Genomic DNA, 461,373 nt, shown 5'->3' on the forward strand with positions numbered 1-461,373 from the left:
CTGGTAGCTGTAGCCGCGTACCGAACGGTCGCCACCGGCAAAGAAACGCAGTTGCGGCGGCAGAGCGGCGAAATCGTCGGTCCAGGTGTGCCCGGCGCTGCTGCGCACGATGAGCCGGTTGCGGCGTTTGGCGCCGAAGGCGTGGATCCATTTGGCGTCGGCGGTGACGTCGCTGAAGCTGGCGGAAGACAGCGCGTTGCCGGCGGTGCTGCGCGCTGCCAAGGCAAGCGACCAGCCCTCGCGTACGAAGGCGAAATCATCGGCCTGTTTGCGCGTGAGCGAGGCTTCGAAAAACGTGAGCGTGCTGGTGCCGCGCTCGATGCCGGGGGTGGTGTCCGGCTCGTTGCCACGCTTGCCGACGGTGAACGTGCCGGAAAGCACGTGCACGCCGAGGGTGCGCGTCCAGCCACGCCAGCGCCGGGTCTCGTTGCCCACCAGCTCGAACGTGCGCGATTGCGAGGTGGCGGTGTTCGCGTCGCGGTAGTTGGCGCCGATGTTCCAGCTGCGCTGGTGGTCGCCGGGCAGCGGGATGGTGTAGGTGGTCGACAGGGTTTTCAGCCGTTGCGCGGCCACCAGCTCGTTTTTCCACTTGTCGCCGCGGCGGTTCACGTAACGCCGCTCCATGCGGGCGCGAAAGCCGTAGCCGGTATCGGTGCCGATGAACGGGCCGCCGGTGTACACCGTGCGGCGGGCCGGCTTGAGCTCCACCGCAATATCCACCGTGCCCGGCACCTGCGGGTTGATGTTCGGCACCACGTTGGCAACCGCAAAGTAATCGGCGCCATTCAATGCTTGCTGCAATTGCAGCAGTTGATCCTGGTTGAAGTAATCGCCGGGCTTGAACGGCACGTAGCGATCGAGAAAACCCGGATGGAAGGGCGAGTGGTCGAACTCGACCCGGCCGTAGCGAAACCGCGGGCCGACTTGCCAGGCAAGGTGGATCTCGGCGCGATGCGCGGCGCTGTACACCGCGACCCGGCGGGTCACGAGCCTGGCGTCGAGATAGCCGTTGGCGGTGAGTGCGGCGCTCATCGCGTCGCGCGCGGCGTCGTACTGCGCGGCGTCCAGGCGCTGGCCGGCGAGGCGGGTGATGGCACGATGCGCGCGGCGGATCGGCGGCAACGCCAATGCCGCGGGGTCCAGTTGCACTTCGACCGTGGTCACCATCACCGGCGCGCCGGGCACGACGGTCAGCGTCACTTTCCAGTCCTTGCCTGCCGGTTCGACCTGCGCGGTGGCGTGTGCGGCGTAATAGCCGAAGGGTTCCAGCGCTTTTTCGGCCTGCGCCGGCGCGCGTTCGGCCATGCGCTGGACTTGCGCCGCGCTGGCCTCGCGCTGCGTGTACTGGGAAAGCTCCACCGATGCCGTGATGGCTTGTGCCAGCGGTTCGTCCACCCCGCGCACCTGCAGTTGCACGCTCGCCAGTGCCAGCGGAGCGATCGACCAGCAGGTCAGCGCGGCAAGCGGGCGCAGGCGGCGGACACGGCCGGGCATGGGGTGGGGCAAGGCCTTGGCGAGGGTGGTGCGACCAGCTTAACGGTGGCAGCTGGTATTGCGAATGTCAGTGGTCGGTGTGCGCGGCGCTCAGGCCCGCCAGCGCTTGCCACGGCGCGAGGCTCCAGTGGCCGCGTGCGTTGCCCGAGGGCGAGGGCAGCACCCACAGGCGCACGGTGCCGATGCATTCGGCCTGCAGCCCGTAGGGCACGGCGTGGCCCAGCACCGCCTGTGCGCCGCGCTTGCTGGTGAAGGCGAGCCAGCGGGGTGCGCAGCGTGCGATGCGCGCACGCAAACCGGCCACGTCGAACGCGTCGGCGGGCAGTGCCGCGTCGTTGCCGCTGTGGCGCTTGGCGAGGTCGGTCAGCCCCAGGCCGTAGCGCGGCAGGATCGGAAACTCGGCGGGTGCCAGCTGGCGCGGGGTGAACCCCGCGGCATGCAGCGCAAACCAGAACCGGTTGCCGGGGTGCGCGTAATACGCGTGTTCCGCCGCCGAACGGGCGCTTGCCGCGGTACCGCAGAACACCACGGACAGCCCCGGCGTCAGGACATCCGGCAAGACTGGCGCGTCAGGCTTGCCCGGCATCGGCAAGCAGGAAATCGGTGAACTGGAAACGCGCGTCGCGCAGCACGGATTCGCCGCGCGTCAGCGCAAGCGGCGTGGCAAACAGCGGGCCGGCGTAACTCAGGGTGTGGAATTCGCCGCGCTCGCCGCACGGATCGACGTCGGCGGGCAGCTCGGCGAGCAGGGCGGCGTCGTAGTCGCGCCCGCAGAATCGGGCGTCGAGCTGGGTCGTATCCACGCAGCACAGCTTGGCGCGATGGCCGGCGGCGATGAACCGCTGCGCCGTGGCAGTGGTGTCGCTGCCCCACAGCGGAAACACCGCCTGCCAGCCGTCGCGTGCCAGTTGCGTTTCGCGGTAGGCCCGCACGTCTTCCAGGAACAGGTCGCCGAATGCGCAGTGGCGCAGGCCGGGCCAGCGCGCCCGTGCCTCGGCCAGCGCGCGGGCGTGCGCGGCCTCGTAGGCGGCGTTGCTGCCGGGCCAGTCCATGCCCACTTCCACCAGCGGCAGGCCGAGCGCTGCGGCCTGCGCCTGCAGCACCGTCGTGCGCACGCCGTGCATGGCAATCCGGGCGTGGCTGCGGTTGATCGTGGTCAGCAAGGCTACGACCCGCCATTGTGGGTCGGCGCGCAGCGCGGCCAGCGCCAGCAGGCAATCCTTGCCGCCGCTCCAGGCGAGCAGGATGGGTTGTGCGACGGGGTTCACGGTGCAGGTGCTTCCAGCCAAGGAAAGCGCCATTGTCGCCCGTGCAGGCGTGCGCTGCGCATCGACAGTCGGCGCACGCAAACGTTATAAAGGCCGGTCAGAGGCTTGGTGCGTCGTGCGGCCGGGTTTCTTTGCAGGGAGTATGCAGTGAGTGAAGAAATCCTGATCAACGTGACCCCGCGCGAAACGCGGGTGGGCGTGGTCGAAAACGGCATGTTGCAGGAAGTGCATGTCGAGCGTGCCTCGAAGCGCGGCTACGTGGGCAACATCTACAAGGGCCGCGTGCAGCGGGTGATGCCGGGCATGCAGGCCGCGTTTGTCGAGATCGGGCTCGACCGCGCCGCGTTTCTGCATGCTTCCGACATCGTGCGCGCGCCAGTGACGGACGCCGGCGACGCCCCACCGGCGCCGCATCACGCGCCGCCCATCAGCGAGCTGGTGCACGAAGGCCAGGAGATCGTGGTGCAGGTGGTCAAGGACCCGATCAGCACCAAGGGCGCGCGGCTTTCGGCGCATTTGTCGATCCCCTCGCGCTACCTCGTTTTGCTGCCGTATGCGCACACGCTGGGCATCTCCGCCCGCATCGAGGACGAGGCCGAGCGTGGGCGCTTGCGTGAGGTGCTGGGCGGGTTGATCGGCGAGACGCCGCTGGGCTACATCGTGCGCACCAACGCCGAGGGGCAGAGCGCCGAATCGCTGGCGTTCGACGTCACCTACCTCGGCAAGGTGTGGCGCGTGGTGCAGGAAAACATCGCGAAGGCCAAGGTGGGCGAGCGCGTGTACGAGGAGCTCTCGCTGCCGCTGCGCAGCCTGCGCGACATGCTTACCGCCGAAATCGCCACCGTGCGCGTGGATTCGGCGGAAACCTTCGCCAAGGTCGTCAAGTTCGTGCACAAGTTTATGCCCAACCTGGACGACCGGGTGGAGCACTACGACGGCGAGCGGCCGATCTTCGACCTGTACAGCGTGGAGGACGAGATCCAGCACGCGCTGCGAAAAGAGGTGCCGCTGAAATCCGGCGGGTATCTGGTAGTGGACCAGACCGAGGCGATGACCACCATCGACGTCAACACCGGCGCCTATCTCGGTACCCGCAACCTCGAAGAAACCGTTTACCGCACCAACCTCGAAGCCGCGCAAGCGGCGGCGCGCCAACTGCGCCTGCGCAACCTGGGCGGCATCATCATCATCGACTTCATCGACATGATCGACGAGGAGCACAAGCGCCAGGTGCTGCGCATGCTGGGCAAAGGGCTGGCGCGCGACCACGCGAAAACCACGGTGTACCCGATGTCCTCGCTCGGTCTGGTCGAGATGACGCGCAAGCGCACCACCGAAAGCCTCGAACGCCAGCTGTGCGAACCGTGCCCGGCCTGCGGCGGGCGCGGCACACAGAAGACGGCGGAGACGGTGACCTACGAGATCTTCCGCGAAATCACCCGCGCGGTGCGCCAGTTCGATGCCAAGAAACTGCTGGTGATGGCGAGCCCGCAGGTGGTCGACCGCATCCTCGAAGAGGACTCCGCCGCGGTCGCCGAACTGGAGGAGTTCATCTCCAAAAGCATACGCTTTCAGGCCGAGGAACATTATTCGCAGGAACAGTTCGATGTGGTGCTGCTGTAAACCAGCCTGCGACACCGTGTGCGCATGAACATCCCCTGGCACCGCCCCCTGCAGCACGGCGCGCGCGCGCTGGGCTGGGTCGCCGGCGTGGGCGTGATTGCGCTGGCGGTACTGGTGGCGTTGGCGCAGGCCTTGCTGCCGCTGGTGGCGCAGCACCCGCAGTGGGTGGCACGCGAGTTGTCGACGCGGCTGGCGCGCCCGGTGAGCTTTGCCGCGCTGGATGGCCGCTGGACGCCTGCCGGCCCGGTGTTTGCGCTTTCCGGCCTGACGATCGGCGTGCCGCCCGGTGGCAGTGGCCAGCCGGTGCGCGTGCCCAAGGCGGAGTTGCGGCTGGATTTTGGCGGCTGGCTGCTGCCAACCCGGTATTTGCTGAACCTGCGCGCGAGCGGCCTGCAGTTGAACCTGGCACGCGATCGCGACGGCCGCTGGCACGTCAACGGCCTTGGCACCGGCGAAGGTTCGCAGCCGGCGGATTTCGGCCAGCTCTCGATGGCGTTGTGGCTGGATCACCTGCAGCTGGACATCACGGACGCGCGGCACGACCGGCACTATCGGTTGACGGCCGACCAGGTGCGCCTGAGCCGGCAAGGCGATGAACTCCGCGTGGGCCTGCTGATGCAGCGCGACGGTGCGACCGGCGTGCTGCGCGGCGCCGGGCGTTTCCAGGAGGATGGCAGCAGCGGGCGGCTGTGGCTGGCCGGGCAACGCGTGGACTGGCCGGCGCTGCTGGCCGGGGTCGACCTTGGCGGCTACGCGGTACGCAGCGGTCGCGGCGATCTGGCGCTGTGGCTCGACTGGAAAGCCGGGCAGGTGGTGCGCAGCTTTGCGCGCATCGACCTTGCCGCGGTGCAGTTGACCACGCCCGCCGGCGCATCGGTGCGGGTGCCGGCGATTCACGGCGAGGCCGACCTGCGCCGCAACGCCGACGGCTACGTGTTGCGCTGGGCCGGGGCGGACGATGGCGCGCTCGCCGCGTGGGTACACGCGCCCGGCACGCCGCAACTGCGGATCGAAGCGGCGGCGAGAGAACTGCAACTTGCGCCGCTGGTCCCTTGGCTCGGGGCGCTGCCCAAACTGCCGCCGACCCTCGTCGCCTGGGTTGGCAGCGGCCACCCGCGCGGCCGGCTCGACACGGTCAACCTCGCGTGGAGCAAGGGGGCAGGCCTGACCCGGCTCAGCGCCGATTTCAGCGGCCTCGGCATCGATCATTCGGCGGCCATCCCCGGCGTCAGCGGCCTGCGCGGCAGCTTGCGCGGCGACGGCGAGGCGCTGTCGCTGAGCCTGCCGGCGCAGCCGGCCACGGTGGATGCGCGGCCGATGTTTCGCACCCCGTTCGCGCTGGCGAACCTCGCCGGCACCGTGGCTGCGTGGCAGGCGGACGGCGATTGGCATATCGGCCTGGCGCCACTGGATTTCGCCGGCACCGGCTATGGCGGACAACTGCGTGGCGAGATGCGCCTGCACGCCGCCGGCGGCCCGCCGTTTCTCGATCTCTACGCCCGCGTGAACCACGCCGATGTGCAAGCCGCCAAGCTGTTCTGGCCGGTGAGCGTGATGTCGCCCGGTACCGTCGCGTGGCTCGATCACGCGCTGCTCGGCGGGCGCATCGATGGTGCCGACGTCGCTGTGCGCGGCGACCTCAAGGATTGGCCGTTCCACCACCACGAGGGCCGGTTCGAAGCGCGTGCGGAAATCAGCGACCTGAAACTTCATTACGCGCCGGATTGGCCGGATGCGACCGGCGTGCATGCCATCGCCAATTTTATCAACAGCGGCATGCTGGTCGAGGCCGACGGTGGGCAGGCGCTGGGGGTGAAGGTCGACCAGGCGGTGGCGCTGTTTCCCGACTTTGCCGACGCCACGCTCGATTTGAACGTCGACGGCCACGGCAACGCGGCCAACCTGCTGGATTTCGTGCGCAAGAGCCCAATCGCAAACCAGCAGGCGAAAACCCTCGCCAAGCTGAAACTCGGCGGTACCGGCAGTTTCGGCTTCCACCTGTCGCTGCCGCTGGGAATGCCGGAAACCGCCGTGCTTACCGGCCAGGCCAAGCTCGACCACGTCGACGTGAGCGAGCCGGACTGGACGCTGAAGCTCGACCAGCTGAGCGGCCCGGCCACGTTCGATCGAACGGGCTTTCACGCCGGTCCGCTCGAAGGCCGCTTCCACGGCCAGCCGGCGGTGCTCGACCTCGCCATTGCCGGCGCCACCGGCGACGCGGACGTGCCGGTGGCGGTGGATTTGCGCGGCGCTTTCCGGTTCAGCGATCTGACCCTTGGCTACCCCGCGCTCGACTGGCTCAACCCGCTGGGCAGCGGCCGCAGCCTGTACGACATCGGATTCCGGTTGACGCGGCCAACCGATGGTGGCGCGCCGACACAAACGCTCAGCCTCGACTCCACTTTGGTCGGCACCACGCTGGACGCCCCGGCGCCGCTGGCCAAGGCAGCCACCGCCGAGTTGCCGTTGCACGTCAGCCTGAGCCTGCCCATCGACGGGGCTGACCTCAAGGTATCGCTCGGCCAGGTGGCGCGTGGTTTCCTGCGCCTGGCGGCACCCGGCAAGCCGCTGGCCGGCACGCTGGCATTTGGCGCGCAGATGCCGACGACGCTGCCGGCGCAGGGGCTGCGCGTGCGTGGCCACGCCGCCACGCTGGATGTCACCGGTTGGGTGCAACAGGCCGTGGCGTTCACCGCCGGAGGCACGGGTGGTGGTGGCCCGGCGTTGGAGAGCGTGGATGTCGGCACCGCGCAAGCGCAATGGTTTGGCCGCCCGCTCGGCCCGATGACACTGCAGCTGACGCCGCGCAACGACAGCCTGGTGGCGACGGTGGAGGGGGCGGCGATGGCCGGGCAGTTCAGTGTGCCCGAGCACGAGCTGGCCAAGCGCGGCATCACTGCACGCCTCAAGCGCCTGTACTGGCCGGGCAACCCGACCGCCGACAAGGCCGCCGTCAGCCAGCCCGAGCCCGACCCGGCCGATACCGGCGTGAACCCGGCCGCGCTGCCGCCGTTCCACCTGTGGGTGGGCGACCTTACCTTCGGCGACGCCAGGCTCGGCGAAGCGCGGCTGGAAACCTGGCCGACTGAGCGCGGCATGCACATCGACCAGTTGCGTGCGCTGTCGCCGAGCGTGCAGCTCACCGGCAGCGGCGACTGGAACGGCACGGCCACCAACAGCCACACCCGCATGCGCATCGGCTTTGCCGCCGACGACCTGGGCAAGATGCTTGGCGCGTTCGGCTACAACGGTCTGGTTACCGGCGGCAAGACCAGCGACCAGCTCGACGCCAGCTGGCCAGGCGCGCCGTCGTCATTCAGCCTGGCCAACGCCACCGGCACGCTGTCAGTGCATGTCAGCGACGGCCACATCCCCGACGTCGGCCCCGGCATGGGACGCCTGTTCGGCCTGGTGTCGCTGGCCGAGTTGCCGCGTCGGCTCACGCTCGATTTTGGCGACGTGTTCGGCAAGGGGTTGGGCTTTGATTCCATCGATGGCGACTTCCACCTTGCCGATGGCAGCGCCACCACCAGCAACCTCCTCATCAAGGGCCCGGCAGCGCAGATCGGCATCACCGGCCGTACCGGCCTGCGCGCGCGCGACTACGACCAGCAGGTGGTGGTGGTGCCGCACTTCGGCAACAGCTTGCCGGTGCTCGGCGCCGTCGTCGGCGGGCCAGTCGGTGCGGCCGCCGGCTTTGCGGTGCAGGGCCTGCTCGGCAAAGGCCTCAACAAAACCATCAGTGCCCGCTACCACGTCACCGGCAGCTGGGACAAACCGGTGATGACGCTGGTGGAAAAACACAACTTGCCGGCCGCCCGGAGCAGCCAGCGTCCGCCCTTGCTGCCCACTGCGCCGAGTCCGCCGGTGGTCACCACGCCGCTGCGCAGCGACGCACCGGCGGCGAGTTCGTCGGTGCCCTAGCGAAATGCGAGGTGCCATTTCCGACTATAGGGTGTGGCGCCGGGGTGCAATTCAGGGGATGCCCGTTTGCGACCGGGGAATCCATCTTGCAGATTGTGCAAATTGTCCCCGGCACCTTTTTGCCTGCATGCTGCCTGGCGCTTGCGGGCCGGAGGAAAGCATCCGCTCGGTGAAGAAGGGCCTGTACGCCCCCAACTTCGGCAGCGGCCAGGTCGACATCACCAACGGCGAATTTGTGTTCTCCGCGTCCGAGGCCTACCTCATCGGCACTGCGCCAGCCTGCGGCACTTTGCGTCGGTGGCGGGCAGGTGGCTGTTGACGGAAATCAATATACGGGTATCCGTTGGTTCAAGACTGCGTCCGTACCCAGCCACCACGCTGGACGCGTAGGAAGCATGCACATGAACACTCGCTGGAATGGTTTGATTCCGGGTTGGTCTGCTGCCATGCATCGCCCGCCATACTGGATAGCCTTGATCGTGCTCGCGGGGCTGCTGGGGGTGCCCAGCATGGTGCTGGCGGTGCCTTCATATGCACGACAGACGAGGCAGCCGTGTGTGGCCTGTCACGTAGGCGGCTTTGGACCGGAGCTCACCCAGTTCGGGCGCCAGTTCAAGCTGATGGGCTACACCATGAAGGTGGGCGACCAGACCGACGTGCCGCTCTCGGCAATGCTGGTCGAATCGTTCACGCACACGCAAAAGGCGCAGACCGAGGCGCCGGCCAAGGGCTTCGGCACCAACGACAACACCGAGCTGCAGCAGGCGTCGGTGTTCCTCGCCGGCCGACTGAGCGAGCACGTCGGCGTGTTCGCGCAGGCCACCTACTCGGAGAACGGCGGCCTGCTCGGCTGGGACAACATGGACTGGCGCTATGCGCGCATGTTCAGCCACGGCAACCACAGCGGCATCTGGGGCATCTCGCTCAACAACAACCCCACCGTCAGCGACGTGTTCAACACCGCACCGGCGTGGAAGTACCCGTACCTGTCGGCCGATCTGGCCCCCGAAGCACCTGCCCAGCCAATGCTGCTGGGCGGGCTGGCCGCGCAGGTGGTCGGTGTCAGCGCCTACCTGCAGCTGGATGGCGCCTGGTACATGGAGCTGGGCGGCTATCGCTCGTTGTCGCCGGCGTTTCTGCGCCACGTCAACGCCGGCTTCGACGGCCGCTTGAGCGGGGTTACGCCCTATGCACGCATGGCTTATACGTGGAACCTGCCCACCGGCAGCTTCTCGGTCGGCGGCTTCATGCTGAACATGCGTCGCGGACAGGTCGGCACCAACGCGGTCGGTGACGCGGTGGCGTTGCCCGGGCCAACGGATCGGTTCCGCGACTTCGGAGTGGATTCCAACTACACCTACGTCAATGGCGACCATGCGATCACCGTCGACGGGTTGTACGTCCACGAGGGCCAGCGGTTGGACGCCACCTATGGCAGCGGTGGATCGGATCACCTGCACAACAGCCTGCAGTCGCTCAACCTCAAGGGCAGTTACTGGTACCGCCATACCTACGGTGTGACCTTGGCGTCGTTCGTCTACAACGGCAGCAAGGATGTTGCGCTTTACGGCAACGACGGCTCGCCGAATACGCAGGGTGAAAGCATCGAGCTCAACTACAGCCCGTTCGGCCAGTCCACCTCGTGGGGGCAACCGTGGGCCAATCTGCGGCTGGGCCTGCAATACACCCACTTCAACCGCTTCAGCGGGCGGGTACACGACGTCGACGGTGCCGGTCGCAACGCCAAGGACAACGACACGCTCTACTGCTATGTGTGGCTGGCGATCTGAGCACGGCATCCGTATCGAAAAAAATATCAGGATCGATCCCCCGACAGGCGCCGATCTCGTCGAAAGCACGCTCCGACCCCGGCGCCGCATGTCACCATAGCGGCCGGATTGGATCGGCGAGACTCGATGGACAAGCTCATTGCGCAGGTGCAGGACCGGCTGCTGGTGCCGGGGGGATTGACGACGGCTGATCTGGATCGCGTGTTCGCCCAGCTCATGGGGCCGTCGATCGACGCCGCCGACCTGTATTTCCAGCACTCGCGCAGTGAGTCGTGGACGCTGGAGGAGGGCATCGTCAAGGATGGCAGCCACGCGATTGAGCAGGGCGTGGGCGTGCGCGCGATCAGCGGCGAGAAGACCGGTTTTGCATATTCCGACGAGATCGTGTTGCCGCAGCTTCTGGCGGCATCGAAGGCGGCGCGGGCGATTGCGCATGACGGCCACGGCGCCGGCAAGCCGCTGGCGCTGGCGAGCGGGCGCGCGCTGTACCCGGCGATCGACCCGGTGGAAAGCCTGCCGAACGCCGACAAGATCGCGTTGCTGCGCGAGGTCGACGCGCATGCACGCGCCCGCGACCCGCGCATCACGCAAGTCATCGTGAGCCTGGCCGCCACGCTGGATACCGTGCTCATCGCGGCGTCCGACGGCACGCTGGCTGCCGATGTGCGCCCGCTGGTGCGGCTCAACGTGCAGGTGATTGCCGAGGCGCATGGCCGGCGCGAGCAGGGCTATGCGGGGGGCGGTGGGCGGTATGGCTATCGCGAGCTGATCGAAAACGGCCGCGCGTTCGCGTTTGCCGACGAGGCCGTGCGCCAGGCGCTGGTCAATCTGGATGCAGTCGATGCGCCGGCCGGGCAGATGCCGGTGGTGCTCGGCCCCGGCTGGCCCGGCGTGCTGCTGCACGAGGCGATCGGCCACGGGCTCGAAGGCGACTTCAACCGCAAGGGCAGCTCTGCTTTTGCCGGCCGGCTCGGTCAGCGCGTGGCGGCCAAGGGCGTCACCGTGGTGGACGACGGCACGCTGCCGGGGCGGCGCGGCTCGCTCAACATCGACGACGAAGGCACGCCCACGAACTGCACCGTGCTGATCGAGGATGGCATCCTCAAGGGCTACATGCAGGACAAGCTCAACGCGCGTCTGATGGGCATGGCGCCTACCGGTAACGGCCGCCGCGAGTCCTTCACGGCGCTGCCGATGCCGCGCATGACCAACACCTGCATGCTGGCCGGCGAGCGCGAGCCGGAGGAGATCATCCGCTCAGTGAAGAAGGGCCTTTACGCGCCGAACTTCGGTGGCGGCCAGGTCGACATCACCAACGGCAAGTTCGTGTTCTCCGCGTCCGAGGCCTACCTCATCGAGGATGGCCGGATCACCGCGCCGGTGAAGGGCGCCACCCTGATCGGCTCCGGCCCCGACGTCCTTACCCGTGTCTCGATGATCGGCAACGACATGCAGCTCGACGACGGCGTCGGCATCTGCGGCAAGGACGGCCAGAGCGTGCCGGTGGGCGTGGGCCAGCCCACGCTCAGGATCGACGCGATGACGGTGGGCGGCACGGCGGCGTAAGCGGCTCGAAGATTTTCAGCGGTGTGGGCAAGGATGCCCGCAAGCGGCCACCGCCCCAAGCCTGTAAAATGCCGGTTTGCCCGACGCATCGGGCCAAGTCTTTCAGGAATGTCACCATCATGAATATCGTCGAAGGCGATTTCGCCACGCCAAAGGGTCGCTTTGCCATCGTTGCCGGGCGCTTCAACGGCTTCGTCGTCGAGTCCTTGGTGGCCGGTGCGTACGACACCTTGCGCCGGCACGGCGTGGCGGAGGATGCGATCGAGCTGGTGCGCGTGCCGGGCGCGTGGGAGATCGCGCTGGGGGCGAACAAGCTCGCCGCCTCCGGCAAGTACGCGGCGGTGATCGCGCTGGGCGCGGTGATCCGCGGCGCCACGCCGCATTTCGACTACGTGGCCGGCGCCTGCGCGAAAGGCCTGGCGCAGGCGGCGATCGAGTCCGGCGTACCGGTGACCTTTGGCGTGCTCACCACCGATTCGATCGAGCAGGCGATCGAGCGCTCCGGCACCAAGGCCGGCAACAAGGGCGCCGATGCCGCGATGGCGGCGATCGAGATGGTCAACCTGTACGGCAAGCTGTGATGCACGTACGCCCCGAAGGCATCGACTTGGCAGCCCGCTCGCGGGCGCGCCGGCGAGCGCTGCAGGCGCTGTACGCGTGGGAGCTGTCCGGCAGCTCGGTGGAGGCGGTGATCGCGCAGTTCCGTCACGAGCAGGACATGGAAGTGGCCGACCTCGACTACTTCGAGGATCTGCTGCACGGCGTCGGCGCGCATGTGGCCGAGCTGGACGTCGCGCTGCGCCCGCATCTGGATCGCGAGGTCGAAGAGGTGGATCCGATCGAGCGCGCGGTGCTGCGCATGGCGGCCTACGAACTGAAATACCGGCTCGACGTGCCGTACCGCGTGGTCATCAACGAGGCGATCGAGGTGACCAAGCGGTTTGGCGCCGATCACGGCCACACCTACGTGAACGGCGTGCTGGACCAGCTCGCCGGCGAACTGCGCACGGCCGAGAAGCGCGGCTGATGTCCGCGCCTGGCGCGCCGGTGCCGCTGCTGGAAACCGCGCGCCTGCGCCTGCGCGCGCACATCCCGGAGGACCTGCCGGCCGCCGACGCCATGTGGAGTGCGCCCGACACCGTGCGTCACATTGGGGGGCGCGTGTTCAGCCGCGAGGAAAACTGGCGCCGCCTGCTGCAGTACCGCGGCCTGTGGGCGCTGCTGGGCTACGGCTATTGGGCAGTGGAGGAGCGCGCCGGCGGATGCTATGTCGGCGATGTCGGCTTTGGCGATTTTGCGCGGGCGATCGAGCCGTCGCTCAGCGGCATGCTGGAAGCCGGTTGGGTGCTGGCGCCGGCGATGCGGGGCAAGGGCTATGCCACCGAGGCGGTGAACGCTGCCTTGGCCTGGGCGGGCGGCAACCAGCCCGGACGCCGGATCGTCGCCGTCATCTCGCCAGCCAACCAGGCCTCGATCCACGTGGCGGAAAAAACCGGCTTTCGACGGTGGCGCAGCACGACGTATCTCGATGCGCCGGCGCTGGTCTACGCGCGCGGGGAGGGCTGATGGAGTTCGCCTTGATCGATGCGATCCGGCGGCGCACCGCGCTGGCGCGCACCGATGTACTGCTCGGCATTGGTGACGATGCCGCCGTGCTCGAGGTACCGCCGGGGCAGGCACTGGTGGCGGCGATCGACACGTTGGTGGCGGGTGTGCATTTTCCGCTGGACACCGCGGCCGCCGACATTGGCTGGAAGGCGCTGGCAGTGAATCTTTCCGACCTGGCCGCGATGGGCGCCGAGCCGGCGTGGGCGCTGTTGGCGCTGACCCTGCCGCAGCCGGATGCGGCGTTCGTCGACGGCCTGGCCGAGGGCTTCCTGGCCCTCGCCGCGCCACATCGCGTGGCGCTGGTCGGCGGCGATACCACGCGCGGGCCGCTTGCGCTCAGCGTGGCAGTGCATGGCTTCGTGCCGCCCGGCATGGCGCTCACGCGCGCCGGTGCACGGGTCGACGACGTAGTGATGGTTACCGGCACGCTGGGCGATGCGGCGGCGGGCCTGCGCTGCGTGCAAACCAGGGTGGTCGTGGCGCCGCCGCTGCGCGCGGCGTTGGTGGCGCGGCTCAATCGGCCGACGCCGCGGCTGGCTGCGGGGCTGGCATTGCGCGGCTTGGCCAGCGCGTGCCTCGACGTCTCCGATGGCCTGCTGGCCGACTTGGGCCACATCTGCGACCGCAGCCAGGTGGGCGCCGAGATCGAGGCGGCCAGGCTGCCGTTGTCGCCGGCGCTGCGGCAGGCGTTTGCGCTGGACGCCGCACGCGATTTCGCGCTGGCGGGCGGCGATGACTACGAGCTGTGCTTCACGGTGCCGCCGGGCAAGGTCGACGACGCGGTGGCGGCGCTTGCAACAAGCGGCACGCCGGCCACCGTGATCGGTCGCATCGTGAGCGGCAGCAGCGTGCGCGTGCAGATGCCAGATGGTGCATGGATCGCTCCGGCGCACCGCGGCTGGGATCACTTCTCGCCATGAGCGTGGCGTCCGAGCGCAAGACCCTTAGCGCTGCGCAACGCCACGCGCTGCTGGCATCGCCAGCCGGCTGGATCGCGTGCGGGTTCGGTTCCGGCCTGGCGCCGGTGGCGCAGGGCACGTGCGGCTCGCTGGCAGCGATCCTGCCGTGGCTGGCCCTGCGCGAGGCGTCGCTGGCAGTGAATCTCGGGGTCATCGTGCTGGCATTCGCGCTTGGCGTGTGGGCATGCAGCACCGCCAGCAAGGCACTCGGCGTTGATGACCACCGGGCGCTGGTGTGGGACGAGTTCGTCGGGCAGTGGATCGCGTTGTTGCCGGCGCTCGCCGCGTCGTGGTGGTACGTGCCAGTCGGGTTCGTGCTGTTTCGCCTGTTCGACGTGTGGAAACCGTGGCCGATCCGCTGGTTCGACCGCCGGCTGCACGGCGGGCTTGGCGTGATGGCGGACGACGTCGTGGCCGGGGTTTTCGCTGCGTTGGTACTGGTGGCCTGGCGCAGCCTTCAGGGTTGAAGCGCGGGTGCGGCGTCTGGCGGGCCGCCGGGTTGACGCGCAAATGAGAATCGTTACTATCCGTATGGTCGAACCCCTTCGTGGAGTTTTCCATGCCCGCTACCCCGTTTGCCGATGCGATCGCCGCGCATCCCGAAACCGTTGACTGCCCCGCGTGCGGGGTGCCGCTTGTCGCGCGTGCGCTGGTGGCGTCCGCGGTTCACTGCATAAACAGCCGAGTCTTGCTCGACGGCCGCCGCGAACTGGTGATCCGCCACCGCGGCAGCGACTACCACCTGCGGCTGACCCGCAACGACAAATTGATCCTCACCAAATGACGGCAAGTCTGCCGTCGCCGTCAGCCAGCCGCGCCGCTTGCGGCAAGCCATCCATGTTCGATCCGGGAGATTGCCATGATTGCCTGGCTTGCTGCGCGCGCTGCGCGTTCCTGTTTGCCGTTCACCGATACCCGCGCCGACCGCCGTTGGGTACGCGCATCGCCGCGTGCCCTGGCCGAGCGCCTGCCCGCCGCCGGCCCGCTGCTGACGCTGGCCACGCCCGTGCCAACAGCCGCCGCCACGGCGGGTGGATTTTTGGTGGCACGCACCGAGCTGGCGGCGTTGCCGGCCATGCACTGGCTTATCGTGGGCAGTCGCGTGGATGCCGATGGTCCGCACGAATGGATCGAATGCCGCGACCGTGATGGTCGCCTCGGCCTGCAATGCCATCTGTTGCCGGATACCGATTACCTCGGTTGGGAAGCCCTGACCTGCCTGGTCGAAAACACCGCTGCGTGTGAGGCGCCGCCGATGTGCGACCCGCCGCCAAGCTTTCTCGGCGTGCTCGATTTCCGCTGGCACCGGCAGGCTGGCCTGAATCTGGTTGATGCCGTGGACGTGACGGGGGTTTCCCCGTGGGGCAGCGAGGCTGTGCGTGCGGCGGCGCGCGCGACCGGGCTGCCGATCGGGAGCGTAGGCGGGGGCGGCTCGTTTTGAGGCGACGGATGCGGGGTTTGTGGGGCCGGTGGCAGTTCCCCGGGGCCAAAGACCAGCGCAGGATCCGGCGCCACTGGCGTAGCGGCAGCAGCTTGCCGCGCTCTGCTACTCCGCCCACTGTGTCAGCAACGCGCTGACCTCTTCGTGCGTGTCGGCGTGCAGCAACTGCAAACTGTGCGCGCGCAGCGCAGCGGCGTCGAGCGTGGCAAGCCGGTCGCGCACCTGCAGCAGTTGCGCCGGATGCATGCTGAATTCACCCAGCCCCAGCGCGATCAAAAGTGCGGTGAAGTGCACGTCGCCGCCGATTTCGCCGCACAGGCTGACCGGCTTCTTTGCGCGCCGCCCGGCGCTGATGACGTAGGCGATCACGCGCAGCAGCGCCGGCTGCAGCGGCGTGTAGATGTTGTCCAGTGCATCGTTGCCGCGGTCGGCGGCAAGCACGTATTGGGCAAGATCATTGGTGCCGATGGCGAGAAAATCCGCGTGCTTGAGCAGTGCGCGCACGTTGATCGCTGCCGCCGGCACTTCCACCATGGCACCCAGCGGCAGGGTTTCCGGCAGATCCACGTTTTCGCGCTTGAGCTCCTGCCGTGCCAACGCAAACAGCGCGCGCACGGCAATCAACTCGTCCGGCTGGGTGACCATCGGCACCAGCACGCGCACCGGGCCGTAGCAGGCGGCGCGCAGGATGGCGCGTATTTGCGTGGTGAATACCGCCGGGTAACGCAGTGACAGGCGCACGCCGCGCACGCCGAGCGCCGGGTTGTCCTCGCCGCGTAGCACCAGGCCGGCGGCATCCGCCTTGTCGGCACCGAGGTCGAGCGTACGGATGGTGACCGGCAGGCCGCCCATGCCGAGCACCAGCTCGCGGTAGGCGGTGAATTGTTCCTCCTCGGTGGGTAGCCGCTTGTGCCGGAGGAACAGGAACTCGGTGCGGTACAGGCCGACGCCGTCGGCGCCGCGGGCGCGCGCCGAAGCGACATCGCTGGCGGTTTCGGCGTTGGCCAGCAGGCGGATGGCGAGGCCGTCGCGGGTGCGCGTGGGGGCGTTGGCCAGCGTGGCAAGCCGCCGCCCTTCGGCCGCCGCTTCGCGCTGCCAGCCGCGATAGCGGGACAGGTCCTGCGCGGTCGGATGGATGATCGCCTGGGCGTGCTCGGAGTCGAGCAGGATCAGGTCGTCGTCGTGGATCAGTGACAGGGCGTCGCGCGCGCCGACCAGCATCGGCAGGCCGAGGCTGCGGGCAAGGATCGCGCTGTGGGAGTAGGCGCTGCCGCCACTCGCCACCACGCCCAGCAGGCCGTTCCCGGCCAGTTGCGCCATGTCGGCCGGGGCGATGGTATCGGCCACCAGGAGCTCGCCGACGCGCGCGGCCAGCTTGCGCTCCTCCGCGCTGGTCTGCCGCTGCAGCGCCGAGATCACGCGCGCGATCACCTGTTCGATGTCTTCCTTGCGGCCGCGCAAATAGGGGTCGTCCATCGCCTCGAACGCGGCCGCCACCTTGTCGCCCTGTTTCTTCAGCGCCACCCCGGCGCGGTAGCGGCCGACCTTGACCAGCTCGTCCAGCCCGCGCAGCAGCTCGCCGTCGTCCAGCAGCAGGCTGTGCGCGTCGATGAATTCGTTGGCCTCGCGCGCCAGCGCACCGTGCAGCTTGCTGCGCAGCTCGCGCAATTCGCGCCGGGCGGCATCCAGCGCGCGGTGCAGCGCCTCCAGCTCCGCCGCCACCTCGTCATCCGCCAGTGGCCGGCTGTCCACCATGTACCGGCTCGGCTGTACCAGCCGCGCCCGCCCCAGCGCCATGCCGCGCGAGGCCTGGGTGCCCGGCAGCACCAGCCTCATGGGCGGGAGCCCATGAGGCTGGGAATCGAGATTCGAGATTCGGGATTCGGTTTGATGCCGGGATTGGAGATATGGGATTGGGGATTCGAAATGGCAAAAGCCGCAAACTGCTTGCTGCGGCAAGACTTGCCGCAGCCTGCTTTGCCCAATCTCCAATCTCGAATTTCCAATCCCATCGTTCTCACCCCCCCTCGTCAAACTTGCGTTCGAACAGTTCCACGACGGCGTCGACGGCGGCTTGTTCATCGGGGCCGTCGGCGCGGACGGTAAGCGGCGTGCCGGGGCCAGCGGCCAGCATCATGACGCCCATGATGCTTTGCGCGTTGACCTCGCGGCCGGCGCTCAGCAGCCAGACGGTGGAGCGAAAGCCTTGTACCCGTTGCACCAGTTTTGCCGACGCCCGCGCATGCAGGCCGAGTTTGTTGGACACCACCACTTCGCGTTCAAGCATGGTCGATCAAGATCCCTGAACGGCCGCCGCTGGCCGCGATGTCGACGAGTTCGTCGAGGTTTTTCTCCGCGTAATTCAGCACCCGCAGCAGCATCGGCAGGTTGAGCCCCGACACACAGCGCAGGCGCACGCCAAGCGAGGTCAGCGACAAGCCGATGTTGCAGGGCGTGGCGCCGTAGAGGTCGGCGAGCACCAGCACGCCGTCGCCTTGGTCGAGCGCGCGCGCGTGGCGCGCGGTGAGGGTGCGCCATGTGTCCGGATCGCATTGTGCCGGAACTTCCACCGCGTCCACTCTGAGCGGCAGCACCGGCAGCACGTGGCGGGCGGCGCTGATCAGCGCCGGGCCGACCGCTTCATGGGTCATCAGCAGCACGCCGACACTCATGTCAATCCAGCTCGCGGTGGAAAATCAGCACGCCTTCGCGCTGCGTGCGGTAGTGCGCGGCAAGTTGTTCCACCAGGTATACCGAGCGATGACGACCGCCGGTGCAGCCGATGGCGATGGTGACGTAGCTGCGGTCGTCGGCCTCGAAGCGCGGCAGCCAAGTGTCCAGCCAGCGGCGCGTATCGGCGAGGTATTCGGCCACCAGCGGTTGGCCGTCGAGATACTCGCGCACCGGTTCATCCTTGCCCGAGAGCGGGCGCAGCCGCGGTTGCCAGTGCGGGTTGGGCAGGCAGCGTGCGTCGAACACGAAATCCGAATCCAGCGGTAGCCCGCGCTTGAACGCGAACGACTGGAACATCAGCGTCATGCCCTCGGTGGCCTGCGCATAGTCGGTGGCGACGACGCGCCGCAACTGGTGCACGTTGAGGTCACTGGAGTCGATCACGCGCTCGGCAATTGCCATCAGCGGGCGCAGCAGGCGGCGCTCCTTGCCGATGGCCTCGGCCAGCGAAACGCCGCGCTCGGCCAGCGGATGGCGCCGACGGGTTTCCGAGTAACGCTTGATCAGGACCTCGTTGCGGCAATCGACAAAAACCAGGTGCACCTCGATCCCGGTCGCGGCAAGCTCGGAAATCACCTGCGGCATGTGGGCGAAATCGGCGCCGCGGTTGCGCGCATCGATGCCCACGGCGACCAGGCGCCGACGACGGTTGGCGACGGCCTGCACCAGCTGCGGCAGCAGCGCCGGCGGCAGGTTGTCGACGCAGTAGAAATCGAGATCCTCGAACGCACGCAAGGCCACGGTCTTGCCGCCGCCGGACATGCCGGTGAGCACGACGAGGTGGGTGGCGTGCGGGTTGGTGCGTGCGGAAAGCAGGGGCAACGTATCGTTGTTCATGGCCTCACCATGGCGGCAGCCGGCGCATCTGGTGCGCCTGGCGGTCAATGAAGGTTTGCGCCGGGTCGATGCCTTTGCTTTTCAGCGCATGGCTGCGCACCGCGGCCTCGACCAGCACTGCCAGGTTGCGCCCGGAGGCGACCGGCAAGGTGATCATCGGCACTTTCACGTCAAAGATCTCGCGGTGCCCGACGTCACCGGTGAGGCGGGTCAGCGCGTCGATGTCCTCACCGTCGCGCAGCGGCTTCAGGTGGATGACGAGGCGCAGGTACTTGCTCGGCTTGACCGACATGGCGCCAAACATTTCGCGCACGTTGATGATGCCCAGCCCGCGCACTTCGAGCAGATCCTGCAGCAGCTCCGGGCAGGCGCCATCGATCACGTCGGGCGCGATCAGGGTGAACTCGGTGGCGTCGTCGGCCACCAGCCGGTGGCCGCGGCTGATGAGTTCCAGCGCCAGCTCGCTCTTGCCGGAGCCGGAATCGCCGGTGATCAGCACGCCGATCGAGAACACCTCCATGAACACGCCATGCAGCGTGAGCTTCGCCGCCAGCAGGCGCGCCAGGTGGTATTGCAGAAACGTCAGGATTTCGTGGCCGCGCTTGGCGCTGACCCACAGCGGGGTGTCGGTTTCCTCGGCCACGTCGCGCAAGTCGGACGGCACCGACTGGTCGCGCGTGATGACGATTGCCACCGGCTTGCTGGCGGCGATCTTGTGAATCACTTCCCAGCGCTGACGTGAATCCAGGCCGTCGAGATAACCCAACTCTTCCGAGCCGATGATCTGGATCTTGTTCGGGTAGATGACGTTGAGATAGCCGATGAGCGACGGTCGCCGCACGTCGGCGATGCCGGTCTCCAGCACCCGCCCCTCGCCGCGCATGCCCGCCGGCCAGCGCAGCGCCATGCGCTCGCTGACGCCATCGTAGAGTTGTCGAGCGGTAAGCCGATCCAAACCAAAGCCCTTCTGCGTGGCCGCGCAATGCGTGCGGCCATTGTGCCAGCTTGGGGCAACGCCTGGAGTGGCGCGGCGGTGGCGGAAACGATTGGGCACACCGTGATATTGCCGCGGCCATCTCCCACGCCAGCATTTGACGCGTGCCACTGCGATGGCCGGCGGCACCACCTGGGTTGCCTCAAAACGACTTTTCCCGGCCTGCCTGATGGCGGCCGTGCACGCATCTGGGCAGCCTGCGGCGGATCGCGCTCCGGCGCGACCCGCCGCAGCGATGGATCAGCCGAACTGGCGCTCTTCGCGCGCCGCGCGCTGATGCTTGTTGGCCACCTTCTCGCGATAACGGCGCAGCTGGCTGACGAGTTTGTCGAACAACAGGTCGATCGACGCGTACATGTCGCCTTCCATTGCCTGCGCGTGCAGGCTGGTGCCCACGGCGTTCAAGGTGCCGTCGGCGCGATGCTGCAGCTTGTCCACCGACAGCACGATGGTGAGGCTTTTCAGCTTGTCGTCGAGGCGGGTGAGGCGGTCGAGCTTGGCCATGGCGTGGGCACGCAGCGCCGGGGTGACTTCAATCTGCTGACCGCTGAGCTGGAATTGCATGATGCGCCTCCTCTGGTGGTACAGGCCGCTCGTCGCGGCCGGATGGGCGCGCCCCGAATGTCGGGCCGGGGCGCGTCGTGAATCATCCTTCAGTGCAGATGTTGGGAACGTTATGGCCGGTTGCAAGTTCCCCTTCAGCCGGCGCGCTGGCGTTCGCTGGAACTGGGAATGCGCAGGCCTTCACGGTATTTCGCCACGGTACGGCGCGCCACGTTGATGCCCCGGCGCTGCAACTCGGCGGCCAATGCCTGATCGGACAATGGCTTGCGCGGGTTCTCGGTCTCGATCAGCTTGCGCAGCATCGCCTGGATCGCGGTCGCCGATGCGCTGCCGCCGTCCTCGGTGGAAACTCCGCTGGAGAAGAAATACTTGAGCTCGAAAGTGCCGCGCGGCGTGTGCAGGTACTTGCGCGTGGTGACGCGCGAGATGGTGGACTCGTGCATGCCGACTTCCTCGGCCACCTCGCGCAGCACCAGCGGGCGCATCGCCTCGGGGCCGTAGTCGAGGAATGCGCTTTGCCGGCGCACGATCGCGCCAGCCACCTTGAGCAGGGTGTCGGCACGCGATTCGAGGCTCTTGAGCAGCCAGCGCGCTTCCTGCAACTGGCCTTTCATCCAGTTGGCGTCCTCGCCGCGGGTGCGCGCGATGAGGCTGCAGTAATGCTGGTTGAGGCCGAGCCGCGGTTGCGCATCGGCATTCAGGCGCACTTGCCACTGGCTGCCGTGCTTGACCGCATAGACATCCGGCGCCACATACTCGACCGGCGTGTTGTCGAGCGCCGCGCCGGGGCGCGGGTCCAGACTGCGGATGAGGGCGGTGGCGAGAGTGATCGCGTCTTCGTCGGCGTGCAGCTTGCGGGCCAGTTTGGCGACGTCGTTGCGGGCCAGGAGTTCCAGCTCGGTGTCGACGATGGCCATGGCGAGGCTGCGCTGCGGCGTGGCTTCATCCATCTGTTCAAGCTGGCTGCGCAGGCAGTCGCGCAGGTCAAGGCTGGCGACGCCGATCGGGTCGAAACCCTGCAGTCGATGGCGCACGACCTCGATTTCGTCGAGGTCGGCGGCAAGATTGGCCGGCAGCGCTGCCTGCACGGCCGCGATGCCGTCGGCAAGGTACCCGTCGGCATTCAAGGCGTCGATCAGCACCGTGGCGATGGCGGTCTGGCGCGGGTTGAACCCGGCGAGGTTCAGTTGCCAGACCAGGTGTTGCTGCAGGGTTTCCGGCGCCGCGTTCTGCGGCTCGTAATCCTCGTCGCCGCGGCTGTTGGCGCCGTTGCCGACGCTGCTGGAGAAGTCGATCGGGGTTTCGGCGCCGGCGGCACCGTTGTCCGCCCATTCGGTGTTGTCCTCGCTGTCGCCGGCACGCTCGGCAGCCACTTCGACGGCGTCGGCGGGGGTGGCGAAATCGGTCGCGGTGGCGGCCGGTTCGGCTTCGGTGGCGGCCTCGTCTTCCTGCGCTTCGTCGTCGAACTCAAGCAGCGGGTTGCTTTCGGCGAGCTCGCGCAGTTCGGCTTCCAGCTCAAGTTGGGAAAGCTGCAGCAGGCGTATCGCCAATTGCAGCTGTGGCGTCAGGGTGAGCTGCTGGTGGAGGCGAAGTTGCAGTCCAGGTTTCATGCCGACCGTAGCGGGAACGTCGTGATTCCATCGTACCCGCACGCGACGGGAGCATCCACACTGAGACAGCCGCAGCGTGAATCGGCCGTCAAAGCTTGAATTCGCGACCGAGGTAGACCTCGCGCACCTTGTCGTCGGCCAGGATGTGGGCCGGGGTGCCGCGCGCGAGCACGACACCGTCGTTCAGGATGTACGCGCGGTCGCAGATGCCGAGGGTTTCGCGCACGTTGTGGTCGGTGATGAGCACGCCGATGCCGCGCTCGCGCAGGTGGCGCACGATGCGCTGGATCTCGCCGACGGAAATCGGATCAACCCCGGCGAAGGGCTCGTCCAGCAGCATGTAGCGCGGGTTGGCGGCCAGCGCCCGCGCGATTTCCACTCGGCGCCGTTCGCCGCCGGAGAGGCTGATGCCTTTCTGGGCAGCGAGGTGCTCGATCTTCAGCTCGTCCAGCAGGCTTTCCAGCTCGGTGGCGCGTTCCTGGGTCGAGAGCCCCTCGCGCAGCTCGAGCACGGCCATGATGTTGTCGGCCACGCTCAGGCGGCGGAATACCGAGGCCTCCTGCGGCAGGTAGCCGATGCCGAGTCGGGCGCGCTGGTGCATCGGCAGGCCGGTGATGTCCGCCTTGTCCAGCCGGATGGTGCCGGCGTCGGCCTCGATCAGGCCGACCACCATGTAGAAACAGGTGGTTTTGCCGGCGCCGTTGGGGCCAAGCAGCCCGACGACTTCGCCCTCGCGGATGGAAAACCCGAAGTCGCGTACGACCTGACGGGCCTTGAAGCTTTTCTGCAGACCTTCCGCGGACAGCATCACTTGCCGCCCGTCGCCGGTTTCTGCTTCGGCAGGATCACGCCGTGCACCAGGCCGTCGCCGCCGGCATCGCCGGTGATCTGGCTGGTCTGGGTGTTGTAGGTGAGCTTGTCGCCGTGGAATTCGCCACGGTTTTGCTGGGTGACGGCGGCATTGCCGGTGAGCACGGCAATGCCGTGGAGGTTGTCATAGGCAAGGGTGGCGGCGTCGCCGGCCATCAGGTTGCCGGCATCGTCGAGCTGCTGGATGTGGGCCGGCTTGCCGGTCACCACCACCTGCGAAATCTGCTGGTCGCCATCAAGGTGGATCTCGGCCTTGTCGCCGGTCAGCACCATCGTGCCCTGGGTGATTTTCACGTCGCCGGAGAGCGTGGTCACCGTGTTGGGCGCGTTGTAGGCGTCGGTGTGCTTGGCCTGATAGGCCATCGGCTGGTCGCGGTCGGACTTTTTGGCCTGCGCAAGCGGCACCAGCAGCAGCGCGGCGAGCAGGCCGGCGATGAGCCTAAGACTTGTGCTTGCGCGGCGGGAATGTGCCGTGGCTGTCATCGAGCAACTCCAGGTGATTGTCGTTGAGGCTGGCGCGCAGCCCGATGCCGCCCATTTTACGGGCGCCTTGTGTCATCTGCGCAGGGGCGGCGGTGGCCATGCGGTTTTCCTTGGGCCACACCTCCACGTCGCTGGTGGTGAGCTCGGCCGCGGCGTTGTCGGCATACGCCGGGCGCTGCATGGTGACCGGGCCCTGCAGCTTGATGAGGGTGCCGGCGCGGTTGACCCAGCCGTACAGCGATTGACCGTGCCAGTCGGGCACGCCGGCTTTTTTTGCCGCAAGGTCGAATACCGGGTGGTCGATATACAGCGACTCGTCGCCCTCGCGACGCTCGATGCTGGGCGAAGTCATGCGGAATGCGGGCGCGCCCTGCTCGTTGTAGCTCCACACGTGGGCATCATTGAGCACGTAGCCGGAACGCGGCGGGCCGACGAAATCGTTCGGTTTCGGCGTCGGCCCGATCCACCACAGCACGAGCTGGGCAAGCCCGGCCGCCAGACCGACCGCCACGATGGCGCTGGCGAGCTTGCGGTCGCGCAACCACAGGCGCAGGCGACGGATCACCGCCAGCGCTCCCGTTCCGCATCCGCCTTGCCCTGCGCCAGAAGCAACAGATCGCTGACTTCGCGGGCGGCGCCCATGCCACCGGGCAGGTGGGTCCGCCAATGTGCCTCGTTGGCCACCCACGGGTGCGCGTTGGCCACGGCAATGGCCAGCCCGGCAAGACGCATCGCCGGCAGGTCGGGCAGGTCGTCGCCGGTAAAGGCGGCCTGTTCCGGCGTGAGGTTCAGCGCGTCGAGCAGGGCTTCCAGGCAGGCGCGCTTGTCGCCCTGGCCCTGGTACACGTGGCCGATGCCGAGCTCTTCGGCGCGCAGGGCGACCGGGTGGCTGATGCGCGCGGTGACCAGCGCCACGGCGATGCCGTTGGCCTGCAGGCGCTTCAGGCCGAGGCCGTCGTGCGCGTGGAACACCTTGGCTTCGTGGCCGTCTTCGCCGTACCACAGGCGGCCGTCGGTGAGCGTGCCGTCGACGTCGAATGCGGCGACGCGGATTTGTGCGGCGCGCGCGAGCACAGCGGGGGGAATGTCGGCGAGGTAATCGGTAGTCACGGGCAAGTCATCGGCAGGCAATGCGTATCAGACGACACGCGCACGGAGCAGATCATGAATGTTGAGCGCGCCGACGACGTGCTGGGCGGCATCGACCACCAGCAGCGCGTGGATCTGGTACTTCTCCATGAGCTGCGCGGCGGCGCTCGCGAGCTGGTCGGCGCCGATGGTCTTGGGGGCGCGCGTCATCAGGTTGGCCACCGCGGCGCCGCGCAGGTCGATCGTTTCGTCGTCCAGCGCGCGGCGCAGGTCGCCGTCGGTGAACACGCCGAGCAGGCGGTTTTCGGCATCGACCACAGCGGTCATGCCGAGTCGTTTGCGGGTCATTTCCACCAGCGCGGCGGGCAACGTCACGTCCGGGCTGACGCGCGGCACCTCGTCGCCGGTGTGCATCACGTCGCTGATGCGCAGCAGCAGCCGGCGGCCAAGGCTGCCGGCCGGATGCGAACGGGCGAAGTCGTCGGAGGTGAAGCCGCGCGCTTCCAGCAGCGCGATCGCCAGGGCGTCGCCCAGCACCAGCGCCACCGTGGTGCTGGTCGTCGGCGCCAGCCCGAGCGGGCACGCTTCGGTGTCGATGCCGGCGTCGAGCAGTACGTCGGCCTGGCTGGCCAGCGAGGAGGTTGCCCGGCCGGTGATGGCAATCAGCGGGATGCCCTGGCGTTTGATCATCGGCAGGATGAACAGCACTTCGTCCGTCTCTCCCGAGTACGAGATGGCCATGACGACGTCGTCGGGCTGGATCATGCCCAGATCGCCGTGGCTGGCTTCGCCGGGATGCACGAAAAACGCCGGGGTGCCGGTCGAGGCCAGGGTGGCGGCGATCTTGCGCGCCACATGGCCGGATTTGCCCATGCCGGTGACGATCACCCGACCGCGGCAGGCAAGCAGGAGCCGACAGGCGGCGACGAAGGCGTCGTCGACCCGCGGCGCCAAGGCGGCGATGGCCGCAGCTTCGGTGGCAATGGCCACGCGCGCGCTGCGCACGATGGCCGTAGGGTCGATGGCGATGGCGGCGTGCGGGGCGGGACGGGGGTTCATGGCGGCTCGATGCGGGGGAGGGATGCAGGCGGCTGTCGTTTCTGCGCCAGCAAAATTCCATTACCATGGCGCATTCCTATTTTAATGTCATGCGTCGACGCAATGGCCGCCAGCAGCGAGGTGGTCGCGCCGACGCCTCAGCGTGGAACACCGATGGACACCGCAAGCATCCAAGCCCTGATCGAAGCCGGCCTGCCCGGCGCACGCGCCACGGTGCACAGCACCGACGAGGTGCATTTCGATGCCACCGTCATCGCCAGCCAGTTTGCCGGCAAACTCACCATCGCCCGCCACCGCCTCGTCTATGCCACCCTGGGCGACAGGATGGGCGGCGAAATCCATGCGCTTGCGTTGCGCACGGTGACGCCGGAGGAGGCCGGGATTCGGGATTCGTGATGGGAGATTCGTCACCCCCGTTTCCCGCCAGGCTCTCGTATCGCGTCACCCGAATTTCTCATCCCGTATCCCGAATCCCGTAAAAATGGCCAAAATCCTCATCAACGGCGGCGTGCCTCTGCATGGCGAAGTCGCGATTTCCGGGGCGAAGAACGCGGTGCTGCCGATCCTTGCCGCCTGCCTGCTCGCCGACGAGCCGGTGAGCGTGGGCAACGTGCCGCATCTGCACGACGTCACCACGTTCATCGAGCTGCTGGGCCAGATGGGCGTGCAGCTGGTGCTTGACGACCGCATGAAGATCCATGTCGACCCGCGTTCGACCAGCACCTGCATCGCGCCGTACGACCTGGTGCGCACGATGCGCGCCTCGATCCTCGTGCTCGGGCCGCTGGTTGCGCGTTTCGGCGAGGCCGAGGTGTCGCTGCCCGGTGGCTGCGCGATCGGCTCGCGCCCGGTCGACCAGCACATCCGCGGCTTGCGTGCGCTCGGCGCCGACATTTCGGTGGAGAACGGCTACATCAAGGCGCGCGCGACGCGGCTGAAGGGGGCGCGCATCGCGATGGACATGGTCACCGTCACCGGCACCGAAAACATCATGATGGCGGCGACCCTGGCGGAAGGCACCACGGTGATCGAAAACGCCGCGCAGGAGCCGGAGGTGGTCGATCTTGCGCATTGCCTGATGGCAATGGGCGCCCAGATCGAGGGCGAGGGCAGTTCCACGCTGGTGATCCACGGCGTCGACCGCCTGCACGGAGCCGATTACCGCGTGCTGCCGGACCGCATCGAAACCGGCACCTTCCTGGTGGGCGCGGCGATGACCGGCGGCAAGATCCGCGCGCGCCACACGCGGGCGGCCACGCTGGAATCGGTGCTGGCGAAGCTCGAAGAAGCCGGCGCCGAGGTCACTACCGGCGAGGATTGGATCGAGCTGGACATGCATGGCAACCGCCCGCAGGCGGTCAACATCACCACCGCGCCGTATCCCGCTTTTCCGACCGACATGCAGGCGCAGTTCACTGCGCTCAACTGCGTGGCCGAAGGCACCGGCGTCATCACCGAAACCGTGTTCGAGAACCGCTTCATGCACGCCCACGAGCTGCAGCGGCTTGGCGCGGACATCCAGCTCGAAGGCAACACCGCGGTCATCAAGGGCGTCGATCACCTGAGCGGCGCGCCGATCATGGCCACCGACCTGCGCGCCTCCGCCTGCCTCGTGCTCGCCGGCCTCGTTGCCCACGGCGACACCACCGTCGACCGCGTCTACCACATCGACCGCGGCTACGAGAACATCGAGGAAAAACTCGGCGGGCTGGGCGCGCATATCCGGCGCTTGCCCAATTAGCGCAGGGATCGGGGATACGGGAGTGGGGATTCGGCGAAAGCGGGTCCCCGCGGACTGCGAAGACGCGCGGTTACGGCGTGGAGTAGCTCACCAGCTCCAAGGTGAGATTGCCGCCGTCGCTCTGCACGAGCTTGACTGGCAGTGGGTAGCGGGCGGAGGCGTACCAGGCGCTGAAGTCCTTGTCGGCGTCATTGCGTTCGACCCGGGTGGCATTGAAGTGGCCGGCGGGTACCTGCACCGGCCCGGTGCCGGCGACGTGAAAGCTCTGGGTCTCGACTTTTTGCCGCACGGCAACCGGCAGCGTGAGGCGCTGTTGGCCGTTGGCCAGCGCAAGTCCGATCGCGAGCGCCAGGGTGTTGCGCTCGACCATGCCCGGTTGTGCGGCGTAGGTTTCGTGGTGCCGGCCGTCGTCGACGGTGACCGCCTTGTCCGGCCAGTCCACGCGTAGCTGGCGCGTCTTGTTCTTGCCGGCGCTGCGGAAGCGGTAGTCGTAGCTCACCGCCTCCGGCACTGCGCCGCGCCAGCGGAAATGCGAGGTTTCGGTGGTGCTGGCGCCGAGCAGCGCGGCGAGGCCGGCGGTGCCCTGGACGTTCTTGGTATAGGTCGCCGTGCCATCTGCGCCGGTGGTGAGCGTCACCGTGGCATTGCCGATGGTTTGGCCACCCTGCAACACGCGGTAGTGCGCGGTGAAGGCGGTCGGCACGCTGGTGGCGGCAGTGACGCTGCTGACGGCGAGCAGGGCGAGGGCAAGCAGGAGGCGATGGGTCATGCAGCGAGCATGCAAGCCGCCGCCTGAACCATGCGTCACTGCAAGCCGTGCTCGGTCAGGCGCAAGGGAGCCTTGAGCGGCGTGCCATCCAGCGTGACGCCGGCGGCGGTGAGTGCGAGCCGATGTTCGGCCAGCAGCGCGACCACCGCGGGCAGCAGGCGGTGTTCCCATGGCAAGAGGCGCGCGGCCAGCGCGTCTTCGTCGTCGCCCGGCTCGATCGCGATGCGTGCCTGCGCAATCAGCGGGCCGCCGTCGAGCTCGGCGGTGACGAAGTGCACGCTGGCGCCGTGCTCGGCGTCGCCGGCCTCGATCGCGCGCCGATGGGTGTGCAGGCCACGGTATTTCGGCAGCAAGGACGGGTGAATGTTGAGCACGCGACCGGCCCAGGGACCGAGTACGGCACCATCGATCACGCGCATGAAGCCGGCCAGCACGAGAAGATCGGCGCCGCTGGCTTCGATCCGGTTGAACAGTGCGCGGTCGAAAGCGGGGCGGTCGGGAAAATCCTTCGGGCGCAGCGCAAAGGTGGCGATGCCGGCATCCCTGGCCAGTTGCAGTGCCGGTGCGTCGGGGTGATCGGAGCCGACCAGCACGAAACGCGCCGGCAGGGTGCCGGCGTCGCGTGCGGCCAGCAGCGCGGCAAGGTTCGAGCCGCGCCCGGAGGCGAGCACGGCAAGGTTCATGGTGGGTGGGTTCACGCGATCAACCAATATGCACGCGTTCGCTGGCGCTGGTCGCGACGACGTCACCGATGACGCGAGTGGCGAGGCCATGCTTGGCCAGCAGTGCGCCAGCGGCGGCAACGCCCGATGCCGGCAGGATCACGGTGAAGCCGACGCCGCAGTTGAACGTGCGCCACATTTCCTCGCGCGCCACGCCACCTTCGCGCTGCAGCCAGTCGAACACCGGCGGCAGCACGATGGCGTCCGCGTGGAGCGCCAGGCCGAGGCCGTCGGGCACGACGCGGATGATGTTTTCCTTGAGCCCGCCGCCGGTGATGTGGGCCATGCCGTGGATGGCGGTGCCCAGCGTCCGCAGCAATTCCAGCATCGGCTTCACGTAGATGATGGTGGGCGCCATCAGCGCGTCGGCGAGCTTGACGCCGCCGAGATCGAGGTCGAACGGGTTGCCGGCGCGCGCGAGGATCTTGCGGATCAGCGAGAAGCCGTTTGAGTGCGGGCCGCTCGATGCGACGCCCAGCACCACGTCGCCAGCGATGATCGCGTCGCCGGTCAGGAGTTGCGATTTCTCGACCGCGCCGACGGTGAAGCCGGCCAGGTCGTACTCGCCGGCCGGGTACATGTCCGGCATCTCGGCGGTTTCGCCACCGATCAGTGCGCAGCCGGCCAGCTCGCAGCCCTTGGCGACGCCGGCCACGACATCCGCCGCGGTCGCCACGTCGAGCTTGCCGGTGGCGAAGTAGTCGAGAAAGAACAGCGGCTCGGCGCCCTGTACCAGCACGTCGTTGACGCACATGCCCACCAGGTCGATGCCGATGGTGTCGTGGCGGCCCAGCTCCTGCGCCAGTTTCAGCTTGGTGCCGACGCCGTCGGTGCCGGACACCAGCACCGGCTCGCGGTACTTGCCGGACAGGTCGAACAGGCCGCCGAAGCCACCCAGCCCGCCCATCACCTCGGGGCGACGGGTGCGCTTGACCAGCGGTTTGATGCGTTCAACCAGCGCATTGCCGGCGTCGATATCGACCCCGGCGGCGCGGTAGGTGAGGGCGTCGGACATGGCGTGGACCGGCCGTGGAAAGCCGCTAATTCTACTGCACGCAGCGACCCGACTGCGCCCGGCATGGACGCCGGCAGGGCGATTGGGCGAGACTTTCACCCTGCTCCTGCCAATTGGGTGACCCGTTGATGCGCTCGTTTTCGCTGCGTTTGCTGGTACTGCTGGCGTTGAGTTTGGTGGCCGGGTTGGCCGCCTGGTCGACGGCCAGTGCGCAGGCGGCCTCGCCGTACGTGGTCACCGTGCCGGTCAGCGACACCAGCAATGCGCAGCGCAGCGATGCGTTTTCCACTGCCTTGGCGCAGGTACTGGCGCGGGTGGCTGGCGGGCAGGATCTGCGCAGCGAGCCGGGTTATGCCGATGCGCTGAAGGACGCCGCGGCGCTGGTGCGCCACTTTCAGTACGCGCGGGCGGCGACCGGCATGAGCCTCACGGTCGATTTCGAGCCCGGCGCGGTACGGCACCTCGTGCAGCGGCTCGGGGTGACCAACGCGGCCACGGGCAAGCCGCCGCTGCTGGTGCTGGTACAGGGCACCGATGGCGTGCCGCTCAACCAAGGGGCGCTCGCCAGCCTGGCAGGGGCGGCAGCAGCGCGGGGTTACGAAATCGCTTACGCCGCGGCCGCGAACGCACCGGATCTGGACAAGCTGGCCGCGGCCGACCCGGCGACGCTGGCGGCGATCAACCAGCAGTACCACACCGGCCTCGTGCTGGCGGGCAAGCTGCACGCTGGCAGCGCGGACTGGTTGCTGGTGGCGGGCGGCAAGGTGCAGCGCTGGAACGACAAGGGAGCGACCGAGGACGCCATGCTGGCTGCGGCCGGCACTGGCGCGGTGGATCGCATCAGCCGCCAGCTCAATGTCGTTGGCGCCAGCGTGGGCACCTACAAACTGTGGGTCGGTGGACTGGACAGCGCCATGGATTACGCCAATCTCGTGCACACCGTGCGCGCCGATCCCTCGGTGCGCAGCCTGGTCACGCTGGGGGCCGACAACGACGGCATGCTGTTTCAGGTGAAGGCCGCGATGCCGGCCGCGGCATTGGCGGCGAACCTTGCCGCCAGCGGGCGGGTGATCCGCACCGGCAGCCACGCCGGCACCGATGCCAGCTTGCGCTGGCTGCACGGGGAGCACTAGGTGGCAACGTCGCCTGCCAAGCGTTGGCAGTGGTTGGCGATCATCGCGGTCGCCGTACTGGTGGTGTGGCGCCTGTCGCCGATGCTGATGCCGTTTGCGGTGGCCGCGATGTTCGCCTACCTCGGCGATCCGATGGCCGACCGGCTCGAACGCTGGCATCTCGGGCGCACGCTGGCGGTGAGCGTGGTGTTCATTGTGCTGGGGCTGGTCGTGGTCGGCGCGCTGCTGCTGGTGCTGCCGCTGCTATCGCGGCAAATCGCGAACCTGGTGCAAAACGTGCCGCATTACGTGGCCTGGGCCGAAGACACCGCGTGGCCGTGGCTGCAGACCAGGCTGCATCTCGATCCGCACACGTTCGACAGCGACCGGGTGGTGGCGGCGCTCAAGGCGCACATCGGTTCGGTCGGCGGCATTGCCGGGCAAGTGCTGGGCACGGTGTCGCGCTCCGGGCTGGGCGTGGTGCTGTGGCTCACCAATCTGGTGCTGATTCCGGTGGTGACGTTCTACCTGCTGCGCGACTGGGATCGCCTGGTGGCCGCGATTGACCGCCTGCTGCCGCGTGCGGTCGAACCGACGGTGGCGCAGCTGGCGCGCGAATCCGATGCCGTGCTGGGCGCGTTCGTGCGCGGTCAGCTGTTGGTGATGATCGTGCTCGGCGTGTTTTACGGTGCCAGTTTGTCGCTGGTGGCCGGGCTCTCGGTGGGCGCGCTGATCGGCGTTCTCGCCGGCCTGCTGAGCTTTGTGCCGTATCTGGGCTTCATCACCGGCTTTGGCGCCGCGTTGATCGCCGCGCTGGTGCAATACGGCGACTGGAACCACGTGCTGGTGGTGTGCGGCGTGTTCGTGGTCGGGCAGCTGCTCGAAGGCTATGTGCTGGTGCCCAAGCTGGTGGGCGAGAAAATCGGCTTGCATCCGGTGGCCGTGATCTTTGCCGTGCTGGCCGGCGGCGAGCTGTTCGGGTTCCTCGGCGTACTGCTGGCGTTGCCGGTGGCATCGGTGGCGATGGTGCTGCTGCGCCATGCGCTGGAGCGCTATCAGAACAGTGAGTTGTATGCGGAGGGCGGCGAACCCGCAGTCGCGCCGGCAACCACGGAGGTGGCCGCGGCCACCGGCGCTGCGCCGGCGGAGGTCGCTCCCGCGCCGCCCGTGCCGCCATCCGCACCATGATCGCGCAGTTGCCGTTGGCCCTGCGCTGGCCGCGCCGCCAGCGTTTCGAGCATTTCCACGTAGGCGCGAACGCGGCGGCACTGGCTGCCGTGGTGCGCCTGGCGCGCGATGCCGGCGCGCCGTGGCTTTACCTGTGCGGCCCGGCCGGCAGCGGCAAATCCCATCTGCTGATGGCCGCGTGCCAGGCGGCGGGCGACGCCGGGCGCCACGTGCAGTACCTGCCGCTGGCGACGGTACCGGATCGTGCGGCGGCGCTGCGCGGTGTTGCCGGCAGCGACCTGTTGGCGTTGGATGACCTCGCTGCGCTGGCCGGCGAGCGTGAAGCCGAGCACGCGCTGTTCGACCTCTACAACCGCGCCAAGGCCGAAGGCAGTGCGCTGCTGCTGGCGGCGGGTGAGGCGCCCGCGCAGCTCGGCATCGCCTTGCCTGACCTGCGCTCACGCCTCGGCGCGTGCACCCGGTTGGTGCTCAAGCCGCTGGACGACGCCCAGCGCCGCGACGTGCTGCGCGCGCAGGCCGCCTTGCGCGGCATCGAACTCGACGACCACGTGCTCGACTGGCTGTTTGCCCGGCATACCCGCGATCTCGGTGCCTTGCTCGATCTGCTCGACAAGCTCGACCAGGCCTCGCTGGCGGCGCAGCGGCGGGTGACGATTCCGTTCCTGCGCGCGCTGCTGCGCGACGCGAACGGTTGACGGTCAGGCCTTCAGCAGCTCCGGCGGCGCGTTGGCGTTGATCGCGTCCAGCATGGCCTGGGTCACGTTGAGGTTGCCGGCGACGATGTTGCCGCTGGCGGGGATGCCATCGCGGCCGGCAAAGTCGGTGTAGCGGCCACCGGCTTCGTGCACCAGCAGCACGCCGGCGGCAAGATCCCAAGGCTTGAGGCCGATCTCGAAATAGCCGTCGAAGCGCGCGGCGGCGGTGTAGGCGAGGTCGAGCGCCGCGGAACCGGTGCGGCGAATGTCCTCGGCCTGGCCGAGCATGGCGCGCGTCATCGCCAGTTGCGCATCCAGGTGCGCGCGCTGGCGGAACGGGAAACCGGTGGCGAGCATCGCCCCGCCGAGGTTGTCGCGCTTGCCGACGCGAATGCGTTGCGGGCCGGTGCCGCGGTCGAGATACGCGCCGTCGCCCTTGCTGGCGGTGAAGAGTTCTCCGCGCAGCGGATCGAACACCACGCCGTAGACCGGCACGCCGCGGTCGAGCAGCGCGATGGAGACGCAAAAATGCGGGATGCCGCGCAGGTAGTTGTGGGTGCCGTCGAGCGGATCGATCACCCAGGTGAGCGGACTCTTCTTGCCGATCACGCCACTTTCCTCGGCGAGGATGCCGTGGTCGGGGTAGGCCCGGCGCAGCTCCTTGACGATCTCGGCCTCGGCCAATTTGTCGACTTCGGAGGCGAAATCCATGCGATGCTTTTCGATCACCGTGAGGCTGTCGATGCGGTTCATGTAACGCAGGATGACGTTGCCGGCGGCGCGCGCAGCGCGCACCGCGATGGTGATGGCGGGTCGGGTCATGGCTTCGGCTTGGGAAAAGAGCGGATCGCAGCCGGCGATTTTAAGGCCTCGGGGCGCAGAAATCACCCGCGTCGATCCATTCGTCCCGTCAGCTGACGCCCTGGCCCCGAAGCGGCGCGTGGCGCCCAGCCTGCATCAGGCTCGCGGGGACGCACCTTGACGAATCTCCCATCCCGTATCCCGAATCCCCGCTCGTCACGCCGTATGCTGTTCAGCCCCTCTCACTCACCGTGACCATGACCGCTTCCGAACTTGCTCCGCTCTTCCGTTACGTGCTGGTGCGCACCTCGCACCCCGGCAATATCGGCAGTGCCGCGCGCGCGATCCGTACCATGGGGTTTACCCGCATGGAGCTGGTGGCGCCGCACCGGTTTCCCGATCGCGAGGCGAACGCGTTGGCGGCCGGAGCGGACGACGTGCTGGAAGGCGCCGGCGTGCACGCCGGCATGATCGAGGCGTTGGCTGGCTGTCGTTACGCGATCGGGTTGTCCGCCCGCCGCCGCGGGGTGAATCTGCCGGAGCTCAGCCCGCGCGAAGGGGCGCGCCAGGCGCTGGACGCGGCGTTGCGCGGCGACCAGGTGGCGCTGGTGTTCGGCAACGAGCGCACCGGGTTGGAAAACGAGGAGCTGGCGCATTGCCACGCGATGGTGCGCATCCCGAGCGTGGATGATTTCAGCTCGTTGAACCTCGCGCAGGCGGTGCAGGTGATGGCCTACGAGATGCGCCTGATGCTGCTGGGCGACGCGGTGCCCAGCCCGCCGCCGGCACACGACGAGCCGCCGGCCGAGGTGGAACAGATGGAGCAGTTCTACGCGCATCTGGCGCAGACGCTGGACGACATCGACTTCCACAAGGGCCGCGAGCCGACCACGATCATGCTGCGGCTGCGCAAGCTGTTTCAGCGCGCGCAACCCGATCAGCGCGAGCTGCGCGTACTGCACGGCATCCTGGCCGATGCCCAGCGCATGGCGCACCTGGCGGGCGAAAAGCGCTGAGTTTCAGCCGTCGGCCGCGTCCGCGTCCGCGGGAGGCGCCGCGCGGGTGACCAGCAGCTTGTCGATGCGCGCACCGTCCAGGTCGACCACTTCAAAGCGGAACCCCTGTGCGCTGAACACCTCGCCGGTTTGCGGGATGTGGCCGAGCGCCGCCATCACCATGCCGGCAGCGGTGTTGTAGTCGTGCTGGTCCTCGCCGGGCAGGTGGTCGAGGCCGAGCAGTTCGCGCAGGTCGTCGTTCGCCAGGCTGCCGTCCACCAGCCAGCTGCCGTCGGCGCGCTCGACGATCGGCGCCTCGTCGGCGGCGTCGGCGTGTGCGAGCTGCGGGGCGCCGACCACGGCGGCAAACAGGTCGCTGACCGTCACCAGCCCCTCGATGTCGCCGTATTCGTCGACCGCAAGCGCAAGCTGGGTATCGGCGTCGCGGAACTGTTCGAGCAGATCCAGCGCACGCGCGGTGGATGGCACGTACAGCGGCTTGGCGAGGTGGTCGAACAGTTGCGGCCGGCCCTCGGCAAAGCCCTGCAGCAGACGCTTGACCTCGACCACGCCCACGACTTCACTCTCGTCGCCGCGGTATACCGGATAGCGCGAGTAGGGGGTCTGCTTGAGCGTCGCCAGGTTGTCCTTGCGCGGCGCCGCCATGTCCAGCCAGGCGATGCGCACGCGCGGCGTCATCACGCTGTCCACCGTGCGGTCGCCCAGGCGCAGCACGCGGTTCACCATGTTGTGCTCGTCCTCGTCGAGCACGCCCTGCTCGGCGCTTTCCGCCACCAGCAGGCGAATCTCCTCCTCGCTGGCGGCCGAGCGGCCGCGGCCATGGATGCGCAGCGCGCGCAGCAGGAGCCCGCTGGCGGCGTTCAGCGTCCACACGAAGGGCGCGGTGATGCGCGAGAGCACCAGCATCGGCATCGCGACCACGGCGGAGAGCTTTTCCGGACCAGCCAACGCCACGCGCTTGGGCACCAGCTCGCCGACCACGATCTGGATGAACGAGATCAGCGCAAAGCCAAGCACCACGCCGATCACCCGCGCGTAGGGCGCCAACGTTGCCGCGCGACCGCCATGCAGCCATTGCGCAATGTGGCCACCCACCGCATCGCCGGCCACCGCACCGGTGATGAGCATCACCAGGGTGATGCCGACCTGCACGGTGGAGAGGAAGTACTCCGGCCGCTCCGCGTGGCGCAGCGCCAGCGCTGCATGCCGGCTGTGACGTGCCAGCTGCTTGAGCCGGCTCTTGCGCGAGGCGATCAAGGCCATTTCGGACAGCGCAAAGAAGCCGTTGGCCAGCGCAAGCACGAGGACGAGCGCGATTTCGGTCAGCATCGCGGTTGACGCGTTGAGGGGGGCATGCGCGCAGTGTAGCGGCAGGCGTGTGGCACCTTTGGTGGCGCCCCGATGCCGCGGCGTGGGGCCGGCAGCCTGGGCAGCAGGAATCATGCGGGCCTTGGCCAGCACCGCGGGTTTGCAGTGGCTCGCGTCGAAGGTTTCTGCCGCTCGAGCCGTCACCAGCCTGTAATATTGCGCCCATTCGCGTCCGGGACGTACCCCACATGTTTTCCCTGCAGACGATTTTTGGCAAAGGCGACAAGTTCTACGGGCTGCTTGAGCAGAGCGCCGCGGTAGCGCATGAGAGTGCGCAAGCGCTGCACGGCATGACCACCCAGCCGGACCAGGCGCCGCTCATGGCGGCGTTTGCCGCCACCCGCGCGCGTGAAAAGAACCTCGCCTCGCAGATCAGCGAGGAACTCATCAACACCTTCGTCACGGCGCTCGACCGCGAAGACATCGAGGCGCTCAACTCCGCGCTGTACAAGATCCCCAAGACGGTGGAGAAGTTCGCCGAGCGCTACGCGATCGTCGCCGAACGCCTCACCGGAGTGGATTTCACGCAGCGCGCGACGGTGCTGGAGCGTTCGGCCGACGTGGTGGTGCAGATGATCGGCGAGCTGCGCCGCGGCCTGCACATCGACCCGGTGCGCAAGCTGCAGGAACGCCTGCAGACGCTCGAATCCGAAGGCGACCGCATGTTGCTGGCGCCGTATCGCACGCTGTATCTCGAGGGCGCCGACGCGATGAAGGCGATGCTGGCGAAGGACTTGTTCGAGCTGATCGAGAAGGCGATCGACAAGTGCCGCGACGTCGGCAACATCGTGTATTCGATCGTGCTCAAGAACTCCTGAGGCTGCGCGCATGAGTCTCGGCGTGCTTGTGCTGGTGATGGTGATCGCACTCACCTTCACCTACATCAACGGGTTCCACGACACCGCGAATTCGATCGCCACGGTAGTGGCCACCAAGGTGCTGTCGCCTGGCCAGGCGGTGCTGCTGGCGGCGGTGACCAACCTGGTCGGCGCGCTGTGGGGCACGGCGGTGGCAGCCACCATCGCTGCCGGCATCGTCAATACCGGCGTGGTCGACGTGGGGTCGGAGCTGCTGATCTGCGCGTTGCTGGCAGCGATCGTCTGGAACCTCATCACCTGGTGGCTGGGGCTTCCCTCCAGCTCGAGCCATGCGTTGGTCGGTGCGCTGGTCGGTGCCGCGCTGGCGGAAACCGGCGGCAACTTTGACGCGGTGGTATGGGCCACCGACGGCGCGCACTGGTGGCTGGGCAAAGGCGTGATCCCCAAGGTGGTGGTACCGATGGTGGTGTCGCCGATCGCGGGCCTGGTGCTCGGGTTCCTGTTGATGGGCGGGTTGTTCGCCCTGCTGGCGTGGTTTTCGCGGCGCCGCAACTGGTTGTGGCAGCTCGGGCGCACGCCGTTCGTGACGGCGTTCTTTGGCAAGGCGCAGATTTTTTCCGCCAGCGCCATGGGTATTGCGCACGGCATGAACGACGCGCAGAAAAGCATGGGCATCATTGCGCTGGCGCTGGCGAGCGCCACGGCCGCGGGCCAGTTCGACCACGTGCCCGCGTGGCTCGACTTTCTCAAGATCAACGAAAACACCGCGGGCGGTTTCGTGGTGCCGGCCTGGGTCGCCGTGGTGTGCGCGCTGACCATGGCAGGCGGTACCGCTGGCGGTGGCTGGCGCATCATCAAGACGCTGGGCCACAAGATGGTGAAGCTGCATCCGATCAATGGCTTTGCGGCGGAAAGCAGTTCGGCGGCGGTGATCCTGGTGTCCTCGGTGTTCGGCTTGCCGGTGTCGACCACCCATGTGGTGTCCTCCGCGATCATGGGCGTGGGTTCGGCCAAACGCACCAACGCCATCCGCTGGTCGGTGGTGGAGCGTATGGTGTGGGCGTGGATTCTCACCTTGCCGATCACCGCATTGTTCGCCTGGTGCCTGGTCGGGCTTACCCACCTCTGGCGGTGAGCAGCCGGCCTCGCCAGGCATCGCCGGCAGCGCTGCTGGCCACCTTGCCGGAAATCCACGCGCGCATTTACGCCGCCATCGCGGCGATCCCGCGCGGGCGCGTCGCCAGCTACGGCGCGATCGCGAAACGCGCCGGGCTGCCGGGTCGCGCGCGCCTCGTCGGCAAGCTTCTGGGTGCAACCCCGGACGGGCTGGAACTGCCGTGGTTCCGGGTGCTGCGCGCTTCTGGCCACATCGCGTTGCCCAAGGGCTGTGCCGGTTTTCGCGAGCAGGTTCGGCGCCTGCGCGCCGAAGGGGTCGAGGTGCGCAACGGCCGCGTGGCACTGGCCGCGTTCGGGCTGGATGGCGATCTGGATCGGGAGCTGTGGGGCATGTAGTTGCGCGGCCGTTGGTCCGGCAGGTGTGCGAGGATTGAGCTGCCTCACGCAGCCTGTGGCTGTCGGCGGCTCGCGCGTGGCAGGGGGCGGCTCGCCAGGGGAGGCCGTCGGGCGGTAGGGAGCGCGTCGCGTCGCGTCGTTTTGTCCCGCATACGAGATGCACCGATTTGACATGAGGCTGTCCAGCGTCCGCCTTCTTTCGCCTTGCGCCATCCGCCCATGTTGAGCGTTGGCTGGATCATCGCCGCGGCGCTGATGTGGCTGGGGCTGCTGTTCGCGGTGGCGCTGTACGGCGAGCGACACGCCCAGGTACTGCACAAGCGCTGGGCAGTCGTTTACGGTCTGTCGCTGGCGATCCACTGCACGTCATGGACGTTCTACGGCACCGTCACCCAGGCCAGTCGTTCGGGCTGGTGGCTGCCGCCGACTTTCGTGGGTGCCATCCTGATTTACCTGTTTGCAGCCGATTGGCTGCGCCGGCTGGTGCGCATGGCGCACGAGTACAACGCCGGCTCGCTTGCCGACCTGATCGCGGCGCGGCTCGGGCGGCACTCCGGGCTGGCGGCGCTGGTCACGGCAGTGATGCTGGTGGGCATGGTTCCGTACGTCGCGCTGCAGCTCAAGGCGGTGGCCATGAGCTACGCGGTGCTCAGCCGTGGCCACGTGGTGGGCACCCCGGCGTGGCAGGACAGCGCGTTGTACGTCGGGTTGGTGATGGCGGTGTTCACCATGCTGTTTGGTACACGGCGCGCGGCCACGACAGAACACAACCGCGGGTTGATGCTGGCGGTGGCGTTCGAGTCGTTGTTCAAGCTGGCGGCCATGCTGGCGCTGGGCGTGCTGCTGTTCGTGCCGATTCCCGCTGGCGCCGTGGTGGGCAGCATGCCGCCGACCGGCGATGCCAGCGGGTTTCCCGCGTTGATCCTGCTGGGTGCGTTGGCGATGTTCACCATGCCGCACCAGTTCCACGCCGGCGTGGTGGAGTGTCGCGACGATGTCCATGTGCGCACCGCGCGCTGGGTGTTTCCGCTGTATCTGCTGCTGATCTCGCTGCCGATCCTGCCGCTGGCGCGGCTGGGCGACCGCTGGCTGGGGCCGGTGGGTGTCGCCTCCGATTTGTATGTGCTTGCGCTGCCGCTGGCGCATGGCGATCGCGGGTTGGCGCTGGTCGCGTTTCTTGGCGGGCTCAGCGCGGCCACCAGCATGGTGGTGATTGCCACGCTCACGCTGAGCCTCATGGTGAGCAACCATTTTGTCGCCCCGCTGCTGGTGCGTGCGGGCTGGGGGCGTGGCCAGCAAGGCGATTTGCGCGGCGCGGTGTTGATGCAGCGGCGCATCGCGATCCTTGCCATCGTGCTGCTGGCCTGGGCCTACAGCCGCGTGCTGGCGCGCAGCGACGCGCTGGCGGATATCGGCGCGATCTCGTTTTCCGCGCTGGCGGGACTCGCGCCGGCCACCTTGATCGCAATGTACCGCCCGCATGTCGGCGCCCGTGCGGTATGGGCCGGACTGCTGGTCGGCGTGCTGGTGTGGTTCTACGCGCTGCTGCCGGCGTTGTTCGTGCCGCAGCCGGAGTGGGTGCGCAGCGGCCCGCTCGGGGTGACGTGGCTGGCGCCGGCGCATCTGCTCGGGCTCGACGAATGGGGGCGGCTGACGCGGGCGGTGGTGCTGAGCCTGGCGGCCAACGTGGCCACCACCTGGCTGGTGGCGCGTTCGCGGTTTGCGCACCCGGCGCCGAGCGCCGAGGGCGATGTCGGGTTGTCGGAGTTGCACCGTCTGGCGGGCCGCTTTCTGCCGGCGGCACACATCCGCAAATTGTTCGCCGGTGCACCCCAGGAAGGGCTGGCCGAAGCAACGCGGGTAGCGGCGGTGGAACACGAGCTGGCCGCCGTGATTGGTGCCAGCTCGGCGCGCCTGCTGCTCGACGTGATGCGCCATCAGGGGCCGCACGACCTGGCTGCCGTGGCGGAGATCGTCGGCGAGGCCGCGCAGGATCTGCGTTTCAACCAGCGCGTGCTGGCGGCGGCGCTGGCCAGCATGAGCCAGGGCATCTGCGTGATCGACGCGCAGCTGCGGGTGGTGGCGTGGAACCGGCCCTACGAGCGGCTGTTCGACTACCCGCCGGGTCTGCTGGTCATCGGGCGGCCGGTAGCCGATCTGGTGCGCTACAACCTTGGCGCCGGGCTGGCCGGCGGCGGCGAGATCGACAGTGATGTGCGGCGGCGGCTGGCGCACATGCACGCCGGTTCGCCGCATCATTCGGAGCGCACCTTTCCGCACGGGCGGGTGATCGAAATACGCGGCAACGCGATGCCCGGCGGTGGTTATGTGGCGACCTATACCGACGTCACCGCCTCGCGCGAGGTCGAGCGGGCGCTCAAGCGGGCGAACGAAACACTGGAAGAGCGCGTGGCCGACCGTACCCAGGCGCTGGAGCGGGCGACGGCCGCCGCCCAGCACGCCAACGATGCAAAGTCCCACTTTCTCGCCGCGGTCAGCCACGACCTGTTGCAGCCGTTGCATGCCGCACAGTTGTTTGCGCACACCTTGCGTCCGCAGCTCACCGCCGACACCACCGGCGGCGCGACCTTGCGGCATCTTGATGGCGCGCTGGAAGCGACCGAGAACCTGCTCGCCGGCTTGCTCGACATCGCCCGACTCGAAGGTGGCCGGATCGCGGTCGAGCGGCGTGCGTTTGCCCTGGCGGAAGTGCTCGACCCGCTGGCGGCGGAATGCCAGGCATTGGCGCGCGAACGCGGCATGCGCCTGCGGGTGGTGGCGGCGCGGGGTTGGGCACATTCGGATCCCGCCCTGCTGCGACGGATCGTGCAGAACTTTCTTTCCAACGCATTGCGTTACACCGAACGCGGCGAAATCCTGCTTGGTTGCCGGCGTCGTGGCGCGGATTGGCGCATCGAGGTGTGGGACACCGGCCCCGGCATTGCACCGGCAGAACAACAGTTGATCTTCGAGGAGTTTCGCCGCGGCAGTACGGCAAGCGGGCAGGGCCTTGGATTGGGGCTGGCGATCGCCAAGCGCATCGCCGGGCTGCTTGGCCATCGCCTGAGCGTGCGTTCGTGGCCGGGACGCGGCAGCCTGTTTGCGGTGCGGGTGCCACGCGTGGCTGCCGGCAAACCGGTTGAACCATCGGCAAGCATCTCCACGCGGCCGCTGCCGCGCGGGCGCGCGCTAGTATTGGACAACGACCCGGATGCCCTCGCAGCGCTGGCCACGCTGTTGGAACAGTGGGGCTGGACGGTGCATGCAGCGCGCTCCGTGGCGCATGCGCGACAGGTGCCATGGGTGCCCGATTTGCTGCTGCTCGATTACCACCTGGATGGCGGCCACACCGGCCTCGATGCCCTGCAGCAACTGCGCCCGCAGTGCGGCGCGGCCCCGGTCGTGGTGATTACCGCCGATCGCGATCCGGCCTTGCGCGCGCGCTTGCTCGCCGCGGGCGTGCAGGTGCTCTACAAGCCGATGCGCCCGCTCGCGCTGCGGCAGCTGATTCTGCGCCATGTCCGCCCGGGTTCCGATGTTGGCTCGTAGCCCTTCGCCAAAGGCGTCGCCCGGCCGAAGGCCGACCTACAGCATCCCGGCCGGATCGGCGAGATCCAGCGAGCGCAGCAGGATGCCGGCTTGCGTGCGGTTGTGCACGCCGAGTTTTTCGAAAATGGCGGTGACGTGCGCCTTGACGGTGCGCTCCTGAATCGCGAGGCGGTCGGCGATCTGCTTGTTGAGCAGTCCCTCGGCCACCAGTTCCAGCACGCGGTATTGCTGCTCGGTCAGGCGCGCGAGACGGGCGGCGAGCGCGCTGTCCTGCGGGTTGGGGGGCAGTTCCGCCACCTGGCGCGCCAGGCGTGGCGGTACCCATTCGCCGCAATCGAGCACGGTGCGGATCGCGGCGGCGATGTCGTCGTGGCCGGCGCTCTTGGTGATGTAGCCGGCGGCGCCGTAATCGAGTGCGCGGCGTACCACACGCGGCTCGTCGTGGGCGGAAACCACGATCACCGCCACCGCCGGAAATTGCCCGCGCAGCGCCGCCAGCCCGGACAGCCCGCGGCTGCCGGGCATGTGCAGATCCAGCAGCACCAGGTCGATATCCGGATCGGCGGCCATGGCCGCCATCGCGGCCGCCAGGTCGGCGGCTTCGGCAACCACCGCTTCCGCGCCAAGCGCCGCCAGCGCCGCGTGGTGCAGCGCGGTGCGAAACAGCGGATGGTCGTCGGCAATCAGCAGGTGCGGCATGGTCAGTTTCGCAGCGGTGGTTTCGAGCCTAACCATACGCTGCGGCCGGCGCATCGGACTTTCGTCCTATGGCCGCAGTCGCCACGCACGCTATTGTCGTGGCATGACGCCTTTTGCCCTGCGGTTGCTGATGATCGGTGCCTGGGTCGCGACCGGGGCGAGCACGGCGTTGCCTGCTGCAGGAGCCGCTGCGATGACACTTTCCTTTGTGGCCGGCCCGGTGCAAGTCACCGAGCATCGACATGGCGATGACCTGTTGAGCGCCGGGCTCGGCCTCACTGGCTTGCGCGGGTTGCCCTCGGCGTATGCGGATGCGGCGCACCCGACGCCGGCGGAGCTGCGTCGGCGCGCGATCCAGTCGAGCTGGAAGGGCATCGCCGATCTTGGCCCGCTGGGTGGCTACGGCACTGTCTATGGCGCGGTGCCGGAGGTGCCGGGGCGCGAGTACACCGCGTTTGCACGCATCCCCGACGCGCACTATCCGCATCGGGTACTGCTGCAGGCGCCGGATCATTTCGACCGCAAGGCGCGGTGCCTGGTGGTGGCGGCATCGTCCGGCTCGCGCGGCGTGTACGGCGCCATTGCGTTGGCCGGCGCGTGGGGACTGCCCAAGGGTTGCGCCGTGGCCTACACCGACAAGGGCACCGGTGCCGGCTATTTCGATACCGCCGACGGCACCGGGGTGGCGCTGGATGGCACACGGCACGCCGTTGGCGCGGAGCCGCTGGAATTTGCGCCGGAACACTACGCCGCCGATGCCGGCATCGTGGTCAAGCACGCGCATTCGGGCGACAACCCCGAGGCCGACTGGGGGCGGGATGTGCTGCAGGCAGTGCAGTTTGGCCTGGCCATGCTCGATCGCGCGTATCCAGATGCCGCGCCGTTCACGGCACGCAATACGCGGGTGATCGTGACCGGGCTGTCCAATGGCGGCGGTGCCGCGTTGCAGGCGGCAGGGCTCGACGAAACCGGGTTGATCGACGCCGTGGTGGCGCTGGAACCCAACGTGTACGTGCCGGGGCACGGCCGCGCCTTGTTTGACTACGTCACCGAAGCCGCGCTGTTGATGCCGTGTGCGCTGGCCGACGCGCAGTACGCGGGTGCGCCTCTGGCACGCGTGGCCGGTGTGCTGCCGCCGGCGTTTGCGGCCCGTTGCGCGGCGCTGCATGCGGATGGCGAGTTGTCCGGCACCACGTTGGCGGAACAGGCGGCCGCAGCGCGTGCACGGTTGCACGCCAATGGCTGGCGCGATGAGGCCATTGCCACTGCGGCGAGCACCACGGCGTTCGATGCGTGGCGCGCGGTCGCCGCCGCGTATGCCTCGGCGTACCTGCGGCGCGGGGTCGGTGCGATGCCGTGCGGTTATGCCTATCGCACCACGGATGCGGCCGGCAAACCGGGGCTGGCGAGCGAGGCAGTACGCAACTCGTGGTGGGCGGATGCCTCGGGCATTCCGCCGGGCAACCAGGTGGCGCTGACCGGCGGCACCGACGCCTCCGGCGCCCCGACGCTGACTGGCCTGCGCTGCCTGCGCGCGCTGTGGGCCGGCAACGACGCCAACGCGCGCGCCTTGCACGCGGCGGTGGCGGCGCTAGCGGTGCATCTGCCGCGTGCCGGCTTGCCGATCTGGGTAGTGCATGGTGCAACCGACGGCTTGCTGCCGGTGAGCTTCACCTCCGAGCCGTACGTGGCGTGGTTGCGCGCGCAGGGGCGCCAGCCGCTGTATTGGGCGATCCCCGGCGCCCAGCATTTCGACGCTTTTCTCGCGCTGCCCGGCTTTGGCGACCGCCATGTGCCGCTGTTGCCTTACGGCTACGCGGCGCTTGATCGCATGTGGGATCACCTCGTGGACGACAAATCCTTGCCGGTGAACCCACCCACGCCGGCAGCGCGTCCGCGCGGTGCCGGTGCGCTCGACGCCGGCATGCTGGATCTGCCGCACTGACGTGGTGCCTGGGTGACGTTATCCTTGCGCTTTGCCTTCCCACCGCAAGGATCCCCATGGCCATCAACGTCACCCTGACCACCAACCGCGGCGACATCCACCTGCGTCTGCACGACGACAAGGCGTCGCTGACGGTGGCGAACTTTGTCAATCTCGTGCGCCGCGGCTATTACGACGGCCTGTCGTTCCACCGCGTGATCGCCGATTTCATGGTCCAGGGCGGCTGCCCCGAGGGCACCGGCCGTGGCGGCCCGGGCTACCGGTTCGAGGATGAATTCGACGCTACGCTGCGGCATGATAAGCCGGGCGTGCTGTCGATGGCGAACGCCGGCCCGCGCACCAATGGCAGCCAGTTCTTCATCACCCACGTTGCCACGCCGTGGCTGGACGGCAAGCACAGCGTGTTTGGCGAAGTGGTCGGTGCGGGCGATCAGGCGGTGGTCAACGCGATCCAGCAGGGCGATGTCATCACCAAGGCCACCGCCGACGGCGATGTCGATGCCTTGCTGGCCAAACACGCCGAGCGTGTCGGCGAGTGGAACCGGGTGCTCGACCAGCGCGGCTGAGGGCTGGTACCGTCAGAGGTGGGCGTGTGTCCGGTGCCGCGTTCCACGGCCTGCTCGCTGGCCCATCCCTCTGACTGTGCAAGGAGTACGACCATGTCACTGTTGAGTGGATTGCTGGGTGGTGCCGGCCAAGGCGCCGGTGGCGGCTCGCTGATCGAGGTGGCGGGCAAATTGATCCAGGGCGCCGGTGGCGTGCAGGGCCTGGTCTCGACGCTCACTCAGCACGGGCTGGGCGACGCCGTGCAGTCGTGGGTGGGCACCGGCGGCAATCAGGCGGTCACCGGCCAGCAGCTGGGCGACGCGCTGCAGAAGGGTGGTCTGGGCTCGCTGGTGCAGGAAGCCGCCGGCAAGCTTGGCACCGATCCGACCCAGCTGCTCGGTCAGCTTGCCCAAGTGTTGCCGCACGCCGTCGATCACCTGACGCCGGACGGGCAGGTGCCGGCGGGCACCGGTGGTGGTTTCGACCTGGGGTCGCTTGCCGGGCTGGCCGGCAAGTTGTTCCGCTGAGCCGCTGCGCGCTCGCCGCGTGGCTGGCGAGCGGAATGCCATGACAGGGGTTGCGCGGCGCGCACCCCCGTTGGCACGCCCCGGCTGCTGCGGCGCGGCATGCTAAAATCTCCCGGTTTGACGGCTGTGTTCGCCGAACCCGGAAAGCCGCGGCACGCGGTGCGCAACCATCGCCCCATGCGCGGTCGGCGGCTTTCCTCCCCGCTTACCGACCCATGGAGATCCATGATGAAAGCCCCCGTTCGAGTTGCCGTCACCGGTGCCGCCGGTCAGATTGGCTACGCCTTGTTGTTCCGCATTGCCGCCGGCGACATGCTCGGCCCGGATCAGCCGGTCATCCTGCACCTGCTGGAGATCACCCCGGCGCTGCCGGCGCTGCAGGGCGTGGTGATGGAGCTGAACGATTGCGCCTTCCCGACGCTCGCCGGCATCGTTGCCACCGATGACGCGAATGTCGCGTTCAAGGATGTGGATTACGCCCTGCTGGTTGGCGCGCGCCCGCGCGGCCCCGGCATGGAGCGCAAGGACCTGCTGCAGGCCAACGGCAAGATCTTCGGGCCGCAGGGCAAGGCCCTGAACGACCACGCCAAGCGCGACGTGAAGGTGCTGGTGGTGGGCAACCCGGCCAACACCAATGCACTGATCGCCCAGCAGAACGCGCCGTCCCTGGACCCCAAGTGCTTCACCGCGATGGTGCGGCTGGACCACAACCGCGCCAAGAGCCAGCTCGCCGAGAAACTCGGCAAGCACAACAGCGACATCAAGCAGATGATCATCTGGGGCAACCACAGCTCCACCCAGTATCCGGACATCCACCACGCCACCATCGACGGCAAGCCGGTGCTGGCCCAGGTGGGCCAGGAGTGGTACGAAAAGACCTTCATCCCCACTGTGCAGCAGCGCGGCGCGGCCATCATCAAGGCGCGCGGCGCTTCCTCCGCCGCCTCGGCGGCCAATGCCGCGATCGACCACATGCGCACGTGGTCGCTGGGTACCGCGGCCGGCGACTGGGTGTCGATGGGCGTGCCGTCCGATGGCTCCTACGGCATCGAGCCAGGCGTGATCTTTGGCTACCCGGTGACCTGCAAGGATGGCAAGTACACCATCGTGCAGGGGCTGGAAATCGATGCCTTCTCGCGTGCCAAGCTGGATGCCACCAGCAAGGAACTGCGCGAGGAGCGCGCGAGCGTGGAGCAGTTGTTCGCCAAGTAACCGCGAGCGACAGTGACCAACGCGAAGGGCGGCCAACTGGCCGCCCTTCGTCGTCATGGCGTGTGCAGCAGGGTTACGCCTTGCCGTTGAACAACTCGCGCCCGATCAGCATGCGCCGGATCTCGTTGGTGCCGGCGCCGATCTCGTAGAGCTTGGCATCGCGCAGCAGGCGACCGGTGTCGAAGTCGTTGATGTAGCCGTTGCCGCCCAGCGCCTGGATTGCCTCCAGCGTGACGGCGACCGCGTTGCGCGAGGCATTGAGCAGGCACGCAGCCGGATCGACGCGCGAGCGTTCGCCGGCGTCGAAACCGCGCGCCACCGTGTAGGCGAAGGCGCGCGAGGATTGCAGCGCGGTGTACATGTCGGCCACTTTCGCCTGCATGATGCCAAATGTGCCCACCGCCACGCCAAACTGCTTGCGCTCGCGCACGTAGGGCAGGGTGATGTCGAGCGCCGCCTGCATCAGGCCGAGCGGGCCGCCGCTGAGCACCAGGCGCTCGGTGTCCAGCCCGCTCATCAGCACGCATACGCCCTCGTTCACCTCGCCCACCACGTTGGCAGTGGGGATCGCGCAATCGGTGAACACCAGCTCGCAGGTGTTGGAGCCGCGCATGCCCAGTTTGTCGAGCTTTTGCGCAGTGCTGAAGCCGGGCATGCCTTTTTCCACGATGAACGCGGTCATGCCGTGGCTGCCGGCGGTTTTCGGCGCGGTGCGCATGTACACCAGCAGCACGTCGGCATCCGGACCGTTGGTAATCCACATCTTGTTGCCGTTGGCGATCCAGGTGTCGCCGTGCAGCTCGGCATGGCAAGCCATCGAACCGACGACGTCGGAGCCGGCGCCCGGCTCGCTCATCGCCAGCGCGCCGACATGCTCGCCCGAGCACAGTTTGGGCAGGTAGCGCTTGCGTTGCGCCTCGTTGCCGTTCTTGAAAATGTTGTTGACGCACAGGTTGGAATGCGCACCGTACGAGAGGCCGATCGAGCCCGACGCGCGCGAGATTTCCTCCATCGCCACCATGTGCGCGAGATAACCCAGGTCGGTGCCGCCGTATTCGCCGGCGACGGTCATGCCGAGCAGGCCGAGGTCGCCGAACTTGCGCCACAGATCCTTCGGGAAGTGGTTGTCGCGATCGACCTGTGCGGCGCGCGGCGCGATTTCCTTTTGCGCAAACGCGTGCACGGTGTCGCGCAGCAGGTCGATGTCTTCGCCGAGCGGAAACGGACGCATCACCAACTCCTGATCGTGGGGACTTAACCGGTGGATGTTAATGCACCGCGGCAGCTTGGCGCTGACGCGGCGCATCAGGAGCTGGGATTCGAGATGGGGGATTCGGGATTCGGAAAAGCCGCATCGTGCGAGCTGCAAGGCTCCTGTCGGTCAGGCTTCAGTCCGACCCACGCCTACCTCACAAAAACAGCATCCCCACGCGCACCACGCTTTCGATCTGCCGAATCCCGAATCCCCCACTCTCCAATCCCGGCTCTCTGCCCAATCCCGAATCCCGTATCCCCAATCTCGACCGCAAACAAAAGCCGCCTTGCGGCGGCCTTTGTCTGCAGCGCAAAACGAACGCGTTCAGAACTTCACGTTGGCCTGCAGGTAGGTGAAGCGGCTGGGCAGGTCGTAGCTCGATGCATCGTAACCGTTCAGCGAGCACGACACGCACACCGGCGGCTCCTTGTTGAACAGGTTGTTGATGCCGGCGGTGATCGTGAGGTCGAGCGTCACCGGCACCTTCCAGCTGGCGCGGAGGTCGCTGTAGCTCACGTCGGAGAGATCATGCGTGCCGTCCGGACGGTTCGGCGTGATCTCGTTCGGGTGGTTGCAGATCGGGAAGCCGGCTGCCCCCGCGCAGTTCTCCTTGAGGCCGCTGCGGTAGCGCAGGGTGTAATCCACCACCCAGGCGCCGCGGGCCCAGCCGATGTTGAGGTTGGAGTTGAGCCGCGGGATCGAGCTGTCGTTGACCTCGATGCCGACCGTGCGCGGCTCGACCTGGCCGGAGGCGTTGCGGGCGGTGTACTGGTCGACGTAGGTGCTGCTCCAGTTGGCGTGGAACTGCCCGATGTCGGTTTGCGGCCCGCGCCATGCGACGCTGAAGTCGTAGCCGTCGGTGTGGATGGTGCCGAGGTTCTGCAGCTCGTTGGCAAAGCCGTCGATGTTGCCGGTGGCGTTGCGGTGGATGCCGGTGCACGCAGCGGAGGTCAGGCTGCCGCTGTCGACGCAGCGGTTCAACTGGGTTTGCGCATCCGGGGCCTGGATCGCCTGATCCAGGTTGATGCGGTAGTAGCCGAGCGTGAAGTCGAGCTTGGACGACCATGGCACGTTGGCCGCCCAGCTCGGGCTGTACACCGCGCCCAACGTCAGGCTGCGCGAGGTTTCCGGCTTGATCGCGCGGTTGCCGCCGGTGCGCACCGAGATCTGCGGGTTGGACTGCTGGTAGGTCGCCGGTACCCCGAGTGCCGCGCAATTGGCGGCGGTGGCCGGGTCCGCGATCGGACCGCTGCACGGGTCCTGCAGCGTGGCGTCAAAGCGTGCGGGCGTGCCAAACACCTCGCCGATCGACGGCGCACGGAAGCCCTCCGCCCAAGTTCCGCGCAGGGTGAGGTCAGGCACCACTTGCCAGCGCAGGCCGAACTTGTTGTTGGTGGTGTTGCCGAAGGTGGAGTAGTCGGAGTAGCGGGTGGCGGCGGAAAGATCGAGCGCGGTGACGCCCGGCAGATCCTTCAGCAGCGGGGCGTTGAGCTCGAGGTAGTACTCGTTGATCGAGTAGCTGCCGGAGGTGGGCAGTGACGGCACGCCGTTCGACTCGCCGGCAACGACCACCGCGTCGGGCTGGTACGAACCGCTGTAGTTGCGGTGCTCATAGCCGGTGGCGAACGCCAGCGGGCCGGCCGGCAGGTCGACGATGCTGCCGGAGAGGTTGGCCGTCCACAGGTTGATCTTGTTGCGGCTGGTGTCGTGCTCGATGTACTGGATGTACTGCAGCATCTGCGGCGTGAGCGTGCCGGGGCCGCCGAGCAGGTTCAGCGGTACGCAGCTGTCGGTGCAGTTGGCGAGCGGCCCGAGCCCGCGCTGGATGTGCGCGATGTTGTAGGTGCCGCGTACGGTCTGGGTGGCCTTGTTGTTGCCGTTGGCGTAGTTCACGTCCCAGTAGAAATCGCGCTCACCCACACTGAAAGCGCCCTCGAGGCCGGTGCCGAAGTAGGTGGTGTCCACGTCCTGGCGGTACTGGCGCGGGCCGCCTTCAATCGGACGCCGCGCCAGCAGAATGAAGTTGCCGGTGTTGGGGTCGGAGTTGAGCGTGTAGCCCAGCGGGTTCCACGGGTTGGTGGCGTCGATGTTGACGTGGTCGGCAAGGCTGCCGAGACCGGCGCCCGGGCCGAGGAAGATCGGTTCCGGCGCCGCCTGGTTCATCGAGGTGCGGTTGTTGTACAGGCCGCGGGCATACCAGGTGATGTTGTCGGTGAGTTTGTAGCGGCTGCTGGCGAACACGCTCTTGCGCTCGCTCGGCGTCAGCAGCAGGTTGCGCGATGCAAACAGATAGCGGTCGGCGGTGGTGAAGTGGTGGTAGTCGGCGGGGTAGTTCGGCACGCCGCTGACCGGCCCGTTCAGCGTGACGCTTTGCATCGTGCCGGCTGGGTCCACAAACATCAGGCGGCCGGTCGGTGTGGCCGAGCTGCAGTTGGAGAGCCCGGTGCCCGGCACGCACTCGGAGCCGGCCTGTGCCCAGTCCGCGGAGCTGATGGACTTCTGCTTCACGTAGCCGAAGTCGAGGAAATACTCGAAGCGGTCGCCCTTGTTGCCGAAGGAAAGATCGGCATTGGTGGTCTGCCCGCCGCGGCGCTGGTTGTAGGTACCGGCGTAGACCGTGGCCGAGCCGCCTGGCTGCGAGCGCTTGGTGATGATGTTGACCACGCCCGCGATCGCGTCCGAGCCGTACAGCGAGGAGGCGCCGTCCTGCAGGATCTCGATGCGGTCGATGATGCCCACCGGGATGGTGTTGAGGTCGACCGCGGCGGACACGCCCGAGGCCGAGCTTTCGTTCACCCAGCGGATGCCGTCCACCAGCACCAGGACGCGCTTGGCGCCGAGGTTCCGCAGGTCGAGCGTGGACGAGCCCGAACCCACGCCCGAGCCGTCTGGCGGAAACCCGAAGTTGCCGGCGGAGTTGAACTTGGTGTTGAGCCCGGAGCCGGAGGTGGTGAGCTCCTGCAGCACGTCGCCGATGCTGGTCAGGCCGGTGTTCTGGATGTCCTTGGAGGTGATGGTCACGACCGGCACTTGGGTCGCCATGTCGGCGCCCTTGATGCGCGAGCCGGTGACTTCCACCCCCTGCAATTGGGTAACGCTCTTCTGATCGGATGGCTGGGTGCCAGAGGCGTCCTGGGCCAAGGTAGGCAGCGTTGCGGCAGAGCCGAACGCAAGAATGAGTGCGGACGCAAGGACGTGGTGACGAAGTGTGGGTCTCATGACTGCTCCCCTAAGCGTGAAAACGCGTGGTCGTATTTGGTGCGGTACAGCGGCCCCCCTGGGCGGCCGGCAGGGGGCAATATAATCGTTTCGTAAAATAGCTGCCAGTACTTGCGCTTTTCGCGATGGTTTGCGGTGGATTGCGCACAAAAAAAAGCCGCGCATCGGCGCGGCGTCGAGCCCCGTGCGGCAGGCGCCTTGGCCTGCCGCGTGTTGCGGGGGTTACCAGATCTTCACTTGCTTGTCGCCCGAACGCACCATGGCGTCGCCCGGCTTGCACTGGAACGCCGAGGCAAATTGCGGCATGTCGGATGGTGCGGCGATGGCGCGGATCGCGATCGGCGAGTGCGGGTCGACGTTGAGCAGCATTTCTGCACGCTTCTCGCGCGTGCTGCCGCGCCACACCCGTGCCCAGTTGAGGAAGAAGCGCTGGTCTTCGGTGTAGCCGTCGATCTTCTGGTCGGCTTCGGTCGGGTCTTTCGCAAGCGCGGTCTGCAGCGCGTCGTAGGCGATGTTGAGGCCGCCCAGGTCGGCGATGTTCTCGCCCAGGGTCAGCTTGCCGTTGACGTGCAGGTCGGGTTTGCCGGAAATCGGCGCGTAGCCGTCGAACTGCGCCACCAGCTTTTGCGTGCGCGCGTCGAACTGCTTTTTGTCCTGCGGCGTCCACCAGTCCTTCTTGTTGCCGTCGCCGTCGAACTGGCTGCCCTGGTCGTCGAACCCGTGGCTGGATTCGTGGCCGATCACGGCACCGATGCCGCCGTAGTTGATCGCATCGTCGCCGTGCGCATAGAAGAACGGCGGCTGCAGGATCGCGGCCGGGAAGTTGATGGTGTTGGTGCTCGGGTCGTAATACGCGTTGACCGTCTGCGGGGTCATGCCCCATTCCTTGCGGTCGGTCTTCTTGCCGATATGGGAGAGGTCGTACTGGTAGTTGTACTTGCGCGCGGCCTGCAGGTTCGCGTACCAGTTGTCCGGCGAGATCGTCAGCCCGGACCAGTCGCGCCACTCGCCCTCATCCGGGTAACCGATCTTGGGCAGGAACTTGTTCCACTTGTCGATCGCCTTGGCCTTGGTGGCGGCGCTCATCCAATCCAGGTTCTTGATGCGGTCCTTGAGCGCGTCGCGCACGTTGGTGACCAGCACCTCGGCGCGCTGCTTGGCCTCGGGGGTGAACACCTTGGCCACGTACAGCTCGCCCAGGCCCATGCCCATCGCATGGTTCACGCCGCCCAGCACCTGTTTCCAGCGCGGCATCTGCTGGGGCTGGCCGGAGAGAGTCTTGCCGTAGAAATCGAACTTGTTGTCGCGGAACGTCTTGGACAGTGCGCTGGAGGCGCCATCGATGGTGTGGAAGCGCAAATAGGCCTGCCACTGGGCCGTCGGGGCGCTGGCGAGCAGCTGGTCGAAGGCAGCGAAAAACTTGGGCTGCGCCAGCGAGAAGCCCTGGTCGATGGTCACGCCCTGGGCCTTGAAGAACTGCTCCCAGTTGAAGTGCGGGGTGATCTTGCCGGCTTCCTTGACGCTGACGAAGTGGTACTGGTTGTCGAGGTTGCGCATCTCGGTCGGCGCCAGCGACGCCTTCGCCAGCGTGGTCTCGAACGCCATCACCTGGTCGGCCTGCTTCTTCGCGTCGACATCGCTGATGCCGGTCAGCTCCAGCGTCTTGGCGATGTACGCCACGTAGGCGTCGCGAATGGCCTTGAATTCCGGCTTGAAGTAGTAATCCCTGGTGGGCAGGCCAAGGCCGCCCTGCATGGTGAAGGCGATCTGCTTGGTGGCGTCCTTGAAATCCGCGCCGGAGCCGAAGCCGAACACCTGGCCGTCGCCATCGGCGGCGATCTGGTCGAGATAGCTCGCGATCTCGGCGCTGGTCTTCAGGCCATCGATCGCCGTGAGCTGCGGCTTGATCGGCTCGAAGCCGGCCTTTTCGATCGCCGCGTCGTTCATGCCCGACTCGTACAGCCAGCCGATCTTCTGCTCGACCGAGCCGGCCTTGGCGCCGTTGGCGTTCTTGGCCGCGGCTTCGACGATGTCGTGCTGGGTGTTCAGGCTCTTTTCGGCCAGCTCGGCAAATGCGCCCCAACTGGTGTGGTCGGCCGGGATCGGGTTGGCGGCCACCCACTTGGCATTGACGAAGTCGTTGAAGTCCTTGCACGCCTCGTCGCTGGCGCCGAGCTCGCTGACGTTGAACACATCCTTGGGCGCGGCGGCGCTGGCGACGCTGGCGGCTGGTGCCGGCGCCGGCGCGGCGGCCTGTTCCTGCTTGCCGCAGCCGGTCAGGGCAAGCGCGACGGCGGCGGCCAGGGCCAGCGGTTTCAGCAGCGGACGGATCATGGAATTCCCTCTCGTGAATGTTGAGTGCGACTAGGGCGGAGCGGCGTGCGCCGGTTCCGTGCAAAGGTCTACCCACGCTAGGCCGCGCCCGTGGGCGCGCACAGTGTCAAAGGTCAGGGGTGGTTGCGGCTACCAGCGCCAGCCACGCCTGCGCCGCCGGCGAAAGCTGGGCGCCCTTGCGCCAGGCGAGCACCATGCGCCAGCGCAGCTCACGTCCGGCCAGTGGCACCGCCACCACGCCGCGCAGCTTGCGCGAGTCGACCGTCAGCTTGGGCAGCAGCGCAATGCCGCCGCCGGCGGCGACCAGCGCCAGGATGAAATCCACCTGCGAGCTGCGCACGGTTTCGCGCGGCACGATGCCGTTGGCCTCGCACGCGGCGGCGATCAGCCGATTCAGCGCAAAGCCTTCCTCGAACAGGATCAGCGGCGATTCCGTCAGCCACGCAAAGCGAAAGCGCTTGGCCCCGGCGCGCGGGTGCGCCTGCGGCAGCAATGCCAGCATCGGCTCGTCGCGCACGGCTTGATAGGCGAAGCCGGCGCCAACCGGCAGCAGCGTGGCGGCGACGTCCAGCTCGCCATCCAGCACCGCCTGTTCGAGCCGGCGGCTGCCGTGCTCCATCAGATGGATGTCGATCTCCGGGTGCTGCTGGCGGAAATGCGCCAGCAGCGGCGCAAACAGCACGCTCGATCCCATCGGCGGCAGACCGAGGCTGAGCGTGCCGCGCTTGAGCCCCCGCAACGCATCCAGCTCGGCGCGCAGGCGCTCGTTGTCGGCCAGCGCTGCCAGTGCGTGGCGATGCACCAGGTTGCCGGCAGCGGTCAGGCGCACGCCGCGGCGTCCACGTTCGAGCAGGCGCGCGCCGCATTCTTCTTCCAACTGGGCCACCGCCTTGCTCAACGTGGGCTGGCTGGCGTGGGCGCGCGCACTGGCGCGGGCAAAGCCGCCGGCACGTACCACTTCGACGAAATAACGCAGGGCGCGGTAATCCATGACGTATGCCTTTGTGGAATCGTGAGGATGGAAACAATTCATTTCCATCATACGTTGCCACTGCGTAGGCTGCCCAGCCATGAACTCGCTGCACGCCCGCATCCGCCTGTTTTCCATGCGCCAGCCGCGCCTGGCGCTGGTGGCGCAGGTACTCGCGCTCACCGCATTTTGCCTGGGCTGCGATCGCTTCGCGCGCGCCGTCCATTTGCCGCTGCCGGGCAGCGTGCTGGCGCTCGGCGTGCTGCTGCTGTTGCTGGCCACCCGGGTGGTGCCGCTGGCCGACCTGCGCCGCGGCGCGGATTGGCTGCTGGCGGAAATGCTGCTGTTCTTCATCCCCGCGGTGATGGCAGTGTCGCAGCACACGGCACTGTTGCGCAGTGACGGGGTGCGCATCGTTGGCGTGATCCTGCTCAGCACCGTGCTGGTCATGACGGTCACCGCGTTCCTGGTGGATGCCGTGTGGCGGTGGCGCCGGCATGCACGCTGAACTGGTTTCCCTCGCGTGGCTGGCGGCCACGCTCGGCGGCTACTACGCGCTGAAGCCGCTGTACCGGCGCCTGCCGCGCTGGTGGACCTCGCCGCTGCTGACCGTGCCGGTGCTGCTCGCCGTGCTGGCATTCGCGTTCGGCATGAATTACGCCAACTACATGCGCGATACGCATTGGCTGCTGGTCATGCTCGGCCCGGCCACGGTCGCGTTTGCCTTGCCGATCTGGCGCTACCGCGGATTGATCCGCCGCCACTGGCCGGCACTCCTGGCCGGCATCCTCGGCGGCAGCGTGATCGCGATGGGCAGCGCGTGGCTCCTGGCCACGTGGTTTGGCCTGGGTGGCGAGGTGCGCCTGAGCCTGGTGCCGCGCTCCATCACCACGCCGCTGGCCATGCTGGTTTCCGCCGACATCGGTGGCGTACCCGAGCTCACCGCCTTGTTCGTCGTCATCACCGGCGTCGCCGGCGTGGCGCTGGGCGAGGTGCTGATGCGCTTCCTGCCGCTGCGCTCCAGGCTCGCGCGCGGCGCCCTGTTCGGCATGGGCGCCCACGGCGCCGGCACCGCCAAGGCCTACGACCTGGGGTCGGAAGAGGGCACGGTGGCCAGCCTGGCGATGGTGCTGGGCGGCTTGTTCAACGTGCTTGCGGCGCCCGGCGTGGCGTGGCTGGTGCGATAGGTCTTCGGCATGCGGCGGTTCGCGGCTCCCCCTCCCCCGGACGGGACTGCCGCATGCCGGAGTGTTGGCTTTCGCTCCCCCTCCCCTTTGGCGAGAGGGCCGGAGTGAGGGGGCGGGGACGCCATTCGTGCACGACCTGCGAGCGCTGTCCCCAAGGTGATTGCGCCGAGCAACTCGCAACCGACCGCAAGGTTCACGGCAGCGCCCGAAGTCGCGTCGCATCCAGCCGCAGCACGGGGTAGGCGCCGACCTCCTGCACCGCATACCACGGCGAGCGCTGGAAAAAGAAATCGAGTCGCGCCCGCGGATTGGCCGCAAATGCCGGGTCGGTCTGGAGCCGGTGTTCGAACTCACCGCGCAGCGCCGGGTTCTTCGCCAGCATGTCGCGCGCGAGCTGCTCCAGCACGCGCGGCTCGCCGTATTCCTTGGGCTCGAAGATCGCGTCGAGATAACCCCAGTGCAGCAGTGAGTCGGGTGCCTGCGGCTCCAGCAGCTCGATCGCCACGTTGGCTGCCCGCTGGTCGAGCGGCACGATCACCGAGCCGGGTGCAAGCGTGACCGTGCGGGTGACCGGCGCCATGGTGAGATCGCGCAGCATCAAGTGCCCCTCGAACGGGCGCCGTGCCCACTGCGGGTCATCCAGTTGATGGCCCTGCGCCGTGAGCGTGACCGGCTTCGTGGTGCGCCGATAGGCGATGCCGTGCGCATCCAGCCGGTCGATCACGGCCGTCCACTGTGCCGGCACCACATAGGCGGCGGGCGGAACGATGGAGACGTCCGGCAGCAGGCGGTTCCAGTCGGGAATGGTGTAAGTCTTCGGCGTGGTCGGGTCGTAACGGATCCACGGCGCATTGGAGATGTTGCTGTGGCTCAGCGTGTACGCGTAGCCCTTGAGCGTAACCGTGGTCGGTGCCGGATCGAGCTTGAAGGTGAGCGGCACCTGCGCGCCCGGTGTGGTCACGCGGGCGATGGTGTCGGCATCGGCCTTGGCGGTGGCGGCAAGCAGCGCGGCCGGATGCTGATCGATGTGCGCCAGCATCAGTTCGATCAGGTCATACGCCGCCTTCACCCGCACCGCGTACGGCTTCAGCATGTGGGTTTCGATCAGCAGCGCCGGGCGGTTTTGCAGTGCCGCGTAGCCGGTGGAAAAACGCGGGCCGGAGCCGAAATTGGTGATGCCCTTGGTCGGGTCGGCGGCGTCCTTGAATTCGAGATAGGGCGAAGCCAGATGGCCGCGCGCGTCGAACCGCGGCATCACCGCATCGGTGAGATGCTTCTGCCACGCAGTCACTGCCGGATCGAGCTTGTGCGGGTCTTCGGTGTACCAGGTCAGGTCGTACTGGTAATCGGCGCCGTCGGTGGTGTGCACGTCCACCAAGAAATCCGGCAGCCAGCGTTGCCAGAGTTTCAGCCAGGCGCGCATTTCCGGTGCATCGGCTTTCACGTAATCGCGGTTGAGGTTCAGGTACTGCGATTGCCCGCGATAACCCATCGACGCCGGGCCGTTCTGGTTGATGCGGTTGTACGGCGAAGCGTGCTCGTGCCCATCCACGTTGAACACCGGGATGAACACCAGCACCGCGTGGTCGAGCAGGTGAGGGTACTTCCGGGTGATGGCGACATCGCGCAGCAGCATCAGCCCGGCATCCTTGCCCTCGATCTCGCCGGGGTGGATGCCCGCCTGCACCAACACCACCGGCAGCCGCGCCGCGCGCGCCGCCTGCGGCGTGAACACCCCGCTGCCGCTGGCAATCACCACCGTCATCGGCCGCCCCTCCGGCGTGATGCCGAAGGTTTCCAGATGGATCTTGTCCGGCGCCGCCACGGCAAGGCGTTGCAGATATGCCAGCGTGTCCGCATAGCTCGGCGTGCTGCGGAACTTCGCGGCCTCCGCCGGCGTGGTCCAGTCGGTCGCCGGCGTCGCAGCGCCGGCAGCTCCGGCAAGGAACAGCCACGGCAGCGCGAGCAGCCACTTGGTCATGCGGTTTTCCCCCACATCACGAAACCGGACGATTGTCGCGGCAACGAGCCACGTGCGCGAGGCGACTTGTGGCAGGTGTGCGTGCGCAGCGGGTAGCCCCCCCTCCCCCCCCCCCCGCCATTGCCGTGCATATCCGCATATCCGAGGCAATAACCCATAACGGCCTCGTTTCGGGAGATATGCGCGGAAGACTGCTCCCTGTGCGCCGTCGTAAGTGGACGGCAAGTGCTTGATCTGCCTTGAAGTTCCAGCGCTTGACGCCCTCCGGTCAGCGTGGGAGCATCCGTGTTATTCCCCGGATTCGGGGTCTATTTGGCGTTAGCCGCAAGGAGAACCAATGCGTCTTGAGGGCCAACTCAGGTTACCCCGCTGCCCGCATTGCGGCGTCGATAGCCCAATGCTGCCAATGGTTCACCAGTTCGGAACTGCTGATGCGGCTGGAACTAACAAGCGAACTTGGCTCGTTTACTCTTGTCGTAGGTGCGGCGGCGCAATCCTTGCCGGAGGCGCTCAAGTTAATCAGCCCGTTCAAGAGATGTACCCTTCGAGTCGTGATGTCGACGAGTCTGTGCCAGATACACCGAAGCAATATCTGACGCAAGCCATGAACTCACGACACGCCCCAGCTGGCGCTGTGATGCTAGCCGCAAGTGCTGTTGATGCAATGCTCAAAGCAAAAGGCTACAGCGATGGGAGTCTCTACAGCAGAATTGATGGTGCCGCAGCTAATCACTTGATTACCAGCGAAATGGCCCTCTGGGCACATGAAGTCCGTCTTGAGGCCAATGGTCAACGTCATGCCGACGGGCAATTCACTCTGCCCAGTGTCGAGGACGCAAATCGTGTGATTGCATTCGCGGAGGCGCTGGCAGAATTCCTGTTCATACTTCCTGCTCGCGTTTCACGTGGCCGTACGGGCGGCTAACAATTCATTCAAGCCGACGCCGCGTCGCGGCGCGGCTTAATTCAGGCGTTAGGTTCTACATGCACATCGGACGCGCCACGCTATTCCCCCTCATCGCAAGCTGCCTCGCGCTGGTGGGATGCGGCAGCGATCAGGCAATCGTCTGGGCCACAAAAGCTGCTTCACCAAATGGACAACTTGTGGCATCTGCAGAAACCACACAGGTGGCTGGTCCCGGCACAGCTTGGGTGGGTACCTCTGTGTACCTTGAGCAAGCTCGTGTTGCGCATCCACTGCTCGTTCTCAGCTTTGCGAACGAATCGGCTTATCCACCGGGCGTGACAGCAGTTAATTTGCACTGGCTGTCTAATTCGAAGCTGGACGTTACGTATAAGTCCGGGGCCGCAATCGAGTTTCAGGCAATCAAGGCACTCGGCGTAACTATCACAATCAAAAAGCAGGGTGCTTAGGCGCAATGTGGTTCATGCGCAAAGGCAACCTAACTACTCGTTCAAGACGGACGGCTTCGCCGCCGCTTAACTCCAGCGTTAGAGATTAAAGACATGAAGCCACAGGAACTCATGACGCTAGCGCTACGTGTTTTGGCTGTTTTCATTGCCTCGCGAGCTATCGTCTATCTGGCTGATGCTGCCGTATTTGCGGTTGCGCCAGACCAAAATAAGGTCGGCCTGTCGTTTCCAGTCCTTGCGCTAATTTCTTTAGTCGGGCCGGCAATTGCGGCAATCGTCGTCTGGTGGTGCGCACCTTATCTCGCACGGCTGGCGGCGCGCGGTATCACCGACGTCCCGGTGGCTGCGCTGGACCAACAGTCAATCGTTGGTGCTGTGTTTGTCGCAGCAGGCACCCTCATATTCATCCTCGCGCTACCGGGTTTGGTTGGCAGCGTAATTCGTGCGTTTGGCCCGCCTGGGTCGTTCGCTTTGCCGTCGCTCGTTGCCAGCGTCGTACAGTGCATCCTTGGTGTAGTTCTCGTCGTAGGTGCGCGGGTAACTTCTCGGCTTCTGCTCCGTCTGCGTTATGCCGGAACCGGGGCGCATGGCCTCTAACCAGTCGTTCAAGGCGGACGGCTACGCCGCCGCTCAATTCCGGCGTTAGACTGCAATTGGAGATATCTGTGCAACTCAAAGAACTTACCGTTCGTGACATCCAAGATATTGTCAACATGGCAAGCGCCAGGGACGCAATTGATCGGCCTGAGGAGTACACGTTAGGCGAAGCTATCGACCCAACTGCTTGGAGTAGCTGGAGTCTGGCCACTGGGAAGTTAGTCGCCCGCATTGACGAGCTATCTCCAGAGGCGGTCGCGGAGTTGATGGCCGTTGCCTGGCTGGGTCGCGGTGATTCTGGTGACGACTTCAATGCCTTGGTGGCGCACGCTCATTCAAACTTGCGAGACGCCAGCAAGTATTTAGCCGCCAAGTCTCCACTTCACACCTACTTGCGTGATGGTGCAAAGAAAATCGGCGTTGCAGTCTAACCACTCGTCCAAGCGGACGCGCGAAAGGCCGCGCACCGCTTAACTCAAGCGTTAGGCAACAAACGGAGATTCGTATGGCGCCACAGTCGAAGCAACAGCAAATCCTCGGGCTCATCGGATGGCTCGTCGTGAGTTTCGCTGCGTCGGCCATTGGGGCGGTTGCATCAGTCCAGGCCGGCGCCTTTTACGGCCAGCTGGTGCAACCTTCATGGGCACCGCCATCTTCTGTTTTTGGGCCCGTCTGGACCGTTCTGTACGCCCTGATGGCGATCGCCGCCTGGCTGGTATGGCGCCGTGGCGGTGTACGCGCGAATCGCAACGCGCTCTCATTATTCTTGCTCCAACTCGCACTCAACGCACTTTGGAGCTGGCTCTTCTTCGCGTGGCACCGGGGCGGGTTGGCGTTCGCTGAGATTTTGGTGCTCTGGGTTCTAATTCTTGCCACTGTAGTGTCTTTCTGGCGCGTTCGGCCACTGGCGGGAGCCTTGCTCCTCCCGTATCTGTTGTGGGTGACCTTCGCGTCGGTGCTCAACTATTCCGTTTGGCGGCTCAATCCGCAGGTTCTGGGCTAGTCGCAGTGTTGCCTAACAATGCGTTCAAGCCGAAATTGCATCGCTACACCAACTACATGGCCGATAAAGCTTGCCATGTTGTCGGCTACGCGCTGCAATTCGGCTTAACTTGAGCGTTAGAGGGGTTCACTTTGGAGTCTCCGATCGCTGAACGAACTCTGGAAGCTGTGGCCGCCGATGGCACCCGGTTTATTCTCACGTTGCGAGTTGGTGCTGCCTATCAATCGAGCGACGTTTCATGGTCATGTCCCATCGAAGCCATAGGCATAAAAGAGCGTTTGCCCGACATAACGGGCATAGATTCCTGGCAAGCCACACAACTTTCGTTTCGTCTTCTATCGGATATTGCCGGTCACTTCGTTGAGCAAGGTGGCAAGCTTTTCTGGGCTGGCTCGCACGACTTGTTCGATCCGTCACACCTCTGGCGTTCCGGCTAGCCCTCTAACCAGTCATCCAAGCGGACGGCTGCGCCGCCGCTTAACTCCAGCGTTAGGCGTTTTACCAACCATCGTAGGCCATGAGGTAACAGCAATGCCTAGCCAACCGAAGATGACATTCCTGGTGCGGGCGACTAGAACAGACGCTCATGGCAGCGAAGCCACGTGCAAATCAGCAACTGTTGTTCTAGATACCGATCTGGCCGGGCGCGCGGATGCATTCAATCCCGCGGAGCTGCTTTTGGCTGCGTTGGCGGCCTGCATGATTAAGGGCATCGAGCGCGTCATCCCTATTCTCAAGTTCCAGCTGCGGTCGGTGCGGGTCACGATCCACGGTGTCCGCCAAGACGTCCCGCCGCGAATGGAGTCAATCACCTATGAGATCCTCGTTGACACAGATGAAAGTGATGCCCGGCTCAAGCTTTTGCATGAGAACGTCAAGAAGTACGGAACGGTCTTCAATACCGTCTCACCAGGCACTGAACTCACAGGCACTCTCCGGCGTTCATCGGAAAACGCCTAACAATTCCGTAGGAGACTCCCCGTCAACTCGAAGTGCATAACGTCCGTGCCTTGAGCTTTCGGGCTGTTGCTGGTCGTGGTGTTGTTGATCTTGGTGCGGTGTTGCAGTCAGCGTTGAATGTGGAGCAACGTGTGTCAGACGGCATTTCCGCAGACGGTCTTGTTGAGCCGATGGAGCTGGCTCGGACCAGGGTATGAACCGTGCCCGGAGACCTCATTCGTTCAGCGGTGTCGCCGATGGTCGTGGGAAATTTCTAGAACTGGGCCAGGTACATTTCCCGACGGCACATGTGTGAAGCCGATCCCGCCCAGCCGCTGACAGTTCTGCCGTCGACGCGAACGTCAACGGTAAGCTGGTTTATGGGAGCCGCACGTGCGGCGCCGGCAAGCTGTCCGGCGACACCGCGCCGCCGGAGATGATGAAGGCCATGGCCTGGTCCATCGTCCAGTCGGTGGGGGTGAGCTCGTCCATCGGTACCAGTTCGAGATAGCCGCCGGTGGGGTTGGGGGTGGTGGGGACGTACACCGCGGCGATTTCGCGGCCGGTGCCTTCCTCCACCAGCGTGCGGGTGACGAACCCCACGGCCTTGATGCCCGGGCGCGGGAAATCCACCAGTACTACGCGCTGGGTGCCGCCGGGCTTGTGTTGCAGTACGGCCATGAGTTTCTTGGTGCCGCCGTAGATGGTCTGCACCAGCGGGATGCGCTGGAACAGGCGATCGAAGGTTTCCAGCAGGCGCTGTCCGATGATGTGGTGCGCGAGCCAGCCGACGAGGTACAGGCCGCCGAGCGTGAGCAGCAGGGCGAGGATGAAGATCGTCCAGCGTTGGCTCAGGGTGTCGGCGGCGTGCGGCGCCACCAGCGAAATCACTCCCACCAGCCCGGTCACCAGCGGCCCGCCGATGTCGGCCAGCAGGCCCAGCACGAACTTGAAGACCAGCACCGTCACCCACAGCGGCAGGAACGTGAGCAGACCGGTGATGAGATAGCGTTTGATGCGCAGGGAAGGCATGGGACTTTCGCAGGATTGAACCGGCTCAGTGTAGGGGAGACGGTGTGAGTGACGGTTGACGATGAGTGGGATTGGGGATGCGGGAGTCGGGATTCGCAAGAGCTGTCGTAAAACCGGCCGACACCCAATCCGTGCCTGCGCGCGTGACGATCGAGAAAGAATCCGATGCCGCCACAGGCTCGCCGTGCCCCGCTCTGCCGAATCTCGAATCCCGAATCCCCGACCCCGCGTGAGCTCAGTGCGGTTTCGACCCGCGCCCATGCCCGGCACCTTCAAACCATCGGCTGGAGGTGGGGCGCGGTTTGAAGCCGTCGTGGAAATGCAGACGGCGGGAGGATTCGCGCGCTTCGTGCAGGCGCTGCGCGTGGGCGGCTAGCACATCGCCGCGGGTCAGGATGCCGACCAGCTTGTGCGGATCGTCCTTGGCGACGACGACGAGGCGGCCGATTTTTTCCGCCACCATGTGGTCGGCGGCTTCGCGCAGGGTGTGCGCTTCGGTCACCGCCACCGGTTCGCGCGTGGCCAGCTCGCCGAGGGTGAGCGTGTAGTGCCATTGCGGATCGAGCAGGGTGCGGCGGGTGAGCACGCCGCGCACGTGGCCGTGTTCGCCGACGATCGGGAAGCCTTGGTGACGCGTGTCCGGGCCGCCTTCGGCGAGCCACCGGCGCACTTCGGCCAGGGTCTGGCTGGCCTTGAGCGTCACCACGTTGCGCGAGCACACCGCGCCCACCGGCACGCGCTCGAGGTAATCCATCGTGTACCCGGTGGGCACGTGCACGCCGCGGCGCTCGATCTTCTCGGTCATGATCGTGTTGCGCATCAGGAGCGCCGAGATGAGATACGCCGCGGTGCAGCCGCCCAGCAGCGGCAACAGCGTCGCTGGCTGGCGGGTGGTTTCGAAGGCGAACACCACGGCGGTGAGCAGTGCCCGCGAGGAGCCGGCGAAGATCGCCGCCATGCCGACCAGCGCCGCGATGCGCAGGTCCACGTGCGCGCTCGGTACTGCGGCGTTGATGGCGATGCCGATCACGCTGCCGAGCGAGCCGCCGATCATGAACAGCGGCGCCAGCGTGCCGCCCGAGGTGCCGCTGCCCAGCGAGATCACCCACGAGAGAAATTTCAGCGTGCCGAAGGTGAGCAGCATGGTCAGCCCGAACTGGCCCTGCACCAGCGCGTCGATGTTGTCGTAGCCGACGCCCAGCGTGCGCGGCTCGACCCAGCCGACGAAACCGGCAAACACCGCGCCCAGCGCCGGCCACCACATCCAGTGGATCGGCAACTTGGCGAAACTGTCCTCGACGAAATACACCGCCTTGCTGACCCAGATCGACGCATAGCCGACGAGGCTGCCGACGATCACCAGGGCGGCCAGCGCCAGCGCGCCCGGCTCGGGCACGTCGGGCATGCGGAACACCGGGCCGGCGCCGTAGGCGGCATAGCGCACGCCGACCGCGGCCACGGTGGCCAGCGCCACCGGAATCAGCGAGCGCGGGCGCAGCTCGAACAACAGCAGCTCGATCGCCAGCACCAGCGACGACACCGGCGCGCCGAACACCTCGGCCATGCCGGCGGCGGCGCCGGCGGCCAGCAGCACCTTGCGTTCGTTTGCGGTGACGCGCAGCAACTGGCCAAGCAGGGAGCCGAGCGCGCCGCCGGTGGAGATGATCGGGCCTTCGGCGCCGAACGGACCGCCGGTGCCGATGGTGAACGCGGAGGACACCGGTTTCAGCCAGGTCATGCGTGCCGGGATGTTCGATTCATGCGCGAGGATCTGCTCCATCGCCTCCGGGATGCCGTGGCCCTGGATCGCGCGCGAACCCCAGCGCGCCATGATGCCGGCCATCAGCCCGCCGATCACCGGCATCACGATCACCCAGGCGCCGATCGTCGTGCCCGCCGGCGACAGCACCGAGCCGGGCTCGTGCCGCGCGCTGAGCACATCGGAAAAACGGCCGTAGAAACACAGGTCGGTGATGAGGTTGATGAGCAGCATCAGCGCCTGCGCGATCCACGCCGAGACCAGGCCCACGGCCACCGCCAGGATGCTGATCCACACGATGCGGTGCGTGACCAGCGTCGACTTGCGCGGCATGTTGGCCGCGTCGAGCGACAGCCCGAGTTCCGGCGCAACCGGCAAGGCATCCGTGCTGCCGGCCGTGCGCACATCACCCGGGCGATCGGTGGGGGTATCCGAAGGGCTCATGAAGGCATCGCTTGAGGAATCAGCCGCCCATTTTACGAGTTGCGGCGCAGCATCGCAGGTAGCAGGAACTTGCGTTCAGTGGAGCGCCATCCGTTGGCGGTCCGCGGGACTGGCCCGCGGCACGGCCCGCTACACTGCCGGCACGTACTGGCGAACCCATGCAGGCCATGCTCGACACTTCCGAAATAGCCATCCGTCTGGTGCTTGCCGCCGTGCTCGGCGGGGTGATCGGTTTCGATCGCGAACGCCACACCTGGGCGGCCGGGTTGCGTACGCACATGCTGGTGTGCCTGGGCGCTGCGCTGACCATGATCGTCTCCGCGTTCGCGTTTACCGACGTGTTGCAGAAGTGGCCGGCAGTGCAGCTCGATCCCTCGCGCATCGCGGCGCAGGTGATCAGCGGCATCGGCTTCCTCGGCGCCGGCACCATCATGTTCATGCACCGCGCCAACGTGATTCGCGGGCTGACCACCGCGGCCGGGTTGTGGACGGTGGCGGCGATCGGCCTCGCCATTGGCGGCGGCATGTACGTGGCCGGCGTGATGGCCACCGTGATCGCCTGGGTCGTGCTGGCCGTGCTGAAACCGATCGAGCGGCGTTTCGCGATGCGCAAGACGATGCCGAAGCTGCAGCTGCGGTTTTCCGGCGCGGCGCCATTGGCCGCGATCGAGTTGGCGTTGCGCGCGCACAAGATGCCGGTGAGCAACGTGGTGGCGCGCCATGTGCCGGGCGACGGCGACGAAGTGCTGATCGAGTTCGCCTACAACCTCGAACGCGCCGCGCTGGGCGAACTGGGCGACGACCTGCGCACGCTCGCCGGCGTGCAGTCGGTGTCGCTCGACATCGTGCCGCCGGGTGGCTGAAGCCGCTCGGGGACATCACCCGCGATCCGCCCCTTGGCCTTGCGGGTTCGGCGCCGATCAATGCAGCACGTGGCGCCGTGCCGCACGCGTCTTGCGGTACAGCCGGCGCATGCCGAACAACGCCACCAGAAGCCATACGGTGAGGCTCACGTAGACACCGGCGGCCGGGATCGGCAGCAGGAAATCCGCTGGCAGCGCATGCGCCAATTCGAACGTGCCGACCGTGTACATGCCGATCGGGAACACGATGTCCCAATCGTCGGTCTCGTAGCGGAACGGCACGTGCCGCCGCAGGTGGCGCCAGGCTTCCAGCAGCACCAGCAGCGGAATCCACCACGTGGCCGTGGCCCAGAAAAACACTGTGAACCCCTTCACGAACGGCAGCAGCTCGACCACCGGCCCGGCCTCCGGCGCGCGCGTGATTATGAGGCTGCCGGCCAGCGTGGTGATTGCCAGCGCGCCCATGTCGATCCAGTACGGCGGCGTGAACTGGCGCGCGCGCAGCGGGAAAAACACCATGCGGTACACCACCAGCGTGATGATCAGCAGGTACAGCGCCGCGCCCAGCATGTACAGCCCGAGCGCCACGAATTGCAGCCGGTCCGGATCAGCGCGGCTCGCCGCCAAGAGCGTGAGCAGTACCGACAGCGCCTGCGTCGCGACCACCGCCACCAGCCAGCCGCCGTTGATGCTGCGGGTAAACCCCGGCTTGAACCGCGCGGTGATGGTGGCCGCAAAAAAGAGGTAGATCAGCGCCGCCCAGGCGATGGTGCCCGCCACTGCCAGCACGTTCGCAAGCAAGGGCCAATCCACCACCTGCACGCACTGGCTGCCCAGCACGCAGGTACCGGCGGCGAGGGTGAGGAACCCGGCGCCGCGCGATGGGTCGACGAAATCGGCCACCAGCTCGCGCCGAAACCGCGCAAGCCGCCACGCGGTGAGCAGCAGCAACCACACGTAGGCCACCAGGTTGAACGCGAAGAGCGCACGCGCAATGTGCGGCAAACCATGCTGACTGGCGTCGATCGACACGATCCCGGTTGCCATCACCAACGCAAAACACCCCGGATGCAGGTTTCGCACGCGCAACAACAGGTTTTCAGCCAGCGTCATGGCCTGCTCCCCAAGGGCGACGGGCGATTATGGGGTGGGTGTCTGGGAACCCGAAGTGATGGCGTACAGGTGCGCACCGCATTTTGTTCCGGTGGCGTGCGAATCAGGTTTGTCGTGTGCCGGCTTGGCCACTGCCGCTGCCCGGAAAACTACCTGGCCGGAGCGCCATCGTGCAGACCGCGGCGGCACTGGAGGAGGCCGCGCGATTCGAACGCGGGTGGGCTGATGGTGCAGCGCTCAGCGCGCCTTGGGTTTCAGTCGCACGTAGAGCTGCTTGCGCACGCGGGCGACCACTTCGCCCGCCGCCGTGACCACCTCGGTGTCGAACCAGCGCAGCACCTTCCCGCCGTCGGCCGCGGCGGCGCGCAGTTCGTCGAGGGTGGCGTCGTCGAGGCGGAAATGTGCGAAGACGTCCTCGTGGCCGGGAGCCACGAAGTCGATGCTGGCCGCCTTGTCCCACACGTAGTAATCCGGCCCGAGGCGATGCATGGCCAGCAGCATCCAGAACGGATCGGTCATGGCAAACAGGTTGCCGCCGAACTGCGTGCGCACGTAGTTGCGGTTCCACGGCCGCAACCGCAGTGCCACCTGCGCCGTGCTCCAGTCAGCGGCGAGCGCGGTTACCCGGATGCTGTTGAACAGGAAAGGTGGCCACAGGTTGATCAGGCGGCGGAAGGTGGCAGGAGACATGGCGCGACGGGATTCGGGACGGGAAATGCGGCAGCGCCGGACCGACGCGGGAAACGACTCGTTCGGCGAGTGCCGCGCAACGACAACGCCGCCTTGCGCGGCGCTGTCGAACTCCGGCATCCCGGGTGCCAGCCGATCAGAACAACACTTCGGCCATCTTCCGCCGATAGCGCCCGACGAGCTCGGCGTCGCCCAACGTGTTGAACGCGGCGAGCAGGCGTTTCTTGGCGGCGCCGTCGTTCCAGTTCGGGGCGTGTTCGAGGATGGTCATGAACTCGTTGAGGCCGGCGGCAGGGTTGTCGCCCAGGAGCAGGCGCACGCCCAAGAGATCGTGGGCGGCCCAGTCCTGCGCGTTGTCGGCGATGCGCTTTTCAAGCTCGGCTTGGGGCGGCGCCGCCTGCAGCGATTTTGCCAGGTCGAGTTGGCTGCGCAGGCGCACGGCGCGTGCTTCGGTGGCGAGGTTGGCGGGCAGGGCCTCGAGCTCGGTGGCGGCGGCCTCGCTTTGGCCGGCCTGGGCCAGGGCCAGCGCAAGATCGAGTTTCAGCTCGCTGCGTTCGGGTTCGGCGGCAATCGCCTGTTGCAGGCGGTTGATCGTTTCCTCCGGCGTTTCGGCCAGCACTTCGGCGGCTTGCGCAGCGGTATCGGGCGCGGCGTTGGGCTGGACGTGCTTGGCCAGGAACTCGCGCAACTGCGCCAGCGGCAGCGCGCCGGCAAAGCCGTCGGCGATCTCGCCATCCTTCACCAGCATCACCGTCGGCACGCTGCGGATGCCGAACATGCCGGCAAGGTTCTGGTTTTTGTCGACGTCGGCCTTGCCGAGGCGGAAGGCGCCGTTGTATTCGGCGGCGAGCTGGTCGAGCAGCGGGCTGAGCGCCTTGCACGGGCCGCACCAGGTGGCCCAGAAGTCGATCAGCACCGGGGTGGTGCGGGAGGCGTTGATGACGTCGGTTTCGAAGTTTTGTTCGGTGACTTCGAAGACGTTGTCCAAGGTAGTTTCGGTCACGGCGGTTCCGGCCAGTGGGGATGGTTTGCACATCGGGGCGCGCGCAAGCATATCAAGACGGTGCGAGGCTTCAGCCGCGAGGGGAGCGGATTTGCGAGAATGCGCGGATGGACGCCCGACTGCTGCCGCGCGCGCACGACGCTGCGCCGACGCTGCTCATTTGCGAACACTGCGACGCCGTTTACGCGCGCCGACCGCTCGCGCGCGGCGAGGTGGCCGAGTGTGCGCGTTGCGGCGCAGTGCTGGAGCGTGGCCGCGGCATGAGCATCGACACGCTGCTGGCGCTGATCGTCACCGCCCTGCTGGTGTTCGTGCAGGCGACGGTATGGCCCATCGTCACCCTGGGCCTGAATGGGCAGCATGTGGCGGCCACGCTGTGGGATGTGGTGCACATGATGTGGCTGGACCACTCGCAGGTGGTGGCGGTGATCGCCGGCATGACGCTCTATGTGTTTCCGCTGGCGAAGATCCTGATCCTCGGCTGGCTGCTGGTGTTTGCGCGCCAGGGCACGCGTGCGCCGGGGTTTCGGTTCTTGATGGTGACGTTGCGCCGCATCGGGCCGTGGACGATGAGCGAGGTGTTCGTGCTCGGCGCGCTGGTGTCGATCGTCAAGGCGCATCTGTATTTCGACGTGGTGGCCGACCCCGGCATCTATGCCTATGCGGCGCTGATGTTCCTGATCACCATTTTTGCCGGCGTGGATCTGACCCGGCTGTGGGACGAAACCCGCGGCGAGGCGGCGGCGTGAACGCGACGACGCTGCCGCGGGCGCGCGATGCCGGGCTGATCGGCTGCCACGTGTGCGGCATGGTGTGCCGCGCGGTTTCGGGCGATGCGGTCGTGGCGTGTCCGCGTTGCGGCAGCACGCTGCACGCGCGCAAACCGGCGTCGTACGCGCGCACCTGGGCGCTCCTGATCGCGGCGTTGCTGATGTACATCCCGGCCAACGTGCTGCCGATCATGCGCACCGCGAGCCTTGGCGACGTGGACGACAACACCATTCTTTCCGGCATCGTCGAGCTGTGGGTGAAGGGTTCGCCGGGGCTGGCGGTGATCGTGTTCTGCGCCAGCATCATGGTGCCGACGCTGAAGTTTCTCGCGCTGGGCACGCTCCTGATCACCAGCCGCCGCGGCAGCGCCTGGGCCCGGCGCCAGCGCACCCAGCTTTATCGCGCGGTGGAGTTGATCGGGTACTGGTCGATGCTGGACGTGTTCGTGGTCGCACTGCTCACGGCATTGGTACGCTTCGGCCTGTTCAGTCTCGTCGAGCCGTTGCCCGGCGTCGTGTTTTTTGGCCTCACCGTGGTGCTGACGATGCTGGCCTCGATGTGTTTCGACCCGCGGTTGATCTGGGACGGCCAGGAAGATTCCGATGAGTGACGACAAGCCCGGCAGCGTGCCGGAAGCGGGCGACGAGTTGCCCAGCCCGGTGGTGCGCAGGCGTCGCGCCGGTGCCTGGGTGATCTGGCTGGTACCGATTCTTGCCGCGGCGGTCGGTATTTCGCTGGTGGTGTCGAGCTGGCTGCAGGCCGGGCCCGAGGTCACGGTGAGCTTTGAAAGTGCGCAAGGCCTGACGGCCGGCAAGACCGCGGTGAAATTCAAGGACGTGGTGATCGGCAAGGTCAACCACATCCGCCTGAGCGAAGACCGCAGCCACGTGCTGGTGAAGATTGCGCTGGACAAGAGCGCGCGTGCCTTTGCCAGCGCCGGTACCCGTTACTGGGTGGTGCGCCCGCGGATCGGGCTCGGCGGCATTTCCGGCGTGGATACACTGTTTTCCGGTGCCTATATCGGCGCCGACACCAGCGATGCACGCACGCCGGAGGATGAATTCAAGGGCCTGGAAAATCCGCCCGCCGTCACCCACGGCGAGCCCGGCAAGAGCTTCGTGTTGCACGCGGGCGATCTGGGGTCGCTCGACATTGGCTCGCCGGTGTTCTTTCGCCGCATCCAGGTCGGGCGGGTGGTGTCCTACAAGCTCGACGAGGACGGCAAGGGCGTGACCTTTGCGGTGTTCGTCGACGCGCCCAACGACCGCTTCGTCAATGCCGACACGCGGTTCTGGAATGCCAGTGGCGTCGATGTCTCGCTGGGCGCCAACGGCCTCAAGCTCAACACCCAGTCGCTGGCGACCGTGCTGGCCGGCGGCGTTGCGTTTGGCGACCCCGGCGGCCCGCACGACACCACGCCGGTGCCGGATAAATCCAGCTATCAACTATTTGGCGACAAAGCCACCGCGATGGCGCCGCCGGATGGTCCGCCGCATTACATCCGCATGCGCTTCGAGCAATCGTTGCGCGGGCTGGCCGTGGGCGCGCCGGTCGAGTTCCTTGGCATGAACTTCGGCAAGGTGGTGTCGATCCGCATGGACTACGACGCCAAAACGCGTCGGTTCCCGGTGCTCGTCGGCGCCGTGGTCTACCCCCAGCGGCTGGGGCAGGCCTATACCAAGCTGGTGGCGCTGGCCAAACGGCATGGCGATGCCGACCTGTCGTACACGATCGGGCAGCTGGTCGACCACGGCCTGCGTGCGCAAGCCCGCACCGGCAACCTCCTGACCGGGCAGCTCTACATCGCTCTCGACTTCCTGCCGCATCCGGCCAAGGTGGCTTACGACCCCAGCGTGACGCCGGTCGAGATCCCCACCGCGCCGGGCAGTTTCGACAAGCTGCAGCAGCAGATGGCCGACATCGTGGACCGCCTGGACAAGGTGCCGTTCGACCAGATCGGCCAGCACCTCGACCAGAGCCTGGTGGGTCTGAACGCGACGCTGGCGCAGGTGAACGGCAAGACCCTGCCGGGCATCGATGCCACGCTGCAGGATACGCGCAGGACGCTCGGCAGCGCCGATGCCGCGCTGTCCAGCGATTCGCCGCTGCAACAAAACCTCGGCCAGACGCTCGACGAGCTGCAGCGCACGATGCGTTCGCTGCGCGTGCTCACCGACTACCTCGGCGTGCACCCGGAGTCTTTGCTGCGCGGCCGGCAAGCCGATCCCAAAGCTGCGCCGCCACGCCCATCGTCTGAAAGGAGCCGGCCATGACCCGCCGCCTGCATCCGTGGATTCTCGCCGGCGCCCTCGCGCTCGCCGGCTGTGCATCGGCGCCGCTGCACTACTACACGCTGGTGGCACCGCGGGCGCCAACCAGCACGTTGACGCCGGCGCCGTACGCCTTCGAGCTGATGCCGGTCGGCGTGCCGGCGCAGGTGGATGTGCCGCAATTGGTGGTGCGCGCCGGCGGGCAGGGCATGCAGGTGCTCAATGGCCAGCGTTGGATCGCGCCGCTTGGCGACGAGATCCGCAGCGCGGTTTCCGCCGATTTGGCCCACGCCCTCGGCGTGGCCGACCTGAGCGGCCTGCCGGCGGATGGCAAGCCGCGCCTGCGCATCAAACTCGATGTGCGCCGCTTCGAATCGGTACCCGGCCAACGCGCCCTGATCGACGCCGCCTGGAGCCTGCGCCGCGTGGGCGACGGCAATCAGCCCGCACTCGCCTGCACCAGCCGCGTCAGCGAAACCGTGGGCTCCGGCTACGATGCGCTCGTTGCCGGCCATCAGCAGGCACTGGCGGCGCTGGCGCAGCGCATCGCCGTGGCGGCGCGCGGGTATGAGGCAGGCCGTTCGACCGAGTGCCCGGCGGATTGATGGTGGGGTTGGTGGCTCACGGCATTCACAAGCCGCGATTGGCGATGCGTTGAGGCGGTTTCGTAAACCACGTTCTGGTTGACGCACGGTTTCGTCGGTGCTGCCTTCTGATGTGGGTCGGGATTCATCCCGACCGGCTGTTGGTGGGACGGTCGTAGTGCATGCCCCAGACGACGTCTGCGGTGTGATGTCTGTGGTTGATGCTGCACAAGCATCGGAACGGCCAATCCGCCTGCGCCGGCTGCGGGCATCCATCGACGCGCATACCGGTTCGCGCACCGTCGGTGACTGCAGGCGGAAACCGCGCAAACCCGGGATAATGGTGCGATGGCATCCCTGAATTTCGAACTGCTCGCCACCGATGGCGCGGCGCGGCGCGGGCGTCTGGCGTTTCCGCGCGGCGTGGTGGAGACGCCGGCGTTCATGCCGGTGGGCACCTACGGCTCGGTCAAGGCGATGACGCCGCGCGATCTTGGCGAGGTGGGCGCGCAGATCATCCTAGGCAACACTTTTCACTTGTTTTTGCGGCCGGGCCTGGAGGTAGTCGAGCGTTTCGGCGGGCTGCATCGGTTCATCGGCTGGCCACGGCCGATCCTCACCGACTCGGGCGGTTTCCAGGTGTTTTCGCTGGCGCATCGCCGCAAGCTCACCGAGGAGGGCGTGACGTTTGCCTCGCCGGTGGATGGCGCCAAGGTGTTTCTCTCGCCCGAGGTGTCAATGCAGATCCAGCGCACGTTGGATTCAGACATCGCCATGGCGTTTGACGAGTGCACGCCGTATCTGGTTGACGGCGAACCGGCGAGCCGGAAGCTGGCGTCCGATTCGATGGAGCTCAGCATGCGTTGGGCGGAGCGTTCGCGGCGCGCATTTCTCGATCTGGAAAGCTCCAACAACCTTTTCGGCATCGTGCAGGGCGGCGTGTTCGAGGATCTGCGCCGGCGTTCGGCGGAGTGCCTGACGGCGATCGGTTTCGAGGGTTACGCCGTGGGCGGGCTGGCGGTCGGGGAGCCGGAGGCGGAGCGCAACCGCACGCTGGACCACACGGTGCCGCTGCTGCCGACGCACGCGCCGCGTTACCTCATGGGGGTGGGGCGGCCGGAAGACATCGTGGCGGCGGTGTGCCGCGGCATCGACATGTTCGATTGCGTGATGCCGACGCGCAACGCGCGCAACGGTTTCCTGTTCACCACCGAGGGCACGCTGCGCATCCGCAATGCGAAATACGCGACCGACACCCGCGTGATCGAAGAAGGGTGCGACTGCTATGCGTGCGCCAACGGCTTCTCGCGCGCCTACCTGCGGCACCTGGACCGCTGCAACGAGATCCTCGGCAGCCAGCTGGCGACGATGCACAACCTGCGCCATTACCAGCGGTTGATGGCCGATTTGCGCACAGCGATCGCGGCGCGCCGACTCGCGGATTTCGTTGCCGCGTTCCAGGCCCGGCGCGCGGGGTCGCATGCGGCGTGATGCGCGTGCCGGCGCGCCTTCGCATGCCGGGAACCGGGACAGCGGGACAGTCCGAGCGGTTGCAGTTGTGGCGCCGGGGCCGCCTTGCGTGGGTTTTTTGACCCATGGGATTGCATTGCACGTGTTAACCGCTGCGCCAGTTACGCAAAATGGCCTTGCCGTCCCTGCTGCCTGCATGCCCGGATGGCCGTGCGGCTACGTGAAGCCCATGTCATAATCGGAAACCTTTAAGCACGCGTTCGGCCGGAAAATCCGTGCTGGCGCCACAACTTGCGAGACGAAAACGATGAGTCTTCCGATGCCGATGCTGCTTGCGCAGTCCGCCGCGGGCGCCGAAGGTGGCGGCCTGTCCATGCTGATCATGATGGTGGTGCTGTTTGGCGCCATGTACTTCATGATGATTCGCCCGCAGATGAAGCGGCAGAAGGAACACCGCGCGATGGTTTCCGCACTGGCGAAGGGTGACGAGGTGGTCACCAACGGCGGCATCGCCGGTCGCGTCGAGGAAGTGGGCGAGACCTTCATCACGGTGGAAATCGCGCCGAACGTGAAGGTGAAACTGCAGAAGGGCGCGGTGCAGCAGGTGCTGCCCAAGGGCTCGCTGAAATCCGCCTGAGCGGCTGCGCCCGCCGGTTACCCATGGTTACGCGCGACCCGGGGCGGTCGCGTTTCGACGTTCACGATCACGGACGGTCGCAAGGGATCTACAGATGAGCGAGTTTCCACGCTGGAAATACGCGCTGGTGGCGTTGTCGATGATCTTCGGCATCATCTACGCGCTGCCCAACGCCTTCGTGCCGCTGCCGGCCGTGCAGGTGACGGCGAACCGCGCCGGCACCACGATTGACGACGCGTTGCGCCAGAAAGTGCTGGCCGGGCTGACCAAGGATCGCATCCCGACCGATGGCGTCAGCGTGCAGGGCGACCATCTGCTGGCGGAATTTCCCAACGCGGACGTGCAAAAGAACGGCGCCGATTCGATCAAGGCGATCGTGGGCGACAACTACACCGTGGCGTTCAAGCTGCAATCGACGGTGCCGCACTGGCTGACCGCGATTGGTGCCAACGCCATGCCGCTGGGCCTCGATTTGCAGGGTGGCGTGCACTTTCTGATGCAGGTGGATCAGAGCGGCGTGGTCGACAAGCTGGAAAACAGCTACGCCGACGATATCCGTACCCAGTTGCGCGCCAAGGGCATCCGTTACGAGTCGGTCAGCCGCAGCACGGTGGCGTCGCAGGGCATTGTCGTGGTGGTGCGTTCGGCCGACGACCGCAGCAAGGCCAGCGACATCATCAATGGCATCACCACCGGCGACGTGGCCGGGGTTTCCGACCTGGTGGTCACCCAGGGGCCGGCCACCGGCGACCGCTACGTGCTGTACGCCACCATCAAGGACACCAAGCTGCGCGACATCGCGCTCGGCGCGGTCAAGCAGAACCTCGGCACCTTGCGCAACCGCATCAACGCGCTGGGCGTCTCCGAACCGTTGATCCAGCAGCAGGGCGAGGACCACATCGTGGTCGAGCTGGCCGGCGTGCAGGATCCGACCGAGGCCAAGAAGCTGATCGGCGCCACGGCTACGCTCGAATACCGCGCCGGTATCGGCTACCCCGGCGATCCGCGTGCGGTGCAGGCCGCGCAGACCGGCAGCATTCCGCCGGATGCGAACCTCTATTACACGCCCGACAGCCAGGGCCGCCAGCCGGTGCTGGTAGGCAAGCGTCCGATCGTCACCGGCGATGAGCTGGTGGATGCCAACTCCGGCATCGACCAACAGAACGGCACGCCGTCGGTCAATGTCACCCTGAACGCCGCCGGCGCCAAGAAGATGCAGGAGTTCACCAACGCCAACGTCGGCAAGCCGATGGCGGTGGTGCTCATCAATACCGTATACGAAACCAAGACCGTCGACGGCAAGGAAGTGCGCACGCCGAAGACCACCTGGTCGGTCATCAACGATGCCACCATCCAGAGTCCGTTCGGCAAGAACTTCTCCACCAATGGCCTGGGCAGCACCAAGGAAGCCTCCGAGCTGGCGCTGTTGCTCAAGAGCGGCGCGCTGGCGGCGCCCATGGATATTGTCGAGGAATACGTGATCGGCCCGAGCCTCGGCCAGCAGAACATCCAGAAGGGCTTCGACTCGGTGGTGCTCGGTCTCGCGCTGGTGCTGCTGGCGGCCGCGGTCTACTACAAGCTGTTCGGCCTGGTGGCGGATATTGCGCTGTTCTTCAACCTGCTGATCCTGGTGGCGGTGATGTCGATGATCGGCGTCACCCTGACCATGCCCGGCATCGCCGGCATCGTGCTCACGCTCGGCATGTCGATCGACGCCAACGTGCTGATCTGCGAGCGCGTGCGCGAGGAGTTGCGCAACGGCTCGACGCCCCACGCGGCAATCCACGCCGGCTATGACAAGGCGTGGGCAACCATTCTCGACGCGAACGTCACCCACCTGATCGCGGCGTTGGCGCTGACCTCGATCGGTACCGGCGCGATCCGCGGCTTCGGCGTCACGCTGGGCATCGGCATCCTGACCTCGATGTTCACCTCGGTGGTGATGACCCATGCGATCACGATGCTGATCCACGGCCGTCGCAAGCTGAAAACCCTTTCGGTGTAAGCCATGGAAATCTTCAATCACAACGCGAACATCCACTTCCTGCGCCTGCGCTGGGCGAGCATCACCATCGCGATCGTCCTCGCGGTGTCGTCGGTGGTGCTGATCGCCACGCGCGGGCTGAACTACGGCCTGGATTTCACCGGCGGCGTGTCGCTGGTGGTCGATTACAACAGTCCGGTGCAGACCAACGACGTGCGCGACGCGCTGGAAAAGGCTGGCCTCGGCACTGTGGTGGTGCAGAGCGTGGGCGGCTCGCGCGAAGTCAACGTGCGCCTGCAGCCGACCGCGTCGATGAAGGACGCCAAGGGGCAGGTGAACCTCGACAAGGTGTCGCAGATGGTGATGGGCGCGCTCAAGTCGACGCGCAGCGACGCCGTGCTCAAGAGCCGCTCCTCGGTCAGCGCCGAGGTGGGCGCCGAGCTCAAGAGCGACGGCATGGTGGCCGCGGTGTTCGTCATCATTGGCATCATGGCCTACCTGTGGATGCGCTTCGAACGCCGTTTTGCGGTGTCCGCGGTGCTCACCGAAATCCACGACACGCTGGTGACGCTCGGCATCCTCGCGCTGGTGCAACGCGAGTTCGACATGACCGAGCTGGCCTCGGTGCTGGCGGTGATCGGCTACTCGATCAACGACAAGGTGGTGGTGTTCGACCGCATCCGCGAGCTGTTCCGGCTGGCGCGCAAGGCCGAGCCGGAGGAGATCCTCAACCGCTCGATCAACAGCACGCTGTCCAGAACCATCATCACCTCGTTGTTCACCGGCATTGCCATGGGCGCGCTGTATTTCTTCGGCGGCACCGCGGTGCACGGCTTCGCCATCACCATGCTGATCGGCATTGTGGTCGGCACGCTGTCGTCGATCTTCGTCGCCAGCCCGATCCTGCTGTGGCTTGGCGTGTCGAAGAAGGACCTGATGCCGGTGACCCGCGAAAACCCGGAGCTTGCGCGTCGGCCCTGATGGTGCGGCGGCTTCGTCCCGACTGGGCTCGGTGCCGGCAATCGTTGTCGGCTGAGGCCTGACCCGAAAAAGCGCGTGGCTGCAAGCCACGCGCTTTTTTTACCGAATCCCGTGTCCCGATTCCCGGCCCGTCAGCCGAGCGCGGTATCCAGCGCCGCCAGCCGTTGCGGCGTGCCCACGTCTTCCCATCGCCCGCCGTAGCGGTGGCCGGTGAGCTGGCCGGCGGCCATCGCCGCGTCCAGCAATGGCCGCAGCTTGAAGCGTGGTGGGGTGCCGGCGGCGTCGTTCACCACAGTGTGCCAGTGATCGAGAAATTCACGACGAAATACGCCGATGCCGCTGTAGGTGAGTTTGGGTGCGCCATCCGCGTGCAGCGTGCCGGTCGCATCCAGCGCGAAGTCGCCGCACGGGTGCTGCGCCGGGTTGTCCACCAACACCAGGTGGGCGAGGCCCTGAGGCGCCGCCGGCAGCGTCGCGAAGTCGAGGTCGCACCATACGTCGCCGTTGATGACGAGAAACGGCTCCGGCCCGAGCAGCGGCAGCGCGTGCAGCATGCCGCCGCCGGTCTCCAGCGGCATCGGGCCTTCGTAGGCGTAGCGGATGCGCAGCCCCCAGCGACTGCCATCGCCCAGCGTGTCGGGAAACTGCGCGGCCAGGTGCGAGGTGTTGATCACCACGTAGTGCACGTCGAGCGCAGCGAGTTTTTCCAGTTGCCACACGATCAGCGGCTTGCCGCCGACCGTCAGCAGCGGTTTGGGCGTGTGGTCGGTGAGCGGGCGCATGCGCTCGCCCAGGCCGGCGGCAAAGATCAGTGCGTGGCGCATGCGGGCGGCTCGCCGGCTGGTGTGGTACGCGGTTGCGCCAGGTCGATGCCATCCGCATGGCGTTCGATGAGGTCGGCCAATGCGTGCAGCTCGTTGTAGCGGTGCGCCACGTCGAGCACGTAGGCGTACACAGTGGGCACGTCCTTGAGGTAGCCCGGCTTGCCGTCGCGATACCACAGCCGATAGAACTGGCCAAGCACGCGCACGTGGCGGTGCAGGCCGGTGAGGTCGAACCAGCGCTGGAACTGCGCGGGTAAAACGTCGTGACCGATCACCCCCGCGTCGAGCAGTTTTGCCCGGTAGCCAGCCACCCACGCTTCCACCCGCTCGCGCGGCCAGACAATGTAGGCGTCGCGCAGCAGCGAGGCGAGGTCGTAGGTGATCGGCCCATGCAGCGCGCCCTGGAAATCGATGATGCCGGGGCTGTTCACCGCGGTCACCAGCAGATTGCGGCTGTGGAAATCGCGGTGCACGAAGCAGCGCGGCTGCGCCAGCGCGTTGCGGATGATCGCATCGAAGGCGATCTCCAGCACGTCCCATTCCTCGCAGCTTGGCGTGTGGCCAAGGTGGTGTTCGAGGAACCACTTCGGCATCACTTCCAGCCCGTCCACCAGCACCGCGTGATTGAACGGCGGCAGGTCGTCGGCAGCGACGCGGGTCTGCATCACCAGGAGCGCGTCGAGCGCCGCGCCGTACAGGTCGTCGGCGTTCGTCGCGTCGAGCGCATCGAGATACAGCCGCGAGCCCAGGTCCTCGATCAGCAGGAAGCCTTGGCCGAGATCCTGCGCATGCACCACCGGCACATGCAGCCCGGCGGCGGCCAGCCGCGCGCCGATCGCCAGCCATGGACGCGGATCCTCGTGCGCCGGCGGCGAGTCCATCACGATCCAGCTTTGCCCGGCGTGCTGTGTGCGCCAATAGCTGCGAAAGCTGGCGTCGCTGGAGGCGGCAGCGAGCGTCAGCGCGGGGTCGCCAAGCACAGTGCGCGCCCAGGCAAGGCGGGCGGCGGCACGGTCTGGATCGGAAACGGACATGGCGTGCAGAAAACGGGAGACACCGCGCAGCTTAGCGAGGCCGCCACGCCCGCGCGAGCTGGCTGCTCGCGTCGAGACCAGGACGAAGCGTGTGTACGGCGCCCTGCCCGCGACATCACGACAGGTTGTACGCCTGCTCCCCATGCTGGGCGAGATCGAGCCCGGTCAGCTCTTGCTCGGCATCCACGCGCAGGCCGAGGGTGCGGTCGATGACTTTGAGGATGAGCCAGCTGGCGAGCGCGCTCCACGCGATGGTGAAGGCCACGCCCTTGGCCTGGATCCACAGCTGCCACCACGCCGAACCCACGTTGCCGAAGCCGCCCAGCCCATGTGCGGCAAAGGGGCCGGTGAGCAGCGCGCCGAGGATGCCGGCGATGGCGTGCACGCCGAATACGTCCAGCGTGTCGTCGTAGCCCAGGCGATATTTGAGACGGCTGGCGGTGAAGAAACAGACGATGCCGGTGACGAGACCGATCACCAGCGCGCCGCCGGGCCCGCAGGTGCCGGCGGCCGGCGTGACCGCCACCAACCCGGCGACGACGCCGGACGCAGTGCCAAGCACGCTGGCGCGTTTATGCGTAATCCATTCCACCGCCGTCCAGCCGAACGCTGCGGCCGCGGCGGCGATCTGGGTGGTGAGCATCGCCATGCCGGCACTGCCGTCGGCGGCGATCGCCGAGCCGGCGTTGAAGCCGAACCAGCCGAGCCACAGCAGGCTGGTCCCGAGCACGGTGTAGCCCAGGTGGTGCGGCGGCATGTGTGTGCGCGGCCAGCCGCGGCGTTTGCCGATGACCAGGCAGGCCACCAGCCCGGCCACGCCGGCGTTGATGTGCACCACGGTGCCGCCGGCAAAATCGATTACGCCCGAATCCGCCAGCAGCGCGCCGGGCCCGCTCCACACCATGTGTGCCAACGGCGCATACGCCAGCAGCAGCCACAGTCCGGTGAACCACAGCATGGCGCTGAACTTCATGCGTCCGACCCATGCCCCCACGATCAGCGCCGGCGTGATCGCGGCAAAGCCGAGCTGGAACAGCACGAACACGCTGTCCGGCACGTCGCCGTGCACCGAGTTCGGAGTAAGCCCGATCAGCAAGGCGCGATCCCAGCCGCCAACGAACGAGTGCCAGCCGGTGGTTCCCGCCTGCATGCCGAGCGTGCTGAACGCCAGCGAATACCCGCACACCACCCACACCAGCGTCGCCAGCACCATGCAGGCAAGGCACTGCATCATCACCGACAACAGGTTTTTGGCGCGCACCATGCCGCCATAAAACAGCGCGATGCCCGGCAGCGTCATCATCAATACCAGCACGCACGCCGTCAGCATCCACGCCGTATCCCCGCTGTCCACCCGTCCCGCCGGCAACGCCAGCGCCGGCATGGCGAATGCCGCGAGTGCCACGCCGGCAAGCAGCTTGCGCAGCGGCGTCTTGCCTTTGCTCCGCCGGCTCACACGCTCGCGCGCCGCCGCTTTTCCAAATCCCGAATCCCGTATCCCGAATCCCGCCCGTTCACACCGCATCGTCATCCACCTCCAGCGTGCGGATGCGGATGACCTGCGTGAGTGCGGACACGAACAGCTTGCCGTCGCCCACCTTGCCGGTGCGCGCGCTGTGCTCGATGGCTTCCAGCACGCGATCGAGCGCATCGTCGCTGACGGCCACCTCGATCTTCAGCTTGGGCAGAAAATCGACGGTGTATTCGGCGCCGCGGTACAGCTCGGTGTGGCCGTGCTGGCGGCCGAAGCCTTTGACTTCGGTGACCGTCATGCCTTGCACGCCGGCCTCGGCCAGTGCTTCGCGCACGTCGTCGAGCTTGAACGGCTTGATGATTGCGGTAACCCACTGCATGTGTCGGCTCCGAGGTTGGCCTGGTGTGGTTGCAGCACGATGCGTGCCAGCGCACCGGGACCCCACAAATGGCCGCCCAAACCCCCGCTGCGACGTCATCTGTACGGGTTACTGGCGAGGTTGGTGCACGCGGTGCTCTGGGTTGGTGCAATGCAGCGATTTGACCGCTTCCGGGTCAATCAGTACCATTTTGGTCTGGATTGCCCACTTGCCACGCGCAGGTTCCCCCCAATGCTTCGCGTCAGTCGACTCACGGATTACGCCACGGCGGTGATGACTTGCATCGCCGCCCACCCTGGCACTGTGTTGAGCACGGCGCAGATTGCCGACGAGACGCGTCTGGAACTGCCTACCGTCGGCAAGCTCCTGAAGACCCTCGGGCACGCCGGACTGGTGGAGTCGTTCCGCGGCGTCAACGGCGGCTATCGCCTCGCCCGCCCGGCACTGGCCATTTCACTGGCGGAAATTGTCGAGGTCATGGAAGGCCCGATCGGCATGACCGAGTGTGGTGTATCGGGCACCGGCTGCGAGCGTGCTGCGCGCTGCACCGTGCGCGGCAGTTGGCAGCGCATCAGCAGCATCCTCGAGCGCGCGCTGCGCGAGGTGAGTCTGGAAGACATGGTGCACCCGCCACCGCGGCGCTTCGAGGCGAACGTTGCACCCATTCCGCTGAGAGCCGGCATTTCGAAAGGCAGAACCCACGCATGAGCAGCGAAACCAACGACAGCACCGCGACCGTGTTGCGCGACAACGCCGAGGTTGCCGAAGTCCTCGGCCGGCAATACAGCGCCGGTTTCATCACCCAGATCGAGACCACCGGCCTGCCGCCGGGGTTGAACGAGGAAACCATTCGCCAGCTCTCCGCGATCAAGCACGAGCCGGAGTGGATGACCGAGTGGCGGCTATCCGCCTATCGCCACTGGCTGACGATGGAAGAGCCGAAGTGGGCGCACCTGAAGCTCGAACCGCAGGATTATCAGAAGATCAGCTACTACTCGGCGCCGAAGAAAAAGCCGAAGTCGCTGGATGAGGTCGACCCGGCCATTCTCGACACCTACGACAAGCTCGGCGTGCCGTTGCACGAGCGCGCCGCGCTGGCTGGCGTCGCGGTGGACGCGGTGTTCGATTCGGTTTCGGTGGTGACCACCTTCCGCAAGCAGCTGGCCGATGCCGGCGTGCTGTTCTGTTCGATGAGCTCGGCGATCCGCGATTACCCCGAGCTGGTGCAGAAATATCTCGGCAGTGTGGTGCCGCCGGGTGACAACTTCTACGCGGCGCTGAATTCGGCAGTGTTTTCCGATGGCAGCTTCGTGTTCATCCCCAAGGGCGTGCGTTGCCCGATGGAGCTGTCCACCTATTTCCGCATCAACGCGCAGAACACCGGGCAGTTCGAGCGAACGCTGATCGTGGCTGAGGCTGGGTCGCACGTGTCCTATCTCGAAGGCTGCACCGCTCCCAAGCGCGACGAGAACCAGTTGCACGCGGCGGTGGTCGAGCTGGTGGCGCTGGAAAAAGCCGAGATCAAGTACTCGACGGTACAGAACTGGTACCCCGGCGACGAGAACGGCAAGGGCGGCGTGTACAACATCGTCACCAAGCGTGGCGAATGCCGCGGCGATGACAGCAAAATCACCTGGACCCAGGTGGAAACCGGTTCGGCGATCACCTGGAAATACCCCAGCGTCATCTTGCGCGGCGACCGCTCGGTCGGCGAGTTCCATTCCGTGGCAGTCACCCACCACTACCAGCAGGCCGATACCGGCACCAAGATGGTCCACATCGGCAAGGACACCAAGAGCAAGATCATTTCCAAGGGCATCAGCGCCGGCAAGAGCAACAACAGCTACCGCGGCCTGGTGGAAGTCAAGAAAAGTGCCGCCGGCGCACGCAACTACACGTCGTGCGATTCACTCCTGATTGGCAAGAAGTGCGGCGCGCACACCTTCCCGTACATGGAAGTGAAGAACCCCACCGCCGTCGTCGAGCACGAAGCCACCACCTCCAAGATCTCCGATGACCAGATGTTTTATTGCCGCTCGCGCGGCATCCGCGAGGAAGATGCGGTATCGATGATCGTCGACGGCTTCTGCAAACAAGTATTCCGCGAATTGCCGATGGAGTTCGCCGTGGAAGCCAAGAAGCTGATGGAAGTGTCGTTGCAGGGGGCGATCGGGTAGGGCGGTGATTAGGGATTGGGGATGCGGGATTCGGCAAAACTGCCAGCCCGTAGCCTTGATCCCGGTACGCCTTGCCCTCGCTCCTCCCGCGCGCCACCCGAATCCCCAATCCCGTATCCCGAATCCCAATCATGCTAAAAATCGAAAACCTGCACGCCCGCGTTGCTGGCAAGGAAATCCTCAAGGGCCTCACGCTCGCCGTCAATGCGGGTGAGGTACACGCAATCATGGGCCCGAATGGCGCCGGCAAGTCGACGCTGGGCAATGTGCTTGCCGGCCGACCGGGGTATGAGGTCACGGCCGGCAGCGTCGAGTTCAACGGCGTGAATATCCTGGAGCTGCCGCCGGAGGAGCGCGCAGCGGCCGGCGTGTTTCTCGCGCTGCAGTATCCGGTGGAGATTCCCGGCGTCAACAACACCTATTTCCTGCGCACTGCGCTCAACGCACAGCGCAAGGCGCGCGGCGAGAACGAGCTGGACTCGATGGCGTTCCTGAAGACCGTGCGCGAGAAGCTCAAGATCATGCAGATCAGCGATGACCTGCTCAAGCGCGCGGTGAACGAGGGCTTCTCCGGCGGCGAGAAAAAGCGCAACGAGATTTTCCAGATGGCGCTGTTGGAACCCAAGCTTGCAATTCTGGACGAGACCGACTCCGGCCTGGACATCGACGCCCTGAAGCAGGTTTCGCAGGGTGTCAACGCGCTGCGGTCGCCGGAGCGTTCGTTCCTGGTCATTACCCACTACCAGCGCCTGCTCGATTACATCACGCCCGATTTCGTGCATGTGTTGGCCGACGGCAAAATCGTCGAAAGCGGCGACCGTACGCTGGCGTTGAAACTCGAAGAGCACGGCTACGCCTGGGTCAAGGAGCACGAGGCCGGCGTGGTCGGGGAGCCGGCATGAGCAGCGCCGCCACCCGCTCACCGTTTGTCGAGTCGCAACTGGCCGCGCCGGCGAGCCCGCTGCCGGGTGCCGGCGTGCCTTGGCTGGATGCGGCGCGGCGCGAGCACCTTGCCGCGTTTGCCGAGGCTGGCCTGCCGACCAAGCATGTTGAAGCCTGGAAATACACCGCGCTGCGCGCGCTTGCGCAGCGCAAGTTTTCCACCGGCGACGCGCAGGCGGCGGCGCGCGCGATCGACGCCAGTGCGTTTGCGCTGCCCGGTGTCGACGGCCCGGTGCTGGCATTCGTCAATGGCGTCTTTCGCGCCGACCTGTCGCAGCTCGCGCAGTTGCCCGACGGGTTGGAATTGCGCCCGATGTCGCAGGCCTTGCGCGAGGATCCGGAACCGCTGCGCTTCACCCTGTCGCGCTACGAGCCGGAAAAAGGCGATGTATTCGTACGCCTGAATGCGGCGCTTGCCGGCGATGGCGTGCTGCTGAAAGTGGTGGCCGGGGCGAAAGTGGCGGCCCCGGTGCACTTGCTGTTCATCGGTGCTCCGGCCGAGGGCGACGTGGCCTGGCACCTGCGGCATGTGATCGAGCTGGGCGAGGGCAGCGAGCTGTCGCTGGTCGAGCATCATGCCGCCAGCGGCGACCAGCGCCACCTTGGCACTACTTGCACCGACATTGTTCTGCGCGAGGGCGCCGTGCTGCATCACGCGGCGTTTCAGGATGCCGCGCCCGGCGCGGCCTTGATCCGCCGCACCAAGCTGCACCTTGGCGCACGCTCGCATGCCACGGTGCACGTGGTGGAGTTGGGCGCGGCGCTCGCGCGCCACGACCTGCAAGCCGAGCTGGTGGGCAACGAGGCGCGTTTCGATACCCGCGGCGTGTTTTTGCTGCATGCCAAGCAGCATGGCGACACCCAGCTCGCGATTCGCCAGCAGGCGCTGAATACCACCACCGATTCGGTCTGGCGTGGCGTGGCCGACGAGCGTGCGCGCGGCGTGTTCCGCGGCGCGGTGCTGGTCGAGCCGGGTGCCGACGGCAGCGACTGCAATGTGCAGAACAAGAACCTGCTGCTGTCCGAGCAGGCCGAGATCGACACCAAGCCCGAGCTCGTCATTTATGCCGACGAGGTCAAGGCCGTGCACGGCGCCACCGTGGGCCAACTCGACGAGCGTGCGCTGTTCTACCTGCAGTCGCGCGGCATTCCGCAGGCGCAGGCGCGCGGGGTACTGACCGCTGCGTTTTGCCGCACCGTGCTCGACGATCTGCCCAACGCGGAGCTGCGCGCGTACCTGGGCGACCGGCTGGTGGCACAGTTGCCGGCGTGAGCTTTTTCCAGCCGCGCCGAACGGCGCGGCCCTGGTGTTGAACAGGAAGTTTCCTTGACGATGAATGCCCAACCCAATTCGCCGGACACGTTCGACGTGGAACGCGTGCGTGCCGATTTCCCGGTGCTCACACGCACCGTGCATGGCAAGCCGCTGGTGTATTTCGACAACGCCAACACCAGCCAGAAACCGGCCAGCGTGATCGATGCGGTGGATGACTATTACCGCCGGCACAACGCCAACGTGTCGCGCTCGGTGCACCAGCTCGGCGACGAGGCCACGGCGGCGTACGAGGGCGCGCGCGATGCGTTGGCGCGGTTCATCCATGCGCCGTCGCGCGACGAGGTAGTGCTCACCACCGGCACCACACAATCGTCCAACCTGGTGGCTTACAGCTTTCTCCTGCCGCGGTTGAAGCCCGGTGACTCGGTGCTCACCACGCAGATGGAGCACCACGCCAACATCGTGCCGTGGCAGCTCGTCGCCCAGCGCAGCGGCGCCACGGTCAAGGCGGCGCCGATCAACGAGCGCGGCGAGCTGATCGTGGAGAAATACATCGAGCTGCTGACGCCGGAAGTGAAGCTCGCCTGCCTCGGCCACGTTTCCAACGTGCTGGGCACGGTGAACCCGGTGCGCGAGATCGCCCGGGAGTGCAGGAAACGCGGCATTCCGCTGTTCGTCGACGGCTCGCAGTCGGCACCGCACCGGCCGATCGACGTGCAGGCGCTGGGTTGCGATTTCTACGCGGTGACCGGACACAAGATGCTGGCGCCGACCGGTACCGGCCTGTTGTGGGCGAAAAAGCAGTACCTGGAAGAGATGCCGCCGTTCTTCGGCGGCGGCGACATGATCCGCGAAGTGCGCTTCAGCGGCACCACGTTTGCCGATGTACCGCACAAGTTCGAGGCGGGCACGCCGAACATTGCCGGTTTTGCCGGCGTGGCAGCAGCGGTGGATTACTACGACCAGCTTGGCTGGGACGCGATCCGCGCCCACGAGCAGGCCCTGCTCGAACACGCCACGGCGCTGCTGCGCGAGGTTCCCGGCCTGCGCATCTTTGGCGAGGCGGCGGAAAAGGAACCGGTCATCTCGTTCCTGATCGACGGTGCGCAGGCCACCGACTTGGCCACCTTGCTCGATCTCGAAGGCGTGGCGGTGCGCTCCGGCCACCACTGCGCGCATCCGTTGATGCATTTCTTTGGTGTGCCGGCCACGCTGCGGGCTTCGCTCGCGTTCTACAACACGCACGCAGAGGTGGAGGCGTTCGTCGCCGCGTTGTGCAAGGTGCGCAAGCTGCTGCGCTGAACCGTCGCGCGGGTGCCGTGGCGACCGCGCCAACCGTTATGCTGAGCGCCGGTTCGTCACGGGGTTTGCGATGTTTGCCTTTTTGCCCGGCGCGGCACGCGTGCCGCTGGCGCTTGCACTGCTGGTGTCCAACATCGTGTTGCACATCGTGCCGTTGTTTGCGCTCACTTTGGTGAAACTGCTGCTGCCGCTGCGCGGCTGGCGCCGGCTGTGTTCGCGCGTGCTGGTGTGGATCGCCGAAAGCTGGATTGGGGTGAACAACGCCCTGTTTGCCCTGTTCACGCGTATCCGCTGGTGTATCGATGGCCTGGAAGGGTTGCGCCGGGATGCCAATTACCTGGTGCTGTGCAACCACCAGAGCTGGGTGGATATTCCGGTGCTGCAGAAGGTGCTCAACCGGCGCGTGCCGTTTCTGCGGTTTTTCCTGAAGAGCCAACTGATCTGGGTGCCACTTTTGGGGCCGGCGTGGTGGGCGCTGGATTTCCCCTTCATGAAACGCTACTCGAAGGAGACGCTGGCCCGTCACCCGGAGTTGCGCGGCCGCGACATGGAAGCCACCCGGCGCGCCTGCGCGAAGTTTCGCGAGCTGCCGGTGTCGGTGATGAATTTTGTCGAGGGCACGCGCTTCACCCGTGCCAAGCACGATGCCCAGGGCTCGCCGTACCGGCACCTGCTCAAGCCGCGCGCCGGCGGCGTGGCGTTCGTGCTTGATGCGATGGGGGCCGGGCTGCACAACCTGCTCGAAGTCGCCATCGTGTACCCGGGCGGGGCGTGCAGCATGTTCGACCTGATCGCCGGGCGCGTGCACGAGATTCGCGTCAGTCTGCGCCAGCGCCCGCTGGATGCGAGCCTGCGCGGCGATTATGAAGGCGACACCGCTTTTCGTGAGCGTTTTCAGACCTGGGTCAATGCGTTGTGGCGCGAGCAGGACGACCGTGTCGAACGCCTGCAGGCGATATCCGGGTAGGTTGCGACTGAATACCGCGTGAGGCGTGCGAACGCGCAGACGCAGTGGGTGCCGATGCGCGCGGTAAGCTGTCAGGGCCGCGTAGTGCGCATCTGCCGCGCCGCGGCGCTCATCGACGGGCGGCAGATGCAACCGGAGATTCGAGGCATGACGCTAGATCGCGTTTGCGCAAACCGCGTCGGGTTGGAGGCTGTGCATGGCTGAAAAACCGCAATCGTCCGTTGCTGCGGAGGTGGCCGCGGAAACCGGCTTTCTCGCCGCCGTGCAGCGCATGTCGGCGACGCGCTGGAATTATTTTGTCGGCCAGACCAGCGATTTCCTGGTGAGCTTCGTCCTGCTGGGCGCCGCCGTTGCGGTGGATCGCGAGCACCCGCTGCGCGCGCTGGTGGCGATGCTGGTTGGCCTGTTCGTTTTCAGCTTCATCGAGTACGCGTTCCATCGCTGGCTGTTCCACGGCCCGGTCGCGCTGTTCGAGCGCGGGCACACGTTGCACCACCAGCGCCCGCTGGGCTACGACTCGCTGCCGTTCTTCTTCTCACCCATCGTGATCCTGCTGCTGGCCGCATTGCTTGCCACAGCGATGCCGCTGGGCGCCGCGCTGTATCTTGCCGGCGCCATCGCGCTTGGCTACGCGCTGTACGGCTATGCGCACTTCATCGTGCACCGCTACCGCTTCCACAATGCCGCCTGGCGCGCATGGGTGCGTATCCACAACATCCATCACGCGCACCCGGACAAGAACTTCGGCGTCACCACTCCGCTGTGGGATTTCGTGCTGGGCACGTGGTACGTGTCCAAGAGCAAGGTGCGCGCCCGCTGAAGGCGGGTCGCGTGGCGTGCGGTCAGCCTGCCGCCATGTTGCGCAGCGTGCTGCCGGTGGCATCCACGCGCAGCACCGAGCCCTGCTCGTACCAGTCGCCGAGCACGATGCGTCGGGCCGGTTGGCCGTCCAGCGTGAAGTCGTGGATCGCCGGGCGGTGGGTGTGGCCGTGGATCAGCCGCGTCACCCCGGCGTGGCGCATTGCGTCGGCAACGGCGCCGGGGTTCACGTCCATGATGCTTTCCTGCGTGCTGCCGGTATGCGCACGGCTTTCGGCGCGCGACTTGGCGGCAAACGCGCGGCGGGCGGCCAGCGGCATGGCGAGGATCTGCGCTTTCCATTGCGGCGTGCGCACCTGCTTGCGCACCGCCTGGTAGGCGAGGTCGTCGGTGCACAGCAGGTCGCCGTGCATCAGCAGCGTTGGCGTGCCGTGGATGGCGTGTACGGTACCGTCGTCGAGCAGGGTGAAGCCGGCGCGCTGCGCATAGGTTTCACCGAGCAGAAAATCGCGGTTGCCGACCATGAAGTACACCGGCACGCCGGCGTCGCGCACGGCGCGGGTCGCCGCGGCGATGCGGGCGGGCAGCTCCGCGTCGTCGTCGTCGCCGATCCAGGCTTCCACCAGGTCGCCCAGGATATACAGCGCCTGCGCGTGGCGGACCTCATCGCTGGCAAGGTAATGCTCGAACAGCGTGGTGATGGCCGGGCGGCTGGCGTCCAGATGCAGGTCGGCGATGAACAGCGTGGCCACGGTCAGCGGCTGCCGGGCTTGACCCGCCGCGGGGCGGGCTCCGGGCCGGTCGACACCGCCTTGGGCGCGATGCTGGCGGCGGTTGCCGGTGCCGCATCGCCGACGACTTGCGCGCCTTCGATCACCACCAGCGGGTTGGGCACGTCGGCGGCGAACGGGCCGATGCCGCGGGTGGGCAGGGCGGCGATCTTGTCGACCACGTTCATGCCTTTCACCACCTTGCCGAACACTGCATAACCCCAGGTCAGGCTGCTTTCGTTGCCGACGAAATCGAGTCGGCGGTTGTCGACCAGGTTGATGAAAAACTGCGCGGTGCCCGAATTGGGGTCGGCGCCGCGCGCAACCGCGATGGTGCCGCGCAGGTTGGAGAGCCCGTTGTCGGCTTCGCTCGGAATCGCCGGGCGGGTGCGCCGCGGCTGCAGCTCGCGCGTGTACAGGCCGCCCTGGACGAGATAGCCGGGGATCACGCGGTGAAACACGGTGCCGGCATAGAAACCGTCGCGCACGTATTGCAAAAAGTTGGCGACGCTCTTGGGCGACTTGTCGGGGTACAGCTGCAGCGTGATATCGCCCTGCGAGGTGTGCAGCAGCACTTCCGGCCCGTTGCCGGCCGGCGTGGTCGGTGGCGTCGGTGCGGTTTGCGCTGCCAGCGGCGTGGCGAGGGCGGCGGCAAAGAAAAACAGTGCGAGGAGGAGTCGAAGCTTCGGCATGGCACGGGGTCGCGGCGGGTATCCGTTGATGATACGCGGTGGCTCCTGGGAACGGGGGCGGTGGACACGCAAACGGCTGCGGTCGGCTGATTTCGGCCATCTTCCGCGCCCGCTTTTGGCCGGGGGAGCCACCGGGGCCGGCAAACCGTCACGCAAGCTGGCTCAAAACGGTTTCGCCTCGCCTGCTTGGTTGCCACGCACCACGCGCCTAGTCGGTGGTGAGATCAAGCTCGATGCCGAGCTCGTGCAGGGCGGCGTGCTCCTGTTGCAGATCCGCCTCGCTTAGCGGGTGCTTGGCGAGCCAGCTTGCCGGCACGCCAAGGCGCAGGCGCAGGCGGCTGGCGACGAGGTGTATGGCGGGCATTGCTTCGACGCGCCGCGCGCGACGGAACAGCACGGCGAGCCGCAGCAGTGCGGTGGCATGCCGCGCCAGCTCGCGATAGCGGCGCGGCAGCGCGGCGATCAAGGCCTTGTCGGGCTTGCGCCGGTGCAGCTCCACCACGGCCGCGAGCAGTTGCTGTTCCTGGCGCGAAAAGCCGGCGAGGTCGGCATGCCGCAGGATGTAGGCGCCGTGGCGGTGGTGCTGGCTGTGCGCAATCGCGAGGCCGATCTCGTGCACCCGGCTGGCCCACGACAGCCATTCGCGCGCCTCCGGGTCGAGTTTCCACACCGCCGCCACCTGGTCGAACAGGTGCAGCGCCGTGGCTTCCACCCGTCGTGCCTGCGCGCGATCCACCGCGTAGCGGCTGGCCAGGGCGTCGATGCTGCTGGTGCGCGGGTCGCTGCCGGCAGCGCGGCCGATCAGATCCCACATCAGGCCTTCGCGCATTGAGCTTTCGCACACCTGCATGCGTTCGATGCCAAGCGCCTCGAACGCGGCTTCGAAGATCGCCACCGCGCCGGTGATGACCGGTGCGCGGTCGCCCTCAAGGCCGGGGAGCTTCAGCGTCTCGATCGAGCCTTGGGCGAGGATCGCCTCGCGCAGGGCCGCCAGCGCCGCGGGCGTGATGCCGTCGTCGGAAAGCTGCATCGCCTGCACGATGGTGCCGATTGCCTTGGCGCTGCCGGAGGAGCCGTAGGCTTCCTGCCAGCCGGACTGGCGATACTCCGCGGCAAACTGCTGCAGCAATACGCCGAGCTCGCTGTGCGCGCGCTGCCAGCGTTTGCGACTGAGTTTGCCGGCAGGAAAAAAGTGCATGGTCGAGGCGATGCAGCCGGCCTGCACGCTTTCGGTGTGCAGCGGCGCCAGCCCGCGGCCGATGATGAACTCGGTGCTGCCGCCGCCCACGTCCATCACCAGCCGCGGCTTGCGCGAGGCGGGCAGGTCGTGTGCGGCGCCGAGAAAGATCAGGCGGCCTTCCTCGCGCCCGGAAACCACCTCGATCGGATGCCCGAGTGCGGCTTCGGCGGCGGTGAGAAACGCGCGCGGCGCGGCGAGCTGGCGCACGGTGTTGGTGGCCACGGCGCGGATGTGCAGCGCTGGCAACCCGGCGATGCGCTGTCCGAACTGGGCGAGGCAGTTCAACGCGCGCGCGCGGTGATCGGCATCGAGCGAACCGTCCGCGTGCAGGCCGGCCGCAAGCCGCACGGTGTTGCGCAGGCGGTCGATCACGCGCGGCTCGCCGTGTTCCATGCGTGCCACGATCAGATGAAAGCTGTTGGAACCCATGTCTACCGCGGCGAGCAGTTCGCCGTCGAGGATCGGGTTCTGGTCGGCCTGGCTCACGCGTGAAGTCCTCGCCGCGGCGCCTGGGAGGTGCGGCCATGCGGCATCGTCGTGGTCATCGGCACAACTTGTCCAGCAGGTTTTGCTGGGCGGAGTGCGGCGGATGGTCGCCCTGCGTCGCACGCCGATAGCTGCCATCGGCGGCAAGCAGCCATGCCTGGGTGTTGTCGGCCAGTCCGTTCGCCAACGTTTCCTCGAACACGCGCGCAGCGAGCACGGGGTCCAGGATGGGAAAGGCGATCTCGATCCGGCGCATCAGGTTGCGCTCCATCCAGTCCGCGCTGGCGCAATAGAGCTCCGGTGCCCCGGCATTGCCAAACCAGTACACCCGGCTGTGTTCGAGAAAACGGCCGACGATGGAACGCACGCGGATGTGTTCGGAGATGCCCGGCATGCCCGGCCGCAGGGTGCAGGCGCCGCGCACGATGAGGTCGATCTCCACCCCGGCGATCGAGGCGCGGTAGAGCGCCTGGATGACATGCGCCTCGTTCAGCGCGTTGAGTTTGGCGACGATGCGCGCCGGCTTGCCGGCCTGGGCCAGCGCGGTTTCGCGTTCGATGCGTTCGAGCACGCCGCGGTAGAGCGTGAACGGCGAATGCAGCAGGCGCTTGAGCGCGATGCGCGGGCCAAGGCCCGAGAGCTGCTGAAACACCTTGTGCACGTCTTCGCCAATCTCCGGGTTGGCGGTCATCAGCCCGAGGTCGGTGTAGGTGCGGCTGTTGATCTGGTGGTAATTGCCGGTGGCGAGGTGCGCGTAGCGGCGCAGCACGTCGCCTTCGCGGCGCACGATCAGCAGCATCTTGGCGTGCGTCTTGTAACCCACCACGCCATACACCACCTGCACGCCGGCCTCCTGCAGGCGCGTGGCGAGGCGGATGTTGGCTGCCTCGTCAAAGCGGGCGCGCAGCTCGATCACCACCGTGATGTCCTTGCCATGGTGCGCGGCGTCGATCAGGAGATCCACCAGCGGGCTGTCATCGCCGGCGCGGTACAGGGTTTGCTTGATCGCCAGTACTTGTGGATCACGACTGGCCTGGCGCAGCAGCTCGATCACCGCGGTGAAGCTCTGGTACGGGTGGTGCAGCAGCACGTCCTGGCGCGCGATCTGCGCGAACATGTCGCGCGCGGTGTTCAGTCCGGCCGGCAATTGCGGGGTGAACGGCGGGTATTTCAGCTCCGGACGGTCCAGTTGGCTCCAGATGAGGTCGGCGCGGATGATGTTGACCGGGCCGTCGCAGCGGTAGACGTCGGTGGCTTCCAGTTCGAAGTTGCGGGTGAGCAGGGCGGCGATCGCCGGCGGGCAGTCGGCGGAGATTTCCAGCCGTACCGGGCGTGCGTAGCCGCGACCAACCAGCTCTTCGCTGAGTGCTTCGGCAAGGTTGTCCACCTCGGCCTCTTCCACCATCAACTCGCTGTTGCGGGTGACCCGGAACGGGTACGCGCCAGCCACCGTGAAGCCTGGAAACATCAGCTCGGCAAAGGCTTCCAGCAGCTCGGCGAGAAACACGAAGTGGTCGCCTGTGCCGCCCAGCCCGGCCGGCAACCGGATGATGCGCGGCAGCGAGCGCGGCGCGCGCACCAGCGCCATGTGACCTTCATGGCCGAATGCGTCGCGGCCTTCCAGCACCACCGCGACGTTGAGCGATTTGTTGAGGATGCGCGGAAACGGGTGCGCCGGGTCGAGCCCGAGCGGCGACAGCACCGGCAACACCTCGCGCTCGAAGTAGTTGCGCAGCCAGTCGCGCTGAGGCGGCGTCCATTCCCCGTGGGTCGGTACGTGGATGCCCGCTTGCGCCAGTTGCGGGCGCAGATCCTCTCGCCAGGTGGCGAATTGCGCGCCGATCAGCGCCTGCACCCGCGCGCGGATGCGGGCCAGGAGTTCCGGTGGCGCGAGACCGTCCGGCCCCGGTGCCGCCGAGCCGTGGGCATGGTGGTGCTTGAGCATCGCCACCTTCACCTCGAAGAACTCGTCGAGGTTGCTGGCGACGATGCTGAGAAAATGCAGCCGCTCGAGCAGCGGCACCGTGGTGTCGCGCGCCAGCCCCAGCACGCGGAAATTGAACTCCAGTGCGGCCAGTTCGCGGCTCAGGTAAAGCGTGGGGGCAGCAAGGTCGATGGCGGGCGCGGCAGGGGCGGGCATGTCCGCATTGTCGCGCGATGCGCGGCGCACATCAGCCGGCACGGTTGCCGAATTGCCCGGTACGCGTGCTCGGGTTGTCGGGGGTGGCGATCTTGCGCTTGCGCAGTTCGAGCACCAGCGGCGTGAGCTCGGCGATGCGCGCCTGGATGCGCGCGCGGGCGTAGTAGCTGAGGTCGTCGCGCTTGAGCAGCCGCTGCAATTGCTCCATCGCGTCGAACGGGCGACCGGCGTAGTAGCTGGCGTCGGCGAACGCCTCGCCGGCGCGCTCGCTGTCGCCGGCCTTTTCGCTGGCGCGCGCGTAGGCTTCGTACAACTCGGGCTGGTCGCTTGCGTCCAGCAGCGGACGTATCAGGTCGGCAGCGGTCGTCGCCTGGGTTTTGTCGCCGTGCTCGGTGAGCGCGTTGGCGTAGGCCAGCGCCACCGCCTTGTTGCGTGGCGAGCGCAGGCTGAGCTCGTGGTACAGAGCCAGGGCGGCGTCGCGTTGGCCGGCCTGGCGTTTGGCGTCGGCCAACGCCAGTGTGACGATCAGGCTGCCACGATGGGCGGTCAGCAAGGGTTCCAGTTGCGCGATTGCCCCGGCACCGTTGCCGCTGCGGGTCAGCGCCAGCGCGTAGCCGTAGTGATTGGCCGGGGTGTCGAATGCCGGTTGGTTCTTGAGGTTGGTACGGTAGTAGCTGGTCAGCCGCACAGCATCACCGGCAAGCACGCGCGCACGTTCGCGCATCAGGGCATAGGTGGACAATCCATTCGGGTCGGCGGCGGCCTTGCCGAGCGCGATGGGGGCCCGCACGAATGGCGTCGGCGCGGTGATCTGCTCCCATTGGCTCTTGCTCAGCGTGCTGCCGGATGGGCGCAGCTTCTGTGCGGCGATCAGCGCGCCGGCACGGGCCTTGGCATCGGCGATGCGGTCGCTGGTGACCGGGTGATCCTGCAGGAACGATGGCGCCTGGCCGCCGGCACCGGCGCTGAGCACGTCTTCCATATGCTGGAAGAAATCTGCCATCGCATCCGGGTTGAAGCCGGCATTGGCGAGGGTCTGGATGCCGGCGCGGTCGGCCTCGATCTCGTCCTTGCGGGTGAAGTTGATCTGCTTTTGCGCCAACAGGCCCTGGCCACCGGCGAGCACCGCCATGGGCGCATCGCCACTCTTGTTGCCGGCCCCGGCGGCGATGGCGCCAAGCAGCACCAGTGCCATCAGCGGCGCATCCTTTTTGGATGCCTCGAAGGCGCGTTGCAGGTGGCTTTGCGTGATGTGGCCGATCTCGTGCGCGATCACGCCGGCCAGCTCGTCCTCGTCGCGGGTGATGGCGATCAGTCCCGAGTTCACCGCGATATAGCCGCCGGGCGCGGCAAACGCGTTGATCTGGTTGTCCTTGACGACGAAGAACTGGAAATGGTCGCGCGGTTTGGCGCTGGCGGCGGCCAGGTGAAAACCCAGGTCGTTGATGTAGTCATCGAGCAGTGGATCGTCCACCACCATGCCCAGCGCGCGCATCTGGCGCAGCATGGAGGCGCCGTAATCACGCGCTTCCTGCGGCGAGATCAGGGCATTGGCCGAGCTGCCCAGGTCGGGCAGACGCACGTTATCCTGCGCGCCTGCGGCAAACGCAAGGCTGGCGGCCAGGGCGGCGGCGAGGAAGCGGGGCGTGAGGCGTCCGGGTGACATGGGCATACGCTGGCGACGATATCACTGTGACCCTGAGCGGCCGACGACGTTCACCGCCGGCGCGCTTGCAATCGCGCACGGCCGCCGCCACTTTGATCGAACCGTCTGTGGAGTCGTTCCATGCCGAAGATTGAAGTCTATTCCACCGCCGTCTGCCCGTACTGCGTGGCGGCCAAAAACCTGTTGAAAGCCAAGGGCCTGAGCTGGGAAGACGTGTTTGTCGATGCCGACCCGGCACAGCGCGCGGTGATGCTCAAACGCAGCGGCGGTGCGCGCACGGTGCCGCAGATTTTCATCAACGACCGGCACGTGGGCGGCTACGATGAATTGGTGGCGGCCGAGCGCAGCGGCAAGCTTGCCGAACTGCTGGCGAGTGCCGCATGAGCGCCGCTGAAGGGACTGAGCAGGATCGGGTCGCTGAATTCACGGCGTTTCGCCAGCGCATGAACGAGCGCATCCTGGCCGAAGACAACCAGGTCGTGCGCCGCTTCTTTGCGCTCGATACGCAGACCTACAAGCCCGGAGCGCTGGATGCGAAAACCAAGGAGCTGCTCGGCTTGGTCGCCTCCCTGGTGTTGCGCTGCGACGACTGCATCAGCTACCACGTCGCGCAGTGCAAGGATGCCGGCGTCACCCGCGCGGAGTTTTTCGACACCTTCGGCGTCGGTCTCGTCGTCGGCGGCTCGATCGTGATTCCCCACCTGCGTCGCGCGGTGGATTTCCTCGATCAACTGGAAACCGGCGGTGCTGCCGCCGAACACTGCGCCGATCACGTCTGACGCGGGCTCTTTCCCATCCGGATTGCACAAGCGCCGCGATTCTCCCCCTCCCCCCATCGGGGAGAGGGCAGGGATGAGGGGCCGTGCCTGCGACCAGGCTCGCCCAAAGAACACTCTCATCTCCACGCCCCATGCGCGAAACGCGGTCCGCACATGCGAGTTGCCGCAACCCAGCGTTCGAGTATTTTCAACGCTGCGCCTGCCTCCCAGGCGGCCGGCAGGCGCCGCAATCGGCGATAATGGCCGACTTCCTGCAGCACTTGCACCACGCCCTTGTGTGGATTGACGGCTGCATTCCCCAAGGAGTCCTTCCCCATGAACAAGACCATTGCGGTGATTCCCGGCGACGGCATCGGCCCGGAGATCATGACCGCCACGCTGCGCGTGCTCGACGCGCTCGATTGCGGCCTCACCTATGACTACGTCGACGCCGGCATGGTCGCGCTGGAGAAGCACGGCGACCTCCTGCCCAAGGCCACGCTGGACAAGATCGCCAAACACAAGGTGGCGCTGAAGGGCCCGCTCACCACGCCGATCGGCGGCGGCTTCACCTCGATCAACGTCACTCTGCGCCGGCACTTCGACCTGTACGCCAACGTGCGGCCGGCGGTGAGCTTCCCTGGCACCAAGTCGCGCTTCGACAACATCGACATCATCACCGTGCGCGAGAATACCGAAGGCGCGTACCTCGCCGAAGGCCAGACGATTTCCGAGGACGGCCAGACCGCGACCTCGCTGGTGCGCAACACCCGCAAGGGCGGCAGTCGCATCGTGCGCTACGCCTTCGAGCTGGCGGTGAAGAAGGGCCGCAAGAAAGTCACCGCGGTGCACAAGGCCAACATCATCAAGACCGCATCCGGCCTGTTCCTCAACGTGGCACGCGAGATCGCGAAGGAATATCCGCAGATCGAGTTCAACGAGATGATCGTGGACAACACCTGCATGCAGCTGGTGATGCGTCCCGAGCAGTTCGACGTGATCGTCACCACCAACCTGTTCGGCGACATCATCTCCGACCTGTGCGCCGGCCTGGTCGGCGGCCTAGGCCTGGCGCCGGGCGACAACATCGGCGAGAACGCGGCGATCTTCGAAGCCGTGCACGGCTCGGCGCCGGACATCGCCGGCAAGGGCATCGCCAACCCGTGCGCGCTGCTGCTGGCCGCGGCCGACATGCTGGATTACCTCGGCATGGTCGCCAAGGGCGACAAGCTGCGCGCCGCGATCCGCGACACGCTGACCAACGACCGCGCCAGCGTCACTCCGGACCTGGGTGGCCAAGGCACCACCGAGAGCTTCGGCGCCGCCATCGCCAAGCGCGTCGCAGCCTGAGAGGGTTGGCGACCGCCGGAAAGCGTGGCTTTCCGGCGGTCGTCGGCGGTGCCTCAGGCGGTGACGCTCGCCTGCGGCGCGGAGCTGCGGATCAGGTGGTCGAACGCGCCAAGCGCGGCGGTGGAGCCCGCGCCCATCGCGATCACGATCTGCTTGTACGGCACCGTCGTGGCATCGCCCGCGGCGAACACACCGGGCAGCGAGGTCTGCCCGCGTGCGTCGATCACGATTTCGCCGCGCGGGGTGAGTTCCAGCGTGCCCTTGAGCCACTCGGTGTTGGGCAGCAGGCCGATCTGCACGAACACGCCTTCCAGCGACACGCTGTGCATCACGCCGTCGTTGCGGTCCCTGTAGACCAGGCCGTTGACCTTGTCGTCCGCGCCGAGCACTTCGGTGGGTTGCGCGCCGACGACGACCTCGACGTTGGCGAGGCTGCGCAGCTTGCGTTGCAGCACTTCGTCCGCGCGCAGCTGATGATCGAACTCGATCAATGTCACGTGCTCGACCAGGCCAGCCAGGTCGATCGCCGCTTCCACGCCGGAGTTGCCGCCGCCGATCACCGCCACGCGCTTGCCCTTGTACAGCGGGCCGTCGCAGTGCGGGCAGTAGGCCACGCCGCGATTGCGGTAGGTTTCCTCGCCGGGCACGCCGATGTGCCGCCAGCGCGCGCCCGGTGCGAGCACCACGGATTTCGTCTTGAGCGTGGCGCCGTTTTCCAGCTCGATCTCGTTGAGTCCGCTGGCCGATTCCGCGGCCGGCACCAGCCTCATGGCGCGCTGCAGGCTCATCACGTCCACGTCGTATTCGCGCACGTGGCGTTCCAGCGCAGCGGCGAGCTGCGGGCCTTCGGTGTAGGGCACCGAAATGAAGTTCTCGATCGCCATGGTGTCCTGCACCTGGCCGCCGATGCGCTCGGCGGCGAGGCCCGTGCGGATGCCCTTGCGCGCGGCATAGATCGCCGCTGCCGCGCCGGCCGGGCCGCCGCCCACCACCAGCACGTCGAACGGCGGCTTGCCCTTGATCACATCGGCGGCGCGCGCGGTGGCGCCAGTGTCGAGCTTGCCCATGATCTGTTCCAGGCTCATGCGGCCCTGGTCGAACAGCTCGCCGTTCAAGAACACGGTGGGCACTGACATGACCTGCCGCGCGGCCACCTCGTCCTGGAACAGCGCGCCGTCGATCGCGACATGCTCGATGTTCGGGTTCAGCACGCTCATCAGGTTCAGCGCCTGCACCACGTCCGGGCAGTTCTGGCAGGAGAGCGAAAAGAACGTCTCGAAGCGGAACGTGCCTTGCAGCGCCTGCACCTGTGCGATGGTCTCGGCGGCCTCCTTCGACGGATGCCCGCCGACCTGCAGCAGCGCGAGCACCAGCGAGGTGAACTCGTGGCCGAGCGGGATGCCGGCAAAGCGCACCTGGACGTCGGTGCCGACGCGGCGGATGGCGAACGATGGCTTGCGCGGATCCGCCTCGTCGTCACGGCGCAGGCTGATCTTGTCGCTCATGCCGGCGATTTCGTTGAGCAGTTCGTCCAGCTCGCGCGACTTCGCGCCGTCGTCCAGTGACGCGACGAGTTCGATCGGCTGGGTGAGTTTTTCCAGGTAGCCCGTGAGCTGGGCCTTGATGGCTGCATCAAGCATGGTGACCACTCCGGTGGGTGGGAAAGGGGACTTGTGGCAGCGGCCGGCACCATGGGGGAGGGTGGCTGCGGAGGGGGCGAAGCCGGGCGCAGGCCGCTGGCACAAGCATCCTCGGGGGAGCCCGGGCGTAGCGCCCGGGTTCCGTGTGGCAGGTATCGCGGTGGATCAGATCTTGCCGACCAGATCCAGCGAGGGGGCGAGGGTCTTTTCGCCCTCGTGCCACTTCGCCGGGCACACTTCGTTCGGGTGGGCGGCGACGTACTGCGCGGCCTTGACCTTGCGCAGCAGCTCCGACGCGTCACGGCCGATGCTGCCGGCGTGCACTTCGACGATCTGGATCTTGCCCTGCGGGTCGACCACGAACGTGCCGCGGTCGGCAAGGCCGGCGTCTTCGATCAGCACGTCGAAGTTGCGGCAGACCAGGTGGGTTGGGTCGCCGACCATCGTGTACTGGATCTTCGACACCGCATCGGAGGTGTCATGCCACGCCTTGTGCGAGAAGTGGGTGTCGGTGGACACGCTGTAGATCTCCACACCCAACTTCTGGAACTCGGCGTAGTGCTCGGCGAGGTCTTCCAGCTCGGTTGGGCACACGAAGGTGAAGTCGGCGGGGTAGAAGAACACCACCGACCACTTGCCCTTGAGGTCGGCCTCGGTGACTTCGATGAACTTGCCGGCCTTGAACGCCTGTGCCTTGAACGGCTTCACTTCGGTATTGATAAGCGACATCTGTTGCTCCCTTGGTTGGTTGACTCTGCACGCCATGGTAGGGAGCCCGTGCCAATCAATCCAATTGATTGTTGGCATTGTGTCGATCGGTTGCAGCTATGGCGATGCAGGCTTTACGCCGGCTCGGCAAAGCGCTCGCGCAGCTGGTGGTCGACCACCGTGGCGGTGACGATGTCGCTGCCGACGTTGACCGTGGTGCGCACCATGTCGAGGATGCGATCCACGCCGATGATGATGCCGAGGCCTTCCGGCGGCACGCCGAAAGTGGCGAGCAGGCCGGCAATCATCGGCAGCGAGCCGCCGGGGATGCCGGCGACGGCCACGGCGCTCAGCACCGACAGCAGCATCAGGATCACTTGATGCGTGAGGCTCAGCTCCACGCCGAACGCCTGCGCGATGAACAGCACCACGCAGCCCTCGAACAGGGCGGTGCCGCTCATGTTCATCGTGGCACCCAATGGCAGCACGAAACCCGCGGTGCTGGGCGCCAGCTTCAACTCGTCGTGCGCCACCGCCAGCGACGCCGGTAGGCACGCGCTGCTCGAACTGGTGGAAAACGCCGCGATCAGGAGTGAACGGATCTGGCGGAAATACGCCACCGGCGAACGCCCGGCCAGGTAGCGCACCCACAGCGACATGGTGCCGAACAGGTGCAGCGCGAGCGCCAGCGTGCAGCCCACGACGAACACCGACAGCGCCAGCAGCACATCCACGCCCACCTTCACGATCACGCTGTAGATCATCGCCGGCACTGCGTAGGGCGCCAGCTCCAGCGCAAAGCCGACGATCTTGGTCATCAGGTCGCTGACCGTGTCCAGCGCCTGCTGCACGCGCTTGCGTTCCTTTTCGGGCAGTTGCGTGGCGGCGGCGCCAACCAGGATCGCGAACAGGATCAGCGGCAACACGTCGCCGAGCGCGTCGCGGCTGGCGCCGGTCACCGCGCCAAACAGGTTGCGCGGCATGAACATTTCCACCAGCACGGCCAGGCTCATGCCCGGCTGCCTGGCTTCCTTCGCGATCAGCTGATCGGCGGCGCCGCCGTATTCGGTCATCAGCTGGGTGCGCGCCTGCTCGCCAAGATGGTGGCCTGGCTCCACCGTGTTCATCATCACCAGACCGATCACCACCGCGATCGCCATGTTGAGGAAAAACAGGAAAAACGTGCGCCCGGCCAGCGGTCCCAGCCGATCGAGCCGACCGAGCTGCGTCACGCCCGAGGCGAGCGAGGTGAACACCAGCGGGATCACCACGAAGAACAGCATGCGCAGGAAGATCTGCCCGAACGGATCAAACACTGCGGTCGATACCCGTTGCATCCACGCCAGCGTCGCTGGATGAAAACGGCCGATCACCAACGTGGCGATGGCCGCCACGACGCCGATCAAGAGGCCCCAGAGGATGCGCTTGGCAAGCGGCGTCGATCTGCTCATGACCGGACTCTAGCATCCACGCTGGCCGTGTCCCTCGCAGATCGGGAGTCACTCCGACCGGTGCAGTGGTGCGGGTCGGGAATTCGACCCACGACCGGCCAGGTTGTCCCATCGTACGATTCGGCTGCACCTGCCAGTCGGCTAAACTGTGACCTTTGACGGAGCGAACTGATGACGCAATCGACATCTTCCGGCGCACGTTTCCGGGCTGCAGTGGCGGCCGAGCGGCCGTTGCAGGTGGTGGGGGCGATCACGGCCTACGCCGGGCTGATGGCCAAGCGCGTCGGTTACCAGGCGCTGTATCTCTCCGGCGGCGGCGTGGCGGCGAACTCGCTGGGCATGCCGGATCTCGGCATCTCCACCATGGAAGACGTGCTCACCGACGCTCGCCGCGTGGTCGAGGCCACCGGTTTGCCGCTGCTGGTCGACATCGACACCGGCTGGGGCGGCGCGTTCAACATTGCGCGCACCATCCGGAATTTCGAGCGTATCGGCGTCGCTGCGGTGCACATCGAGGATCAGGTCGGCCAGAAGCGCTGCGGCCATCGCCCCGGCAAAGAGGTGGTGCCGAAGGCGGAGATGGTCGACCGCGTGAAAGCCGCGGTGGATGCCAGGACCGATGCCGGTTTCGTGGTGATGGCGCGCACCGATGCCGCCGCGAAGGACGGCATCGACGCCGCCATCGAGCGCGCCGTGGCCTACGTGGAAGCCGGCGCCGACATGATCTTTCCCGAGGCGATGAAAACGCTGGACGACTACCGGAAATTCAAGGCGGCGGTGCAGGTGCCGATCCTCGCCAACCTCACCGAGTTCGGCGCCACCCCGTTTTTCACCACTACCGAGCTGGCCAGCGCCAACGTCGACATCGCGCTGTATTGCTGCGGCGCGTACCGCGCGATGAACAAGGCGGCTCTCAATTTCTACGAAACCGTGCGCCGCGACGGCACGCAAAAAGCCGTGGTGGACACCATGCAGACGCGCGAGGAGCTGTACGACTACCTCGGCTATCACGCCTACGAGGACAAGCTCGACGCGCTGTTCACGCACCAAACTGGAGAACTTCAATGAGCGAACAAGTCCTTCCCAAAGCCAAGAAATCGGTGGCGCTGTCCGGCGTGGCCGCGGGCAACACGGCGCTGTGCACGGTGGGCCGCAGCGGCAACGATCTGCACTATCGCGGCTACGACATCCACGACCTGGCGGGCAAAGGCTGTTTCGAGGAGGTGGCGCACCTGCTGGTGCACGACCACCTGCCGAACTGGACCGAGCTGCAGAACTACAAAGCCAAGCTGAAGCGCCTGCGCGGGCTGCCGGCGCCGGTCAAGGCCGCGCTGGAGCTGCTGCCGGCCGCGACCCATCCGATGGACGTGCTGCGCACCGGCTGCTCGGTGCTGGGCACCGTGCTGCCGGAGAAGGACGACCACAACGTCACCGGCGCGCGCGACATCGCCGACCGCCTGATGGCGAGCTTCGGCTCGATGCTCTTGTACTGGTACCACTTCAGCCACAACGGCAAGCGGGTGGAGACCGAGACCGACGACGAGTCGATCGCCGCGCACTTCCTGCACGTGCTGCACGGCAAGGCGCCGAGCGAGCTGCACGCCAACTCGCTGGACAAGTCGCTGGTGCTCTATGCCGAGCACGAATTCAACGCGAGCACCTTCAGCGCGCGCGTGATCGCCGGCACCGGGTCGGACATGTACTCTTCCATCACCGGTGCGATCGGTGCGCTGCGCGGCCCCAAGCACGGCGGCGCGAACGAGGTAGCGATGGAGATCATCTCGCGCTACCGCAGCGCGAACGATGCCGAAGCGGACATCCGCGCGCGCGTGGAGCGCAAGGAGATCATCATCGGTTTCGGCCACCCGGTGTACACGGTGTCCGACCCGCGCAACGAGATCATCAAGGAGATCTCGCGCAAGCTGTGCACCGATGGCGGCAACCCGGTGCTGTTCGCGGTGTCCGAGCGGATCGAGAAGGTGATGGGCGAGGTCAAGAAGATGTTCCCGAACCTCGACTGGTACTCGGCCAGCACGTACCACATGCTCGGGGTGCCGACCGCGATGTTCACGCCGCTGTTCGTGATCTCGCGCACGGCCGGCTGGAGCGCGCACGTGATCGAGCAGCGCCAGGACGGCAAGATCATCCGCCCGAGCGCCAACTACACCGGCCCGGAAGACCTCGCCTACGTGCCGATCGACAAGCGCTGATTACCGGCGTGATGCAACGAAAAAGGCGCCCAACGGGCGCCTTTTTCATCAGCCTGGCCGATGCGCCAGTGTGCGGCGGCGGTTGGCGAGCCAGCCGCCGCCGCAGATGCCGAGAACCAGCACTGCATCCAGCACGTACAGCAGCGCTTCGCGGCCAGTGAACACGCCGGCCAGCAGGTGATCGTGGGCGAACATGCGGCCGGCGGTGATCGCGATCGCCCCCGCGCCGATGTAGACGATGATCGGGAAGCGCCCGATGAGCTTCAGGATCAGGGTGGAACCCCACACCACCAGCGGCACGCTGATCGCCAGGCCGATCACCATCAGCCCGAAGTGGCCCTTGGATGCGCCGGCGATGGCCAGTACGTTGTCCAGCCCCATCAGCGCGTCGGCCACGATGATCGTGCGCAGCGCTGACCAGAAGCTGGAGGCGGCTGCCACTTCGTGCCCGTGCGCATGTTCATCCTGGCGCAGCAGCTTCCAGGCAATCGGCAGCAACAGCAGGCCACCGGCCAGCATCAGTCCCGGCAGTTTCAGCAGGTAGATCACGATGGCGGTCAGCAGGATGCGCACGCCAACCGCGCCGAACGTGCCCCAGAACACCGCCTTGGTCTGCAGCGATTTCGGCAGGCGACGCGCGGCCAGTGCAATGACGATGGCGTTGTCGCCAGCCAGCACGAGGTCGAGCAGGACAAGGGTAAACAGGCTGGAAAGAAAATCGGCTGGGGACATGGTGCGCTCGGTAGGGAACAGTTGATCGGCGGGCAAGCCCGCCAACCGCAAAAGTCTCGTTCGCAGCACGCGTGCTGCCGCGATGACCGGGGCGGAACGCCCGTGTTGACGGCCAGCGCACCGGCAGCGCAAAAGCACGCCGGGAACTACTCCCTTTCGAGGCAATAGGAAACGAATTGTCCGGGCAGCGGTTATGGCCGTCAAGCGCCGCCATCGTCCCTTTGGAAGGGGCAGCAGGCGGCGCGAGTCGCTAAAATCGGGTTTCTCTTACCGCGAGTACCGTCCATGAGCGCCACCGACATCCGCTCCGCCGTCCGCCCCCAGCCCGACCAGCCGATGGTGGACATCGCCAACTACGTGGCGGATTACCGCATCGACTCGCGCGAGGCCTATGACACCGCGCGTTACGTGCTGCTCGATTCGCTGGCCACCGCCATGATGGCGATGAAATTTCCCGAATGCGTCAAGCATCTGGGTCCGCTGGTGCCGGGGGCGACGTTGCCGGGCGGCGCGCGCGTGCCGGGCACCAGCCACGAGCTCGATCCGGTGCAGGCGGCGTTCGCGATCGGCGCGCAGATCCGTTGGCTGGATTTCAACGACACCTTTCTTGCCGCGGAGTGGGGCCACCCCTCGGACAACCTCGGCGCGATCCTCGCCGTGGGCGATTACCTCGGACGCAAGGCCGAACGCGAAGGCGGCACCGCGCCGACGGTGCGCGACGTGCTGGGGTACGCGATCAAGGCGCACGAGATCCAAGGCTGCTACGCGCTCAAGAACAGCTTCAACCGGGTGGGCCAGGATCATGTGATCCTCGTGCGCCTGGCATCTACCGCGGTGGCCACCCGCATGCTGGGCGGCAGCAAGGAGCAGATCGTCACCGCGGTGTCGCACAGCTGGATCGACAACGGCGCCCTGCGCACCTATCGCCACGCGCCAAACACCGGGCCGCGCAAGAGCTGGGCTGCGGGCGACGCCTGCCGGCGTGCCGTCACCCACGCCATCAATGCGGTGTACCGCGGCGTGGTCGGCTATCCCTCGGCGCTCTCCGCCAAGACCTGGGGTTTCTATGATGTGGCGTTCAAGGGCAAGCCATTCGAGTTCGAGCGCCCGTTTGGCAGCTATGTGATGGAAAACGTGTTGCTGAAGATCAGCTACCCGGCCGAGTTCCATGCGCAGACCGCGGTGGAGTGCGCGATGGCGCTGCATGCCCGGGTGGCCGACAAGATCGACCAGATCGACAAGATCGTGATCGAGACCCAGGAAGCCGGCTGCCGCATCATCGACAAGACCGGCCCGCTGGCCAACTACGCCGACCGCGACCACTGCATCCAGTACATGGTGGCAGTGCCGCTGATTTTCGGGCGGCTCGTCGCCAGCGACTACAGCGACGAAGTCGCGGCCGACCCGCGCATCGACGCGCTGCGCAACAAGATGGTTGTGGTGGAGAATCCGCAGTTCACCAAGGATTACTTCGATCCCGACAAGCGTTACATCGGCAACGCCGTGCAGGTGTTCTTCAAGGACGGCTCGCACACCGAAAAGGTGACGGTGGATTACCCCATCGGCCATCGCAAGCGCCGCGCCGAAGGCATCCCGGTGCTGCTCAAGAAGTTCGAAGCGGCAATGCGCGGTCACCTGCCGGCACACAAAGTGGAAGCGATCCTTGCGGCCACGCGCGATCCGGCGCAGCTGGATGCCATGCCGATTCAGCAATTCCTCGGCTTGTTCACGCTGTAACGACGAGCATCACGCAAAGTGGCGGGGAGCGTGGCCAACGTCGCACGCATCAGAGGCGACACGGGGATCGAACGCAGGGGCATCACGCATGTCTGCGCGTTGGCGGGCGCAGGTCGCGTTTTCGTGAGTGAATCGCGGTGCAGATAAGGGCGGGTCGCTTCCGGCAGGGCACCCGCCGCGATCGAGACAAGGAGACACCGTATGCAACACAAGGCACTTTGTTTCATGCTGGCACTTGCCCTCGGGGGCGTTGGCGTCGTGCAGGCGCAAGACACCGCGGTGGTGGATGGCAGCCACGGCAGCTTTGATGGCCGCTGGTACGTGGCCCCGACCGTCGGCGGCTATTACAACGACAGTGATCGCAACACCAACAGCCGCCAGTTCTACTACGGCATCGGCGTCGGCAAGTTCCTGTCCGCCAACACCTCGCTGGATTTCTTTTTTGACCGCACCAAGCGCGACATCGACCGCGGCGCTGCGAATGGTGGCGGCCATGGTTCGAGCCGCTGGGTGAACAACAATGTCGGCGTCGCGCTGCGCTATTACCTCGGCTCTGCCACGTGGCGGCCGTATCTTCTGGTGGGTGCTTTGGGCAGCCACCACAAGAATCCGAGCGACCGCGGCTGGGCGGCGGCGGCTGAACTCGGTGGTGGCGTCGCGGCGGCCATCAACGATGATTCGGACGTGCGCATCGAGGCCGGTTACCGCTACGACCTGGACGACAAGAGCCAGCGCAGCCGCAACGGCTACGGCGATGCCTTCCTCGGCCTGAGCATCGTGTCGCGCTTTGGCGCCAAGCCGGCGGCCCCGGCTCCGGTCGAAGCAGCCCCGGCGCCGGCCCCGGCTCCGGTGGAAGAGGCTCCGGCTCCGCAGAAGGTGGTGATCGACCTGCGCGGCGTGAACTTCAAGTACGACCGCCCGAAGAAGGGCGAGACGGACATCTCCAAGTCGCTGGCCGAGCCGACCGCCGACTCGATCTCGATCCTGGAGCAGGCCGTCGATACCTTGAAGCGCTACCCGGACGTCAAGGTGACGGTGGCGGGTTACACCGACGCCAAGGGCAAGCCGGCGTACAACCAGGCGCTGTCCGAGCGTCGTGCGCAGCTGGTGTACAACTACTTGACCAGCCACGGCATCGCCGCGAGCCGCTTGACCGGCCCGGTCGGGCATGGCGCAAGCGACGCCATCGGCGACAACGCGACCGACGCTGGCCGCGCGCAGAACCGCCGCGTGGAGTTGCAGGTTCAGCACTGATCGCTGTTGCATGCTTGACGAAAAGCCCGGCGCAAGCCGGGATTCCCTTCACCGTTTTACGGTCGGGTTTCAGCTTCAGTCCGACCATCAAGTGGCAATGCTCGCGGAGGATGCGTGCATGGTCGACATGGCCTTCACATGGCTGGCGGTAAAGGCACCGAACGATTCCGAGGCTGAACGGACACGCACCGAAAGGTGCCGACTGTCGCAGGTTTCGGTGTCCTGATTAACAAATTTGCTACACTTGCGAGGTCGGTAATGCAGATCTGCGTTGCACTGCATTACGGAATGCAGATAACGATCTCGCTGTCGGTCCCCACCGGCAGCGGGCAAACCAACAGGGATTTTGACGAGGAGAGACCTCATGAAGCGCACGAGCCTTTATTTCATGGTTGCGTTGGCTCTTGGCGGTGTCGGTGCCGTGCAGGCGCAGGACAACACCGCTGCAACCAGCAGCGATGCCACGTCGTCGACCTTCGACGGTCGTTGGTATATCGCCCCGACGATCGGCGGTTACTACAACGACACTGACCGCAACACCAACAGCCGCCAGTTCTACTACGGCCTTGGGGTCGGCAAGTTCTTCACCCCGAACCTGTCGTTGGATCTGTTCTTTGACCGCACCAAGCGCGACGTCGACCGTGGTGCCGCCAATGGTGGTGGACACAGCTCCAGCCGTTGGACCAGCAACAACGTCGGCGTTGCCGCGCGTTGGTACTTCACCAATTGGACCGTGCGTCCGTATCTTCTCGGCGCCATTCTGGGCAGCCACCACAAGAACCCGGTCAACAGCGACTGGGCCCCGGCTGCCGAGCTGGGTGCAGGTCTTGCCACGGCGATCAACGAAGATTCCGATTTCCGCGTGGAAGCCGGCTATCGTTATGACTGGGACGACAAGAGCCAGCCGAACCGCAACGGCTACGGCGATGCCTTCCTCGGCCTGAGCATCGTGTCGCGCTTTGGCGCCAAGCCGGCGGCCCCGGCTCCGGTCGAAGCAGCCCCGGCGCCGGCCCCGGCTCCGGTGGAAGAGGCTCCGGCTCCGCAGAAGGTGGTGATCGACCTGCGCGGCGTGAACTTCAAGTACGACCGCCCGAAGAAGGGCGAGACGGACATCTCCAAGTCGCTGGCCGAGCCGACCGCCGACTCGATCTCGATCCTGGAGCAGGCCGTCGATACCTTGAAGCGCTACCCGGACGTCAAGGTGACGGTGGCGGGTTACACCGACGCCAAGGGCAAGCCGGCGTACAACCAGGCGCTGTCCGAGCGTCGTGCGCAGCTGGTGTACAACTACTTGACCAGCCACGGCATCGCCGCGAGCCGCTTGACCGGCCCGGTCGGGCATGGCGCAAGCGACGCCATCGGCGACAACGCGACCGACGCTGGCCGCGCGCAGAACCGCCGCGTGGAGTTGCAGGTTCAGCACTGATCGCTGTTGCATGCTTGACGAAAAGCCCGGCGCAAGCCGGGCTTTTTCTTTGTGCGGTTTGCGTCGATCCTTGGGCTTGTCATGACATCAGTATCCAAACCGGCTTCGTCCCGCCACGGCATTGCCCGCGTGCTGAGCAAGCTTGGCGCGTGTTCGCGCAGTCAGGCCGAAATCGCCGTGCGCGCGGGTCGCGTGCGGGTGGATGGCCGGCTGGTGCGTGATCCGGAGATGCCGACGGACGCGGCGCATCAGCGCATCGAGCTGGACGGAGTGGCCGTGGCCGCACCCACCCGGGTGTACATCGCGCTCAACAAGCCGCGCGGCAGCGTGGTCAGCGCGGCCGACGAGCATGACCGCACCACGGTCTACGACCTGCTGGCAGGGGCCGGCTTGCCCTGGCTGGGTCCGGTCGGGCGGCTGGACCGTGCCAGCGAGGGTTTGCTGCTTCTGACCAACGATAGCGAGTGGGCGGCGGGCATCACGGAGCCTTCGACGCACGTGGCCAAGACCTATCGCGTACAGGTGGCTGGCCAGGTGGACGCTGCGGCGTTGGCCGCCATGCAAGGCGGCGTCGTGGACGCCGGCGAGCGGTTGCGCGCCCAACGCGCCACGCTGCTACGCAGCGGCGAGAAGAATTGTTGGATTGAGATCGTGCTGGATGAAGGTCGCAATCGTCACATCCGGCGCTTGCTCGCGGCGCTCGGTTTTGACGTGCTGCGGCTGATCCGGGTGGCAATCGGTGATTTGCCGCTGGGCAATCTCGGCAAGGGCCAGTGGCGCCACCTCGATGCTGCCGAGGTGGCGCGCTTGGGTGGGCGCCCGACTGCCTAGGCGATGATGCCGAGCTGTTTGCCAATCTTGGTGAACGCGGCGATCGCGCGGTCGAGTTGTGCGCGCGTGTGCGCCGCGCTCATCTGGGTGCGGATGCGGGCCTGGCCCTGCGGCACCACGGGATAGAAGAACCCGGTGACATAGATGCCTTCGTCCAGCAGGGCGTTGGCCATCGCCTGCGCCTTCTTCGCGTCGTAGATCATCACCGGCACGATCGGATGCACGCCGGGCTTGATGTCGAAGCCGGCCCGCGTCATGGCTTCGCGGAAATGCCGGGTATTGGCGTTGAGCGTCTCACGCAGTTCGCCCGCGGATTCCAGGAGGTCGAACACCTTGATCGCGGCGGCTGCCAGATGCGGCGCGAGCGAGTTGGAGAACAGGTACGGGCGCGAGCGCTGGCGCAGCATCTCGATGATTTCCGCGCGGCCGGTGGTGAAGCCACCGAGCGCGCCGCCCAGCGCCTTGCCAAGCGTGCTGGTGAAGATGTCGATCTTGTCCATCACGCCGTTGACCTCGGCCGAGCCGCGGCCGGTGGCGCCGACGAAGCCGGTGCAATGGCTTTCGTCGATGTGCACCAGCGCGTGGTATTTCGCCGCGAGTTTGGTGATTTCATCCAGCTTGGCAATGAAGCCGTCCATCGAGAACACGCCATCGGTGGAGATCAGCTTGGTGCGCGCGCCGGCCGCGTCGGCGGCCTGCAACTGCTTTTCCAGGTCAGCCATGTCGCTGTTGGCGTAGCGGTAGCGCTTGGCCTTGCACAGGCGGATGCCGTCAATGATCGAGGCGTGGTTGAGCGCGTCGGAAATAATCGCGTCCTGTTCGCCCAGGAGCGGCTCGAACAGCCCGCCGTTGGCGTCGAAGCAGGCGGCGTAGAGGATCGCGTCATCGGTGCCGAAGAAGTGCGCGATGCGCGCCTCCAGCGTCTTGTGCAGATCCTGCGTGCCACAGATGAAGCGCACGCTGGCCATGCCGAAGCCGTGGCTGTCGAGTGCTTCTTTCGCCGCCTGGATCACCGCCGGGTGGTCGGCAAGGCCCAGGTAATTGTTGGCACAGAAGTTCAGCACCTTGCGCCCGTCCGCCAGGGTGATTTCGGACGATTGCGGCGACACGATCACGCGTTCGGCCTTGAACAGGCCTTGTTCGCGGATGGCATCGAGTTCACTGGCGAAGCGCGCCTGTGCGGGGTAGCTCATGATCGGATCCTGGGTGGGAGAGGAGTGCATTGTCGGTCTTTCGGTGTGCGCATCCAAAACCCATTGCAGCAGGCGCTACAGGACCGCCTTGCATGGCAGCCATTCGGGGTTTGCCGACGTCGAGGCGGCGGGCGCCCGGAGAATGCCGGCCAGTCAGCGATTCACTGCGTGAGACCGAGATCGACCCGCGTCGGCGTGCCCGCGTCCTTGGACTTGCCGGTGTCCACCACTGGCGCCAGCACGAACACGCGGTCGTCGGCGATCTTGCCGCGCAGCCACGCGCGCACCGCATCGGCGCGCCGTTCGGCAAGGTGGCGCATGGCATCGGTGTCGGTGGGCACGTTGGCTTCGAGCAGCTTGCGCATCACGTCCGGCGGCTGCGACTTGGTCAGGCCGATGGCGTCGCGCGGCTTGGGAAAACTCGCGTGGCGGTAGGCTTTCTTGAGGTATTTGTCGGTTTGCGCCGCGGAGAGTTCGCCGGTGCCGGCCGCGTCGCCGGCCTCCTGGCGGATCAGGTCGTCGACGGTGACCTTGCGCAGGCCAGCCTCGTCGAGCGCCGGCGCCGCGCGCCCGGTGATGTTCAACTTGAGTGCGGGTTTCTGCGCCAGCATCCGCACCACTTTCTGCAGTTGCGTTTGCGTGGCCGGATCCAGCACCGCGCTGCCGGGGGCGAACGCCACCTGGCCGAGATCCTGGTCGCCGCTGCCGCCGAACGCGGCGCCGAGCAGGCGGAACGGTGAGGTCACGGCGCGGCCGATCAGGTGCACGAACGCCTGCCATACCAGTCCGCCGATACTGAAATGGGGGTCGTCGAGCGAGCCGGAAACCGGTACGTGCACGTCGATCTGCCCCTGCGAGTTCTTGAGCAGTGCGACTGCAAGCTTCACCGGCAGGTGGCTGATGCCGGGGCCCTCGATGCGGTCGCCGAAGGTGAGCTGGTCGATGAACAGGTGGTTGTCGGCGGTCAGCTTGCCGTGGTCGAGCTGGTAGTGCACGTCGACGGTGAGGCGACCCTTGGTGATCGGATAGCCGGTGTACTTGCCCGAATACGGCGACATGTGGGTCAGCTCGACCCCGTCGGCCTTGCCCTTGATGTCGAGCGCCGCCACGGGTGCCAACGGATCGATGGTGCCGGTGATGTTCACCGGCGAGTTGTTGTCCAGCTCCCCCTGCAAGCTCACCGCGGCCGGTGGTCCGCCCGCGGTGCCGAAACTGCCGATCGAACCGTCGAGGTTGGTGATGTCGGCGGTGTAGTTCGGCTTGATGAAGTTGTCGGTGTAGTTGAGATGCCCGCGTGCGAGCGTGATCTTGCCAATCTGGATGTCGGCCGCGGGAGTGGCTGCGGGCGCCGCGGCAGCCGGTGCGGTGGGCGCCGCCGGCGCGGGGGCGTTGGCGGTGGTCGGCGCGGCGCGCGTCACCGATACCGGATTCGCCTCCGGGTTGGCGACCACGTCGCGCAGGTTCACGTGGCCGTCGGCGTTGATGATGACGCGGGCGTAGAAGTCGTTCAGCGCGAGGCCGGCGATGGCGACGTGCGGTACCTCGTCGCCCATGCGCACGTTCATGCCATCGGCGGTGAGTGAATTCCAGCGCAGGAAATCATCCCCGGTCAGCTTGTCGCGCACGCGCACGTTGCCGAGCGTCACCCGGCCGCGCCAGTCGATCAGCGGCTGGGTGCTGCGCGCCCGGTAATTCAGGCGGCCATCGGCGCTCACCAGCGCGCTGGAGATGGTGACGTTCAGTGGCACGCTGACCAGCGATTTCAACGCGGCGATGTCGAGCCGGCTGCTGCGTACCCGCAGCGCGGCCGTGAGCGGTTCGGGGCGGACGGTGCCGTCCACGTGCACGCTGCCGCGGCCGACACCGCCCTCGAGCGCAAGCTTGACCGGCTTGCGGAAATCGTCCGACAGGCCGTCGAGCTGCGCGTGGCGCAGAGCCACTTCGGTTGCGTGCCGTGACCTGGCGGGGTTGTCCGCAGCGACGGTCAGCGTACTGGCGTCCACCGTCAGTTGGCCGATCGTCCAGTGCCACGGGGTCCCGGCGGGAGCCCCGTGCGCCGGGGCCTGCGGCTTGATCAGGTTCCCCATCGACAGGGTGCCGTCGGCCTTGCGTCGCGCATCGACCCGCAGGCCGCGCACGGCCACGTGGTCAAGCGTGGCACTCTGCTTCGCGAGGTCGAAGCCGGTGATGCCGGCCTCCAGCGAGGCCAGCGCCAGCGGGGTCTGCTGCCCGTTGCGCAAGGCAAGGTCGTGCACGGCAGCGGTGCCGTTTTCCAGATTGAGCTGGGTCGCGCGGCTCCAGTCGACGCGCCATTGACCGCCGGCGTCCAGCGTGCCCGAGGCGATGTCCGCGGCCAGCAAGGGCGGGGCAAACCCCTGCAGCGGCGCGATGCCGACGCCGGTGGCGGCAAGGCTGCCGACGTACTGGTGGGCGGCAAGATCGAGCTTGCCCTTGGCCGCGAGTGAACCGCCGTTGAGCGTGGCTTGGATATCCACGGCTGCCGGCGGGGCGGACAGCGTGGCCAGGCCCTGCAGGGTGCCGTGCAGGTTGGTCAGTGCGAGCGTTGCCGGCTTGCCGCCGCTGCTGCGGTCGGTGTAGTCGACACTGCCGCCTTGCAGCGTGATCGAGGCGATCCGCAGATCCGTCGCCGGACTTGCCGTCGTTGGCGCGGCCGGGATCTTTGCCGGGGTTGCCGTTGGACTGCCGCCGGTTAGCGCATCGAAGTTGGAAGTGCCGTGGGGACCACGGACGTAATGCACGCTCGGCGCATCCAGCCGCATGGCGCCGAAGTGGTAGTGCGAGCGCAATGGCTCGACGTCGTCCAGCGCGACCGCGGCATGACCGAGTTCGAGGATCGGCGTGCCGGCAGGCGTGGCCAGTGCGAAGCGGTCCAGTTGCAGCTCGCCGCCGAGACGAACCTGCGGCCCCGCAGGCGCCTGCACGAAATGCACCGCCACCTGGCCGGACAGTGTGCCGCGCGGCAGCACAAACGGCAGCGTGGTCGGCAGGTAGCCGAGGTACCGCGGCAGGTCGACGCCATCGAGGCCGAGTTGCACCACCGACTCGCGGGTGGATGCAAACGGCTTGGTGTGGCCGGTGATGCGGATCGGGCTGCCGTCGACGGTCATCGCCAGCAGCGGCTGCACGAACACGTTGGTGTCGCGCGGCAGGTTGGCGAGAAACGGGATACCGAGGTCGAGGTGGTCGACGTGGTGCACGGATTTCGTCACCGCATCGTTGAACGTGATGCTGCCGTCGCTGACCTGGATGTTCGACAGGGCGAAACGCAGTGGCTTCGCATCCGGCGGCGAGGGCTGCTTCGTGAACTTGTCGATCAGGTCGGAGAAGTTGAAGCGTTGCGGCGCCGTGCGCGTCACCTGGATGCGCGGCTTGCGCAGCGCCACCTCGTCCAGTACCGGTGCCAGGCGGAACAGCGACGTCCACGAAGCGTTGACCACCGCGCGGTCGATGTCCACGAACGGCGAATGGCCGTCGCGGTCGGCGATGTGCAGCTGGTCGACCTGCAGCCGCAGCGTGTAGGGATCGAAGTGCACCGCGGCGATGGTGACCGGCCGATCCAGCAGGGCACTCAGCCGGCTCTGCAGTTGGCTGCGCAGGATCGGTGGCAGCGCAAAGAAGCCGAGCAGCCCGAACACGACGACCGCCGCGATGATCCCCACGCTCCAGCGGCGCACCCGGCGCGAACGTCCGAGGCCGCGCAGGCGGGTGGCAAGCACGGCGCGCCACGAGTGGGTCGGTGATGGTGTCGCGTCCGTCATGGAACCACTCCCGGTTGACGGCCGTTCGACAAGGTGCGGCCGGATGCCGCGAGTTTACGTAGGTCGCATGTCGATGCGTTGCGACGGCGACGCCCGGCCGCCGTCGCCGTTCAGCATCAGGTCCAGCTCAGGACCACCTTGCCGCACTGGCCCTCGGCCATCAGGTCGAAACCCTTCTGGAACTCGGCGATCGGCAACTGGTGGGTGAGCACCTTCTGCAGCGGGAAGCCGGTCAGCACCATCTGCGTCATCTTGTACCAGGTCTCGAACATCTTGCGGCCGTAGATGCCCTGGATGGTGAGGCCCTTGAAGATCACCTTGTCCCAATCCACCGTGGCGCCCTTGGGCTGGATGCCGAGCATCGCAATCTTGCCGCCGTGGTACATCACGTCGAGCATGTCGTTGAACGCGCGCGGGTTGCCGCTCATTTCCAGGCCCACGTCGAAGCCCTCCATGTGCAGGTCCTTCACCACGTCCTTGATCGACTGGTGGGCAACGTTGACCACGCGCGTGGCGCCCATGTCGGCGGCCAGCTTCAGCCGATAGTCGTTGACGTCGGTGACCACCACGTTGCGCGCGCCGACGTGCTTGCAGATGCCGGCGGCGATCACGCCGATCGGGCCAGCGCCGGCGATCAGCACGTCCTCGCCGATCAGGTTGAACTCCAGCGCGCAGTGCGCAGCGTTGCCGTAGGGGTCGAAGAACGCGGCCAGCTCCGATGGGATCTGGTCCGGGATCGGCCACAGGTTGGTGGCCGGCATGGCGATGAATTCGGCGAACGCGCCGTCGCGGTTCACGCCGATGCCGAACGCGTGCGGGCACAGGTGCGGACGCCCGGCGCGGCAGTTGCGGCAGTGGCCGCAAGTGATATGGCCTTCGGCGGAGACGCGATCGCCGACGTGGTAGCCGGTGACGCCGGCACCCATGGCCACGATGCGGCCGACGAACTCGTGGCCGATGGTGGTGCCCGGCTTGATCGTGCGCTGGCTCCATTCGTCCCATTTGTAGATGTGCAGGTCGGTGCCGCAGATCGCGGTTTTTTCCACCTTGATCAGCACTTCGTTCGGGCCGATTTCCGGCACCGGCACCTCTTCCATCCAGATGCCCTGTTCGGGTTTGCGTTTGACCAGGGCTTTCATCATTTGCGGCATGGGGGACTTCCAGTGGACATGCCCGCGCGGCGGGCGGAACGCCGCAAATTATAGGGCGCCTGCCGTGGGCAGCCGTCGTGCAGCGCAGCGTCGACGGCGGCGGAAACCGCGCTGCGATGCGGCTTGGGGTGGCGGCCGGGAATCCAAGCGTGACTTGCGGCATATGCCGGCGTGAACGGAGTCAGGCATAAGTCGCAAGTTGTTGCGGCGGCATGTGCACGTCGCGGTTCCCCACCCGGAGGTTTTCGTGCGTCGACTCTTGCTTGCCACGGCCGTGTCGTTCGGCCTCATCTCGTCCGCCCACGCCGTCGAAGGCATGTGGCAGCCGGCCCAGTTGCCCGGCATCGCGGCCACGCTGCAGCAGCATGGCCTGAAGCTGGACCCGAAGACCCTCGCCGACCTCACCGCGTATCCGCTCGGCGCGATCGTGAGCCTGGGCGGCTGCACCGCGTCGTTCGTGTCGCCCGCGGGCCTCATCGTCAGCAACCACCACTGCGTGTACGGCGCGCTGCAGCTCAACTCCACGCCGGAAAACAACCTGATCGAGAAGGGCTTCCTCGCCAGGACGCAGGGCGAGGAGCTGTCCGCCGGTCCGTCCTCGCGCGTGTTCGTCACCGAGGAAATCCGCGACGTCACCCCGGCCATCACCGCCAAGCTCGGCGCGTCGATGGATGGCGCCGCGCGCCACAAGGCGATCGAGCAGGCGATCAAGGCCGAGGTCAAGGCGTGCGAGAGCGACGGCTACCGCTGCGACGTCTACACCTTCCACGGCGGCTACAGCTACCAGCTCATCAAGCAGCTCGAGATCAAGGACGTGCGCCTGGTCTATGCGCCGCCGGAGTCGATCGGCAAATTCGGCGGCGACGTCGACAACTGGATGTGGCCGCGCCACACCGGCGATTTCGGCTACCTGCGCGCCTACGTGTCGAAGGACGGCAAGTCCGCGGCATACGCCAAGGACAACGTGCCGTACCAGCCCAGGCATGTACTGAAGGTCAATGCCAAGGGCGTGGAAGCCGGCGATTACGTGATGGTCACCGGCTATCCCGGTCGCACCAACCGCTACCGCTTGGCGGACGAAGTCCGGAGCGCGATTGATTACACGTATCCGACCCAGATCGGCGTCTACCAGGACACGCTCGACATCATCAACACCGCCGGCAAGGCCGACCCCAAGGTGGCGGTGAAGTACGCCAGCATGGTCGCCGGGCTCAACAACTACCTGAAGAATTTCGGCGGCCAGCTCGAAGGCCTGCGCCGCGCCGACGCGGTGGCGGTCAAGCGCACCCAGGAGGCCGAGCTGGAAGCCTGGTTGCAGAAGCAGGGCGGCGCGCAGAACGCGGCGCTGGCCGCGGACATCGGCAAGCTGCGCACCGCCATCGCCGCCGAGCGTGCCGACCGCGAGCGCGACTTGGCACTGGGGCTGGTCAACCGCGCGGCGCTGTTCAGCACCGGCGTGCGTCTGGTGCATCTGGCCAAGGAGCGCCCCAAGGCTGATCTCGACCGCGATGCCGGTTACCAGCAGCGTGACTGGGTGCGCATCGAAGGCGGCCTGAAGCAGCTCGACCGCCGCTTCGATCCGGGCGTGGACCAGCAATTCATGGTGTATGGCCTGACCCGCTACGTGAAGTTGCCGGCGGCACAGCGCCTGCCCGCGCTCGACGCGTGGCTGGACGGCGCGAGCACGCCAGCGCAGCTCAAGACGAAGGTCGCCGCGCTCTACGCGGGCAGCCAGCTCGACCGCCAGGACGACCGGCTCAAGTGGTTCGCCGCCGACAGCAAGGCGATCGACGCCAGCTCCGACAGCATGCTGGAGCTCGCACGCGCCGTGCAGCCCGAGCTCAAGCGCATCGCCGATGCCGAGGATGCGCGTGCCGGCGACATGAGCAAGCTGCGCCCGCGCTACATGCAGGCGATGATCGCGTGGAAGCAGTCGCAGGGCCTGCCGGTGTACCCGGATGCCAACAGCTCCCTGCGCGTCACCTTCGGCAACGTGCAGGGTGTGGCGCCGCGCGATGGCGTGAGCTACGCGCCGTTCACCACGGTGGCCGGCATCGTCGAGAAGGACACCGGGGTCGAGCCGTTCAACGCGCCGAAGGCGGAAATCGCGGCGATCAAGGCCAAGGCGTTCGACGGTTTCGCCTCGCCGAAACTCGGCACGTTGCCGGTGGATTTCCTCGCCGACCTCGACATCACCGGCGGCAACTCCGGCTCGCCCGCGCTCGATGCGCACGGGCAACTGGTCGGCCTCGCCTTCGACGGCAACTGGGAGTCGGTCAGCGGTGACTGGTTGTTCAACCCGCAGCTCAACCGCTCGATCCAGGTCGACGTGCGCTACATGCTGTGGGTGATGCACCACCTCGACCACGCGGACAACCTGTTGCGCGAGATGGGCGTCGGGTTGCGCTGATCGCCGCGCCCGCGCGCACGCAGCAGAAGGCCGCTGACATGGCGGCCTTCTGCGTTTTGGTCCGTCGGCCCGATGCCCGACTGGCCGCCGTGAGGTGGGCTTCAGCCCGACGGGGAGCACGGTGACGGCAGTTGTCCACCGCCGATGTGGAAAGGCCGGGGACAAGCCTGTGGACAACGGCGATTCGTCCCGGCAACTCAGGCGTTTGGCACGGATTGCTGAAAACTTGTCCAGCTGCCGTGCGCTACGCTTGCGGCCCGCCTGCTTCGATCACGCATGTCCATCGACACCCGACCACCGGCGATTTTCCTGATGGGGCCCACGGCCTCGGGCAAGACCGCCCTGGCGTGCGCGCTGGCCGAGCGCTTTCCCCTGGCGCTCATCAGCGTCGACTCCGCGCTGGTCTATCGCGGCCTGGATATCGGCGCGGCGAAGCCGGATGCGGCGACGCTTGCGCGCCACCCGCACGCCTTGATCGACATTCGTGACCCGGCGCAGCCGTACTCGGCGGCGGAGTTCCGCGCCGATGCCCTGGCGGCGATGACGGCGGCAACGGCACAGGGCCGTGTGCCGTTGCTGGTTGGCGGCACCGGTTTGTACTTTCGTGCCCTGCAGCAAGGGCTGGCGGTTTTGCCCGACGCGAATCCCGCAGTGCGTGCGCAACTGGCGACCGAGGCGGCGCAGCTCGGCTGGCCGGCGCTGCACGCGCGGCTGGCGCGACTCGATCCGCCGACGGCGGCACGCCTGGGGCCGAACGATGCGCAGCGCGTGCAGCGCGCACTCGAGGTCATCGCGTTGACCGGCAAGCCGCTCAGCGTCCTGCACGGCGCAGGGCAGCGCGTCCGCTTTCCGTGGCGGGTGCTGAAACTCGCCCTGGTGCCAAGTGATCGCGACGGCCTGCGCGTGCGCATCGCGCAGCGCTTCGACGCCATGCTCGCCGCCGGTTTCGAGTCGGAATTGCGCGCGCTGCATGCGCGCGGCGATCTGCACGCCGACCTGCCGGCGATCCGCGCCGTCGGCTATCGCCAAGGCTGGGCGTGGCTGGAGGGCGAGGGCAGTCGCGAGGCCTTCCGCGAACGCGCAATCTTTGCCACCCGCCAACTCGCCAAGCGGCAAATGACCTGGCTGCGCGCCGAGCTGGACGCCCGCGTGATCGACTCGGACATGGCGCCGCCGCTGGCACGCGCTGCGGCGGCTGTCGGGCCGTTTCTCGGGAGTTGATGCAGCGCGTCGTACTTGCTGGCCTGAAGCCCGCTCCCAGATGCGTCGCTATTTGCCGAGGCGTGCTTTTCAGCATCCCCAATCCCGAATCCTCAGTCCCGTTTCGATGAAATACCGCTTCCTTCGCGCCGTGGAACACAGGTAACATCGCCCAGGTTGGGCCGGGGCGCCAGCGGCGTCTTTTCCCCGGCCCGGATAGCCGATCAGGGGAGAACAAGAAATGTCCAAGGGACAATCGTTGCAAGACCCGTTCCTCAATGCATTGCGCCGCGAGCGCGTGCCGGTGGCGATCTACCTCGTCAACGGCATCAAGTTGCAGGGCACGGTCGAGTCGTTCGACCAGTTTGTGGTGCTGCTGCGCAACCAGGTCAGCCAGATGGTTTACAAGCACGCCATCTCGACCGTGGTGCCCAGCCGCAACGTGCGCATCGGCAGTGGCCATGAGGGCCATGACGCCCCGGTCGACGGCGAGCCGTCGAGCGAGCCTGCCGAGGCTTGATCCGCGGCGTCGCTGCCCTCATTCAAGCGGTGTCGTTGTGCCACCGATTTTGGACCGAGGTTTCAGCCAACCGTGTTTGATCGTCAAAAGAAAGGCGAGCGCGCCGTGCTCGTGCTGCCGCATGCGCGCGGCGGCAGCGAGCTGGCGCGCCGCACCGCCGAGTTCAGCGAGCTGGCCCGTTCGGCCGGCGCTGAGCTCGTGGGCAAACTGGCCGCGCGGGTCGAGGTGCCGAATCCCGGCTTCTACATCGGCAGCGGCAAGGCCGATGAACTGGCCGAGCTGGTGCGCGCCCAGCAGGCCGACCTGGTGCTGGTCGACCACCAGCTCACGCCGGTGCAGGAGCGCAACCTCGAAAAGCACGTCAGTGCGCGGGTGGTCGACCGCTCCGGCTTGATCCTCGACATCTTCGCGCAGCGGGCGCGTTCGCACGAAGGCCAGCTTGAAGTGGAGCTGGCGCAGCTCAAGCACCTCGCCACCCGGCTGGTGCGTGGGTGGAGCCATCTGGATGCCCAGCGCGGTGGCGCCATCGGCAACCGCGGCCCCGGCGAAACCCAGCTGGAAACCGACCGCCGCCTGCTGGGCGAGCGCGTCAAGCAGCTCACCAAGCGGCTGGATCGGGTGCAGACCCAACGCGGCCAGCAGCGCCGCGCGCGGCTGCGCAATACGGTTCCCCGGGTGGCGCTGGTCGGCTACACCAACGCCGGCAAGTCCACCCTGTTCAACGCGCTGACCGCCGGTGGCGTGTATGCCGCCAACCAGCTGTTTGCCACGCTTGACCCCACGGTACGGCGTCTCGACGACCTCGCGTGCGGCGCCGTGGTGGTGGCCGACACCGTGGGTTTCATTCGCGAGTTGCCGCATGACCTGGTGGCCGCGTTCCGCGGCACGCTGGCCGAAGCGCGCGACGCCGATCTGCTGTTGCACGTCAGCGATGCTGCCGACGACGAGCGCGAGGCCTTGCGGCGGGTGGTCGATCAGGTGCTGGAAGAAATCGGTGCCGGCGATGTGCCGCAATTGCAGGTGTTCAACAAGATCGACCTCCTGCCCGGCCATGGCGAAGCGGCCGCCGCGGTGGCGCCGCGCCTCGACCGCGACGCCACCGGCAAGCCGCAGGCGGTGTGGTTGTCGGCGGCCGCCGGCACGGGCGTTGATCTATTGCGCGATGCGCTCGGGGAGCTGCTCGGCGGCACGCGCATCCAGGCTGGCTGGAACCTGCCGTTGACTGCCGGCCGGCTGCACGCGCAACTGCGTGCGGTGGGCGCCATTGCTGCGGAAAGCGTGGACGAGCAGGGCTGGAACCTCCAGATCGACGCCGCCCTGCGGGTGCTGGCTCCGCTTGGCGTGGGCAATGCACCGGATGCCGTACTCATGCGCGACCTGCTCGGCGCCGTGCGGGATGACCATGGCATCGTCTGCTAGAATCCCAGTGGTTTGCGCGGCCAAAAACCGCTCGGCGCCCCTTTTGACAGGCAGCTTGGTCACGCTTCATGCCATTCACGTCCCAACCGACTCGTTCCGGCGCAAGCTGCCGGCTTCCCCGCTGCCTGACGGAGACTGACCATGGCATGGAATGAACCCGGTGGCGGGCAGCGCGATCCGTGGAACCGGCAGCGCCCCGGAAACAACAAATTTGCGCCCGACCAGATACTCAAGCAGTTCGGCAAGCTGTTTGGCGGTTTCGGTCGTGGCCCCGGCAGCGTGATGACTGCGATCGTGGTGCTGGTTCTCGTCGGTCTGCTGATGAGCAGCTACACCGTCATCGGTGCGCGGCAAGTCGGCGTGGTGCTGCGGTTTGGCGCGTATACACGCACGCTGCCGCCCGGGTTCCACCTGAAGTTGCCGCAGCCGTTCGAGTCGGTGGACAAGGTGGAGGCCACGCGCATCCGCTCGCTCAACGACCGCATGTCGATGCTGACGCGCGACGAGAACATCCTCACCATCGACTTCACCGTGCAGTATCAGGTGGACGACGCGCGCAAATACCTGTTTTCGGTGAGCGACCCGGACGCCAGCGTGGGTGCCGCGGCCGAGGCCGCGGTGCGCTCGGTGATCGGCGGCAGCAACATGGATCAGGTGCTGTCGGCGGCGGGCGCCAATCTCGTCACCGATGCGCAAAAGCACCTGCAGCACACGCTCGACCTGTACCACAGCGGCCTGCGCGTGACCGAGGTGAGCTTCCAGAACGTGGCGCCGCCGGCTGAGGTGAAAGATGCCTTCGACGACGTCAACACCGCGCGCGAAGACAAACAGAGCACCGAGAACAGCGCCTTGGCCTACGCCAACAAGGTGGTTCCGGTGGCGCGCGGCGACGCCGCGCGCATCGTGGCCGAGGCGCAGGGCTTCAAGGCCGAACGCATTGCCCACGCGCAAGGCGACACCGCGCGCTTCGATCTGATGCTGGCGCAGTACAAGGCTGCGCCAGCGGTTACGCGCAAACGCCTGTGGCTGGAGACCATGCAGGAGATCACTGCCGAAAACGCCAAGGTGATCGACGGCTCCGGCGGCCGCAACATCATCAACCTGCCCGTGGGCGTGGCGCCGCGTGACGCCAGCGATGTCGGTACCCGCGCGGCAGCTGCGACGACACCGACGGTGGCGCCCACCGATGCGGCAACGGGCAAGGAGAAGCAGCCATGAAACGGATCGTCGCCATTGCGGTTGCGGTTGCCGTGTTGCTGCTTGGCCTGAACAGCATGTTCATGGTCAACGAAGGGCAGAGCGCACTGCTGCTGCAGTTTGGCCGCATCGTGCGTGCCGATTACCCGCCGGGCCTGCACTTCAAGCTGCCGGTGGTGCAACAGGTGCTGCATTTCGACAAGCGCATCCTGTCGCTCGACGCACAGCCCGAGCGTTACTTCACCTCGGAGAAGAAAAGCGTCAACGTCGACTTCTACGTGAAGTGGCGGATTGCCGACAACGCCGCGTATTACCGCGCGACCGGCGGCGATGAGCTGCAGGCCGAGCAGCGCCTCTCGCCGATCGTCAAGGATGCGCTGCGCTTCGAATTCAATGCGCGCACGCTGCAGGAGTTGATCGCCGGCGGGCGCAAGGACATCACCGAGCGCGTGCGCCAGCAGACCGATGCCTCGGCGCGCAAGAACCTCGGTATCGCCGTGGTCGATGTGCGCATCAAGCGCATCGACTTGCCCGACGAGGTCAGCGAATCGGTGTACAAGCGCATGCGTGCCGAGCGCTCGCAGCTGGCCAACGAGTTGCGCTTCACCGGTCAGGAAGAGGCCGAAAAGATCAAGGCCGATGCGGATCGCCAGGGCCAGGTGCTGCGCGCCGATGCGCAGCGCGATGCCGAGAAGGTACGTGGCGAAGGCGACGCGCAGGCAGCGGCGATCTACGCGCAGGCCTACAATCAGGATCCGGAGTTCTACGCGTTCTATCGCAGCCTCGCGGCCTACCGCAAGGCGTTCGAAAACGGCAAGAGCGTGCTGATCCTCAAGCCGGATTCGGAGTTCCTGCACTACTTCGAGAAGCCGGACGCCGGCAAGCGCTGACGTCGGCGGCTTTCCTTTCCGTGCCCTGCCATGCGGGGCCGTTCGTTTGTGAGCGAGATCATCATGGGCAAGTCAGTCGTCATCCTCGGGGCCCAGTGGGGGTGAGCCGGGGTTTGACGGAATGCCCGAAGGCATTCCGTCCCGGCGAACGCCGGAGGCAGGATGCCGCAGGCCGGGTGACTTGATGAGCCAAGGATGGCGAATCTGGTCACTGTCATCGCCCCACCGCGGGCGAACCAACTTGAGCGAGATCATCATGGGCAAGTCAGTCGTCATCCTTGGGGCACAGTGGGGCGATGAAGGCAAAGGCAAGATCGTCGACCTGCTGACCGCGCGGGTCAGCGCGGTGGCGCGTTTCCAGGGCGGCCACAACGCCGGGCACACGCTGGTCATCAAGGGCAAGAAGACGGTGCTGCACCTGATCCCCTCGGGCATCCTGCGCGACGACGCGCTGTGCCTGATCGGCAACGGCGTGGTGCTCTCGCCGGAGGCGCTGATCCAGGAGATCGCCGCGCTCGAGGCCAACGGCGTCGAGGTGCGCTCGCGGGTGAAGATCAGCCCGGCGACACCACTCATCATGCCGTACCACATTGCGCTGGACAAAGCGCGTGAAGCCGCCGCCGGCGCCGGCAAGATCGGCACCACCGGGCGCGGCATCGGCCCGGCCTACGAGGACAAGGTGGCGCGCCGCTCGATCCGCGTGGCCGACCTCATGTACCCGCACGAACTGCCGAAGAAGCTCAAGGCCGTCGTGGCGTACCACAACTTCATCCTCATCAACTGGTTCCACGCCGAGCCGGTCGATTACGAAACCGTGCTGAACAGCGCCATGGAATGGGGCGAGTACATCCGGCCCCTGGTGGACGACGTTTCCACCATCCTGCACGACGTGCGCCGTGACGGCGGCAGCATCCTGTACGAAGGCGCGCAGGGCGCGCTGCTCGATATCGACCACGGCACCTATCCTTACGTCACCTCCAGCAACACCACGGTCGGCGGCGCGCTGGCCGGCACCGGCATCGGCGCGCACGACATCGACTACGTGCTGGGCATCTGCAAGGCCTACGCCACCCGCGTCGGCAGCGGCCCGTTCCCCACCGAGCTCAACGACGAGATGGGCGAGCTCCTGCGCAAGAAGGGCAATGAGTTCGGTGCCAGTACCGGGCGTCCGCGCCGCTGCGGCTGGATCGACCTCGTCGCGCTCAAGCGCGCCGTGCAGATCAACGGCATCAATGGCCTGGCGATCACCAAGCTCGACGTGCTTGATGGCCTGAAGACGATCAAGGTCTGCGTGGCCTACGAGTACCGCGGCAAACGTCGCGAACTGGCGCCGCTCGACGCCGATGGCTGGGACGAGTGCAAGCCGGTGTATCTCGAATTCCCCGGCTGGGAAGAATCCACCGCCGGCATCCGCGACTGGAACAAGCTGCCCGCCGCTGCGCGCGCCTACCTGCGCTCGGTGGAAGAACTCTCCGGCTGCAAACTCTCCATCGTCGCCACCGGCGCCGACCGCGACGACACCATGATGCTGGAAGACCCGTTCGCTTGAGGACGGCGGGCGTGCTGCCCGAACGGACACGACCATGCACGATGCGGCTTTTGCGAAAAGGCCGCATCGGGTTTTTTGCGCGCCCTGATGGCGGCGCTTCACGCTCTTGGTAAACCCGCGGCGCCATCCCGGAGCCGACCGCGCCGTTGGCGGCCGAAGCCGGCATGACTGCGCTTCTTCAGCGTGCCTGCAGCAGGCGCAGCGGCGAGGGCAGCGGTATGCCGCCGCGGTCGGCGGTCAGGCCGGCCATCACCATCCGCTTGAACGGAGTGACGCGCACCCCGGCACCCAACGCCAGCTTGCGCACCAGGCGGGTGGCGCGCCGATCGTCGGTGTACAGGCCGGCAAGCAGGTTGGTGGCGAGGTACAGCGGTCGCGTTGCCAGGCGATGCCGGTGTTCGTAGCCGCGCAGCAGCCAGGCGCTGGCAATGTCGCCACCGCGATTGGCCGCGCGATGCAGGGCGCTGGCCAGCGTGTATTGGCCAAGCAGGCCAAAGTTGAAGCCATGCGCGGTGACCGGGTGCATGCCCACGGCGGCATCGCCGATCAAGGCGAAGCGCTGGGCGACGAAACGGTTGGCGTACACCCCCACCAGTGGGTAGGCGCAGCGTGGACCGGCTACTTCCATGGCGCCCAGGCGGTGCTGGAAGCGGGCAGCCATCGCGGCGCCGAGCGCGGCATCGTCCAGCGCCAGCACCTCGCGCATTTCCGCCGGCGGCAGGGTCAGCACTGCCGACGAGGTGTGCGCGTCGTGCAGCGGCAACAGCGCCAGCGTCTGGCCGTGGGCGAACCATTCCCAGGCAACCTGCTCGTGGGCGATGTCGTGGTGCATGCGCAGCACCAGCATGGTCTTGCCGAAATCGCGGGTTTCCGCGCCGATGCCCATGGCACGGCGCGTTTCGGAGAACCGGCTGTCGGCAGCGACCACCAGCTTGGCATGCAGGGTTTCGCCGTTTGCCAGGCTGACTTCGGCGCCAGCGGCAGTGGTCTGCACAGCGGTGACCTGGGTGTCGGCCAACAACGTGACATCCGACGCGGCGCTGGCCTGGGCAAACGCGGCGCGGCGAATGGCGTGGTTGCCCACCAGCCAGCCCAGTTGCGCGGCACCGGCCTCCTCGTGGTGGAACAGCAGGCCACGCTGGTCGTTGCCGTCGAGCACCTTGGCGTCGCGCAGAGTGCCGATTTCTTCCGCGCGCAGCTCGCCCCACAGGCCCAGTTCACGCAGCAGGCGTTGTGAGTAGTGGGTGATGGCGATTTCGCGCCCGTCGTCCGGCGGCGTTGCCAATTGGGCCTCGCTCTGGCGCTCGACCAGTGCCACGCGCAGGCCGCTGCCGGCCAGGGTGCGGGCGAAACACAAGCCGGCCGGGCCGGCGCCGATAACCACGATATCGAAGGACATGTCAGGCTCCCGGAGTCAGTACCCCGAAGCTAGGCGGCGGCGTGTGCACGCGGGTTGATCGTGGTCAGGAAACGGCGTGATCCGACGATTTGCCGCACGCAGGTATAATTGCCGCTTTGCTGGCCGAGTTGGCCACCTCGGAGCGAACTCTTGAAAACCCGTCTGCTGGGGGCCGTCGTTCTCATTGCCCTGCTGGTCATCTTTGTACCGATGTTTTTCCCCAGCAATCCATCACCGGCCACCAGCACCGAGCAGGCGGTGAGCCTGGCGATCCCGCCGGCCCAGGACGGCAACCTGCAGACGCGCACCATGAGCTTGTCGCCGGACGCGCCGGCGGGCAGCGGTACGGTCGCACCGTCGACGCAAGTGCCTGCGGCGAGTGCATCGGCGCCAACCGAGGGGCGGACGGGTGAAGGTGGCCTGGCGAGCGTGAACATTCCCTCGCGCCGGCCAACCGATGTCGGTACCGATGCCGCCGCACCGAAAAAGGCCGCGCCGGCCGGCCCGGTGATGGGTTCGGGCGCCTCGCCGTCGCAACCTGTCATTCCGCTGCAGGGGGCGGCCAGTACCAGCAAGCCGGTGGCGACGACCGTGCCTGCGAAAGCAGCCCCCGCACCGGCTACCGCGCCGGTGACGACCGCCGCGGCACCGGCCGTGGCCGCGACCGGCCACGCCTTGTACGTGCTGAACCTCAGCGCGTATGCCAATGCCAGCAGCGTCGATCACCTCGTGCGCCGCGTGCGCGGGTTTGGCTACCCGGTGCTGACGCGGATGATTACCCAGGCCGGCAAGCAGCTCACGCTGGTGACTGCTGGTCCGTTCGATTCGCGCGCCGCCGCCGAAGCGGCGCGGCTCAAGATCACTCAGTCCATTCCCGGGGTGCCGGCGAAGCTGGTGGAAGGCTTGGGCCATGCGGATTCCAACGTTGCCGCGACGCCGATCAAGCCGATTGCATCCAAACCGGTGCCAGCGCCTGCCGCACAGCCAGCAGCAGGTCATGCGGCGCCTGCGCCTGCACCGCAACCGGCTGCACGTGCGGGTAGCTATGCGGTGCAGCTTGCGGCGTTGGGCAGCGAAGCGGATGCCAACGCGTTGCGCGACAAGTTGCGTGCCGGCGGTTTCGATGGTTTTGTCGACAGCGTGACCGTGGGCGGCAAGCGCCTGTGGCGCGTGCGCGCCGGCCCGCAGACGCAGCGCGCGGATGCGATGCGCGTGCAGGAGCAGATCAAGGCCAAGCTCGGCATCGGCGGCAACGTCGTCAGCGTCCCTTGAGCCAGGTCGCGGCCATCGCATGAACGGCATCGACTACATCATCCTCACCGTGCTGGCGCTGTCGGTGCTGGTCGGTCTGTGGCGCGGGCTGGTGTCCGAGATGCTGTCGCTGGTGACCTTGCTGGCGGCGGTGTGGGTGGCATGGTTGCTGGGGCCGGCGGTAGCCGGCCGAATGGATTTCATCCACCTGCCGGCGGTGCGCGTGGCGGCCGGGTACGCGACGTGCTTCGTGCTGGTGCTGGTGCTCGGTGCGCTGGTGCGTTTTCTCGTGCACCGGCTGCTGGCCACGGCCGGGCTCTCCGGCACCGATCGCACGCTGGGCATGCTGTTTGGCCTGGTGCGCGGCGTGCTGCTGGTGTGCGTGATGGTGTTTCTTGCCCAGTTCACCGTGCTCACGCGCGAGGCGGCGTGGCAGCAATCGGTGCTGCTACCGCCGTTCCAACGCGCGACAATATGGCTTGGCCAGCAGGTGCCTGCCGGGGTGCGTGAGCATTTCGCGCCGGCACAGGTCTCGGCTGCAGTGCGCACCAAGCTTGACCAGGTGAAGGTCGGCGACGCGCTGCGCAAGTTGCCGGCAAGGCTGCCGTTATCCCAGCCGGGCGCGGCTCCCGCGCCGGCCTCCAGTGTTTCTTCTCCGAATCACCCGTAGCAGGTTCACATCATGTGCGGAATCATCGGCATCGTCGGCACGACGGAAGTGGCGTCGGCGCTTTATGACGGACTCACGGTGTTGCAGCACCGTGGCCAGGATGCCGCCGGCATCGCCACCGTCGACGGCTCGCACCTGCGCCTGCACAAGGGCCGCGGGCTGGTGCGCGACGTGTTCAACCAGGGCGCGATGAGCCAGCTCGTCGGCCACATCGGCATCGGCCATTGCCGCTACCCCACCGCGGGTTCGGACCGGGTCGACGAGGCGCAGCCGTTCTACGTCAACTCGCCCTACGGCATCGCCTTTGGCCACAACGGCAACCTCGTCAACACCGAGGCGCTGCGCAAGGAGATGTTCGAGGACGATCGCCGGCACATCAACACCGATTCGGACTCCGAGGTGCTGCTCAATGTGCTGGCGCACGAGCTGCAGATCCAGGAACACATGGCGCTCACTCCGGACAACCTGTTCAAGGCGGTAGCGGCGCTGCATGCGCGCGCGCGCGGCGGCTACGCCTGCATCGCATTGCTGCTCGGCTACGGGTTGCTGGCGTTCCGCGATCCCAACGGCATCCGTCCGCTGGTGCTTGGCGAGCGCGTGGTCGGCAGCCGTCATGAGTACGCGGTGGCCTCCGAGTCGGTGGCGTTCGACGTGCTTGGCTTCAAGCTGATGCGCGACGTGGCGCCCGGCGAGGCGGTGTTCATCACGGACGATGGCCAGCTCTTTACGCGGCACTGCGCCGACGGTGCAATGCACGCACCGTGCATTTTCGAGTACGTCTACCTCGCGCGCCCGGATTCGATGATCGAGAACGTCTCGGTCTACAAGGCGCGCCTGCGCATGGGCCAGCGCCTGGCCGAAAAGATCAAGCGCGAGCGGCCGGATCACGGCATCGACGCGGTCATCCCCATTCCCGACACCGCACGCACCGCCGCCAGCGCCCTGGCCGAAGCGCTGGGCGTGCCGTTTCGCGAGGGCTTCGTCAAGAATCGTTATGTCGGCCGCACCTTCATCATGCCGGGGCAGGGCGACCGGGTGAAATCGGTGCGCCGCAAGCTCAATGCCATCCCGCTCGAATTCCGCAAGAAGAACGTGCTCTTGGTGGACGACTCCATCGTGCGCGGCACCACCTCGCGGCAGATCATCCAGATGGCACGCGACGCTGGCGCCAGGCAGGTGTATTTCGCCTCCGCCGCGCCGCCGGTGCGCTACCCCAACGTGTACGGCATCGACATGCCCTCCGCCCACGAGCTGATCGCCGCCGGCAAGACCGACGCCGAAGTGCAGCAGCAGCTCGGCGCCGACTGGCTGGTGTATCAGGATCTCGCCGACCTCGTCTGGGCGGTGCAGGACGGCAACGAAGACCTGCAGCACTTCGATGCTTCGTGCTTCGACGGCCGCTATGTCACCGGGCTGGACCAGCACTACCTGGAACAGATCGAACTCCTGCGCTCGGACGACGCCAAAGCCGCGCGTCACTGTGCCTGATCGGGCGAAGCTTTTCTCCCGGTTCCCTTGCGGGATGGACCGAAGTTTTTCCCGCTCTCCCTTCTGGAGAGTGGGTTGGGGCAAGGGGTCGTGCTCGCGGAGCTCCCCATGATCGACCTCCACGCTGCCGCCAAAACCTGCCTCGACGCTGCGGACCCCGCCGAAAAATGCCGGTTGACGCACGCAACGTGGGCCGCCGTTGCGACCGGCACGTTGTTCCCCGATCCCGCCTCGCCGCCGCCATTGCCCATTGGTGCACCGGGCCGCCCGCCCACACCGCGCCTCGTCAGCGCGCGCGGCGTGCCGCATCGCGGGTTGGGCAGCGACGAGGGCCGCGCGGCGCTGGTGCACGCCATTGCCCACATCGAGTTCAACGCCATCAACCTCGCGTGGGATGCCGTCTACCGCTTTCGCGGCATGCCCGCCGCCTATTACCGCGACTGGGCCAGTTGCGCCAACGACGAGGCGCGGCATTACGCCCTGCTCGCCGCGCGCCTCGCCGAGCTCGGCCACGCCTACGGCGATTTCGATGCCCACAACGGCCTGTGGGAAATGGCCGAGAAAACCGCCGGTTCCGACCTCGCGCGCATGGCGCTGGTGCCGCGCGTGCTCGAAGCGCGCGGGCTGGACGTCACCCCCGGCATGATCGAGCGCCTGCGCCAGGCCGGCGATACCCGCACCATCGCCGCCTTCGAGGTGATCCTGGCCGAGGAGGTCGCCCACGTCGCCGCCGGCACCCGCTGGTTTCGCTGGTGCTGCGAGCGCGACGGTCGCGACCCGTTCGAAACCTTCTTCCAACTGCTCCGCGACTACGCCGGCGCCCGCATGCGCGGCCCGTTCAACCGCCCCGCGCGCTTGGAAGCCGGTTTCCTCGACACCGAGTTGGATCGGTTGGCGGCGATGGCGGAAATCCCCTGATCGTGCACACGAAAAAGCCGGCGCAAGGCCGGCTTTTTCGATGAACCATTGGTCGGGGAGACAGGATTTGAACCTGCGACTTCTACGTCCCGAACGTAGCGCTCTACCAGGCTGAGCTACACCCCGCGGGAGCCGCGTATGTTAGCGACGCGCGTTGCGCCGCGCAATACACGCGGTGCGCGACGGCGGTGGTGGGCGGCGGCCGGCGGGGGCGTTCTGTTAATCTTGGCGGCCGCGGTCGTGGCGTCCGGCGCACGGCCTTCCTTCCCATCCTGAGGTCTCCATGGCGCTTACCCAGGCTCGCACGATGCCCGGCGTGCTCGAACTCCTGCCGCTCGACCAGATCGCGTTCCAGCGCATGCTCGACACGATCCGCCGCAACTACGAGCGTTTCGGCTTCGTGCCGGTGGAAACACCGGTGATCGAGTACTCCAGCGTGCTCTTGACCAAAACCGGCGGCGAGACCGAGCGCCAGGTGTACTTCGTGGAATCCACCGGCGCGTTGGGGAAGCACGCCGAGAGCGTGCCCGAGCTGGCGCTGCGCTTCGACCTCACGGTGCCGCTGGCGCGCTACGTGGCCGAGCACGAGCGCGAGCTGAGCTTCCCGTTCCGCCGCTACCAGATGCAGCGCGTGTATCGTGGCGAGCGCGCGCAGCGCGGGCGCTTCCGCGAGTTCTACCAGTGCGACATCGACGTGATCGGCAAGGACGCCTTGTCGATCCGCTACGACGCCGAGTTGCCGGCAGTGATCTACAGCGTGTTCCGCGAGCTGGCGATCGGGCCGTTCACCATCCAGCTCAACAACCGCAGGCTGCTGCGCGGCTATTTCGAGAGTCTCGGCATCGCCGACGGCGAGCAGCAGATGCTGGTGCTGCGCGAGGTGGACAAGCTCGACAAGCGCGGCGCCGAGTACGTGCGCGAAACCCTTACCGGCGATGCGTTCGGGCTGTCCGCCGAAGTGGCCGACAGGATCCTTGCCTTCGTGCAGGTGCGCTCCACCTCGCTGGCCGACGCGCTCGCCAAGCTCGACGCGCTGGGCGCGGGCCCCGAGGCGCTGGAGCAGGGGCGCGACGAACTCAAGGAAGTGCTGCGCCTGATCCATGATTTCGGCGTGCCGGAGACGCATTTCGCGTTGAACTTTTCGATCGCGCGCGGCCTCGACTACTACACCGGCACGGTGTACGAGACCACGCTCAACGAGCACCCGCAGATCGGCTCGGTGTGCTCCGGCGGGCGCTACGAGAACCTGGCCGGGCAGTACACCAAGTCGCACCTGCCGGGCGTCGGCATTTCCATCGGCCTCACCCGCCTCTATTGGCAGCTGCGCGAAGCCGGCCTCATCGGCACTGCGCGCAGCACGGTCGACGTGCTGGTCACCCAGATGGATGCGACGAAGCTGCCGGCGTACCTCGCGCTGGCCGGCGAACTGCGCGCGGCCGGCATTGCCACCGAGGTGGTGCTGGAAGAGGGCAAACTCGGCAAGCAGTTCAAGTATGCCGACCGCGCCGGCATCCGCTTTGCCGTGGTCGTGGGCGACGATGAGTTGGCAAAACACGTGGTCACGGTGAAGGACCTGCGCCGTGGCGACCAGTTCGAAGTGCCGCGTGCCGAACTGGTCAAGACCCTGCGGGTGGAGATCGAGCAGGCGGCGGTCATGGGCTGATGCGGCGCGCAGACGCCGTGCAGCGGTTTCGTTTTCGGGGGCAACAGTGAGCACAACGATCGTTCTGGATGGCAGCAGCCTGACCCGGCTGCAGTTGGTGGCGGTGGCACGCGAGGGCGCACAGGTGGCGCTCGATCAGGCGCAACTGGTGCACGTGCGGCGGGCGGCGGATTTCCTCGCCGAGAAGGTCAACTGCGGTGAGCCGACCTATGGCGTCACCACGGGTTTCGGCAGCAATGCGGACAAGCTCCTGGGCGCGCACCGCGTGCGCGACGAGTTGCCCGGCGGCAACCCGCACGCGGCGGAAGGCACCCTGCTGGAAGAGCTGCAGCACAACCTGATCACCACCCACGCGGTGTGCGTGGGCAAGCCGTTTGCGCCGGACGTGGTGCGCGCGATGCTGTGCATCCGCATCAACACGCTGATGCGCGGGCACTCCGGCATCCGCGTCGAGACGCTCGAGGCGCTGGTCGCGATGCTCAATGCCGGCATCGTGCCGGTGGTGCCGGAAAAAGGCTCGGTGGGCGCCAGCGGCGACCTCGCGCCGCTGTCGCATCTGGCGATCGTGCTGCTCGGCGGCGGCGAGGCGTTCTGGCAGGGCGAGCGCCTGCCGGGCGCGGAGGCATTGAAGCGCGCCGGTCTCACGCCGATCCGCCTGTCGTTCAAGGAAGGTTTGGCGCTGAACAACGGCACGGCGCAGATGCTGGCGACCGGCTCGCTCGCGCTGCACGACCTGGGCAAGCTGCTGGACACCGCCGACCTCGCGGCGGCGATGACGCTCGAAGCGTTTGCCGGCCGCAGCGGCGCCCTGCGCGAGGAAGTGCACGCGCTGCGTCCGCACCCGGGGCAGGTTGCCGTGGCAGCGCACCTGCGCGCGCTGGTGGCCGGCTCGACGCTGGTGGACATCCCGTATCACCTGGTGCCGCACTTCAAGCCTTGGACGGCGGATGCGTGGACCGAGCCGGACGACCAGGCGCTCAGCTTCGACATCGGCTGGGACTGGGTGCCGGCCAACCAGCGCCACGGGCGCGAGGCGTTCTACCAACGCTTTCTGCCGTTCAAGGGCGGCAAGAAGCACCAGCCGCAGGATGCGTATTGCCTGCGTTGCATGCCGCAGGTGCACGGCGCGGTACGAGATGCTTGGCTGCAGGCCTGCCGCGTCTACGACATCGAACTCAATGCGGTCACCGACAACCCGCTGGTGTTCCCCGAGAACGCCGACGAGCCGCACATCGAGGATCAGGTGATTTCCGCCGGCCACTTCCACGGCATGCCGCTGGCGCTGGCGATGAGCTACGTGAAGGCGGCGATCCCGGTACTGGCGTCGATTTCCGAGCGTCGGCTCAACAAGCTCGTCGACCCGGCCAACAACGACGGCCTGCCGGCGTTCCTCACCGGCAACGAGGACGGCACCGATTCGGGTTTCATGATCGTGCAGTACACCGCCGCCGCGCTGGTCAACGACCTGGCCACACGCGCGCACCCGGCCAGCGTGTATTCGATCCCGACCAGCGCCAACGCCGAGGATCACGTCTCCATGGGCGCCAACGAAGCGCGCCACGTGCTGGAGATGATCGACGACCTCGGGCATGTGCTGGCGCTGGAGCTGTACGCCGCTGCTCAAGCGCTGGATTACCGCCAGAAGATGCTCAACGCCGCGCGGCGGCTGGCGCAGCGCGGCGGCTGGCAGGCGCTGGCGGCCAAGGTCAACTATGCCCCGCGCGAAGGCCAGCCGCACTATGCGCAGTTCGTGACCGAGGTGCAGCAGTTGACCGCGGCACTGGCTGCGGCACGGGATTTCCACGCCGGCGCCGATGTGCGCCGCGCGCATGACCTCCTGCGCGGACAAATCGCGTTCCTGCACCGCGACCGCGCGCTCGACGGCGACGTGCGCGCCGCCTGCAAACTGGTGCAGGATGGCGCCTTCTTTCCCTCCCACGCGGCGTGATCCCGATGAACCAGATCCAGACCCCGATCTCCTACGGCGAGCTGATCGACAAGATCACCATCCTCGAAATCAAGGCGCGTCGCATTGCCGACCCGGCCAAGCTCGCCAACGTCAGGATCGAGCTCGACCTGCTCAACGCGACGTGGGCGGCGCATCCGGCCTCGCATACCGACATTGCCGACGCCCGCGCACGCCTGCTCGCCGTGAATGAGGTGCTGTGGGACATCGAGGATCGCATCCGCCTGAAAGAGCGCGCGCAGGTGTTCGACGCCAGCTTCATCGAACTGGCCCGCTCGGTGTACTACCGCAACGACGAGCGCGCGGTGATCAAGCGCGAGATCAACCTCAAGCTGGGCTCGCCGCTGGTCGAGGAGAAGTCCTACCAAGATTACCGCGCGTAGCACAGTTCGTTTGCGGTGCTCGGTAGACGCCCGCTCGCGGGCGATGCCCTTGCCTTGATGCTTGCCGGGCCGGATTGATCGTCCGCAATCGGCCTTCTACCGCGGCAGTTGCAGCGCGCTGGCGGCGGCTTCGAAACGTTCGATGACGTCGTCCACGGTGATGAGGTCCATCACGCCGGGCTTTTCGATCTTGGTGCCCCACGGTAGCTCGCTGGCGGGCTTGCCGAGGAAGTGGCGCGCGGCATCGTCGTATTTGTCCACGCACCAGCGGCGGTCGGAGTAGGGGCCGGAGCGGTTTGGATTGCTCGCCGCGTGCAGGCCCAGCACCTTGGTGCCGACTGCGTTGGCCATGTGCATGGGCCCGGAATCCGGCGTCAGCAGCAACTGCGCGCGGGCGAGCAGGGCGAGCAGTTTTTTCAGCGTGTCCCTGCCGGTCAGGTCGAGTGGCGCATGCTGGCATGCGGCAAGCACGGTGTCGGCCAGCGTGCGCTCGGGTGCCGAAGGCCCGCCCACGAGCACCACGCGCCAGCCGCGTGCGGCGGCGTGATCCATGACGGCGGCGCAACGCTCCGGTCGCCAGTTGCGCAGTACGTGGCTGGAACCGGGGTTCACCACCAACGTTGGGGTCTCCCCCGGCAGCTGTTGCGCGGCCCAGGCATGCGCGTCGTCCGGAATCGGAATATCCCAGCGCACCTGCGTCTGCTTGATGCCGAGCGGCTCCACGAAGCTGCCGAGCGCATCCAGCACGTGCTCGCCACTGCGCGCCGGGATGCGCTCGCGCACCACCAGGCCGTGCAGGTCTTTGGCGCGCGCCGGGTCGTAACCGACGCGCCGATCCGCGTGGATGCCCAGGCTCAGCACGTTCGAGCGCAGCGCCACCTGCATCTGCAGCAGGGCGTCGAAACGGCGCCCGGCCAGCGCACGCCACACCTCGCGCATGCCGGCCAGGCCACGACGCTTGTCGAACGTGACGAACTCGACACCGGCGAGGTCGCCGACCAGCTTGCGTTCCAGCTTGCCAACGATCCACGTCAGGCGGCAGGCCGGCCAAACGGTTTGCAGCGTGCGCACCAACGGCACGACATGGGTGACGTCGCCGATGGCGGAGGTGCGCAGCAGGCAAAGCGAGGCAGGAGCTGACATGTAGAATCGCAAGATAACCGGAATGGGACGACGACAGCGATGCGCGAACAGCTGAGCGCACAGGCCGATGGCGCGATTCTGTTTGACGCAGAGGCTTCGTCACAAGTCGGTGCCCGCTGGTTCGACGCCGACTGGTGGCGTGGGCGGGGCGCCTTGCGCGAACAATCGGGCGGACGCGGCGGCGTGCAGGTCGTCACCACGCCGGTCGGTGCCTGCGTGTTGCGCCATTACCGCCGCGGCGGCCTGGTCGCCCGCGTACTCGGCGATCGTTATCTGTGGTGTGGCGCCGATGCCACGCGCTGTTTTGCGGAGTTGCGCCTGCTCGGTGTCATCGCACAGCTTGAGCTGCCAGGCCCGGTGCCGGTCGCGGCGCGCTACGTGCGCAGCGGACTGTATTACCGCGCGGATCTCCTGACGCGGCAGATTCCCGATGCGCAAACGCTTGCACAATGCCTTGCTGCTGGCCGGCTCGACGCCGCGCGGGCGCGCGCCGTGGGCGCCGTGGTGGCGCGTTTCCACCGTGCCGGCATCTGGCATGCGGATCTCAATGCGCACAATGTGCTCGTAACGCCGCAGGGTGTGCATTTGATCGACTTCGACCGCAGTCGCCAGCGCGCGCAGGGTGACGGCTGGCGGCAAGCGAATCTGCAACGGTTGCGGCGTTCGCTGGTGAAGCTCGGGGCCGCGGCCACGGGGGAAGCGGCCTTCGTTGCAGCCATCTGGCAACCGCTGGTTGCGGCCTACGAGGCGGGCTACCGCGCATGAGCTGGCAACTGCATTTTCTTGGCGTCGGTGCCGCGCAGGCGGCGGGCGACCTTGGCTCGTCTTCGGCCGTGCTCGAACGCGATGGGGCGCCGGTGCTGATGATCGACTGCGGCATCGACGCGCTCGACCGCTACCTTGCCGTCTACGGCGAACCGCCGCGGGCGCTGTACCTCACGCACACCCACATGGATCACGTGGCCGGGCTGGAGAATCTGTTCTTCAAGCTGTGGTTCGATGAGCAACGACGCGGCCGGACGCAGGTGTTCGTACAGGCCGCGCTGGTGCCGTGGCTGCAGATGCGCGTGGCCGATTACCCCGGCGTGCTGGCCGAAGGCGGCGCGAATTTCTGGGAGGCGTTTCGCTTGGTGCCGTGCACCCGCGGCTTCTGGCTGGAGGGGCTGTGGTTCGACCTGTTTGCCACCCGCCACCATCGCCCCGGTACTTCGTTTGGCCTCGCCTTGCCGGGCAGTCTGGCCTTCACCGGCGACACCCGGCCGATTCCCGAGGCGCTGGCCGGACATGCTGCGCACGGCGAACTGGTGGCCCACGACTGCGGCCTCGTCGGCAACCCGTCGCACACCGGCGCCGACGATCTCGAACGCGAGTACCCGCCCGACCTGCGGACGCGTCTTGTGCTGTACCACTACGGCAGCACGGCCGACGGTGCCGCACTGGCTGCGCGCGGTTACCGCGTTGCCGTGCCGGGCGGGCGTATTGCGTTGCCGATTCCCGCTGCACCGGACGGAAATGCCGGTTGATCGCACTGGCTGACGCGGTTCGCTACCAGTGTCGATGTTGCAATCGACTAAGCTCGCACACGCGATGACTGCAGGCAGGCGACGGGCAACTTCATGAAAATTCGCGACAGCGGCATGCCCGATGCGCGCCGGTGGGAAGGCTTTTTCGACGCGCCGCGCATCCTCGACCAGCTTGGCTGCACGGGCACGCACGCCGACATCGTCGAGTTTGGTTGCGGCTACGGTACTTTCACCGTGGCGGCGGCAGCACGCACGGGCGGTACCGTCTTCGCGTTCGACATCGAGCCGGCGATGGTGGCGGCCACACGTGATCGCGCGCAGGTTGCGGGCCTGGCGAACGTGGTCGTTTCCGAGCGCGACTTCGTCGCCACCGGTACCGGCTTGGGCGACGGCGTGGTCGACGCCGCGCTGCTGTTCAACATCCTGCACGCCGCCGAGCCGGTGCCGCTGCTGCGCGAAGCGTGGCGGGTGCTGAAGCCCGGCGGCAGTGTGCACGTGATCCACTGGGTGAGCGAGCGTCCGACCCCGCGTGGCCCCGCGCTTGCGATCCGACCGCGTCCGGCACAGTGCCGCGCGTGGCTGGTTGAAGCGGGCTTTCGCGAGTGCGGCGCCGACATCGACCTGCCGCCGTGGCACTACGGCATCAGCGCCGTGCGCTGAACCACCTCGCCCGGCGTGCGCTGCGCTTGTCAGCCAGCGCGCGCGCCATTATCCTTCCGCCTCTTCATTGCCCGCTAACGGGGGCAACGCGGACGCCGCAGAGTGGGGTGTTCGCAATGGGTTTTGCTGCGTGCGGAGAGGTGTCCGAGTGGTTGAAGGAGCACGCCTGGAAAGTGTGTAAGTGGGTCAAACCGCTTCGCGGGTTCGACAAATTCGCCGGGAGCGAATTTGGACAGCCGCAGGCTGGCCCCGAGCGCAAGCGAGGGGTGAAGCTCAGGACGAGCCGAACCATCCCGCCCGGTGCGGGGTGATGCGACAAGGTGTGATGCGTGCGGAGAGGTGTCCGAGTGGTTGAAGGAGCACGCCTGGAAAGTGTGTAAGTGGGTTAAACCGCTTCGCGGGTTCGAATCCCGCCCTCTCCGCCAATTTTGATGTAGCGCGACGGCTTCGGCTGGCGCGACGGGCTCAGGCCCAGCGTTCACGGTGGCCCTGTCGGTCCCCCCGCGACGATAGTCCGCAAATTCCGCCAGGTCCGGAAGGAAGCAACGGTAGTGGATGACTCGGGTGCCGGGGTGTGGCTGGCGGGGCCGCCACCATTTGGGGCGGTGCGAGGCGCGCCTACCGGAACGGCCCCCGACTTGGCACAATCAACGTCTGCCCCAAGGTAGGTGTGCATGTCTTATCAGGTACTCGCGCGCAAGTGGCGGCCCCGCAGGTTTTCCGAGCTGGTGGGGCAGGAGCACGTGGTGCGTGCGCTTACCAACGCGCTCAACACCGGGCGCATGCATCATGCCTACCTGTTCACCGGCACCCGCGGCGTGGGCAAGACCACGATCGCGCGCATCTTTGCCAAGTCGCTGAACTGCGAGCGTGGCGAGTCGGCCGACCCGTGCGGCGAGTGCGAGATCTGCCGGGCGGTGGATGAAGGCCGCTTTGTCGACCTGTTGGAGATCGACGCCGCCAGCAATACCGGTGTGGACGACGTGCGCGAGGTGATCGAGAACGCGCAGTACGCGCCGACCCGCGGGCGTTTCAAGGTGTACCTGGTGGACGAGGTGCACATGCTCTCCAAGCCGGCGTTCAACGCGCTCCTGAAGACGCTGGAAGAGCCCCCGCCGCACGTGAAGTTCCTGCTGGCGACGACCGACCCGCAGAAGTTGCCGGTGACGGTGCTGTCGCGCTGCCTCAAGTTCAACCTGAAGCGCCTGCTGCCCGATCAGATCGCCGGCCAGATGCGGCACATCCTCGGCGCCGAGAACATCCGCTATGAAGAACCCGCCATCGACGAGCTGGCGCGCGGCGCGGATGGTTCCTTGCGCGATGGCCTGTCGCTGCTCGACCAGGCGATTGCCTACGGCGGTGGCGAGGTCAAGGCGGACGATGTGCGTACCATGCTCGGCAGCGTCGCGCGCGGACAGGTACTGGGCGTGCTTGGCGCGTTGGCGGATGGCGACGGCGCCCGGTTGCTGGCCGAGGCGGCACAGATCGCCTCGTATTCGCCGGATTTCGGCGGCGTGCTCGACGACCTTGCGGAAACCCTGCACCACCTGCAGTTGATCCAGCTGGTGCCCGGCTACGAGCCGGATTCGGAATCCGGCAGCGCCGATCTGTGCGCGCTCGCCGAACGCATTGCGCCGGAAGACGTGCAGCTCTACTACCAGATTGCCACCACCGGTCGCCGCGACCTGCCGTATGCGCCTGATGCCCGGACCGGTTTCGAAATGTCGCTGTTGCGCATGCTGGCGTTTCGGCCGGGTGATGCCACGCGTTCGGCCGGCACGCCATCGCCGGCAGCGCGTGTGCCTGCCGCAGCGCCAGCGCCACGACCGACGGCAGTAGCGAGCGCACCGCGTGCTGCCGCCCCGACACCGCAGGCGGTACCAAGGGCGTCGGCTCCGGCAGCGCCGCCGCAAGCGCCGTCGAGCTCCGCCCGCGCAACGCCGGTTGCCGGCGGCCTGCCGAATTGGGAATCCCTGATCGAGCAGGCCGATTTGCACGGTCCATTTGGCGTGCTGGCGCAAAACGCGGTGTTGCGCGAACGCGATGGCCACACCCTGGTGCTGGCGGTGCAGCCGGCGCATCTGGGCATGGCGGTCGAGCCGATGGTCGGCCAGATGGCGGAGCGTATCGGCAAGGTGCTCGGCGAACCCATCCGCCTGCGCTTTGTCAGCATCGCGGCGGATACTGCTGCGGCCACGCCGGCGGCGCGCGCGCAGCAGGCGCACGATGCGGCGCAAGCCGCGGCCGAGCAGTCGATCGAAGACGACCCGTTCGTGCAGACCATGAAACGCGATTTCGGCGCCCGCGTGGTGCCGAAGTCGGTGAAACCCCTTGGCAGTTGAAGACGGAGCAGAGCGATGAGAGGTCAGATTGGCCAGCTGATGCAGCAGGCCCAGCGCATGCAGGAAGACATGCAGCGCGCGCAGCAGGAGATCGCAAAGCTTGAGGTGACCGGCAGCGCCGGCGGCGGCTTGGTGAGCGTGGTCATGACCGGCGCCCACGAAGTGCGCAAGATCACGATCGACCGCCAGACCTTTGCCGACGACCCGGAAATGGCCGAAGACCTCGTGGCCGCCGCGGTGAACGACGCCGTCAACAAGGTCGCGCAAGCCAGCAAGGACCGACTCGGCAGCGTCACCGCCGGCATGAGCTTGCCGCCGGGGTTGAAGCTGCCGTTTTGAAAGGCCGGGATACCGGATTCGTGAGAGCCGGCATCTCGCGTGAATCTGCCCCTTAAACTGCCAAGTGGAGTAGGGGCCACAGACACCTGAGCCATCACGGATGCCGCCAGGTTCAATGCCCGTATGCGGCGGTTCTGTCCCTGCGCGGATCGCTGTGGTGCACGCGCGGAGCGCTCCCGCATCCCGGATGCAACGTGCGCGCGGATGGCGGCTAAGCGACACGCGACACCAGCCGCATGTGGCTGGGAAGTCGAGGGCAAGGTAGCCGTCGTACGCCGTCTGGGCGCCGCCGCTGAATCCGCCGCCAGCCGGCATTCTGCTAACCTGATGCGTTCCTTTTACAGCGGTGCGCGCGGTTGCATTCTGCGCACCAATCCACGGCCACGGACACCATGCAAGACAGCGCAACCAACCCCGAACAGGATTACCAGCCGCAAGCGGTCGAAGCCGCGGCGCAGGCGTATTGGCGTGCGCAGCACGCCTACGAGGTGAAGGAGGATCCTGCGCGGGCCAAGTTCTACTGCCTTGCCATGCTGCCGTACCCGTCGGGCAAGTTGCACATGGGGCATGTGCGCAACTACACCATTGGCGATGTCATCAGCCGCTACCAGCGGATGACCGGCAAGAACGTGTTGCAGCCGATGGGCTGGGACGCGTTCGGACTGCCGGCCGAGAATGCGGCCATCAAGCACCAGACCGCACCGGCAAAGTGGACCTACGCCAACATCGAGCACATGCGCGGCCAGTTGCAGTCGCTGGGTTACGCGATCGACTGGAGCCGCGAGTTCGCCACCTGCCGCCCGGAGTACTACCGCTGGGAACAGTTGATGTTCACCCGGCTGTTGAAGAAAGGTCTCGCCTACCGCAAGAACAGCGTCGTCAACTGGGATCCGGTCGACCAGACCGTGCTGGCGAACGAGCAGGTGGTGGACGGTCGCGGCTGGCGCTCCGGCGCGGTGGTGGAGAAGCGCGAGATTCCGCAGTGGTTCCTGCGCATCACCGACTACGCGCAGGAGTTGCTCGACGGTCTGGACACGCTGCCGGGTTGGCCGGATGCGGTCAAGACCATGCAGCGCAACTGGCTGGGGCGCAGCGAGGGGCTGGAAATCCGCTTTACGGTGGCAGGCGAGGCCGAGCCGCTGACCGTGTTCACCACGCGCCCCGACACGTTGATGGGCGTCACCTTTGTGTCCATTGCCGGCGAGCACCCGCTGGCGCAGAAGGCTGCCAAGTCGAACCCGCAACTGGCGGCGTTCCTGGCCGAGCTCAAGCACGGCGGCGTCTCCGAGGCGGAGCTGGAAACCCAGGAAAAGCGCGGCATGGCGACGGGCCTGTTTGCCACCCACCCGATCAGTGGCGAACGGGTGCCGGTGTGGGTGGCCAACTTCGTGCTGATGGGCTACGGCACCGGTGCGGTGATGGCGGTGCCGGCGCACGACGAGCGCGATTTCGCGTTTGCGACGAAATACGGCTTGCCGAAGCGGCAAGTGATCGCGTGCGGCGACGAAGCTTGGAACGCCGACGCATGGCAGGAGTGGTACGGCGACAAGACCCGCGCCGATCTGCGCGTGGTGAACTCGGGTGACCTCGACGGCAAGAACTATCACGACGCCTTCGAATTCATTGCCGCCAAGCTCGAAGCCGCCGGCAAGGGTCAGCGCCGCGTCAACTGGCGCCTGCGCGACTGGGGCGTGTCGCGTCAGCGCTACTGGGGTTGTCCGATTCCGGTCATCTACTGCCCCAAGTGCGGCGCGGTGCCGGTGCCGGAGGATCAATTGCCGGTGTTGCTGCCCGAGGATGTCGCCTTCAGCGGCGTGCAGTCGCCGATCAAGGCCGACCCCGCGTGGCGCCAGTGCACCTGCCCGCAATGCGGCGGTCCGGCCGAGCGCGAAACCGACACCTTCGACACCTTCATGGAGTCCAGCTGGTACTACGCGCGCTACACCTCGCCGGGTGCCAACGCGCAGGTGGATGCACGCGCCAATTACTGGTTGCCGGTGGACCAGTACATCGGCGGCATCGAGCACGCCATCCTGCATCTGCTGTATTTCCGCTTCTATCACAAGCTCATGCGCGACGCCGGGCTGGTGAATTCGGACGAACCTGCCAGCAACCTGCTGTGCCAGGGTATGGTGATTGCCGACACGTTCTATCGCGACGGCGCCGACGGCGCGAAGGAATGGATCAACCCGGCCGATGTCGATGTGCAGCGCGACGACAAGGGCCACGTGGTCGGCGCGGTGCTCAAGGCCGACGGCAAGCCGGTGACGATCGGCGGCACCGAAAAGATGTCCAAGTCGAAAAACAACGGCGTGGACCCGCAGGCAATGGTGGACAAGTACGGCGCCGACACCGTGCGCCTGTTTTCGATGTTCGCCGCCCCGCCGGAGCAGTCGCTGGAGTGGAACGAGGCCGGCGTGGAAGGCATGGCGCGTTTCCTCAAGCGCTTTTGGCGCGAGGTGACCACGCACGCGGCGCAACCGGATCACCCGGTGGTCGATCCCGCGCAGCTCGACCCGGCGCAAAAGACCTTGCGCCGCCAGCTGCACGAAACCATCCAGAAGGTCACCACCGACTACGGCCAACGCCACGCGTTCAACACCGCGATCGCGGCACTGATGGAGCTCCTGAACGCGGTCGGCAAGTTTGGCGACCAGAGCGATCAGGGCCGTGCGGTGCGCCACGAAACGCTGGAAACCATGGTGCTGCTGCTCAACCCGGTGGTGCCGCACGTTTGCCACCGCCTGTGGCAAGTGCTGGGCCACGCGCAAACCGTGCTTGAAGACCAGCCATGGCCGCAGGTGGACACGGCCGCGCTGGTGCGTGACAGCTTGACGCTGGCGGTGCAGGTCAACGGCAAGCTGCGCGGCACCATCGAAGTAGCTGCCAATGCATCGAAGGCAGACGCCGAGGCGCTTGCACGCGCGCAGCCACAGGTGGCGGCTTTGCTGGCGGGCAAGACCGTGCGCAAAGTGATCGTGGTACCGGGCAAGATCGTCAACATCGTCGCAGGGTGAACCGATGAACCGCATGCTTCGTATTGCGTTGTTGCTGCTGGCCGTGTCTGCACTTTCCGCATGCGGCTTCCATCTGCGCAAAAGCGTCGCGCTGCCGCCAACGATGGCGCACATGCATATCGACGGCGACGGCAACCTGCAGCGCGCGCTGACCCGCGCACTCGAACACGCCGGGGTGGATGTGGTCGACCAGGGCGGTACCGGCGTGGCCGAGCTCACGCTGCCGGTCAATGCGTTCAACACCGAATCGCTCACCCAGGGCGGCTACGCGCGCATCACCGAATTCGCCGTTCATTATCAGGTTGCCTTCGACGTGACCCAGGGCGGCAAGACACTGGTGCCGCGGCAGGACATTGCCATGCAGCGCGAATACAGCTACGACGCCACCGACAGTGTCGGCAACGCCTCGCAGGTGCAGCAGATCCAGCAAAGCCTCGTCACCGACATGGTGCAGGCGATCATGTTTCGGCTGGAAGCAGCCGGCCGCCAGCCGGCGCCCGTCGCCAAGCCCTGATGCCGGCCAGTCCCGCCCAGTTCCGCAAGTCGCTCGGCGCCGATCAGCTGGCGCCGGTGTACCTGCTGGCTGGCGCGGAACTGCTGGTGCTGGAAGCCGCCGACGCGCTGCGTGCGCGGGCGCGCGAGCTGGGTTACGCCGAGCGCGAGGTGCTCGAAGCCGGCGCGCATTTCGACTGGGACAACCTTGCGCGCGCCGCCGCCGGGATGTCGCTGTTCGCCACCCGCCGGCTGATCGATCTGCGCCTGCCCACCGGGCGCCCGGGCGTCGATGGCGCCAAGGCCATCACCGCCTACTGCGCCGACCCGCCGCCGGACGTCACGCTGCTGATCACCGCGATGGAGTGGAGCAACAAGCACGACGGCGCCTGGAGCAAAAAGCTCGATGCCGCCGGCATGCAGGTGGTACTCAATGCGCCGCGGCCAAACGAGTGGCAGGCGTGGGTGGGCGCGCGGCTCGCTTCGCGCGGCTTGTCGGCCACATCGGATGCCGTGGCGCTGCTCGCCGAGCGGGTCGAAGGCAATCTTCTTGCCGCCGCGCAGGAGGTGGACAAGCTTGCCGTGCTGCGTGCCGACGATGACGCGCGCATCGACGCCGACACGATGGAAAGCCTGGTCGCCGACAGCGCCCGCTTCGACGTGTTCAAACTCGCCGATGCCGCGTTTGCCGGCGATGCCGCGCGCGCGCTGCGCATCCTTGCCGGCCTGCGCAGCGAAGGCGACGAGGTGATTGCGCTGATGGGCTGGCTGGTCAACCAGTTGCAGCTGGCGCTGCGGCTGGCCAGCGCCCGCGACTTTGCCGCGCAAGCCAAGGCGGAGCGTTTGTGGGGGGATCGCGAAAAGGCGTTTCGCCAGGCCCTGCGCCGCGGTCCGCGCGAGCACTGGCTGGCGTGCCTGGCCCGTGCCGCGCGCATCGACCGCCTCGCCAAAGGCCGCGAAACCGGCGACGCCTGGCGCGAAGCCGAACGCCTCGTCACCGCCATCGCCGAGCCGCGCACCGCGCGGGTGCTGGCGTGAACCTCCGCTCCGCCAGCTTCGCTCCCTCTCCCCACCAGGGAGAGGGCTGGGGTGAGGGGCCGGGCCTCGCTGAGAGGCACACCACTCGCCATGCTTGACCCCATACGCCCGCTAGCCCTCTTCGGCGGCACCTTCGACCCGGTGCACACCGGCCACCTCTCGGTGGCGTGGGAAGCCGCGGAGTTGCTCGACGCCGAGGTGCACCTGCTGCCGGCGAACGTACCGCCGCATCGCCTGGCACCGATCGCCAGCGCGGCCGAGCGGGTCGCCATGCTGCGCGCTGCGCTGGCCGGGCAGTCGCGCCTTGTGCTGGATACCCGCGAGCTGGCGCGCAGTGGTCCGTCGTATACCGTGGACACCTTGCGTGAGCTGCGCGCGGAGCAAGGCGACCGCCCGCTGGTGCTGCTGCTCGGTGCCGACGCCTTTGCCGGGCTGTCGAGCTGGCACGAGTGGCGTGCGCTGTTCGACCTGGCCCATGTCGGTGTGCTCAGCCGCCCGGGCGTCGCCGGCACGCCGGGTGCCGCGCTGCAGGCGGAGATCGCTGCGCGCCGGGTGGACGATCCGGCGATGCTGTGCGCCAGCCCCGCTGGCCGCATCGTCGAGCTGGCCGTCACTCCGCTGGAAATCTCCGCCACGCGCATCCGCGAACTCCTCGCTGCCGGGCGCGATCCACGTTACCTGCTGCCGGCCGGGCTGTTCGACGACCCTGCGTTGCTGCAGCCGTATCGACACTGACTTCGTTGCCACCACCCGAGGAGAACCGCCATGCGTCTGCTGATAGCACTGATCCTGCCGTGGCTGTTGTTCTTCACCATTGGCCGCCCGATCGCGGGCATCGTTTGCCTGCTTCTGCAGTTGACGGTAATCGGCTGGGTACCGGCCGCGATCTGGGCGGTGTACTCGCTCAGCCAGTACAAGACCGACGAGAAAATCGCTGCCGCGATGAAGCGTTGAGCCTCAGCCAAACGTGAACGCATACGCGTGCACGCCGGGGTCGTCGAAGGTGATGGTGAAGGTGCGCGGGTGGGTGGCATCGCCGGCCTGGCGCACGAGCTGGTAGAGGCGTTGGGTGGTGACGGTGCCGTTGCCTTGCGCGTCGGTGTCCATGCCGTGGTCGGCACCGGGCGGTGCGCCATCCAGGGAGATGTGGAAGCGCACCGGCTTGCCGTCTGAGCCCGGACCAAGCACCAGATGCAGGTCGCGGCCGCGGAAGCGGTAGGTGATGCTGCCACCCGGCGCATCGAGTACGGCGGCCTGTGCGTGCAGCGTCCAGCGTCCGGCAAGGCCCCATTGGTTGGCGGCGAGGCGCGCCGGGGTGCGGTAGTCGAACGCCTCGTCGTGGGCGATCTGGCCGCTGGCGAAATGTGCGCTGCGCGCGTAGCCCACGTAGGTTTCCGGCGAGCGCGCCGGGTCGCCGGAATCCGGCGCTTCGGCGCCGCGCGCGTTCGGGTCGACGTAGCCTGTCGGCAGGCTGGTTTGGCCGGCCTGTGCGAGCAGGGTGCGGATCGCGTCCTCGCCCTCGCGGTAACCGCCTTCGCCGTAGGTGTGGTGACGGATGCGCCCATGCGCGTCGATGAAGTAGTCCGCCGGCCAGTACTGGTTGTCGAAGCCTTGCCAGATCGCGTAGTTGGAGTCGATCGCGACCGGAAACGCGATGCCGAGGCGCTTGACCGCGGCCGCCACGTTCGCCGGGTCTTTCTCGAACGCGAACTCCGGCGAGTGCACGCCGATCACCACCAGCCCGTGGTCGCGGTATTTCGCAGCCCACGCCTTCACGTAGGGCAGCGCGCGCAGGCAGTTGATGCAGGAATACGTCCAGAAATCGACCAGCACCACCTTGCCGCGCAACGCGGCGCGGGTCAGCGGCGCGGTGTTGATCCAGCCGGTGGCGCCGGCGAGCGATGGCATCCCGCCCTCATCGTCCAGCGCGCCACTGGCGGGTGCAGCGCGCGCCGCAGGAATCGGCTGCAGGTGGTCCATCAACGCCTGTTCGGCATGCGTGGTCGACGGCAACGACCAGCGGGTCAGCACGCCCGTGTCAAGTCCGGATGCGATCGCGACGACGCCGGCCAGTACCGCCACGCCGGCGAGCCGGCGCAGCATTTCTCCCATGCCGGGCAGGCGCCGCAACAGCACGGCAAGCTGGCCGCCGGCGAGCAGGGCGATGGCCAGCGCGGCGCCAGCGCCGAGCGCGTAGGTGAGCAGCAGCAAGGTGGTGGTGACGTTTGCACCCCGCAGCGCCGCGGTGGTCAGCACGATACCGAGGATCGGCCCGGCGCACGGCGCCCACACCAGACCGATGCCGGCGCCGAGGCCGAAGGCGCGCGGGATCGAATCGGGCCTCGCCGCCGGCAGCATGCGCTGCCCGAGCCGCGTCAGCGGGCGCGCGAACCATGCGGCCAGGCGCGGTGACAGGAGGCTGACGCCGAACAGCGCCAGCACCACCAGCGCGGCAAGGCGTCCGTACTGGTTCGCGCGCACCACCCAACCGCCGCCCACCGCCGCCAGCGTCGCCACCACGGTGAAGCTCGCCGCCAGGCCCAGCAGCATTGGCACCGTGCTGCGTGCAAACGACCGCCCGGCGCGCGCAAACACGAACGGCAGCACCGGCAGGATGCACGGGCTGAACAGCGTGAACACGCCACCGAGAAATGCGAGCAGCAACACGATCATGGGGGCCGGCCGGATTGCGCGAGGCAGTGGTCAGCTTACGCTGTGGAGAGCCGGGATTTGGGATTCGGGATTCGCCAAAGCGCGTTCCGGCGGGCCGTGATGAACACGGCGGACCCCACGCTCTGCCCAATCCCGAATCCCGAATCCCATTCCGTTCAACCGATAATGCGCAGGTCGTCTCGCGGGAGCCGTCCATGTCTACCTTTGCGCAACGTTTTGACCTCGATCTGCCGCTGGTGCAGGCGCCGATGGCGGGTTCGACCACGCCGGCGCTGGTGGCGACGGTGTCCAATGCGGGCGCGTTGGGTTCGTTCGGTGCGGGTTACACGGCGCCGGAAGGTATCGTCGAGCGTGCGGCTGAAATCCGCGCGCTCACCTCGCGTCCGTTTGCGCTGAACCTGATGGTATTGCCGGACGAGTTCATGCCGGATACGGCGGCCATTGCACGTGCACGCACCTTGCTCGATGCCCTGATGGAACGCGAAGGGCTGGCGGTGCGCACGCGCTTGCCCGAGCGCTGGGCACCGCGTTTTTCCGATCAGTTTGCGGCGCTGTGCGAAGCGCGTCCGGCGGCGGCGAGTTTCGCCTTTGGCCTGCTGGAAACCGCCCAAGTGCGGCAACTCAAGCAGCACGACATCGGCGTGATCGGCACCGCCACCACGCCCACCGAAGCGGTGGCGTGGGCGCAGCGCGGTGCCGATGCCGTGTGTGTGCAGGGCGCGGAGGCTGGTGGCCATCGTGGCGGCATCGACGGCAGCGCAAGCGCACCGATGATCGGTTTGTTTGCGTTGATTCCGTGTGCGCGGCGGGCGTTGGACCAGGCTGGTTTTCGCATCCCCCTGATTGCGGCAGGCGGCATCATGGATGGCGCCGGCATGCACGCAGCCGAAGCCTTGGGCGCGGAAGCGAGCCAGCTCGGCACCGCGTTTCTCACCTGCCCGGAATCGGCTGCGGCGGACGCCTGGAAGCGCGATCTCGTCGTCGCCACCAGTACGCATGTGGTGACTATCCGCAGCGTGTCCGGCCGTGCGGCACGCGGCTTGCGCAACCGCTACGTGGAGGCGATGGAAAGCGGCGTCGATGAGCTGCCTGGTTATCCCTTCCTGAACGCGCTCACCGCGCCGCTGCGCCGTGCCGCGGCGGCGACCGGGCGGGGTGATTTGATGTCGGAATGGTGCGGGCAGGGTGTGCCGCTGACGCGCACCTTGCCGGCGGCCGCGCTGGTGCGTGCGTTGTCGGATGAGTACCGGCGTGGCGCGTGAGTTGTCGCGAACGTTGAGACGCCGGGAGCCAATACTGCCTTTGCTGTGTCGACAGCTAAGGAGGGGGATCATGTTGAGCGAACGTTTTACGGCGGCCGTGGATTACGCGCGCATCGCGCACGGCGCGCAGCAGCGCAAGGGCAGCGGCGTGCCCTACCTGAGTCACCTGCTCGGCGTGTCCGGGCTGGTGCTGGCGTTTGGGGGCGACGAGGAGCAGGCCATTGCCGGCCTGCTGCACGACGTCATCGAGGATTGCGGTGAGGCGCATGCCGAGCCGATCCGCACGCAGTTCGGCGCACGCGTGCTGACGATCGTGCGCGGGTGCACCGACGGCAGCGCCGAGGCCAAGGCCACGCACACCAATGCCGAAGCAAGGCGGCGCGATTGGTTGGCGCGCAAGCAGACTTATCTTGCGCATCTGGCGGATGCTGCCGACGACGTGCTGCTGGTCTCCGGTTGCGACAAGCTGCACAACGCGCGGGCGATCGTGGCCGATCTTGTCGACCCGGCGGTGGGCACCACCGTGTTTCGACGCTTTACCGGCCGACGGGATGGCACGCTGGTCTACTACCGCCTGCTTGCCGACTTGTTCGATCAGCGCTGCGTGGCGATGGCGCCGGTGCTGGAGCAAACCGTGCAGCGCATGTACGCGTTGGCCGGTGAACCCGGGCTGGCCAGCGGCAGTGGTACGGACGCGCTGGCACAGGCGATGATCTGAGGCCACGCAGAACGGTCCCCCCATGCTGGTGACATCACGGGCCTGCAGCCGTGCTCCGTGCAGAACACGGGCGCTGGATTCGCCAACCGCCTCGGTTCTCGCCGCCCACACCACAGCGATGCCCTTGTTTCGGCGTCGGCGTTTTCTACCACTTCGGAGCATTGCCAGCGTGTTGACGTATCCGATGCCGCGCGCAGTTATACTTTTGCCGCGCTGACGTGCGCGCATTCCACACCGAGGCAAGCCCCGCTTGAGCACTAGCCGCAAGACCAAGACCGACCCGGTGGCCACCCTGCGCAAGGCCGTCATGGCTGCGCTGGAAGAGCTGAAAGCCAAGGACATCCGCGAGATCGACGTGCGCGGCCGCACCTCGATCGCCGACCTGCTGGTGTTCGCCTCCGGGACTTCTGCGCGGCACGTCAAATCCATTGCCGACGAAGTGGTGAAGTACGCCAAGCGCGCCGGCATGCCGCCGCTCGGGGTCGAAGGCGAGGAATCGGCCGACTGGGTGCTGGTGGATCTCGGCGACGTGATCGTGCATGTCATGCTGCCGCGGGTGCGCGAGTTCTACGGGCTCGAACGCTTCTGGTCGCTGCGCGGTGACCATGAGCCAGCCGCCGATGACGAACCCGATGCGGATGCCGCGCAAGCTGGCTGAGCGCGCGGAACCGCCATGCATGCGCGCCTGATTGCCGTTGGCGAACGCATGCCGGCCTGGGTTGCCGAAGGGTTTGCTGAATACCGCAAGCGGCTGTCGCACGACTTGCCGCTGGAACTGGTGGAGCTCAAGCCCGGCGCACGCGGCAAGGGGCGCGACGATGCGCGCGCAATCCACGATGAAGGGGTGGAAATGCTTGCCGCCTTGCCGCGCGACGCGCACGTGGTGGCGCTCGATGGCCACGGCAAGACGTGGTCGAGCGAGGAGCTTGCCGCGCAACTCGGTGGCTGGCGCATGGCCGGACGCGATCTGGCGTTTCTCATCGGCGGACCGGACGGACACGCCCCCGACGTGTTGGCGCGCGCCGACCAGCGCTGGTCGCTTGGCCCGCTGACGCTGCCACACATGCTGGTACGCCTGGTGCTGGCCGAGCAGCTCTACCGCGCCGTCACCATTCTTGCCGGGCACCCTTACCACCGCGGCTAGGGGCAAAACCGAGCCCGTGAGGCAAAACCGTTTTGCGGCGAGTTGTGTGACGGCTCGCCGGTGCGTCGTGGTTCCAGGGGCCAAAAGCCGTCATGCCGCGCTGACAAAGCAGGGCGACCGCAGCCGTGTGGGCTGCGGTCGCCTTGCGCGCGGCCGCGCCTGCCCGCATCTTGCACGCTGTCGTCATCGTCGCGCAGGACGCCTGCATGCTTTATCTCGCTTCCCAGTCGCCGCGCCGCCGCGAGCTCTTGACCCAGCTCGGCGTGCCGTTCGAGATCGTCACCGTGGCGGTGCCCGAGGTGCCGCAGGTGAGGGAGTCGCCGCGCGAGTACGTGAGCCGTGTGGCGCGCGACAAGGCACGCGCCGGGCTGGCCGCGTGCAAGGGCATGGCCGATGCGGTGGTGCTCGGCGCAGATACCGAGGTGGTGCTGGATGACGAGGTGTTCGGCAAGCCGCGCGATGCGCACGCGGCGGCAGCGATGCTGCATCGGCTTTCCGGTCGCGCGCACGAGGTGGTTTCCACCGTGTGGTTGCTCAAGGGGCGCCGCGAACGCACGGCTACCTGTGTGTCACAAGTGCGTTTTGCCGAGCTCGACCAAGCCACGATCGCAGCTTACGTCGCCACTGGCGAGTCGATGGGCAAGGCGGGCGCATACGCGATCCAGGGTCGCGGCGCGGCGCTGATCGAACACCTGGATGGCAGTTATTCCGGCGTCATGGGCCTGCCGCTGTTCGAGACGGCGGCATTGCTGCACGAGGCGCGCGTCATCGTCTGAGCGACACGTGGCCGCGCTGTCGAAATCCCGTTTGGACGACTACATACGGAGCGCTCCGTCGGGATGCATCCCGATCCATGGGGTGCGAGGGTTTTGTGGGTGGAGCTTCTGTTCGACTGGCCGACCGCGAGCAGCGTTGTGGGATGAATACTGGCCGGCGGGTCGCGTTGTCCGCCGCGGTGGAAGTTTCCGACGAACCAACCACGCCGTCATTGCCAGCGGGTTGCTCCCGGCGTGGCGATGGTGTGGCCACGGCGAGCGCATGCGCCGCTGCTTGCGTTCCTGCCACCCGCGCCCGCAGGATTGCGCCATGCATCCGTCACGCGTCGTGCGCGAGAACGTTCGTCGTTTCACCGACCTGCCCAACATCGGCCCATCGCTGGCGCGCGATTTCGCGTTGCTTGGTTATCGCGAGCCCGGCGAACTGACCGGGGCCGATCCGCTCGCGCTGTACCGTGCCTTGTGCGCGGCCACCGGCGTGCGCCAGGATCCGTGCGTGCTCGATGTGTTCATGGCGGTCTCGCATTTCCTTGATGGCGGTGCGGCGCTGCCGTGGTGGCACTTCACGGCCGAGCGCAAGCGCCGGCACGGGCAGTTGTTCGGCGCATAGGCAATACGCCTGACAAACCGGGAGTCGGGACACGGCAAAGCACGCTGCCGTTCAACCTGCAGCGAGCGTTCTTGGAGGTCAGTTGCCGGCAAACAGCGTTGCCATCACCAAGAGGTTGTTGCAGGCGTGGGCGATGATGGCCGGCCACAGCGAGCCCGAACGCAGGCGCAGCCAGGCGAACGCAATGCCGAGCAGAACCAGGTTTGGCACTCCGTACCACAACCAGTGCAGGTCGGGCAGGTGGGCCAGCGCAAATGCCAGCGCACTGACCAGCACCGCGGCAAACGGGCGCTGGTGGCGCAGCAGTGCCGAGAGCAGCGCGCCGCGGAACAGCAACTCCTCGGTGAGCGGCCCAAGCGTCACCACCACCACTGCCAGCGCCGTACGCCAGGCGGTATCGGCGGCAGCGCCAAGCTGCTTCACGTCCTGCGGCACCGCGTGGCCGTGGGCCAGCAGTTCGGTCAGGCGCCCGGCGGCGAGTGGCAGCACGAAGCCGAGCGCCACGGCCAGCGCAAGCCAGGCGACGCGGGTTGGGCGCGCGAAACCCAACCCCGGCGGCTTGGCGTGCCGCCACCAGGTGGGCCACAAACGGTGGGCGAGCCACAAGGTTGGCAGCGCCGCGCCAACCAGTACGACGATGGTCAGCGCGCTGCGCAGGGCCGTGTTGTCTGCCAAGAGGTTCGGGTTGCCGTGGCTGAGCGCGATGCCCACCCCGACCGCAATGTTGGCCGCAAAGCCCACGGCCAACTGCAGCGCGAAATAGAACACGATCAGGCCGACCGCACCGCGCAGGTCGGGAAGCCGCGACGAGACGGCAGACACAGTCGGGTTGGGAAAATCCATCGCAGTGGTGACGGTGTGGCAGGCGGCGCCAGCTCGGCACCCATGCCGCAACTTAGCGGCCATCCGTTGCGTGACGCAATCCGACGTTCGGCACAGGTGGAAAGTACTGGCCAGCTGGCCGAACCATGCGGGTGCTGCCGGGCTATGCCTTGGCAGGCGCGTTGTTTGCCCTCGTTCCAAGGATGGTTGGCGGCGATGCCGACCAACCCGACATCTGCCACATGTCTGGACCGGGGCGCCATGTGCAAGCGGGTTTTCGACAATTCGCCATCCCGCGGCGGGTCCATTGGGACAGCAAACTGGCGCCGCATGGCGGGGTTTACAGTCCGGACGGTTTCGCCGCCCACGCTTCCCGATTGCCCTCCGCAGGTGGCGCAGGCGAATCCGGGGGCCAGGCCGATCCGGCGCGGGTCTGCCTGTATAGTGATCAGCCCTTTACCGAGAATCGTGGCGCCGCGCGCTCCCCATGTTCGTTTTCGACTGGCTGGCTGACCCTTCCGCGTGGGCAGGTCTCCTCACCCTGGTGGTGCTGGAGATCGTGCTCGGCATCGACAACCTGGTATTCATTGCGATCCTCGCCGACAGGCTGCCGCCCGGCGAGCGCGACCGGGCGCGGTTGTCCGGGCTGGGCCTGGCGCTGGTCATGCGCCTGCTGCTGCTGGCAGCGGTGGCGTGGCTGGCGCGGCTCACCGCGCCGGTCGTCACCTGGCACGGCGTGAGCCTGTCGTGGCGCGACATCATCCTGCTCGCCGGCGGTGCGTTTTTGCTGTTCAAGGCCACGCTGGAGCTGCACGAGCGGCTCGAAGCGAGCGAAGAGCACGCCGGCAGGAGCGGCGCCGGTGCGCGCTTCTGGCTGGTGGTGGCGCAGATCGTGGCGCTGGATGCGGTGTTTTCGCTCGATTCGGTGATCACCGCGGTCGGCATGGTCAGCCAGCTTTCGATCATGATGCTGGCGGTGGTGATCGCGATGGCGTTGATGATCAGCGCCAGCAAGCCGCTCACCGCATTCGTCAATGCGCGGCCGACGGTCGTGATCCTGTGCCTGTCGTTCCTGCTGATGATCGGCTTCAGCCTGATCGCGGAAGGTTTCGGGTTCCACATCCCCAAGGGTTACCTGTACGCCGCGATCGGCTTCTCGATCATGATCGAGGCGTTCAACCAGACCATGCGCCGCAACCGCCGGCGCAGCCTGTTCGGCGGCGCGCGCAATCTGCGCGACCGCACCGCGCAGGCCGTGCTGCGGCTGCTTGGCGCCGGCGGCGCGGAGGAAGACGAGGCGCCGCCGGCCGACGCGGCGGCACCGGTGCCGACGACCGGTGCGGTGTTCGGCAAGGACGAGCTGGCGATGGTGCAGGGCGTGCTCGACCTCGCGCACCGGCCGGTGCGTTCGATCATGACGCCACGCCCGGAAATCAGCTGGATCGATCCGCGGGAAGAAGCCGGCAAGCTGCGCGAGGAGGTGACGGCTTCCAGTCACCACTGGCTGCCGGTCGCCGGCGAGGATCTCGACCAGCTCGTCGGGGTCGCCACTTCGCGCGACCTGCTCGCGAGCCTGCTCGAACACGGCTACATCGACGTCGAGCGCGTGGTGCGCAAGCCGATGACGGTGCTGGAATCGCTCAGCGTGCTGCGCTTGATCGAGGAATTCCGTCGCGCGTCGCTGCAGGTGGCGCTGGTGGTGGACGAGTATGGCAGCGTGCTCGGCATGGTCACCCCCGCCGACGTGCTCGGCGTGATCGCGGGCGAGTTTCCGGACGAGGAAGGCGGCGACCCGGCGGCGGTGCAGGAGGTCGACGGCGCTTGGCTGCTCGACGCCAGCCTCGATCTGCGTCGGGTGGAGCACCTGCTCGGCCAGCGGTTGCCCAGCGAGGACGGGTTCTCCACCCTCGCCGGTTACGTGCTCGAACACCTGGGCCGCCTGCCGGCGGTGGGCGACCGGCTGGAGCGAGATGGCCTCGGGTTCGAGGTGACCGCGATGGACGGCGCGCGCATCGACCGCCTGCGCGTGCGTCCCGCCACCTGATTCAGGCGCCGAACACGGCGCGCCCGGTGCCGACGAAGGCCAGCACCAGGGTGGCCAGCCACGCGAGCGTGCCGAGCATGAAGCCCCCCTCGCGTTTGGCCGGGTCGCGCATGTAGGCCGACGCATACCACACGCGTGCCACGATCCACGCGATCCCGGCGATGCCGGCCCAGCGGTCCATGCCGAAGTGCGCCGCCAGCCACAGCGTCGGCAGGAACAGCACGCTGGCCTCCAGCGTGTTCATCTGCACCCGGAACGCGCGGTCGAACGCGGGGTGGCCGCTGGTGGCCGGCGCCTGGATGCCGTAGCGCATGCGGGCGCGGCCCACCATCATGGCGGTGGCGGCCAGCAGCAGGATCGCCAGCAGGGTGACCACGGCGGGAAGTTGTTCAAGCATGACGGATCTCGGTGGATGAAAGCTGCACTGTAGCGGCCGCGCCACGTGCGGCGTTATCGTCGCTGGCACGGCACCCCCGGGCGGAGACGCGGATGGACTGGAACAAGGGCGAAACCAGCAACAACGTCGAGGTGAACCCCGGCGGCGGCGGCCCGCGCTTTGGCGGCGGCGGGCGCATGGGCATTGGCGGCCTGATCGTGTTGGCCATCATCGGCTGGGTGTTCTTCAAGAATCCGCTGGCGTTGCTCGACCAGAGCGGGCAATACGGCGCGCAACCGGCCGGCAACGCCACCACGCAGGTCGACCCGCAGCAAAAGCTGTTCGTGGAGAAGATTCTCGGTTCCACCGAGAAAACCTGGGGCGATATCTTTGCCGCCAACGGCGGCACCTACGTCGACCCGAAGCTCGATCTCTTCAGCGGCAGCGTTGCCACCGCCTGCGGCAACGCCTCCGCCGCCGTCGGGCCGTTCTATTGCCCCGGCGACCAGCGCATCTATCTCGATCTGGATTTCTTCCACGAGCTTGGCGACCGTTTCCACGCCAGCGGCGATTTCGCGCGCGCCTACGTGATCGCCCACGAGGTCGGCCACCACGTGCAGAACGAGCTGGGAGTGTTCGCCAAGGTGAAGCAGCTGCAGGCGAAGGGCGTGCCGATGGAGGGCGCCGATGGCCTCTCCGTGCGCCAGGAACTGCAGGCCGATTGCCTGGCCGGGGTGTGGGCCAACCGCAGCGAGCAGCGCCTGCAATGGCTGCAGCCCGGCGACGTCGAGGCCGCACTCAATGCGGCCAGCCAGATCGGCGACGACACCCTGCAGCGCGAGGCACGCGGCACCGTGGTGCCGGACTCCTTCACCCATGGCACCTCGGCGCAGCGCGTGAAGTGGTTCAAGACCGGCATGCAGGGCGGCGACGTCGGCAGTTGCAACACGTTTGCCGGGCCGGTGTAGGGGCGCAGCCAGGCTGGACCGGGGCAGGCGCCGGCCCCGCGGCTATTTCGAGCTCGCCGGTTTGCCGCCGTGGGCGTGCGGCTTGCGCGGGCCGGGTTTGAAGCCGCCGGTCTTGCGGAAACCGCCGGGGCGCCGCGCGGGGTGCACGTCGTGGGCGGTGTCGGCCAGGGTATCGGCCTCCTTGCCGTCCCACGGTTCGATGTGCAGTTGCTGGCGCACTACCCACACCTTTTTCAGGTGCTCGAAGATTTCCTTCGGCATGCCTTCGGGCAGGTCGATCAGGCTGTAGTTGCCGCGGATCGACAGGCGGCCGATGTACTGGCTGTCCAGCCCGGCCTCGTTGGCAATGGCGCCGATGATGTTGCCCGGCTTCACGCCGTGCTCGTGGCCGACGGCAATGCGATAGGTGGTCTTGCCCGCTTCCGTCGCGTGCGGACGCAGCGGGCCGGTGGACGCACGCGGCGCGCGCTCGGGCTTTTCGCGTCGTTCGGTGTGTTCGTGTGCCGTGTGCTCGCGCGGTGCCGGTTCGCGCTTGGGTGGCGGCGCCAGCAGCAGCGGACGGTCGCCCTGTGCGATGCGCGCGAGCGCGGCGGCGATCTCGCTCGCCGGCACGTCGTGTTCGGCCTCGTATTGCTCCACCAGTTGCTGGAACAGGTCCAGCTCGCCCTTGGCCAGCGTATCGCTGATGCGCTGCTTGAACTTGGCGATGCGCACGTCGTTCACCGCGTCGACGCTCGGCAGCTTCATCTCGTCGATCTTCTGCCGGGTGGCGCGCTCGATCGCGCGCAGCATGCCTTTTTCGCGCGGGGTGACGAACAGGATCGCCTCGCCGCTGCGCCCGGCGCGGCCGGTGCGACCGATGCGGTGCACGTAGCTCTCGGTGTCGTACGGGATGTCGTAGTTCAGCACGTGGCTGATGCGCTCCACGTCCAGCCCGCGCGCGGCGACGTCGGTGGCGACGAGGATGTCGAGCTTGCCGTCGCGCAACTGCTGGATCACGCGCTCGCGCTGCGCCTGGGCAATGTCGCCGTTGATTGCCGCCGCCGCAAAGCCGCGTGCAGCGAGTTTCTCTGCCAGCTCCTCGGTCGCCAGCTTGGTGCGCGCAAACACGATCATCGCGTCGAACGGCTCGGCCTCGAGGATGCGGGTCATCGCATCCAGCTTGTGCATCCCGCTGACAAACCAGTAGCGCTGATGGATGTTGGCGGCGGTGGCAGTGGCGGATTTGATGATGACTTCCACCGGCTCGCGCAGGTGCTTTTGCGCGATCTTGCGGATCTGGGTCGGCATGGTGGCCGAGAACAGCGCCACCTGGCGCGTGGGCGGCGTCACCTCGAACACTTTTTCCACGTCGTCGATGAAACCCATGCGCAGCATTTCGTCGGCTTCGTCGAGCACCAGGTATTTCAGTTCGGAAAGATCCAGCGTGCCCTTGTCCAGATGGTCAAGCACGCGACCCGGCGTGCCGACGATGATGTGCACGCCGCGGCGCAGCGCGTGCAGTTGCGGGCCGTAGCTCTGGCCGCCGTAGATCGGCAGGATCTGCAGCCCCGGCAAGTGCGCGGCGTAGCTCTGGAATGCCTCGGCCACCTGGATCGCCAGCTCGCGCGTGGGCGCCAGCACCAGCGCCTGCGGCTTGCCCGGCTTCAATTCGATGCGCGAGAGGATCGGCAGTGCAAAGGCAGCCGTCTTGCCAGTGCCGGTCTGCGCCTGACCCAGCACGTCGCGGCCTTCCAGCAGCGGCGGAATGGTGGCGGCCTGGATCGGCGTCGGCGCCTCGTAGCCGAGATCGACCAGGGCCTGGCGAATCTCGGGCGACAGCGCAAGCGCGCCAAAGCCGGTCGCGACCGGGGCGGAATCATTGGGGGCAGACATGGACAGACCTCGGCGTGGCACGCGCGGGCGCGTGCGAGAACAGGCGGCATTGTAGCGAGCGCCGGCGTGAAGCCGGCGGCTCGGACGAGTGGTTCGCAGCCGACGGGGAGCGCGAACACCGCGACTCACGCGGTGTTCGTGGTCAACCGGCGACTACGACGATGAATCAGGCTTTGGCCGCGGGGCGGTGCGGGTTGCGGCGCTTGCGGTGAGCGGCGGCATGCTCGCCGTTGCCGGCCTGCATCGGGCGGCCGTGCGGACGTGCCGCGGTCTTGTTCTGCTGGCGCTGCGGCGAGCGCGGCTGGCGCTGGCCCTGCTTCGGGCGCGGCGCGCCGGCGTCGGTGCGCAGCGGGGTCGAGGGCTCGAAGCCGGCCACTTCGGTCACCGTGATCTCGTCCTTCAGCAGCTTGCGGATGTCGCGCAACAAGCCGGCCTCCTCGTGGCTCACCAGCGACACCGCCACGCCGTCGCTGCCGGCGCGGCCGGTGCGGCCGATGCGGTGGATGTAGTCCTCGGCCACCATCGGCAGGTCGTAGTTGATGACCATCGGCAACTGCTCGATGTCGATGCCGCGCGCGGCAATGTCGGTCGCCACCAGCACGGTGACACGGCCGCTCTTGAAATCGCCCAGCGCACGCGTGCGGGCGTTCTGGCTCTTGTTGCCGTGGATCGCCGCGGCGCGCACGCCATATTGTTCGAGGTACTTCACCAGCTTGTCGGCACCATGCTTGGTGCGCGAGAACACCAGCGTCTGCCGGCGCGAATCCTCGGCCAGCACGTGCAGCAAGAGGTCGCGCTTTTTCTCCGCATCCACCGGATGCACGCGGTGGCTGACGGTGGCGGCCACGGTGTTCGGCGGTGTTACCGACACCTCGCGCGGGTTGCGCATGAAGTGCAGTGCGAGCTGCTTGATCTCCGGCGCGAAGGTGGCCGAGAACAGCAGCGTCTGACGCTGCTTGGGCAGCGCCGCCAGGATGCGCTTGAGCGCCGGCAAAAAGCCCATGTCGAGCATGCGGTCGGCTTCGTCCAGCACCAGCGTGCGGACGCCGGAAAGATCGACGTTGCGCTGCTGCATGTGGTCGATCAGCCGCCCCGGCGTGGCCACGACGATGTCGACGCCGCGGCGCAGCGCGGTGATCTGCGGGTTCATGCCGACACCGCCAAAGATCGTGGTGGCGCTGACCTTGAGGTACTTGCCGTAGGCCTGGACGTTGTCGAGGATCTGCGCCGCCAGCTCGCGCGTGGGAGTGAGCACCAGCGCATGCGGGCGGCGCGACGGCGCGTGCGGGCCGTCGGCCAGCTGCTGTAGCAACGGCAGCGCGAAGGCGGCGGTCTTGCCGGTGCCGGTCTGCGCGGCGGCCAACAGGTCGTGGCCTTCCAGCACCAGCGGAATGGAACCGGCCTGTACCGGCGTGGGTTCGGCGTAGCCGTGATCGGCAAGCGCGCGCAACAACGCGGGCACGAGGCCCAGCGATTCGAATGACATGAATAAGCTCCTGTGCAACCCGGAGCATTCATGCGAAAGCCGTGTTGCGGATAAGTAACGAAGGGGCGGCGATGCCGCCGACGGCGGGGAAACCGTGCGCGGATTGTAGCCGAAGTGTCACCCGGCGTGGGGACGCCGGCGTGGTGCGTTCAGCTGGCAACCGTTTGCGCTGGACAACATCCCTAGGCCGGACCTCAGTCCGCCGGGCTTTGCGTGGGGGGATTTCGCCGAATCCCCAATCCCAGCTTCATGGCGCATCACTCCGGCCGCCGCGCCGCGCGCACAAGGCCGGACGGGATGCTCGCAAGGCGACGCTCGCAGCCGCTTGCGTTCCTGCCGCCCCCGCTCCTAGCCTGCAATCTCGATTTGGGGAGGCCGGCATGTCGTTGTGGTCATCGCTGCGCGAACTGAACATTGACCAGCGCCATACGGTGCTGGCGAGTTTTCTCGGCTGGATGCTGGATGCGTTCGATTACTTCCTGCTCACTGTCGTCATCGTGGCGATTGCGCGCGAGTTTTCGGCCAGCACCACCGAAGTCACGGTGGCGCTCACGCTGACGCTCGCGGCCCGGCCGCTTGGCGCGCTGATCTTCGGTCGCCTCGCCGACCGCTACGGCCGGCGTCCGATCCTGATGCTCGACGTGGTGCTGTTCTCGGTGTTCGAGCTGGCCACCGCGTTTTCCACCTCGCTGCCGATGCTGCTGGTGCTGCGCTTTTTGTTCGGCATCGCGATGGGCGGCGAGTGGGGCATCGGCGCGTCGCTGGCGATGGAGGCAATCCCGCCCAGGTCGCGCGGCATCGTGTCCGGGCTGCTGCAAAGCGGCTACCCCTGCGGGTTTTTCCTCGCCGCGCTGGTCAACTGGTTGCTGATCGACGCGATCGGCTGGCGTGGACTGTTCATCGTCGGTGCGTTGCCGGCGCTGCTGGTGCTGTACGTGCGCGCCAAGGTGCCGGAGTCGCCGGTGTGGCAGGCAAACCGCCACGCGCATGGCCGTGTCGGCGTGCGCGTGGCGATGCGCGGGCACTGGAAACTGTTCGGCTACATGATCGTGCTGATGTGCGCATTCAACGCCTTCAGCCACGGCTCGCAGGACATGTACCACACTTTCGAGGAGCTCAACCTGCACCTGCCGACCGGCTCGGGTACGGCGTTCCTGCTGGTGGCGCTGCTGAATCTCGGCGCGCTCGTCGGCGGCGTGTTCTTCGGCGCGTGGTCGGAAAAGATCGGCCGGCGGCGGGCGATGATGGTGGCCGCACTGCTTGCCATTCCGGTGATTCCGCTGTGGACGCACGGCGGCTCGCTGCTGCTGCTCGGCCTCGGCGCGTTTCTCATCCAGGTGATGGTGCAGGGGGCGTGGGGCGTGGTGCCGACCCATCTGAACGAGCTCTCGCCCGATGCCGTGCGCGGCACCTTGCCCGGGTTTGCCTACCAGCTCGGCAATCTCCTGGCGGCCGGCACCGCCACCGCGCAGGCGTGGGTCGCGCATCAGCATGGCGGCGACTTCGGCTATGCGATGGGGGTATGGCTCGCCGTCGTTGCCGTGGTGCTGACGCTGCTGGTGTGGCTCGGGCCGGAGGCGCGCGGCGTGCGCTTTGGCGACACACCGGCGCCCTGATCGGAGAGTGGTGGCCGTTGCGGGCCACTGGTTGTGGTGTTGTCACTCGGGAAAAAGCGGGTCGGCCTCCCGGTCGACCCGCTTGCCGTTCATTGCAACTTACTGGCAGGTGACGCCGACGGCCTTGAATGCCGCGGTGACATCGGCGGCCGGATAGCCGTAGTCGCCGGCAGCGCTGACCACGCCGCACGCACCCGAGTTGAAGGTCGACGTGGCAGTCCAATACAACGCGTTGGCGCGCTCGAACACCTCGAACGCCTTTTTCGTGTTCCAGGTCGAGGTTGTGGCCAGCGTGCAGTAGGCCTTGTTGTACACGCCACTGGAGTAGTGCACGTCCAGTCCGCTGGTGTAGTTGGCAGCGTTGTCGATTGAACTGCCGTCCTTGGTAGGGGTGCACATCCAGCGCAGGGCGGTACCGCTCTTGATGATGTCCGCACCCACCAGCCAGTCGTTGCTGCCGCGATCGAAATACTCGGCGGCCTCGCCGGCCATGTCCGAGAACGCCTCGTTCATGCCGCCGGATTGGCCCGAGTACTGCAGTCCGGAATGCTGCTCGGTGAAGCCGTGGCTGATCTCGTGGCTGGTCACGTCCAGCGCGGTCAGCGGGTAGAAGTAGCTGGCGCCGTCGCCGAAGTTCATCGAGGTGCCATTCCAGAAGGCGTTTTCGTAGTTGCGGCCGTAGTGCACGTTCATCACCAGCGCGAAGCTCAGCGGCGGGGCGCCGAACCAGTTGTGGTACATGTCGTGCACGACGCCGCCGAAGTGGTGGGCGTCGTTGATCGGCGAGTATGCGCCATTGACGCCGTCGCCGCTGCTGGTCGGGCAGATGAAGCTCCACAGCGTGCTTTTGCGCGTGCTGCCGGCCATGTTGTTGGTCGTCACGTCCGGGTTGTTCATGTAGCAGGTGGAGCCCGACTGGGTGACGGCGAGCGAGGGGAATTGCACCCCGTAGGTGTACCGCCCGGTCTTCAGGTTTCCGCCGTCGCCGGTGGCGAGCGCCGCGGTGCCGGTACCGCCGCCACCGCTGCCCGGCTTGCGGGTGGTCAGGCCTTCCCAGCTTTGCAGCACTTCGCCGGTGACGGCATCGACGATCGCGGTCGGGCGCGACGGCGCATCGTTGCGGTCGACAAAGAAAGACGTGAGATAGGCCAGGCGCGCGCGCGGGCCCTCGGCATACACGTACAGGTCGCTTTGCGCATGGTGGATGTCGCTGTCCTGCACACCGTTCACGCCGATGCCGAGCGGCAGTATCCCGGCATGGCCGCGCAGGATGGCGACGGCCTGGGCGGCGCCGATGGCCGGGGCGACCGAGGCAACGTCTGCGGCAATACCGCGTGAAACTTCGCCATCGACGCCAAGCACATTGCCGCTGGCGTCGCGCTCCACCACCACGCTGCGCCCATACACCGGGATGCCGCGGAACATCTGTTGCTCGCGGGTTTTCGACGTGCCCCGATTGGTATGTGCCTGCAGACGCGGTGACAACGACGCGGCGTTGTCGAGCCCGATCCGGTTGGCGAGTGCCGCCGCACCGATCGGCCCCATGGCTTGGGTGTGCACCCGAGCATGGGTGGCAGCGTCGGTCGTGGATACGGCAGCGAAGCCGATGGCACCAAGCAGTGCCACGGCAAGTGGTTTGTACACCATGGATACTCCCCTCATCAGAAATGATTGGGCGGCTCCAACGGCTCCCCTTAGCCGCTGGACTGCGCCCGACGTGCCCGGCGCCCGCAAGTGTTTACGGGTCTGTTTCGGGCTGAAAGAAGTTACGCCACGACTACCGACCCTGTCACCACGCATCGCAGCAACCTGCGGCACCCGGCGCGTGCGGTTCGTCCGCTGTTACACTTGCAGGCTTGTTTAAACCTGACGGGACTGGCAATGAAGGCTGGCAAGGACAAAGTCGTCGCACTGCACTACACGCTGAGCGTCGATGGCGCACAGGTCGAAAGCTCGCACGATCGCAACGAACCGTTGTGGATCCTGCTTGGTCACGGCCAGCTGATTCCGGGTCTGGAAAAAGCGCTCGAAGACCACGAGGCTGGCGATGCCGTCAAGGCGACGATTGCGCCGGAGGACGGCTACGGCGAGCGCCGCGAGGGTCAGATCCAGCGGGTGCCGAAAAAATATTTCCAGGATGCCAAACACCTTAAGCCCGGCATGGCTACCGTGCTTGCGCTGAAGGAAGGTGGCCACCGCGCAGTGACCGTGCACAAGGTCGGCATGAGCACGGTCGACGTCGACTTGAACCACCCGATGGCCGGCAAGACGCTGGATTTCGACGTCACGTTGCAGGAAGTGCGTGAGGCGACGAAGGAAGAACTCGAACACGGCCACGCACACCCGGATGGCGTCGCCGAGCATTGATTTGATCGATTCCGCAGGGATGGAACAAGACGGCGCCGTTGGGCGCCGTCTTGTTTTTGCCCTACGGCAATCAGGCGGCATGTTCTCGCCGCGCTTGACAATTTCGCATGGTGGGAACGCCTGCAACAGGGTGCGCGCGTATTTCGGCAGCGTGTTGGCACTACACCCAGTGGGTCGGGCTTCGGCCCGACAGGTTGTGGGCTGCGGGTGCGCGGGTGAGCTGCGGGGTTTTCCGTCGGCACCTCCGTGTACCGGTGGAAAGCTGGCCCGCCTTCGTGCGTGCCATCCTTGCGGACGATCGGCATCCCACCCGCCGCCCCATAGGGGCCCCACCACAGCAGGCGCGCGTCCGCGCGCCCGAAGCAGAGCAGCTACGCCCCACCGGCTGCAGGACGGGCGATGCTTTTGCTCTTGGCGCGCACGATGCGCGCCGCTTTTCCCGGGGCCCCGCCTCACGGACTTTTGGCCCATGGATGGGCAAAAAGCGCCGCTGCAGGATGCCGTTTCTCTTTGGCTGCTTTCTCTCGCGCAAACGAGAGAAAGTAGCTCGCGCGCCCGCAGGGCGCACGAAACCGCTCTGATGCCGCATCAACCACGGACGTCGCACCGCAGGCGGCCGTCTGGTAAGCACTGCAGCTATCCAGCCAACGGCCCGCCAGGATAATCCCGGTTTGCAAGCTGTGGTGTGAGACGCACGTTTGACGGATGCACGAAACGTCTCGATGCAGCGCGCGTCGTGAAAAAGCGGAGCGACGCGTATCGCCCAATCGCCAGCGCGTCGAGCCGAGGCGCGCGCCTGCCTCAGTTCAGCACCCTTCGCCCGTATGCGAAATGTTCGCCCCAGTAGGCACCATCGAGATCGTCCAGGCGCACGGTGCCACCGGTGTTGGGCGCATGCACGAAGCGGCCTTTGCCGACGTAGACGCCGACGTGGCTGATGTGGCCGCCGATGTCGAAGAACACCAGATCACCGCTGACGAGGTGGGTCATGCGCTTGACCTTCTTGGCATCCATGTCGGCCATGGCGCTTGAGGTGCGCGGCAGTTCCAGCCCGGTCGAAGTGCGGTAGATGTAGTCGACGAGGCCGCTGCAGTCGAAACCGCCGGCGGGGCTGTTGCCGCCGTAGCGATAGGGCGTGCCGACCAGGGCCATGGCGCGGAATAGCACGTCGTTTGCCGTGGCGGCGTCGCCCGTGGGCGCGCGCGCCGGTTCGTTTGCCAATGCCGATGGCGTTGGCCGGCGCGGGGCGCTGCTGCAGGCCGCGAGCAATGCGAGCGCCAACGCCAGCGCGGCCTGCTGTGCCATACGGCGGGAGGGGAGGAATCGGGGAGGAGACGGAGCGTTCACGTGACAACCTCGGCAAACGTTGTGCCGAGGTTATCAAGCTTGCAAACCTTCTTCAAATCAAATGATTGCTTACGACTTTGAACCTGGTTTCTTGTCTTCGAGCGGCGAGATGCTGAATTGCACCGGTACGCGCGCGACGCCTTCGACCACCTTGCCGTTCTCAAGCTTGGGTTGGAAATGCCATTGCCGTGCGGCATCGGTGGCGGCGGCGATCAGGTCGGCCGAGTTGGTTGTGCTGTGCTGTGGATCGAAGTTGACGGTGCCCACGGAACCATCCGGGTGCACTTGCACCAGCAGCATCACGGTGCCTTGTTCGGCGCCCTTGATCGCCGCTGCCGGGTAGCGCGGCTGGATCGTCTGGTTGTAATCGAGATTGCTGGCGGCGGGGTGGTTTTGGCCGGTTGCCTGCGCGGCGAACACACTGCCGACTAGGAGCGCGGCCAGCAGGGCATGGCCGGCGAGACGGCGCCGGGCACCGACATGATGACGCTGGATCATGGTGAGTCGTTCCTTGAGTTGCGCCCCGGTCGACCAGGGGATCAGCGCCGAAACCGGGGCGATGCCAGCGCTGTGCAGCAGGGTGCGGGCGTAGCCGGCAGCGTCGTGCGGCGTGCTGCGCAGTACGCGCTCGTCGCAGGCGAGTTCCATGTCCAGCCGGAATCGGACGCGGGCGATCCATGCCAGGGGATGAAACCAGAGCAAGGCGAACGTGGCCTCGGCGAGCAACATCCACAGCGCGTCGCCATGGTGCAGGTGCGACAACTCGTGATGCAGCACGAAACGCCGTTGGTCCGCATCGAAACGCTGCGCGAAATCGGTCGGCAGCAGGATTACGCTGCGTGGCGCCCACAGCACGGCTGGGCCGGCAGGGTGTGTGTGCGCACGCGGTGCAGCACGGCGGCGCCAAGATCGCGGCGCAAGCTGGCGGCGAACGATGCGGGAAGCGCTCGACTCGCGCGATGCACGCGGAGGTAATGCACCAGCAGGCGCATCAGCATGGTCGCGACGCCGGCCATCCACACGATGCACCACCATGGGAGGCCGGCTTGGTCGCTGGCGGTGGTGATCGTCGACAGCACTGGGCCCGGCAGGGAGGTGACCAACGGCAAGTGCAGTCGGGGGATCGGTAGCGCCGGCAGCCACGGCATCCCCATGGCGAGCGGAAGCAGCCACCACAGGCCCAATGCGGGGCCGGCGCCAGCCAGTCGTCGCATGACGCGACGGCCGGTCAACACCACCACCAGCGCAACGCTGACGGCGTACAGCGCGAGCAACAGTTGGGCGGTCATGTCAGCGGCCCTTCGCGTCGATGCGTGCGAGCAGCTTGCGCAGCTCAGCCACGTCCTTGGCCGAGAGCTTTTCATGTTCGCTGAAATGCGCGAGCAGCGGGCTGAGCTTGCCGCCGAATACGCGATCGAGCAGGTTGCGACTTTCCTGCGATTGCCACGCGTCGCGCGTGATGCGTGGGGTGTAGAGGTAACGCCGGCCGTCTTTGCTTGCCGCGATGGCGCCTTTCGCCAGCAGGCGGCCGATCAGGGTGCGGATGGTCTTTTCCTGCCAGTCGCTGGTGGCGAGCAGTGCGGCGACGATTTCCTCCGAGCTTTGCGGCGCGTGCTGCCAGAGCAGCGTCATGACATGGCTTTCGGCTTCGCTGATGGAAATGTCTGCGGACATGCAGCACCTTTGCCTACGAATGTAATCTGTCATTGAAACTACGCTCGTAATTGTCTGGATGCAAGGGGCGGGCGGAAAGATTTCTGCCGTGCAGCGGCTGGTGCGGTGGCGTGACTCGCCAGAAAACTGGCGAGAGGTATTCCCGGTGCGGGATCAGGACGCGACTCTCCAGAGGGTGTCGTGATCCCACGCCCACAAAAGGGCGAACTCCGCCACTGGGGTTACTTCACGTTGATCGACCACGTGCCCAGTGTTCGGCCGGCGGCATCGCTGGCGCGCAGTTGGTAACCGCCTGGGTGCAGGTAGAGCCGGCTGTTGGCCGGGGCCTGGAAGAAGGCGTAGCGGTCGGCGGCGACCGCATCAGCGGATTCGTCGGCGTGACGCGCCTCGACGAGGCACGGTAGGTGGTTGGCGCACAGTGCGGTGGTGATCGGATAGGCGTGCCGCGTGCCGCCCAGCGTGAGCCAGTCCGGCCGCTTGCGCCCGTATGCGGGCGGCAGGATCACGCTGATGTCGTGGCGTTTCGGGTCGGCGCTCCACAAGGCATCTTCGCCTTGCACCTGCAGCACGACCGGCGTGTGCGATGGCCAGGCGGCCGCCACCCAGCGGTAGATGCTGTGCGGCGGTTCCGGGCGGATTTCGCGAAACATCGTCTGGTCGATCGACAGCGGCTCGATGCCGGTCAGCGCCTTGAGCCGCATCGCCATCGGCGTTACCGGCCCCAGCTCGCCGGGCGCCTTGTCGAGGTGGGCGTAGCCGACCAGCGCGAACAGGCGCGCCGACGGGTTGTGGGCAAACACGCGCTGGTAGAGGTTCTCCGCCTGTGCCAGGTCGCGATCCGGCGCCGGGTCGGTGGGGTCGTACGGCACCAGCGTGTAACCCAGCCGGATCGCTTCGCGCACGATCTCGCCATACAGCGGTTCGTGCAGGTATTCCGTGCCGCTGGATACGAGCGGGTAGCCGCGTTGCGCCAAGGTCTTGCCGTCCTCGGTCAAGGCTTCGGCGGCGAAGTGGTCGAAACCCAATGCACGCAGGCGCGGCAGGAGCTGCAGCACCAGCTCGCGGGTGTGCGCATCGTGGTGGGCTTCATTGATCAGCACCAATCGCCGTCCGGTGGCCGCCTGTGCAATGGCTGGCGCTGCCGGTAGCGCGTCGGCCACGCGTCGCGGATCGACGAAATCGCGGTAGTCGATGCGCTCAACCGTGGGCAACGTGCGCGGCATGGGCAGGGCTATGGTGGGTAGTTCGCGCTGGTCGAAGGGAAAATCCTCGAGTGCTTGCCGGTAGCGCCCGAGCTCGGCGTCGGTGCTGGCGAGGAGCTGGCGTGCGAAGACCTGTTCGACCGGTGCCAGGCGCGGCATTTCCGCCAGCAGAAACTGGCGCCGTGCGAGGGCGCCGGGTTGTGCCGCGTAGTGGCGGAAGAACGACAGGCGCGATTGCGCGGGGGCACTGCTTGCCAGCGCCAGGAGAACCAGGCCGAGTACATGGTGCACGTGCCAGCGGGGGAACATGGATGCATCTCCGAGCCGGGTTGCGAGGTTAGCCTGCATGGTGCCGCGCCACGGTTCAAGCGCCACGCGCAGTGTGATGTGCCCCGCCGCGGGCGTGCCATGCGAGCGCGCGTCAAAGGCCTCGTTGCCATCAAGCTGAAGGCGCGATATCCGCTCCGCAAGATTGCGCAAAAAGTCCCGTTCTGTTCAGCCTCCGTATCTGATCGTTGCCGCCTTATAGGCGCCGTCGCGCCACCCGTCGTGCCGGGTTCCGGCCGGGTCCGCGATACAACAATATTTCGAGGTTCACCATCATGATGCGTAAACTTGCGATCGCTACCTTGCTTGCTGCTGGCGTTGCCCTGTCCGGTTCCGTGCTGGCCCAAGAGGCGGCGCCGCAACAGGCTGCACCTGCTGCCGCACAGCAGGCCGCTCCTGCTCCGGAACAGGCCGCCCCGGCTGCCACGGAGAACAAGACTGCCGAGCATCACAAGGCTGCCAAGCACCACCACAAGGCTGCCAAGCACCACAAGAAGGCGGCGAAGAAGGCGGCTGCAGAGGGTGCAGCCGCTCCGGCCGAGACCCCGGCCAGCGCTGGCTGAGCTTCGGGTTCATGCAACAAGAAAGCCGCCGGCCTTGCGCCGGCGGTTTTTTGTTGGGTGATTGCTCACACCCCGGTGGCAAGCCACTGGCCGCGTTCGTAGCGCAGCAGGGTATCGCCGGCGTAGCGCCACAGGAGCATCCAGCCGTTGTCGCACAACTGGCCGAGCACCGCATTGCGCGCCATCGTGCGCTCGATCGACGCGGCGGGAGCGTCGATCACCACCGTCAGCCGCACCGGCTGGTGATACCAGCCTTCGCCGTCGTGCAGGGACTGCTTGGGCAACCCGATGCGCAGGTCGCCGCCGTTGCCTTCGAACACGCCGATGTGCCCGCCGACCACGTTGTGCAGCACCTTGTTGCCGCTGCCGTAGTGCAGCGGATCGCAGGTGGATGCGTGGTACTGCCACGACAACCAGTGGGTGACCAGCATCGGCCCCATCATCAGCTTTTCGAGCACGCTGCCGTCGGGGTCGAAGCGAGCGTCGTAGTCGTGCAGGTAGGTGCGGCTCAGTACCCGGCCGCGGGAACGTTCGCGCGGGCCGATGAGAAACGCGGCATTGCGCGTGAGCCCCCATTCCGGGCGGGTTTGCGCGCCGTCGTTGGCGCGTCGGCGGAAATCGGTGAGCAGTGCGGCCGGCGTGGGCGCAGGTTTCATCCACAGCGCCGGCGCACGCTCTGCGCGGATGCGCGCGCCGGCGGCGGCAAACGCTTGCGCCATTTTCTGCCATTGCGCGAGCGCCGCCGGGTTGAGCAGATCCAGGTCGAAGCCGGTCACCTCGTCGGTGGTGGTGTTGTGCAGGGCGCCGACGAACACCGTTTCCGTCGGGATCGCCATCCCGCGCGCGTGCAGTCCGACGCGCACCGTGGGGTCGTTCAACAGCTGCGCCAGCGCGCGTGCGTTGGCTTCGCCTGGACGGCCGTAGCAGGCGCCGCAATCGAGCGTGGAAGCATGCGCATTGTTGGTGCAGTGGCCGGCGTGGCCGCACAGCACGACGAGCGGCGCAAGGCGGTCGTCCAGCCCCATGGTGTGCAGCACGTTGGCGGCCAGCTCGACTCTTTGCGCCGGGTCGAGGCCGACGATCTGCGGGCGCACCTGCGCCTGCACCGCGGCCGGCAGGCCAAGGCGGTCGGCGCTGACGCGCGGGCCGGCCGGTGGACGAATCCAGTGCGCGATCTTGCCAAGGTAGCCCACGCCGAACGACTCGACGAACGAGAACGTCGCGCTCGGCCAGCGCACGGTGCCCAGCCACTGATCGAAGCGGGCGAGATATTTCCAGCGTGCGCTGCGCGTGTGCGCCAGTCGGGCCTCGTCGGCGGCGCTTTCGCCGGGGGCAGTCACCACTTCCTGCACCGCGATGCTGGGGTAGGCCAGACCCGGCAATTGCGGCCGGCGGATGTCGGTACCCAGGAGGTTGTAGTGGATGGGAATGCCGAAGAACCCGGCAAACGCGCGGGTTTCCACTTGCGGGTAGCTGGTTTCGAGCGCGCGCCGCATCGGTTCGCTGCGGGTGTCGATGCAGAACACGGCCTGCGCCTCAGGCGCGGTGGGCGCAACCGGGGCAACCGGCGTGCGCAATTTGTCGGCCAGCTCGCGCTGGTAGCTGGCCTCGAGCGCCTGCTGCCACAGTTCGTCCACCACCAGCGCGGCATCGGCGGCGGCGACACGGGCGTCGAAGTCGGCCCAGCTCGATGCCAGCGTGGCCAGCGCGGCACGCCGGCAATCCGGCGCAACGCAGCGCGCCAGTACCGCCTCCCACACCAGGCGGGCAATGAGCAGTTCGGGCAGGCGCAGATCGGTTTGCTCGGAGGGCACCTTCTGCCACTGGATGTACGCGCACCACGAGGCCCAGCCGTTGATCGACAGCAGCAGCGCCTTGAAATGTTCTTGCCACGCGGCCGGCGGCAAGCCCAGTTCGGCGATCGCCCAGCGCGCGGCTGCGTCCGCCTGCACGGGCAACTGGTGCAGCTCGCGGGCAAGGCCGGGCAGGCCGAGCATCGAACCCAGACCGTGGTCGCGCACCGCGCTTTCGCGCCAGAACCCGTACAGGCTCGGGTTGCCGGCAGCGCGCCAGTCGGCCTGGTGGCGGTCGAAATAGGTGGCGCACATCTGGCTCAGCTGGAACACGATCGCCGCGCGCCACGGCCAGCGCAGGTTCTGTTGCACCGGGTCGTCGAGCAGATCGACCAGCAGCGGCTCCTGCGCCACGTGCAGCGGCTTGGCCAGCTCGGCGATGCATTGTTCCGCGGTGGTCGCACAGGGCTCGTGGGTGGCGTGAACCTGCAGGGCGACGTCGAGGTCGGCGCGGCGGATACGCCCGGCATTCCACTCGCGCCGAATGTAGTCGCGCGCCGGAAACACGCGGAAATCGCCCAGCACCGCCAGCTGCGCGGCGACTTGGCGGATGGGCCGGCCGACGCGCCGCCAGTGCGGGTTGACGGCCACCGCCTGATCCAGCGGCCACGCCGCCATGATGCTGGCGCAGGCGCCGGTGATGGCGGCTTGCAGGGCGGCGTCGTCGGTAGCAGCGGTGAGAGAGGTGGCCATGGCAGTCTGGTTTGGCATGACGATCAGGCCTCTGAACGGGCACAGGTGCCAGTGGACGCGGGCGTCACCACCGCGCAGCTCTCCACCCCGGCCCAACGGGTGGGCCACAGGCGCAGCACCCAGTGGGTGTAGCCCTCGTCCATGTAGAAACCGGCGTAGACCCAGCGGCGCAAGGTGCGGATCGCGTGCGGCCAGACCTGGAAGGCGACCATTTCCAGATACATCAACGTCATGCCGACCAGCGCCACGATGCCGGCGCCGGCCAGCGGCGCTTCGCTGGCGCCGATCGGCGCCCGGTCGACAAGGCAGGCGGCCACGGTCAGGGCCACCGCGGTACCCAGCGCAGTGGCCAGTCGCACGGCCACCGTGCCGGTGCGCTCGCGCGAGGCCTTGGGCACCCACAGCAGCGGCGCCCAGGCCAGTGCCAGCACGCCGGCCCACCACCACGGCCAGGCATGATTGCCGGCCAGCAGACGGAAGGCCAGCACGATGGCCAGCGCCACCGGCACCGCCAGCAACATGCTTGCGTGCGAGTTCTCGACCTCGCCAGTGATGAGCTTGCGGCTGGTTTCCTTCACCGCACTCGATGCGTTCAGGAAGTTGTGCGCCTTGTACAGCGAGTGTCCCAGGAGATGCAGTGCGGCAAACAGGTACAGGCCCAGTCCGCACTCCAGCAGCATGAAACCCATCTGCGCGATGGTGGACCACGCCAGGTGCACTTTTTGGCTGACGCGCGTGAGCAGCACCAGGCCGGCGACCACGGCGGAGACCAGGCCGAACACCACCAGTAGCCAGCGCGCGGCCAGCGCCACGCCGAGCAGCGGCGCGAACAGCACCAGCACGTAGCCACCGAGGTTGACCACCCCGGCATGCAACAGGGCGGAAACCGGCGTCGGCGCCTCCATTACCTGCACCAGCCAGCCGTGCACCGGCATCAGGGCGGTGCGGGCAATCACCGCCAGCGCGAGGCATACGCCGCTCCACGCCAGTGTCGGCGATGCGTGGCCGGCGGCCAGGTACGCCCACAGGTCGGTCAGCGAGCCGCTGCCCACCTCGCGCCAGGCCAGCAGCGCGGCGATAACCAGCAGCACGTCGGCGCCGCGATCAGTGACCATTTTCTTGTGCGCGGCGAGCAGCGCGAACGGCCGGTCCCGATAGAAGCACAGGAGGTAGTGCATGGCCCACTCGATCGCCGCCCACGCGGCGATCAGCACCACCCAGTGGTTGGCCAGCAGCAACAGGTGCACCGAAGCCAGTACAGCGGCCAGCGCGGCGATGTAGACCCGTTGGCGTGGTTCGCCTTCGAGATGTTTGGAGGAGTAGATGCCGATCGCGGCGCCGAGGAGCTGCACCAGCAGGCTCACCCAGGTGCCAAACTGGTTTATCGCCAGCCAGTTGCCGATGCCGGTGGTGACCGCGTGGCCGCTGTGTGCCGCCAGTAGTTCGAGCACCAGTGCCGCGGCGGCAAACGCCAGCGCCAGCAGCGCCAGCGCGTTGAAGGTACGCCACATGTGCCGTGGCAGGGTGTGGCCGCTGGCGTAGGCCCGCAGCGCTGCCGCCACCATCAGCAGCGCCGGAATCAGGCCTACCGCAAAGTTTGCCGCGTACCACTCGCTCATTGCGCACCTCGTCAAACGCCGGGCGCATTTTTGTTGGTCTTACGGGTTCTGTAAATTATATTTATTGTGCAACATCGTTCTAGAGGAAAGAACAGTGGATATCAACAAGCTGAATTTCAAGCACTTGTTCTACTTCTGGTGGGTAGCCAAAGAGGGCTCGTTGACGCGCACCGCAGAACAAATCCACACCTCGCAGTCGGCGTTGTCCACCCAGATCAGACAATTGGAGCAGCGCCTGGGCAAGCCGCTGTTCGATCGCCGCGGGCGTGGGCTGGAATTGACCGCCACCGGCCAGCGCGTGTTTGCCTATGCTGACAGCATTTTCGAGCTGGGCGAGCAGATGCTCGGCTGGCTGGATGGCCGCAGCGAAGGCAACGTGCGCGTGCGCGTGGGCAGCGTGGCCACCATGTCGCGCAATTTCCAGGTCAACTGGTTGCGGCCCCTGTTTGCCGACCCCAGTGTGGTGCTGTCGGTGGATTCCGGCTCGCTCGAAGGGCTGGTGGCCCGCCTGCTGCGCCATCAGCTCGACGTGGTGCTGGCCAACGAGCCGGTACCGTCCGACCCGACCCGTCCGGTGTCTTCGCGTTTTCTCGGCAGCCAGGTGATTTCGCTGGTGGGGCGCGCCGATCGCTGGGCGGGCACCACGCTTGAGGTGCCGCGTGATCTTGCCGGCGTGGAGGTGGCGCTGCCCAGCGCGCGGCACAGCGTGCGGACCCAGTTCGACGCGCTGTGCTTTGCCGCCGGCGTGGCGCCGAACCTGCGGGCCGAGATCGACGATATGACCATGCTGCGCCTGGTGGCGCGCGACAGCGGCTGGATCACCGTGCTGCCTGAAGTGGTGGTGCAGGACGAACTGCGCTCCGGCGTGCTGGTGAGCGTTGGCCGCTCGCCGCAGTTGACCGAGCACTTCTACGCGATCACCGCCCAGCACGACCACCCGGTTGGGCCGCTGAACCAGTTGCTGCTGCGGGCCACCAGCGGCGACGCGCTGACGTGATTTCAGCCGGCGTAATGCAGACGGATGGCCAGCGCGGCCAGCCAGCAGGCCCATCCGGCCAGCAAACCGAAGCGCCAGATGCGCCGCCAGCGCAGCACCGCGCGGTCGTCCAGCGCCAACAGCGCGGGCGAGCGCAGCACGTACTGCATGCGTACCCACAGTCGGAACCAGCCGAGCTTGCCGTGCGCACTTTCGGCCACGATCTGCCAGTGCTGCGGGTAGCGCTTGCGCATCAGCGCGGCCACCTGGAAGGGCGCCGCAAACGACAGCGTGAACAAGGTGACGCCGGCCAGCAGCAGGGCAAAGTAGAGCAGCAGCATGCTCAGCCGCCCTTGTTGCCGGCGTTCTTGTCGGGCGTGGCGCTGTGGTCGCCGCTCCACGGCAACGGCACCGCACTACGCAACGTATTCAGCACACCGTCGCCTTTTTCATGCTTGCCGCAGATCGAGTCATCCACCGCCTTGGCGTAGGTGTCGTTCATCATGCCGACCCACAACGTTCCGTCCGGGCCATGCTGCACGCTGAACGAACCGGTGTTGTTCATCGCCAGCGTGGCCTTGCTGTTGAACGCGGCCGGGGATTGCTCCCAATAGGTTTTGCCGCTTTGCTGATCGGCCGAGCTGTAGATCAGCATATAGCGCGCGTCCGCACTGTTCACGGTATAGGCGCCAAATGCGCCGGAAGTTTCGTCGCTCCAGCCCATGCGTTCGCACAGCTTGATGTCGTCGCTCGCGCCGGTCGGCTGGAAACCGCTGTCGAGCAGCACCACGGTGGGGGCAAACAGGTAGCTGGTCTTCACCCAGCGCCCGCTGAGCTCGGCCTTGAACGCGATGCGGTACGGAAGTTTCGCGTTCTCGGGCAGTTTGAAGGCAAGGAAATAGGTGTGCGTGCCGCTGATGTTGGCCACGCTGCTGCCCGGGCCCACGGTGAACTTCTGCGGCTGCCACGGCAGCGGATTCTGGTAGGAGAAATCGGCGAAGTTGGTGCAGCACGGCGTGGCGTCGGCAAGCCGCGTTTGGGCGAGCTTCAACGGGTCGTCGGTCGTCGTGTCGGCGGCACGCAGGTTGGGCGGCACCAACACCTTGGCGGCGTGGCACCCTCCCAGCAGCAGTCCGGCACCGAGAGCAAGGCAAAGGGGAACGATGCGGGTGCGGTTCAACATAGGTGCGGATCAGAACTCGGCGGAACCCGCGGCACGCGGGTAGGGGATGGCGTCGCGGATGTTCGCGAGGCCGCACACATACACCAGCAGGCGCTCGAAGCCGAGGCCGAAACCGGCATGCGGTACCGTGCCATAACGGCGCAGGTCGCGGTACCAGCCATAGGTCACGGGGTTCAGGCCGAATTGCGCCATGCGGCGGTCGAGGTAATCCAGCCGCTCCTCGCGCTGGCTGCCGCCGATGATCTCGCCGATGCCGGGCGCCAGCACGTCCATTGCCGCCACGGTTTTTCCGTCGTCGTTCAGGCGCATGTAGAACGCCTTGATCGCCTCGGGGTAGTTCATCACCACCACCGGGCGGCCGATGTGTTTCTCCGCGAGATAACGCTCGTGCTCGGTCTGCAGGTCGATGCCCCAGGCGACCGGGTATTCGAACTTCTCGCCGGAATCCTTGAGGATCTGCACCGCCTCGGTGTAGTCGATGCGCGCGAACGGTTGCGCAATGAAGTTTTCCAGGCGCGTGATCGCCGTCGGTTCGACGCGCTCGGCGAAGAACGCCATGTCGTCGGCGCGTTCGTCCAGCACCGCCTTGAAGATCGCCTTGAGGAACGCCTCGGCGCAATCGGCGTCGGCGGCGAGGTCGGCAAACGCGATCTCCGGCTCGCACATCCAGAACTCGGCGAGGTGGCGCGCGGTGTTGGAGTTTTCGGCGCGGAAGGTGGGGCCGAAGGTGTACACCTTGCTCATCGCCAACGCGTAGGCCTCGACGTTGAGCTGGCCGGAGACGGTGAGAAACGCCTCCTTGCCGAAGAAATCCTGGCGGAAATCGACCTTGCCGTCGGGTGTGTGCGGCAGGTTGGCCAGATCCAGCGTGGACAGCCGGAACATGTCACCGGCGCCCTCGGCGTCGGAAGTGGTGATGATCGGCGTATTGACCCAGAAGAAACCCTGCTCGGTCAGGTGGCGGTGGATCGCCGTCATCATCGTGTGGCGCACGCGCGTCACCGCACCAAACAGGTTGGTGCGCGGGCGCAGGTGGGCGACCTCGCGCAGGAACTCCATCGAATGCTGCTTGGGCTGGATCGGGTAGGTTTCCGGGTCGTCGACCAGGCCGCAGACCTCCACAGATACAGCCTGGATCTCGAACGTCTGGCCCTTGCCTTGCGAAGCCACCAAGGTGCCGCTGACGATGACGCTGGCGCCGGCGGTGAGGTGCTTCACCTCGCTCTCGTAGTTGGCCAGCGTGGCCGGCACCACCGCCTGGATCGGCGCGAAGCACGAGCCGTCGGTGACGCTGACGAACGACAGCCCGGCCTTGGAGTCGCGCCGCGTGCGCACCCAGCCGCGCACGCAGACCGGACTGCCGGCCGCAAGCTTGCCGGAAAGGGCCTGTTTCACGCTGGATACCGTGGGGCGAACCGCCGTCATCGGAAATATTCCTTGGGTTGAGTGCGCCGCCGGCGCACGGTTGACTGGAACGCACGCCGTCAGGCGCGCGTGGACAAACCAGCATGATAACGGACGCGCTTGCTGCACTGCGACGGCGACCCGGGCGTCAGCCGGGAAGCCAGCGGTTGCAGCCGTACAATCAACAACTTGCAACCACCCGCGCGACACCCCTACAATTCCGCTTCTGTCCGGTGCGAAATGGGCCGGACGGACACTTGCCTCACCGCATCCGGCGGGAGGCTGCGAGGCCGCTTGCGGCCGCATCCACAAGGAGTTGATCCACGATGACCCTGCGTCATTACGAAGTCGTGTTTCTGGTCCACCCTGACCAGAGCGAGCAGGTTCCCGCCATGATCGAGCGCTACAAGACGCTGATCGAAGGCGAGGGCGGCAAGATTCACCGCCTGGAAGACTGGGGCCGCCGCCAGCTGGCGTACTCCATCCAGAACCTGGCCAAGGCCCATTACGTGCTGATGAACATCGAAGTCGGCCAGAGCACGCTGAGCGAGCTCGAATCGGGCTTCCGTTTCAACGATGCCGTGCTGCGCCACCTGGTCATCAAGCGCGATGCCGCCGATGTCGAGCCGTCCTTCATCCTGAAGAGCAAGGAAAAGGACGACGCGCGCTCGTCGCGCCGCCGCGATGACGAAGACGCCGGTGAAGGCCACCATGGCCACAACCACGACAGCCACGACAGCGACGAATAAGAGGAAACCAGACCATGTCCAAGTTTTTCCGTCGCCGCAAGTTTTGCCGCTTCACGGCCGAGCACGTCAAGGAGATCGACTACAAGGATCTCAACACGCTGCGCCAGTACATCACCGAAAACGGCAAGATCGTGCCCAGCCGCATCACCGGTACCAAAGCCCGCTACCAGCGCCAGCTGGCCACCGCCGTCAAGCGCGCCCGCTTCCTGTCGCTGCTGCCGTATACCGATAATCACGATGTTTGAGCTGGGAATAGTGAATGGGGAATAGGGAATCGGTATGGCAACTTGCCGCTTTCCGATTCCCTATTGACGATTCCCGATTCCCGGCTCTTCGGACACCCGTCCGTTCACGGCTGCACCGGTATTGCCGGCGCTAACGAAAAGGAACCATGATGGAAATCATTCTGCTGCAGAAAGTCCGCAACCTCGGCAACCTTGGCGACAAGGTGAAGGTGCGCCCGGGGTATGGCCGCAACTTCCTCATCCCGCAGGGCAAGGGGGTGCGCGTCAATGCGGCCAACCTCGCCGAGTTCGAGGCGCGGCGCGCTGAGTACGAAGCCAGCGCCAAGAACATGCTGAGCGAGGCGCTGGAGCGCCAGGCCAAGCTGGCCGAGGTCGCGGTCACGATCGAAGCCCACGCTGGTCCGGAAGGCAAGCTGTTTGGCTCGGTGGGGCCGCGCGATATCGCCCTCGCGCTGCAGGCGCAAGGCCACAAGATCCACAAGGGCGAAGTGGTGATGGGCGAAGGCCCGATCCGCAACGTCGGCGAACACGACGTTGCCATCCACTTGCACGCCGACGTGCAGGCTTCGGTGAAGGTGGTCGTGGTGGCCGAAAAGAAGTAAGGGGGTTTGCCCCGAGCAACAAAGAAGCGCCCGCTGGGCGCTTTTTTGTTGCTCGGGGCCGGCAGGGATTGGGGATTTGACCAAGCGCGCCGCAGCGGGATTGCCGTGCTTTTCCCCAATCCCGAATCCCCAATCCCGACTACAACCACTTATCCCCCGTTTTCCCCAGCTTTTCCACAGGAATCCGTCTCGACCGGTGAGACGCTGCCGCGCATGATGGGAACCTGGCGCGCGCCGCGCGCTGGCTGAACGTATTGTCGAGGTGATGGATGTCCTTTGTTCCCGAACGCAAACCCGCGTCGCCCGCGGTCGAGGCCTTGCGGGTGCCGCCGCATTCGATCGATGCCGAGCAGGCGGTGCTGGGCGGGCTGATGCTGGCGCCGGATGCGCTGGACAAAGTGGCCGACCGCCTGGCCGAGGATGATTTCTACCGCCGCGACCACCGCCTGATCTGGCGCGCCATCAACGAGCTGGCCAACAAGGGCATGCCGTGCGATGCGGTGACGCTAGGCGACTGGTTCGAGGCCAACGGTCTGGCCGAGATGGTCGGCGGCGCGAGTTATCTGATTGAGCTGGCGAACGGCACGCCGAGCGCCGCCAACATCACCGCGTACGCCGAGATCGTGCGCGAGAAATCCGTACTGCGGCAGTTGATCGACGCCGGCACCGCGATCACCGAGGACGGCTATCGCCCGGAAGGCAAGAGCGTGCAGGAGGTGATGGAAAACGCCGAGCAGCGCGTGTTCCACATTGCCGAAACCGGCGCGCGCGGCAAGAAGGATTCGGTGACCATGCGCGACGCGGTGAAAGACGCGTTCCGCCTGCTCACCGAGCGCTATGAAAACCGCGGGCAGCTGACCGGCATCACCAGCGGCTTCACCGATCTGGACAACCTCACCTCGGGCCTGCAGCCCTCCGACCTCATCATCGTCGCGGCGCGCCCGTCGATGGGCAAGACCGCGTTTGCGCTGAACGTCGCCGAGAGCGCCGCGCTGCGCGCGAAAAAGGCAGTGGCGGTGTTTTCGATGGAAATGTCCGCCTCGCAGCTGGCCTTTCGCCTGATTTCCTCGGTGGGGCGCATCCATCAGCAGAGTCTGCGCAACGGCGAGCTGGCCGAAGAGGACTGGCCGCGCGTATCGAACGCCATCGCCATCCTCTCCGAAGCCAAGATTTTCATCGACGACACGCCAGGCCTGTCGCCGGTGGAACTGCGCTCGCGCGCGCGTCGCCTGCACCGCGAATACGGCGGGCTCGGATTGATCGTGGTCGACTACCTGCAGCTCATGCAGGTGCCCGGCAACAAGGAGAACCGCGCCACGGAGATCTCCGAGATCTCGCGCTCGCTCAAGGGCCTGGCGAAGGAACTCAACGTGCCGGTGGTCGCGCTTTCGCAGCTCAACCGCTCGCTCGAACAGCGCGCCGACAAGCGACCGATGATGAGCGATTTGCGCGAATCGGGCGCCATCGAGCAGGACGCCGACGTCATCATGTTCATCTACCGCGACGAGTACTACAACAAGGAATCCGCCGACAAAGGCCTGGCGGAAATCATCGTCGGCAAACAGCGCAACGGTCCGACCGACACCATCAAGCTCACTTTCCTCGGCCAGTACACCAAGTTCGAAAACTACGCACCGGACTCGTTCGTGGGCGGGTTCGAGTAGGGCCGGGATTCGGGATGCGGGATGGGAGATTCGGAAAGAGCAGCGTACGGCGAGGGTGTGGTTGCGCAGGGCGGATTCCGGGAGTGGTGAGGCATGGCGAAGGCCAAGACAGCGTATGTGTGCAACGACTGCGGAGCGGAGTACCCGAAGTGGCAGGGTTCGTGCGGTGAGTGCGGGGCCTGGAACACGTTGTCGGAGATCGTGCTGCAGCCGGCGGTAAAGTCCGTCGCCGCGGCACGCGGCGGTTACGCGGGCAAGGCGGCTGGCGCATCGAAGGTGACGCCGCTCACTGCGGTGGCGGTCACCGTCGAGGCGCGCACGCTGACTGGCATTGGCGAGCTCGATCGCGTGCTCGGCGGCGGGCTGGTCGAAGGCTCGGTGGTGCTGGTGGGCGGGGATCCCGGCATCGGCAAATCCACCTTGCTGCTGCAGATGCTCGGCACGCTCGGCGCGCAGTTGCCCAGCGTCTACGTCACCGGCGAGGAATCGCTCGCCCAGGTGGCCGCGCGCGGCCAGCGCCTGGGCCTGCCGCTCGAACCGCTGGATGCGCTGGCGGAAACCTGCATCGAACGCATCCTCGAACAAGCGGCGGTGGCGCATCCGCGGGTGCTGGTGATCGACTCGATCCAGACCATCTGGACCGAACTCCTGACCGCGGCGCCCGGTTCGGTGTCGCAGGTGCGCGAGTCGGCCGCGCGGCTGACGCGCTACGCGAAGGAAACCGGCACCAGCGTGTTTCTCGTCGGCCACGTCACCAAGGAAGGCGGCATTGCCGGCCCGCGCGTGCTCGAGCACATGGTTGACGCCGTGCTGTATTTCGAGGGCGAGGCCGGCAGCCGCTTCCGCGTGCTGCGCGCGTTCAAGAACCGCTTTGGTGCGGTGAACGAGCTCGGCGTGTTCGCGATGAGCGACAAGGGGCTGCGCGAGGTACCCAACCCGTCGGCGATCTTTCTTTCCGCGCACACCGGCCCCACGCCGGGCAGCGCGGTGATGGTTACCCGCGAGGGCACGCGCCCGCTGCTGGTCGAGGTGCAGGCGCTGGTGGATCAGTCAAGCCTTGGCAACCCGCGCCGTGTCGCGCTGGGGCTGGAGCAAAACCGGCTGGCGATGCTGCTGGCGGTGCTGCACCGGCACGGCGGCGTCGCGGTCTACGACCAGGACGTGTTCATCAACGTGGTCGGCGGCATCCGCGTGCAGGAGACCGCGGTCGACCTGCCGGCGCTGCTCGCCGTGCTGTCCTCGCTGCGTGATCGCCCGCTGCCGGAGAAGACGGTGGCGTTTGGCGAAGTGGGGCTTTCCGGCGAGATCCGCCCGGTGCCGAACGGCGAGGAACGTTTGAAGGAAGCCGCGCACCACGGGTTCCGCCGCGCCATCGTGCCCAAGGCCAACGCGCCGAAATCCGGCCATGTCGGCGAGCTGGAGGTGATCGGCGTCGAACGCCTGGCGCAGGCGATGGACGCTTGTCGCTGATGGGGCGACGGGATTGGGGATTGGGGATTCGGGATTCGGAAGAGCGGGAAGCGACGAGTTTCGCCCGTCACGTGCGGGCAACAAAAAAGCCGGCTTGCGCCGGCTTTTCGTTACCGCTGCAACCCGGGCTCAGCCCAGCGCGTGGATGCGCGCATTCAGTCGGCTCTTGTGGCGGGCGGCATTGTTCTTGTGGATCAAACCACGCGAGGCGTAGCGATCCAGCAGTGGTTGCGCCACGGCGAACGCAGCCGTCGCGGCGGTCTTGTCCTTCGCGTCGATCGCCTTGATGACCTTCTTCAGCGCACTGCGCACCATGGAACGGGCGCTGACGTTGCGCAGGCGACGCTGCTCGGACTGACGCACGCGCTTCTTCGCGGACTTGATGTTGGCCAAGGCAGAACTCCCGAATCGCGGGTTATTGGTTGAAGAAAGGATGAAATTATGCGGGTGTGACGCGCTATCGTCAAGTTGCCCGCGCCCCGCCATCATCGCGCAGTGATCTTGCCCGCGTCCGCTGTCAGACTGTGCGGCCATTGCACCAGCGTCGATCATCAGGGTTACCGGCCGGATGAAGTCCCCCAGCATGTTTCGCGGGCTGCTGTCGTTCAGCAGCATGACGATGGTATCGCGCGTGCTCGGGTTGGTCCGGGACATGGCGCTGAACGCGGTGTTTGGCGCCAACGCCATTACCGATGCGTTCTGGGTGGCGTTCCGCATCCCGAATTTCATGCGTCGGCTGTTTGCCGAGGGCTCGTTTTCCACCGCTTTCGTACCGGTGTTCACCCAGGTGAAGGAGCGCGGCTCGCACGCCGAGCTCAAGGAGTTGATGGCACGCGTGACCGGCACGCTCAGCGCCGTGCTGCTCATCATCACCGCGCTCGGGCTGCTGTTTGCGCCGCAGCTGGCGGCGGTGTTCGAGCCGGGCGCGCTGGACCAGCCGCACAAGTTCGAGCTGACCGTGAGCCTGTTGCGGCTGACGTTTCCGTTCCTGTTGTGCGTGTCGCTGACCGCGCTGGCGGCCGGTGCACTCAACAGCTTCCACCAGTTTGCGCTGCCGGCGCTGGCGCCGGTGATCCTCAACATCTGCATGATCGCCGGCGCGCTGTGGGTGTCGCGCTACCTGGCGGTGCCGATCATGGCGATGGGCTGGGCGGTGCTGGTGGCGGGCATTGCGCAGGTGCTGTTTCTGCTGCCGGCGTTGCGCAAGCTCGATCTTTTGGTGTGGCCGCGCTGGGGCTGGCATCACCCCGAGGTGCGGCGGATCCTGCATCTCATGGTGCCGACGCTGTTCGGCTCTTCCGTCGCGCAGGTGAACCTGCTGCTGGATACGGTGATCGCTTCGCTGCTGGTGACCGGTTCGCAAAGCTGGTTGTCGCTGTCCACCCGGTTTCTCGAACTGCCGCTGGGCGTGTTCGGCGTGGCGCTCGGTACGGTCGTGCTGCCGACCTTGTCACGGCATTACGTCAGTACCGACCGCGCGGGGTTTTCCCGGGCGCTGGATTGGGCCTTGCGGCTGACACTGCTGATTGCGGTGCCGGCGATGTTCGCCTTGTTGCTGCTGGCCGAGCCGCTGGTGGCGACGCTGTTCCAGCACGGGCGCTTCAACGCCTTCGACACGCGCATGTCGACGCTGTCGATCCTGGCACTGGTGTGCGGTTTGCCGGCGTATGCGCTGGTCAAGGTGCTGCTGCCGGCGTTCTATGCGCGCCAGGACACGAAGACGCCGGTGCGCGCCGGCGTGGCGGCACTCGTCGCCAACATGCTGTGCAACGGTATTTTCATCGCGCTGCTGTTCGAGCTGTGGGCGCCGCCGGCGCTGCATCAGGGCAACTGGCTGGATGGCATTGCGCAGGTGCCGGGGTTGCATCTGGGGCTGGGCATCGCCAGTGCGCTGGCGAGTTATCTCAACTTTGCGTTGTTGTGGCATTGGCTCAAGCGGGCCAACGTCTACGACCGCCAGCCGGGCTGGTGGCGGCATTGGGTGCGCCTGGCTGTGGCCTGTGCGGCGATGGTGGCGGTGCTGCTGGTCGGGCGCTGGTGGTGGCCGGATTGGACGCACGTGCCGGTATTAGCGCGTATCTGGCATTTGCTGGTGCTGGTGGTGGCGGGCGCCGGCGTCTACGTGGCGGCGTTGTTTGCGACCGGGATGCGCGTGCGCGATCTGCGCGTAGGGTAGGTCGCACCGTTTTCACCGATATAATCACCCGGCCATGAGACTTTCACGCGACATTGCCGGATCGTGTTTGCTGCCGGGCGGCAGTGTCGTCGCGATTGGCGCGTTCGACGGTTTGCACCGTGGCCATCAGACCTTGCTGGCCGAGACGCGCATGCGCGCGGCGGCCAAGGGCTGCACGCCGGCGGTGGTGAGTTTCGAACCGTTGCCGCGCGCGTACTTTTCGCGTCAGCCGTTGCCGCGTCTCTCCAGCGTGCGGGAAAAACTCGCCGGCTTTGCGGCGGCCGGCATCGGCCACACCCTGCTGCTGCGCTTCAATGCCGGACTGACGGCGGTTTCCGCCGAGACGTTCGTGCGCCGCGTGCTGGTGGATCGCCTGGCGGCGCGCGAAATCTGGGTGGGCGGCGATTTCCGCTTTGGCCACGGCCGCGTCGGCGACGTCAACCTGCTGGAACAGATGGGGCGCGAACTCGGCTTTGCGACGCGGGTGATGCCGCCGGTGCTGATCGACGGCGAGCGGGTCTCGGCCAGCCGGGTGCGCAGCCTGCTGGCGGCCGGCGATTTCGTCGCCGCCAAGTCCTTCCTGGGGCACCCGTTCACCATTGGCGGCAAGGTGGAACACGGCAACCAGCTCGGGCGCACGCTCGGTTTTCCGACCGCCAACATTCACCTGCATCGGCGGGTCAGCCCGCTGGCTGGCATCTATGCGGTGCGCGCCGGTTTGGGCGGTGGGCGCTGTACCCGGCCGGGCGTGGCGAGCCTCGGCGTGCGTCCCACGGTGAACCAGGTGGCCGAGCCGTTGCTTGAAGTGTGCCTGTTCGATTTCGACGGCGATCTTTATGGCCAGCGCATGACCGTGGAGTTTGTGGCCAAGCTGCGCGACGAGCAGAAGTTCGCCGGCTTGGATGCGCTCAAAGCGCAGATGGATCATGATGCGCGTTCGGCCCGGGCCATCCTGGGCGTGAACCCGGTACTGGCCCGCGCATGATCCACCGCGACAATCCCGCCACACCGTTCCCCGTCCGCCGCGCATGCGTGGCGACCGTCGGCAACATTATTATTTGAAGGCACTCGCCCGTAGCGCGTGCGCCAGTCGCCGCGCGCGACGGGCGGGCACATGGCGCTTCGCAGTCCTTCGGGCCTCGGGGCGAAACAACCCGAGGCACCCGAAGCGATGAGCAAGGACTACAAACTCACCATCAACCTGCCGCACACGGCGTTTCCGATGCGCGGCGACCTGCCCAAGCGTGAGCCGGGTTGGTTGGCGGCGTGGGAACAGGCTGGTCGCTACCAGGCGATCCAGCAGCATGTAGCGGGCCGCGACCGGGTTTTCGTGTTGCACGATGGCCCGCCGTATGCCAATGGCGCGATCCACATCGGACACGCGGTCAACAAGATCCTGAAGGACATGGTGGTGCGCTCGAAGCTCCTCGCGGGTTTTCGCGCGCCGTACGTACCGGGCTGGGATTGCCACGGCCTGCCGATCGAAATCGCGGTCGAAAAGAAATTCGGCAAGCCGGGCGAGAAGCTCGACGCGCGCGCGTTCCGTGAAAAATGCCGCGAATACGCCAGTGAACAGGTCGATGCGCAGCGTGCCGGTTTCCGTCGCCTGGGCGTGCTGGGTGACTGGGAACACCCGTACCTCACCAAGGATTTCAAGTACGAGGCGGACATGCTGCGCGCGCTCGCGCGCGTGGTGGCCAACGGCCACGTTGTGCGCGGTGCCAAGCCGGTGTACTGGTGCTTCGATTGCCACTCCGCGCTGGCCGAGGCGGAAATCGAATATGCCGACAAGGGCTCGCCGGCGGTCGACGTGGCGTATGACGCGGTGGACGGTAAAGCGCTGGCCGGCAAGTTCGGGGTCGATCCGGGTAATGCCATCGTCAGCGTACCGATCTGGACCACCACGCCGTGGACGCTACCGGAAAGCCTTGCCGTGGCGCTCGGCCCCGACATCGAATACGCCCTGGTCGAAGGCCCGGCACGTGCGAGTCGACGCGCGCTGCTGGTGGTCGCCAGTGCGCTGGCGGACAAGGCGCTCGCGCGCTACGGCGTGGGCGAGGCCAAGGTGTTGGGCCACGCGCTCGGCGGCACGCTGGACGGCGCGCAGCTCCAGCACCCGTTCTACGACCGCATCGTGCCGGTGATACTCGGCGGCCACGTCAGCGACGAGGACGGCACCGGCGCAGTGCACACCTCGCCCGATCACGGCGTGGACGATTTCATCGTGGCGCGCGAGCACGGCATCGGTCTCTTGAACTACATCGACGCCCACGGCACCTACCGCGAAGGCACGCCGAAGGCCGGCACGCTCGATCTCGTCGGCATGCACGTGTGGAAGGCGAACAAGGCGGTGGTGGAGCTGTTGCGCGAGCGCGGCGTGCTGTTGGCGCACGCCGACATCACCCACAGCTACCCGTGCTGCTGGCGGCACAAGACGCCGGTGATTTTCCGCGCCACGCCGCAGTGGTTCATCGGCATGGAACAGGCCGGTTTGCGCGACACCGCGCTGGCGGCGATCACGCAGGTGCGCTGGGTGCCGAGTTGGGGCGAGGAGCGCATCACCGGCATGGTGGCCGGGCGCCCGGACTGGTGCATCAGCCGCCAGCGCACCTGGGGCGTACCGATTGCGTTGTTCGTGCACAAGGCGACGCAGGAGCCGCATCCCGATTCGGTGGCGCTGCTGGAAAAGGTTGCGCAGATCGTCGAGCAGAAAGGCATCGACGCCTGGTACGACCTCGATCCGGTCACGCTGCTTGGCACCGACGCCAAGGATTACGAGAAAGTCACCGATGTTCTGGATGTCTGGTTCGACTCCGGCGTCAGCCACTTCGCCGTCCTCGGCCAGCGCCCGGAGTTGCAGCAGGGCGACGCGAAGGACTACCGGGTGATGTACCTCGAAGGCTCCGACCAGCATCGCGGCTGGTTCCAGTCGTCCCTGCTCACGTCCTCGGCCATCTTCGGCAAGGCGCCGTACGACACCGTGCTCACCCACGGCTTCACCGTGGATGCCGCCGGCCGCAAGATGTCCAAGTCGCTCGGCAACGTGGTGGCGCCGCAAAAGGTGATGGATACGCTCGGCGCCGACGTGCTGCGCCTGTGGGTGGCTTCGGCCGACTACCGCAACGAGATGAGCGTGTCGGACGAGATCCTCAAGCGCGTCTCCGATGGCTACCGCCGGTTGCGCAACACCGCGCGTTTCCTGCTCGGCAATCTGGACGGCTTTGATCCCGCGCGGCACCTGGTGAAAGTGGAAGACAGCTTGCCGCTGGACCAATGGGCCGTGCAGCAGGCGCATGACGTGCAGCAGGCGGTAATCGCCGCCTACGAGCGTTACGACTACCCCGAGGTGGTGGCGCGCGTGCAGAACTTCTGCACCAACGAGATGGGCGCGCTCTATCTCGACATCACCAAGGATCGGCTCTACACCATGCCGACCGACAGCCACGGCCGGCGCAGCGCGCAAAGCGCGATGTACCGCATCGCCGAGGCGCTGGTGCGCTGGCTGGCGCCGATCCTCGCCTTCACTGCCGAGGAGATCTGGCGCGAGTTGCCGGGCGAGCGCGGCGAAAGCGTGCTGTTCGAAACCTGGTACGACGGGCTGGCGGCAACCCAGGCTACGCCGGAACAGCGCCGCTGGTGGGCCGACCTGCTGGCCATCCGCGAAGGCGCCGCCCGTGTGCTCGAAGGCATGCGCAAAGATGGCGCCATTGGCGCCGCGCTCGATGCAAAGCTGGCGATCCACGCGGACGCTGCCACGGTTGCGCGCTACGCACCGGCGGCGGACGAACTGCGTTTCTTCTTCATCACTTCGGATGTGAGCTTGCACGAGGCAAGCCGGGTACCCGATGGCGGCGAGGAGCTTGCGCTGGACGGCGCCAAGGCCTGGGTGTCGGCCAGCGTCAGCGACGCCGCCAAATGCGTGCGCTGCTGGCACCACCGCGACGATGTCGGCAGCCATGCGGATGACCCGGACCTATGCGGCCGCTGCGTCGAAAACGTCGAGGGCAACGGCGAGGTGCGGCGCTGGTTCTGACGCGCCGCTTTGCTTCCATCGCACCGGTGAGGGATCGCTTCGCCTTTCTTCCTCTCCCCGGCGGGGAGAGGATCGAGGTGAGGGGCCGGGACTTGCCAATGCTCACTCCGCCTTGGCAATGGCTACCGCCTCGATCACCCACCAAACCCAGCACGCCTGGCGCGTACCCCACGACAAGCATCGAAATCGTTGAACCGGAAACCCCGCCACCCATGACCATCAAACCCAATGCCCTGCCGTGGCTTGCGCTCTCCGGCGCGCTCATCGTGCTCGACCAGCTCAGCAAAGCGTGGGCGGCGGCCACGCTGCAGCCCGAAGGCCTGGCACACCCGGTGATTTCCGGTTTCCTCAACTGGACGCTCACCTACAACCGCGGCGCGGCCTTCAGCTTTCTTGCCAACCACGACGGCTGGCAGCGCTGGCTGTTCTCGGCGCTGGCCGTCGTCATTTCCATCGCGCTGGTGGTTTGGCTGGCCCGCACTGCGCGTCGCGACTGGCGCACCGCGCTGCCGCTGGCGCTGGTGATCGGCGGCGCCATCGGCAACCTCATCGACCGCATGCTCGCCGCGCAAGTCACCGACTTCATCGACGTGCAATTCGGCGCTTGGCACTACCCGGTGTTCAACCTGGCCGACTGCGGCATCACCGTTGGTGCCGTGCTGCTGGTCGTCTTCGGCCTGTTCGGCAGCCACGCTGCAGACGCGTCGAACTGACCGCTGTCGTCTCGCCGAGATCGCGACGCTGGGCACCCTGCGAAAAAAAACACAGGTCCGCAGCAATGCGGACCTGTGTTGTAAATGGTGCCGGAAACAGGAGTCGAACCTGCGACCTACGCATTACGAATGCGCCGCTCTACCAACTGAGCTACTCCGGCGAGCGTGAGCCGCGAAGTTTACGGGGCGCTGCAGTGTGACGCAAGCCAAGGGGGCGGTGCGCGGGATACCGCGGGCGGGTACCGCGGTACCCGGCAGCACATGATCCCGACCGTGGTTTCGCGTGCTGGACTGCCCTTCGTCGGCAAGAGCGTGCCGGTTGCGGTCGCAAGCGCTTGCGGGGCTGTGGGCGGCAGGTGACATGTGCCGGACGCGGGCACGGAAGTTGTCATGCATGCACGCGCGGGCCGACCGCGGCAGGTTGCCGGTGAAGGGGGCGTGTGAAGTGACGCGTGGCGCAGCCAAACCATGGTTCGACCGGCTGGGGCGGGTGCGCAAGGGACTTCGTTGCGCCACGTACCGAAGATCGACTTGCCATGCCGTGTTCACCCGCCGGATGGCCCTCTGCGCAATATCGTTTTCAGCGCGCGCAACGTGATGGGCGGCCCGATCACGGCGCGTCGCCTTGCCAGTGCACGACCTAGCTGTCGAAATAGGCGTTGCGGGGCAGGCGTGGCACCCAGCCGCGGGCATCGTGGACATGTTTGTGCGCGGCGAGCCAGTGGTCGATGGTGGCGCTGTCACCCGGCGCGATCGGCATGCGGGAAGGCGTACCGAGGACATATGAAGGCAGCATGCCGAGGCAGGCGCCAAGCGCTAGTCCCCAAGGCCAATGGAAGAACCGGGTCGCGCTGGCGACGACGGCCAGCGTGACGGGAACGAACAGCACCCGGTAGGTATCGCGCAACTGCGTGCGCCAAGGCCATGCGCGGATGGGGTAGTGGTCTGACTCAGGCATGGCGTGTGAAAGTTTTTGAAGGGCAAAAAAGACCGCACTCGCCCGGTTGCTCCGGGCGAGTGCGGTTCGCTGCGATCAGCCTTTCGGTGCCGGCCCCTTCACCGCCGTCACCAAGCCTTCCGGCCGCACGTATTTCTTGAACGCAGCTTGCACCTCGGGCGCGGTCAGCGACAGGTAGTGCCGGCCGGCGATGGTCATGGCATCAAGTGGCTTGCCTTGCTGCGCGAGTTCCAGCAGTTGGCTGCCGATGGCGCCGAAGCTCGATTCGCCGAGCGGCATCCGGCGCAGCAGGATGCCCTTGGCCTGCCTCAGCTCGGTATCGGTCACCGGTGCGTCCTGCATCTGCTTGAGGTTTTGCACCACCAGCGCGCTGGCGGCGCCGACCTTGTCCGGATCGCTGCCGTAGAACACCTTGTAGGTGCCGCGGTGTTTGTCAGTGTCCAAGCTGACGCCCACGGTGTAGACCAGCCCGTGTTTCTCGCGCAGGTCGCGGGTGAGGCGCGAGGCGTAGAAGCCGCCGCCGAGCACCTGGTTGCCGAGGTGGATCGCGTAGCGCGCCGGGTCGTCGTAGGTGACGGCAATGGTTTGCGCCATGTCCACGCTGTCCTGCACCGCGCTGGCGTCGGGCACGTGCAGCTTGCCGGGCTGGTTCGCGGGCACCGCGGCGTAGTCGGTGTCGGGCTTGGGCCCGGTGGACTTCCAATTGCCAAACGCCTGCTCGATCACCTGCTTCGCCTGCGCCGGGTCGACCTTGCCGACGATGACGATAGTGGCGAGGTCCGGACGGAAGGTCGCGCCGTAGTACTGCTTCACCTTGTCCAGCGTCAGCGCCATCACGTTCTGTGGCGTGGCGTGGCGCAACGAGGGGTCGTTCGCCGGCAGCAGTGCCTTGCCCAGCCCGAGCTGGTAGAGGAAATCGGGCGACTGCAGTTGCCCGGCCACCATGCCCGCCGTCTGCTTCTGCACCAGCGAGAACGCCTGCGCCGGCAGTGCCGGATGCAGTTCGTGGTCGGCGAGCAGTTTCACGCCTTCGGCGAAGTGTGCCGCGGGTACCGCCAGCGAAAAGCTGGTGCCGGCGCTTTCGTGCGCGCCGATCGCGTCCAGTGCCTGCTGAAACTGGATGCGGTCCAGATGCTCGGTGCCGAATGGAAACAGCCCGGCAAGCACTTCGCTCACGCCTTCCTCGCCCTTGCCCGCCTGCAGATCCTGGTTGGTCTTGATGCTGCCGTAGAGTTCCACCGTGTCGCTGATGGTCTCTGGCTGCACGATCAGGCGCAGGCCGTTGGGCAGGGTGTAGCTCACCGGATCGAGCGAGGATTTCGGCACCGCCAGTTTGGCGAACGCCGCTTGCGCCCACGTCGGCAGCTCCACCGGCTTGTCCGGTGTGGATGAGAAGCTCTCCGCGCCGCCGAAGCCCTTGCCGGCCACCGGCTTGCCGGAGCTCTCCGGGGTCAGAATGGCGGTGATCGCATGCTTGGGGTCGAAGGTCTGCTTCGCCAGCGCATTCACGGCTGCCGGCGTCACCGCCTCGATCGCGGCCTTGATCGCATCCGGGGAATCCGCGCCCTGGAACGCCAGTGCATGCGACCACGCGTTGGCCAGCCCGTCTACCGAGTTCTTCTTGAATTCGAGATCGGAGACCGCCTTGTGTTTGGCCGCCTCCACCAGCGCCGGGTCGATACCCTTCGCCGCAGCGTCGGCCAGGATGGCTTGCATCTTGGTCAGCACCGGTTGCGGGTTGCCGCCCTTGGGGAAGATGCCCACCGCGAGGCCAAGCCCGGCGTGCGGCATGCTTTGGCCGACGAAGCCGCCGAACAGGGCGGTGCCGTCGAACCGCATGCCGGCCAGCGCCGCGCGCTGTGAACCGAGCGCCTGGCCCAGCACCAGCGCAGTGGCGTAATCCTTCGATTTCAGGCCGGGCAGGCGATAGCCGAGATACACCGAGCCATACGGGCTGTCGGTCGGCAGTTGCACGGTCTTCGCCGCCACCGGCTTGAAGTCGAACGCCGGCCGCGCCGGCAGCGTCTTCTTCGCGATGCCGGCAAATTCCTGTTTCACTTTCGCCAGCGTCGCCGTCGGATCGACGTCGCCGGCAATCACCAGGATCGCGTTGTTCGGCGCGTACCAGGTGTCGTGGAACGCCTTGAGCATCGCCGCGTTGGTCTGGTCGAACGAGTCGCGCGTACCCAGCGGCGTGTGCGCATACGGCGTGCCGGAAAACATCTGCGCCAGCATCTGCGAGTAGAACTTGAAATCCGGGCTGGAGAGATCGCGCGACACCTCCTGCGAAATCGCGCCGCGCTCCTTGTCCCACTCCTTCTGGTCCATGTCCACGCCGCGCATGCGCAGCGCCTGCACCTTCAGCGCCACGTCCAGATCCTGCGCCGGCGCCACGAAGTAATACTGCGTCACGCCCTGCGTGGCATCCGCGTTGAACGCGCCGCCCATGTTCGCCGCGATCGCCGCGAGCTGATCCTTGGACAGCCCCGGGCTGCCGCGAAACATCATGTGTTCCACCGCATGCGCGGTGCCGGGGAACCCGGCCGGCACCTCGTCCGAGCCGGCGAGGTAATTCATCTCCGTGGTGACCACCGGCGCCAACGTGTCGCGCACGATCACCACGCGCAAACCGTTGTCCAGCGTGGCGCGCGTCACCTCCGCATCGCTCGCCGCCCATGCGCTGAACGTACCCAGCGCCAGGCCAATCGCCGCCACCAACCGAAGCGTTCGCTTCTTCATCGATCAATCCTTGTGTCGTTTTGGAAGTTGGACGCGTGACCCGCGCCCGGAGGTGTTGCAGAGGGTAAACCCGCTCGTGTTGCCGCGTGGCACCAACGTTGCCGCGACGAGCAGCAAGGAAGGGGAAAACGCGCGCATCATCCGACTTACTTGGTGCGCGTACGTGCGCCGTTCCCGCAAGCTTGGGCGAAGGTGCAGCTCTTCGACGTCTTCCATGGGAACCGACCTGCATCACGGCGGCTTGTCCGCGCCGGCGCATACTTGCCGCCGATCAATCACCCACGAGGCAAGCCATGACCACCGACGCAACGCCTACCCCGGACGCCGCCGTACCCGCCACCCAGGCTGCACGCATGCAGGCGGCGGTGGACAAGGCGGTGGCGTTTGCACCGCCGTTCCTGCGCGGAGAGGTCCACGCGGACGACATGGCGCACACCATGGTGGGTGCGGTGCGCACCTACGTGGAGCAGGAGAAAGCGCTGGGCAGCAACGGCGAGCCGCACGACCGCGACGCGCAGGCGCTGTACGGCACGCTGGCGGAGCTGATGGCCTGCGGCTCCGGCTACCTGGCCGGCCGCTGCGACGGCGCCTGTGTGGCACGCACCATGACCCAGATGGTGCATGAGTTCGGCGGGCGTTGAGAGCCGTTGCCGGTTGCGCGAGGCGCCGCCAAGGTGCTGCGCGGCACCCCGTGGCTTAGCTGCGGCTGACTGCGGCGAAGTGGTTTTATTGAGCGTGCGGGCGCGGATTGGTTAAGCTCCTGCGGCTCCCCCCGTTTGCCGAGGGGCCTCCACGGGGATTCTTTTGAGCGCCGAGCCTGTCACCCACCGCCGTCCGTCCTGGTTTGTTGCCGTCGTGCTGGCCCTGGTGGTGGCCGCGCTGAACATCGGCCTGTGGTGGTGGAGCAACCGTCCGCACGGCCCGGAAGACTGGCACGGCCCGGTCAGCGGCTATGCGCTGTCGGCGTTCCAGCGCTACCAGAGCCCGCTCAAGGGTGATTTCCCCACCGACGAGCAGCTTGATGGCGACCTCAAGCTGCTGCGCCACTACACGCACAACATCCGCACCTATTCGATGTTGCAGAACCCGCAGATTCCGCGCCTGGCAGAGCGCGACGGACTCAAGGTGCTGTCCGGTGCGTGGATCGACACCCGGTTGGAGAACAACGAGCAGGAGATCGATGCGCTGATCGCGCAGGCGCGGCGTTACCCCGGCACCATCAACCGCGTGCTGGTGGGCAACGAGGTGCTGTTTCGCAACGACGTCTCGCCCGACCAGCTCATGGCCTATCTCGACCGCGTGCGCGCTGCGCTGCGCCAGCCGGTGTCGACCGCCGAGCCGGACTACATCTGGGAGAAATACCCCGAGCTGGCGCAGCACGTGGATTTCATCACCGTGCACCTGTTCCCCTACTGGAACGGCATCCCGCGCAAGGACGCGATCGGCGCGGTGCTGGGCAGCTACAACCACCTGAGGCAACTGTTCCCGAACAAGCCGATCGTGATCGGCGAAATCGGCTGGCCGTCCAACGGCGATCGCCACGAGTATGCCGACCCGTCGGTGTCGAACGAGGCGATCTTCCTGCGCCAGTGGTTCAACGTGGCCAAGCGCGACCACATCGACTACTACGTGATGGAGGCGTTCGACCAGCCGTGGAAGGAGCAGCTTTCAGGCCGCACCGAGGCGTATTGGGGGATGTTCAACGCCGACCGTCAGCTCAAGTTCCCGCTCACCGGCCCGGTCACCGAGGACACCTCGTGGCCGTGGAAGGCGCTGGCGGCGAGCCTGCTCGCGCTGTGGCCGATGATCTGGTTCGCGCTGCGCTTCGAGCGCTTCAAGCTCACCGGGCGGTTGTTCTTCTGCGTGCTTATCCAGTTCTGCGCCGGCATCCTGGTGTGGTCGGCCACGCTGCCGTTCCAGTTCTACCTGAGCTGGGTCGACTGGACGATGTTGCTGCTGCTGTTTCCGGCGCAGATCGCGATCATCGCCATCCTGCTCATCAACGGTTTCGAGTTCACCGAGGTGCTGTGGCGGCGCAAGTGGATGCGCGAGGCGCACATGCTCAGGCCAGACCCGCCGGAGAAGCAGCCGTTCGTGTCGATCCACCTGGCTTGCTACAACGAGCCGCCGGAGATGGTGCAGGTCACGCTCGATTCGCTGGCCGCGCTCGACTACGCCAACTTTGAAGTGCTGGTGATCGACAACAACACCAAGGACCCGGCGGTGTGGGGGCCGGTGAAGGCGTATTGCGAAAAGCTCGGCGAACGTTTCCGCTTTTTCCATCTGGAACCATGGCCGGGTTTCAAGGCCGGCGCGCTCAATTTCGGCCTCAAGGAAACCAACCAGCGTGCGGACGTGATCGCGGTGATCGACGCCGACTACGTGGTGCGCACCGACTGGCTCGCCACCCTCACCGGTTATTTCCACGACCCGAAGGTGGCGGTGGTGCAGTGCCCGCAGGCGCATCGCGACTTCCAGAAGAACCGTTTCCGCCGCATGACCGCGTGGGAGTTCGACGGCTTCTTCCGCATCGGCATGCACCACCGCAACGAGCGCAACGCCATCATCCAGCACGGCACCATGACGATGGTGCGCCGCGCCGCGCTCGAAGGCACCGGCGGCTGGTCGGAATGGACGATCTGCGAGGACGCCGAGCTTGGCCTGCGCCTGATGCACGCCGGCTACGAGCTGGTCTACGTCGATGAATTGATGGGCAAGGGCCTCACCCCGGCCGACTTCAAGGCGTACAAGAGCCAGCGCTACCGCTGGGCGTTCGGTGCCATGCAGATCCTCAAGGGGCGCTGGGACTGGATGGTGAAGAAGGGCCCGCTCACCCCCGGGCAGCGCTTCCACTTTCTCACTGGCTGGTTCAGCTGGTTTGCCGATGCGCTGCTGCTCATCTTCACTCTGATGGCGCTGTACTGGACCGCCGGCATGATCGCGTTCCCGTACCTTTTCAGCCTGCCGATGCAGTTGTTCCTGATCCCGGTGATCGGCTTCTTCTTCGCCAAGATGATCTTCGGCATCGTGCTCTACCGCGCGCGGGTGCCGTGCGGCTGGTACGACACCATCATGGCCTCGGTCGCCAGCATGGGGCTCTCCCATGCCATCGCGCGCGGCATCCTGCATGGCCTGACGCGCAAGAAGACCGCCTTTGTGGTCACCGCCAAGAAGCGCCGCATGGGCGGTTCGAGCTTTGCCGCGTTCGCCCCGGTGCGCGAGGAGATGCTGATGGCCGTCGCGCTGATCCTGTGCATCGTCGGCATGGCCCACGCCTACGGCACCCGCTATATCGAAGGCACACTGTGGATGTTCATCCTCGGCGCGCAATCGGTGCCGTATCTATCCGCCATGGCCGGCGCGTGGATCGCGCACCGGTCGGGGGACGAGTAGCGACGGGATTGGGGATCCAGAGAGCCGGGATTTGGGATACGGGATTGGGGATTTGCAGGAGCCGGTTGCCGCAAGATGCCAGCTTTTGCCAGTCGGGTTTTAACCCGGCGCGAGTCTCCAGTCGGCTGAAGCCGACCCGCGAAGCGTGGAGGCTGGCCGCAGCCCGCCTTTTCGAATCTCCAATCCCAAATCTCGAATCCCGAATCCCGAATCCCGAATCCCGGCTCCAACCCCATTCATCCCCCCGCCGGCTGACACCCCGTATTATCCAAGACCTATGTGCAAACTCATCAGCCAGCGCCTGTGCTGACCCGTATCCGCGCGTTGCTGCACGCGAGCTGGCCGTGGCTGCGGGTGCCGTTCTGGATCGGCTTCGGCCTGTTCGTGGGGTTCGTGCTGCCGTATGCGCTGGTCCTCAACCAGCGCGTGCAACAACGCTTCAGCGACCTCGTGTTTGCGGTGCCGACGCGGGTGTTCGCACGGCCGTTGCCGCTGTCGCCGGGGGATCCGATGACACCGGCGGCGCTGCAGCTCGAGCTGACCTTTGCCGGTTACGTCGAGGATAGCCACGGCAAGGTGCCTGGCACCTGGATGAAGCGCGGCGCGACTTACACCATTTCCTCGCGCGGCTATGCCGGGCCGGATGGCGGCGAGCTGCCCAAACGCATCGAGGTTACTCTGGGGCAAGGCCGCGTGCAGCGCGTGCGGGATCTTTTGACCGGCGCGGCGATGCCGCTTGCGCATCTGGACCCGGCGCGCATCGCCACGGTGTACGGCGCCAAACAGGTGGACCGCCGCATCGTGCGGCTGGCGGATTTGCCGCCGCTGCTGGTCAACGGCCTCATCACTGTCGAGGATCGCGATTTCCGCCACAACATCGGCATCGACTTCAGCGCGATCGCGCGCGCGGCGTTTGCCAACCTGCGCGCGGGGCATACCGTGCAGGGCGCCTCGACGCTCACCCAGCAGTTGGTGCGCAATCTGTTTTTGACCCGTCAGCAAACCTTCACGCGCAAGGCCAACGAGGCGCTGATGGCGCTGTTGCTGGAGTTCCACTACAGCAAGGACCGTATCCTGGAGGCCTACGTCAACGAGGTGTTCCTTGGCCAGCAAGGGGCGCAGGCGGTGCACGGCTTTGCCGCGGCGTCGGAGTTCTACTTCGGCCGCCCGCTGCGCGATCTGCGGGTGCAGGAGATCGCGCTGCTGGTCGGGCTGGTCAAGGGGCCGAGTTTCTACGATCCGCGGCGTTATCCGGATCGCGCGCTGGCGCGGCGCAACCTGGTGCTGCAGGAATTTGTCGACAACGACCTGATTTCCGCCGACCAGGGCAAGGCGGCGCAGGCCACGGCGCTCGGCATCACCACCAGTGGCCAGTTGCCGCATGACCGCTTCCCGGCGTTCATGCAGTTGGTGCGCCAGCAGATCACCAAGGACTTCGACGAGGACACGCTGCGAGCCGGCAACCTTTCGATTTTCACCACGCTCGACCCGGCCGCGCAGATCTACGCCGAACAGGCCATTTCGACCACGGTGAAGGGTCTGGGCAAGCGTGGCGAGGCGGTGCAGGCCGCGGGCGTGGTGACCGATGCGCACGATGGCAGCGTGCTGGCGGTGATCGGCAGCAAGTTCCCCGGCGACCAGGGCTTCAATCGTGCGCTGGATTCGCAACGGCCGATCGGTTCCACCATCAAGCCGTTCGTGTATTTGGTGGCGCTGACCGACCCTGCACGCTGGAATCTCGCCACCGCGCTGGACGACAGCCCGATCAGCATGCGGCAGCCGAACGGCACGCTGTGGGAGCCGCACAACGACGACGACCAGAGCCATGGCATGGTGCCGATGGTGGATGCGCTGGCGAAATCATGGAACCTCGCGAGCATTCATCTCGGGCTGGCGGTGGGCTTGCCGCGCATCCGCGCGTTTCTCGAATCCTTCGGGCTGACCGACGTCAACCCGAGCCCGTCGCTCCTGATTGGCGCGCTGGACATCTCCCCGCTGCAACTGGCGCAGATGTACGAGTACATCGCCTCCGATGGTCACGCGTTGCCACTGCTGGCGGTGCGCGGCGTGGTCGACGGCAACGGCCGCACGATCAAGCGTTACGAGGTACAGGCCGGCAAGGGCGAGTACCAGCCGGCCGTGCGCCTCATCACTTGGGCGATGCAGCAGGTGGCCACGTATGGCACTGCGGCTTCCATCGGCAATTCGCCCCTCGCTTCGTTGCACGCCGCCGGCAAGACCGGCACCAGCAACGGCCTGCGCGACAGCTGGTTTGCCGGCTTCACCGGCGAGCACCTCGCGGTGTTCTGGATGGGCCGCGACGACAACAAGCCGGCGCATCTGTTCGGTGCCACCGGCGCGCTGCGCGTGTGGCGCGACCTGTTTGCGAAGTTGCCGACCAAGCCGCTTTCCGCCGCGCTGGGCGACGGCCTGCAGATGGCGTGGATCAATCCCGCCGATGGCAAGCCGACCGAGCCGCAGTGCGCCGGCGCGCAGCAGGTGCCGGTAGTGGCCGGCTCGCTGCCGAACGAGGTGGAGGGTTGCTTCTGGCAGAGCCTGTTCGGCGGTGGCCCGGCGTCGGCATCGAGCGTGCCTCCGCCCCCGGCGCCGGCCCGTGCGCCGGATCTCCCCCAACCCGTTGCTGGTGGTCATTAACCATGAATCTTCCCCGTCGTCTCCTCGTTCGTGGTGTGCTGCCGCTTGCGGTGGCCGCACTGGCGGCCTGTGCCGCGACGGTGCCGACTGCGCCGCCGGTGTCGCGTCCAACATTGACCCCGGCGACCATCGTCGCCGCCGTCCACGCTGCCGGTGACCAGGAAAAATCGGTGATCGCGGTGAAACCGCTGGCTGATCCCGGTATTGCGGCGTGGCAGGCCACGGCTGAGAAGGATGTGCACACCGGCAAGTACGATGCCGCCGCGGTCCAGCTCGACCAGGCCTTGGGCCGCAGTCCGGATTCGCCCGAGTTGCTGCAAGACCGCGCCGAAGTGGCAATCTGGCAGCATGACTACCCGCTGGCGGAAAAGCTTGCGCAGCGCTCGTGGTCACTGGGCCCGAAGCTCGGCCCGCTGTGCGCGCGCAATTGGGAAACCATTGCGCAGTTGCGCAAGAGCGCCGGCGACGATACCGGTGTCGCCACTGCCGAGAAGTGGGTGGCTAAGTGTCACGTGCAGGGTGTCAACCGGTTCTGATGGTTCACGTTTGACGCTTGCGGTTTGCCTGCGCGCATGGCCGGGCGATACTGCGGCAATGATCGACTCTGACGACACGCAGCCGGACGACGTTGCCGCGCTGCTGGGCCCGGATGGCCCGTTTGCCCGCGAGGTGCCCGACTTTGTACCGCGCGCCGCGCAACGGACGATGGCACATGCCGTGGCCGCCGCCATTGCCGGCCGCGATACGCTCCTGGCGGAGGCCGGCACCGGCACCGGCAAGACCTTTGCCTACCTCGTGCCGGCGCTGCTTTCAGGTGAGCGCGTGATCGTGTCAACCGGTACCAAGGCGCTGCAGGATCAGCTCTATTTCCGCGATTTGCCGCGCGTGCTGTCGGTGCTGGGCGTGCACGTCAAAACCGCCTTGCTCAAGGGGCGCGCCAACTACCTGTGCCTGTACCGACTCGACCAGACCGTGCGCGAGGGCGCGTCGCTCTCTCCCGAGCAGGCGCGCCAGCTCGCGGCGATCCGCGCGTGGTCGGCGCGTACCCGGCGCGGAGACCGTGCGGAACTGGCCGAGGTGCCGGAAGATTCCGCGCTGTGGCCGCTGGTCACTTCCACGGCGGAGAACTGCCTTGGCGTGGAGTGCCCGTTCTATGAGGACTGTTACGTGTTCAAGGCCCGTCGCGAGGCGATGGAAGCCGACCTCGTCGTGGTCAACCATCACCTCCTGTTTGCCGATCTGGCGCTGAAGCAGGGCGGTTTCGGCGAGATCCTGCCGAGCGCCGCCGCCTATATTGTCGACGAGGCCCATCAGGTGCCCGAGCTGGCGGGACAGTTTTTCAGCGAAACGGTCAGCGCGCGCCAACTCGGCGAGCTGGCCCAGGATGCCTTGCGCGAAGGCAACGGTGTTACCGGCGCGACCAGCCTGCTGCTGGAGCCGGTCGAAGCCTTGAACCAAGTCTTGCGCGAACTGCGCCTGGCGATGGAAGGCCTGCCGCCGCGCGGCAGCTTTGGTCAGCTCGACGAGCGTGCGGCGGTGCGTGACGGTTTGCGCGCGCTGGCCGAGTTGCTCTCCACGTTCGCCGACTTGCTTGGCTCGCAGGCCGAGCGGTCGCGCGGTTTGGCCAATACACACGAGCGCGCGCTGGCGCTGGGCGGGCATCTCGACCACCTGCTCGACGCTGGCGGCGCGCACGACGTGCGCTGGTACGAACGCTTCCCGCGCGGCTTCGCGCTGCACGCGACGCCGCTCGATTTGGCGGCGCCGCTGCGCACGCTGCGCGAAAAAAGCGCGGCCGCGTGGATCTACACCTCGGCCACGCTTTCCGTCGCCGGCAGCTTCGATCACTTCTCGCGCCAACTCGGGTTGGACGAACCCCAAACGCTGTTGCTGGAAAGCCCGTTCGACTACGCGAAGCAGGCGCTGTGTTATCTGCCCGATGGCTTGTCCGACCCGGCGGCGCGCGACCACACCGACCGCCTGCTCGATGCGGTCAAGCCGGTGCTTGAAGCCTCGCAGGGCCGCGCGTTTTTGTTGTTCACCTCGCACCGCGCCTTGCGCCATGCCGCGCAACGTTTGGATGGCCAATGGCCGTGGCCGTTGTTCGTGCAGGGCACCGCGCCGCGCCATCAGCTGCTGGAGGAGTTCCGCCGCAGCGGCCACGGCGTGCTGCTCGGCGCCGCGAGTTTCTGGGAAGGCGTGGACGTGGTCGGCGAGGCGCTCAGCGTGGTGGTGATCGACAAACTGCCGTTCGCCGCGCCGGATGACCCGGTGCTGGTCGCGCGCCTCGAAGCACTGGAAGAGCAGGGCATCAACCCGTTCATGGGCTGGCAGGTGCCCGCCGCCGCGATCGCGCTCAAGCAGGGCGCCGGACGCCTGATCCGCAGCGTGACCGACCGCGGCGTGCTGGTGCTCGGCGACCCACGCCTCACCAGCAAAGGCTACGGCAAGCTCTTCCTCGCCAGCCTGCCGCCGATGCCGCGTACGCGGGATCTGAGGGATGTACAGGCGTTTTTTGCCTAGGTCGGGATCCGGTCTGTGGCAGGCGTGGGATCGAAGCTGTTTCGTGCTGCCGCGGGTTTCGCGGGAGGTGCGGCATCAGGGCGGTTTCGTGCGGCACCGGCGCGACGCGCGGCACTGGAGCGGTTTCGAACGCCCTTTGGGCGTCCGGGCTACTTTTCTCTGAATGGCCAGAGAAAAGTAGCCAAAAGAGAGGCCACCCCGATGGCGCGCCCTCCGGGTGCGCGGGTGGGCTGCGGGGTTTTCCGACGGCACCTCCGTGTGCCGGCGGAAAACTGGCCCGCCTCCCTGCGGGCCATCCTGACGGACTATCCGCAGCCCACCCGCCGCGCCATAGGAGCCCCACAACGGCAGGCGCGCGTCCGCGCGCCCGAAGCAGAGCGTCCGCGCACCACCAGCTGCGGGACGGGTGATGCTTTGGCTTCTGGCGCGCACGATGCGCGCCGCTCTTCTGGGGGCCCCTCGGCGGCGGTGAGGCGGGGTTCGAAAAGCCGCGCAGCGGGCGAGGCCAGGGATGGCCTCGCCTTTTCGCGCGGGCACGATGCCCGCTCGAAAGGCCCGGCCCCGCCTCACGGACTTTCCGTCCATGGAAGGACGGAAAGCGCTGCCGCGGGGTGCCGTTTCTCTTTGGCTACTTTCTCTTTGGGCAAGCAAAGAGAAAGTAGCTCGCGCGCCCGCAGGGCGCACGAAACCGCTCGGATGCCACGCCCCCGTACTGCCCCCACACGAAACCGACTCTGATGCCGCGTGTCGCGCCGGTGCCACGCAAAACCACCCTGATGCCGCGCCAACCGAAGAAACCAAGCGCGAGCCCGGAACCGCCGTGCCGTGAGAACGCTGGGTCGAAGGCCGTTTGGCACCAAGCGTACCGCTCGGAACAGGTTGATTCGTGGCCCCGAGTTCGCTCGACTCACGCGCGCAACGCATCCGACAGTTTCGCCGGATCGGTGACGGAGAGCTGGCAGGTGAGCCCGGTGCAAAGCTGCGCGCTGCCGCTGGCGCTTGCCACGGCGCGCGCGCCAAGTACGCCGGGCAGGGCGCCTGCGGGGGCGTCGATCACGAAGACGTCGATGGCGTCGGTGGCGGGCGACAAGTTGTTTTCGGCCAGTGCAGTGCGCACCGTGGCGCGCCAGGCGGCTGCTTGTTCCGGCGCGCAGCGCACCACCAGTTGCCGGCGCGGGTGCGCGGCTTCGGCTTGCGCGCGCAGCAGGGTGGGGCAGGCGGCGGGCAGTTGCGTCAGTGCGGCCGCGCCGGCCTGCAATGCGCGCTCGGCGGCGTCGAGGTAACGCGTTTCGCCGATGAGGTGACCCAGGCGCAGCAGGGCACGGATGGCGACGGCGTTGCCGTTGGGCAGGGCATCGTCGGTGTACTGGCGGCCGCGTGCGAGCGGCGTGGCGTGTTCCGCGGCGGCGAACCAGAATGCGCCGCTGGCCGGGTCGACGAAGCGTTCAAGCAAGGCATCCGCGAGCGCCGTGGCCCAGGCGAGGTGTTGCGGATCGAAGCGCCACTGCAGGGTTTCCAGCAGGGCGTCGAGCAGAAACGCGTGATCGTCGAGGAAGCCGGGGATGCGCGCAGCCGGCGGCGCGATGTTGGCGTACAGCGTGCCATCCAGCCACGCGTCGTGGCGCAAGCCCTCCAGCGCGCGTTGCGCGAGCGCCGCGCGGCGGGCGTCGTCCAGCATGAGTGCGCTGCGTGCGAGACCGGTGATGGCGAGCGCGTTCCACGCGGTGAGTGTCTTGTCGTCGCGGTTTGGCGGAGTGCGACGCATGCGCACGGCAAGCAGGCTTTGGCGCGCTTCCTCCAATGCCCGCGCGGTGTCTTCCGGCGAGCGCCGGGTACTTGTCGCCAACGTGTCCAGCGATTCGTCGCGCACCAGGTGCCACGCACGGGCTTCAAAGTTCGGTGCGCGGTCGAGGCCATAGGCCGCCAGCGCCAGCGCGGCATGTGGCGCATCAAGTGCACCCGCCATGGCCCCGCGCGTCCACAGGTAGAACTTGCCTTCCTCGTGCTCGCTGTCGGCATCCAGGGAGCTGGCGAAGGTGCCGTCGGCGAGCGTCATCTCGCGTTCGATCCAGTCGACGATGCCGCTTGCGGCCCGGTGCGCAAGCGTGCGCGTGCCGGCATCGAGCGCGGCATCGGCGGCGGCACGTGCGTAGGCCGGCAACAGTTGTGCGTTGTCGTACAGCATTTTTTCGAAGTGCGGGATCGTCCAATCGGCATCCACGCAGTAGCGGAAAAAGCCGCCGCCGAGATGGTCCTGCAGGCCGCGTTGCGCCATCTGCCGCAGCGTGAGGTGCGCCATGTTGCGGGTGCCGGCGTCGGGCAGGCCGAGCAGCCATTCGAGTTCCGCCGCACGCGGAAACTTGGGCGCCCCGGCGCTGCCGCCGTGCTGCGGGTCAAAGTTGGCAGTGAACTGTTCCAAGGCCAGCGCTTGCGTGGTGGCGACATCGGGCAGCGCGCTGGCCGGTGCCGGATTGGATTCCACCTGCGCCAGCCACTCGCGCAAGGCGGTGGCCTGTTCGCGCAAGGCATCGCGATGGGCGTCGAAGTAATCACGTACATGCACCAGCAGATCACCAAACGCCGGCAAGCCGTGGCGCGGCGCGGGCGGAAAGTAGGTGCCGGTGAAAAACGGCACCAGATCCTGCGGGTCGATGAAGGCGGTGAGCGGCCAGCCGCCGCCGCGGCCGTGCAGCGCCTGGTGCGCAAGCTGGTAGACGCGGTCGATGTCGGGCCGCTCCTCGCGGTCGAGCTTGATGCAGACGAAATGCGCGTTCATCACCCGCGCGATGGCGGGATTCTCGAAGCTTTCGTGTGCCATCACGTGGCACCAGTGACAGGCGCTGTAGCCGGCGGAAAGCAGGATCGGCGTATCCGTTTCGCGCGCATGCGCCAGCGTGGCCGCGTTCCACGTTTGCCAGTGCACCGGGTTGCCGGCGTGCTGGCGCAGATAGGGGCTGGCGGCGTCAGCCAGCATGTTGCGATGGAAGTCGCTCATGCAGCGATGCTAACGCTGCGGCACACTGCGGGCCCTGTCCGGAGAAAAGCCGTGCGCGTGTTTTCGCATACCTGTTCCAACACCGAGATCGTCTGCGCGCTGGGCTGCGCTGCTCAGCTGGTCGGCGTGGATGCCGACTCGGATTACCCGCCCGAGGTGGTGGCCAGCTTGCCGAAGACCGGCCGCGACCTGAATCTCGACATCGACGCGGTGCGCGCGTTGGCGCCCGACCTGGTGCTGACCTCGCTGACCGTGCCGGGCCACGAAAAGGTGGTGGCCGCGCTCGAAGCAGCCGGCATGGCGGTGCTGGTATGTGATCCGCAATCGCTGGACGACGTCTACGCCGACATCGGCCGCATCGCCGCCGCGCTGGGCGTGCCGGCGCGTGGGGAGCAACTGGTGGCGGAGATGGAAGCGGCCATGCCGGAGGTTGCGCCGCGCGGTGCGCGCCCACGCGTGCTGGTGGAGTGGTGGCCCAAGCCGGTGATCGCGGCGGCGAAGTACTCGTGGGTGAACGAGCTGATCCGTCGCGCCGGTGGCATGAATCCGTGGGAAGTCTTCGATGCGAAGAGCGTGCCGCAGCAGAACGCCGACGCCGCGGCACTGGCGCCGGATATTGTGGTGATGAGCTGGTGCGGGGTGAAGGTGGCGCACTACCGCGCCGACGTGGTCGAGCGACGCGAGGGTTGGATGGCGGTGCCGGCCGTGGTGCATCACCGCGTCGTGCCGATCAGCGAGGCGTTTCTCGGTCGCCCCGGCCCGCGCCTGGTCGAGGGCTATCGGCAATTGCGCGTGGCACTGGCAGCGACGTGACGGGCGGCCCGTGGGCCGGGATTCATCCCGACCGGACGAGCCGCAGGATTTCGGGCTGAAGCTCGACCCATGGGGTCTCATTCGGGACGAACCCGTGAAAACGGCACTCGGTGGATACCGGGTGCCGTTCACTTTCATGCGAGGAAAAGCGCGCTCAATACCCCTCGAACTCCTCGGTGCGGATGTTGTCCTCGTCCACGCCCATGCCCATCAGCGTTTCGCGCGTGGCGCGCACCATGCCGGCCGGGCCGGAGAGGTAGTAGATCGGCGCCATGATGTCCTGCACGTGGCGCTTGATCATCGCCGCATCGACGCGACCGTGTTCGTCGCCGCCAGGAGCCTGGGTGAAGGTCTGCACGAAATGGAAGTTCGGATTGGCCTTGGCGAAGCCCTTGAGGTCGTTGACGTAGGGCGCGCGTGCCGGTGTGTCGTTGGCGTAGATCAGCGCGAGCTGGTGGCCGCTCTGGTCGTGGGTGGACTGCGCAATGATGCTGCGCACCGGCGTGATGCCGACGCCGCCGATGATGAACACCGCCGGTACTTTCGTGTCCTTGTGCAGCGTGAAGCTGCCGAACACCGCGTCGATCTTCACCGGGGTACCGATCGGCAGGTCGCGGATGGTGTTCTTGAACGGCGTGCCGCGCATGCGTGTGGCGGCGACCAGGTTGGGCTCGCACGGCGCGCTGGCGAACGAGAAACCGTGCACGTAGCTGCTCTTCTCGGCGCCCGGCTTCGCCGTGAGGATGATGTCGAAGAACTGCCCTGCTCGGTACTTGAGCGCGGCAGGTTTCTCCAGCAGGAGTTCCATCGTGCCGTCGGCAACTGGGTTCTTGCCGACGATCTTGGTGTCGTAAATGGCCATGACTCTCCTCATGCATTGGCAAACGAAAACTGCGGATTTCCATGCGCGCCACGGCGATGCGTTGCCGGCTGCGGTGATGCTGGAAGTTGTTCGGGATCGTGGCGGGGTGGCACCGTCTGGTGCGTCTCCCATGCCGGTGATCGCCCACGCTCCCAGGCTTCCGCACTTGGCACATGGTGGCAGGCGGCGAGTATAGGCCGCGTCGTCGGCGCACCGGCAGCACTCGCGCGGGGTCGCGGTTGCGGCGTCGCATCGCGCGGTGCAGAGTGCCGCCATCATGATCATTTCCTCCGCAGGTGATTACCGCGCGGCGGCGAAGCGACGCCTGCCGCCATTCCTGTTCCATTACATCGATGGTGGCGCGTATGAAGAGGTGACGATGCGCCGCAACGTCCGCGACCTGCAGGCGCTGGCGTTGCGCCAGCGCGTGTTGGGTGGCGTGGGCGAGGTCGACCTTGCGACCAAACTGTTCGACGAAGACCTGAAGCTGCCGGTGGTGCTGGCGCCGGTCGGGCTGACCGGCATGTACGCGCGGCGTGGCGAGGTGCAGGCGGCGCGCGCGGCGGCCGGCAAGGGCGTGCCGTTCACCTTGTCCTCGGTGTCGGTGTGTCCGATCGAAGAGGTGCAGTCGCAGGTGGCGCGGCCGATTTGGTTCCAGCTGTACGTGCTGAAAGATCGCGGGTTCATGCGAAACGTGCTGGAACGCGCATGGGCGGCCGGCGTGCGGCGGTTGGTGTTTACCGTGGACATGCCGGTGCCGGGCGCGCGCTACCGCGATGCGCACTCGGGCATGTCCGGGCCGTTCGCGGCATCGCGGCGCATGCTGCAAGCCGTTTGTCATCCGCGCTGGGCGTGGGAAGTCGGCCTGTGGGGCAGGCCGCACGACCTGGGCAACATCTCCACCTATCTGGGCCACCGCATCCAGCTCGCGGACTACATCGGTTGGCTGGGGAACAACTTCGATCCGGCCATTGGCTGGGCAGATCTAGACTGGATCCGCGAGGCGTGGAAGGGCACGATGATCCTCAAGGGGATACTCGACCCCGCGGACGCGCGCGAAGCCGTGCGCTTTGGCGCCGACGGCATCGTGGTTTCCAACCATGGCGGGCGCCAGCTGGATGGGGTGCTGTCGTCGGCGCGCGCCTTGCCCGCGGTGGCCGACGCGGTGCAGGGCGACCTGACTGTCCTGGCCGATTCCGGCGTGCGCAGCGGTCTCGACGTGGTGCGGCTCATTGCTGAAGGCGCGCGTGGCGTGCTGCTCGGTCGGCCGTTTGTCTACGCCCTGGCGGCTGCCGGCGAGCGCGGCGTGGCGCATCTGCTCGACCTCATTGCCGGCGAAATGCGGGTGGCGATGACGTTGACCGGCGCCCGGCGGATCGCCGACATCAGCCGCGACAGCTTGGCAGCCGGGATTGGCGATGCGGGATTCGGGATGGGGTAGCGCCACTTCCCGCGAGTGGCGAACGTCTCGTTCCGCAGGGTTGCTCGTACCCAGTGCCACGGCAGGCAAAGTGCAGCCGGCAGTATCATGCCCGGCTATGAACCTGCTCGCGATTGAAACCTCCACCGAATCCTGCTCCGTCGCGTTGATCCATGGCGAGGAGGTGCTTGCGCGCAGCGAGCTCGCGCCGCGCCGGCACGCCGAGCGCGTGTTGCCGATGACCGACGAGCTGCTCGCCGCCGCCGGCATCGACCGGCATGCGCTGGACGCGATCGCCGTCGGCCGTGGCCCTGGCGCCTTCACCGGCGTGCGACTGGCCGTGTCGCTGGCGCAAGGCATGGCATTGGCGCTCGACTTGCCGGTGGTGCCGGTCTCTTCGCTGGCCGCGTTGGCCTGGGAGGCTCCACAGGATGGCGACGCCGCCATCCTCGCCGTGATCGACGCGCGCATGGGGGAGATCTACGCCGCCAGTTATCGCCGCGGTGGCGACGGCGCGTTGCTTGCGCTGGACGAGGAACGCGTATGCACCGCGGAGGCGCTGGTGCTGCCGTCGGCGGCGGCGTGGCAGGTAGTCGGCACCGGCTGGGCCACCTATCGCGACGCGTTGCGCGCCAAGCTGGGCAGCGAGCCACGTTACGAGGATGGCGAGCGTTTCCCGCAGGCCGTGCACGTGGCGGAGATCGGCGCGCGCGAATTTCGCGCCGGGCGTGCGGTGGCGCCCGAAAAAGCGTTGCCGGTGTATCTGCGCGACCACGTTGCGCTGACGCTGGCCGAGCAGGGCAAGCCGCTGCCCCACGCTTGATGGTCGGGATCCGGGATTGGGGTTCGGGATTTGGTAAAGCGGAGAGCGTGCGAGCGCGCCGTTCTCACGGGAATGGGCTCTAGTCCGGCAAGCCGGGATTCGGCAAAGCGCGATGCCGGCCCTTACAAACTCGCCATCGCGTACTGCACGGCCAGGCTGCTGATGGCCACCGCGGCCCACACGCCGAAGCCGAGCAGGAGCGGGCGCGGCCCGCTCGCCAGCATGCGGCGCAGGTCGGCGCTGAGGCCGATTGCGGTCAGTGCCAGCACGATCAGGAACACCGATGCGGCGTGCAATACCGGGAGTAGTGCGGACGGAATCAGCCCCAGCGTGCGCACACCGGAAGCCACCACGAACCAAGCGATGAACCACGGGAAAATCCGGCGCAGGCTGAAATCGCCGGCGCCGCCGCGTTTGGCGCGCGCGGCCACCGCCAAGGCCAGCACCAGGCACACCGGAATGATGAGCGTGGCGCGCGTCAGCTTGACGATGGTGGCGTAGTCGCCCGCAGCGTGACTGAAGCTGTAGCCGGCGGCCACCACCGACGACGTGTCGTTGATCGCAGTGCCAGCCCACAGGCCGAAGCCGAGATCGGACAGGTGCAGCAGGTGACCCAGCAACGGAAACAGCAGCACCGCAATCACGTTGAACAGAAAGATGGTCGCCATCGCGAACGCGGTGTCGTGATCCTCCGGCTGGATGATCGGCGTGACCGCGGCAATCGCCGAGCCGCCGCAGATGGCGGTGCCGACGCCGATCAGCACCGCGAGCTTGCCGTGCACGTTCAACCAGCGCCCGAGCAGCCACGCGCTGGCAAACGCCACGCTGAGGGTAACCAGCGTCACCGCCAGCGATTTGCCGCCCACCGCCACCACTTGGTCGAGGCTGAGGCCGAAGCCCAGGGCGATCACCGACGCCTTGAGCACGTTGCTGCTGGCAAACGCGAGGCCGGGGGCAAAGCGTGGGCTTGGCGGTGCAAAGTTGCGCACGAGCAGTCCGAGCACGATGCCGATCACCGGTGCGCCGATCAGCGGCGCCAGCGTGCCAAACCCGCTGGCGAGCACGGCAATGGCGGCGGCCAGCGCCAGCCCCGGCGCGAGGCGCAGCGGTGACGGACGAGCGGCTGGCGCGACGGTGGCGGTATTCATGAGGGGCCATTGTCCTGGCCCCGGTACATCAGCAAAATTGCAAATGTTTGATGGCAAACATAAGGCAAACTGATGCAAGGCAGCAGTCCGCGGCAACTTGCCGTCTTCGTGCAGGTGGCGCTTGGCGGCGGCGTGCGCGCCGCCGCCGACCAACTGCATCTCACCCAGCCGGCGGCCAGCATGGCGCTGGCCGAGCTGGAACGGCAGCTCGGTGCACCGCTGTTTGCCCGTGAGCGCGGCCGTTTGCGGCTCAACGCACGCGGCCGTGAGCTGTTGCCGCTGGCACAGGAGCTGCTCGAACGCCACGCCGATTTCCTGCATCGCGGCCGCGCAGGTGGCGAGGTACTGGTCGGCGAACTGCGCGTGGGCGCCAGCAATACCGTGGGCAACTACCGCGTGGGTGAATTGCTCGGCGGTTTCGTGCGCAGTCACTCCCAGGTAGCGATCCATTTGCGCGTGGCAAACACCGCCGCGATTGCTGCCGGGGTACTCGATCACAGTCTGGACATTGGCTGCGTCGAAGGTCCGGTCACCCATCCGCAACTGGACATGCGCGCGTGGCGTGACGACTCGCTCGTGGTATGCGCCGCGCCAGATCACCTGCTGGCGCACAAACGCGGTCTGAAACCAGCCGATTTCGCCGGTGCGCACTGGGTGCTGCGCGAGCCTGGCTCCGCCACGCGAGCCACTACCGAACGCGTGCTTTCGCAATTGCCGCCGGGCGATACCGTGCTGGAACTCGACCAGATCGAGGCGATCAAGCAGGCGGTGATTGCCGGGCTGGGCATTGCCTGCCTGCCGCAGGTGGCGGTAACCGACGCGCTGGCGACCGGTCGGATCAGGGCGCTGAAAACACCGTTTCTCGACCTGCGCCGCAAGCTGTCGATGCTGATCCACCGGCAAAAATACCGCGGCGCGCTGCTCGACGCGTTCATCGCGCAGGCTGGCCTGCGGCGCTGACCGCGTATTGTCCGCACGGTGTCCGCGGACACCGGCATGCGGCTGTCGGCCGCATGCAAGTAGCTGATTCGGCGTAACTTCGATATCCCGTGCCGGGCTGGCACGCGGCTTGCTCACAGTCTGGCGATGCCGCGCTGTCCGCGGCGAGCGAGCCGCCGATGATCCGCGACACTTCCGCCCAGGACCGTCTGGTCGAAACCAAGCCCAACCGCAAGCGTCGCCTGCTCTTCATCGGTGGCGGCGTGGCTTTGCTGGTGGTGCTGGCGTTCGCCATGCCCGGCATCCTCCGCCTGTTCTCGGCCGACGCCTCGGTGAGCGCGTCGCGGCTGGCCTTCGCCACCGTGGAACGCGGCCCGTTCGTGCGCGACATCGCCGCCGAGGGCAAGGTGGTGGCGGCGAACAGCCCCACGCTCTACGCCACCTACGGCGGCGCGGCGGTGCTTAAGGTGCGCGCCGGCGACGCGGTGAGGAAGGGCCAGGTGCTGGCGGTGATCGACAGCCCCGAGCTGCGCAACAAGCTGGCGCAGGAACAGTCCAGGGCCGACGCGATGAAGGTGGACTACCTGCAGGCGCAGGTGGACGCGCGGACCAGGCGCGGCGCCTTGCAGAAGGCCTACGACGACGCCCAGATCGATGCCAAGAGCGCCGCCAACAACCTCGACCGCGAGCAGAAGGCGTATGCCGCCGGCGCGTCCACCGGGGTGGCGGTGGACAAGGCCAAGGACGATCTGGAAAAGGCCAGGATCACGCTGGCGCATGCCAAGGCCGATCTCGGCATGAGCAACGACAGCCTGAACTTCAACATCCAGGCCAAGAAGCTGGCGCATGCCAACCAGATGCTGGTGGTGCAGGACCTGCAGCGCCAGGTGGACGATTTGAACGTGAAATCGCCGGTGGACGGCCAGGTCGGCCAGTTGTTCATCGCGCCGGTGGCGACCGTGGCGAAGGACGCGCAGCTGCTCAGCGTGATCGACCTCACCGCGCTGGAAGTGGAAGTGAAGGTGCCCGAGAGCTTCGCCCGCGACCTCGCGATCGGCATGACCGGCGAGATCAGCGGCAACGGCAACACCTGGAAAGGCCTGGTCAGCGCGATCTCGCCCGAGGTGGTGAACGGCGAAGTGGCCGCCCGCGTGCGCTTCGAGGGCACCACGCCGAAGCAGTTGCGCCAGAACCAGCGCCTGTCCGTGCGCATCCTGCTCGACAAGCGCGACAACGTGCTCACCGTGCAGCGCGGTTCCTTCGTCGACGAATCCGGCGGCAGCTACGCCTACGTGGTCAAGGACGGCATTGCCACCAGGACCCCGATTCGCGTGGGCGTCTCCAGCATCGACAAGGTGGAGATCCTGCAGGGCCTCAAGGAAGGCGACCAGATCGTGATTTCCGGTACGGATAGTTTCAAGGGTGCGGCGCGCGTGGCGATCGCGCGGTAGCGGAGCTTTCGGTGCCGTCCCGTGATTGGGGATCCGGGATTGGAGATTCGGAAAAACGGCAGTGCGTGGGCCTTGGCTTTGCCGAATCCCCAATCACGAATCCAGCTTCACCAGAACCACGATGTTTGCATCACCCATTCATCCATAAGCGCGAGGCAACACCCATGCTGAAAATGACCCACCTGTCCAAGGTCTATCGCACCGAAGTGGTGGAGACCTATGCGCTGCGCGATTTCAACATCGACGTGAAGGAAGGCGAGTTCGTCGCCGTCACCGGCCCGTCCGGGTCGGGCAAGACCACCTTCCTCACCATCGCCGGCCTGCTGGAAACCTTCAGCGGCGGCGAGTACCACCTTGACGGCATCGAGGTGAGCCAGTTGAACGACAACGCGCGCTCGAAGATCCGCAACGAGAAGATCGGCTTCATCTTCCAGGCGTTCAACCTCATTCCCGACCTCAACGTGTTCGACAACGTGGAGGTGCCGCTGCGCTACCGCGGCATGAAGGCGCCGGAGCGCAAGCAGCGGATCATGGATGCGCTGGAGCGCGTGGGGTTGTCGTCGCGGCTCAAGCATTATCCGGCGGAGCTTTCCGGCGGCCAGCAGCAGCGCGTGGCGATCGCCCGCGCGCTGGCCGGTTCACCCCGCCTGCTGCTCGCCGATGAACCCACCGGCAACCTGGATACGCAGATGGCGCGCGGCGTGCTGGAGCTGCTGGAGGAAATCCACCAGGGCGGCGCCACCATCGTCATGGTCACCCACGATCCCGAGCTGGCCGCCCGTGCACAGCGCAACGTGCACATCATCGACGGCCAGGTGGTGGATCTCGCCGAGGAACCGCGGTTCCACACCGGCCACGCCGCCGCGCACGGCAGCGCGGACCCGGCGTGAGGTTCCAGAACCACCCCCGCCACCCGGTGCCGTCCATGCGCATGAAGCTGTTGCCCGCCCTGCTGCTTGCCCTTGCGCCGATGCTGGTGCACGGCGAAGACCTGATGGACGCCTACCGCCAGGCGGTCGCCAACGATCCGGTGCTGGCCACCGCCGATGCACAGCGGCTGCTGGTGGCCGAAGGTGTGCCGGTGGCGCGCGCGGCGCTGTTGCCGCAGTTGTCGGCCGGGCTGGCGTTGAACCAGATCCACAGCACCGGCAGCACGCAGACCACCGACGGCAGCGGCAACATCGTCCAGACCGGCGGTGGCGGGCACGTGCGCGGCCGCAGTCTCGTCGGCAACTTCAGCCAGCCGATCGTCGACCTGTCCGCCATTGCCAGCCTGCGCGCGGCGCATGCCGCCGAGGATGCCCAGGAGCAGACCTACCAGGCCGCGCTGCAGAACCTGTACGTGCGCGTGGCCGGTGCGTATTTCAACGTGCTGGTGGCCCAGGACATGCTCGCCATCGACCGTGCCTACGAGGACGCCTACAAGCAGGAGTTCGAGCAGACCTCCTCGCGCTTCAAGAACGGGCTGTCGATGGAGGCCGACGTCAACCAGTCGAAGGCGCTCTACCTGTACATCAAGGCCCAGCGGATCAGTGCGCAGGACGGCGTCAAGGACGCCCGCCGCGCGCTGCAGCAGATCACCGGCAAGCCGGTGGGCGAGCTGAAGAAGCTGCGCGACGACCTGCCGATGCAGCCGCCACAGCCGGACAGCGAGCAGGCGTGGGTGGACGCGGCGCTGAAGACCAACCCCACCGTGCTCGCCGCGCGCTACGCCGTGACCAGCGACGAGCACCGGGTGGGCGCGGCGCGCGCCGGCCACCTGCCGACGCTCGTCGCCGGCGTTGGCTACAACAAGTTCGGCCAGTGGTCGAACACCATGCCGGGCACCGGCGCCTACGGGCCGGCCACCACCACGGTGGGCCTTACCCTCAATGTCCCGTTGTTCAGCGGCGGGCTCACGCATGCACGGGTGAAGCAGGCGCTGTACCAGCGCGACGCCGACCAGGGTGTGCTGGAAACCCGGCGCCGCCAGGCCGCGCGCGACGCGGCCAACTATTTCAACCTGGTGGTGGACGGCATCGAGCAGGTGGCCAGCGCGCGCGACTCGGTCGATGCCGCGCAGAAGACCGTGGCCTCAATGCGCGCGGGCTACACCATCGGCACGCAGTCGCTGACCAACGTGGTGTTCGCCATCCAGTACCTCGCCAGCATGCAGAGCGAATACACCGTGGTGCGCCACCAGTTCGTGCTCAACAAGCTGCTGCTCAAGCAGGCCGCCGGCACCATCGACATGCGCGACCTGCAGGCGGTGAACGGGTTGCTGCAATGAGGCCGGGATTCGGGATTGGGGGTGGGAGATTCGCAAAACCCCAAGCTCGCGGGTCCGTTGCTTTTCCGAATCCCGTATCTCTGATCCCGAATCCCGGATAAGCCATGCTCGCCTACTACTTTCAACTTGGTCTGCGCAGCCTGCGGCGCAATCCGGCGCTCACCGCATTGATGGTGATGGCGATCGGTTTCGGCGTGGCGGCGTCGATGATCACGTATTCGGTGTTTCGCGCGGTGTCGGGCAACCCGATACCGGACAAGTCGGCGCAGTTGTTCATTCCGCAGGTCGATGCCTGGGGGCCGCAGCAAAACATCGATGGCGAGCCGGTGGAGGCGCTGGGCTACATCGACGCGATGGCGCTGATGCGGGCGCACGAGGCAAAGCGCCAGACGTTGCTGTATCAGGTCCAGATGTCGGTGATGCCGGGCGACGACCGCGACCTGCCCTTGAATGCAATCGGTTATGCCGTGGGCAGCGACTTCTTCGCGATGTTCGAAGTGTCGTTCCGCTACGGCGGCGGCTGGAGCGAACAAGACGATGATGCGCGTGCCGCCGACGTGGTCATCAGCGCTGAACTCAACCAGAAGGTATTCGCCGGCGCGAACAGCGTGGGACGCACGATCAACCTTGGTGGTCGCGATTACCGTGTCGTGGGCGTCACCAATCACTGGAACCCTCGTCCGCGCTTCTACGACCTGTTCAGTACCCACGGTTTTGCCGACGAATCGGATATCTACATCCCGTTCACCCGTGCGCTGGATTTGCAGATGCGCCCCAGTGGCCGCAACAGTTGCCGCGGTTCGCTCAGCTTCACCACCTGGCAGGAGTATCTGCAGAGCAACTGCGTGTGGATCACACCCTGGGTGGAACTGGACACCCCGGCCGAGGTCGCGAGCTACCGCAGTTTCCTCACCCATTACGCCGCCGGCCAGCAACGCGCCGGACGCTACGCCTGGGCGCCCAACGTGCGCCTGCGCGACGTGGCGCAGTGGCTGGACTATCGGCATGTGGTACCGCCGGAAACGCGCATCTCGCTGGCGGTGGCGCTGGGCTTCTTTCTGATCTGCCTGGTCAACACCATCGGCCTGCTGCTGGCGAAGTTCATGCGGCGTGCGGGCGAGATCGGCGTGCGCCGCGCCCTGGGCGCCACGCGGCTGGAGATCTACGCGCAGTACCTGACCGAAGCGGGCACGGTAGGTTTGGCCGGCGGCGTGCTTGGTCTGCTGCTCACCGCGCTGGGCGTGGCTGGCGTGGGCGTGCTGTTTCCACCGCAGATCGCGCAGCTGGCGCAGCTTGATGTCTCGCTGGTGGGGCTCACCCTGCTCGCAGCCATCGTCGCGACCGTGCTGGCGGCGTTCTATCCGGCCTGGCGCGCGGCGCACGTGCAGCCGGCCTGGCAGTTGAAGTCGAGTTGAGGAGAGGACGATGAACCTGCATTTCCGCCCCATCCTCACCGCGTTGCGCCGGCACAAGTCTGGCACCCTGTTGATCGCGCTGCAGATCGCGCTGACGCTCGCCATCGTGTGTAACGCGCTGTTCATCATCCACGCGCGGCTGGCCAACCTGTCCAAGGCCAGCGGAGTGGACGAGTCCAGTGTCTTCGTGATCGCCAACCAATGGGCAGCAGACTGGTCGACGCCGCAGGTCGATGCACAGGTGCAGGCCGACCTGCTCGCGCTGCGGCGGCTGCCAGCCGTGCGCGATGCCACACCGGCCACCGGCTATCCGCTGAAGGGCGGCGGCTGGGACAACTTCGTCACACTGACCCCCGAACAGACCCAGCCGACCACCGATGCGGCGGTGTACACCGGCGACGCGAATTTCCTCGACACACTGGGCCTGAAGCTCGTCGCAGGGCGCAACTTCCGTCCCGATGAGGTGATGGTGATGGGCACCCAGCAGGCGACGTTCTCGCCGACGGCGATCGTGAGCAAGGCGCTGGCCGATAAGCTGTTTCCCGCCGGCGACGCACTGGGTAAAAGCTTCTACGCGATGAGCCCCATGCCCAGCACCATCGTCGGCATCGTCGATCCGCTGCACCGGCAGGGCGTGGATCAATACAGCAACGCCCATGCCGGCCAGGCGCTGATCTGGCCGATACGGTCGGACGATTCGCGCGGCCTCTACTACATCGTGCGCGCCAAGCCGGGCCAGCTCGCTGCTGCGATGCGCGAGGCGCCGAAGGCACTGCTCGCCCAGAGCCGACTGCGCATCATCGACCCGAAGGACGGCATCCAGGATTACGCGACCATCCGTCACAAGGTGTACGACAGCGACCGCGGCATGGCGATCCTGATGGGCATCATCTGCGTGGTGCTGTTGGCGATCACCGCTGCCGGCATCGTGGGCCTCACCAGCTTCTGGGTGGGTCAGCGCCGCAGGCAGATCGGCGTGCGCCGCGCACTCGGAGCCAGGCAGCGCGACATCCTCGCCTACTTCCTCACCGAGAACTTCCTGATCAGCGCGGCGGGTGTGGCGTTGGGCGTGGTGCTGGCGTTCGCCTTCAACCTGTGGACGGTGACCCGCTTCGCGCTGGATCGCATGTCGCTGGGCTACGTGGGCGTCGGCGTGATCGTGCTGTTGCTGCTGGGACAAGGCGCGGTGCTGGCGCCGGCGCTGCGCGCCTCGCGCGTGTCGCCGGTGGAAGCCACGCGCAGCGTGTGATGAAAAGTCGAGATTGGGGATTGGGGATTCGGAAAAGCGACGGCGACGCAAGCCCGGTTCTTCTCGAATCCCGAATCCCGCCCTCAACGGAGTGACCGGAATGTTTGCCTATTACCTCGAACTGGCCCTGCGCAGCCTGAAACGCAGCCCCGGACTGACCGCGCTGATGGTGCTGGCGATCGGCTTTGGCGTGGCCGCCTCGATGACCTCGTGGTCGGTGTTCCGCGCGGTGTCGGGCGATCCGATCCCGTGGAAATCCGCGCAACTGTTCGTGCCGCAAATCGACAACTGGGGGCCGAACGGCCGAAATCCGAATGGCGACCCGCCAAGTGCGATGGACTACGCCGACGCGACCACGCTGATGCGCGACCACCGCGCCAAGCGGCAATCGGCGATGTACCAGATCTCGCCCTCGATCGTGCCCGCAGGGGCCGGCAAGCACCCGATCAACGTCAGCGGCCACGCGGTCTACGGCGAATTCTTCCCGATGCTGGATACGCCGTTCCAGTACGGCAGCGGCTGGGGCGCCAGCGACGACGCCAACCGCGCGCAGGTGACGGTGATCAGCAGCAAGCTCAACCAGAAGCTGTTCGGCGGCACCAACAGCGTGGGCCGGAGCGTCAGCATCGAGGGCCGCGACTATCGCGTGGTGGGCGTGCTGAACGACTGGAACCCGCAGCCGCGGTTCTACGACGTGGTCAATTCGGGCGGCTTCAACAGCCAGTCCGACGACGTGTTCCTGCCGTTCCAGACGGCGATCCAGGCGGCCATCCCGAACGACGGCAATACCAACTGCAACGCGGTGCCCAAGGAATCCGGCTTCATCGGCCTGCAGCAATCCGAGTGCGTGTGGATCGCGTATCTGGCCGAGCTGGACGATGCCGCGGCGGTGGCCGCCTACCGCGATTACCTGCAGGGCTATGCGCGCGAGCAGCAGCAGGCCGGCCGTTTCGGCTGGGCGCCGAACAACCGCCTGCGCGACCTGCGCGCGTGGCTGGATGACCAACACGTGGTGCCCCGGGACACCAAGGTCTCGCTGCTGGTGGCGCTGGGCCTGCTGCTGGTGTGCCTGGTCAACACCATCGGCCTGCTGCTTGCGAAGTTCCTGCGCCGCAGCGGTGAGATCGGTGTGCGCCGTGCGCTGGGTGCGACGCGCAAGGCGATCTACCTGCAGTTTCTCACCGAGGCCGGCATGGTCGGCGTGGCCGGCGGCGGGCTCGGCCTCGCGCTTACCTGCGCTGGCGTGGCCGGTGTGGGCTGGGTGCTGCCGAAGGACATCGCCTCGCTGGCGCGGCTGGACGTTTCGCTGCTGGTGCTGACCCTGCTGGTGGCGGTGCTCGCCACCATGCTGGCTGGCCTTTATCCCACCTGGCGTGCCTCGCGGGTGCAGCCCGCGTGGCAACTGAAATCGAACTGATGCCGTGCCCGTCTGCCTCGAACCGTAGGAGCCCGCCCGCGGGCGACGCTCCTGGCGAAAGCGTCATCGCCCGCGAGCGGGCACTTGCAACAAATATTCGGCGCGTCGGATCGCTTGTCTTGCGAAAGGAAATCTCACCATGAAACTGCACCCCATGATCGCGGCATTGCGCAAGCACAAAGCGGGCGTGGTGCTGATCGCGCTGCAGATCGCGCTGACCCTGGCGATCGTCTGCAACGCGATCTTCATCATCGGCCAGCGCGTCGACCGGGTGAACCGTCCCACCGGGCTGGACGAGAGCAACCTGTTCCTGGTCAGCCAGCAATGGGTGGGCGCGCCCAATGCCGACACTCCCGACGGCGTGGCGAAGCTCGACGCCATGCAGAAGGAAGACCTGGCGGCGCTGCGCAGCCTGCCCGGCGTGGCCTCGGTGGCGTCGGTGAACTCGCTGCCGCTGCTCGACTCGTCATGGAACGGCGCGGTGTCGCTCAAGCCGGACGCGAAGTTCAGTGACAAGTCCGCCAATGTGCGCACCACCTACTACTTCACCGACGACCAAGTGATGTCCACGCTGGGTCTGACATTGGTCGCCGGCCGCGCGTTCCATGCCGGCGACGTGCAGCACCAGGGTTTCCGCGACAACCCGCCGCGCCCCATCGTGATGGTCACCAAGGCGCTGGCGGACAAGCTGTTCCCGCAGGGCGGTGCGGTGGGCAAGGCGATCTACAGCGACGGCAGCAGCACACCATCCACCATTATCGGCGTGGTGGCGCGCCTGCAGGCGCCGGCCGTCGGCACCTGGGCCAATGACTTCGCCTGGAACGCCACCCTGATTCCGGCGCGGCTGGACGCGAACTTCTCGCGCTATGCGGTGCGCACCAGGCCGGGCCAGCTCGATGCGGTGATGCGTACGGTGGCGCCCGCCTTGTACCGGGCCAATCCGCTGCGCGTGCTCGACGACAACAGCGTGAAGTCGTTCGGCGACATCCGCGCCAAGGCCTACCGCGCCGACGTGGGCATGGCGATCCTGATGGGCGTGATCTGCCTGATCCTGATCGCCGTCACCGCCGCCGGCATCGTCGGCCTCACCAGCTTCTGGGTCGGCCAGCGGCATCGGCAGATCGGCGTACGCCGGGCGCTGGGCGCGCGCAAGGTGGACATCCTGCACTACTTCCAGTTGGAGAACCTGCTGATCGCCGGCGCTGGCGCGGTCGTCGGCATCGGCATGGCGGTGAGCCTCAACCTGGCGCTGATGCACTACTACGAGATGGATCGCCTGCCGGTGGCCTATGCGCTGGTTGGCGTGGCGGCGGTGCTGGTGCTGGGCCAGTGTGCCGTGTTCGTGCCGGCGCGGCGCGCCTCCAACGTGCCGCCGGTGGTGGCCACGCGGGCGGGGTGACCCATGCGGCGAGCGGACATGGTGCGAGACGACACGGCGAATATCAGGACGAAGACCATGAGAGGCCAGATCAGCCTGTTCACCCTTGGCCCCACACTGCGGCACCTCTTGCGTCATGGTGCGACCGACGCCGAGCGGTTCCTGTGGGGGTACCTGCGCGGCCGCCGGATGGATGGCTGCGAATTCCATCGCCGGCATCCGTTTGCCGATTACATCCTCGATTTCGTGTGCCTGGAACGCCGCGTGGTCGTCGAGCTGGACGCAGGGCAGGCCGCGGCGGATGCCGTGCGCACGCTGTTTCTCGAAGGGGCCGGGTTTCGCGTGCTGCGCTTCGGGCACCACGAGGTGTTCACCGATTCGGCTGCGGTGCGGGAAGTGATCCGGGCGGCGCTGCAGGCATCGAAGCCGACCTCTTCCCTTGCTGGGAAGGGTCGGGAAGGGCAAACGCGCCGCGGTGCGGAGTCCATCGACTTCCCGCCGGCCGACGGGGAAATCGGGGGGAGGCGATAAACCATGTTTGGCTACTACCTAGATCTGGCGCTGCGCAGCCTCAGGCGCAACCGTGTGCTCACCGCGCTGATGGTGCTGGCGATCGCGGTAGGCATCGGTGCGGCGATGACCACGTTGACGGTGATGCACATCCTCTCCGGCAACCCCCTGCCGGGGCGCAGTGCGCAGCTGTTCTATGCGCAGGTGGACGGCGACCCCATGCCGCACGGTGGCAACCATCGCGAGCCGCCGGACATGCTCGATTACCAGTCCGCAACGGACCTGTGGACCGCGCATCGCGCCGACCGCCAGGCGCTGATCGTGGACAGCCAGCTCAAGGCCACTGCGCCGCAGTCGAACAAGCCGGCGCTGATGCTCACCATGCTTGCCACCACCACGGATTTTTTCCCGATGTTTGCGGTGCCGTTTCAATATGGCGGTGCGTGGACGGCGCAGGACGACACGCAGCGAGCGCGCGTGGCGGTGATCTCCGCCAACCTCAACGACAAGCTGTTCGGTGGCGAGAACAGCGTGGGCCGCACCCTGCGCCTCAGGGACAGCGATGTACGTATCGTCGGCGTGCTGAAACCCTGGCGACCGGCGCCGCAGTTCTACACGGTGGCCGGCGGACGTTTCGCCAACGGCGATACCGCGGGCTACTTTGGCAGGCCCGAGGACGTATTCGTGCCGTTCCGGAGCGCGCTGGAGATCAACGACGGTGCGTTCCAGCCGTTCAATTGCTGGGGACAGCCGTCTGCCCCCGGCCACCTGCAAAACGCGCCGTGCAACTGGATCGGGCTGTGGGTGGAACTTGGCAGCCATGCCAAGGTGGCCGCGTACCGGGAATTTCTCGACCACTACGCGCAGCAGCAGAAAGCGCTGGGGCGCTTCCAGCACGCCGAGACGCGCCTGCGCGACCTGATGGGCTGGCTGGATTTCAACCACGCCGTCCCGCGCAACGCGCGGCTGCAGACCTGGCTGGCCTTCGCCTTTCTCGGCATCTGTCTGTTCAACACCGTGGGCCTGCTGCTGGCCAAGTTCCTGCGCCGGGCCGGCGAGTTCGGCGTGCGCCGGGCGCTGGGTGCTTCGCGCCGCGCGGTGTTTGCGCAATGCGTGGCCGAGGCCGCGCTGATCGGCTTCATCGGCGGCGTGGGCGGCTGGTTGCTCAGCCTGCTCGGCCTGTGGCTGGTGCGGCGGCAACCCACGCCGTATGCGGATCTTGCGCACCTCGACGGCGGCATGTTTTTCCTGACGTTTGCGCTGGCGGTGGTGGTGAGCGTGCTCGCAGGGGCCCTGCCTGCGCTGCGTGCCAGCCGCGTGCCGCCGGCACTGCAGCTCAAGGTGCTCTAGGGGTGATTTCGATGCAGATCAAACCAGTCCTCTCGGCGTTGCAGAAGCACCGGCTCGCGGCCTTGCTGATCGTGCTCGAAATCGCGCTGGCCTGCGCAGTGCTGTGCAACGCTGGCTTTTTGATCGCGAGCCGGTTGTCGGCGATGCAGCTCGTCAGCGGCGTGGATGAATCATCGCTGGGCTTCATCCAGCTCGAAGGCTTCGATCCAAAGGTCGCCAACGATCTCAATGCGCGTGTGGTTGCCGGCCTGGGCGCCATGCCCGGGGTGCAATCCGTGCATGTCATCAACTCGGTGCCGTTTGGCCCGCAGGCCGGCGCCTTTGGCGTCACGCTGGACCAGGCCGGCAAGCAGTTTCGCGGCGTTCCCGAGCTTTACCTTGGCGACCCGGGTACGCCGGAAGCTCTTGGGCTGAAGCTGGTCGCCGGCCGCATGCCGGGCGCGCAGGATTATCAAAGCGTGGTGGAAGGCTATCTGCCGGCCAGCTCGAATGTCCTCATCACGCGCACGTTCGCGCAGCGCCTGTGGCCTGGCGAGGACGCGCTCGGCAAGACGTTCTGGACGGGCAAAAACCAGTTTCGCGTGATCGGCGTGGTGGCGAACCTCTCGGTGCAGCAATACGACGAGGAGGGCGAACGCGGTGCGCAATGGACGGTGTTCGTGCCCACGAAGTCGGGGCCGCCGCTGGCCGGAACCTATCTGATCCGCGCCGATCCACAGGCATTGGATCGCGTGATGGTCGAGGCCAGGACGGTGCTGGCCAGGATTGCGCCCGATGCCGTGTTCGACCACCAGCAGAGCGATACGCTGCCCGTACTGCGTGAGCGCTTCTTCGCCACCGATCGCGCCATGGCCGGCCTGCTGGTGGGGGTGATCGTGGCGCTGCTTGGCGTCACCGCGCTGGGCATCGTGGGCCTGACCAGCTTCTGGGTGGCGCAGCGGCGCAAGCAGATCGGCATCCGGCGCGCCATCGGCGCCACCCGCGGCGACATCCTGCGCTACTTCCAGACCGAGAACTTCCTGATCGTCAGCTTCGGCATCGTGCTCGGCGTGGTGGCCGCCATCGCCATCAACCTCCTGCTGATGAAAGTGTTCGAGGTGCCGCGCCTGCCGCTGCACTACCTGCCCATCGGCGCACTCGCGCTGTGGCTGCTCGGCCAGCTTGCCGTGCTCGGTCCTGCATTGCGCGCCGCCGCGGTGCCGCCGGTGGTGGCGACGCGGAATGTGTGATGGGGGCCGGGATTCGGGATGGCGGGATTGGGGATTTGTAGAGGCCGAATTTTGCGAGCTCGTGCGGTTACCGAATCCCCAATTCCGCCATCCCGAATCTCGTCACTGAAGGAAGCATCGACATGTTCGGCTACTACCTCGACCTCGCCTTGCGCAGCCTCAGGCGCAACAAGGCGCTCACCGCGCTGATGGTACTGGCCATCGCGCTGGGCATCGGCGCGTCGATGACCACGCTCACCGTGCTGCACGTGCTGTCCGGCGACCCGCTGCCGGGGCGCAGCGGCACGCTGTACTACCCGCAAGTCGACGCGCGCGACGACAGCGGCATCATGCCGGGCAAGGAGCCGCCGCAGCAGGTCACGGAGATCGACGGCTTCAACCTGCTGCATGCGAAGCGGGCGGATCGGCAGGCGCTGATGACGGGCGGCTCGGTACCGATCCGGCCTGACTCCGCCGCGATCGATCCGTTCTACGTGGAGGCGCGTTACACCACGGCGGATTTCTTCGCGATGTTCGGCGCGCCGTTCCGTTACGGCCACGGCTGGAATGCCGCCGACGACGAGGCGAAGGCACGCGACGTTGTCATCAGCGGCGAGTTGAACGAGCGCCTGTTCGGCGGCGCCAACAGCGTGGGGCGCACCCTGCGCATGGCTGGCAGCCTGTTCCGCATCGTGGGCGTGCTCGGCGACTGGGCGCCCAGCCCGCATTTCTACGATCTCAACACCGGTGCCTACGGCTATGCGGAACAGGTGTTCATGCCGCTGCAGACAGCGCTGGACCTGCACGTGGACCACAACGGATCCTCCGACTGTTGGGGCAACGGCACCGGCGGCGTGGGCCGCATCTATCCCTCGTCGAGCTGCGTCTGGATGCAGTTCTGGGTGCAACTGGACACGCCGGCCAAGGCCGCCGACTACAAGGAATTCCTGGTTCATTACTCCGAGCAGCAGAAAGCGCTGGGCCGCTTCGTGAAGGCGCCGAACGTGCGCCTGCGCGACCTGATGCAATGGCTGGCGCACATGCAGGTGGTGCCCGACGACGTGCGCCTGCAGACCGGGCTGGCGTTCGGCTTCCTACTGGTCTGCCTAGTCAACACGGTGGGCCTGATGCTGGCGAAGTTCCTGCGCCGCAGCGCCGAACTCAGCGTGCGACGTGCACTGGGCGCATCGCGGCGCGCGCTGTTCGCGCAGTTGCTGATCGAGTCGGGCGTAGTCGGCTTGGTGGGTGGCGTGGGTGGCCTGCTGCTCGCCGTGCTCGGCCTGTGGGTGGTGCGGCACCGGCCTTCCGATTACGCCGCGCTGGCGCACCTCGATCCCGCCATGCTGCTGACCACCTTCCTGCTGGCGCTGGGCGCGAGCCTGCTCGCCGGCCTGCTGCCGGCCTGGCGCGCCTGCCAGGTGGCGCCCGCCCTGCAACTCAAGAGCAATTGAGGGCACACCATGGAACTGCGACCGATACTTTCCACGCTGCGGCGGCACAAGACCACCTCGTGGCTGCTGATCCTGGAGATCGCGCTGACCTGCGCGATCGTCTGCAACGCGGTGTTCATGATCGGCCACCGCCTGCAGCACATGGACATGACTACCGGCATTGACGAGCACGCGCTGGTGCAGATCCAACTGGCCGCGATCGCGCCCACGCCCGACATCTACGCGCGGGCGCGGGAAGACCTTGCCGTGTTGCGGCAGGTGCCGGGTGTACAGGCGGTGGCGCTGACCAACCAGTTGCCGCTGGGAGGTACTTCGTCGAACGCCAGCATCAAGCTGGATCCGGCGCAGCGCGAGCCCACGCTCAGTGCCGGCACCTACTTCGGCGAGGACATTCCGCAGACCATGGGTGCGCGGCTGGTGGCGGGGCGTCACCTGCAACCGGACGAGATCGTCAATGCGGATGTGGTGATCAAAGCACTGGCCGGCGGCAATACGAAGGGCCTGCCTGTGGCGGTCACGGTGATCACGCGGGCGCTGGCCGACCGCCTGTGGCCGGGGCAGAACCCGCTGGGCAAGACGATCTACCTCACAGCCCAAGTGGGCGTGCGTGTGGTCGGCGTGCTGGCCGACCTGGTGCGCGCCAACGCCTACAACGACACCACCGCGCATTATTCGGTCGTCCTGCCACTGTTCATGGGCGCGGGCAAGGATCAGAGCTACATCATCCGCACCCGGCCGCAAGTCCGCGAAGCCGTGCTCAACGCGGCCGTGGCCGCGCTGAAGAAGGCCGACCCGGCGCGGGTGGTGACCCAGCAGCGCACCTACGATGAAGTGCGCGGGAAGTTCTTCGCCAACGACCGCGCGATGGCCGGTATCCTGGTCGGCGTGATCGTGGCACTGCTCACCGTGACCGCATTGGGCATTGTCGGCCTGGCCAGCTTCTGGGTGGGGCAGCGCCGCCGCACCATCGGCGTGCGCCGCGCGCTGGGCGCCACCCGCGGTGACATCCTGCGCTACTTTCAGACCGAGAACTTCCTGATCGTCAGCTTCGGCATCATGCTCGGCATGGTGCTGGCCTACGGCATCAACCTGTTCCTGATGATGCACTACGAGCTGCCGCGGTTGCCGGCCATCTATTTCCCGATCGGTGCACTGGTGCTGTGGATCATCGGCCAGCTCGCCGTGCTCGGCCCCGCGCTGCGCGCGGCAGCGGTGCCGCCGGTGGTGGCGACGCGGAGCGTGTGAAGTTTTCCCCTCTCCCGCTTGCGGGAGAGGGGAGTTCAACATGGAGGCATGGAATGTTCGGTTATTACCTCGACCTGGCGCTGCGCAGCCTCAAGCGCAACAAGGCGCTCACCGCGCTGATGGTGCTGACGATCGCGCTGGGCATCGGCACCAGCATGACCACGCTGACGGTGATGCACGTGTTGTCGGGCGACCCCATTCCAGGCAAGAGCGCGCAATTGTTCCGCGTGCGCATGGCCGTGTTCCCCGACGCGCATTACCAAGCCGGAGACAAGGCGCCGGACAACCTTTCCCGGCGCGATGCCGAGGCCCTGCTGCGCGACGCGCGCGGCGACCGGCAGGCCGCGATGTCGGGTGGTTCGATGGTCGTGGTGCCGACGCAGGGCGATCCGTTGAATGTGGAGGCGCGCTACACCGGCGCGGATTTCTTCCCCATGTTCGACGTGCCGCTGCGCTACGGCCACGCGTGGAGCCGCAGCGACGATGCCGAGCGCGCGCACGTCGCGGTGATCTCCGGCGAATTGAACAAGCAGCTCTTCGGCGGCAAGGACAGCGTGGGCCGAACCCTGCAGGTGGGCAAACAATCGCTGCGTATCGTCGGCGTGCTGGGCGACTGGGACATGAATCCACGCTTCTATGACCTCAGCAACGGCCAGTTCGGCGACAGCGAGGACGTGTTCGTGCCTCTGTCCACGGCGGTGGACATGAAACTGTCCACCAGCGGCAGCATGTGGTGCTGGGGCAACGCGAGCGACCCCCTCGCCGCCGACGCGCCGTGCATCTGGCTGCAGTACTGGGTGGAACTGGGCACGCCGGCCAAGGCGGCCTACCGCCAATACCTGGGCAACTACATCGCGCTGCAGCAGCAGGCCGGGCGCTTCACCCATCCTGGCCAGGTCGAATTGCAGGACGTGATGCAGTGGCTGGACTTCAAGGGCGTGGTGCCCTCCGACGTGCGCCTGCAGATGTGGCTGGCGCTGGGTTTCCTGGGCATCTGCCTGCTCAACACGGTGGGCCTGTTGCTGGCGAAGTTTCTGCGTCGCAGCAGCGAACTGGGCGTGCGGCGTGCGTTGGGTGCGTCGCGTCGCGCGATCTTCCTGCAATGCCTGGTCGAGGCCGGCGTGGTGGGCCTGGCCGGCGGCGTGCTCGGCCTGGCGCTGGCCGGCCTCGGACTGCTGCTGGTGCGCCACCAGCCCACCGATTACGCGGCCTTCATCCACATGGATCTGCGGATGTTGCTGGCCACGTTCGCGCTGGCCCTGGCGAGCAGCCTGCTGGCGGGCTTGTTGCCGGCGTGGCGGGCGATGAACGTGGCGCCCGCCGCCGCGATCAAGTCGAACTGAGGGGGAACCGACGATGCATTTCCGCCACATACTCAGCGCGCTGGCCCGTCATCGCATGGCGGTGTGCCTGCTGGTGCTCGAGATCGCCTTCTCCTGCGCAGTGATCTGCAATGCGCTGTTCCTGATCAGCGCGCGCCTGGAGCGCATGCGGCGCCCCACTGGCGTCGACGAGGCGCACCTCGTGCAGGTACGCGTGCGCAGCATCGCGCCCGGCTCGGCCGGGTCGATCATGGCGCAGACGCACACCGACCTCGCCGCGTTGCGCGCCGTCCCCGACGTGACCCATGTGTCGATCGTCAACCAGACCTTGTTCGGCCATTCGTTCAGCGCCAGCGGCGTCAGCCTCAGCGATGCACCCAAGGCACCGTCGATCACGGTGACCCAGTATTACGGCAATGCGCAGCTGCCCGGCACGCTGGGCCTCAAGCTGGTCGACGGGCGCTGGTTCAAGCCGGACGAATTCGTCAGCGACGAACAAATGGAAGGCGCGGGCGGTACCGTGCCGGTCATCATCACTCGCGCCCTGGCCCGGCATTTCTTTCCGAGTCAGCAGGCAGTTGGCAAGGTGATCTATGCCTTCGGCACCAATCGCATCGTGGGCGTGGTGGATCGGCTGGTGCAGCCGCGGGATTCCGGCTCTGCCGAGGCCTACGAATACGCCATGCTGTTCCCGGTGAACCTGTCGTATGCGCAAGGCACCTACCTGCTGCGCGTGAGGGATGCATCGCAACGCGCTGCGGTGATCCACGCTGCCTTGCATGCACTGAAGACCGATGGCCCGCTCCGGCTGGTGTCGCCGAAGGACGCCACCACGCTGGAGGCGGCGCGCGCCAAGTACTACCGCAACGACCGCGCCATGGCGTGGCTGCTGGTGGGCGTGTGCGTGTCGCTGCTGGCCGTCACGGCGGTGGGCATCGTGGGGCTGACCAGTTTCTGGGTGGCGCAGCGGCGAAGGCAGATCGGCATCCGCCGCGCGATAGGAGCGACACGCGGCGACATCCTGCGCTACTTCCAGGTTGAAAACTTCCTGATCGCCACGTTCGGCATTGCGTTGGGCATGGTGCTGGCCTACGGCATCAACCTGTTGCTGATGCGGCATTACGAACTGGGGCGCCTGCCCGGCTATTACCTGCCGATTGGTGCGCTCGCGCTGTGGCTGCTCGGCCAACTCGCCGTGCTCGGCCCCGCGCTGCGCGCGGCGGCGGTGCCGCCGGTGGTGGCGACGCGCAGCGTGTGAGGCGAACGAGCCGCGTGCGCGGAATGCAAAGACCGACATGGGGGGGGGATGGCGACGATGGCGCGAACGGGAAACCGGATGTGGCTGGCGGCGGTGGGCTGCCTTGTCACGGGCTGCACGATATTGAGGCGCGCGGCGCGCTGGTGGCAGGCCGGCTGGAAACGGTCTCGGACCGCATTCAGCTGGATGGCGCCGTCCATGCCGACGGCGGCATCGCCCTGTTGCTGCCCAGCCCCAAGGTGGACGACGCCGGCCAAAAACGCCTGCCGGTGGTGGTGATCGGCCCGGGCGTGGCAGTGGATGGCCCCGTCACGGCGCGCCGCGGCGGCACGCTGTGGGTCAGCCGCCAGGCACGCATCGGCGCGGTCGAAAGCATCGCCGTGCGCTGGCTCGACGGCAGCGCGCCGCCCATTCCACCTTCTGGCAGTTGAATAGTTCATTAGTCATGGCAACCTTTCGGGTGGGAACCGCATCCATGCAGACATGTGCAGGAAATCCATGCGTACCGTATTGATCGTGGACGACAACCCTGCCGTGGGCGAGGCGCTGTCGTTGCTCTTGTCGCTCAACGACATCCGCCCGCTGGTGGCGCTGCATCCCGACGAGGGCATGGCGTGCTTGGCGCGCGAGCAGGTGGACGTGGTGGTCGCGGACATGAACTTTCGCGCCGACACCACTTCGGGCGCGGAGGGCGTGGCGCTGTTCCGTGCGATCCGCGCGCAGCATCCCGACCTGCCGGTGATCCTGCTCACCGCGTGGACGCATCTGGAAACGGCGGTGGAGCTGGTGAAGGCCGGCGCCGCCGATTACCTCGCCAAGCCGTGGGACGACCACAAGCTCCTGACCACGGTGGAGAACCTCCTGGAGCTGGCCGAGTCCACCCGCGAGGCGAGCCGCACGCGGCGCGAGCGCCGGCTTCGCCGCGAAGTGCTCACGAACACCTACGATCTCGATGGCCTGGTTTTCGCTTCAGAGGCGATGGCGCGCACGCTGGAGCTGGCCTGTCAGGTGGCGCGCGCGGCAGTGCCCATCCTCATCACCGGGCCGAACGGCAGCGGCAAAGAGCGCATTGCCGCCATCGTGCACAAGAACTCGCCGATGAAGGCCGGCCCGTTCGTGGCAGTGAACTGCGGCGCGCTGCCCGGCGAGCTGCTGGAGGCGGAGCTGTTCGGTGCCGAGGCCGGGGCGTATACCGGCGCGAACAAGGCGCGCGAAGGGCGCTTCGAGCTGGCCGATGGGGGCACGTTGTTCCTGGATGAGATCGGCAACCTGCCGCTGGCCGGGCAGGTGAAGTTGCTGCGCGTGCTGGAAACCGGGCAGTTCGAGCGGCTTGGCTCCGGGCGCACGCGCAAGGCTCGCGTGCGCGTGGTGTCGGCGACCAACGCGGATCTGCCGGCCATGATCCGAGTTGGCGCGTTTCGCGAAGACCTGTATTACCGCCTGAACGTGATCGAGGTGAGCTTGCCGCCATTGGCCGAACGCAGCGACGACATCCTGCCGTTGGTCGAACACTTCCTTGCCGGCCGGGCCACGCTGACCGATGCCGCGCGCGAGGCACTGGTGGCCTACGCCTGGCCGGGCAACGTGCGCGAGCTGAAAAACACCGTGGAACGCGTCGCACTTCTCGCGTCGGGTCAGGTGGTGACGCCGGAACTGTTGAACCTGCCACAGTCTGCGCCGCCCCCTGCGCGCAATCTCGATGAACCCAGCCGCGAGGCAGTAGAGGCGGCGTTGCAGGCGCACGCAGGCGTGGTGAGCCGCGCGGCGCAGGCGCTGGGTTTGTCGCGGCAGGCGTTGTACCGGCGGATGGAACGCTACGGGCTCTCGGCATGAGGGCGCTGCGCCATGCGTGAGCTTGCCGGCCGTGGGGCAGATATTCGCGTCGGGGGGAAGGGCGATGAAGACTTTCTGGCTTTCGGTGGCGTTGGCATGCTTGCCGGCAACCGCTGCTTTGGCGGCGATGCCGACACAGCCGCACGTACACCTGCGTCTGGCGCTGGAGCGTCCGGCGCTGGTGGCGCCGTTTTCGGCGGCTGGCAACGTAACCCTGCCTGGTGCGGACGATGCCGCCAGCTCGCCGTTCGCGTTTCGCGATGCACGCCGTTACCGCGATCCACCGCCACCGCGTGCAAACGATCGCGACGTGGTGCTCGGCCTGGGGCGGGCATGGGTCGGCGGCAAGCCGCCGGTCGAGTGTGCGAGCACGCCGATGGATGCCGCCTGCCACTGAAAGCCGTGCGCGGCATGCGTGGAGTCGCCTGAATGTGGCGATCGCTGCAAATGCGGCTCACCGTGCTGCTGGCGCTGGCCGGTGTGGGCGGCGCGTTGGCTTTCGTGGCAGTCACCCGCTGGCCGCTGCCGCAGTTGGTTGGCTGGTTGCACGCCGGCCTTGGCTTGGCCTGGGGATCGCCAGAGCGTTTGCACGATGCAGCGGCGCTGGGAGTGGTGGCACTGCTGGGGCTGCCGTTTGCATGGTGGCTGGCGCGCCACGCGCTGGCGCCGGTCACCCGCCTGTTGCGTGCGCTCGAAGGTGCGGTGGCCAGCTATCGCGACGGGGACTTCAGCCTGTCCATTGCGGTGGATCGCGACGATGAGCTGGGGCGTTTGATCCGCATGCACAACGCGCTGGGCCACACTCTGCGCGAGCAGCGCCAGCAACTCGCGCAGCGCGAGCTGCTACTGGAAACCGTGGTGCAGAACACGCCGGTGGCGCTGGTGCTGGTCAGTGCGAGCGGCCGGGTGGCGTATGCCAACCTGGCCTCGCGGCACCTGTTCAACGACGGCAAGAGCCTCAACGGGCTGGACTTCGGTGAGTTGCTGCGGGCTGCGCCCGAAACCCTGCGCGATGCGGTGGCGGCCGGCGAGGACGGCCTGTTTGCGGCGGAGATGGACGGCGGCGAGGAAACCTTCCACCTCTCGCAGCGCGGCTTTCGCCTGCAGGGCCGGCCGCATCGGCTGTATCTGTTCCGGCGCATGACGCGCGAGCTGTCGCGGCAGGAAGTGGCCACCTGGAAACGCGTGATCCGCGTCATCAGCCACGAGCTCAACAACTCGCTGGCGCCGATCTCCTCGCTCGCGCACTCCGGCAACGAGTTGGTGCGGCGCGGCGACTTTGCGCGCCTGCCCGGCGTGTTCGCCACCATTGGCGAGCGCTCGCGTCACCTGCATGGTTTCATTGCCGGCTATGCGCGTTTCGCGAAGCTGCCGGCGCCGCGCTGGCAGACGGTGCCGTGGGCACCGTTTCTCGACGGCCTCGCGCAGCATTGCCGGTTCCGGCTGGAAGGCGCGTTGCCGGAGACGCCCGGCCATTTCGATCCGGCACAGATCGAACAGGTGCTGCTGAACCTGGTCAAGAACGCGCAGGAATCCGGCAGTGCTCCCGACGCGGTGACGCTGTCCATCGGCCTGCGTGGCCAGGAGCTGCGCCTGGACGTGGCCGACCGCGGCCCCGGCATGAGCGATACCGTACTGGCGCAGGCATTGCTGCCGTTCTATTCCACCAAGCGCGCCGGCACCGGGCTGGGCCTGGCGCTGGCGCGCGAGATCGCCGAAGCCCATGGTGGCCGCGTGCAGCTCGCCAACCGCGAAGGTGGCGGTCTGCGCGTGAGTCTGCGGTTGCCGGGGAGCCACCCCGGCGGCGGGTAACTGCGGTCGGGCTGAAGGCTTGCCGCACGCCGCGCTCCCGAATCTCAGCCCCAGCTCATTGCGTTGACACGGCCATCATCAAGCGCGGCTCAGTTTTGCCGATAGCTCTTCGGAAGACCTGCGGCGTGCGGGGTGCCGCAGTCGGCAGTCCGTGGTACGTATGGCGCGGGCTTCGGTACTGCAGGGGGATGCATGCACGGATTGGGTCTGGCAGGCAGGCTGGCGCTGGGATGCTGCACGGCGTTGCTGCCGGCAGCAGGCGTCGTTGCATCTGCTCCCGCGCCGGCAGCTGGTGCGCAGCCCCTGCGCATCCGCGTCGTGGGTGACAACAACTACCCGCCGTACCTGTTTGCCGATGCTGACGGCAAGCTGCAGGGTTACGAGGTGGACATGTGGCGCCTGTTTCAGGCGCGCACCGGTATCCAGGTGGATCTTCAGGGCATGCCGTGGGCCGAGGCGCAGCGTGAGCTGCTGGCGGGCAAGGCGGACGTGATCGACATGATGTTTCGCACGCCGGAACGCGAGCCGCATTACGACTACACCGCGCCGTTTGCGACGGTGCGTGCCGGCATCTACGTGGATCGGCGCATTCACGGCGTGCACGACCTGGCGACGCTGCGCGGTTTCCCCATTGGCGTGGAGCGCGGCGATGCGTGCGCCGACCGGCTTGCCAGTGCTGGGTTAGTGGATTTGCTGCAGTTTCCCAATTACCAGGGCGTGATCAACGCCGCGGTGCGCGGCGACGTGCGCATCTTTTGCATGGATGAGTCGCCCGCCGATTATTTTTTGTACAAGGATGGCGCGCTTGATCGCTTCGATCACGCATTCGTGTTCTACAGCGGCCAGTTCCGGCGCGCGGTGCGCAAGGGCAACTTGGGCATGCTGCGGGTCGTCAACCGCGGCATGGCGCAAATCACCCCGCAGGAACGTGTGCAGCTGGCGGCGCGCTGGCTCGACCACCCGATGATGCTGGCGAAGTATTGGCGTGCGGCCGAAATTGGGTTGGGCAGCGTGCTGCTTTTGCTGGCCTTGATGCTGGCTTGGGTATGGTCGCTGCGGCGCAATGTGGCGGCGCGGACGCGCGAGCTGCATGCGCAGGAGCGCAATGTGCGCGCACTGTTTGACGCCAGCCCGGACGCGATCTGGTTCAAGGATCGACAAGGCGTGCTGCTGGATGCCAACCGCCAGGTGGAGACGTTGTTCCAGGTGCCGCGCGAGCGCCTGATCGGGCGCACCGACAGCCAGCTGTTTGGCGATGCCGCCGCGGCTGACGTACACACCATGGATGCCGAGGTGCTGCGCTCGGGGGTTCAACGCAGCGCGATATGCCCGTTTCCCCTGGCCGATGGCGGCACGCGCGAATACGAGGTCATCACGGCGCCGCTGCTGGAGGCGGACGGCGCCGTCCGCGGTGTGCTCAGCGCGGCGCGTGATGTAACGGCGCGCCGCGAAACCGAGGTAAAGCTGAGGCTGTGGGCCACCGCGTTCGAACACGGTGGGTTTGGCCTTGCGATCTTCGATGCCCGCACGCGTTGCATTGTTGCCGCCAATCCCTGTTTTGCGCGGGAGCGCGGTTACACCAGTGAGGAAATGGTCAATATGTCGGTACACGCGCTCTATCCCGCTGACCTGGTCGAAGAGCGCAAGCGCATGCGGAAAATGATCGACGCCCATCAGCACATGATGGTCGAAACCGAGCAGATTACTCGCGATGGGCGCCGGTTCCCGGTGTTGCTCGATTGCACCACATCGCGCGATGCCAGCGGTGAGCCCGAGTTTGTCATTGTGTATGCGCAGGACATCAGCGGGCGCAAACGCGCCGAGGCCGAGTTGCGACTGGCAGCAGTGGCGTTCGAGACCCAGGAGGCGTAGCTGGTGAGCGACGCGCAGGGGCTGATTCAGCGCGTCAATCAGGCATTCACCCGGTTGACCGGTTTTGCTCCGGCCGAAGTGCTGGGCATGCCTTCCAGCGCGATGGGCATGCACGGCGACGACAGCGCCCGTCGTTCGCAGCTTGCCCACTACGGCTTTTGGCAAGGCGAGCAATGGGTGCGCGTCAAGCAGGGTCAGCCACGCGTAGTACGCACCGCGATTTCCGCCGTGCACGATGCTGCCGGCAAGCTCATCCATTACGTGTATACCATGGTCGATCTGACCAGCGAGCGCGAGGCACATGCCAGCGTCGATCGCATGACCTATTTCGATTCGCTGACTGAGCTGCCCAATCGCCAGTACCTGCTTGGCTACTTGCAGCACATGCTGGGAGAGGCTGGCACCGGCGGTGTGCTGCTGATCGCGGACCTCGACCACTTCAAGCGGATCAATGACCTGCGTGGCCACGCCGCGGGCGACCGCCTGCTGGCGCTGGTTGCACGCCGCTTGCGCGTGCTTGCCGATGGCGATTGCATGGTTGGCCGTTTTGGCGGCGGCACGTTCACCATGGTCGTACCTGGTCGCGACGTGGGGCCGGTGGCGCGCAAGGACCTAGCCGTCGACTATGCCGAGCGCCTTCGCCAGCAATTGCGTGAGCCATTTGCGTTGGTGCCCGGACGCGGTGCGACAGTCACGGCCAGCATCGGCTGGACCGAGTTGGTACCGCGGCAAGACGTTGCCGAAACCGTGTTGCGCGAGGCAGAGCTGGCGATGTACGCCGCCAAGGCGGCTGGGCGCGATCAGGTGCGGCGTTTCGACCCTGACATGCTGGCTGACCTCGCGCAGCGCGAGGAGCTCGTGCAGGAGTTGCGCGCGGCGATCGTCGACGATGAGCTGGAGCTGTACTTGCAGCCGCAGGCCGATCGCGAGGGTCACATCGTCAGCGCTGAGGCGCTGTTGCGCTGGACGCGCCACGACGGCAGCCAGGTGCTGCCGGATGTGTTCATTCCGGTGGCAGAAGACAACGGCCTGATTGTGCCGCTCGGCGCGTGGGTGCTGCAGCGTGCGTGCGAGCAGCTGGTGGCGTGGTCGGTGGAACCGGCTACCAACATGTTGTCGTTGGCCGCCAATGTCAGCGCACACCAGTTTGCGCAGCCCGGCTTTGTGGCCAGCGTGCGTGACGCGCTGAAGGCATCCGGCGCCGACCCGGCGCGGCTCAAGCTGGAGATCACCGAGTCGGCCATCCTCGGCGACCTTGCCGATGCGGCGATGAAGCTCGCGCAGTTGCGCTCGCACGGCATCCGCATCTCGCTCGACGATTTCGGCACCGGCTATTCGTCGCTGGCGTACCTTTCGCGGCTGCCGATCGACCAGCTCAAGATCGACAAGTCGTTCGTGCTGCGTTTGCCGGCAGATGCCAACGACGCAATGGTGGCGCAGACCATCATCGGCATGGGGCGCGGACTCGGACTGGAGGTGATTGCCGAGGGCGTCGAAACCGAAGCGCAACAGCGATTCCTGATGCAGCACGGTTGCGACGCGTTCCAGGGCTACCTGGTTGCCAAGCCGTTGCCGCCTGACGAGTTCAATACGCTACTCAAGGAACAGGTGCCAGTGCTGTAGGGCCGGGATTTGGCCAAGCGCAACCGTGCGAGCACTGGGGATCGGCGCGCAATGTGGTAAGGGCGGCCTTGAGTTGGCAAGCTTGGTGCGAAAAGTCCGTCGGGCCAGTCAGGGTGGGGTGCGGATCGCGCGCGAGAAATCCGCGTCAGGCGGTGTCGCGCGGGCGCGCGCGGTGATCGGTGCACGTGCCGTCCATTGCGCCAGCGTCAGCCGATGGTCGAGCGCGCCGATCTGGTAGAGATAACCGGGAAGGTAACCGGTCAGCAGCAGGCGGACGTCCCACGGCAGGCCCGGATCGAGCTGGCGTGCCATGCGGTATACCATCGTGGTGCAGTTGGAGGTGATGGTGTTGTAGAACGTGGGATGCCGGGCGAGCGCGTCGGCCGCGTGCACGTAGGAGAGAAACAGGGCGCGCAGGGCGGGGCGGCTGATCGCCAGCGGGTAGAGGTAATCCTCCTCACCGCGCACGTTGGTGCGCACGCGCACCACGTCGCGCTCGGTGGCGGCGACCAGGATGGTCTCGAAATCCTTGAAGAAGCCGCCGATGGCGGAGTAGCTCTGCCCGCGGCGCTTGCGGATCTCCACCGAAAACACCAGGTGCTGGCCGTCGGCAAACGCGAACGACAGCATCGCGTGCGCGATCGCCGCGCTGCCCCAGTGCGAGAGGATGGCATCGGCGCCGACCAGCTGGTCGAGATTGTATTGCCGGGTTTCCCAGCGGATGTCGTAGTCGCTGTCGCTGCGCCACGTGAAGTCGCGCACGGCGTGCACGGTGACCAGGTTGCCGTGTACCTCGCCGGTGGCCAGGTGCGCCACGTCGTCGGCCCACGCGTGCTGCCCGCTCGGCACGATCGTTGCCCACCATGCCAGCAGCAGTCCGTAGCACGCCACGTAGCCGACCAGCGGCCATGCGCTGCGGCGCGTGATGACGAGCGCGAAGAGTGCGAGCACCAGCACCACCCAGGCCGCGGTCCCCAGCGCGCGCACGACGGAGCCGCCGGGCAATTGGTACCACAATGCCAGCGCGCCCCAGGCGCCGGAGAGCAGCGCGACCAGCGCGGCGACCGTCAGCGTCGCGATGCGCAGTGCGGTGCGCACGGCTTTCAGCATGTTGGCCACCTGCCGGGCATGTGGCCAGCGTGCCGCGTCGTGCCGACAAAGACAACCGGTGCCGTGGCTAAAATCGCCGGGCGAGGCGGTCAACGGGAGTGGGAATGCACGAAGAACGGCAGGGACATGGCGTGGCGGGCTGGGCGGCACGAGGCCTGCTGGCGGTGGCGCTGGTTTGCCTGAACGCGTGCGCGATGGTGGGCGTGAGCCGGATCAAGCCCGGCGACGTGGTGAGCGAGCGGCGCACCGACATGCTTGGCGCGCGTCAGCTCAGCGACAACACGGTGCAGACGCTGAACGTGCTGGCGTTGACCGCGAAGCGTTGCGAGCAGTCGTTCGACACCTGCACCGGCATGCTGGCGCATGCGGCCGGCATCGATGAGGAGCGCCGATTGTCGGCGCTGTCCGAGGTTTGGCTCGGGCGCGCATTGCAGGGCGACCGCGGCGCGGTGATAAGCGACGCCACGCTCGACGCGTATCTGCAAAGCGCGCGCTACGCGTATGCGTATCTCTTTTTCACCGTGCGCACGCCGGCCGAGCGCGTGTTCGACCAGCGCCAAGCGAAAGTGATCGCGTTCTACGACTACGCCGTGGAGCGCATCGTCGGCCGCTGGTTCCAGGTCTTGCCGTCGCTCGGCCAAGGCTGGCAGACGGCGAGCCTGGCCGGCTGGAACGTGGAGCGGCCGAATACCGACATGCGCATGCGCGCGGCGCCGGTCGAGCTGCTGCCCGCGTCCACGCTTCGTTTCAAGGGTCTGCAAAACGTCTATCGGCGCGACGGTTTCGGTTCCGACTTCGTTGCCGTGGCGCCGCCGCTCGACGCCGCGCAGACGGTGCCGCCGTGGCGCGAGCCGCAATATGTGGCGATGACCGGCGTGCTGACGTTTCCCGGAGCCACGCTGGAAGCGGTGCTGGCGACGCACGACGTGCAGCTTCTGGTACGCGACCCGTATCGCGATGCCAACGTCACGATCGATCAGCAGAGTGTGCCGCTGGGGGCAAATTTCACCGCGCCCTATGGTCTGTGGCTGGCGCGCTCGGGCTTTGCCGCCCAATCCATCCGATCGCTGCTCGGCCGCGGCGGGATCGACCAGCCGCGCGTGTTGCTGATGCAGCCGTACGACCCCACACGGCTCACGGTGGTGATGTTGCACGGGTTGGCGAGCAGCCCGGAGGCCTGGGTCAACGTGGCCAACGAGGTACTCGGCGACGAGATCCTGCGCCGGCACTATCAGGTGTGGCAGGTCTACTACCCGACCAATGCGCCGATCCCGGTGAACCTGGCGCAGATCCGCAAGGCGCTCGACGCCACGCTCAGGCATTTCGATCCGGCCGGCACCGCGCCGGCGAGCCACCACATCATGCTGGTGGGCCACAGCATGGGCGGCGTCATTGCGCGGCTGCTGGTTTCCTCCAGCGGCAATGCGCTGTGGAGCCTGGTGCCCAGCGAGCGGGATCTGTCGGTGGCGCGGCGCAACCGGTTGCATCGTGCGCTGGCGCCGTATCTGCAGTTTTCGCCGATGCTGCAGGTGGACGAGGCGGTGTTCCTTGCCGCGCCACATCGCGGCACGCCGGTGGCGCGGCACCGGCTCGTGCGTTGGCTGGCGGAGCTGATCCGCCTGCCGCTGGGCGTGCTCAAGGACATGACGAACCTGTCCGACCTGCTCAAGGACAACGACGGCAACAGCGCGCCGCTGCACATCTCCAACAGCGTCGGCAATTTGAGCGACAAGGATCCGTTCATCGTCGCCACCGAAAACCTGCCGATTTCACCTGCCGTGCGCTACCACTCGATCATCGGCCTGTACAAGCCGCGCGGCGCGCTGGATACCACCAGCGACGGCGTGGTGCCCTACCTCAGCGCGCACCTGCCGGGGGCGGCGTCCGAAGTGGTGATCCCCTCGTGGCACAGCGTGCAGGAGACGCCGGCGGCGATCCTGGAGTTGCGCCGCATCATGCGCGGTCATCTCGAACGCGTGGAAACTGCGGTTATGCCGACGCCGTAGTGCCTGGAGTGCGGCAACGCGATGGGTTGCCGCCGATGGGCGAGACCGTTGTCGGGCTGAAGCCCGACCCACGGAGAGCTTTTGTGGGTCGGGCTTCAGCCCAACTGCGGTGAGAACGATCAGGCGATGTCGGGGATGCTTGCCACGCCGGCCTCGATCGCCACCTTGTGTGCCAGCGTGCGCGGCAGGAGGCGCGCGAAGTAGAACGTGGCGGTGTCGCGCTTGGCCTGCTTGAACGCGGCCGGATGGTTGCCGGCTTCGGCTGCTGCCACGCTGCGCGCCCAGAAATAGGCCAGCGTCACGTAGCCCGAGTACCACAGGTAATCCACTGCGGCGGCGCCGAGCTCCTCCGGGTTGGCCTGCACGCGGCCGGCGAGTGCGAGCGTGAGTTCGCCCCACTGCTTGACCGCGGCGCCGAGCGGCGCGATGAACGCGGCAAGCTTGGCGTCGCCGGCATGCGCCTTGCAGAACGCGCCGATCTCGCCGGCAAAATGCTTGAAGCCCACGCCCTGCAATTGCAGGATCTTCCGGCCCAGCAGGTCGGCCGCCTGGATGCCGGTGGTGCCCTCGTACAGGGTGATGATGCGGGCGTCGCGCACGAACTGCTCCATGCCGTTCTCGGCGATGTAGCCGTGGCCACCGTAGATCTGCAGCGCTTCCTTGGTGGCTTCCTGTGCGATCTCGGTGACAAAACCCTTGGCGATCGGGATCAGGAACGCCACCAGTTCACTGGCCTTTTGCCGGGCAGCCTCGTCGCTGCCGCGCGCCTCGATGTCGGTCTGCAGTGCGGTGTAGTAGAGCAGCGCGCGCGAGCCCTCGACGAACGCGCGCTGGGTCAGCAGCATGCGCCGCACGTCCGGCTGCACGAGGAGATTGTCGGCGACCTTTTCCGGCAGTTTGGCGCCGGAAAGGGAGCGCCCCTGCAGCCGTTCGCGCGCGTAGTTCAGGCTGTTCTGCCATGCGCGTTCGGCCAGCGCGAGGCCTTGCACGCCCACCGACAGGCGCGCCGCGTTCATCATGGTGAACATCGCGGCGAGGCCCTTGTGCGGCTTGCCGATCAGATACCCGGTGGCACCGTCGAAGTTCATCACGCAGGTCGCCGAGCCGTGGATGCCCATCTTGTGCTCGATCGCACCGGGGTAGGCGTTGTTGCGGGTGCCGAGCGCGCCGTCGGCGCCCACCATGAACTTGGGCACGATGAACATCGAAATGCCGCGGCTGCCGGCCGGGGCGTCAGGCAGGCGCGCCAGCACCAGGTGCACGATGTTCTCGGCCAGGTCGTGGTCACCGGCGCTGATGAAAATCTTGGTGCCGGTAATCGCGTAGCTGCCGTCGGCGTTCGGCTCGGCGCGGGTTTTCAGCAGGCCGAGATCGGAGCCGGCCTGCGGCTCGGTCAGGCACATCGTGCCGGTCCAGCGGCCGGCGACGATCGGCTTCATGTAGGTTTCCTGCTGTGCCGGCGTGCCGTGCAGCTCCAGCGCGTGGCAGGCGCCTTCGGACAGCAGCGGGTACAGGCTCCAGCCGAGGTTGCCGGCCTGGAACAATTCAGTCGTGGCAATGCCCATGACGCCCGGCAACGCCTGTCCGCCGAATTGCTCCTTCGCGGTGAGGCCCGGCCAGCCGCCGTCCACGAACGCCTTGAACGCCTGCTTGAAGCCCTTGGGCGTGGTGACGCTGCGGCTGTCCTTGTCGAAATGGCAACCCTCGGCGTCGCCCGCTTCATTGGTCGGCGCCAGCACTTGCTCGGCAAGTTTGCCGGCTTCCTCGAGCACCGCGTCGAGCAGGTCGCGGGTGTGTTCGCCGCCGCCCTGCAACTGGGTCAGCGTGGCTTCGGCGCCGAGCAGGTCGAACAGGGCGAAGCGCTGGTCGTCGGTGGGTGCGTGGTAAAGGGTCATGAGCGTGTCTCCTGGACGGGCTTGGGTCAGCGGAACGTGTTGGCGACACCCGGTACGGGTGACAGCCAGTCGTGGCCGCTGAAGGGAAATTCGCGGGGCTTCGTTTGCTGCTCCGGCTTGGCGGTGGTGCTGCCGTCGATGCGGTAACCGAGCGCGCCGGCGCTGCCTTTGGCGGCAACTGCTGCCAGCGCCTTGACCATGGGGGGCGTGGGCAGCACGTCGAGCGGCACCACGTCGCTGGCAAATGCCGGAATGTCGCGCTGGAACGTTGCATGCAGTCGCAGCGGGACCAGCTCCGCCACCTGCAACTGGCCGTCGAGCGCAGTGAAATCCATGCCGGCATAACTGTTGTTCTGGATGCGCAACGTGAGGTGCCACATGCCGTTGGGCGCGACCACCAGTTGCTGCACGCTGAGGGTCGGCGGAAACACGCTCTTGCGCGGTTTGCCGCAGGCAACCAGTACCGATGCGAGAAGCACGAGCGCGAGATAGCGAAGCAAGCGGGGCATGGACTCACCTCAAACGATTGTTTGAATATTGGCCGCGCGTGGGCACCTCGTCAATGCCGATGCGTTCCGCGCCGCCGGCGGAGCAGGCATCATGGTGCAACCTTTCCCGCGCCCGCACGCCATGCCCCGCCGCTTTGTTGCCCATCGCTCGCCCATCCACGGCACCGGCGTCTTCGCCTGTGCGTCGCTGCGCAAGGGCGAGGAAATCGTCCAGTACAAGGGCCGGCTGATGACCCACGCCGAAGCTGACGAGGCGTACGGCGACGGCGGCGAAAGCGGTCACACCTTCCTGTTCACCTTGAACGACACCTACCTCGTGGACGCGAACCGTGGCGGCAATACGGCGCGCTGGATCAACCACAGCTGCGCGCCCAATTGCCGCGCGGTGGTGGTCGAAAGTGCCAGCCACGACCCGCGCCGCGACAAGGTGATGATCGAGGCGTTGCGTGCGATCAAGGTGGGCGAAGAACTCACTTACGACTATGGCATCACGCTCGACGTGCCGCACACTGCGCGCCTGCGAAAACTTTGGCAGTGCCGGTGCGGCGCGCCGAACTGCATCGGCAGCATGCTCAAACCCGGGCGTTGAGCGCGGTCGCCGGCGCGTGGCGTGTCATGCATGAGCCCTTGACGCCATCGCATCTTGGGCGATCGGCCCGCAAGTCGCCGTTGGGCATGACGCCATTACACTCGCGCCATGTCGTCGCTGTCTCCCGATCCCGCTGGCGCATCTCGCCCGGACATGCGCCCGGCGCAAGTGTTGTTGAACTCGCCGCTGGCCGCGGCTCCGCGCATGCTCGGCTATCAGGCGTGGCGGCGTCCGCGCCCGCCGATGGCGTGGCAGCGGGTAATTGCCTGGGTCGGCAGCTTGCTGGCGCAACTGGTGTTCCTGTTTGCGTTCGTGCTCGGTCCGGCCTATGAGCCGCCGCCGGCGCAAGCGGTGCCGCCGGCCAAGATGCAGGTGCGGTTTGTTGCAGTGCCCGACGTGACGCCGCCCAAGGGTGAGGTGCCGCGCAAGATTGGCCCGGTGCACCGCGGCAGCGCCGCCGCACCAGGAGCTACCAGTGCGGCGGCGCGCGCGTTGCCGGCAAGGGCTCCGCTGGCGCCGGCCAAGACCGCTGCCGCACCCAAGCCGACGCCAAGCCTGCCTCAGGTGGCGGCGGATCTTTCGCCGGTGCAGGTCAGCGCGCAGACGCCCCCGATTGCGCTGCCAGTACCAACCGTGCAGCCGCCGGTGCCACCCAAATTCCAGCCCAAGCCGTTGCGTGCGCCACAGGCCGAGGGCAACCAGCCGATTCCACCGCCGCCGTCGCTGGCGCTGCCTGATGTGCCGACGCCTTCCGCGCCGAAGATGGCGATACCCACCCCGGCACTGGATCGCATTGCACCGCCCGCACCGCGGCCCATGCTGGCGCCGGCCATGGCGGTCGCATTGCCGCCGGCGGCGCCGGAGGCAACCTTGCAGGCGGTACCGGTCGCTGCGCCCAAGGCGCCCACCGTGAACCTCGACGCCACTGCGCTCAACAAACCCTCGATGCCGGCACCGCAACCGCTCGCCAAGCCGCAGGCGCCGAAACTCGATGCGCCGATCGAGGTGCCACCGGCGGCGATCCCCACCGTGACGCCAACGGCGCCAGCCATCGCCGCCCCGGTGCAAGCCACGGTCAAGCTGGCGCACGACGCCGGACTCGGCCACGTGGAGCAGGCAGTGGCGCCGGTGGCTGCGGTGAGTCGTGCCGAGCCGGCCGCCGGGTCGCCCACCGCCGCCGGCAGTGCCAGCGACGTCAGCAGTGCGCCCAACGCCAACGCGCAGGGCCGCAACGACGCGGTGCCCGGCGTTGCGCAAGGCACTGCGCAAAGCGTCGCTGCTGGCCAGCGTCCCGCTGGTGGCAGCGTACCGAGCGGTGCCGGGCCGGGCTCACCATCGGGCAGCAAATCCGCATTGGCCAGCGGCGTGCCCGATTACGTGCAGCTCAAGCCGACCGGCGATGCCACGATCATGGAGCACAAGATCAAGGGCATTGGCTACAAGCCCACGCAGTTCGACCCGTACTGGACGCCGGAAGGCGAAAGTTCGGTGGATACCGCGTTGCGACGTGCCGCCGAAAAGACCACGATCAAGCACACCTTTCACCTGCCACGTGGCATTCGCATCGAATGCAGCGTGATGCCGTTGGTACCGGTGGCACTGCTCGGTTGCAAGAACCCCGATCCGCCGCCTCCGCCGCAACCGCAAAGACTCTACGACCGCTTGAATCAGCCATCACCCGAAGGCGGTGCGGTGCCGCGCACTGCAACGCCCGCGCCATCGGCCAGCGCAGCCAAGCCAGGTGCGCCGGTGGAACTCGGCAATGCCGCGCTGTGCGCTGCGGCGCGCGTCAGCGGCGGTCCGCTGCCACCCGGCTGCCCACCGCCGGACACGCCGTCGACGATGAAACCGGTGCACCCCGCGAATGCATCGAGTTCATGGGCTCCCGCAAGCGATCAGTTCCACTAAAAAATCGACATCTGCGGTGCGTGCCACCGAATGTCTCTGGCAGCGGCGCCCGTGCGGCGACGTCGACGTTTCTCACCCGCACCGACCTGCGCCGCAACCGCAAGGAACGTTTCGCACCGCGGACAGGTCTCACGTACCGTCCACGGTTGGCATCAGATCATCGGTGCCGTCTTTCAGCTGTTGCGCAGCGTCGCCCGAGTCCCTTGCCCGCGAGGCGCTGCATCGGGAGGGAAGTATGGATGCGATCAGCCGCTTCACCGCGCGTTACGCCCAAGGCCGCGAGGAGGAGATGTCGATCGACGACTATCTCGCCTTGTGCAAGACCGATCCGATGGCCTACGCCACGGCATCCGAGCGCATGCTCACGGCGATCGGCGAACCGGAGATGATGGACACCCGCAACGATCCGCGGTTGTCGCGCATCTTCGCCAACAAGGTCATCCGCCGTTATCCCGCGTTTTCCGAGTTCTACGGCATGGAGGAGGCGATCGAGCAGGTGGTCGCGTTTTTCCGCCATGCGGCGCAGGGCCTGGAGGAGCGCAAGCAGATCCTGTATCTGCTCGGCCCGGTCGGCGGCGGCAAGAGCTCGATTGCCGACCGCCTGAAGTACCTTATGCAAAAGGTGCCGTTCTACGCGCTGAAAGGCTCGCCGGTGAACGAGTCGCCGCTGGGCCTGTTCGACCCGGTCGAGGATGGCCCGGTGCTGGAAGAGCAGTACGGCATCCCGCGCCGGCATCTGCATCGCGTGCTGTCGCCATGGGCGGTGAAGCGGCTGGAGGAGTTCGGCGGCGACATCCGCAAGTTCCGCGTGGTGAAGCGCTACCCGAGCATCCTGAAGCAGATCGCCATCGCCAAGACCGAGCCCGGCGACGAGAACAATCAGGATATTTCGAGCCTAGTCGGCAAGGTCGACATCCGCAAGCTGGAAAACTTTGCGCAGGACGACACCGACGCCTACGGCTATTCCGGCGGTTTGTGCCTGGCCAACCAGGGCCTGCTGGAATTCGTCGAGATGTTCAAGGCGCCGATCAAGGTGCTGCATCCGTTGCTGACCGCCACGCAGGAAGGCAATTACAAAGGCACCGAGGGTTTCGGCGCGATTCCGTTCGACGGCATCGTGCTGGCGCACTCCAACGAAAGCGAATGGACGGCGTTCCGCAACAACCGCAACAACGAGGCGTTTCTCGACCGTATCTATATCGTCAAGGTGCCGTACTGCCTGCGGGTGTCCGAAGAGGTCAAGATCTATGAGAAGCTGATCCGCGAATCGTCGCTCGGCGATGCGGTATGCGCGCCCGGCACGCTCAAGATGATGGCGCGCTTTGCCGTGCTCACGCGCCTCAAGGAGCCGGAGAACTCCAGCCTGTTCAGCAAGATGCAGGTGTACGACGGCAAGAATCTCAAGGACACCGACCCGCGCGCAAAGAGCTATCAGGAGTACCGCGACTACGCCGGCGTCGACGAGGGCATGACCGGCATCTCCACGCGATTTGCGTTCAAGATCCTCTCGCGCGTGTTCAATTTCGACAGCGCCGAGGTGGCGGCCAACCCGGTACACCTCATGTACGTGCTCGAACAACAGGTGCAGCGCGAGCAGTTCCCCGCCGAGCTGGAAACCAAGTACATCGGTTTCATCAAGGAGTACCTCTCGCCGCGCTATGCCGAGTTCATTGGCAAGGAAATCCAGACGGCGTATCTGGAAAGCTATAGCGAGTACGGGCAGAACATCTTCGACCGCTACGTCACTTATGCCGATTACTGGATCCAGGACAACGAATACCGCGACACCGACACCGGCGAGGTGTTCGACCGGGTGGCACTGAACGCCGAGCTGGAGAAGATCGAAAAGCCGGCCGGCATCGCCAACCCCAAAGATTTCCGCAACGAGATCGTCAACTTCGTGCTGCGTGCACGCGCGAACAACCAAGGTCGCAACCCGAGCTGGACCAGCTACGAAAAGATGCGCGTAGTGATCGAGAAGAAGATGTTCTCGAATACCGAGGAGCTGCTGCCCGTCATCAGCTTCAACGCCAAGGCCAGCGCCGAGGACGCGCGCAAGCACGAGGATTTCGTCTCGCGCATGGTGGCCAAGGGCTACACGCCCAAGCAGGTGCGTCTGTTGTGCGAATGGTATTTGCGCGTACGCAAGAGCAGTTGAGCCATTCACCGTGCCAAGGGAGGTAGGGAATGGCTGTACAGATCATTGATCGCAGGCTTTCGGGTCGCAACAAGTCGGTCGGCAACCGTGAGCGCTTCATGCGTCGCTACAAGGCGCAGATCGCGGAAGCCGCGCGTCGGGCAGTGTCCAGTCGTGGCATCCGCGACATCGAGCAATCCGAGTCGGTCAGCATCCCGCGCAAGGACATCAGCGAGCCGACGTTTCACCACGGACGCGGCGGCGTGCGCGACACGGTATACACCGGCAACAAGGATTACGTGCGCGGCGACACCATCGAACGCCCGCAGGGCGGCGCCGGTGGCCGCGGGTCGCAAGCCAGCAACCAGGGCGAAGGCGAGGACGACTTCACCTTTACGCTGAGCAAAGAGGAGTTCATGGAGCTCTTCTTTGACGACTTGGAATTGCCGCGCCTGATGCGCACCCACGTCGGCGACCATCGGCAGTGGAAGACGCGCCGCGCGGGGTTCAGCACCGATGGGACACCGCACAATCTCGCCGTGGTGCGCACGATGCGCCAGGCGCTGGGGCGGCGCATTGCGCTGGCAAAGCGGCCCGGCCGCGAGCTGGCGGAGATGGAGGCGGCGCTAGCCGCGCTGGTGGCCAAGGGTGAAGACGATGGCGATGCGGCGCACGCGCTGCGGCAGCAGATCAAGGTGCTGCGCGAGCGCCTGCAGCATATGCCGTACATCGACCCGATCGACCTGCGGTTTCGCGCGCACACGCGGGTGCCGGTACCGATCACGCGCGCAGCCATGTTCTGCGTCATGGACGTTTCCGGGTCGATGGATGAGGCGCGCAAGGAGCTCGCCAAGCGCTTTTTCATCCTCTTGTACCTGGTCCTGACCCGGCATTACGAAAAGATCGACATCATCTTCATCCGCCACCACACGCAGGCGAGCGAGGTCGACGAGAACACATTTTTCCATGCCACCGAAAGCGGCGGCACCGTGGTCAGCAGCGCGCTGGAATTGCTGGCGCGAATCATCGCAGCGCGCTACCCGGCGGGTGAGTGGAACCTCTACGTGGCACAGGCCAGCGACGGCGACAACTTCCCCGGTGACAGCGACGACTGCAGCCGGCTGCTGGCGGAGACGATCCTGCCGCAGTTGCGTTACTTCGCCTACGTGCAGGTGGCCGAAGAGGAGCAAAACCTGTGGCAGGCGTACACCGCGCTGCAGGCGCAGTTCGACAATTTCGCGATGCGCAAGGTGGGTGCCCCGAACGAGATCTACCCGGTGTTTCGCGAGCTGTTCCGCAAAGAGGGGGTGGAGACATGAACCCCATCCTGTACCCCGCCATCGAACGGCGGGTGGGAGAAGACCCGCGTGTGGTGGCACGCATGGGCGAACGGCGCCGCCAGGAGGTGCCGCGCGAGCCGTTGCCGGCCGGTGAGCGCCCAGCTCAGCCGCTGCCCGACCCCAGCGATTGGACGTTCGACCTGATCGAGCGTTACCACAAGGTCATTGCCGAGACAGCGCGCCGGTTTGGCTTGGACACCTACCCGAACCAGCTCGAAATCATCAGTTCCGAGCAGATGATGGATGCCTACTCCAGCGTCGGCATGCCGGTGAATTACCGCCACTGGAGTTTCGGCAAGGCGTTTCTCGCCACCGAACGCAATTACCGGCGCGGGCACATGGGGCTGGCATACGAGATATGCATCAACTCCAACCCGTGCATCAGTTACCTGATGGAGGAAAACACCACCGCGATGCAGGCGCTGGTGATTGCCCATGCGGCGTATGGGCACAACAGTTTCTTCAAGGGCAATTATCTGTTTCGCATGTGGACCGACGCGTCGTCGATCATTGATTACCTGGTCTATGCGCGCGATTACGTGGCGCGTTGCGAGGAGCGCCACGGCTACGATGCGGTCGAGCAACTGCTTGATTCTTGCCACGCGCTGGCCACCGTGGGAGTGGACCGCTATCGCCGCCCGGCCAAGCGTTCGCTGGCGCGCGAACTGGCCGAGCGCGAAGAGCGGCGGCGGTATGCGCAGCAGCAGGTGAACGACCTGTGGCGCACCTTGCCGACGCGGTCGGACAAGGAAGGGGCGCCGGCGGAAGACGAGCGCTTTCCGCGCGAGCCGCAGGAAAACGTGCTGTATTTCATCGAGAAGAACGCGCCGCTGCTGGAATCCTGGCAACGGGAAGTGGTGCGCATCGTGCGCAAGATTGCACAGTACTTCTACCCGCAGCGCCAAACCCAGGTGATGAACGAGGGCTGGGCCACGTTCTGGCATTACACGTTGATGAATGCGCTGTATGACGAGGGCTATCTGACCGACGGGGTGATGCTCGAATGGCTTTCCTCGCATACCAACGTGGTGTATCAGCCACCGATTGACCACCCGGCGTACAACGGCATCAATCCTTACACGCTGGGATTTTCGATGTACCGCGATATCCGCCGCGTGTGCGAGGCGCCGACGGCCGAGGACAAGCGCTGGCTTCCGGACCTTGCCGGCTCGCCGTGGTTGCCCGCGCTGGATTACGCGATGCGCAACTTCAAGGACGAGAGTTTCATCGACCAGTATCTGAGCCCGAAGCTGATGCGCGACCTGCGTTTGTTCGCGATCCACGACGACGAAAACGAGCCAACGCTCACGGTGGGCGCGATCCACGACGAAGAGGGTTATCTCGAACTGCGCCAGATGCTTTCGCGCCAGTATGACGTGGGTGTGCGCGAGCCGAACATCCAGGTGTGGAACGTCAACCGTCGCAGTGACCGCTGCCTGACCCTGCGCCATGTGCGTTATCGCAACCATCCGCTGGCCGACGACACGCGCGAAGTGCTCAAGCACGTCGCGCGGTTGTGGGGTTTCCCGGTACGGCTGGAGAGCGTCGATGCCGACGGCAACGGCGAAGTGGTGCTGGAGGTGCCGGCCCCGGATGCGGCGTGATCGGCGCCTGGCGGACAGTAACTTCGCGAAGAGCGTTGTCGGTTGGTGCCGTTCAGAACAGCCGCAAAAACTCCTTCATCAACGGCAGCCGGCGCACGCGCACCGCGCTGACCCGGAAGATGGCGTTGGCGAGCGCGGGGGCCGCCGTGGGCATGGCGAGAAAGCTCGCGCCGGTCGGCGGGCGATCGGCGCCGGCAACGATCACCTCCACCGCGTTTGGCAGCTGCGCCATGTTGGCGAGCGGGTAATCCTTCCAGTGGCGCTGCTGGACCTTGCCGTCCTTGCAGGTGATGGCAAGGTTCATGGCGGTGGACAATGCATCGAGTGTGGCGCCGGCCACCTGACCCTGCAGGCCGAGCGGATTCACCACGCGGCCAACGTCGACCGCGCATACGGCACGCTCGATGGTGAGCACTTCGCCCTGGCGCGAGACTTCCAGCGCGTGCGCCACATACGCGCCATCCATGTGCCAGCAGGCGATGCCCAGTCCGTTCACGCTGCGCAGCCAGTCTTTCCAGCCGATGCGGTCGGCCACTTGTTGCAGCACATTGCGCAGGCGGCCGACGTCAAGCGTGGCGCCGTTGCCCAGCGGCACGTTGCGGGGCGCACCCAGCAGGCGCATGCGGGTGACCAGCGGATCTTCGCGCGATGCGTGCGCGATTTCGTCCAGGAAACTTTCCACTGCAAATGCGTTGGCGAGGTGCGGCATGGCGCGATACGGACCGCGCGGCAGCGCGGACTGCAAGGCATACCAGTCGCTGCGGCAGTTGGGCACGAGGCCGGCCGGCAACTGATTGGCGGCGACTTCGCTGGTCCACAGGTGGTCGGCGGGTACGCCGCGCCCGTCGAGTGCGGAAGCGCTGGCCATGCGCTGGGTCCAGCCGACGATGCGCCGCTTGCGATCCAGTGTGGCGCCGAGCTTGTGCACGCAGGCGGAGCGGTAATAGTCGTGGGTGAGGTCCTCGTCGCGCGTCCACAGCAAGCGGATCGGCTTGCCCGCCGCCTTGGCCAGCAGCACCGCCTCGGCGACGTAGTCGTGATCCAACCGGCGCCCGTAGCCGCCGCCGACGCGCGGCACGCGGATCTCGATCTTGTCCGGCGGCAATCCGGTCAAGCGTTGCACCACCGCATAGGCGGCTTGCGGGGCTTGCGTGGGCACTACCAGCCGCGCGTGATCCTGTTCGATCACGGCCAGGCAGTTCATGGTTTCCGGGCAGGCGTGCGCCAGCCAGGGCTGGTAGTACGTGGCTTCAAGCCGACGCGCGGCGCGTTTGCCGGCCTTGACCACGTCGCCGTCGTCGCGCACGCGCGTGGTGGGTGCGGCGTCGCCACCGAGCAGCGCGTTGGCCTGCTGCTCAAACGCAGTGCTGTCGGCGGCCGTGGCCTTGCCGGGGTTCCAGTCGCAGGCGAGCTTGGCGCGGCCTTCCAGTGCTGCCCAGGTGTTTTCCGCCAGCACCGCGATGGCCGGCGCGCCGACAGTTTGCCCCGGCGCCTGACCGGGCTCGGGGCGCAGCTGCATGACCTTGACCACGCCCTTGACGGCCAGCGCCGGCGCAGTGTCGATGCGGGCGAGTGAGCCGTCGGGCCACGGGCAGTGCAGCAGCACGGCGACCAGCTCGTCCGCCTCATAGTGGTCGATGGTGTATTTGGCCTGCCCGGTGACGATGGCATGCGCATCGACATCGCCCACCGGTTTTCCGATCAAGGTGTAACGGTCGGGGGTTTTGACCGGCGGCGCCTGCTGCGGCAGGTCGAGCTTGCTGGCGTCGTCAGCCAGGCTGCCGTAGGTGACGCGACGACCGTCGGGGGCGATCACCGTACCGGCTTCGCAGCGCAGGCGGTCGGCGGCAACGCCGAGCCGGCGCGCGGCAGCCTGGGTGAGCAGCCAGCGGGCGAGGGCGCCGGCCTGACGCAGATCGCCCCATGCGGCGGGGATCGAGTCGCCGGTGCCGCCGCGCTGACGACCATACGTCCACTGCGGCTTGCCGTTGTCGCCAGCGCCGACGCCGAGGCCGAGCTGCACCACGCTGACGCGGTTCCAGTCGGCGTCCAGCTCGTCGGCAACAATCATCGGCAGGGCGGTAGCGACGCCGGTGCCGGTCTCCGGGTCACGCGCGCCGACCAGCACATTGCCTTCCTGGTCGATGCGCACGTAGGCGCCCAGCTCGTGAAAATGGTCGCCCAGCCATTGCGGCGGCAACGGTGGTTCACCGGCGTCCGCCATGCGCACCCCCACCACCAGCGCACCGGCGGTGCCGGCGATGATCTGCAGAAAACGCCGGCGTGAAAGCTGGATACCGTTTGCGGTTGGGTGACTCATGCGTGCGCGGCCATGCTTGCGGCCGCGCGCTTGATCGCGGCGCGCACCCGCGTCTGGCAGCCGCAGCGGCAGGTGTTGGTGAGCTGGTCGATGTCGGTGTCACCCGGGTTGGGCTTGTGGCGCAAGAGATCGACGCCGGCCATCAGCCAGCCGGGTGTGCAGTAGCCGCAACCAATCGCGTCCTCGTCGATAAAGGCCTGCTGCAGGGGGTGCAGCGAGCCATCCCTGCTGGCCAGTCCTTCGACGGTGGTGACGTGCTTGTGCGCAAGCTTGGCCATCGGCACGGTGATGGCCGGGACGAGACGGTCGTTCACCAGCACCAGGTCGGCCCCGTTCTCGCCGTGCGCGCCACCGTATTTGGTGCCGGTCAGGCGCAGGGTGTCGCGCAGATACCACAGCAACGGCTGTTGCGGATCGCCGGTGTGGCGGAAGGCTTCGCCGTTTACCATGAGGTCGATACCGGCGCGCGCGGTGGCGGGCGTGATGCTGCCTTCGGGTGTCGTGGGCACGCCGTGGGCCTGGGCGCTCGCCATGCGGAATCTCCTCGAATTGATCGCGCGCATTGAGGCATCGCCGCGCCCAAGGTGGGGATGCGCGGCGCTGAATGGCGCGCAAAAGGAACGATTGCCCGCAGGTGGGCTGCCCTTGAAGTGCCCATGACGCGAGCTCGGCGGCTACCGGGGAGCAAGTGGCTTGGCCACGCCGACGCAGCCCGATTCCGGGCTGGCAGTGAGCGCGGGGTCGTCAGGGTGGTGACCAGCAAGGTTGGTCGACAGCTTGCGCAGGGTGGTCACGTCGGTGCTCGGGTGGGGGGGGGGACGAGTGCTTGCCCCTTTCGCTGCGCCGCACGCCGTCGGCCTCCCGCTGGTGACTGGCGATGCGTTGCCGGGCAGGCGTGTGTCCGTCGGGCAGGACGTTGATCGTTGCAGACAAAGTGGTGTCTTGTGCGTGGAAGTGCGCAGGGGCGCAGGCTGGGTGCCCCGGCCGACGCGCACGATGGCATAGGGCGGCCCACGCGACCCGGAATGGGCCGCCGGATGATGCATGCCATGCCGGCAAGGCTGTGCGTCGGTGGCCCGCGTTCGTCTGCAACAGACGCCTAAACGTCCATAAATCAAGCGCGTTGCCCATCTTGCAATTGTTTTGCCGCAGCGCAACACTCGCGGGAATCTTTTCCCCGCAACCATGGCCCGATCGACCGTGACCTTGAACGCCCCCGCGCCGCTTGCCGCGGACGCCCCCTGGATCGTGATGAAGTTCGGCGGCACCAGTGTCGCCACCCTGCCGCGTTGGCAGAACATCCTGAAACTGGCTGCCAGCCGCCGTGCCGAAGGGGCGCGCGTGCTGGTGGTGGTTTCCGCGCTGTCCGGCATTACCGATGCGCTGAAACAGCTCAGTGCCGAGGGCGACGAGGGCAAACGCAAGGCGGCGGCCGGCGCGATCGCGCAACGCCACCAGACACTCTTGGCCGACATGCAACTGGACATGCCGGAAACCCTCGGTGCGCGGCTGGCCGACCTGGCAAAGCTTGCAGCCGCAGGCCCGGCGCAGTCGGGCGAGCTGGCATGGTCGGCGGCGGTGCAGGCGCACGGCGAGCTGATGTCCAGCGCACTCGGCGCGGCGTTCCTCACCCATGCCGGGCTGCCGACGCGGTGGGTGGACGCGCGTGAATGCCTCGCCGCCTTTGCGCTGCCCAACCAGAACGAGCGCACGCGCGTGCTGTCGGCGATGGTGGACGCGAAGCCCGATCCAGTATTGGCTGCACGGCTGGCCGGGCAGGGCGAGTTGTTCATCACCCAGGGTTTCATCGCGCGTGATGCGGAGGGCCGCACGGTGCTGCTGGGCCGTGGTGGTTCGGATACCTCGGCGGCGTATTTCGGCGCGATGCTGCGTGCCCTGCGGGTGGAAACCTGGACCGACGTGGCCGGCATGTTCACCGCCAATCCGCGTCAGGTGCCCACCGCACGCCTGCTGCAGAAACTCGACTACGAGGAGGCGCAGGAGATCGCCTCCACCGGCGCCAAGGTGCTGCATCCGCGCTGCCTGTCGCCGCTGCGCGAACCGCGCGTGCCGCTGCTCATCAAGGACACCAACCACCCCGAGCTCGAGGGCACGGTGATCGGCCCGCAGGTGCGCGAGCATGCGCGCAGCGTCAAGGCGATCAGCGCGCGCAAGGGCATCACCCTGGTGTCGATGGAATCGGTCGGCATGTGGCAGCAGGTCGGTTTTCTTGCCGACGTGTTCGCCCAGTTCAAGAAGCACGGGCTGTCGGTGGACCTCATTAGTTCGGCCGAAACCAACATCACGGTATCGCTCGACCCGACCGAGAACCTGCTCGATTCGGACGCGGTCGCGGCGCTCGCCTCGGACCTGGCCAAGGTCTGCCGGGTGAAGGTGATCGCGCCGTGCGCGGCGGTGACCCTGGTCGGGCGCGGCATGCGTTCGATGCTGCACACGCTGTCCACCGTGCTGGCCGAGTTCGACCAGTTGCGCGTGCACCTCATCTCGCAGTCGTCGAACAACTTGAACCTCACCTTCGTCGTCGACGAGGACGTGGTCGACACGCTGGTGCCGCACCTGCATGAGCTCCTGATTTCCGCAGGGGCCCTGCGCGCCGACGACAACGCGCTGTTCGGCCCGAGCTGGCAGGCACTCTACGGTGCCGGCGAACCGGTCAGTGCCACCGTGTGGTGGCGCCACGTCGCCGAGCGCGCACGGCTGCTCAAGCTTGCCGCGCAAGGCACGCCGCGCTACGTCTACCACCTGCCCACGGTGCGTCATCAGGCGCGTGCGCTGAAGGCCATGTCCGCGGTCGACCGCTGGCATTACGCGGTCAAGGCCAACACCCACCCGGCCATCCTGCGCGCGCTGGTGGAGGAGGGCTTCGCCTTCGAGTGCGTATCGCCCGGCGAGCTGGATGCGGTGGCGAAAGTGGTGCCCGAATCGGTGCCGCTGCTGTTCACGCCGAACTTTGCCTCGCGCGGGGATTTCGAGCGCGGCCTGGCGACGCGCGCCACGGTGACGCTCGACGCGCTGCACCCGATGGAGCACTGGGGCGAGCTGTTCCGCGGTCGCGAGATTTCCCTGCGGCTGGATCTCGGCCGTGGCCTCGGCCATCACGAAAAGGTGCGCACCGGTGGCGCGGGCTCAAAGTTCGGCCTGCCGCTGGATCAGCTCGATGAGTTCCTGCGCCTGGCCGATGCGCATGGTGTCACCGTGCGCGGCCTGCACGCGCACTTGGGCTCCGGCATCCTCGGCGCACGCCACTGGGGCGAGGTGCACAGCCAGCTCGCGAGCATCGCCGACCGCATCGGCAGCATCGCGTTTCTCGACATCGGCGGCGGGCTCGGCGTGCCCTCGCACCCCGGCGAGACCCCGCTCGACATGGCCGAGCTGGACGCCGTGCTGCGCCAGGCCAAGGCGGCCTACCCGCATTACCAGTTGTGGATGGAGCCGGGGCGGTTCCTGGTGGCCGATGCCGGCGTGCTGATCACCCACGTCACCCAGACCAAGGGCAAGGGCGCCTGGCGCTACCTCGGCGTGGACACCGGCATGAACAGCCTGATCCGCCCCGCGCTGTACGACGCCTGGCACGAAATCGTCAACCTCACCCGGCTGGACCAGCCCGGCACCGGCCTGTTCCAGGTCGTCGGCCCGATCTGCGAATCGGGCGACATCCTCGGCAGCGACCGCCGCCTGCCCGAGCCGCAGGAGGGCGACGTGGTGCTGATCGCCCAGGCCGGCGCCTACGGCAAGGTCATGTCCTCGCCCTACAACCTGCGCGGGGAGACGGAAGAGGTGGTGCTGGAGGATTGACGTTTTCGCTTGCTCGCCCGCAGGGGCGATGCCCGTGCGGCGTGCTCGCGAAGGTGCAAGAAGGGCGTGTCCATGAAGCGCATGCATGTCGACCGGGCGTGGGGCTTGCGATCCGGTTCGACCGACGCCGAACAAAAGCTCTGGCGCCAGTTGCGCAATCGCCAGTTGCAAGGCTGGAAATTTCGCCGGCAACACCAGCTCGGTTGCTACATCGTCGACTTTGCCTGCCCGGATGCCGGCTCGGTCGTGGAGCTGGACGGCAGTCAGCATGAAGTACAACAGGTTTACGACGACGCGCGCACGCACAAGCTGCAATCCTTTGGCTACCGCGTGCTGCGTTTCTGGGACAATGACGTATTGACGACTATTGAAGGCGTGCTTGAGGTGGTGCTGGGGGCTGTGGCCAGCCCGGCCCCTCACCCCAGCCCTCTCCCCGGAGGGGAGAGGGAACATTCCGCGGAGATCGACCTGTGACCACTACCCAACCGCGACTGACCCAGACGTTCCGCTTCCTCCATGCGCGTTACGCCGATGGCGTGGCCGAGCTGGCATATGCGTTTGACGATGGTGCGCCGCTCATCGAGCGCATCCGCTTTCCGGATGCGCCATCGTTGTCGCCGGAGCGTCGAGCCGCGTTCGATGCGGCGCTGAAGCTGCTGCACCTGGTTGCCGGCGTCAGCTACTACAAGGCTGGCGTGCCGCCGAAGATCGAGCTGCTTGATGGCGCACTCGATGCCGACACGGCGGATTTGCTCGATGCGCTGTACCTGCACGGCTTGGCCGAGTTTGCGTACCGCAACCATCTCGATCTGCGCGGCCGCATCCAGTTCCCGCGCGCGGCTTCCTCGTCCACCCGGAGTGAGGGGGCGCGAGCCCCCGCGCTCGACCTCCCTGCGCGCACTCTCGTTCCGATTGGCGGGGGCAAGGACTCGCTGGTGGCGGTGGAAGCGATCAAGGCCATCGGCGGCGAAGCCACCGCGGCATGGGTCGGCCACTCCGACCTCATTGCCACGTGTGCCGCGGCGACCGGCTTGCCCACGCTCAACATCGGGCGCGAGCTGGCGCCGGAGCTGTTCGAGCTGAACCGTCTTGGCGCGTGGAATGGCCACATTCCGGTGACCGCGGTGAACTCGGCGATCCTTGCCGTGGCCGCCATTCTTTACGGCTACGACTCGATCGCGTTCGCCAACGAGCGTTCGGCCTCGGCGGCCACGCTTGAATACGATGGCCAGCAGGTCAACCACCAGTGGAGCAAGGGCAGTGCCTATGAGCAGCGCTTTGGCGCCTGGCTGCACGCGCATGTGGCGGCCGACCTCGATTATTTCTCGCTGCTGCGACCGTTCTCGGAGCTGGCGATCACCCGTGCGTTTGCGCGCCTCACGCCGTACTTCGACGTGTTCTCCAGCTGCAACCGCAACTTCAAGTTGATCGGCCCCAAACCTGCCGACCGCTGGTGCGGGCAATGCCCAAAATGCCACTTCGTGTTTCTGGCCCTGGCGCCGTTCCTGCCCAAGCCGCGCTTGTTGTCGATCTTTGGCCGCAACCTGCTGGACGATGAGACCTTGGCCGACGGGTTCGATGCATTGCTGGAGTACCACGAGCACAAGCCGTTCGAATGCGTGGGCGAGGGCGCCGAGGCACGCGCTGCGATGTATGCGCTGAGCCAACGGCCGGAGTGGAGCGAGGATGCGCTGGTCGCGCGCTTCCGCGAAACCATCCTGCCGCAGCTCGGCGTGGCTCAGCTCGCGCTCGAACCGTGGCTTGAGCCAGCCGCCGAGCATCATGTGCCCGCACGGTTTCAGGGTGCGCTGAAGGCCATTGGTTGATGCGCATTGCCGAGCTTGCCGGCCGGCGCGTTGCGGTGTGGGGATTTGGCCGCGAAGCGCGCGCGGCAATCCACGCGATTCGCGTGCAATTGCCCGGATTTGCGCTGGCGGTGTACTGCCGCGAAAGCGAAGCCGCTGCGGCACAGGCGTTTGACGCGACGCTCAAGGTCTACGCGCACGAACCCGAAGCCGTCGCGCTTTCCGCCTACGACGTGGTGGTGAAGTCGCCCGGAGTGTCGATCTACAAGCCGGCCATCGTTACCGCGCAGGCGCAGGGCACGGTGTTCACCTCCGGCACCGCGCTGTGGTTTGGCGATCACCCGGATGCGCGCGTGGTGGCCGTCACCGGTACCAAGGGCAAGAGCACCACGACCTCGATGCTGGCGCACCTTGCGCGCAGCCTTGGCGTGCGTACCGCGCTGGCCGGCAACATCGGCATGCCGCTGCTGGAACTGGACGACCAGACTGCCGACCTGTGGGTGATCGAGCTGTCGAGTTTCCAGACAGGTGACGCCGGCCCGGTCGAGCTGGGGGTCGTCACCAGCCTGTATGAGGAGCATCTTGACTGGCACGGCAGCGCCGAGCGTTACGTGGCCGACAAGCTGAAACTGGCCGACGTGTCGCGCACGCTGCTGGTCAACGGTTTGCAGCAGAATCTCCTGGCGCACACCGCGGACCACGTGCAGCGCAAGTTGTTTGGCGTGGCCGAAGGGTGGCACGTCGCAGGCGACGCGATCCGCTGCGGCGCGGAGCGGGTGTTCAAGCTCGCCGACCTGCCGGCGCCCGGCGTGCACAACGCGCTCAATGCGTGCGCCGCGCTGACGGCGCTGGAACTGCTCGGTTTCGACGCCCGTGCGGCGGCACCGGCACTGGCCAGTTTCCACCCGCTGCCGCACCGCCTGCAGGGGCTCGGTACGCGTGACGGGCTGGATTGGGTCAACGATTCGATCAGCACCACGCCCAAGGCCACCCACGCGGCGATCGACAGCCTGGCCGGACGCGAGGTGACCGTGATTGTCGGCGGTTTCGACCGCGGGCTCGATTGGAGCGATTTCGTCGCCGCATTCAAGGATCATGCGCACCTGCGCATCGTTGCGCAGGGCGCGAATGGGCCGCGCATTGCGCAGGCGCTGCGCACGGCGAAAGCTACCGTACCGCTCGGCGAGGCGGAGGACTTTGCCGACGCGGTGGCGATGGCGCGCACGGTCACGCCCGCCGGCGGTGTCGTGCTGCTTTCGCCCGGCGCGCCAAGCTTCGACGAGTTCAAGAACTACGCCGAGCGCGGGCGCGTGTTTGCCGAACTGGCCGGCTTCGACGGCACCGCCATCGGCGGCATCGAAGGCCTCGGCGTGGCGTAACGACGGATGGATGACGGGCGTCCGCGCGCCCCGTGATTGCCGCTGCTTTGCGACCGGATGAGGGAGCGCCGGTCGCGCGGGCCAACGCGCGCGGGCACTCCGCGCGGGTAAGGTGCTCGCCTATACTGCGGTCATTCATTGGGGAATGGAGCGGAAACATGGGACAGCTACTCGCACTCATCATCGTGGTGCTCGTCGTCGTGGTGATCCTGAAAATGGTGCGGATCGTGCCGCAGGGCTACGAATGGACGGTGGAAACCTTCGGCAAGTACACCAGCACGCTTTCGCCCGGCCTGCATTTGCTGATACCGGTGTATCAGGGCGTCGGCCGCAAGATGAACATGATGGAGCTGGTGCTCGACGTGCCTTCGCAGGATGTCATCACCAAGGACAACGCCGTGGTACGCGTGGACGGCGTGGTGTTTTATCAGGTGCTGGATGCGGCAAAGGCGGCCTACGAGGTGGCCAATCTCGAACAGGCCGTGCTGGCCCTGGTCATGACCAACATCCGTACCGTGCTTGGCTCGATGGACCTGGACGAATCGCTCAGCCAGCGCGACGCGATCAACGCCAAGCTGCTGCGCGTGGTGGACGAAGCCACGCATCCGTGGGGGGTCAAGGTCAACCGCATCGAGATCAAGGACATCGCGCCGCCGCGCGACCTGGTCGACGCGATGGCACGGCAGATGAAGGCCGAGCGCGAGAAGCGCGCGAACATCCTCGACGCCGAAGGCTTCCGCCAGGCGGCCATCCTCAAGGCCGAGGGGGAGAAGCAATCGGTGATTCTCGCCGCCGAAGGCGAGAAAGAGGCCGCATTCCGCGCGGCCGAAGCGCGTGAGCGCACCGCGCTGGCCGAGGCCAAGGCCACCAGCATGGTGTCGCAGGCGATTGCCGGCGGCGACGTCAACGCGATCAATTACTTTGTCGCCAACAATTACATTGACGCACTGAAGGCGATGGCGGCTTCACCCAATCAGAAAATGCTGTTGTTGCCGATCGAGGCCACTGGCGTCATCGGCGCCATGGCCGGCATCGCCGAGCTGGCGAAAGAAGCGCTGGGCCAGCAGGCTGCGCCAAAGACGATGGCTGCCCGCCCGGTGCCGCCGCTGCCGTAAGCGTCATCCGATCCGGTATTCCGGCTCACCGTGCCCTTGGCGCCGTGAGCCGATTTAATGGAGTGAGTCCATGCTTGGACAAATCGCAACGCATTACCTGTGGTGGATCCTTGCCCTGCTGCTGATCGTGGGCGAGATCGTGCTGCCTGGGTATTTTCTGTTGTGGATCGGCATCGCGGCCGCCGTGATGGGCGTGTTGCTGTGGTTGGTGCCAAGCCTGGGCATCCTGGCCCAGGCGATCGTGTTTGCCCTGCTGGCGGTCGCCAGTTGCTATGCCTACGCCCATTGGCTGCGGCCGCGCATCGAGCGGCGGGTTCCCGGTGACGAGCGGCTCAATCGGCGCGGCGAGCAAATGATTGGTCAGCGCTACGAGTTGATCGAAGCGATTGCCCATGGTCGCGGAAAGGTGCGCGTGGGTGACGGCCAGTGGCTGGTAAGCGGGCCCGATCTTCCGGTGGGTGCCACGGTCGAGGTGGTTGCGGTGGAAGGCACCACGCTCAAGGTTCGCGCCGCCAGATGAGCACGTTGGCCGCCGATGCGCCGGCTGCCGCCACGGCGGCATTGGGTACGCGCATCGCCTTTTTGCTGGAACTCGCGCGGCGTTTGCAGCAATACGGCACCACCGCGCCGCGGCTGGAAATGGCCATGACGCTGGCGGCCCGGCGCCTCGGCGTGCAGGCTGACGTATGGTCGAGTCCCACCGCGCTCATCATTTCGTTCTCCGACCTTGGCAAAGGCGGTGAAGGCCTCGCGCAAACCACGCAGGTGATGCGCCTGTCGCAAGGCGACATCAATCTGGCGCGGTTGTGCGCCGCCGACGAGATAGCCGACCGCGTGATCGACGGCAAGCTCGGCTTGCGCGAAGGTTTTCGCCTGCTGCGCGCGCTGGGTGCGCCCGATACCTTCAGGGCCAAGGTCAGTACGGTCGCAAGCTACGGATTGTCGGCGGCCAGCATCGCAGCGCTGTTTTTGCACAGCTCGTGGGCGGATTTGGTGGTGGCAGGCGCCATCGGCCTGTTGATCGGCGTGATCACGCTCGCCGCGGCCACCCGGCCGCGGCTGGCGGCGGCGAGCGACGTCATCAGTGCCATCGTCGCCACCAGCGTTGCCATCGTCGTCAGCGCCTTCGTGGTGCCGTTGGCGATCAAATCGGTGGTGCTTGCGGCGCTCATCATCCTGGTGCCCGGGTTCTCGCTCACCACGGCGGTGCGCGAGGTCTCCAGCGGGCATCTGGTTTCCGGCATGGCCCGGTTGGGTGGTGCGACATCGACCATGCTGAAACTGGTGTTTGGTGCGTTGGCGGCGAGCAGCGTCTGTGCGGCATTGGGCATTCACGCGCGTGATTTCGCACTGAAACCCTTGCCGGCGTGGACCGACTGGCCCTCGCTGCTGGTGGCAGCGGTCGCCTTTGCCATGCTGTTTCGCGCTGCCTGGCGGGATTGGCCAGCGGTGACGGTGGCCGTCATTGCGGGTTATCTCGTGACGCGCTGGGGAGGAGAGCTTTCGGGGCCGTTGCCGAGTGCACCGTTTGGCGTGTTTCTCGGTGGTCTCATGGTCAGCGCGCTGGCCAACCTGTATGCGCGTCTTGCGCAGCGGCCGGGGGCCGTGGTGCGCGAGCCCGGCATTTTGTTGCTGGTGCCTGGCAGCGTCGGTTTTCGCAGCGTGTCGTTTCTGCTTGAGCGCGACACTGTCCTGGGAATGGACACGGCGATGCTGCTTTTGACTTTGCTGGTGTCGCTGGTCGGCGGGCTCTTGTTTGGCGAGTTGCTGGTATCGCCGCGGCGCTCACTGTAAATGGCGGAGACGAAAACGCCGGCACTGGGCCGGCGTTTTCAGGTTTGCAGGTGTGGCGGCAGTCAGATCAGCAGATCCTTTTCCTTCTTGCCGGCCTTCAACGCCTCGTTGAACCAGCGCGGACGCTTGCCGCGGCCAGACCAGGTTTGGCTGGCATCGGCCGGATTGCGATACTTCGGCGGCACCACGCCGCCCTTGCGCTTGGCGCGGCCGACACCGAACACGTCGTCGAAGTTCAGGCCTTCGGACTTGAGCAGTTGATGAACCTTCTCGCGAACCTTGACGACCTTTTCCTTGCGCAGTTCTTCCTGACGCGACTGCGCCTTGTTGATCAGCTCGTTGAGCTGGTTCTGATTGAGACCCTTGAGATCGATAGCCATGAAAACTCCGGTAATCGTGTTGATTGGCGGTAGCCCGGACAGATGCACGGCGCGTGACATTCCGGTGCGGAATGCATTCTTGCCCAAATGGGCTTGACATGCAAAGTGTTTTTTGCCGTGCAGATGAATGGCGGCGGTATTGACGGCATATTCACCAGCCGGCCGAGTCTGTGGATCAGGATTCATCCTCGCAAGGCTTTTTGCGAGATCCTTGCCGCAGGCTGAATACCGCCCTATCGGGAAATCAGTCCGATCGTCGGCCTTTCAGACCAATCGGGCAAGCAGTGCCGCGTGGTCGAGCGACTCGCTTTCGCTTTGTGTGCGGGCACGATATTCAAAGGTGCCGGCAGCCAGCCCGCGCTCGCTGATAACCACGCGATGCGGAATGCCGATGAGCTCCATGTCGGCAAACATGGAGCCCGGTCGCAGGCCGCGATCATCCAGCGCCACTTCAATGCCGTTTTGCACGAGTTCGTCATACAGCGATTGGGCCGCCGCATCGATTTCCGGCTTGTGCTTGGGATTGATGACGCAAATGACAACGCGCCATGGTGCCATGGTTTCCGGCCAGACAACGCCGGCTTCATCGTGGCATTGCTCGATGGCGGCGGCGACGATGCGGGTGACGCCAATGCCGTAGCAGCCCATCAGCATCACCTGCGCTTTGCCCTCCGCGTTGAGTACGGTGGCGCCCATGGCTTCGGCGTATTTCTTGCCAAGCTGGAACACGTGCCCGACTTCAATGCCGCGTGCCAGGTGCAACACCCCTTTGCCGTCGGGCGAGGGGTCACCGGCAACCACCTGGCGAATATCCTCCACACGGGTAACGCGCGCGTCGCGCTGCCAATTGGCGCCGGTGTAATGGGCATGATCCCGGTTGCCGCCGCACACGAAGTCGGCCAGTGCCGCCGCGCTGCGGTCGACGATGACCGGAATCGCCGCCGGCAAGCCGACCGGACCGAGCGAGCCGGGGTGGGCGCCAATGGCGGCGACGATCTCGGCCTCGTCGGCAAATACCAGTTCGTCCGGCAATTCCGCGAGCTTCGTGGCTTTCACTTCGTTCAATGCGTGGTCACCGCGCAGGCACAGTGCCACCAGGCCATCCTTGCCGCGCACCAGCAGCGTCTTGATGCATTGTGCCGGTGCGACGCCAAGGAATGCGCTCACCGCCTCAATGGTCTTCTGGTCCGGCGTGTCCACCTGTTGCAGGGGCGCGGTTGCCGCTGGCCGGGTTTTTGCGGGGGCCAGCGCTTCTGCCTTTTCGACATTGGCGGCGTAATCGGAGCCATCCGAAAATGCGATGGCGTCCTCGCCCGAATCGGCCAGTACCTGGAACTCGTGGCTGGCATTGCCGCCAATGGCACCGGTGTCCGCTTGCACCGCACGAAACTTGAGCCCCAGGCGGGTGAAGATGCGCGTGTAGGCGTCATACATCGTGCGATAGGTGGCGGCCAGCGAATCCTGATCCAGGTGGAAGGAATACGCATCCTTCATGATGAATTCGCGCGCGCGCATGACGCCGAAGCGTGGGCGGATTTCATCCCGAAACTTGGTCTGGATCTGGTAGAAGTTGACGGGCAGCTGCTTGTAGCTGGACAGCTCGTTGCGGGCGTAGTCGGTAATGACTTCTTCCGCCGTCGGCGCGTAGCAGAACTCCTGCTCTTTGCGATCCTTGATCTTCAGCAGCTGGCCGCCAAACTTTTGCCAGCGCCCGGTTTCCTCCCACAGCTCGCGCGGCTGGATCGTCGGCATCAGGATCTCGATCGCGCCGGCGCGGTTCATTTCCTCGCGCACCACGGCCTCGACCTTGCGCAGCACACGCAGCCCGAGCGGCCCCCAGGTGTAAAGCCCGGCGGCAAGCTTGCGGATCATGCCGGTGCGCAGCATCAATTGGTGGCTGGCGATCTCGGCGTCGGCGGGGACTTCCTTGACGGTCGCGAGATGGAATTGACTCAGGCGCATGCGACGGACTTCCGGGTTGAAGAAACCCGGATTATAGCGACGTGCTGCGCTGCGCAACCCGCGATGCGGCGGTCGTCTACTTGGTGTTGCAGAACTGCTGGTACTGCGCGGTGGCGTGGGCGATCTGCTGCTGGCGTTGCGTGGCATCCAGCAGCGCCGGCTTGGCGCCCTGCTGCATCACCACGGGCCCGTTGCCCTGCAGGGTGGCAATGTTGGATTTGAGCGTGGCACACAGTTTGGCGCGGTTGTTCGGAGTGTCGGCCATTTGCGCCGCGGTGGGGGCCGGTGGTGCCCGGTTCTCGCCGTCGTTGGCGACGGGCTTGACGGCCGGTGCGGCCGGTGTCTCAACCCCGGACGCCAGCTTCACCTGCTGGTAGTTGCCTTGGGCCGGGGCGGATTGCGAGTAGTGCACCGTGCCGTGCGCATCGGTCCATTTGTAGATTTGCTGTGCGCCGGCCATGGGGGTGATGGCCAGCAGTGCCACGACGATCAGCGAGCGGCGCATGAAACTCTCCGGACGGGAACAGGATGGCCTGCGAGCGTGGTCGACAGAAAACCCGGCGACGGCGGTTACGCTGTTCGAGCCGCCTTTTGCGCTGATTCCTGGCCCATGGGACCGCCATGGATCTGTGAACCATCACGCCGGCAGCCTCAACACGGCTTTGCCTTGCCCGCCTGGTTTCTGTCGTCCGCGCTCCTGACAGAACGAAACCGGCGCCTAGTTAAGCGCTCGCGCGTGCAAGACTCAAGCGCGGGCATGCGGTAATGGCGATCAGGCCCTAAACTGCGTGCATTTCGTCACGGAACGGGTCATGAGCGGGTCTGCGCCGATACCACCGCCGCGGCATCGCGGCATTTATCTTTTGCCGAACCTGTTCACCACCGGGGCGATGTTCGCCGGGTTCTATGCGATTCTCGCCAGCATCGGTGGGCGGTTCGAGGATGCGGCCATCGCGGTGTTCATTGCCGCGCTGCTGGACGGCATGGACGGACGCATTGCGCGCCTGACTGGCACCCAGAGCGAATTCGGCGTGCAATACGATTCGTTGTCCGATCTGGTCAGCTTTGGTCTGGCGCCTGCGCTGGTGATGTACACGTGGTCGCTGGCGACGCTGCGCGAGTTCGGCCCGTTGTGGGGCAAGCTCGGCTGGGCCGCCGCATTCATTTATGCCGCGTGCGCCGCCTTGCGCCTGGCGCGCTTCAACACCCAGGTCGGCGTGGTCGACAAGCGTTATTTCCAGGGGCTGGCGAGCCCGGCTGCGGCCGCGGTGTGCATGTCCTTCGTGTGGAGCATGGAACGCTTCCAGGTGAGCGGCGCGGAACTGTGCTTCATCACGCCGTGGATCGCGGTGGTCACCGGGCTCCTGATGGTCAGCCGGTTTCGTTATTTCAGCTTCAAGTCGCTGCCGCTCGGCAACGGCCAGCGGGTGCCGTTCAGGTGGATCGTGGCGGCGCTGCTGCTTTTGGTGCTGTTGTATCTCGATCCTCCGCGCGTGCTCCTTGCCGGTTTCGTGGTGTACCTCTTGTCGGGCCCGGTGCTGACGCTGTGGGGGCGTGCGGCACATCGCCGACGCGCACGGCACGGGGGAGACGCATGACCTCCGCTGCCGACCATCGCGGTGCCGTATTGCACGCGTTGGATATCGTGCCGTGGCGATTGCGCCAGCCGGCCGCAGCCACCGTGCCCATGGCTGCGGACGCGGCGGTCGGGGTTGCCAACGAGGTCGCCCGCTGCGTGGTGCTGCTGCCGGCGCGCGTTGGCACGCGTGAACTGGATCTGCTGGGCCGTGCGTTGATCGCTGCCGGCCCGGCGCTGGCACGCGCGGCGCGCATTCGCGTACCCGAGGACGCAAACGAGGTGGCTATGCCGCAGGCGGCAGCTTATCTCGCCTGCGGCGACGCGCAGGCGCATGTGCTCGGGCGGAGTCTGCCGGCGCAGGTCACCGCGGCGGCGCAGATCGTGCTGGTCGATCCACTGGACCGGCTGCTGCACGATGGCGCCGCCAAGCGCCGGTTGTGGATGGCGCTGCGTACGTTGCGCCGCGCATTGACGGCGGCGGGCTGACCGATGGTCGCCGTGGCGCGCCCGGTCAGCCACGTGCGCCTGATGCACGCCGATGACCTCGATGAGGTGATCGCCATCGAGCAGGCTTCCTACGAATTCCCGTGGACGCGCGGCATTTTTGCCGATTGCCTGCGCGTCGGGCATCCATGCTGGGTGCTGTGCGTCGACGACCTCATCGCCGGTTACGGCATCCTTTCGGTGGGGGCCGGTGAGGCACACGTGCTCAACATCTGCATTGCCCCGGGGTGGCGCGGCAACGGCCTTGGCCGCCACTTGCTCGGACGCCTGCTCGACGTGGCGCGTTGGAGCGGGGCCGAGCGCGTCTTTCTCGAAGTGCGGCCTTCCAACCCGCATGCGAAAGCGTTGTACGACTCGGTCGGTTTTCGCGAGATTGGCCGTCGCCCGCACTACTACCCGGCGCGCGACGGCCGCGAGGATGCAATCGTGATGGCGTTCGACGCCATGGCGCCCCGGCAAGGCTGACCATCGCGGTGGCCCCCGGCTGCCGGTATCCTTGGTGGCATGCGTGCGTACCTCGACCTGCTTCGCCATGTGCTCGAACACGGCACCCCCAAATCCGACCGCACCGGTACCGGCACGCGCAGCGTGTTCGGCTGGCAGATGCGGTTTGACCTGAATGCGGGTTTTCCGCTGGTCACCACCAAGAAACTGCACCTGAAGTCGATCATCCACGAGCTGATCTGGTTCCTGCATGGCGACACCAACATCGCCTATCTCCGGGAACACGGCGTGCGCATCTGGGACGAGTGGGCCGACGGGCAGGGCGATCTGGGCCCGATCTACGGCAAGCAGTGGCGGGCGTGGCGCACGGCCGATGGCGGCACGGTGGATCAGATCCGCGCCGTGGTGGATGAAATCCGCCGCAACCCCGATTCGCGCCGCCTGATCGTGAGCGCCTGGAACGTCGGCGAGCTGCCGCAAATGGCACTGATGCCGTGCCATACGCTGTTCCAGTTCTACGTGGTCGGCGACAAGCTCAGTTGTCAGCTCTACCAGCGCAGCGGCGACATTTTTCTCGGTGTGCCGTTCAACATCGCGAGCTATGCGCTGTTGACCCACATGGTGGCGCAGGTGTGCGGCCTTGGCGTCGGCGATTTCGTGCACACGCTTGGCGACGCCCACCTGTACGTCAACCATTTCGAGCAGGCTCGCCTGCAGCTTGGCCGCGAACCGCGCCCGCTGCCCAGGTTGGTGCTGAACCCGGGTGTGCGCGCGCTGGAGGATTTTCGCTACGAGGACGTCACGATCGAGGGCTACGACCCGTGGCCCGCGATCAAGGCACCGGTGGCGGTGTAGCGGCGTCGACGCCGGCAGTACATTTGCCGCTGCAGACTTCACATGGCGGGCGCGCCTGACGCGTTGCCCGTGCGGGTCGACAACAAGCTTGAAGGATTGCACATGGCCATTTCGCTGATAGCCGCACTGGACCAGAACTTCGCGATTGGGCGCGAGGGCAAGTTGCCGTGGCACTTGCCGGATGATTTGCGCCGCTTCAAGCAGCTTACCGTCGGGCGTTACGTGCTGATGGGCTACAACACGGCGATGTCGATCGGACGCGCGCTGCCGGAGCGCGAGAATCTCGTGCTGTCGCATCGCCACGAGGCGCCGTTCCCCGGCCAGGTCACGGTGCGCTCGATCGACGAGGCGCGCGAGCATTGCGGGCATACCGGGCTCGTCGTGATCGGCGGCGGCAAGGTGTTTCGCGCCACCTTGCCCTTGGCCAGCCGTATGTATCTCACCTACGTCAATACCACGGTCGAAGGCGCCGACGTGTTCTTTCCCGGCGTGCATTTCAGCGAGTGGACCGAGGTGTCGCGTGTGCATCACCCGAAGGACGCAAAGCACGCGTTCGATTTCGACATGGTCGAATACGTGCGCGCGAGCTGAAGCGATGGCGGCGGGCGTGCTGTACGTGCTGGCGGGTGCACTGTGCGATGCCAGCGGCCGCGTATTGCTGGCCGAGCGCCCGGCCGGCAAGCAGCTTGCCGGCATGTGGGAGTTTCCCGGCGGCAAGCGCGAGCCGGGCGAAACGCCGCTGGCGACACTCACCCGCGAGCTGGACGAGGAGCTTGGGGTGACCGTGGTCGATGCGGCGCCGCTGGTGCGCGTGCCGTGGCATTACGCCGGGCGCGAATTGCTGCTGGATGCGTGGCGGGTGACCCGCTGGCAGCATGTGCCGACACCACGTGAGGGGCAGCGGATTGCGTGGTACCTGCCGGCGCAGGTCGATCCGCAGATACTGGCGCCGGCGGACCGGGCCATCCTGCGCGCGGTGTGCACTGCTTAGCCGTACAGGCGTTTCAATCGGCGGTATCAGTGTCCAGCGTTTTGAGCACCTGGAACAACTCGCGGGTGGCACGCGGCGGTTTGTTCGGCGTGGCCTGCTCCACGCGGGATTGACGCACCAGCGCGCGCAGGTGCTGGCGATCGAGTGCGGGGTGGTCGGCAATCAGTGCGGTGAGTGCGGCATCGCCTTCGGTGCCCAAAAGCTGCGCGCGCAGCGCTTCGAGCCGGTGCAGCGCCGCGGCTTCCTGGCGTTGGCGATCACGGTTTTCACCCAGTGCAGCGCGCACGGCGGCAAATGCGTCGCCCTCGTGGTTGCGCATCAGCTTGGCGAGGTAGGCGAGCTGACGCTTGCGTGCGCCGTGCGAGGTGATGCGGCGCACATTGGCGATCTCGTCGCGCACATCGTCGGGCAGTTCGAGCCGCGCCAGGTTGGTCGGTGCCAGTTCGACCAGTTGGCCGGCCAGTTCCAGCACGGCAAGCGCGTCGCGTCGTTGCTGGCTGCGCGTGGGGCCATAGTCGTGGTCGGGATCGTCAGTGTAGTTGCGGGTCACGGCGTGTCCGGTGGCGGCAGGAGGTGTGCGGCGGGTGGTAGCCTTGCGCACCCGATGCGATACGCGATGCGTGCGCGCATTTTACCGGTTTGCCCAGCGGGAGCGTTTGCGTGACCGAGCTTGTCGAAAACGTTGACCAAAGCGGAGCGGAGCTCGACCGGCTCGCGAACCTGGCCGTGGAGGTGATTCGCCGCGCGCACGCGGCTGGCGCCAGCGCCGCCGAGGTGGCCGCCAGCATCGACACCGGGCTCAATGTGAACGTGCGCATGGGCGAGGTGGAAACCGTCGAGCACACGCGCGATCGCGGCTTCGGGTTGACCGTCTATTTCGGCCATCGCAAAGGTTCGGCCAGCACCGCCGACCTGAATCCGGCTTCGCTGCAGGCGACGATCGACCAGGCGTGCGCGATCGCGAGCTTCACCGAGGAAGATCCGTGCGCCGGGCTGGCCGATGCCGAACGCATGGCGCAGGCGTTTCCCGACCTTGATTTGTGGCACCCGTGGGACATCGACACCGAAGGCGCCGTGGCGCTGGGTCAGGAGATCGAGGCTGCCGGGCGCGCGCAGCCGGGTATCAGCAACTCCGACGGCGCCAGCGTGCAGGCCGGTGAGAGTCTTTCCGTGTATGCGAACTCGCACGGTTTTGTCGGTCGCGAGCGCGGCACCGAACATTCGATTTCGCTGTCGTTGATTGCCGGCGCCGATGACCGCATGCAGCGCGACTATTGGTACGACAGCGCACGCGACGCCGCCGGCTTCATGAGCGCGCACGCGCTGGGCGCCAAGGCTGCCGAGCGCACCTTGGCGCGGCTTGGCGCCCGCGGGCTCACGACCCGCGAATGTGCGGTGCTGTTTGCGCCGGAGGTGGCGCGCGGGCTGATCGGCCATCTCGTTGGCGCGGTCAGTGGCGGCTCCCTGTATCGGCATGCGAGTTTTCTCGTCGATCACGCGGGCAAACCGGTGATGCCGGTCTGGCTTGATCTGGTCGAGCGCCCACACCTGCCGCGCGGCCACGGTTCGGCAAATTTCGATGCGGAAGGCGTGGCCACGGTGGATCGCCCCCTGGTGGAACGCGGCGTGCTGGCGCGCTACGTACTGGGCAGCTATTCCGCCCGCAAGCTCGGCCTGGCATCCACCGCGAATGCCGGCGGCATCCACAACCTGGTGGTGATGCCGGGTGCGGCCGACGGCGAGGCCAGCGATTTTGCCGGCATGCTGCGCCGCCTTGGCACTGGTCTGTTGGTGACCGAGGTGATGGGGCAGGGCGTGAGCCTCATCACCGGCGACTATTCGCGCGGTGCGGCCGGGTTCTGGGTCGAGGGCGGCGCCATCGCCTATCCGGTTGAAGGTGTCACCATCGCCGCGAACCTGCGCGACATGTTTGCCGGCATCGGTGCGGTGGGTGCGGATGTCGACCCGCGTTCCCACCTCCTGTGTGGCTCCATCCTGATGCCGCGCATGACAGTGGCGGGAGACTGAATGCCGGCGCATGCTTGCGCGCAAGCTCTTGTACGTCCACCCGAGGAGTAGCGCCAATGAGTACGCCGCCGGATCAGATGCCAAGCTCGACCGCAAGCAGTCGCGATGATCGCAACATTGCGACCTTGACCCATTTGTCGGGTTTCCTGTTTTCCATCCTGGTGCCGCTGATCGTGTGGCTGGTGCACAAGGACCGCGCCGACAAGACCTATCTCGTGCGCGAGGCCAAGACCGCGCTGAATTTTCAGCTCACCGTGCTGATCGGCTATGTGGTGTGCTGGGTGCTCACCTTCATCGTGATCGGCGTGGTTCTGGGTTGGCTGCTGTGGTTGGCCAACCTGATCATCTGCATCATCGCCGCGGTCAAGGTCAGCGCCGACGGCAGCTACCGCTACCCGTTCACGCTCAGCCTGGTGGATTGAGCCACCCGCTGGCCACTCAGTGCGTGCGTTTTACCGCGTAGTCGGCGAGTTCGGCCAGCAGCGCGGCACGTGCACCGAGCGGTGCAATGGCCTCGTGGGCGCTGGCGACGAGTTCGGCCAGCCGCGCCCGCGAGGCCGGCATGCCAAGGATCGAGGGGAAGGTGGGTTTGTGCGCGGCTGCGTCCTTGCCGGCGGTCTTGCCCAGTTCGGTGGAGGCGCCTTCGACGTCGAGAATGTCGTCGCGCACCTGGAAGGCGAGGCCAACGGCGCTGGCGTAGCGGTCGAGCCGCGCCAGTGTCCCCGCGTCGGCGCCGGCCGCCAGCGCGCCGAGACGTACCGCCGCGCGGATCAGGGCTCCGGTCTTGCAGGCGTGCATGTGTTCGAGTGCGGGCAGCGAGAGCTCGTGGCCGACGGCGGCGAGGTCGAGCGCTTGCCCGCCGGCCATGCCTTCGGCACCGCAGGCGCAGCCCAGCGTGTGCAGCATGCGCATGCCGGTGGCGGGGTCCGGCATCGTGGCAGGGTTGGCCAACAGTTCGAATGCCAGCGCCTGCAGCGCGTCGCCGGCAAGCACGGCCATGGCCTCGCCAAAGGCGACGTGGCAGGTGGGGCGGCCACGGCGCAGCGCGTCGTCGTCCATGGCTGGCAGGTCGTCGTGTACCAGCGAGTAGGCGTGGATGAGCTCCACGGCGCAGGCGGCGGCATCAAGTGCCGGAGAATCATGGTCGAGCGCATGCGCGGTGGCATAGACCAATAGCGGCCGCAGGCGTTTGCCACCACCCAGCACGGCATACCGCATCGCACGGCGCAACTCGACCGGCGGCGCGTCGGTGGCTGGCAGACAAAGGTCGAGCGCGCGTTCAGCGCGCTGAATCGACGCCTCGAATGCGGCGCTGTGGGGCGGGTTGGTACTCACGGCGGCGACGGCGATCAGAATGGCAGGTCGTCATCCGCCACCGGCTTGCCGGCGTCCGGCTCGGACGGGCCAAACGGCTTGGCCGCTTCCGGTGCTTCGGGATCGAGCAACAGGCGCACGCGCAACTCGGCTTTTTCCAGCGCTTGCTGGCAGGTGCGGTACAGGCCAACACCGCGCTCAAACGAGGCGAGCGATTCGTCAAGGCTCAGCTCACCGGCCTCCATCTTGGCGACCAATTGTTCGAGCTCGTCCAGCGAGTGTTCGAAATCGGCGGCCGGTGGGGTTTTGACAGCAGGGGAAGCGGTTTTGGCCATGGCCGGCAACGCTAGCGCAGCGCATGCACGGAATCAATCCGGAGGAAACCGCTGCGAGCGGTCACCAGCCGTGCTTGGTGCGTTTGCGCTCCTCCTTGTAGGCATCCTTGTCTGCGTGCTTGTCCGGGCGATCGTAGCCCTGATCGTTGGCGCCTTCATCACCGCGGCCACGCCAGTCGACGCGGTGACCGCCGTAGTGCTCGACCACATAGCGGTGTTCTACCCAGGGCTGCGCGCTGCCGAGTTCGAGTTGCACGCCGCCGGCGCGCACGTACACCTGCAGTGCCAGCGGCAACACGACACCACTGGCCCAGGTGTCGCCGTCGGGCCAGAACCAGGTGCGGGTATCCGGTGCGTAATACACCTCGCTGTTCGGGTAGTACACGTAGGCGTGTTTGGCACGCCAGCCGTGGGCCGGTGCCCACGGCGGCGGCCCCTGCTGCGCCTCCACCGGCAAGGCCGCAGCCAGTCCGGCAAGCAACGCCAGCAACGTGGAAACCAGGATACGTTTCATGGATTGACTCCGGAAGCGGGCCCGATGTCAGTCGATTCTACGACCACCCCTGCACCCTGGTCAGGCTCGGGCGGGCCGATTCAACGTTCAATCCGGCGGCATCCAGCACGGCACGCCGCCCGCCGTATCGAAGATGGATACGCCCCGCGCGCTGAGCCAGCGGTCCGCGACGCCGACCAGCTCGCCATCTGCCTCGATCAAGGGACAGGTGCGGCGCTGCCACGGCGGCATGCCGGCTTGCTGGAACAGGTCGCGCAGTTCACGCGTGTGTGCATCGCCGGCGGGCTTGATGTGCTCGCCCCCGCGGCGCAGGCGCACGCTGAGCGACGCCGGCAGGCGGGCCGTGGCGGGGGCGAGCGCCAGCGTGCCACCATCCGGCAACGCCAGCGTTTCGCCGTGCCACGCGGCGTGCCAGTGCGGGTCAACCGCCGGTGCGAGGTGGTGCGCCCACAGTCGGCCTTGCCAGACATGCAGCTCGGTGCCGGCCCAACGGACACACGGCACCTGGCCTACGCGTGCCGCGCATTGGCGCACGATTTCACCGCGCTGTGCCGTGGTGGGCGCCTGCAAGCCACGCTGATGCAGCCAGTGGTCGAGCAGCGGCTCACGCAGGGCCGGCGCGAGCGCCAGCCAGCCGGCGGCGTCGAGGCTGCCGGTGGCGGCATCGTGCAACTGGGCGAAGGCGGCGAGCCACTCCGTGCGCAGGGCGTCGGCAGCGGCACGGCACAAGCCGGCACTGTGCATGATCGCGTCGGTGGCGCCGGGCCAGCTGGCCACCAAGCGCGGCAGGATCTCGTGGCGCAGGCGGTTGCGCGCAAACCGCGGGTCGGCGTTGGCGGGGTCGTCGATGCAGGGCAGCTGCAGCGCCGTCACGTAGGCCCGCAACTGTGCGCGGTCGATGGCGTGCAGCAGTGGTCGCCACAGGGTACCGGCGCCGAGCGCGCGCGTTTCGCGCATGCCGCCCAGGCCCTCCGGCCCGGCGCCGCGCAGCAGCTTGAGCAGCACGGTTTCGACCTGGTCGTCGCGGTGGTGGGCGAGCAGCAGCGTTTCGCCCGGGAGCAGCCGGGCGGCAAAGGCGGCGTAGCGTGCGCTGCGTGCCGCAGCTTCGATGCCCTCGCCGTGGCGTGGTCGTGCGTCCACCTTCACCACGGTGCAGGCGAGCGCCAGGCCGGTGCAGAACTGCGTGCAATGTTCGGCCCAGGTCGCACTGTGCGGGTTCAATCCATGATCCACATGCAACGCGTGCAATCCACGCGCACGTGCTTGCGGCAGCTGTGCCAGTGCGTGCAGCAACGCGGTGGAATCCGGGCCGCCGCTGAAGGCGACGCACAATGTGCCGCGGGGGCGTGCGGCGAGCGCGTCGTGCAGCAGGTCGACGAGCGCTTGCGGATCACTCACGGGCGGCAGTTTTCTTCTTGTGGCGCACGTACAGGTGCTTGCCGTTGCCGACCACACGTTCCTCGGTCTGGAACAGACCGATGGCCTTGATCAGGCCGCTGAGCCTGGCGTAGCCCCAGTTGCGCGAATCGAAATCCGGGGCGCGCTTGCTGACCATGCTGCCGACGGCACCCAGCCCGGCCCAGCCTTCCTCGTCCTCGGCATCGTCGATGGCATGCCGCAGCAGGTTCACCAAGCGTGTGTCCTGACGTAGCTCCTGTGCGTTCTTGCGTGGCGTTGGTTCGGCCGGCTTGTCCTCGCCGGTGTCGGGTTTGCCGAGTACATCGGTGTAGAGGAAACGGTCGCAGGCGGCGACGAACGGCGCCGGCGTCTTGCGCTCGCCGAAGCCGTACACGGTGAGCCCGGATTCGCGCAGGCGCGAGGCGAGGCGGGTGAAATCGCTGTCGCTGGACACGATGCAGAAACCGTCGAAGCGCCCGGTGTAGAGCAGGTCCATCGCGTCGATGATCATCGCCGAGTCGGTGGCGTTCTTGCCGACGGTGTAGCGGAACTGCTGGATCGGCTGGATCGAATGGCGCAGCAGCACTTCTTTCCAGCTGCCCAGCTCGGGCTTGGTCCAGTCGCCGTAGATGCGCTTGACGTGGGCCACGCCGAACTTGGCGATTTCGGCCAGCAGGCCCTCAATGATCGCGGCGCGCGCGTTGTCGGCGTCGATCAATACCGCAAGTTTGTCGTGCATGGCGGCTTCCGGCGCGGAGATGCCGCGATGGTAGCGCGCCTATTCCTGATATGCGCCGTAGCTGCGCAGGCGGTGGTAGCGGCGTTCCTGCAGGTCGTCGATGGACAGTGCCTGGAGCTCGTCCAGTTCATTCAGCAGCACGGCCTTCAGGCGGATGGCGACGGAGTGCGGGTTGCGGTGGGCACCGCCGAGCGGTTCGCGAATGACTTTGTCGACCAGGCCCAGCTCGTGCAGGCGCGGCGCGGTCATGCCCAGCGCTTCGGCCGCGTCGCGGGCCTTGTCGGCGCTTTTCCACAGGATCGAGGCGCAGCCTTCGGGCGAAATGACCGAGTAGGTGGAGTACTGCAGCATGTTCACCCGGTCGCCGACGCCAATCGCCAGCGCACCGCCGGAGCCGCCTTCGCCGATCACGGTGCACACGATCGGGGTTTTCAGCGTGGCCATTTCCAAGAGGTTGCGCGCGATGGCCTCGCTCTGGCCGCGCTCTTCGGCGCCGACGCCGGGGTAGGCGCCGGGGGTGTCGATGAAGGTCAGCACCGGCAGGCCGAAGCGTTCGGCCAGCTGCATCAGGCGCAGCGCCTTGCGGTAGCCCTCCGGGCGCGGCATGCCGAAGTTGCGGTGCACTTTGTCCTTGGTGTTGCGCCCTTTCTGGTGACCAATGATGACCACGCTGCGACCATTGATGCGACCCAGCCCGCCGACGATGGCGGCGTCGTCGGCGTACATGCGGTCGCCGGCCAACTCGTGGAATTCCTCGCAGATGACCTGGATGTAATCCAGCGTGTACGGCCGCGCCGGGTGGCGCGAAAGCTGAGTGACCTGCCACGACGACAGGTTCTTGAAGATGTCGTTGGTCTTGAGCTTGAGCTTTTCGCGCAGGCGGCCCACTTCCTCGTCGATGTTGAACGCCTGATCGTTGCTGGCGTGGCGCAGCTCCTCGATTTTCGCTTCGAGTTCAGCGATAGGTTGTTCGAAATCGAGGAAGTTGGGGTTCATTCGCCGTACTTGTTGCTGCGGAAGCTCCGCAGTATAGCGGCCGTGCATGCGCGGGCGGGAACGGGAGCGTATGGCTGCGCGCCTCAGGGACGGGCGGCACATCCATGTGCCGCGGCGTTACCGCTCCCCGCGCACCAACCGTAACCTCGCCGCCGTCACCCCCGGCAACGCGCGCACGGCGCGCAGCAGGTCGGGGATCGGCTGCACGCGCCACTCCTCGCCGAGTTCCAGGTCGGCTTGTGCCTGTGCGTTGTGGTAGCCGTGCAGGCTGACGCTGGTCGGCCCACCGCGGAAGCCGGCGAGGGTGGCCCGCAAGCGCGCCGGGAAATCCTGGCCGATGCCGTTGAGCTTTACCTGCAGCAACCGCGCGTGGCGGCGGCAGGCGTCGGCAAGGGTGGTGGCGTTGCGGGCGCGCAGCTGGAAACCGCCACCGGAAAACTCGTCGATGCGCAAGCCACCCTCGACGATCAGGATTTCGTCGCGCACCAGGAGTGGCGCGGCCTGCTGGTAGAGCTCGCCGAAGAAGCTCACCTCGATCACGCCGGTGCCGTCTTCGAGGCGCACGAAGGCATCGCTGTCGCCGCGCTTGCGCACCGCCACCACCATGCCGGCGGCGACCCACGGCGTATCCGGGCCGCGGCGGAAACGGTTGCCGTCGTCGGTGTCGCTCTTGCGCGGCTTGGGCGGCTGGTAGCGGTCGGCGATCTCGCCGAGCGGGCAGGTGGCGAGCTGGGCCAGTTCCTCGCGCCAGGGGTCGGTGGGGTGGCCGGAAAGGTAATGGCCGAGGGTGTCGCGCTCGCCCTGCAGTTTTTGTTCGAGCGGCCACTCGGGCGCAGTGGGCAACTCGATCTGCAGCACCGGTGTGGCGTTGCCGGTGGCGGCGCCGAACATGTCGTTCTGGCCGGATTGCTGGTCGTGCAGGTATTGGTCGGCGGCCTTGATCGCATCGGGCAATTGCAACATCAGGCTGGCGCGGTTCGGCGCCAGGGCGTCGAGCGCACCGGCGTAGATCAAGGCTTCGAGCACGCGCCGGTTGAGCTTGCTGGAGTCCACCCGCCGGCAGAAATCGGCGAGGTTGGTGTAGGCGCCGGCATGCTCGCGCTCCGCCGCGATGGCTTCACACGCGCCTTGGCCCACGCCCTTGACCGCGCCGAGGCCGTAGCGGATCTCCTTCGGTTCGGTGGCGACGAACATGAAGTTCGAGGCGTTGACATCCGGCGGCAGCACCGCCACGCCGAGGCGCTGCGCCTCATGAATGAAGGTGACGACCTTGTCGGTGTTGTCCATGTCCGAAGAGATCGTCGCGGCGAGGAATTCGGCCGGGTAGTGCGCCTTGAGCCACACCGTCTGGTAGGTGACCAGCGCGTAGGCCGCGGCGTGCGACTTGTTGAAGCCGTAGCCGGCGAATTTCTCCATCAGGTCGAAGATGGCGTCGGCTTTTTCCGCCGACAGCCCGCCCTTGGCCGCACCCTCGCGGAAGATCGCGCGGTGCTTGACCATCTCCTCGACTTTTTTCTTGCCCATCGCGCGGCGCAACAGGTCGGCGCCACCGAGCGTGTAGCCGCCGACGATCTGCGCCATCTGCATCACCTGCTCCTGGTAGACCATGATGCCGTAGGTCTCTTTCAGGATCGGTTCGACGCGCGGGTCGGGGTACTCCACCTCCTCCTTGCCGTGCTTGCGTGCGATGTAGTCGGGGATGAGGTCCATCGGGCCGGGGCGGTACAGCGCCACCAGCGCCACGATGTCGTGGAAACGGTCGGGCCTGGCGTCCTTCAGCATGCGCTGCATGCCGGTGGACTCGAGCTGGAACACAGCGACGGTTTCGGCCTTGCGCAAGAGCCTGTAGCAATCCTCGTCGTCGAGCGGGATGCGCATGATGTCGAGCGGCGCATCGCCAGTTTGCGCGCGGCGCGCGTTGATCGCCTTCATCGCCCAGTCGATGATGGTCAGCGTGCGCAGGCCGAGAAAGTCGAACTTGACCAGTCCGACCTCCTCCACGTCGTGCTTGTCGTACTGGGTGACCATGCCGCCGCCGTCGGGGTCGCAGTACATCGGCGCGAACTCGGTCAGCGGCTTGGGTCCGATCACCACGCCGCCGGCGTGCTTGCCGGTGTTGCGCGTGAGGTTTTCCAGCTTGAGCGCGAGGTCGATCAGCGGCCGCGCCTCGTCCTGGTCCTGCTCGTAGAGCTCGCAGAACTCCTTGACGACGCGCTCCGGCTCCTTCTTGGACTTTTCCGTGCGGCCGAGCGCGTCCGACAGCGTGAGGTCGAGCGGCCGCATCGGGATCAGCTTGGCGATCTTGTCCACCGCGCCGTAGCCCATGCCGAGCACGCGGCCGGAGTCGCGCAGCACCGCCTTGGCGGCCATCGAGCCGTAGGTGATGATCTGGCTGACGTGGTCGCGGCCGTACTTGCGCGCCACGTAGTCGATCACCTCGTCGCGCCGATCCATGCAGAAGTCGACGTCGAAGTCGGGCATCGACACGCGCTCGGGGTTCAGGAACCGCTCGAACAGCAGGTCGAACTGCAGTGGGTCAAGCTCGGTGATGCGCAGTGACCACGCTACCAGCGAGCCGGCGCCGGAGCCGCGCCCGGGCCCCACCGGGATGCCGTGCTGTTTGCTCCAGTTGATGAAGTCGGCCACGATCAGGAAGTAGCCGGGAAACCCCATCTTGACGATCACCCCCAGCTCGCGCTCGAGCCGATCGTGGTAATCCTCCAGCGTGTGACCTTCCGCCAGTGGGTTCACCGCCAGGCGCTCGGCGAGGCCCTTGCGCGCCAGCTCGCAGATGTGGGTGTCGAGGTTGTAGCCATCCGGCACCGGGAAATCGGGCAGGTAATAGGTGCCGAACTTGAGCTCGAGATTGCAGCGCTTGGCGAGCTCGACGGTGTTTTCCAGCGCCTCGGGCAGGTCGGCGAACAGCTCCGCCATTTCCTCCGGGGTTTTCAGGTATTGCTCGGGGCTGTAGTCGTGGGGACGCTTGGGGTCGGCCAGCACGCGGCCCTGGTGGATGCACACGCGCGCCTCGTGCGCCTCGAAGTCGGCGCGGGTGAGGAAGCGCACGTCGTTCGAGGCCACTACCGGCAGGTCGAGCTCGGCGGCCAGCGCCAGCGCCGCCTGGTTCCACGCCTCTTCGTTCTCGCGCCCGCAGCGCGTGAGTTCCAGGTACAGCCGGTCGGGAAAGCGTTGTGCGAGCGGGCGCAACCTCGCCAGCGCGGCGGCATGGCCTTGCACCAGTGCGCTGCGCGCCACTTCGCTTTCGCGCCCGAGCAAGGCAATGAGACCATCGGTGGCCTTGGGCGTAAGCCAGCCGCTGTCGGCCAGCGCCCGCCCGCCTTGCTGGCCGTCCTGCCACACGCGCGATACCAGGCGCATGAGGTTCATGTAGCCATCGTGTTGCATGCACAGCAAGGTCAGCCGCCACGGCCGCGGGTCGTCCGGCGCGGCCACCCACAGATCGGTGCCGCCGATCGGCTTGATGCCCGCGCTCATGCCTGCCTCGTACAGCTTGATCGTGGCGAACATGTTCGACTCGTCGGTCAGCGCCACCGCCGGCATGCCGGCCTTTGCACAGGTGGCAATCAGCGACTTGATGCGGATCGTCGAGTCGACCAGCGAAAACTCGCTGTGCAGGTGGAGATGAACGAAGCGTGCAGGCATGCGGACTCACCGGGTGAGTCTTGGAAGGCTAGCCGCCATCCCCTGCGCCCACAAGCTTGACAGCCGGGTGGACGGAATTGCGGGCGATTGGCCGTGCGGCAGACCGCGGTCGGGTTCAGCGCACGCCGAAGCGCGGGTTGTCGATCGACTGCACGTAGTGGTCGAGCCCATGCACCACGATTGGCCTGCGGTCGTAATCGAGATGCTCGGGTTCGGCAGCGGCATCGGCGGCGCGAACGGTTTCCGGTGACGGCGTGAGGCTTTCGTTTGGCCCCAGCACGAGCGGTTTGCGGCGGCTTGGACGCAGCATGGTGCGAGTCCTCCGGTTCGTGGGCCCGGACGGTCGTGCCGATGCAACGCAACCGGCATGGCCGGTGCTTCCGTGCAGGCGTTGATCCCATGGCAATTTTGCGCGTACGAATACTTATTGGCGCGTGATTTTTTCGTGCGAACGTCGGTCAGCGGCGCAGCGGAAACAACTCGCCTTGGTCGAGCAGCACGCGCACCGGCGCAAAACTGCGACGGTGTTGCGGGCACGGGCCGAGACGCTTGAGCGCGGCCAGGTGCGCCGGCGTCGGGTAACCCTTGTGGATGGCGAAGCCATAACCCGGAAACCGCGCATCCATCGCCACCAGCAGGTGATCGCGGGTGACCTTGGCCAGGATCGACGCCGCGCTGATGGCGGGTTCCAGTGCGTCGCCGCCGACGATCGCACGGCCGGCGCAGGGCAGATCCTTCGGCAGCCGGTTGCCGTCGACCAGTGCCATCGTCGGTGCCACCGACAACCCGCGCAGCGCGCGGCTCATGCCGGTCATCGTTGCCTGAAAGATGTTGAGACGGTCGATTTCGTCCGCCTCGACGGCAACCACGCAATGCGCCAGCGCGCGTGCGCGGATCAGCGGAAACAAGGCTTCGCGGCGTTTCTCGCTGAGTTTCTTGGAATCGTCCAGGCCGTCTATCGGCCGCGCGGGATCGAGGATCACCGCGGCCACCACGACCGGCCCGGCAAGCGGCCCACGTCCGGCTTCGTCGACCCCTGCTTCAATCAAACCCGGATTTGCTGGAGTCAATTCGTTCATGAGAACCACAACGTGTGAGTGCAGACGTGCACAGCCCGCTTATGGCAAGCCCCGCCTCACTTCGGCGCTCCCCCCCAGAGGTGAGCGGGCGGACGGCTGCTCCACCAGCTCGCCGATCGCTTCCGCCGCCGCTTCCGCTGCGCTGCCGGCCAGATTCGCCCGCAGGGCTTGGTGCAGCTGCTCGAAGGCGCCCACGATGGCGCCACGACGTTCGCTGTCGTTGAACAGTGCCAGCAATGCTCCGGCGAGCTTGGTGCCGGTACAGTCCCGTTGCATCAGTTCCGGCACCAGTACCGCCTGCTCGCCCATGCCGCAGGCGCGGGCCAGCACGTTTGGTAGCGAATAGACGTCCGTTCGCAACAGGCGCAGCAGCCTGGCGATGTGATAGCTGAGTGGTGAGACGCGGTAACCGACCACCATCGGGCGCTTTGCCAGCATCGCTTCGAGTGTGGCCGTGCCGGACGCAAGCAGCACCACGTCGGCGGCCTGCATCGCCAGATGCGCACGGCCGTCCAGCCAGTCGGGCGCCGCACCCGCGGGCCAGCCGTCGGCAAACCGCGTGCGCAAATGCTCCAGCAACGTCGGGTTGGCTGCCGGCACCACGATGCGCAGGCCGGGCAGGGCGGCGGCTACGCGGCGTGCGGCGTCGAAAAACGGTTCGCCAAGCCGTGCCAGCTCGCTGCCGCGGCTGCCGGGCAACACTGCCAGCACCGGCGCATCGGGTGGCAGCTGCAGCGTTTCGCGCGCTGCGGCGCGATCGGACACCAGGGGAAAACGGTCGGCCAGCGGGTGGCCGGTGAAACGCGCGTCGATGTGGTGCCGGGCATAGATCGGCGGCTCCATCGGAAACAGGCACAGCACGCGATCCGCGGCACGGCCGATCTTTTCGACCCGCCCCTCGCGCCACGCCCACACCGAGGGGCTGACGTAATGCACCGCGCGCAAGCCAGCCTGCTTTACCCGCCGCTCGACGCCGAGGTTGAAATCCGGCGCATCGATGCCGACGACGACCGCGGGCCGCTCGCGCAACAGCCGTGCCACCAATTCGCGCCGCAGTCTGAGCAGCCGTGGCAAATGCGCCACCACCTCGGCCAGCCCGAACAGCGACAGCTCGGCCACGTCATGCCACGCCTCGAACCCCAACGCTCGCATCCGCCGCCCACCGATGCCGGCAAACCGTGCGGCGGGAAAGCGCTTGCGCAGCGCCTCCAGCAAATCGGCCCCGAGCTGGTCGCCGGATTCCTCGCCGGCGAGGAGGACGATGGTGGGAGGAGGCGTGTCGTTCATGAGAAGAGCCGGAGCAGAGCCCGTACCTGATTGCCCGATAAGCGAGGCGCTTATCGGGCGAGCGACCGCTCGCTGTGGTCGAGGAACTCGACCATGGCGCGCACGTCGGCACTGTCTTTGGCTTGTTCGAGGAGCCTTTCGCGGGCTTCGGTCAGGGGCAGGCCGGCCATGTACAGCGTGCGGTAGGCGCGCTTGATCGAGCTGATGCGCGAGCCGTCGAAGCCACGGCGCTTCAGGCCTTCGCTGTTGATGCCGCGCGGGCGGCCGTGCTGGTCATTGGCCATCATCAGGAATGGCGGCACATCGGTGCCGACCAGGCAGCCCATGGCGATGAAGGCATGCGCACCGACCTTGCAGAACTGGTGCACGCCGGCGTAGCCGGAAATGATCACCCAGTCGCCGATTTCGGCGTGCCCGGCGAGGGCGGAATAGTTGGAAAACACCACGTGGTTGCCGACCTTGCAGTCGTGCGCCACATGCACGTACGCCAAGAGCCAGTTGTCGTCGCCGACACGCGTCTGCCCACCGCCACCGACGGTGCCGCGGTTGATGGTGACAAACTCGCGGATCAGGTTGCGGTCGCCAATCACCAGCTCGGTGCGCTCGCCGTTGTATTTCTTGTCCTGCGGGTCGCCACCGAGCGAGGCGAACTGCAGGATGCGGTTGTCGCGGCCGATGCGCGTGGGACCATCCACCACCACGTGCGGACCGATGACGGTGTGGTCGCCGATTTCCACCTCGGCGCCGATCACGCTGTAGGCGCCGATCGAGACGTTCGCGCCGATCTTTGCCGTGGGGTCGATGAGCGCGGTTGCGTGGATCATTTTTCCGACCTTGCCGCGCACATCAATTCACAGCTCGCGACTTCCTTGCCATCCACCACGGCGCGCGCGGCAAACAGGCCCATGCCGCGCATTACGCGCTTGATCGACACTTCCAGCCGCAATTGGTCGCCCGGTACCACCGGTGCGGAGAACCGTGCGTTGTCCACCTTCACCAGGTAGAACAGCGGATTCTGCAGGTTGCCCTTGCTGCGGTTGCTGAGCTGGGTGAGCAGGCCGGCTGCCTGTGCCATCGCCTCGATCAGCAGCACCCCGGGCATCACCGGCTGGGTCGGAAAATGGCCGGTGAAGAATGGCTCGTTGATGGTGACATTCTTGATCGCCACCGCGCGCTGGTCGGGCACGAACTCGATCACCCGATCCACCAGCAGGAACGGGTAGCGGTGCGGCAGCAGTCGGCGGATTTCTTCCACCGGCACCGGCAAGGTCACCGTCGAGGCGTCGTCACTCATGATGCTTGTCCTTCTCCAGCGCCGCCAGGCGACGCGCGAAATCATCCAGGTGTTTGAATCGGGCCGCGCTCTTGCGCCATCCGCGGTTCTCCTGCAGCGGGGTGCCGGAGGAATACTCGCCGCTGGTGCGGATCGAATGCGTGACCAGACTCTTGGCGGTAATGGTAACCCGGTCGGCTACCTCGAGATGGCCGAGCACGCCGGCATTGCCGCCGATCTGGCAATAGCGGCCGATGACGGCGCTGCCGGCGACCGCAGCGCAACCGGCCATGGCAGTGTGCGCGCCCACGTGCACGTTGTGCGCGATCTGGACCAGGTTGTCCAGCCGCACGTCTTCTTCGAGTACGGTGTCGTCCAGTGCGCCCCGGTCGATGGTGGTGTTGGCGCCGATCTCGCAATCGTCGCCGATGCGCACGCCGCCGAGCTGCGGGATCTTCACCCAGTGGTCGGCCTCGAACGCCAGCCCGAAGCCATCGGAGCCGATCACCGCGCCCGGGTGCACCAGCACCCGCTGACCGAGCGTCACGCGGGTCACCAGGGTCACCCGGGCAACGAGGTGGGCGTCGGCGCCGACGGTGCACTCCGCGCCGATGATGCAATGCGGGCCGAGCACCGCGCGTTCGCCGATCACCGCGCTGGCGGCCACCACGCAGCCAGCGCCGATGCAGGCCCCCGCGCCGATGTGCGCGCCAGCCTCGACCACCGCACTCGGATGAATGCCAGGCGTTGCAGCTGGCGGCGGCACAAACACACCGGCGATCTTGGCATAGGCCACATACGGGTCGGCGGCGATCAACGCATCGACTGGGCACGCCTCAACATGGCTGGGGTGCAGGATGACGGCGCCGGCACGGGTCGTGGCCAGTTGTGCAACGTACTTGCGGTTGGACAAAAACGCCAGCTGGGTGGCGTCCGCATGCGCCAGCGTGGCGATGCCGGTGATGCGCCGGTTGCCGTCGCCGCGCAGTTGCAGGCCGAAACGCCGGGCGAGCTCATCGAGGGTGTGGCTGGTTGGCATGCTCAATGGTGACTCCACAGCGGGGAGTTCATGGTACGTCGGCAGCCATCAGCGAAAAGCGCGGCGAACCGCGCTTCTCGGGGGGGGGCTTGCGTACCGTTTTCGGCCTAGAACATCGAGCCGAAGGTGAACTGGATGCGCTCTTCGTAATGGCCGTCGTCCTTCTGCGTGCGGAATGGCACGGCGAAGTTGATGATCATCGGCCCCATTGGCGACTGCCAATGCAGGGAGATGCCGGTGGAGGCGCGCAGGGTCTTTGCGCTGAAATCCTGCCAGCTTGCATAGGCGTTGCCGGTGTCGACGAACCACGACACACGCGCCGTGTTGATGTCCTTCAGGAACGGCAACGGCAGATAGAGCTCGGCGGTGCCGAGCACTTTGAACGCACCGCCCACCGGCTGCGCGTAGCTGTAATAGCTGCCGTTGCAGATGCCGTTGGATGCGGGCGCACCGGTGCCGGCGCACAGGCGCGGACCGAGCGTGTTGTCCTGGAAGCCGCGCACGTCGCGTACGCCGCCGGAGTAGAAGTTTTGCCAGAATGGGAAGTCGTTGCGCATGTCGGTCAATGTCTGGCCGTTGGCCGCGTAGGCATCCTTCAGTTTCTTGAACTCGGCGTCGCTGATGCCGTTCTGGCCATAGGACTCGCCGTAGCCGACCTGGCCGTCGAGATACAGCACGAAGCCGTGGCCGATCGGCCAGTAATGGTTGGCCTCGCCGGTGATTTTCCAGTACTTCACGGTCGAACCGGGCAGGGCAACCTCGGAGTTGAGCGAAAGTACGCCGCCGCGGGTCGGCGCCCAGAAGCCGTTGCGGGTGTCGAGATTCCAACCCAGCGTGCCGGTGAGCGAGTGCACCGTCATGTTGCCGATCTCGTTCTGGTAGTCGATCAGCGGCTGCGGGGTAAGCCCGGGGATGGAGTTGATCTTGTTGCTGGACAGGCCGAGGCCGGCGCGCACGCTCTGGAAATCGGTGATCGGGAAGCCAAGGTAGGTGGAGAACGCCTTCTGGCTGGTCGAGTAGTTGGCGAACTGGCTGTTGTTGACGTTGCCGAAGTCGGTCTTCGAGTAGGTGGCGTTGTAGCCGATGCCGACGCCGTTGTCGGTGAGATACGGGTTGTAGTAGTTGACGTTGAAGCGGGTGTAATAACTGCTGCGCTCGCCGCTCACCGATACGCTGTCACCGGTGCCGAACAGGTTGCGTTGCGACACCGAGGCGGACAGGATCATGCCCGAGTATTGCGAGTAGCCGATGCCGAACTGCAGGCTGCCGGCGGACTGCTCTTCGACCTTGACGGTCACATCCACCTGGTCGTCCGAGCCGGGCACCTTCTTCTTGTCGATGTCGACCTTCTTGAAGTAGCCAAGCTGCTGCAGACGGATCTTCGAGCGGTCGAGCATGGCCTGCGAGTACCACGAGCCCTCGAGCTGGCGCATTTCGCGCCGCAGCACGTTGTCTTCGGTGAGCGTGTTGCCTTCGAAGATCACCCGGCGCACGTACACGCGCTGGCCCGGTTCGATGTACAGCGTGAGATCGACGGTGCGCTTTTCCTTGTCGAGCTTGGGATAGGGCGTAACCTTGGCGTAGGCATAGCCGATGTTGGCCAGCATCGCCTTGATCGCCTTGGTGCTGTTCTCGATCGCACCGCGGTTGAACACCTCGCCGGGCTTGATGAACACCAGTTGGCGCAGGGTCTTTTCCGGCAGTACCAGCGTACCCAGCAGCTTGACATCTGCGACCTTGTAGATCTCGCCTTCCTTGATGTCGGCAGCGATGTACATCGACTGCTTGTTCGGCGCAATCGTGACCTGGGTCGAATCGACGCCGAAATCGGCGTAGCCGCGGTCCATGTAGTACGACTGCAGTTTTTCCAGATCCCCGGAGAGCTTTTCGCGCGAATACTGGTCGTTCTTGGAGTACCACGACATCCAGTTCGGCGTGCCCAGTTCGAAGGTGTCGCGGATCTGTCGGTCGGTGTAGGCGTGGTTCCCGACGATATTGATCTCCTGGATCTTCGCTACCTTGCCTTCGCGGATCTCGATGTCGATCGCCACCCGGTTGCGGTCCAGGCGAACCACGTGCGGGATCACCGACACGCTGTACTTGCCGCGGTTGTAGTACTGGTGGATCAGCTCCTGCTGCACGTTGTCCAGCGCCAGGCGGTCGAAGGTCTCGCCTTCGTCCAGGCCGATCGATTTCAGGCCCTTCTTCAGATCCTCGGTCTTGATGTCCTTGTTGCCGCGGATGGTGAGCTTGGCGATCGACGGCCGCTCCGTCACCTTGATGACGAGGATGCTGCCGTCGCGCTCGAGCTCCACGTCGCTGAAGAACTTGGTCTGGTACAGCGCACGGATCGCGCGTTGCGCCGTGGCGTCGGTCATCCGGTCGCCGCGGTTGACCGGCAGGTAGTTGAACACCGTGCCGGCCGAGATGCGCGACAGCCCGTCGATGCGGATGTCCGAGATCGTGAACGGGTCGAATGCGAAGGCATTGGCAGAAAGGGAGGCAAGCAAGATGAGGGCGGCGATACGCTTCATCGTCGATTCCGATAAATGAATGCCGGTCAGGCCCAAGGCTTGACCGGAACACGCGACAGAAAGATTCCGCGCCGCGAGGAACGGTTGGCGCCGACAGGCGCCGGGTACAGCAGCCCGTCGCGCATTGGCGCGCCGGACCCGAACGGAGAAGGCATCGATACGCGATGGATGCGGATCATGCCGTCACGACAGCAGCAGGCGGTGGATATCGTTGTAGAACACCAATCCCATCAGGCTGAACAGCAAAACCAGTCCGATGTATTGGCCGATTGCCATGGCCTGATCGCTCAACGGGCTGCCCTTCAAGAGTTCGATAAGGTAATACAGCAGGTGCCCGCCGTCCAAAACCGGAATGGGGAGAAGGTTCAGCACCGCGAGGCTGAGCGACACCATGGCGAGGAACTGCAGGAACCAAGCCAGCCCCATGTGTGCGCTGGCGTTGGCCATCTGCGCGATGCCGATCACGCTGGACAGGTTCTTGGTGGAGGCCTCGCCGCCGACCATTTTGCCGACCATGGCAAAGGTCTGCACGGTGTTGCGCCAGGTGTCGTGCAGCGATGCGGTCAGTGCGCGCGCGGCGCCGTAGCGCAGGGTGGCGGTTTCCAGTGGTGCGGCGCCAACCCCGATCACCCAGTGCGCAGGCTGGCCTTGCAATGCCTCGTGGCGGGCAGTGACCGCCAGCGTCAGCGGCTTGCCATGGCGTTCGATTGCCAGCGTGAGTTTCGGCGAGATCGCTGCCTGCGTCTGCAGCAGTTTGCCCAACGCATCGAAATCGCTTACTGGCTTGCCGTTGATCGCGAGGATGCGGTCGCCACCCTGCATACCGCCCAGGGCCGCCGGCTGCCCGGGCAGCACGGTGGCCACGATGGCCGGGGGCGGGGCCAGTGTCAGGCCCAGCGTGGTGAGGTAACGATCGACCGTCTGGCCCGGTGGCAGCTCGTTCAGCGGCAGGCGCAGCTGGTGCTGGATGCCATCCGGCCGGCGCACGGTGAGTGGCAGCGGGGTGCGGCCGAGCAGGGCATTGGCCAGCGCGTCGAGCGAATCGCTCCAGGTGTCGACCTCACGGCCGCCGATGCGCACGATGCGGTCGCCCGACTGGACCCCGGCCACGGCCGCCATGCTCTGCGGCTGCGCGGTCACGATCGGCGCCACGTCCGGGCGCCCGATCACGAACATCAGCCACAGCGCCGCCACGGTAAAGATCAGGTTGAAACCGGGGCCAGCCAGCACGATCAGGATGCGCTTCCACACCGGCTGCACGGTGAACTCCTGATCGCGCAGCTGCGGCGGCACCACGCCTTCGCGCGCGTCCAGCATTTTCACGTAGCCGCCAAGCGGGATCGCCGCGATCTGGTACTCGACCCCGTCGCGGCTGACGTGTTTCCACACCGCCTTGCCGAACCCCACCGAGAAGCGCAACACCCGCACGCCCAATCGGCGCGCGACCCAGAAATGGCCGAACTCATGAAAGGTCACCAGCACGCCGAGCGTGACCAGCAACCAGAACAACGAGCCAAAGAAGGAATTCATCAAGCCACACAGCCCGAATCAAGAGGGACAGAATATCAGCAAGCCCGGTTGCGCAACGATGCGCGCAACAGCGCGGCACGACGCGCGCTATTGACCACAAACCGCCCAGCCAGTTCCGCGCACCCGCGGCAGTGGGCGCGCCATACCGCGTTGCCCTCAGCACAAGGTAACGGGCTTTCCCGAATCCCGGTGCTTACAGAATCCACCTCAGCCCCAGCGCAAACACCGGCAGTGCGGCGAACACGCTGTCCAGCCGATCGAGCAGACCACCGTGGCCGGGAAAGATGCTGCCGGAATCCTTCACCCCGGCGTGCCGCTTCATCAGGCTTTCAAGCAGGTCGCCGATGATCGAGGCGATCACGGTGACGACGCCGAGCAGGCCCAGGCCAATCAGCGCCGCGCCGTGCACGCCGAGCAGGCTGCCGCCAACCAGGCACACCAGCAGGCCGGCCACCACCGCACCATAGGCCCCGGCGCGGGTCTTGCCGGGGCTGATCTGCGGGGCGAGCTTGCGCTTGCCAAAAGCGCGTCCGCTGAAGTACGCGCCGATGTCGGCGGCCCACACGATGATCAGTGCCAGCAGCGTCCACCAGGGGCCGTGTGGTTCGTGGCCGTGCAGGGCGATCAAGGCTAGCCACGCCGGCAGCGTCACGCACAGGCCAGCAAGAAGTTTCAACCGCCGGTTCTCGGTGGTGGGGGCCGCTGCGAACGCAAAGTGCCGCAGCCAGGCGAAAGCCAGCAGCCACCAGCCGATACCGAGCGTGATCACGGCGGTGCCGACCATGCCGGTGTGTGTGGACCACAGCAGGCCGTACAGTGCGGCGGCAATCCCCAGCCATGCCAGGCGGGACCACCTGCCACGCACCCCGGCGAGGCGCAGCCATTCCTCCAGGGCGGCGACGAACACGGCGGCGCAGATCGCGGCAAACCACGGCGTGGTCGGCAGCAAAATGATCGCAATGGCCAGCGGCGCCAGCAGCAGGGCCGTGAGAACGCGCTGTAGCAGCATGCTTACCCCTGATGGCCGGTGGCGATCTGTTCGCCGGTGCGACCGTAGCGACGTTCACGGTGGCCGAAATCGTCGATGGCGCGCCGCAGGCAGGTCTGGTCGAAATCCGGCCACAGCGTATCGGTGAAATGCAGCTCGGCATAGGCCGCCTGCCACAACAGAAAATTGCTGAGCCGGTACTCGCCGCCGGTGCGGATGAAAAGGTCGAGTGGCGGCAGGTCGCCGAGGCTGATGAAGCGGCCGAGCGTGGCCTCGTCCATATCCTCGGCACGCAGTTCACCACGGGCGATGGCCTGTGCGGCCTGGCGCGCGGCTTGCACAATGTCCCAGCGGCCACCGTAGTTCACGGCAATATTGAGCTGCAGTTTGTGGTTGCCCGCCGTGCGCTGCATGGCGGCCAGCATCCGCTCGCGCAGTGGCGCTTCGAAACGATCGAGGTCGCCGATGAAACGCAGGCGCACGCCCTGTGCATGCAGCTCGTCGGTTTCCTTGTCCAAGGCGCGCAGGAACAGCGTCATCAGCGCGCCAACCTCGGCCTGTGGACGTTGCCAGTTTTCGCTGGAAAACGCGAACAGCGTCAGCGCCTCGACGCCATGGCGCAGGCAGCCTTCGACCACTTCGCGCACGGCCTTGCGCCCGGCGTCGTGGCCGAAGCTGCGGGGTCGATGGCGTGCCTTTGCCCAGCGGCCGTTGCCGTCCATCACGATGGCGATGTGGCGGGGTACGGGCGGCTTTGAGTTCATGCGGCGAGGCGACGGGATGAAGAACGTTGGTGCGGTGGCGCGCGGCGCGCCAGCCCGCCTTGCAGCGGAACAACGCCGACGTTGTCGTGGATTATGTGCAAGATACCCCTCTCCGGTTGCCGACTCTCCCGCGGCGGCGAGGGAGGATGCCTGACGGTGTGCCGTGCCCGGCTCGGCTGCACACGGCGGTGTGACAGCGCGGTCACACGGACATCAATTCGTCTTCCTTGGCCTTGACGACCCCGTCTACATCCTTCACGAAACGGTCGGTAAGCTTTTGGATCTCGTCGCCAGCCTGGCGTTCGTCGTCCTCGCTGATGGCCTTGTCCTTGAGCAGGTCCTTCACCCGCTGGATCGCGTCGCGGCGTACGTTGCGGATGGCGACCTTCGCGTTTTCGCCCTCATGGCCCACATGCTTGGCCAGCTCGCGGCGACGTTCCTCGGTGAGCGGCGGCATGTTGAGGCGGATCACGGTGCCGGCAGTGGTCGGCGTGACGCCGATGTCGGAAGCCATCAAGGCTTTTTCCACCGCCGCGACCAACCCCTTGTCGAACGGGGTGATGATGATTGACCGTGCATCGCCAAGCGCCACCGAAGCCACCTGGTTCAGCGGCATCTCCGTGCCGTAGGCCGGCACCTTGACGTTGTCCACCAGCGCGGTGCTGGCGCGACCGGTGCGCAGGCGGGTCAGCTCCTGGCGGAGGGCATCGATGCTTTTGCCCATGCGCGTCTGGGCATCGGTCTTGATGTCGTGGATCATGGACGGTTCCCGATCAAACTGGCAAGCCGACGAGTATACCAGTGTCGGGCCACGCCCCGAGGCCGGATCAGCCGTGTACGAGGGTGCCGATGGCTTCGCCATGCATGATGCGCATGAGGTTGCCGGGCACCGTCATGTCGTAGATGCGCAACGCCACGTTGTGGTCGCGGCACAGGGCAATGGCCGCGGTGTCCATCACCTTCAGATTGCGGTGGATCACCTCGTCATACGTGAGGTGGTCGTAGCGCGTGGCCTCGGGATGGGTGGCCGGATCGGCGGTGTACACGCCATCAACCTTGGTCGCCTTGAGCAGCAGGTCGGCGCCGATTTCGACCGCGCGCAGCGCCGCGGCCGAATCCGTGGTGAAAAACGGGTTGCCGGTGCCGGCGGCGAACAACGCGATGCGGCCCTTCTCGATGTGGCGGATCGCACGACGGCGGATGTAATCCTCGGCCACGTCGTGGATCTGGATTGCGCTCATCACGCGTGCATAGCCGCCGCGTTTCTCGATCGCGTCGGCCATGGCCAGCGCGTTCATGACCGTGGCGAGCATGCCCATATGGTCGCCGGTGACGCGATCCATGCCGGCCGCAGCCAACCCTTCGCCGCGAAAGATGTTGCCGCCGCCGATCACCACGCCCACTTCGACGCCGGTCCGGCGTACCTCGATGATCTCGTCGGCCAGGCGGCCAATCACCTTCGGGTCAATGCCGTAATCGGCTTCGCCCATCAGCGCTTCACCGGAGAGCTTGAGCAGAATGCGGCGGTACTTGGGCTGGTCGCTCATGAGAACTCCGGATTGTGGGTCACAAAACTGCCGCATTGTAGCCGTGCGCAGCGTGTCGAGGGAGCGTGCGGGCACGAAAAAGGCGGAGCCGCGATGGCTCCGCCCGGGTTTTGCCACAGCGGGAATCAGGCGAGGTTCTTGGCCGCGAACTCCCAGTTCACCAGCGCCCAGAACGCCTCGAGATACTTCGGGCGCGCGTTGCGGTAGTCGATGTAATACGCGTGTTCCCACACGTCGACGGTGAGCAGCGGTTTGTCGCTGCCGGTGATCGGCGTGGCCGCATTCGAGGTGTTGACCACCGCGAGCGTGCCGTTCGGACGCTGCACCAGCCACGTCCAGCCGGAACCGAAGTTGCCGCTGGCCGACTTGGTGAACTCGTCCTTGAACTTGTCGAACGAGCCGAACGACTTGGTGATCGCGTCGGCAACCTTGCCGGTCGGCGCGTGGCCGCCCTTCGGGCTCAGCGAGTTCCAGTAGAACGTGTGGTTCCAGGTTTGTGCGGCGTTGTTGAACAAGCCGCCAGTGGCCTTGCGCACGATGTCTTCGAGTTTGGCGTTGGCAAACTCGGTGCCTTCGATCGCGGCGTTGAGCTTGGTCACGTAGCCCTGATGATGCTTGCCGTAGTGGTACTCCAGCGTTTCCTGCGAAATGTGCGGCGCCAAAGCGCTTTTGTCGTAGGGCAGCGGGGGAAGTTCGATCGCCATGAGTGGCTCCTTGGGTTTGGCTGGAGGAAAGGGAGCGCGGCGTGTGGGCACCGCAGACCGACTGATACAATACCGAACTGCCTGCATTGTAAAGATGAAATCTTTCCCTATGGATGTAACCGAGCGGATCAAGTCGGTGCTCGCCGCGCACCCGATCGTGTTGTTCATGAAGGGCACGCCCGCGTACCCGATGTGCGAGTTTTCCAGCCGTGCGGCGCAGGCGCTGCATGATGCGGGCGCCGTTTTCCACGCGGTCAACGTGCAGGCCGATCCGGAGATCCGCGCGGCGTTGCCGCACTTTGCCAACTGGCCGACGTTCCCGCAGCTTTTCATCCAGGGCGAGTTCGTCGGCGGCTGCGACGTGGTGGTCGATCTCAAGGCCTCCGGCGAGTTGGCGCGCATGGCCAGCGAGGTTTCCGTGGCGCCGCAGGCATGAGTCTCCCCATCATGCGGTTGCCGGCCGGGTTTGCGCCGGCCCCGGCAGCGCTGGCGGATCGCGTGGTGCTGGTTACCGGCGCCTATGGCGGGCTGGGCAGTGCGGTGGCCCGGGCGGCCGCGCGCGCCGGCGCCACCGTGGTCATGACCGGCAAGCGCAAGCGCCTGCTGGAAAAGCTCTACGACGCGATGCGCGCGGAGGGCTTGCCCGAGCCGGTGATCCATCCGCTCGACATGGAGTCGGCGACGCCGCGCGAGTACGCCTCGCTTGCCGATGGCCTGCGCCATGACTTCGGACGACTCGATGGCGTGGTGCATGGCGCGGCCAGCTTCAGTGGTCTGACGCCGTTGGCGTTCCATCGGCCGGACGATTGGCTGCGCGTCATGCACGTCAACGTCAACGCACCCTTCGCGCTCACCCAGGCGTGCATGCCGTTGCTGCAAGCAGCCGCGGACAGTGCCGTGGTGTTCGTGCTGGACGATCCGGAGCGCATGGGGCGTGCGCACTGGGGTGCGTATGGCGCATCCAAGGGCGCGCTCGAACGACTGGCTTCGATCCTGCATGAGGAAACCGACGAGAGTCCGTTGCGCGTGCATGCCGTGTTGCCGGCACCGATGCGTACCGCCCTGCGCCGCGCGGCGTATTACGGCGAAAACACCATGCTGCTGCCGCTGCCGGATGCCACTGCGGACGCCATCGTGTGGCTGCTGAGCGCCGCCGGGGCACCGGTGCGCGGGCATTTGCTCGATCTGCGGGCGGTGCCATGAGCTTGCGCAACCCGCAACGCGTGTTCGGTGAGGGCGCCTGATGGAAGCGCAAATGACGCCGCTGTCCGCGGGAATCATGTTGTTTCTCATCATGGATCCGCTGGGCAACATTCCCCTGTTCCTGAGTCTGCTGAAAGCGGTGCCGCCAAAGCGGCGCACGCGCGTGATGGTGCGTGAGCTGCTGATCGCGCTCGGCGTGCTGCTCGGTTTCCTGATGGGCGGGCAATACCTGCTGCATCTGCTGCAGCTCAAGCAGGAGTCGATCAGCGTTGCCGGCGGCATCGTGCTGTTCCTGATCGGCATCCGCATGGTGTTTCCACCGTCCGATGGCAGTGGCATCTTCGGCAACACCACCACCGGCGAACCGTTCATCGTGCCGATGGCGATCCCCGGCGTGGCCGGACCCTCGGCGATGGCCGCGTTGCTGCTGCTCACCAACACGCAGCCGGGGCGCATGACCGATTGGGCCACGGCGTTGTTGCTGGCGTGGCTGGCGACGTCGATCATCCTGCTCAGCTCCACCTACTTGTTCCGCTGGCTGGGCGAGAGCGTGCTCACCGCGCTGGAACGGGTGATGGGCATGGTACTGATCGCGATGTCCGTGCAAATGTTCATGGGCGGCCTGGCCGCGTTTCTGCACCTGCACGCCTGAGCCGCGCCAAAGCCCGCGGCGACATAATCGCCTTGTCATGATTGCCCGCCACGATGGGGAAAACCCGGCGTGGAGACGGTCATGCTCAGCATCGAACAGAACCTGATGGAGCGCTTGCCCTGGCTGGCGCGGCGCCCGTCCGTGCGCCGTCCGCTGGCGGAACTGCTGGCCGGGCTGGCCGACCAGCGCGGCTTCAACCATGTCCTGGAGCGCCTCGGCGCAACCGCGGGGCTGGATTTTGTCGAACGCGCGCTGGACCTGCTAGGCCTGCGCTGCCAGCTGGATCCGCGTGAGCGCGAGCACATTCCGGTGGACGGCCCGCTGCTGGTGGTGGCGAACCATCCGCTGGGCATGGCCGACGCGCTGGCGCTGCTGCAGCTGGTGGGGTCGGTGCGCCGCGACGTGCGCGTGCTCGGCAACGACTGGCTGGCGGCGGTGCCGCAGCTGAGCAGCCTGTTGTTGCCGGTGGACGTGTTTGGCGGTGGTGCCCGCTCGCACCTGCGCGAGGTGTGTCGCGCACTGGATCGCGGCGAGGCGCTGATCCTGTTTCCGGCCGGCGAGGTGTCGCGGCTGGGGCCGGTGGGCGTGCGTGATGGGCGCTGGTTGGACGGCTTCGCGCGTCTCGCGCTGCGCCATCGTGCGCCGGTGCTGCCGGTGCACATTGCCGCGCGCAATTCGGCGGCGTTCTACGGCATGTCGATGCTGGCGCGTCCGCTGGCGACCGCGATGCTGCCGCGCGAGGCGGTCGCGTCCGGCCGGCGCATCGGCCTGAGCATCGGTGCCCTGGTCGACAGCGAGGAACTGGCGCGGCACGGCAGCGGATCGCCGCAACGGATCGCGAAGCTGATGCGCCGGCATGTCTACCGCGTGGCGCGCCGTCGCGGCCTGATCTTCGGCGGTCAGGCACCGCTGGCACTGCCCGAGCCGGCCGAATTGGTGGCCGCCGACCTGCGGCGGGGTGAGAAGCTATGCGATTTCCGCGACGGCAAGCAGGCCTGGCTGCTCGATGGCCTGGTCGACGGCGCACTGCAACGCGAGCTGGGCCGCCTGCGCGAACTGGCTTTCCGGATGGTGGGCGAGGGCACCGGGCAGCGGCGCGACCTCGACGCCTACGACACGCATTACCAGCACCTGCTGCTGTGGGATCCGCAGGCCTGGCGCATCGTGGGCGGCTACCGGCTGGGACACGGTGGCCAGCTGCTTGCCGCGCATGGCCTGCCGGGCCTGTACAGCGCCAGCCTGTTCCAGTATTCGCCGGCGCTGGAATCGCGGCTCGCGCAGGGGCTGGAACTGGGCCGCAGCTTCATTGCGCCGGCGTACTGGCGCTCGCGCGCGTTGGACCAGTTGTGGCGCGGCATCGGCCAGTACCTGCAGCGGCATGCCGAACTGCGCTACCTGTTCGGCCCGGTGAGCCTGTCCGCACGCCTGCCGCATGAGGCACGCGAGTGGATCGTGGCGGCGCATCGTCACTATTTCGGCGCACCGGGCCTGGCAACGGCGAGGCAGCCGTTCCAGGTATCCGCTGGCATTACCGCAGACGTGTGCGCGGTGCTCGGTGATCTGGCTGCGGACGCGGGCCTGGAACGGCTGGACAGCCGGCTCGACGCGCTGGGGGTGAGCCTGCCGGTGCTGTATCGCCAGTACGTGGGGCTGGTCGGTCCCGCCGGCGTGCATTTCCTGGATTTCGGCGAGGATCCCGGCTTTTCTGGCTGTGTGGACGGTCTGGTGATGCTGGACGTGGCCCAGCTGAAGCCGTCCAAGCGTGCCCGCTACCTCGGCGGTGGTGCGGATTGAGTGACGGATGACGGTGTGAAATTGCGTTCCGCATGAGATTTCGCAAGAGATTTGTGAAGGCGTCGCGGGACTGTCATATAGTATCGTTAAAGTCCTCTTAACAATTGGTTGGCAGGCGGGCTGGTCCCGCCACCGTCGTACCCCGTCCACACGTTTCAGGGGAAACCACGTGCTCGTTGGCCCGGCATGCCGGGAGACGGACTACCGGGTTTCGTCCGCGAGAAATTTCGTTGCGAACTTGAGGGAAACACCCATGAACAATCGAATTCGCGTCGGCGTCCTGCCGTTGGCGATTGCCACCCTGTTGGCCACGGTCGCCGTGCCGGCGCTGGCCCAGGACACCTCGTCCTCGATCAGCGGCCGTGTGCTCGATGCCAGTGGCCAGCCAGTTGCCGGCGCCACCGTACAGATCGTGCATGAGCCGTCGGGCACCACCAAGATTGCCACCACCGGCGCCGATGGCCGCTACGCCGCGCAGGGCCTGCGCGTGGGCGGCCCGTTCGACGTGACGGTGTCCAAGGCGGGCATGCCGCAGGTTGAGCAAAAGAACGTGTACCTGCAATTGGCGCAGGACACCGCGGTGAACCTCACCGTGGGCGGCGCCTCGACCAAGGAGGCGAAGGATCTCGGGGCGGTCACGGTTTCCGCCACCGCCCTGGCGCAGACCTTCACCGCCGACAACAAGGGCATCTCCACCAACATCTCGCAGCGCGAACTGGATGCGGTGCCGGCGCCCGACCGCTCGATCCAGAACATCGTGCGCATGGATCCCCGGGTGGTCATCACCGACCGCGAGCGCGGTGAAATCTCGGCCGTGGGTCAGAACAGCCGCTACAACAACATCACCGTCGACTCGATGAGCGCGAACGATCCGTTCGGCTTGAACGCGAACGGCCTGCCCACGTTGGGTACGCCGATCTCGATGGACACCATCGCCGAGTACAACATTTCCACCGTCAACTACGACGTGGCCATCCGTCGCGGCCTCGGCGCCAACGTCAACGCCGTCACCAAGAGCGGCACCAATCAGTTCCACGGCTCGGTGTACTACTCGTTCCAGAACGACGACATGATTGGCGACAACCTGCAGGGGGCCAGCTACAAGGGCTTCTCGCGCCAGTGGACCGGCGGCGCCACGCTCGGCGGGCCGATCATCAAGGACAAGCTGTTCTTCTTCGCTTCGCTGGAAAAGAGCACCCAGATCGCTGCCGGCAGCCCGTATGGCCCGGAGGATTCCGGCGCCGGTGCACCGGTGATCGGGCTGACCAGCGCCCAGGTCGACCAGATTCGCGACATTGCCGCGCAGAAGTACGGCATGACCAACCTCGGCAGTGTTGGCGGCGGCAACGCCAACCTGCTCGACAAGCGCTATCTCGCCAAGCTCGACTGGAACATCAGCAACAACCACCGCGCCAGCTTTACCTACAGCGAAACCAAGGAAACCAAGCCGATCATCACCGGCAGTCCGACCAATCTGCGGCTGTCCAGTGCCTGGTACACCACCAAGGTCGACAACAAGAGCTACGCGCTGCACTTCTACGACGACTGGTCGGACATGTTTTCGACCGACACCACCGTCTCCTATCGCAACTTCGATCAGCACCGCGGCCCGTACAACGGCGTGTCGATGCCTGACGTGACAGTGTATCCGGTGGCGTATGGCGGCCCGAACGTGGAGTTCGGCACCGAGTATTCGAGCCAGGCCAACGTGCTCAAGGTGAAAACCTGGAACGCCGCGTGGGCTGGCACCTTGTTCGCGGGCGACCACACGATCAAGGGCGGCATCGATTTCGAGCGTGGCGAGTATTACAACCTGTTCCTGCAGAACCTGTTCGGCAGCTACGTGTTCGAGGAAACCCGGGACAAGAGCAACAAGGTTGTTGCTACCGGCCTGGACAACTTCCTCAACGGCCTTTACTACCAATACCGCTACAACCGCCCGGCTGATGGGCTGTCGCTCGCCGATACCGCCGCGGCGTACAACCTGAACCAGTGGGGCGTATTCCTGCAGGATACCTGGCAGGTCAACAACAACCTGTCGGTGCAATACGGCGTGCGCGTCGATATTCCGCTGATGACCGATCGCCCGCTCTACAACGCGAAGTATGCCGGCGTGTTCGGCCGCAGCAACCAGACCACGATCAACGGCAACCGCGTGGTGCAGCCGCGCATGTCGTTCAACTATGCGTTCGACACCGGGCTGATGACGCAGTTGCGCGGTGGTGCCGGCCTGTTCATCTCCAACCCGCCGGGCGTGTGGCTGGGCAACATCTTCTCCAACTCGGGCATGACCCAGACACAGTACAACTGCGGCCCGGGCGGGGCTGCGCCATGCCGGGCCGAGTGGCCGTCGGCAGTATTGCCGCCGTTTAGCCCGGATCCGGGCCATCAGCTCGATGGCGGCGCTGGCGGTCAGATGACCGTCAACACGGTATCGCCGGGTTTCCGCATCCCTAGTGCCTGGAAGTTCAGCCTGGGCTTCGACAAGGAGCTGCCGTGGTGGGGCCTGATCGCCACCGTGGATTACCAGCACATCAAGCAGCGCGACGCCATCTGGTTCCAGAACCTCAACACCGGTGCACCCACCGGCGCACTGCCGGACGGCCGTTTGACGTTCTACAAGGACAAAAACAGCGGACCGCTGTTGCTCGACCAGAGCGCATTGGGGCTGGTTGTCGGCAGCAACGGCAAGGCGCTTTCCAATTCAACGCTTGCAAATTCCAATCGTGCGTTCTCCAGCGCCAACATCAATCTTGCCAACAGCAGCAAGGGCAAGGCGGACAGCCTGACGTTGTCGCTCAAGAAACCGTTTGCTGACGGCTGGACGGCGATGACCGGCCTGACCTGGGGGCGCTCGACCGAGGTCAGCCCCGGCACCTCCAGCGTGGCGTTATCCAACTACCGCTACAACTACCTGACCAACCCGAGCGAGAACGTCGCCAGCACGTCGAACTATTCGATCCCCTGGCGGTTCATCGCGTCGCTGACCTGGCAGCACAACTTCTTTGGCAACTACGCGACGACGGCCAGCGCGTTCTTCGACAGCCATTCGGCCTCGCCATACAGCTGGGTGTTCGGTAACGACGCCAACGGCGACAGCTTCACGAACGACCTGGCATTCATCCCCAGGCCGGGGCAGGTGGAGTTTCGTCCGGGCACCAGTCAGGCGTTGATTGATCAGTTCTACAGCTATATCCAGGGTAACGAATACCTGCGTGACCATGCGGGCGATATTGCCCGGCGCAACGGCGCCCGTGCCGGCTGGATCAATCAGCTGGATCTGAGCTTCAGCCAGGAGATTCCGGGCATCTTCGCCGGCAACAAGGGCGTGGTGCGGCTCGACATCTACAACTTCGGCAACCTGCTCAACAAGCACTGGGGCGTCGAGAAGCGCGTGGGCTTTCCCGGCGGCCGCGCTTTGGCTGATTTCTACGGTGTCGATCAGGCTACCGGCAAATACATTTACAACATCGATTGCGGCGGCGCGAAGAGCTGCAGCAACTACATCCAGAACGGCCACTACAGCCCGCAGGCGATTCCGGTGTACATCAACAACAACGACGACCTCGCCCAGCGCTGGTCGGTGCTGCTGACCCTGCGCTACAAGTTCTGACCTGCCGCAACACGCGTTTTTCGCCGGCGTCCGCAAGGGCGCCGGCGCTTTTTTTCTTGACCGCAACGGCGTGCAGGCCGGAAGCTTCGAGACCGTCGCATCCGCGTCGGCATACGCCTGCGGGACAGTGGCACGGAGATTTTGATGAGAGACGAAAGCGCCGGCTTGGCCAGCCGCAAGACCACCGTCAGCGCGCGCATTTCACCGGCTGGAGGGCTCGACGTGTTGTCGCGCCAGGAAGTGAGCCGGCTGCGCGGCGCGAGTGATTCGGGCATGCATGCGCTGCTGCGCCGCTGCGCGCTGGCGGTGCTCACCTCGGGCACCATCAGCGACGATCCGCGCGCGATCCTCGAAAGCTATCCCGATTTCGACATCCAGGTGCTGCAGCAGGATCGCGGCATCAAGATCGAGCTGACCAACGCGCCGGCGCAGGCGTTCGTCGATGGCCAGATCATCCGTGGCATCAACGAGCTGTTGGTGGCGGTAATCCGTGACATCGTCTACGTGGCGACTCAGATGGCGCTGCTGTGCGCCGACCTCGACCCCTCCGAGGCGATGACCCAGTCGGTGTTCGAGATCCTGCGCAATGCGCGCATCCTGAAACCGCACATCGACCCCAACCTGGTGGTGTGCTGGGGCGGGCACTCGATCTCGCGCGGGGAGTACGACTACACCAAGGCGGTGGGCTACCAGCTCGGCCTGCGCGGACTGGACATCTGCACCGGCTGCGGCCCCGGCGCCATGAAGGGGCCGATGAAAGGCGCCACCATCGCACACGCCAAGCAGCGCCGGCGCAACAACCGCTATATCGGCATCACCGAGCCCGGCATCATTGCCGCCGAGTCGCCGAACCCGATCGTCAACCAGCTCGTCATCATGCCGGACATCGAGAAGCGGCTCGAAGCGTTCGTGCGCATGGGGCACGGGATCATCGTGTTTCCGGGCGGCGTCGGTACGGCGGAGGAAATCCTCTACTTGCTCGGCATCCTGCTGCACCCGGACAACGCGGCGATTCCGTTTCCGCTGATCCTCACCGGGCCGGCCGAGTCGGCGGCGTACTTCGAGCAGATCGACCACTTTCTGCGGCTGGCGCTCGGCGACACGGCGGCGCAGCGCTACCGGGTCATCGTGGACGACCCCTCCGCGGTCGCACGCGCCATGGCCAAGGGCATCGACAAGGTACGCAACAACCGGCTGGATACCAAGGACGCGTTCTTCTTCAACTGGGCACTGCACGTCTCGCCGGAGTTCCAGTTGCCGTTCCACCCGACCCATGAGGCCATGCGCGCGCTGCAATTGCACCATGGCCGCCCGTTGCACGAGCTGGCGGCCGACCTGCGCCGCGCGTTTTCCGGCATCGTCGCCGGCAACGTCAAGGAGGAGGGCGTGCGTGCCATTGAGCAAGACGGCCCGTTCGACATCGACGGCGACCGCGACATCATGCAGGCGCTGGACAAGCTGTTGCAGGGCTTCGTGGTCCAACACCGCATGAAGCTGCCCGGCGGCACCGAATATGTGCCGTGCTATCGTATCGTCACGGCTTGACAGCCCGCCGCGTGGTCGACACACTACGCGGCTCCTGCCCGAATAGCTCAGCTGGTTAGAGCACTTGACTGTTAATCAGGGGGTCGTTGGTTCGAGTCCAACTTCGGGCGCCATACACAAGAAGGCCGGCAGCGATGCCGGTCTTTTTTTGTCCGCCGTCAGTGCTCGGCCGCGCAGCGTGCGGCTTGTTCGGCGGTGGCTGGCGCACCGCGCACGCGCCCGGTGTTGGAGACCACCACGACCAGCGCGCCATCGGGGTGTCCGACGGGGCAGAAGCGCCAGGTGTTGGTCGAGCCGATGGCCATGCCGTCGGGATGGAAACGCGTGAGCTTGCGTCCGGTATCGCCGAGGATGGTGATGCCGGTGTAGCCGGTGCGGACGAGGGTTGGCGCCGGATCCCGCTCGCCGCGACTGCGTGCTGCGTGGCCGATCAGCCAGCCGCTTTCCCAGCGCGGCGCGCCGGCGCATTGCTGCCCGTCGCTGCTGGGGCAGAAGTGGGTGGTGCGTCCGGTGGTCACCGCCATGCCGCGCGCGTGTTGCAGCGCGGCGATGAAATCCCATTGCGCGGTCTGCACCTGGTTGCGGCGCAACAGCGTGCCCAGTGCCGGCATGGCAATGGCGGCAAGCACCGCGACGATGGCAATGACGAGGATCTGCTCAATCAGCGTGATCCCGGCGTGCCGCTGCAGGCGCAGCGACGGCGAATCCCATGACATGGCTGGCTCGTGGCAGGGAGGGATGGCCAGCCTAGGCAAGGCGCGGTCGCCCGCCATGGGGCGCGCGTCGGCGATGGGCGTCGGACTTCTGCCGGCGGGCACGTCGGGGCAGACGATTTAAGATGCCGGTTGTTGCCCGCATATCGTGCGCCATGACCGATCAATTCCAACTCGTTGCGCCGTACCAGCCGGCTGGCGATCAGCCAGGGGCCATCCGCCAGCTTGCGGAGAACTTCGATGCCGGGCTTGCGGCGCAGACGCTGTTGGGCGTCACCGGCTCGGGCAAGACTTTCACCATTGCCAGCGTGATCGAGCGTGTGCAGCGGCCCACCATCGTGCTGGCGCCGAACAAGACACTGGCTGGGCAGCTCTACGGCGAGTTCAAGAGCTTCTTTCCGCACAACGCGGTCGAATACTTCGTCAGCTATTACGACTACTACCAGCCGGAAGCCTACGTGGTGGCGTCCGACACCTACATCGAGAAGGATTCCTCGATCAACGAGCACATTGAGCAGATGCGGCTGGCCGCGACCAAGGCCCTGCTGTCGCGCCCCGACGCGATCATCGTTGCCTCGGTGTCGGCGATCTACGGCCTCGGCAACCCCGAGGATTACCTCAGCCTGCGGCTGATCCTCGCGCGCGGCGAGCACATGGATCAGCGCAAGCTGATCCACCAGTTGACCGAGCTGCAGTACACCCGCAACGACATGGAGCTGCGGCGTGGCACCTATCGCGCGCACGGGGAAATCATCGACGTGTTTCCGGCGGAATCGGAAACCGAGGCGCTGCGCATCGAGCTGTTCGACGGCGACGTGGAAAACCTTTCGTTGTTCGACCCGCTGACCGGCGAAACGCTGCGCCGCGTGCCGCGTTACGTGGTGTACCCCCGCACCCACTACGCCTCCACCCGGCAGAGCGTGCTGAACGCGATCGAGACGATCAAGGTCGAACTCAGCCAGCGGCTCGAACAGCTCTACAAGGACAACCGCCTGCTCGAAGCGCAGCGGCTGGAGCAGCGCACCCGTTTCGACCTCGAGATGATGGCCGAGGTCGGCTACTGCCAGGGCATCGAGAACTACTCGCGCCATCTCACCCGGCGCGCACCGGGCGAGCCGCCACCGACGCTGTTCGATTACCTGCCGGCTGACGGCCTCCTGGTGATCGACGAATCCCACGTGACCGTGCCGCAGCTCGGCGCCATGTACAAAGGCGACCGTTCGCGCAAGGAGACGCTGGTGGAATTCGGCTTCCGCCTGCCGTCGGCGCTGGACAACCGCCCGTTGCGCTTCGAGGAATGGGAGGCGCGCGTGCCACGCACGATCTTCGTCTCTGCCACGCCGCGCGATTACGAGCTGAAAAAATCCGGCAAGGCGGTGGCCGAGCTGGTGGTGCGTCCGACCGGCCTGCTCGATCCCGAGGTGGAAGTGCGCCCGGTGCGCACCCAGGTCGACGACCTGCTCAGCGAGGCGCACAAGCGCACGGCGATGGGCGACCGCGTGCTGGTCACCACGCTGACCAAGCGCATGGCCGAGAACCTCACCGAATACCTCGGCGAGCACGACGTGAAGGTGCGCTACCTGCACTCGGACATCGACACCGTCGAGCGCGCGGAAATCATCCGCGACCTGCGCCTGGGCGAGTTCGACGTGCTGGTGGGCATCAACCTGTTGCGCGAAGGGCTGGACATGCCGGAGGTGTCGCTGGTGGCGGTGCTCGACGCCGACAAGGAAGGCTTCCTGCGTTCCACCGGCTCGCTGATCCAGACTATCGGCCGCGCCGCGCGCAATGTGCGCGGCAAGGCAATCCTGTATGCGGACGAGGTCACGCCGTCGATGAAAGCCGCGATGGACGAAACCGCGCGCCGCCGCGAGAAGCAGCTGGCGTTCAACACCGAGCACGGCATCACTCCGAAGACCGTGCAGCGGCGCATTGCCGACATCATGGAAGGTGCACGCAGCGCCGCGCCGACCCGCGGGCGCGGCACGCGGGGCAAGCAGCACGCGGTGGCCGAGGAAGCCGCGGACTATGCGCCAATGGACCCGGCTAAGGCCGCCGCCGCCATCCGCAAGCTGGAAGCGCAGATGTACAAGCACGCGCAGGATCTCGAATTCGAGCAGGCCGCCCGCCTGCGCGACCAGATCCACGAGCTGCGGGAACATGTTTTGCGCTGAAACCGCTGCGCTTGTCGTGCACCAACACGTCCCTTATACTGCGCGGCTCGCGCCGCCTTCCGGCGCGCAATGCGGGCGGTTAGCTCAGCGGTAGAGCACTTCCTTGACATGGAAGGGGTCACAAGTTCGATCCTTGTACCGCCCACCACACTCGGCGAACGCAAAACGGCCGCGATCATCTCGCGGCCGTTTTGCATTTGCATCATGCCCGCGGATGGGGTGCACGGTGCGCTGTGGTGCTGACCGATTGGCAAACCGCGCCGGCTCTGGCACCAAAGTGTGTCTGGTGCGGTCCCGTTTATCTGGACAGTCCATCCCGATGAACGAGTGGATGGTGGTCAGGGATTGTGATTCCCGGTCGCACCTGCCGCATTGCGGGTGTTTTTGTGCACGTGCCGGCCGGACCGACACGAGGCGCCGCCGCGCTCACGCCGGTACGTCCAGCGATGCATCCAGATGGCGCGTGGTAAGCACCTGACGCAGGCGGACCAGGGTCTTGAACCAGTAGTAGTCGCCGTACATCGTGGTGCCGTCGACGCCCAGGCCGTGTGGCAGGTCGGCGGTGGCATGCAGCAGCAGGCCGGGATCATCACCTTGGTTCTCGCAGCTGTCGTGCAGTGCACGCACCAGACGCAGCGCGGCACCGAGCCAGCGCTGCTCATGGGTCAGCTCGTGCAGGCGGAGCATGCCGTAGGCTGCGATCGCCCCCGCCGATGCGTCCTTGGGGGCGCCGGCCGGCGCCTTGAAATCCCACGGCGGCACGCCGTCGGCGGGCAGGTGCGCGACGAAATAATCGGCCACGCGCGCGCTGGCGGCGCGATACGTGCCATCGCCCAGCATGCCCGCGAGGATCGCCAGCCCGGTGATCGCCCACGCCTGGCCGCGGCTCCACGCGCTGTCTGCGGCGAGTCCCTGGTAGGTCGCGCCGCCCAGCGCGGCACCGGTCGCGGGATCGAACCGATACACGTGATAGACCGAACCGTCGGCGCGCAAGTGGTGTCCCAGCGTGGTTGCCACCTGCGCGCGGACCACCTTCAGCAAGCCGGCGTCACCACCATGGCGCGCGGCCAGCACCAGCAACGGCAGGTTCATCAGGGTGTCGACCAGCACCGAACCGCGCCAGTCCTCGCCACCGAAAAAGCCCCAGCCCGGGATGTAGCCGGCATGGGCGTCGAACTGCGCGGCCAGCGACCTGGCGGCGGTCTTGGCGGCTTCCAGATAGCGCCCGTCATCGGTCGCGCGCCACGCTGCCACCGCGGAGGGATAGAACATGAAGCCGAGGTCGTGGTTGCGCGCGGCGTGCACATGCGGCAGCAGCCGTTCGGTTGCCGCGATGGCCTGCACACGCAACGTTGCCGGGCCACCATGCTGCGCCGCAAGCCACAGGCAGCCCGCCCAGAACCCGCCGGTCCACACGCCATCGGGCGTGAATTGCCACGTCCCGTGGTCGACGATGTGCGGAAAGTCCCGGGCCGCCGCCGCCAGGCGGCTGGTGCCGGCCACGGCGCGCGCGATGGAGGCATCCAGCCAGGTGGAAGACGTCACGGCGCCGTCCCGCGTGGCGGCAAAGGTGCCGGCGCAGCGGCCTGCACCCACGGGCGCCGCTTGCCGATCGCAATGTGCGCCGCCTTGACCTCGGTGTACTCCTCGACGCCCATGAGTCCGCCCTCGCGGCCGATTCCCGATTGCTTCATGCCGCCCTTGGGCAGTTCCGGCCCGCCGCTGATGGTGGTGTTGATCCACATGCGCCCGCCGTTGACCGTGCGCATCAGCCGCAGCGCCTTGTCGATGTCCTTGGTCCAGATGCTGGCAGCCAAGCCATACGGCGAGTCGTTGGCGAGCTCTCGCGCCTCCGCTTCGCCATGGAAGGTCATCTGGCACAGCACCGGCCCGAACACTTCGTTGCGCACCACGTCCATGTGGTTGGTGGTGTGGGTCAGCAGGGTTGGCGCGATGTAGTCGCCCTTGGAAATCCGGATCAGCTCGCCGCCCAGGGCCAGCGTCGCGCCGGCCTTGGTGCCCGCACCGATGTAGCCCATGATCTTGTCGCGGTGCGCGGGCGTGAAGATCGCTCCCAGCTGCACCTCGGGATCGAGGCACTCGCCGGTGCGCACGTGCTGCAACTTGTCGACGAGGCGCGCCTGGAAATCCTCCGCCACACTGGCTTCCACGATCAGGCGACTGCCGGATACGCAGCACTGGCCCGCGTTGTAGCAAAGCCCGAAGGCCACGCCATCGGCCGCGTCGTCCAGGTCGGCATCGGCGAACACGATCTGCGGGTTCTTGCCGCCCATCTCCAGGCTGACCTTCTTGAAGTTGCCGGTCGCGAGCGTCATCACCGACTGGCCCGCGCGCTGCGAGCCGGTGAACGAGATCATGTCGATGTCGGGATGCGCGGACAGCGCTTCGCCCACGCCCGGCCCGAGCCCGGTCACCACGTTGTAGACGCCGCGCGGCAGCCCGGCCTCGGCCAGCAGGTCCGCCATCATCAGCGTGGTGGCCGATGTGAACTCGCTCGGTTTCACCACCACCGAGTTGCCGGAGGCGAGGATGTAGGGCAGCCGTTCGGCCAGCACGATCAGCGGGAAATTCCACGGCGTGACCAACGCGACGACACCGATCGGTTCGCGCAGCACGACGCCGAGCAGGTCGTCGCCGAGGTTGTTGAAGGTGTCGCCGTGCAGCGTGCGCGCGGCAGCCGCACCCTGTTCGAATTCGTTTGCGGCACCGCCCATCTCGGCCAGCGACTGGCTGATCGGCTTGCCGCTTTCCAGGGTTTCCCAATAGGCCAGTTCTTCGCGCCGCTCGCGGATCAACGCCGCCGCGCGGTTCAGTACCGCACTGCGCTCGCGCCCGCTGCGGCGCGACCACTCGCCGCGCACGAAGGCACTACGCGCCGCAATCACCGCGCGGTCGACGTCCTCGGCGGTGCACAGCGTGACGCGCGAAACGACCTGGCCATAGCCCGGCGCCACCCGATCCATGGTTTCGCGATGGCCGGCGGCGGACAGCGCGCCATCGATGTAGAACCCGAGATCACGCCGCGACGGCGGCAGGCCACGGCCGTGGTTGGCGGCATGGACGACAGCGTTCATTTTCGTCTCCATTCATTCCTGCAAAAAAGTGACGGACCCGAGTGTGTTCACGGCGTCCTGGATTCCGAAGCAGACCGCGCGTTTGGCTCCGCACCGCCGACCACCCCGGCCGCATGCATGGCGCCCATCTCTGCGTTCGAATAGCCCAGTTCGCGCAGGACTTCGTCGGTATGCTGGCCGGCCCGGGGTGGTTTCAGCCGCAGCGGCGGGACCTTGCCGTCGTAGCGCACCGGATGCGCCACCAGCCGCACGTGCCCCGTGTGTTCGTCGTCGAACTCCAGGATCGACTGGTTGATCGCGAGCTGCGGATCGGCCAGCACCTCGTCGTAATCGCGCACCTTGGCGCACCACATGCCGCGTGACTCGAGCTGGGCCTGCCATGCGGCGGTGGTCTTTTTCAGCATGTGCGCCGCGACGCGGCGGTTGACGTCTTCGCGGTGGGTGAACTGGTCGGGCTTGGACCAGTTGGCGAATGCCGGATCGTCGAACGCCTTGGCCAGGGTCGGGCCATCGGCCAGCGACAGCGTCAGCCAGCCGTCCGAGGTCTTGAACACGCCGTACGGCGCCTGGTGGAAGCGCGAGGAAATGCCCGAAGCGCTCTTCGCGTAGAGGTGCGATCCGTTCAAGTGGATGCTGAGCGGCTCCAGTTGCAGGTCGAGCGCCGCCGACAACAGATTGCTGTCGACACGCTTGCCTTTTCCGTCGCGCGTGCGGCCCAGGAGGCTTGCGACGATCGCGAGCGCGCCGAGCGCCGCCGCGTGCTCGTCGACGATGGCGGTGCCGAACAGCACCGGCGGGTCGCCGGCCCGCCCGCTGAGGGTGGCCATGCCGCTCAGGGATTGCAGCAGCAGATCCTGACCCGGGCGCGTGCGCGCGGGGCCGTCGCTGCCGTAGCCGCTGAGTGACGCGTAGACGATCCCGGGGTTGCGCGCCTTGACCGCGGCGTAGGAAAACCCGTGCTTGTCGAGCGTGCCAGGGCGGAAGTTCTCGACCAGCACGTCGGCGCGCTCCAGCAGGCGCCACAGCACCTTGGCGCCTTCCGCGCTGCGGTAGTCGAGCTCGATGCTGCGCTGGTTGCGCCCGGCGAGCAGGAAAAACACGCTGGCGTGGTCGTCACCGACGTACGCGTCCGCACCCGACCAGTGCCGCTCGTACGAACCTCCGAGGCGTTCGACCTTGACCACGTCGGCGCCGAGGTCAGCCAGGAACTGCACGCAGGACGGACCCTGCAAATAATGCGTCAGGCTGACGACCTTGATGCCATCCAACGGCAGGCTCATGACTGCTCCCCGTTTTTCGCCGGGCGGCGCACCGCATGGCGCGCAGCCGTGAATTTGGCCGGCCGCTTCTCGAAGAAGGCGCGCACGCCTTCGACCACGTCCGGGCCCTTGAACACCGCATCGCTGTCGGCCAGCGACTGCGCGATGGCTTGCGCGGTCGACTGCTGCCCCGCCTCGCGCACCGCGCGCCGGATCATCGACAGCGCAAGCGCCGGGCCGGCCGCCAGGCGCGCGGCCAGCGCCAGCGCGGTCGGCAGCACCTCGGCCTGCGGTACGACCCGGTTGACCAGACCAATGCGCAGGGCGGCGTCCGCATCGATCAGGTCGCCCGTGTAGAGCAGCTCGAATGCGCGCGCACTGCCGATCAGGCGCGGCAGGCGGAAGGCGCCGCCGCTGCCCGGAAACACGCCGAGCTTGACCTCCGGAAAGCCGATCCGCGCATCCGCCGCCATGATGCGCAGGTCGCAGGCCAGCGCGATCTCGGCGCCACCGCCGAGCGCGGTGCCGTTCAGGGCGGCGATGACCGGCACCGGCAATTCCGCCAGCCCATTGAAGGCCTCGTTTTCCAGGCGCAGCTTCCTGGCGACGACATCGTCCATGACGGCCTGGAATTCGTGGACGTCCGAGCCGGCGCAGAACGCGCGTTCGCCCGTGCCGGTCACCACCACGCAGCGCACGCGCGCATCGTCCGCCATCTGCGCCACATGCTGGCGCAGCAGGCGCAGGGTCGGCAGGGCGTTGAGGTTCAGCGGCGGGTTGTCCAGCACCAGCACGGCGACGCCATCGCCCTGCAGGCGGTAATCCACGTAGTTCGGGTTGCTCAAGATGGCTCCTTGATTCGACTCTGCCGCGCGCCGTCAGACGCCGATGTCGCGCAGCCGCACACCGCGCATCAGCTTGCGTTCGATGTGTTCCAGCATCACGCCCTTGGTCTCGGGCACCAGCGCGAAGGTGAACAGCAGGAACAGCGCATTGAGCGCGGCATACAGCCAGAACGTGTGCGCGCTGCCCAGCGTGTTGAGCAGCGTCAGGAAGCTTGCGCCGACGATGCCGGTGAACACCCAGTTGGTCACCGTACTGACCCCCATGCCAAAGTCGCGGCCCTTCAGCGGCTGCACCTCCGAGCACAGAGTCCACGCCAGCGGTCCGGCCGAGCACGCGAAGCCGACCACGAACAGCAGCAGCATGGCGATCGCCACGACATGCTCGGTCGTTCCCGTCATCCCGGCGTACATCAGCCAGCCGAACACGGCGAGCCCGACCGCCATCGCGGTGAAACCGCCATACAGGATGGGTTTGCGGCCAATGCGGTCGACCCACACCACCGCGATCAGCGTCGCCAACACGTTGATGAGCCCCACCACGGCGGTGAAGGTCATCTGCAGCGTGGTGTCGTAGCCCATGCCCGCAAAGATGCGCGGGGCGTAATACATGACGACGTTGATGCCGGTGAGCTGCTGCACGATCTGCATCGCGATGCCGAAGCCCACCGCGCGCCGGAAGTGGCGGTTGTGCAGGAACAGGTGCCAGCCTTGCTGGGGGCTGGCCATCTGCTGGTCGATCTCCGCCAGCTCATCGCGCACGAGGTCGGGGTCGCCGCGCAGCTTGTGCAGCACCAGGCTCGCGTCAGCGGTACGGTGTTTCAGCATCAGCCAACGTGGACTTTCGGGCAGCACCAGCACACCCACCATGAACAGCGCACCGGGTACCGCGATGATGCCCAGCATCCAGCGCCAGCCCTGGATATAGCTGAAGCCGGTGTCCGACAGGAAGGCGACGAAGATGCCGATGGTGATCATCAACTGGTAGGTCGAGATCATCGCGCCGCGGGTCTGCCGCGGTGCGACCTCGGCAATGTAGACCGGTGCGGTGAACGCGGCGATGCCGACCGCCAGGCCCAGCACGAAGCGCGCGATGATCAGCGAGGCCGGCGACCACGCCGCCGCCGACAGCAGCGCGCCGACCACGAACAGCGCCGCTGAAAACGCCAGCGACCGCTTGCGCCCGAAGCGTCCGGCAAACCACGCCGCCAGTGCCGCGCCCACCGCTGCGCCCCACATCATGCTGCTGACGATGTGCTCGAGCACGCCGTCGGTGATGCCGAATTCGTGCTGGATGAACTGCTCGGCGCCGGCAATCACCCCGACGTCGAGACCGAACATGAGTCCGCCGACGGCGGCCAGCGTCGTGACGAATGCGGCGTACCAATGGACCTGGCGGGGGCTGGCTTGCGCGACGGTGGCATTCATCGGTTGGACGCTCCGGCAAGGATCGAACGGAGAAACGGTTGATGGTGTGTCATGGCGTGGCTCGGACGACGGCCTTCAGCGCAGCACCTGACGCCCGGGATCCACTAGGCGGGCGCGGATGTCGGCCTCGCCCAGCCGGTTGACGTCGCCGGGCACCGAGTGCTTGAGCCACGCCGCCGCGAGGGCGAATTCGAGCGCCGCCGCGGGGTCGGCGGCGTGCTGCAGCGAGTGCAGCAACGCCGCCGCAAACGCGTCCCCGCTGCCGATGCGATCCACCGCGCCAGCGAGGCTGCGCGTGGCGGTCCGCCACACGCCACCGCCGCGTTCGGCGAGCACCCCGGCGAGCGTGGGTGCGGCGGGGTCGCCGCCATGCACCGTTGTCGCCAGCCAGTGGAGGCGCGGCCAGGCCGCAAACGCCGCCGTCGCGGCAGGTGCGAAGCCATCGCCGTTGGCCAAGTCCGCAAACTCTCGGCCCAGCATCAGCGCGATATCGCGCGCATTGCCGAACATGAGGTCGGCCGTTGCCGCCAGTTCCCGCATCAGCGTGGCGGCTTCGATCACGCGCTCGCCCCACAGCCGGCTGCGATAGTTGCAGTCGAAGGACACTTTGACGCCATGCGCCACGGCGGCGCGCGCGGCCATCAGGCAAGCGTCCGCACTGGCTTTACCCAGCGCCAGGTTGATGCCGGACACGTGCAGCCACGCGGCGCCTTCCAGCAGCCGCGGCCAGTCGTAGCCTGTTCCGTCGGTGTGCGCGAACGCCGAACCCGCGCGGTCGTACAGCACTTCGGCGGGGCGCTGCATCGCCGCGGGGGTCAGGAAGTAGAGTCCCATGCGTCCCGCCGCGTGGCCGACCGCCGATGTGTCGACGCCGAACCGGCGCAGCTCTGCCGCCGCGGCCCGTCCGATGACGTTGTCGGGCACGGTGGTCACCATGGCGCTGGCATCGCCGAGCACCGCAAGCGATGCCGCCACGTTGGCCTCGGCGCCGCCAAAGTGCGCCCGCAGGCTGCCGGACTGCAGCAGCAGTTCCTGCCCTGGCGGCGAGAGCCGCAGCAGCATTTCGCCGAAACACACGACGCGCCCGGCCGCGCGTGACGGCGTGGCGGCAGAACCACGGAGACCGTGCGCGGTCACCGCTCCCACCCACGGGCGAAACGCCGCGCGCTACCGCCGGTGGCGTCGATGCAGGCCGCCACGCCACGGCCGGCGACGAGCCGGGAGCGGTGGCAGACGTGCTTGCCGGACGGTTCTTGATTGCACTGGTCGTAGGTCATGACGTCCAACGTATCGATGCGGCACCCGGCCACCGGCAGGTCGAGGTAGCGAGGGTTCGCTCCAGGTTTCACGGTGGATGACAGTTTTGGCCATTTATGTCAGCGCTGTCAATGTACTTCGCAATACGCCACCAAGGCCTCCCAGACGCACCGTGCACATCCACCGCGTTCCGGACAGCCCGTCCGCACGACAACGCTCAGGTACACCTCGCAGCTGGTGCAGCACGGCAGCTTCGATTCGCGCCGGCAAGGCGCGCCGTCGCAGCGGGGCGCCTTAGGCTACGGACTGCGGCTCCACGCCCCCGACTGCGCGGACCGGTGCCGGCCCGACCGCCCGCGTGGGTTCGGGGCCACGCGCACCGGCTCTGCCGTCGGCGCGCGTGACCCAACCAATCCCGGAACACGCCCTTGCGGTGAAAAGGTCTGTCCCGGCCAACATTCAGGCCGCACCGGTCGGTTCCACGACGACAGGTCCGCGCGAAGGTCCGCTCTGCACGATCGCCGGTCGGCCCAAGGGCACTCGGCGATCGCGTCGCCTCAGAAGTTGGCGCGAACGCCGAGCATGTACTGGCGGTCGGAATACCGGTTCGTGATCCGCTGGTCGGGCCACACCAGATAGAACCGCTGCTTCTCGTTCGTCAGGTTCGACCCTTGGGCAAACACTTGGAAGTTCTTGTCGATCTGGTAGCTGACGCTGGCATCGATGTACGTCGTGGGCTCCTGGTACAACTCCATTCCAGTAATGCCACCGTAGTTGGTTTCCACCGCGCGCCGACTGCGGTAGTTGGCGGCAACACGTGCCTGCCAGTGGCTGTCCTGATACCACACGATCAGGTTTCCGGACTTCTCGGAATTGTCCGGGAACGGCACGTCCCGGCCGGCCAAGTCCTTGCGGCCCGTGTTGCTCGGCGAATACGTCGCGTTGACCTCGAGACCGGTGTTGGCGAGCAAGCCCGGCAGGAACGTGAACGCCTGGCGATAATCGGTCTCGATACCTTTCAATTGCTGGCCGCTGCCCTGGATCGGGCCGGTGATGATGATGCACCGCCCGCGAGCGACGCCATCCTGATCCGGCAGGTCGCAGCGTTGCGTACCGCCAGCCGTAATGAACTTGGCCACGCGGATATCGAACAGGTCAACGCTGAACATGCTTGTATTGCTGAAGTAGTACTCCAGGGATGCGTCGTAATTGGTGGAGCGCCACGGCGCCAGGTTGGGATTTCCGTTCGACTGCCCATCCTGCACGGCAAACACGCTCTTGCCGTCGGGCAGCGTGGTGAACGCATAGTCGAGGTTCAGCCCGCCGCCCCATTGGTCGAGCGTCAACGGCATCATGTTCTTGGACGCGGACAGCCTGAGCACGGCCTTCGGCGTCAGGTCCAATGCGAAGTTGATCGCCGGCAACCAATCCGTGTACTCGCGTTTGGTCCGGACGATTCCGCCATCGGATGGATTCACGCCATAGGCGTGCACTTCACCGTTCAAGTGCTGGTCGACCGTGAGGTTGGTGCGCACCACGCGCAAGCCGAAGTTGCCGCTGAACGGCAACCCCGCCAGCACCCCGTTGAAATCCGCCTGCGCGTAACCCGTTCGCTCCTTCAGCATCACGTCCCAGCTCGTCGCGGGATTCATGCTGGGGATCGCCCCGGGATAGAGCTGTGCCTCGAACCCGACCGGGTCCTGCATCACCGCCGGGTCCAGTGCGTATTCCGTGATGCCCTGAACGTTGCCCGGATTCCTGATCAGGCGCCAGTGCGAGCTGATGATGCTGGGCAACTGGCCGGGTCGCTGGGTCGAAAGCGCGCCCGAGCGGAAGAACCCGTATTGGTTCCCGGCCGTGCAGGCCCCGGGCACACCACCGCCGTCCAGCACCACGTCAGCGGCCATCCAGTGCGCGTAGCAGCCCTGCGGGTCGCTGGCGCCGTTCCCGGCGTACACCGGCGCCATCATGTCGAACGAGAACTCGTTCGCCGTCCGGATGCTGTTGCGCAGGCCGAAGTCGAGCTTGAAGTCGTCACTGAATGCGTAGTGCCCATTCGCACGCACGATGTTCATGCCCGAATGGGCGTTGTAGTCGTTCTCGAACGACATGGTCTTGAGCACGTAGGTGTTCGGATCCGTCAGGCGCGCCGCAAACGGCGCGGGAATCGTCATCACCGGGTTCGGTCCGCTCATGTCGTCGATGACGGATACCGCGTACTTGTCGAAGCCACCCGGATTGAACGGGTGGTTGCCGCCCAAGTTGGACGGGTACACGTACACGCCCGGGTCCAGTGAAACACCCGGCATCAGGGTATTCGGCCACTGCGTACCGTTGGACTGTGAAAACTCGGCGTACGCCGAGCGACTGGTCTGGCTGGCGGTGCCATTCACGAAACGCAAGTCACCGGTGAATGCGCCGCCATTGTCGAACTGGAGGGCGACGTTGAAGTTTCTCGCTAGGGAATGGATCCGCATGCCTTGCGAGTACGACAGCCAGTCGCCGAGGTACTTCTGGTACGCCTGGGTGGTGAAAAAGTGCTGGTTCCAATCCCCGTCCTGCTCGCCCGGGTTGTTGGATGGGCTGGTCAGCAGCACGCCGGTATCGCGCGATTTGACCGGGATGTTGGTGGCGGCGAGCCAGCTTACCGGCATCAGCTCCGCACCTTCCCCCAGGTTGAGCTGGGTCTGGCGGGTAAGGAACCCATCCGCCGTCAGGGTGAAGCCGGACCCGAAATCGTATTGCACCGACGCGTTGGCGCCGGTGCGCTTGCGCCGCACCTGCTGGGTAAACGGGTTCAGCGTATCCATCTGGTAGAACGCGCCGTTGGATTTGCCGTCGCCGTTGACGTCGACGCTCCCATCCGGGAACTGCTTGATCTGGCTCGGTACGGCCACCCCGCTCCATCCGGTGAGGTAACCGTCGCCCGGCTCGTTCGCGGCGCTCGCGTTTTCGCCCTGCAGCCGGCCTTCGAACTGGCCAAGCCCGTTCGAGGAGTTGTTGCTGTAGGTGTCCGAGTACGAGATCCCGACCAGCGCTCCCCAGTGTCCGCCGGCGTTGTAGCTGGCGAAGACGTTTCCTTCCGGGCGATTGCTCTCGACCACCGAGCTGCGCACGCCCTCCGCCGTGCCGGCGAACGTCCAGCCATCCTTCATGTCCCACGGACGACGCGTGCGCAGGTTGATTGTGCCCGAGATGCCGCTGTTGAGCGTCTGCCCGGTCGGCGACTTGTAGACGTCCACGCCGGTGAACAGGGACGCGGGCATCGATTGATAATTCGGCTGGATCGAATCGATGTTGTCCGCGCTGATGAACGCCTCGCCGTTCAACAGGGTGGATACTTCCGGCAGGCCGCGCACGTTTACCGTGCTGCCTTCCCCTGCGGATCGATCGATCTGCACCCCGGTAATGCGCTGCAGCGAATCGGTGATCGTGATGTCGGGCAACTGGCCGATGCTTTGCGCCGTGATGCTGTCTTGGATATTCGGCGCGCTGCGTTTTAGCTGGATGTCGTTCATCTGCGACGCCAGGATGCCGACGACGTTGACCGCCTGCAATGTGGTGGCCTTTTGCGGACTGGCCTTGGCCGGTTGAGCTGGCGGCTTGGTTGCCTGCGCCGACGGGTTCGGGGACTGGTCCCCGGTGGTCTGCGGATTCGTCTGTGCTTCGGCCGCCGCCGCAGGGCCGGTACTGGCCATGGCGGTTCCACTCAGGAACAACGCGGAAACAACTCCCGTCCACATCACCGATCTGCGAAGTTTCATGCTTGTCCTTTGCCTCCCAGGAAAGATGAGGTGCCGCGGCACCCCACCCGACGCCGTGCGTCTGCCCGCACGAGTCCCCGCATCTCCGGACACTCGGTCGCAAACGCCGTTGACCAGCCTTGCCGCACGCCATCAGGGAATCGCTGACAAAAGGGTCGGTCGCCGCGCCGCCATGCGCCGCGGCGACTGCCGCGGTCGCGATTTCCGCCGGCTTGCCGTGCGCACTGCGCGAACGCGAATCACGTCCACGCGGACGATGAACACGGTCGCCCGTGATGTGCGTGATTGCGTGACCCGATTTCAGATCTCCCCTAAAACCGTTCGATGTCCACACTTGGACATTTATGTCAGCGATGTCAACTTGCGGTGCACCATTTGGCGGAAAGTCTTGGTGCGATGGGTATCGCCCATGATTCACGGCTGGCGCGCAAAAGGCGCCTTCGCGTCGAGGATGCTGGCCGGCTCCGCAGGGCTGCGGCGCCAACCGCATGCAGCGCGGGCCGGGTGGCGATACATGCCAGCGCTGTCACGGTGTCCGGCTGATAGGCTGCGCGAACCGGGCGGGATGCAGCAGCAAGGTTGCCATCCGGGGTACCTTGGAGCTCGTCCGGCGAAGCAGGCGCGCGATAACCCCGAGCCAGCGCATCACCGGCCACGCGCCGTATCGATCCACCAAAGGAGCATTGCGTGGGAGCCATCACACTGGAAGACGTTGCGGCCAAGGCGGGCGTCTCCGCAAAGACCGTTTCGCGGGTCATCAACGGCGAAACCTCGGTCCGCGGGGAAACCCGCGAGCGCGTCGTGCGCGCGATCGAGCAGCTCGGCTACCGGCCCAATCTCTTCGCCCGCGGCCTGACCGGCGCGCATACCTATGCCGTGGGACTGGTCTACGACAATCCCAACGCCTACTTCATCATCGCGGCCCAGCAAGGTGCGCTGGCAGCGTGCGACGCCCTGGGCTACGGCCTGCAGATCCACGCCTACGACTCGCGGGATCCGGCGCTGGGGGATCACCTGTGCGAATTCGTGGCGCGCACCGGCCTTGCCGGCATCGTGCTGACCCAGCCGGTATCGGAACGCCTTCCGGCGCTGAAAAAGCTCGCCGCGGCCAAGATCCCGATGGTGCGCGTCGTTTCCGCATCGGAGGATCCACGCGAGGGTTCGCCTTGCGTGTACGTGGATGATCGCGACGCGGCCTATGCCATCACGGCACACCTGATCCAGCTCGGTCACGCCCGCATCGGTTTCCTGCAGGGCAGCAAGTCCCACCGCTGCAGCACCGAGCGCTTCAAGGGCTACAAGCAGGCTTTGGCCGACTACGGGTTGCACCTGCACAACGAACTCGTGATCGCAGGCGATTACGCGTTCGACGACGGTTTCCGCGGCGCCCGGCGCCTGCTGGAGCTGCAGAGTCCGCCCACCGCCATTTTCGGCTGCAACGATGAAATCGCGGCCGGCGTGCTGGCTGCGGTGCGCTCGGTCGGCCTGCACGTTCCCTACGACATGTCGATTGCAGGCTTCGAAGACAGCCCGTTCTCGCGGCAGTCGTGGCCACCGCTCACGACGGTGCGCCAGCGCGGCGAGGTGATTGTCGAACGTGCAACGCGTCTCCTGATCGCGCAACTCCACGGGCGCCCGACCCGCAACGAGGGGTTCACGCCCGAACTCGTCATCCGCGGCTCCACCGCGCCGCCGCGGCCGCAGTGATGTGGGCGGTTATCGCCCCTGGAGCGTCTGCACGCGGCCGTTTGTATGCGCTGCATTCGGGGTTGAGTCCGCTCGGGCCACCCGCTCGATCCTCGTGCCTCCCAACAGATACCATGCAACGGCGCGGACCCGCTTCGCGCCGTTTTTGCTGTCTGCCAGACGGAGTCGCGCGATGGTTTACCTGTGGGTCAAAACGTTCCACCTGCTGTTTGTGATGTCGTGGATGGCAGCAGTGTTCTATCTGCCGCGCATCGTGGTGAATCTCGCGGAGGCAGGCGACGATCCGGCGGTGAGGGCGCGGCTGGTGCTGATGGGGCGGCGGCTGTATGGCTTCGGACACAGCATCTTCGGTATCGCGTTTTTGCTCGGCCTGACCCTGTGGCAGGGCTGGCGGCTGTTCCCGGTGGCGTTGCCCAACGTGGTGAACGGGCAGCACTGGATCGACGCCAAACTGCTGCTGGTGGCGCTGTTGCTGGCGCACTTTGTGTGGGCCGGGCGGATGGTGAAGCGCTGCGCGAAGGGCGGGGTATTGCCTTCGGCCAAGGCGCTACGCTGGGCCAACGAAATTCCGGTAGTGCTGTTGCTCGGGGTGATCTGGCTGGTGCTGATCAAGCCGTTTTGACGACTACTTGAAGTAACTGCGATACCACGCCACGAAGCGCGCCACACCGTCCTCGATCGAGGTGTGTGGCGCGTAGCCCACGTCGCGGCGCAGGGCGGAAACGTCGGCCCAGGTGTCGGCCACGTCGCCCGGCTGCATTGGCAGCAGGTTTTTCTCCACGTGGCAGCCGAGGTTTTCTTCCAGCAGCTCGATGAAGCGCAGGAGCTGTACCGGCTGGTCGTTGCCGATGTTGTAGACGCGGTATGGCGCGTTGGAGCTGCCGGGATTGGGTGCTTGCGGGTCGTGGGCCGGATCGGGCGCAGCGACGTGGTCGAGCGTGCGGATCACGCCTTCGACGATGTCGTCGATGTAGGTGAAATCGCGGCTGTGGCGGCCGAAATTGAACACGTCGAGCGCCTCGCCGCGGCGGATGCGATCGGCAAACAGCATCGGCGACATGTCCGGCCGGCCCCATGGCCCGTATACGGTGAAGAATCGCAGGCCGGTGGTGGGCAAGCCGTAGAGATGGCTGTAGCTGTGCGCCATCAGCTCGTTGGCCTTCTTCGTGGCCGCGTACAGGCTGACGGGATGATCGACGGCGTCCGCGACCGCAAACGGCAGCTTGCGGTTGGCGCCGTACACCGAGCTGGACGAAGCATAGACCAGATGTTGCACTTGGCCGTGCCGGCAACCCTCAAGCACGTTGGCAAAGCCGACGAGGTTCGACTGCACGTAGGCCTGCGGGTTCTTCAGCGAGTAGCGCACGCCGGCCTGGGCGGCCAGGTTCACCACGCGCTGAGGTTGAAACTGCGCAAAGGCGGCGGCGACCGCCGCGGCGTCGGCGAGGTCGGCGCGCACGTGGGTGTAACCAGGGTGCTGCGCGAATTGCGCGAGGCGGGCCTCTTTCAGTGCCGGGTCGTAATAGTTGTTGTGGTTGTCGATGCCGAACACCTCGTCGCCGCGCGCCAGGAGGCGCTGGGCGAGGGCGGCGCCGATGAAACCGGCGGTGCCGGTGACGAGGATGCGCATGCGGGGGTGGCCGGCCGAAAACGCCATTCTAGCCTTCGCCGGCGCAGGGCTGAATTGGCGGCGCGTCGTCGGTTAAACTAGTACGCATTGGTCACGACAGAATCAAGGTGGCGCGGGCGCAAGCACCGGCCAAGCGTGCGACATGGCAACTACCGGCTGTCCGCTTTGAGTTTCATCCGCCTTGCGTTCTGCAAAGGCGCGCTGGCGCCTTTTTCGTTTTTCGAGAGTCAACCATGATCGAGATCACGCTGCCCGACGGCAGCAAGAAACCCTTTGAACACCCGGTATCGGTACAAGACGTGGCGGCGGCAATCGGCGCCGGCCTGGCCAAGGCCACGCTGGCCGGCAAGGTCGACGACCAGCTGGTGGACGCCAGCCACGTGATCGACCACAACGCGCGCGTCGAGATCGTCACCGAGAAAAGCCCGGAAGGGCTGGAAATCCTGCGCCACTCCACCGCGCACCTGATGGGGCAGGCGGTGCAGCGGTTGTTCCCCGGCGCCCAGGTGACCATCGGCCCGGTGATCGACAACGGTTTCTATTACGACTTCGCCTACGAGCGGCCGTTCACCCCGGAAGACCTCGAAAAGATCGAGGCCGAGATGCACAAGATCGTGGGCGAGGCGTTGCCGGTGACGCGCAGCGTGAAGTCGCGCGCCGATGCCGTCGCGTTTTTCAGCGGCATCGGCGAGCACTACAAGGCCGAGATCATCGAGGGCATTCCCAGCAACGAGCCGCTCTCGCTCTATACCCAGGGCGAGTTCACCGACCTGTGCCGCGGCCCGCACGTGCCGAACACCGGCAAGCTGCACTCGTTCAAGCTGATGAAGGTGGCCGGCGCGTACTGGCGCGGCGATTCGAGCAAGGCGATGCTCACCCGCATCTACGGCACCGCGTGGCGCACCGACAAGGAGCTCAAGGCCTACCTCACCCAGTTGGAGGAGGCGGAAAAGCGCGACCACCGCAAGCTCGGCAAGCAGCTCGACCTGTTCCACCAGCAGGAAGAAAGCCCCGGCATGGTGTTCTGGCACCCGCGCGGCTGGGCGATCTGGCAGCAGGTGGAGCAGTACATGCGCGGCGTGTACCGCAAGTCGGGCTACCAGGAAGTGCGCTGCCCGCAGGTGCTCGACGTGTCGCTGTGGAAGAAATCCGGCCACTGGGACAACTACAAGGAAAACATGTTCTTCACCGAGTCGGAGAAGCACGTGTTTGCCCTGAAGCCGATGAACTGCCCGGGCCACGTGCAGATCTTCAAGGCCGGGCTGCACAGCTACCGCGATCTGCCGATCCGCTATGGCGAGTTCGGCGGCTGCCACCGCAATGAGCCGTCCGGTGCGCTGCACGGCATCATGCGCGTGCGTGCGTTCACCCAGGACGACGGCCACATCTTCTGCACCCCGGCGCAGATCGAGTCGGAAGTGACCGCGTTCCACGCCCAGGCGATGCGGGTGTATGCCGATTTCGGGTTCCACGACATCGACGTCGCGCTGGCCTTGCGGCCCGACAAGCGCATCGGCTCGGACGAGGTGTGGGACAAGGCCGAGGCCGCGCTGCGCAGTGCGTTGTCCGCCGCCGGTGTGAAGTGGACGGAGCTGCCGGGCGAGGGCGCGTTCTACGGCCCCAAGATCGAATACCACATGCACGACTCGATCGGCCGCGATTGGCAGGTCGGCACCATGCAGGTGGATTTCATGATGCCCGAGCGGCTTGGCGCCGAGTACATCGACGAGCAGTCGCAAAAGCGCCACCCGGTGATGTTGCACCGGGCCATCGTCGGTTCGATGGAGCGTTTCATCGGCATTTTGGTCGAGCACCATGCGGGCAATCTGCCCACTTGGCTTGCGCCGGTACAGGCCGAGGTGTTTTCGATCACCGATGCGCAATCCGATTACGTTCGCACCGTCACGCAAACCCTTGTCGACAAAGGGTTCCGGGTGGAAGCGGATTTGCGCAACGAAAAGGTGGGCTATAAAATCCGCGAGCATACGCTGATGAAAGTACCGTACCTCCTGGTTGTGGGTGACCGCGAGAAGGAGGCGGGTACCGTGTCCGTGCGTACGCGTTCGGGGGAGGATCTGGGCAGCATGCCGCTGGCCGATTTTGCCGCCCGGTTGCAGGCCGAAACGCAGCATTGAGTGTGCGTTGCGGTAGGAACAAGCGGCACAGGGAATGCCGTGTGCGGGGCGCGTTGAGCGGCTCGCCGGAGTCGGCCCGGATTGTTTCCGGGCCGACATGCCGAAAGGCGCAGGGTCGCGCGTTTCGGTTTGCTGACAACTCTTCTGGAGGATCGTGGTATCGCTACCACCGACAACAAGGGCAATCGCCGCAACCATGAAATCCGCGTGCCGCGCGTGCGCGTGATCGGCCCGGATTCCGAGCAGCTCGGCATCCTTTCCCGTGACGACGCACTGCACGCCGCTGAAGAAGCCGGCATGGATCTGGTCGAGATCCAGCCCAACGGCGACCCGCCGGTATGCCGCATCATGGATTACGGCAAGTTCAAGTTCGAAGCCCAGAAGAAGGCGTCCGCCGCCAAGAAGAAGCAAAAGCAGGTCGAGATCAAGGAAGTGAAGTTCCGTCCGGTCACGGACGTGGGCGACTACCAGATCAAGCTGCGCAACATGCTGCGGTTCTTGGAGGAAGGCGACAAGGTCAAGGTCACCATTCGGTTCCGTGGCCGTGAAATGTCGCATCAGGATCTGGGTCAGGGCCTGGCCAAGCGCATTCAGGAGGATGTTGGCGAGGTCGGCCAGGTGGAGTCCTTCCCGCGGCTGGAAGGGCGCCAGATGATCATGATGATCGGCCCGCGCAAGAAGTAACGCATTGCCGGCGGTGTTGCCGGCGATGCAGTGCGTACCGTCAGGAGTGCTGGCACGGCGCTGGCACCTCTGATGCTTTGTTTGTAGAATTGCCAGCTCGGCCCGCCAGGATGGGCCGTGAACCGATCTCGGCAGGATGGAAAGCGCACCCGCAACCGGTGCCGCCGTATCAGTCAGAAACCGGGGTTGTCCCCATCAAGGAGCTCTCATGCCCAAGATCAAGACCAACCGCGCGGCCGCGAAGCGTTTTCGCAAGACCGCGTCGGGCAAGTTCAAGGCCGGTCACGCCTTCAAGTCGCACATCCTGACCAAGAAGGCCACCAAGCGTAAGCGCGGCTTGCGCGCCACCAACATCATCAGTGCACGCGACACCAAGGGTGTGGCGCGCATGGTTCCGTACCTTTAAGGCGAGGAGAACACCATGGCTCGTGTCAAGCGTGGCGTCATTGCCCGTCGCCGCCACAGGAAAATCATCGGTCGCGCCAAGGGCTACTACAACGCCCGGCGCAAAGTCTTCCGGGTAGCCAACCAGGCCGTCATCAAGGCTGGCCAGTACGCCTACATCGGTCGCAAGCAGAAGAAGCGCCAGTTCCGCGCGTTGTGGATCGTGCGCATCAACGCTGCCGCACGCCAGTTTGGGCTGTCCTACAGCCGCCTGATCAATGGCCTGCTGAAGGCCGGCATCACGGTGGATCGCAAGGTGCTGGCCGATATCGCCGTGCACGACATCAAGGCGTTTGGCGCCATCGCGGAAAAGGCGAAGGCCAGCCTGGCCGCTTGATCGTCGCTTGCTGACGATATGATGTGAATCAAGCGGGGAGAAGGCCAACGCCTTCTCCCCGTTTTCATTTGATGCCGCCGCTTTTCGCGTTCGATTCCTCTCCCTTTGGGGCGAGGATCGAAACACGCATCGGCCTTGATGCTGACGCGAGAGTGGCCCCTCACTCCAACCCTCTCCCCGGAAGGGAGAGGGAGCTAGAAGCCAAAGTGGAAATCACACCGATGGATGAGTTGGACAGCCGGGTAAACCAAGCCCTGACCGACATCGACCAGGCCGCCACGCTGGAAGCGCTCGATGCGCTGCGCGTGGGGCTCTTGGGCAAGAGCGGCATCGTCACCGCGGCGTTGAAGTCGCTGGGCGCGCTGGCGCCCGAGGCGCGCAAGGCGCGCGGTGCCGAGGTCAACCAGGTCAAGCAACGCCTGGCCGATGCGCTTGGCACGCGCAAGGCGGTGCTGGAGCGCGCCGAACTGGATCGCCGCCTGGCATCGGAGACAATCGACGTTTCCTTGCCCGGGCGCGACGGCGAGCGGGGTGGCATCCATCCGATCACGCGTGCGCTCGAACGCATCGCCGCGATCTTTGCCCGGCTCGGCTACCAGCGCGCCGACGGTCCGGAGATCGAGGACGACTGGCACAACTTCGAGGCGCTCAATTTTCCGCCGCACCACCCGGCGCGGGCGATGCACGACACGTTCTACTTTTCCGACAAGCGGCTGCTGCGCACGCACACCTCGCCGGTGCAGATCCGCAGCATGGCCGGACGCCAGCCGCCGATCCGCATCATTGCGCCGGGCAAGGTGTACCGCAGCGATTCGGATCAGACCCACTCGCCGATGTTCCACCAGGTCGAAGGGCTGCTGGTGGATGAGACCTCGAGCTTTGCCGATTTGAAAGGCACGCTCACCGAGTTCGTGCGGGCGTTTTTCGAGCGCGATTTCGAAATGCGTTTCCGGCCCAGCTACTTTCCGTTCACCGAGCCGTCGGCCGAGGTCGACATCCGTTGGGAGACGAAGGACGGCGAGGCGCGCTGGCTCGAAGTGCTCGGTTGCGGCATGGTGCACCCCAACGTGCTGAAGAACTGCGGCATCGACCCCGAGCGCTACACCGGCTTCGCCTTCGGCCTTGGCGTCGAACGCTTCGCCATGCTGCGCTACGGCGTCACCGACCTGCGCGCCTTCTTCGACAACGACTTGCGGTTCCTGCGGCAGTTTGCCTGAGGGCCGGGATTCGGGGAGACGGGATTCGCGAGGACCTCATCCCGATGCTTTGCCGAATCTCCAATCCCATATTCCGAATCCCGGATAGAAAACCATGAAACTCTCCGAAAACTGGTTGCGTGAAGTCGTCGAGATCGACGCGGATCACGCGGCGCTGGTGCATGCGTTGACGATGGCGGGGCTGGAGGTGGAGGCGGTGACGCGGTTGGGCGAGGCGCTCGATGGCGTGGTCGTCGCGCAAATCGTTTCCGCCGAGAAACACCCCCAGGCCGATCGCTTGCGCGTGTGTCAGGTCGACGCCGGGCAGGGCACGCCGCTCACCATCGTCTGCGGGGCACCGAATGCGCGTGCCGGCATCCGCGTGCCGCTGGCAACGGTCGGGGCGCGCCTGCCGGGCGGCGTGCACATCAAGGCGGCAAGGCTGCGCGGCATCGAGTCGTTCGGCATGCTGTGCTCGGCCAAGGAACTGGGCGTCGATACCGATGCCTCCGGCCTGCTCGAATTGCCGGCGGATGCGCCGGTGGGCACGGCGCTCGCCGCGTACCTGCACTTGCCCGACGCCAGCATCGAGCTGAGCCTCACGCCGAACCGCGCCGACTGCCTGTGCGTGCACGGCGTGGCCTACGACGTGGCCGCGTTGTTCGACAGCCGGGTCAAGGTGGCGGAACCGCCGACGGTGCCGGTAACCGCCGATGCGCGACGTGGCATCCGGCTGGAGGCCGGCTCGGATGCGCCGCGCTATCTGGGGCGCATCGTGAGCGGCATCGACCCGACGGCGGCAACGCCCGAGTGGATGGTCGAGCGCCTGCGTCGTGGCGGCGTGCGCCCGATCAGCGCGGTCGTCGACATCACCAATTACGTGATGCTGGAACTCGGCCAGCCGATGCATGCGTTCGACAACGCCGCGCTGGCGGGCGACATCGTCGTGCGCCATGCACACGCAGGCGAAACGCTCAAGCTCCTGGACGGTAGCGAGGCCGCGCTCGACGAGGGCTTTGTGGTGGTTGCTGACGAGCACCAGGCACTGGCGGTGGCGGGCATCATGGGTGGCCTGGACAGTCGCGTTACGGATGCCACGCGCGACGTTTTTCTCGAAGCCGCGCACTTTGCGCCAGCGGCGATCATGGGGCGCGCGCGCAAGCTCGGCCTGCACACGGACGCCTCGCACCGCTTCGAGCGCGGTGTCGACCCCGAGCTGCCACGTCGCGCGCTGGAGCGGGCCACGGCGCTGCTGCTGGCGGTGGCCGGCGGCCAGGCAGGGCCGGTGCTGGCGGCGGAAAACCTCGCCGATTTGCCGCGCCCACGGCCAGTCACCCTGCGCCGTGCGCGCCTGCGCCGCGTGCTGGGCGTGGCGGTGGATGACGTCGAGGTCGCACGCATCTTCACCGCACTTGGCATGCAGGTGGAAACCTTGGCCGAAGGTTGGCGCGTGATCGCACCCAGCCGGCGCTTCGACATCGAGCGCGAGGAAGACCTGATTGAAGAAGTGGCGCGCATCCACGGCTACGACCAGCTGCCCACGGCAAGTCCGGGCGGCGCGCTCACCGTGGTGCCTGACCCCGAGGCCAGGATCGGCGAGCATGCGCTGCGCGAGCAGTTGGCTGCGCGCGGCTGGTTCGAGGCGGTGAATCTGTCGTTTGTGGCCGCCGAGAGCCTGGCGCGGTGGGGCTTTTCCGAACGCCTGGTGGCGCTGGCCAATCCGCTCTCAGCCGACCTGGCGGTGATGCGGCCGTCGCTGCTGCCCGGCCTGGTCGAGGCGCTGCGGCGCAACCGCGCACGCCAGCAGGATCGCGTACGGCTGTTCGAGGTGGCGCGGGTGTTCGCGGCGGGCGATCCGCCGGTGGAAACGCCGAGCCTGGCCATGGTGGCCGGTGGCACCGCGCGTGCCGAGCAGTGGGGCGAAGCGACACGTCCCTTGGACTTTTACGACATCAAGGGTGAGCTCGATGCGCTGCTGGCCTGGGGCGGTGAGCCGGCGCGCTGGGCAGTGCACGCCGACAATTTGCCGCCGTGGCTGCATCCGGGGCGCGGCGCGCGGGTGACGCGTGATGGGGCGGCGGTGGGGTATTTCGGCACGCTGCACCCGCAGCTGGCCAAGGCGCTGGATCTGGGCCCCGACGTCCAGGTGCTGGAACTCGCGCTGGAGCCACTGCTGACGCGGCGCCTGCCGAAAGCCGAGCCGGTGGCCCGTTTCCCGTCGGTGCGCCGCGACGTGGCCGTCGAGGTGCCGGAAACCGTGACCTGGTCGCAGGTGGACGACGTTGTGCGGCGTACCTTGGGCAGCGCGTTGAAAGAGTTACGTTTGTTCGACTGCTACCGCGGCAAGGGCGTCGAAGCCGGCCGAAAAAGCCTCGCTATGGGCTTGATTTTGCAGGAGCATTCCCGCACGCTAACCGACACTGACGCGGATGGCTGCGTGCAGCGGGCCATTGCGGCATTGGAGCAGGCATGCAAGGCAAAGTTGCGGGGTTGAGATGGCGCTGACCAAGGCTGACATGGCGGAGCGGTTGTTTGTCGAGGTTGGCCTCAACAAGCGCGAAGCCAAAGAGTTCGTCGACGCCTGTTTCGAGCTGGTGCGCGAAGCGTTGGAGAATGGCGAGCAGGTGAAGCTGTCGGGCTTTGGCAACTTTGACCTGCGCGAGAAAAATCAGCGCCCGGGGCGCAACCCGAAAACCGGCGAGGAAATCCCGATTTCGGCGCGCCGCGTGGTAACGTTCCGGCCGGGGCAGAAACTGAAAGTCAGGGTCGAAGGTTATGCTGGATCAGGGGAATAATACCGAGCTGCCGTCGATCCCGGCCAAGCGCTACTTCACCATTGGTGAAGTGGGCGAGTTGTGCGGCGTGAAGCCCCACGTGCTGCGCTACTGGGAGCAGGAGTTTCCTGCGCTGAACCCGGTCAAGCGGCGCGGCAACCGGCGCTATTACCAGCGCCACGACGTGCTGATGATCCGGCAGATCCGGGCGCTGCTGTACGACGAGGGCTTCACCATCACGGGTGCGCGGGCGCGGCTCGAGGGCTCGCAGGCGCGGGTCGAGGCCAGCATGTCGCATCAGATCGTGCGCCAGGTGCGCATGGAGCTGGAAGAAATATTGAGCCTGCTGCGCCGTTGACGGTGCGGCGCTTTCGCAGATACCGGGCAAGCTGTTAAACTCGCAAGCTCACTGTTTCACGTCGGGGCGTAGCGCAGTCTGGTAGCGCATTTGCCTGGGGGGCAAAGGGTCGTCGGTTCGAATCCGGCCGCCCCGACCAATTGAGCAGGTTTTATCCAAACGCGCCGTCCGCATTGCGGGCGGCGCGTTTTTTCTACAGCGCCTAGGGCAGCGCGGCGTCGCGGCAATACACCGGCCGCTTCCTGCGGGATTTGGATCGTTGATGGCGTAAAAGCGCGGGCGGGCCGGATTGCTCCGGCCCGCCCGCGTTGTTTCGCGCGATGTGGTGGCTCAGTACAGTACGCGGCTGCGCAGCGTGCCGGGAATGGCCGCGAGCTTGTCCTTCAGCGCATTGGCCTGGTCCTCGTCGGCGGTGACGTCCACCACGACGTAGCCGAGCTCGGCATCGGTCTGCAGGTACTGTGCGTTGATGTTCATGTTGCCGGTGGAGAACAGCTCGTTGATGCGCGAGAGCACGCCCGGCACGTTCTTGTGGATGTGCAGCAGGCGGCAGCTCGACGGATGCTCGGGCAGCGACACCTCGGGGAAATTCACCGCCGACAGGGTGGAGCCGTTGTCGCTGTAGCGCACCAGCTTGCTGGCCACTTCGACGCCGATGTTCTCCTGCGCCTCGAGCGTGCTGCCGCCGATGTGTGGGGTGAGCAGCACGTTGTCCAGCCCGACCAGCGGCGACACGAACGGGTCGTCGTTGCTCTTGGGCTCGACCGGAAATACGTCCACCGCGGCACCGGCGAGGTGTCCCGCCTTGATCGCGGCAGCCAGCGCGTCGATGTCCACCACGCTGCCGCGCGAGGCGTTGATCAGCATCGCGCCCTCGCGCATGGCGGCGATCTGCGCGGCGCCAAACATCATCTTGGTCTCCGGCGTGGCCGGCACATGCAGCGTCACCACGTCCGCGCGCGCCAGCAGGTCGGCCAGGCCGGCCGCGGCATGCGCGTTGCCCATGGCCAGCTTGGGCTCGATGTCGTGGTAGATCACATGCATGCCCATGCCTTCGGCCAGCACGCCCACCTGGGTGCCGATGTGGCCGTAGCCGATGATGCCAAGCACCTTGTCGCGCGCCTCGTAGCTGCTCACCGCGGATTTGGCCCAGCCGCTGCGGTGGCACTTGGCGTTTTTCTGCGGGATGCCGCGCAACAGCATGATCGCCTCGGCAATCACCAGCTCGGCCACGCTGCGCGTGTTCGAGTACGGGGCATTGAATACCGGGATGCCGAGCTGTTCGGCCCTGCCGAGCGCCACCTGGTTGGTGCCGATGCAGAAACAACCCACCGCGATCAGCCGCCGCGCATGTTCCAGCACCTCGGCGGTGAGCTGGGTGCGCGAGCGCAGGCCGATGATGTGCGCTTCGGCAATGCGTTCCTTGAGCTCGGCCTCCGGCAGCGACTTCTTGTGGTACTCGATATTGGTGTAGCCGGCCCGCTCGAAGGCCTCCACCGCGGTGCGACTCACGCCCTCCAGCAGCAGAACGCGGATGTCTTGCCGGGGGAATGACGTCTTCATGGTGGCTCCATGTGCGAAAGGAGCCACTACTATGCCAGAATTGCGGCGTTGCAACACATCCCGTTTGGACGTCTGAACGAGATTTTTCGGCATGCATGCCACAGGAGAACCCATGACCACCGCGCTGGATGAGCTTGCCGCCCGTCTGCCGAGCCTGCGTTTGTTGCGTGAGCCGGGCGACCTGGAGCACTACGGCCGCGACTGGACGCGCCGCTGGACGCCGGCGCCGCTGGCGATTGCGCTGCCGGCGAATGCGGCGGAAGTGCAGGGCATCGTGCGCTGGGCCAACGACCACCGCGTGGCGCTGGTGCCCTCCGGCGGGCGCACCGGGTTGTCGGGTGGCGCGGTGGCGGCGCATGGCGAGCTGGTAGTGAGCCTGTCGCGCATGAACCATGTCGTCGGCTTCGATGCCGCCGACCGCACGCTCACGGTCGAGCCGGGCATGCCGCTGGAAGCGGTGCATGCGGCGGCGCGCGAACACGGCCTCATTTACCCGGTGGATTTCGCTTCGCGCGGCTCATGCTCGATTGGCGGCAACATCGCCACCAATGCCGGTGGCATCCGCGTGATCCGCTACGGCACCACGCGCGAGTGGATCGCCGGGCTCAAGGTGGTGGCCGGCAATGGCGAACTGCTGGAGCTGAACCGTTCGCTGGTCAAGAACTCCAGCGGCTACGATTTTCGCCAGCTGGTGGTGGGCTCCGAAGGCACGCTGGGCATCGTGGTCGAGGCCACGCTGAAACTCGCCGAACCGCCACCGCCCGCGCAGACCATGCTGCTGGCCTTGCCCAGCATGGATGCGGTGCTGGTCGTGTTCCGCCTGTTTCGTGCCCGGCTCGCGCTGCAGGCATTCGAGTTTTTCACCGACATCGCGCTCAGGCACGTGCTGGCGCACGGCGCGCAGCGCGCGATCGACGGCGAGTTCCCGTACTACGTGGTCACCGAGTACGACGCGCCGGATGCCGCCACGCAGGAGGCCGCGCTGACGGTGTTTGGCGAGGCGCTGGAAGCGGGCAGCGTGGTGGATGGCGTGATCGCGCAAAGCAGCGCGCAGGCCGCGGCGCTGTGGCGGTTGCGCGAGGGCATCACCGAAAGCCTCGCGCCGCACAAGCCGTACAAGAACGATGTTTCCGTGCGCATCGGCGCGGTGCCGGCGTTTCTGCACGAGATGCAGGCGCTGCTGGCGCGCGAGTACCCGCACATCGAGGTCGTGTGGTTCGGCCACATCGGCGACGGCAATCTGCACATCAACGTGCTCAAGCCGGATGACCTGTCCGACGACGCGTTCATCGCCCAGTGCGAGCACGTCACCAAACTCCTGGCCGGCGTGCTCAAGACCCACGGCGGCAGCATTTCCGCCGAGCACGGCATCGGTCTGGTCAAGCGGCCGTATCTGGACTCCACCCGCAGCGCTGCCGAGATCGCGCTGATGCGCGGCGTGCGCAAGGTGTTCGATCCGAACGGCATTCTCAATCCGGGCAAGTTGTTCGAGGCCTGACGCTGCGGGTGGGGCGCAGCGACCAACAGCTTGCAGCGAAGGGTGTTCCGGCCAGTGCATCGTCGAAGCCGGGGCGCTGAGGCATCCCAGTTCGCGGCTTGCTGCGCTGCCGGTTGCCACGGTCGACGGCAACCGCCTAGCCTTGCGGTTTCCAACCTTTGCCGGAAACCGCCATGTCCACGCCGCGCCGCACGCTGTACCCCGAGATCGAACCGTACGACCAGGGCATGCTCAAGGTGTCGGCGCTGCACACGCTCTATTACGAGCAGTGCGGCAACCCGCAGGGCAAGCCGGTGGTGTTCGTGCACGGCGGCCCCGGCGGCGGCACCAACCCGAAATGCCGGCGCTTTTTCGACCCCGCGCGCTACCGCATCGTGTTGTTCGACCAGCGCGGCTGCGGCAAGTCCACGCCGCATGCGGAGCTGCGCGAGAACACCACCTGGGATCTGGTGGCCGACATGGAACGCGTGCGCGAGCACCTGGGCATCGCCCGCTGGCAGGTATTCGGTGGTTCCTGGGGCTCGACGCTGGCGCTGGCCTACGCGCAGGCGCACCCGGACAAGGTCACCGAGCTGGTGCTGCGCGGCATCTTCATGCTGCGTCGGTCAGAGCTGGAATGGTTCTACCAGGGTGGCTGCGACACGCTTTACCCGGATGCGTGGGAAGCCTATCTCGCAGCGATTCCGGAAGTGGAGCGCGGCGACCTTATCAGCGCCTATCACCGGCGCCTGACCAGCGACGACCCGGCTGTGCGCACCGCGGCCGCACGCGCGTGGTCGGTGTGGGAGGGCTCGACCAGCTACCTCTATCAGGACCCGACTGCCATCGGCGCGCACGACGAGGACGAATTCGCCCTGGCGTTCGCCCGCATCGAATGCCACTACTTCGTCAACGGCGGGTTCTTCCAGCACGAGGACCAGTTGCTGCGCAATGTTGACCGCATCCGCAACATCCCCGCTGTCATCGTGCAGGGTCGCTACGACGTGGTCTGCCCCATCCGCAGTGCCTGGGATTTGCATCGCGCCTGGCCGGAAGCCGACCTGCACATTGTGCCGGATGCCGGACATTCGGCCTTCGAGCCAGGGAATACGCATGAGTTGATCGAGGCGACGGACCGGTTTGCGCGGGGGTGAGCTGGGCGGTTTTGCCGACCGCCCGGGTTGCCATGTGCGGAAGCGACCTTGGCTCCGTTCCAGGGGCTGGCGGTTGGCGTGGTATCAGAGCGGTTTCGTGCCGCTGGCGCGGCCCGAGCTACTTCTCTTTTGCTTGCCCAAAAGAGAAGTAGCCAAGAGAAAACGGCACCCCGCGGCGGCGCTTTTTGCCCATCCGTGGGCAAAAAGTCCGTGAGGCGGGGCCGGGCTTTTCGAGCGGGCATCGTGCCCGCGCGAAAAGGCGAGGCCATCCATGGCCTCGCCCGCTGCGCGGCTCTTCCGACCCCGCCTCACCGCCGCCGAGGGGCCCCGGGAAAAGCGGCGCGCATCGTGCGCGCCAGAAGCAACGGCAACGCGCCGGTCGCGACGAGCCTGCCAGACACTTGAGTTGTGCACGTCCTCAAATGGAGGGCGCCATCCGGGCTTGTCCTTCCGACACCTGCTGCGCCTCGTCGGGAAATGGGCGACAGCCCGGATTGCCGCGCGTATCCGCATTTTTGGGTCAATAACCCACAACGACCTCGTCTGGTGCACTATGCACGGCGGTACGTGCTATCGGAACGCATCTAAAAAGGCCGCGCAAGTGATTGATTTGCAACGAGGTGTACGTTCTTGACGTGCTTCCTCGCAAGGTGCGAACATCGGTGTTATTCCCCGATTACGGGGGCTACTTGGCGTTAGGCGTAATAAGGGGGCTTATGAACGGCGATGAATACATCCGTGGCAAGTCGATCGATGACTTGTTGGCCGCTCTGTACACGGACGCACAAGTAAACAGCAAGGTATGGGAGCAGCAGCGCATGGCAGTAGTCGCACGATCTGCCCAAGAGGTGGCTGGCTCAATCCGCGAGTACACGGAGTCCAACAAGGTGCTTTCGGGTCGCCTACTTTGGCTCAACATTCTTCTAGGCGTCTTTACGATTGTCGGCACAATTCTCGCGGTCTGGTCGCTGGTAACTGCAGGCCGCGCCTAACCACTCGTTCAAGGCGGACGGCTTCGCCGCCGCTTAACTCAGGCGTTAGGCCCCGGAGTGCACAAGGAGGCAACGTGAGCGTCCCAACAACGAAAGGCGTCTCGGTTCAATTGCTTTCCGCGATGGACCTCGGTCCTGAGATCGAGGGGATGGCCGGGCGCCAGCTACGGATGCGCATGGTCACTATCGAGCCGGGTGGTGTATTCGGTCCGGTTCACAACCACAAGGACAGGCCGGGCATCGTCTACGTCTTGCAAGGAACGATCACTGACCATAGGGATGGAATTGCTACGGACTATGGCCCCGGAGTTGGCTGGCCTGAGGACAGGAACACCACACACTGGCTTGAGAACCGAGGAGCGGTTCCAGCAGTCGAGATCTCCATAGATATAGTCAGGAAGGACTAAACTCCGGCGGCAAATGGCCGGAGCCTAACAATTCATTCAAGCCTATGCCGCTTCGCGGCACGGCTTAATTCAGGCGTTAGCACCCACATATGGATCGCGATTTCATCCTTGGGCACCTCGTACCTTACCGTCTGACCGCCGTCAGTACGATGGCCGTAGCGCTCACATATGCCGCGGATTGGGACGCGCCCAGGCGAATGGAAATTTACTTCGACGGGAAACTTTCGGTTGAGGGAAGTTCCAATGCATTTGTCAGCATGGCTGTCGAGTCTGGTTTAATGCACTGTCGTGCTCTTTTGGAGTTCCTTGGCTTATCAGCTAAAAACGGTAAATTGACAAACGTCCAGTCTCGTCGACCCGACGATGTGGGTATTGAATCGTTTTCAAACTCGGCGGGCCCACTAAAGCGGGTTACTCCCGCTGTAGCGATTTCACACTACTCCGGGCCAGCATCAGAAGCGGAGAAAGCGTTGCTTTCTGTTTTCCACGTCTCAAACAAAGGTTTTGCTCACTTCACCGCCGGGTTTAACCCTTCGTCGGTGGGGCACGACGCGTTGGAGATCGCCAGTCGTGGTGTCCCGTCGCTTGTCATCAGCCATCTCTATACGCCGTTGGGGTTGCCGGCCCCTGACTTCCAGATAAAAGGTCGGCCTCGCGGTGGGTGTTAACATCTCGGTCAACCGGGTGCAACCCCGCTGCGCGGGCTGCGCCAGTTACCTCAAGCGTTAGGCTGCAAATGGCCAGTTCAAGGGGAACATTGATGGATTCAACAAAAAGTCCTTCGCCGAGTCTTTTCTATCGATTCGGGACATACCTGTGGCGTTGGCTCCTTTTTGGGGCGCTTGCCGGCCTCGCAATTCCGGTCATTGGAACCGCGCCAAATGGTGTAATGCCAGATGGTTACTTTTGGCATGTCAAGGTACAACAATTAGGCTTCGGCGTGTTCTTCGGTCTCGCCTGTGCGGTCGTTTTCACACTTCTGCAAAACACATTAAATAAGCAGCGACGTCGAGGCGTCAGCTGGGCCATCCTCATAGTTACATGGATGGCCGTAAAGTTGGTATTTTACGGCGTACAAATGGTGGTCGTCGCCTAACCAGTTATCCAAGCGGATGGCAAACAAGTAAGGTTCTATGTTCACTTCCCCAGTATTGAACCGTGAGTGACTGAGGCCTATTCCGCGCTCACCACCACCCTCGTGCCGAAAATCTTGTCCCCCGCATCCCCCAGCCCCGGCAGGATGTAGCCGTGCTCGTTCAAGTGGTCGTCGATGGCGGCGGTGTAGATCTCGATGTCGGGGTGGGTGGCTTCGATATGTTTGAGGCCTTCGGGGGCGGCGACGAGGAACAGGCCTTTGATATGCGTGCAGCCGGCGGCCTTGAGCATGTTGACGGTGGCGACCAGGGTGCCGGCGGTGGCGAGCATGGGGTCGACGATCAGGGCGATGCGTTCGTCCATGCGGCCGGTGAGTTTTTCGTAGTAGGGCACGGGCTTGAGGGTGTGCTCGTCGCGCTGCATGCCGACCACGCTGACCTTGGCGGCGGGGATCAGGTTCAGCACGCCTGGGAGCATGCCGATGCCGGCGCGCAGGATCGGCACGATGGTGATCTTGGCGCCCTTGATGCGGTGGACGGTGACCGGGCCGGCCCAGCCTTCGATGGTTTCGGCGACGGTTTCCAAGTCCTTGGTGGCTTCGTAGGTGAGCAGGGCGGCGACTTCGGCGGCGAGTTCGCGGAACTCCTTGGTGCTGATGCCGGCGCGGCGTATCAGGCCGAGCTTGTGCTGGATGAGCGGGTGGTGGACTTCGACGATTTTCATGGCGGTGCCGGCGTGGTGGTTTGCCAGCGAGCTTAGGTGCAAGCCCGCGCATGAAAAACCCCTGCGCGGCGCAGGCCGGGCAGGGGCTGGTTTGCGGCGTGAAGCCGGTTTACTTCGCGGCGTCGCCCTTGAGGCAGGTGCTCATGAACGCCTTGCGGTCGGCGCCCTTGAGCGCCTTGGTCTTGGCGTCGGCGTTGCAGTTCTTCATGCGCTCCTGCTGGGTGACCTTGGCGGCCGGGGCAGCGGCGTGTTCGCCCTTGAGGCAGCTGCTCATGAACGCCTTGTGCTCGGCGCCCTTCTTGCCGGTGGCTTCCTTGTTGCAGTCGGCCATGCGTTGCTGCTGCGCGGTGAGCGCCTTGTGTGCGGCAGGGGCTTCGGTCTTGGCGGCGGCCTGTGCAGCGGGGCTGGCGGTGGCGCTGAATGCGACGCCGGCAAGCGCGATGGCGGCGCTGGTGGCGAGCACACGGAACGATACGTGCATGACGCATACCTCCCTGGGTGACCGGCAGGTGCCGGCCCGCGCAGTGTGCGGCCAAAAAGGGTGCGGCGAAAAGCGGGAGGAAGGAAACCGTGACGCAGCCGGTGGGGTGGGATTCATCCCGACGTCGCCCGACGGGGGAGGGGATCCCGCCCGGCAAAAAAAAGCCCGCCGCGACCGTGGCCGTGGCGGGCTGAGGGTTTGCGTAAAGGCTTACGCCGCCTTGCGTTCGGCGTCGCGCGGGCCTTCCAGCAGGGCGTGCTTGATGTGCGAGACGATCAGGTCGACTTCCGCGCTGGTGACGTGGAAGTGCGGGGTGAAGCGCAGCGAGTTGGCACCGCCGTGGATCACGCCCACGCCGTGCAAGCGCATGTATTCCTCGATCGAGTTGGCGCCGAAGCATTTGAACTGCGGTGCCAGTTCGCACGAGAACAGCAGGCCGGTGCCCTGCACCTTGGTGATCAGCCCGCCCAGCTCGCGCTTGAGCACTTCGAGCTTTTCCAGGAACTCCTTGCCGCGCTCGCGGATGTTGGCGCGCACGGCATCGTCGAGCAGGCCGAGCGTGGCGGTGGCGATGTCCAGCGCGCGCGGGTTGCCGGTCATGGTGTTGCCGTAGATGCCCTTGCGGTACAGGTCGGCCCAGTGGGCGTTCACCGCCAGCACCGACAGCGGGTACTGGCCGCCGTTGAGCGCCTTGGAATAGGTCTCCATGTCCGGCGCCGGCAGTTTTTCAAACCCCGGATAGTCGACGATGGAGAGCATGCCGGTGGCGCGCAGGCCGGCCTGGATCGAGTCGACCATGAACAGCGAACCGTGCGCGGTCGTGAGCCGGCGTGCCGCAGCGTAGAACTCCGGCGTGGTCGCACGGCCAGGGTCGCCTTCGCCCATCACCGGTTCCAGCAGCATCGCCTCGATGAACCAGCCGTGCTTTTCGGCATCGGCATACACCGCTTCGAGCGCGGCCACGTTGTACGGCTCGACCACGATCATGCTGTCTTCGTGGCGGAAGCTTGCGAGGTTCGCCTCGTAGGCCTTGCGCGAGGAGTTGGAGAACAGCGCCGGCATGCCGGTGCGGCCGTGGAACGCGCCCTTGAGCGTGATGCGTTTGATCTTGCGCCCGGCGTAGCGGCCGCCGGCGTCGGTCATCAGCTTGGCGTTGACGTCGGCCAGCCGGCAGGCAAGCGTGACCGATTCCGAGCCGGAGTTGAGGCACAGGAACCGTGCATACGGGTTGTGGCCGCGTGTGTGCCCCACCTCTTTGTTCAAGGCGTGCGTGAAGCGCAGCTGCGCCACGCTCGGCGTCATCACGTTGGCCATCGCCTGCGGGGCGCTCAGTGCCTTGGCAATGGCCGGGTGGTTGTGGCCGAAGCCGAGCATGCCGTAGCCGCCGTTGTCGTGCAGCACCGCGCCCTTCAGGGTGACGATCCACGGACCTTGTGCCGCGGCCGGCAGGTACGGGTTGACGGCGTCGTCGGGGTAGAAATTGACCAGCCCGGCTTGCGCCTGTCGCATTTGCTCGGTTTCGTCGAGTTTCAGGAAGTCACCCAGTTCTGCGCGCAGTGCGCGGTGGTGGGCAACGGCAGTGGCAACGGCTTCGCCCAGTGCCCGGTCGTCCTTCGCCATGCGTTCGATGGTGGCGTCGTCCAGCCCGATGGCGCGCGGCTTGCCGCCGAATTCGCGAAGCTCGCGCAGTTGTTCGATGAGACCCATGGTTCACACTCCTCCAAATCTACCGGCGCCTCACACCCAGCGCGAAGCAGGCCGGCGAAATTGCTGGTGGCGGCGGCAGCGCCAGTAGACCCAAAAACGCTTGGTCGTGGCGTGCGCACACCCCTATTCAGGTCGAGCATAACGCGCGGTTTTCGGCGCCGTAACCCCCGGGGCGATGCGGCACACCCGGTGCAAATGGTTGATTTGCTTGCGCTGCACTGCGGAAATTGGTGATGGCGGAGCAACCCCGATAGGCGTGTGCGATGCCGTCGTTTCAGGCCTTTCCATGTCGCCCAGGCGCGGCACGGCACTGCTGCAACGCCGCGATTTGACGCCAGTACCCGGGGCGGAACGAGGCGTGTTTTCGCCGTGATGAGCGGGCTACAAGACGTGTCGCCGTGCCGGGTTGCGCTGCTTGTCGGGCCGCGATCGACGCGGTTGCAGGGCACGCACGAAGCCGGCCGGATCGGCCGGGGAAATCACCACCGTTTGGCGACTGGCTCTGATGACCACGGCTCGTTGCCAGTCGGTGACAAACGCGCGAAAGCGCCCCAGCTCGGCGTTGCGAAACCAGCCGCAGAACACGAACAGGCCGCCGTTGCCCAGAAGGCGCAGCGAACGCGCGCCAGCCCCGGCCGCGGTCGCCGCGGATTGCAGCTCTCCGAGGTCCACCCGCGTTACCCACAGCGGACGCTGCACCAGCAAAGTATTGCCGCGCACGGCATAGCCGCGTACCGCAAACAGCGCTGCCGTCAGCACGATCAGGGGCGGCAGTGCCGCCAGCAGTCGGGCTGGGCCGGATGGCAGGGTGGCCAGCAGCAGCACGCTGGCGCCAAGCAGCAGCACGACGACCGTGGCGGAAACGCCCTTGAGAAACGTGCTGGCGGGCGCGGCGGGGTGCATGGCTTCCATCGCGCCATTCTTGTGGCCGCGCGCCGAGGCGGCAACCCGTTGCCGTGCGCCGGGCGCGATAATGCGCGGCTCGGGCGACGCTGCAGGGCGCTTGCGCCGAATCTTTTCCCTTGGTGAAACCCGTCCCCGTGAAAAAATCCGATTTCGATTTCGACCTGCCGCGCGAACTGATTGCGCAGGAACCCCTGGCCGAGCGTTCGGCCAGCCGCCTGCTGGTGCTGGACGTGCCGGCGGGCGCGCATGAAGACCACATCTTCCGCGAGCTACCCGATTTTCTGCAGCCCGGCGACCTGCTGGTGTTCAACGACACCCGCGTGCTGCCGGCGCGCCTGTATGGGCGCAAGGAGAGCGGCGGCGCGGTGGAGATCATGCTCGAGCGGGTCACCGGCACGCACGAGGCGATCGTGCAGCTTGGCGTCAGCCACAAGCCGAAGACCGGGGCGCGGATTGAACTGGCCGATGGCAGCCATGCCGTGCTGCTTGGCCGCGAGGAGGATTTTTTCCGGCTGCACTTCGAGTCGCCCGAGCCGCTGGAAAAACTCCTGATGCGCCTGGGCGAAATGCCGCTGCCGCCGTACATCGAGCGCAAGCCCGACGAGGCCGACAAGGAGCGCTACCAGACGGTGTACGCGCGCGAACCCGGCGCCGTGGCCGCGCCCACTGCCGGGTTGCATTTCGACCAGCCGCTGCTGGCCAGGCTGCGCGAGCGCGGGGTGAACTTTGGTTACATCACCCTGCACGTCGGCGCCGGCACCTTCCAGCCGGTGCGTGAGGACGAGATCAGCAAGCACCACATGCACCGCGAGTGGTTGAACGTGGGCGCCGCGCTGGTCGCACAGATTCACGCCACCCGCGCCGCTGGCCATCGCGTTGTGGCGGTGGGCACGACGGTGGTGCGCGCGCTGGAGGCCGCCAGCGTGGATGGCAAGGTGCAACCGTTTGCCGGCGAAACCCAGATCTTCATCTTCCCCGGCTACAAGATCACCAGCATCGATGCCCTCATCACCAACTTCCACCTGCCGCAATCGACGCTGCTGATGCTGGTCTCCGCGCTGGCCGGCCGCGACTACATGCTGGCCGCCTACCGCTACGCCGTGGAACAGCGCTACCGATTCTTCTCTTACGGCGACGCCATGCTGATTTTGCCGGGCGGAATCAAGCGCTGAGGCGGACGGACTGAAGCCCGACCCGCAAGGGCTCCGTCCTGTCCCCATCACGGCCTGCCGAGCCGGCGCTCGACAGGCCGGAGGCGCTACCAGATCTTCACCTGCTTGTCGGCGCTGCGCACCATCGGCTGGCCGGCTTTGCAGGCGAAGGCCTGGGCGAAGGCGGGCATGTTGGACGGCGCGCCGATGGCGCGGAATTGCGCGGGGGCGTGTGGGTCGGTGTTGAGCAGGGTGAGCTGTGCTTCGGGACGGATGCTGCCGCGCCAGACGCGGGCCCAGTTGAGGAAGAAGCGCTGGTCCTGGGTGTAGCCGTCGATCTTTGCCTTGGCTTCGGCCGGGTGCTTTTTCAGCGCCATCTGCAGGGCGTCGTAGGCGACGTTCAGGCCGGCGAGGTCGCCGATGTTTTCGCCCAGCGTCAACCGGCCGTTGACGTGCTTGCCGGGCAATGGCGAGTAGTGGTCGAACTGGGCGACGAGCTTGTCGGCGCGCGTGCTGAAGGCTTCGCGGTCGGCGGCGGTCCACCAGTTCTGGTGGTTGCCGCGGGCGTCGAACTTGCTGCCCTGGTCGTCGTAGCCGTGGCCCATTTCGTGGCCAATCACGGCGCCGATGCCGCCGTAGTTCAAGGCGTCGTCGGCGCTGGCGGAGAAGAACGGCGCTTGCAGGATGGCCGCCGGGAACACGATCTCGTTTTTCTGCGGGCTGTAGTAGGCGTTGACGGTTTGCGGCGTCATGCCCCACTCATCGCGATCCACCGGCTTGCCGATCTTGGCCACGCGGTAGTCGTAGTTGAATTTGCGCGCGGCCTGCACGTTGGCGTAGTAGTCGTCCGGCACCAGCGTGAGGCCGGACCAGTCGCGCCACTTGTCGGGGTAGCCGATCTTGGGCGTGAAGCTGGCCCATTTTTCCAGCGCCTTCTGCTTGGTTTCCGGGCTCATCCACGCCAGGTTTTCAATGCGTGTCCTGTAGGCCATGCGCAGGTTGTCGACCAGTTGCTGCGCGCGTGCCTTGGACGCGGCCGGGAAGTGGTCGGCCACGTACAGCTCGCCGAGCGCCATGCCCATGGCGCCGTTGACGCTGCCGAGCACGCGTTTCCAACGCGCCTGCATCGCCTGCTGGCCGTTGAGGGTCTTTTCGTTGAACGCGTAGTCTTCCTGCTGGAACGGCGCGGACAGGTACGGCGCGGCCGCGGCAATGGCGTGGTAGCGCAGGTAGGCCTGCCAATCGGCGGCCGGCGTGTTGGCGAGCATGGCGTCGAACGCGGCAAAGAATTTGGGCTGGGAGAGCGAGAAGCCCTTGCCGATGTCGGCGCCCTGCGCGGCAAAGAACTTGCCCCAGTCGAAGTGCGGCGTGACTTTGTCCGCCTCGGCGAGGCTGACGAAGTGGTAGCGGTTTTCCGGCTTGCGCATCTCCGTGGGCACCAGCGAGGCGGCGGCAAGCCTGGTTTCGAAGGCGAGCACCGATTTGGCCTGCGCCTGTGCGGCCGCGGCTGGCGTACCGGTCAGCTCGAAGAGTTTCGCGATGTGGGCGAGGTAGGCGTCGCGAATCCTGGCGAAGTCGGGCTTGCGGTAGTAATCCGGCGTCGGCAGGCCAAGGCCGCCCTGGCTCACGTAGGCAATGTCCTGGTTGGAATCCTTGAAGTCGCCGTTGTCGTAGAAGCGGAACACGGTCGGCTGGCCGCGCGTGTAGTTTTGTGTGATGAAAGCGGCGATGTCGGCCGGGCTTTTCACTGCCGCGATGCGGTCAAGCTCGGGCTGGATCGGTTGGTAGCCCGCGCGTTCGATTGCGGCTTCGTCCATGCCCGAGGCGTACAGCCAGCCGATCTTCTGCTCGATTGAACCGGACTTGGCACTGGCGGCCTGCCTGGCGGCCTGTTCGACGATGGCGCGCTGGGTTTCCAGGCTGTCCTCGCGCAGTGCGTCGAACGAGCCCCAGCGCGTGCGGTCGGCAGGGATCGGATGCGCCGCCACCCATTTCGCATTGACGAACCCGTTGAAATCCACGCACGGGCCAATGGCGGCATCCAGCTCGTGCACGTCGAACGAGGCGTTCGACGTCGCATGCGCGGCTGTGGCCAGGGTGAGGGTGGCGGCAATGGCGAGTGCGAGGGGTTTGGCGCGGCGGTGGTGCATGGCGTGATCCTTGATCGAGTGGCCGCCGAGGCGGCCGGCCAGAAAGAACTTGCGTTTCGGCAGGCTAGACAGGGCGCGCGCAGAACCCCAGTGACGAAGGTCATGGATGCGTCGGCGCACGGCCTTGACAGGCTTTACCATGCGGCCATGACCGAGCCTGAGCCCTTGCGTTTTCGCACCGCCGTCGCGGCGGATATCGCCGCTGTCGTGGCGCTGGTGGAATCCGCGTACCGCGGCAATTCCGGCCGGCGCGGCTGGACCACCGAATCCGACCTGCTCGATGGCCAGCGCACCGACGCTGCCGAGGTGGCCGAGCTCCTGGCCAAGCCCGACAGCGTGCTGCTGCTGGCCGAACGCGCCGGCAACCTGGTGGCCAGTTGCCATGTCGAGCGCGAAGGCGAGGCCGGCTACTTCGGCATGTTTGCGGTCGACCCCGCGCAGCAGGCGCATGGCGTGGGCCGGGCGATGCTGGAACACGCCGAGCAGCTTGCGCTGGCCCGCTGGCACTGCCGCGCCATGGTGATGACGGTGATTGTGCAGCGCGCCGAGCTGGTTGCCTGGTACGGCCGCCGTGGCTATCGGCCCACCGGCGAGTACCGGCCGTTCCCTTACGGGGATGTGCGTTTTGGCGTGCCGCGCCGCGCCGACCTGCGTTTTGCGGTGTTGCGCAAGCCCCTCGTCGCAGTGGCTACAAGTGGTACACGAACGCCAGCGATGCCGTGACCTGGTTGCGCGCGCCATAGCTGCGCACCAGCGGGCTGGCGGCCGCGTTGCCCAGGAGCCGCGCATATTCGAGCGCCAGCGCAAGGCCGGTGTGCTCGCCGGTGGGCAAGAAGGCGTCGTATTCGAGTGCCACCATCTGGCTTCCCGCACCCGGGGCCCAGGTACTGGTCTGCAGCGCTTGCGCGGCGGCTGCCGAAAGCCCGAAAAAACGGCGCATCGCCGGCCCGTTCATGGCCTGCCAGCGCAGTTGCAGCGAGTGCTGCAGCCAGCCGACGTGCGGCGGATCCCATTCGGCGTACAGCATCAGGTACGCGCCGGCGCCGTCGGTGTCGTGGCTGAGCTGCGCGCCGGCGTCGAGTTGTGGCGTGAAAACCCACTCGACATAACCGCCACCGTTCAGTCGCGGCGCCAGCGTGGGTACGTTGCCGCTGAGCGAAGCACCCAGGTCGTCGTGGTCGCGGCCCCACTGAAAGTTGCCGTACGGCCCGCCGTGCAGGTGCGCGCCGCGCACCAGATCCCAGCGCACACCGTCGCTGCTGGACAAGGCAAGCCCCAGGTCCGGCCGCTCGATGTCGAAAAACAGCACCGGTTGGTCGCGGTGTGTGCGGGCACCGAGCCAGCTTGGCATGCGCTGCACCCCGGCGCCGAAGGCGGTGACAGTGCCGTCGTCGGCACGCGCCGCCATGGGGGCGAACGCAAGCAGGAGCGTGAGGGCAACGGGCGCGCCGAGGCGGACGGAGGGAATCATGTGCGCAAGGTTAGCCGCGGATACCCGAACGGCGGTGCAATGCCCGCGAGGGGTACGGGTCCCGCCGCACCCTGGCTTTTGCCCAATCCCGAATCCCCAATCCCAGGTCAACGCGGGAAAGGACGCGGAAAGACAGCCCGCCTACCTTGCAGGCTGTCGTTTTCCAGAGTGTGCCACTGATGTCTGTTTCCGGCTGGACGATCCTGTGCGATTTCGACGGCACGATTTCCGTCGAGGACGTGATCGACTCACTGCTCGACCGCTTCGGCCGGCCGGGTTGGGAAGCGCTGGAAAAATCCTGGCGCGCCGGTCGCATCGGCTCGCGCGAGTGCATGGCCGGGCAGGTGGCGCTGCTGGAAATGACGCGCACCGAGCTGGATGCGCATTTGCGCGAGCTGTGGATCGACCACGCGTTTCCCGCGTTTGTCGCCAAGGCGCGCGAACTCAACGTGCCGATTCGCGTGGTGAGCGACGGGCTGGATTACGCCATCGACCACATCCTCGGGCGCTATGGCCTGGGCGATCTGCCGCTGGCCGCCAATCACCTGATGCCGGCGTTGCAGCCCAAGCACTGGCAGCTCACCTCGCCGCACCGCGCCGTCGGTTGCGCCAGCGGCACGTGCAAGTGCGCGTGCGTGGCCGAGGCGAACCGCGACGGCACCAAGACGCTGCTCATCGGCGATGGCGCCTCGGATTTTTGCGCGGCCGACCGCGTGGATTTCGTGTTTGCCAAGCATCGCCTGATCGAGCATTGCCGCGCTGCCGGCATTCCGTACATGCCGATCACGAGTTTCGACGACGCCATTGCCTACCTGCCGCGCCTGGTCGACGGCTCGCTGTTGCGCGAGCAGCCCGTCCGCGAGGCCGTTGCGGCCTGAGTGTCGGCGGCCATTTCAACCATCGTTGACCTGGCACCCGGTTGCCTGTCTACGCCTGTGCGCGTTGTCGCGCCGGCATTGCGGCGCGTGAACCACGTCAGCAGCCCCTCCCTTCTTTCCTGCACCACGGATCAAAACCATGACCACTGACCAGAATGCCGCCGGCATCATCGACGATGCCCAGTTGCTTGCGGATGAAGCCAAATACAGCTCGTTCGGCGATACCGTCCACTACGTCGACCCGCCGAAGATCTTTCGCCACGGTGAAGGCAGCTACATGTTCGACACCGCGGGCACGCCGTTCCTCGACCTGCAGATGTGGTACTCGGCGGTCAACTTCGGCTACGGCAACCCGCGCCTGAACGATGCGCTCAAGCGCCAGATCGACCTGTTGCCGCAGGTCGCCAGCCAGTACCTGCACCAGACCCGCATCGAGCTGGCGAAGGAGATCGCGCTCGACGCGAAGAAGAAGTTCGGGCTGGACGGCCGCGTGCACTTCAATGTGGGCGGCGCGCAGGCGATCGAGGATTCGCTGAAGCTGGTGCGCAACTACACCAAGGGCAAGAGCCTGATGTTCGCGTTCGAGGGCGGCTACCACGGTCGCACGCTCGGCGCCTCGTCGATCACCTCCAGCTACCGTTATCGCCGCCGCTTCGGCCACTTCGGCGAGCGCGCGATGTTCCTGCCGTTCCCGTATCCGTTCCGCCGGCCGAAGGGCATGAGCGCGGAGGAGTACTCCGACAGCTGCGTGCACCAGTTCGCGCGCTTGTTCGAGACTGAATACAACGGCGTGTGGGATCCGAAGACCAACCAGTGCGAATACGCCGCGTTCTACGTGGAGCCGATCCAGGGTACCGGCGGCTATGTCGTGCCGCCGCGCAATTTCTTCAAGGGCCTGAAGAAGGTGCTGGACCAATACGGCATCCTGCTGGTGGTCGATGAAATCCAGATGGGCTTCTGGCGCACCGGCAAGCTGTGGTCGATCGAGAACTTCGGCGTGACGCCGGATGTGGTCGTGTTCGGCAAGGCGCTCACCAACGGCTTGAATCCGCTCTCCGGGTTGTGGGCGCGCGAGGAAATGATCAACCCGACCATCTTCCCGCCGGGCTCGACCCATTCCACGTTCAACTCCAACCCGTTGGGCACCGCGCTGGGCCTGGAGGTGCTCAAGTACGGCAAGGAGATGAACTATGAGAAGACCGTGCCGGAAAAGGGCGCGCATTTTCTCGAAGGCCTGCGCAGCCTGCAGAAGAAGCACAAGGAGATCGGCGATGTCGACGGCCTCGGCCTCGCGCTGCGCGCCGAGATCTGCACCGAAGACGGCTTCACTCCGAACAAGGCGCTGCTCGACAAGATGGTCGACATCGGCCTTGCCGGCGGCCTCACCCACAAGGGCAAGCCGATCGGCCTCGTGCTCGACGTGGGCGGCTGGTACAAGAACGTCATCACGCTGGCGCCCTCGCTCAACATCACCAATGAAGAGATCGACCTCGCCATCGAGCTGCTGGACCAGCTGCTGACGAAGGCGAAGAAAGGCTGAGATGGATCGGGTGGGCGTACCGGTTGCTGCCGGTACGCCACGACCTGGATCAGCCCACCCCGCACGCACGCGATGTAACGTTCCGCGTTTCCCGCCGCCGGCCTTGCCGCCGCTCGCGGGTCACTTACGCGAAGCGGGGAAGGGTGCGATGAGCGAGCGGGACGATGCGATGTATCAGGTGGTGCGGGCCTACCTCGCGGCCTTGAACCACAGTGATTTCGCCGCGATCGTGCGGTTGTACGCGGCGGACGCCGTGGTCGAGGATCCGGTCGGATCACCGCCGAAAAAGGGCACGCAGGAAATTCGCGGGTTCTACGCGATGGCCACGGCGATGGAGCTGGAGGCCTCGCTGGAAGGCGAGGTACGGGTGGTCGACAACGCCGCCGCGTTCGCGTTCAGCGTCCGCTTCCTCAAGGACGGGCGTTACACCCGCATTCGACCCATCGCCGTCTTCGATTTCAACGCCGAGCTGCTCATCACGCACACGCGCGTGTACTTCGGCGCGCCGAACTACCACTACTGATTGGCGGCGCGTCCGGCCGTGCAACGTTGCGGCGTGCCGGCCGGCGAGACGTCGGCTGCCCAGCTGGTGGCGGTCAGCTCGACTTTGCCTTCGCCCTCGAACGACGTCGCCGAGTGGCCCAGTTGCAACTGATAGTCGCCGGCCGGGCGCAGCCAACGCTGGCCCTTGCCGTCGAAGTTCACCAGCAGACGCGGATCGGCGGTGACCGTGAGCTGCGCGGATTGGCCGGGCGCGAGGCTCACGCGGCACCAGCCGGCGAGCCTTCGCACTTTCGAGCCGGGCAGGGTCACGTAGAGCTGCGGTACGTCCACACCCGTGCGCTTGCCGCGGTTGGTCACGGTGAAGCTGGCGGTGAGCTTGCCGCCTTTCGCGTGCGGTGCAAAGCCGCTGTAGGCGAAATGCGTGTAGGTCAGGCCATAGCCGAACGGGAACAGCGGCTCGAGGTGCTGGCGCTGATACCAGCGGTAGCCGACGTCCGCGCCTTCGATGTTGTAGTCGATTTCCTGCGCCGGCTGGCCCTGCGGTGGCAGGCCGATGGCAGCCAGGCCCGCGCCAGGGATCGTCGGGCGCGGCAACTGCGATTCGTCGCGCGGCCAGGTCACCGGGAGGCGGCCGGCCGGGGCGACCTCGCCGTACAGCAGCCGCGCAATGGCGTCGCCACCGGCCGCGCCGGGGTACCAAGCTTCCAGTACTGCGCCCACCCGGTCCAGCCACGGCATCGCCACCGGACCGTTGTTTTCCAGCACCACGATGGTGTGCGGGTTGGCCTTGGCCACGGCTTCCACCAGCGCATCCTGGTTGCCGGACAGGGCAAGAAGCGGGCGGTCGAAACTTTCCGCCGCCCACTGGTGGACGAACACCACGGCCACCTTGGCTTGTGTGGCTAGCTTCGCGGCGGCGGCGATGTCCTCGCCGCTGGCGTAGCTCACCGTGCCGTGCGCGCGCTGCCGGATCGCGGTCAGCGGAGCGGACGGCTGGTAGATGCGTGGGCCCGGCCACGCCGTGGGCGGCAGGCCTGGTACGGCGTTGCCCTGCGGCGACTGCACCGCCGAGGAGCCGCCGCCGGTCAGCACGCCCTTGTCGGCGTGGCTGCCGATCACCGCCACGGACTGCGCGGCGGTGATCGGCAGCAGCGCGTCATGGTTCCGCAGCAGCACCGCGCCGGCTTCCTCGGCGCGCTGCGCCACCTTGCGGTCGGCGGCGAAGTCGATCGGCGACTGCGTGGCGGGATGGTCCAGCACGCCGGCTGCGAACAGGCTGCGCAGGATGCGCCGCGCCATGTCGTCGAGGCGCGCCTGCGGTACTTCGCCGGAGGCCACCGCGGCACGCAGCGGTCGATCGAAATACACCTCCTTGTCGAAGGTCTCGCCGGCCGATTCCTGGTCCAGCCCGGCCAGCGCGGCTTTCGCGCCGCTGTGCACCGCGCCCCAGTCCGACATCACGAAGCCGGGGTAATGCCAGTCGTGCTTGAGGACATCGTTGAGCAGCCAGCCGTCCTCGCAGGCGTAGACCGTGTTGATGCGGTTGTAGGAGCACATCACCGAGCCGGGCCGGCCGGTGGCGATGGCGATCTCGAAGGCGAGCAGGTCCGACTCGCGTGCGGCGGCGCGGTCGATGTTGGCGCTCACCGTGGTGCGGTCGGTTTCCAGGTCGTTGAGCGCGTAGTGCTTGATGGTGGAGACGACGTGCCGGCTCTGGATACCGGCGATCGCATTGCCGGCGATCACGCCGGCCAGCAGCGGGTCTTCGCCCGCGTATTCGAAATTGCGCCCGTTGCGCGGATCGCGCACCAGGTCCACGCCGCCGGCCAGCATCACGTTGAAGCCGCGGCGATGCGCCTCGCCGCCGATCATCGCGCCGCCGGCATAAGCGATCGCCGGATCGAAACTTGCCGCGGTGGCCAGGCCCGAGGGCAGGGCCGTGGCGCCGAGTTTGTGCGGCTTGGCCACGCCCAGGCCGGCGTCGCTCTCCTGCAGGGCGGGCAGGTCCAGCCGCGCGATGGCCGGGCCGTAACCGGCCGAGCCCAGCGCGCCCGGCGCCATCACGTGACCGTTGTCGGTGTTGCCGAAGTCGACGCGGATCAAGCGGAACTTCTCGCCCTGCGTCATCGCCTTCACCACCAGTTCGGCGCGCTGGTCGGGCGTCAGCGCGGAGTTCATCCATGGGCGTGCCGAGTCGTTCGCGCTCGCGCCGGCGGCGCCGGATGCCAGCATGGCGGTGCCGATCAGCGTGGCGATACAGGTCTTGTGAAGTGCCATGTCGTTCTCTCGATGGTGGTGACGCCGGGGAAACCTGTTCACCACGTTGGTGAGGCGGCGTGCGGTGAGTGTTTTCGGAGGTGGTGCGTCATCGCGGCGTACTCGCCTTTGGTTGGTACGGGTTGCGATCCGTCGCAGCGATCACGGCCCATGCCGTGGCGGCGAGGCAGGGCCGGTGGTGATAGTGGGAATACAGCGCGGCGATGCGCGGTTTGGGGGGCATAGAGGTATCCGCTTGGCGCCGCTTGGCTGGCGATCAAGGCGAGCAGCCGATTTGCTTCGGCCAGGTTACCGCTGCGCCAATAGACGAGCGCAGCTTGCGCGGTGCCTTCCGTCCATATCCCGTCGCGGGCGTCGATGAAGGCGAAGCCACCGGCGACGGCATGCTGGCGTTCAACCCAGGTCAGCGCGCGCTGCCACGCTTTCGGTGCGTCGGGCAGGAGCTGCGCCCACAACTGTACGTCGAAGGCGGATGGCGCGCGGCGCGGCGTCACGCCGTCGCTTCCGGTGGCGATCCAGAATGCCCGCTGCCGGCGTCCCACTGTGATGCCACGAAATCGCGGGCATGTGCCGCCTGGGTTGCCCAGTCGTTGCCGGGGGCGGTGACGTGGGCGAGCCACGTGAACAGCGCAACGAGATCGATGTTGTGTTCGGTCGATTTCCAGGTGGCCCGGCGCGGCACCAGCGGGAACGACTCGACGCCGCCATCGAAGCCGCCGGCGCCGCGGGTGTCCGACGCGTGGATGACTACCCAATCGGCGAGATGTACCGCGGCGGCGAGCCAGCGCGGGTTGCCGGTGGCGCGGTGCAGGGCCAGCAACGCCAGTGCCGCCCCCGCGATGTTGCCGCACGAGCTGCCGTTCTGATAGGCGCCGGCGTATGCCTGCGCGGCATCGACCCAGCGCTGGCGCTTGGCATCCCACCATCCATTGGGCAGTGGCTTGCTGCCGGTGACGGGACCGGCGCGATAGGTATCGCGCAGGCGGGTGTCGTTGCTTGCGGCCAGCCGCAGGGCTTCGCCGATGCGTTCGGCCTGCGGCTGTCGGTGGCAGGCGAGCAGGGCGATCACCGCCAGCGCGTTGTCGTAGGTGAAGGCCGCCGAGTGCAGCGGCGGCAGGGTGGGCGCACCGTGCCCGCGCCGGCTGTCGTAGGTGCGCAGCAGGACTGGAACGTTCCCCGGCGTCGCGTCCACGCGCGCGGCGATGGCATCACAACCGGTGCGCGCGAGGGTTGCGATGGCCGGCTTTGCGGTCAGCTCTGGAAGCGTCCCGGCATGCACCGGCATGGCCACCGACAGCATGAGCAGCATGCCGGCGAACAAGGCCGCCACACCCGCCGTGACGGGCGTGGCGGCAACTGGGGAGGTCGTGCGGTCGTGGTTCCGCCCCGTCGCGGCATCGGTATCGGCAGGTGCCATGACGGAGGCGGTCACGGGCGTCGGGTCAAAAATCCGCGCGCAGGCTGAGGTTGTAGCGGGTGTCGTTGCGGAAGAAGCCCTTGGGCACCGACAAGCCGTCGGTGTTGATGATCTCGCGCGTTTTGAACGTCGAATTCAGGAGATTGGCGACTTGCAGCGCGAGCTTGACGTGCGGGGTGAGCGCATAGATCAGCGAGCCGTCCAGCCGTCCCTGCGACGCGGCCATGACCGGCATGAACGGGTAGTCCGCCTCCTGGCCCGCGATGAGGAACTGCGAGCGCCAGTTCCACGCCAGGCGTGCCGACAGCGGCCCCTTTTCGTAATAGACGGTGAAGTTGAAGGTGTCGCGCGACAGCTCGTTGGGCGGCAGCTTCTTCTGGTTGATGCACTGCGTGGCCGGCAGATAGGTGGCGGGGCAATAGTTCACCGAGCCGAAGCCGAGGCCGTGCGGCTTGATGTAGGTGTAGTTGGTCTGCACGCCGAAACCGGACAGCCATCCCGGCAGGAAATCGAATTTCTGCTGGTAGGCCAGTTCCGCCCCGCCCACGCTGCCCTTCTGGTCGAGGTTGGCCAGGCCAGCCGTGTACTGCTCCGGATAGGTCACGCCATTGTTGGTGACCGAGGTGTTCACCACGTTGGTGATGTACTGGATGGTGTGGTTCAACTGCTTCCAGAACAGCATGCCGGTCAGCGAGCCGGCGTTGCCGAAGTACCACTCCTGGCTCAGGTCGAAATTGTGCGCCGTGATGGGCCGGAGGTAGGGGTTCGTGCCGTTGTAGCCGTTGCCCACCGTGGGTTCGGTACTGCCGTTGGTGCCGTAGGGCAGCAGCCCGCTGATCGACTGGCCCGCCTCCAGTTGGTTGAGCGCTGGCCGGAAGATCGACTCGGAGAATGCGAAGCGGGTGATGAGGTCATCGGTCCAGCCGATCGCCAGATTGAAGCTGGGCAGCCAGTTGCCATACCCGCTGCGGGCGGTTATCGGGCTGTATCCGCCGTTGGCGAAGGTCACGTATTGCTGTTGCTGTGCCGGGGTCAGCGCGCAGAACGTGCCCGGCGAGGCGGGTTGGGTGCCGTTCTTCGTCACGCCCAGGCAGTACTCCGGGACGGTGGCGTTGCCGAGGGCCTGCTTCATGTCCGGCAGCAGCAGGTAACCCGACGCATTGTCCTGGGTATGCACGTAGCGCACGCCGACGTTGCCGCTGATCTGCAGGCCGCTGAGGAAATCCAGGTTGCCGTTGCTGAAGTTCAGGCGCAGATACGTGGCGTTGGTCTTCTCCCCGTTGGAGGAGATTTCCTGCGGCAGATAACGCGTGCCCGGCACGAAGGTATAGCCGTACTGGTCGCGTTCGTAGTTGGTGTAGTAGGGGCTCCACCAGCTCCAGCCGGGGTTCATGGCCAGCGACTGCTGGTTGATCCGCTTCATCGCGGCGACGGATTGCCAGAATTGCGACTGCGGATTCAGGTTGAAGAAGGGCGCGACCACACCGAAATCGCCGTTGCCGAAGGCCGGCAGGTTGAGGTGGAACGGGGACACGTCCCCGGGGGTATCGGCGGCAGTGACCGCCAGCCCCGGCCCGCCGGCGTAAGGCGTGCTGATATCCCAGAAGTAGCTGTACGGCGAGTTGTACAGCGTCTCTTTCTGGTCGCTGTGGCGGAAGCCGAACTGGATGTCGTCCAGCGGGCCCTTGGCCACGTCGAAGCTTCCGTCCAGGCGGAAGGCGCGCTGGTTGCCCCACGACTTCTTCTGGTGATCCTGCGCGGCTGACCAATAGGTGTTGTCGGGATTGGAAAAATACTGCGCGGTCGTCTGATTGGGATCCGGCGACAACGGCCTGAGCGTGGGTACGTTGTCACCGTGGGTGGCGACGTACCAGTTTGCCTGGGTCATCTGGCGAATGTAGTAGTAGCGATCCGAGTAGTCGGAATGGGTGTCCTGCGCGTCCAGGCTGAGGTGCAGCCGATCGTTGACGTTCCACTTCAGGTTGAAGGCGTAGTCGTTGGTCACGTAACGCCGCTTGAAGCCGGCGGTGTCGAGCTGCGTCGGCACGCCGCCATAGGTGAACGGCAGGAAGGTCGACGGCGCCGGATCGCCCGAGATGATGCCGGACTGGAGGATGCCGTTGGCGTCGTACACCGGCGTGGTGCCCGCCAGCGGCACGGCACAACCGGCCAGCGTCTGGCCGCCGCAACCATCCGTCGATGCCTGGAAGGTGTGCTCGAAGGTGGTTTCGGAGTCCGATGCCCGGTTCCAGGTCAGCGCGGCCTGCCAGGTCTTGTCCGGGCTTTCCCATTGCAGGGCGAGCGCATGGCCGAAGCGCGTGCTGGTTTCGTCCTGGTGGCGCAGGTCGCCGCCGACCGGCACGTAGCGGTATTCGCTCGGCGCAAGGCCGGGGAAGGCGTCGGTCCTGCCGCCCGGCAGGTCGCAGCCATTGCAGCGCCGCTGGTAATCGACCACGGAAATCGCATTGTCGGTCTGGTCGATGCGGTCGTAGGCCAGGTTGGCGAGGAAACCGAAGCGGCCGATATCGGTAGTCCAGTTGTGGCTGAACAGGCCGGCGATCTGCGGCGTGCCCCGCTTGGCCAGGTCGCCCCAGTAGGTGCCGAGGGTGACGGAAGCCTGGGTATCCTTGTTGCTGTCGAACGGCTTGCGCGTATGCAGGTCGATCGAGCCGGCGATGCCGCCCTCGATCATGTCCGCGGTCTGGTTCTTGCTCACGATCACCGAGCCGATCAGCTCGGGCGACACCGTGGCGAAGTTCAGCCCCTGCCCACCGCCGGCGGAAAACACCTCGCGGCCGTTGAACAGGGTGCTGGTGTAGGGCAGGCCTTGCAGGCTGATGTCCGAACCCTGGATCGAGAAGTGGTCCGGGTCGGCGGCGACACCGAACGCGCTGACCGCCACGCCGGGCACGCGCTGCAGCGCCTCGGTCACCGACAGGTCGGGCAGCGAGCCGGCATCCTGGGCGGAGATGGCGTCGACCACCGTGTCGGCGTAGCGCTTGATGTCCTGTGCGCGGTTCAGGCTGGACGAGTAGCCGTTGACGGTCATGCCGGTGAGTTGCTTGGCTTCTTTCTCGCTTGCCGCGGTGGAAACCTTCTTCTTGGTCGCCGCCTTCAATTCGGGCGTGGTAGCTGGCGTGGACGGCGTGGCCTGGTCGGTTTCCTGCGGCGCGGCCTGCGCGGCCATGGCCGCTGCCGGCCCGGCCATGAACAGCGTCGTCGCGATCGCGAGGGGCAGCAGCCGCAGATGGACGGCAGTACGCGCACGCGGATGCACGGATGGTTTCTTTTCCACTTCGGTGTCTCCCCAGTGTGTGGCAGTGCGCCCAGCCGGCACGGCTTTTCATCCGCGCACGACGCGCCCTTGCGACGGCGTACGCTAGTCAAATGTACCAGCGCAGTCAATAGAAAATACCAGCGCTGGTATTTTTGGTTGAAACGGACGGAATCCACGTGGCTTGCGGTCAGCCGGCTGGGGTAGGATGGGACGCTGCAAACAATCGGGGGATGGGCCCGCACATGTCCGTGAGAATCGAAGACGTCGCCACGCATGCCGGCGTATCCACCAAGACCGTGTCGCGCGTGCTCAACGGCAATCCGAGCGTGCGGGCGCGACTGCGCACCCGGATCGAAGCGTCGATCCGGGCGCTCAATTACGTGCCCAACGCATCGGCGCGCAGCCTGGCCGGGAATCGCTCGTACCTGGTCGCGCTGCTGTACGACAACCCGATGTCCGGCTCCAGCTACACCATGGAGCTCATCGTGGGTGTGTTGCAGGCATGCGAGGGCACCCCGTACAACGCGGTGCTGCATCCGTTCGATGCGGCGGACGATCTCGCCGCGCGGATCGACGGCTTCGTGGCTACCCATCGACCGGATGCGCTGGTGCTGGTGCCGCCGCACGCGAACAACGCCGCGCTGTTGCAGCGCCTCGACGAGCTGGGCGTGCCGTACTCAACGATCTCGTCGAAGCTGCGCCAATCGCGCATCAACGTCGGTTTCGACGAGCGCAAGGCGGCGGCCGAGATCGTCGCCCACCTGGTGGCACTGGGACACCGCCGGATCGGCCATGTCGCCGGGCTGCAGGGGCATGGCGCGCGCACCTGGCGGCTCAACGGTTATCGCGATGCGCTGCGCAAGGCCGGCATCGCCTACGATGAGTCACTTGTGGTGGACGGGGATTTCGCGTTTGCGTCGGGCATGGCCGGGGCCCGGACGCTGCTCGACCGGCCGCGCCCGCCTACGGCGATCTTCGCGGCAAATGACGACATGGCGTGCGGGGTGATGCGTGAAGCCTACGCGCGCGGGCTGAGCATCCCGGGCGACCTGTCGGTCTGCGGTTTCGACGACACGCCGGCGTCGCGATTGATTTCGCCCGGCCTGACCACGGTGCACCAGCCGTGCCGCGAGTTGGGCCGCGTAGCGGTCGAAAGCGTGCTGCAGTCGATTCGCGATGGTGCCCCGCCGGCGCCGGAACGGGTGCCATACCAAGTGCAGTGGCGCGCTTCCGCAGCGGTGCCCCGGAACCCGTAGTATTCGCCTAACGCCGGTTTCAGCAGGAACCCGGTCGCAGGTGCATGGGGGCGGGCGGTGACCGACGACAAGGCCAAGGCGGCGTTGCAGGGACTTCCCGTGCAGCCCGATGCCGGTGCTGACGGAGCGTCGTCGGGGCGACGCGCGGGCTGGCCGTTCATCGCCGCCTACGGCATGGCCTACCTGGGGTTGTGGGTGGCCCTGTTGCCGCCGATCCTGGTGGAGCTGCCCATGCGTGTGCGCGAGCTGGCCCCGGCGCATGCGGCTGGTGGCCTGTCGCTGGTGGTGGGCATGGGAGCGCTGATTGCGTTGTTTGCCAACCCGTTCTTCGGGCGCCTTTCGGATCGCACCACGTCGCGTTTCGGCATGCGTCGACCGTGGCTGCTGGCCGGCGCCCTGGGCGGGATGCTGGGGCTGGCGGTGGTGGCGACGGCGGTGTCGATTCCGCAGCTCCTGCTGGGCTGGTGCATCGCGCAACTGGCCTTCAACGCGCAGCTGGCCGCACTCGCGGCGATCCTCGCGGATCAGGTCTCGTCATCGCAGCGCGGCATGGTGTCCGGCATCGTGAACCTCAGCCTGCCGCTGGGCATGGTAGGCGGTACCTTCCTGGTGGAAGCGCTGGAGGAATTCCGGCTCGGGGTTTTCCTGGTGCCCGCTGTGATCGCCCTGGCGAGCACCTTGGCACTGGCGTGGGTGCTGCCCGACCAGCGGCTGGCGGCAGGCCATGGAGTGCGCTACGGCTGGCGCGAGTTCTTCGGCAGCTTCTGGATCGACCCGCGGCGCTTCCCCGATTTTTCCTGGGTCTGGGGCAGCCGCTTCCTGCTCTACGCCGGGGTCTCGTTGCTGATGATCTATCAAGAGTTTTACCTGATCGACCAGCTGGGCTGTGCGCCGGCGCGGGTGCCGCACCTGATTTTCCTGTCCACCTTGGTGCAGTCTGGCGCGGTAGCGATTACCGGTGTGCTGGCGGGCGCGTGGTCCGATGCGCTCGGGCGCCGCCGGGTGTTCGTGTGTGGGGCGGCGCTGGCCTATGCGTTGGCCTTGCTGATGATTGCCCTCGTCGCTTCGTATGCCTGGTTTCTCGTGGGCATGGCGCTGGCCGGCGGCGCGCTCGGCGTGTATCTGACGGTCGATTTCGCGCTGGTGACCGACGTACTGCCGGAGCGCGAGACCCACGCGGCGAGGAACCTGGGCATCTTCAATATCGCCAGCGTGCTGCCCCAGGCCCTGATGCCGGCGCTTGCTCCCGCCATTCTGTTCGCGAGTGCCGGCAGCTACGCGGTGCTGTTCGTCGTGGCGGCGGTACTCAGCGCACTGGGTGCCTGGGCCATCCGACCGGTGCGCGGCGTACGCTGAGCAACGCGGCGACCGTCGCTGGTGTCGGCGCAGGTACCACCATGCAGGGCGGCAACGCCGCGGGTTACGGTGCCTTCTTCAACGCCAGCACCGCGTTCAGGCCGCCAAACGCGAACGAGTTGCTGATCGCGGCGTCGACCTTCACTTCGCGGGCCGTGTTCGGCACATAGTCGAGGTCACATTCCGGGTCGGGCTGGTCGTAGTTGGCGGTGGGCGGGATGACGCCTTCGCGCAGTGCGCCGATCACGCCGACCAGTTCGAGCGCGCCGGAGGCACCCAGCGCGTGGCCGTGCATGGATTTGGTCGCCGAGACGGCCAAATGCTTCGGGCGGTCGCCGAACACCGCGTGGATGGCGCGGGTTTCGGTGACGTCGTTGGCCTGGGTGCCGGTGCCGTGCGCGTTGATGTAGTCGATGTCGTCCGGGTTGAGGCCGGCGTCGGCCAGTGCCTGGCGCATGGCGCTGGCGGCGCCGTCGGGGTTCGGCGCAACGATGTCGGTGGCGTCGGCGCTCATGCCGCCGCCGGCAAGTTCGGCAAGGATGGTCGCGCCGCGCGCGCGCGCGTGGTCGAGCGACTCGAGCGTGAAGATCGCGGCACCCTCGCCGAGCACCAGGCCACGGCGGTTCGCGCTGAACGGGCGGCAGGTGTCGGTGGACAGGATGCGCATGGCCTCCCATGCGCGCAGCGAGCCATAGGACAGGCAGGCCTCGGTGCCGCCGGTGACGGCGACGTCGACCAGGCCGAAGTGGATCATGCGCGCGGCCTCGATGATGGCGTGGTTGGCCGAGGCGCAGGCGCTGGCCACGGCAAAGCTTGGCCCGCGCAGGCCGTGGGCGATGCTGATCTGGCTGGCCGGCGCGTTCGCCATCAGGCGCACGATGGTGAGCGGATGCGTGCGGCTGGATTTCTCCGCGTACAGCCGGTACGCCTGCTCGTCGTGGGTCATCTCGCCGCCGACGCCGGTGCCGATGATGGTGGCGGTGCGCGTCGCGAGGTCGCCGTGCGTGAAGTCGAGCCCGGATTGCTCGACAGCCTCGTACGAGGCATACACCGCGAGTTGCGAGGTGATGTCGAGCAGCGGCAGCATGTGCTCGTTGATGCGCGCGGCGGGAGCGAATGTTTCCGGTACCTGTGCCGCGATCTTGACGCGCAGCGCGTCGCTGTCCTTGTGGCGCAACGGGCCGATGGCGCAATGGCCTTCGCGCATGCCGTGCCAGAGTTCGTCGGCGGTGAGGCCAAGCGGGCTCACCGCACCCATGCCGGTGATGACGACTCGGCGGGTTTCGATCGTGGGCATTACTTGGTGCCTTCGCCGCTGGCCTTTTCGGCGAGCGCCTGATCCACTGCGGCAACCAGGCTTTGGGCGGTATCGGTGTCGAAGTTGGCGCCTTGCTGCTCGGGGAAATGGATGTCGAAGTGCTCTTCAATGTCGAAGATGAGCTCGATCGCGTCGAGCGAGGCGATACCGAGATCCTTCAAGGTGGATTGCGGCGTGACCTTGCCTGTTTCGACTTTCGCTTGCTTGGCGATGAGCTCGAACACCTGTTCCTGCGTGGTAGCGGTCATGGGCGGATCCTGATGGAGTGGTGACAGGCCCGCGCAAGGTCATTCACGCAGGCTACGACGTTTAGTCTAGGGAAACCGTCTTACGCATGCCTTTCGTGTCGCCACTGGAACCTGAAGGGCTGATTGCCGCGTTCATGGCCGAGCCGCCGGTCGGGTTTGGCGTGGGGCGCCTGCCTAGCGGCTTGCCGGGCTTCGTCGCGCCGTTCGATCTTTTGACCACCGCGGACGACGCGCTGCGTGCGCGCCTGGGACGCTGGCCACTGGTGCGGCGCGCACTCACCTGGCGCACGCGATTCGTCGGCACCACGGTCAGCGAGTACGCGCCGATCCCGGCTGCCGGCGAGCCAGCTGAACTGGTGCGTGAACTGAAGGCAACCTGGGGGCGCGACACGCAGCTGCTGATCGTGAAGGACATCGCGCAGGCGTCGCCGCTGCTTGATCCGGGCACCAACGCGCGCGCCCAGGCGCTGGCAGATGCCTGCGTGGCACAGGGTTTCGTGCTGCTCGAAGGCCAGGCGTTGGCCTACGTGCCGATCGATTTCGATTCGGAAGACGCCTACCTTGCCCGGCTGTCGCACAGCCGGCGCAAGAACCTCCGGCGCAAGTTGCGCTCACGTGCCGGGCTCGAGGTGGAAGTCGTGCGCACCGGCGACGCGCGGTTTTTCGACGAAGCCACGCTCGCCGCGTACTACGCCTTGTTCGATGCGGTGTACGCGCAGAGCGAGATCCATTTCGACCGCCTGACCGCCGCGTTCTTCCGCCGCATCCTGCAGGATGCCGACAGTGGCGGTGTGGTGTTCGTGTATCGCCACCAGGGCGCGATGATCGGCTGGAACCTGTGCTACGAGTACGCCGGCAAGCTGGTGGACAAGTACATTGGACTGGCTTACCCCGCCGCGCGCGAACACAATCTGTATTTCGTGAGCTGGATGCACAACCTCGCCTACACGCGCGAACGAGGCCTGACGCATTACGTCGCCGGCTGGACCGACCCGGAAGTGAAAGCCGCGCTCGGCGCGCGCTTCACCTTCACCCGGCACGCGGTGTATGCGCGCAATCCGTTGTTGCGCGCGTTGCTGCGCAAGCTCGGCGGGCATTTCGAGAGCGATCGCATGTGGCGGGAGCAACAGGAGCAAGCGGATGACTGAGGGTGCCTTGCCGCCGCTGGTGCTCGATCTGGACGCCTCAGTCGGAGCCTTGCCGGGCCGCATCACGCTGCCGCTGGGGTCGTGGCAGGAGGCCGTGCGTTTTGGCTGCTCGCTGGCGACCATGCGGCGTTTTCGCGCGGTGCTCGAAGCGCAGTTGCCCGCGCGCTACGGCACGGTGTTCACCGGCTCGGGCGATTTCCACCACCTGAGCTGGCCGCTGATCGCCCGGCTCAGGCCCACGGCGCCAATCCAGGTGGTGGTGCTGGACAACCACCCGGACAACATGCGCTACCCGTTCGGCGTGCATTGCGGCTCGTGGGTGCGGCGCGTGGCGCGGCTGCCGTTCGTGGCGCACATGCACGTGCTCGGCATCACCTCGGGCGACATCGGCGCGCGGCACGCGTGGGAGAACTATCTTGCGCCGCTCGTGCGCGGCAAGCTCACCTACTGGAGCATGGGCGTGGATACGGCGTGGGCGCGCCGGCTCGGCATCGCGCGCGCGTTCCGCACATTCGATACGCCGGATGATCTCGTCGCTGCGTTTGCCGATGAACAGCGCACGCAGCCACTGCGCAGTTATCTCTCGATCGACAAGGACGTGTTTGCCGCCGACGTGGCGCAGACCAACTGGGACCAGGGGCGCTTCCAGTTGCGGCATGCGCTGGGCGTGATCGACAGTCTCCGGGGCGAGCTGGTCGGCAGCGACATCAACGGCGAGGTGTCGTATTACCGCTATCGCGCGTGGTGGAAACGCAAGCTCTCCGCGCTCGACGAGCAGCCCGCGATCGATCCGGCCAGGCTCGCCGGCTGGCATGCGCAGCAGCACGCGTTGAATCTCGCGCTGCTGGCGGCGATCGACCGGCATGCGGCGTCATAGTCCGGGCACCGTTTTGCCATTGGTCGGGCCGGCGGCCTCGCGTATGCTTGCGTGCGTTGCCACGCCATCTTGCCCATGCCTGCCATTGCTCCCGGTTCGGCCACCGCCGAAGCCCATCCCAACATCGCCCTGGTCAAATATTGGGGCAAGCGCGACGAGGCGTTGAACCTGCCGTGCGTGGGTTCGCTGTCGATCACGCTGGACCGCATTCGCACCCGCACGCAGGTGACTTTCGTCGCCGGGGCCGGTGCCGACGGGGTGCAACTCAATGGCAAGACTAGCGAGTCGGCGCGGGTTGGCGCGGGGCTGGATTTGCTGCGCGCGCGCGCCGGGGTGGATTGGCGCGCCGAGGTGGTGAGCGACAACAACTTTCCCACCGCCGCCGGGCTGGCCTCGTCGGCGTCGGGGTTTGCGGCACTGATGCTCGCCGGCGCGCAAGCGCTGGGGCTGGCGCTGCCGCCCGGCGAATTGTCGGCGCTGGCGCGGCGCTGCTCGGGTTCGGCGGCGCGCTCGATCTTTGGCGGCTTTGTCGAATGGGCGCGCGGCGAATGCGCAGACGGGCGCGATTCGATCGCGCACCCATTGCTGGATCGTGCGGAGTGGCCATTGGCGGTGGCGATTGCGGTGACCTCGGTGGCGGCGAAAAGCGTCAGTTCCACTGTTGGCATGCGCCGCACCGCGGCGACCTCGCCGTTCCAGGGTGCGTGGGTCGCGACTCAGGAGGCCGACCTTGCTGCCGCCCGCGCGGCGGTGGCGGCGCACGATTTCGCACGGCTGGCCGAGGTGTCCGAACACAGTTGCCTCAAGATGCACGCGCTGGCGCTCGCGGCGCGGCCGGGGCTGATCTACTGGAACGGCGCGACCGTGGCCTGCATGCACCGGGTGCGCGAACTGCGCGGGCAGGGCATGCCGGTGTTTTTCACCGTGGATGCCGGCCCGCAGGTCAAGGCAGTGTGTCTGCCTGAAGCGCTGCCCGCGGTGGCGGCCGCGCTGCGCGAGGTGCCGGGCGTGCTCGAGGTGATCGAGTGCGGGCTGGGCGCTGGCGCACATCTGGTGGCGGGGCCGCACGCGTGACGCGCATCCAAGCCAGCGCGCCGGGCAAGCTGGTGCTGCTCGGCGATTACGCGGTGCTCGATGGTGCGCCGGCGCTGGTGGTGGCGATGAACCGGCGTGCACGGGTGATACTGGACAGCGCCGATGGTGCCGGGGTGGAAGTAGCTGCGCCAGACCTTGGTATCACTTCAGCGTCGGCCAGCGTCGACGCTGCCGGCAAGCTGGAGTGGAACACTGTCGCCGATGCGGCTCGCCTCGGCCTGGTGACGCAGGTGTGGAATGCGCTGGCCGGCATCGGCCTCGCGCCGCGCGGCGGCCTGGACTTCACGCTGGACACTTCGGGTTTCTTTGCGGCCACGCCGACCGGCCGGCGCAAGCTCGGGCTGGGGTCGAGCGCGGCGTTGACGGTGGCGCTGGCTGCTGCGCTGGTGCGCGCGAGCGGGCAGGGTTTCGCCCCCACGCCGGCATGGCTGGCGCGCCTGGTTGCGTGGCATGGCGCCTGGCAAGGCGGGCGCGGCAGCGGCGTCGACATTGCGGCGAGCCTTGCCGGTGGCGCATTGACGTACCGGCGCGGCATGCCTGGTGCCGCACCGGCTTCGTCATCGGCGAGCTGGCCACCGGCCGGCGCGCAGTGCCTGTTCGTGTGGTCGCAGGAGGCGGTATCGACAGCCGGCCAACTGGCGCACTTGGCCGCCTGGCGGCAGACGCACGCGGCGGATTACGCGGCACGCATGGGCGAATTGTGTCAATTGGCGGGATCCGCGCCCACGGCGCTGCACGGCGATGCGGCAGGTTTCGTTGCGCTGGTGGCAGCGTATGCGGCGGCACTGTCGCGGCTGGAACGCGCCAGCGGGCTGGCGATTTTCTCGCCAGCGCAGCGCGAGTTGGCTGCGCTTGCCGCACACGCGGGTGCAGCGTTCAAACCCTGCGGCGCAGGTGGCGATTTCGGCGTGGTGGTGGCCGATGGTGCACCGCAACTGGAACGCGTGCGCCGCGCTATGATGGCGGCCGGCCTGCACGCGGAGGGGTTGGCGGTTGATCCGCAGGGCGTGCAGTGCGACGTCTCCTTCATGCACTCCGGTTCGCCGTCGCATGGCGCGGCCGGGCAGGGCGGTGACTTCCCTTGAACCGGATGGATGCGGCCGCGGCTGCGTGCTTGTGGAGTGATGGCGAATGAGTGTCGATACGTCGAAGACGGCGCGGTTTCCGGCTTTCTACAAACTCTCGGTGGCTGAGCGCGTGCGCATGATCCACGAGCGCGGCTGGCTCAGCGCGGAGGATTACCACGCACTGGCCTCGGGCGAGCACACGCTCAAGGTGAGCCGCGCCGACAAGCTGATCGAGAACGTGGTCGGCGTGATGGGCCTGCCGGTCGGGCTTGGCCTCAACTTTCTCGTCAACGAGCGCGACTACGTGATACCGCTGGTGGTCGAGGAGCCGTCGATCGTTGCCGCGCTGTCGTCGGCGGCGAAGGTGGTGCGCGGCACCGGTGGCTTCCACGTCGAAAGCACCGAGCCGGTGCTGATCGGCCAGGTACAGGTGGTGGATGTGCCGAACCCGGTGCAGGCCAAGGCCGCGTTGCTGCAACACAAGGAAGAATTGCTCAACCTCGCCAACAGCTTGCACCCGCAGATGGTGGCGCGCGGTGGTGGCGCGAAGGACATCGAGGTGCAGCTCCTGGCGCGCGCCGAAGGCGGCGACATGGTGGTGCTGCACCTGCTGGTCGATACCCGCGACGCGATGGGCGCGAACCTGGTCAACACCATGTGCGAAGGCGTGGCGTCGCTGGTGGAAAAACTCACCAGCGGACGTGTGTTTCTGCGCATCCTGTCCAACCTGGCCGACCGCGCGTTGGTGCGCGCGCGCTGCGTGATCCCGGTCGACGCGCTGGCCAGCAAGGCGTTCACCGGCGAGGACGTGCGCGACGGCGTGATTCTCGCCAACGAGTTTGCCAGCCTCGATCCGTACCGCGCCGCCACCCACAACAAAGGCATCATGAATGGCGTGGACGCGGTGGCGCTGGCCACCGGCAACGACTGGCGCTCGATCGAGGCGGCTGCGCACGCGTACGCCGCGCGCGGCGGGCGCTATACCGCGCTGACGCGCTGGTACAAGAGCGCGAGCGGCGAACTGGTCGGCGAGCTGGACATGCCGATGAAGGTCGGCATCGTCGGCGGTTCGCTGCTGTCGAACGCCACCGTCGGCTTGAACCTGCGCCTGCTCGGCGTCAAGAGCGCGACCGAGCTGGCAGAAATCATGGGCGCAGTGGGGCTGGCGCAGAACTTCTCCGCCTTGCGCGCCCTTTCTACCGAGGGCATCCAGCAGGGCCACATGACGCTGCATGCACGCAGCGTGGCGATTGCCGCCGGGGCGGGTGCCGACATTTTCGATGCGGTGGTGGATCAACTGGTCGAAGGCGGCGAGATCAAGGTGCACAAGGCACTGGAGATCATCGAAGGCCTGCGCCACGGTCGCGCCGGCATCATCGTGCCGGCCGACACGCCAGTACCGGCCGATGGCGTGTCCGCGTACGGCAAGGTGATTTTGTTGGGCGAGCACGCGGTGGTGTACGGCAGCCACGCCATTGCCGCGCCGATTCCGTTGGCGATCCACGCCAGCGTGAAGGACATGCCGTCCGGCGGCGTCGAAATGCTGATCGCGCGCTGGGGCGTGAAGTGCCATTTCAGTCGCGATCCCGCGCGCCGCGATTCGATCCAGAAATCGCTCGGGCTGATCTTCGACCGCCTCGGCCTGATCGAGCGGCCGATGCATATCGAAGTGTTTCCCAACGTGCCGCGCGCGATGGGCCTGGGCGGTTCCGCCGCGCTCGCGGTCGCCGTCGTGCGCGCGCTGGATCGGCATTTCAAGCTGGGCCTCACCGATGACGAGGTCAACGCGCTGGCCTACCAGTGCGAGCGCGTGGCGCACGGCTCACCTTCCGGCGTGGACAATACGGTGGCCACGTTCGGCAAGACCGTGCTCTATCAGCGCGATGCCGCCGGTGCCAAGCCGGATATTCGCGAGCTGAAACTCGGCGGCTCGGTGCCGCTGGTGATCGGCATCAGCGGGCGCGAGAGCCTCACCGCGCGCACGGTGGGCAACGTGCGCAGTGCGTGGATGCGCAACCCGGCGCTGTACGAAGGCATCTTTGAGCAGATCGACCGGCTGGCGCTGCAAGGCGCGCAGGCGCTCGAAGGGCATGACCTGCAGCAGCTTGGCGACCTGATGAACGTGTGCCACGGCCTGCTCAACGCACTGCGCGTGTCCAGCCGCGAGCTGGAGGAGCTGGTGCAGCTCGCGCGCGAAAACGGTGCGCTGGGCGCCAAGCTCACCGGTGGTGGTGGTGGCGGGTCGATCGTGGCACTGTGCCCGGAGAACCGCGATCGCGTGATCGCCGCGATGCGCGACGCGGGCTATCAGGCGATGGCCGTGGATCTGGGGTAAGGCAATGAGTGAGCAGCAGCCACGTCGCGACGAAGTGGTTTCCTTCGACGATGAGCCGCTGATCCTGGTCGACGCGAAGGATCGCGAAATCGGGTATCTCGACAAGGCCAGTGCGCACGACGGCCACGGCACCTTGCACCGCGCGTTTTCCCTGTTCGTGTTCAACCCGAACGGCGAGGTGTTGCTGCAACAGCGCGCCGAGGGCAAGCGCCTGTGGCCGGGTTACTGGGCCAATACCTGCTGCAGCCATCCGCGCCGCGGCGAGCGGCTCAAGGATGCGATCCACCGCCGTCTTGCCGAAGAGCTTGGCTTCGATTGCGAGCTCACGCATCTGTTCGAGTTCACCTACCAGGCGAGCTACGGCGATGCCGGCTCCGAACACGAGCTGTGCCACGTGTTTGCCGGGCGCAGCGACGCGGCGCCCGACGTCAACGCCAGCGAAATCGCCGCGCTGCGCTACGTGGCGCCGGACATGCTCGACCAGGAAATTGCCGCCAACCCCGAGCGCTACACGCCGTGGCTCAAGCTCGAATGGCAGCGCCTGCGCGCACAGCACGCGGAATGGTTCGCCACGCCGGCCTGAGCGAGCAACCGTCGGGTTGCGGCAACCGTTGCCGATTCCTCTGGCAGTGGTACGCCGCGCGCCCACGACGATCATCGGTTTCATCCGACGTCTTCGCTTGGGCGTGACGCACCTTGCCGGAAGCGCGCGGAATGGCTATCGCGACGAATTTCGTCGGCGCCGGGCCTGGCGCGTCACGGCGTTTGCAAAGGCCGCGTATCGCCGTGCACTCCGCATGGGTTGCGTCACCGCTACTGCGATGACAAGCGGCGCGCGGCAGTTGTCACACTGGCAGCGGTTTTGGCGGCCCGACGTGGATTTCCGCTTGAAAAGCGTGGCGTGCGACGGCAACTGGTGAGGTGTTGCGGCGCGGAAGCGTCGTACTTGATGTGTGTCACGCCAGCGTTCCGTCGCCGCGTGCATCGTTTTCTTTTCTGTCATCAGGAGGCCCCCATGACACAACGCATGAACTACGCAAAAGCCGCCCCCGAAGCCTTGCAGGCAATGGTGCAATTGCAACAGGTGGTGGACCGCTCCGGCCTGGAACATCCGCTGCTGGAACTGGTGAAAATGCGTGCTTCGCAGATCAACGGTTGTGCCTATTGCCTCGATATGCACAGCAAGGATGCGCGGGCGGCCGGCGAAACCGAGCAACGCTTGTATCTTTTGGATGCCTGGCGCGAGTCGCCGTTCTACAGTGCTCGCGAGCGTGCGGCGCTGGCGTGGACCGAAGAGCTGACCCGCATCGCGGACCGCGAAGTGCCCGACGAGCTGTACGCCGAGGTGCGCAAGGTGTTCAGCGAGGTCGAATTGGCCCACCTCACCTACGCCATCATTGCCATCAACGGCTGGAACCGGTTGGCGATCCCGTTCCGCGCCGAACCAGGCCACTACCAGCCGGGGAACCACGCCAGGCACGATTGATCGGCGCTGCGCACGCCATGGCAACGGCCCGGCCGACGCATGTCGACCGGGCCGTTGCCACTTCGGTACTGCGGCAAGCACCGCATGAAGGTATCGGGTTGCAGCCCGATCCACGGGAGTGCGGTGTTGTCGGTCGGGCTTTACCCGAGCGAGTTTTGGGTGGCTGCGTGCGTAGCGGTTTCGCCGTTTCGCGTTGGCTGACATCGCCCAGGAGTCATGCCGCGACGCCCGGTTATGCGCTTCACTCCCCCAGCACAAACTCCAACGCTTCCTCGCAGGTGGCCTCGATCTTGAGCGTGACGATGGCGTCGGCGCGGGTGTGGCCAAGGCTGATCGTGGCCACCGGTTTGCCCGCGGCGACCGCGGCGCGCACGAAGCGGTAGCCGGAGTACACCATCAGCGAGGAGCCGACGACGAGCATGGCATCCGCGCCGGCAAGTGCCGCGTTGGCGGCGTCCACCCGTCCGCGCGGCACGCCTTCGCCGAAAAACACCACGTCGGGTTTGACGATGCCACCGCAGCGCGGGCAGGGCGGGATGTCGAAGTTCGCGAAATCCATGCCTTCGAGGTCGGCGTCGCCATCCGGCGCGATGTGCGCGACGAGGCCGACCCAATCCGGGTTGCGCGCGGACAGTTCGCGCTGGAAGGCATCGCGCGGACCGCGCCAGTCGCAGGCCATGCAGCGCACAGTGTCGAGCCGGCCGTGCAGGTCGACCACGTGGCGACTGCCGGCGCGCTGGTGCAGGCCGTCGACGTTTTGCGTGACCAGCAGCGTCAGCTTGCCGCGGCGTTCGAGCTCGGCCAATGCGCGATGGGTGGCGTTGGGTTTGGCCGCCCCGAAGCTCGGCCAGCCGACGAGGCTGCGCGCCCAGTAGCGAGCACGCGTGTACGGCTCGCCCATGAACGCCTGCAGCGTGATCGGCGGCTTGCGCTTCCACGCGCCGTTGCGGTCGCGGTAGTCGGGGATGCCGCTGGCAGTGCTGCAGCCGGCGCCAGTCAGCACGAGCAGGTGCGCATGCCTGGCGACAAAGCCCTGCAGCGGCGAGGCAGCGGTCGGTGTGCCGTCACGCACTGGGTCAGGCTGCCTTGGCGGTCTGGTTCAACGTGGCCATGTCGATCACGAAACGGTATTTCACGTCGCGCTTCAGCATGCGCTCGTAGGCGGTGTTGATGTCGGCCATGGCGATTTTCTCGATGTCGCACACGATGTCGCGCTCGGCGCAGAAATCCAGCATCTCCTGGGTTTCGCGGATGCCGCCAATCAGCGAGCCGGCGATCTGCCGGCGGCTGCCAACCAGCAGCGACGAGGACATCGCCGGATGCGGCGTCGGCGGGGCGCCAAGCAGGCACAGCGTGCCGTCGTGGCCGAGCAGATTGAGGTAGGCGTCGAGATCGTGCGCGGCGGCCACGGTGTCCAGGATGAAATCGAAGCTGCGCTTGTGCTGCGTCATCTGCGCAAGGTCTTTCGAGATCACCACCTCGTCGGCACCGAAGCGCTTGCCGTCGGCGATCTTGTCGGGCGAGGTGGTGAACAGCACGGTGTGCGCGCCGAGCGCGTGGGCGATCTTGACGCCCATGTGGCCGAGCCCGCCGAGGCCGACGATGCCGACCTTCTGGCCGGGACCGGCATGCCAGTGGCGCAGCGGCGAATAAGTGGTGATGCCGGCGCACAGCAGCGGCGCAACGGCGGCCAGCAGCTCCGGCTTGTGGTGAATGTGCAGCACGAATTTTTCGCGCACCACGATGTGTTCGGAATAGCCGCCCCAGGTGTTCACCTGGCCGCGCCCGTTGTAGGTGCCGGTGAAGCCGTTCTCGCAGTACTGTTCCTCGCCGGCCGCGCAGGTTGCGCAGTGCTGGCAGCTGTCGACCATGCAGCCGACGCCTACGGTTTCGCCCAGTCTGAAGCGCGTCACCGCGTTGCCCACGGCCACCACTTCACCGACGATTTCGTGCCCCGGTACCGATGGGTAGAGCGTGTTGCGCCACTCGTTGCGCACGGTGTGCAGGTCGGAGTGGCACACGCCGCACCAGCGGATCGCGATCTTGACGTCATGCGCGCCCGGCTCGCGGCGTTCGATGTCGAGCGGGCCGAGTGGCGTGGTGGCGGACGGGGTGCCGTACGCGTGGATGAGGGGCATGTTCCGACTCCTGATACGCAAAAGATGGGGCGCAGCTTACGCGGGTTGGCGCGAAGGAAAAGTCGCGCCGGCAGGATTGAAGCGCGCTGCGGCGACGCCATGTTTCAGCGGTTGCCACAAGGAGTCTTCGCGATGTCCGATTTGTCCGCGTTTCCGATCAACCGCCGCTGGCCGGCGCAGCACCCTGACCGCTTGCAGCTCTACTCGCTGCCTACGCCGAATGGCGTCAAGGTGTCGATCATGCTGGAGGAAACCGGCTTGCCCTACGAGGTGCACCGGGTGGACATCGGCAACGACGAAAGCCATGTGCCGGAGTTTCTGGCGCTGAACCCCAACGGCAAGATCCCGGCGATCATCGACCCGAATGGCCCGGGCGGGAAGCCGCTCGGCGTGTTCGAATCGGGCGCGATCCTGATGTATCTGGCCGAGAAAACCGGCAAGTTCCTGCCGACCGACCCAGCGCGGCGCTGGGAAACCATCCAGTGGCTGTTTTTCCAGATGGCATCGATCGGGCCGATGTTTGGCCAGCTCGGTTTCTTCCACAAATACGCCGGCCGCGAATACGAGGACAAGCGCCCGCTTGCGCGTTACGTCAACGAGGCCAAGCGCCTGCTCGGCGTGCTCGATGACCGGCTTGCCGGGCGGCAATGGGTGATGGGCGACGAATACACCATCGCCGACATTTCGATGCTCGGCTGGGTGAACAACCTCATCACCTGGTACGGCGCGCGCGAAATCGTGGGCTACGACGCGTTCAAGCACGTCGACGCCTGGCTGCAGCGTGGCCTGGCGCGGCCGGCGGTGCAGCGTGGGTTGAGGATTCCCGAGCACTGATGGCTACGTGCACTTGGGAGCGTGGGCGGCCATGACGGAACGAGCCCGTCGGGTGGCGCGGCCCGTTCGATCGTGTTTGGCCGCCGTGATTCAATCCTGGTGCTTGTCGCGTCCGCGGCTGCGGCCATGCCCGGCAGCCGGTGTCTGCTGCGAAGGCGACGCAGCCCGCGGTGCCTCGGCGCGATAGGGCTGCGGCATCGCACGAGGGGCCGAATCCATGCGCGGCCCACGGGCTGGCTGCCGGTAGCCATTGTCGACAGGCTGGTAACGGTTCGGCATGCCGGCGCTTTCGGCCCGATAGCCGTTGCCGCGATAGGCGTTCCGTTCGGTCATCGCGGTGTCGCCGCGCCCGCCGAAATTGCCGCGGCGGGGAGCGTTCTCTGCGTGCGGCGCGGAGCCGGTCGAACGCCATTCACTGGGTTGCCGCATCTCCGCCTGCCCGTATGCGCCGTTGCGGTTTGCGCGTACCCGCGGTGGCGCCGCGTTGCCGCGCTGCGCGTCCGCTCTTCCAACATCACTCATGCGGCCCACGGCCTGGGCGTGTGGCGCAAAGCCGGCCGAGCGCAGGGTGTCGGGCCGGCCGGACGCCGGCGCGGACCGCGTTGCGCGTGCGTCCATGGCAGTGGGGGCGCCGCGTGCGGCGGTGACGCCGTGGCTGTTGAAGGCGCCGGCCCGCGGGGTGGCTGCAATCGAAGGTACACCGCGGTTGGCCGCAGCGCGCAGCGCCGGCGTGCGGCTGGCGAGATCGCGCTGTTGCCGCTGCGCGGCGACCGGCCCGAAGCGGTGGTTGCGCGCCCATGCCCGCTGCTGCGGGGTGGCGCGCGCCGCCACGCCGCCCGGGCCACCATTGAAGCTGGTGCGGTTGATGGTCGTGGTGCGGTTGACGACGGTGCGGTTGTAGACGTTGGTGATGCGCGTGCTGACGCGGTTTACCGAGCGGTTGTAGTAGAAGCCGCCGTCGCGCCAGTAGCCGCCGTCATAGCCGCGGCCGCCATAGCCGTAGCCGTAGTCGATGCCACCGTAGAAGCCGACGCGCGTACCCCAGTAGCCGGGATGGAACACATACACGCCACTGCTCCAGCCCCACCAGCCGGGCGTCCACAGTGCGCCGATGAACGGTGCGAGCACCCAGGTGCCGGGCACCCAGTAGTAGCCGTCGCCACCCCATGCCCAGTAGCCCGGCGTCCAGATGTAGCCCGGGCCGGGGATCACCGGTTGGGCATACACCGGCAGTGGCGGCGGGGCGAAGGTGACCGAGACGAACACTTCCGCCCGTGCGGGCATCGGCACCGCCACGATTGCGGTCAAGGCCAGAATGGAGGCGGCGATGCGCACCAGCAGATGGTGGCGCACGGAAAGCCGTTCGAACCATGACATGGCGACTTCTCCCGCTCGTGGTGTCGTCCATTGATATAACGCGTCGTGCGGCCCGCAGGTCGCAATTTGCCGGTCGCGGGTTGGGCGATGTTCAGCGCCGACGCAGGTGCGGTTCATCCTCGGCCGCACGGACGCAGCGTCCAACCGTTGTCATGTTCTCGCCACCGGGCGGCCACGCGCGCCGCCCGCGGGTTCAGGCACCATGCTCGCCTCGAACACCTTGCCCGAGAGGGAACCTTCATGGATCGACGCAGCTTGCTGAAGACTGCCGTGTGGGGCGTTGCCGCGCTGGTCATTCGTCCGGTCCGCGCGCACCCGGACGCCGAGCCGGCTGCGCAAGCGCAGTTGGCCGAGCTGGAACACCGGCATGGCGGACGCCTGGGCGTCGCCATTCTCGATGTCGCAGGCACGCGCCGCGTCGGTTACCGCGCCGACGAGCGCTTCCTCATGTGCAGCACGCACAAGGTGCTCACCGTAGGCGCCGTGCTGGCGCGCGTGGATGCAGGGCGCGAGCAGCTGGATCGGCGCATGATTTTCGGCCGCGATGCGCTGTTGGCGTGGGCGCCGGTAACCAGCAAGCATGTGGGCGCACCTGGGCTCAGCGTTGGCGAGCTGTGCGCGGCGGCGATCACGGTGAGCGACAACACGGCGGACAACCTGCTGCTGACAAGCCTGGGCGGGCCGCACGCGGTGACCGCGTTTGCGCGCAAGCTGGGCGACCGGCTCACGCGACTCGACCGGTTCGAGCCCGAACTCAACCAGGGCGCACCGGGCGACTTGCGCGACACCACCACGCCGAATGCGATGCTCGGCAGCCTGCACGCGCTATTGCTGGGCGATGCCCTGTCCGCGGCCTCGCGCGCGCAGCTGGCGACCTGGCTGCGCGCCGCCTCCACCGGGCGCGGCCGTTTGCGCGCCGGGGTGCCGCACGACTGGATTGCGGGCGACAAGACGGGCACCGGCCCGCATGGCGAGAGTGGGGACGTGGCGATCCTCTGGCCGCCGCACCGCAAGCCGCTGCTGGTGGCGGCGTACTACGTCAACCCGGACCTTGGCGCGGACTCGCCCGATCCCGTATTTGCCGCCGTGGGGCGCATCGCTGCGGCGTGGTGAATTTCTTCCGTCGGGGCAATAAGTCCCGCGACGTGATTCTGTCACACGCCCGACCGAAGTTACCCATGTGCGGATTACCGCCGGCGCTGCACCCGGCTTCGTCGGCGAAATGCGTGGTTGCCCGGTGGCCGTTTTCGTTACCCGCCGCCCAGCCCGACGCGGCGAGGTAACGAACCTCGATTTGCGGCAAATCATCTTCGGCGCGTGCGGCGCATAACGCGTTTCCCGAAAACAACGACGCGCACATCTTCCAGTGCAGACTGGCGGTGCGACAAGCCGCGTCCGCGGATCACCCTCGGCTTTATGCTCGGCTCGCGAGTCTTAGCAACGACTCGCCATTGCAGTCTAAATCCCTTTTCTGTCCGAGGAGTTTCTCATGTATACCCGATTTGAACGTACTGGCCCGCTCAAGGATTTGCGCAGTTACCCACAGTGGGCGCAAGACATGGTTGCCGCGTGTGAGCCGGTACGGCGGCAAGTGACTGAGCACGAAATCCTGTGGCGAATGACTACGCTTCAGCTGGATGCTGCTGGTAGCCACGATTTCTTTGCAGGCCTGTGGCCGTTTATTGAGCGTTTTCCAAGTTTCATGGCGCTGAGTTTGCTGAAGACGCGCTACGGTCGCAGCGAAGGCGACGACATGGCTCGGCGATGGCTGGTGCGCAATATCCGGGTGGAGCAAAACCACGCCGAGTACTGGCTCAACTGGGCCGAAGGTGCCGGCGTTGCTCGTGACGAGCTGCTGCACCACCCGGCGCCGGCTGGCACTGACGGGCTGTACCGCTGGGGTGAGGAGATTTCAACCGACGGTTCGCTTGCAGCGGGCCTGGCTGCGGCCAACTACGCTATCGAAGGTGCTACCGGCGACTGGGCGCGGACGATTAACGACAGTGCCGTTTATTGCGACAGCTTTGCACCGGAGACCCGTGCAGCCAGCCTGCGCTGGTTGAAGATGCACGCGGCCTATGATGACACCCATCCGTGGGAGGCGTTGGAAATCGTCTGCGCGCTGCTTGGCATGAATCCATCCGTTGCCGAGGTGGCTCATCTCGGTGAATGTATCGAGCGCAGCTATCGTTGCATGGCGCTGTTCGGTGACCGTTGCGTACGTCGGCAACATGTGACGCGGGATGTCCAACGCGGCGCCAGTTTGGCGACCCTCGCGTAGGGTACACGACGCATCCGGCGGGCTGCCCAGCCCGCCGGATGCGGCTATCGTTGACAGAACATTCACTCTTGTAACGCATGGGTGAGGTTGTTGGCTGTGCGTATGTGTGCGAGTAGCTGGATCGGCGGGGTGAGGCGAGGCCTCTTTGCGACGGCTTTAGCCTTGATGGATTCGCGGTGGCGGGTTTCGCCGACCTGCAGACCGCTGTGGCATGCTACCCGAATGGTGCGGTGGCCGACGCTGACGCCGCGGTTGCGATGCGCCTGACTGGCTTATTGGCACGGTTTCTGCTCGACCATCTTTGCCGCGTGCACGGCGTCGGTTTATTCAAGTCCATTGCGCACGGGTCGATACACGAACCAAGGCAACGATGGCGGGCGTGTGGTCGCGCGTAGCGAGGGTGATGTGGGCCTCCGGATCGCTTGCCGACATTGCGACAAGCGCGGACAGGAAAGCGCCAATGGCTAGAAAGAATTCGGTCGTGCATTTTGCCGACAGCCTGCGACAGCCCTTGTGGCGTCGATTGCTGCCGCTCGTTTGGGGTTTTGCGGCCGTGGTGGTACTGGTGCTGGCCTTGGCTGGGGCCGCCTTCCAGGTGCAGCTGACGCTGGCCGGGTTCTTGAACGCCGAGAGCCTGTGGTCGAAGGCGCAAAAGCAGGCTGTGATCGACCTGGACGCCTATGCCGCGCGCGGCAACGCCGCGGATCTGGCGGCATTCCGTCATGAACTTGCCGTGATCGAGGTGGATCGTTGGGCGCGCGAGGCGATCATTGCCGGACAAGCTGACGATGATCGCGTGCGTGCGGCGTTGGCGCGCAGCAGCATGGTGCCAGATGCGGTGTCTGGTATGTCTTTTACGTTGCGGCACCTTTCGCAAGCGCCCTATATCACCGCGGCGATTGAGATGTGGCGTTCGACTGATCCGATGATCGACGAGTTCAAGGACATGTCGACCACGCTGCAACGTGCGTATGCCGTTGGTCAACCGACGGCAGCATTCATTACGGCCCAGCGTGCGCGCATCGCGCAACTCAATCGCGACATCGCTCCGCGCAGCAGCCGGTTTGCGTACGAAGTGGTGAATGGCGCGGTGCTGCTGGCACGACTGCTGTTTGTGGCTGTGCTGCTGGGGTTGCTCGGCGTGGCTGCGCTTTGGTTGGGCATGGCACGGCGCGTGCTGCACCGTATCCGCGGCAGCGAGGCGCGCTATCGGCTGCTGTTCGACAGTGCTGCTGTCGCCATCGCGATGGTGGACGAGGCCAGCGGCAGCATTCTCGAAACCAATCAGCTCATGGCCGCGTGGGTTGGACGCCCGCCGGAGGAGCTGCCGGGCACGCCATTCGATGCATTGCTGCAACCCGAGTCGAGTCAATGCGTGGGGCCGTCGCTGCTGGCGACGCTGGTGGCCAGTGACGGTGGCCAGCGTCCGGTCGAAATGCAGGTCAGCCACGCGGTGTGGGGATATCGCCGCGTGCGCCAGATCATCATGCGCGATATCTCCGAGCGCCTTGCACTGGAACACGAGCGGCGCGTGGCGGCAGAAGCATTGGCGGGTATTGCCGAAGGCGTCGTGATTGCGGACGCCAAGCACCGCGTGGTGTCGGTGAATGCCGCCCATGGCGAAATCACCGGTTTTGCGTCGGCAGACGTGCGGGGCCACTCACTCGATGAGTTGCATCGTCTACCAGACGGAGCCGCCTTGCCCGAGGCGGCGTGGCCAGGCGGCTTCGGGCCGCAGCACTGGAGCGGGCAAGTGGTTGGCCGTCGTGCCGATGGCAGCACGTACCCGGCGCAGCTCAGCATCAGTGCCATCCGCAGCGCGCAACACGAGGTGCTGCATTACGTGGCGGTGTTCAGCGATATCCGGGACGAGCAAACGCGACGGCAACGGCTGGAACACCTGGCCATGCACGATCCGCTGACCGGTCTGTACAACCGCGCCGAGTTCGAGCGGCGTTGCGAGGAGGCGCTGACGGCGGCGGCCCGCAACGGTGGCGCGGTGGCGGTGCTGTTTGTCGATCTCGACGCGTTCAAGATGGTCAATGACAGCTACAGCCACGCGGTTGGCGACCGCCTGTTGCAAAGGGTGGCCGAGCGCATTGGTCGCGAACTTGGGAAAGGCGACCTGGCCGGTCGCATCGGCGGCGACGAATTTACCGTGCTGCTCGATCACCTCGCACTGCGCGAGGATGCCGGCATGGTGGCACAGCGTCTCTTGGCGAGCCTGGCCGAGCCGGTCATGGTGGACGACTGCGAGCTGACGCTCAGCGCCAGCATCGGCATTGCCGGCTACCCGCTCGACGGCGGTGACGTCCCCACGCTGATCGCCAACGCGGACGCCGCGATGTATGTGGCGAAAAACGCCGAGCGCAACACTTTTCGCTATTACACGCCGGTAATGCAGGCGCATGCACGCCAGCGTTTGCTGCTGGTATCGCAGTTGCGGCGGGCGCTGGCCGAGGGCGAGTTTCACCTCGTGTTCCAACCCAGCGTGGACCTGCGCAGCGGGCGGGTGGTTGCAGTCGAGGCGCTGTTGCGTTGGCAGCATCCCGAGCGCGGCGAGCTGCCGCCGACGGAGTTCATCCCGGCCGCGGAAAGCCTCGGCCTCATCCGTTACATCGACGAATGGGTGCTGAATGCGGCGTGCCGCCAGATTTGCGTGTGGCAGGAGGCAGACGTGCCGGCGATCCGGGTGGCGGTCAATTTGTCTGGCCGCGCGTTTGGTCACCCCGGCTTCATTGCCAACCTCAAACAGGTGCTGCAGCAGTACGCCATCGAGCCGGGGCGGCTGGCGCTGGAAATCACCGAAGGCACCATGTTGCGCATGGGCGACGAGACCGAGCGCACGATGAAAGCGCTGCACGCGCTTGGCGTCGAAGTTGCGATCGACGACTTTGGTACCGGTTACGCGTCGATGGCCTATCTCAAGCTGCCCTCGGTGACCACGCTCAAGATCGACCGTTCCTTCGTGACGGGTTTGCCGCAGGAAGACAACGACGTCGCCATCGCGCAAACCATTCTCGCCATGGCGCACAGCCTTGGTTTGCGCACCATCGCCGAAGGCATCGAGACCGAAGAGCAGCACGAGTTCCTGTGCCGCGCTGGGTGTGACGAGGGCCAAGGGTATTTGTACTCGCGCCCGCAACCCGCGGCAGCCATCGAGTGCCTGCTTACCCCGCAAGTACGGCGTGGCACGCCACATCTGCGCCTGGTGCCGCACAAACGGGCATAGCCTGTGGGTTGGGCTTCAGCCCGACTTGGCCTCGCCAAAAAGTTCGCCTGGCCGCAGTCCGACTCGCATCACGTGCTGCGGTGACGTGTGCGCTTTGTCGGTACGCTTGTGCAAGCAGGCAGCCTTCGCGCCGATCGGTGTGGGGTTCTGCCGACGCGGTGCTACCGTGGCGACATGACCGTCCAGATTGATCTGGCCGCGTATTTGCGGCGTATTGGTTACACCGCTGCCCCGCGTGCTGATGTCCCCACGTTGACGGCGCTGGCGACAGCCCATGCCAACGCGATCGCATTCGAGAACCTCGATCCTTTCCTGGGGCACCCGGTGCGGCTCGAGCTGGCCGCCATCGAGGCCAAGCTGGTGGGCGCCGGGCGCGGCGGCTACTGCTTCGAGCACAACCACCTGTTTGCCGCGGCGCTGCGTGCCATCGGCTTTCACGTCGATGGCCTCATCGCGCGCGTCTTGTGGCGGCAACCGGAGGACGCCAGCACGGCGGAGACGCACATGCTGCTGCGCGTTGACGCTGGCGGTGATGCGTGGCTGGCCGACGTCGGCTTTGGCAGCATGACCCTGCTCGGCGCGCTGCGAATGGTGGCGGACGTACCCCAATCCACGGCGCTGGAGGCATTCCGGCTGGTGCGCCACGACGCCGAGTGGCGCATGCAGGCTGACCTGTGCGGCGCCTGGCACACGTTGTATCGCTTCGCGCCCGAACCGCATCCGGAAATCGACTACGTGGTGGCGAACCATTACGTGTCGACCTGGCCGGCGTCGAAGTTCGTGCAGCACGTGATTGCCTCGCGCGTCGATGGCGATCGCCGGCTCACCCTGCGCGACCGCGAATTCCACGTGCGTCATCCGGGCCGGGACCCGGAACGCCACGCGCTGCGCGATGGCGCCGAAGTGTGCGCCGTGTTGGCCGATGCCTTCCGCATTCGCGTGCCGGAGCCGGCAGCGCTGGCGCGCCGCATCGACGCCTTGCCGCCTGAGTGAGCTTCAGGCGCCGCTGACGCGGATCAGCACGTCGCCCACGCGCACGCTCTGGCCCGCGTGGATCTTGCAGGTCTTGCGCAGCTCCACCACACCATCCACACGCACCGCGCCACTGGCCACCAGCTGCTTGCCGGCGCCGCCGCTGTCGGCAACACCGGTCAGCTTGAGCAGGTTGTCGAGTTTGACGAACTCGCGGTCGAGGACGAACGAAACGGTTTCAACGGGCATGCTGGGGTCGGTTTCCGGCAGGGCAAGGAAAGCAAAGCAAGGGTGGTCGCCATCGGCGGCAAAGGTGGCCGCGTCATCCAATACGCCAAGCAACACCTCGAAGCTGGCGCCGTCGTGCTCGCGTAGCTCGGCGGCATGCGCAAACAGCAGCACGTGGCCCCACGCCGGCAGCCACGTAAAGTCGCGCAGGCAATCGGCGAGTGCGTCCCAGTTGTCGCCGAAATCCGCCGGCAACGGCAGCGCGGCCACGATGCGCCGAAACAGCCCGGCCCGGTCGACGCAGCCGGCAAGGTCGATGCGGCACACGGCAAGCTGTTCGTGTCGGGCAGTGGCGGCCAGGCGGTCGAGATCGGCGTCGCCGACGTAATACACGCCGCTCAAGGCGGGGCGCGTGAGGTCGGGGTCGTGGGCTTGCGCGTTCATCGGAGTACGGTCAGCTGCTGAAAGCTGCGGTAGTGGTCGGGCGTGTACCAGTAGTCGGTCGGCGGCGTACCGCCGGTGATGATGCGCCGGGCGCCGCGGTTGTGCGCGCCCGGCGTCGGCACCGTGTACTCGTGGTAGTAGCCGCGCGGTGCCAGCGGCAAGCGGTGCTCGTAGTTGCCAAACACCACGCCATCCTGGCGATACGGGTACGGCCCACCGCGCGCGATCAGCGCCAGCGTCGCCGCGACCTCGGGTGGCAGGCTTGCGCCGGGCGTGGCGGCGACGGCCGGTGGATGGTCTGCAGGGGCCGGTGGCGCATGGTGTTGCCAGAAGAAGGCCAGCGCCAGCGCCGCCACTACCAACCAGGGTTTCACGCTGCGCACGATGGTGCCCTCAGGAAGTGGGTGCGCCGCGCCGCAACTGTTCGGCGAGCGCCATGGCAATCACCAGCCAGCATGCACCGAGCGCGTAGCCGGCCAGCACGTCGGAGAGGTAGTGCACCTGCAGCATCACCCGGCTGAAGCCAATCAGCGTCACCAGCGCCACCGCGACGGCCACTGTGTCGCGGTGGTGGCGGGGCAGGCACTGGCGCAGCAGCAGGTAAGCCAGCAAGCCGAAAAACACCAGCGACCCGGCGGCGTGGCCACTGGGAAAACTGAACCCGGTTTCGGTAATGAACCCATGGCCGTTGAACGGCCGCGCGCGCTGCATGAAACGTTTCACCACGTCGTTGCTGGCGACCATGCCGCCCAGGCCCACGCCCCATGGAATGAACAGCCGCCATTGCCGGCGCAGCGCGAGCAGGAGGGCGACGATCAGCGCCGAGACCGTCACCAGCTGGGGGTCGCCCAGCCAGGTGAAGACGACCACGCCCTGCAACACCTCCGGTGACAGGTTGTGGTGCAGGTCGAGCGCGAGTGCCGCATCGAAGCGGGTCAACGCGCTGTGCGTCCATACCGCCCAGAACAGCAGCCCAAACACGCCGCCAAACACTGCCAGCAACGCGGCGGCAGTGCCTGGTTCCAGCGCGAGGTAATCGCGCTTGCCGGTGGTGGCCAGGCGGTGCCGACGCGCTCGTCGCCAGAGGAAGTCGCCGCACACCAGCGCAACGATCAACACCAGTGCCCACAACGCGATGGCGTAGTTGCTGATCCATAGGGCGAGCGCTTCCATCGGGCCGATCCATTGCGTCCATTGAGAACGTGCAGCTTGCCGCATGCGGGGTGTGACTTCCAGCCGTGGCCGCCGCGACATTTTGCGTTGATAGTGCGGCAACCCATTGCCGTTGGAGCTGATGATGTCGAAGCGCCCGCTTTCCCTGCGCCTGGCGATTTGCTGCGCCTTGCTGGTCAGTACCGCTGCGCTGGCCCAGGTGCCGGCAAGCGCTTCGGCGCCTCCGGCGGCCGCCGCCACGGCAGCTGCGTTGCCGGCGCAGCTGGCGGATTTCGACGCCTATGTGGCCGATGTGCTGAAGACCTTCAAGGTGCCGGGCATTGCGGTTGCCATCGTCAAGGATGGCAAGGTGGTGCTGGCCAAGGGGTATGGCGTGCGCGAGCTGGGAGCGTCGGCCAGGGTGGATGCGGACACGCTGTTCGCGATCGCCTCCAATACCAAGGCGTTCACCGCGGCGGCGCTCGAGATGCTGGCCGACGAGGGCAAGCTCGACATGGACGGGCGGGTGGTCGACTACCTGCCGGGCTTTCGCATGAGCGACCCTTATGTCACCCATGAAATGCGCGTGCGCGACCTGCTTGCACACCGCAGCGGGCTCAGCCTTGGCGCGGGCGATCTGCTGTATTGGCCGCCGACGGACTACACCACGCAGGACGTGGTGAAACGCCTCGCCAAGGTGCCGATCAAGAACAGCTTCCGCGCCCACTACGCCTACGACAACATCCTGTTTGCCGTGGCCACGCGGGTGATCGAGCAAGTGTCCGGCGAGAGCTACGCGGATTTCATCCGCAACCGCATTTTCAAACCGGTGGGCATGACGAGTGCGCTCATCGACATGACCGGCATTCGCCCCGGAATGGACGTGGCCACCGGCCACGCGCCGTACAACTTCAAGGACGTCAAGCCGGTGCCGCCGATGGCCTGGCTCAACGACCCTGGCGCCGGCGGCATCTATGCCAGCGTGGACGACCTGGCGAAATGGATGAACGTGCAGCTCGCCAGCGGCAAGCTGCCGGATGGCAAGCAGCTGTTCTCCGAAAAGGCGCATGCGGCGATGTGGTCGATGCTGACGCCGATTCCGGTGCGCCGTTCGAAGAACCCCGAGCTGGCGTCGCTGACGCCGCAGTTCTCCGGTTACGGCGAGGGCTGGCTCCTGTCCGATTACCACGGCCAAAAGCTCGCCTGGCACACCGGCGGCTGGCCGGGTTTCGTGTCGCGCCTGACCCTGGTGCCGGGCAGTGATCTCGGCGTCGTCGTGCTGACCAACCAGCAATCCGGCGCCGCGTTCAACGCCATCACCTATCGCGTGCTCGACGCCTACCTCGACGCTGCGCACAAGACCGACTGGGTCGCGGCATACGCCAAGGCGGTGGCCAAATCCGACGCCGACGCCGACGCCAGCTGGGCCAGACATGAGGCCGCGCGCGACAAGAACGCGAAACCCTCGCTGCCGCTCGCAGGGTACGCCGGCACCTACCGCGACCCGTGGTACGGCGACCTCGACGTGGCGTTGCAGAACGGCAAGCTGCGCCTGCGCTTTGCGCACACCAAGCAACTGGTGGGCAGCATGACGCCATGGCAGCACGACACGTTCATCGTGCGCTGGGACGACCGTTCGCTCAACGCCGACGCCTTCGTCAACTTTGCGCTCGACGCCGACGGCCATGTGCGCGAGATGCGCATCAAGCCGATCTCGCCGCTTACCGATTTCAGTTTCGACTTCCAGGATCTGCGTCCGGTGCCGGTGAAGGCTGCCGGGAAGCAGGATTGAGACGGATGCCTTGGCGCGAATGACTGGCGTGGGTTGGACTTCAACCCGACCCACGCCAAAACAGCCGGGATGAATCCCGACCCACGGCAGGGCTCTCCCGCAAGCGGGAGGAAAAACGAAACCGCCGACCAAAGAGGAACCACCATGCGTTCGAGTCGTCCCGTTGTCGCCGCACTGATCGGCTGCGGCTTGCTGTTTTCTGCCGGTACATTTGCGCGCGACGTTGCGCCAGTCGCGCCGGCACATCGCTTTTTCCACGTGCAACTGGGCGGTGCCGAGACACAGCCGGTATCCGGCCGCCTGCTTCTGTTTGCCACCGCGGCGCGGGACGCCGAGGCAGCCGCGAGGCAACATGGCAACGGCAAGGTGGAGAAGGTGGATGCCAATCCGTTCTTCCCCAGCCAGACCGCGGTGGCCGCGCGCGAAGTGAGCCGACTCGTGCCGGGGCAGGTGGTCGACATCGACGCCGACCAGACCGCGTTTCCGCAGGGCTGGTCGCAGCTGACACCGGGCGACTATTACGTGCAGGTCGTACTGGACGTGCACCACGACTACAACTACCACGGCCGCCACGGCGGCGACCTGGTGAGCAAGGTCGTGAAGCTGCATCTACCGACGGCCGCCATACCCGGGCTGACGCTCACGGAGACGCTGCCGGAGCGCACGGCGTGGGACATCCCGAAGCGCTACATGAGCGAGACGACGCTCAAGCACCTCGATGAGGCGCGCCAGCATGCGCACGCCATCGACTTTGTCAGCCCGGTGCTGAGCGCGTTCTGGGGCCGCCCCATCCATCTGCGCGGCTGGGTGCTGCTGCCGCCGGGTTACGACGCCAAGGCCGGCATCACCTATCCCACGGTGTACTTCACCCATGGCTATGGCGGCGACTCCGACACGCTGGCCGGCAGCGCCGCGATGGTCTACGGCGCCACGGTGGAGCAGCAGATGCCGCCGATGATCTGGGTGTTCCTCGACCAGTCCAGCCCGACCGGTACCACCGAGTTTGCCGACTCGGTGAACAACGGGCCGTGGGGCACCGCGCTTACCACCGAGCTGATTCCGCAGCTGGAGAAGACCTACCGCATGGACGCCAGGCCGAGCGGCCGCTTCCTGCAGGGCCACTCCTCCGGCGGCTGGGCCACGCTGTGGCTGCAGACGCGTTATCCGAGGATCTTCGGCGGCACCTGGTCCACCTCGCCCGATCCCAGCGATTTCCACGACTTCACCGGCGTGGACCTGTACGCGCCGCACGCCAACGTCTTCCACCAGCCTGACGGCACGCTGTATCCGCTGGTGCGCGACCGCGACAAGGTGCTGGCCACGTTCCAGCAGTTTGCCCAGCTCGAGCGCGTGTTCGGGCCGTATGGCGGGCAGCTGGCCTCGTTCGAGTGGGTGTTCTCGCCCAAGGGCAAGGATGGTCGGCCGCAGCCCATGTTCAACCGAGATACCGGCGAGGTCGATCCGATGGTGGTGGCGTACTGGCGCGAGCATTACGACATCGCGTATCGCCTCAGGCAGCATTGGCCAGCGCTCAAGCCGGATCTCGACGGCAAGATCCACCTCTACGTGGGCACTGCCGACACGTTTTACCTGGATGGCGCCGCGCACCGGCTCAAGGCGGTGCTGGACAGCCTGGGCGCAAAGTCCGACATCCGCTTTCTCCCGGACCGCAGCCACTTCGACCTGTACCGCATCGGCGACGACCGGCAGGGCTTGCTCAAGCAGATCACCTGGCAGATGTATGCGGTGGCACGCCCGCACGCGGCGTTGAAGCCGCCGGTATCGCACTGAGCCGGGCTCGTGGGGGCCGGCTGGCACGGACATGGTTTTGCGCGATCGGCGCGCCGCCGGTACCGCGTGTTCGTACCAGCATCACCCCAACCACCATCGTGCAGGTAGGAGTCTGAAGATAAAGGTATCGCCGGCACGTCGTAGTCGACATGGTGGGTTGCGTGACGGAGGCCGGCGCAAGCCGGCCTTTGTTTATCCTGCCGCCAGTCAGGCGCGGGCGTCGGATCGGATCCGGGCGGCCTTGCCGCGCAGCATGTTGAAGGTGAAACCGGCAACCAGCAGTACCAGGATCGTGAGCTGTGCCGACACCGATTGCCAGGTCGGGAAGATGCCGAGCAATTCGATGCGCGGCACTGGGGCCACCGTGACGCCCAGCCAGCCGGCCTCCTGCAGCGCGGCGATGCCCTTGCCGGTCAGCACAAAGGCGAGGATCGCAATCAGGAACGAGCTGGCGGAGAAGAACGTGCCGATCGGCAATCGCCGGCTGGTGCGCAACAGTATCCACGCGATCAGCGCCAGCACCGCACCGCCGGAAACGATGCCGCCGACGATCCAGATCTCCTGGCCTTCGTTCCACAACGCGGCATAGAACAGAATGGTTTCGAATACCTCGCGGTAGACCGAAATGAACGCCAGCCCGAACAGGAACCACGCCGAGCCGTGTTCGGCGGCGGCGGTCATTTTGGTCTTGAGGTAGGCCTGCCAGCGGCCGCCAATGCTCTTCTGGTGCATCCACAACCCCACCGAGAGCAGCACCAGTGCGGCGAACAGTGACGACAGCCCCTCGGTCAGTTCGCGTCCGGCGCCGCTGATGGTGATGAAGTAGCGCGCGATGGCCCAGGTGATGCCGCCGGAGACCAGCGCCAGTACCCAACCGGTGTGCACGTAGCGGACCGCGCGTGCGCGTCCGGCCTTGCGCAGGAAAGCAAGCATCGCGACGATGACGAGCAGCGCCTCCAGACCTTCGCGCACCAAGATGGTGAACGCGCCGAGGAACGTGGCGGTGGGGTCGTTGTTTCCGCTCAGCACGTCCTGGGCCTGCGCGAGCAGCACGTCGATGGTCTGCGCCTGGGTCACGATTTCCGTTGCCGGTGCCTTGCGCGCAAGCGCGGTGCGGTAGGCGCCCATCGCGGTTTCAATGCGCGAACGCAGCGCCGCATCACGATCGGTCAATTGCGGCTCGACCGGCTCGATGCCATCCAGATACGCGGACAGCGCGAGTGCCGTCGCTTCGGCGTTGTTGCCGGCCCGATAGGCCGCGAGGCTGGCGGCCACGCGGCCGCGCGCCAGCGGCACGCCGCTCAGCGCCTGCTGCACGGCGTCCGGGTGCCCGCGCAGGTAGCCGACGATGGCACGTGCGGTATCGACCCCCAGCGCTGGCGCCAGCTGCGCCACGCGGGCTTGCGACAACTCCTTGAGGTCGGCGATTTCGGCGCGTGCGGTATTGTCGTGCTGCCACGCCTTGGCCCCGGCGGCCTGTTCGTTCGCGTAGGCAAGCGTGCCCACGTAATAGGCGAGATCCCATCGCTCTTCACGCGACAGCGTCTTGACGTAACTCGTCATCGACGTGCCCGCGACGCCTTGGCTGATCACTTCGAACAGCGACAGGGCGCTGCGCTGGTCGGCGCGGGCCTGGTCGGTAAACGCGATCGGTGGCGGGTCGAGCGCCTTGCCGGCAGCGCCGTCGCCGTGGCCGGTGGCGCCATGACAGGCTGCGCAGGTGGATTGGTACAGCGCCGCGCCGTGTGCGAGGTCGGGCGTTTCCTCCGGCGCGGTGGGCACCGGGTAGGCCTTGAGCAGGCTGGCAGCGAGGGCATGGGCCTGGCGGGCGATGGCTTCCGGTGCGGCTTTTGCATCCACGGCGGCAACCAGCGCGGTGGCGTCGTGGTTCAGCGCGGTGGTCTCCGGGCCGGCCGGGAGCGAGGCAATGCGCCGGGCAGCGGTGGCCGAAAACTCACGCATTTCCGCGTATTCGGAAGCGCTGACGACCTGGCCACCCCGCACCGCGCCAGCGTAATCGGTGGCGAGGTAGTCGAGCATCTGCCAGGTTTGCGGCACCGTGGTTGCCACGTCCTGTGCGATGGCGGGAACCCCGGTGAAGCTTGCGGCAAGCAGCAGCAAGGCGAGCAGTCGGGTGGCAGGGGTGTAAATGCGAGTCACTATCATTGTTAGATGATAGCGGTGAATTTGGCGCGCTGCGAGAGGCGCGGCACCCGGGGTTTCCGACCCGCATCACCCCCGACGAGGAGCCGCCGGAAAAGGCGGCGCGCATCGGGTGTGCCGGACGCAACGGCTATCGCGAAAATCGCGGCTCCGTGCGCCAGCCGCAAGCCGAACGGCGTTGGTTTCGCCGCCGCCTCAAGGCGGTGTCGGCAGCTCCGCGGCGGGCTTTGCTGGCGCGCCATCCACCCGGCGGACTACCAGGCTTTGTGACGAGCTGAGCGGCAGGTCAGCGGCGCGCAGGCGGGCGAGGATGTCGAACAGGATGTCGCTTTGCACGCCACTGGTTTCCCGTGGGCTGCGCACGTAGGCAACGGCGAGGAAGCTCATCGCGCTCACTTCCACCTTGTCCAACAGCACTGCCGGCGCCGGGGTATCCAGCGTGGCCGGGTTTGCCGTGAGCGCGTCGAGCATGATCGTGCGCACCCGCTCGGGGTCGGTGTCCAGCGGCAGCGGCAACGAGAAGCGCACGCGGCCGAGCGCGCCGCCGAGCGTCACGTTGCGCACGTTCTGGGTGATGAGCTGGGAGTTGGGCACGATCACGGTAGAGCGGTCCCACAACTGGATCTCCGTTGCGCGCACGTTGATCCGGCGGATGTCGCCTTCGACGTCGCTCGACAGGCTGACCCAGTCGCCCACTTTCACCGGCCGCTCCACCAGCAGGATCAGGCCGGAAATGAAGTTCTGCACGATGGCCTGCAGGCCGAAGCCGATGCCGACCGAGAGCGCGCTGGCGATCCACGCGATGCTCTGCAGGCTGACGTTGAGCGCGGCCAGCGCCAGTGCGAATACCAGCACTCCGCCCAGGTAGCCGAGCAGGGTCACCACCGACTCGCGCATGCCGGCGTCCATGTGGGTGGTGGGCAACAAGCTTTCGCCCAGCCAGCGCTTGAACAGGCGCAGCAGCATGAGGCCGATCACGAACACCGCGATGGCGCTCAGCACAGTGGCCGGCTCGATCGTCAACTGGCCGAGTTTCAGTCCGCTGAAGCGTTGCAGCGTGCGTTGCACCAGCTCGCCGGGGTTGGCGTCGAACGGCGCCAGCACCAGCGCCAGCGCGGCCAATGCCAGCAGCACGCGGGCGATGCCGGTGAGCACCAACGCCGTTCGCGTCAAGGCCTGCGGGTCGAGATCGAAGCCCGCCTGCAGCCGCTGGCCGCTGCGCCCGTGCGGCGACAGCAGCGCATCGAACGCGTCGCGCGCCAACTCGGTCAGCAGGTACAGGCTGGCGGCGATCAGCCCGGTCCACAGCATTTGCACCGCGATGAAAAACGCCAGCGCGATGAAACCGGTAAATACCGCCAGCCAGCAGGTGACGACGCCCAGCGCGGCGGCAGCGCTGGCGGCGCCGACCCACAGCGACCGCCGCACTTCGTTTCCGCCTTGCGCCTCGCGCTGGCGGCGCGCGTGGCGCACGCGCAACAGCACGCTGCCAATCAGCGCGCTGACGAGCAGCGCCAGCAGGGCATGCAGCAGCACCGTGGCCGGCAGGCTGGAGCCGATGCTGCGCACGATGCGCTCGGTGATGCCGACCAGGAACGCTGCGCCGCCGAGATACCACGGGTAGCGGTGCAGCCGGCGGGCGACGTCGTCGGCCAACGGCAGCAGACGCCATGAGGGATGCCTGGCTGCCAGCATGGCGCTGCCGAGTCCGGCCATCAGCGCGGCAAAGCTGATGGCGTGCACCGCGCTGCGGGCCATCGCATCCAGGTCGTCATCGAGCGCATCGCCCCAGTTCACCGCCTGGTGCACGAGCTGCGCGACCAGGCCGAGCACCAGCGTGGTGATCAGCGCCATCGCCAGCACCGTGGCGCTGCGGCGCAAATGGCCATCGGGCAGCACGCGCAACACTACGCGGTGCCATACCTGCGCCAGTGTCCAGCGACCACCGAGCAGCAGCAGTACGGCGGCAACCAGGCACAGGATCAGCGGGCGCCGATTGGGCGGTTGCCATGCGGCCTGCCAGGCATCGCTCCAGCGGCCGCCGAGGCGCTGCAGGCGGGCCAGGTCGTTGGGCAGGGCCTGCCGTTGGTCATGCCAGAACGCGCTCGCGAGCGGGGTGTTGGTGCGTGTGGCGAGCTGTTCCTGGAACTGGTCGTTACGCAGGCCGGTGATCTGCGCCACCACCTGCAGCGCATCGAGGTTCAGCGATTTGGCGCGCACGATCTGCGCGTTCAGATCGGCCTGCTGGTGGTTCAACTGGCGGCGCTGGGCGGCGACCGCGGCGGTCTCCGGTGCACCACCACTGGCCGGCGGCGGACCGAGCACGGCGAGCTGGGCGTCGAGCGCGGCCATCTGCGGGGCGAGATCGGTGGCCAGCTGACGCGCTGCATCCTGTACTTGCAACGCTTGCGTGCGCAGGTCGGCCAGCGCGGCTTTGTCGAGCGGGTGCTTGGGCGCGGCTTGCAGCGCGGCCTTGACGCCATCGAGTTGCGTGTCGAGCTGGCGCAGGGTTTGCGTGGGGGTGGGAGCGGGCGCATTGGCGGCGGCATCAACGCGCGCCAGCGCGGCCGGAGCTGGCAGGCCAAGCAGCAGCATGAGCAACAACGCGGGCAGCGGCGCGGCGCGCGCGCGCAGGCGGGAGACGATGGACATGTTGTGCATGATCGAAGCGCGCTTGCGGAGGGTCAATCGCGCAGATGCCCTCGCGTGCGCTGACGTTCAGCCGCGGCGGCCGGTGTGCGGCGGTGGAGGCTGATGGGAGGCGTGCCGTTGCCAACGCTCCGGCGGGCTGCCGGTCCAACGCTTGAACGCGCGCCAGAACGGACTGGGTTCGGCAAAACCCAGTGCCAGCGCAATGTCGGCCAACGGCTGGTCGCCGGCCGCCACCGCCGCCAGGGCGGCATCGCGCCGAGCCGCGTCGTACAGGGCCGCAAAGCTGGTGTGTTTGGCGTGCAGACGGCGCGCCAACGTGCGTTCGCTGAGCCCCAGGGCGGCGGCGGCATGCGGGCGCGTGGCGGTGTCGCCTTGCAGGTGCACCGTGATCCAGGTTTGCAGCGTGGTCACCAGATCCTCCGGCGCGGCCAGGGCGGCAAGCTGCGCCTGCGCCTCCTGGCGATGCAGCCGCGCCAGCCGGGCGTCGGCCCGCGGCAGTGGCGCATCCAGCACGGCGTTGGCCAACAGCACGCCGCTGAAGGCCTGCTCGAAATCCACCGCACAACCAAACGCCGCGCGATAACCGGCGAGCGCGCCGAGGCGCGCGTGGCTCAACTGCACGCGCAGCGGTCGGAAATCGTTGCCGCTGACCCAGCGCATCAGGCACACACTGGCGGCCAGCACCGCTTCGATCTGCTGCGGGCTGAAAGCAAGCTGCCCTTGGCGCGGGTGGTAGATCATCCAGCCGGCCTGCACGCCGGCAATGAACTGCACGCGGCCGCCGTCGCTGATGAGGCGCTGGAATTTCGGCACCAACGCCAACGCTGCCCGCAGGGTGGGCGCCGATTGCACGAGGCCACTCACCACGTTGAAGTTGGCCGGGCCGACGCTGCTGCCGGCCTTGAGCCCAAAGCCGGCGTCGCCGGTGGCGGCCACCGCCGCGTGCCATAGCCGGGTGATGTGATCCACCGGCCAGCGCGCGCACGCCAGCTCGCCACGGTCGATGCCGGCTTGTGCCAGCAGTTTGGCGCGCGTCACGCCCATGCGCTCGGCCGCGGCGAGCACGGTGTTCGCCCAGCTCATCGACACCGTGGCTGGCGTGGTCAAGATCGTTGGCCTGCAAAGTCAATCGCATGGCGATGATAAGGCGCTATCAATGGCTGGTGGCATGCGGAGGGGACATGGCGACAACCCAGACAGACCTGTTGGTGGCCGGCGGCGGCATCGCCGGCATCGTGGTGGCGCTGGAGGCGCTGCGCGCTGGCAGGCGCGTGCTGATCGTCGACCGCGACACGCCGGAGCGCTTCGGCGGCCTGGCGCGCTGGGCGTTCGGTGGCATGGCGCTGGTCGGCACGCCGCAACAGGCGCGCATGAAGATCCCCGACACGCCGGAGCGCGCCTTGGCGGACTGGCTGCGTTTTGCCGAGCTGGCGCCGGATGACGCCTGGCCGCGTGCGTGGGCTGCACATTACGTGGAGCGCTCGCGGGCCGAGGTGTACGACTGGCTTAGCGGCATGGGCCTGCGCTTTCTGCCGGCGGTCAACTGGGTCGAGCGCGGGCGCGTTGGTGAGGGCAACTCGCTGCCGCGCTACCACGTGCTTTGGGGCACCTCGCTCGCGCTCACGCGGCGCCTGATCGACGCGCTGCGGGCGGCGGATGGCGGGCGGTTGACGACGTTGCATCGGCACCGCGTGGTCGGCATCGAACGCGCCGCGGGGCGGGTGTCCGGCGTGCAGGTGGTGGATGAGGCCAGCGGTGCGGAGTCGCGCGTCGACGCGCCGGTGGTGGTGGTCGCCAGCGGTGGCTTGAACGGCAGCCATGCCGAGGCGCGGCGCAACTGGCCGCATGATCGGCCATGCCCGCGCGAGATGTTGAACGGCGCCAACCCGCTCGCCGACGGCGCGCTCGCGCACCTCGTGGCCGACCGGTTGGGTGGCCAGCTCACCCACGTCGGCGAGATGTGGAACTACGCTGCCGGCATCGCCCACCCGCAGCCGCAGTTCCCGGGCCACGGGCTGTCGCTGATTCCGGCGAAATCCGCGTTGTGGCTCGATCACCAGGGCCGCCGCATCGGCCCCGAACCGCTGGTGACCGGCTTCGACACCCACTGGTTGTGCCAGCGCGTTGCGGCGCAGGCACAGCCGTGGACGTGGCAACTGATGAACCGGCGCATCGCGCTCAGGGAGTTTGCGATCTCCGGTGCCGAGCACAACGCGCGCATCCGCGACCGGCAATTCCTGCGTTTCCTGGCCGAGACGCTGTTCGGCAACCCGCGCCTGCTGCGGCAGATGCAGCGCGAGAGTGCCGATTTCCTCGTCGATGACACGCTCGCCGGGCTGGCGGCAAAGATGAATGCACTGACCGCCACGCGCGATGTCGATGCCGCCGTGCTGACGCAAACCGTCGCCGCGTTCGATGCCAATTTCGCGCGCGGCGCCAGCCTGGAAAACGACGTGCAACTGCGCCAGATCCGGCACGCGCGGCAATGGGGGCCGGATCGCCTGCGCACCTGCAAGCCGGCACCCCTCACCCGACGCGGCACGGGGCCGTTCATCGCCATCCGCACCCGGCTCATCACGCGCAAGAGTCTCGGCGGGCTGCGCACCGATTTGTCCAGCCGGGTGCTGGATGCGGCAGATGCGCCAATCCCCGGCCTGTACGCGGTGGGCGAGGCGGCGGGCTTCGGCGGTGGCGGCGCGAGCGGCAAGCGCTCGCTGGAGGGCACGTTCCTGCCAGGCTGCATACTCACGGCACGCGCAGCGGCGCGCGCGATCAACCAGGGGGGCTGATGGCAATGGACGGGTTCGACTACATCGTGGTGGGCGCCGGTTCGGCCGGCTGCGCGGTGGCCGCGCGGCTGAGCGAAGACGCCGGCGTGAGCGTGGCGCTGGTCGAGGCCGGCGGCGAGGACAAGAGCGTCCTGATCCGCGCGCCGATGGGTTTTGCCTTGGCGGCGAAAATCGGCAAGCACGTGCTGCGCTACCAGACCGTGCCGCAGGCGGGGCTGGATGGCCGCCGCGGTTTCCAGCCGCGCGGCAGGGTGCTGGGCGGCAGCAGTGCGATCAACGCGATGATCTATTGCCGCGGCCATCGCAGCGACTACGACGGCTGGGCCGCAGCCGGCAACCCCGGCTGGGATTACGCCAGCGTGCTGCCGTATTTCAAGCGCACCGAAGACAGCGAATGCTTCGGCGCGAACGCCTGGCACGGCCAGGGCGGCCCGCTCGGCGTGAGCTGGTTGCGCAGCCCGTTTCCGAGTACCGCCGCGTTTGTCGAAGCCTGCGCCGCGGCGGGTTTGCCGCGCACGCCCGACTACAACGGCGAGCAGCAGGAAGGCTCCTCGCCGGCGCAGGTGACGATGCGCGGCGGCGAGCGCTGCAGCGCGGCGCGTGCATACCTCGAGCCGATTCGCAGCCGCCGAAATCTCGCGATCTTCAGCAATACGGCGACTCTGCGGCTGGCCTTCGACGGCCGACGTGTCACCGGGATCCACGTGGTACGCGACGGCCAGCCGGCGGTGCTTGCGGCGCGCCGCGAGGTGATCCTGTGCGCTGGCGCCTATGGTTCACCACAACTCCTCATGTGTTCCGGCATCGGCCCGGCGGCGGCGCTGCGCGAGCATGGCATCGACGTGGTGCAGGACTTGCCCGGCGTCGGCCAGAACCTGCAGGACCACATCACCGCCAGCCTCAACTGGCGTGCGCGGCGGCCGGATGCCGGTTTCGGCATGTCGCCCGGCGGCGCGCTGGCGATCTGGCGCGGCATCCGCCAATGGCGGCGCGAGCGGCGCGGCTGCATCACCAGCAACGTCGCCGAAGCCGTGGGTTTTTTGCGCAGCGATGCGACGCAGGCGATACCCGATATCGAACTGGAGTTCCTCTCCGCCATCGTCGACGACCACAACCGCAAGCTGCACTGGGGCCATGGCGTCGGCCTGCACGTGACCCTGCTGCGCCCGCGCAGCCGTGGCCAGGTGCGGCTGGCCAGCAGCGATGCGCGCGTCGCGCCGCTGATCGACCCGCGCTATTTCAGTCATCCGGGCGACCTGCCGCAACTGGTGCGCGGCGTGCAACGCGCGCTGCCGATCATGGACGCGGCGCCGCTGGCGCCGTGGCGCGGCGCGATGCTGACGCCGATCCGCGCCGACGACCCGGACGGCATCGCGCGCGTGCTGCGCGACTCGGCGGATACCGAATACCACCCGGTCGGCACCTGTCGCATGGGGCCGGCGGGCGATTCCGGCGCGGTGGTGGACGCCGGCCTCAAAGTGCACGGCATCGATGGGCTGCGCGTGGCCGACGCCTCCATCATGCCGACCATCACCGGCGGCAACACCAACGCGCCCACGTTCATGATCGCCGAGAAGTGCGCTGACCTCGTCCGCGGCATCACCCAGGTGGCCCAGCCATGAATCAACCCAGCATGTTTCCCGCGGCGCCGGCGGAGACGATTCCGGCCGAATTCCGCACCGCTTTTCTCGCGCAGCGCGCCGCCGCCGCGCGTGACCGCCAGCCGAGCCTGGCCGCACGCCGCGCCGACCTGCACGCGCTGCACCGCCTGTTGGCGGAAAACCACGACGCGCTGATCGATGCGGTCAACCGCGACTACGGCATACGCAGCCGTTTCGAGACGCGCATGACCGAACTCCTGCAATGCCAGGACGCGGCCAAGGACGCGATCCGCCGCGTCAAGCGCTGGATGCGGCCGCAGCGGCGCCATCTCGACATCACCCAGTACCCGCTGGCCAAGGCGTGGGTGTTCCCGCAGCCGGTCGGCGTGGTGGGCATCGTGGTGCCGTGGAATTTTCCGATCGCGATGGCGTTCCAGCCGCTGATCTGCGCGCTGGCGGCCGGCAACCGCGTGATGATCAAGATGTCGGAAAACTCCAACGCGCTGGCGCTGCTGCTCAAGGACCTCATTCCGCAGTACTTCGCCGCCGACAAGCTGGCGCTGTTCGAGGACGGCGGTGGCCGCGGGCCGCAGTTCACCCAGTTGCCGTTCGACCATCTGTTCTTCACCGGCTCGCCGGCGACCGGGCGCGCGGTGATGGCGAACTGCGCGGCCAACCTCACGCCGGTCACGCTGGAGCTGGGCGGCAAGTCGCCATGCATCGTGGCGCCGGATTACCCGCTGCGCGAGGCCGCGCGGCGCATCGTGTGGACCAAGCTGCTCAACGCCGGGCAGGTGTGCACGTCGGTCGATTACCTGCTGCTGCCGGAGGGCAGCGTCGATGCCTTCGTCGACCATGCGCGCGCGGTGGCGGCCAGCTATTACCCCAACCTCGAAAACGGCGACTACAGCGCGATCATCGACCAGCGCCAGTACGACCGCCTGCAGTTGCTGCTGGAGGACGCCAGGGCGCGCGGTGCGCGCCTGGTGCCGCTGTTGCCGGACCAGCCGGGCAATGCCGCGCGACGCATCCTGTCGCCCATGCTGGTGCTCGACGTCGACGACGACATGCTGATCATGCGCAGCGAAATCTTCGGTCCGCTGCTGCCGGTGCGCACCTACCGCAATCGCGACGAAGTGGTGGCCTACATCGGCGCGCGCTACAGCCCGCTGGCGATGTACCTCTACACCCGCGACCGCGCGCTCGAACGCTGGTACCTGGAGCACACGATTTCCGGCGGCGTCACCGTCAACGACGGCATGCTGCACATCGGCACGCCGGCGCTGCCGTTCGGCGGCGTCGGCCACAGCGGCATGGGCCACTACCACGGCAAGGAAGGTTTCCTCACCTTTTCCAAGCTGCGTCCGGTGTTTCGTCAGGGGCCGTGGCGGGCGCTCAACCTGCTGATGCCGCCGTATCGCGGCCGCGCCGAGAAGCTGCTGGCGTTCCTGCTGAAGCGGGCAGGGTAGTGCCGTGCACGCCCGAACCGCCTGCCGCCGACATGGCATGTGGCGATGGAAAGCCGCAACGTGCGGGGCCAAACCATGACCTGGCTCGGCTATGCGGCAACCACCGACGATTGGCGCGCCTGCGCGCGTCGCCGGTTGCCGCGTTTCCTGTTCGATTATTTCGACGGCGGTGCCGGTGACGAATACACGCTGGCCGCGAACGTGGCGGTGTTTGCCCACGTCGCGTTGCACCAGCGCGTGCTGGTCGATGTCGCCGCCGTCAGCACGCAGGCCACGCTCGGCGGGCAACCCTGCGCGATGCCGCTGGCGCTGGCACCGGTGGGCCTGGCCGGCCTGGCGGCACCGCGCGGCGAGGCGCTGGCGGCGCGCGCCGCTGCCGCCTTCGGCGTGCCATTCACGTTGTCCACCGTCGGCATTTGCCCGCTGGCCGAAGTCAATGCCGCAGCCGGCGTGCCGGCGTGGTTCCAGCTCTACATGCTGCGCGATCGTGGCGCGGTGCGTGCGCTGCTGGATGCGGCATGGGCGGCCGGCACGCGCACGCTGGTGTTCACCGTGGATCTGCCGCGCACCGGCGTGCGCTGGCGTGACGTGCGCCACGGCCTCGATGCGCGCGGCGCGCGTCCGGCGCTGATCAAGGCGTTGCAGCTTGCAGCGCGCCCCGGCTGGGTGTGGCGCGTCGCGCTTGGCGGCAAGCCGCTCGGCTTTGGCAACCTCGCCGGGCAGGTGCCGGGCGCCCGCGATCCGAATGCGTTCAAGGCGTGGGTGGATGCGCAGTTCGATCCCACCGTGACCTGGCGCGACATCGACTGGCTGCGCACGCAATGGCGTGGGCGGCTGCTGCTCAAGGGCATCCTGTCGGTGGAGGACGCACGCCAGGCCGTCGTAGTGGATGCCGATGGCATTGTCGTTTCCAACCACGGCGGACGCCAGCTCGAAGGTGCACCGGCCACGCTGGCCGTGCTGCCGGCGATTGCCGCTGCCGTTGGCAATCGTTTGGAGGTGCTGGTCGACGGTGGTGTGCGCAGCGGCACCGACGTGTTTCGCGCACTCGCTCTCGGCGCGCATGGCGTGCTGGTCGGGCGCCCGTGGGTGTGGGCGCTGGCCGCCCAAGGCGAGGCCGGCGTGCGCCAGTGGCTCACGCATTGGCAGCGCGAGTTCACGCTGGCGATGATGCTGACCGGTGTCACCCGCGTCGCCGACATCGGCCGCGCGCAGCTCGAAGGCGCACCATGAATCCGTTGTCTACCTTGCCTTGGAAGTTGCCATGAACGGTGCCACCGCGTTGATCCACACGCTCGCCGATGCGGGCGTCGAGGTGTGTTTCACCAACCCCGGCACCAGCGAAATGCACTTTGTCGCGGCGCTCGATGCCGAGCCGCGCCTGCGTGCGGTACTGGCGTTGTTCGAGGGCGTGGCGACCGGCGCGGCGGATGGCTATGCGCGCATGGCCGGCAAGCCGGCGGCGACGCTGCTGCATCTGGGCTGCGGCCTGGGCAATGGCCTGGCGAACCTGCACAACGCGCGCAAGGGACACGTGCCGGTGGTGAACATCGTGGGCGACCACGCCACGTTCCACGTCAAGTACGACGCGCAGCTCCAGTCGGATATCGAAACCGTGGCGCGCAACGTCTCGCCCGGTTTTGTGCGCACCGCGCAAAGCACTGCCACCCTGTGCCGCGACGTGGTCGATGAGGTGACGGCGGCGCGCGGTTTGCCGGGGCAGGTGGCCACGCTGATCCTGCCGGCCGACGTGTCGTGGAGCGAAGGTGCGCAGCCGTGCCCGATGCCGGCTGCGCAACTGGCGCCGGTGGCGGAGGACGCCGTGGTGGCGCGCGTCGCTACGCTTCTGCGCGGCGGTGAACCGGTGGCGTTGCTGCTTGGCGGGCAGGCTTTGCGCGAAGCGCCGCTGCGCGATGCGGCCCGGCTGGCGGCGCGTTGCGGCGTGAAGCTGTTTGCCGAGGTGTTTCCCACCCGGCTCGAACGCGGCGCCGGGCTGCCGGCGGTGGAGCGCATTGCGTATCTGGCCGAGATGGCTGGCGTGCAGCTTGCGCCCTACAAGCACCTCGTACTGGTGGATGCGAAATCGCCGGTGGCGTTTTTTGCCTACCCCGGCAAGGCCAGCGACCTGGTGCCCGCGGGCTGCACGGTGCACACGCTGGCGACGCCGGTCGAAGACGCCGCGGCAAGCCTGGCGAAGCTCGTTGCCGAGCTGGATGCGGCAGGCGTCGAGCCGGCCGTGCAGCCACCATCGCGCCCAAGCCGTCCGCGCGGGCGGCTCACTGCGCCCAAGGTGTGCAAGGCAGTGGGGCACCTACTGCCCGAGCGCGCGATTGTCGTGGACGAGGCGATCACCTCGGGCCTGATGCTGGGCGTGATGACCCAAGGCGCGCCGCGCCACGACCTCCTCACGCTTACCGGCGGCGCGATCGGGCAGGGCTTGCCCAATGCAGTGGGTGCCGCGGTGGCGTGTCCGCAGCGCCCGGTGATTGCGCTGGTGGGCGATGGCGCCGCGATGTACACCATCCAGGCGTTGTGGACGATGGCGCGCGAGCACCTGCACGTGATCGCCGTCGTGTTCAACAACGCCGCGTATTCCGTGCTCAACGTGGAGCTGGAGCGCGTCGGCTCGACCGCCCCCGGTCCCAAGGCGCGCCACCAGCTCGAACTGGGCGATGCGCCGCTCGATTTTGCCGCGCTGGCGCAGGGCATGGGCGTGGCGGCCACGCGCGTCGATCGGGCCGAAGCGTTCTGCACCGTGTTCGAACGCGCGCTCGCCACGCCCGGCCCGCACCTGATCGATGCCCGCGTGCCCGAGGCGCTGGGCCGCACCAAGCGGCGGTTGCTGCCATGGCTGCTGCGCTCGCTGCCGAATTTGCCGGCACCGATGGCGCAGGCGCTCAAGCGCAAGATCGCGCCATAGGAACGCGGGCGGCCGAAGTCGGTCGGCTTGCTCTCCCCGCTGGGGTGAGAGGCCAGGCTGGCCTCATCGCCCGACGGACCATCACCGTCGCACCAGCTTCCGGGGCGCATGCCGTTCGGCCCTTGCGTTGCACCGGCGCGCGCCGCAGGCTGATATGCCCTGTCGTTGCCAAGTGATGCCGTGATCTTCCGCTGGTTTGAATCGCTGATCGACGCGTTCAAGGAGCCGGGCGAGGGCATGCCGCCGGCCTCCGTCGGGCGCTTTTATTTTCACTATCTGCGTCAGGTGTGGCCGATCTTTGCCGCCACTGTGTTCGTCGGGTTCTTCGTGGCCGGCATCGAGGTCGCGCTGTTCGGTTTCATCGGCCGCGTGGTCGATCTGGCGAAGGAGATGCCACGGCCGGGGTTTTTCAGCCGCCACGGGCATGAGCTGGCGTTCATGGCCTTCGTCGTCGTCATCGCGCGACCGTTCTTCAATGCGCTGCACGACCTCTTGGTGAACCAGGCGATCGTGCCCAACCTCACCAACCGCATCCGCTGGCAGAACCATCGCTACGTGATTCGCCAGAGCCTGGCATTTTTCCAGAACGACTACGCCGGCCGCATCGCCAACCGCATCATGCAGACCGGCACCGCGCTGCGGCAGTCGGCGGTGCAGATCGTGGACGCGCTGTGGTACGTGACGGTCTACGTCGGCAGTGCGGTGGCGCTGTTCGCGCATGAGGATCTGCGCCTGGCGCTGCCGCTGCTCGGCTGGGTGGTGCTCTACATCGCCTCGCTGGCGATCTTCATCCCGCACCTCAAGCAGCGCTCGTGGCATGCCTCGGCGGCGGGCTCCAAGCTGATGGGGCGCGTGGTGGACGGCTACAGCAACATGCTGACGCTCAAGCTGTTCGCCCACGGCCGGCGCGAGGAGAACTACGTGGCCGACGCGATGGCCGAGCAGACGCGCAAGATCGCGCGCATGACGCGCGTCACCACCGCGCTCGACGCCAGCATCACCGCGATGAACGGCCTCCTGATCGCCGGCACATCCGGGCTGGCGTTGCTGCTGTGGAGCCAGGGCAAGGTCAGCGTGGGCGCGATTGCGCTGTCCACCGGGTTGGCCATCCGCATCAGCAACATGTCCGGCTGGATCATGTGGGTGGTCAACGGCATCTTCGAGGACGTTGGCACCGTGCAGGATGGCATCACCACCATCGCCCAGCCGCGCGCGGTGCAGGATGGCGTGCAGGCCAGGCCACTGGCGGTCAGCCGCGGTGCGGTGAGCTTCGAGCACGTGCGGTTCCATTACGGCCACCACGGTCGCGTCATCGACGATTTGAGCCTCAGCGTGCGCGGCGGCGAAAAGATCGGCGTTGTCGGCCCCTCCGGCGCCGGCAAGACCACGTTGATGAATTTGCTGCTGCGCCTGTACGACCTCGAATCGGGCCGCATCGCGATCGATGGGCAGGATGTTTCCCAGGTGGCGCAGGAAACCCTGCGCGCGCAGATCGGCGTGGTCACCCAGGACACCTCGCTGCTGCATCGTTCCATCCGCGACAACATCCTCTACGGGCGTCCCGACGCCAGCGACGCGCAGATCATGGACGCGGTGCGCAAGGCGCGCGCCGATAGTTTCATCCCGGGCTTGAGCGACAACCAGGGCCACACCGGTTTCGACTCGCTGGTGGGCGAGCGCGGGGTGAAGCTCTCCGGCGGCCAGCGCCAGCGCATTGCCATCGCACGGGTGTTTTTGAAGGACGCGCCGATCCTGGTGCTGGACGAAGCCACCAGCGCACTGGATTCCGAAGTCGAAGCCGCGATCCAGGAAAGCCTCGATGCGCTGATGCACGGCAAGACCGTCATCGCCATCGCGCATCGGCTGTCCACCATCGCGCGCATGGATCGTCTCGTGGTGCTCGACCAGGGGCGCATCGTCGAAGCCGGCACCCACGCCGAACTGGTGGCGCAGGGCGGGCTCTACGCGCGCCTGTGGCAACGCCAGACCGGCGGGTTCGTGGCGGTGGAGGATGGCAGGTGATGGGCAATGGCGTTGGCGGCAACGCCCGTACGTTGTTGCGGCGCCCACCCACGCTGCCGAATCCCCAATTCCGTATTCATCATCCCGGTTCTTGCCCGTTGGCGCCCCTGCGTCGCTTGCTGCGACAATGACGCGTTTGCCGGCGCGTACCGGCGTTTTTCAGAGCGGTCGATTCATGGATCAGGTTTCATCCGGCACCGCGGCGAGTGGCGGCGCCGTGGTTGCCGCGCCCGGCAGGCATCGTTCGCGCGATTTCCGCGTGGTGGCCGGGGTCAGCTCGGCGCACATGCTCAACGACATCATGCAGTCGGTGATCCTGGCGCTGTACCCGCTGCTCAAGGGCGAGTTCGACCTTACGTTTTTCCAGATCGGCGCCATCACGCTGACTTTCCAGCTCACCGCATCGATGTTGCAGCCGGTGGTGGGCACGGTGACCGACAAACACCCGTTTCCGCTGATTTTGCCGATCGGCATGGCGTTCACCATGTGCGGCCTGCTGCTGCTTTCGGTGGCGCCGAGCTACCCGCTGGTGCTGGTGGCGGTGGCGCTGATCGGCTGCGGTTCGTCCACCTTCCACCCGGAATCCTCGCGCGTGGCGCGGCTGGCATCGGGTGGCCAGTATGGCCTGGCGCAGTCGCTGTTCCAGATTGGCGGCAACACCGGGCAGGCGCTGGGGCCACTGCTCGCGGCGTTTCTGGTGTTGCGCCACACCGATGGCGGACGTCCGCATGCGGCGTGGTTTGCGCTGATGGCGCTGCTCGGCATGGTGATCCTGTTGCAGGTAAGCCGCTGGTATCGGCACCACCTCGAACAGCGCCCGGTAAAGGCGCGGGCGGCGGTACTGCCGCGCTACCCGGCACCGCTGGTACGCCGCACCATCGGCATCCTGCTGGTGCTGATGATCTCCAAGTTTTTCTATCTCGCCAGCATCAGCAGCTACTACACGTTTTACGTGATGCACCAGTTCGGCGTGAGTGCGCATGCCGCCGCGAACCTGTTGGCCGTGTTCCTGTTTGCGGTGGCCGCCGGTACCCTGATCGGCGGGCCGCTGGGCGACCGCGTCGGGCGGCGCCGGGTGATCTGGCTGTCGATCCTGGGTTGCGCGCCGTTCACGCTGATGCTGCCGCACGTGGGGCTGCACGCCACGATCGGGCTCAGCATCGTGATCGGGCTGGTGCTGGCTTCGGCGTTCCCGGCCATCATCGTCTATGCGCAGGACATGCTTGCGCACCGCATTGGCATGGTGTCGGGGCTGTTCTACGGTTTCAGCTTTGGCCTTGGCGGCCTTGGTGCCGGCGTGCTCGGGCTGGTGGCCGAGCATTACGGCATCGTGTTCGTGTACCAAGTGTGCGCGTTCCTGCCGCTGCTGGGCATGCTGGCGATATTCCTGCCGGACGTGCGGCCGCCCAAACCCGAGGCCGTAGCACCCGGCGTGGCAACGCCTTGACGTGTACGTACCGCGTGCCGGCGTAGCGTGAACTCTTGGTGTGGCGCGGGGAGATGACGATGCGATGCTTGGGCAAGCTGGTGGCGGTCGTGGTGTTGGCGCTGGCGGTGCTCGCCGGTTGGTGGTGGTCGGGCAGTTACGACATCGGTGCCGACGCACCGCACTGGAAGGTCACCGCACGCTTGATCGGCGTGCTGCGCGAGCGTTCGATCGACACCCGCCTGGCGGGCATCAAGGTGCCGCAACTGGATGACCCGACGCTGGTCACCGAAGGCGCGGCGCATTATTCGGAGATGTGCACCCAGTGCCATCTCGCACCGGGCATGACCGACAGCGAGACGCGTGCCGGCCTGTACCCGCAACCGCCGAAACTGACCAAGTTTGCGCCCGACCCGGCTGAGGCGTTCTGGATCATCAAGCACGGGATCAAGATGAGCGCCATGCCGGCGTGGGGCAAAACCCACGACGACCAGAAGATCTGGGCGATGGTGGCGTACCTGCAACAGCAGCCAAAGATGAGTGCGGAACGCTATCACCAGCTCACCGCTCATGCTGCCGAGGTCGAAGACGGCGACCACCAGGATGCGACCCCAGCCATGCCCGACATGCCGGCACCGGCCGCCAGCACGCACTGATCGAAAACCCTATGTTGCCTGCAAGCACGGTGCTTGACTCTGGACCTTGATCCAGGCTCTAGACTTGCGCCATGAACATGCCAACCGCCAGCTCGCTCACCATCGGTTCCGTCGCCCGTCGCGTCGGCGTGGCCATCGACACCATCCGCTATTACGAGCGCGAAGGGCTGCTGCCCGAGCCGCTGCGGCGGGCGTCCGGCTACCGCAGTTACGGCGAGGCGGCGGTGCTGCAGTTGCGCTTCATCCGCCGCGCCAAGGAGCTGGGTTTCACGCTGGAGGAAATCCGCGAACTCTTGGCGCTGTCGGCTGACCGCCAGCATGGCGTGAAGGCGGTGAAGCAGCGCGCACGCAAGCGGCTGGATGCCATCACCGAGCGCATCGCCGAGCTGACCCGCGTGCGCGATGCGCTGGCCGAACTGGTGGCCTCGTGCCCCGGGCACGGCACGCCCGAGCAATGTCCGATCCTGCGTTCGCTGACTGGCGAGGAGACACGGGCATGAGTACGCGCGACCCCGTTTGCGGCATGCAGGTCGATCCGGCGACTACGAAGCACCGCTCCGAACACGGCGGCGAGACGTTCCATTTCTGCGGTGCCGGCTGCAAGGCGAAATTCGACGCCGCGCCGGATCGCTACGGCACGCCCGCGGTGTCGGCATGTGCGGCGAAAGTGCTGCCGTTGCCCATGGTGGCGCCGCATCGCGACCACGTTCATGAGCACGCGCACGCCGCCGGCGCGACCGACCCGGTATGCGGCATGCAGGTCGATCCTGCCACCACGCCGCATCACGCCCAGCATGCCGGGCAGACGTATCACTTCTGCAGTGCGCATTGCCGTGAAAAATTCAGTGCCGATCCCGCGGCGTATCTCGCGCCGCAGGCATCGGTGCCCGCGGCACCCGTCGGCACGATTTACACCTGCCCGATGCACCCGGAGGTGCAGCAGGTCGGCCCCGGGCTGTGCCCGAAATGCGGCATGGCGCTGGAGCCGATGCTGCCCAGCGCGGACGCCGATGACGGCGGCGAGTTGCGTGCCATGGCGTGGCGGCTGGCGACGCTGGTTGCGCTGACCGTACCGGTGTTCGTGATCGCGATGGGCCCACACCTGTTCGGTTGGCATGGGCCAGCCGCGTGGGCCGGTGCTGCCGGCTGGGTGGAAGCCCTGCTGGCGACGGTGGTGGTGCTGTGGGGCGGAGCGCCGTTCTTTGCGCGCGGCTGGCGCTCGCTCAGGCCATGGTCGCCGAACATGTACACGCTGATCGCGCTGGGCACCGGTGTGGCCTGGACGTACAGCGCAGTGGCGTTCCTGTTTCCCGGCGTGTTTCCGCCCGGCTTCCGCAATGCGCATGGACGGGTGGACGTCTATTTCGAATCGGCGGCGGTGATCGTCACCCTGGTTGCACTCGGCGATTTTCTCGAGCTGCGTGCACGTCGGCGTACCGGCGCCGCGTTGCAGGCATTGCTGGGCCTGGCACCCAAAACCGCGCGGCGCATGGCCGCTGACGGTAGCGAGGCAGATGTGGCGCTGGACGCGGTCGTGGTGGGGGATCTGCTGCGCGTGCGCCCTGGCGAGAAGGTGCCGGTGGATGGCGTGGTGGTCGCGGGTGAGAGCCACGTCGACGAGGCGATGCTCACCGGCGAGCCGATGCCGGTGACCAAGCAGGTTGGCGACAAGCTGGCCGGCGGCACGGTCAACCGCGACGGCAGCCTGGTGATGCGGGCGGAAAAAGTCGGCGCCGCCACCTTGCTGGCGCAGATCGTGGGCCTGGTGGCGCAGGCACAGCGCAGCCGCGCGCCGTTGCAGCGTGTTGCCGACCGGGTGGCGGCATGGTTCGTGCCGGCGGTGGTTACGGTGGCCGTCATCGCGTTTGCGGCATGGGCGCTGGTGGGGCCGGCCCCGCAACTGGCGCACGCGTTGATCGCGGCCGTATCGGTGCTGATCATTGCCTGCCCGTGTGCGCTTGGGCTCGCCACCCCGATCTCGATCATGGTGGCCAGTGGGCGCGGCGCGCAGCACGGGGTGCTGTTCAAGGATGCCGGTGCGATCGAAGCCTTGCGCAACATCGACACCCTGGTAGTGGACAAGACTGGCACCTTGACCCGCGGCAAGCCGGCGCTGACGGAAGTGGTCGTGACCGGTACCTTGGCGCGTGCGCGCGTGCTGGCGCTGGCAGCCGCGATCGAGCGCCCGAGCGAGCACCCGCTGGCGCATGCCATCGTGACGGCGGCCACGAGCGAGAACGTGGCGACGCTGCCGGCCAGCGGTTTCCGCGCATTGACCGGTCGCGGCGTGACCGCCAGCGTCGACGGCGAGGCCGTGGCACTCGGCAATGCGAAGCTGATGGGCGAACAAGGCGTCGCCGTGACGCCGACGGCCGCGGCGCAGGCCGAACGGTTGCGCACGCAGGGCGCAACGGTGATGCACTTGGCGGTGGCTGGGCAGCTGGTGGCGTTGCTGGCGGTGGCCGACCAAGTCAAGTCCGAGGCAGCGCAGACCGTCGCTGCGCTCAAGCGCGCCGGCATTCATCTGGTGATGCTCACCGGCGACAACGCGACCACCGCGCATGCGGTCGCCGCGCAGCTCGGCATCGACGACGTGCGCGCCGAGGTGTCGCCGACCGACAAGGCGGCGGTGGTGCAGGCGCTCAAGGCACAAGGCGCGCACGTGGCGATGGCCGGCGACGGCATCAACGATGCGCCGGCGCTGGCTGCGGCCGAGGTCGGCATTGCCATGGGCAACGGCAGCGACGTGGCGATGGAAAGCGCCCAGGTGACGCTGGTCAAGGGCGACCTTGGCGCGATCCTGCGCGCACGCAAACTGTCGCAGGCCACCGTGGGCAACATCCACCAGAACCTGTTCTTTGCCTTCATCTACAACGGCATCGGCGTGCCGCTCGCGGCCGGCGTGCTGTATCCGGCGTTTGGCATCGTGCTCTCGCCGATGATCGCGGCGCTGGCGATGAGCCTCAGCTCGGTGTCGGTGGTGTCCAACGCGTTGCGCCTGCGCAAGGTGCCACTGTGACATTCACCGGATGCATCACGGGGATCGCGTAAGCTTTGCGTTTTCTGTCTTGCGAGGTCGCCCGGTTCCATGTCACGCACGCTTGCCCAGTGGCTCGACTATCAGCAGCACGTCAACCCGCACACGATCGAGCTGGGGCTGGATCGCGTGCGCAGCGTGTGGCAACGCATGGGGGCGGTGGCGCCCGCCCGCCGGGTCGTCACCGTTGCCGGTACCAACGGCAAGGGCTCGACGGTGGCGTTGATCGCGGCGATGGCGCGCGGCGCCGGCTTGCGGGTGGGCGCGTACACCTCGCCGCATCTGCTGGCCTACAACGAGCGCATCCGCATTGACGGCACCGACGCGGACGACGCCTCGCTCCTGGCGAGCTTCGAGCGCATCGAAACCGCGCGTGGCGACACGTTGCTGACTTTTTTTGAATACGCCACGCTGGCGGCGCTCGATCTGTTTGCCCGCGCCGGGCTCGATCTCGCGGTGCTGGAAGTGGGCCTGGGCGGGCGGCTCGATGCGGTCAACATCGTCGATGCCGACGTGGCGGTCATTACTACCATCGACCTCGACCATATGGAGTGGCTTGGCCCGGATCGCGACAGCATCGGCCGCGAAAAGGCCGGCGTGGCCCGCGCCGGGCGGCCGGCGATCATTGGCGAGGACGACCCGCCGAACGGCTTGCTCGACGCGCTGGCAGGAATTGGCGCCAAGGTGGAGCGTGCCGGCATCGACTTCACCCGTGCGTGGCACGCCGACGGCTGGCAGTGGCAGCATGCGGATGGCACCGCCATGGCACTACCGGCGCCGGCGCTGGCTGCCGAAGTGCAGTACGCCAATGCGGCGGCGGCCATTGCTGCGCTGCATGCGTTGTGGATCGGCGGTGGGCCGCTGGCGCCGCAGGATGCCTATGCCGCGGTATGCCGCGGCCTGCGTCACGTACAGATCGCGGCGCGCCTGCAATCCCTGGGGGGCGACCCCGAGCTGTTTGTCGACGTGGGGCACAACCCGCAGGCGGCGCGCGTGATCGCCGCATGGCTGGACGCACAACCCGCCAAGCGCACGCATGCGGTCTACGGCGCGCTGAAAGACAAGGACGTGGCCGGCGTGCTGGCGGCCATTGGCACACGCGTCAGCTATTGGCATCTGGCCCCGCTGGACGCGGTGAGCCCGCGCGGCATGGCCATCGGCGATCTCACGGCCACGCTGGTCAAGGTGCTCCCCGGCGCAACGCACGACGAGCACGCGGACGTGGCCACAGCGCTGACTGCTGCACGTCATTCGGCCAAGCCGGGCGAGCGCATCATCGCGTTCGGTTCGTTCTTTGTCGCATCTGCCGTGATTGCCGCAGCGCAAGGCTGACGTCGACGCGGCGCCTTACAGTAGCGATGTTTGGTTTACGTCGAGGTGGTCATGTCCCGTCCACGCTGGTTGTCCAATCTGCTTGCCGTGTTTACCGGTGCCGCCGCCGCGGCCACGCCGGCGCAAAAGGCGCTGGAACACCTGCCTGATGCGCGGTTTCCTGCGGTGCACCGAGTGGTTTCCGGCTGCCTGCTCGCACGCGACATACCGCTCTTGACGCGGGGGCAGGTGTGCGAGGTCATCAACCTGCGACAGGCCGGCGAGACGCCCGATTTTGTTGAAGGCGCCGCCGTTGCCGCTGCGGGCATCGCGTACTGCCACCTGCCGATTGGCGGCGCCGCCGACCTCACCCGGGCCAATGTCGAAAAGTTCGATCAGTTGCTGCGCGCCGCCGGCGATCAGCTGACGCTCGTGCATTGCGCCAGCGGCAATCGCGTTGGCGCCATGGTGGCGCTGCGCGCCGCCTGGATCGAAGGCAAAAGCACCAGCGAGGCAATAGCGGAAGGCCAGCGCTGGGGCCTCAAGGGGTTGGCGCCCGAGGTGCGTGCACGGCTCAAGCAGGATGCCGAGGCATAGACGCCGGGTTACTCGTCCATTGCCGGCGGCGAATCATCGGTCATGCGTGCCAGCTCGGCCATCAAGTCGATGGGGCCGTCGTCAGCCGGCGCCGTCAGCGGCCAGCGGCCAATCACCTCGTGGCGCAAGCCGCCGAAGAAGCGGCGGATCAGCACAAACTCGCGCACCGTCCATTCGATCGGGTTGATGATCTCCTCCACGCCCCGCAGGGTGTCGCCTTGCATCAACGCGATGTAGGCGGAAAACCCGGTGACTGCCAGCACCTGCAAGCCCACGGCGGCCTGCGCTGCCGCCAGCGCCTTGCGCAGTTCGAGTGCGGCGGCGGTGCTGGCGGCATTGGCTTTGAGTGTCAGCGGAAATTGCACTGCGTGGGTGTGCAGGCGGGTTGCGGAGTCGAACGTGAGGGTGAACCCGGCCGTGGATACCGCCGCGCCGGCTGCCAGCAAGGCCTGCTCCGCCGGGCGCACCAGGCGTACGACGCGCCCCATCGGGCACAGATCCAGGCGCAGCGCATCGGCGCTGATGCGCGTGCCGCCCACGCGGTGCACGCGCTGCAGGCGCTCGCCAACCACGGCAAATTGCTCGCGCACGCCAGCATCCGGCAATAGCGCAAAGGCGTAGCCGACGCCATCGGCAACACGGCTGGGATTCGACGGGGTGGGCATTCCCGGGCCTCCGCGGCGATACAGTCGGCGCACGCTTGCGCCATTGGCTTGCCAGCTTGCCGCCGCTTGAGGCGGTCGGCAAGTGACCCTGGCGCGGGATATGACGCCGCGCGGCGCAGGCTTCACATCGGGAAATGCCAGAATGCGGCATTCCCAGCATGGAGAGTGCGCCATGAGCCCGTCGCCGTCCGTTCCATCCACCACACCTGCTCCGGCTGGCGGCGAGAGCGTTGCCAAGCAGTTGTTCCTGGGCAATATCCTCGAAGAGGCGTTGTTTCCGTACCCGCAGATTCGTGCACGCGACCGCGAGCTGCTTGGCCCCGTGACCGATGCGATCGACGAGTTCCTGGCGCCCAGGCACGCCGAGCTGGCGCACTACGACCGCATCGCCGAGCAGCCGGCAGATTTCATCCAGGCGCTGCGTGACATGGGGTTGTTCGGGCTGATCATTCCCGAAACCTATGGCGGCATGGATCTCTCCAACGGCGCCTATGCGCGCGTGCTGGCGCAAACCAGCAGCCACGACAGCTCGGTGTCGCTCACCATCGGCGCGCACAGTTCGATCGGCATGAAGGGGTTGCTGCTGTTCGGCACCGACGAGCAGAAACGTCGCTACCTGCCACGCCTCGCTACCGGCGAAATGATCGCGGCGTTCTGCCTGACCGAAGCCGGCGCCGGCTCGGATGCCGCGTCGATCCGCACCCATGCCACGCGCAACGCCGATGGCAGCTGGGTGCTGAGCGGTGAAAAGATCTGGATCACCAACGGCGGCATCGCCGATTTCTACACCGTGTTTGCGCGCACCGACACGCCGGAAGGCAAGATCACCGCGTTCCTGGTGGAAGCCAAATGGCCCGGCGTGAGCCACGGCCAGCACGAGGACAAGATGGGCATCCGCGCATCGAGCACCACCACGGTGGCGTTTGCCGACGTGCGCGTGCCGCCGGAGAACGTGCTCGGCCCGGTGGGCAAGGGCTTCAAGGTGGCGATGAGCATCTTGAACTCCGGTCGCACCGGCCTCGGCGGCGGCGCGGTCGGCGGCATGCGCACCTTGATCCGGCTCGCGTGCGCGCAGGCCAAGGAGCGCAAGCAGTTCGGCAAGTCGATTGCTGAGTTTGGCCTGGTGCGCGCCAAGATCGCGCAGATGACGCTGGAATGCTTTGCCGCCGAGAGCGTGGTGTGGATGGTGGCGCACCTGATCGATTCGGGCGCCACCGATTACTCGGTGGAAGCCGCCATGAGCAAGGTGTTCGCCAGCCGCGCAGTGCAGCGCTGCGCCTACGAGGCGCTGCAGATCGCCGCCGGCAACGGCTTCATGCGCGAGCTGCCGTACGAGCAGATCACCCGCGACACGCGCATCCTTTCCATTTTCGAAGGCACCAACGAAATCCTGCACCTGTACATCGCGCTCTCCGGCCTCAAGGGCGTCGGCGCCGGCCTGACCGAGTTGCGCGCCGCGGTGGGCGACATCTTCAACGACCCGATCAAGGGCTTTGGTGTGCTGGGCGGCTACACCGGCAAGCGCCTGCGCGAGGCCACCGGCTACGGCATCGATCGCATCGCGCGCGAGCTCTCGCCGCGCCTGCGCAAGGCGGCTGGCATCTACGAGAAGTACACGGTGGAGCTGTCCAAGGCGGCCGACCAGCTGCTGCGTCGCTACGGCAAACGCATTGCCGACCAGCAGCACGCGCAGAACCGCTTGGCCGACGTCGCCATCGATCTGTTCGTGGGCCTGTGCGTCCTGTCGCGCGCCGACAGCCTCGAACGCGCGGGGAACCCGGCGGCTGCCGAGGCCGTGGCGCTCGCGGCAACTTTCGCCAGGCAGGCGCGCCGGCGCATGGCACGCAGCCTGCGCGAGCTCGACCGCAACGAGGACGAGGCGATCGAGCAGCTTGCCGGCACCGTGCTCGCCCACGACGGTTACCTGTGGGACGTGATTTGAACCAAACCAAGGAGAACCCGATGAGCATTCCCCGCGTTCACGCCAAGACCGGCGACGCCGCCTATGCGGTGAGCTTCACCGACGACCAGGGCAACGCTTGGCACGCCGACGAGCCGGTCGCCGAAGGCGGCGGCAACACCGGCCCGGCGCCACACCGCCTGTTGCTTTCCGCGCTCGGCGCCTGCACTGCGATCACCCTGCAGATGTATGCCGCCCGCAAGGGCTGGGCGTTGCGCCATGTTGAAGTGGAGTTGGCCTTCAACCCCGAAGGCACGCCGAAGGAGGGCAACGACATCACCCGTGTCATCACGCTCGAAGGCGATCTCGATGCCGAGCAGCGCGACCGCCTGCTGCAGATCGCCAACAAGTGCCCGATCCACCGCGTGCTCACCGGCGAAGTGCGCATCGCCTCCAGTCTTGCGGGTTGACCGCGGCTAGCATGACGCCGCACCCGCCGGGACAAATTTCGGCGGTCTCGTGGCGAGGGCTCCGTGTTGCCACCGATCAGTGCCGGTCCGGCCGGCTGCGGTTTACCCAATCCCCAATCCCCTATCCCCAATTCCGGCCTTAGTCACCTCAACGCGAGAAAATCCGCGCTGACGACGAAGCGCACGCCATCCAGGCGCAGGCGGGATTCGGGCAGGGCGACCAGCAGGGCGTCGCGTTCGGCGACGAGGGTGGCGATTTCGGCGGCGCTGATCGACGGGTTCACTGCGCGCAGGGCGTCGAGGCGCGCGAGCTCGGCATCGAGTGCGTCGCTGGCGGTGCGGGTGGCGGTGTCGATGCTGGTTTGCGCCTGGTCGCGGGCCAGGGCTTCGGCCTTTTCCAGCATCGGCGGCACCAGCCGGCCGAGGATCTTGCGGTAGCGCGCCACTTCGATGTTGCGCTCGGCGGCTTTCTGCCGCGCGAGGTCGCTCGGCTGGAACTGCGCGCGATCGGCAAGCCGCGTATCCACGGTGACGGTGATCGGCAGCGCCGGCAGGAACCGCTCCACGTCGAGCTTGCGGTCGGCCACGCATTCGAGCAGGAACACGGCCTGCAGCAGCGCGCTGCGCGGCGGCAGGGTGTCGTCCACCATGAAGGCGGCGTTGCCGGTTTCGCTGGACAGGGCGAGATCCAGCGCGCCGGCAATCATCGGGTGGTCGAGCCGCAACAGCGGCAGGTCTTCGCGCGCAAGCGCCACCTCGCGGCGAAACGTGGCGGACACCGGCCCGTCGGCAAAACCCGGCAGGCCGTCGGTGGAGAGGTATTGCGGGTCGAGCAGCAACACGTGGTTGCCGAGCTCCTCGCCGTGGATGCCCCAGGCTTCGAGCAGACGCAGCATGAAGGCATCGCGGCCGGGGTCGGCATCCTCGCGTGCAAACGCCTGGGCCAACTCGTCCGCGTGCGGATCGTGGCTGGCGGAAAGCTCCAGCAGACGGTCGCGACCGTTGCGGATCAATGCCGCCATCTCTTCGTGCGCGGCGCGGGTTTCGGCCACCAGCGCATCCAGCTCCTGGTCGCGCGCGTCAATACCGCGCGCGTGCTGATCGGCGAGTTCCGTCAGCCGCTCGCCGAAACGGCGCAACAGTTCGCGGCTGTCCGCCGGACTGTGCTGGAACGCATCCACGCCGTCGGCATACCAGCGCGCAAGCACGTGCTGCGCGCTGTCGGCCACGGCAAGGATGTGGATGACGATGTCGTGGTGCTGGCCAATGCGGTCGAGGCGGCCAATGCGCTGTTCGAGCAGATCGGGGTCGAGCGGCAGATCCCACAGCACCAGGTGATGGGCAAACTGGAAGTTGCGGCCTTCCGAGCCGATCTCCGAGCACAGCAGCAGGCGCGCGCCATCCGGCTGCGCAAAGTACGCCGCATTGCGGTCGCGCTGCACGATGCCGAGGCCTTCGTGGAAGCGCGCCATGCCGGCGCCGGTGCGCGTGCGCAAGGCATCCTCCAGTGCCAGCACCTTGGCCTGGGTGCGGCAGATCAGAAGGAATTTGTCCTGCGGGTGGGCGTCGAGCAGCGCCACCAGCGCCGGGATGCGCGGGTCGTTGGCGTAATCGTGGGTGCCGGCCGGCGGAGGCTGCTGGATATCGGCCTGAAACTCCACCAGCAATGCCTGCCGCGCCGAATCGTCCACGCCCTCGGCGGGAATGAGTTCCCATGCCGGCACGCGCTTGGGGAACCCGCCGATGCCGACACGCCGATTGCGGAACATCACCCGCCCGGTGCCGTGGCGGTCGATCAACGCGGCGAGCAGTGCCTGGGCATGCGTCGGCGTGGACGGATCGGCGATGGCCGGTGCCAACGAGGGGTCGTCGCCGAGCGCCGCATGCAGCGCGTCGGTTTGGGCCGCGTCGAGCGGCTTGCCGTCGATCAGGCAATCGGCAATGCGCGACAGCGGCTGGAAGCGTTCCACCTCGGCGAGATAGGCGTCCAAATCGTGGTAGCGCTGCGGGTCGAGCAGGCGCAGGCGCGCAAAGTGGCCCTTGCGGCCCAGCTGTTCGGGGGTGGCGGTAAGCAGGATGACGCCCGGGGTCTTGGCCGCCAGTTGTTCCACCAGCGCGTAACGCGGGCTGGTTGCTTCCGGCGTCCACGCGAGGTGGTGCGCCTCGTCCACCACCAGAAGGTCCCACGACGCCTCCAGCAATTGGCGCGCGCGCTTCGGGTTGGCTTCGAGCAGACCGAAATCGGCAATCACCAACTGCTCGTCGTCGAACGGATTGCCGGCGGGCTCGCCTTCGGCGGCCATCGCCAACGCCGCGCAACGCTCCTCGTCGTAGATCGCGAAGGGCAGGTTGAACCGGCGCAGCATTTCCACAAACCACTGGTACACCAAGGCCTCGGGCAACAGCAGCAGCACGCGCGATGCGCGCCCGCTGGCCAGTTGGCGCGCCACGATCATGCCGGCCTCGATGGTCTTGCCCAGGCCTACCTCGTCCGCCAGCAGTACGCGCGGCGCGCGCCGGGCCGCGGCAATGCCGGCCACACGCAGCTGGTGCTCGATCAGGCCGATGCGCGACGAGTTCAGGCCCCAGGTCGGTGATCGTCGCGCATCGGCGCGCCGACGCAAGCCTTCCAGCCGCAGCTCGAACTGCGCGACGGTGTCCGTGCGCCCGCCAATCAGGCGGTCATCGGCATGGCTCACGCTCTGTTCGTCGTCGAGTTGGCCTTCGCCCAGTTCGCGGCCCTCGCCGCGATAGGTCAGGAGCTCCTCCTTGATCTCCACCCGTTCCACCAGAAACGCGATGCCTTTGCCGGCCACCCGCTGGCCGGGGCGAAACTCCGCGCGCACCAGCGGTGCCGAGTCGATGGCGTAGGGGCGCAGCACGCCGGCCTTGGCGAACAATACCTGCACGCCGCGGCCCTCCACGCGCAACACGGTGCCGAGGCCGAGCTCGGGCTCGGCGGTGGAGATCCAACGTTGACCGGGAACAAACATTGCATAACCGCTTGGGTTTCAGGGGCGCCAATTATCCGCGCTGGCGGCGACGGTGCACAGTTGTCCGCTGACGTGGTGGCAGCGGCCGACAACTGTGACGTGCGACCGTTTGTTGCCGCGGCACACGCCGCTTGTCGGCTGAATGGTCCCGCTGGTCGGCGCCAATCCACCAGCCGGCGAACGCGCGAGTAGATTTCGGCGCCATACGCAGGGGGAGACATGCGCAGCCTGAAGTCAACGATTTCGCGCGTTCGTCGCCGCGATCACGCCGCTTTTCGGCCGGCCAATCGGCGCGGCTTTACGCTCGTGGAGCTGATGGTGACGGTTGCGGTGGCCGCCATCCTGCTGACGATCGCGGTGCCGAGCTTCAACCGCATCATCAATGCCAACCGGCTGAGCACGGCCGCCAATGAAATGGTGGGCGCGCTCAACGTGGCGCGCATGGAGGCGATCAAGCGCAACGGTTCAGTGCAGTTCTGCAGCAATTCGGCGACCAACAACACGAGCGATACGCTGGGCACCGCTTGCGGCACCCGGGCCGGCGCCGTCTACGTGCAGACCAGCGCTGCCACCGCGACCCAGGTGCGCGCCAGCGTGGCCGGGCTGACGCCGCCGGTCGTCCTGCACGGCAACATTGCCGCCATCCGCTACCACGGCGATGGCTTGGCCTACGCCATTGGCGGTACCGGGCCTTACGACAGCACCACCGCCGGTGCGCCACTGGCGGATCTGTGCGTGGCTGCGCTCAGCAGCAACAACCATATCCAGATCAATATCGCTGCCGGTTCGGTCATTACCACCACTACTTCCACGGGAACCTGCCCATGATGCGTAATTGCTGGCACCGCGGGTGTTGTCCACCGCCCGGCATGGCGGCGCAGCGCGGCGCGGGCATGATCGAGGTGCTGGTGGCGGTGCTGGTGCTGTCCATCGGCTTTGTCGGCATTGCTGCATTGCAGGCCCGTTCACTGTCCACCAACAACAGCGCCATGGCCCGCAGCATGGCCACCGTCGACAGTTATTCCATTCTCGATGCGATGCGTGCGGACCTTGCCAATGAGGTGGCGAATGCCTCCTACGACGGCACGGTTACCGGGGATGCCTGCCCGGCCGCAGGCACGTCGCTGGTGACGGCGCAACTGAACCAGTGGTGCACCCAACTGGCTGCTGGACTGGGCGCAACCAAGACCACGACCGGTACGGTCAAGTGCACCCCGACAACCGACAAAACCACGGCCTATTGCACCGTGTCCATCACCTTTGACGACAGCCGCGCTGGCGTAGGCGGCAGCGCCAACCAAACTGTCACCACGCAGGCCATGCTGTGAGCACACGCATGTCAAATCTCGCGGTCCCAGCGCGCCACCCAGGCGGCTTCACCCTGATCGAGTTGATGGTGGCCATGCTGCTCGGCCTCATCGTGATTGGTGGCGTCACCAGCGTGTTTCTCGCCGGCCAGCAGACCTACCGTGCCAACGAGGCGCTGAGCGACGTGGCTGACGGTTCGCGTACCGCGTTCGAGCTGCTCAGCCGCGATCTTCGGAGCGCGGGGCTCACTGGGTGCGATACCACCAACGGACGTGTGGCGAACGTGATCAACAAAGTCGCGGGCAGCACGCCATGGTATGCCGACTGGAACAACGCGCTGCATGGCTACGACGACGCCACCCAGGATCCCGCGCTGACCAGCATTACCGGCGCCGGGAAGCCGGTTGCCGGGACCAGCTCCGTGCACATCCTCAGCACGGCCAGCACGGATGTTTCCGTTTCCTGGGTGCCAGCGCCCAATGCGGCTAACTTCAAGGTCAGTGGTACGACGACGCAGTTGACCACGGGCGATTTGATCATGGTGTGCGATTTCGACCATGCCTCGATCCTGCAGATCACCGGTTACAACAACTCCAACGTCACGGTCGGGCACAATTCGGGCAATGCCAATCCAAGCCCCGGCAACTGCGCCAAGGGTTTGGGTTACCCCACCGTGTGTGACGCCACGGCCAACGGCAACCCCTACACATTCCCCGGCAACTCGCGGGTTGCCAAGCTCACGGCGTCGGTCTGGTACATCGGCACCAATCCGGTGAATGGGAAGTCGCTGTATCGCCTACGGGCCACCAACTCGGGCGGCGCCGTCACTGCCACGTCGCAGGAGATGGTGCGTAACGTCACCAATATGCAAATCGCCTACCTGCAGCCCGGTGCAGGTTCGCCGGGCACGAGTTTCGTCAACGCCGCCGGCATCACGAACTGGACAACGGTCGATTCCGCGCAGGTCGCGCTGGAGGTGACCAGCACCAATCAGCGGGCCGGCGTGAACCAGAAACCGATCGTCCGCCAGTTCATTTCCACCACCACTGTGCGCAACCGGGCTCCTTGACATGCAATCACCGATGTTTTCCCGTTCGCATTGTCTTCGTCGCCCGCACTCTCAAGTCGGTAACCAACGTGGCATTGCGCTGGTGGTGGCGCTGATCCTGCTGGTACTCATTACCTTGGTTGGCTTGGCTGCGGTGCGTGGCACGATCATGCAGCAGCGCATGGCCTCCAATCTGTACGACCGTCAGGTGGCGTTCCAGAGCACCGAGGCGGCGATTCGCGCTGCCGCGGCACTGCTGCCGACCTCGCCGGCCATCATCTGGCACAGCTGCCAGGCGGGCGGCGTTGTCTGCTTGCCCAATCCGTTCAATGACCCCGCGCTGCCACCGGGGGCTATCCATACCGTGGCCACCGGTACCGGTACCGGTGGCTATACGGCGAGTGGCGCGGCAACCGGGCAGCCGCAATACGTGGTGGAAAACATGGGCAACTGGGTGAATCAGCAAACCAACGTGGGCTTTGGCAATACCGCCAATTCCCGCAATTACGGTGTGCAGGGCAGTGCCGGCACCACGGTTTACTACCGGATCACCGCGCGCAGCGGCGACCCGGCGGTGGTGGGGGATCGGTCGGTGGTCACCATCCAAGCCGTCATCAAGCAAGGCTGAGCCTCCTTGGGCCCCTTCACCTGCACCACGTCACCGGCAATGCACATCGCGTCGGAAACCACTTCATGAACACGAATCCACTCACGCACGCTCTGGCCGGTTTTTCTGGCCACCAAATGCTCGCTTCGGTGCTTGGCGTTTGGCTGCTGGGCGCCATCTACGTGCCCAGCATCGCCGCCACCGTTGCTATCGACCAGCAGCCACTGACCCTGCAGCCGCCGATCCCGCCGAACATCACGTTGATGCTGGATGATTCGGGGTCGATGGCGTGGGACTACATGCCGGATGCGTGCTATCTGAATGGCGTGACCTGCATCGGCACCAACAATGGTACGACACCGAGCAACAACGGCACGGACACGGCGACCAGCACCAATAACGACGCCATGATCGATGCCAGCAACAACGGGCTCTATTACAACCCGCTCGTGACCTATACGCCGCCGGTCATGGCAAATGGTACACGGTATCCCAATGCCACAAGCCTGACTTCCGCCTGGATCGATGGTTTCAACCAGGCGGCGGGTACCGTTGATCTGACCAATTACTCGAATCAAGACATTCGGGGTGCGGCCCAAAGTTCGGCTTATCCGTCATTGAACTTGAACTACTCGACGTCGGTAACGAGCTCGACCACGACGACCTACAGCGAAACAGTAGCGAACAATTGGGCTTGCAGTACCCTCTACTCGGAGTATCACGGCGTTGGCGGGTTTACCTTCAACAATGGGGTTTCCACGTCCAACCCCGCTAATTGCACGTTCCAGTACTACCCGGTTTCCCACTACTTTCAGTTTTCGACTGGCCCGGCGGCTGGCCCCACCTACACCAAGTTCTACGTAGCCACGGCCACCCAAGGATGCGGTTCGCAACCCAATTGCTTTCCGGACAGCGATACGAGTGGCAAAGTCGCGCCAGACGGAGTGGTTGCCGGTCAGAACATCGCCAATTGGTTTGCGTACTACCACACGCGCATCTTGATGGCCAAGAGCGGCCTGATGACGGCGTTCTCGACGGTAGACAAGACGTTTCGCGTGGGGTTCGGATCGATCGACGGTGATTATTCGTCGGACCAGTGGTACCCGGGGTTGAGTCCCAACAACAACAACCTCCCCGCATTAAGGTATTCCTATACCGATACCTACAACGGCGGTACGAATTACGTCGCCGAGGTACAGCCTTTCGGCGACGGGGTTACGGGGGTGACGAGTAGCACCCCAGACCAGAAAACCAATTTCTGGAATTGGCTTGTACCTCTCACTCCGAAAGGCGGTACACCGCTTCGACAGGCGTTGGACGCGGTAGGCCAGTATTACCAGGCCGCCCAGCCTTGGTCGACGATGCCGGGCGACCCAGGATACGTGGCCGGTGGAACCAATAGCCCAATCGCCTGCCGGCAGTCTTACACCATCCTGACCACGGACGGCTTCTGGAACGGCAATTACGCCTCTAGCACGACATCAACGGCGGCCGACACGTCCGGCCCGACGGTGCCGGGTCCGAATGGGCAGAGCGGCGGATACGTGGCGACCAAGCCTTTCAGTGGGGGCGACACCGCCGATGGCACGCCGTCACTGGCCGATGTGGCCACGTATTACTGGAAGAACGATTTGCAGTCGGGCATCGCGAACGAGGTGCCGACCAACAATGCCGATCCGGCGTTCTGGCAGCACATGGTGACGTTCGCCATGGGACTGGGCTTCACCCCTGCCGGCATCACCGGTACCACGGCCAGCGGCGCGGCGGCAACGATCGCGGATATTTTCAACTGGGCGATGGGCGGCACGGCGATCGCGAACTTCTCATGGCCGGCACCGGCCTCGAACTCCATCAACAACATCGCGGATCTGGCGCATGCCGGCGTCAACGGCCACGGCAACTTCTTTTCCGCGACGAGTCCGCAGGCGTTTTCCAGTGGACTGATCGAGGCACTGAAGCGTGCGAAGGAGCGCGTCGGCACCGGTGCCAGCCTCGCAGCCAATTCCACCCAGCTCACCAATGGCACGGTGGCGTATCAGGCGAACTACTACACGGCCAAGTGGAAGGGTGACTTGCGGGCGCTGCCGATCGATTCCAGCACCGGTGTGATCAGCACCATTCAAAGCTGGTCCGCGGCGACGCAATTGAATGCGGCCGCGACGGTAAGCGGCACGCTGCGTACCTACCCCAACCGCAAGGTCGTTACCTATGCGCCACCGGCTTCAGGCACCGGGGCAGGTACCTTCGTGCCGTTCATTAACGGCAGCGGCACGCCACCAACGTTGTCCACGACAGAAATGAATGCACTTGGCAGTACGACACAGGCGCAGACACAAATGGTGGATTACCTGCGTGGCAACAACACGCTGGAGCAGGCCAATGGCGTGGGCAGCTACCGTAACCGTGAAACGCCGCTGGGCGACATCGTGGATTCGCAGCCGGTGTATTCCGGCGCACCGAACCCGAACGAGTTCGAGAACCAGTCGTTTACCGGCATCAGCAACACGCTGACCACGGGCGACAATTCCTTCAATGCCTGGGCCGTTGGCACCGTGGATGCCAGCGGCAATCCGGTCGCCAGTCCGGCGTCGCAGCGGGAGACGCTGGTGTTCGTGGCATCCAACGACGGCATGCTGCACGCCTTTGACGCGAAAACCGGCAATGAGGTGTACGCGTACTTGCCGGGTGCTGTCATCACCGGTGGTGGCGCGGCGACGGGAAGTGCGACGCAGTTGGCCAGCCTGTCGAACCCGAGTTACGGTGCGGGCGTAGCCCACCAGTATTACAACGACGGCGAGCTGACCATCGCCGATGTCCATGTGCAACTGGCCAAGGACACCACTCCGCAATGGCATACGGTTCTGGTTGGTACCACCGGGCGTGGCCCGGCGGAGGCGGTGTACGCGCTGGACGTCACCGATCCGGCGAACATCACGCCGCTGTGGGAACGCTCGGCTGCAGACAACAGAGCCAACAACAATGGTTACATCGGCCAGATGGTCGGCAAACCGGTGATTGCCCAGGTGGCGGATGGCAACTGGCAGGTACTGATCGGCAACGGCTACAACAGTGCGAACGGCACGGCGGCACTGCTGGAGTTCAATATTGTCGACGGCACGCTCAGCGTGCACACCGCAGCCAATCGTTCCGGTTTGTCCTCGGCTCCCAACGGCTTGGCAGCTCCCGTGGCGTGGATGGGCGATCCAACTACGGGCTTCAGTGACGTGGCCTATGCCGGCGACCTGCAAGGACAGGTGTGGCAGTTCCCGTTGGCCACAATCAAAACCACTGGCAGCACCGGCAGCCAGGTCAGCACTTACACTGCGGATCTGACCTCTGCCGGCAAGTTGATCTTTGCGACGCCGACGGATTCCAGCGGCAATCCTCAGCCGATTACGGCCGGCATGTTGGCGGGCAAGAATCCACTCACCAATGACGTTTGGCTGTTCTTTGGTACTGGGCAGTATCTGAGTGCGACAGATTTGAGCAACAAGCAGGTGGAGAGCTGGTACGGCCTGATTGCGCAGAACAGCGGCTCCACCACGCCAAACAGCGTGACGATGAGCAACCTGGTGCAACGCCAGATCACGTACGAACTTGATGGCAACCCGGCGGCGACGCCGCCGACGCTGGGTGTGCGTACGGTGACGTTGTTGCCGACGCCGAGCGACATGACGGGCAAACTGGGCTGGTACATGAACCTGGTGCAGCCTGTCACCGATGCCTCGGGCGCGGTTACCGGCTCCAACGCCCTGGGCGAACGCATGGTCACCCCCAATCAGTTCCAGGGCAATCTGCTGCTGGGCACCACGCGCATTCCGGTGGTGACTGATGTATGCAACCCGTCGGGCAGCGGCTGGGTGATGGCGGTGGATCCGTTCACCGGCACCAATCCCTCGGCCGGGTTCTTCCTGGTCAACGGTGGCTCCGGCACGGTGACCTTGGGTGGCAAGCCGGTACCCATCGCCGGCGTCAGTTTCAGTTCGTTACCGAACAACCCGATTTTCGTGGGCGGCGACATGCTGATGAGCTTCGACAACGGCAACACGTCCAGCCTGATGACCTCGGGCTCCACGGGCGCGATGCGCCGCGTTTCCTGGCAGGAGTTGGTGAACCCATGAACGATGCTGTGACGCGGATGAGCGAAAAAGGGGCAGGCGGGAAGCGGAGCCGGTACATGCGTCAGGCCGGTTTCACCCTGATCGAACTGATGGTGGTGGTGGCGATCATCGCCATCCTCGCCGCCATCGCGCTGCCGTCGTACACGCGCTATGTGGTCAAGACCAACCGGGTGGCGGCCGAAGCCTGCCTTTCGGAATACGCGAACTACATGGAGCGCTACTACACCACCAACCTGCGCTATGACCAGGACACCAGTGCTACCCCGGTGCCCAACCCGGTGGCAGGCGCGACTCCCACGCTGAAGCTGGATTGCGCCGACACATCCCAGACCGGCACCAACTACGCGTATACCGCAGTGGTGACGCAGGCCACGTTCACGGTCACCGCCACGCCGCAAAGCGTGCAGGCCACGCGCGACACGCAATGCGGCACCCTCACGCTGAACCAGACTGGCACGCGCACGATCAGCACCAGCACCGACCCGGCCGTACTCGCACAGTGCTGGCGCGGTTGATCCTCAGCTCTCCGCCCATTGCCGCAGCAGGTTGTGGTAGATGCCGGTGAGCTGCAGTACGGCGTCGTGGTCGGCGCCGGTGGTGACGAGTTGCTGGATCGAGGTGTCCAGCTCGAACAGCAGGCGGCGGCGGTTGTCGTCGCGGATCAGGCTTTGCACCCAGAAGAACGCCGCCAGGCGTGCGCCGCGGGTCACCGGTTGCACGCGGTGCAGGCTGCTGGCGGGGTAGATGATGGCGTCGCCAGCGGGCAGCTTCACTTCGTGCTCGCCATAGGTGTCGCTGACGATGAGCTCGCCGCCGTCGTAGTCCTCCGGTTCGACGAGGAACAGCGTGCAGGAGATGTCGCTGCGCAGCTGTTCGCCGTTGGGCAGGGCCATCACCGACCCGTCGACGTGCATGCCGTAGGCGCCGCCACCCTCATAGCGGTTGAAGCGCGGCGGCAGCGTGCGTAGCGGCAGCGTGGCGGCGTGGTAGAGCGGGTTCTTCGCCAGCGCGGCCAGCACGATGCGCCCCAGCGCCTCGCGCAACGGCGAGACATCCGTCAACTGCTGGTTGCGTTTGACCGGCGCACCTTGGCTACCCACGGTTTCGCGGCCGTCCACCCACGCTGCCGCGTCCAGCGCGGTACGTAGCTGGGTGACTTGGGCGGTGTCGAGAATTCCGGGGATATGCAGCAGCATAGTCAAACGCCTCGAACAGCTGGGGGATGGAAGCCTTGCTTGGCGCGGGAGTGGTGCGGCGCATGGTGCCGACGAGGCCGCTTTGCGAACAGGTTTGCCGTTGCATGGAACCACCATGCACCGGCAAACGTTGCCACGCTGCGACCAAACAGCGGTGCCTTGAAGCGACTGGTCGTCCCATGACGGCCCAGTCGCGATCTGCGGCCGGGCGGCTCAGAAGCGGAAGTTTGCGGTGAGCATGCCCGAGCGCGCGATGCCGGGGATGTAGCGGTAGCCGCTCTTGTTGATGGATGCGGCGTAGTCCTGGTTGAACACGTTGTACAGGTTGAGCTGCAGGTCAAAGTGCTTGTTGACCGGGTAGCTCGCCATGGCATCGAACACCCAGTTGGCCTCGAGGTACTTCGGGGTGCCGACGGCGCTGTCGCTGCCGCGCTTCAGCTTGCCCAAGTAGCGCGCCCCGCCGCCAATTGTGAGGTTGAACGGCAGGCGATAGGCGGTCCAGCTGGTGAAAGCAAGCTTGGGTGTGTAGGCCAGTGTGTTGCTGCCATCGGCCGCGGGCGACGAGGTTGAGGTGGAGGTGCCGACTGCGCCGCGGGTGGTGCTGGTGTGCATGCTGGTGAAGCCGGCGTTTACGGTCCAGTTGGGAGTGATTTGGCCGACCGCGGTCAGCTCGATGCCTTGCACGCGCTTTCGGCCAACCTGGTTGTAGTGCAGCGTGGTGGGGTCCAGTTCGAGTGCGTTGGCCACCGTGGTGCGGTACGCCGCCGCGGTCAGCAGTAACTGGTCGTCAAGCAGGTTCCACTTGGTGCCCAGCTCGGTGGTGTGCGCCTTTTCCGGGTTGAGCGTCGGGTTGTCGGCGCTGTTGGCGGCGCTGCTGAAGGTGAGGCCGTTGCCGCCGGGCGGTTGTGCCGCGGTGGCAAAGTTGGCGTACACGCTGCCGTTGGCGGCCGGTTTGTAGATCACGCTCAGTTGCCAGCTTTTCAGGTTGCCGGATTTGCGCGCGTCCTCGCCCGGCACGATGGTGGCGGCTGGCAGGTTGCCGCAGACCGGCGCACCGCGCGCGCCACAGGCCACGGCGCTGCTGAAATCGGTGGCGTAGTGGTCGAGGCGCGCGCCGGCGTTGAGCCGCCAGGTGCTGCCCAGTTTCAGCGTGTCGAACACATACGCGCCGGCGGTATTGGTGCGGCCGCGCGTCCAGCCGCCGCTGGGGCCATACACCAGCGCGTTGCCCACGTGCGAGTCGGGATGATACAGGCTTGCCGCCGGCCAGGTGCTGCCGTTCAGGGCGGCCAGCGTGGTGGTGTTCAGGTTTTCACGGGTCAGCTCGATACCGGAGCTCAGGTTGTGAACAACGGCGCCGGTGGGAAAGTTGGCCGTCAGGTTGAGCTGGTTGGTGATGATGCGGTTGGTCTGGTTCTTGAAAGTGGGCAGGCTGCGCGCCAGCGTCCACGTGGCCGGGTCGACCGGGTTGGGTGTCAGCAGGTTGGCAGCGTTGGCCATGAACGAGGTCAGCAGGTAATCCTGATGCGTGCGGCCCCAGCGCAGGGTGTCGTGCAGCGCCACGTCCTCCGAGAAATCGTGTTGCAGGATGGCGGTGAACAGGTCTTCCACGACGCGGTCGCGATCCTGGTCGGTGCCGTAGAAATGGTTCGGGTCGACTTTGGGCGCGGTGCCAATGAAAGGCCGCTTCGGATCGGGCGTGGCATAGCCGGACAGGCCGATGGTGGGGATGCCACCGTCGGGCACGTTGTCCTGCTTCACGTGCAGGTAATCGAGGTAGAGCCGGGTAGGCGTGCCCAGTCCGAAGGCCAGCGCGGGCGCCACGCCCCAACGGTCGTTCTCGACCTCGTCGCGGCCGGGGACGCCGCTGTTCTGGCCGAGCACGTTGAGGCGCAGCGCGGCATGCTCGGCAAGCTGTTGGTTCCAGTCCGCGGTGGCACGTTTCTGGTTGCTGCTGCCGTAGCCCACCGAGCCGGAAACGCTGGTGCCAAGCAGTGGTTGCTTGGTCACCATGTTGATCGCGCCGGAGGGCGCGGTGCGGCCGTAGTCGGTGCTGTTCGGGCCTTTGGTCACCTCGATCTGCTCGATGTTGAACACATCGCGCGAGAGGGTGCCGAGGTCACGCACGCCATCCACGAAGATGCTGCCGGAAGTGTCGAAGCCGCGCATGAACACGGCGTCGCCGGTGCTGGTGGCACCGTTTTCGCCAGCAAAAAAGGTGCCGACGCCGGCGGTGTTGCGCAACGCCTCGGTCAGCGTGGTGGCTGCCCGGTCGCGGATCAGTTCCTTGCTGATGATGCTGATCGTCTGCGGCGTGTCCACCAGCGGCTGGGTGAATTTGGGCGAGCTGAGCTGATCCACTTTGTAGGGGGCGCCAGTGCCTTCCACGGTGACGCCGGGCAGGTGTTTTGCCGTGGCGATTTGCGCCTCGGTGGTCGGGCTGACGGCATCGTTGCCGGTCGCCATGGCTGGCAGCGCCAGTGCCAGACCGGTGGCCAAGGTGGCGGCGGCAGTGAGTGTGGAGGCCGGCGCGTGGCGGGTGATCGGGTGCTTGCGGCTTTGGATGAAACCCATCGAAAAGACTCCACGGTGCAGCAGGTAGAGGAATGGCTGGGCCGCATGGGGGCAACAGGCCAAATGCCGGATGACATGGCGTGTTTTGGGCGACTGGCTGGTTTGCGCGGGAGCCGTGACGCGGCCTGCGCGGATTGGCGGCAACGATATTGTAAATGCAAATGATTTGCAACAACCATGGAGATGGAAGTAGAAGCCCCGAAGCGAAATCCGGCGCTCTGCGTTGCAACGAGCGTTGCGGCCTCGCGTCGATGCAGAGCGTCATACCCCAAGCACTGTGCCCGCACAGGCGTATCGCCCATTCACTGATCTAGAGAAACTTGCCGGCTGACGAGGCCTCCAGCGCTGCCGTTTGGTTTCCCCGATCCAAGCGTTTAGGCTTCTCGGCCAGGCGTCAGCAAGCCGCAAGGAGATCAGGCATGCGCATTTTGGTGGTGGGAGCCGGGGCAACCGGTGGATATTTCGGCGGGCGCCTGCTGCAGGCGGGCTGTGACGTGACGTTTCTGGTGCACGCGCGACGCGCGCAGCAGCTGGCGCGCGATGGCCTGCGTATCCGCAGCGAGCTGGGCAACGCCGAGCTGCCCGCGCCGCCGACCGTCACCGCCGAGGCGCTACGTGCGCCATTCGACATCGTGCTGCTGAGCTGCAAAGCGTGGGGCCTGGCGCAGGCGATTGCTGACATGGCGCCGGCGATGGGCGAGCACAGCGCGGTGCTGCCGGTGCTGAACGGCATGCATCAGCTTGATCAACTCGATGCGCGGTTTGGCGCCCAGCGAGTGCTGGGCGGGCAGTGCGCGATTGCGGCGACGCTGGCGGCCGATGGCACCGTGCACCACTTGAACCGCATCCACATCCTTGGCTTCGGCGAGCGCGATGGTAGCGAGTCGCCGCGCGTGTGCGAGTTGGCACAGGCCATGGCCGATGCCAATTTCGACGGCCGCGCGAGCAGCCATATCGTGCAGGACATGTGGGACAAGTGGGTGTTCCTCGCCAGCCTCGCCGGCAGCACCTGTCTGATGCGCGCGCCAGTCGGCGATATCGTCGCCGCGCCTGGCGGCCGCGAGGCTACGCTGGCCCTGCTCGACGATTGCCGCCGCGTTGCCGCCGCATGTGGGTACGAGCCGGCAGCCAAGGTAATCACGCGTGCTGCGACGATGCTGACCGAAGCCGGCTCGGGGTTCACGGCCTCGATGATGCGCGACCTCGAGAACGGTGGCCGCATCGAAGCCGACCACGTGATCGGCGACCTTCTCGCGCGCGGCACCGCGCATGGCGTCGATACGCCACTGCTGCGCCTGGTCTATGCCCATCTCAAGGCCTACGAATCCCGACGCTCACACACGGCAGGGTAGGCGAGAGCTGGAATTTGGGATGCGGGTTGCGGGATTCGTAAAGGCGGGCACCTCGGCTTCGTCAACGACCGCGACCGGCTTCGGCCAGTGTTGGACCTCGACCCGCAAGTACTTGAAGTACATGGCTGCACTTTGTTCCGCACTTCGCTTGGCGTAGCTCTGGCTCAAGGTACTTGTGGGCACGCCGCCAAAAGCTCGCTTCGGAGGGCACATGAAGCACTATCTCTTTACAGCTTCAATCCTCGTCATCGCACTTGCCCTCTACAGCATCAGCTTGGTCAGCGGCGCCTTGTGGCTCTTCACGGGCGGTGCGGTGTTCGAGCTCTGGTTTTGGGCTCGCATCTTTTTGCGGCGCCGTGGGCCAAACCACGCATCCAAGCGGACGCGCGAAGAGCTGCACGCTGCTTAACCTTGGCGTTCTGGGTGTTCCACCGGATCACACGGCCTGGCTCAATCCGGCCGAATCCCGAACCCTGGCCCAATCGCGACTTATCCCGACGTGCCCTGCTTTCGAGGTCATCTGGTCCCGCCGATTTCGAGCAGATCGCGTGGTGCCGCCCGACCGAATCCCCAATCCCATATCCCCAATCCCGCTCCTAACCCAGCCACACCCCCAACCCTTGCGCGTTGAGCTCGATATCCATCGACAGGAGTTCGGTGAGCGCGTCACGGCCGTGCGTCCAGCCGTGTTGTGCCGCGCGGCCGGCATAGAGATCGGTCAGGGCCTGCTTGATCGCGGCGTGGCGATCGGGATCGTCGCGGTGGGTTTTGGCGATGGTCACCATGGCATCGATCTGCGCGTGCAGGTCGTCGGCGAGGCGCGCGATGTCATCCACACGGCCGAAGTGGGTGAGGTATAGCCCGGCCGGCTTGAGCGCCACCAGCCGGCGGATGGAGGCGTGCAAGGCGTCGGGGTCGAACTGCACCGGCGAGGTCGTGGGCAGGATGAAGGCGCCGGCCGCGGTGTCGAAATCACGGTAGGAGAGGCCGAACACATCGCCGGTGAAGCACACGTTGCTGCGTACGTCGTGGATCGCGTTGTGATGTTTCGCGTGCCCCGGCGTTTCCAGGCACACGAGCGAACGACCGGCGAGGTCGACGACATGGCCGTCGTGCGCTTCGACCACGCGCTCGGCCGGAATCGGCAGCAGGCGACCGTAGGTTTTTTCCATCACGTCCTCGCCGTACACGGCGCTGGCGCTGGCCCACAACCGGGACGGATCGATCATGTGCCGCGCGCCGCGCGGGTGCACCACCAGGCGTGCGTTCGGCAGCTTGGCCATCAGTGCGCCGGCGCCGCCCGCGTGATCCAGATGCACGTGGGTGAGGATCAGCCAATCCACGTTTTCCGGCTTGAGCGCCTGCGCGTCGAGTGCCGCCAGCAGGCGCGGTATTGAATGGTTCGTGCCGCAGTCGACGAACGCGGCGTGGCCGTGCTCGACGATGAGATAGGCCGCATCGAAACGCGGGCGCACAAAACCGGTGTCGATGACGTGGATGCCTGCGGGGTCGCTCATGGCGGGTCTCGATGGGAAGGGCTCTGAGCGTAGGCGCGTGGGCGACAGAAACCAAGCGGACAGGCACTGCGTCACGGGGCGTCCGCACTTCTGGACGGACGCGGACACAGCCGCGCGGGATGTGATCGGAAGTTGCCAGGACGCAGTACAGGTACATCGTGTTCGAAAGAAACCACGACGCGGTGTCAGCCTGACCGCCCCCAACCGTCTGGGGCTGCCGGGGGTGATACATCAGCCGCGGAGGAGGCGAGTGGGACCGTGTTGGCGGTCGGCTGTCCGCGCCCTGGCACCACGCCGGTGCCCACACTGCTGGCAGCGCTTAAGGCGTTGCGCCGTCGCCGGGGCGTACCCGGCGACGGCAGCAGATGCCGCTCAGGCTTCGCTCGTCTCGCGGTAGGTGTCGACCGGCGGGCAAGTGCACACCACGTGCTTGTCGCCGTAGACGTTGTCCACGCGCGCCACCGGTGGCCAGTACTTTTGGTGCTTGAGCGAGGCCAGCGGAAACACCGCCAACTCGCGCGGGTAGGCGTGTTTCCACTCGCTGGCGCTGGCCACCGCCGCCGTGTGCGGCGCGTTGTGCAGCGGGTTGTCCTCGTGATCCAGTCGGCCGTCCTCGACCGCGCGGATCTCCTCGCGGATCTGGATCATCGCGTCGATGAAGCGATCCAGCTCCACCTGCGATTCGCTTTCGGTCGGCTCGACCATCAGCGTGCCGGCGACCGGGAAGGAGAGCGTCGGCGCGTGGAAGCCGAAGTCGATCAGGCGCTTGGCGACGTCCTCGGCGCTGATGCCGCTGGTTTCCTTGAGCGGGCGCAGGTCGAGGATGCACTCGTGCGCCACCAGGGCATTGCGGCCGGTGTACAGCGTGGGGTAGTGCGGCGCCAGGCGTTTGGCGACGTAGTTGGCGTTGAGCAGTGCCACCTGGGTGGCACGGCGCAGCCCTTGCTGGCCCATCAGCGCGATGTACATCCACGAGATCGGCAGGATCGACGCCGAGCCGTAGCTGGCCGCCGCCACCATGCCCACCGCACCCTTGCCGCCGAGCGTGCGCGGCAGGAACGGCGCCAGGTGTGCTTTCACCGCGCACGGACCGACGCCGGGGCCGCCACCGCCGTGCGGGATGCAGAAAGTCTTGTGCAGGTTCAGGTGCGATACGTCCGAACCCCACTTGCCGGGTTTGGCCAGCCCGACCAGCGCGTTCATGTTGGCGCCGTCGGTGTACACCTGCCCGCCGTGCTGGTGGACGATGCGGCAGATCTCGACCACGTCCTCCTCGAACACGCCGTGGGTGGACGGGTAGGTGAGCATGATCGCGGCGAGGTTGGCGGAGTACTTCTCCGCCTGCGCGCGGATGTCGCCCAGGTCGACGTTGCCGTTGGCGTCGCACTTGGTCACCACCACGCGCATGCCGCACATGTTCGCCGAGGCGGGGTTGGTGCCATGCGCGGATTCCGGGATCAGGCACACGTCGCGGTGATCCTCGCCGCGCGAGTGGTGATATGCGCGGATCGCCAGCAGGCCGGTGTATTCGCCCTGCGCGCCGGCGTTCGGCTGCAGGCTCACGGCGTCGTAGCCGGTGATTTCCACCAGCATCTTTTCCAGCCCGTCGATCAGCTCGGCGTAACCCTTGGTCTGCGCAGTCGGTGCCAGCGGGTGGATGTTGGCGAACTCGGGCCAGGTGATCGGGATCATCTCCGCCGTGGCGTTGAGCTTCATCGTGCACGAGCCGAGCGGAATCATGGTGCGGTCGAGCGCGAGATCCTTGTCCGACAGCGTGCGCAGGTAACGCAGCAGGTCGTGCTCGCTGTGGTAGGTATTGAACACCGGGTGCCCGAGGAAGCCGCCGTGGCGCACCAGCGCCCCCGGCAGCGCGTCCGGCGTGGCAGCGTCGAGCGCGTCGATGTCGTCGACCCGGGCGCCGAACAGCGCGGCGATCGCCACCACGTCCTCGCGCGTGGTGGTTTCGTCCAGGCTGATGCCAAGGCTGGTGGCGTCGAGATGGCGCAGGTTGATGTGCGCGGCTTCCGCCTTGGCGTGGATCACGTTGGCGTCGACGCCGGTGACGTGCAGGGTGTCGAAGAAATCCGCATCCACGTTGGCGCCGGCCTTGCGCAGCGCGGCGGCAAGGATTGCGGCGAAGCGATGCGTGCGGCGCGCAATGCGGGTGAGGCCCTTGGGGCCATGCCACACCGCGTACATCGAGGCCATCACCGCCAGCAGCACCTGCGCGGTGCAGATGTTGGAGGTGGCCTTTTCGCGGCGGATGTGCTGCTCGCGCGTTTGCAGCGCGAGGCGGTACGCCGGGTTGCCCTCGGTGTCGATCGACACCCCGATCAGGCGCCCCGGCATGTGCCGCTTGTAGGCGTCGCGGCAGGCCATGAACGCGGCATGCGGGCCGCCGAAGCCGAACGGCACGCCGAAGCGCTGGGTGTTGCCGACCACGATGTCCGCACCCCAGTCGCCAGGCGGCGCGATCAAGGTAAGTGCGAGCAAGTCGGTGGCGACTGCCACCAGGGCGTGGCGTGCGTGCGCAGCCTCGGCCAGCGCACGGTAGTCGTGAATGCCGCCGAAGGTGTCGGGGTATTGCAGCAGGATGCCGAAGCTGTCCACCGTGGCGGCTTCCGCATCGGGTCCGACGTGGATCTGGATACCCATCGGCTCGGCGCGCGTGTGCAGCACTTCCAGCGTTTGCGGGTGCACGTTGCGCGACACGAAAAAGACGTTGCTCTTGGATTTGGACGAGCGCTTGGCCAGCGTCATCGCCTCGGCCGCGGCGGTGGCTTCGTCCAGCAGCGAGGAGTTGGCGATCTCCATGCCGGTCAGGTCGCTGCACATGGTCTGGAAGTTCAGCAGCGCTTCCATGCGGCCTTGCGAGATTTCCGCCTGATAGGGGGTGTAGGCGGTGTACCAGGCCGGGTTCTCGAGAACGCTGCGCAGGATGACGTTCGGCGTATGGGTGCCGTAATAGCCTTGGCCGATGAAGCTGCGGAACACCTGGTTCTTGTCGGCGACGGCGCGGATCTTCGCTAGCGCGTCGACCTCGGTCATCGCCGGTGCAAGCGCTAGCGGTGCCGTGGATTTGATGTTGGCCGGCACGATCGCATCCGTCATCGCTTCGAGCGAGTCGTATCCGATGGCGTGCAGCATGTGCGTGATTTCAGCGTCGTCCGGGCCGATGTGGCGACCGATGAAATCGTCGTGGTTTTCCAGCTCACGCAGGGAGGGGGAGTGCTGACTCATGACAGGCGTCCAAAGGCTTGCGTACGTGCCGCACGCGGGCGCCCCTCTGTCCTTTTGCCTGAGAGTTTGGAAACGCGAGCGCGTCTCGTGCCCCTTCGGCGCCGGATCGAACCGGTCTCTCCAGAGTGCGATGCGCAGGATGGTATGGGGCCTGAGCGATTACGGGCGTTGCGCCTTCGGCAGCGGGGCGCCGATCGCGCCTCCGCTTCTCCCACCCTGCGTTTTGCCGGCCGATTATACAGGCTGCGGTGGCGGCAGAACCGGAGCTGGCCACCGCCGATTTGCTTTCAGCGCAGCGCCCAGACGCTGTTCGGCTCGCCGGTGCGGCCGCGGTGCAGGGTGGCGCGCGCCATGCGCCCATAGACGCAGGCGAGCAGCAGCGCCACGGCGTCGACGAAGAAACGGTGCCAGTGCCCGTGCCAGGCCGCCGCGAACAGGTGCTCGCCGGAGCCGACCCAGCCCGCGAGCGGGATCGCCGCGGTCAGCAGCGCACACAGCCACAGCAGCTCGTGCCCGGCATGGGTGGGCTGGCGCAGGCCGGCCCACAGCACGCTGGCAAAAAACACGCTGAGGTAGACCGGTGCCGCCGCGGCCGCTGGCACCAGCGCGCCGGCGATGAACACCGCCGAGACGCCGGCCACGCAGCCCAGGCAGATGCCCAGAGTGAGCGCCGCCATGACCCGCGTGCGCAGCGGTTGCTCCGCCTGGCGTCGTTTGCGCCGGGTCTCGATCCACAACAGGTTGCCGCTGTAGAACAAAAACGCACCGGCGAGGCCGAGCACGAAGTACAGCCATTTCACCGTGTTGTGGCCGAAGTTGCCGAAGTGCAGCGCCTGCAGGCCGCGCATGAAGACCATGCCCGGCGTCATCGTCTTGGGCGCCACGGTGGCCACCACGGCGCCGGTGCCGGCATCCAGCGTCACCGTTGCCATCTGGCTGAGCCGGCGTTGCGAAAGCTCGCCGTAGATGGTGGCGCGCGCGTTGGCGTCGCCCGCGTTGACCAGCCAGATGCCTTCGATCGTCATCGCCGGCAGGGCTGCCTGCCCGCGTTGCAGCAAGGTGTCCAGCGGTAGCGTGGGTTTGGGGACGTGGGCCGCGGCCAGCTGCGGCGCGCCGTAGAAGTCCTGTTCTGTCAGCTGCAGCAGCTTGCCGTCGTAGACCGCGCGCTGGAATGGCACAAACACCATCAGGCCCAGCGCCAGCACCGCGCCGCTCCAGGCAAAAACCACATGGAACGGCAGCGACAGCACGCCGACCGCGTTGTGGCTGTCCTGCCACAGGCGCTTGAGGTTTTTGCCCAGCCGCAGTGCAAACAGGTTCCTGACCAGGATCGGGGCGTAGATCACCACACCGCTGACCAGCGCCAGGCCGTACAGCAGGCAGACCGCGCCAAAGAAATAGGTGCCGAAGGGCTTGGGCAGGCCGGCGGTGAAATGCAGGTCGTAGATGTACTCGATGAAGCGCTGGCCGAAGGCGTCTTCGTGCAGCGCCTTGCCGTCGTCCAGGGCAAAGCGCCGCGCGGTGTCGGCGCCGGGGGCAATCCAGTACGCCGACGGTTGCGGCCCGTGTTCGCCGGGCAGCGCGAGGTACACGCTGCTGGCGGCTTCCGGGTGCTTTTTCAACAAGTCGTCAAGCAGCGTTTGCGTGCGCGCCACCGGGTTGGCGGGCGCAACGGCCGCCGCGCCGCTGCGGTTCCAGTCGGCGATTTCGTGGCTGAATACCGTGATGGCACCGGCGTAGAACGCGACGAACAGCGCCATGCCGGCCAACAGGCCCATCCAGGTGTGCAGCGCCAGAAAGCGGCGCGTGGTGTCGGCTTTCATGCTTGCACTCCGATCCAGCCCAGTGCCTTGAGCCCATAAAGCAAAGCAAAACTCAGTGCCGTCGCGCCGCCCAGCCACAGCCAGGCGCGCCGGGCGCTTTTGAACACGAACGCCAGCGTCATCGCCGTGATCCACAGCGGAAACGTCAGCATGATCCACGGCAGTGCGGTGGTTTCCTGGTTGCCCGGCCACGCCAGCGCGGCTAAGCCGACCAGACCCACGGTGAGCGGCAGGCCAAGCACGGCGGCGGCAAGATACCTAGCCCACATGGCGGCGCTCCTGTTGCAGCTGGCGCCAGGCGCCCAGGTGCGGCAGCAGCACCAGTGCCAGCATGATTGTGGTCAGCGCGGCAAACGCGCCGGCCCATGGCCCCAAGGCGGCGATCGCGGCCGCCGTCGCCAGCGCGGCCAGGGCCCACGCGACGATGCGCAACCGCCGCCCTTGCACCATGGCCACCGGCCACAGCTGCTGGTGGGCACTGGCGAGATAAAAACCCAGTGCCGCCAGCATTGAAAAGATCAAGTAAAGAGCAGTCATGTCGGCAACCGGCTCAGAACCGCCAGTCCAGGCTCAGCGTGTAATGGCGCGGCGCGCCGTAGTAGCCGCTGTAGCGCAGGGTGTTGATGTATTTCTCGTTGCCGAGGTTGCGCACGTTGAGGCGCAGCGTGGCGTTGGGCCGGAAATCCCAGGCGGCAAAACCGTTGAGTACGGCGTAGCTGCCCTGGCGTACGGTGAAGCCGCTGCTTTCCACGTTGGAGATGGCGCTTTGCCAATGCCCGCCGACGCCGAGGGACACGGCGCGGTGAGCGGGCAGGCGCACGCTCAGCAGCAGGTTGGCGGTGCGCCGCGGCACCCAGCGATACGTCGCATCGCCGTCGGCGCCGGTGAGCTTGAGCGCGGTGTAACCCAGCACCAGGTTGACATGATCGCTGAGCTTGCCGGTGGCTTCGAGCTCAACGCCCTTGGATTGCACATCCACCGGCGCATAGATGGACTGGCCGTACTGGTTGTACTGACCGGTGGGTGTGGCCAGCCCGCCCTGGTCGGCCTTGAACACGGCCAGCGTGGTCAGCAGGCGCTGGTCCAGCCAGTCGGCCTTGAGACCGATCTCGTAGTTTCTGCCCTTGCTGGCATCGAGGTAGCGGTCATTGGCATCGACCTGATCCTGCGGCTGGTAGATGTCCGAATAGCTGACGTAACCCAGCAGGCGCTCGTTGAAGTCGTAGGTGATGCCGCCGTAGGGGCTGGTGTGGCTGGTGGTCTGGTTGAAGGCGAGCGCATACGAGTTGCCGTCGCGGCGGTACTGTGCGTAATCCAGACCAACGATGACTTTGAGGCGATCGCTTGCGGCGATCCGGCTGGTGGCAAAGGCGCGCTTGAGCCGCTGGTTCAGCACCGAGTAGATCGCGGGCGCGCTCCAGTCGGGTTCGGGGATGGCGTGCGGGCTGTACGGAAACGCCGGCAACGCGCCCCAGGCGGGGGAGCTGGTGTCTGCGCTCAGCTCGCGGCCGGTGGACGAGATCTTGGCGAGGCTCGCGCCCAGCATGACTTCCTGGTCGCGGCCGAGCCACTGGAAATGGCCGTCCAGCGTGGCGGAGCCCAGGTGCGCGGTAGCGCTGTCGATGCCGCCCCACGGATAGCCGACCAACCCCAGCCCGGTACCGGGTTGCAACCCGGTGCCGAACGCGTCGTACGCGTAGAACATCCTTTCGTCGCCGCTGGAGTGGCGGTAGTTGTAGGCAAGTTTCAGCTGCCAGATGTGGCCCAGCTGCTGCACGTATTCGGCAAAACCGGTCTGGTCGGTAGTGTTCCAGTAGGTCCAGTCCTGGGTGGTGGACGCGTTGGTCGGCCATTCGATCTGGTTGCCGTTGCTGTCCATGAAGGTGAGTGCGCCCCACATGATGCCGTCGGACTTGGCGCGCTGGTGGGAGTAACCCACGGTCAGGCTGCCGTTGTCGCCGACCTGGCCATCGACCACGCCGTAGAGGTAACTGCGGCGGTTGTGGTTGTCGCGCAGGTAACTGTCGCCGTCCTCGTGCGCGGCCACCATGCGCCCGGCCCAGCTGCCACTGGCGGTGAAGGGCGTGGAGTAATCGGCCTCCACCCGGGTCGTGCCCCACGAGCCGTGGCTCACGCCGACCATGCCTTGCCGGTCGTTGGTCGGGCGCTTGCGCACGTAGTTGATGGTGCCGGCGGCGTTGCCCACACCAGTGAGCAAGCCGTTGGCGCCGCGGATCACTTCCACCTTTTGGTAGCCGAAGCTGTCGGTAGTGCCAGTGGCGATGCCCCAATTGTTGGGCAGGCCCGCGCCGTCGATCTGGGTGTTGAGGATGTCGAAGCCGCGCGCGCTGTAGCTGGTGCGGTTGGTCTCCCACTCGTCCACCTGCACGCCAGTGGCCAAGCGCAGGGCGTCGTTGACGCTATCGGCGCCGAACTCGCGCATCTGCTCATCGGTCACCACGCTGATCGACTGCGGCGTGTCCTTGATGGCGAGATCGAGGTTGGTGGCACCGTTACTGGTGCGCTCGTTGCGTTGGGCGACAACCAGCACCGGGCCGAGGTCGGTGGCATTGGCGCCGGCGTCCGCAGCCGCCGCATCGGCAGGTTGCGCGTTGGCGTGCAAGGCAAGCAACAGGCTGGCGGCGAGCAGCGGGTAGGGCAGGTGTTTGCGAAGGGGGTGAATGACGTCGAACATGCGCAGGCAGGCAGTGAGGGGATCGGCGGGCGAGGATATATGCAACCGATTCTCATTTGCAACGCAAGATTGCCGTGCAAATTTATGCGCAGCGGTGGGCGTGCTGCGCTGTGGCATGACGTTTGCGGGCGGTGTTTCCGCGCCAAGCCCGCTCCCGCGGCGGAAAAAACGAAGGCCGCCTCGGGAGGCGGCCTTCGTTTACAATTGGTGCCCAGGAGAGGACTCGAACCTCCACGATGTTGCCACCGCTAGCACCTGAAGCTAGTGCGTCTACCAATTCCGCCACCTGGGCAGGTGTCGCCTGTCGTTGCCGGCAGCGCGAGCCGCGTAGAGTAGGGAGCCGTCCGGGTCTTGTCAACCTTCGGCGGCTCATCGTTTCCCCGCCGCACGCCACCGGCGTGCCGGTTTTCCCCACAAGGTATTTTCGTGACCAAAAAGAAACAAGGAGACGGCCATCCGCGCCGTCGTGCAGCCGGGCGACATGCCGCGGACACCCATTCACGCGAGGCCGCGCCGACGCGACCCGCGGCGCCCCCGCGCGATCCGCAGGCGGAGCGCGAAGCGCGCCTCTACGAGCATCCCATCCCCAGTCGCGAGGCAATTCTCGCCCTGCTCGAGGCGCGCGGTGAGCTGTTGACCGAGGCACGCGTTGCCGAGGCGCTGGGGCTGAGCGACTCGCGCGACCTGTATGCGTTGCACAAGCGGCTGGGCGCGATGGTGCGCGATGGCCAGCTTTTGCTCGGCCGACGCGGTGGTTACGCGCCGATCCGCAAGCTCGACCTCATCCCCGGCGTGGTGCTCGCCAACGCCGAGGGCTACGGTTTCTTGCGCCCGGACGAGGGCGGAGATGACCTTTACCTGTCCCCGCAGCAGATGCGCGGCGTGCTGCACGGTGACCGCGTGCTGGCCAGCGTGGTTGGCATCGACCGCCGTGGCCGCCGTGAGGGCGCGGTGGCCGAGGTGTTGCAACGGCGCTCGCCGCGGCTGGTCGGGCGGGTGGTGATCGAAAACGGCGTGACGCTGGTGACGCCGGACGACCGCCGCCTGCACCAGGACATCATGATTGCACCGGATGCCACGCTCGATGCCCGCGCCGGGCAGATCGTGGTGGCCGAGATCACCGAGCCGCCGACGCCCAAGCGCGGCCCGCTCGGCGTGATCCGCGCGGTGCTTGGCGAGCGGCTCGAACCCTCGCTGCTGGTGGAGATGACGATCGCCAGCCACGACCTGCCGCACGAATGGCCTACCGAGGTGCTGCGCGCCGCCGCGCAGGTGGAGACCACGGTCAGCGCCGGCGAGCACGCCGACCGCCTCGACCTGCGCAAGCTGCCGCTGGTCACCATCGACGGCGCCGACGCGCGTGACTTCGATGACGCGGTGTATGCCGCGCCGCGGCGTGGCGGCGGCTGGCGGCTGGTGGTGGCGATCGCCGACGTGTCGCACTACGTGCCGGTCGGCGGCACGCTGGACGACGAGGCCTTCGAGCGCAGCACGTCCACCTATTTCCCCGGCTTCGTGGTGCCGATGCTGCCGGAGACGCTCTCCAACGGGATCTGTTCGCTGAACCCGAAAGTCGACCGCCTGTGCATGGTGTGCGACATGGCGGTGTCGGCCGAGGGCGAGGTACTGAAGTCGAAGTTCAGCGCCGGCCTGATGCGTTCGCACGCGCGGCTCACCTATGACCGGGTGTGGCAGGCCATCGGCCTGCACGATGCCGACGCGCGCGCCGAGCTGGCCGATGTGCTGCCGCAGCTCGAGCACCTGCACGCGCTGTACCGCGCCATGGCGGCGCAGCGGCGCCAGCGTGGCGCGATCGACTTCGAGACGCCGGAGGTGAAGTTTCGCCTCGACCAGCGCGGCGAGGTGGAATCGGCCGGCGTTACCGAACGCAACGATGCGCACAAGCTGATCGAGGAATGCATGATCGCGGCCAACGTGCAGGCCGCGCTGTACCTGGAAAAGAAAAAGATCCCGGCGCTGTTCCGCGCGCACGAGCCGCCGCCGGCGGAAAAGTACGAGGAGCTGCAGCAGTTTTTGCGTGAATTCAAGCTGCGCCTGCCGCCGCTCACCGAGGTGACGCCGGCGGATTTCTCCGAAGTGCTGCGCATGGTTGCCGACCGTCCGGAGCGCGAGCTGATCCAGAGCGTGCTGCTGCGCGCGCAGAGCATGGCCGCCTACCAGCCGGACAACCGCGGGCACTTCGGCCTGGCGCTCAAGGCGTACGCACATTTCACCTCGCCGATCCGGCGTTACCCCGATCTGCTCGTGCACCGCGCGATCCGCTACGCGCTCGGTGGCGGCAAGCCCGCCGACTACGACTACACCGCGGCAAAAATGGCGCAGATGGCGGTGCACTGCTCGCAGCGCGAGCGCCGGGCGGAAGAGGCCGAGCGCGACGTGGACGAGCGCTACAAGTGCGCGTGGATGGCCAAGCACGTGGGCGAGGAGTTCGACGGCGTGGTCACCGGCGTCACCTCGTTCGGGCTGTTCGTGGAGCTGGACGAGTCGAAGGTGTCCGGCCTCATCCACATCAGCCAGTTGCGCAACGATTACTACCACTTCGATCCGCAGCGGCATCTGCTGAAAGGCGAACATACCGGCGCGCAGTTCCGCCTCGGCGACCACCTGCGCGTGCAGGTGCTGCGCGCCAGCCTGGAAGATCGCAAGATCGATTTTCGCCTGGCGGCGTCGAAGCCGCGCACGGCGCCCGCTGGCGGCAAGGCGTTCGACTACGCTGCAACCGGCGAACGCTATTCGCTGCCGAAACGCGAGGATCCCGGCTTGCTTGGGCGCGCGGCCAAGGCCGTTGGCCGCCTGTTTGGCCGCCGCGAGGACCGGCCTGCGCTGCCGACGTTGCCGCCAGTGCGCGATAATCCGCCGCTCGCTGCCAAACCATCCAAGGCGAGCGTACGCAACCCGGCAAAGCCGGCGACCAAGCCGGGAGCCAGGCGCGGCGCGAAGGCACCCGCTGCCCCGGCGAGCCCGGCACCCAGGCCGCCACGCAAGGGCCGTACACGCAAACCCAAGGGCAAGTCATGAGTGAATCCTGGATCGTCGGCATCAACCCGGTCGACGGTGCATTGAACAACGACGCCACGCGCGTGCGCGAGCTGCTGGTGGAAAACGGCCAGCGCAATCCGCGGGTGCACGAGCTGGCCGAGCGCGCCAAGGCGCTCAGGATTCCGGTGCACCATCGCCCGCGCGAGCAGTTGGAAAAGCTCGCTGGCGAGGCGCGGCATCAAGGCATTGCCGTGTTGTACGAAGCACCGGCGCTGGCGGGTGACAATGAGCTGCCCGAGCTCCTCGCGCAGGCTGGCGCCAGCGCCCTGGTGCTGGTGCTCGATGGCGTTACCGACCCGCACAACCTCGGTGCCTGCCTGCGCAGCGCGGCCGCGGCCAAGGTCACGTGCGTGATCGTGCCCAAGGATCGTGCGGTAGGGCTTACTCCGGTGGTGCGCCGTGCCTCTGCCGGAGGAGCCGACCAGGTGCCACTGGTGGCCGTCACCAATCTGGCGCGCGCCCTGCGCACGCTGAAGGATGCCGGGGTGTGGGTCACCGGACTGGCCGGTGAAACCGACCAGACGATCTACCAGACCGACCTCACCGGGCCAGTGGCGCTGGTGATGGGCAGCGAGGGCGAGGGCTTGCGCCGGCTGACGCGCGAAACCTGCGATTTCCTCGCCAGGATTCCCATGCCCGGTACGATGGAAAGCCTCAACGTTTCCGTCGCCACCGGCATTGTATTGTTCGAGGCGTTGCGGCAACGGAGTGGGCAGCGATGACTTTTACGTGGTACGACCTGACCGGGTACGTGGGCGTGGTGCTGGTGGTGCTGGCGTTTTTTCTGCTGCAGGCAAACCGGCTGCACGGCAACGGACTTTTCTATCAACTGATGAACGTGCTCGGCGCGTTTGGCGTGATGCTGTCGCTGGTGTTTGGCGCGCACAACTGGCCGGCGTTCTTTCTTGAAGTGGCGTGGATGGCAATCGGCATCTACGGCATCGCGCGCAACGTGCGCAAGCGCCGCGAAGCCTCCGCGCCCTGAAACCCAAAGGCGGGAATGCACCGGACGGGTGCCCGCGCCGTGCGATTGACGATAGGCCGGCATTCGCCCACTGCGGGGGCGGAGGTGAAAGCGGGTTCCCCCGCTTCGATTGCGCCCGCCCGTTGGGTTCAGCCGCCGAAGCGTTCGTCCAGCTTGCGGCGGATTTCGGCTTCCACCAGGGCTTTCAATGGCGCGAGCAGCAGACCCAGCTCGGCGTGCACGTCGACCGCGTCGGCGCTGAGTGCGATCTGGCCGTTCAGGCCGGGGCGCGAGAAATGCAGCGTGTCGCCTTGCCAGCCACCGGCCAGCCCGAATTTTTCCCGCATCCGCGCGGCCACGTCGTCGACGACGGCGCGGGCTTGTGCCAGCGGCAGGCGGTGCGGACGATGGATGGCGATGGTGGGCATGACTGCTCGCGCAAAACGCGCATCATAAAGCGTCGCGGGCAGTGGCGTGACCGGTGCATGTTAGAGTTCCGCGGTCAACGGACTGGTACCGCAATGCGCATCGAGTTTCCCCATTCCGCCCGCGATGATTTCCTGTGGACGGGCACACTGTTGCGGGTAGGCAGCGCGGCGGACAACGACCTGGTGCTGGCCACCACGCAGGCGGCGCCGCAGCACCTGCGCATCGAACAGGATCGCCGTGGCTGGGTATTGCAGGTGTTGCCGGGGGCGCTGCGCGTGTACGTCAATGCGCGGCCAGTGCGCGAACGCGCCTTGCTGCGCGCGGGCGACATGCTCAGCGTCGGCGATTGCCGCATGCGCCTGTGCGCCGATGCGTGTCCGGTGGATCGATCGGCACCAACCTGTGTGCCGGCGGCGCGTGACAGCGTTGCCTTGCGCGCGCGTGCCGGCACCTATTCCGGACGCGTTCTGCCGGTGGGCAACGGCATCGAGTTGGGCGCGTTTGGCCGTTGGCCGCTGGACTTGCCGCAAGGCGAGAGCGCCGGCTTCAAGCTGGGTTGGCAAGCGGGGCAGCTGGTGCTGGATGCCACCACGGGCTCGGTGAACTACCCGCTGCGGGTCAATGGCATTGCCGTGAATCACGCGATCCTGCAGCCGGGCGATCAGCTCAGCCTGGGGTCACACCGGTTTGTGCTGGATGCGCCGGGCATGCGGTTGGAGCCGGTACCGCCGCCCCCACCGGTACCGGCTCCGGCGGTGGTGGAGGCAGCTGGGCCACATGGCGAGCTGGGCTGGTTGATCGTTACCGCCGTGCTGTTGGCGCTCGCCATCGGCTGGGCGCTGTGGTGGCGTTTCTGACCGTTTCCGTGCGGCATTGACGGCGCCATGCTGCGACGCGGCATAATGCGGCGAATCGCAACCACGAGGGTCGACCGGTGAGCCAGGTGTGGAATTTCAGTGCGGGCCCGGCGGCACTGCCGCGGGAAGTGCTCGAGCGCGCGCAGCGCGAATTGCTCGATTGGGACGGCAGCGGCATGTCGATCATGGAGCAGTCGCACCGCGGCAAGCGCTTCATCGCCATGGCGGAACGGGTCGAAGACGATGTGCGTGCGCTGGCGGACATTCCCGGCGACTACGCTGTGCTGTTCCTGCAAGGCGGTGCCACCCAGCACTTCGCGCAGATTCCGATGAATCTCGCCGCACCCGGCGCCAGCGCCGACTACATCATCAACGGCCACTGGGGCGCCAAGGCGGCGCGTGAGGCAGCGCCGTACGTCAACGTGCATGTGGCCGCCGACAGCAACCACGATGGCTACCGCGGTCTGCCGGCGCGCGACACCTGGCAGCTCGATCCGCATGCCGCCTACGTGCACCTGACCACCAACGAAACCATCCACGGCATCGAGTGGCCGAGCATTCCGGATACCGGCGCGGTGCCGCTGGTGGCCGACATGTCCTCCGACATCTTTTCGCAGCCGCTCGACGTGCGCCGGTTCGGTCTGATCTACGCCGGAGCGCAGAAAAACATCGGCCCGTCCGGGCTGGTGCTGATGATCGTGCGCCGCGACTTGCTCGACCGCCCGACGCGGCCGCTGGCGCACATCCTGCATTACGCCGACCACGCGGCTGCGAACTCCATGCTCAACACGCCGAACACCTGGGGCTGGTACGTGGCCGGGCTGACGTTCCAGTGGATGCGGGCTCAGGGCGGCCTCACGGCGATCGCCGAGCGCAATCGCGCCAAGGCACAGCGCCTGTACGCCGCGATCGACGGCTCCGGCGGCTATTACCGCAACGACGTCGAGCCGACCGCACGCTCACGCATGAATGTCCGCTTCGGCGTGCACGACGCCGCGCTCGATCCGGTGTTCGTTGCCGAGGCCGAGGCGGCAGGGCTGATCGCACTCAAGGGCCACAAGGCGCTCGGCGGCCTGCGCGCATCGCTGTACAACGCGGTGCCGCTGGCGGCGGTCGATGCGCTGGTCGCGTTCATGCAGGATTTCAGGACGCGACACGGCTGAGTTTTTCCGGCATCATCGTTCGCGCCATTTGGCCTTCCATCCGTCCATATCAACGCCATGACCGACAGCAAGACCTCACTGGCCGACGTGCGCACACGCATCGACAGCATTGATCGCCAGATCCAGGAGCTGATTTCCGAGCGCGCCAACTGGGCGCGCGAGGTGGCCAAGGTGAAGGGCGAAGGGCTCTCGGCGATCGACTACTACCGCCCGGAGCGCGAGGCGCACGTGCTGCGCATGGTGGTCGATCGCAACCACGGCCCGCTGTCGGACACCGAAGTGGTGCGGTTGTTCCGCGAAATCATGTCCTCGTGCCTGGCGCAGGAGGACCCGCTGAAGATCGGCTACCTCGGTCCGGAGGGCACTTTCAGCGAGCAGGCGGTGCGCAAGCACTTCGGACACGCGGCCTACGGCTTGCCGCTGGGCAGCATCGAGGAGGTGTTCCAGGAGGTCGCCAACGAACACGCCGATTTCGGCGTGGTGCCGGTGGAGAACTCGGGGCAGGGCATGATCCAGATGACGCTGGACATGTTCCTCACCTCCAAGGCCACCATCTGCGGCGAGATCGAGCTGCGCGTGCACCAGTGCCTGCTTTCGCAAAGCGGCCGGCTGGAGGACGTGCACCGCGTGTATGCGCACGCGCAGTCGCTGCAGCAGTGCAAGACCTGGTTGCGCGTGAACCTGCCGAACACGGAGTGCTTCGCCGTGGCCAGCAACGCCGAGGCCGCGCGCATCGCCTGCCACGATGACACCGCGGCGGCGATTGCCGGCGAGTCGGCCGGCAAGGTGTACCGCATCAAGACCGTCGCCGAAGGAGTGGAGGACCGCGCCGACAACACCACGCGTTTCCTCGTCATCGGTCGCGATCTGTTTCCGCCGTCCGGCAACGACCGCACCTCGCTGCTGGTCACCGTCAACGACAAGCCGGGCGCGCTCTACGACGTGCTCAGCCCGTTTGCGCGGCATGGTGTCAGCATGAACCGCATCGAGTCGCGCCCGGCGCACACCGGCAAGTGGCAGTACGCGTTTTTCATCGACATCTCCGGCCACGTGCAGGACGACGCGGTGCAGGCATCGATCAAGGAGATCGAGGGCTCGGTGGCGCAGCTGCGCGTGCTCGGCGCCTACCCGGTGGCGTTGCCGTGAGCGCAGTGCTGGATTGGTCGAGCCGCGCGGCCGGCCCGCTGCGCGGCGAGGTACGCGTGCCGGGCGACAAGTCGGTATCCCATCGCGCACTGATGATTGCGGCGCTGGCCGAAGGCAGCTCGCGCATCCACGGTTTTCTCGAGGGCGGCGACACGCGGGCAACTGCGGCGGTATTGCGCCAGCTTGGTGTGCGCATCGACGCGCCGGCGGAGGGCGAGCGCCTCGTGCATGGCGTCGGCCTGCATGGCTTGCGCGGCAGCACGGAACCGCTCGATTGCGGCAACGCCGGCACCGGCATGCGTTTGCTTGCCGGCCTGCTTGCCGGGCAGGCGTTCGACAGCACGCTGGTGGGCGACGCCTCGTTGTCCAAGCGGCCGATGCGGCGCATCACCGATCCATTGACGGCGATGGGCGCATGCATTGATACCCGTGCCGGCCTGCCGCCGTTGGCCATCCATGGGGGCCAGCGGCTGCACGGTATCCGCTACGCGCTGCCGGTGGCGAGCGCACAGGTCAAATCTGCCTTGTTGCTGGCCGGCCTGTATGCGGGGGGCGAGACCGAAATCACCGAGCCGCACCCCACGCGCGATTACACCGAACGCATGCTGCACGCGTTCGGCTGGCCGATCACGTTTGAGCCCGGGCGCGCGCGGCTTTCTGGCGGTCACGCGCTGCAGGCGACCGATGTCGAAGTGCCGGCAGATTTTTCCTCCGCGGCGTTTTTCCTGGTGGCGGCGAGCATCGTGCCGGGCTCCGAGCTGCGCCTGCCGGGCGTGGGTCTCAATCCGCGTCGCATCGGCCTGCTGGAAGCCTTGCGCCTGATGGGCGCCGACATTCGCGTCGAGCACGCTCGCGCCAGTGGCGGCGAACCGGTGGGAGACCTCGTCGTGCGGCATGCGCCGCTGCACGGCGTGGCGCTGCCGGAAGTCCTGGTGCCGGACATGATCGACGAATTTCCGGCCCTGTTCGTGGCCGCCGCGGTGGCGCAGGGGCGCACCGTGGTGCGCGGCGCGGCCGAGTTGCGGGTAAAGGAATCCGACCGCATCGACAGCATGGCGACAGGATTGCGCGCGCTTGGCGCGCACGTCGAGGAGACGCCGGACGGCGCGATCATCGACGGCGGCGTGCTGGCCGGCGGCGGCGCAGTCGAAACCCATCTCGACCACCGCATCGCAATGAGTTTTGCGGTGGCCGGGCTGATCGCGCGCGCCCCGGTACGCATCCACGGCTGCGCGCACGTGGCCACTTCGTTTCCCGGTTTTCTCGAGCTGGCGAACGGCTGCGGGTTTGCGCTGGCCGTGGTTGCGTAGGCGACGGGCACCGGAAACCGTTACGCTTCGAAGCCTCACAGCGAGGCTTCCATGTCCGATCCAGCTTTTGTCGTGGCGATCCCGGCGCGTTACGGTTCGACCCGCTTGCCGGCGAAACCGTTGCGCGAGATTGCCGGCGTGCCGATGGTGGTGCGCGTTGCCCAGCGGGCACTGCAGGCGGGCGCCAGCGAGGTCGTGGTTGCCGTCGACGACGCGCGCATTGCCGCGGCGCTGGACGGGCAAGGTGTGCGCGTGTGCATGACCCGCGCCGATCACGCCTCCGGCAGCGATCGCCTGGCTGAGTGCGCGACGCAGCGTGGCTGGCCGGACGACACCATCGTGGTGAACCTGCAGGGCGACGAGCCGTTCGCGCCGGCGGCCGGCATCCGCGAGGTGGCGCGTGCGCTGGCCGAAGACGACGCGCCGATGGCGACGCTGGCCACGCCGATCACCGATGCGGAAGAAATCTTCGACCCCAACGTGGTGAAGCTGGTGCGTGCGACCAACGGGCGGGCGCTGTATTTCAGCCGCGCGCCGTTGCCATGGGCCCGCGATGCGTTTGCACGTGGCCACGATGCGGTGCCGGATGGCGTGCCGTACCTGCGCCATATCGGCATCTATGCGTATCGCGCCGGTTTTCTCGCCAGCTACACCCGGCTGGCGCGCACGCCACTCGAACGGGCGGAATCGCTCGAACAACTGCGGGTGTTGGAACACGGGTTCGCTATCGCGGTGCGGCTCACGCCCGAGCCGTTTCCGCCGGGCATCGACACCGAGGCCGATCTGGTGCGTGCCGAGCGTTGGTTCCGCGATCAGGAGTAGGCATGCAACGCATTTTGTTCGTCTGTCTTGGCAACATCTGCCGCTCGCCGCTGGCGGAAGGCATCGCCCGTGAGCGGATTGCGGCCTGTTGCCTCGATGTGACCGTGGCCTCGTGCGGCACTGCCGGCTGGCACGCCGGCGAGGGCGCCGATCCGCGCATGGTGGCGGCAGCGCGTGCCGCGGGCCATGACCTTTCCGCCCACCGTGCGCGCCAGTTGCGTGCGTGCGACTACGACGATTTCGACTGGCTGTTGGCGATGGATCACGACAACCTCGCCGAGCTGCGCAAACTGGCCAGTTCGCCGGCGCAGCTTGCGCACACGGCGTTGTTTCTTGAGTGGACGGGGATCGCTCCGCCGACCGCTTTCCCCGACCCGTGGTACGGCGGCGAGGCCGATTTTGCCGCCGTGGTAGGGCTGGCTGAGCGCGGCGTGGCAGGTCTCATCCAGCGCCTGCAAAAGTAGCTTCTCGTGGGGCGGGCTTCAGCCCAGCGAGCTTTTCGCCAAATGCTTCATCGAGCTGAAGCCCGGCCCACAATCGTTCCGCGGATTTCCGCTGACCTGCGTCGCCTGCCGTCACGGCCGTGGCTTCTACAATGACGCCATGCCCGTTGATAACCCGCCCCCGTTCGATGGCAAGGCGTTCGTCCGCACGCTGACCACTTCGCCCGGCGTCTACCGCTACTTCGATGCTGCTGGCGAGCTGCTGTACGTCGGCAAGGCGGCAAACCTCAAGAAGCGTGTCAGCAATTATTTCCTCAAGCCACGCAAGGAAGCCCGGATTGCGGCGATGGTGGCGCAGATCGCGCACGCCGAGATCACGCTGACGCGCACCGAGAGTGAGGCGCTGCTGCTTGAGTCGCAGCTCATCAAATCACTCAAGCCGCGCTACAACATCCTGCTGCGCGACGACAAGAGCTACCCGTACATCTACCTTTCCACCGCCGACGAGTTTCCGCGCATCGCGCTGCATCGCGGCGCGAAGAACCTGCCGGGGCGTTATTTCGGCCCGTTCCCCAGCGTGCACGCGGTGCGTGAGAGCATCAGCCTGCTGCAGAAGCTGTTCAAGATCCGCACTTGCGAAGACAGCTTTTTCCGCAACCGCACGCGGCCGTGCCTGCTGTACCAGATCGGTCGCTGCAGCGCGCCATGCGTGGCGCTGATCAACAAGGACGACTACGCGCGCGACGTACGCCACGTGGAAATGTTTCTCGACGGCCGCAGCAGCGCGGTGATCGACGAGCTGGTGGCGGCGATGGTGGTGGCCAGCAAGGCGCTGGAGTTCGAGCGTGCGGCCAAGCTGCGCGACCAGATCGCCGGCCTGCGCCAGTTGCAGGCGCAGCACCACGTGCAGGGCGCGAGCGCCGACATGGACGTGATCGCATGCCGCATCGAGTCGGGGCTGGCCTGCGTCAGTGTGCTGTATTTCCGCGACGGCATCAGTTTGGGCACGCGCGATTATTTTCCGCGCCTGCCGCTGGATGCCGAGCCCGGCGATCTTCTGGCGCAGTTCATTGCGCAGTACTACCTCGACCGCCCGGTACCGCGTGAGTTGGTGGTTGGCAACGAGCTGGAAGACGAGGCGGTGCTGGCCGAGGCCTTGTCCCAGCACGCGGGGCATGCGGTGGAGATCAAGAGCCGGGTGCGCAGCGAGCGCGCGCAGTTCCTGCAGATGGCCGAGCGCAATGCGCAAGCTGCACTGACCCAGCGCCTGGCCAGCCGGCAGACGCTCGGCACGCGCTTCGAGGATCTGCGCAAGCTGCTTGAGCTGCCCGAGCCGCCGCATCGGATCGAGTGTTTCGACATCAGCCACACCCACGGCGAGCTCACCGTGGCCTCGTGCGTGGTGTTCGGACAGGAAGGTGCCGAGAAATCCCACTATCGCCGTTTCAACATCGACGGCATCACGCCAGGCGACGATTACGCGGCGATGCATCAGGCGCTGACCCGCCGTTTCCGCAGGGTGGCCGAAGGCGAGGGCATCAAGCCTGACGTGCTGCTGATCGACGGCGGGTGCGGACAGGTGGCGCAGGCGCTCGATGTGCTGAACGAGCTCGGCGTCAGCGATATCCACGTTGTCGGCGTGGCAAAAGGCCCGGCGCGGCGGCCGGGCGAGGAGACCTTGATCCTGGTGGACCAAGGCCGCGAGATTCACCCCGGCCCGACCTCGCCCGCCTTGCACCTGGTGGCCGCCGTGCGCGATGAATCGCACCGCTTCGCGATCGAGGGCCATCGTCACCGGCGTGAAAAGGCGCGCGAGCGCAGCGTGCTGGAAGACGTGCAAGGCGTTGGCGCGCACCGGCGGTCGGCGCTGCTGCGCGCCTTTGGCGGCTTGCAGGGCGTGACCGCGGCCGGGGTGGAGGAACTCATGCAGGTCAAGGGCGTCGACCGCGGCATCGCCGAGCGCATCTACGCCGCGCTGCACGGTTGATGGCCGGCGCCATGCGGGGGCGCTGAGCATTGCGGAAACGAAGGCGGTTGGGTGCCTTCGATTTCGATGGCTGATCGACTGCACCGCCGCCAGCCGACGCCGCGTCACGAACCCCGCGCCGTGCAGCGTGAACGGTGCGCGTTGGGTGGCCGCGCGGCAGCGTGCGACACTGTGCGAAATCCGCAGGCGCATCCATGCACATCAACCTTCCCACTTGGCTCACCCTGTTCCGCGTGCTGCTGCTGCCGGTCATGGTGGCGGTCTTCTATCTGCCGTTTCCCGGCCACAACATCACTGCGGCGGTCGTGTTCGTGCTGGCGGCGTTCACCGACTGGCTGGACGGGTTCCTCGCGCGACGGCTGAAACTCACCTCGGCGTTCGGTGCATTCCTCGACCCGGTGGCCGACAAGCTGATGGTCGCGGTGACGCTGTTCCTGCTGGTGGAATCGCATCCGGAGGGCTGGTCCGGGATCGTGATGGCGGTCACCGCGGCGGTCATCGTGGGGCGTGAAATCAGCATTTCCGCACTGCGTGAATGGATGGCCGAAATCGGCATGCGCGCCACGGTCAAGGTCGCCTTCATCGGCAAGTTCAAGACGGTGATGCAAATGGTGGCGCTGGTGGTGCTGATCGTGCAGCACGAGAAAGAGGCCGAGGCGTTGCGCCTGTACCACATCGGCGAGGCCCTGCTGGTGATTGCCGGCATCCTCACCATCTGGTCGGGCCTGTACTACCTGCACGCCGCCTGGCCGAGCCTGAGCGGCGAGGCGGTGCCGCCGCACGGCACGCACGGCGATTGACTCGGCGCGGCTTGACGCGACGCGCTCGCGTATTAGAATGCGCGCTCCTTACGCGGGAATAGCTCAGTTGGTAGAGCACGACCTTGCCAAGGTCGGGGTCGCGAGTTCGAGTCTCGTTTCCCGCTCCAGACACATCATCATGGCCCCGGTTCGCCGGGGCCGTGTTGTCTCTGGAAAGGATGCAGCTGCCGGCGCGGATACGCGCCGCGGCGTTTCACATTTGTCGATCTGCTGTTATCATTGCCAGCTCTTCGCGCGGGAATAGCTCAGTTGGTAGAGCACGACCTTGCCAAGGTCGGGGTCGCGAGTTCGAGTCTCGTTTCCCGCTCCAGTTTCAAGCGAAACCTCGCCTCGCCGGGGTTTTGTTTTATCAGCAGCCGCCGATCGGGCTGCGCCATCTGGCCAGGTGGCAGAGTGGTCATGCAGCGGACTGCAAATCCGCGTACGCCGGTTCGATTCCGACCCTGGCCTCCATCAGAAACAAGCATTCAGGCGCCCATGGGCGCCTTTTTGCTGGCGCGGAAGCGCGTGCCGGCATCTCTTCAACCGTGCTCCTGGCCATCTCTTGCCCGCAGGCGTTGGCCCAGCCCCGAGTGGCGCTGGGTGCGGTGGGCGATGCCCGCGTCCAAAGCGGCTTTACCGGCGACCAGGGTGAAGCTGCGCCGGGCGCGGGTGATGGCGGTGTAGAGCAGTTCGCGGGTGGCGACGGCGCTGGCGGCGGACGGCAGCAGCATGGCGACGTGGTCGAACTCGGAGCCCTGGGCCTTGTGCACGGTCAGCGCGAAGGCGGTTTCCACCTCGGCGAGCCGGGACGGCGGGACGAAACGCAACTGCGCCTCGACCTCGCGGTCCGTAGCGGTGGCGAGGAAGGCGACTGCCAGGCGCGCGCCGCCGTCGGCAGCGGGCACGTGCAGGCACAGGCCGATATCGCCATTCATCAGGCCGAGGCCGTAGTCGTTGCGCGTGACCAGCACCGGGCGGCCTTCGTACCAGTCGCGATCGCCGTCGATCAGCCCGCGGGCGTGCATCGCGGCGGCGAGTTGGCGGTTCAGACCGTCCACGCCGTGCGGGCCGCGGCGCAGCGCGCACAGCAACTGGAAACGATTGAACGCCTGCAGGGCGCCGCGCGCCCAGTCGCGGTGCGCGTCCTCGCCTGCATCGGCGGCGGGACGGTGCGCGCGCAGCCATTCGAGATAGTGGCGATAGCCGTGCGCGCCATTGCCGGCGGCGCCGTCGATGGCCAGCGCGACCGAGGCGGCAGCGTCCGCTGCGGGCAGCCACACGAGATCGGGAGGCGGGGTCGTGAGGAGGGTGGTTGCGGCCTCGCACTCGCCGGCATTTACCGCGTGGGCGAGGCGGCCGATGCCGCTGTCGGCATCGAAGCGGTGGCTGGTACGCAGCATCGCGATGCGCTGATCCAGCGGTTGCGCGTCGTCCGTCACGAAGGCGGCGAGGTCGTCGCCGGTGGCGGCCTTGATCCATTGCGCGGTGGTGGCGGCGTAGTGGCCGGCTTCGGCGCGGCGGCAGAGATCGCCCAGCACGGCGCCGGCCTCCACCGAGGAGAGCTGGTCCTTGTCGCCGAGCAGGATCAGCCGCGCGGCAACCGGCAGCGCGGCCAGCACGGCGGCCATCATTTCCAGGTCGATCATCGACGCCTCGTCGATCACCAGCATGTCGAGGTGCAGCGGGTTGTCGGCGTCGTGGCGGAAGCGGCGCGTGTCGGGTCGTGCGCCGAGCAGGCGGTGCACGGTCGTCACCTCGGCGGGGATCGCCGCGCGCACGGTTTCGTCCACGTCCAGTTGCCTGACCTGCTCGGTGATCGAAGCATTGAGGCGCGCCGCCGCCTTGCCGGTAGGTGCCGCAAGGCGGATGCGCAGCGGTTGCGCGTGTTCGCGCAGGTGCAGGGTCTGCAGCAGCCCCAGCAGGCGCACCACGGTGGTGGTCTTGCCGGTGCCGGGGCCGCCGGTGATCACGCCGAAGCCGCCGCGTGCGGCCAGGGCGCAGGCGATGCGCTGCCAGTCGGGATGCCCGGCATGGGGGAACAAGCGCGTCAGTTCCGCCGCGAAATGCGGGGCAGGCGGCTCGCTGCGCAGCGCACGGGCGAGGATGCCCCGCGCCACGTCGCGCTCGTGGTTCCAGTAGCGGCGCAGGTAGAGCCGCGTGCCGTCGAGCACCAGCGGTGCCTCGGCTGGCTCGCCCTCCCCATTGGCCGCGAGCAGGCGCGACGCGGGCAGCGTGCCGGCACGCGCTTCGTCGACCAGCGCCTGCCAGTCGGCGGGCCAGTCCTGCTCCCGCGCCAGTGCCGGCAGCAGATCCAGATCGAGGCACAGGTGGCCATCGGCGAGCTGGCGGCTGAGCACGGCGGCGAGCCACGCCAGCACCGGCGGCAACTGCGCGTCGCGTTCGACGAGGAAACGCGCGAACGCCAGATCCAGCGGACGCAGGTACTGCTGCTGCACGCCGCGCGCCAGCAGGATATCAATCGACATGGCTGTGGCTCCCGGCGGCGAACATCCGGTCCATCGCATCCACCAGCTCGAACGGCAGGCGCTCGGCGTGCACGCCGTGGCCAGCGCCGTCCACGCCGCGCAGGTAGAGATACAGCACGCCACCGATGTGGCGGGCGTAGTCGTAGCCGGGCAGGCGCGCCTTGAGCTGGCGATGCAGCGCCAGCGTGTAGATCGCGTACTGCAGGTCATAGCGGGCTTGCAGCACGGAATCGCGCATGGCCGGTGCGGTGTAGGCGTGGGCGTCGCGGCCCAGCCAGTTGGATTTGTAGTCGATCACGTACCAGCGGCCGGCGTGCTCGAACACGAGGTCGATGAAGCCCTTGAGCAGGCCGTTGACCTTGTGCGGCACCAGCGCGGCGCGCGGCGCGCCGTCCAGCGTGTGCGCCGTCACCAGCCGGTCCAGCGCCTGCGCGTCGAGCCGATTCGCCTCGAACCAGAACTCCAGTTCGGCGCGGCAGGACGCCGGAGCCGTGAGTGCCGTCAGCGGCATCACACCACCGCCGGGCAGGGCCAGCGGCGTGCGCAGCAGCTCGCCCAGCCAGTGCAGCAGCGGTTGGCTCCACGCGGCCCAGCCGTGCGTCTGGCAGCGGCGTGCGACAAGCTCGCGCAGCCGGTCGGAGGGCGCGGCGGCATGGGCAAAGCCTTCGTTGGCGCAGCCTTCCAGCAGCTCGTGCAGGAAGCTGCCGGCGGCGGCGCCGCGCGGAAAGGCGTGAATGCCCTGCAGCGGCGCGGCCGTGTCTTCATCGGCGGTGGATGCGGCGGTCTCGATCAGGTTTGCTTGGCTTGCGGTTTCCGGTGCAGCGTGCGGCGTGTCGCTGCCGTGGGCCAGCGCGCTGTAGCTGGCGATCCACCACGGCTCGCGCGGCGGCAGCGTGCAGCTGCGGGCGGCGCGCGGCGTGCCGGCGTCGTCGTGAGGCTGGTAGCGGCGGGTGTCGACGGTGTCGTCCAGCGTGATGCATTGGATGGCCCCCTGGCCTGCAGTCAGGGCGTCGAGCTTCGACATGAGTTCGTCGGGCTTGATGTGTGCGCCGCCGGCCAGTACGTAATCGAACGCGGATTTGTGCAGGTCGGGGACGTCCTTCTTGGCATCCTTGAGGCAGGCCACGCCCAGCCAGCACAGATGGCACGCGCGGGTAAGCGCCACGTAGAGCAGGCGCAGATCTTCCTGCAGGCGTTCGTGCTCGGCCTGTTGCCATGCGTCGTTGCTGGGGCGCAGGTCGAAGTGCGCGATGTGCTGGTCGTCGTGCCATAACAGCGGTTTCTTGCTGTCGGCTTGCAGGTAGGCGCAAACGAAGGGCAGCATCACCACCGGGTATTCCAAGCCCTTGGACTTGTGGATGGTCACCACCTTGATCAGCGCGGCCTCGCTTTCCAGCCGCACGATCTGTTCCTCGGCGGCCTCGCCACTGGCAGGGTTGTCGATTTGCGCTGCGAGGAAACGGATCAAAGCCTGTTCGCCATCCAGCTCGGCGGCGGCCTGTTGCAGCAGTTCGGCCAATTGCAACAGGTTGGTGAGCGCACGCTCGCCTCTTGCGTGGGCCAACAAGCGCGCGGGTACGTCGAAGCGGTGCAGCAGCTCGTGCAGCATCGACAGCACGCCGTGGCGCTGCCACAGCGCGTGCAACTGGCGGAAGTGGTCGCTGCAGCTTTCCCAATGCGCCTCGTCGGTGTTCAGCCGATCCAGTTCGGCAAGGCTCCGCCCCATCGCGGGCGTGGCTAGCGCGGCGCGCATGGCGCGGTCGTTGCCGGGGCTGGCGCAGGCGGCGAGCCAGGTTTGGAGTTCGACGGCCTCGGCGCTGGCGTAGACCGATTGCTTGTCCGAGAGATACACATGGGCGAGGTTGCGTGCGTACAACGCAGCGCGCATCGCGGCGGCGTCGTTCTTGTCGCGCACCAGGATGGCGATGTTGCCGGGCTTGAGCGGCGTGAAGTCGCCGCCTTCGTCCGCGAAGCCGCAGCGGCCCGCCTGCGCGGCGGCAAGCCAGTCCACCAGTTGCGCGGCGGCATGGGCGGCAAGCGTCTCGCGATAGTCGCCCGCGCCAAAGGTGTCGGTAGACGTCTGGACGGCCATTTGCATGGCTGGTAGCTCGGCGCCGTCGAGTTGCAGGTGTTCCTTGCGCCCCTTGGCGTTCACTGCGATGAAGGAGAGCTTTGTGCCGAAGCCGAAGGCACCTTTCTCGCGCCGATCCGCGAATTCGAAGACATGGTTGACGGCATCCACTAGCGGCTTGGTGGAGCGGTGGTTGGTGCCCATCGTCCAGTGCGGCTCGGCGGCGGCGTCGCGTGCGGCGAGGTAGGTGTGGATGTCGGCGCCGCGAAAGCCGTAGATGGCCTGCTTGGGGTCGCCGATCAGCAGCAGCGCCTTGCCTTCGATGCCGTGGTAAATGCGGCGGAAGATGCGCCATTGCAGCGGGTCGGTGTCCTGGAACTCGTCCACCAAGGCCACTGGATACTGCGTGGCGATCAGGTTCGCCAGGGTGCCGCCGGCATCGCCGTGCAGGGCGGTGTCCAGGTGTTTGAGCATGTCGTCGTAACCGAGCAGGGCTTGCTGGCGGCGCGCCGCGGTCATGCGTTGCGCGACCCAGAGGGCGGCGTGGGCGAGCAGCAGTGGGGGCAGCGATGCGGCCTGTCGGCGCTCGGCCAGCAGGTGATCGATGGCCGCAAAGGCCGCGTGCGTGGGAGGCTGTTTGCCGTCCACGGTGCGTTCGGCCAGATAGGTCGTCGTGAAGCGCCCCAGCGTGGCATCGTCGAGCCTGTCGCCCTGCGCCCAAGCAAGCATGCTGGCGAAGTGGCCGGGCAAGCCACGGGCTTGCAGTCGGCGGCCATCGAACACCTTGGTCTGCGAGGCTTTGAGCAGCATGGCTTCGATATTGCCGACATTCTGGAGCCAGAGGCTGCGCGCCTGCGCCTCGGCGGCGTGCAGCGCTTTGGCCTGCGCTTCCAGCAGCTCGCCGGGCGCGTGCAGCGCAGGCAGCGGCTTGCCGTCCAGTTGCAGGTGTTCGACGTGGGGGAGCACGTTCTTGGCTGACTTTTGCAGATCGGCCGGCGTCCCCCACGACTGCGCATACAGCCCGGCTGCTTCGGGCTCCAGCCGAAACACGTGGCCGCGCCAGTAGTCGCGCACGGCTTCGGCCAGCAGCGCGGCCTCGTCGGCCACCACGTCTGCGCTGGCCGTTTCGCCGCTGGCGAAGGCGTGCTGGGTGAGCATGCGCTGACACCAGCCGTGGATGGTGAACACCGCGGCCTCGTCCATCCACTGCGCAGCCAGTTCCAGTTGGTACGCGGCGCAGGCGCGCTGCTTGGCATCGGGATATTCGGCGATCAGTTCGGTGAGGAAATCATCGGCTTCGCGCTGGCCACGGAAAGCCTCGGCGGCTTCGGCCAGGCGCGTGCGGATGCGCTCGCGCAACTCGGCGGTGGCGGCCTTGGTGAAGGTCATCACCAAAATCTGCGCGGGCAGTAGCGGCGTGGTGCCGCCATGGCCCAGCACCAGACGCAGGTAGAGCGCGGTGATGGTCCAGGTCTTGCCGGTGCCGGCGCTGGCTTCGATGAGCTGGATGCCGGAGAGCGGCAGACGCAGCGGTTTCAGGGCTTGCGCAGCGCTCATGCGTTTTCGTCCATGACGTGAGCGGCGTCCAGCAGGGGGCGATACAACGGCAGCCAGCGTTCAAAGCCGGCGTCGTGCAGGGCGGCGAAGTCGGCCCACGTGCGGGCGAGGGCGAGCTCCTCGTCCACTTCGCCGTGGCCGTGCTCGCCCTCGTTGTGGTCGTAGCACTTGCGCGCGCTGGCGTAGGGGTTCTTCTGCTTCTCGGGAGGCTGCTTGTGATTCGCCACCTCGGTCAGCAGCCAGGCGAAAGCGGTCTTGCGCGCGATCGGCAGCGGCGCGGCCATGCCGGCCGCGAAGGCGGCAAGCAGCCTGTCGAGGTGCTGCTTTGCTTCGTCGGCATCGATTGGGCGCAGTTGCACCAGCGCGTCCGGTGCCACGATGCAGGTGGTGACAGCCAACGACTCGGCGTTCACCAGCAGGTGTGCAACCCAGTAGGCGATTAGTTTGTCGTGTCGCGGTTTCTTATTTTCCAGCAGTGCGCTGGCGGTGGCCACGAGGCGGATACGCTGGCCGTCGTCGTTCGCGCGCAAGTCGTCAGCGGCGTCTTCCACCACGAGACCGTGCGCTGCGGCACGCAGCATGTGGCTCTCACCGGCAAGCGGGTAGTGCGCGTCCAGCGCCTGCCAGCGCAGGGCGACGCGCGTGGCGGCAACTTCGATTGGCGCCAGCGTCAGCTCGGCGAAGGTACCGGGCGGTAGAACGCCTTGCCCGTACAGGCGCTGCGTGGCTGGTGCCAGCGCTGCGTCGCCGGCGTGGATGACGGTGTGCAGCAGGGCATCGATGATCTGATGGGTTTCGAGATGATCGAGTGCGAAGGGCTCGTTGTCCGTATCGGCCTCGTCGTTGCCTTCAAAACGCACGGCGAGGCGCTCGGCGTAGAAAACCTTGGCGGGCGACTTGAGGAAGCGTTGCAGCAGGGCGAGGCTCAGTGGCGTCTCACGTTGCTGCGGCGGCAGCGGCGCGGCGTCGCTGGCCGGCGCGGCCTGGCGTGCGCGCTGCCACTCGTAGGCATAGGTGAACAGGCACGCATCGCTGGTGGCGTCGAAGTAACGTTGGCTGAAGGCCTGCAGCGGGTAATGGGTGGTGAGGAGTGGAAGCGGATCGGCGTGGCCAGTTGGCGCGCTGTTGGCGCCATTCGCTGCGCCATTTTCCGGAAGTCCACCCTGATCCCCGTTTTGCCACCCTGCGGCGAGGTAATCGCGCAACTGCCCCACCAGTACCGAGGGCGGCAGCTCGCTGTTGTCGCGCGCGCTCCGGCCCACCCAGCTCACGTACAGCGTGTCGCGGGCGGAGAGCAGGGCTTCGAGGAACAGGTAGCGGTCGTCCTCGCGGCGCGAGCGGTCGCCGGGGCGTTGCCGGCCGGGTTGCGTCATCAGGTCGAAGTCCGGCGCCTGGGTGCGGCGCGGGTAGTCGCCGTCGTTCATGCCGAGCAGGCAGACCACGCGGAACGGGATGGCGCGCATCGGCAGCAAGGTGCCGAAGCTCACGGCGCCGCCGAGGAAGCGTTGCGACAGCCGGCTCTCGTCGACCGCGGACAGCCAGTGTTCGCGCACCACTGCGAGCGGGAGCAACAGCGGGGCGGGGTCGTTTTTCGCGGCGTGGGCGGATGCGGCTTTCGCGCCCCTGGCCGCACCGCGGGCGGGTCCCCGACTGGCTTCCGCGCAAGCCTGCTCCCAGGCTTCCAGCGCATCGTGCAGGCGCTGCAGCAGCACGGTGTCGGCGTCGTCGCGGCCGGCGTCGAAAAAGTCGGCGAGCAGGTTGCGCAGGCGTTCGCTCCACGCGGCCGGTGTGGCCGGTTGGTCGAGCTGCTGGCGGTAGTGGTCGAGCCGGTCCAGCAGCAGGGCGAGCGGGCCGAGCAGCGCGGCGTCCAGGCCGCCGATTTCCGCGTAGGGCGCGATGCCGTCCAGCGACTCGCCGTCGCCCACCGCGTAGCCCAGCAGCATGCGGCGCAGGCCGAAGCGCCAGGTGTTCTGCTCTTCCGCCGGCAGTCCGAAGGTTTCCTTTTGCGCGCCGTCGAGGCCCCAGCGGATGCCGGCGCCCTCGATCCAGCGGCGCAGCACCGGCAGGTCGTCGTCATCGAGATGGAAGCGGCGGCGCAGTGCGGGCGTATCGAGCAAGTCGAGGATGTCGCTGGCCGCAAAGCGCGACTCGGGCAGGCGCAGCAGTTGCTCCAGCGCCACCAGCAGCGGCGCGCTGCCGCGCCCGTGGCGGTCGGCGATGCTGCACGGCAGGTAGCGCGGATCGTCCGGCGGAATGCGGCCGAACACCGCCTGGATGTGCGGGGCGTAGGTCTGGATGTCCGGCACCATCACCATCACGTCGCGCGGCGAGAGCGGGTGGCCCGCGCGCTGCGCCGCTTCGAACATCGCCAGCAGGTTGTCGTGCAGGATCTCCACCTCGCGCTGCGGGTTGTGCGCGATGTGGAAGCGCAGCGAGTCGTCGTCGGGTTGCAGCACCCGGCGTTGCGCGGGGTCGGCCGGCAGCGGGTCGAGATCGAGGATGGCTTGCTGCACCTGGCGCAACAGGCTGCCGGTGCCCGGGTCGGTAAACAGGTCGATGTCGCGGCTCAGCGCCGCGAACTGACTGCGATAGGCGGCGGGCACATCGAAGGCGTCGAGCAGGCGGATGTAGTCGCGCCCCTGCTTGCCCCACGCGGCGAGCAGCGGGTTGGCCTGCGCGTGCAGATCCTCGAAGCGCGGCGCGGCAGGCATGCCGGGCTTGGCATCGTGGCGATGGCGCTCGGCGCGCAGCAGCTCGCGGTCTTCGATGATGTCGCCCCAGTAGTGCCGGCACGGGTTGGCCACCAGCAGAAACACCTGCGCGACGCGGCCCAGCGCGGTGAGCGCTTCCAGCGTCTGTTGCGGCAGGGACGAGATGCCGAACACCACGATGCGCCGCGGCAGTGCGGCGGGGCGCTCCGTCAGGCCGGCGGCGCGTTGCATGAAGGCGCGATGCACCGCCGCGCGGTGGCTGTCGCGCTGCGTGGCGCCCACGTCGTCCAGCAATGCGCGCCACAGCCGTGGCTGCCAGCGCTGCTCGGCAAGCAGCGGGGCGGGGTGGCCGCGCAAATCGTCGCGCAGTGCGTCGCGGCCGTGTTCCCAGTCTTCCAGCCAGTCCGCGCGGTAGACCTGATACTGGTCGAACAGGTCGGCGATCTGCTGCGCAAGCTGGAACAGCTTGATCGGATCGGGCTGATCGGTGGCGTCCCGGTTCGCGCCGAGGTAATGCTGCAGCAGGGCGAAATCCGCGTGGCCGAGCTGCGCGGGCAGCAGGCGCATCAGGCGCCAGGTCAGCCGCGACTTGTCGAACGGCGATTCGGCCGGCACCGCCTCGCTGCCCAATACCGCGCGATACGCCTGCCACAGGAAACGCCCCGGCAACTGCATGTCCACCGCCGCGCTGATGCCCATGCCGTGGTCCGTGCGTGGCCGCGCCAGCGCCAGCTTCAGCCACTGCGCGATGCCGTTGCTCTGCACCAGCATCACTTCGTCTTCGAGCGGCGCCAGCGGCGCGTGCGCCAGCCACTCCACCAGCAGGTCGCGCAGGTCTTCGAGGCGGTTGCCATGCACCACCATCAGGCCCGGCCGGATGGCGTCGGCGGAACGGTTTGCCAAAGGGGAAGACGTCACGGGAACTCTCGCGGCTGCGGCTGTCGGCAACGATGCGACTTCGGAGTCTCGCTGTCTGCGACGCAAAAGGAAACGGCCCGGGAGCGCGGGCCGTTTGCGTCGGTGGCGGATGGGAGCGGGCTCACTGCCCGACGGTGCCCGGGTTTCCCCGTGGCCTTCGGAAAAGTGAACACGACCCCGACATCGGCACCGGTATCACGTCGTGGCGGGCGGCCGGCAATTCGGTGCATTGCCGCTGGCGCGCGCTGCCTCGTAGGTCGGCATCAGTTGCTGCGCCTCGGCGGCCAGCTTCTGCGCGCGGTTGCCGGAGGACGGGTGCGTGGACAGGAAGGCGGGCACCTTGCCGCCGCTTTGCTGCGCCATCTTCTGCCACAGCACGGTGCCGGCGCGCGGGTCGAAGCCGGCCTTGGCCATGTAGCGCAGGCCAAGTTCATCCGCTTCGCTTTCCTGCGTGCGCGAGAACGGCAGCAGCAGGCCCACTTCGGCGCCCAGCCCGAGCGCGGCCGCCGTGCGTCCGGCATCGCCACCCTGGCTGGCGGCGTATGCGGAGCCGGCCAGCACCACGGCCTGGGCCGCGTAGTTGTCCGACACGCGCTCCGCACCGTGGCGCGCCACCACGTGCGACAGCTCGTGGCCAAGCACCACGGCGAGCTGGTTCTCGTCGGTGGCCACCTTGAACATGCCGCGGTTCACGCCGATGCGTCCGCCCGGCAGCGCAAACGCGTTGGCGCTGTCGTCGCCGATGATCTGCACCTCCCACGACTGGGTGTTCCACGGCGGGGGCAGTGCCTTGACCAGCGCACTGGCAACGCAGGTGGCGTACGCGCGTTCGCGCGGCGCGTCGACGAACTTGCCCTGCTTGCGCATCGAGTCGAACGCGGTGAGGCCCATCTGGCTCATCTGCGCGTCGGACACCATCATCAACTGGTGCCGGCCGGTGGGCGAGGTGACGCAGCCGGACAGGGCAAGGGCCGCTGAAATCAGTATCGGCAAGCGGTAATGCATGACAGGTTCCTCCCTTGAACGGTGACCTGCGAAAGATAGCGTCACGTTCGTGAAGGCGCACGACCCCCGCCTGGTGCGGGCCGTTCTTGCAGTGCGGATCAACCGCGATCGAGCACGCTCAGCAGCTTCGGGCCGGCGTCGTCGGTGTGGATTTCGCCGTCGCCCACGCTCCCAGGCCGCGCCGCAACAAGCCTCGAAGGCGGTTCGCCACTAGAATCAACCGGCTATCGCACAGTTGTCGGAGTTGCCATGAGTTCCCCTGCCAAACACGTCCCCGTCGGTGCCGTCCAGCCGGAAGTCGCGCCATTGCGTTTCGTCACCGCCGGCAGCCTGTTCGACGGGCACGACGCGGCGATCAACATCATGCGGCGCATCATCCAGAGCCAGGGCGCCGAGGTGATCCATCTCGGCCACAACCGCTCGGTGGAAGACGTGGTGCGCGCCGCGCTGCAGGAGGATGCCGACGCCATCGCGCTCAGCTCCTACCAGGGCGGCCACATGGAGTATTTCCGCTACATGGTGGACATGCTCAAGGAGAAGGGCGCCAGCCACATCCGCGTGTTCGGCGGCGGCGGCGGCACCATCACCCCGGAGGAGATCGCCCAGCTCGAAGCCTACGGCGTGGAGCGCATCTACCACCCGAACGACGGCATGCACATGGGCCTCGTGCACATGATCGAGGACGTGATGACGCGCGCGCGCCACGCGGCCGACCAGCGCGTGCCCGACACCGCCACCACGCCGGTGAACGTGGACGACGAGATTTCCATCGGCCACATGCTGTCCGCCATCGAGCAGGGCCGGCTGGATGCCGCCGGGCTCGAACGCCTGCGCAAGCAGTGGAAACTGGCCGGCGCGCATACCCCGGTGGTAGGCGTCACCGGTACCGGCGGCGCCGGCAAGTCCAGCGTGGAGGACGAGCTCCTGCTGCGCTTTCTGCAGGCGTTCCCCGAGATGCGCATCGCGGTGCTGGCCATCGACCCCACGCGTCGGCGCTCCGGCGGCGCGCTGCTGGGCGACCGCATCCGCATGAACGCGCTGCGCAGCCACCGGGTGTTCATGCGCTCGATGGCCACCCGCCGCCAGCACGCAGCCACCAACGAGGTGCTGCGCGACTGCATCGCGTTCCTCAAGGCGCAGGCCTACGACTTGGTGCTGGTGGAAACCGCCGGCATCGGCCAGAGCGATTCCGAGATCGTCGACCTGGTCGATTTCGCGATGTACGTGATGACCAGCGACTACGGCGCGGCGAGCCAGCTCGAAAAGATCGACATGATCGACTTTGCCGACCTCATCGTGCTCAACAAGTACGATCGCCGCGGCGCCGAGGACGCGCTGCGCGACGTGCGCAAGCAGTGGAAACGCAACCACGTCGCCTTCGAGGTGAAGGCCGAGGACGAGCCGGTCTATCCCACCATCGCCAGCCAGTTCAACGACCCCGGCGTGACGTGGATGTTCGCGAACCTGTGCCGTTTGCTGCGCGCCAAGGTGCCGGGCGTCGGCGGGGCGTCGTGCAATTTCGACCCGCAGGTCGACACCACCATCAAGGAACCGCGCGCCACCGTGCTCATCCCCGGTGCGCGCGTGCGCTACCTCGCCGAGATCGCGGAGCAGGGGCGCGGCATCAATGCGGCGGTGGTGCATCAATCCGCCGCCGCCAACCGCGCACAGCACTATTACGAATCCCTGCGCGAGCTGGGCGACGACAAGCTGCCGCGCGCGCTCGACCGCTATCACAGCGACGACCTGCACGCCGGCACCGACCGCGCGCTGCAGCTCCTGCGCCAGCGCTACAACGAGGCGGTGAAGGAGCTTTCCAGCGAGGCCGTGCACCAACTGCGCGAATGGCCGAACTTGCGCGAAGCCGTCACCCGCGACGTCAACGAATACCAGGTGCGCGGCAAGACCATCCGCGTCGAGAACTACGTGGAGTCGCTGAGCCACGAGAAGATCCCGAAGGTCGCCGCGCCGCGCACCGAGAGCTGGGGCGACCAGCTCATGTTCCTCGGCAAGGAAAACCTCCCCGGCCATTACCCGTATACCGGCGGCGTGTACCCGTACCGCCGCAGCGGCGAGGCGCCCACGCGCATGTTCGCCGGCGAAGGCACGCCCGAGCGCACCAACCGCCGCTTCCATTACCTCTCCCAGGGCGGCGCCGCGGCGCGCCTCTCCACCGCGTTCGACTCGGTCACGCTCTATGGCGAAGACCCGGCGCCGCGCCCGGACATCTACGGCAAGGTCGGCAACTCCGGCGTCTCCATTGCCACGCTCGACGACATGAAGAAGCTTTATTCCGGCTTCGACCTGTGCGCACCCAAAACCAGCGTGTCGATGACGATCAACGGCCCGGCGCCGATGATCCTGGCGATGTTCATGAACACCGCCATCGACCAGAACATCGAGAAGCACCTCAAGGCCGACCCCGCGCGCTGGGCCGAAGCGCAGGCCAAGATGGCCGCGCTGCGCCCGGCCGACCACCCGGCCTACGCCGGCGAGCTGCCGGAAGGCAACGACGGCCTGGGCCTCGCGCTGCTTGGCGTCACCGGCGACCAGCTCGTGGACGCCGAAACCTACGCCAGGATCAAGGCCGAAACCCTCGCCACCGTGCGCGGCACCGTGCAGGCCGACATCCTCAAGGAGGACCAGGCGCAGAACACCTGCATCTTCAGCACCGAATTCGCGCTGCGCATGATGGGCGACATCCAGCAGTATTTCGTCGACCACAAGGTGCGCAACTTCTACTCGGTATCGATCAGCGGCTACCACATTGCCGAAGCCGGCGCGAACCCGATCAGCCAGCTCGCCTTTACCCTCAGCAATGGCTTCACCATCGTTGAGTACTACCTTGCGCGCGGCATGCAGATCGACGACTTCGCGCCCAACCTGAGCTTCTTCTTCAGCAACGGCATGGACCCGGAGTACACCGTCATCGGCCGCGTCGCCCGCCGCATCTGGGCGCGCGCCATGCGCGAGCGCTACGGCGCATCGAGCCGCAGCCAGATGATGAAGTACCACATCCAGACCAGCGGCCGCAGCCTGCACGCGCAGGAGATTCAGTTCAACGACATCCGCACCACGCTGCAGGCGCTCTACGCCCTGTTCGACAACTGCAACTCCCTGCACACCAACGCCTACGACGAAGCCATCACCACGCCCACCGAGGACAGCGTGCGCCGCGCCGTGGCGATCCAGATGATCATCAACAAGGAACTCGGCCTCAACTTCAACGAAAACCCGTGGCAGGGCAGCTACGTGGTGGAGCAGTTGACCGACCTGGTGGAAGAAGCCGTCTACCGCGAGTTCGAAGCCATCAGCGACCGCGGCGGCGTGCTCGGCGCCATGGACACCATGTACCAGCGCGGCAAGATCCAGGAAGAAAGCCTCTACTACGAGCGCAAGAAACACGATGGCAGCCTGCCGCTCATTGGCGTCAACACCTTCCTCGGCAAGGACGGCGGCGCCGTCTCCGGCAAGATCGAGTTGATCCGCTCGACGGAGGAAGAGAAACACCAGCAGATCGACAACGTCCGCGCCTTCGGCAAGGCCCGCAACGGTCTTGCACCGGAAAGCCTGCTGCGCCTGCAGGACACGGCACGCGCGCGCAAGAACGTATTCGAGCAGTTGATGGAAGCGGTGAAGTACAACTCGCTGGGGCAGATCAGTCACGCGTTGTACGATGTGGGCGGGGAGTATCGGCGGAACATGTGATGCTCGTTGGCGGCAAGGCTAACCGAGTACATGGCACAGAGGGGTAGTTATGGATGATGTGGAGGCTCTTTCGACGATTGTCTCAGTGTTGAGACAGCTCGATGACGAGGCGCAAAGGCGCGTACTAGCGTCTGTTGGTGCGTTCCTGGGCGTCCCCGCCTATCATCGGCCAAGTGGATCAGATGGAGGTGGCAATAGCAGCCCGCTGAGCGGGTCGACTCTAACGTCGACGTTCACCGTGGATCGAACTTTGTCACCCAAAGAATTCTTGCGAGACAAGGAGCCAGGAACTGATGTGGAGAGGGTGGCATGTCTCGCGTACTACCTCACCCATTACAGGGACACTCCTCATTTCAAGACGGTCGACATTAGTTCGTTGAATGTAGAAGCTGCTCAACCGAAATTCTCGAATGCTTCCGTCGCAGTTGATAACGCTCGGGCGCGAGGGTTTTTAGTGCCATACACGAAAGGAAACAAGCAGCTAAGCGCGGTGGGTGAGCGTTACATAGATCTGCTTCCTGATCGAGAGGCGGCGAAGGCATCCATGAATAGTGTGAAGTCAAAGAGGTCTGCGCGTAAGGCGAGGCAGCGAAAGACCAGCTAAAGGAGTAGGTCTGTGGTGGTGAAATCTCGACCTGTAAGCTTGACTTTATTTAACCACAAAGGGGGTGTAGGAAAGACGACGCTAACCGTGAATCTAGCCTTTTCGCTTGCTTCGAGAGGGCGGAAGGTGCTACTTGTTGACTCTGATCCTCAGTGTAACCTCACCTCATACTTGGTCGAGGCGGAAGTTGTAGATAAGTATCTGGATGAATCAGAGGGGGCGAACGGTCGAACTATCTGGTCTGTCGTACGTCCCCTTATGGCGTCTGGTGGGGGGCTCAATTACGTGGATCCGATTGAGCGCGGCGAAGGCGTTTACCTTTTAGCGGGTGATATCCGCCTATCTGAGTTTGAAGTTGCACTTCAGCAGTCTTGGATAGATTGCTTGCAACGCAAGATTCGTGGCTTTACGGAGACGTCAGCCATTTCTGTATTGGCCCATCGATGCGCCGCTAAAGTTGGTGCAGACTATATTCTATTCGACGTGGGGCCGAATATTGGCCCGCTCAATCGCGCAATACTTCTTGGCTCTGACTATTTCATCGTCCCAGCGGCGTGTGACTTCTTCTCCACGCGAGCGTTGAAGACGTTGGGCCACACCGTGGCCAACTGGATCAAGGATTGGGACATCGTTTCCCGCCTCGCACCAAGTGATGTTCCTCTCTTGCTAGGAAGGCCCCGATATCTTGGGTATGTTCTCCAGCGGTTCCGGATGTACGGTGGCCAGCTTACGAGTGGACATCAATCATATGCGAGGGAGCTTGAGAAGCGAAGTTTTAGTGACATTGTTGCCGTTTTGCGGGAGATCGATCCTCTTCTAGCGCGTGGGACATCAAGCCATTTCAATCTTGGTCAGATTAAGGACTTCGCTACTGCGGCATCGCTGGCTCAAGATCAAGGGAAGCCCATTTTTTCTGTGGATGGTGCGGTTCCATACATGAAAGAAGAGGCAAAGAAAGCCTTCGAAAAGCTTGCCGATAAGGTCGAGGCGCGCGTGAAGGAGTTGGCGTCGTGACCGCACTAACTTCTCTGAATAGCAAAGAGCGCGCAAAGGTCGAGGCGATTGTCGCGCGGTATGTCTCAAATCGCGACCTAGTTCAAACGATGCTCGATCAGTTGCGCATGGCGATCGAGGGGCATGCTCCTTTGATGGCTTGCGTGCACTCGCTACGATGGAGAATCAAAGACACCGACCATTTGCGAGAAAAGTTGACAAGAAAGGCGCTAAAGGCGAAAACAGAGGGCTCGGAGTTTCGAGTGACTCCGGAGAACCTGTTCGAGACTATCAACGACCTAGCCGGGTTGCGGATTCTTCATCTTCACAGCGGTCAGATCGTTGCTATAGATAAATCGCTCAGAGATCTGTTTCAGGAGTTCCGATACGAGATCGTGGAAGAGCCAAAGGCTCGTACCTGGGATGATGAATCACGAGAGTTCTTTCGAAGCATCGGAATTGAGCCCGTTGAGAGTCCCACGATGTATACGAGTGTTCACTATGTGATCGCGCCCAACTCACAAACGCGGGTTACATGCGAACTACAGGTTAGGACATTGGCGGAGGAGCTGTGGGGCGAAGTCGATCACACCATGAACTATCCTCATAAGTCGCCTGTTGATACATGTTGCGAGCAGATAAAGGTATTGGCACGAGTGACATCTAGCTGTACGAGGCTGGTCGATTCGATATTTCGCGCATCGTCTCAATATGAATCCCCGAGAGGTACCGGCGCACCCTTGGCAGCCCCTGCACCTGCGCGAACTAGGTCGAGACGCAAACCAGCCTAAGCCCCGAAGGGGTAATTAAGTCGCAAAAAAAATGTCACAAAAAGGGGCTCATCGCGGTATTTGTCAACAAAGTTGTCCGCTTTTTCATGCGGCGGTGGATAGCGGTTTGAGTGCCGAGTCGGCCGGTTTGTCGGGGTTGAGCCAGACGGTGCCGATGGGCTCCCAGTTGCGGGTAGGTCGACCGCGCCAACGGTCGGGATGCGTCTTCTTGGCCTTCGCGTAGACATCTGCGCGGCGAGCGAGGATGGCCTTGTCTTCGCCGACGTGGCGCTGTGCCGGGGTGACGAAGCGGATGGCGCTGTGGCGGTGTTCGGTGTTGTACCAAGCGACGAAGCGCGCCACCCACTGCCGGGCTCCGTCGAGGCTGGCGAAGGGTTTGCCGGGGTAGGCCGGGCTGTACTTGAGCGTGCGGAACAAGGCTTCGGAGTACGGGTTGTCGTCGCTCACGGAGGGGCGGCTGGAGAAAGGTGTCAGGGACAATGTCCCAGTAGCGGGGAAACGGGACGGACGGTCAACCCGCCAGCCTTGCCAGATAGGACGCCGGCTCCAGATCGCACGACGCATCAATCGCGCCCGGCAGGTGGAAGAGTCTCGGGCGGTCGCGGAAGTCGAATAGCCGGTACAGCCGGTAGATTTCGGGGTCGGCGTTGGAGCGGGCGAGCTCGTTTCGGCTGACGTAGAACGGGGTGAGCTGGCCGAATGCCGTGGTCTTCACCTCGATCAGACGTTCGCGGCCGTTGTCCTCGAATGACAGCACGTCGTAACCCAAGCCGTCGCCTTGGGTGCTTGCGACGTGTTCCACGCGGTTTGCGAGCTTCTTCTTGCCGGCCGCGTGCAGGCGGCGGGCTTCCAGCTCCACGACGAACTGTTCGCCGGCGCGGCCGAGCGAGCGGTTCCTTGCCTCTTGGGCGAGGTAGTCGCGCTTGGCGGGAGAGAAACGTGCGACGTAGCTTGCGGGCGCTTCGTGGACGTGGGTGGGCCTCGGGGTCGGTACCCAGATGTTCTGTGGATCGGCCACGGGCACGGCGGTCGCCGGTCGGGTGACGGCTGCCTCCACTGCGACCTGCACTTCACCGTTCGTGACGAGTTGCGCCTCGACGGCGTCGATCAGTAGCGCCTGGTAGTTGCTGCGCGGCTTGTATCCGTCGATGTAGGGATAGCCGAGCGCGACCATCACGGCGCTGATGTTGGCGTGCTTGAATTCGATGGATGCGCGATTGCGGCCGTTGAGCAGCTTCAACAACGCGTTGGCGTGGTCGGTCTTGTTGTACCGCTGGCCGTTGAGTTCGAGCGTCAACATCCGGAGGTAGTCTGCGACGCAGGCCTCGACTTCCTCACGGCTCCAATCGGTTCGTTCCGCCATGGTTCCAGTTCCCCCTCGGGCGGCGACCAGGGTAACGCCCGCGACCTTACCCGTGAATCGCCATCGGTGAGACGTTGCGCCGCTACCGTCTGGTGCGCAGAAGAAGGAGACGGGAATGCGCGGGCGGGCCAGCATTTTTGAGTACATGTATCGCGACGGCGGCAATTTCAAAACCTACGGACGGCTGCTGCTGGCGAGATGGAACGCTGGAGCGGATGCGAAGGTCGAGCGGTGTCTGGCCTGGGGCGGGCAGTTTGTCGCCGCGCGCGTCGGTGACCCCGTTAGGCCGCCCCCTCGCTTCCGGTGTATCTGCTGCATCGACGGGCTTGATCAGCGTGCGGAGGCCCCATTTGCGCCACGGCGGCCTGCCGCTGCTCGGCGGTATATCGAATCGCTTTATCGTCTCTCTCGCTGCCGCCTTCCGGAAGATAAGCCATCAATGGAAGCGACAACTAGCCTGGCATGGAGGGGCCACGCCGAAGAGGGGTTGCCCGTCTTGTCATTGACCACACGCCGCTGCGTTCCATGCAGCACGAGAATTGCGCCGGTCACCATTCCGCAGTCATCCTCACGAAAGCGGGGATCCAGCGTCCTTGGTCTTGTCCGGAAAGCTTGGGTCAGACGGGATTCCCGCTTTCGCGGGAATGGCGTTCTCTGGGCAAATTGGCCTCAAGCAAGTCCGGCTAGAGCCTTCCCTCACGCCGAAGGCTGCAGCAACTCAACGATGTCTACTCCCAGCGCCTGAGCCAGTCGCTCGAGGCCGTCGATGGAGATATTGGTGACGCTGCGTTCGAGTTGCGAGACGTAGGTACGGTGGAACTGTGCCGCTTCGGCCAGTTGTTCTTGGCTCAATCCCTTGGCTGTGCGCAGGCGACGGATATTTGCGGCAGCGCGGGCGCGTGCTCTTGGCAGGGATCGTGGTGAGGGCTTCGAAGGCATGCCCCAGCCTGACCATCTACCGTCTAACGTTCTACAGAGTAAGAATCTACTGTTTCTACACTGTACCCGGTGCCGGCTGGATGGATGCGGATTCCCTGGGTTTCGCACCACATACGCAAGTTGGTGTCGCTCCATTTGAGCGCCCAATTCCGGTGCGCCGCGTCGCTGCCAGGAATGGTGCACGTCCTTCACCTGCTCCCCCGCCCTGATTCCCAGAAGCGTTGATGCGCCAAGTAGCGACCCTCGGCCGCCGCTAGGCCTCCTCCTCAGGGGGGCGAAGCAGTTGGGCGGTGTCCACGCCCAGAATCAGGGCGATCCGTTCCAAACTGTCGATCGAGATGTTGGCCCTGCGGCACTCGAGCTGCGATACGTAGGTGCGATGCAGCTCCGCAAGCTCCCCAAGTTTCTCCTGGCTCAGGCCCATGGCCTTGCGGTGCCGACGAACGTTCGCCGCCACGTAAGC

381 protein-coding genes, 10 tRNA genes, 1 other RNA gene, 4 pseudogenes and 1 riboswitch (2 of these 397 running past the window's edge) are annotated in these 461,373 nt (G+C 66.6%); of the genes and pseudogenes, 242 read left to right on the forward strand and 154 right to left on the reverse strand.

Going from position 1 to position 461,373, the window contains the following annotated elements; genetic code table 11:
- The 3 genes from AC3WP6_RS05055 to AC3WP6_RS05065 all read right to left on the reverse strand — a co-directional run.
- On the reverse strand, positions 1-1,494 hold the 5' portion of the coding sequence (locus AC3WP6_RS05055; RefSeq protein WP_492626706.1) for an autotransporter assembly complex protein TamA. The gene continues 285 nt to the left of window position 1, outside the view; only the first 1,494 of its 1,779 coding nucleotides appear in the window; it begins with the start codon at positions 1,492-1,494; the stop codon falls past the left edge of the window.
- Positions 1,495-1,561: 67 nt separating this feature from the next.
- Positions 1,562-2,080, reverse strand: a complete 519-nt coding sequence (locus AC3WP6_RS05060; RefSeq protein WP_492626707.1) for a mismatch-specific DNA-glycosylase — start codon at positions 2,078-2,080, stop codon at positions 1,562-1,564.
- The gene (locus AC3WP6_RS05065; protein ID WP_492626708.1) at positions 2,064-2,762 is read right to left on the reverse strand and encodes a Dph6-related ATP pyrophosphatase; all 699 of its coding nucleotides are present in this window, start codon (positions 2,760-2,762) and stop codon (positions 2,064-2,066) included. The genes AC3WP6_RS05060 and AC3WP6_RS05065 overlap by 17 nt, the downstream gene beginning before the upstream one ends.
- Positions 2,763-2,909: 147 nt before the next feature.
- Here AC3WP6_RS05065 and rng point away from each other — a divergent pair, with 147 nt between their 5' ends.
- From rng to AC3WP6_RS05125, 12 genes and pseudogenes are all read left to right on the forward strand, one after another.
- Positions 2,910-4,385: a ribonuclease G gene (gene rng, locus AC3WP6_RS05070; RefSeq protein WP_492626709.1), complete on the forward strand. Its 1,476-nt coding sequence runs from the start codon at positions 2,910-2,912 to the stop codon at positions 4,383-4,385.
- A gap of 24 nt (positions 4,386-4,409) precedes the next feature.
- The gene (locus AC3WP6_RS05075) at positions 4,410-8,309 is read left to right on the forward strand and encodes a YhdP family protein (protein ID WP_492626710.1); all 3,900 of its coding nucleotides are present in this window, start codon (positions 4,410-4,412) and stop codon (positions 8,307-8,309) included.
- Between the two features lie 127 nt (positions 8,310-8,436).
- Positions 8,437-8,595, forward strand: a pseudogene (locus AC3WP6_RS05080) (metallopeptidase TldD-related protein); the annotation flags it as partial.
- 115 nt (positions 8,596-8,710) lie between these two features.
- A complete protein-coding gene (locus tag AC3WP6_RS05085; RefSeq protein ID WP_492626711.1) occupies positions 8,711-10,099 on the forward strand; it encodes a cytochrome C in 1,389 nt (462 codons plus the stop codon).
- Between the two features lie 126 nt (positions 10,100-10,225).
- Positions 10,226-11,665 (forward strand): metalloprotease TldD, encoded by a 1,440-nt coding sequence (gene tldD / locus AC3WP6_RS05090; protein WP_492626712.1) that lies wholly within the window; start codon positions 10,226-10,228, stop codon positions 11,663-11,665.
- Positions 11,666-11,784: 119 nt separating this feature from the next.
- The gene (gene ribH / locus AC3WP6_RS05095) at positions 11,785-12,246 is read left to right on the forward strand and encodes a 6,7-dimethyl-8-ribityllumazine synthase (protein WP_492626713.1); all 462 of its coding nucleotides are present in this window, start codon (positions 11,785-11,787) and stop codon (positions 12,244-12,246) included.
- Complete coding sequence (nusB, locus tag AC3WP6_RS05100; RefSeq protein WP_492626714.1) at positions 12,246-12,692, forward strand: transcription antitermination factor NusB; 447 nt, start codon at positions 12,246-12,248, stop codon at positions 12,690-12,692. Before ribH ends, nusB begins: the two co-directional genes overlap by 1 nt.
- Complete coding sequence (locus AC3WP6_RS05105; RefSeq protein WP_492626715.1) at positions 12,692-13,231, forward strand: GNAT family N-acetyltransferase; 540 nt, start codon at positions 12,692-12,694, stop codon at positions 13,229-13,231. The genes nusB and AC3WP6_RS05105 overlap by 1 nt, the downstream gene beginning before the upstream one ends.
- Positions 13,231-14,193 carry a thiamine-phosphate kinase gene (gene thiL / locus AC3WP6_RS05110; protein WP_492626716.1) on the forward strand — a complete coding sequence of 321 codons (963 nt, stop codon included), beginning with the start codon at positions 13,231-13,233 and terminating at the stop codon, positions 14,191-14,193. The genes AC3WP6_RS05105 and thiL overlap by 1 nt, the downstream gene beginning before the upstream one ends.
- Complete coding sequence (locus tag AC3WP6_RS05115; protein ID WP_492626717.1) at positions 14,190-14,699, forward strand: phosphatidylglycerophosphatase A family protein; 510 nt, start codon at positions 14,190-14,192, stop codon at positions 14,697-14,699. The genes thiL and AC3WP6_RS05115 overlap by 4 nt, the downstream gene beginning before the upstream one ends.
- Positions 14,700-14,791: 92 nt before the next feature.
- On the forward strand, positions 14,792-15,016 hold the full coding sequence (locus AC3WP6_RS05120; RefSeq protein WP_492626718.1) for a hemin uptake protein HemP: 225 nt from the start codon (positions 14,792-14,794) through the stop codon (positions 15,014-15,016).
- 75 nt (positions 15,017-15,091) lie between these two features.
- Positions 15,092-15,673, forward strand: a complete 582-nt coding sequence (locus AC3WP6_RS05125) for a hypothetical protein (RefSeq protein WP_492626719.1) — start codon at positions 15,092-15,094, stop codon at positions 15,671-15,673.
- 105 nt (positions 15,674-15,778) lie between these two features.
- Here AC3WP6_RS05125 and ptsP read toward each other — a convergent pair whose 3' ends face one another.
- From ptsP to AC3WP6_RS05185, 12 genes are all read right to left on the reverse strand, one after another.
- Positions 15,779-17,509 carry a phosphoenolpyruvate--protein phosphotransferase gene (gene ptsP / locus AC3WP6_RS05130; protein WP_492626720.1) on the reverse strand — a complete coding sequence of 577 codons (1,731 nt, stop codon included), beginning with the start codon at positions 17,507-17,509 and terminating at the stop codon, positions 15,779-15,781.
- A gap of 181 nt (positions 17,510-17,690) precedes the next feature.
- A complete protein-coding gene (locus tag AC3WP6_RS05135; protein ID WP_492626721.1) occupies positions 17,691-17,960 on the reverse strand; it encodes an HPr family phosphocarrier protein in 270 nt (89 codons plus the stop codon).
- Positions 17,953-18,345 (reverse strand): PTS sugar transporter subunit IIA, encoded by a 393-nt coding sequence (locus tag AC3WP6_RS05140; protein WP_492626722.1) that lies wholly within the window; start codon positions 18,343-18,345, stop codon positions 17,953-17,955. Before AC3WP6_RS05140 ends, AC3WP6_RS05135 begins: the two co-directional genes overlap by 8 nt.
- Before the next feature lies 1 nt (position 18,346).
- Positions 18,347-19,243: an RNase adapter RapZ gene (rapZ, locus tag AC3WP6_RS05145; protein WP_492626723.1), complete on the reverse strand. Its 897-nt coding sequence runs from the start codon at positions 19,241-19,243 to the stop codon at positions 18,347-18,349.
- 4 nt (positions 19,244-19,247) lie between these two features.
- Positions 19,248-20,198: an HPr(Ser) kinase/phosphatase gene (hprK, locus tag AC3WP6_RS05150; protein WP_492626724.1), complete on the reverse strand. Its 951-nt coding sequence runs from the start codon at positions 20,196-20,198 to the stop codon at positions 19,248-19,250.
- Between the two features lie 279 nt (positions 20,199-20,477).
- Complete coding sequence (hpf, locus tag AC3WP6_RS05155) at positions 20,478-20,801, reverse strand: ribosome hibernation-promoting factor, HPF/YfiA family (protein ID WP_492626725.1); 324 nt, start codon at positions 20,799-20,801, stop codon at positions 20,478-20,480.
- A gap of 134 nt (positions 20,802-20,935) precedes the next feature.
- The gene (locus AC3WP6_RS05160) at positions 20,936-22,411 is read right to left on the reverse strand and encodes an RNA polymerase factor sigma-54 (RefSeq protein ID WP_492626726.1); all 1,476 of its coding nucleotides are present in this window, start codon (positions 22,409-22,411) and stop codon (positions 20,936-20,938) included.
- Between the two features lie 88 nt (positions 22,412-22,499).
- The gene (gene lptB, locus AC3WP6_RS05165; RefSeq protein ID WP_492628635.1) at positions 22,500-23,219 is read right to left on the reverse strand and encodes an LPS export ABC transporter ATP-binding protein; all 720 of its coding nucleotides are present in this window, start codon (positions 23,217-23,219) and stop codon (positions 22,500-22,502) included.
- On the reverse strand, positions 23,219-23,764 hold the full coding sequence (lptA, locus tag AC3WP6_RS05170) for a lipopolysaccharide transport periplasmic protein LptA (protein WP_492626727.1): 546 nt from the start codon (positions 23,762-23,764) through the stop codon (positions 23,219-23,221). The genes lptB and lptA overlap by 1 nt, the downstream gene beginning before the upstream one ends.
- Positions 23,721-24,329: an LPS export ABC transporter periplasmic protein LptC gene (lptC, locus tag AC3WP6_RS05175; protein WP_492626728.1), complete on the reverse strand. Its 609-nt coding sequence runs from the start codon at positions 24,327-24,329 to the stop codon at positions 23,721-23,723. The genes lptA and lptC overlap by 44 nt, the downstream gene beginning before the upstream one ends.
- Positions 24,326-24,874, reverse strand: a complete 549-nt coding sequence (locus tag AC3WP6_RS05180) for a KdsC family phosphatase (protein WP_492626729.1) — start codon at positions 24,872-24,874, stop codon at positions 24,326-24,328. Before AC3WP6_RS05180 ends, lptC begins: the two co-directional genes overlap by 4 nt.
- Positions 24,875-24,901: 27 nt before the next feature.
- Complete coding sequence (locus tag AC3WP6_RS05185) at positions 24,902-25,912, reverse strand: KpsF/GutQ family sugar-phosphate isomerase (protein ID WP_492626730.1); 1,011 nt, start codon at positions 25,910-25,912, stop codon at positions 24,902-24,904.
- A 153-nt stretch (positions 25,913-26,065) separates the two neighbouring features.
- Here AC3WP6_RS05185 and AC3WP6_RS05190 point away from each other — a divergent pair, with 153 nt between their 5' ends.
- The gene (locus tag AC3WP6_RS05190) at positions 26,066-26,308 is read left to right on the forward strand and encodes a BolA family protein (RefSeq protein ID WP_492626731.1); all 243 of its coding nucleotides are present in this window, start codon (positions 26,066-26,068) and stop codon (positions 26,306-26,308) included.
- Between the two features lie 85 nt (positions 26,309-26,393).
- Positions 26,394-27,653 (forward strand): UDP-N-acetylglucosamine 1-carboxyvinyltransferase, encoded by a 1,260-nt coding sequence (gene murA, locus AC3WP6_RS05195; protein ID WP_492626732.1) that lies wholly within the window; start codon positions 26,394-26,396, stop codon positions 27,651-27,653.
- A gap of 70 nt (positions 27,654-27,723) precedes the next feature.
- Here murA and AC3WP6_RS05200 read toward each other — a convergent pair whose 3' ends face one another.
- Genes AC3WP6_RS05200 through purM form a run of 3 tightly spaced genes read right to left on the reverse strand, consistent with a single transcriptional unit; the run spans position 27,724 to position 30,159 of the window.
- On the reverse strand, positions 27,724-28,422 hold the full coding sequence (locus AC3WP6_RS05200; RefSeq protein WP_492626733.1) for a DUF3108 domain-containing protein: 699 nt from the start codon (positions 28,420-28,422) through the stop codon (positions 27,724-27,726).
- A 35-nt stretch (positions 28,423-28,457) separates the two neighbouring features.
- Positions 28,458-29,105, reverse strand: a complete 648-nt coding sequence (gene purN / locus AC3WP6_RS05205) for a phosphoribosylglycinamide formyltransferase (RefSeq protein ID WP_492628636.1) — start codon at positions 29,103-29,105, stop codon at positions 28,458-28,460.
- Between the two features lie 19 nt (positions 29,106-29,124).
- A complete protein-coding gene (purM, locus tag AC3WP6_RS05210) occupies positions 29,125-30,159 on the reverse strand; it encodes a phosphoribosylformylglycinamidine cyclo-ligase (protein WP_492626734.1) in 1,035 nt (344 codons plus the stop codon).
- 128 nt (positions 30,160-30,287) lie between these two features.
- Between purM and AC3WP6_RS05215 the strand changes: the two genes are divergently transcribed.
- The 3 genes from AC3WP6_RS05215 to hda are packed head-to-tail and all read left to right on the forward strand — an operon-like array spanning position 30,288 to position 33,154.
- Positions 30,288-31,292, forward strand: coding sequence for a DUF8605 domain-containing protein (locus AC3WP6_RS05215; RefSeq protein ID WP_492626735.1), 1,005 nt, complete (start codon positions 30,288-30,290; stop codon positions 31,290-31,292).
- Positions 31,293-32,459: an AI-2E family transporter gene (locus AC3WP6_RS05220; RefSeq protein WP_492626736.1), complete on the forward strand. Its 1,167-nt coding sequence runs from the start codon at positions 31,293-31,295 to the stop codon at positions 32,457-32,459.
- Positions 32,456-33,154, forward strand: a complete 699-nt coding sequence (hda, locus tag AC3WP6_RS05225) for a DnaA regulatory inactivator Hda (protein ID WP_492626737.1) — start codon at positions 32,456-32,458, stop codon at positions 33,152-33,154. The genes AC3WP6_RS05220 and hda overlap by 4 nt, the downstream gene beginning before the upstream one ends.
- A gap of 3 nt (positions 33,155-33,157) precedes the next feature.
- On the opposite strand, the gene AC3WP6_RS05230 is transcribed toward hda, so the two are convergent.
- Entirely contained in the window at positions 33,158-33,976 is an 819-nt protein-coding gene (locus tag AC3WP6_RS05230; RefSeq protein WP_492626738.1) for an inositol monophosphatase family protein, read from the reverse strand.
- A 236-nt stretch (positions 33,977-34,212) separates the two neighbouring features.
- Here AC3WP6_RS05230 and AC3WP6_RS05235 point away from each other — a divergent pair, with 236 nt between their 5' ends.
- Positions 34,213-34,971, forward strand: coding sequence for an RNA methyltransferase (locus AC3WP6_RS05235; RefSeq protein ID WP_492626739.1), 759 nt, complete (start codon positions 34,213-34,215; stop codon positions 34,969-34,971).
- A 3-nt stretch (positions 34,972-34,974) separates the two neighbouring features.
- On the opposite strand, the gene AC3WP6_RS05240 is transcribed toward AC3WP6_RS05235, so the two are convergent.
- On the reverse strand, positions 34,975-36,300 hold the full coding sequence (locus AC3WP6_RS05240) for a hemolysin family protein (protein WP_492626740.1): 1,326 nt from the start codon (positions 36,298-36,300) through the stop codon (positions 34,975-34,977).
- A 227-nt stretch (positions 36,301-36,527) separates the two neighbouring features.
- On the opposite strand from AC3WP6_RS05240, the gene AC3WP6_RS05245 reads away from it, so the two are divergent.
- From AC3WP6_RS05245 to AC3WP6_RS05260, 4 genes are all read left to right on the forward strand, one after another.
- Positions 36,528-37,157, forward strand: a complete 630-nt coding sequence (locus tag AC3WP6_RS05245) for a DUF47 domain-containing protein (RefSeq protein WP_492626741.1) — start codon at positions 36,528-36,530, stop codon at positions 37,155-37,157.
- Between the two features lie 10 nt (positions 37,158-37,167).
- Complete coding sequence (locus tag AC3WP6_RS05250; RefSeq protein ID WP_492626742.1) at positions 37,168-38,292, forward strand: inorganic phosphate transporter; 1,125 nt, start codon at positions 37,168-37,170, stop codon at positions 38,290-38,292.
- Between the two features lie 44 nt (positions 38,293-38,336).
- Positions 38,337-38,669: an MGMT family protein gene (locus AC3WP6_RS05255; protein ID WP_492628637.1), complete on the forward strand. Its 333-nt coding sequence runs from the start codon at positions 38,337-38,339 to the stop codon at positions 38,667-38,669.
- Between the two features lie 219 nt (positions 38,670-38,888).
- A complete protein-coding gene (locus tag AC3WP6_RS05260) occupies positions 38,889-42,218 on the forward strand; it encodes a sensor histidine kinase (protein ID WP_492626743.1) in 3,330 nt (1,109 codons plus the stop codon).
- Between the two features lie 36 nt (positions 42,219-42,254).
- On the opposite strand, the gene AC3WP6_RS05265 is transcribed toward AC3WP6_RS05260, so the two are convergent.
- Positions 42,255-42,917 carry a response regulator transcription factor gene (locus AC3WP6_RS05265; RefSeq protein WP_492626744.1) on the reverse strand — a complete coding sequence of 221 codons (663 nt, stop codon included), beginning with the start codon at positions 42,915-42,917 and terminating at the stop codon, positions 42,255-42,257.
- A 193-nt stretch (positions 42,918-43,110) separates the two neighbouring features.
- Here AC3WP6_RS05265 and AC3WP6_RS05270 point away from each other — a divergent pair, with 193 nt between their 5' ends.
- The 4 genes from AC3WP6_RS05270 (at position 43,111) to AC3WP6_RS05285 (ending at position 47,147) form a co-directional block, all read left to right on the forward strand.
- Positions 43,111-44,862 carry a 3-hydroxybutyrate oligomer hydrolase family protein gene (locus AC3WP6_RS05270; RefSeq protein WP_492626745.1) on the forward strand — a complete coding sequence of 584 codons (1,752 nt, stop codon included), beginning with the start codon at positions 43,111-43,113 and terminating at the stop codon, positions 44,860-44,862.
- Positions 44,863-44,918: 56 nt separating this feature from the next.
- A complete protein-coding gene (locus AC3WP6_RS05275; protein WP_492626746.1) occupies positions 44,919-45,428 on the forward strand; it encodes a peptidylprolyl isomerase in 510 nt (169 codons plus the stop codon).
- Between the two features lie 93 nt (positions 45,429-45,521).
- On the forward strand, positions 45,522-45,935 hold the full coding sequence (locus tag AC3WP6_RS05280) for a YidB family protein (RefSeq protein WP_492626747.1): 414 nt from the start codon (positions 45,522-45,524) through the stop codon (positions 45,933-45,935).
- A 228-nt stretch (positions 45,936-46,163) separates the two neighbouring features.
- Complete coding sequence (locus tag AC3WP6_RS05285) at positions 46,164-47,147, forward strand: malate dehydrogenase (protein ID WP_492626748.1); 984 nt, start codon at positions 46,164-46,166, stop codon at positions 47,145-47,147.
- A gap of 73 nt (positions 47,148-47,220) precedes the next feature.
- Here AC3WP6_RS05285 and AC3WP6_RS05290 read toward each other — a convergent pair whose 3' ends face one another.
- The 4 genes from AC3WP6_RS05290 to AC3WP6_RS05305 form a co-directional block, all read right to left on the reverse strand.
- A complete protein-coding gene (locus AC3WP6_RS05290) occupies positions 47,221-48,378 on the reverse strand; it encodes an isovaleryl-CoA dehydrogenase (protein ID WP_492626749.1) in 1,158 nt (385 codons plus the stop codon).
- A gap of 348 nt (positions 48,379-48,726) precedes the next feature.
- Entirely contained in the window at positions 48,727-51,621 is a 2,895-nt protein-coding gene (locus AC3WP6_RS05295) for a TonB-dependent receptor plug domain-containing protein (RefSeq protein ID WP_492626750.1), read from the reverse strand.
- Positions 51,622-51,843: 222 nt separating this feature from the next.
- Positions 51,844-53,955, reverse strand: coding sequence for a M13 family metallopeptidase (locus AC3WP6_RS05300; protein WP_492626751.1), 2,112 nt, complete (start codon positions 53,953-53,955; stop codon positions 51,844-51,846).
- Between the two features lie 106 nt (positions 53,956-54,061).
- Positions 54,062-54,946, reverse strand: coding sequence for a LysR family transcriptional regulator (locus tag AC3WP6_RS05305; RefSeq protein ID WP_492626752.1), 885 nt, complete (start codon positions 54,944-54,946; stop codon positions 54,062-54,064).
- 79 nt (positions 54,947-55,025) lie between these two features.
- On the opposite strand from AC3WP6_RS05305, the gene AC3WP6_RS05310 reads away from it, so the two are divergent.
- Both AC3WP6_RS05310 and AC3WP6_RS05315 read left to right on the forward strand, forming a co-directional pair.
- Positions 55,026-55,433, forward strand: coding sequence for a CidA/LrgA family protein (locus AC3WP6_RS05310; protein WP_492626753.1), 408 nt, complete (start codon positions 55,026-55,028; stop codon positions 55,431-55,433).
- A complete protein-coding gene (locus tag AC3WP6_RS05315) occupies positions 55,423-56,112 on the forward strand; it encodes an LrgB family protein (protein ID WP_492626754.1) in 690 nt (229 codons plus the stop codon). The genes AC3WP6_RS05310 and AC3WP6_RS05315 overlap by 11 nt, the downstream gene beginning before the upstream one ends.
- A 193-nt stretch (positions 56,113-56,305) precedes the next feature.
- On the opposite strand, the gene AC3WP6_RS05320 is transcribed toward AC3WP6_RS05315, so the two are convergent.
- Positions 56,306-58,093, reverse strand: a complete 1,788-nt coding sequence (locus AC3WP6_RS05320; RefSeq protein WP_492626755.1) for a M14 family metallopeptidase — start codon at positions 58,091-58,093, stop codon at positions 56,306-56,308.
- Between the two features lie 604 nt (positions 58,094-58,697).
- On the opposite strand from AC3WP6_RS05320, the gene AC3WP6_RS05325 reads away from it, so the two are divergent.
- The 6 genes from AC3WP6_RS05325 to AC3WP6_RS05350 all read left to right on the forward strand — a co-directional run bounded on the left by AC3WP6_RS05325 (position 58,698) and on the right by AC3WP6_RS05350 (position 62,027).
- Entirely contained in the window at positions 58,698-59,018 is a 321-nt protein-coding gene (locus AC3WP6_RS05325; protein ID WP_492628638.1) for a DUF4145 domain-containing protein, read from the forward strand.
- 59 nt (positions 59,019-59,077) lie between these two features.
- Complete coding sequence (locus AC3WP6_RS05330; RefSeq protein WP_492626756.1) at positions 59,078-59,467, forward strand: hypothetical protein; 390 nt, start codon at positions 59,078-59,080, stop codon at positions 59,465-59,467.
- Between the two features lie 93 nt (positions 59,468-59,560).
- A complete protein-coding gene (locus AC3WP6_RS05335; RefSeq protein WP_492626757.1) occupies positions 59,561-60,064 on the forward strand; it encodes a hypothetical protein in 504 nt (167 codons plus the stop codon).
- A 68-nt stretch (positions 60,065-60,132) separates the two neighbouring features.
- The gene (locus AC3WP6_RS05340; RefSeq protein ID WP_492626758.1) at positions 60,133-60,495 is read left to right on the forward strand and encodes a DUF3775 domain-containing protein; all 363 of its coding nucleotides are present in this window, start codon (positions 60,133-60,135) and stop codon (positions 60,493-60,495) included.
- Between the two features lie 74 nt (positions 60,496-60,569).
- Positions 60,570-61,067, forward strand: coding sequence for a TspO/MBR family protein (locus AC3WP6_RS05345; protein WP_492626759.1), 498 nt, complete (start codon positions 60,570-60,572; stop codon positions 61,065-61,067).
- A gap of 531 nt (positions 61,068-61,598) precedes the next feature.
- Positions 61,599-62,027 carry an OsmC family protein gene (locus tag AC3WP6_RS05350; protein ID WP_492626760.1) on the forward strand — a complete coding sequence of 143 codons (429 nt, stop codon included), beginning with the start codon at positions 61,599-61,601 and terminating at the stop codon, positions 62,025-62,027.
- Between the two features lie 357 nt (positions 62,028-62,384).
- On the opposite strand, the gene AC3WP6_RS05355 is transcribed toward AC3WP6_RS05350, so the two are convergent.
- Positions 62,385-63,038: a DUF502 domain-containing protein gene (locus AC3WP6_RS05355; RefSeq protein WP_492626761.1), complete on the reverse strand. Its 654-nt coding sequence runs from the start codon at positions 63,036-63,038 to the stop codon at positions 62,385-62,387.
- Positions 63,039-63,273: 235 nt separating this feature from the next.
- On the reverse strand, positions 63,274-65,241 hold the full coding sequence (locus tag AC3WP6_RS05360; RefSeq protein WP_492626762.1) for a chloride channel protein: 1,968 nt from the start codon (positions 65,239-65,241) through the stop codon (positions 63,274-63,276).
- 167 nt (positions 65,242-65,408) lie between these two features.
- Between AC3WP6_RS05360 and AC3WP6_RS05365 the strand changes: the two genes are divergently transcribed.
- On the forward strand, positions 65,409-66,104 hold the full coding sequence (locus AC3WP6_RS05365; protein WP_492626763.1) for an MgtC/SapB family protein: 696 nt from the start codon (positions 65,409-65,411) through the stop codon (positions 66,102-66,104).
- A 57-nt stretch (positions 66,105-66,161) separates the two neighbouring features.
- Here the strand turns inward: AC3WP6_RS05365 and AC3WP6_RS05370 are convergent, their stop codons facing one another.
- The 3 genes from AC3WP6_RS05370 to trxA all read right to left on the reverse strand — a co-directional run bounded on the left by AC3WP6_RS05370 (position 66,162) and on the right by trxA (position 68,910).
- Positions 66,162-67,217 (reverse strand): tellurite resistance/C4-dicarboxylate transporter family protein, encoded by a 1,056-nt coding sequence (locus AC3WP6_RS05370; protein ID WP_492626764.1) that lies wholly within the window; start codon positions 67,215-67,217, stop codon positions 66,162-66,164.
- Positions 67,218-67,454: 237 nt separating this feature from the next.
- On the reverse strand, positions 67,455-67,907 hold the full coding sequence (locus AC3WP6_RS05375; protein WP_492626765.1) for a DUF4442 domain-containing protein: 453 nt from the start codon (positions 67,905-67,907) through the stop codon (positions 67,455-67,457).
- A 136-nt stretch (positions 67,908-68,043) separates the two neighbouring features.
- Positions 68,044-68,910: a thioredoxin gene (gene trxA / locus AC3WP6_RS05380; RefSeq protein ID WP_492626766.1), complete on the reverse strand. Its 867-nt coding sequence runs from the start codon at positions 68,908-68,910 to the stop codon at positions 68,044-68,046.
- Between the two features lie 107 nt (positions 68,911-69,017).
- On the opposite strand from trxA, the gene AC3WP6_RS05385 reads away from it, so the two are divergent.
- The 8 genes from AC3WP6_RS05385 to secF all read left to right on the forward strand — a co-directional run bounded on the left by AC3WP6_RS05385 (position 69,018) and on the right by secF (position 77,607).
- Positions 69,018-69,659, forward strand: a complete 642-nt coding sequence (locus AC3WP6_RS05385) for a paraquat-inducible protein A (protein ID WP_492626767.1) — start codon at positions 69,018-69,020, stop codon at positions 69,657-69,659.
- A gap of 59 nt (positions 69,660-69,718) precedes the next feature.
- Positions 69,719-70,291 carry a paraquat-inducible protein A gene (locus tag AC3WP6_RS05390; RefSeq protein ID WP_492628639.1) on the forward strand — a complete coding sequence of 191 codons (573 nt, stop codon included), beginning with the start codon at positions 69,719-69,721 and terminating at the stop codon, positions 70,289-70,291.
- Entirely contained in the window at positions 70,284-71,954 is a 1,671-nt protein-coding gene (locus AC3WP6_RS05395; RefSeq protein WP_492626768.1) for a PqiB family protein, read from the forward strand. Before AC3WP6_RS05390 ends, AC3WP6_RS05395 begins: the two co-directional genes overlap by 8 nt.
- A complete protein-coding gene (locus tag AC3WP6_RS05400) occupies positions 71,951-72,556 on the forward strand; it encodes a PqiC family protein (protein ID WP_492626769.1) in 606 nt (201 codons plus the stop codon). The genes AC3WP6_RS05395 and AC3WP6_RS05400 overlap by 4 nt, the downstream gene beginning before the upstream one ends.
- 327 nt (positions 72,557-72,883) lie before the next feature.
- Complete coding sequence (gene tgt, locus AC3WP6_RS05405; RefSeq protein WP_492626770.1) at positions 72,884-74,026, forward strand: tRNA guanosine(34) transglycosylase Tgt; 1,143 nt, start codon at positions 72,884-72,886, stop codon at positions 74,024-74,026.
- Between the two features lie 286 nt (positions 74,027-74,312).
- On the forward strand, positions 74,313-74,642 hold the full coding sequence (yajC, locus tag AC3WP6_RS05410) for a preprotein translocase subunit YajC (RefSeq protein WP_492626771.1): 330 nt from the start codon (positions 74,313-74,315) through the stop codon (positions 74,640-74,642).
- A 94-nt stretch (positions 74,643-74,736) separates the two neighbouring features.
- A complete protein-coding gene (gene secD / locus AC3WP6_RS05415; RefSeq protein ID WP_492626772.1) occupies positions 74,737-76,647 on the forward strand; it encodes a protein translocase subunit SecD in 1,911 nt (636 codons plus the stop codon).
- Positions 76,648-76,650: 3 nt separating this feature from the next.
- Positions 76,651-77,607 (forward strand): protein translocase subunit SecF, encoded by a 957-nt coding sequence (secF, locus tag AC3WP6_RS05420; protein WP_492626773.1) that lies wholly within the window; start codon positions 76,651-76,653, stop codon positions 77,605-77,607.
- 131 nt (positions 77,608-77,738) lie between these two features.
- Here secF and murU read toward each other — a convergent pair whose 3' ends face one another.
- The 4 genes from murU to AC3WP6_RS05440 all read right to left on the reverse strand — a co-directional run bounded on the left by murU (position 77,739) and on the right by AC3WP6_RS05440 (position 81,318).
- Entirely contained in the window at positions 77,739-78,431 is a 693-nt protein-coding gene (murU, locus tag AC3WP6_RS05425) for an N-acetylmuramate alpha-1-phosphate uridylyltransferase MurU (RefSeq protein WP_492626774.1), read from the reverse strand.
- Complete coding sequence (locus AC3WP6_RS05430) at positions 78,416-79,465, reverse strand: aminoglycoside phosphotransferase family protein (protein ID WP_492626775.1); 1,050 nt, start codon at positions 79,463-79,465, stop codon at positions 78,416-78,418. The genes murU and AC3WP6_RS05430 overlap by 16 nt, the downstream gene beginning before the upstream one ends.
- 115 nt (positions 79,466-79,580) lie before the next feature.
- Complete coding sequence (locus AC3WP6_RS05435; protein ID WP_492626776.1) at positions 79,581-80,921, reverse strand: ammonium transporter; 1,341 nt, start codon at positions 80,919-80,921, stop codon at positions 79,581-79,583.
- A 58-nt stretch (positions 80,922-80,979) separates the two neighbouring features.
- Positions 80,980-81,318, reverse strand: coding sequence for a P-II family nitrogen regulator (locus AC3WP6_RS05440; protein WP_492626777.1), 339 nt, complete (start codon positions 81,316-81,318; stop codon positions 80,980-80,982).
- Positions 81,319-81,549: 231 nt separating this feature from the next.
- On the opposite strand from AC3WP6_RS05440, the gene AC3WP6_RS05445 reads away from it, so the two are divergent.
- The 7 genes from AC3WP6_RS05445 to AC3WP6_RS05475 all read left to right on the forward strand — a co-directional run bounded on the left by AC3WP6_RS05445 (position 81,550) and on the right by AC3WP6_RS05475 (position 88,802).
- Positions 81,550-82,026, forward strand: a complete 477-nt coding sequence (locus AC3WP6_RS05445) for an SUF system Fe-S cluster assembly regulator (protein WP_492628640.1) — start codon at positions 81,550-81,552, stop codon at positions 82,024-82,026.
- Positions 82,023-83,495 (forward strand): Fe-S cluster assembly protein SufB, encoded by a 1,473-nt coding sequence (gene sufB / locus AC3WP6_RS05450; RefSeq protein WP_492626778.1) that lies wholly within the window; start codon positions 82,023-82,025, stop codon positions 83,493-83,495. Before AC3WP6_RS05445 ends, sufB begins: the two co-directional genes overlap by 4 nt.
- 131 nt (positions 83,496-83,626) lie before the next feature.
- On the forward strand, positions 83,627-84,397 hold the full coding sequence (sufC, locus tag AC3WP6_RS05455) for a Fe-S cluster assembly ATPase SufC (RefSeq protein ID WP_492626779.1): 771 nt from the start codon (positions 83,627-83,629) through the stop codon (positions 84,395-84,397).
- Positions 84,394-85,710, forward strand: coding sequence for a Fe-S cluster assembly protein SufD (gene sufD / locus AC3WP6_RS05460; RefSeq protein WP_492626780.1), 1,317 nt, complete (start codon positions 84,394-84,396; stop codon positions 85,708-85,710). Before sufC ends, sufD begins: the two co-directional genes overlap by 4 nt.
- Positions 85,711-85,770: 60 nt before the next feature.
- The gene (locus AC3WP6_RS05465; protein ID WP_492626781.1) at positions 85,771-87,015 is read left to right on the forward strand and encodes an aminotransferase class V-fold PLP-dependent enzyme; all 1,245 of its coding nucleotides are present in this window, start codon (positions 85,771-85,773) and stop codon (positions 87,013-87,015) included.
- 70 nt (positions 87,016-87,085) lie between these two features.
- Positions 87,086-87,982 (forward strand): 1-acylglycerol-3-phosphate O-acyltransferase, YihG family, encoded by an 897-nt coding sequence (gene yihG, locus AC3WP6_RS05470; protein WP_492626782.1) that lies wholly within the window; start codon positions 87,086-87,088, stop codon positions 87,980-87,982.
- A gap of 196 nt (positions 87,983-88,178) precedes the next feature.
- The gene (locus tag AC3WP6_RS05475; RefSeq protein WP_492626783.1) at positions 88,179-88,802 is read left to right on the forward strand and encodes a sterol desaturase family protein; all 624 of its coding nucleotides are present in this window, start codon (positions 88,179-88,181) and stop codon (positions 88,800-88,802) included.
- Between the two features lie 22 nt (positions 88,803-88,824).
- Here AC3WP6_RS05475 and AC3WP6_RS05480 read toward each other — a convergent pair whose 3' ends face one another.
- The 5 genes from AC3WP6_RS05480 to AC3WP6_RS05500 form a co-directional block, all read right to left on the reverse strand.
- Entirely contained in the window at positions 88,825-89,553 is a 729-nt protein-coding gene (locus AC3WP6_RS05480) for a UDP-2,3-diacylglucosamine diphosphatase (RefSeq protein WP_492626784.1), read from the reverse strand.
- A gap of 2 nt (positions 89,554-89,555) precedes the next feature.
- Positions 89,556-90,263 (reverse strand): peptidylprolyl isomerase, encoded by a 708-nt coding sequence (locus AC3WP6_RS05485; protein WP_492626785.1) that lies wholly within the window; start codon positions 90,261-90,263, stop codon positions 89,556-89,558.
- A 208-nt stretch (positions 90,264-90,471) separates the two neighbouring features.
- Positions 90,472-91,989 (reverse strand): Ppx/GppA phosphatase family protein, encoded by a 1,518-nt coding sequence (locus AC3WP6_RS05490; RefSeq protein ID WP_492626786.1) that lies wholly within the window; start codon positions 91,987-91,989, stop codon positions 90,472-90,474.
- A 55-nt stretch (positions 91,990-92,044) separates the two neighbouring features.
- Complete coding sequence (gene ppk1, locus AC3WP6_RS05495) at positions 92,045-94,129, reverse strand: polyphosphate kinase 1 (protein ID WP_492626787.1); 2,085 nt, start codon at positions 94,127-94,129, stop codon at positions 92,045-92,047.
- Positions 94,130-94,160: 31 nt separating this feature from the next.
- Positions 94,161-95,801: a beta-barrel assembly-enhancing protease gene (locus tag AC3WP6_RS05500; protein WP_492626788.1), complete on the reverse strand. Its 1,641-nt coding sequence runs from the start codon at positions 95,799-95,801 to the stop codon at positions 94,161-94,163.
- 114 nt (positions 95,802-95,915) lie between these two features.
- On the opposite strand from AC3WP6_RS05500, the gene grxC reads away from it, so the two are divergent.
- From grxC to AC3WP6_RS05515, 3 genes are all read left to right on the forward strand, one after another.
- A complete protein-coding gene (gene grxC / locus AC3WP6_RS05505; RefSeq protein WP_492626789.1) occupies positions 95,916-96,179 on the forward strand; it encodes a glutaredoxin 3 in 264 nt (87 codons plus the stop codon).
- Positions 96,176-96,574, forward strand: a complete 399-nt coding sequence (locus AC3WP6_RS05510; protein ID WP_492626790.1) for a carboxymuconolactone decarboxylase family protein — start codon at positions 96,176-96,178, stop codon at positions 96,572-96,574. The genes grxC and AC3WP6_RS05510 overlap by 4 nt, the downstream gene beginning before the upstream one ends.
- Positions 96,575-96,889: 315 nt before the next feature.
- Positions 96,890-97,903, forward strand: a complete 1,014-nt coding sequence (locus AC3WP6_RS05515; protein ID WP_492626791.1) for an isocitrate dehydrogenase — start codon at positions 96,890-96,892, stop codon at positions 97,901-97,903.
- Positions 97,904-97,956: 53 nt separating this feature from the next.
- Here the strand turns inward: AC3WP6_RS05515 and ahpF are convergent, their stop codons facing one another.
- From ahpF to AC3WP6_RS05530, 3 genes are all read right to left on the reverse strand, one after another.
- Complete coding sequence (gene ahpF, locus AC3WP6_RS05520) at positions 97,957-99,543, reverse strand: alkyl hydroperoxide reductase subunit F (RefSeq protein ID WP_492626792.1); 1,587 nt, start codon at positions 99,541-99,543, stop codon at positions 97,957-97,959.
- Positions 99,544-99,708: 165 nt separating this feature from the next.
- Positions 99,709-100,272 carry an alkyl hydroperoxide reductase subunit C gene (gene ahpC / locus AC3WP6_RS05525; protein WP_492626793.1) on the reverse strand — a complete coding sequence of 188 codons (564 nt, stop codon included), beginning with the start codon at positions 100,270-100,272 and terminating at the stop codon, positions 99,709-99,711.
- Positions 100,273-100,385: 113 nt separating this feature from the next.
- Positions 100,386-101,702, reverse strand: a complete 1,317-nt coding sequence (locus AC3WP6_RS05530) for a dicarboxylate/amino acid:cation symporter (RefSeq protein ID WP_492626794.1) — start codon at positions 101,700-101,702, stop codon at positions 100,386-100,388.
- Positions 101,703-101,873: 171 nt separating this feature from the next.
- On the opposite strand from AC3WP6_RS05530, the gene prpB reads away from it, so the two are divergent.
- Entirely contained in the window at positions 101,874-102,770 is an 897-nt protein-coding gene (gene prpB, locus AC3WP6_RS05535) for a methylisocitrate lyase (protein WP_492626795.1), read from the forward strand.
- Positions 102,767-103,912, forward strand: coding sequence for a bifunctional 2-methylcitrate synthase/citrate synthase (prpC, locus tag AC3WP6_RS05540; RefSeq protein ID WP_492626079.1), 1,146 nt, complete (start codon positions 102,767-102,769; stop codon positions 103,910-103,912). Before prpB ends, prpC begins: the two co-directional genes overlap by 4 nt.
- A gap of 48 nt (positions 103,913-103,960) precedes the next feature.
- Here prpC and AC3WP6_RS05545 read toward each other — a convergent pair whose 3' ends face one another.
- Positions 103,961-104,644 (reverse strand): TerC family protein, encoded by a 684-nt coding sequence (locus AC3WP6_RS05545; RefSeq protein ID WP_492626796.1) that lies wholly within the window; start codon positions 104,642-104,644, stop codon positions 103,961-103,963.
- A 285-nt stretch (positions 104,645-104,929) separates the two neighbouring features.
- On the opposite strand from AC3WP6_RS05545, the gene AC3WP6_RS05550 reads away from it, so the two are divergent.
- From AC3WP6_RS05550 to AC3WP6_RS05565, 4 genes are all read left to right on the forward strand, one after another.
- Positions 104,930-106,381 carry a bifunctional 2-methylcitrate dehydratase/aconitate hydratase gene (locus AC3WP6_RS05550; protein ID WP_492626797.1) on the forward strand — a complete coding sequence of 484 codons (1,452 nt, stop codon included), beginning with the start codon at positions 104,930-104,932 and terminating at the stop codon, positions 106,379-106,381.
- A 201-nt stretch (positions 106,382-106,582) separates the two neighbouring features.
- Positions 106,583-107,635: an OmpA family protein gene (locus tag AC3WP6_RS05555; RefSeq protein ID WP_492626798.1), complete on the forward strand. Its 1,053-nt coding sequence runs from the start codon at positions 106,583-106,585 to the stop codon at positions 107,633-107,635.
- 364 nt (positions 107,636-107,999) lie between these two features.
- A complete protein-coding gene (locus AC3WP6_RS05560; protein WP_492626799.1) occupies positions 108,000-109,061 on the forward strand; it encodes an OmpA family protein in 1,062 nt (353 codons plus the stop codon).
- Positions 109,062-109,142: 81 nt separating this feature from the next.
- The gene (locus AC3WP6_RS05565) at positions 109,143-109,892 is read left to right on the forward strand and encodes a pseudouridine synthase (RefSeq protein ID WP_492626800.1); all 750 of its coding nucleotides are present in this window, start codon (positions 109,143-109,145) and stop codon (positions 109,890-109,892) included.
- On the opposite strand, the gene kbl is transcribed toward AC3WP6_RS05565, so the two are convergent.
- The 3 genes from kbl to tdh form a co-directional block, all read right to left on the reverse strand.
- On the reverse strand, positions 109,889-111,085 hold the full coding sequence (gene kbl, locus AC3WP6_RS05570) for a glycine C-acetyltransferase (protein WP_492626801.1): 1,197 nt from the start codon (positions 111,083-111,085) through the stop codon (positions 109,889-109,891). The genes AC3WP6_RS05565 and kbl overlap by 4 nt on opposite strands.
- A 161-nt stretch (positions 111,086-111,246) precedes the next feature.
- Entirely contained in the window at positions 111,247-114,864 is a 3,618-nt protein-coding gene (locus AC3WP6_RS05575) for a DUF748 domain-containing protein (RefSeq protein WP_492626802.1), read from the reverse strand.
- Positions 114,865-114,980: 116 nt separating this feature from the next.
- On the reverse strand, positions 114,981-116,015 hold the full coding sequence (gene tdh, locus AC3WP6_RS05580) for an L-threonine 3-dehydrogenase (RefSeq protein ID WP_492626803.1): 1,035 nt from the start codon (positions 116,013-116,015) through the stop codon (positions 114,981-114,983).
- A 247-nt stretch (positions 116,016-116,262) separates the two neighbouring features.
- On the opposite strand from tdh, the gene AC3WP6_RS05585 reads away from it, so the two are divergent.
- The 7 genes from AC3WP6_RS05585 (at position 116,263) to AC3WP6_RS05615 (ending at position 125,200) form a co-directional block, all read left to right on the forward strand.
- On the forward strand, positions 116,263-118,425 hold the full coding sequence (locus tag AC3WP6_RS05585) for a S46 family peptidase (RefSeq protein WP_492626804.1): 2,163 nt from the start codon (positions 116,263-116,265) through the stop codon (positions 118,423-118,425).
- A 276-nt stretch (positions 118,426-118,701) separates the two neighbouring features.
- A complete protein-coding gene (gene miaA / locus AC3WP6_RS05590; RefSeq protein ID WP_492626805.1) occupies positions 118,702-119,646 on the forward strand; it encodes a tRNA (adenosine(37)-N6)-dimethylallyltransferase MiaA in 945 nt (314 codons plus the stop codon).
- Between the two features lie 220 nt (positions 119,647-119,866).
- The gene (hfq, locus tag AC3WP6_RS05595) at positions 119,867-120,145 is read left to right on the forward strand and encodes an RNA chaperone Hfq (protein ID WP_492626806.1); all 279 of its coding nucleotides are present in this window, start codon (positions 119,867-119,869) and stop codon (positions 120,143-120,145) included.
- Positions 120,146-120,217: 72 nt separating this feature from the next.
- Complete coding sequence (hflX, locus tag AC3WP6_RS05600) at positions 120,218-121,564, forward strand: ribosome rescue GTPase HflX (protein WP_492626807.1); 1,347 nt, start codon at positions 120,218-120,220, stop codon at positions 121,562-121,564.
- Between the two features lie 141 nt (positions 121,565-121,705).
- Positions 121,706-122,782, forward strand: a complete 1,077-nt coding sequence (hflK, locus tag AC3WP6_RS05605) for an FtsH protease activity modulator HflK (protein WP_492626808.1) — start codon at positions 121,706-121,708, stop codon at positions 122,780-122,782.
- On the forward strand, positions 122,779-123,651 hold the full coding sequence (hflC, locus tag AC3WP6_RS05610; RefSeq protein WP_492626809.1) for a protease modulator HflC: 873 nt from the start codon (positions 122,779-122,781) through the stop codon (positions 123,649-123,651). The genes hflK and hflC overlap by 4 nt, the downstream gene beginning before the upstream one ends.
- A gap of 256 nt (positions 123,652-123,907) precedes the next feature.
- The gene (locus AC3WP6_RS05615) at positions 123,908-125,200 is read left to right on the forward strand and encodes an adenylosuccinate synthase (protein WP_492628641.1); all 1,293 of its coding nucleotides are present in this window, start codon (positions 123,908-123,910) and stop codon (positions 125,198-125,200) included.
- Between the two features lie 178 nt (positions 125,201-125,378).
- On the opposite strand, the gene ubiM is transcribed toward AC3WP6_RS05615, so the two are convergent.
- Positions 125,379-126,599 carry a 5-demethoxyubiquinol-8 5-hydroxylase UbiM gene (gene ubiM, locus AC3WP6_RS05620; RefSeq protein ID WP_492626810.1) on the reverse strand — a complete coding sequence of 407 codons (1,221 nt, stop codon included), beginning with the start codon at positions 126,597-126,599 and terminating at the stop codon, positions 125,379-125,381.
- 150 nt (positions 126,600-126,749) lie between these two features.
- On the opposite strand from ubiM, the gene AC3WP6_RS05625 reads away from it, so the two are divergent.
- From AC3WP6_RS05625 to AC3WP6_RS05640, 4 genes are all read left to right on the forward strand, one after another.
- Positions 126,750-127,871 (forward strand): SPOR domain-containing protein, encoded by a 1,122-nt coding sequence (locus tag AC3WP6_RS05625; protein WP_492626811.1) that lies wholly within the window; start codon positions 126,750-126,752, stop codon positions 127,869-127,871.
- Between the two features lie 19 nt (positions 127,872-127,890).
- Positions 127,891-128,520 (forward strand): CvpA family protein, encoded by a 630-nt coding sequence (locus AC3WP6_RS05630; RefSeq protein ID WP_492626812.1) that lies wholly within the window; start codon positions 127,891-127,893, stop codon positions 128,518-128,520.
- 12 nt (positions 128,521-128,532) lie between these two features.
- Positions 128,533-130,008, forward strand: a complete 1,476-nt coding sequence (gene purF / locus AC3WP6_RS05635; protein WP_492626813.1) for an amidophosphoribosyltransferase — start codon at positions 128,533-128,535, stop codon at positions 130,006-130,008.
- A 108-nt stretch (positions 130,009-130,116) separates the two neighbouring features.
- Positions 130,117-130,926 carry a ferritin-like domain-containing protein gene (locus AC3WP6_RS05640; RefSeq protein WP_492626814.1) on the forward strand — a complete coding sequence of 270 codons (810 nt, stop codon included), beginning with the start codon at positions 130,117-130,119 and terminating at the stop codon, positions 130,924-130,926.
- Between the two features lie 49 nt (positions 130,927-130,975).
- Here the strand turns inward: AC3WP6_RS05640 and AC3WP6_RS05645 are convergent.
- Positions 130,976-131,052 (reverse strand) — tRNA-Pro (locus tag AC3WP6_RS05645).
- A 157-nt stretch (positions 131,053-131,209) separates the two neighbouring features.
- Here AC3WP6_RS05645 and hisS point away from each other — a divergent pair.
- Genes hisS through AC3WP6_RS05660 form a run of 3 tightly spaced genes read left to right on the forward strand, consistent with a single transcriptional unit; the run spans position 131,210 to position 134,938 of the window.
- Entirely contained in the window at positions 131,210-132,589 is a 1,380-nt protein-coding gene (gene hisS / locus AC3WP6_RS05650; protein WP_492626815.1) for a histidine--tRNA ligase, read from the forward strand.
- Between the two features lie 46 nt (positions 132,590-132,635).
- The gene (locus AC3WP6_RS05655; RefSeq protein ID WP_492626816.1) at positions 132,636-134,537 is read left to right on the forward strand and encodes an HAL/PAL/TAL family ammonia-lyase; all 1,902 of its coding nucleotides are present in this window, start codon (positions 132,636-132,638) and stop codon (positions 134,535-134,537) included.
- A gap of 5 nt (positions 134,538-134,542) precedes the next feature.
- Positions 134,543-134,938, forward strand: a complete 396-nt coding sequence (locus AC3WP6_RS05660) for a DUF6165 family protein (RefSeq protein WP_492626817.1) — start codon at positions 134,543-134,545, stop codon at positions 134,936-134,938.
- 96 nt (positions 134,939-135,034) lie between these two features.
- On the opposite strand, the gene AC3WP6_RS05665 is transcribed toward AC3WP6_RS05660, so the two are convergent.
- Positions 135,035-136,081 (reverse strand): glycosyltransferase family 9 protein, encoded by a 1,047-nt coding sequence (locus AC3WP6_RS05665; RefSeq protein WP_492626818.1) that lies wholly within the window; start codon positions 136,079-136,081, stop codon positions 135,035-135,037.
- Between the two features lie 39 nt (positions 136,082-136,120).
- Here AC3WP6_RS05665 and AC3WP6_RS05670 point away from each other — a divergent pair, with 39 nt between their 5' ends.
- From AC3WP6_RS05670 to AC3WP6_RS05725, 12 genes are all read left to right on the forward strand, one after another.
- A complete protein-coding gene (locus tag AC3WP6_RS05670) occupies positions 136,121-136,846 on the forward strand; it encodes a 3-deoxy-D-manno-octulosonic acid kinase (protein ID WP_492626819.1) in 726 nt (241 codons plus the stop codon).
- Positions 136,843-137,604, forward strand: a complete 762-nt coding sequence (locus AC3WP6_RS05675) for an MBL fold metallo-hydrolase (protein WP_492626820.1) — start codon at positions 136,843-136,845, stop codon at positions 137,602-137,604. Before AC3WP6_RS05670 ends, AC3WP6_RS05675 begins: the two co-directional genes overlap by 4 nt.
- Positions 137,605-137,697: 93 nt before the next feature.
- On the forward strand, positions 137,698-138,264 hold the full coding sequence (locus AC3WP6_RS05680; protein ID WP_492626821.1) for a class I SAM-dependent methyltransferase: 567 nt from the start codon (positions 137,698-137,700) through the stop codon (positions 138,262-138,264).
- A gap of 333 nt (positions 138,265-138,597) precedes the next feature.
- A tRNA-Ser gene (locus AC3WP6_RS05685) sits at positions 138,598-138,689 on the forward strand.
- A gap of 65 nt (positions 138,690-138,754) precedes the next feature.
- Positions 138,755-138,851: signal recognition particle sRNA small type (ffs, locus tag AC3WP6_RS05690), an RNA gene on the forward strand.
- A gap of 87 nt (positions 138,852-138,938) precedes the next feature.
- Positions 138,939-140,606 carry a DNA polymerase III subunit gamma/tau gene (dnaX, locus tag AC3WP6_RS05695; RefSeq protein ID WP_492626822.1) on the forward strand — a complete coding sequence of 556 codons (1,668 nt, stop codon included), beginning with the start codon at positions 138,939-138,941 and terminating at the stop codon, positions 140,604-140,606.
- 15 nt (positions 140,607-140,621) lie between these two features.
- Entirely contained in the window at positions 140,622-140,945 is a 324-nt protein-coding gene (locus tag AC3WP6_RS05700) for a YbaB/EbfC family nucleoid-associated protein (protein ID WP_492626823.1), read from the forward strand.
- A gap of 392 nt (positions 140,946-141,337) precedes the next feature.
- A complete protein-coding gene (leuS, locus tag AC3WP6_RS05705) occupies positions 141,338-143,962 on the forward strand; it encodes a leucine--tRNA ligase (RefSeq protein ID WP_492626824.1) in 2,625 nt (874 codons plus the stop codon).
- Positions 143,963-143,966: 4 nt separating this feature from the next.
- Positions 143,967-144,476: an LPS-assembly lipoprotein LptE gene (locus tag AC3WP6_RS05710; RefSeq protein WP_492626825.1), complete on the forward strand. Its 510-nt coding sequence runs from the start codon at positions 143,967-143,969 to the stop codon at positions 144,474-144,476.
- Entirely contained in the window at positions 144,476-145,492 is a 1,017-nt protein-coding gene (gene holA / locus AC3WP6_RS05715; RefSeq protein WP_492626826.1) for a DNA polymerase III subunit delta, read from the forward strand. The genes AC3WP6_RS05710 and holA overlap by 1 nt, the downstream gene beginning before the upstream one ends.
- Before the next feature lie 90 nt (positions 145,493-145,582).
- The gene (nadD, locus tag AC3WP6_RS05720) at positions 145,583-146,227 is read left to right on the forward strand and encodes a nicotinate-nucleotide adenylyltransferase (RefSeq protein ID WP_492626827.1); all 645 of its coding nucleotides are present in this window, start codon (positions 145,583-145,585) and stop codon (positions 146,225-146,227) included.
- A 30-nt stretch (positions 146,228-146,257) separates the two neighbouring features.
- Positions 146,258-146,446 carry a YqaE/Pmp3 family membrane protein gene (locus AC3WP6_RS05725; protein ID WP_492626828.1) on the forward strand — a complete coding sequence of 63 codons (189 nt, stop codon included), beginning with the start codon at positions 146,258-146,260 and terminating at the stop codon, positions 146,444-146,446.
- A 3-nt stretch (positions 146,447-146,449) separates the two neighbouring features.
- Here the strand turns inward: AC3WP6_RS05725 and AC3WP6_RS05730 are convergent, their stop codons facing one another.
- Positions 146,450-148,165: a cytochrome c biogenesis protein DipZ gene (locus tag AC3WP6_RS05730; RefSeq protein WP_492626829.1), complete on the reverse strand. Its 1,716-nt coding sequence runs from the start codon at positions 148,163-148,165 to the stop codon at positions 146,450-146,452.
- Positions 148,166-148,359: 194 nt separating this feature from the next.
- Here AC3WP6_RS05730 and AC3WP6_RS05735 point away from each other — a divergent pair, with 194 nt between their 5' ends.
- The 6 genes from AC3WP6_RS05735 to AC3WP6_RS05760 all read left to right on the forward strand — a co-directional run bounded on the left by AC3WP6_RS05735 (position 148,360) and on the right by AC3WP6_RS05760 (position 152,675).
- Positions 148,360-149,427 carry an NAD(P)H-dependent flavin oxidoreductase gene (locus AC3WP6_RS05735; RefSeq protein WP_492626830.1) on the forward strand — a complete coding sequence of 356 codons (1,068 nt, stop codon included), beginning with the start codon at positions 148,360-148,362 and terminating at the stop codon, positions 149,425-149,427.
- Between the two features lie 70 nt (positions 149,428-149,497).
- The gene (locus AC3WP6_RS05740) at positions 149,498-150,145 is read left to right on the forward strand and encodes an HD domain-containing protein (protein ID WP_492626831.1); all 648 of its coding nucleotides are present in this window, start codon (positions 149,498-149,500) and stop codon (positions 150,143-150,145) included.
- Positions 150,146-150,395: 250 nt separating this feature from the next.
- Entirely contained in the window at positions 150,396-150,803 is a 408-nt protein-coding gene (gene rsfS, locus AC3WP6_RS05745) for a ribosome silencing factor (RefSeq protein ID WP_492626832.1), read from the forward strand.
- Between the two features lie 15 nt (positions 150,804-150,818).
- On the forward strand, positions 150,819-151,289 hold the full coding sequence (gene rlmH / locus AC3WP6_RS05750; protein ID WP_492626833.1) for a 23S rRNA (pseudouridine(1915)-N(3))-methyltransferase RlmH: 471 nt from the start codon (positions 150,819-150,821) through the stop codon (positions 151,287-151,289).
- 206 nt (positions 151,290-151,495) lie between these two features.
- On the forward strand, positions 151,496-152,065 hold the full coding sequence (locus AC3WP6_RS05755; RefSeq protein WP_492626834.1) for a Maf family protein: 570 nt from the start codon (positions 151,496-151,498) through the stop codon (positions 152,063-152,065).
- 310 nt (positions 152,066-152,375) lie between these two features.
- Entirely contained in the window at positions 152,376-152,675 is a 300-nt protein-coding gene (locus AC3WP6_RS05760) for a helix-hairpin-helix domain-containing protein (protein WP_492626835.1), read from the forward strand.
- A 78-nt stretch (positions 152,676-152,753) separates the two neighbouring features.
- On the opposite strand, the gene AC3WP6_RS05765 is transcribed toward AC3WP6_RS05760, so the two are convergent.
- Positions 152,754-153,497 carry a CPBP family intramembrane glutamic endopeptidase gene (locus tag AC3WP6_RS05765; RefSeq protein ID WP_492626836.1) on the reverse strand — a complete coding sequence of 248 codons (744 nt, stop codon included), beginning with the start codon at positions 153,495-153,497 and terminating at the stop codon, positions 152,754-152,756.
- A 487-nt stretch (positions 153,498-153,984) separates the two neighbouring features.
- Between AC3WP6_RS05765 and AC3WP6_RS05770 the strand changes: the two genes are divergently transcribed.
- Positions 153,985-155,541, forward strand: a complete 1,557-nt coding sequence (locus tag AC3WP6_RS05770; RefSeq protein ID WP_492626837.1) for a TerC family protein — start codon at positions 153,985-153,987, stop codon at positions 155,539-155,541.
- Between the two features lies 1 nt (position 155,542).
- Here AC3WP6_RS05770 and AC3WP6_RS05775 read toward each other — a convergent pair whose 3' ends face one another.
- Entirely contained in the window at positions 155,543-155,938 is a 396-nt protein-coding gene (locus tag AC3WP6_RS05775; RefSeq protein ID WP_492626838.1) for an MAPEG family protein, read from the reverse strand.
- A gap of 92 nt (positions 155,939-156,030) precedes the next feature.
- On the opposite strand from AC3WP6_RS05775, the gene ypfJ reads away from it, so the two are divergent.
- Positions 156,031-156,885, forward strand: a complete 855-nt coding sequence (gene ypfJ, locus AC3WP6_RS05780; RefSeq protein ID WP_492626839.1) for a KPN_02809 family neutral zinc metallopeptidase — start codon at positions 156,031-156,033, stop codon at positions 156,883-156,885.
- Between the two features lie 42 nt (positions 156,886-156,927).
- Here the strand turns inward: ypfJ and AC3WP6_RS05785 are convergent, their stop codons facing one another.
- Both AC3WP6_RS05785 and AC3WP6_RS05790 read right to left on the reverse strand, forming a co-directional pair.
- A complete protein-coding gene (locus tag AC3WP6_RS05785; RefSeq protein WP_492626840.1) occupies positions 156,928-158,760 on the reverse strand; it encodes a DEAD/DEAH box helicase in 1,833 nt (610 codons plus the stop codon).
- Between the two features lie 166 nt (positions 158,761-158,926).
- Complete coding sequence (locus tag AC3WP6_RS05790) at positions 158,927-160,246, reverse strand: DEAD/DEAH box helicase (protein ID WP_492626841.1); 1,320 nt, start codon at positions 160,244-160,246, stop codon at positions 158,927-158,929.
- A 380-nt stretch (positions 160,247-160,626) separates the two neighbouring features.
- Here AC3WP6_RS05790 and AC3WP6_RS05795 point away from each other — a divergent pair, with 380 nt between their 5' ends.
- On the forward strand, positions 160,627-161,862 hold the full coding sequence (locus tag AC3WP6_RS05795; protein ID WP_492626842.1) for an MFS transporter: 1,236 nt from the start codon (positions 160,627-160,629) through the stop codon (positions 161,860-161,862).
- 99 nt (positions 161,863-161,961) lie between these two features.
- Here the strand turns inward: AC3WP6_RS05795 and AC3WP6_RS05800 are convergent, their stop codons facing one another.
- Complete coding sequence (locus tag AC3WP6_RS05800) at positions 161,962-163,509, reverse strand: M4 family metallopeptidase (RefSeq protein ID WP_492626843.1); 1,548 nt, start codon at positions 163,507-163,509, stop codon at positions 161,962-161,964.
- Positions 163,510-163,743: 234 nt separating this feature from the next.
- Here AC3WP6_RS05800 and AC3WP6_RS05805 point away from each other — a divergent pair, with 234 nt between their 5' ends.
- Positions 163,744-164,229 carry an FKBP-type peptidyl-prolyl cis-trans isomerase gene (locus AC3WP6_RS05805; protein WP_492626844.1) on the forward strand — a complete coding sequence of 162 codons (486 nt, stop codon included), beginning with the start codon at positions 163,744-163,746 and terminating at the stop codon, positions 164,227-164,229.
- Positions 164,230-165,030: 801 nt separating this feature from the next.
- Here AC3WP6_RS05805 and AC3WP6_RS05810 read toward each other — a convergent pair.
- The 5 genes from AC3WP6_RS05810 to AC3WP6_RS05830 form a co-directional block, all read right to left on the reverse strand.
- Complete coding sequence (locus tag AC3WP6_RS05810; RefSeq protein WP_492626845.1) at positions 165,031-165,534, reverse strand: C40 family peptidase; 504 nt, start codon at positions 165,532-165,534, stop codon at positions 165,031-165,033.
- Between the two features lie 111 nt (positions 165,535-165,645).
- A complete protein-coding gene (locus AC3WP6_RS05815; RefSeq protein ID WP_492626846.1) occupies positions 165,646-166,431 on the reverse strand; it encodes a TonB family protein in 786 nt (261 codons plus the stop codon).
- Positions 166,407-166,865, reverse strand: a complete 459-nt coding sequence (locus tag AC3WP6_RS05820; protein ID WP_492626847.1) for a hypothetical protein — start codon at positions 166,863-166,865, stop codon at positions 166,407-166,409. Before AC3WP6_RS05820 ends, AC3WP6_RS05815 begins: the two co-directional genes overlap by 25 nt.
- Position 166,866: 1 nt before the next feature.
- A complete protein-coding gene (locus tag AC3WP6_RS05825) occupies positions 166,867-167,250 on the reverse strand; it encodes a BlaI/MecI/CopY family transcriptional regulator (RefSeq protein WP_492626848.1) in 384 nt (127 codons plus the stop codon).
- 221 nt (positions 167,251-167,471) lie between these two features.
- Positions 167,472-168,761, reverse strand: a complete 1,290-nt coding sequence (locus AC3WP6_RS05830) for a hypothetical protein (RefSeq protein ID WP_492626849.1) — start codon at positions 168,759-168,761, stop codon at positions 167,472-167,474.
- A gap of 293 nt (positions 168,762-169,054) precedes the next feature.
- On the opposite strand from AC3WP6_RS05830, the gene AC3WP6_RS05835 reads away from it, so the two are divergent.
- Positions 169,055-169,342: a hypothetical protein gene (locus tag AC3WP6_RS05835; protein WP_492626850.1), complete on the forward strand. Its 288-nt coding sequence runs from the start codon at positions 169,055-169,057 to the stop codon at positions 169,340-169,342.
- 65 nt (positions 169,343-169,407) lie between these two features.
- Here the strand turns inward: AC3WP6_RS05835 and AC3WP6_RS05840 are convergent, their stop codons facing one another.
- Entirely contained in the window at positions 169,408-171,888 is a 2,481-nt protein-coding gene (locus tag AC3WP6_RS05840; RefSeq protein ID WP_492626851.1) for a YbcC family protein, read from the reverse strand.
- A 23-nt stretch (positions 171,889-171,911) separates the two neighbouring features.
- Entirely contained in the window at positions 171,912-173,507 is a 1,596-nt protein-coding gene (locus AC3WP6_RS05845; RefSeq protein ID WP_492626852.1) for an NADH-quinone oxidoreductase subunit L, read from the reverse strand.
- 94 nt (positions 173,508-173,601) lie between these two features.
- On the opposite strand from AC3WP6_RS05845, the gene AC3WP6_RS05850 reads away from it, so the two are divergent.
- A complete protein-coding gene (locus tag AC3WP6_RS05850) occupies positions 173,602-174,504 on the forward strand; it encodes a LysR family transcriptional regulator (RefSeq protein ID WP_492626853.1) in 903 nt (300 codons plus the stop codon).
- A gap of 2 nt (positions 174,505-174,506) precedes the next feature.
- On the opposite strand, the gene AC3WP6_RS05855 is transcribed toward AC3WP6_RS05850, so the two are convergent.
- Genes AC3WP6_RS05855 through asnS form a run of 3 tightly spaced genes read right to left on the reverse strand, consistent with a single transcriptional unit; the run spans position 174,507 to position 177,091 of the window.
- Positions 174,507-174,824: a hypothetical protein gene (locus tag AC3WP6_RS05855; RefSeq protein WP_492626854.1), complete on the reverse strand. Its 318-nt coding sequence runs from the start codon at positions 174,822-174,824 to the stop codon at positions 174,507-174,509.
- 2 nt (positions 174,825-174,826) lie between these two features.
- Positions 174,827-175,666 (reverse strand): MalM family protein, encoded by an 840-nt coding sequence (locus tag AC3WP6_RS05860; protein ID WP_492626855.1) that lies wholly within the window; start codon positions 175,664-175,666, stop codon positions 174,827-174,829.
- A gap of 9 nt (positions 175,667-175,675) precedes the next feature.
- Positions 175,676-177,091, reverse strand: a complete 1,416-nt coding sequence (asnS, locus tag AC3WP6_RS05865) for an asparagine--tRNA ligase (RefSeq protein WP_492626856.1) — start codon at positions 177,089-177,091, stop codon at positions 175,676-175,678.
- Positions 177,092-177,396: 305 nt separating this feature from the next.
- Between asnS and rpsF the strand changes: the two genes are divergently transcribed.
- The 5 genes from rpsF (at position 177,397) to radA (ending at position 181,800) form a co-directional block, all read left to right on the forward strand.
- A complete protein-coding gene (rpsF, locus tag AC3WP6_RS05870) occupies positions 177,397-177,819 on the forward strand; it encodes a 30S ribosomal protein S6 (protein ID WP_492626857.1) in 423 nt (140 codons plus the stop codon).
- Between the two features lie 14 nt (positions 177,820-177,833).
- Positions 177,834-178,064: a 30S ribosomal protein S18 gene (rpsR, locus tag AC3WP6_RS05875; protein WP_492626858.1), complete on the forward strand. Its 231-nt coding sequence runs from the start codon at positions 177,834-177,836 to the stop codon at positions 178,062-178,064.
- Between the two features lie 149 nt (positions 178,065-178,213).
- Positions 178,214-178,666, forward strand: coding sequence for a 50S ribosomal protein L9 (gene rplI, locus AC3WP6_RS05880; protein WP_492628642.1), 453 nt, complete (start codon positions 178,214-178,216; stop codon positions 178,664-178,666).
- Between the two features lie 269 nt (positions 178,667-178,935).
- Positions 178,936-180,330 carry a replicative DNA helicase gene (locus tag AC3WP6_RS05885; protein ID WP_492626859.1) on the forward strand — a complete coding sequence of 465 codons (1,395 nt, stop codon included), beginning with the start codon at positions 178,936-178,938 and terminating at the stop codon, positions 180,328-180,330.
- A gap of 93 nt (positions 180,331-180,423) precedes the next feature.
- Complete coding sequence (radA, locus tag AC3WP6_RS05890; protein ID WP_492626860.1) at positions 180,424-181,800, forward strand: DNA repair protein RadA; 1,377 nt, start codon at positions 180,424-180,426, stop codon at positions 181,798-181,800.
- A gap of 129 nt (positions 181,801-181,929) precedes the next feature.
- Here radA and rpsT read toward each other — a convergent pair whose 3' ends face one another.
- A complete protein-coding gene (gene rpsT / locus AC3WP6_RS05895; protein ID WP_492628643.1) occupies positions 181,930-182,193 on the reverse strand; it encodes a 30S ribosomal protein S20 in 264 nt (87 codons plus the stop codon).
- 175 nt (positions 182,194-182,368) lie between these two features.
- Between rpsT and murJ the strand changes: the two genes are divergently transcribed.
- The 4 genes from murJ to lspA all read left to right on the forward strand — a co-directional run bounded on the left by murJ (position 182,369) and on the right by lspA (position 188,722).
- Positions 182,369-183,976 (forward strand): murein biosynthesis integral membrane protein MurJ, encoded by a 1,608-nt coding sequence (murJ, locus tag AC3WP6_RS05900; protein ID WP_492626861.1) that lies wholly within the window; start codon positions 182,369-182,371, stop codon positions 183,974-183,976.
- A 34-nt stretch (positions 183,977-184,010) separates the two neighbouring features.
- Positions 184,011-184,961 carry a bifunctional riboflavin kinase/FAD synthetase gene (locus AC3WP6_RS05905; RefSeq protein ID WP_492626862.1) on the forward strand — a complete coding sequence of 317 codons (951 nt, stop codon included), beginning with the start codon at positions 184,011-184,013 and terminating at the stop codon, positions 184,959-184,961.
- Positions 184,962-185,147: 186 nt separating this feature from the next.
- Positions 185,148-188,009 carry an isoleucine--tRNA ligase gene (gene ileS / locus AC3WP6_RS05910; protein ID WP_492626863.1) on the forward strand — a complete coding sequence of 954 codons (2,862 nt, stop codon included), beginning with the start codon at positions 185,148-185,150 and terminating at the stop codon, positions 188,007-188,009.
- Positions 188,010-188,221: 212 nt separating this feature from the next.
- Complete coding sequence (gene lspA, locus AC3WP6_RS05915) at positions 188,222-188,722, forward strand: signal peptidase II (RefSeq protein ID WP_492626864.1); 501 nt, start codon at positions 188,222-188,224, stop codon at positions 188,720-188,722.
- Between the two features lie 85 nt (positions 188,723-188,807).
- Here lspA and AC3WP6_RS05920 read toward each other — a convergent pair.
- The 3 genes from AC3WP6_RS05920 to AC3WP6_RS05930 form a co-directional block, all read right to left on the reverse strand.
- Positions 188,808-188,883 (reverse strand) — tRNA-Thr (locus tag AC3WP6_RS05920).
- Positions 188,884-189,362: 479 nt separating this feature from the next.
- Positions 189,363-189,680 (reverse strand): hypothetical protein, encoded by a 318-nt coding sequence (locus AC3WP6_RS05925; protein ID WP_492626865.1) that lies wholly within the window; start codon positions 189,678-189,680, stop codon positions 189,363-189,365.
- Positions 189,681-189,755: 75 nt separating this feature from the next.
- Complete coding sequence (locus AC3WP6_RS05930; RefSeq protein WP_492626866.1) at positions 189,756-192,419, reverse strand: M16 family metallopeptidase; 2,664 nt, start codon at positions 192,417-192,419, stop codon at positions 189,756-189,758.
- A gap of 293 nt (positions 192,420-192,712) precedes the next feature.
- Between AC3WP6_RS05930 and AC3WP6_RS05935 the strand changes: the two genes are divergently transcribed.
- From AC3WP6_RS05935 to yoaA, 5 genes are all read left to right on the forward strand, one after another.
- A complete protein-coding gene (locus tag AC3WP6_RS05935) occupies positions 192,713-193,060 on the forward strand; it encodes a hypothetical protein (protein ID WP_492626867.1) in 348 nt (115 codons plus the stop codon).
- Between the two features lie 163 nt (positions 193,061-193,223).
- Positions 193,224-195,812 carry a glycosyltransferase family 2 protein gene (locus tag AC3WP6_RS05940; RefSeq protein ID WP_492626868.1) on the forward strand — a complete coding sequence of 863 codons (2,589 nt, stop codon included), beginning with the start codon at positions 193,224-193,226 and terminating at the stop codon, positions 195,810-195,812.
- A 303-nt stretch (positions 195,813-196,115) separates the two neighbouring features.
- A complete protein-coding gene (gene mrcB, locus AC3WP6_RS05945; protein ID WP_492626869.1) occupies positions 196,116-198,467 on the forward strand; it encodes a penicillin-binding protein 1B in 2,352 nt (783 codons plus the stop codon).
- Between the two features lie 2 nt (positions 198,468-198,469).
- Positions 198,470-199,003, forward strand: coding sequence for a tetratricopeptide repeat protein (locus AC3WP6_RS05950; protein WP_492626870.1), 534 nt, complete (start codon positions 198,470-198,472; stop codon positions 199,001-199,003).
- 58 nt (positions 199,004-199,061) lie between these two features.
- Positions 199,062-200,990 (forward strand): DNA repair helicase YoaA, encoded by a 1,929-nt coding sequence (gene yoaA, locus AC3WP6_RS05955; RefSeq protein WP_492626871.1) that lies wholly within the window; start codon positions 199,062-199,064, stop codon positions 200,988-200,990.
- A 907-nt stretch (positions 200,991-201,897) separates the two neighbouring features.
- On the opposite strand, the gene AC3WP6_RS05960 is transcribed toward yoaA, so the two are convergent.
- On the reverse strand, positions 201,898-203,985 hold the full coding sequence (locus tag AC3WP6_RS05960) for a thioredoxin domain-containing protein (protein ID WP_492626872.1): 2,088 nt from the start codon (positions 203,983-203,985) through the stop codon (positions 201,898-201,900).
- A gap of 51 nt (positions 203,986-204,036) precedes the next feature.
- Here AC3WP6_RS05960 and AC3WP6_RS05965 point away from each other — a divergent pair, with 51 nt between their 5' ends.
- Entirely contained in the window at positions 204,037-204,798 is a 762-nt protein-coding gene (locus AC3WP6_RS05965) for an ABC transporter substrate-binding protein (RefSeq protein WP_492626873.1), read from the forward strand.
- Positions 204,799-204,952: 154 nt separating this feature from the next.
- Here the strand turns inward: AC3WP6_RS05965 and AC3WP6_RS05970 are convergent, their stop codons facing one another.
- On the reverse strand, positions 204,953-205,660 hold the full coding sequence (locus AC3WP6_RS05970) for an FAD-dependent oxidoreductase (RefSeq protein ID WP_492626874.1): 708 nt from the start codon (positions 205,658-205,660) through the stop codon (positions 204,953-204,955).
- Positions 205,661-205,937: 277 nt separating this feature from the next.
- Between AC3WP6_RS05970 and lldD the strand changes: the two genes are divergently transcribed.
- A complete protein-coding gene (gene lldD, locus AC3WP6_RS05975) occupies positions 205,938-207,101 on the forward strand; it encodes an FMN-dependent L-lactate dehydrogenase LldD (RefSeq protein ID WP_492626875.1) in 1,164 nt (387 codons plus the stop codon).
- 97 nt (positions 207,102-207,198) lie between these two features.
- A complete protein-coding gene (tsaB, locus tag AC3WP6_RS05980) occupies positions 207,199-207,903 on the forward strand; it encodes a tRNA (adenosine(37)-N6)-threonylcarbamoyltransferase complex dimerization subunit type 1 TsaB (RefSeq protein ID WP_492626876.1) in 705 nt (234 codons plus the stop codon).
- A gap of 122 nt (positions 207,904-208,025) precedes the next feature.
- Here tsaB and AC3WP6_RS05985 read toward each other — a convergent pair whose 3' ends face one another.
- Positions 208,026-209,051, reverse strand: a complete 1,026-nt coding sequence (locus tag AC3WP6_RS05985; RefSeq protein ID WP_492626877.1) for a YeiH family protein — start codon at positions 209,049-209,051, stop codon at positions 208,026-208,028.
- A 72-nt stretch (positions 209,052-209,123) separates the two neighbouring features.
- Here AC3WP6_RS05985 and AC3WP6_RS05990 point away from each other — a divergent pair, with 72 nt between their 5' ends.
- From AC3WP6_RS05990 to AC3WP6_RS06090, 21 genes are all read left to right on the forward strand, one after another.
- On the forward strand, positions 209,124-210,011 hold the full coding sequence (locus AC3WP6_RS05990) for a LysR family transcriptional regulator (RefSeq protein ID WP_492626878.1): 888 nt from the start codon (positions 209,124-209,126) through the stop codon (positions 210,009-210,011).
- Between the two features lie 158 nt (positions 210,012-210,169).
- Positions 210,170-211,441, forward strand: coding sequence for an efflux RND transporter periplasmic adaptor subunit (locus AC3WP6_RS05995; protein WP_492626879.1), 1,272 nt, complete (start codon positions 210,170-210,172; stop codon positions 211,439-211,441).
- A 164-nt stretch (positions 211,442-211,605) separates the two neighbouring features.
- The gene (locus tag AC3WP6_RS06000) at positions 211,606-212,331 is read left to right on the forward strand and encodes an ABC transporter ATP-binding protein (RefSeq protein WP_492626880.1); all 726 of its coding nucleotides are present in this window, start codon (positions 211,606-211,608) and stop codon (positions 212,329-212,331) included.
- Between the two features lie 35 nt (positions 212,332-212,366).
- Positions 212,367-213,710, forward strand: coding sequence for a TolC family outer membrane protein (locus tag AC3WP6_RS06005; RefSeq protein ID WP_492626881.1), 1,344 nt, complete (start codon positions 212,367-212,369; stop codon positions 213,708-213,710).
- A gap of 104 nt (positions 213,711-213,814) precedes the next feature.
- Positions 213,815-215,125: an ABC transporter permease gene (locus tag AC3WP6_RS06010; RefSeq protein ID WP_492626882.1), complete on the forward strand. Its 1,311-nt coding sequence runs from the start codon at positions 213,815-213,817 to the stop codon at positions 215,123-215,125.
- 10 nt (positions 215,126-215,135) lie between these two features.
- The gene (locus tag AC3WP6_RS06015; RefSeq protein WP_492626883.1) at positions 215,136-216,374 is read left to right on the forward strand and encodes an ABC transporter permease; all 1,239 of its coding nucleotides are present in this window, start codon (positions 215,136-215,138) and stop codon (positions 216,372-216,374) included.
- A gap of 100 nt (positions 216,375-216,474) precedes the next feature.
- Positions 216,475-217,791, forward strand: coding sequence for an ABC transporter permease (locus AC3WP6_RS06020; protein WP_492626884.1), 1,317 nt, complete (start codon positions 216,475-216,477; stop codon positions 217,789-217,791).
- A 139-nt stretch (positions 217,792-217,930) separates the two neighbouring features.
- Entirely contained in the window at positions 217,931-219,190 is a 1,260-nt protein-coding gene (locus AC3WP6_RS06025) for an ABC transporter permease (protein ID WP_492626885.1), read from the forward strand.
- 18 nt (positions 219,191-219,208) lie between these two features.
- Positions 219,209-219,700: an endonuclease domain-containing protein gene (locus AC3WP6_RS06030; RefSeq protein WP_492626886.1), complete on the forward strand. Its 492-nt coding sequence runs from the start codon at positions 219,209-219,211 to the stop codon at positions 219,698-219,700.
- 3 nt (positions 219,701-219,703) lie between these two features.
- Positions 219,704-221,029 carry an ABC transporter permease gene (locus AC3WP6_RS06035; protein ID WP_492626887.1) on the forward strand — a complete coding sequence of 442 codons (1,326 nt, stop codon included), beginning with the start codon at positions 219,704-219,706 and terminating at the stop codon, positions 221,027-221,029.
- 11 nt (positions 221,030-221,040) lie between these two features.
- A complete protein-coding gene (locus AC3WP6_RS06040; protein WP_492626888.1) occupies positions 221,041-222,258 on the forward strand; it encodes an ABC transporter permease in 1,218 nt (405 codons plus the stop codon).
- A gap of 122 nt (positions 222,259-222,380) precedes the next feature.
- Positions 222,381-223,688: an ABC transporter permease gene (locus tag AC3WP6_RS06045; RefSeq protein WP_492626889.1), complete on the forward strand. Its 1,308-nt coding sequence runs from the start codon at positions 222,381-222,383 to the stop codon at positions 223,686-223,688.
- A 9-nt stretch (positions 223,689-223,697) separates the two neighbouring features.
- Positions 223,698-224,933: an ABC transporter permease gene (locus AC3WP6_RS06050; protein WP_492626890.1), complete on the forward strand. Its 1,236-nt coding sequence runs from the start codon at positions 223,698-223,700 to the stop codon at positions 224,931-224,933.
- A gap of 53 nt (positions 224,934-224,986) precedes the next feature.
- On the forward strand, positions 224,987-226,276 hold the full coding sequence (locus AC3WP6_RS06055) for an ABC transporter permease (RefSeq protein WP_492626891.1): 1,290 nt from the start codon (positions 224,987-224,989) through the stop codon (positions 226,274-226,276).
- Between the two features lie 13 nt (positions 226,277-226,289).
- The gene (locus AC3WP6_RS06060) at positions 226,290-227,513 is read left to right on the forward strand and encodes an ABC transporter permease (protein ID WP_492626892.1); all 1,224 of its coding nucleotides are present in this window, start codon (positions 226,290-226,292) and stop codon (positions 227,511-227,513) included.
- A gap of 80 nt (positions 227,514-227,593) precedes the next feature.
- Entirely contained in the window at positions 227,594-227,944 is a 351-nt protein-coding gene (locus AC3WP6_RS06065) for a hypothetical protein (protein ID WP_492626893.1), read from the forward strand.
- A 67-nt stretch (positions 227,945-228,011) separates the two neighbouring features.
- Positions 228,012-229,346, forward strand: coding sequence for a sigma-54-dependent transcriptional regulator (locus tag AC3WP6_RS06070; RefSeq protein ID WP_492626894.1), 1,335 nt, complete (start codon positions 228,012-228,014; stop codon positions 229,344-229,346).
- 64 nt (positions 229,347-229,410) lie between these two features.
- Positions 229,411-229,743, forward strand: coding sequence for a hypothetical protein (locus tag AC3WP6_RS06075; protein ID WP_492626895.1), 333 nt, complete (start codon positions 229,411-229,413; stop codon positions 229,741-229,743).
- Positions 229,744-229,775: 32 nt separating this feature from the next.
- Positions 229,776-231,158 carry a sensor histidine kinase gene (locus AC3WP6_RS06080; protein ID WP_492626896.1) on the forward strand — a complete coding sequence of 461 codons (1,383 nt, stop codon included), beginning with the start codon at positions 229,776-229,778 and terminating at the stop codon, positions 231,156-231,158.
- A gap of 192 nt (positions 231,159-231,350) precedes the next feature.
- Complete coding sequence (locus AC3WP6_RS06085) at positions 231,351-233,030, forward strand: PAS domain-containing protein (protein WP_492626897.1); 1,680 nt, start codon at positions 231,351-231,353, stop codon at positions 233,028-233,030.
- 3 nt (positions 233,031-233,033) lie between these two features.
- A complete protein-coding gene (locus AC3WP6_RS06090; protein ID WP_492626898.1) occupies positions 233,034-234,653 on the forward strand; it encodes a sensor domain-containing protein in 1,620 nt (539 codons plus the stop codon).
- Between the two features lie 108 nt (positions 234,654-234,761).
- Here AC3WP6_RS06090 and AC3WP6_RS06095 read toward each other — a convergent pair whose 3' ends face one another.
- Entirely contained in the window at positions 234,762-235,763 is a 1,002-nt protein-coding gene (locus AC3WP6_RS06095; protein ID WP_492626899.1) for an Lnb N-terminal periplasmic domain-containing protein, read from the reverse strand.
- A 104-nt stretch (positions 235,764-235,867) separates the two neighbouring features.
- Here AC3WP6_RS06095 and AC3WP6_RS06100 point away from each other — a divergent pair, with 104 nt between their 5' ends.
- Positions 235,868-237,769 (forward strand): esterase/lipase family protein, encoded by a 1,902-nt coding sequence (locus AC3WP6_RS06100; RefSeq protein ID WP_492626900.1) that lies wholly within the window; start codon positions 235,868-235,870, stop codon positions 237,767-237,769.
- Positions 237,770-237,888: 119 nt separating this feature from the next.
- On the opposite strand, the gene AC3WP6_RS06105 is transcribed toward AC3WP6_RS06100, so the two are convergent.
- Together AC3WP6_RS06105 and AC3WP6_RS06110 are read right to left on the reverse strand one after the other, a co-directional pair.
- Positions 237,889-239,664 carry an acyl-CoA dehydrogenase C-terminal domain-containing protein gene (locus tag AC3WP6_RS06105; RefSeq protein ID WP_492626901.1) on the reverse strand — a complete coding sequence of 592 codons (1,776 nt, stop codon included), beginning with the start codon at positions 239,662-239,664 and terminating at the stop codon, positions 237,889-237,891.
- Positions 239,665-239,690: 26 nt separating this feature from the next.
- Positions 239,691-240,173 (reverse strand): hypothetical protein, encoded by a 483-nt coding sequence (locus AC3WP6_RS06110; RefSeq protein WP_492626902.1) that lies wholly within the window; start codon positions 240,171-240,173, stop codon positions 239,691-239,693.
- Positions 240,174-240,294: 121 nt separating this feature from the next.
- Between AC3WP6_RS06110 and AC3WP6_RS06115 the strand changes: the two genes are divergently transcribed.
- The 5 genes from AC3WP6_RS06115 to AC3WP6_RS06135 all read left to right on the forward strand — a co-directional run bounded on the left by AC3WP6_RS06115 (position 240,295) and on the right by AC3WP6_RS06135 (position 247,751).
- Entirely contained in the window at positions 240,295-240,762 is a 468-nt protein-coding gene (locus AC3WP6_RS06115; RefSeq protein ID WP_492628644.1) for an SET domain-containing protein, read from the forward strand.
- Positions 240,763-240,915: 153 nt separating this feature from the next.
- Positions 240,916-242,670: a hypothetical protein gene (locus tag AC3WP6_RS06120; protein ID WP_492626903.1), complete on the forward strand. Its 1,755-nt coding sequence runs from the start codon at positions 240,916-240,918 to the stop codon at positions 242,668-242,670.
- Between the two features lie 235 nt (positions 242,671-242,905).
- Entirely contained in the window at positions 242,906-244,828 is a 1,923-nt protein-coding gene (locus tag AC3WP6_RS06125) for a PrkA family serine protein kinase (protein ID WP_492626904.1), read from the forward strand.
- A gap of 29 nt (positions 244,829-244,857) precedes the next feature.
- Positions 244,858-246,126 (forward strand): YeaH/YhbH family protein, encoded by a 1,269-nt coding sequence (locus AC3WP6_RS06130; protein WP_492626905.1) that lies wholly within the window; start codon positions 244,858-244,860, stop codon positions 246,124-246,126.
- Complete coding sequence (locus tag AC3WP6_RS06135) at positions 246,123-247,751, forward strand: SpoVR family protein (RefSeq protein ID WP_492626906.1); 1,629 nt, start codon at positions 246,123-246,125, stop codon at positions 247,749-247,751. The genes AC3WP6_RS06130 and AC3WP6_RS06135 overlap by 4 nt, the downstream gene beginning before the upstream one ends.
- A 52-nt stretch (positions 247,752-247,803) precedes the next feature.
- Here the strand turns inward: AC3WP6_RS06135 and AC3WP6_RS06140 are convergent, their stop codons facing one another.
- Positions 247,804-250,071, reverse strand: a complete 2,268-nt coding sequence (locus AC3WP6_RS06140) for a xanthine dehydrogenase family protein molybdopterin-binding subunit (RefSeq protein ID WP_492626907.1) — start codon at positions 250,069-250,071, stop codon at positions 247,804-247,806.
- Complete coding sequence (locus AC3WP6_RS06145) at positions 250,068-250,604, reverse strand: (2Fe-2S)-binding protein (protein ID WP_492626908.1); 537 nt, start codon at positions 250,602-250,604, stop codon at positions 250,068-250,070. Before AC3WP6_RS06145 ends, AC3WP6_RS06140 begins: the two co-directional genes overlap by 4 nt.
- Positions 250,605-251,271: 667 nt before the next feature.
- Here AC3WP6_RS06145 and AC3WP6_RS06150 point away from each other — a divergent pair.
- The 7 genes from AC3WP6_RS06150 to AC3WP6_RS06180 all read left to right on the forward strand — a co-directional run bounded on the left by AC3WP6_RS06150 (position 251,272) and on the right by AC3WP6_RS06180 (position 259,980).
- Positions 251,272-253,887, forward strand: coding sequence for a bifunctional aspartate kinase/diaminopimelate decarboxylase (locus AC3WP6_RS06150; RefSeq protein WP_492626909.1), 2,616 nt, complete (start codon positions 251,272-251,274; stop codon positions 253,885-253,887).
- 72 nt (positions 253,888-253,959) lie between these two features.
- Positions 253,960-254,361, forward strand: a complete 402-nt coding sequence (locus tag AC3WP6_RS06155; protein ID WP_492626910.1) for an endonuclease domain-containing protein — start codon at positions 253,960-253,962, stop codon at positions 254,359-254,361.
- Positions 254,358-255,713, forward strand: coding sequence for a UDP-N-acetyl-alpha-D-muramoyl-L-alanyl-L-glutamate epimerase (murL, locus tag AC3WP6_RS06160; protein WP_492626911.1), 1,356 nt, complete (start codon positions 254,358-254,360; stop codon positions 255,711-255,713). The genes AC3WP6_RS06155 and murL overlap by 4 nt, the downstream gene beginning before the upstream one ends.
- The gene (gene murD / locus AC3WP6_RS06165) at positions 255,713-257,071 is read left to right on the forward strand and encodes a UDP-N-acetylmuramoyl-L-alanine--D-glutamate ligase (protein ID WP_492626912.1); all 1,359 of its coding nucleotides are present in this window, start codon (positions 255,713-255,715) and stop codon (positions 257,069-257,071) included. The genes murL and murD overlap by 1 nt, the downstream gene beginning before the upstream one ends.
- A 158-nt stretch (positions 257,072-257,229) precedes the next feature.
- Entirely contained in the window at positions 257,230-258,186 is a 957-nt protein-coding gene (locus AC3WP6_RS06170; protein WP_492626913.1) for an SPFH domain-containing protein, read from the forward strand.
- A gap of 70 nt (positions 258,187-258,256) precedes the next feature.
- Positions 258,257-258,706 (forward strand): NfeD family protein, encoded by a 450-nt coding sequence (locus AC3WP6_RS06175; protein ID WP_492626914.1) that lies wholly within the window; start codon positions 258,257-258,259, stop codon positions 258,704-258,706.
- Positions 258,703-259,980, forward strand: coding sequence for a threonine/serine exporter family protein (locus AC3WP6_RS06180; protein WP_492626915.1), 1,278 nt, complete (start codon positions 258,703-258,705; stop codon positions 259,978-259,980). Before AC3WP6_RS06175 ends, AC3WP6_RS06180 begins: the two co-directional genes overlap by 4 nt.
- Before the next feature lie 65 nt (positions 259,981-260,045).
- Here AC3WP6_RS06180 and AC3WP6_RS06185 read toward each other — a convergent pair.
- The 3 genes and pseudogenes from AC3WP6_RS06185 to AC3WP6_RS06195 form a co-directional block, all read right to left on the reverse strand.
- Positions 260,046-260,546, reverse strand: a pseudogene (locus AC3WP6_RS06185) (H-NS histone family protein); the annotation flags it as partial.
- Between the two features lie 78 nt (positions 260,547-260,624).
- Positions 260,625-262,322 carry a proline--tRNA ligase gene (locus tag AC3WP6_RS06190; protein ID WP_492626916.1) on the reverse strand — a complete coding sequence of 566 codons (1,698 nt, stop codon included), beginning with the start codon at positions 262,320-262,322 and terminating at the stop codon, positions 260,625-260,627.
- A gap of 76 nt (positions 262,323-262,398) precedes the next feature.
- On the reverse strand, positions 262,399-262,827 hold the full coding sequence (locus AC3WP6_RS06195; protein ID WP_492626917.1) for a DUF4124 domain-containing protein: 429 nt from the start codon (positions 262,825-262,827) through the stop codon (positions 262,399-262,401).
- 307 nt (positions 262,828-263,134) lie between these two features.
- Here AC3WP6_RS06195 and AC3WP6_RS06200 point away from each other — a divergent pair, with 307 nt between their 5' ends.
- The 6 genes from AC3WP6_RS06200 to AC3WP6_RS06225 all read left to right on the forward strand — a co-directional run bounded on the left by AC3WP6_RS06200 (position 263,135) and on the right by AC3WP6_RS06225 (position 266,695).
- Complete coding sequence (locus AC3WP6_RS06200) at positions 263,135-263,920, forward strand: CDP-alcohol phosphatidyltransferase family protein (protein WP_492626918.1); 786 nt, start codon at positions 263,135-263,137, stop codon at positions 263,918-263,920.
- Entirely contained in the window at positions 263,917-264,387 is a 471-nt protein-coding gene (locus AC3WP6_RS06205; RefSeq protein WP_492626919.1) for a hypothetical protein, read from the forward strand. Before AC3WP6_RS06200 ends, AC3WP6_RS06205 begins: the two co-directional genes overlap by 4 nt.
- A 3-nt stretch (positions 264,388-264,390) precedes the next feature.
- Positions 264,391-264,870 carry a ribosomal protein S18-alanine N-acetyltransferase gene (rimI, locus tag AC3WP6_RS06210; protein WP_492626920.1) on the forward strand — a complete coding sequence of 160 codons (480 nt, stop codon included), beginning with the start codon at positions 264,391-264,393 and terminating at the stop codon, positions 264,868-264,870.
- Positions 264,871-264,909: 39 nt separating this feature from the next.
- Positions 264,910-265,704: a thymidylate synthase gene (locus AC3WP6_RS06215; RefSeq protein WP_492626921.1), complete on the forward strand. Its 795-nt coding sequence runs from the start codon at positions 264,910-264,912 to the stop codon at positions 265,702-265,704.
- 102 nt (positions 265,705-265,806) lie between these two features.
- A complete protein-coding gene (locus AC3WP6_RS06220) occupies positions 265,807-266,295 on the forward strand; it encodes a dihydrofolate reductase (RefSeq protein ID WP_492626922.1) in 489 nt (162 codons plus the stop codon).
- A gap of 4 nt (positions 266,296-266,299) precedes the next feature.
- On the forward strand, positions 266,300-266,695 hold the full coding sequence (locus tag AC3WP6_RS06225; RefSeq protein WP_492626923.1) for an NUDIX domain-containing protein: 396 nt from the start codon (positions 266,300-266,302) through the stop codon (positions 266,693-266,695).
- 13 nt (positions 266,696-266,708) lie between these two features.
- Here the strand turns inward: AC3WP6_RS06225 and yjgA are convergent, their stop codons facing one another.
- On the reverse strand, positions 266,709-267,245 hold the full coding sequence (gene yjgA / locus AC3WP6_RS06230; RefSeq protein ID WP_492626924.1) for a ribosome biogenesis factor YjgA: 537 nt from the start codon (positions 267,243-267,245) through the stop codon (positions 266,709-266,711).
- 110 nt (positions 267,246-267,355) lie between these two features.
- Between yjgA and pmbA the strand changes: the two genes are divergently transcribed.
- Positions 267,356-268,723: a metalloprotease PmbA gene (pmbA, locus tag AC3WP6_RS06235; protein WP_492626925.1), complete on the forward strand. Its 1,368-nt coding sequence runs from the start codon at positions 267,356-267,358 to the stop codon at positions 268,721-268,723.
- 56 nt (positions 268,724-268,779) lie between these two features.
- On the forward strand, positions 268,780-269,145 hold the full coding sequence (locus tag AC3WP6_RS06240) for a DUF4870 domain-containing protein (RefSeq protein WP_492626926.1): 366 nt from the start codon (positions 268,780-268,782) through the stop codon (positions 269,143-269,145).
- Between the two features lie 16 nt (positions 269,146-269,161).
- Here the strand turns inward: AC3WP6_RS06240 and AC3WP6_RS06245 are convergent, their stop codons facing one another.
- The 20 genes from AC3WP6_RS06245 to AC3WP6_RS06340 all read right to left on the reverse strand — a co-directional run bounded on the left by AC3WP6_RS06245 (position 269,162) and on the right by AC3WP6_RS06340 (position 290,427).
- Complete coding sequence (locus AC3WP6_RS06245) at positions 269,162-270,058, reverse strand: polyprenyl synthetase family protein (RefSeq protein ID WP_492626927.1); 897 nt, start codon at positions 270,056-270,058, stop codon at positions 269,162-269,164.
- A gap of 14 nt (positions 270,059-270,072) precedes the next feature.
- The gene (locus AC3WP6_RS06250) at positions 270,073-270,372 is read right to left on the reverse strand and encodes an exodeoxyribonuclease VII small subunit (protein ID WP_492626928.1); all 300 of its coding nucleotides are present in this window, start codon (positions 270,370-270,372) and stop codon (positions 270,073-270,075) included.
- 61 nt (positions 270,373-270,433) lie between these two features.
- The gene (locus AC3WP6_RS06255; protein ID WP_492626929.1) at positions 270,434-270,886 is read right to left on the reverse strand and encodes a hypothetical protein; all 453 of its coding nucleotides are present in this window, start codon (positions 270,884-270,886) and stop codon (positions 270,434-270,436) included.
- 87 nt (positions 270,887-270,973) lie between these two features.
- Positions 270,974-272,284: a tRNA lysidine(34) synthetase TilS gene (gene tilS, locus AC3WP6_RS06260; protein WP_492626930.1), complete on the reverse strand. Its 1,311-nt coding sequence runs from the start codon at positions 272,282-272,284 to the stop codon at positions 270,974-270,976.
- Positions 272,277-273,023 carry an NYN domain-containing protein gene (locus AC3WP6_RS06265; RefSeq protein WP_492626931.1) on the reverse strand — a complete coding sequence of 249 codons (747 nt, stop codon included), beginning with the start codon at positions 273,021-273,023 and terminating at the stop codon, positions 272,277-272,279. The genes tilS and AC3WP6_RS06265 overlap by 8 nt, the downstream gene beginning before the upstream one ends.
- A 39-nt stretch (positions 273,024-273,062) precedes the next feature.
- Entirely contained in the window at positions 273,063-274,019 is a 957-nt protein-coding gene (locus AC3WP6_RS06270) for an acetyl-CoA carboxylase carboxyltransferase subunit alpha (protein ID WP_492626932.1), read from the reverse strand.
- A gap of 117 nt (positions 274,020-274,136) precedes the next feature.
- Positions 274,137-277,682 carry a DNA polymerase III subunit alpha gene (gene dnaE, locus AC3WP6_RS06275; protein WP_492626933.1) on the reverse strand — a complete coding sequence of 1,182 codons (3,546 nt, stop codon included), beginning with the start codon at positions 277,680-277,682 and terminating at the stop codon, positions 274,137-274,139.
- A 115-nt stretch (positions 277,683-277,797) separates the two neighbouring features.
- Entirely contained in the window at positions 277,798-277,992 is a 195-nt protein-coding gene (locus AC3WP6_RS06280; protein ID WP_492626934.1) for a hypothetical protein, read from the reverse strand.
- Positions 277,993-278,140: 148 nt separating this feature from the next.
- Positions 278,141-278,761 carry a ribonuclease HII gene (rnhB, locus tag AC3WP6_RS06285; protein ID WP_492626935.1) on the reverse strand — a complete coding sequence of 207 codons (621 nt, stop codon included), beginning with the start codon at positions 278,759-278,761 and terminating at the stop codon, positions 278,141-278,143.
- A 39-nt stretch (positions 278,762-278,800) separates the two neighbouring features.
- Positions 278,801-280,048, reverse strand: coding sequence for a lipid-A-disaccharide synthase (gene lpxB, locus AC3WP6_RS06290; protein WP_492626936.1), 1,248 nt, complete (start codon positions 280,046-280,048; stop codon positions 278,801-278,803).
- Positions 280,049-280,098: 50 nt separating this feature from the next.
- On the reverse strand, positions 280,099-280,872 hold the full coding sequence (gene lpxA / locus AC3WP6_RS06295) for an acyl-ACP--UDP-N-acetylglucosamine O-acyltransferase (RefSeq protein WP_492626937.1): 774 nt from the start codon (positions 280,870-280,872) through the stop codon (positions 280,099-280,101).
- The gene (gene fabZ / locus AC3WP6_RS06300; RefSeq protein ID WP_492626938.1) at positions 280,869-281,342 is read right to left on the reverse strand and encodes a 3-hydroxyacyl-ACP dehydratase FabZ; all 474 of its coding nucleotides are present in this window, start codon (positions 281,340-281,342) and stop codon (positions 280,869-280,871) included. Before fabZ ends, lpxA begins: the two co-directional genes overlap by 4 nt.
- Positions 281,335-282,360, reverse strand: a complete 1,026-nt coding sequence (gene lpxD / locus AC3WP6_RS06305; RefSeq protein ID WP_492628645.1) for a UDP-3-O-(3-hydroxymyristoyl)glucosamine N-acyltransferase — start codon at positions 282,358-282,360, stop codon at positions 281,335-281,337. Before lpxD ends, fabZ begins: the two co-directional genes overlap by 8 nt.
- Positions 282,361-282,467: 107 nt before the next feature.
- Entirely contained in the window at positions 282,468-284,894 is a 2,427-nt protein-coding gene (gene bamA, locus AC3WP6_RS06310; protein WP_492626939.1) for an outer membrane protein assembly factor BamA, read from the reverse strand.
- Between the two features lie 183 nt (positions 284,895-285,077).
- Positions 285,078-286,424 (reverse strand): RIP metalloprotease RseP, encoded by a 1,347-nt coding sequence (rseP, locus tag AC3WP6_RS06315; protein ID WP_492626940.1) that lies wholly within the window; start codon positions 286,422-286,424, stop codon positions 285,078-285,080.
- Between the two features lie 193 nt (positions 286,425-286,617).
- The gene (locus AC3WP6_RS06320; RefSeq protein ID WP_492626941.1) at positions 286,618-287,433 is read right to left on the reverse strand and encodes a phosphatidate cytidylyltransferase; all 816 of its coding nucleotides are present in this window, start codon (positions 287,431-287,433) and stop codon (positions 286,618-286,620) included.
- A 2-nt stretch (positions 287,434-287,435) separates the two neighbouring features.
- Positions 287,436-288,176 (reverse strand): polyprenyl diphosphate synthase, encoded by a 741-nt coding sequence (gene uppS, locus AC3WP6_RS06325; protein WP_492626942.1) that lies wholly within the window; start codon positions 288,174-288,176, stop codon positions 287,436-287,438.
- A gap of 202 nt (positions 288,177-288,378) precedes the next feature.
- The gene (frr, locus tag AC3WP6_RS06330) at positions 288,379-288,936 is read right to left on the reverse strand and encodes a ribosome recycling factor (RefSeq protein ID WP_492626943.1); all 558 of its coding nucleotides are present in this window, start codon (positions 288,934-288,936) and stop codon (positions 288,379-288,381) included.
- Positions 288,937-289,003: 67 nt separating this feature from the next.
- Entirely contained in the window at positions 289,004-289,723 is a 720-nt protein-coding gene (gene pyrH, locus AC3WP6_RS06335; RefSeq protein WP_492626944.1) for a UMP kinase, read from the reverse strand.
- A 125-nt stretch (positions 289,724-289,848) separates the two neighbouring features.
- On the reverse strand, positions 289,849-290,427 hold the full coding sequence (locus AC3WP6_RS06340) for a superoxide dismutase (protein ID WP_492626945.1): 579 nt from the start codon (positions 290,425-290,427) through the stop codon (positions 289,849-289,851).
- Between the two features lie 109 nt (positions 290,428-290,536).
- Between AC3WP6_RS06340 and grxD the strand changes: the two genes are divergently transcribed.
- From grxD to AC3WP6_RS06375, 7 genes are all read left to right on the forward strand, one after another.
- On the forward strand, positions 290,537-290,863 hold the full coding sequence (gene grxD, locus AC3WP6_RS06345) for a Grx4 family monothiol glutaredoxin (RefSeq protein WP_492626946.1): 327 nt from the start codon (positions 290,537-290,539) through the stop codon (positions 290,861-290,863).
- Positions 290,860-291,630 (forward strand): SDR family NAD(P)-dependent oxidoreductase, encoded by a 771-nt coding sequence (locus tag AC3WP6_RS06350; protein WP_492626947.1) that lies wholly within the window; start codon positions 290,860-290,862, stop codon positions 291,628-291,630. Before grxD ends, AC3WP6_RS06350 begins: the two co-directional genes overlap by 4 nt.
- A gap of 52 nt (positions 291,631-291,682) precedes the next feature.
- Positions 291,683-292,282 (forward strand): MarC family protein, encoded by a 600-nt coding sequence (locus AC3WP6_RS06355; RefSeq protein WP_492626948.1) that lies wholly within the window; start codon positions 291,683-291,685, stop codon positions 292,280-292,282.
- Between the two features lie 81 nt (positions 292,283-292,363).
- Positions 292,364-294,076 carry a bifunctional ornithine lipid synthase OlsF gene (gene olsF / locus AC3WP6_RS06360; protein WP_492626949.1) on the forward strand — a complete coding sequence of 571 codons (1,713 nt, stop codon included), beginning with the start codon at positions 292,364-292,366 and terminating at the stop codon, positions 294,074-294,076.
- Between the two features lie 253 nt (positions 294,077-294,329).
- Positions 294,330-297,689 carry a TonB-dependent receptor gene (locus AC3WP6_RS06365; RefSeq protein WP_492626950.1) on the forward strand — a complete coding sequence of 1,120 codons (3,360 nt, stop codon included), beginning with the start codon at positions 294,330-294,332 and terminating at the stop codon, positions 297,687-297,689.
- Between the two features lie 144 nt (positions 297,690-297,833).
- Positions 297,834-299,234 (forward strand): nucleotide 5'-monophosphate nucleosidase PpnN, encoded by a 1,401-nt coding sequence (ppnN, locus tag AC3WP6_RS06370; protein WP_492626951.1) that lies wholly within the window; start codon positions 297,834-297,836, stop codon positions 299,232-299,234.
- Between the two features lie 36 nt (positions 299,235-299,270).
- Positions 299,271-299,347 (forward strand) — tRNA-Asn (locus tag AC3WP6_RS06375).
- 45 nt (positions 299,348-299,392) lie between these two features.
- Here the strand turns inward: AC3WP6_RS06375 and AC3WP6_RS06380 are convergent.
- A complete protein-coding gene (locus AC3WP6_RS06380) occupies positions 299,393-299,950 on the reverse strand; it encodes a GspH/FimT family pseudopilin (protein WP_492626952.1) in 558 nt (185 codons plus the stop codon).
- A gap of 152 nt (positions 299,951-300,102) precedes the next feature.
- On the opposite strand from AC3WP6_RS06380, the gene uvrB reads away from it, so the two are divergent.
- Both uvrB and AC3WP6_RS06390 read left to right on the forward strand, forming a co-directional pair.
- Positions 300,103-302,121 carry an excinuclease ABC subunit UvrB gene (gene uvrB, locus AC3WP6_RS06385; protein WP_492626953.1) on the forward strand — a complete coding sequence of 673 codons (2,019 nt, stop codon included), beginning with the start codon at positions 300,103-300,105 and terminating at the stop codon, positions 302,119-302,121.
- A gap of 73 nt (positions 302,122-302,194) precedes the next feature.
- Positions 302,195-302,269 (forward strand) — tRNA-Val (locus tag AC3WP6_RS06390).
- A gap of 278 nt (positions 302,270-302,547) precedes the next feature.
- Here AC3WP6_RS06390 and AC3WP6_RS06395 read toward each other — a convergent pair.
- The 7 genes from AC3WP6_RS06395 to AC3WP6_RS06425 form a co-directional block, all read right to left on the reverse strand.
- A complete protein-coding gene (locus AC3WP6_RS06395; RefSeq protein WP_492626954.1) occupies positions 302,548-303,666 on the reverse strand; it encodes a hypothetical protein in 1,119 nt (372 codons plus the stop codon).
- Positions 303,663-305,216 carry an aldehyde dehydrogenase family protein gene (locus AC3WP6_RS06400; RefSeq protein ID WP_492626955.1) on the reverse strand — a complete coding sequence of 518 codons (1,554 nt, stop codon included), beginning with the start codon at positions 305,214-305,216 and terminating at the stop codon, positions 303,663-303,665. Before AC3WP6_RS06400 ends, AC3WP6_RS06395 begins: the two co-directional genes overlap by 4 nt.
- A 47-nt stretch (positions 305,217-305,263) precedes the next feature.
- Positions 305,264-306,496, reverse strand: a complete 1,233-nt coding sequence (locus AC3WP6_RS06405) for a CaiB/BaiF CoA transferase family protein (RefSeq protein WP_492626956.1) — start codon at positions 306,494-306,496, stop codon at positions 305,264-305,266.
- Positions 306,493-307,320 carry an enoyl-CoA hydratase/isomerase family protein gene (locus AC3WP6_RS06410; RefSeq protein WP_492626957.1) on the reverse strand — a complete coding sequence of 276 codons (828 nt, stop codon included), beginning with the start codon at positions 307,318-307,320 and terminating at the stop codon, positions 306,493-306,495. The genes AC3WP6_RS06405 and AC3WP6_RS06410 overlap by 4 nt, the downstream gene beginning before the upstream one ends.
- 33 nt (positions 307,321-307,353) lie before the next feature.
- A complete protein-coding gene (locus AC3WP6_RS06415; RefSeq protein ID WP_492626958.1) occupies positions 307,354-308,745 on the reverse strand; it encodes a sugar porter family MFS transporter in 1,392 nt (463 codons plus the stop codon).
- 75 nt (positions 308,746-308,820) lie between these two features.
- Positions 308,821-309,822, reverse strand: a complete 1,002-nt coding sequence (locus AC3WP6_RS06420; protein WP_492626959.1) for a sugar kinase — start codon at positions 309,820-309,822, stop codon at positions 308,821-308,823.
- A 737-nt stretch (positions 309,823-310,559) separates the two neighbouring features.
- The gene (locus tag AC3WP6_RS06425) at positions 310,560-313,766 is read right to left on the reverse strand and encodes a TonB-dependent receptor (protein ID WP_492626960.1); all 3,207 of its coding nucleotides are present in this window, start codon (positions 313,764-313,766) and stop codon (positions 310,560-310,562) included.
- 687 nt (positions 313,767-314,453) lie between these two features.
- On the opposite strand from AC3WP6_RS06425, the gene AC3WP6_RS06430 reads away from it, so the two are divergent.
- On the forward strand, positions 314,454-315,473 hold the full coding sequence (locus AC3WP6_RS06430; protein ID WP_492626961.1) for a LacI family DNA-binding transcriptional regulator: 1,020 nt from the start codon (positions 314,454-314,456) through the stop codon (positions 315,471-315,473).
- A gap of 172 nt (positions 315,474-315,645) precedes the next feature.
- Complete coding sequence (locus AC3WP6_RS06435) at positions 315,646-316,095, forward strand: CopD family protein (RefSeq protein ID WP_492626962.1); 450 nt, start codon at positions 315,646-315,648, stop codon at positions 316,093-316,095.
- Between the two features lie 3 nt (positions 316,096-316,098).
- Here the strand turns inward: AC3WP6_RS06435 and AC3WP6_RS06440 are convergent, their stop codons facing one another.
- The gene (locus AC3WP6_RS06440) at positions 316,099-317,103 is read right to left on the reverse strand and encodes an NAD-dependent epimerase (protein ID WP_492628646.1); all 1,005 of its coding nucleotides are present in this window, start codon (positions 317,101-317,103) and stop codon (positions 316,099-316,101) included.
- Positions 317,104-317,336: 233 nt separating this feature from the next.
- Between AC3WP6_RS06440 and thrS the strand changes: the two genes are divergently transcribed.
- The 9 genes from thrS to AC3WP6_RS06485 all read left to right on the forward strand — a co-directional run bounded on the left by thrS (position 317,337) and on the right by AC3WP6_RS06485 (position 325,170).
- On the forward strand, positions 317,337-319,238 hold the full coding sequence (gene thrS / locus AC3WP6_RS06445) for a threonine--tRNA ligase (protein WP_492626963.1): 1,902 nt from the start codon (positions 317,337-317,339) through the stop codon (positions 319,236-319,238).
- Positions 319,239-319,397: 159 nt separating this feature from the next.
- The gene (gene infC / locus AC3WP6_RS06450) at positions 319,398-319,922 is read left to right on the forward strand and encodes a translation initiation factor IF-3 (protein ID WP_492628647.1); all 525 of its coding nucleotides are present in this window, start codon (positions 319,398-319,400) and stop codon (positions 319,920-319,922) included.
- 208 nt (positions 319,923-320,130) lie between these two features.
- Positions 320,131-320,328, forward strand: a complete 198-nt coding sequence (rpmI, locus tag AC3WP6_RS06455) for a 50S ribosomal protein L35 (RefSeq protein WP_492626964.1) — start codon at positions 320,131-320,133, stop codon at positions 320,326-320,328.
- Positions 320,329-320,343: 15 nt separating this feature from the next.
- On the forward strand, positions 320,344-320,703 hold the full coding sequence (gene rplT / locus AC3WP6_RS06460) for a 50S ribosomal protein L20 (RefSeq protein ID WP_492626965.1): 360 nt from the start codon (positions 320,344-320,346) through the stop codon (positions 320,701-320,703).
- Positions 320,704-320,924: 221 nt separating this feature from the next.
- The gene (pheS, locus tag AC3WP6_RS06465) at positions 320,925-321,920 is read left to right on the forward strand and encodes a phenylalanine--tRNA ligase subunit alpha (RefSeq protein ID WP_492626966.1); all 996 of its coding nucleotides are present in this window, start codon (positions 320,925-320,927) and stop codon (positions 321,918-321,920) included.
- A gap of 94 nt (positions 321,921-322,014) precedes the next feature.
- On the forward strand, positions 322,015-324,393 hold the full coding sequence (gene pheT, locus AC3WP6_RS06470; protein ID WP_492626967.1) for a phenylalanine--tRNA ligase subunit beta: 2,379 nt from the start codon (positions 322,015-322,017) through the stop codon (positions 324,391-324,393).
- 1 nt (position 324,394) lies between these two features.
- A complete protein-coding gene (gene ihfA / locus AC3WP6_RS06475) occupies positions 324,395-324,694 on the forward strand; it encodes an integration host factor subunit alpha (protein ID WP_492626968.1) in 300 nt (99 codons plus the stop codon).
- Positions 324,675-325,031: a MerR family transcriptional regulator gene (locus tag AC3WP6_RS06480; RefSeq protein WP_492626969.1), complete on the forward strand. Its 357-nt coding sequence runs from the start codon at positions 324,675-324,677 to the stop codon at positions 325,029-325,031. The genes ihfA and AC3WP6_RS06480 overlap by 20 nt, the downstream gene beginning before the upstream one ends.
- A gap of 62 nt (positions 325,032-325,093) precedes the next feature.
- Positions 325,094-325,170, forward strand: a tRNA-Pro gene (locus tag AC3WP6_RS06485).
- A gap of 191 nt (positions 325,171-325,361) precedes the next feature.
- On the opposite strand, the gene serA is transcribed toward AC3WP6_RS06485, so the two are convergent.
- Positions 325,362-326,594, reverse strand: coding sequence for a phosphoglycerate dehydrogenase (gene serA / locus AC3WP6_RS06490; RefSeq protein ID WP_492626970.1), 1,233 nt, complete (start codon positions 326,592-326,594; stop codon positions 325,362-325,364).
- A 112-nt stretch (positions 326,595-326,706) separates the two neighbouring features.
- On the opposite strand from serA, the gene AC3WP6_RS06495 reads away from it, so the two are divergent.
- From AC3WP6_RS06495 to AC3WP6_RS06520, 6 genes are all read left to right on the forward strand, one after another.
- Positions 326,707-328,092: an FAD-binding oxidoreductase gene (locus tag AC3WP6_RS06495; RefSeq protein ID WP_492626971.1), complete on the forward strand. Its 1,386-nt coding sequence runs from the start codon at positions 326,707-326,709 to the stop codon at positions 328,090-328,092.
- 173 nt (positions 328,093-328,265) lie between these two features.
- On the forward strand, positions 328,266-329,225 hold the full coding sequence (gene pip, locus AC3WP6_RS06500) for a prolyl aminopeptidase (protein WP_492626972.1): 960 nt from the start codon (positions 328,266-328,268) through the stop codon (positions 329,223-329,225).
- A 716-nt stretch (positions 329,226-329,941) separates the two neighbouring features.
- Positions 329,942-330,217, forward strand: coding sequence for a hypothetical protein (locus tag AC3WP6_RS06505; RefSeq protein WP_492626973.1), 276 nt, complete (start codon positions 329,942-329,944; stop codon positions 330,215-330,217).
- A gap of 74 nt (positions 330,218-330,291) precedes the next feature.
- Complete coding sequence (locus tag AC3WP6_RS06510) at positions 330,292-330,624, forward strand: cupin domain-containing protein (RefSeq protein ID WP_492626974.1); 333 nt, start codon at positions 330,292-330,294, stop codon at positions 330,622-330,624.
- An 89-nt stretch (positions 330,625-330,713) separates the two neighbouring features.
- Complete coding sequence (locus AC3WP6_RS06515; protein ID WP_492626975.1) at positions 330,714-331,292, forward strand: hypothetical protein; 579 nt, start codon at positions 330,714-330,716, stop codon at positions 331,290-331,292.
- Positions 331,293-331,384: 92 nt separating this feature from the next.
- The gene (locus AC3WP6_RS06520) at positions 331,385-331,720 is read left to right on the forward strand and encodes a hypothetical protein (protein WP_492626976.1); all 336 of its coding nucleotides are present in this window, start codon (positions 331,385-331,387) and stop codon (positions 331,718-331,720) included.
- Positions 331,721-331,797: 77 nt separating this feature from the next.
- Here AC3WP6_RS06520 and upp read toward each other — a convergent pair whose 3' ends face one another.
- From upp to AC3WP6_RS06540, 4 genes are all read right to left on the reverse strand, one after another.
- Positions 331,798-332,442, reverse strand: coding sequence for a uracil phosphoribosyltransferase (gene upp / locus AC3WP6_RS06525; RefSeq protein ID WP_492626977.1), 645 nt, complete (start codon positions 332,440-332,442; stop codon positions 331,798-331,800).
- Between the two features lie 109 nt (positions 332,443-332,551).
- The gene (locus AC3WP6_RS06530; RefSeq protein WP_492626978.1) at positions 332,552-332,923 is read right to left on the reverse strand and encodes a PsiF family protein; all 372 of its coding nucleotides are present in this window, start codon (positions 332,921-332,923) and stop codon (positions 332,552-332,554) included.
- A gap of 210 nt (positions 332,924-333,133) precedes the next feature.
- A complete protein-coding gene (locus AC3WP6_RS06535; protein ID WP_492626979.1) occupies positions 333,134-334,630 on the reverse strand; it encodes an aminotransferase class III-fold pyridoxal phosphate-dependent enzyme in 1,497 nt (498 codons plus the stop codon).
- A 381-nt stretch (positions 334,631-335,011) separates the two neighbouring features.
- Positions 335,012-335,542 (reverse strand): PH domain-containing protein, encoded by a 531-nt coding sequence (locus tag AC3WP6_RS06540; RefSeq protein ID WP_492626980.1) that lies wholly within the window; start codon positions 335,540-335,542, stop codon positions 335,012-335,014.
- Between the two features lie 128 nt (positions 335,543-335,670).
- Here AC3WP6_RS06540 and queA point away from each other — a divergent pair, with 128 nt between their 5' ends.
- Positions 335,671-336,708 carry a tRNA preQ1(34) S-adenosylmethionine ribosyltransferase-isomerase QueA gene (gene queA, locus AC3WP6_RS06545; RefSeq protein WP_492626981.1) on the forward strand — a complete coding sequence of 346 codons (1,038 nt, stop codon included), beginning with the start codon at positions 335,671-335,673 and terminating at the stop codon, positions 336,706-336,708.
- An 86-nt stretch (positions 336,709-336,794) separates the two neighbouring features.
- Here the strand turns inward: queA and AC3WP6_RS06550 are convergent, their stop codons facing one another.
- Positions 336,795-338,837 carry a M13 family metallopeptidase gene (locus AC3WP6_RS06550; protein ID WP_492628648.1) on the reverse strand — a complete coding sequence of 681 codons (2,043 nt, stop codon included), beginning with the start codon at positions 338,835-338,837 and terminating at the stop codon, positions 336,795-336,797.
- Between the two features lie 147 nt (positions 338,838-338,984).
- Between AC3WP6_RS06550 and AC3WP6_RS06555 the strand changes: the two genes are divergently transcribed.
- On the forward strand, positions 338,985-339,560 hold the full coding sequence (locus tag AC3WP6_RS06555) for a GNAT family N-acetyltransferase (RefSeq protein ID WP_492626982.1): 576 nt from the start codon (positions 338,985-338,987) through the stop codon (positions 339,558-339,560).
- On the opposite strand, the gene AC3WP6_RS06560 is transcribed toward AC3WP6_RS06555, so the two are convergent.
- The gene (locus AC3WP6_RS06560) at positions 339,526-340,308 is read right to left on the reverse strand and encodes a MipA/OmpV family protein (protein WP_492626983.1); all 783 of its coding nucleotides are present in this window, start codon (positions 340,306-340,308) and stop codon (positions 339,526-339,528) included. The two genes, AC3WP6_RS06555 and AC3WP6_RS06560, sit on opposite strands and share 35 nt — an antisense overlap.
- A gap of 179 nt (positions 340,309-340,487) precedes the next feature.
- Here AC3WP6_RS06560 and AC3WP6_RS06565 point away from each other — a divergent pair, with 179 nt between their 5' ends.
- The 3 genes from AC3WP6_RS06565 (at position 340,488) to AC3WP6_RS06575 (ending at position 343,249) form a co-directional block, all read left to right on the forward strand.
- Positions 340,488-341,186, forward strand: coding sequence for an MtnX-like HAD-IB family phosphatase (locus tag AC3WP6_RS06565; RefSeq protein WP_492626984.1), 699 nt, complete (start codon positions 340,488-340,490; stop codon positions 341,184-341,186).
- 139 nt (positions 341,187-341,325) lie between these two features.
- Entirely contained in the window at positions 341,326-342,726 is a 1,401-nt protein-coding gene (locus tag AC3WP6_RS06570; RefSeq protein ID WP_492626985.1) for an aspartate aminotransferase family protein, read from the forward strand.
- Positions 342,727-342,874: 148 nt separating this feature from the next.
- Positions 342,875-343,249, forward strand: coding sequence for a nuclear transport factor 2 family protein (locus AC3WP6_RS06575; RefSeq protein WP_492626986.1), 375 nt, complete (start codon positions 342,875-342,877; stop codon positions 343,247-343,249).
- On the opposite strand, the gene AC3WP6_RS06580 is transcribed toward AC3WP6_RS06575, so the two are convergent.
- From AC3WP6_RS06580 to AC3WP6_RS06595, 4 genes are read right to left on the reverse strand one after another with little or no spacing between them, the layout of a single operon-like run.
- The gene (locus AC3WP6_RS06580; protein ID WP_492626987.1) at positions 343,243-345,507 is read right to left on the reverse strand and encodes a beta-glucosidase family protein; all 2,265 of its coding nucleotides are present in this window, start codon (positions 345,505-345,507) and stop codon (positions 343,243-343,245) included. The two genes, AC3WP6_RS06575 and AC3WP6_RS06580, sit on opposite strands and share 7 nt — an antisense overlap.
- 38 nt (positions 345,508-345,545) lie before the next feature.
- Entirely contained in the window at positions 345,546-346,001 is a 456-nt protein-coding gene (locus AC3WP6_RS06585; protein ID WP_492626988.1) for a hypothetical protein, read from the reverse strand.
- Complete coding sequence (locus AC3WP6_RS06590; RefSeq protein ID WP_492626989.1) at positions 345,998-346,924, reverse strand: hypothetical protein; 927 nt, start codon at positions 346,922-346,924, stop codon at positions 345,998-346,000. The genes AC3WP6_RS06585 and AC3WP6_RS06590 overlap by 4 nt, the downstream gene beginning before the upstream one ends.
- Positions 346,925-346,949: 25 nt before the next feature.
- A complete protein-coding gene (locus tag AC3WP6_RS06595) occupies positions 346,950-350,219 on the reverse strand; it encodes a TonB-dependent receptor (RefSeq protein ID WP_492626990.1) in 3,270 nt (1,089 codons plus the stop codon).
- Positions 350,220-350,443: 224 nt separating this feature from the next.
- On the opposite strand from AC3WP6_RS06595, the gene AC3WP6_RS06600 reads away from it, so the two are divergent.
- Positions 350,444-351,457, forward strand: coding sequence for a LacI family DNA-binding transcriptional regulator (locus AC3WP6_RS06600; protein WP_492626991.1), 1,014 nt, complete (start codon positions 350,444-350,446; stop codon positions 351,455-351,457).
- Between the two features lie 57 nt (positions 351,458-351,514).
- Entirely contained in the window at positions 351,515-352,813 is a 1,299-nt protein-coding gene (locus AC3WP6_RS06605) for an MFS transporter (RefSeq protein WP_492626992.1), read from the forward strand.
- A gap of 64 nt (positions 352,814-352,877) precedes the next feature.
- On the opposite strand, the gene AC3WP6_RS06610 is transcribed toward AC3WP6_RS06605, so the two are convergent.
- Both AC3WP6_RS06610 and AC3WP6_RS06615 read right to left on the reverse strand, forming a co-directional pair.
- Positions 352,878-354,110 carry a beta-ketoacyl-[acyl-carrier-protein] synthase family protein gene (locus AC3WP6_RS06610; RefSeq protein WP_492626993.1) on the reverse strand — a complete coding sequence of 411 codons (1,233 nt, stop codon included), beginning with the start codon at positions 354,108-354,110 and terminating at the stop codon, positions 352,878-352,880.
- On the reverse strand, positions 354,110-354,379 hold the full coding sequence (locus AC3WP6_RS06615; RefSeq protein ID WP_492626994.1) for an acyl carrier protein: 270 nt from the start codon (positions 354,377-354,379) through the stop codon (positions 354,110-354,112). Before AC3WP6_RS06615 ends, AC3WP6_RS06610 begins: the two co-directional genes overlap by 1 nt.
- A gap of 86 nt (positions 354,380-354,465) precedes the next feature.
- Between AC3WP6_RS06615 and AC3WP6_RS06620 the strand changes: the two genes are divergently transcribed.
- From AC3WP6_RS06620 to AC3WP6_RS06650, 7 genes are all read left to right on the forward strand, one after another.
- On the forward strand, positions 354,466-355,527 hold the full coding sequence (locus AC3WP6_RS06620; protein ID WP_492626995.1) for a peptidogalycan biosysnthesis protein: 1,062 nt from the start codon (positions 354,466-354,468) through the stop codon (positions 355,525-355,527).
- The gene (locus AC3WP6_RS06625) at positions 355,520-356,404 is read left to right on the forward strand and encodes a hypothetical protein (protein WP_492626996.1); all 885 of its coding nucleotides are present in this window, start codon (positions 355,520-355,522) and stop codon (positions 356,402-356,404) included. Before AC3WP6_RS06620 ends, AC3WP6_RS06625 begins: the two co-directional genes overlap by 8 nt.
- A gap of 75 nt (positions 356,405-356,479) precedes the next feature.
- Positions 356,480-357,478: a diphosphomevalonate decarboxylase gene (mvaD, locus tag AC3WP6_RS06630; RefSeq protein ID WP_492626997.1), complete on the forward strand. Its 999-nt coding sequence runs from the start codon at positions 356,480-356,482 to the stop codon at positions 357,476-357,478.
- Positions 357,475-358,584, forward strand: a complete 1,110-nt coding sequence (locus tag AC3WP6_RS06635; RefSeq protein WP_492626998.1) for a GHMP family kinase ATP-binding protein — start codon at positions 357,475-357,477, stop codon at positions 358,582-358,584. Before mvaD ends, AC3WP6_RS06635 begins: the two co-directional genes overlap by 4 nt.
- A gap of 46 nt (positions 358,585-358,630) precedes the next feature.
- Positions 358,631-360,901: a hydroxymethylglutaryl-CoA reductase, degradative gene (locus AC3WP6_RS06640; protein ID WP_492626999.1), complete on the forward strand. Its 2,271-nt coding sequence runs from the start codon at positions 358,631-358,633 to the stop codon at positions 360,899-360,901.
- A gap of 4 nt (positions 360,902-360,905) precedes the next feature.
- Entirely contained in the window at positions 360,906-361,484 is a 579-nt protein-coding gene (idi, locus tag AC3WP6_RS06645) for an isopentenyl-diphosphate Delta-isomerase (protein WP_492627000.1), read from the forward strand.
- A gap of 432 nt (positions 361,485-361,916) precedes the next feature.
- Entirely contained in the window at positions 361,917-362,387 is a 471-nt protein-coding gene (locus tag AC3WP6_RS06650; protein WP_492627001.1) for a carboxymuconolactone decarboxylase family protein, read from the forward strand.
- 241 nt (positions 362,388-362,628) lie between these two features.
- Here AC3WP6_RS06650 and AC3WP6_RS06655 read toward each other — a convergent pair whose 3' ends face one another.
- Together AC3WP6_RS06655 and AC3WP6_RS06660 are read right to left on the reverse strand one after the other, a co-directional pair.
- The gene (locus AC3WP6_RS06655; protein ID WP_492627002.1) at positions 362,629-363,459 is read right to left on the reverse strand and encodes an NAD-dependent protein deacetylase; all 831 of its coding nucleotides are present in this window, start codon (positions 363,457-363,459) and stop codon (positions 362,629-362,631) included.
- Between the two features lie 4 nt (positions 363,460-363,463).
- Entirely contained in the window at positions 363,464-364,525 is a 1,062-nt protein-coding gene (locus AC3WP6_RS06660; protein WP_492627003.1) for an NAD(P)-dependent alcohol dehydrogenase, read from the reverse strand.
- A 132-nt stretch (positions 364,526-364,657) separates the two neighbouring features.
- Here AC3WP6_RS06660 and AC3WP6_RS06665 point away from each other — a divergent pair, with 132 nt between their 5' ends.
- Positions 364,658-365,359: a glutathione S-transferase N-terminal domain-containing protein gene (locus AC3WP6_RS06665; protein WP_492627004.1), complete on the forward strand. Its 702-nt coding sequence runs from the start codon at positions 364,658-364,660 to the stop codon at positions 365,357-365,359.
- 90 nt (positions 365,360-365,449) lie between these two features.
- Here the strand turns inward: AC3WP6_RS06665 and AC3WP6_RS06670 are convergent, their stop codons facing one another.
- Positions 365,450-366,736, reverse strand: coding sequence for a YXWGXW repeat-containing protein (locus AC3WP6_RS06670; RefSeq protein ID WP_492627005.1), 1,287 nt, complete (start codon positions 366,734-366,736; stop codon positions 365,450-365,452).
- A 240-nt stretch (positions 366,737-366,976) separates the two neighbouring features.
- Between AC3WP6_RS06670 and bla the strand changes: the two genes are divergently transcribed.
- From bla to AC3WP6_RS06690, 4 genes are all read left to right on the forward strand, one after another.
- Positions 366,977-367,849 (forward strand): class A beta-lactamase, encoded by an 873-nt coding sequence (bla, locus tag AC3WP6_RS06675; protein ID WP_492627006.1) that lies wholly within the window; start codon positions 366,977-366,979, stop codon positions 367,847-367,849.
- A 376-nt stretch (positions 367,850-368,225) separates the two neighbouring features.
- On the forward strand, positions 368,226-369,017 hold the full coding sequence (locus tag AC3WP6_RS06680) for an iron-containing redox enzyme family protein (protein WP_492627007.1): 792 nt from the start codon (positions 368,226-368,228) through the stop codon (positions 369,015-369,017).
- Between the two features lie 460 nt (positions 369,018-369,477).
- Positions 369,478-372,249, forward strand: a complete 2,772-nt coding sequence (locus AC3WP6_RS06685) for a putative bifunctional diguanylate cyclase/phosphodiesterase (protein WP_492627008.1) — start codon at positions 369,478-369,480, stop codon at positions 372,247-372,249.
- Between the two features lie 174 nt (positions 372,250-372,423).
- A complete protein-coding gene (locus AC3WP6_RS06690; protein ID WP_492627009.1) occupies positions 372,424-373,242 on the forward strand; it encodes an arylamine N-acetyltransferase family protein in 819 nt (272 codons plus the stop codon).
- A gap of 3 nt (positions 373,243-373,245) precedes the next feature.
- Here the strand turns inward: AC3WP6_RS06690 and AC3WP6_RS06695 are convergent, their stop codons facing one another.
- The 4 genes and pseudogenes from AC3WP6_RS06695 to AC3WP6_RS06710 form a co-directional block, all read right to left on the reverse strand.
- A complete protein-coding gene (locus AC3WP6_RS06695) occupies positions 373,246-373,470 on the reverse strand; it encodes an RNA-binding S4 domain-containing protein (RefSeq protein ID WP_492628649.1) in 225 nt (74 codons plus the stop codon).
- A gap of 36 nt (positions 373,471-373,506) precedes the next feature.
- A pseudogene (locus AC3WP6_RS06700) lies at positions 373,507-373,893 on the reverse strand (barstar family protein); the annotation flags it as partial.
- A complete protein-coding gene (locus tag AC3WP6_RS06705) occupies positions 373,890-374,276 on the reverse strand; it encodes a guanyl-specific ribonuclease (protein ID WP_492627010.1) in 387 nt (128 codons plus the stop codon). The gene AC3WP6_RS06705 and the pseudogene AC3WP6_RS06700, both read right to left, overlap by 4 nt.
- Positions 374,277-374,286: 10 nt before the next feature.
- Entirely contained in the window at positions 374,287-375,066 is a 780-nt protein-coding gene (locus AC3WP6_RS06710; RefSeq protein ID WP_492627011.1) for a phosphatase PAP2 family protein, read from the reverse strand.
- A 124-nt stretch (positions 375,067-375,190) separates the two neighbouring features.
- Between AC3WP6_RS06710 and AC3WP6_RS06715 the strand changes: the two genes are divergently transcribed.
- Together AC3WP6_RS06715 and AC3WP6_RS06720 are read left to right on the forward strand one after the other, a co-directional pair.
- The gene (locus AC3WP6_RS06715; RefSeq protein ID WP_492627012.1) at positions 375,191-376,837 is read left to right on the forward strand and encodes a serine hydrolase; all 1,647 of its coding nucleotides are present in this window, start codon (positions 375,191-375,193) and stop codon (positions 376,835-376,837) included.
- Positions 376,838-376,981: 144 nt separating this feature from the next.
- Complete coding sequence (locus AC3WP6_RS06720) at positions 376,982-378,628, forward strand: alpha/beta hydrolase (RefSeq protein WP_492627013.1); 1,647 nt, start codon at positions 376,982-376,984, stop codon at positions 378,626-378,628.
- Positions 378,629-378,835: 207 nt separating this feature from the next.
- On the opposite strand, the gene AC3WP6_RS06725 is transcribed toward AC3WP6_RS06720, so the two are convergent.
- From AC3WP6_RS06725 to AC3WP6_RS06735, 3 genes are all read right to left on the reverse strand, one after another.
- Positions 378,836-380,794, reverse strand: coding sequence for an FTR1 family protein (locus tag AC3WP6_RS06725; protein WP_492627014.1), 1,959 nt, complete (start codon positions 380,792-380,794; stop codon positions 378,836-378,838).
- 192 nt (positions 380,795-380,986) lie between these two features.
- Positions 380,987-383,443 (reverse strand): DUF3772 domain-containing protein, encoded by a 2,457-nt coding sequence (locus tag AC3WP6_RS06730; protein WP_492627015.1) that lies wholly within the window; start codon positions 383,441-383,443, stop codon positions 380,987-380,989.
- A gap of 66 nt (positions 383,444-383,509) precedes the next feature.
- Positions 383,510-384,550 (reverse strand): AraC family transcriptional regulator, encoded by a 1,041-nt coding sequence (locus AC3WP6_RS06735; protein ID WP_492627016.1) that lies wholly within the window; start codon positions 384,548-384,550, stop codon positions 383,510-383,512.
- Between the two features lie 74 nt (positions 384,551-384,624).
- Between AC3WP6_RS06735 and AC3WP6_RS06740 the strand changes: the two genes are divergently transcribed.
- The 12 genes from AC3WP6_RS06740 (at position 384,625) to AC3WP6_RS06795 (ending at position 401,271) form a co-directional block, all read left to right on the forward strand.
- Positions 384,625-386,232 (forward strand): FAD-dependent oxidoreductase, encoded by a 1,608-nt coding sequence (locus tag AC3WP6_RS06740; protein ID WP_492627017.1) that lies wholly within the window; start codon positions 384,625-384,627, stop codon positions 386,230-386,232.
- Positions 386,232-387,854: a GMC family oxidoreductase gene (locus tag AC3WP6_RS06745; RefSeq protein ID WP_492627018.1), complete on the forward strand. Its 1,623-nt coding sequence runs from the start codon at positions 386,232-386,234 to the stop codon at positions 387,852-387,854. The genes AC3WP6_RS06740 and AC3WP6_RS06745 overlap by 1 nt, the downstream gene beginning before the upstream one ends.
- Positions 387,851-389,302 (forward strand): coniferyl aldehyde dehydrogenase, encoded by a 1,452-nt coding sequence (locus AC3WP6_RS06750; RefSeq protein WP_492627019.1) that lies wholly within the window; start codon positions 387,851-387,853, stop codon positions 389,300-389,302. Before AC3WP6_RS06745 ends, AC3WP6_RS06750 begins: the two co-directional genes overlap by 4 nt.
- Before the next feature lie 75 nt (positions 389,303-389,377).
- The gene (locus AC3WP6_RS06755; protein ID WP_492628650.1) at positions 389,378-390,535 is read left to right on the forward strand and encodes an L-lactate dehydrogenase; all 1,158 of its coding nucleotides are present in this window, start codon (positions 389,378-389,380) and stop codon (positions 390,533-390,535) included.
- A 31-nt stretch (positions 390,536-390,566) separates the two neighbouring features.
- Positions 390,567-392,222, forward strand: coding sequence for an acetolactate synthase large subunit (locus tag AC3WP6_RS06760; protein WP_492627020.1), 1,656 nt, complete (start codon positions 390,567-390,569; stop codon positions 392,220-392,222).
- Positions 392,223-392,405: 183 nt separating this feature from the next.
- The gene (locus tag AC3WP6_RS06765) at positions 392,406-394,244 is read left to right on the forward strand and encodes an ABC transporter ATP-binding protein (protein ID WP_492628651.1); all 1,839 of its coding nucleotides are present in this window, start codon (positions 392,406-392,408) and stop codon (positions 394,242-394,244) included.
- A 175-nt stretch (positions 394,245-394,419) separates the two neighbouring features.
- Complete coding sequence (locus AC3WP6_RS06770) at positions 394,420-395,691, forward strand: MFS transporter (RefSeq protein WP_492627021.1); 1,272 nt, start codon at positions 394,420-394,422, stop codon at positions 395,689-395,691.
- 59 nt (positions 395,692-395,750) lie between these two features.
- Entirely contained in the window at positions 395,751-396,326 is a 576-nt protein-coding gene (locus AC3WP6_RS06775; protein WP_492627022.1) for a c-type cytochrome, read from the forward strand.
- A gap of 71 nt (positions 396,327-396,397) precedes the next feature.
- Positions 396,398-396,826, forward strand: coding sequence for a heavy metal-responsive transcriptional regulator (locus tag AC3WP6_RS06780; RefSeq protein WP_492627023.1), 429 nt, complete (start codon positions 396,398-396,400; stop codon positions 396,824-396,826).
- Complete coding sequence (locus tag AC3WP6_RS06785) at positions 396,823-399,345, forward strand: heavy metal translocating P-type ATPase (RefSeq protein WP_492627024.1); 2,523 nt, start codon at positions 396,823-396,825, stop codon at positions 399,343-399,345. Before AC3WP6_RS06780 ends, AC3WP6_RS06785 begins: the two co-directional genes overlap by 4 nt.
- 69 nt (positions 399,346-399,414) lie before the next feature.
- A complete protein-coding gene (gene folC / locus AC3WP6_RS06790; RefSeq protein WP_492627025.1) occupies positions 399,415-400,695 on the forward strand; it encodes a bifunctional tetrahydrofolate synthase/dihydrofolate synthase in 1,281 nt (426 codons plus the stop codon).
- Between the two features lie 51 nt (positions 400,696-400,746).
- Entirely contained in the window at positions 400,747-401,271 is a 525-nt protein-coding gene (locus AC3WP6_RS06795; protein ID WP_492627026.1) for a beta-lactamase hydrolase domain-containing protein, read from the forward strand.
- Between the two features lie 8 nt (positions 401,272-401,279).
- On the opposite strand, the gene AC3WP6_RS06800 is transcribed toward AC3WP6_RS06795, so the two are convergent.
- Positions 401,280-401,936, reverse strand: a complete 657-nt coding sequence (locus AC3WP6_RS06800) for a 2'-5' RNA ligase family protein (RefSeq protein WP_492627027.1) — start codon at positions 401,934-401,936, stop codon at positions 401,280-401,282.
- Positions 401,937-402,108: 172 nt separating this feature from the next.
- Here AC3WP6_RS06800 and AC3WP6_RS06805 point away from each other — a divergent pair, with 172 nt between their 5' ends.
- Positions 402,109-403,878 carry an acyl-CoA dehydrogenase family protein gene (locus AC3WP6_RS06805; RefSeq protein WP_492627028.1) on the forward strand — a complete coding sequence of 590 codons (1,770 nt, stop codon included), beginning with the start codon at positions 402,109-402,111 and terminating at the stop codon, positions 403,876-403,878.
- A 20-nt stretch (positions 403,879-403,898) separates the two neighbouring features.
- A complete protein-coding gene (locus AC3WP6_RS06810) occupies positions 403,899-404,306 on the forward strand; it encodes an OsmC family protein (protein ID WP_492627029.1) in 408 nt (135 codons plus the stop codon).
- A 143-nt stretch (positions 404,307-404,449) separates the two neighbouring features.
- On the opposite strand, the gene rapA is transcribed toward AC3WP6_RS06810, so the two are convergent.
- Complete coding sequence (rapA, locus tag AC3WP6_RS06815; RefSeq protein WP_492627030.1) at positions 404,450-407,299, reverse strand: RNA polymerase-associated protein RapA; 2,850 nt, start codon at positions 407,297-407,299, stop codon at positions 404,450-404,452.
- Between the two features lie 219 nt (positions 407,300-407,518).
- Here rapA and AC3WP6_RS06820 point away from each other — a divergent pair, with 219 nt between their 5' ends.
- The 6 genes from AC3WP6_RS06820 to AC3WP6_RS06845 all read left to right on the forward strand — a co-directional run bounded on the left by AC3WP6_RS06820 (position 407,519) and on the right by AC3WP6_RS06845 (position 414,898).
- Positions 407,519-408,127 carry a GspH/FimT family pseudopilin gene (locus tag AC3WP6_RS06820; RefSeq protein WP_492627031.1) on the forward strand — a complete coding sequence of 203 codons (609 nt, stop codon included), beginning with the start codon at positions 407,519-407,521 and terminating at the stop codon, positions 408,125-408,127.
- 41 nt (positions 408,128-408,168) lie between these two features.
- Complete coding sequence (pilV, locus tag AC3WP6_RS06825; protein WP_492627032.1) at positions 408,169-408,627, forward strand: type IV pilus modification protein PilV; 459 nt, start codon at positions 408,169-408,171, stop codon at positions 408,625-408,627.
- 8 nt (positions 408,628-408,635) lie between these two features.
- Positions 408,636-409,676 (forward strand): prepilin-type N-terminal cleavage/methylation domain-containing protein, encoded by a 1,041-nt coding sequence (locus tag AC3WP6_RS06830; RefSeq protein WP_492627033.1) that lies wholly within the window; start codon positions 408,636-408,638, stop codon positions 409,674-409,676.
- 13 nt (positions 409,677-409,689) lie between these two features.
- Positions 409,690-410,283: a pilus assembly PilX family protein gene (locus AC3WP6_RS06835; protein WP_492627034.1), complete on the forward strand. Its 594-nt coding sequence runs from the start codon at positions 409,690-409,692 to the stop codon at positions 410,281-410,283.
- A 65-nt stretch (positions 410,284-410,348) separates the two neighbouring features.
- Positions 410,349-414,383, forward strand: coding sequence for a pilus assembly protein (locus AC3WP6_RS06840; protein ID WP_492627035.1), 4,035 nt, complete (start codon positions 410,349-410,351; stop codon positions 414,381-414,383).
- Positions 414,384-414,439: 56 nt separating this feature from the next.
- Entirely contained in the window at positions 414,440-414,898 is a 459-nt protein-coding gene (locus AC3WP6_RS06845) for a type IV pilin protein (RefSeq protein ID WP_492627036.1), read from the forward strand.
- A gap of 3 nt (positions 414,899-414,901) precedes the next feature.
- Here AC3WP6_RS06845 and AC3WP6_RS06850 read toward each other — a convergent pair whose 3' ends face one another.
- Together AC3WP6_RS06850 and AC3WP6_RS06855 are read right to left on the reverse strand one after the other, a co-directional pair.
- Positions 414,902-415,579 carry a Fe2+-dependent dioxygenase gene (locus tag AC3WP6_RS06850; RefSeq protein ID WP_492627037.1) on the reverse strand — a complete coding sequence of 226 codons (678 nt, stop codon included), beginning with the start codon at positions 415,577-415,579 and terminating at the stop codon, positions 414,902-414,904.
- Positions 415,580-415,792: 213 nt separating this feature from the next.
- The gene (locus AC3WP6_RS06855) at positions 415,793-418,153 is read right to left on the reverse strand and encodes a catecholate siderophore receptor Fiu (protein ID WP_492627038.1); all 2,361 of its coding nucleotides are present in this window, start codon (positions 418,151-418,153) and stop codon (positions 415,793-415,795) included.
- Between the two features lie 419 nt (positions 418,154-418,572).
- Between AC3WP6_RS06855 and panE the strand changes: the two genes are divergently transcribed.
- Positions 418,573-419,505, forward strand: coding sequence for a 2-dehydropantoate 2-reductase (gene panE / locus AC3WP6_RS06860; protein ID WP_492627039.1), 933 nt, complete (start codon positions 418,573-418,575; stop codon positions 419,503-419,505).
- A gap of 211 nt (positions 419,506-419,716) precedes the next feature.
- Positions 419,717-419,914: a hypothetical protein gene (locus AC3WP6_RS06865; RefSeq protein WP_492627040.1), complete on the forward strand. Its 198-nt coding sequence runs from the start codon at positions 419,717-419,719 to the stop codon at positions 419,912-419,914.
- A 187-nt stretch (positions 419,915-420,101) separates the two neighbouring features.
- Here AC3WP6_RS06865 and AC3WP6_RS06870 read toward each other — a convergent pair whose 3' ends face one another.
- The 7 genes from AC3WP6_RS06870 to AC3WP6_RS06900 all read right to left on the reverse strand — a co-directional run bounded on the left by AC3WP6_RS06870 (position 420,102) and on the right by AC3WP6_RS06900 (position 429,072).
- On the reverse strand, positions 420,102-421,022 hold the full coding sequence (locus AC3WP6_RS06870) for an MBL fold metallo-hydrolase (RefSeq protein ID WP_492627041.1): 921 nt from the start codon (positions 421,020-421,022) through the stop codon (positions 420,102-420,104).
- A gap of 372 nt (positions 421,023-421,394) precedes the next feature.
- Positions 421,395-424,262: an aminomethyl-transferring glycine dehydrogenase gene (gene gcvP, locus AC3WP6_RS06875; protein ID WP_492627042.1), complete on the reverse strand. Its 2,868-nt coding sequence runs from the start codon at positions 424,260-424,262 to the stop codon at positions 421,395-421,397.
- A 36-nt stretch (positions 424,263-424,298) separates the two neighbouring features.
- Positions 424,299-424,396, reverse strand: a riboswitch (glycine riboswitch).
- Positions 424,397-424,549: 153 nt separating this feature from the next.
- Entirely contained in the window at positions 424,550-426,085 is a 1,536-nt protein-coding gene (locus AC3WP6_RS06880; RefSeq protein WP_492627043.1) for a PepSY-associated TM helix domain-containing protein, read from the reverse strand.
- Positions 426,082-426,354 carry a hypothetical protein gene (locus AC3WP6_RS06885; protein ID WP_492627044.1) on the reverse strand — a complete coding sequence of 91 codons (273 nt, stop codon included), beginning with the start codon at positions 426,352-426,354 and terminating at the stop codon, positions 426,082-426,084. Before AC3WP6_RS06885 ends, AC3WP6_RS06880 begins: the two co-directional genes overlap by 4 nt.
- Positions 426,344-426,622, reverse strand: a complete 279-nt coding sequence (locus AC3WP6_RS06890) for a hypothetical protein (protein ID WP_492627045.1) — start codon at positions 426,620-426,622, stop codon at positions 426,344-426,346. Before AC3WP6_RS06890 ends, AC3WP6_RS06885 begins: the two co-directional genes overlap by 11 nt.
- 13 nt (positions 426,623-426,635) lie before the next feature.
- Positions 426,636-428,780, reverse strand: a complete 2,145-nt coding sequence (locus AC3WP6_RS06895) for a TonB-dependent siderophore receptor (protein ID WP_492627046.1) — start codon at positions 428,778-428,780, stop codon at positions 426,636-426,638.
- Between the two features lie 205 nt (positions 428,781-428,985).
- A tRNA-Leu gene (locus AC3WP6_RS06900) sits at positions 428,986-429,072 on the reverse strand.
- 134 nt (positions 429,073-429,206) lie between these two features.
- On the opposite strand from AC3WP6_RS06900, the gene rnr reads away from it, so the two are divergent.
- Genes rnr through AC3WP6_RS06915 form a run of 3 tightly spaced genes read left to right on the forward strand, consistent with a single transcriptional unit; the run spans position 429,207 to position 432,825 of the window.
- Complete coding sequence (rnr, locus tag AC3WP6_RS06905) at positions 429,207-431,819, forward strand: ribonuclease R (protein ID WP_492627047.1); 2,613 nt, start codon at positions 429,207-429,209, stop codon at positions 431,817-431,819.
- Positions 431,816-432,562, forward strand: a complete 747-nt coding sequence (gene rlmB / locus AC3WP6_RS06910; protein ID WP_492627048.1) for a 23S rRNA (guanosine(2251)-2'-O)-methyltransferase RlmB — start codon at positions 431,816-431,818, stop codon at positions 432,560-432,562. The genes rnr and rlmB overlap by 4 nt, the downstream gene beginning before the upstream one ends.
- A complete protein-coding gene (locus AC3WP6_RS06915) occupies positions 432,559-432,825 on the forward strand; it encodes a CBU_0592 family membrane protein (RefSeq protein WP_492627049.1) in 267 nt (88 codons plus the stop codon). Before rlmB ends, AC3WP6_RS06915 begins: the two co-directional genes overlap by 4 nt.
- A gap of 128 nt (positions 432,826-432,953) precedes the next feature.
- Here AC3WP6_RS06915 and AC3WP6_RS06920 read toward each other — a convergent pair whose 3' ends face one another.
- Positions 432,954-433,232, reverse strand: a complete 279-nt coding sequence (locus AC3WP6_RS06920) for a polyhydroxyalkanoic acid system family protein (protein WP_492627050.1) — start codon at positions 433,230-433,232, stop codon at positions 432,954-432,956.
- A gap of 93 nt (positions 433,233-433,325) precedes the next feature.
- On the opposite strand from AC3WP6_RS06920, the gene AC3WP6_RS06925 reads away from it, so the two are divergent.
- From AC3WP6_RS06925 to AC3WP6_RS06975, 11 genes are all read left to right on the forward strand, one after another.
- Positions 433,326-434,090, forward strand: coding sequence for an FHA domain-containing protein (locus AC3WP6_RS06925; protein ID WP_492627051.1), 765 nt, complete (start codon positions 433,326-433,328; stop codon positions 434,088-434,090).
- Between the two features lie 77 nt (positions 434,091-434,167).
- Positions 434,168-435,253 (forward strand): 3-phosphoserine/phosphohydroxythreonine transaminase, encoded by a 1,086-nt coding sequence (gene serC / locus AC3WP6_RS06930; RefSeq protein ID WP_492627052.1) that lies wholly within the window; start codon positions 434,168-434,170, stop codon positions 435,251-435,253.
- A gap of 57 nt (positions 435,254-435,310) precedes the next feature.
- Entirely contained in the window at positions 435,311-436,399 is a 1,089-nt protein-coding gene (gene pheA / locus AC3WP6_RS06935; protein ID WP_492627053.1) for a prephenate dehydratase, read from the forward strand.
- Positions 436,396-437,709: a 3-phosphoshikimate 1-carboxyvinyltransferase gene (gene aroA / locus AC3WP6_RS06940; RefSeq protein ID WP_492627054.1), complete on the forward strand. Its 1,314-nt coding sequence runs from the start codon at positions 436,396-436,398 to the stop codon at positions 437,707-437,709. The genes pheA and aroA overlap by 4 nt, the downstream gene beginning before the upstream one ends.
- A 51-nt stretch (positions 437,710-437,760) precedes the next feature.
- Positions 437,761-438,531, forward strand: a complete 771-nt coding sequence (gene kdsB, locus AC3WP6_RS06945) for a 3-deoxy-manno-octulosonate cytidylyltransferase (RefSeq protein WP_492627055.1) — start codon at positions 437,761-437,763, stop codon at positions 438,529-438,531.
- 2 nt (positions 438,532-438,533) lie between these two features.
- On the forward strand, positions 438,534-438,995 hold the full coding sequence (locus tag AC3WP6_RS06950) for a low molecular weight protein-tyrosine-phosphatase (RefSeq protein ID WP_492627056.1): 462 nt from the start codon (positions 438,534-438,536) through the stop codon (positions 438,993-438,995).
- Between the two features lie 139 nt (positions 438,996-439,134).
- The gene (gene uvrC / locus AC3WP6_RS06955) at positions 439,135-440,961 is read left to right on the forward strand and encodes an excinuclease ABC subunit UvrC (protein ID WP_492627057.1); all 1,827 of its coding nucleotides are present in this window, start codon (positions 439,135-439,137) and stop codon (positions 440,959-440,961) included.
- A gap of 194 nt (positions 440,962-441,155) precedes the next feature.
- Positions 441,156-441,761, forward strand: coding sequence for a CDP-diacylglycerol--glycerol-3-phosphate 3-phosphatidyltransferase (gene pgsA, locus AC3WP6_RS06960; RefSeq protein ID WP_492627058.1), 606 nt, complete (start codon positions 441,156-441,158; stop codon positions 441,759-441,761).
- Between the two features lie 52 nt (positions 441,762-441,813).
- Positions 441,814-441,889: transfer RNA gene (locus AC3WP6_RS06965), tRNA-Gly, on the forward strand.
- Positions 441,890-442,016: 127 nt separating this feature from the next.
- A tRNA-Gly gene (locus tag AC3WP6_RS06970) sits at positions 442,017-442,092 on the forward strand.
- A 69-nt stretch (positions 442,093-442,161) separates the two neighbouring features.
- Positions 442,162-442,235: transfer RNA gene (locus AC3WP6_RS06975), tRNA-Cys, on the forward strand.
- A gap of 68 nt (positions 442,236-442,303) precedes the next feature.
- On the opposite strand, the gene recD is transcribed toward AC3WP6_RS06975, so the two are convergent.
- The 4 genes from recD to AC3WP6_RS06995 all read right to left on the reverse strand — a co-directional run bounded on the left by recD (position 442,304) and on the right by AC3WP6_RS06995 (position 452,512).
- Positions 442,304-444,250, reverse strand: a complete 1,947-nt coding sequence (gene recD / locus AC3WP6_RS06980; protein WP_492627059.1) for an exodeoxyribonuclease V subunit alpha — start codon at positions 444,248-444,250, stop codon at positions 442,304-442,306.
- Entirely contained in the window at positions 444,240-447,878 is a 3,639-nt protein-coding gene (recB, locus tag AC3WP6_RS06985; protein ID WP_492627060.1) for an exodeoxyribonuclease V subunit beta, read from the reverse strand. Before recB ends, recD begins: the two co-directional genes overlap by 11 nt.
- On the reverse strand, positions 447,875-451,507 hold the full coding sequence (recC, locus tag AC3WP6_RS06990) for an exodeoxyribonuclease V subunit gamma (protein WP_492627061.1): 3,633 nt from the start codon (positions 451,505-451,507) through the stop codon (positions 447,875-447,877). The genes recB and recC overlap by 4 nt, the downstream gene beginning before the upstream one ends.
- Before the next feature lie 195 nt (positions 451,508-451,702).
- The gene (locus AC3WP6_RS06995) at positions 451,703-452,512 is read right to left on the reverse strand and encodes a M48 family metallopeptidase (protein ID WP_492627062.1); all 810 of its coding nucleotides are present in this window, start codon (positions 452,510-452,512) and stop codon (positions 451,703-451,705) included.
- A 249-nt stretch (positions 452,513-452,761) separates the two neighbouring features.
- On the opposite strand from AC3WP6_RS06995, the gene AC3WP6_RS07000 reads away from it, so the two are divergent.
- From AC3WP6_RS07000 to AC3WP6_RS07010, 3 genes are all read left to right on the forward strand, one after another.
- Positions 452,762-456,220 (forward strand): methylmalonyl-CoA mutase family protein, encoded by a 3,459-nt coding sequence (locus AC3WP6_RS07000; protein WP_492627063.1) that lies wholly within the window; start codon positions 452,762-452,764, stop codon positions 456,218-456,220.
- A gap of 622 nt (positions 456,221-456,842) precedes the next feature.
- Positions 456,843-457,838, forward strand: a complete 996-nt coding sequence (locus AC3WP6_RS07005) for a ParA family protein (protein WP_492628652.1) — start codon at positions 456,843-456,845, stop codon at positions 457,836-457,838.
- A gap of 134 nt (positions 457,839-457,972) precedes the next feature.
- Positions 457,973-458,608, forward strand: a complete 636-nt coding sequence (locus tag AC3WP6_RS07010; protein WP_492628653.1) for a RelA/SpoT domain-containing protein — start codon at positions 457,973-457,975, stop codon at positions 458,606-458,608.
- 84 nt (positions 458,609-458,692) lie between these two features.
- Here the strand turns inward: AC3WP6_RS07010 and AC3WP6_RS07015 are convergent.
- The 4 genes and pseudogenes from AC3WP6_RS07015 to AC3WP6_RS07030 all read right to left on the reverse strand — a co-directional run.
- Positions 458,693-459,088: pseudogene (locus AC3WP6_RS07015) on the reverse strand (integrase core domain-containing protein); the annotation flags it as partial.
- Between the two features lie 31 nt (positions 459,089-459,119).
- On the reverse strand, positions 459,120-459,971 hold the full coding sequence (locus AC3WP6_RS07020; protein ID WP_492627064.1) for a protein NO VEIN domain-containing protein: 852 nt from the start codon (positions 459,969-459,971) through the stop codon (positions 459,120-459,122).
- A gap of 696 nt (positions 459,972-460,667) precedes the next feature.
- A complete protein-coding gene (locus AC3WP6_RS07025) occupies positions 460,668-460,910 on the reverse strand; it encodes a helix-turn-helix domain-containing protein (RefSeq protein WP_492627065.1) in 243 nt (80 codons plus the stop codon).
- Between the two features lie 253 nt (positions 460,911-461,163).
- A protein-coding gene (locus tag AC3WP6_RS07030; protein ID WP_492627066.1) for a helix-turn-helix domain-containing protein crosses the window boundary here: on the reverse strand, positions 461,164-461,373 show its 3' portion. Its footprint extends 42 nt past the window's final position; 210 of the gene's 252 nt are visible here — the last part of the coding sequence; the start codon falls outside the window, past its right edge — the gene reads right to left on this strand; the stop codon is at positions 461,164-461,166.

The organism is Rhodanobacter sp. FW106-HT46G03 (assembly GCF_058789895.1).

Excerpts from the sequence above, each read along its gene's own strand:
- AC3WP6_RS05060 (WP_492626707.1), bottom strand. The coding sequence starts at position 2,080 with ATGCCGGGCAAGCCTGACGCGCCAGTCTTGCCGGATGTCCTGACGCCG.
- AC3WP6_RS05075 (WP_492626710.1), top strand. The coding sequence starts at position 4,410 with ATGAACATCCCCTGGCACCGCCCCCTGCAGCACGGCGCGCGCGCGCTG.
- AC3WP6_RS05085 (WP_492626711.1), top strand. The coding sequence starts at position 8,711 with ATGAACACTCGCTGGAATGGTTTGATTCCGGGTTGGTCTGCTGCCATG.
- tldD (WP_492626712.1), top strand. The coding sequence starts at position 10,226 with ATGGACAAGCTCATTGCGCAGGTGCAGGACCGGCTGCTGGTGCCGGGG.
- ribH (WP_492626713.1), top strand. The coding sequence starts at position 11,785 with ATGAATATCGTCGAAGGCGATTTCGCCACGCCAAAGGGTCGCTTTGCC.
- nusB (WP_492626714.1), top strand. The coding sequence starts at position 12,246 with ATGCACGTACGCCCCGAAGGCATCGACTTGGCAGCCCGCTCGCGGGCG.
- AC3WP6_RS05105 (WP_492626715.1), top strand. The coding sequence starts at position 12,692 with ATGTCCGCGCCTGGCGCGCCGGTGCCGCTGCTGGAAACCGCGCGCCTG.
- thiL (WP_492626716.1), top strand. The coding sequence starts at position 13,231 with ATGGAGTTCGCCTTGATCGATGCGATCCGGCGGCGCACCGCGCTGGCG.
- AC3WP6_RS05115 (WP_492626717.1), top strand. The coding sequence starts at position 14,190 with ATGAGCGTGGCGTCCGAGCGCAAGACCCTTAGCGCTGCGCAACGCCAC.
- AC3WP6_RS05120 (WP_492626718.1), top strand. The coding sequence starts at position 14,792 with ATGCCCGCTACCCCGTTTGCCGATGCGATCGCCGCGCATCCCGAAACC.
- AC3WP6_RS05125 (WP_492626719.1), top strand. The coding sequence starts at position 15,092 with ATGATTGCCTGGCTTGCTGCGCGCGCTGCGCGTTCCTGTTTGCCGTTC.
- ptsP (WP_492626720.1), bottom strand. The coding sequence starts at position 17,509 with ATGAGGCTGGTGCTGCCGGGCACCCAGGCCTCGCGCGGCATGGCGCTG.
- AC3WP6_RS05135 (WP_492626721.1), bottom strand. The coding sequence starts at position 17,960 with ATGCTTGAACGCGAAGTGGTGGTGTCCAACAAACTCGGCCTGCATGCG.
- AC3WP6_RS05140 (WP_492626722.1), bottom strand. The coding sequence starts at position 18,345 with ATGAGTGTCGGCGTGCTGCTGATGACCCATGAAGCGGTCGGCCCGGCG.
- rapZ (WP_492626723.1), bottom strand. The coding sequence starts at position 19,243 with ATGAACAACGATACGTTGCCCCTGCTTTCCGCACGCACCAACCCGCAC.
- hpf (WP_492626725.1), bottom strand. The coding sequence starts at position 20,801 with ATGCAATTCCAGCTCAGCGGTCAGCAGATTGAAGTCACCCCGGCGCTG.
- AC3WP6_RS05160 (WP_492626726.1), bottom strand. The coding sequence starts at position 22,411 with ATGAAACCTGGACTGCAACTTCGCCTCCACCAGCAGCTCACCCTGACG.
- lptB (WP_492628635.1), bottom strand. The coding sequence starts at position 23,219 with ATGCTGTCCGCGGAAGGTCTGCAGAAAAGCTTCAAGGCCCGTCAGGTC.
- lptA (WP_492626727.1), bottom strand. The coding sequence starts at position 23,764 with ATGACAGCCACGGCACATTCCCGCCGCGCAAGCACAAGTCTTAGGCTC.
- AC3WP6_RS05185 (WP_492626730.1), bottom strand. The coding sequence starts at position 25,912 with ATGAACCCCCGTCCCGCCCCGCACGCCGCCATCGCCATCGACCCTACG.
- AC3WP6_RS05190 (WP_492626731.1), top strand. The coding sequence starts at position 26,066 with ATGGACACCGCAAGCATCCAAGCCCTGATCGAAGCCGGCCTGCCCGGC.
- murA (WP_492626732.1), top strand. The coding sequence starts at position 26,394 with ATGGCCAAAATCCTCATCAACGGCGGCGTGCCTCTGCATGGCGAAGTC.
- AC3WP6_RS05200 (WP_492626733.1), bottom strand. The coding sequence starts at position 28,422 with ATGACCCATCGCCTCCTGCTTGCCCTCGCCCTGCTCGCCGTCAGCAGC.
- purN (WP_492628636.1), bottom strand. The coding sequence starts at position 29,105 with ATGAACCTTGCCGTGCTCGCCTCCGGGCGCGGCTCGAACCTTGCCGCG.
- purM (WP_492626734.1), bottom strand. The coding sequence starts at position 30,159 with ATGTCCGACGCCCTCACCTACCGCGCCGCCGGGGTCGATATCGACGCC.
- AC3WP6_RS05215 (WP_492626735.1), top strand. The coding sequence starts at position 30,288 with ATGCGCTCGTTTTCGCTGCGTTTGCTGGTACTGCTGGCGTTGAGTTTG.
- hda (WP_492626737.1), top strand. The coding sequence starts at position 32,456 with ATGATCGCGCAGTTGCCGTTGGCCCTGCGCTGGCCGCGCCGCCAGCGT.
- AC3WP6_RS05230 (WP_492626738.1), bottom strand. The coding sequence starts at position 33,976 with ATGACCCGACCCGCCATCACCATCGCGGTGCGCGCTGCGCGCGCCGCC.
- AC3WP6_RS05235 (WP_492626739.1), top strand. The coding sequence starts at position 34,213 with ATGACCGCTTCCGAACTTGCTCCGCTCTTCCGTTACGTGCTGGTGCGC.
- AC3WP6_RS05240 (WP_492626740.1), bottom strand. The coding sequence starts at position 36,300 with ATGCTGACCGAAATCGCGCTCGTCCTCGTGCTTGCGCTGGCCAACGGC.
- AC3WP6_RS05245 (WP_492626741.1), top strand. The coding sequence starts at position 36,528 with ATGTTTTCCCTGCAGACGATTTTTGGCAAAGGCGACAAGTTCTACGGG.
- AC3WP6_RS05250 (WP_492626742.1), top strand. The coding sequence starts at position 37,168 with ATGAGTCTCGGCGTGCTTGTGCTGGTGATGGTGATCGCACTCACCTTC.
- AC3WP6_RS05260 (WP_492626743.1), top strand. The coding sequence starts at position 38,889 with ATGTTGAGCGTTGGCTGGATCATCGCCGCGGCGCTGATGTGGCTGGGG.
- AC3WP6_RS05265 (WP_492626744.1), bottom strand. The coding sequence starts at position 42,917 with ATGCCGCACCTGCTGATTGCCGACGACCATCCGCTGTTTCGCACCGCG.
- AC3WP6_RS05270 (WP_492626745.1), top strand. The coding sequence starts at position 43,111 with ATGACACTTTCCTTTGTGGCCGGCCCGGTGCAAGTCACCGAGCATCGA.
- AC3WP6_RS05275 (WP_492626746.1), top strand. The coding sequence starts at position 44,919 with ATGGCCATCAACGTCACCCTGACCACCAACCGCGGCGACATCCACCTG.
- AC3WP6_RS05280 (WP_492626747.1), top strand. The coding sequence starts at position 45,522 with ATGTCACTGTTGAGTGGATTGCTGGGTGGTGCCGGCCAAGGCGCCGGT.
- AC3WP6_RS05285 (WP_492626748.1), top strand. The coding sequence starts at position 46,164 with ATGAAAGCCCCCGTTCGAGTTGCCGTCACCGGTGCCGCCGGTCAGATT.
- AC3WP6_RS05290 (WP_492626749.1), bottom strand. The coding sequence starts at position 48,378 with ATGCGTCCGTTTCCGCTCGGCGAAGACATCGACCTGCTGCGCGACACC.
- AC3WP6_RS05295 (WP_492626750.1), bottom strand. The coding sequence starts at position 51,621 with ATGAGACCCACACTTCGTCACCACGTCCTTGCGTCCGCACTCATTCTT.
- AC3WP6_RS05300 (WP_492626751.1), bottom strand. The coding sequence starts at position 53,955 with ATGATCCGTCCGCTGCTGAAACCGCTGGCCCTGGCCGCCGCCGTCGCG.
- AC3WP6_RS05305 (WP_492626752.1), bottom strand. The coding sequence starts at position 54,946 with ATGGATTACCGCGCCCTGCGTTATTTCGTCGAAGTGGTACGTGCCGGC.
- AC3WP6_RS05310 (WP_492626753.1), top strand. The coding sequence starts at position 55,026 with ATGAACTCGCTGCACGCCCGCATCCGCCTGTTTTCCATGCGCCAGCCG.
- AC3WP6_RS05315 (WP_492626754.1), top strand. The coding sequence starts at position 55,423 with ATGCACGCTGAACTGGTTTCCCTCGCGTGGCTGGCGGCCACGCTCGGC.
- AC3WP6_RS05320 (WP_492626755.1), bottom strand. The coding sequence starts at position 58,093 with ATGACCAAGTGGCTGCTCGCGCTGCCGTGGCTGTTCCTTGCCGGAGCT.
- AC3WP6_RS05325 (WP_492628638.1), top strand. The coding sequence starts at position 58,698 with ATGAACTCACGACACGCCCCAGCTGGCGCTGTGATGCTAGCCGCAAGT.
- AC3WP6_RS05330 (WP_492626756.1), top strand. The coding sequence starts at position 59,078 with ATGCACATCGGACGCGCCACGCTATTCCCCCTCATCGCAAGCTGCCTC.
- AC3WP6_RS05335 (WP_492626757.1), top strand. The coding sequence starts at position 59,561 with ATGAAGCCACAGGAACTCATGACGCTAGCGCTACGTGTTTTGGCTGTT.
- AC3WP6_RS05345 (WP_492626759.1), top strand. The coding sequence starts at position 60,570 with ATGGCGCCACAGTCGAAGCAACAGCAAATCCTCGGGCTCATCGGATGG.
- AC3WP6_RS05350 (WP_492626760.1), top strand. The coding sequence starts at position 61,599 with ATGCCTAGCCAACCGAAGATGACATTCCTGGTGCGGGCGACTAGAACA.
- AC3WP6_RS05355 (WP_492626761.1), bottom strand. The coding sequence starts at position 63,038 with ATGCCTTCCCTGCGCATCAAACGCTATCTCATCACCGGTCTGCTCACG.
- AC3WP6_RS05360 (WP_492626762.1), bottom strand. The coding sequence starts at position 65,241 with ATGAGCCCTTCGGATACCCCCACCGATCGCCCGGGTGATGTGCGCACG.
- AC3WP6_RS05365 (WP_492626763.1), top strand. The coding sequence starts at position 65,409 with ATGCTCGACACTTCCGAAATAGCCATCCGTCTGGTGCTTGCCGCCGTG.
- AC3WP6_RS05370 (WP_492626764.1), bottom strand. The coding sequence starts at position 67,217 with ATGACGCTGGCTGAAAACCTGTTGTTGCGCGTGCGAAACCTGCATCCG.
- AC3WP6_RS05375 (WP_492626765.1), bottom strand. The coding sequence starts at position 67,907 with ATGTCTCCTGCCACCTTCCGCCGCCTGATCAACCTGTGGCCACCTTTC.
- AC3WP6_RS05385 (WP_492626767.1), top strand. The coding sequence starts at position 69,018 with ATGGACGCCCGACTGCTGCCGCGCGCGCACGACGCTGCGCCGACGCTG.
- AC3WP6_RS05390 (WP_492628639.1), top strand. The coding sequence starts at position 69,719 with ATGGTGTGCCGCGCGGTTTCGGGCGATGCGGTCGTGGCGTGTCCGCGT.
- AC3WP6_RS05395 (WP_492626768.1), top strand. The coding sequence starts at position 70,284 with ATGAGTGACGACAAGCCCGGCAGCGTGCCGGAAGCGGGCGACGAGTTG.
- AC3WP6_RS05400 (WP_492626769.1), top strand. The coding sequence starts at position 71,951 with ATGACCCGCCGCCTGCATCCGTGGATTCTCGCCGGCGCCCTCGCGCTC.
- tgt (WP_492626770.1), top strand. The coding sequence starts at position 72,884 with ATGGCATCCCTGAATTTCGAACTGCTCGCCACCGATGGCGCGGCGCGG.
- yajC (WP_492626771.1), top strand. The coding sequence starts at position 74,313 with ATGAGTCTTCCGATGCCGATGCTGCTTGCGCAGTCCGCCGCGGGCGCC.
- secD (WP_492626772.1), top strand. The coding sequence starts at position 74,737 with ATGAGCGAGTTTCCACGCTGGAAATACGCGCTGGTGGCGTTGTCGATG.
- secF (WP_492626773.1), top strand. The coding sequence starts at position 76,651 with ATGGAAATCTTCAATCACAACGCGAACATCCACTTCCTGCGCCTGCGC.
- murU (WP_492626774.1), bottom strand. The coding sequence starts at position 78,431 with ATGCGCCACGCACTGATCTTTGCCGCCGGCCTGGGCGAGCGCATGCGC.
- AC3WP6_RS05430 (WP_492626775.1), bottom strand. The coding sequence starts at position 79,465 with ATGTCCGTTTCCGATCCAGACCGTGCCGCCGCCCGCCTTGCCTGGGCG.
- AC3WP6_RS05440 (WP_492626777.1), bottom strand. The coding sequence starts at position 81,318 with ATGCAGTGGGTTACCGCAATCATCAAGCCGTTCAAGCTCGACGACGTG.
- AC3WP6_RS05445 (WP_492628640.1), top strand. The coding sequence starts at position 81,550 with ATGCTTCGCGTCAGTCGACTCACGGATTACGCCACGGCGGTGATGACT.
- sufB (WP_492626778.1), top strand. The coding sequence starts at position 82,023 with ATGAGCAGCGAAACCAACGACAGCACCGCGACCGTGTTGCGCGACAAC.
- sufC (WP_492626779.1), top strand. The coding sequence starts at position 83,627 with ATGCTAAAAATCGAAAACCTGCACGCCCGCGTTGCTGGCAAGGAAATC.
- sufD (WP_492626780.1), top strand. The coding sequence starts at position 84,394 with ATGAGCAGCGCCGCCACCCGCTCACCGTTTGTCGAGTCGCAACTGGCC.
- AC3WP6_RS05465 (WP_492626781.1), top strand. The coding sequence starts at position 85,771 with ATGAATGCCCAACCCAATTCGCCGGACACGTTCGACGTGGAACGCGTG.
- yihG (WP_492626782.1), top strand. The coding sequence starts at position 87,086 with ATGTTTGCCTTTTTGCCCGGCGCGGCACGCGTGCCGCTGGCGCTTGCA.
- AC3WP6_RS05475 (WP_492626783.1), top strand. The coding sequence starts at position 88,179 with ATGGCTGAAAAACCGCAATCGTCCGTTGCTGCGGAGGTGGCCGCGGAA.
- AC3WP6_RS05485 (WP_492626785.1), bottom strand. The coding sequence starts at position 90,263 with ATGCCGAAGCTTCGACTCCTCCTCGCACTGTTTTTCTTTGCCGCCGCC.
- ppk1 (WP_492626787.1), bottom strand. The coding sequence starts at position 94,129 with ATGCCCGCCCCTGCCGCGCCCGCCATCGACCTTGCTGCCCCCACGCTT.
- AC3WP6_RS05500 (WP_492626788.1), bottom strand. The coding sequence starts at position 95,801 with ATGCCCATGTCACCCGGACGCCTCACGCCCCGCTTCCTCGCCGCCGCC.
- grxC (WP_492626789.1), top strand. The coding sequence starts at position 95,916 with ATGCCGAAGATTGAAGTCTATTCCACCGCCGTCTGCCCGTACTGCGTG.
- AC3WP6_RS05510 (WP_492626790.1), top strand. The coding sequence starts at position 96,176 with ATGAGCGCCGCTGAAGGGACTGAGCAGGATCGGGTCGCTGAATTCACG.
- AC3WP6_RS05515 (WP_492626791.1), top strand. The coding sequence starts at position 96,890 with ATGAACAAGACCATTGCGGTGATTCCCGGCGACGGCATCGGCCCGGAG.
- ahpF (WP_492626792.1), bottom strand. The coding sequence starts at position 99,543 with ATGCTTGATGCAGCCATCAAGGCCCAGCTCACGGGCTACCTGGAAAAA.
- ahpC (WP_492626793.1), bottom strand. The coding sequence starts at position 100,272 with ATGTCGCTTATCAATACCGAAGTGAAGCCGTTCAAGGCACAGGCGTTC.
- AC3WP6_RS05530 (WP_492626794.1), bottom strand. The coding sequence starts at position 101,702 with ATGAGCAGATCGACGCCGCTTGCCAAGCGCATCCTCTGGGGCCTCTTG.
- prpB (WP_492626795.1), top strand. The coding sequence starts at position 101,874 with ATGACGCAATCGACATCTTCCGGCGCACGTTTCCGGGCTGCAGTGGCG.
- prpC (WP_492626079.1), top strand. The coding sequence starts at position 102,767 with ATGAGCGAACAAGTCCTTCCCAAAGCCAAGAAATCGGTGGCGCTGTCC.
- AC3WP6_RS05545 (WP_492626796.1), bottom strand. The coding sequence starts at position 104,644 with ATGTCCCCAGCCGATTTTCTTTCCAGCCTGTTTACCCTTGTCCTGCTC.
- AC3WP6_RS05550 (WP_492626797.1), top strand. The coding sequence starts at position 104,930 with ATGAGCGCCACCGACATCCGCTCCGCCGTCCGCCCCCAGCCCGACCAG.
- AC3WP6_RS05555 (WP_492626798.1), top strand. The coding sequence starts at position 106,583 with ATGCAACACAAGGCACTTTGTTTCATGCTGGCACTTGCCCTCGGGGGC.
- AC3WP6_RS05560 (WP_492626799.1), top strand. The coding sequence starts at position 108,000 with ATGAAGCGCACGAGCCTTTATTTCATGGTTGCGTTGGCTCTTGGCGGT.
- AC3WP6_RS05565 (WP_492626800.1), top strand. The coding sequence starts at position 109,143 with ATGACATCAGTATCCAAACCGGCTTCGTCCCGCCACGGCATTGCCCGC.
- kbl (WP_492626801.1), bottom strand. The coding sequence starts at position 111,085 with ATGAGCTACCCCGCACAGGCGCGCTTCGCCAGTGAACTCGATGCCATC.
- AC3WP6_RS05575 (WP_492626802.1), bottom strand. The coding sequence starts at position 114,864 with ATGACGGACGCGACACCATCACCGACCCACTCGTGGCGCGCCGTGCTT.
- tdh (WP_492626803.1), bottom strand. The coding sequence starts at position 116,015 with ATGCCGCAAATGATGAAAGCCCTGGTCAAACGCAAACCCGAACAGGGC.
- miaA (WP_492626805.1), top strand. The coding sequence starts at position 118,702 with ATGTCCATCGACACCCGACCACCGGCGATTTTCCTGATGGGGCCCACG.
- hfq (WP_492626806.1), top strand. The coding sequence starts at position 119,867 with ATGTCCAAGGGACAATCGTTGCAAGACCCGTTCCTCAATGCATTGCGC.
- hflK (WP_492626808.1), top strand. The coding sequence starts at position 121,706 with ATGGCATGGAATGAACCCGGTGGCGGGCAGCGCGATCCGTGGAACCGG.
- hflC (WP_492626809.1), top strand. The coding sequence starts at position 122,779 with ATGAAACGGATCGTCGCCATTGCGGTTGCGGTTGCCGTGTTGCTGCTT.
- AC3WP6_RS05615 (WP_492628641.1), top strand. The coding sequence starts at position 123,908 with ATGGGCAAGTCAGTCGTCATCCTTGGGGCACAGTGGGGCGATGAAGGC.
- ubiM (WP_492626810.1), bottom strand. The coding sequence starts at position 126,599 with ATGTCCTTCGATATCGTGGTTATCGGCGCCGGCCCGGCCGGCTTGTGT.
- AC3WP6_RS05630 (WP_492626812.1), top strand. The coding sequence starts at position 127,891 with ATGAACGGCATCGACTACATCATCCTCACCGTGCTGGCGCTGTCGGTG.
- purF (WP_492626813.1), top strand. The coding sequence starts at position 128,533 with ATGTGCGGAATCATCGGCATCGTCGGCACGACGGAAGTGGCGTCGGCG.
- AC3WP6_RS05640 (WP_492626814.1), top strand. The coding sequence starts at position 130,117 with ATGATCGACCTCCACGCTGCCGCCAAAACCTGCCTCGACGCTGCGGAC.
- hisS (WP_492626815.1), top strand. The coding sequence starts at position 131,210 with ATGGCGCTTACCCAGGCTCGCACGATGCCCGGCGTGCTCGAACTCCTG.
- AC3WP6_RS05660 (WP_492626817.1), top strand. The coding sequence starts at position 134,543 with ATGAACCAGATCCAGACCCCGATCTCCTACGGCGAGCTGATCGACAAG.
- AC3WP6_RS05665 (WP_492626818.1), bottom strand. The coding sequence starts at position 136,081 with ATGTCAGCTCCTGCCTCGCTTTGCCTGCTGCGCACCTCCGCCATCGGC.
- AC3WP6_RS05670 (WP_492626819.1), top strand. The coding sequence starts at position 136,121 with ATGCGCGAACAGCTGAGCGCACAGGCCGATGGCGCGATTCTGTTTGAC.
- AC3WP6_RS05675 (WP_492626820.1), top strand. The coding sequence starts at position 136,843 with ATGAGCTGGCAACTGCATTTTCTTGGCGTCGGTGCCGCGCAGGCGGCG.
- AC3WP6_RS05680 (WP_492626821.1), top strand. The coding sequence starts at position 137,698 with ATGAAAATTCGCGACAGCGGCATGCCCGATGCGCGCCGGTGGGAAGGC.
- dnaX (WP_492626822.1), top strand. The coding sequence starts at position 138,939 with ATGTCTTATCAGGTACTCGCGCGCAAGTGGCGGCCCCGCAGGTTTTCC.
- AC3WP6_RS05700 (WP_492626823.1), top strand. The coding sequence starts at position 140,622 with ATGAGAGGTCAGATTGGCCAGCTGATGCAGCAGGCCCAGCGCATGCAG.
- leuS (WP_492626824.1), top strand. The coding sequence starts at position 141,338 with ATGCAAGACAGCGCAACCAACCCCGAACAGGATTACCAGCCGCAAGCG.
- AC3WP6_RS05710 (WP_492626825.1), top strand. The coding sequence starts at position 143,967 with ATGAACCGCATGCTTCGTATTGCGTTGTTGCTGCTGGCCGTGTCTGCA.
- holA (WP_492626826.1), top strand. The coding sequence starts at position 144,476 with ATGCCGGCCAGTCCCGCCCAGTTCCGCAAGTCGCTCGGCGCCGATCAG.
- nadD (WP_492626827.1), top strand. The coding sequence starts at position 145,583 with ATGCTTGACCCCATACGCCCGCTAGCCCTCTTCGGCGGCACCTTCGAC.
- AC3WP6_RS05725 (WP_492626828.1), top strand. The coding sequence starts at position 146,258 with ATGCGTCTGCTGATAGCACTGATCCTGCCGTGGCTGTTGTTCTTCACC.
- AC3WP6_RS05730 (WP_492626829.1), bottom strand. The coding sequence starts at position 148,165 with ATGATCGTGTTGCTGCTCGCATTTCTCGGTGGCGTGTTCACGCTGTTC.
- AC3WP6_RS05735 (WP_492626830.1), top strand. The coding sequence starts at position 148,360 with ATGTCTACCTTTGCGCAACGTTTTGACCTCGATCTGCCGCTGGTGCAG.
- AC3WP6_RS05740 (WP_492626831.1), top strand. The coding sequence starts at position 149,498 with ATGTTGAGCGAACGTTTTACGGCGGCCGTGGATTACGCGCGCATCGCG.
- rlmH (WP_492626833.1), top strand. The coding sequence starts at position 150,819 with ATGCATGCGCGCCTGATTGCCGTTGGCGAACGCATGCCGGCCTGGGTT.
- AC3WP6_RS05755 (WP_492626834.1), top strand. The coding sequence starts at position 151,496 with ATGCTTTATCTCGCTTCCCAGTCGCCGCGCCGCCGCGAGCTCTTGACC.
- AC3WP6_RS05760 (WP_492626835.1), top strand. The coding sequence starts at position 152,376 with ATGCATCCGTCACGCGTCGTGCGCGAGAACGTTCGTCGTTTCACCGAC.
- AC3WP6_RS05770 (WP_492626837.1), top strand. The coding sequence starts at position 153,985 with ATGTTCGTTTTCGACTGGCTGGCTGACCCTTCCGCGTGGGCAGGTCTC.
- AC3WP6_RS05775 (WP_492626838.1), bottom strand. The coding sequence starts at position 155,938 with ATGCTTGAACAACTTCCCGCCGTGGTCACCCTGCTGGCGATCCTGCTG.
- ypfJ (WP_492626839.1), top strand. The coding sequence starts at position 156,031 with ATGGACTGGAACAAGGGCGAAACCAGCAACAACGTCGAGGTGAACCCC.
- AC3WP6_RS05785 (WP_492626840.1), bottom strand. The coding sequence starts at position 158,760 with ATGTCTGCCCCCAATGATTCCGCCCCGGTCGCGACCGGCTTTGGCGCG.
- AC3WP6_RS05790 (WP_492626841.1), bottom strand. The coding sequence starts at position 160,246 with ATGTCATTCGAATCGCTGGGCCTCGTGCCCGCGTTGTTGCGCGCGCTT.
- AC3WP6_RS05795 (WP_492626842.1), top strand. The coding sequence starts at position 160,627 with ATGTCGTTGTGGTCATCGCTGCGCGAACTGAACATTGACCAGCGCCAT.
- AC3WP6_RS05800 (WP_492626843.1), bottom strand. The coding sequence starts at position 163,509 with ATGGTGTACAAACCACTTGCCGTGGCACTGCTTGGTGCCATCGGCTTC.
- AC3WP6_RS05805 (WP_492626844.1), top strand. The coding sequence starts at position 163,744 with ATGAAGGCTGGCAAGGACAAAGTCGTCGCACTGCACTACACGCTGAGC.
- AC3WP6_RS05810 (WP_492626845.1), bottom strand. The coding sequence starts at position 165,534 with ATGGCACAGCAGGCCGCGCTGGCGTTGGCGCTCGCATTGCTCGCGGCC.
- AC3WP6_RS05820 (WP_492626847.1), bottom strand. The coding sequence starts at position 166,865 with ATGACCGCCCAACTGTTGCTCGCGCTGTACGCCGTCAGCGTTGCGCTG.
- AC3WP6_RS05825 (WP_492626848.1), bottom strand. The coding sequence starts at position 167,250 with ATGTCCGCAGACATTTCCATCAGCGAAGCCGAAAGCCATGTCATGACG.
- AC3WP6_RS05830 (WP_492626849.1), bottom strand. The coding sequence starts at position 168,761 with ATGTTCCCCCGCTGGCACGTGCACCATGTACTCGGCCTGGTTCTCCTG.
- AC3WP6_RS05835 (WP_492626850.1), top strand. The coding sequence starts at position 169,055 with ATGATGCGTAAACTTGCGATCGCTACCTTGCTTGCTGCTGGCGTTGCC.
- AC3WP6_RS05840 (WP_492626851.1), bottom strand. The coding sequence starts at position 171,888 with ATGGCCACCTCTCTCACCGCTGCTACCGACGACGCCGCCCTGCAAGCC.
- AC3WP6_RS05845 (WP_492626852.1), bottom strand. The coding sequence starts at position 173,507 with ATGAGCGAGTGGTACGCGGCAAACTTTGCGGTAGGCCTGATTCCGGCG.
- AC3WP6_RS05855 (WP_492626854.1), bottom strand. The coding sequence starts at position 174,824 with ATGCTGCTGCTCTACTTTGCCCTGCTGCTGGCCGGCGTCACCTTGTTC.
- AC3WP6_RS05860 (WP_492626855.1), bottom strand. The coding sequence starts at position 175,666 with ATGTTGAACCGCACCCGCATCGTTCCCCTTTGCCTTGCTCTCGGTGCC.
- asnS (WP_492626856.1), bottom strand. The coding sequence starts at position 177,091 with ATGACGGCGGTTCGCCCCACGGTATCCAGCGTGAAACAGGCCCTTTCC.
- rpsF (WP_492626857.1), top strand. The coding sequence starts at position 177,397 with ATGACCCTGCGTCATTACGAAGTCGTGTTTCTGGTCCACCCTGACCAG.
- rpsR (WP_492626858.1), top strand. The coding sequence starts at position 177,834 with ATGTCCAAGTTTTTCCGTCGCCGCAAGTTTTGCCGCTTCACGGCCGAG.
- rplI (WP_492628642.1), top strand. The coding sequence starts at position 178,214 with ATGGAAATCATTCTGCTGCAGAAAGTCCGCAACCTCGGCAACCTTGGC.
- AC3WP6_RS05885 (WP_492626859.1), top strand. The coding sequence starts at position 178,936 with ATGTCCTTTGTTCCCGAACGCAAACCCGCGTCGCCCGCGGTCGAGGCC.
- radA (WP_492626860.1), top strand. The coding sequence starts at position 180,424 with ATGGCGAAGGCCAAGACAGCGTATGTGTGCAACGACTGCGGAGCGGAG.
- murJ (WP_492626861.1), top strand. The coding sequence starts at position 182,369 with ATGAAGTCCCCCAGCATGTTTCGCGGGCTGCTGTCGTTCAGCAGCATG.
- AC3WP6_RS05905 (WP_492626862.1), top strand. The coding sequence starts at position 184,011 with ATGAGACTTTCACGCGACATTGCCGGATCGTGTTTGCTGCCGGGCGGC.
- ileS (WP_492626863.1), top strand. The coding sequence starts at position 185,148 with ATGAGCAAGGACTACAAACTCACCATCAACCTGCCGCACACGGCGTTT.
- lspA (WP_492626864.1), top strand. The coding sequence starts at position 188,222 with ATGACCATCAAACCCAATGCCCTGCCGTGGCTTGCGCTCTCCGGCGCG.
- AC3WP6_RS05925 (WP_492626865.1), bottom strand. The coding sequence starts at position 189,680 with ATGCCTGAGTCAGACCACTACCCCATCCGCGCATGGCCTTGGCGCACG.
- AC3WP6_RS05930 (WP_492626866.1), bottom strand. The coding sequence starts at position 192,419 with ATGAAGAAGCGAACGCTTCGGTTGGTGGCGGCGATTGGCCTGGCGCTG.
- AC3WP6_RS05935 (WP_492626867.1), top strand. The coding sequence starts at position 192,713 with ATGACCACCGACGCAACGCCTACCCCGGACGCCGCCGTACCCGCCACC.
- AC3WP6_RS05950 (WP_492626870.1), top strand. The coding sequence starts at position 198,470 with ATGAATCTTCCCCGTCGTCTCCTCGTTCGTGGTGTGCTGCCGCTTGCG.
- yoaA (WP_492626871.1), top strand. The coding sequence starts at position 199,062 with ATGATCGACTCTGACGACACGCAGCCGGACGACGTTGCCGCGCTGCTG.
- AC3WP6_RS05960 (WP_492626872.1), bottom strand. The coding sequence starts at position 203,985 with ATGAGCGACTTCCATCGCAACATGCTGGCTGACGCCGCCAGCCCCTAT.
- AC3WP6_RS05970 (WP_492626874.1), bottom strand. The coding sequence starts at position 205,660 with ATGGCCATTTACGACACCAAGATCGTCGGCAAGAACCCAGTTGCCGAC.
- lldD (WP_492626875.1), top strand. The coding sequence starts at position 205,938 with ATGATCATTTCCTCCGCAGGTGATTACCGCGCGGCGGCGAAGCGACGC.
- tsaB (WP_492626876.1), top strand. The coding sequence starts at position 207,199 with ATGAACCTGCTCGCGATTGAAACCTCCACCGAATCCTGCTCCGTCGCG.
- AC3WP6_RS05985 (WP_492626877.1), bottom strand. The coding sequence starts at position 209,051 with ATGAATACCGCCACCGTCGCGCCAGCCGCTCGTCCGTCACCGCTGCGC.
- AC3WP6_RS05990 (WP_492626878.1), top strand. The coding sequence starts at position 209,124 with ATGCAAGGCAGCAGTCCGCGGCAACTTGCCGTCTTCGTGCAGGTGGCG.
- AC3WP6_RS05995 (WP_492626879.1), top strand. The coding sequence starts at position 210,170 with ATGATCCGCGACACTTCCGCCCAGGACCGTCTGGTCGAAACCAAGCCC.
- AC3WP6_RS06000 (WP_492626880.1), top strand. The coding sequence starts at position 211,606 with ATGCTGAAAATGACCCACCTGTCCAAGGTCTATCGCACCGAAGTGGTG.
- AC3WP6_RS06005 (WP_492626881.1), top strand. The coding sequence starts at position 212,367 with ATGCGCATGAAGCTGTTGCCCGCCCTGCTGCTTGCCCTTGCGCCGATG.
- AC3WP6_RS06010 (WP_492626882.1), top strand. The coding sequence starts at position 213,815 with ATGCTCGCCTACTACTTTCAACTTGGTCTGCGCAGCCTGCGGCGCAAT.
- AC3WP6_RS06015 (WP_492626883.1), top strand. The coding sequence starts at position 215,136 with ATGAACCTGCATTTCCGCCCCATCCTCACCGCGTTGCGCCGGCACAAG.
- AC3WP6_RS06020 (WP_492626884.1), top strand. The coding sequence starts at position 216,475 with ATGTTTGCCTATTACCTCGAACTGGCCCTGCGCAGCCTGAAACGCAGC.
- AC3WP6_RS06025 (WP_492626885.1), top strand. The coding sequence starts at position 217,931 with ATGAAACTGCACCCCATGATCGCGGCATTGCGCAAGCACAAAGCGGGC.
- AC3WP6_RS06030 (WP_492626886.1), top strand. The coding sequence starts at position 219,209 with ATGGTGCGAGACGACACGGCGAATATCAGGACGAAGACCATGAGAGGC.
- AC3WP6_RS06035 (WP_492626887.1), top strand. The coding sequence starts at position 219,704 with ATGTTTGGCTACTACCTAGATCTGGCGCTGCGCAGCCTCAGGCGCAAC.
- AC3WP6_RS06040 (WP_492626888.1), top strand. The coding sequence starts at position 221,041 with ATGCAGATCAAACCAGTCCTCTCGGCGTTGCAGAAGCACCGGCTCGCG.
- AC3WP6_RS06045 (WP_492626889.1), top strand. The coding sequence starts at position 222,381 with ATGTTCGGCTACTACCTCGACCTCGCCTTGCGCAGCCTCAGGCGCAAC.
- AC3WP6_RS06050 (WP_492626890.1), top strand. The coding sequence starts at position 223,698 with ATGGAACTGCGACCGATACTTTCCACGCTGCGGCGGCACAAGACCACC.
- AC3WP6_RS06055 (WP_492626891.1), top strand. The coding sequence starts at position 224,987 with ATGTTCGGTTATTACCTCGACCTGGCGCTGCGCAGCCTCAAGCGCAAC.
- AC3WP6_RS06060 (WP_492626892.1), top strand. The coding sequence starts at position 226,290 with ATGCATTTCCGCCACATACTCAGCGCGCTGGCCCGTCATCGCATGGCG.
- AC3WP6_RS06070 (WP_492626894.1), top strand. The coding sequence starts at position 228,012 with ATGCGTACCGTATTGATCGTGGACGACAACCCTGCCGTGGGCGAGGCG.
- AC3WP6_RS06075 (WP_492626895.1), top strand. The coding sequence starts at position 229,411 with ATGAAGACTTTCTGGCTTTCGGTGGCGTTGGCATGCTTGCCGGCAACC.
- AC3WP6_RS06080 (WP_492626896.1), top strand. The coding sequence starts at position 229,776 with ATGTGGCGATCGCTGCAAATGCGGCTCACCGTGCTGCTGGCGCTGGCC.
- AC3WP6_RS06085 (WP_492626897.1), top strand. The coding sequence starts at position 231,351 with ATGCACGGATTGGGTCTGGCAGGCAGGCTGGCGCTGGGATGCTGCACG.
- AC3WP6_RS06095 (WP_492626899.1), bottom strand. The coding sequence starts at position 235,763 with ATGCTGAAAGCCGTGCGCACCGCACTGCGCATCGCGACGCTGACGGTC.
- AC3WP6_RS06100 (WP_492626900.1), top strand. The coding sequence starts at position 235,868 with ATGCACGAAGAACGGCAGGGACATGGCGTGGCGGGCTGGGCGGCACGA.
- AC3WP6_RS06105 (WP_492626901.1), bottom strand. The coding sequence starts at position 239,664 with ATGACCCTTTACCACGCACCCACCGACGACCAGCGCTTCGCCCTGTTC.
- AC3WP6_RS06110 (WP_492626902.1), bottom strand. The coding sequence starts at position 240,173 with ATGCCCCGCTTGCTTCGCTATCTCGCGCTCGTGCTTCTCGCATCGGTA.
- AC3WP6_RS06115 (WP_492628644.1), top strand. The coding sequence starts at position 240,295 with ATGCCCCGCCGCTTTGTTGCCCATCGCTCGCCCATCCACGGCACCGGC.
- AC3WP6_RS06120 (WP_492626903.1), top strand. The coding sequence starts at position 240,916 with ATGCGCCCGGCGCAAGTGTTGTTGAACTCGCCGCTGGCCGCGGCTCCG.
- AC3WP6_RS06125 (WP_492626904.1), top strand. The coding sequence starts at position 242,906 with ATGGATGCGATCAGCCGCTTCACCGCGCGTTACGCCCAAGGCCGCGAG.
- AC3WP6_RS06130 (WP_492626905.1), top strand. The coding sequence starts at position 244,858 with ATGGCTGTACAGATCATTGATCGCAGGCTTTCGGGTCGCAACAAGTCG.
- AC3WP6_RS06135 (WP_492626906.1), top strand. The coding sequence starts at position 246,123 with ATGAACCCCATCCTGTACCCCGCCATCGAACGGCGGGTGGGAGAAGAC.
- AC3WP6_RS06140 (WP_492626907.1), bottom strand. The coding sequence starts at position 250,071 with ATGAGTCACCCAACCGCAAACGGTATCCAGCTTTCACGCCGGCGTTTT.
- AC3WP6_RS06145 (WP_492626908.1), bottom strand. The coding sequence starts at position 250,604 with ATGGCGAGCGCCCAGGCCCACGGCGTGCCCACGACACCCGAAGGCAGC.
- AC3WP6_RS06155 (WP_492626910.1), top strand. The coding sequence starts at position 253,960 with ATGAAGCGCATGCATGTCGACCGGGCGTGGGGCTTGCGATCCGGTTCG.
- murD (WP_492626912.1), top strand. The coding sequence starts at position 255,713 with ATGCGCATTGCCGAGCTTGCCGGCCGGCGCGTTGCGGTGTGGGGATTT.
- AC3WP6_RS06170 (WP_492626913.1), top strand. The coding sequence starts at position 257,230 with ATGGGACAGCTACTCGCACTCATCATCGTGGTGCTCGTCGTCGTGGTG.
- AC3WP6_RS06175 (WP_492626914.1), top strand. The coding sequence starts at position 258,257 with ATGCTTGGACAAATCGCAACGCATTACCTGTGGTGGATCCTTGCCCTG.
- AC3WP6_RS06180 (WP_492626915.1), top strand. The coding sequence starts at position 258,703 with ATGAGCACGTTGGCCGCCGATGCGCCGGCTGCCGCCACGGCGGCATTG.
- AC3WP6_RS06190 (WP_492626916.1), bottom strand. The coding sequence starts at position 262,322 with ATGCGCCTGAGTCAATTCCATCTCGCGACCGTCAAGGAAGTCCCCGCC.
- AC3WP6_RS06195 (WP_492626917.1), bottom strand. The coding sequence starts at position 262,827 with ATGCGCCGCTCGCTGATCGTCGTGGCACTGCTGGCCATCACCCCCATG.
- AC3WP6_RS06200 (WP_492626918.1), top strand. The coding sequence starts at position 263,135 with ATGAGCGGGTCTGCGCCGATACCACCGCCGCGGCATCGCGGCATTTAT.
- AC3WP6_RS06205 (WP_492626919.1), top strand. The coding sequence starts at position 263,917 with ATGACCTCCGCTGCCGACCATCGCGGTGCCGTATTGCACGCGTTGGAT.
- rimI (WP_492626920.1), top strand. The coding sequence starts at position 264,391 with ATGGTCGCCGTGGCGCGCCCGGTCAGCCACGTGCGCCTGATGCACGCC.
- AC3WP6_RS06215 (WP_492626921.1), top strand. The coding sequence starts at position 264,910 with ATGCGTGCGTACCTCGACCTGCTTCGCCATGTGCTCGAACACGGCACC.
- AC3WP6_RS06220 (WP_492626922.1), top strand. The coding sequence starts at position 265,807 with ATGGCCATTTCGCTGATAGCCGCACTGGACCAGAACTTCGCGATTGGG.
- AC3WP6_RS06225 (WP_492626923.1), top strand. The coding sequence starts at position 266,300 with ATGGCGGCGGGCGTGCTGTACGTGCTGGCGGGTGCACTGTGCGATGCC.
- AC3WP6_RS06240 (WP_492626926.1), top strand. The coding sequence starts at position 268,780 with ATGAGTACGCCGCCGGATCAGATGCCAAGCTCGACCGCAAGCAGTCGC.
- AC3WP6_RS06250 (WP_492626928.1), bottom strand. The coding sequence starts at position 270,372 with ATGGCCAAAACCGCTTCCCCTGCTGTCAAAACCCCACCGGCCGCCGAT.
- AC3WP6_RS06255 (WP_492626929.1), bottom strand. The coding sequence starts at position 270,886 with ATGAAACGTATCCTGGTTTCCACGTTGCTGGCGTTGCTTGCCGGACTG.
- AC3WP6_RS06265 (WP_492626931.1), bottom strand. The coding sequence starts at position 273,023 with ATGCACGACAAACTTGCGGTATTGATCGACGCCGACAACGCGCGCGCC.
- AC3WP6_RS06270 (WP_492626932.1), bottom strand. The coding sequence starts at position 274,019 with ATGAACCCCAACTTCCTCGATTTCGAACAACCTATCGCTGAACTCGAA.
- dnaE (WP_492626933.1), bottom strand. The coding sequence starts at position 277,682 with ATGCCTGCACGCTTCGTTCATCTCCACCTGCACAGCGAGTTTTCGCTG.
- AC3WP6_RS06280 (WP_492626934.1), bottom strand. The coding sequence starts at position 277,992 with ATGCTGCGTCCAAGCCGCCGCAAACCGCTCGTGCTGGGGCCAAACGAA.
- rnhB (WP_492626935.1), bottom strand. The coding sequence starts at position 278,761 with ATGAACGAATTGACTCCAGCAAATCCGGGTTTGATTGAAGCAGGGGTC.
- lpxB (WP_492626936.1), bottom strand. The coding sequence starts at position 280,048 with ATGAACGACACGCCTCCTCCCACCATCGTCCTCCTCGCCGGCGAGGAA.
- lpxA (WP_492626937.1), bottom strand. The coding sequence starts at position 280,872 with ATGATCCACGCAACCGCGCTCATCGACCCCACGGCAAAGATCGGCGCG.
- fabZ (WP_492626938.1), bottom strand. The coding sequence starts at position 281,342 with ATGAGTGACGACGCCTCGACGGTGACCTTGCCGGTGCCGGTGGAAGAA.
- lpxD (WP_492628645.1), bottom strand. The coding sequence starts at position 282,360 with ATGCCAACCAGCCACACCCTCGATGAGCTCGCCCGGCGTTTCGGCCTG.
- bamA (WP_492626939.1), bottom strand. The coding sequence starts at position 284,894 with ATGAAGCGTATCGCCGCCCTCATCTTGCTTGCCTCCCTTTCTGCCAAT.
- rseP (WP_492626940.1), bottom strand. The coding sequence starts at position 286,424 with ATGAATTCCTTCTTTGGCTCGTTGTTCTGGTTGCTGGTCACGCTCGGC.
- AC3WP6_RS06320 (WP_492626941.1), bottom strand. The coding sequence starts at position 287,433 with ATGCTGCTACAGCGCGTTCTCACGGCCCTGCTGCTGGCGCCGCTGGCC.
- uppS (WP_492626942.1), bottom strand. The coding sequence starts at position 288,176 with ATGAACTCAAAGCCGCCCGTACCCCGCCACATCGCCATCGTGATGGAC.
- frr (WP_492626943.1), bottom strand. The coding sequence starts at position 288,936 with ATGATCCACGACATCAAGACCGATGCCCAGACGCGCATGGGCAAAAGC.
- pyrH (WP_492626944.1), bottom strand. The coding sequence starts at position 289,723 with ATGAGCGACCAGCCCAAGTACCGCCGCATTCTGCTCAAGCTCTCCGGT.
- AC3WP6_RS06340 (WP_492626945.1), bottom strand. The coding sequence starts at position 290,427 with ATGGCGATCGAACTTCCCCCGCTGCCCTACGACAAAAGCGCTTTGGCG.
- grxD (WP_492626946.1), top strand. The coding sequence starts at position 290,537 with ATGGATGTAACCGAGCGGATCAAGTCGGTGCTCGCCGCGCACCCGATC.
- AC3WP6_RS06350 (WP_492626947.1), top strand. The coding sequence starts at position 290,860 with ATGAGTCTCCCCATCATGCGGTTGCCGGCCGGGTTTGCGCCGGCCCCG.
- AC3WP6_RS06355 (WP_492626948.1), top strand. The coding sequence starts at position 291,683 with ATGACGCCGCTGTCCGCGGGAATCATGTTGTTTCTCATCATGGATCCG.
- olsF (WP_492626949.1), top strand. The coding sequence starts at position 292,364 with ATGCTCAGCATCGAACAGAACCTGATGGAGCGCTTGCCCTGGCTGGCG.
- AC3WP6_RS06365 (WP_492626950.1), top strand. The coding sequence starts at position 294,330 with ATGAACAATCGAATTCGCGTCGGCGTCCTGCCGTTGGCGATTGCCACC.
- ppnN (WP_492626951.1), top strand. The coding sequence starts at position 297,834 with ATGAGAGACGAAAGCGCCGGCTTGGCCAGCCGCAAGACCACCGTCAGC.
- AC3WP6_RS06380 (WP_492626952.1), bottom strand. The coding sequence starts at position 299,950 with ATGTCATGGGATTCGCCGTCGCTGCGCCTGCAGCGGCACGCCGGGATC.
- uvrB (WP_492626953.1), top strand. The coding sequence starts at position 300,103 with ATGACCGATCAATTCCAACTCGTTGCGCCGTACCAGCCGGCTGGCGAT.
- AC3WP6_RS06400 (WP_492626955.1), bottom strand. The coding sequence starts at position 305,216 with ATGAACGCTGTCGTCCATGCCGCCAACCACGGCCGTGGCCTGCCGCCG.
- AC3WP6_RS06405 (WP_492626956.1), bottom strand. The coding sequence starts at position 306,496 with ATGAGCCTGCCGTTGGATGGCATCAAGGTCGTCAGCCTGACGCATTAT.
- AC3WP6_RS06415 (WP_492626958.1), bottom strand. The coding sequence starts at position 308,745 with ATGAATGCCACCGTCGCGCAAGCCAGCCCCCGCCAGGTCCATTGGTAC.
- AC3WP6_RS06425 (WP_492626960.1), bottom strand. The coding sequence starts at position 313,766 with ATGAAACTTCGCAGATCGGTGATGTGGACGGGAGTTGTTTCCGCGTTG.
- AC3WP6_RS06435 (WP_492626962.1), top strand. The coding sequence starts at position 315,646 with ATGGTTTACCTGTGGGTCAAAACGTTCCACCTGCTGTTTGTGATGTCG.
- AC3WP6_RS06440 (WP_492628646.1), bottom strand. The coding sequence starts at position 317,103 with ATGCGCATCCTCGTCACCGGCACCGCCGGTTTCATCGGCGCCGCCCTC.
- thrS (WP_492626963.1), top strand. The coding sequence starts at position 317,337 with ATGATCGAGATCACGCTGCCCGACGGCAGCAAGAAACCCTTTGAACAC.
- rpmI (WP_492626964.1), top strand. The coding sequence starts at position 320,131 with ATGCCCAAGATCAAGACCAACCGCGCGGCCGCGAAGCGTTTTCGCAAG.
- rplT (WP_492626965.1), top strand. The coding sequence starts at position 320,344 with ATGGCTCGTGTCAAGCGTGGCGTCATTGCCCGTCGCCGCCACAGGAAA.
- pheS (WP_492626966.1), top strand. The coding sequence starts at position 320,925 with ATGGATGAGTTGGACAGCCGGGTAAACCAAGCCCTGACCGACATCGAC.
- pheT (WP_492626967.1), top strand. The coding sequence starts at position 322,015 with ATGAAACTCTCCGAAAACTGGTTGCGTGAAGTCGTCGAGATCGACGCG.
- ihfA (WP_492626968.1), top strand. The coding sequence starts at position 324,395 with ATGGCGCTGACCAAGGCTGACATGGCGGAGCGGTTGTTTGTCGAGGTT.
- AC3WP6_RS06480 (WP_492626969.1), top strand. The coding sequence starts at position 324,675 with ATGCTGGATCAGGGGAATAATACCGAGCTGCCGTCGATCCCGGCCAAG.
- serA (WP_492626970.1), bottom strand. The coding sequence starts at position 326,594 with ATGAAGACGTCATTCCCCCGGCAAGACATCCGCGTTCTGCTGCTGGAG.
- AC3WP6_RS06495 (WP_492626971.1), top strand. The coding sequence starts at position 326,707 with ATGACCACCGCGCTGGATGAGCTTGCCGCCCGTCTGCCGAGCCTGCGT.
- pip (WP_492626972.1), top strand. The coding sequence starts at position 328,266 with ATGTCCACGCCGCGCCGCACGCTGTACCCCGAGATCGAACCGTACGAC.
- AC3WP6_RS06505 (WP_492626973.1), top strand. The coding sequence starts at position 329,942 with ATGAACGGCGATGAATACATCCGTGGCAAGTCGATCGATGACTTGTTG.
- AC3WP6_RS06515 (WP_492626975.1), top strand. The coding sequence starts at position 330,714 with ATGGATCGCGATTTCATCCTTGGGCACCTCGTACCTTACCGTCTGACC.
- AC3WP6_RS06520 (WP_492626976.1), top strand. The coding sequence starts at position 331,385 with ATGGATTCAACAAAAAGTCCTTCGCCGAGTCTTTTCTATCGATTCGGG.
- upp (WP_492626977.1), bottom strand. The coding sequence starts at position 332,442 with ATGAAAATCGTCGAAGTCCACCACCCGCTCATCCAGCACAAGCTCGGC.
- AC3WP6_RS06530 (WP_492626978.1), bottom strand. The coding sequence starts at position 332,923 with ATGCACGTATCGTTCCGTGTGCTCGCCACCAGCGCCGCCATCGCGCTT.
- AC3WP6_RS06535 (WP_492626979.1), bottom strand. The coding sequence starts at position 334,630 with ATGGGTCTCATCGAACAACTGCGCGAGCTTCGCGAATTCGGCGGCAAG.
- AC3WP6_RS06540 (WP_492626980.1), bottom strand. The coding sequence starts at position 335,542 with ATGGAAGCCATGCACCCCGCCGCGCCCGCCAGCACGTTTCTCAAGGGC.
- AC3WP6_RS06550 (WP_492628648.1), bottom strand. The coding sequence starts at position 338,837 with ATGCACCACCGCCGCGCCAAACCCCTCGCACTCGCCATTGCCGCCACC.
- AC3WP6_RS06555 (WP_492626982.1), top strand. The coding sequence starts at position 338,985 with ATGACCGAGCCTGAGCCCTTGCGTTTTCGCACCGCCGTCGCGGCGGAT.
- AC3WP6_RS06560 (WP_492626983.1), bottom strand. The coding sequence starts at position 340,308 with ATGATTCCCTCCGTCCGCCTCGGCGCGCCCGTTGCCCTCACGCTCCTG.
- AC3WP6_RS06565 (WP_492626984.1), top strand. The coding sequence starts at position 340,488 with ATGTCTGTTTCCGGCTGGACGATCCTGTGCGATTTCGACGGCACGATT.
- AC3WP6_RS06570 (WP_492626985.1), top strand. The coding sequence starts at position 341,326 with ATGACCACTGACCAGAATGCCGCCGGCATCATCGACGATGCCCAGTTG.
- AC3WP6_RS06575 (WP_492626986.1), top strand. The coding sequence starts at position 342,875 with ATGAGCGAGCGGGACGATGCGATGTATCAGGTGGTGCGGGCCTACCTC.
- AC3WP6_RS06580 (WP_492626987.1), bottom strand. The coding sequence starts at position 345,507 with ATGGCACTTCACAAGACCTGTATCGCCACGCTGATCGGCACCGCCATG.
- AC3WP6_RS06590 (WP_492626989.1), bottom strand. The coding sequence starts at position 346,924 with ATGGCACCTGCCGATACCGATGCCGCGACGGGGCGGAACCACGACCGC.
- AC3WP6_RS06600 (WP_492626991.1), top strand. The coding sequence starts at position 350,444 with ATGTCCGTGAGAATCGAAGACGTCGCCACGCATGCCGGCGTATCCACC.
- AC3WP6_RS06610 (WP_492626993.1), bottom strand. The coding sequence starts at position 354,110 with ATGCCCACGATCGAAACCCGCCGAGTCGTCATCACCGGCATGGGTGCG.
- AC3WP6_RS06615 (WP_492626994.1), bottom strand. The coding sequence starts at position 354,379 with ATGACCGCTACCACGCAGGAACAGGTGTTCGAGCTCATCGCCAAGCAA.
- AC3WP6_RS06620 (WP_492626995.1), top strand. The coding sequence starts at position 354,466 with ATGCCTTTCGTGTCGCCACTGGAACCTGAAGGGCTGATTGCCGCGTTC.
- AC3WP6_RS06625 (WP_492626996.1), top strand. The coding sequence starts at position 355,520 with ATGACTGAGGGTGCCTTGCCGCCGCTGGTGCTCGATCTGGACGCCTCA.
- mvaD (WP_492626997.1), top strand. The coding sequence starts at position 356,480 with ATGCCTGCCATTGCTCCCGGTTCGGCCACCGCCGAAGCCCATCCCAAC.
- AC3WP6_RS06640 (WP_492626999.1), top strand. The coding sequence starts at position 358,631 with ATGAGTGTCGATACGTCGAAGACGGCGCGGTTTCCGGCTTTCTACAAA.
- idi (WP_492627000.1), top strand. The coding sequence starts at position 360,906 with ATGAGTGAGCAGCAGCCACGTCGCGACGAAGTGGTTTCCTTCGACGAT.
- AC3WP6_RS06650 (WP_492627001.1), top strand. The coding sequence starts at position 361,917 with ATGACACAACGCATGAACTACGCAAAAGCCGCCCCCGAAGCCTTGCAG.
- AC3WP6_RS06660 (WP_492627003.1), bottom strand. The coding sequence starts at position 364,525 with ATGCCCCTCATCCACGCGTACGGCACCCCGTCCGCCACCACGCCACTC.
- AC3WP6_RS06665 (WP_492627004.1), top strand. The coding sequence starts at position 364,658 with ATGTCCGATTTGTCCGCGTTTCCGATCAACCGCCGCTGGCCGGCGCAG.
- AC3WP6_RS06670 (WP_492627005.1), bottom strand. The coding sequence starts at position 366,736 with ATGTCATGGTTCGAACGGCTTTCCGTGCGCCACCATCTGCTGGTGCGC.
- bla (WP_492627006.1), top strand. The coding sequence starts at position 366,977 with ATGGATCGACGCAGCTTGCTGAAGACTGCCGTGTGGGGCGTTGCCGCG.
- AC3WP6_RS06680 (WP_492627007.1), top strand. The coding sequence starts at position 368,226 with ATGTATACCCGATTTGAACGTACTGGCCCGCTCAAGGATTTGCGCAGT.
- AC3WP6_RS06685 (WP_492627008.1), top strand. The coding sequence starts at position 369,478 with ATGGCTAGAAAGAATTCGGTCGTGCATTTTGCCGACAGCCTGCGACAG.
- AC3WP6_RS06690 (WP_492627009.1), top strand. The coding sequence starts at position 372,424 with ATGACCGTCCAGATTGATCTGGCCGCGTATTTGCGGCGTATTGGTTAC.
- AC3WP6_RS06695 (WP_492628649.1), bottom strand. The coding sequence starts at position 373,470 with ATGCCCGTTGAAACCGTTTCGTTCGTCCTCGACCGCGAGTTCGTCAAA.
- AC3WP6_RS06710 (WP_492627011.1), bottom strand. The coding sequence starts at position 375,066 with ATGGAAGCGCTCGCCCTATGGATCAGCAACTACGCCATCGCGTTGTGG.
- AC3WP6_RS06715 (WP_492627012.1), top strand. The coding sequence starts at position 375,191 with ATGTCGAAGCGCCCGCTTTCCCTGCGCCTGGCGATTTGCTGCGCCTTG.
- AC3WP6_RS06720 (WP_492627013.1), top strand. The coding sequence starts at position 376,982 with ATGCGTTCGAGTCGTCCCGTTGTCGCCGCACTGATCGGCTGCGGCTTG.
- AC3WP6_RS06725 (WP_492627014.1), bottom strand. The coding sequence starts at position 380,794 with ATGATAGTGACTCGCATTTACACCCCTGCCACCCGACTGCTCGCCTTG.
- AC3WP6_RS06730 (WP_492627015.1), bottom strand. The coding sequence starts at position 383,443 with ATGTCCATCGTCTCCCGCCTGCGCGCGCGCGCCGCGCCGCTGCCCGCG.
- AC3WP6_RS06740 (WP_492627017.1), top strand. The coding sequence starts at position 384,625 with ATGGCGACAACCCAGACAGACCTGTTGGTGGCCGGCGGCGGCATCGCC.
- AC3WP6_RS06745 (WP_492627018.1), top strand. The coding sequence starts at position 386,232 with ATGGCAATGGACGGGTTCGACTACATCGTGGTGGGCGCCGGTTCGGCC.
- AC3WP6_RS06750 (WP_492627019.1), top strand. The coding sequence starts at position 387,851 with ATGAATCAACCCAGCATGTTTCCCGCGGCGCCGGCGGAGACGATTCCG.
- AC3WP6_RS06755 (WP_492628650.1), top strand. The coding sequence starts at position 389,378 with ATGACCTGGCTCGGCTATGCGGCAACCACCGACGATTGGCGCGCCTGC.
- AC3WP6_RS06760 (WP_492627020.1), top strand. The coding sequence starts at position 390,567 with ATGAACGGTGCCACCGCGTTGATCCACACGCTCGCCGATGCGGGCGTC.
- AC3WP6_RS06770 (WP_492627021.1), top strand. The coding sequence starts at position 394,420 with ATGGATCAGGTTTCATCCGGCACCGCGGCGAGTGGCGGCGCCGTGGTT.
- AC3WP6_RS06775 (WP_492627022.1), top strand. The coding sequence starts at position 395,751 with ATGCGATGCTTGGGCAAGCTGGTGGCGGTCGTGGTGTTGGCGCTGGCG.
- AC3WP6_RS06780 (WP_492627023.1), top strand. The coding sequence starts at position 396,398 with ATGAACATGCCAACCGCCAGCTCGCTCACCATCGGTTCCGTCGCCCGT.
- AC3WP6_RS06785 (WP_492627024.1), top strand. The coding sequence starts at position 396,823 with ATGAGTACGCGCGACCCCGTTTGCGGCATGCAGGTCGATCCGGCGACT.
- folC (WP_492627025.1), top strand. The coding sequence starts at position 399,415 with ATGTCACGCACGCTTGCCCAGTGGCTCGACTATCAGCAGCACGTCAAC.
- AC3WP6_RS06795 (WP_492627026.1), top strand. The coding sequence starts at position 400,747 with ATGTCCCGTCCACGCTGGTTGTCCAATCTGCTTGCCGTGTTTACCGGT.
- AC3WP6_RS06800 (WP_492627027.1), bottom strand. The coding sequence starts at position 401,936 with ATGCCCACCCCGTCGAATCCCAGCCGTGTTGCCGATGGCGTCGGCTAC.
- AC3WP6_RS06805 (WP_492627028.1), top strand. The coding sequence starts at position 402,109 with ATGAGCCCGTCGCCGTCCGTTCCATCCACCACACCTGCTCCGGCTGGC.
- AC3WP6_RS06810 (WP_492627029.1), top strand. The coding sequence starts at position 403,899 with ATGAGCATTCCCCGCGTTCACGCCAAGACCGGCGACGCCGCCTATGCG.
- rapA (WP_492627030.1), bottom strand. The coding sequence starts at position 407,299 with ATGTTTGTTCCCGGTCAACGTTGGATCTCCACCGCCGAGCCCGAGCTC.
- AC3WP6_RS06820 (WP_492627031.1), top strand. The coding sequence starts at position 407,519 with ATGCGCAGCCTGAAGTCAACGATTTCGCGCGTTCGTCGCCGCGATCAC.
- pilV (WP_492627032.1), top strand. The coding sequence starts at position 408,169 with ATGGCGGCGCAGCGCGGCGCGGGCATGATCGAGGTGCTGGTGGCGGTG.
- AC3WP6_RS06830 (WP_492627033.1), top strand. The coding sequence starts at position 408,636 with ATGTCAAATCTCGCGGTCCCAGCGCGCCACCCAGGCGGCTTCACCCTG.
- AC3WP6_RS06835 (WP_492627034.1), top strand. The coding sequence starts at position 409,690 with ATGTTTTCCCGTTCGCATTGTCTTCGTCGCCCGCACTCTCAAGTCGGT.
- AC3WP6_RS06840 (WP_492627035.1), top strand. The coding sequence starts at position 410,349 with ATGAACACGAATCCACTCACGCACGCTCTGGCCGGTTTTTCTGGCCAC.
- AC3WP6_RS06845 (WP_492627036.1), top strand. The coding sequence starts at position 414,440 with ATGCGTCAGGCCGGTTTCACCCTGATCGAACTGATGGTGGTGGTGGCG.
- AC3WP6_RS06850 (WP_492627037.1), bottom strand. The coding sequence starts at position 415,579 with ATGCTGCTGCATATCCCCGGAATTCTCGACACCGCCCAAGTCACCCAG.
- AC3WP6_RS06855 (WP_492627038.1), bottom strand. The coding sequence starts at position 418,153 with ATGGGTTTCATCCAAAGCCGCAAGCACCCGATCACCCGCCACGCGCCG.
- panE (WP_492627039.1), top strand. The coding sequence starts at position 418,573 with ATGCGCATTTTGGTGGTGGGAGCCGGGGCAACCGGTGGATATTTCGGC.
- AC3WP6_RS06865 (WP_492627040.1), top strand. The coding sequence starts at position 419,717 with ATGAAGCACTATCTCTTTACAGCTTCAATCCTCGTCATCGCACTTGCC.
- AC3WP6_RS06870 (WP_492627041.1), bottom strand. The coding sequence starts at position 421,022 with ATGAGCGACCCCGCAGGCATCCACGTCATCGACACCGGTTTTGTGCGC.
- gcvP (WP_492627042.1), bottom strand. The coding sequence starts at position 424,262 with ATGAGTCAGCACTCCCCCTCCCTGCGTGAGCTGGAAAACCACGACGAT.
- AC3WP6_RS06880 (WP_492627043.1), bottom strand. The coding sequence starts at position 426,085 with ATGAAAGCCGACACCACGCGCCGCTTTCTGGCGCTGCACACCTGGATG.
- AC3WP6_RS06885 (WP_492627044.1), bottom strand. The coding sequence starts at position 426,354 with ATGTGGGCTAGGTATCTTGCCGCCGCCGTGCTTGGCCTGCCGCTCACC.
- AC3WP6_RS06890 (WP_492627045.1), bottom strand. The coding sequence starts at position 426,622 with ATGACTGCTCTTTACTTGATCTTTTCAATGCTGGCGGCACTGGGTTTT.
- AC3WP6_RS06895 (WP_492627046.1), bottom strand. The coding sequence starts at position 428,780 with ATGTTCGACGTCATTCACCCCCTTCGCAAACACCTGCCCTACCCGCTG.
- rlmB (WP_492627048.1), top strand. The coding sequence starts at position 431,816 with ATGAGTGAATCCTGGATCGTCGGCATCAACCCGGTCGACGGTGCATTG.
- AC3WP6_RS06915 (WP_492627049.1), top strand. The coding sequence starts at position 432,559 with ATGACTTTTACGTGGTACGACCTGACCGGGTACGTGGGCGTGGTGCTG.
- AC3WP6_RS06920 (WP_492627050.1), bottom strand. The coding sequence starts at position 433,232 with ATGCCCACCATCGCCATCCATCGTCCGCACCGCCTGCCGCTGGCACAA.
- AC3WP6_RS06925 (WP_492627051.1), top strand. The coding sequence starts at position 433,326 with ATGCGCATCGAGTTTCCCCATTCCGCCCGCGATGATTTCCTGTGGACG.
- pheA (WP_492627053.1), top strand. The coding sequence starts at position 435,311 with ATGACCGACAGCAAGACCTCACTGGCCGACGTGCGCACACGCATCGAC.
- kdsB (WP_492627055.1), top strand. The coding sequence starts at position 437,761 with ATGTCCGATCCAGCTTTTGTCGTGGCGATCCCGGCGCGTTACGGTTCG.
- AC3WP6_RS06950 (WP_492627056.1), top strand. The coding sequence starts at position 438,534 with ATGCAACGCATTTTGTTCGTCTGTCTTGGCAACATCTGCCGCTCGCCG.
- uvrC (WP_492627057.1), top strand. The coding sequence starts at position 439,135 with ATGCCCGTTGATAACCCGCCCCCGTTCGATGGCAAGGCGTTCGTCCGC.
- pgsA (WP_492627058.1), top strand. The coding sequence starts at position 441,156 with ATGCACATCAACCTTCCCACTTGGCTCACCCTGTTCCGCGTGCTGCTG.
- recD (WP_492627059.1), bottom strand. The coding sequence starts at position 444,250 with ATGTCGATTGATATCCTGCTGGCGCGCGGCGTGCAGCAGCAGTACCTG.
- recB (WP_492627060.1), bottom strand. The coding sequence starts at position 447,878 with ATGAGCGCTGCGCAAGCCCTGAAACCGCTGCGTCTGCCGCTCTCCGGC.
- AC3WP6_RS06995 (WP_492627062.1), bottom strand. The coding sequence starts at position 452,512 with ATGCATTACCGCTTGCCGATACTGATTTCAGCGGCCCTTGCCCTGTCC.
- AC3WP6_RS07000 (WP_492627063.1), top strand. The coding sequence starts at position 452,762 with ATGAGTTCCCCTGCCAAACACGTCCCCGTCGGTGCCGTCCAGCCGGAA.
- AC3WP6_RS07010 (WP_492628653.1), top strand. The coding sequence starts at position 457,973 with ATGGCTTGCGTGCACTCGCTACGATGGAGAATCAAAGACACCGACCAT.
- AC3WP6_RS07020 (WP_492627064.1), bottom strand. The coding sequence starts at position 459,971 with ATGGCGGAACGAACCGATTGGAGCCGTGAGGAAGTCGAGGCCTGCGTC.
- AC3WP6_RS07025 (WP_492627065.1), bottom strand. The coding sequence starts at position 460,910 with ATGCCTTCGAAGCCCTCACCACGATCCCTGCCAAGAGCACGCGCCCGC.